The sequence below is a fragment of the Halomonas maura genome (assembly GCF_030409305.1).
Taxonomy (GTDB): Bacteria; Pseudomonadota; Gammaproteobacteria; order Pseudomonadales; family Halomonadaceae; genus Halomonas; species Halomonas maura.
The window spans coordinates 8,106-450,200 of sequence record NZ_JAUFPQ010000017.1; the positions used below are offsets into that span (position 1 = coordinate 8,106).

381 protein-coding genes, 3 tRNA genes and 1 riboswitch are annotated in these 442,095 nt (G+C 67.8%); of the genes, 183 read left to right on the forward strand and 201 right to left on the reverse strand.

Features of this window, described 5'->3' with window-relative positions:
- The 10 genes from QWY76_RS10140 to QWY76_RS10185 form a co-directional block, all read left to right on the forward strand.
- Positions 1-2,022: NADP-dependent isocitrate dehydrogenase (locus tag QWY76_RS10140; RefSeq protein WP_290311064.1), on the forward strand; the 2,022-nt coding region annotated here is incomplete at its 5' end.
- A 137-nt stretch (positions 2,023-2,159) separates the two neighbouring features.
- Positions 2,160-2,762, forward strand: coding sequence for a pseudouridine synthase (locus QWY76_RS10145; RefSeq protein ID WP_290311066.1), 603 nt, complete (start codon positions 2,160-2,162; stop codon positions 2,760-2,762).
- Positions 2,759-3,208 carry an NUDIX domain-containing protein gene (locus tag QWY76_RS10150; protein ID WP_290311067.1) on the forward strand — a complete coding sequence of 150 codons (450 nt, stop codon included), beginning with the start codon at positions 2,759-2,761 and terminating at the stop codon, positions 3,206-3,208. The genes QWY76_RS10145 and QWY76_RS10150 overlap by 4 nt, the downstream gene beginning before the upstream one ends.
- A gap of 184 nt (positions 3,209-3,392) precedes the next feature.
- On the forward strand, positions 3,393-4,523 hold the full coding sequence (gene mnmA, locus QWY76_RS10155) for a tRNA 2-thiouridine(34) synthase MnmA (RefSeq protein WP_290311068.1): 1,131 nt from the start codon (positions 3,393-3,395) through the stop codon (positions 4,521-4,523).
- A complete protein-coding gene (hflD, locus tag QWY76_RS10160) occupies positions 4,520-5,161 on the forward strand; it encodes a high frequency lysogenization protein HflD (protein ID WP_290311069.1) in 642 nt (213 codons plus the stop codon). The genes mnmA and hflD overlap by 4 nt, the downstream gene beginning before the upstream one ends.
- Positions 5,162-5,197: 36 nt before the next feature.
- On the forward strand, positions 5,198-6,577 hold the full coding sequence (gene purB, locus QWY76_RS10165) for an adenylosuccinate lyase (RefSeq protein WP_290311070.1): 1,380 nt from the start codon (positions 5,198-5,200) through the stop codon (positions 6,575-6,577).
- A 191-nt stretch (positions 6,578-6,768) separates the two neighbouring features.
- A complete protein-coding gene (locus QWY76_RS10170) occupies positions 6,769-7,944 on the forward strand; it encodes a ribosomal protein uL16 3-hydroxylase (protein ID WP_290311071.1) in 1,176 nt (391 codons plus the stop codon).
- A gap of 4 nt (positions 7,945-7,948) precedes the next feature.
- Entirely contained in the window at positions 7,949-8,380 is a 432-nt protein-coding gene (locus tag QWY76_RS10175) for a GNAT family N-acetyltransferase (protein ID WP_290311072.1), read from the forward strand.
- Between the two features lie 383 nt (positions 8,381-8,763).
- A complete protein-coding gene (locus QWY76_RS10180) occupies positions 8,764-10,362 on the forward strand; it encodes an isocitrate lyase (protein ID WP_290311073.1) in 1,599 nt (532 codons plus the stop codon).
- A gap of 184 nt (positions 10,363-10,546) precedes the next feature.
- Complete coding sequence (locus QWY76_RS10185; RefSeq protein WP_290311074.1) at positions 10,547-11,014, forward strand: outer membrane lipoprotein; 468 nt, start codon at positions 10,547-10,549, stop codon at positions 11,012-11,014.
- 127 nt (positions 11,015-11,141) lie between these two features.
- Here QWY76_RS10185 and QWY76_RS10190 read toward each other — a convergent pair whose 3' ends face one another.
- On the reverse strand, positions 11,142-11,423 hold the full coding sequence (locus QWY76_RS10190) for a hypothetical protein (RefSeq protein ID WP_290311075.1): 282 nt from the start codon (positions 11,421-11,423) through the stop codon (positions 11,142-11,144).
- 209 nt (positions 11,424-11,632) lie between these two features.
- On the opposite strand from QWY76_RS10190, the gene QWY76_RS10195 reads away from it, so the two are divergent.
- Positions 11,633-12,115 carry an FKBP-type peptidyl-prolyl cis-trans isomerase gene (locus tag QWY76_RS10195; protein WP_290311076.1) on the forward strand — a complete coding sequence of 161 codons (483 nt, stop codon included), beginning with the start codon at positions 11,633-11,635 and terminating at the stop codon, positions 12,113-12,115.
- Between the two features lie 114 nt (positions 12,116-12,229).
- On the opposite strand, the gene QWY76_RS10200 is transcribed toward QWY76_RS10195, so the two are convergent.
- Positions 12,230-12,859, reverse strand: coding sequence for a CDP-alcohol phosphatidyltransferase family protein (locus tag QWY76_RS10200; RefSeq protein ID WP_290311077.1), 630 nt, complete (start codon positions 12,857-12,859; stop codon positions 12,230-12,232).
- A complete protein-coding gene (locus QWY76_RS10205; protein ID WP_290311078.1) occupies positions 12,859-15,057 on the reverse strand; it encodes a dihydrolipoyl dehydrogenase family protein in 2,199 nt (732 codons plus the stop codon). Before QWY76_RS10205 ends, QWY76_RS10200 begins: the two co-directional genes overlap by 1 nt.
- A 153-nt stretch (positions 15,058-15,210) precedes the next feature.
- Between QWY76_RS10205 and msrA the strand changes: the two genes are divergently transcribed.
- Positions 15,211-15,828 (forward strand): peptide-methionine (S)-S-oxide reductase MsrA, encoded by a 618-nt coding sequence (msrA, locus tag QWY76_RS10210; RefSeq protein ID WP_290311080.1) that lies wholly within the window; start codon positions 15,211-15,213, stop codon positions 15,826-15,828.
- A gap of 223 nt (positions 15,829-16,051) precedes the next feature.
- Here msrA and QWY76_RS10215 read toward each other — a convergent pair whose 3' ends face one another.
- Positions 16,052-16,678, reverse strand: a complete 627-nt coding sequence (locus QWY76_RS10215) for a C40 family peptidase (RefSeq protein ID WP_290311081.1) — start codon at positions 16,676-16,678, stop codon at positions 16,052-16,054.
- A 103-nt stretch (positions 16,679-16,781) separates the two neighbouring features.
- Positions 16,782-19,241 carry a DUF1266 domain-containing protein gene (locus QWY76_RS10220; RefSeq protein WP_290311082.1) on the reverse strand — a complete coding sequence of 820 codons (2,460 nt, stop codon included), beginning with the start codon at positions 19,239-19,241 and terminating at the stop codon, positions 16,782-16,784.
- Positions 19,242-19,472: 231 nt separating this feature from the next.
- Between QWY76_RS10220 and QWY76_RS10225 the strand changes: the two genes are divergently transcribed.
- Positions 19,473-20,918 (forward strand): NAD-dependent succinate-semialdehyde dehydrogenase, encoded by a 1,446-nt coding sequence (locus tag QWY76_RS10225; RefSeq protein ID WP_290311083.1) that lies wholly within the window; start codon positions 19,473-19,475, stop codon positions 20,916-20,918.
- Between the two features lie 35 nt (positions 20,919-20,953).
- Positions 20,954-22,252: a 4-aminobutyrate--2-oxoglutarate transaminase gene (gene gabT / locus QWY76_RS10230; protein ID WP_290311084.1), complete on the forward strand. Its 1,299-nt coding sequence runs from the start codon at positions 20,954-20,956 to the stop codon at positions 22,250-22,252.
- Positions 22,253-22,305: 53 nt separating this feature from the next.
- Here the strand turns inward: gabT and QWY76_RS10235 are convergent, their stop codons facing one another.
- Positions 22,306-23,379: an ion channel gene (locus QWY76_RS10235; RefSeq protein WP_290311085.1), complete on the reverse strand. Its 1,074-nt coding sequence runs from the start codon at positions 23,377-23,379 to the stop codon at positions 22,306-22,308.
- Between the two features lie 350 nt (positions 23,380-23,729).
- Between QWY76_RS10235 and QWY76_RS10240 the strand changes: the two genes are divergently transcribed.
- Complete coding sequence (locus QWY76_RS10240) at positions 23,730-25,271, forward strand: alkaline phosphatase D family protein (RefSeq protein ID WP_290311086.1); 1,542 nt, start codon at positions 23,730-23,732, stop codon at positions 25,269-25,271.
- A 44-nt stretch (positions 25,272-25,315) separates the two neighbouring features.
- Here the strand turns inward: QWY76_RS10240 and QWY76_RS10245 are convergent, their stop codons facing one another.
- Together QWY76_RS10245 and QWY76_RS10250 are read right to left on the reverse strand one after the other, a co-directional pair.
- On the reverse strand, positions 25,316-25,558 hold the full coding sequence (locus QWY76_RS10245; RefSeq protein WP_290311087.1) for a GlsB/YeaQ/YmgE family stress response membrane protein: 243 nt from the start codon (positions 25,556-25,558) through the stop codon (positions 25,316-25,318).
- Positions 25,559-25,609: 51 nt separating this feature from the next.
- Positions 25,610-26,158, reverse strand: a complete 549-nt coding sequence (locus tag QWY76_RS10250; RefSeq protein ID WP_290311088.1) for a DUF924 family protein — start codon at positions 26,156-26,158, stop codon at positions 25,610-25,612.
- Positions 26,159-26,264: 106 nt separating this feature from the next.
- On the opposite strand from QWY76_RS10250, the gene QWY76_RS10255 reads away from it, so the two are divergent.
- From QWY76_RS10255 to QWY76_RS10285, 7 genes are all read left to right on the forward strand, one after another.
- Positions 26,265-26,483: a hypothetical protein gene (locus tag QWY76_RS10255; protein ID WP_290311089.1), complete on the forward strand. Its 219-nt coding sequence runs from the start codon at positions 26,265-26,267 to the stop codon at positions 26,481-26,483.
- 135 nt (positions 26,484-26,618) lie between these two features.
- Positions 26,619-28,214: a solute:sodium symporter family transporter gene (locus QWY76_RS10260; RefSeq protein ID WP_290311091.1), complete on the forward strand. Its 1,596-nt coding sequence runs from the start codon at positions 26,619-26,621 to the stop codon at positions 28,212-28,214.
- Positions 28,215-28,358: 144 nt separating this feature from the next.
- Positions 28,359-29,540 (forward strand): MFS transporter, encoded by a 1,182-nt coding sequence (locus tag QWY76_RS10265; protein ID WP_290311092.1) that lies wholly within the window; start codon positions 28,359-28,361, stop codon positions 29,538-29,540.
- Positions 29,541-29,562: 22 nt separating this feature from the next.
- Positions 29,563-30,951, forward strand: coding sequence for a YcjX family GTP-binding protein (locus QWY76_RS10270; protein WP_290311093.1), 1,389 nt, complete (start codon positions 29,563-29,565; stop codon positions 30,949-30,951).
- On the forward strand, positions 30,948-31,997 hold the full coding sequence (locus QWY76_RS10275; protein WP_290311094.1) for a TIGR01620 family protein: 1,050 nt from the start codon (positions 30,948-30,950) through the stop codon (positions 31,995-31,997). The genes QWY76_RS10270 and QWY76_RS10275 overlap by 4 nt, the downstream gene beginning before the upstream one ends.
- Before the next feature lie 76 nt (positions 31,998-32,073).
- Positions 32,074-32,514, forward strand: coding sequence for a universal stress protein (locus QWY76_RS10280; protein ID WP_290311095.1), 441 nt, complete (start codon positions 32,074-32,076; stop codon positions 32,512-32,514).
- A gap of 89 nt (positions 32,515-32,603) precedes the next feature.
- Positions 32,604-33,044, forward strand: a complete 441-nt coding sequence (locus tag QWY76_RS10285) for a universal stress protein (protein ID WP_290311096.1) — start codon at positions 32,604-32,606, stop codon at positions 33,042-33,044.
- A gap of 170 nt (positions 33,045-33,214) precedes the next feature.
- Here QWY76_RS10285 and QWY76_RS10290 read toward each other — a convergent pair whose 3' ends face one another.
- From QWY76_RS10290 to QWY76_RS10350, 13 genes are all read right to left on the reverse strand, one after another.
- Positions 33,215-34,336 carry an ABC transporter ATP-binding protein gene (locus QWY76_RS10290; RefSeq protein WP_290311097.1) on the reverse strand — a complete coding sequence of 374 codons (1,122 nt, stop codon included), beginning with the start codon at positions 34,334-34,336 and terminating at the stop codon, positions 33,215-33,217.
- Positions 34,337-34,412: 76 nt separating this feature from the next.
- A complete protein-coding gene (locus QWY76_RS10295) occupies positions 34,413-35,291 on the reverse strand; it encodes a carbohydrate ABC transporter permease (protein WP_290311098.1) in 879 nt (292 codons plus the stop codon).
- Positions 35,284-36,225, reverse strand: coding sequence for a carbohydrate ABC transporter permease (locus QWY76_RS10300; RefSeq protein WP_290311099.1), 942 nt, complete (start codon positions 36,223-36,225; stop codon positions 35,284-35,286). Before QWY76_RS10300 ends, QWY76_RS10295 begins: the two co-directional genes overlap by 8 nt.
- Positions 36,226-36,285: 60 nt before the next feature.
- Positions 36,286-37,560: an ABC transporter substrate-binding protein gene (locus QWY76_RS10305; protein ID WP_290311100.1), complete on the reverse strand. Its 1,275-nt coding sequence runs from the start codon at positions 37,558-37,560 to the stop codon at positions 36,286-36,288.
- 115 nt (positions 37,561-37,675) lie between these two features.
- Entirely contained in the window at positions 37,676-38,866 is a 1,191-nt protein-coding gene (locus tag QWY76_RS10310; protein WP_290311101.1) for an AGE family epimerase/isomerase, read from the reverse strand.
- Between the two features lie 79 nt (positions 38,867-38,945).
- Positions 38,946-40,346, reverse strand: a complete 1,401-nt coding sequence (locus tag QWY76_RS10315) for an ATP-binding protein (RefSeq protein ID WP_290311465.1) — start codon at positions 40,344-40,346, stop codon at positions 38,946-38,948.
- A gap of 83 nt (positions 40,347-40,429) precedes the next feature.
- Positions 40,430-41,155 carry a response regulator gene (locus QWY76_RS10320; protein ID WP_290311102.1) on the reverse strand — a complete coding sequence of 242 codons (726 nt, stop codon included), beginning with the start codon at positions 41,153-41,155 and terminating at the stop codon, positions 40,430-40,432.
- Positions 41,156-41,270: 115 nt separating this feature from the next.
- A complete protein-coding gene (locus QWY76_RS10325; RefSeq protein WP_290311103.1) occupies positions 41,271-42,068 on the reverse strand; it encodes an HAD family hydrolase in 798 nt (265 codons plus the stop codon).
- A gap of 104 nt (positions 42,069-42,172) precedes the next feature.
- A complete protein-coding gene (gene nagE, locus QWY76_RS10330) occupies positions 42,173-43,873 on the reverse strand; it encodes an N-acetylglucosamine-specific PTS transporter subunit IIBC (RefSeq protein ID WP_290311104.1) in 1,701 nt (566 codons plus the stop codon).
- Positions 43,870-46,407 carry a phosphoenolpyruvate--protein phosphotransferase gene (ptsP, locus tag QWY76_RS10335; protein ID WP_290311105.1) on the reverse strand — a complete coding sequence of 846 codons (2,538 nt, stop codon included), beginning with the start codon at positions 46,405-46,407 and terminating at the stop codon, positions 43,870-43,872. The genes nagE and ptsP overlap by 4 nt, the downstream gene beginning before the upstream one ends.
- A 55-nt stretch (positions 46,408-46,462) precedes the next feature.
- Complete coding sequence (locus QWY76_RS10340; RefSeq protein WP_290311106.1) at positions 46,463-47,473, reverse strand: SIS domain-containing protein; 1,011 nt, start codon at positions 47,471-47,473, stop codon at positions 46,463-46,465.
- Entirely contained in the window at positions 47,457-48,587 is a 1,131-nt protein-coding gene (gene nagA / locus QWY76_RS10345) for an N-acetylglucosamine-6-phosphate deacetylase (RefSeq protein WP_290311107.1), read from the reverse strand. The genes QWY76_RS10340 and nagA overlap by 17 nt, the downstream gene beginning before the upstream one ends.
- A 10-nt stretch (positions 48,588-48,597) precedes the next feature.
- Complete coding sequence (locus tag QWY76_RS10350) at positions 48,598-49,332, reverse strand: GntR family transcriptional regulator (RefSeq protein ID WP_290311108.1); 735 nt, start codon at positions 49,330-49,332, stop codon at positions 48,598-48,600.
- A 237-nt stretch (positions 49,333-49,569) separates the two neighbouring features.
- On the opposite strand from QWY76_RS10350, the gene QWY76_RS10355 reads away from it, so the two are divergent.
- From QWY76_RS10355 to gpgF, 3 genes are all read left to right on the forward strand, one after another.
- Positions 49,570-51,510, forward strand: coding sequence for an exoribonuclease II (locus tag QWY76_RS10355; protein WP_290311109.1), 1,941 nt, complete (start codon positions 49,570-49,572; stop codon positions 51,508-51,510).
- A gap of 128 nt (positions 51,511-51,638) precedes the next feature.
- Positions 51,639-52,757 carry an N-acetylglucosaminyl phosphatidylglycerol synthase gene (gpgS, locus tag QWY76_RS10360; protein WP_290311110.1) on the forward strand — a complete coding sequence of 373 codons (1,119 nt, stop codon included), beginning with the start codon at positions 51,639-51,641 and terminating at the stop codon, positions 52,755-52,757.
- Positions 52,750-53,787 (forward strand): glucosaminyl phosphatidylglycerol flippase, encoded by a 1,038-nt coding sequence (gene gpgF / locus QWY76_RS10365; protein ID WP_290311111.1) that lies wholly within the window; start codon positions 52,750-52,752, stop codon positions 53,785-53,787. Before gpgS ends, gpgF begins: the two co-directional genes overlap by 8 nt.
- Positions 53,788-53,799: 12 nt before the next feature.
- On the opposite strand, the gene QWY76_RS10370 is transcribed toward gpgF, so the two are convergent.
- Together QWY76_RS10370 and QWY76_RS10375 are read right to left on the reverse strand one after the other, a co-directional pair.
- On the reverse strand, positions 53,800-55,122 hold the full coding sequence (locus QWY76_RS10370; RefSeq protein WP_290311112.1) for an HlyD family type I secretion periplasmic adaptor subunit: 1,323 nt from the start codon (positions 55,120-55,122) through the stop codon (positions 53,800-53,802).
- On the reverse strand, positions 55,119-56,855 hold the full coding sequence (locus QWY76_RS10375) for a type I secretion system permease/ATPase (protein ID WP_290311114.1): 1,737 nt from the start codon (positions 56,853-56,855) through the stop codon (positions 55,119-55,121). The genes QWY76_RS10370 and QWY76_RS10375 overlap by 4 nt, the downstream gene beginning before the upstream one ends.
- A 326-nt stretch (positions 56,856-57,181) precedes the next feature.
- Here QWY76_RS10375 and QWY76_RS10380 point away from each other — a divergent pair, with 326 nt between their 5' ends.
- The 6 genes from QWY76_RS10380 (at position 57,182) to siaD (ending at position 65,749) form a co-directional block, all read left to right on the forward strand.
- On the forward strand, positions 57,182-59,053 hold the full coding sequence (locus tag QWY76_RS10380; protein ID WP_290311115.1) for a cellulose binding domain-containing protein: 1,872 nt from the start codon (positions 57,182-57,184) through the stop codon (positions 59,051-59,053).
- 549 nt (positions 59,054-59,602) lie between these two features.
- Entirely contained in the window at positions 59,603-61,795 is a 2,193-nt protein-coding gene (locus tag QWY76_RS10385; RefSeq protein ID WP_290311116.1) for a cellulose binding domain-containing protein, read from the forward strand.
- A gap of 162 nt (positions 61,796-61,957) precedes the next feature.
- Positions 61,958-64,042 carry a biofilm regulation protein phosphatase SiaA gene (siaA, locus tag QWY76_RS10390; protein ID WP_290311117.1) on the forward strand — a complete coding sequence of 695 codons (2,085 nt, stop codon included), beginning with the start codon at positions 61,958-61,960 and terminating at the stop codon, positions 64,040-64,042.
- Complete coding sequence (gene siaB / locus QWY76_RS10395; RefSeq protein WP_290311118.1) at positions 64,030-64,560, forward strand: biofilm regulation protein kinase SiaB; 531 nt, start codon at positions 64,030-64,032, stop codon at positions 64,558-64,560. Before siaA ends, siaB begins: the two co-directional genes overlap by 13 nt.
- Before the next feature lie 14 nt (positions 64,561-64,574).
- Positions 64,575-64,964 carry a biofilm regulation phosphoprotein SiaC gene (siaC, locus tag QWY76_RS10400; RefSeq protein WP_290311119.1) on the forward strand — a complete coding sequence of 130 codons (390 nt, stop codon included), beginning with the start codon at positions 64,575-64,577 and terminating at the stop codon, positions 64,962-64,964.
- On the forward strand, positions 64,961-65,749 hold the full coding sequence (gene siaD / locus QWY76_RS10405) for a biofilm regulation diguanylate cyclase SiaD (RefSeq protein WP_290311120.1): 789 nt from the start codon (positions 64,961-64,963) through the stop codon (positions 65,747-65,749). Before siaC ends, siaD begins: the two co-directional genes overlap by 4 nt.
- A 44-nt stretch (positions 65,750-65,793) precedes the next feature.
- Here siaD and QWY76_RS10410 read toward each other — a convergent pair whose 3' ends face one another.
- The 10 genes from QWY76_RS10410 to sdhC all read right to left on the reverse strand — a co-directional run bounded on the left by QWY76_RS10410 (position 65,794) and on the right by sdhC (position 79,271).
- On the reverse strand, positions 65,794-67,542 hold the full coding sequence (locus QWY76_RS10410; RefSeq protein WP_290311121.1) for a sodium:solute symporter family protein: 1,749 nt from the start codon (positions 67,540-67,542) through the stop codon (positions 65,794-65,796).
- Positions 67,543-67,701: 159 nt separating this feature from the next.
- Positions 67,702-68,574: a succinate--CoA ligase subunit alpha gene (gene sucD / locus QWY76_RS10415; RefSeq protein WP_290311122.1), complete on the reverse strand. Its 873-nt coding sequence runs from the start codon at positions 68,572-68,574 to the stop codon at positions 67,702-67,704.
- Entirely contained in the window at positions 68,574-69,740 is a 1,167-nt protein-coding gene (gene sucC, locus QWY76_RS10420; protein ID WP_126485888.1) for an ADP-forming succinate--CoA ligase subunit beta, read from the reverse strand. Before sucC ends, sucD begins: the two co-directional genes overlap by 1 nt.
- Positions 69,741-69,877: 137 nt before the next feature.
- Positions 69,878-71,317, reverse strand: coding sequence for a dihydrolipoyl dehydrogenase (gene lpdA, locus QWY76_RS10425; RefSeq protein ID WP_290311123.1), 1,440 nt, complete (start codon positions 71,315-71,317; stop codon positions 69,878-69,880).
- Positions 71,318-71,367: 50 nt separating this feature from the next.
- The gene (odhB, locus tag QWY76_RS10430; protein ID WP_290311124.1) at positions 71,368-72,960 is read right to left on the reverse strand and encodes a 2-oxoglutarate dehydrogenase complex dihydrolipoyllysine-residue succinyltransferase; all 1,593 of its coding nucleotides are present in this window, start codon (positions 72,958-72,960) and stop codon (positions 71,368-71,370) included.
- Between the two features lie 42 nt (positions 72,961-73,002).
- A complete protein-coding gene (locus QWY76_RS10435) occupies positions 73,003-75,837 on the reverse strand; it encodes a 2-oxoglutarate dehydrogenase E1 component (protein WP_290311125.1) in 2,835 nt (944 codons plus the stop codon).
- Positions 75,838-76,054: 217 nt separating this feature from the next.
- On the reverse strand, positions 76,055-76,765 hold the full coding sequence (locus QWY76_RS10440; RefSeq protein ID WP_126485881.1) for a succinate dehydrogenase iron-sulfur subunit: 711 nt from the start codon (positions 76,763-76,765) through the stop codon (positions 76,055-76,057).
- A gap of 11 nt (positions 76,766-76,776) precedes the next feature.
- Entirely contained in the window at positions 76,777-78,549 is a 1,773-nt protein-coding gene (gene sdhA, locus QWY76_RS10445) for a succinate dehydrogenase flavoprotein subunit (RefSeq protein ID WP_290311126.1), read from the reverse strand.
- Positions 78,550-78,552: 3 nt separating this feature from the next.
- Positions 78,553-78,900: a succinate dehydrogenase, hydrophobic membrane anchor protein gene (sdhD, locus tag QWY76_RS10450; RefSeq protein WP_290311127.1), complete on the reverse strand. Its 348-nt coding sequence runs from the start codon at positions 78,898-78,900 to the stop codon at positions 78,553-78,555.
- The gene (sdhC, locus tag QWY76_RS10455; protein WP_290311128.1) at positions 78,894-79,271 is read right to left on the reverse strand and encodes a succinate dehydrogenase, cytochrome b556 subunit; all 378 of its coding nucleotides are present in this window, start codon (positions 79,269-79,271) and stop codon (positions 78,894-78,896) included. Before sdhC ends, sdhD begins: the two co-directional genes overlap by 7 nt.
- A 457-nt stretch (positions 79,272-79,728) precedes the next feature.
- On the opposite strand from sdhC, the gene gltA reads away from it, so the two are divergent.
- Together gltA and QWY76_RS10465 are read left to right on the forward strand one after the other, a co-directional pair.
- On the forward strand, positions 79,729-81,015 hold the full coding sequence (gltA, locus tag QWY76_RS10460; protein WP_290311129.1) for a citrate synthase: 1,287 nt from the start codon (positions 79,729-79,731) through the stop codon (positions 81,013-81,015).
- A gap of 85 nt (positions 81,016-81,100) precedes the next feature.
- Positions 81,101-81,991, forward strand: coding sequence for an NAD(P)-dependent oxidoreductase (locus QWY76_RS10465; protein ID WP_290311130.1), 891 nt, complete (start codon positions 81,101-81,103; stop codon positions 81,989-81,991).
- A 432-nt stretch (positions 81,992-82,423) separates the two neighbouring features.
- On the opposite strand, the gene QWY76_RS10470 is transcribed toward QWY76_RS10465, so the two are convergent.
- The 3 genes from QWY76_RS10470 to gltX form a co-directional block, all read right to left on the reverse strand.
- Positions 82,424-82,499: transfer RNA gene (locus QWY76_RS10470), tRNA-Glu, on the reverse strand.
- 22 nt (positions 82,500-82,521) lie between these two features.
- Positions 82,522-82,597 (reverse strand) — tRNA-Ala (locus QWY76_RS10475).
- 201 nt (positions 82,598-82,798) lie between these two features.
- Complete coding sequence (gene gltX, locus QWY76_RS10480; RefSeq protein WP_290311131.1) at positions 82,799-84,277, reverse strand: glutamate--tRNA ligase; 1,479 nt, start codon at positions 84,275-84,277, stop codon at positions 82,799-82,801.
- 156 nt (positions 84,278-84,433) lie between these two features.
- On the opposite strand from gltX, the gene QWY76_RS10485 reads away from it, so the two are divergent.
- Both QWY76_RS10485 and QWY76_RS10490 read left to right on the forward strand, forming a co-directional pair.
- Positions 84,434-85,174 carry an SDR family NAD(P)-dependent oxidoreductase gene (locus QWY76_RS10485; protein WP_290311132.1) on the forward strand — a complete coding sequence of 247 codons (741 nt, stop codon included), beginning with the start codon at positions 84,434-84,436 and terminating at the stop codon, positions 85,172-85,174.
- A 100-nt stretch (positions 85,175-85,274) separates the two neighbouring features.
- Entirely contained in the window at positions 85,275-85,862 is a 588-nt protein-coding gene (locus QWY76_RS10490) for a helix-turn-helix domain-containing protein (protein ID WP_290311133.1), read from the forward strand.
- Positions 85,863-85,874: 12 nt separating this feature from the next.
- Here the strand turns inward: QWY76_RS10490 and QWY76_RS10495 are convergent, their stop codons facing one another.
- The 3 genes from QWY76_RS10495 to QWY76_RS10505 all read right to left on the reverse strand — a co-directional run bounded on the left by QWY76_RS10495 (position 85,875) and on the right by QWY76_RS10505 (position 87,174).
- Positions 85,875-86,465 (reverse strand): hypothetical protein, encoded by a 591-nt coding sequence (locus QWY76_RS10495; RefSeq protein ID WP_290311134.1) that lies wholly within the window; start codon positions 86,463-86,465, stop codon positions 85,875-85,877.
- A gap of 60 nt (positions 86,466-86,525) precedes the next feature.
- A complete protein-coding gene (locus QWY76_RS10500; RefSeq protein WP_290311135.1) occupies positions 86,526-86,846 on the reverse strand; it encodes a TraR/DksA family transcriptional regulator in 321 nt (106 codons plus the stop codon).
- A 91-nt stretch (positions 86,847-86,937) separates the two neighbouring features.
- Positions 86,938-87,174 (reverse strand): hypothetical protein, encoded by a 237-nt coding sequence (locus QWY76_RS10505; protein WP_290311136.1) that lies wholly within the window; start codon positions 87,172-87,174, stop codon positions 86,938-86,940.
- Between the two features lie 160 nt (positions 87,175-87,334).
- Here QWY76_RS10505 and dusA point away from each other — a divergent pair, with 160 nt between their 5' ends.
- A complete protein-coding gene (gene dusA, locus QWY76_RS10510) occupies positions 87,335-88,330 on the forward strand; it encodes a tRNA dihydrouridine(20/20a) synthase DusA (RefSeq protein WP_290311137.1) in 996 nt (331 codons plus the stop codon).
- Here the strand turns inward: dusA and QWY76_RS10515 are convergent, their stop codons facing one another.
- Positions 88,331-89,362, reverse strand: coding sequence for a succinylglutamate desuccinylase/aspartoacylase family protein (locus tag QWY76_RS10515; RefSeq protein WP_290311138.1), 1,032 nt, complete (start codon positions 89,360-89,362; stop codon positions 88,331-88,333).
- 178 nt (positions 89,363-89,540) lie between these two features.
- On the opposite strand from QWY76_RS10515, the gene QWY76_RS10520 reads away from it, so the two are divergent.
- A complete protein-coding gene (locus QWY76_RS10520) occupies positions 89,541-90,161 on the forward strand; it encodes a TetR family transcriptional regulator (protein ID WP_290311139.1) in 621 nt (206 codons plus the stop codon).
- Here QWY76_RS10520 and QWY76_RS10525 read toward each other — a convergent pair.
- The 4 genes from QWY76_RS10525 to QWY76_RS10540 all read right to left on the reverse strand — a co-directional run bounded on the left by QWY76_RS10525 (position 90,153) and on the right by QWY76_RS10540 (position 97,042).
- The gene (locus QWY76_RS10525; RefSeq protein ID WP_290311140.1) at positions 90,153-90,863 is read right to left on the reverse strand and encodes a hypothetical protein; all 711 of its coding nucleotides are present in this window, start codon (positions 90,861-90,863) and stop codon (positions 90,153-90,155) included. The two genes, QWY76_RS10520 and QWY76_RS10525, sit on opposite strands and share 9 nt — an antisense overlap.
- Positions 90,864-91,022: 159 nt before the next feature.
- Positions 91,023-94,205 (reverse strand): efflux RND transporter permease subunit, encoded by a 3,183-nt coding sequence (locus QWY76_RS10530; RefSeq protein ID WP_290311141.1) that lies wholly within the window; start codon positions 94,203-94,205, stop codon positions 91,023-91,025.
- On the reverse strand, positions 94,202-95,455 hold the full coding sequence (locus QWY76_RS10535) for an efflux RND transporter periplasmic adaptor subunit (protein ID WP_290311142.1): 1,254 nt from the start codon (positions 95,453-95,455) through the stop codon (positions 94,202-94,204). The genes QWY76_RS10530 and QWY76_RS10535 overlap by 4 nt, the downstream gene beginning before the upstream one ends.
- A 105-nt stretch (positions 95,456-95,560) precedes the next feature.
- Entirely contained in the window at positions 95,561-97,042 is a 1,482-nt protein-coding gene (locus QWY76_RS10540; RefSeq protein ID WP_290311143.1) for a TolC family outer membrane protein, read from the reverse strand.
- A gap of 166 nt (positions 97,043-97,208) precedes the next feature.
- Between QWY76_RS10540 and QWY76_RS10545 the strand changes: the two genes are divergently transcribed.
- Entirely contained in the window at positions 97,209-98,129 is a 921-nt protein-coding gene (locus tag QWY76_RS10545) for an alpha/beta fold hydrolase (protein WP_290311144.1), read from the forward strand.
- A 226-nt stretch (positions 98,130-98,355) separates the two neighbouring features.
- Here the strand turns inward: QWY76_RS10545 and QWY76_RS10550 are convergent, their stop codons facing one another.
- Positions 98,356-99,195 (reverse strand): fructosamine kinase family protein, encoded by an 840-nt coding sequence (locus QWY76_RS10550; RefSeq protein ID WP_290311145.1) that lies wholly within the window; start codon positions 99,193-99,195, stop codon positions 98,356-98,358.
- A 160-nt stretch (positions 99,196-99,355) separates the two neighbouring features.
- Positions 99,356-99,862 carry a fasciclin domain-containing protein gene (locus tag QWY76_RS10555; protein ID WP_290311146.1) on the reverse strand — a complete coding sequence of 169 codons (507 nt, stop codon included), beginning with the start codon at positions 99,860-99,862 and terminating at the stop codon, positions 99,356-99,358.
- 221 nt (positions 99,863-100,083) lie between these two features.
- Between QWY76_RS10555 and QWY76_RS10560 the strand changes: the two genes are divergently transcribed.
- Positions 100,084-100,395: a YqfO family protein gene (locus tag QWY76_RS10560; protein WP_290311147.1), complete on the forward strand. Its 312-nt coding sequence runs from the start codon at positions 100,084-100,086 to the stop codon at positions 100,393-100,395.
- A gap of 60 nt (positions 100,396-100,455) precedes the next feature.
- Here QWY76_RS10560 and QWY76_RS10565 read toward each other — a convergent pair whose 3' ends face one another.
- Complete coding sequence (locus QWY76_RS10565; protein WP_290311148.1) at positions 100,456-101,013, reverse strand: NUDIX hydrolase; 558 nt, start codon at positions 101,011-101,013, stop codon at positions 100,456-100,458.
- A 93-nt stretch (positions 101,014-101,106) separates the two neighbouring features.
- Here QWY76_RS10565 and QWY76_RS10570 point away from each other — a divergent pair, with 93 nt between their 5' ends.
- The 4 genes from QWY76_RS10570 to QWY76_RS10590 all read left to right on the forward strand — a co-directional run bounded on the left by QWY76_RS10570 (position 101,107) and on the right by QWY76_RS10590 (position 105,023).
- Positions 101,107-101,727, forward strand: coding sequence for a CoA pyrophosphatase (locus tag QWY76_RS10570; RefSeq protein ID WP_290311149.1), 621 nt, complete (start codon positions 101,107-101,109; stop codon positions 101,725-101,727).
- Positions 101,724-102,386, forward strand: coding sequence for a 2OG-Fe(II) oxygenase (locus QWY76_RS10575; RefSeq protein ID WP_290311150.1), 663 nt, complete (start codon positions 101,724-101,726; stop codon positions 102,384-102,386). Before QWY76_RS10570 ends, QWY76_RS10575 begins: the two co-directional genes overlap by 4 nt.
- A complete protein-coding gene (locus QWY76_RS10580; protein WP_290311152.1) occupies positions 102,386-103,990 on the forward strand; it encodes a PAS domain-containing sensor histidine kinase in 1,605 nt (534 codons plus the stop codon). Before QWY76_RS10575 ends, QWY76_RS10580 begins: the two co-directional genes overlap by 1 nt.
- Positions 103,991-104,384: 394 nt before the next feature.
- A complete protein-coding gene (locus QWY76_RS10590; RefSeq protein ID WP_290311153.1) occupies positions 104,385-105,023 on the forward strand; it encodes a response regulator transcription factor in 639 nt (212 codons plus the stop codon).
- Positions 105,024-105,028: 5 nt separating this feature from the next.
- Here QWY76_RS10590 and QWY76_RS10595 read toward each other — a convergent pair whose 3' ends face one another.
- Positions 105,029-105,856 carry a hypothetical protein gene (locus QWY76_RS10595; protein ID WP_290311154.1) on the reverse strand — a complete coding sequence of 276 codons (828 nt, stop codon included), beginning with the start codon at positions 105,854-105,856 and terminating at the stop codon, positions 105,029-105,031.
- Between the two features lie 396 nt (positions 105,857-106,252).
- Between QWY76_RS10595 and QWY76_RS10600 the strand changes: the two genes are divergently transcribed.
- Complete coding sequence (locus QWY76_RS10600) at positions 106,253-106,753, forward strand: nucleoside deaminase (protein ID WP_290311155.1); 501 nt, start codon at positions 106,253-106,255, stop codon at positions 106,751-106,753.
- On the opposite strand, the gene QWY76_RS10605 is transcribed toward QWY76_RS10600, so the two are convergent.
- Both QWY76_RS10605 and QWY76_RS10610 read right to left on the reverse strand, forming a co-directional pair.
- Complete coding sequence (locus QWY76_RS10605; protein ID WP_290311156.1) at positions 106,656-109,367, reverse strand: hypothetical protein; 2,712 nt, start codon at positions 109,365-109,367, stop codon at positions 106,656-106,658. The two genes, QWY76_RS10600 and QWY76_RS10605, sit on opposite strands and share 98 nt — an antisense overlap.
- A gap of 4 nt (positions 109,368-109,371) precedes the next feature.
- Complete coding sequence (locus QWY76_RS10610; protein WP_290311157.1) at positions 109,372-110,643, reverse strand: hypothetical protein; 1,272 nt, start codon at positions 110,641-110,643, stop codon at positions 109,372-109,374.
- Between the two features lie 179 nt (positions 110,644-110,822).
- Between QWY76_RS10610 and QWY76_RS10615 the strand changes: the two genes are divergently transcribed.
- Genes QWY76_RS10615 through QWY76_RS10625 form a run of 3 tightly spaced genes read left to right on the forward strand, consistent with a single transcriptional unit; the run spans position 110,823 to position 115,355 of the window.
- The gene (locus QWY76_RS10615; RefSeq protein ID WP_290311158.1) at positions 110,823-113,804 is read left to right on the forward strand and encodes a peroxidase family protein; all 2,982 of its coding nucleotides are present in this window, start codon (positions 110,823-110,825) and stop codon (positions 113,802-113,804) included.
- The gene (locus tag QWY76_RS10620; protein WP_290311159.1) at positions 113,788-114,903 is read left to right on the forward strand and encodes a catalase family protein; all 1,116 of its coding nucleotides are present in this window, start codon (positions 113,788-113,790) and stop codon (positions 114,901-114,903) included. Before QWY76_RS10615 ends, QWY76_RS10620 begins: the two co-directional genes overlap by 17 nt.
- Entirely contained in the window at positions 114,900-115,355 is a 456-nt protein-coding gene (locus QWY76_RS10625; RefSeq protein WP_290311160.1) for a hypothetical protein, read from the forward strand. Before QWY76_RS10620 ends, QWY76_RS10625 begins: the two co-directional genes overlap by 4 nt.
- A gap of 4 nt (positions 115,356-115,359) precedes the next feature.
- On the opposite strand, the gene QWY76_RS10630 is transcribed toward QWY76_RS10625, so the two are convergent.
- From QWY76_RS10630 to QWY76_RS10645, 4 genes are read right to left on the reverse strand one after another with little or no spacing between them, the layout of a single operon-like run.
- On the reverse strand, positions 115,360-115,815 hold the full coding sequence (locus QWY76_RS10630; protein WP_290311161.1) for a GNAT family N-acetyltransferase: 456 nt from the start codon (positions 115,813-115,815) through the stop codon (positions 115,360-115,362).
- Between the two features lie 6 nt (positions 115,816-115,821).
- Entirely contained in the window at positions 115,822-116,667 is an 846-nt protein-coding gene (locus QWY76_RS10635; RefSeq protein WP_290311162.1) for an MOSC domain-containing protein, read from the reverse strand.
- A gap of 34 nt (positions 116,668-116,701) precedes the next feature.
- Positions 116,702-117,340 carry a DsbA family protein gene (locus tag QWY76_RS10640; protein ID WP_290311163.1) on the reverse strand — a complete coding sequence of 213 codons (639 nt, stop codon included), beginning with the start codon at positions 117,338-117,340 and terminating at the stop codon, positions 116,702-116,704.
- A gap of 10 nt (positions 117,341-117,350) precedes the next feature.
- On the reverse strand, positions 117,351-117,989 hold the full coding sequence (locus QWY76_RS10645; RefSeq protein ID WP_290311164.1) for an NAD(P)-dependent oxidoreductase: 639 nt from the start codon (positions 117,987-117,989) through the stop codon (positions 117,351-117,353).
- Between the two features lie 112 nt (positions 117,990-118,101).
- Here QWY76_RS10645 and QWY76_RS10650 point away from each other — a divergent pair, with 112 nt between their 5' ends.
- Entirely contained in the window at positions 118,102-118,998 is an 897-nt protein-coding gene (locus QWY76_RS10650) for a LysR family transcriptional regulator (protein WP_290311165.1), read from the forward strand.
- Between the two features lie 9 nt (positions 118,999-119,007).
- On the opposite strand, the gene QWY76_RS10655 is transcribed toward QWY76_RS10650, so the two are convergent.
- Entirely contained in the window at positions 119,008-119,703 is a 696-nt protein-coding gene (locus tag QWY76_RS10655; RefSeq protein WP_290311166.1) for an aspartate/glutamate racemase family protein, read from the reverse strand.
- 275 nt (positions 119,704-119,978) lie between these two features.
- Between QWY76_RS10655 and QWY76_RS10660 the strand changes: the two genes are divergently transcribed.
- From QWY76_RS10660 to thpD, 3 genes are all read left to right on the forward strand, one after another.
- On the forward strand, positions 119,979-120,893 hold the full coding sequence (locus tag QWY76_RS10660) for a DMT family transporter (RefSeq protein WP_290311167.1): 915 nt from the start codon (positions 119,979-119,981) through the stop codon (positions 120,891-120,893).
- 36 nt (positions 120,894-120,929) lie between these two features.
- Positions 120,930-121,700, forward strand: a complete 771-nt coding sequence (locus tag QWY76_RS10665; protein ID WP_290311168.1) for a Mut7-C RNAse domain-containing protein — start codon at positions 120,930-120,932, stop codon at positions 121,698-121,700.
- Between the two features lie 130 nt (positions 121,701-121,830).
- Positions 121,831-122,781: an ectoine hydroxylase gene (gene thpD / locus QWY76_RS10670; RefSeq protein ID WP_290311170.1), complete on the forward strand. Its 951-nt coding sequence runs from the start codon at positions 121,831-121,833 to the stop codon at positions 122,779-122,781.
- Between the two features lie 70 nt (positions 122,782-122,851).
- Here thpD and QWY76_RS10675 read toward each other — a convergent pair whose 3' ends face one another.
- From QWY76_RS10675 to QWY76_RS10695, 5 genes are all read right to left on the reverse strand, one after another.
- Complete coding sequence (locus QWY76_RS10675; protein ID WP_290311172.1) at positions 122,852-123,625, reverse strand: enoyl-CoA hydratase-related protein; 774 nt, start codon at positions 123,623-123,625, stop codon at positions 122,852-122,854.
- Positions 123,626-123,795: 170 nt separating this feature from the next.
- Positions 123,796-124,644, reverse strand: coding sequence for a 3-hydroxyacyl-CoA dehydrogenase NAD-binding domain-containing protein (locus QWY76_RS10680; RefSeq protein ID WP_290311173.1), 849 nt, complete (start codon positions 124,642-124,644; stop codon positions 123,796-123,798).
- A gap of 189 nt (positions 124,645-124,833) precedes the next feature.
- The gene (locus tag QWY76_RS10685) at positions 124,834-126,627 is read right to left on the reverse strand and encodes an acyl-CoA dehydrogenase (protein ID WP_290311174.1); all 1,794 of its coding nucleotides are present in this window, start codon (positions 126,625-126,627) and stop codon (positions 124,834-124,836) included.
- 82 nt (positions 126,628-126,709) lie between these two features.
- Positions 126,710-128,125: an MFS transporter gene (locus QWY76_RS10690; protein ID WP_290311175.1), complete on the reverse strand. Its 1,416-nt coding sequence runs from the start codon at positions 128,123-128,125 to the stop codon at positions 126,710-126,712.
- 167 nt (positions 128,126-128,292) lie between these two features.
- Positions 128,293-128,931: a class I SAM-dependent methyltransferase gene (locus QWY76_RS10695; protein ID WP_290311176.1), complete on the reverse strand. Its 639-nt coding sequence runs from the start codon at positions 128,929-128,931 to the stop codon at positions 128,293-128,295.
- Between the two features lie 40 nt (positions 128,932-128,971).
- On the opposite strand from QWY76_RS10695, the gene QWY76_RS10700 reads away from it, so the two are divergent.
- The 6 genes from QWY76_RS10700 (at position 128,972) to QWY76_RS10725 (ending at position 135,997) form a co-directional block, all read left to right on the forward strand.
- On the forward strand, positions 128,972-129,352 hold the full coding sequence (locus tag QWY76_RS10700; protein WP_290311177.1) for a VOC family protein: 381 nt from the start codon (positions 128,972-128,974) through the stop codon (positions 129,350-129,352).
- 85 nt (positions 129,353-129,437) lie between these two features.
- On the forward strand, positions 129,438-129,818 hold the full coding sequence (locus QWY76_RS10705) for a DUF4870 family protein (protein ID WP_290311178.1): 381 nt from the start codon (positions 129,438-129,440) through the stop codon (positions 129,816-129,818).
- A 4-nt stretch (positions 129,819-129,822) separates the two neighbouring features.
- Complete coding sequence (locus tag QWY76_RS10710; RefSeq protein ID WP_290311179.1) at positions 129,823-130,752, forward strand: lysophospholipid acyltransferase family protein; 930 nt, start codon at positions 129,823-129,825, stop codon at positions 130,750-130,752.
- Between the two features lie 307 nt (positions 130,753-131,059).
- Entirely contained in the window at positions 131,060-131,728 is a 669-nt protein-coding gene (gene tenA, locus QWY76_RS10715; RefSeq protein WP_290311180.1) for a thiaminase II, read from the forward strand.
- A gap of 223 nt (positions 131,729-131,951) precedes the next feature.
- A riboswitch (TPP riboswitch) is annotated at positions 131,952-132,099 on the forward strand.
- Positions 132,100-132,173: 74 nt separating this feature from the next.
- A complete protein-coding gene (gene thiC, locus QWY76_RS10720) occupies positions 132,174-134,063 on the forward strand; it encodes a phosphomethylpyrimidine synthase ThiC (RefSeq protein ID WP_290311181.1) in 1,890 nt (629 codons plus the stop codon).
- Positions 134,064-134,161: 98 nt separating this feature from the next.
- On the forward strand, positions 134,162-135,997 hold the full coding sequence (locus tag QWY76_RS10725) for an alpha-amylase family glycosyl hydrolase (RefSeq protein ID WP_290311182.1): 1,836 nt from the start codon (positions 134,162-134,164) through the stop codon (positions 135,995-135,997).
- Here QWY76_RS10725 and QWY76_RS10730 read toward each other — a convergent pair.
- The 3 genes from QWY76_RS10730 to QWY76_RS10740 form a co-directional block, all read right to left on the reverse strand.
- Positions 135,994-137,211, reverse strand: a complete 1,218-nt coding sequence (locus tag QWY76_RS10730) for a glycosyltransferase family protein (protein ID WP_290311183.1) — start codon at positions 137,209-137,211, stop codon at positions 135,994-135,996. The genes QWY76_RS10725 and QWY76_RS10730 overlap by 4 nt on opposite strands.
- Complete coding sequence (locus QWY76_RS10735) at positions 137,208-138,113, reverse strand: HAD-IIB family hydrolase (RefSeq protein WP_290311184.1); 906 nt, start codon at positions 138,111-138,113, stop codon at positions 137,208-137,210. Before QWY76_RS10735 ends, QWY76_RS10730 begins: the two co-directional genes overlap by 4 nt.
- 270 nt (positions 138,114-138,383) lie before the next feature.
- Positions 138,384-138,896 (reverse strand): outer membrane beta-barrel protein, encoded by a 513-nt coding sequence (locus tag QWY76_RS10740; protein ID WP_290311185.1) that lies wholly within the window; start codon positions 138,894-138,896, stop codon positions 138,384-138,386.
- 203 nt (positions 138,897-139,099) lie between these two features.
- Between QWY76_RS10740 and QWY76_RS10745 the strand changes: the two genes are divergently transcribed.
- From QWY76_RS10745 to QWY76_RS10760, 4 genes are all read left to right on the forward strand, one after another.
- On the forward strand, positions 139,100-140,284 hold the full coding sequence (locus QWY76_RS10745) for an acetate/propionate family kinase (protein WP_290311186.1): 1,185 nt from the start codon (positions 139,100-139,102) through the stop codon (positions 140,282-140,284).
- Complete coding sequence (gene pta / locus QWY76_RS10750) at positions 140,281-142,449, forward strand: phosphate acetyltransferase (protein ID WP_290311187.1); 2,169 nt, start codon at positions 140,281-140,283, stop codon at positions 142,447-142,449. Before QWY76_RS10745 ends, pta begins: the two co-directional genes overlap by 4 nt.
- Positions 142,450-142,561: 112 nt before the next feature.
- Positions 142,562-143,164: a class I SAM-dependent methyltransferase gene (locus QWY76_RS10755; RefSeq protein WP_290311188.1), complete on the forward strand. Its 603-nt coding sequence runs from the start codon at positions 142,562-142,564 to the stop codon at positions 143,162-143,164.
- Between the two features lie 180 nt (positions 143,165-143,344).
- Positions 143,345-144,487 carry an aminotransferase class V-fold PLP-dependent enzyme gene (locus QWY76_RS10760; protein ID WP_290311189.1) on the forward strand — a complete coding sequence of 381 codons (1,143 nt, stop codon included), beginning with the start codon at positions 143,345-143,347 and terminating at the stop codon, positions 144,485-144,487.
- An 81-nt stretch (positions 144,488-144,568) separates the two neighbouring features.
- Here QWY76_RS10760 and QWY76_RS10765 read toward each other — a convergent pair whose 3' ends face one another.
- The 8 genes from QWY76_RS10765 to QWY76_RS10800 all read right to left on the reverse strand — a co-directional run bounded on the left by QWY76_RS10765 (position 144,569) and on the right by QWY76_RS10800 (position 152,365).
- Positions 144,569-145,177, reverse strand: a complete 609-nt coding sequence (locus tag QWY76_RS10765; protein ID WP_290311190.1) for a Yip1 family protein — start codon at positions 145,175-145,177, stop codon at positions 144,569-144,571.
- Between the two features lie 109 nt (positions 145,178-145,286).
- A complete protein-coding gene (cyoE, locus tag QWY76_RS10770) occupies positions 145,287-146,234 on the reverse strand; it encodes a heme o synthase (protein ID WP_290311191.1) in 948 nt (315 codons plus the stop codon).
- Positions 146,192-146,518 (reverse strand): cytochrome o ubiquinol oxidase subunit IV, encoded by a 327-nt coding sequence (cyoD, locus tag QWY76_RS10775; RefSeq protein WP_183381770.1) that lies wholly within the window; start codon positions 146,516-146,518, stop codon positions 146,192-146,194. The genes cyoE and cyoD overlap by 43 nt, the downstream gene beginning before the upstream one ends.
- Position 146,519: 1 nt before the next feature.
- The gene (gene cyoC, locus QWY76_RS10780; protein WP_290311192.1) at positions 146,520-147,143 is read right to left on the reverse strand and encodes a cytochrome o ubiquinol oxidase subunit III; all 624 of its coding nucleotides are present in this window, start codon (positions 147,141-147,143) and stop codon (positions 146,520-146,522) included.
- A 2-nt stretch (positions 147,144-147,145) separates the two neighbouring features.
- On the reverse strand, positions 147,146-149,164 hold the full coding sequence (cyoB, locus tag QWY76_RS10785; protein ID WP_290311193.1) for a cytochrome o ubiquinol oxidase subunit I: 2,019 nt from the start codon (positions 149,162-149,164) through the stop codon (positions 147,146-147,148).
- A gap of 3 nt (positions 149,165-149,167) precedes the next feature.
- A complete protein-coding gene (cyoA, locus tag QWY76_RS10790; RefSeq protein ID WP_290311194.1) occupies positions 149,168-150,151 on the reverse strand; it encodes a ubiquinol oxidase subunit II in 984 nt (327 codons plus the stop codon).
- 320 nt (positions 150,152-150,471) lie between these two features.
- Positions 150,472-151,164, reverse strand: coding sequence for a CBS domain-containing protein (locus tag QWY76_RS10795; protein WP_290311195.1), 693 nt, complete (start codon positions 151,162-151,164; stop codon positions 150,472-150,474).
- A 196-nt stretch (positions 151,165-151,360) separates the two neighbouring features.
- Positions 151,361-152,365, reverse strand: coding sequence for a LacI family DNA-binding transcriptional regulator (locus QWY76_RS10800; RefSeq protein WP_290311196.1), 1,005 nt, complete (start codon positions 152,363-152,365; stop codon positions 151,361-151,363).
- 369 nt (positions 152,366-152,734) lie between these two features.
- Between QWY76_RS10800 and rbsK the strand changes: the two genes are divergently transcribed.
- The 4 genes from rbsK to tal all read left to right on the forward strand — a co-directional run bounded on the left by rbsK (position 152,735) and on the right by tal (position 157,857).
- Positions 152,735-153,688, forward strand: coding sequence for a ribokinase (rbsK, locus tag QWY76_RS10805; protein WP_290311197.1), 954 nt, complete (start codon positions 152,735-152,737; stop codon positions 153,686-153,688).
- Between the two features lie 19 nt (positions 153,689-153,707).
- On the forward strand, positions 153,708-154,697 hold the full coding sequence (locus QWY76_RS10810; RefSeq protein WP_290311198.1) for a nucleoside hydrolase: 990 nt from the start codon (positions 153,708-153,710) through the stop codon (positions 154,695-154,697).
- Between the two features lie 71 nt (positions 154,698-154,768).
- On the forward strand, positions 154,769-156,793 hold the full coding sequence (gene tkt, locus QWY76_RS10815) for a transketolase (RefSeq protein WP_290311199.1): 2,025 nt from the start codon (positions 154,769-154,771) through the stop codon (positions 156,791-156,793).
- Complete coding sequence (gene tal / locus QWY76_RS10820) at positions 156,790-157,857, forward strand: transaldolase (RefSeq protein WP_290311201.1); 1,068 nt, start codon at positions 156,790-156,792, stop codon at positions 157,855-157,857. The genes tkt and tal overlap by 4 nt, the downstream gene beginning before the upstream one ends.
- 128 nt (positions 157,858-157,985) lie before the next feature.
- Here tal and QWY76_RS10825 read toward each other — a convergent pair whose 3' ends face one another.
- On the reverse strand, positions 157,986-158,705 hold the full coding sequence (locus QWY76_RS10825) for a DeoR family transcriptional regulator (RefSeq protein ID WP_290311202.1): 720 nt from the start codon (positions 158,703-158,705) through the stop codon (positions 157,986-157,988).
- 244 nt (positions 158,706-158,949) lie between these two features.
- Here QWY76_RS10825 and QWY76_RS10830 point away from each other — a divergent pair, with 244 nt between their 5' ends.
- From QWY76_RS10830 to QWY76_RS10875, 10 genes are all read left to right on the forward strand, one after another.
- A complete protein-coding gene (locus QWY76_RS10830; RefSeq protein ID WP_290311203.1) occupies positions 158,950-159,783 on the forward strand; it encodes an outer membrane protein OmpK in 834 nt (277 codons plus the stop codon).
- 75 nt (positions 159,784-159,858) lie between these two features.
- Positions 159,859-161,127: a NupC/NupG family nucleoside CNT transporter gene (locus tag QWY76_RS10835; RefSeq protein WP_290311204.1), complete on the forward strand. Its 1,269-nt coding sequence runs from the start codon at positions 159,859-159,861 to the stop codon at positions 161,125-161,127.
- A gap of 62 nt (positions 161,128-161,189) precedes the next feature.
- On the forward strand, positions 161,190-161,966 hold the full coding sequence (gene deoC, locus QWY76_RS10840; RefSeq protein ID WP_290311205.1) for a deoxyribose-phosphate aldolase: 777 nt from the start codon (positions 161,190-161,192) through the stop codon (positions 161,964-161,966).
- Positions 161,966-163,294 (forward strand): thymidine phosphorylase, encoded by a 1,329-nt coding sequence (deoA, locus tag QWY76_RS10845; protein ID WP_290311206.1) that lies wholly within the window; start codon positions 161,966-161,968, stop codon positions 163,292-163,294. The genes deoC and deoA overlap by 1 nt, the downstream gene beginning before the upstream one ends.
- Positions 163,291-164,535, forward strand: a complete 1,245-nt coding sequence (locus QWY76_RS10850; protein WP_290311208.1) for a phosphopentomutase — start codon at positions 163,291-163,293, stop codon at positions 164,533-164,535. Before deoA ends, QWY76_RS10850 begins: the two co-directional genes overlap by 4 nt.
- The gene (gene deoD / locus QWY76_RS10855; protein WP_290311209.1) at positions 164,535-165,269 is read left to right on the forward strand and encodes a purine-nucleoside phosphorylase; all 735 of its coding nucleotides are present in this window, start codon (positions 164,535-164,537) and stop codon (positions 165,267-165,269) included. The genes QWY76_RS10850 and deoD overlap by 1 nt, the downstream gene beginning before the upstream one ends.
- Entirely contained in the window at positions 165,266-165,691 is a 426-nt protein-coding gene (gene cdd / locus QWY76_RS10860; protein ID WP_290311210.1) for a cytidine deaminase, read from the forward strand. Before deoD ends, cdd begins: the two co-directional genes overlap by 4 nt.
- 127 nt (positions 165,692-165,818) lie before the next feature.
- Positions 165,819-166,190 carry a gamma-glutamylcyclotransferase family protein gene (locus tag QWY76_RS10865; protein ID WP_353960405.1) on the forward strand — a complete coding sequence of 124 codons (372 nt, stop codon included), beginning with the start codon at positions 165,819-165,821 and terminating at the stop codon, positions 166,188-166,190.
- 41 nt (positions 166,191-166,231) lie between these two features.
- Positions 166,232-166,552 carry a hypothetical protein gene (locus QWY76_RS10870; protein WP_290311211.1) on the forward strand — a complete coding sequence of 107 codons (321 nt, stop codon included), beginning with the start codon at positions 166,232-166,234 and terminating at the stop codon, positions 166,550-166,552.
- Positions 166,553-166,634: 82 nt separating this feature from the next.
- A complete protein-coding gene (locus QWY76_RS10875; protein WP_290311213.1) occupies positions 166,635-167,375 on the forward strand; it encodes a dienelactone hydrolase family protein in 741 nt (246 codons plus the stop codon).
- A gap of 301 nt (positions 167,376-167,676) precedes the next feature.
- On the opposite strand, the gene QWY76_RS10880 is transcribed toward QWY76_RS10875, so the two are convergent.
- The 4 genes from QWY76_RS10880 to QWY76_RS10895 all read right to left on the reverse strand — a co-directional run bounded on the left by QWY76_RS10880 (position 167,677) and on the right by QWY76_RS10895 (position 174,178).
- Positions 167,677-170,805, reverse strand: a complete 3,129-nt coding sequence (locus tag QWY76_RS10880; RefSeq protein ID WP_290311214.1) for an efflux RND transporter permease subunit — start codon at positions 170,803-170,805, stop codon at positions 167,677-167,679.
- A gap of 11 nt (positions 170,806-170,816) precedes the next feature.
- The gene (locus tag QWY76_RS10885) at positions 170,817-171,947 is read right to left on the reverse strand and encodes an efflux RND transporter periplasmic adaptor subunit (protein WP_290311215.1); all 1,131 of its coding nucleotides are present in this window, start codon (positions 171,945-171,947) and stop codon (positions 170,817-170,819) included.
- Between the two features lie 324 nt (positions 171,948-172,271).
- Positions 172,272-172,922, reverse strand: coding sequence for a Vgb family protein (locus QWY76_RS10890; protein ID WP_290311216.1), 651 nt, complete (start codon positions 172,920-172,922; stop codon positions 172,272-172,274).
- Positions 172,923-172,957: 35 nt separating this feature from the next.
- Positions 172,958-174,178 (reverse strand): helix-turn-helix domain-containing protein, encoded by a 1,221-nt coding sequence (locus tag QWY76_RS10895; RefSeq protein WP_290311219.1) that lies wholly within the window; start codon positions 174,176-174,178, stop codon positions 172,958-172,960.
- A gap of 86 nt (positions 174,179-174,264) precedes the next feature.
- On the opposite strand from QWY76_RS10895, the gene QWY76_RS10900 reads away from it, so the two are divergent.
- Positions 174,265-175,044 (forward strand): DUF899 domain-containing protein, encoded by a 780-nt coding sequence (locus tag QWY76_RS10900; RefSeq protein WP_290311221.1) that lies wholly within the window; start codon positions 174,265-174,267, stop codon positions 175,042-175,044.
- 103 nt (positions 175,045-175,147) lie between these two features.
- Positions 175,148-175,540, forward strand: coding sequence for a VOC family protein (locus QWY76_RS10905; RefSeq protein ID WP_290311223.1), 393 nt, complete (start codon positions 175,148-175,150; stop codon positions 175,538-175,540).
- A 49-nt stretch (positions 175,541-175,589) separates the two neighbouring features.
- Here QWY76_RS10905 and QWY76_RS10910 read toward each other — a convergent pair whose 3' ends face one another.
- The 5 genes from QWY76_RS10910 to QWY76_RS10930 form a co-directional block, all read right to left on the reverse strand.
- Positions 175,590-175,955 carry a glutaredoxin family protein gene (locus QWY76_RS10910; RefSeq protein ID WP_290311224.1) on the reverse strand — a complete coding sequence of 122 codons (366 nt, stop codon included), beginning with the start codon at positions 175,953-175,955 and terminating at the stop codon, positions 175,590-175,592.
- A gap of 186 nt (positions 175,956-176,141) precedes the next feature.
- Positions 176,142-177,113, reverse strand: a complete 972-nt coding sequence (locus tag QWY76_RS10915) for a LacI family DNA-binding transcriptional regulator (protein ID WP_290311225.1) — start codon at positions 177,111-177,113, stop codon at positions 176,142-176,144.
- Positions 177,114-177,272: 159 nt separating this feature from the next.
- Positions 177,273-178,346: a Gfo/Idh/MocA family protein gene (locus QWY76_RS10920; RefSeq protein WP_290311227.1), complete on the reverse strand. Its 1,074-nt coding sequence runs from the start codon at positions 178,344-178,346 to the stop codon at positions 177,273-177,275.
- On the reverse strand, positions 178,346-179,125 hold the full coding sequence (locus QWY76_RS10925) for a ThuA domain-containing protein (RefSeq protein ID WP_290311228.1): 780 nt from the start codon (positions 179,123-179,125) through the stop codon (positions 178,346-178,348). Before QWY76_RS10925 ends, QWY76_RS10920 begins: the two co-directional genes overlap by 1 nt.
- Positions 179,126-179,389: 264 nt before the next feature.
- Positions 179,390-181,699, reverse strand: a complete 2,310-nt coding sequence (locus QWY76_RS10930; RefSeq protein ID WP_290311229.1) for a mechanosensitive ion channel family protein — start codon at positions 181,697-181,699, stop codon at positions 179,390-179,392.
- 100 nt (positions 181,700-181,799) lie between these two features.
- Between QWY76_RS10930 and QWY76_RS10935 the strand changes: the two genes are divergently transcribed.
- Both QWY76_RS10935 and QWY76_RS10940 read left to right on the forward strand, forming a co-directional pair.
- A complete protein-coding gene (locus tag QWY76_RS10935) occupies positions 181,800-182,795 on the forward strand; it encodes an amidoligase family protein (protein ID WP_290311230.1) in 996 nt (331 codons plus the stop codon).
- Entirely contained in the window at positions 182,792-183,469 is a 678-nt protein-coding gene (locus QWY76_RS10940; RefSeq protein ID WP_290311232.1) for a gamma-glutamyl-gamma-aminobutyrate hydrolase family protein, read from the forward strand. Before QWY76_RS10935 ends, QWY76_RS10940 begins: the two co-directional genes overlap by 4 nt.
- 183 nt (positions 183,470-183,652) lie before the next feature.
- On the opposite strand, the gene QWY76_RS10945 is transcribed toward QWY76_RS10940, so the two are convergent.
- Positions 183,653-184,084 (reverse strand): OsmC family protein, encoded by a 432-nt coding sequence (locus tag QWY76_RS10945; protein ID WP_290311233.1) that lies wholly within the window; start codon positions 184,082-184,084, stop codon positions 183,653-183,655.
- A gap of 154 nt (positions 184,085-184,238) precedes the next feature.
- On the opposite strand from QWY76_RS10945, the gene QWY76_RS10950 reads away from it, so the two are divergent.
- Both QWY76_RS10950 and QWY76_RS10955 read left to right on the forward strand, forming a co-directional pair.
- A complete protein-coding gene (locus tag QWY76_RS10950) occupies positions 184,239-185,138 on the forward strand; it encodes an aldo/keto reductase (protein WP_290311234.1) in 900 nt (299 codons plus the stop codon).
- 286 nt (positions 185,139-185,424) lie between these two features.
- Positions 185,425-186,345: a LysR substrate-binding domain-containing protein gene (locus tag QWY76_RS10955; protein WP_290311235.1), complete on the forward strand. Its 921-nt coding sequence runs from the start codon at positions 185,425-185,427 to the stop codon at positions 186,343-186,345.
- 137 nt (positions 186,346-186,482) lie between these two features.
- Here the strand turns inward: QWY76_RS10955 and QWY76_RS10960 are convergent, their stop codons facing one another.
- The 4 genes from QWY76_RS10960 to nfi form a co-directional block, all read right to left on the reverse strand.
- Positions 186,483-187,070, reverse strand: a complete 588-nt coding sequence (locus QWY76_RS10960) for an HD domain-containing protein (protein ID WP_290311236.1) — start codon at positions 187,068-187,070, stop codon at positions 186,483-186,485.
- Positions 187,071-188,204 (reverse strand): TauD/TfdA family dioxygenase, encoded by a 1,134-nt coding sequence (locus tag QWY76_RS10965; RefSeq protein WP_290311237.1) that lies wholly within the window; start codon positions 188,202-188,204, stop codon positions 187,071-187,073.
- A 288-nt stretch (positions 188,205-188,492) separates the two neighbouring features.
- Positions 188,493-189,050 (reverse strand): DUF1415 domain-containing protein, encoded by a 558-nt coding sequence (locus QWY76_RS10970; protein ID WP_290311238.1) that lies wholly within the window; start codon positions 189,048-189,050, stop codon positions 188,493-188,495.
- Positions 189,051-189,129: 79 nt separating this feature from the next.
- Positions 189,130-189,834, reverse strand: a complete 705-nt coding sequence (nfi, locus tag QWY76_RS10975) for a deoxyribonuclease V (RefSeq protein ID WP_290311239.1) — start codon at positions 189,832-189,834, stop codon at positions 189,130-189,132.
- Between the two features lie 76 nt (positions 189,835-189,910).
- On the opposite strand from nfi, the gene QWY76_RS10980 reads away from it, so the two are divergent.
- From QWY76_RS10980 to QWY76_RS10990, 3 genes are read left to right on the forward strand one after another with little or no spacing between them, the layout of a single operon-like run.
- Positions 189,911-191,164 (forward strand): exonuclease SbcCD subunit D, encoded by a 1,254-nt coding sequence (locus QWY76_RS10980; RefSeq protein WP_290311240.1) that lies wholly within the window; start codon positions 189,911-189,913, stop codon positions 191,162-191,164.
- The gene (locus tag QWY76_RS10985) at positions 191,161-194,493 is read left to right on the forward strand and encodes an AAA family ATPase (RefSeq protein WP_290311241.1); all 3,333 of its coding nucleotides are present in this window, start codon (positions 191,161-191,163) and stop codon (positions 194,491-194,493) included. Before QWY76_RS10980 ends, QWY76_RS10985 begins: the two co-directional genes overlap by 4 nt.
- Before the next feature lie 36 nt (positions 194,494-194,529).
- Positions 194,530-195,390, forward strand: a complete 861-nt coding sequence (locus QWY76_RS10990; protein WP_290311242.1) for an SDR family oxidoreductase — start codon at positions 194,530-194,532, stop codon at positions 195,388-195,390.
- A 96-nt stretch (positions 195,391-195,486) separates the two neighbouring features.
- Here QWY76_RS10990 and QWY76_RS10995 read toward each other — a convergent pair whose 3' ends face one another.
- From QWY76_RS10995 to QWY76_RS11045, 11 genes are all read right to left on the reverse strand, one after another.
- Positions 195,487-196,485: a Vgb family protein gene (locus QWY76_RS10995; RefSeq protein ID WP_290311243.1), complete on the reverse strand. Its 999-nt coding sequence runs from the start codon at positions 196,483-196,485 to the stop codon at positions 195,487-195,489.
- Positions 196,486-196,633: 148 nt separating this feature from the next.
- A complete protein-coding gene (locus QWY76_RS11000; protein WP_290311244.1) occupies positions 196,634-198,367 on the reverse strand; it encodes an SWIM zinc finger family protein in 1,734 nt (577 codons plus the stop codon).
- Between the two features lie 153 nt (positions 198,368-198,520).
- The gene (locus QWY76_RS11005; protein WP_290311245.1) at positions 198,521-198,838 is read right to left on the reverse strand and encodes a hypothetical protein; all 318 of its coding nucleotides are present in this window, start codon (positions 198,836-198,838) and stop codon (positions 198,521-198,523) included.
- Between the two features lie 65 nt (positions 198,839-198,903).
- Positions 198,904-199,782 (reverse strand): PhzF family phenazine biosynthesis protein, encoded by an 879-nt coding sequence (locus tag QWY76_RS11010; RefSeq protein ID WP_290311246.1) that lies wholly within the window; start codon positions 199,780-199,782, stop codon positions 198,904-198,906.
- 55 nt (positions 199,783-199,837) lie between these two features.
- The gene (locus tag QWY76_RS11015) at positions 199,838-201,157 is read right to left on the reverse strand and encodes a carboxypeptidase-like regulatory domain-containing protein (protein ID WP_290311247.1); all 1,320 of its coding nucleotides are present in this window, start codon (positions 201,155-201,157) and stop codon (positions 199,838-199,840) included.
- Positions 201,154-201,546, reverse strand: a complete 393-nt coding sequence (locus QWY76_RS11020; protein ID WP_290311248.1) for a hypothetical protein — start codon at positions 201,544-201,546, stop codon at positions 201,154-201,156. The genes QWY76_RS11015 and QWY76_RS11020 overlap by 4 nt, the downstream gene beginning before the upstream one ends.
- Positions 201,547-202,103: 557 nt before the next feature.
- Positions 202,104-203,045, reverse strand: a complete 942-nt coding sequence (locus QWY76_RS11025) for an SMP-30/gluconolactonase/LRE family protein (protein ID WP_290311249.1) — start codon at positions 203,043-203,045, stop codon at positions 202,104-202,106.
- A 31-nt stretch (positions 203,046-203,076) separates the two neighbouring features.
- Entirely contained in the window at positions 203,077-203,691 is a 615-nt protein-coding gene (locus QWY76_RS11030; RefSeq protein ID WP_290311250.1) for a 2-dehydro-3-deoxy-6-phosphogalactonate aldolase, read from the reverse strand.
- A gap of 50 nt (positions 203,692-203,741) precedes the next feature.
- Positions 203,742-204,740, reverse strand: coding sequence for a 2-dehydro-3-deoxygalactonokinase (locus QWY76_RS11035; protein ID WP_290311251.1), 999 nt, complete (start codon positions 204,738-204,740; stop codon positions 203,742-203,744).
- An 18-nt stretch (positions 204,741-204,758) separates the two neighbouring features.
- Complete coding sequence (gene dgoD, locus QWY76_RS11040) at positions 204,759-205,907, reverse strand: galactonate dehydratase (RefSeq protein WP_290311252.1); 1,149 nt, start codon at positions 205,905-205,907, stop codon at positions 204,759-204,761.
- 53 nt (positions 205,908-205,960) lie between these two features.
- On the reverse strand, positions 205,961-206,728 hold the full coding sequence (locus QWY76_RS11045; RefSeq protein WP_290311253.1) for a FadR/GntR family transcriptional regulator: 768 nt from the start codon (positions 206,726-206,728) through the stop codon (positions 205,961-205,963).
- A 305-nt stretch (positions 206,729-207,033) separates the two neighbouring features.
- Between QWY76_RS11045 and QWY76_RS11050 the strand changes: the two genes are divergently transcribed.
- On the forward strand, positions 207,034-207,600 hold the full coding sequence (locus tag QWY76_RS11050) for an antibiotic biosynthesis monooxygenase (RefSeq protein WP_290311254.1): 567 nt from the start codon (positions 207,034-207,036) through the stop codon (positions 207,598-207,600).
- 287 nt (positions 207,601-207,887) lie between these two features.
- On the opposite strand, the gene QWY76_RS11055 is transcribed toward QWY76_RS11050, so the two are convergent.
- From QWY76_RS11055 to QWY76_RS11065, 3 genes are read right to left on the reverse strand one after another with little or no spacing between them, the layout of a single operon-like run.
- Entirely contained in the window at positions 207,888-210,542 is a 2,655-nt protein-coding gene (locus QWY76_RS11055) for a M14 family zinc carboxypeptidase (protein ID WP_290311255.1), read from the reverse strand.
- A gap of 9 nt (positions 210,543-210,551) precedes the next feature.
- On the reverse strand, positions 210,552-211,955 hold the full coding sequence (locus tag QWY76_RS11060; protein WP_290311257.1) for an ATP-grasp domain-containing protein: 1,404 nt from the start codon (positions 211,953-211,955) through the stop codon (positions 210,552-210,554).
- Positions 211,956-212,882 (reverse strand): ATP-grasp domain-containing protein, encoded by a 927-nt coding sequence (locus QWY76_RS11065; RefSeq protein WP_290311258.1) that lies wholly within the window; start codon positions 212,880-212,882, stop codon positions 211,956-211,958.
- Between the two features lie 438 nt (positions 212,883-213,320).
- On the opposite strand from QWY76_RS11065, the gene QWY76_RS11070 reads away from it, so the two are divergent.
- A complete protein-coding gene (locus QWY76_RS11070; RefSeq protein WP_290311259.1) occupies positions 213,321-214,451 on the forward strand; it encodes a M20 family metallopeptidase in 1,131 nt (376 codons plus the stop codon).
- A 146-nt stretch (positions 214,452-214,597) separates the two neighbouring features.
- Here QWY76_RS11070 and QWY76_RS11075 read toward each other — a convergent pair whose 3' ends face one another.
- The gene (locus tag QWY76_RS11075; protein WP_290311260.1) at positions 214,598-215,425 is read right to left on the reverse strand and encodes an AraC family transcriptional regulator; all 828 of its coding nucleotides are present in this window, start codon (positions 215,423-215,425) and stop codon (positions 214,598-214,600) included.
- A 120-nt stretch (positions 215,426-215,545) separates the two neighbouring features.
- On the opposite strand from QWY76_RS11075, the gene QWY76_RS11080 reads away from it, so the two are divergent.
- The 3 genes from QWY76_RS11080 (at position 215,546) to QWY76_RS11090 (ending at position 217,478) form a co-directional block, all read left to right on the forward strand.
- Positions 215,546-216,091, forward strand: coding sequence for a carboxymuconolactone decarboxylase family protein (locus QWY76_RS11080; RefSeq protein WP_290311261.1), 546 nt, complete (start codon positions 215,546-215,548; stop codon positions 216,089-216,091).
- Positions 216,092-216,220: 129 nt separating this feature from the next.
- Entirely contained in the window at positions 216,221-216,637 is a 417-nt protein-coding gene (locus tag QWY76_RS11085; protein WP_290311263.1) for an MAPEG family protein, read from the forward strand.
- A 244-nt stretch (positions 216,638-216,881) separates the two neighbouring features.
- Positions 216,882-217,478 carry a pyridoxamine 5'-phosphate oxidase family protein gene (locus QWY76_RS11090; RefSeq protein WP_290311264.1) on the forward strand — a complete coding sequence of 199 codons (597 nt, stop codon included), beginning with the start codon at positions 216,882-216,884 and terminating at the stop codon, positions 217,476-217,478.
- Here QWY76_RS11090 and QWY76_RS11095 read toward each other — a convergent pair.
- The gene (locus QWY76_RS11095; RefSeq protein WP_290311265.1) at positions 217,431-218,456 is read right to left on the reverse strand and encodes a glutathione S-transferase family protein; all 1,026 of its coding nucleotides are present in this window, start codon (positions 218,454-218,456) and stop codon (positions 217,431-217,433) included. The two genes, QWY76_RS11090 and QWY76_RS11095, sit on opposite strands and share 48 nt — an antisense overlap.
- 3 nt (positions 218,457-218,459) lie before the next feature.
- A complete protein-coding gene (locus tag QWY76_RS11100; protein ID WP_290311266.1) occupies positions 218,460-219,134 on the reverse strand; it encodes a glutathione S-transferase family protein in 675 nt (224 codons plus the stop codon).
- Positions 219,135-219,231: 97 nt separating this feature from the next.
- Between QWY76_RS11100 and QWY76_RS11105 the strand changes: the two genes are divergently transcribed.
- The 3 genes from QWY76_RS11105 (at position 219,232) to QWY76_RS11115 (ending at position 222,196) form a co-directional block, all read left to right on the forward strand.
- Positions 219,232-220,131, forward strand: coding sequence for a LysR family transcriptional regulator (locus QWY76_RS11105; protein ID WP_290311267.1), 900 nt, complete (start codon positions 219,232-219,234; stop codon positions 220,129-220,131).
- Between the two features lie 165 nt (positions 220,132-220,296).
- Entirely contained in the window at positions 220,297-221,457 is a 1,161-nt protein-coding gene (argE, locus tag QWY76_RS11110) for an acetylornithine deacetylase (RefSeq protein ID WP_290311268.1), read from the forward strand.
- Position 221,458: 1 nt separating this feature from the next.
- A complete protein-coding gene (locus tag QWY76_RS11115) occupies positions 221,459-222,196 on the forward strand; it encodes a glutamine amidotransferase (protein WP_290311269.1) in 738 nt (245 codons plus the stop codon).
- Positions 222,197-222,230: 34 nt separating this feature from the next.
- Here QWY76_RS11115 and QWY76_RS11120 read toward each other — a convergent pair whose 3' ends face one another.
- Both QWY76_RS11120 and QWY76_RS11125 read right to left on the reverse strand, forming a co-directional pair.
- The gene (locus QWY76_RS11120) at positions 222,231-223,229 is read right to left on the reverse strand and encodes a DMT family transporter (RefSeq protein WP_290311270.1); all 999 of its coding nucleotides are present in this window, start codon (positions 223,227-223,229) and stop codon (positions 222,231-222,233) included.
- A gap of 151 nt (positions 223,230-223,380) precedes the next feature.
- Entirely contained in the window at positions 223,381-225,093 is a 1,713-nt protein-coding gene (locus QWY76_RS11125) for a DEAD/DEAH box helicase (RefSeq protein WP_290311271.1), read from the reverse strand.
- Between the two features lie 401 nt (positions 225,094-225,494).
- Between QWY76_RS11125 and QWY76_RS11130 the strand changes: the two genes are divergently transcribed.
- The 3 genes from QWY76_RS11130 to QWY76_RS20160 are packed head-to-tail and all read left to right on the forward strand — an operon-like array spanning position 225,495 to position 226,451.
- Complete coding sequence (locus QWY76_RS11130) at positions 225,495-225,944, forward strand: YaiI/YqxD family protein (protein ID WP_290311272.1); 450 nt, start codon at positions 225,495-225,497, stop codon at positions 225,942-225,944.
- A gap of 48 nt (positions 225,945-225,992) precedes the next feature.
- A complete protein-coding gene (locus QWY76_RS11135) occupies positions 225,993-226,106 on the forward strand; it encodes a DUF188 domain-containing protein (protein ID WP_435388976.1) in 114 nt (37 codons plus the stop codon).
- Between the two features lie 48 nt (positions 226,107-226,154).
- Positions 226,155-226,451, forward strand: a complete 297-nt coding sequence (locus tag QWY76_RS20160; protein ID WP_435388977.1) for a DUF188 domain-containing protein — start codon at positions 226,155-226,157, stop codon at positions 226,449-226,451.
- Between the two features lie 77 nt (positions 226,452-226,528).
- Here the strand turns inward: QWY76_RS20160 and QWY76_RS11150 are convergent, their stop codons facing one another.
- Together QWY76_RS11150 and QWY76_RS11155 are read right to left on the reverse strand one after the other, a co-directional pair.
- Positions 226,529-227,533, reverse strand: coding sequence for a glutathione S-transferase family protein (locus QWY76_RS11150; protein WP_290311273.1), 1,005 nt, complete (start codon positions 227,531-227,533; stop codon positions 226,529-226,531).
- Positions 227,534-227,614: 81 nt separating this feature from the next.
- Positions 227,615-228,529, reverse strand: coding sequence for a LysR family transcriptional regulator (locus QWY76_RS11155; RefSeq protein WP_290311274.1), 915 nt, complete (start codon positions 228,527-228,529; stop codon positions 227,615-227,617).
- A 99-nt stretch (positions 228,530-228,628) separates the two neighbouring features.
- On the opposite strand from QWY76_RS11155, the gene QWY76_RS11160 reads away from it, so the two are divergent.
- From QWY76_RS11160 to kduD, 5 genes are all read left to right on the forward strand, one after another.
- Positions 228,629-229,480: a pirin family protein gene (locus QWY76_RS11160; protein WP_290311276.1), complete on the forward strand. Its 852-nt coding sequence runs from the start codon at positions 228,629-228,631 to the stop codon at positions 229,478-229,480.
- Positions 229,481-229,696: 216 nt separating this feature from the next.
- Complete coding sequence (locus QWY76_RS11165; protein ID WP_290311277.1) at positions 229,697-231,400, forward strand: peptidoglycan DD-metalloendopeptidase family protein; 1,704 nt, start codon at positions 229,697-229,699, stop codon at positions 231,398-231,400.
- Between the two features lie 303 nt (positions 231,401-231,703).
- Positions 231,704-233,566, forward strand: a complete 1,863-nt coding sequence (locus QWY76_RS11170; protein WP_435388978.1) for an ABC transporter ATP-binding protein — start codon at positions 231,704-231,706, stop codon at positions 233,564-233,566.
- 265 nt (positions 233,567-233,831) lie between these two features.
- A complete protein-coding gene (gene kduI / locus QWY76_RS11175) occupies positions 233,832-234,668 on the forward strand; it encodes a 5-dehydro-4-deoxy-D-glucuronate isomerase (protein ID WP_290311278.1) in 837 nt (278 codons plus the stop codon).
- Positions 234,669-234,684: 16 nt separating this feature from the next.
- A complete protein-coding gene (gene kduD / locus QWY76_RS11180; protein WP_290311279.1) occupies positions 234,685-235,446 on the forward strand; it encodes a 2-dehydro-3-deoxy-D-gluconate 5-dehydrogenase KduD in 762 nt (253 codons plus the stop codon).
- A gap of 76 nt (positions 235,447-235,522) precedes the next feature.
- Here the strand turns inward: kduD and kdgR are convergent, their stop codons facing one another.
- Positions 235,523-236,332 carry a DNA-binding transcriptional regulator KdgR gene (kdgR, locus tag QWY76_RS11185; RefSeq protein ID WP_290311280.1) on the reverse strand — a complete coding sequence of 270 codons (810 nt, stop codon included), beginning with the start codon at positions 236,330-236,332 and terminating at the stop codon, positions 235,523-235,525.
- Positions 236,333-236,651: 319 nt separating this feature from the next.
- Between kdgR and QWY76_RS11190 the strand changes: the two genes are divergently transcribed.
- The 6 genes from QWY76_RS11190 (at position 236,652) to QWY76_RS11215 (ending at position 242,461) form a co-directional block, all read left to right on the forward strand.
- Positions 236,652-237,341: an oligogalacturonate-specific porin KdgM family protein gene (locus QWY76_RS11190; protein WP_290311281.1), complete on the forward strand. Its 690-nt coding sequence runs from the start codon at positions 236,652-236,654 to the stop codon at positions 237,339-237,341.
- A gap of 120 nt (positions 237,342-237,461) precedes the next feature.
- Positions 237,462-237,971, forward strand: a complete 510-nt coding sequence (locus tag QWY76_RS11195) for a TRAP transporter small permease (protein ID WP_290311282.1) — start codon at positions 237,462-237,464, stop codon at positions 237,969-237,971.
- A complete protein-coding gene (locus QWY76_RS11200; RefSeq protein WP_290311283.1) occupies positions 237,968-239,266 on the forward strand; it encodes a TRAP transporter large permease in 1,299 nt (432 codons plus the stop codon). The genes QWY76_RS11195 and QWY76_RS11200 overlap by 4 nt, the downstream gene beginning before the upstream one ends.
- A gap of 111 nt (positions 239,267-239,377) precedes the next feature.
- Complete coding sequence (gene bglB, locus QWY76_RS11205) at positions 239,378-240,439, forward strand: beta-galactosidase BglB (protein WP_290311285.1); 1,062 nt, start codon at positions 239,378-239,380, stop codon at positions 240,437-240,439.
- A 63-nt stretch (positions 240,440-240,502) separates the two neighbouring features.
- Positions 240,503-241,504 carry a TRAP transporter substrate-binding protein gene (locus tag QWY76_RS11210; RefSeq protein WP_290311286.1) on the forward strand — a complete coding sequence of 334 codons (1,002 nt, stop codon included), beginning with the start codon at positions 240,503-240,505 and terminating at the stop codon, positions 241,502-241,504.
- Between the two features lie 114 nt (positions 241,505-241,618).
- Positions 241,619-242,461, forward strand: a complete 843-nt coding sequence (locus QWY76_RS11215; RefSeq protein WP_290311287.1) for a sugar phosphate isomerase/epimerase family protein — start codon at positions 241,619-241,621, stop codon at positions 242,459-242,461.
- 144 nt (positions 242,462-242,605) lie between these two features.
- Here QWY76_RS11215 and QWY76_RS11220 read toward each other — a convergent pair whose 3' ends face one another.
- The 9 genes from QWY76_RS11220 to rhmD form a co-directional block, all read right to left on the reverse strand.
- Positions 242,606-243,961, reverse strand: a complete 1,356-nt coding sequence (locus QWY76_RS11220; RefSeq protein WP_290311288.1) for a GntP family permease — start codon at positions 243,959-243,961, stop codon at positions 242,606-242,608.
- 134 nt (positions 243,962-244,095) lie between these two features.
- Entirely contained in the window at positions 244,096-244,299 is a 204-nt protein-coding gene (locus QWY76_RS11225; protein WP_290311289.1) for a hypothetical protein, read from the reverse strand.
- 5 nt (positions 244,300-244,304) lie between these two features.
- The gene (locus QWY76_RS11230; RefSeq protein ID WP_290311290.1) at positions 244,305-245,810 is read right to left on the reverse strand and encodes a purine-cytosine permease family protein; all 1,506 of its coding nucleotides are present in this window, start codon (positions 245,808-245,810) and stop codon (positions 244,305-244,307) included.
- A gap of 37 nt (positions 245,811-245,847) precedes the next feature.
- Positions 245,848-247,287: an aldehyde dehydrogenase gene (gene aldA / locus QWY76_RS11235; RefSeq protein WP_290311291.1), complete on the reverse strand. Its 1,440-nt coding sequence runs from the start codon at positions 247,285-247,287 to the stop codon at positions 245,848-245,850.
- A gap of 47 nt (positions 247,288-247,334) precedes the next feature.
- The gene (locus QWY76_RS11240) at positions 247,335-248,135 is read right to left on the reverse strand and encodes an HpcH/HpaI aldolase family protein (RefSeq protein ID WP_290311292.1); all 801 of its coding nucleotides are present in this window, start codon (positions 248,133-248,135) and stop codon (positions 247,335-247,337) included.
- 57 nt (positions 248,136-248,192) lie between these two features.
- Positions 248,193-248,963 (reverse strand): L-rhamnose 1-dehydrogenase Lra1, encoded by a 771-nt coding sequence (gene lra1, locus QWY76_RS11245; protein WP_290311293.1) that lies wholly within the window; start codon positions 248,961-248,963, stop codon positions 248,193-248,195.
- A 77-nt stretch (positions 248,964-249,040) separates the two neighbouring features.
- A complete protein-coding gene (locus QWY76_RS11250; protein ID WP_290311294.1) occupies positions 249,041-249,931 on the reverse strand; it encodes an amidohydrolase family protein in 891 nt (296 codons plus the stop codon).
- Positions 249,931-250,257, reverse strand: a complete 327-nt coding sequence (gene rhaM / locus QWY76_RS11255) for an L-rhamnose mutarotase (RefSeq protein WP_290311295.1) — start codon at positions 250,255-250,257, stop codon at positions 249,931-249,933. Before rhaM ends, QWY76_RS11250 begins: the two co-directional genes overlap by 1 nt.
- Positions 250,258-250,291: 34 nt before the next feature.
- Entirely contained in the window at positions 250,292-251,476 is a 1,185-nt protein-coding gene (gene rhmD, locus QWY76_RS11260; RefSeq protein ID WP_290311296.1) for an L-rhamnonate dehydratase, read from the reverse strand.
- Between the two features lie 245 nt (positions 251,477-251,721).
- On the opposite strand from rhmD, the gene QWY76_RS11265 reads away from it, so the two are divergent.
- A complete protein-coding gene (locus QWY76_RS11265; protein ID WP_290311297.1) occupies positions 251,722-252,660 on the forward strand; it encodes a LysR family transcriptional regulator in 939 nt (312 codons plus the stop codon).
- Between the two features lie 12 nt (positions 252,661-252,672).
- On the opposite strand, the gene QWY76_RS11270 is transcribed toward QWY76_RS11265, so the two are convergent.
- On the reverse strand, positions 252,673-254,307 hold the full coding sequence (locus tag QWY76_RS11270) for a L,D-transpeptidase family protein (RefSeq protein ID WP_290311298.1): 1,635 nt from the start codon (positions 254,305-254,307) through the stop codon (positions 252,673-252,675).
- 192 nt (positions 254,308-254,499) lie between these two features.
- Here QWY76_RS11270 and QWY76_RS11275 point away from each other — a divergent pair, with 192 nt between their 5' ends.
- From QWY76_RS11275 to QWY76_RS11300, 6 genes are all read left to right on the forward strand, one after another.
- On the forward strand, positions 254,500-255,231 hold the full coding sequence (locus tag QWY76_RS11275; protein WP_290311299.1) for a murein L,D-transpeptidase catalytic domain family protein: 732 nt from the start codon (positions 254,500-254,502) through the stop codon (positions 255,229-255,231).
- 264 nt (positions 255,232-255,495) lie between these two features.
- Positions 255,496-256,845 carry a NarK family nitrate/nitrite MFS transporter gene (locus tag QWY76_RS11280; RefSeq protein ID WP_290311300.1) on the forward strand — a complete coding sequence of 450 codons (1,350 nt, stop codon included), beginning with the start codon at positions 255,496-255,498 and terminating at the stop codon, positions 256,843-256,845.
- Positions 256,846-256,988: 143 nt separating this feature from the next.
- Positions 256,989-257,681 carry an SDR family oxidoreductase gene (locus QWY76_RS11285; protein ID WP_290311301.1) on the forward strand — a complete coding sequence of 231 codons (693 nt, stop codon included), beginning with the start codon at positions 256,989-256,991 and terminating at the stop codon, positions 257,679-257,681.
- Between the two features lie 35 nt (positions 257,682-257,716).
- Complete coding sequence (locus QWY76_RS11290; RefSeq protein ID WP_290311302.1) at positions 257,717-258,205, forward strand: peroxiredoxin; 489 nt, start codon at positions 257,717-257,719, stop codon at positions 258,203-258,205.
- Between the two features lie 33 nt (positions 258,206-258,238).
- Positions 258,239-258,667 carry a GFA family protein gene (locus QWY76_RS11295; protein ID WP_290311303.1) on the forward strand — a complete coding sequence of 143 codons (429 nt, stop codon included), beginning with the start codon at positions 258,239-258,241 and terminating at the stop codon, positions 258,665-258,667.
- 195 nt (positions 258,668-258,862) lie between these two features.
- A complete protein-coding gene (locus QWY76_RS11300; protein ID WP_290311304.1) occupies positions 258,863-259,717 on the forward strand; it encodes a dienelactone hydrolase family protein in 855 nt (284 codons plus the stop codon).
- A 195-nt stretch (positions 259,718-259,912) separates the two neighbouring features.
- Here the strand turns inward: QWY76_RS11300 and QWY76_RS11305 are convergent, their stop codons facing one another.
- From QWY76_RS11305 to QWY76_RS11315, 3 genes are all read right to left on the reverse strand, one after another.
- Entirely contained in the window at positions 259,913-260,482 is a 570-nt protein-coding gene (locus QWY76_RS11305) for a hypothetical protein (RefSeq protein ID WP_290311305.1), read from the reverse strand.
- Positions 260,483-261,051: 569 nt separating this feature from the next.
- Entirely contained in the window at positions 261,052-261,975 is a 924-nt protein-coding gene (gene cobA / locus QWY76_RS11310) for a uroporphyrinogen-III C-methyltransferase (RefSeq protein ID WP_290311306.1), read from the reverse strand.
- On the reverse strand, positions 261,932-264,667 hold the full coding sequence (locus tag QWY76_RS11315; protein ID WP_290311307.1) for a nitrate reductase: 2,736 nt from the start codon (positions 264,665-264,667) through the stop codon (positions 261,932-261,934). The genes cobA and QWY76_RS11315 overlap by 44 nt, the downstream gene beginning before the upstream one ends.
- 385 nt (positions 264,668-265,052) lie before the next feature.
- Here QWY76_RS11315 and QWY76_RS11320 point away from each other — a divergent pair, with 385 nt between their 5' ends.
- The 6 genes from QWY76_RS11320 (at position 265,053) to QWY76_RS11345 (ending at position 273,323) form a co-directional block, all read left to right on the forward strand.
- Positions 265,053-265,646 (forward strand): ANTAR domain-containing response regulator, encoded by a 594-nt coding sequence (locus QWY76_RS11320; RefSeq protein WP_290311309.1) that lies wholly within the window; start codon positions 265,053-265,055, stop codon positions 265,644-265,646.
- A complete protein-coding gene (locus QWY76_RS11325) occupies positions 265,643-266,692 on the forward strand; it encodes a CmpA/NrtA family ABC transporter substrate-binding protein (RefSeq protein ID WP_290311311.1) in 1,050 nt (349 codons plus the stop codon). Before QWY76_RS11320 ends, QWY76_RS11325 begins: the two co-directional genes overlap by 4 nt.
- Positions 266,693-266,934: 242 nt before the next feature.
- Entirely contained in the window at positions 266,935-268,251 is a 1,317-nt protein-coding gene (locus QWY76_RS11330; protein ID WP_290311312.1) for an NAD(P)/FAD-dependent oxidoreductase, read from the forward strand.
- Positions 268,248-270,788 (forward strand): nitrite reductase large subunit NirB, encoded by a 2,541-nt coding sequence (gene nirB / locus QWY76_RS11335; protein WP_290311313.1) that lies wholly within the window; start codon positions 268,248-268,250, stop codon positions 270,786-270,788. The genes QWY76_RS11330 and nirB overlap by 4 nt, the downstream gene beginning before the upstream one ends.
- Before the next feature lie 164 nt (positions 270,789-270,952).
- On the forward strand, positions 270,953-271,327 hold the full coding sequence (gene nirD / locus QWY76_RS11340; protein WP_290311314.1) for a nitrite reductase small subunit NirD: 375 nt from the start codon (positions 270,953-270,955) through the stop codon (positions 271,325-271,327).
- 583 nt (positions 271,328-271,910) lie between these two features.
- Positions 271,911-273,323: a PhoH family protein gene (locus tag QWY76_RS11345; protein ID WP_290311315.1), complete on the forward strand. Its 1,413-nt coding sequence runs from the start codon at positions 271,911-271,913 to the stop codon at positions 273,321-273,323.
- 50 nt (positions 273,324-273,373) lie between these two features.
- Here the strand turns inward: QWY76_RS11345 and QWY76_RS11350 are convergent, their stop codons facing one another.
- From QWY76_RS11350 to QWY76_RS11385, 8 genes are all read right to left on the reverse strand, one after another.
- On the reverse strand, positions 273,374-273,592 hold the full coding sequence (locus tag QWY76_RS11350; RefSeq protein WP_290311317.1) for a hypothetical protein: 219 nt from the start codon (positions 273,590-273,592) through the stop codon (positions 273,374-273,376).
- A gap of 72 nt (positions 273,593-273,664) precedes the next feature.
- Positions 273,665-274,978 carry a sensor domain-containing diguanylate cyclase gene (locus tag QWY76_RS11355; RefSeq protein WP_290311319.1) on the reverse strand — a complete coding sequence of 438 codons (1,314 nt, stop codon included), beginning with the start codon at positions 274,976-274,978 and terminating at the stop codon, positions 273,665-273,667.
- Between the two features lie 199 nt (positions 274,979-275,177).
- Complete coding sequence (locus QWY76_RS11360) at positions 275,178-276,110, reverse strand: prenyltransferase (protein ID WP_290311320.1); 933 nt, start codon at positions 276,108-276,110, stop codon at positions 275,178-275,180.
- 24 nt (positions 276,111-276,134) lie between these two features.
- Complete coding sequence (locus tag QWY76_RS11365; RefSeq protein ID WP_290311321.1) at positions 276,135-276,803, reverse strand: alpha/beta hydrolase; 669 nt, start codon at positions 276,801-276,803, stop codon at positions 276,135-276,137.
- 60 nt (positions 276,804-276,863) lie between these two features.
- The gene (locus QWY76_RS11370) at positions 276,864-278,633 is read right to left on the reverse strand and encodes an SLC13 family permease (protein WP_290311322.1); all 1,770 of its coding nucleotides are present in this window, start codon (positions 278,631-278,633) and stop codon (positions 276,864-276,866) included.
- Positions 278,634-278,817: 184 nt separating this feature from the next.
- Positions 278,818-279,024 (reverse strand): cold-shock protein, encoded by a 207-nt coding sequence (locus QWY76_RS11375; RefSeq protein ID WP_126484220.1) that lies wholly within the window; start codon positions 279,022-279,024, stop codon positions 278,818-278,820.
- A gap of 200 nt (positions 279,025-279,224) precedes the next feature.
- The gene (locus QWY76_RS11380) at positions 279,225-280,892 is read right to left on the reverse strand and encodes a GMC family oxidoreductase (RefSeq protein WP_290311325.1); all 1,668 of its coding nucleotides are present in this window, start codon (positions 280,890-280,892) and stop codon (positions 279,225-279,227) included.
- 104 nt (positions 280,893-280,996) lie between these two features.
- On the reverse strand, positions 280,997-282,508 hold the full coding sequence (locus QWY76_RS11385; RefSeq protein WP_290311326.1) for a CoA-acylating methylmalonate-semialdehyde dehydrogenase: 1,512 nt from the start codon (positions 282,506-282,508) through the stop codon (positions 280,997-280,999).
- Positions 282,509-282,681: 173 nt separating this feature from the next.
- Between QWY76_RS11385 and QWY76_RS11390 the strand changes: the two genes are divergently transcribed.
- On the forward strand, positions 282,682-283,590 hold the full coding sequence (locus tag QWY76_RS11390) for a LysR family transcriptional regulator (protein ID WP_290311327.1): 909 nt from the start codon (positions 282,682-282,684) through the stop codon (positions 283,588-283,590).
- A 6-nt stretch (positions 283,591-283,596) separates the two neighbouring features.
- Here QWY76_RS11390 and QWY76_RS11395 read toward each other — a convergent pair whose 3' ends face one another.
- Positions 283,597-284,196: a CBS domain-containing protein gene (locus QWY76_RS11395; RefSeq protein ID WP_290311328.1), complete on the reverse strand. Its 600-nt coding sequence runs from the start codon at positions 284,194-284,196 to the stop codon at positions 283,597-283,599.
- Positions 284,197-284,406: 210 nt separating this feature from the next.
- Here QWY76_RS11395 and QWY76_RS11400 point away from each other — a divergent pair, with 210 nt between their 5' ends.
- Both QWY76_RS11400 and mntP read left to right on the forward strand, forming a co-directional pair.
- Positions 284,407-286,047: an FMN-binding glutamate synthase family protein gene (locus tag QWY76_RS11400; RefSeq protein ID WP_290311329.1), complete on the forward strand. Its 1,641-nt coding sequence runs from the start codon at positions 284,407-284,409 to the stop codon at positions 286,045-286,047.
- Between the two features lie 263 nt (positions 286,048-286,310).
- The gene (gene mntP / locus QWY76_RS11405; protein WP_290311330.1) at positions 286,311-286,880 is read left to right on the forward strand and encodes a manganese efflux pump MntP; all 570 of its coding nucleotides are present in this window, start codon (positions 286,311-286,313) and stop codon (positions 286,878-286,880) included.
- A gap of 7 nt (positions 286,881-286,887) precedes the next feature.
- Here the strand turns inward: mntP and QWY76_RS11410 are convergent, their stop codons facing one another.
- Positions 286,888-287,814 (reverse strand): cation diffusion facilitator family transporter, encoded by a 927-nt coding sequence (locus tag QWY76_RS11410; RefSeq protein ID WP_290311331.1) that lies wholly within the window; start codon positions 287,812-287,814, stop codon positions 286,888-286,890.
- 164 nt (positions 287,815-287,978) lie between these two features.
- On the opposite strand from QWY76_RS11410, the gene QWY76_RS11415 reads away from it, so the two are divergent.
- The gene (locus tag QWY76_RS11415; RefSeq protein WP_290311332.1) at positions 287,979-288,506 is read left to right on the forward strand and encodes an HPP family protein; all 528 of its coding nucleotides are present in this window, start codon (positions 287,979-287,981) and stop codon (positions 288,504-288,506) included.
- 155 nt (positions 288,507-288,661) lie between these two features.
- Positions 288,662-290,599 carry an alkaline phosphatase D family protein gene (locus tag QWY76_RS11420; protein WP_290311333.1) on the forward strand — a complete coding sequence of 646 codons (1,938 nt, stop codon included), beginning with the start codon at positions 288,662-288,664 and terminating at the stop codon, positions 290,597-290,599.
- 16 nt (positions 290,600-290,615) lie between these two features.
- Here QWY76_RS11420 and QWY76_RS11425 read toward each other — a convergent pair whose 3' ends face one another.
- The 5 genes from QWY76_RS11425 to QWY76_RS11445 form a co-directional block, all read right to left on the reverse strand.
- The gene (locus QWY76_RS11425; protein WP_290311334.1) at positions 290,616-291,962 is read right to left on the reverse strand and encodes a PepSY-associated TM helix domain-containing protein; all 1,347 of its coding nucleotides are present in this window, start codon (positions 291,960-291,962) and stop codon (positions 290,616-290,618) included.
- Positions 291,963-292,056: 94 nt separating this feature from the next.
- Positions 292,057-292,461 (reverse strand): DUF2946 domain-containing protein, encoded by a 405-nt coding sequence (locus QWY76_RS11430; RefSeq protein WP_290311336.1) that lies wholly within the window; start codon positions 292,459-292,461, stop codon positions 292,057-292,059.
- 118 nt (positions 292,462-292,579) lie between these two features.
- Positions 292,580-293,065, reverse strand: a complete 486-nt coding sequence (locus tag QWY76_RS11435; protein ID WP_353960402.1) for a phosphatidylglycerophosphatase A family protein — start codon at positions 293,063-293,065, stop codon at positions 292,580-292,582.
- 7 nt (positions 293,066-293,072) lie between these two features.
- Positions 293,073-293,645 (reverse strand): NnrU family protein, encoded by a 573-nt coding sequence (locus tag QWY76_RS11440; protein ID WP_290311337.1) that lies wholly within the window; start codon positions 293,643-293,645, stop codon positions 293,073-293,075.
- Positions 293,646-293,735: 90 nt separating this feature from the next.
- Positions 293,736-294,176 carry a YtoQ family protein gene (locus tag QWY76_RS11445; RefSeq protein ID WP_290311338.1) on the reverse strand — a complete coding sequence of 147 codons (441 nt, stop codon included), beginning with the start codon at positions 294,174-294,176 and terminating at the stop codon, positions 293,736-293,738.
- A gap of 180 nt (positions 294,177-294,356) precedes the next feature.
- On the opposite strand from QWY76_RS11445, the gene QWY76_RS11450 reads away from it, so the two are divergent.
- The 4 genes from QWY76_RS11450 (at position 294,357) to sstT (ending at position 298,997) form a co-directional block, all read left to right on the forward strand.
- A complete protein-coding gene (locus QWY76_RS11450) occupies positions 294,357-294,947 on the forward strand; it encodes a gamma-glutamylcyclotransferase (protein ID WP_290311339.1) in 591 nt (196 codons plus the stop codon).
- 227 nt (positions 294,948-295,174) lie between these two features.
- On the forward strand, positions 295,175-296,914 hold the full coding sequence (locus QWY76_RS11455; protein ID WP_290311342.1) for an isocitrate/isopropylmalate family dehydrogenase: 1,740 nt from the start codon (positions 295,175-295,177) through the stop codon (positions 296,912-296,914).
- A gap of 46 nt (positions 296,915-296,960) precedes the next feature.
- Complete coding sequence (locus tag QWY76_RS11460) at positions 296,961-297,287, forward strand: YnfA family protein (protein ID WP_290311344.1); 327 nt, start codon at positions 296,961-296,963, stop codon at positions 297,285-297,287.
- Positions 297,288-297,770: 483 nt separating this feature from the next.
- Positions 297,771-298,997, forward strand: a complete 1,227-nt coding sequence (gene sstT, locus QWY76_RS11465; RefSeq protein ID WP_290311345.1) for a serine/threonine transporter SstT — start codon at positions 297,771-297,773, stop codon at positions 298,995-298,997.
- A 58-nt stretch (positions 298,998-299,055) separates the two neighbouring features.
- Here sstT and QWY76_RS11470 read toward each other — a convergent pair whose 3' ends face one another.
- Genes QWY76_RS11470 through QWY76_RS11480 form a run of 3 tightly spaced genes read right to left on the reverse strand, consistent with a single transcriptional unit; the run spans position 299,056 to position 304,530 of the window.
- On the reverse strand, positions 299,056-300,372 hold the full coding sequence (locus QWY76_RS11470) for an acyltransferase family protein (RefSeq protein WP_290311346.1): 1,317 nt from the start codon (positions 300,370-300,372) through the stop codon (positions 299,056-299,058).
- Positions 300,369-302,948, reverse strand: coding sequence for a glucans biosynthesis glucosyltransferase MdoH (mdoH, locus tag QWY76_RS11475; RefSeq protein WP_290311347.1), 2,580 nt, complete (start codon positions 302,946-302,948; stop codon positions 300,369-300,371). Before mdoH ends, QWY76_RS11470 begins: the two co-directional genes overlap by 4 nt.
- Positions 302,941-304,530 (reverse strand): glucan biosynthesis protein G, encoded by a 1,590-nt coding sequence (locus QWY76_RS11480; protein WP_290311348.1) that lies wholly within the window; start codon positions 304,528-304,530, stop codon positions 302,941-302,943. The genes mdoH and QWY76_RS11480 overlap by 8 nt, the downstream gene beginning before the upstream one ends.
- A gap of 673 nt (positions 304,531-305,203) precedes the next feature.
- On the opposite strand from QWY76_RS11480, the gene QWY76_RS11485 reads away from it, so the two are divergent.
- From QWY76_RS11485 to QWY76_RS11500, 4 genes are all read left to right on the forward strand, one after another.
- Positions 305,204-305,686 carry a hypothetical protein gene (locus QWY76_RS11485; protein WP_290311349.1) on the forward strand — a complete coding sequence of 161 codons (483 nt, stop codon included), beginning with the start codon at positions 305,204-305,206 and terminating at the stop codon, positions 305,684-305,686.
- Between the two features lie 293 nt (positions 305,687-305,979).
- Positions 305,980-306,510: a helix-turn-helix domain-containing protein gene (locus QWY76_RS11490; protein WP_290311351.1), complete on the forward strand. Its 531-nt coding sequence runs from the start codon at positions 305,980-305,982 to the stop codon at positions 306,508-306,510.
- Positions 306,507-307,238 carry an AzlC family ABC transporter permease gene (locus QWY76_RS11495; RefSeq protein WP_290311352.1) on the forward strand — a complete coding sequence of 244 codons (732 nt, stop codon included), beginning with the start codon at positions 306,507-306,509 and terminating at the stop codon, positions 307,236-307,238. The genes QWY76_RS11490 and QWY76_RS11495 overlap by 4 nt, the downstream gene beginning before the upstream one ends.
- Entirely contained in the window at positions 307,231-307,569 is a 339-nt protein-coding gene (locus tag QWY76_RS11500) for an AzlD domain-containing protein (protein ID WP_290311353.1), read from the forward strand. Before QWY76_RS11495 ends, QWY76_RS11500 begins: the two co-directional genes overlap by 8 nt.
- A gap of 55 nt (positions 307,570-307,624) precedes the next feature.
- On the opposite strand, the gene QWY76_RS11505 is transcribed toward QWY76_RS11500, so the two are convergent.
- Genes QWY76_RS11505 through QWY76_RS11515 form a run of 3 tightly spaced genes read right to left on the reverse strand, consistent with a single transcriptional unit; the run spans position 307,625 to position 309,176 of the window.
- The gene (locus QWY76_RS11505) at positions 307,625-308,470 is read right to left on the reverse strand and encodes an SLC13 family permease (protein WP_435388981.1); all 846 of its coding nucleotides are present in this window, start codon (positions 308,468-308,470) and stop codon (positions 307,625-307,627) included.
- Positions 308,471-308,482: 12 nt separating this feature from the next.
- The gene (locus QWY76_RS11510; protein ID WP_290311355.1) at positions 308,483-308,680 is read right to left on the reverse strand and encodes a hypothetical protein; all 198 of its coding nucleotides are present in this window, start codon (positions 308,678-308,680) and stop codon (positions 308,483-308,485) included.
- A gap of 10 nt (positions 308,681-308,690) precedes the next feature.
- Positions 308,691-309,176 carry an SLC13 family permease gene (locus QWY76_RS11515; RefSeq protein WP_290311356.1) on the reverse strand — a complete coding sequence of 162 codons (486 nt, stop codon included), beginning with the start codon at positions 309,174-309,176 and terminating at the stop codon, positions 308,691-308,693.
- Positions 309,177-309,532: 356 nt separating this feature from the next.
- Between QWY76_RS11515 and QWY76_RS20100 the strand changes: the two genes are divergently transcribed.
- The 8 genes from QWY76_RS20100 to QWY76_RS11545 all read left to right on the forward strand — a co-directional run bounded on the left by QWY76_RS20100 (position 309,533) and on the right by QWY76_RS11545 (position 322,739).
- The gene (locus QWY76_RS20100; protein WP_353960406.1) at positions 309,533-309,817 is read left to right on the forward strand and encodes a transposase; all 285 of its coding nucleotides are present in this window, start codon (positions 309,533-309,535) and stop codon (positions 309,815-309,817) included.
- Positions 309,757-309,975, forward strand: a complete 219-nt coding sequence (locus QWY76_RS20105) for a transposase (RefSeq protein ID WP_353960403.1) — start codon at positions 309,757-309,759, stop codon at positions 309,973-309,975. Before QWY76_RS20100 ends, QWY76_RS20105 begins: the two co-directional genes overlap by 61 nt.
- A 913-nt stretch (positions 309,976-310,888) precedes the next feature.
- Positions 310,889-311,383, forward strand: coding sequence for a Csu type fimbrial protein (locus QWY76_RS11520; RefSeq protein ID WP_290311358.1), 495 nt, complete (start codon positions 310,889-310,891; stop codon positions 311,381-311,383).
- Positions 311,384-311,395: 12 nt separating this feature from the next.
- Positions 311,396-312,133 (forward strand): fimbrial biogenesis chaperone, encoded by a 738-nt coding sequence (locus tag QWY76_RS11525; protein WP_290311359.1) that lies wholly within the window; start codon positions 311,396-311,398, stop codon positions 312,131-312,133.
- A gap of 48 nt (positions 312,134-312,181) precedes the next feature.
- Positions 312,182-314,473: a fimbria/pilus outer membrane usher protein gene (locus QWY76_RS11530; protein WP_290311360.1), complete on the forward strand. Its 2,292-nt coding sequence runs from the start codon at positions 312,182-312,184 to the stop codon at positions 314,471-314,473.
- On the forward strand, positions 314,470-314,964 hold the full coding sequence (locus tag QWY76_RS11535; protein WP_290311361.1) for a Csu type fimbrial protein: 495 nt from the start codon (positions 314,470-314,472) through the stop codon (positions 314,962-314,964). The genes QWY76_RS11530 and QWY76_RS11535 overlap by 4 nt, the downstream gene beginning before the upstream one ends.
- A 735-nt stretch (positions 314,965-315,699) precedes the next feature.
- A complete protein-coding gene (drmD, locus tag QWY76_RS11540) occupies positions 315,700-318,771 on the forward strand; it encodes a DISARM system SNF2-like helicase DrmD (protein WP_290311362.1) in 3,072 nt (1,023 codons plus the stop codon).
- Positions 318,771-322,739: an Eco57I restriction-modification methylase domain-containing protein gene (locus QWY76_RS11545; RefSeq protein WP_290311363.1), complete on the forward strand. Its 3,969-nt coding sequence runs from the start codon at positions 318,771-318,773 to the stop codon at positions 322,737-322,739. The genes drmD and QWY76_RS11545 overlap by 1 nt, the downstream gene beginning before the upstream one ends.
- Before the next feature lie 3 nt (positions 322,740-322,742).
- Here QWY76_RS11545 and drmC read toward each other — a convergent pair whose 3' ends face one another.
- The 17 genes from drmC to QWY76_RS11630 all read right to left on the reverse strand — a co-directional run bounded on the left by drmC (position 322,743) and on the right by QWY76_RS11630 (position 339,826).
- On the reverse strand, positions 322,743-323,561 hold the full coding sequence (gene drmC, locus QWY76_RS11550; RefSeq protein ID WP_290311364.1) for a DISARM system phospholipase D-like protein DrmC: 819 nt from the start codon (positions 323,559-323,561) through the stop codon (positions 322,743-322,745).
- Positions 323,562-323,570: 9 nt separating this feature from the next.
- Positions 323,571-325,370, reverse strand: coding sequence for a DUF1998 domain-containing protein (gene drmB, locus QWY76_RS11555; RefSeq protein WP_290311365.1), 1,800 nt, complete (start codon positions 325,368-325,370; stop codon positions 323,571-323,573).
- Between the two features lie 5 nt (positions 325,371-325,375).
- The gene (gene drmA / locus QWY76_RS11560; RefSeq protein WP_290311366.1) at positions 325,376-328,807 is read right to left on the reverse strand and encodes a DISARM system helicase DrmA; all 3,432 of its coding nucleotides are present in this window, start codon (positions 328,805-328,807) and stop codon (positions 325,376-325,378) included.
- Positions 328,800-330,041 (reverse strand): DNA cytosine methyltransferase, encoded by a 1,242-nt coding sequence (locus tag QWY76_RS11565; RefSeq protein ID WP_290311367.1) that lies wholly within the window; start codon positions 330,039-330,041, stop codon positions 328,800-328,802. Before QWY76_RS11565 ends, drmA begins: the two co-directional genes overlap by 8 nt.
- Positions 330,034-330,267 (reverse strand): helix-turn-helix domain-containing protein, encoded by a 234-nt coding sequence (locus tag QWY76_RS11570; protein WP_290311368.1) that lies wholly within the window; start codon positions 330,265-330,267, stop codon positions 330,034-330,036. The genes QWY76_RS11565 and QWY76_RS11570 overlap by 8 nt, the downstream gene beginning before the upstream one ends.
- Positions 330,268-330,401: 134 nt before the next feature.
- Entirely contained in the window at positions 330,402-330,683 is a 282-nt protein-coding gene (locus QWY76_RS11575) for a hypothetical protein (protein ID WP_290311369.1), read from the reverse strand.
- A 16-nt stretch (positions 330,684-330,699) separates the two neighbouring features.
- Positions 330,700-331,230: a hypothetical protein gene (locus QWY76_RS11580; protein ID WP_290311370.1), complete on the reverse strand. Its 531-nt coding sequence runs from the start codon at positions 331,228-331,230 to the stop codon at positions 330,700-330,702.
- Positions 331,231-331,717: 487 nt separating this feature from the next.
- On the reverse strand, positions 331,718-332,011 hold the full coding sequence (locus tag QWY76_RS11585; RefSeq protein ID WP_290311371.1) for a hypothetical protein: 294 nt from the start codon (positions 332,009-332,011) through the stop codon (positions 331,718-331,720).
- Positions 332,012-332,014: 3 nt separating this feature from the next.
- Positions 332,015-333,010, reverse strand: coding sequence for a TrbL/VirB6 family protein (locus QWY76_RS11590; RefSeq protein ID WP_290311372.1), 996 nt, complete (start codon positions 333,008-333,010; stop codon positions 332,015-332,017).
- Entirely contained in the window at positions 333,007-333,300 is a 294-nt protein-coding gene (locus QWY76_RS11595) for an EexN family lipoprotein (RefSeq protein ID WP_290311373.1), read from the reverse strand. The genes QWY76_RS11590 and QWY76_RS11595 overlap by 4 nt, the downstream gene beginning before the upstream one ends.
- A gap of 9 nt (positions 333,301-333,309) precedes the next feature.
- Positions 333,310-333,960, reverse strand: coding sequence for a TrbJ/VirB5 family protein (locus QWY76_RS11600; protein WP_290311374.1), 651 nt, complete (start codon positions 333,958-333,960; stop codon positions 333,310-333,312).
- A 2-nt stretch (positions 333,961-333,962) separates the two neighbouring features.
- A complete protein-coding gene (locus tag QWY76_RS11605; RefSeq protein ID WP_290311375.1) occupies positions 333,963-334,286 on the reverse strand; it encodes a hypothetical protein in 324 nt (107 codons plus the stop codon).
- 46 nt (positions 334,287-334,332) lie between these two features.
- The gene (locus QWY76_RS11610; RefSeq protein WP_290311376.1) at positions 334,333-335,103 is read right to left on the reverse strand and encodes a hypothetical protein; all 771 of its coding nucleotides are present in this window, start codon (positions 335,101-335,103) and stop codon (positions 334,333-334,335) included.
- Positions 335,104-336,270: 1,167 nt separating this feature from the next.
- Positions 336,271-337,377 (reverse strand): AAA family ATPase, encoded by a 1,107-nt coding sequence (locus QWY76_RS11615; protein ID WP_290311377.1) that lies wholly within the window; start codon positions 337,375-337,377, stop codon positions 336,271-336,273.
- A gap of 118 nt (positions 337,378-337,495) precedes the next feature.
- Entirely contained in the window at positions 337,496-338,557 is a 1,062-nt protein-coding gene (locus tag QWY76_RS11620; protein WP_290311378.1) for a tyrosine-type recombinase/integrase, read from the reverse strand.
- Positions 338,558-338,654: 97 nt separating this feature from the next.
- A tRNA-Ile gene (locus QWY76_RS11625) sits at positions 338,655-338,731 on the reverse strand.
- A gap of 57 nt (positions 338,732-338,788) precedes the next feature.
- Positions 338,789-339,826 (reverse strand): hypothetical protein, encoded by a 1,038-nt coding sequence (locus QWY76_RS11630; protein ID WP_290311379.1) that lies wholly within the window; start codon positions 339,824-339,826, stop codon positions 338,789-338,791.
- 71 nt (positions 339,827-339,897) lie between these two features.
- Between QWY76_RS11630 and QWY76_RS11635 the strand changes: the two genes are divergently transcribed.
- The 4 genes from QWY76_RS11635 to QWY76_RS11650 all read left to right on the forward strand — a co-directional run bounded on the left by QWY76_RS11635 (position 339,898) and on the right by QWY76_RS11650 (position 344,467).
- Positions 339,898-340,515: a hypothetical protein gene (locus tag QWY76_RS11635; RefSeq protein ID WP_290311380.1), complete on the forward strand. Its 618-nt coding sequence runs from the start codon at positions 339,898-339,900 to the stop codon at positions 340,513-340,515.
- Positions 340,516-340,590: 75 nt separating this feature from the next.
- Complete coding sequence (gene fhuF, locus QWY76_RS11640) at positions 340,591-341,340, forward strand: siderophore-iron reductase FhuF (protein WP_290311381.1); 750 nt, start codon at positions 340,591-340,593, stop codon at positions 341,338-341,340.
- On the forward strand, positions 341,337-342,281 hold the full coding sequence (locus tag QWY76_RS11645) for a helix-turn-helix transcriptional regulator (protein ID WP_290311382.1): 945 nt from the start codon (positions 341,337-341,339) through the stop codon (positions 342,279-342,281). The genes fhuF and QWY76_RS11645 overlap by 4 nt, the downstream gene beginning before the upstream one ends.
- Positions 342,282-342,385: 104 nt before the next feature.
- Entirely contained in the window at positions 342,386-344,467 is a 2,082-nt protein-coding gene (locus tag QWY76_RS11650; RefSeq protein ID WP_290311383.1) for a TonB-dependent siderophore receptor, read from the forward strand.
- Between the two features lie 101 nt (positions 344,468-344,568).
- Here QWY76_RS11650 and QWY76_RS11655 read toward each other — a convergent pair whose 3' ends face one another.
- On the reverse strand, positions 344,569-346,371 hold the full coding sequence (locus tag QWY76_RS11655) for an ABC transporter ATP-binding protein (RefSeq protein ID WP_290311385.1): 1,803 nt from the start codon (positions 346,369-346,371) through the stop codon (positions 344,569-344,571).
- Between the two features lie 145 nt (positions 346,372-346,516).
- On the opposite strand from QWY76_RS11655, the gene QWY76_RS11660 reads away from it, so the two are divergent.
- From QWY76_RS11660 to QWY76_RS11710, 11 genes are all read left to right on the forward strand, one after another.
- Positions 346,517-347,284, forward strand: a complete 768-nt coding sequence (locus QWY76_RS11660; protein WP_290311386.1) for an ATP-binding cassette domain-containing protein — start codon at positions 346,517-346,519, stop codon at positions 347,282-347,284.
- A gap of 14 nt (positions 347,285-347,298) precedes the next feature.
- Complete coding sequence (locus QWY76_RS11665) at positions 347,299-348,183, forward strand: iron-siderophore ABC transporter substrate-binding protein (protein WP_290311387.1); 885 nt, start codon at positions 347,299-347,301, stop codon at positions 348,181-348,183.
- Positions 348,173-350,185 (forward strand): Fe(3+)-hydroxamate ABC transporter permease FhuB, encoded by a 2,013-nt coding sequence (gene fhuB / locus QWY76_RS11670; RefSeq protein ID WP_290311388.1) that lies wholly within the window; start codon positions 348,173-348,175, stop codon positions 350,183-350,185. The genes QWY76_RS11665 and fhuB overlap by 11 nt, the downstream gene beginning before the upstream one ends.
- A 44-nt stretch (positions 350,186-350,229) precedes the next feature.
- Positions 350,230-350,919, forward strand: coding sequence for a DUF1007 family protein (locus tag QWY76_RS11675; protein ID WP_290311389.1), 690 nt, complete (start codon positions 350,230-350,232; stop codon positions 350,917-350,919).
- A complete protein-coding gene (locus QWY76_RS11680; RefSeq protein WP_435388979.1) occupies positions 350,904-351,926 on the forward strand; it encodes a nickel/cobalt transporter in 1,023 nt (340 codons plus the stop codon). The genes QWY76_RS11675 and QWY76_RS11680 overlap by 16 nt, the downstream gene beginning before the upstream one ends.
- Before the next feature lie 275 nt (positions 351,927-352,201).
- Positions 352,202-354,343, forward strand: coding sequence for a TonB-dependent receptor (locus QWY76_RS11685; RefSeq protein ID WP_290311390.1), 2,142 nt, complete (start codon positions 352,202-352,204; stop codon positions 354,341-354,343).
- 258 nt (positions 354,344-354,601) lie between these two features.
- The gene (locus tag QWY76_RS11690; RefSeq protein ID WP_290311391.1) at positions 354,602-356,083 is read left to right on the forward strand and encodes an MDR family MFS transporter; all 1,482 of its coding nucleotides are present in this window, start codon (positions 354,602-354,604) and stop codon (positions 356,081-356,083) included.
- The gene (locus QWY76_RS11695) at positions 356,080-357,117 is read left to right on the forward strand and encodes an ABC transporter substrate-binding protein (RefSeq protein ID WP_290311392.1); all 1,038 of its coding nucleotides are present in this window, start codon (positions 356,080-356,082) and stop codon (positions 357,115-357,117) included. The genes QWY76_RS11690 and QWY76_RS11695 overlap by 4 nt, the downstream gene beginning before the upstream one ends.
- Positions 357,111-358,109, forward strand: a complete 999-nt coding sequence (locus QWY76_RS11700; protein WP_290311393.1) for a FecCD family ABC transporter permease — start codon at positions 357,111-357,113, stop codon at positions 358,107-358,109. Before QWY76_RS11695 ends, QWY76_RS11700 begins: the two co-directional genes overlap by 7 nt.
- 2 nt (positions 358,110-358,111) lie before the next feature.
- Positions 358,112-359,158, forward strand: coding sequence for a FecCD family ABC transporter permease (locus QWY76_RS11705; protein ID WP_290311394.1), 1,047 nt, complete (start codon positions 358,112-358,114; stop codon positions 359,156-359,158).
- A gap of 62 nt (positions 359,159-359,220) precedes the next feature.
- Positions 359,221-359,844, forward strand: coding sequence for an RraA family protein (locus tag QWY76_RS11710; RefSeq protein WP_290311395.1), 624 nt, complete (start codon positions 359,221-359,223; stop codon positions 359,842-359,844).
- A gap of 265 nt (positions 359,845-360,109) precedes the next feature.
- Here QWY76_RS11710 and QWY76_RS11715 read toward each other — a convergent pair whose 3' ends face one another.
- The 5 genes from QWY76_RS11715 to QWY76_RS11735 all read right to left on the reverse strand — a co-directional run bounded on the left by QWY76_RS11715 (position 360,110) and on the right by QWY76_RS11735 (position 367,962).
- Entirely contained in the window at positions 360,110-362,026 is a 1,917-nt protein-coding gene (locus QWY76_RS11715) for an IucA/IucC family protein (protein ID WP_290311396.1), read from the reverse strand.
- A gap of 92 nt (positions 362,027-362,118) precedes the next feature.
- Positions 362,119-362,958: an HpcH/HpaI aldolase family protein gene (locus QWY76_RS11720; RefSeq protein ID WP_290311397.1), complete on the reverse strand. Its 840-nt coding sequence runs from the start codon at positions 362,956-362,958 to the stop codon at positions 362,119-362,121.
- Positions 362,952-364,847: an IucA/IucC family protein gene (locus QWY76_RS11725; RefSeq protein ID WP_290311398.1), complete on the reverse strand. Its 1,896-nt coding sequence runs from the start codon at positions 364,845-364,847 to the stop codon at positions 362,952-362,954. Before QWY76_RS11725 ends, QWY76_RS11720 begins: the two co-directional genes overlap by 7 nt.
- Before the next feature lie 39 nt (positions 364,848-364,886).
- Entirely contained in the window at positions 364,887-366,158 is a 1,272-nt protein-coding gene (locus tag QWY76_RS11730; protein ID WP_290311399.1) for a type III PLP-dependent enzyme, read from the reverse strand.
- Positions 366,151-367,962: an IucA/IucC family protein gene (locus QWY76_RS11735; RefSeq protein WP_290311400.1), complete on the reverse strand. Its 1,812-nt coding sequence runs from the start codon at positions 367,960-367,962 to the stop codon at positions 366,151-366,153. Before QWY76_RS11735 ends, QWY76_RS11730 begins: the two co-directional genes overlap by 8 nt.
- Positions 367,963-368,470: 508 nt before the next feature.
- Between QWY76_RS11735 and QWY76_RS11740 the strand changes: the two genes are divergently transcribed.
- Both QWY76_RS11740 and QWY76_RS11745 read left to right on the forward strand, forming a co-directional pair.
- A complete protein-coding gene (locus QWY76_RS11740; protein ID WP_290311402.1) occupies positions 368,471-369,316 on the forward strand; it encodes an ABC transporter ATP-binding protein in 846 nt (281 codons plus the stop codon).
- Entirely contained in the window at positions 369,313-370,269 is a 957-nt protein-coding gene (locus QWY76_RS11745) for a sucrase ferredoxin (protein ID WP_290311403.1), read from the forward strand. Before QWY76_RS11740 ends, QWY76_RS11745 begins: the two co-directional genes overlap by 4 nt.
- Here the strand turns inward: QWY76_RS11745 and QWY76_RS11750 are convergent.
- From QWY76_RS11750 to QWY76_RS11765, 4 genes are read right to left on the reverse strand one after another with little or no spacing between them, the layout of a single operon-like run.
- Complete coding sequence (locus QWY76_RS11750) at positions 370,266-371,417, reverse strand: metal ABC transporter permease (RefSeq protein WP_290311404.1); 1,152 nt, start codon at positions 371,415-371,417, stop codon at positions 370,266-370,268. The two genes, QWY76_RS11745 and QWY76_RS11750, sit on opposite strands and share 4 nt — an antisense overlap.
- On the reverse strand, positions 371,417-372,565 hold the full coding sequence (locus tag QWY76_RS11755) for a metal ABC transporter permease (protein WP_290311405.1): 1,149 nt from the start codon (positions 372,563-372,565) through the stop codon (positions 371,417-371,419). Before QWY76_RS11755 ends, QWY76_RS11750 begins: the two co-directional genes overlap by 1 nt.
- Positions 372,562-373,344 (reverse strand): metal ABC transporter ATP-binding protein, encoded by a 783-nt coding sequence (locus QWY76_RS11760; protein ID WP_290311406.1) that lies wholly within the window; start codon positions 373,342-373,344, stop codon positions 372,562-372,564. Before QWY76_RS11760 ends, QWY76_RS11755 begins: the two co-directional genes overlap by 4 nt.
- 42 nt (positions 373,345-373,386) lie before the next feature.
- Positions 373,387-374,367: a metal ABC transporter solute-binding protein, Zn/Mn family gene (locus tag QWY76_RS11765; RefSeq protein ID WP_290311407.1), complete on the reverse strand. Its 981-nt coding sequence runs from the start codon at positions 374,365-374,367 to the stop codon at positions 373,387-373,389.
- A 181-nt stretch (positions 374,368-374,548) separates the two neighbouring features.
- On the opposite strand from QWY76_RS11765, the gene QWY76_RS11770 reads away from it, so the two are divergent.
- Entirely contained in the window at positions 374,549-375,109 is a 561-nt protein-coding gene (locus QWY76_RS11770) for a PRC-barrel domain-containing protein (protein ID WP_290311408.1), read from the forward strand.
- A gap of 80 nt (positions 375,110-375,189) precedes the next feature.
- On the opposite strand, the gene proX is transcribed toward QWY76_RS11770, so the two are convergent.
- The 3 genes from proX to QWY76_RS11785 are packed head-to-tail and all read right to left on the reverse strand — an operon-like array spanning position 375,190 to position 378,492.
- Positions 375,190-376,245, reverse strand: a complete 1,056-nt coding sequence (gene proX, locus QWY76_RS11775; RefSeq protein ID WP_290311409.1) for a glycine betaine/L-proline ABC transporter substrate-binding protein ProX — start codon at positions 376,243-376,245, stop codon at positions 375,190-375,192.
- Between the two features lie 52 nt (positions 376,246-376,297).
- Positions 376,298-377,230 carry an ABC transporter permease gene (locus QWY76_RS11780; RefSeq protein WP_290311410.1) on the reverse strand — a complete coding sequence of 311 codons (933 nt, stop codon included), beginning with the start codon at positions 377,228-377,230 and terminating at the stop codon, positions 376,298-376,300.
- 2 nt (positions 377,231-377,232) lie between these two features.
- A complete protein-coding gene (locus QWY76_RS11785; RefSeq protein WP_290311411.1) occupies positions 377,233-378,492 on the reverse strand; it encodes a quaternary amine ABC transporter ATP-binding protein in 1,260 nt (419 codons plus the stop codon).
- A gap of 256 nt (positions 378,493-378,748) precedes the next feature.
- Here QWY76_RS11785 and QWY76_RS11790 point away from each other — a divergent pair, with 256 nt between their 5' ends.
- The 15 genes from QWY76_RS11790 to QWY76_RS11860 all read left to right on the forward strand — a co-directional run bounded on the left by QWY76_RS11790 (position 378,749) and on the right by QWY76_RS11860 (position 399,563).
- Positions 378,749-378,967 carry a DUF1656 domain-containing protein gene (locus tag QWY76_RS11790; RefSeq protein ID WP_290311412.1) on the forward strand — a complete coding sequence of 73 codons (219 nt, stop codon included), beginning with the start codon at positions 378,749-378,751 and terminating at the stop codon, positions 378,965-378,967.
- A 2-nt stretch (positions 378,968-378,969) separates the two neighbouring features.
- Positions 378,970-379,830 carry an efflux RND transporter periplasmic adaptor subunit gene (locus QWY76_RS11795; RefSeq protein WP_290311413.1) on the forward strand — a complete coding sequence of 287 codons (861 nt, stop codon included), beginning with the start codon at positions 378,970-378,972 and terminating at the stop codon, positions 379,828-379,830.
- Between the two features lie 6 nt (positions 379,831-379,836).
- On the forward strand, positions 379,837-381,894 hold the full coding sequence (locus QWY76_RS11800) for an FUSC family protein (RefSeq protein WP_290311414.1): 2,058 nt from the start codon (positions 379,837-379,839) through the stop codon (positions 381,892-381,894).
- A gap of 54 nt (positions 381,895-381,948) precedes the next feature.
- Positions 381,949-382,824 (forward strand): AEC family transporter, encoded by an 876-nt coding sequence (locus QWY76_RS11805; RefSeq protein WP_290311415.1) that lies wholly within the window; start codon positions 381,949-381,951, stop codon positions 382,822-382,824.
- A 261-nt stretch (positions 382,825-383,085) separates the two neighbouring features.
- A complete protein-coding gene (locus QWY76_RS11810) occupies positions 383,086-384,288 on the forward strand; it encodes a quaternary amine ABC transporter ATP-binding protein (RefSeq protein WP_290311416.1) in 1,203 nt (400 codons plus the stop codon).
- A 5-nt stretch (positions 384,289-384,293) separates the two neighbouring features.
- Positions 384,294-385,127, forward strand: a complete 834-nt coding sequence (locus QWY76_RS11815; protein ID WP_290311473.1) for an ABC transporter permease — start codon at positions 384,294-384,296, stop codon at positions 385,125-385,127.
- 280 nt (positions 385,128-385,407) lie between these two features.
- A complete protein-coding gene (locus QWY76_RS11820; protein ID WP_290311417.1) occupies positions 385,408-386,271 on the forward strand; it encodes a glycine betaine ABC transporter substrate-binding protein in 864 nt (287 codons plus the stop codon).
- A 605-nt stretch (positions 386,272-386,876) separates the two neighbouring features.
- On the forward strand, positions 386,877-387,302 hold the full coding sequence (locus tag QWY76_RS11825; RefSeq protein WP_290311418.1) for a universal stress protein: 426 nt from the start codon (positions 386,877-386,879) through the stop codon (positions 387,300-387,302).
- A 42-nt stretch (positions 387,303-387,344) separates the two neighbouring features.
- Entirely contained in the window at positions 387,345-389,006 is a 1,662-nt protein-coding gene (locus QWY76_RS11830; RefSeq protein ID WP_290311419.1) for a BCCT family transporter, read from the forward strand.
- A gap of 569 nt (positions 389,007-389,575) precedes the next feature.
- Complete coding sequence (locus QWY76_RS11835) at positions 389,576-390,922, forward strand: UDP-glucose dehydrogenase family protein (RefSeq protein ID WP_290311420.1); 1,347 nt, start codon at positions 389,576-389,578, stop codon at positions 390,920-390,922.
- 11 nt (positions 390,923-390,933) lie between these two features.
- Complete coding sequence (locus tag QWY76_RS11840) at positions 390,934-392,871, forward strand: glycosyltransferase (RefSeq protein WP_290311421.1); 1,938 nt, start codon at positions 390,934-390,936, stop codon at positions 392,869-392,871.
- A 41-nt stretch (positions 392,872-392,912) separates the two neighbouring features.
- Positions 392,913-394,475, forward strand: coding sequence for a PilZ domain-containing protein (locus QWY76_RS11845; protein ID WP_290311422.1), 1,563 nt, complete (start codon positions 392,913-392,915; stop codon positions 394,473-394,475).
- A gap of 64 nt (positions 394,476-394,539) precedes the next feature.
- Positions 394,540-395,430 carry a polysaccharide lyase gene (locus QWY76_RS11850; RefSeq protein ID WP_290311423.1) on the forward strand — a complete coding sequence of 297 codons (891 nt, stop codon included), beginning with the start codon at positions 394,540-394,542 and terminating at the stop codon, positions 395,428-395,430.
- 63 nt (positions 395,431-395,493) lie between these two features.
- Complete coding sequence (locus tag QWY76_RS11855; RefSeq protein WP_290311424.1) at positions 395,494-396,753, forward strand: alginate lyase family protein; 1,260 nt, start codon at positions 395,494-395,496, stop codon at positions 396,751-396,753.
- 44 nt (positions 396,754-396,797) lie between these two features.
- A complete protein-coding gene (locus tag QWY76_RS11860) occupies positions 396,798-399,563 on the forward strand; it encodes a tetratricopeptide repeat protein (protein ID WP_290311425.1) in 2,766 nt (921 codons plus the stop codon).
- Positions 399,564-399,655: 92 nt separating this feature from the next.
- Here the strand turns inward: QWY76_RS11860 and QWY76_RS11865 are convergent, their stop codons facing one another.
- From QWY76_RS11865 to QWY76_RS11915, 11 genes are all read right to left on the reverse strand, one after another.
- Positions 399,656-400,951 (reverse strand): adenylosuccinate synthase, encoded by a 1,296-nt coding sequence (locus QWY76_RS11865; protein WP_183383507.1) that lies wholly within the window; start codon positions 400,949-400,951, stop codon positions 399,656-399,658.
- A gap of 70 nt (positions 400,952-401,021) precedes the next feature.
- Positions 401,022-402,218 carry an ATP phosphoribosyltransferase regulatory subunit gene (locus QWY76_RS11870; protein ID WP_290311426.1) on the reverse strand — a complete coding sequence of 399 codons (1,197 nt, stop codon included), beginning with the start codon at positions 402,216-402,218 and terminating at the stop codon, positions 401,022-401,024.
- A gap of 190 nt (positions 402,219-402,408) precedes the next feature.
- Entirely contained in the window at positions 402,409-403,293 is an 885-nt protein-coding gene (hflC, locus tag QWY76_RS11875; protein WP_290311427.1) for a protease modulator HflC, read from the reverse strand.
- A gap of 2 nt (positions 403,294-403,295) precedes the next feature.
- A complete protein-coding gene (gene hflK, locus QWY76_RS11880) occupies positions 403,296-404,513 on the reverse strand; it encodes an FtsH protease activity modulator HflK (RefSeq protein ID WP_290311428.1) in 1,218 nt (405 codons plus the stop codon).
- A 119-nt stretch (positions 404,514-404,632) separates the two neighbouring features.
- Positions 404,633-405,949 carry a ribosome rescue GTPase HflX gene (gene hflX, locus QWY76_RS11885; protein ID WP_290311429.1) on the reverse strand — a complete coding sequence of 439 codons (1,317 nt, stop codon included), beginning with the start codon at positions 405,947-405,949 and terminating at the stop codon, positions 404,633-404,635.
- A gap of 8 nt (positions 405,950-405,957) precedes the next feature.
- On the reverse strand, positions 405,958-406,209 hold the full coding sequence (gene hfq / locus QWY76_RS11890; protein ID WP_126485610.1) for an RNA chaperone Hfq: 252 nt from the start codon (positions 406,207-406,209) through the stop codon (positions 405,958-405,960).
- Between the two features lie 119 nt (positions 406,210-406,328).
- Positions 406,329-407,267: a tRNA (adenosine(37)-N6)-dimethylallyltransferase MiaA gene (miaA, locus tag QWY76_RS11895; RefSeq protein WP_290311430.1), complete on the reverse strand. Its 939-nt coding sequence runs from the start codon at positions 407,265-407,267 to the stop codon at positions 406,329-406,331.
- Between the two features lie 170 nt (positions 407,268-407,437).
- Positions 407,438-409,390 carry a DNA mismatch repair endonuclease MutL gene (gene mutL / locus QWY76_RS11900; protein ID WP_290311431.1) on the reverse strand — a complete coding sequence of 651 codons (1,953 nt, stop codon included), beginning with the start codon at positions 409,388-409,390 and terminating at the stop codon, positions 407,438-407,440.
- 116 nt (positions 409,391-409,506) lie between these two features.
- Positions 409,507-410,958, reverse strand: coding sequence for an N-acetylmuramoyl-L-alanine amidase (locus QWY76_RS11905; protein ID WP_290311432.1), 1,452 nt, complete (start codon positions 410,956-410,958; stop codon positions 409,507-409,509).
- The gene (tsaE, locus tag QWY76_RS11910) at positions 410,955-411,458 is read right to left on the reverse strand and encodes a tRNA (adenosine(37)-N6)-threonylcarbamoyltransferase complex ATPase subunit type 1 TsaE (protein ID WP_290311433.1); all 504 of its coding nucleotides are present in this window, start codon (positions 411,456-411,458) and stop codon (positions 410,955-410,957) included. The genes QWY76_RS11905 and tsaE overlap by 4 nt, the downstream gene beginning before the upstream one ends.
- A complete protein-coding gene (locus tag QWY76_RS11915) occupies positions 411,439-412,974 on the reverse strand; it encodes an NAD(P)H-hydrate dehydratase (RefSeq protein ID WP_290311434.1) in 1,536 nt (511 codons plus the stop codon). Before QWY76_RS11915 ends, tsaE begins: the two co-directional genes overlap by 20 nt.
- 101 nt (positions 412,975-413,075) lie before the next feature.
- Here QWY76_RS11915 and queG point away from each other — a divergent pair, with 101 nt between their 5' ends.
- Complete coding sequence (queG, locus tag QWY76_RS11920; RefSeq protein ID WP_290311435.1) at positions 413,076-414,188, forward strand: tRNA epoxyqueuosine(34) reductase QueG; 1,113 nt, start codon at positions 413,076-413,078, stop codon at positions 414,186-414,188.
- 58 nt (positions 414,189-414,246) lie between these two features.
- On the opposite strand, the gene orn is transcribed toward queG, so the two are convergent.
- A complete protein-coding gene (gene orn, locus QWY76_RS11925; protein WP_290311436.1) occupies positions 414,247-414,840 on the reverse strand; it encodes an oligoribonuclease in 594 nt (197 codons plus the stop codon).
- Between the two features lie 88 nt (positions 414,841-414,928).
- Here orn and rsgA point away from each other — a divergent pair, with 88 nt between their 5' ends.
- The 3 genes from rsgA (at position 414,929) to asd (ending at position 417,817) form a co-directional block, all read left to right on the forward strand.
- Entirely contained in the window at positions 414,929-415,942 is a 1,014-nt protein-coding gene (gene rsgA / locus QWY76_RS11930; protein WP_290311437.1) for a small ribosomal subunit biogenesis GTPase RsgA, read from the forward strand.
- A gap of 35 nt (positions 415,943-415,977) precedes the next feature.
- Positions 415,978-416,808, forward strand: coding sequence for a sulfurtransferase (locus QWY76_RS11935; protein ID WP_290311438.1), 831 nt, complete (start codon positions 415,978-415,980; stop codon positions 416,806-416,808).
- 127 nt (positions 416,809-416,935) lie between these two features.
- Complete coding sequence (asd, locus tag QWY76_RS11940) at positions 416,936-417,817, forward strand: archaetidylserine decarboxylase (protein WP_290311439.1); 882 nt, start codon at positions 416,936-416,938, stop codon at positions 417,815-417,817.
- Between the two features lie 159 nt (positions 417,818-417,976).
- Here asd and epmA read toward each other — a convergent pair whose 3' ends face one another.
- On the reverse strand, positions 417,977-418,951 hold the full coding sequence (gene epmA, locus QWY76_RS11945) for an EF-P lysine aminoacylase EpmA (RefSeq protein WP_290311440.1): 975 nt from the start codon (positions 418,949-418,951) through the stop codon (positions 417,977-417,979).
- 258 nt (positions 418,952-419,209) lie between these two features.
- The gene (gene efp / locus QWY76_RS11950; RefSeq protein WP_290311441.1) at positions 419,210-419,776 is read right to left on the reverse strand and encodes an elongation factor P; all 567 of its coding nucleotides are present in this window, start codon (positions 419,774-419,776) and stop codon (positions 419,210-419,212) included.
- A 108-nt stretch (positions 419,777-419,884) separates the two neighbouring features.
- Here efp and epmB point away from each other — a divergent pair, with 108 nt between their 5' ends.
- Entirely contained in the window at positions 419,885-420,910 is a 1,026-nt protein-coding gene (gene epmB, locus QWY76_RS11955; RefSeq protein ID WP_290311442.1) for an EF-P beta-lysylation protein EpmB, read from the forward strand.
- A 100-nt stretch (positions 420,911-421,010) separates the two neighbouring features.
- Here epmB and leuA read toward each other — a convergent pair whose 3' ends face one another.
- From leuA to pgi, 8 genes are all read right to left on the reverse strand, one after another.
- Positions 421,011-422,717, reverse strand: a complete 1,707-nt coding sequence (gene leuA, locus QWY76_RS11960; RefSeq protein WP_290311443.1) for a 2-isopropylmalate synthase — start codon at positions 422,715-422,717, stop codon at positions 421,011-421,013.
- 21 nt (positions 422,718-422,738) lie between these two features.
- Positions 422,739-422,891, reverse strand: coding sequence for a hypothetical protein (locus tag QWY76_RS11965; RefSeq protein WP_290311444.1), 153 nt, complete (start codon positions 422,889-422,891; stop codon positions 422,739-422,741).
- 219 nt (positions 422,892-423,110) lie between these two features.
- Positions 423,111-423,368 (reverse strand): TIGR02647 family protein, encoded by a 258-nt coding sequence (locus tag QWY76_RS11970; RefSeq protein WP_290311445.1) that lies wholly within the window; start codon positions 423,366-423,368, stop codon positions 423,111-423,113.
- Between the two features lie 75 nt (positions 423,369-423,443).
- Positions 423,444-424,667 (reverse strand): phosphoserine phosphatase SerB, encoded by a 1,224-nt coding sequence (serB, locus tag QWY76_RS11975; RefSeq protein ID WP_290311446.1) that lies wholly within the window; start codon positions 424,665-424,667, stop codon positions 423,444-423,446.
- Between the two features lies 1 nt (position 424,668).
- On the reverse strand, positions 424,669-426,921 hold the full coding sequence (gene parC, locus QWY76_RS11980; RefSeq protein WP_290311447.1) for a DNA topoisomerase IV subunit A: 2,253 nt from the start codon (positions 426,919-426,921) through the stop codon (positions 424,669-424,671).
- 237 nt (positions 426,922-427,158) lie between these two features.
- Positions 427,159-429,039 (reverse strand): DNA topoisomerase IV subunit B, encoded by a 1,881-nt coding sequence (gene parE, locus QWY76_RS11985; protein ID WP_290311448.1) that lies wholly within the window; start codon positions 429,037-429,039, stop codon positions 427,159-427,161.
- Positions 429,040-429,085: 46 nt separating this feature from the next.
- The gene (locus QWY76_RS11990) at positions 429,086-429,712 is read right to left on the reverse strand and encodes a YqiA/YcfP family alpha/beta fold hydrolase (RefSeq protein WP_290311449.1); all 627 of its coding nucleotides are present in this window, start codon (positions 429,710-429,712) and stop codon (positions 429,086-429,088) included.
- A gap of 55 nt (positions 429,713-429,767) precedes the next feature.
- A complete protein-coding gene (gene pgi, locus QWY76_RS11995) occupies positions 429,768-431,453 on the reverse strand; it encodes a glucose-6-phosphate isomerase (RefSeq protein ID WP_290311450.1) in 1,686 nt (561 codons plus the stop codon).
- Positions 431,454-431,536: 83 nt separating this feature from the next.
- On the opposite strand from pgi, the gene cmoA reads away from it, so the two are divergent.
- The 4 genes from cmoA (at position 431,537) to QWY76_RS12015 (ending at position 435,169) form a co-directional block, all read left to right on the forward strand.
- On the forward strand, positions 431,537-432,277 hold the full coding sequence (cmoA, locus tag QWY76_RS12000; RefSeq protein ID WP_290311451.1) for a carboxy-S-adenosyl-L-methionine synthase CmoA: 741 nt from the start codon (positions 431,537-431,539) through the stop codon (positions 432,275-432,277).
- 94 nt (positions 432,278-432,371) lie between these two features.
- Complete coding sequence (locus QWY76_RS12005; RefSeq protein ID WP_290311452.1) at positions 432,372-433,778, forward strand: phospholipase D-like domain-containing protein; 1,407 nt, start codon at positions 432,372-432,374, stop codon at positions 433,776-433,778.
- Between the two features lie 7 nt (positions 433,779-433,785).
- On the forward strand, positions 433,786-434,775 hold the full coding sequence (gene cmoB / locus QWY76_RS12010; protein ID WP_290311453.1) for a tRNA 5-methoxyuridine(34)/uridine 5-oxyacetic acid(34) synthase CmoB: 990 nt from the start codon (positions 433,786-433,788) through the stop codon (positions 434,773-434,775).
- 142 nt (positions 434,776-434,917) lie between these two features.
- The gene (locus QWY76_RS12015) at positions 434,918-435,169 is read left to right on the forward strand and encodes a GlsB/YeaQ/YmgE family stress response membrane protein (protein ID WP_290311454.1); all 252 of its coding nucleotides are present in this window, start codon (positions 434,918-434,920) and stop codon (positions 435,167-435,169) included.
- Between the two features lie 131 nt (positions 435,170-435,300).
- On the opposite strand, the gene QWY76_RS12020 is transcribed toward QWY76_RS12015, so the two are convergent.
- From QWY76_RS12020 to QWY76_RS12050, 7 genes are all read right to left on the reverse strand, one after another.
- Positions 435,301-435,975, reverse strand: a complete 675-nt coding sequence (locus QWY76_RS12020; protein WP_290311455.1) for a zinc metallopeptidase — start codon at positions 435,973-435,975, stop codon at positions 435,301-435,303.
- A 248-nt stretch (positions 435,976-436,223) separates the two neighbouring features.
- The gene (gene cysN / locus QWY76_RS12025) at positions 436,224-437,648 is read right to left on the reverse strand and encodes a sulfate adenylyltransferase subunit CysN (protein ID WP_290311456.1); all 1,425 of its coding nucleotides are present in this window, start codon (positions 437,646-437,648) and stop codon (positions 436,224-436,226) included.
- Positions 437,649-438,620: a sulfate adenylyltransferase subunit CysD gene (cysD, locus tag QWY76_RS12030; protein WP_290311457.1), complete on the reverse strand. Its 972-nt coding sequence runs from the start codon at positions 438,618-438,620 to the stop codon at positions 437,649-437,651.
- Between the two features lie 114 nt (positions 438,621-438,734).
- Complete coding sequence (locus tag QWY76_RS12035) at positions 438,735-439,460, reverse strand: metallophosphoesterase family protein (RefSeq protein ID WP_290311458.1); 726 nt, start codon at positions 439,458-439,460, stop codon at positions 438,735-438,737.
- A gap of 16 nt (positions 439,461-439,476) precedes the next feature.
- On the reverse strand, positions 439,477-439,923 hold the full coding sequence (locus QWY76_RS12040; protein WP_290311459.1) for a DUF1249 domain-containing protein: 447 nt from the start codon (positions 439,921-439,923) through the stop codon (positions 439,477-439,479).
- A 1-nt stretch (position 439,924) separates the two neighbouring features.
- Positions 439,925-440,572: an NUDIX domain-containing protein gene (locus QWY76_RS12045; RefSeq protein WP_290311460.1), complete on the reverse strand. Its 648-nt coding sequence runs from the start codon at positions 440,570-440,572 to the stop codon at positions 439,925-439,927.
- 141 nt (positions 440,573-440,713) lie between these two features.
- Positions 440,714-441,355: a tetratricopeptide repeat protein gene (locus QWY76_RS12050; protein WP_290311461.1), complete on the reverse strand. Its 642-nt coding sequence runs from the start codon at positions 441,353-441,355 to the stop codon at positions 440,714-440,716.
- Between the two features lie 146 nt (positions 441,356-441,501).
- Between QWY76_RS12050 and greB the strand changes: the two genes are divergently transcribed.
- Positions 441,502-442,035, forward strand: coding sequence for a transcription elongation factor GreB (gene greB / locus QWY76_RS12055; protein WP_290311462.1), 534 nt, complete (start codon positions 441,502-441,504; stop codon positions 442,033-442,035).
- Positions 442,036-442,095: the final 60 nt, after the last annotated feature.

Consider the following 442,095-nt stretch of genomic DNA (forward strand, 5'->3'; position numbering starts at 1 on the left):
TTGGCCAAGACGCCGGAAGCCAACATCATCAAGCTGCCCAACATCAGCGCGTCCATGCCGCAGCTTCATGAGGCCATCAAGGAGCTGCAGGGACAGGGCCACCCCCTGCCGGACTACCCCTACGAGCCGAAGAGCGACGAAGAGCGAGACATCCAGGCGCGCTACGACAAGGTCAAGGGGAGCGCCGTCAACCCGGTGCTGCGCGAAGGCAACTCCGACCGCCGTGCGCCGAAGGCCGTCAAGGCCTATGCCCGCAAGTACCCGCACCACATGGGGGAGTGGAGCCAGGCCTCGCGCAGCCACGTCTCCCACATGCACGGCGGCGACTTCTACCACGGCGAGAAGTCGATGACCCTGGACCGCCCCCGCAAGGTCAAGATGGAGCTGATCTCCAAGAGCGGCCAGGCCCACGTGCTCAAGCCCGAGGTCTCGCTGCAGGAGGGCGAGGTCATCGACAGCATGTTCATGAGCAAGAAGGCGCTGCTCGAGTTCTACGAGCGAGAGATCGAGGATGCGCGCCAGACCGGCGTGATGTTCTCCCTGCACGTCAAGGCGACGATGATGAAGGTCTCGCACCCCATCGTGTTCGGCCACTGCGTGAAGATCTTCTACAAGGACGCCTTCGAGAAGCACGGTGCGCTGTTCGATGAGCTGGGCGTCGACGTCAACAACGGCATGGCGAACCTGTACGAGAAGATCGACACCCTGCCCGAGACCCAGCGCGATGAGATCATCCGCGACCTGCACGCCTGTCACGACCAGCGGCCGGAACTGGCGATGGTGGACTCGGCGCGCGGCATCACCAACTTCCACTCGCCCAGCGATGTGATCGTGGATGCCTCGATGCCCGCCATGATTCGTGCCGGCGGCAAGATGTACGGCGCCGACGGTCGCCTCAAGGACGTCAAGGCGGTGATGCCGGAGTCGACCTTCGCGCGCATCTACCAGGAGATGATCAACTTCTGTAAGTGGAATGGCGCCTTCGACCCGGCCACCATGGGCACCGTGCCCAACGTTGGCCTGATGGCGCAGAAGGCAGAGGAGTATGGCTCACACGACAAGACCTTCGAGGTCCCGGAGGACGGTGTCGCCAACATCACCGATCTGGAGACCGGCGAGGTGCTGCTCTCCCAGAACGTCGAAGCGGGCGATATCTGGCGGATGTGCCAGGTCAAGGATGCGCCGATCCGCGACTGGGTGAAGCTTGCGGTGGAGCGTTGCCGCGATTCCGGCATGCCGGCCGTGTTCTGGCTCGACCCCTACCGCCCGCACGAGAATGAGCTGATCAAGAAGGTCCGGGCCTACCTCGCCGAGCACGACACCGAGGGGCTCGACATCCAGATCATGTCCCAGGTCCGGGCCATGCGCTACACCCTGGAGCGCGTCGTCCGCGGCCTCGACACCATCTCGGTGACCGGCAACATCCTGCGCGACTACCTCACCGACCTGTTCCCGATCCTGGAGCTGGGCACCAGCGCCAAGATGCTCTCCATCGTGCCGCTGATGGCCGGTGGCGGCATGTTCGAGACCGGCGCCGGCGGCTCGGCGCCCAAGCACGTCCAGCAGCTGCTCGAGGAGAACCACCTGCGCTGGGACAGCCTCGGCGAGTTCCTCGCCATGGGGGCCTCCCTGGAGCATCTCGCCAAGACCTTCGACAACGCGCGGGCCGCCCTGATGGCCGAGGCGCTGGACAAGGCCACCGGCGAGTTCCTCGAGCACAACAAGTCGCCGTCGCGCAAGGCGGGCGAGCTGGACAACCGCGGTAGCCACTTCTATCTGGCCCTCTACTGGGCCCAGGCCCTGGCGGCCCAGGACGAGGACGCGGACCTCAAGGCACTCTTCGCCCGCCTGGCCGAGACCCTGACGGCCAACGAGGCGACCATCCTCGAGGAACTCAACGGCGTGCAGGGACAGCCCGTGGACATCAAGGGCTACTACCATGCCGACGCCGAACTGGCGCGTGACGTCATGCGTCCGAGCAAGACCCTGAACGACGCCCTGGCGCTGGTCGCCCAGGGCTGAAGGCAGCCCCCCGAGGCGACCCGCCGCCCTTCACGGGCGGCCCCTCCGGCTCCCGTCCGCCCCTTGGCGGAGGGGAGCCGTTGCGTTGTAGCATCGGGCATTGCTCGGCGTCAGGCGCGCAGTATAGTGGGAAGACGATGAACCTTTACCTGTTGCACAAGCCCTACCGCATGCTCTCCCAGTTCACCGACCGCGGTGTCGATGAGACGGAGCGCCGCGCCACCCTGGCCGACGTCATCTCGGTACCGGACATCTACGCCGCCGGACGGCTGGACTACGACTCGGAGGGCCTGCTGCTGCTCAGCGACGATGGCGAGCTGATCCATCGCATCGCCCACCCGCGCCACAAGCAGCCCAAGACCTATCGGGTCCAGGTGGAAGGCACACCCGACGAGGCGGCCCTGCGGGCGCTGCGCGAGGGCGTCGAGTTGAAGGACGGCCTCACCCGGCCGGCCAGGGTACGCCGCCTCGACGCGAGCGGCCTGCCGGAGAGGGACCCGCCGCTGGACCCGAGGCGCCATCCGCTCACCAGCTGGCTGGAGCTGACCATCGAGGAGGGGCGCAACCGCCAGGTGCGGCGCATGACCGCCCATGTCGGCCACCCCACCCTGCGCCTGGTGCGCGTGGCCATCGGCCCCTGGCGCCTCGATGGGCTGGCCCCCGGCGAGTGGCGCCGCGAGACCCTGCACGCCCCCAAGCCGCCGGCCCAGCGCCGCCGCCCGCCGAGGAAACGCCCATGAGCCGCTGGCACCCCTTCGTCACCGTCGCCACCGTGGTGGAGCGCGCCGGGCGCTACCTGATGGTGGAGGAGCACCGCGGCGGCTCCCACACCCTGTTCAACCAGCCCGCCGGCCACCTGGAACCCGGCGAGCGCATTCGCGACGCCGCCCTGCGCGAGCTGCGCGAGGAGACCGCCTGGCAGGTCGGCATCACCGACTACCTGGGCCTCTACGTCTTCCAGGCCCCGGACGGCCAGACCTTCCACAGTCACGCCTTCTTCGGCATGGCCCTGGCCCACCTGGGCAATGATCTTGACCCGGCCATCCACGCCGTGCACTGGCTGACCCTCGAGGAGCTGGAGGCGCTGGAGCGCGAGGGCCGACTGCGCAGCCCGCTGGTCATGCGCCGCCTCCGCGACGCCCTGGCCGGCCGCTTCTTCCCCATGGACGTGCTGCACGAGCGCTAGCCGCGCTTCGCGCGAAGCTGGGAGCTGGGAGCTGGGAGCTGGAAGCTGGAAGCTGGAAGCTAAAACAGCAGGTTGCCTCCAAAGATCGGATCAAAAGCCTTCTTCCCGCTTCAGGCTTCGAGCTTCAAGCTCCAGTCAGGTATAATCTCGCCCCATTTAGCGACCCATCCAATCCGAGAGCGCCATGACAGCCACCCAAGGCAAGGTCATCGTCGGCATGTCCGGCGGTGTCGACTCCTCCGTATCCGCCCTGCTGCTGCTCGAGCAGGGCTACGAGGTCGAAGGCCTGTTCATGAAGAACTGGGACGAGGACGACGGCACCGAGTACTGCACCGCCAAGGAGGACCTGGCGGACGCCGAGGCCGTCTGCGCCAGGCTCGGCATCCCCCTGCACACCGCAAACTTCGCCGCCGAGTACTGGGACAACGTCTTCGAGCACTTCCTCGCCGAGTACCAGGCCGGTCGCACCCCGAACCCGGACATCCTCTGCAACCGCGAGATCAAGTTCAAGGTGTTCCTCGAGTATGCCGAGATGCTCGGCGCCGAGCGGATCGCCACCGGCCACTATGTTCGTCAAGGGCAGGCGCGCGGCCGTCTCGTTGGCGACGATCGTCCGCGGCTGCTCAGGGGGCTCGACGCCAACAAGGACCAGAGCTACTTCCTGCACGCCGTCCCTGAGGCCGCCATCGCCCGCACCCTGTTCCCGGTGGGCGAACTAGACAAGCCCGAGGTCCGCGCGCTGGCCGACCGCCACGGCCTGGCCACCGCGCGCAAGAAGGACTCGACCGGCATCTGCTTCATCGGCGAGCGCCGCTTCCGCGACTTCCTGAAGCAGTACCTGCCGGCCCAGCCCGGCACCATCGAGACCCCGGACGGCGACGTGATCGGCGAGCACCTGGGGCTGATGTACTACACCCTGGGCCAGCGCCAGGGGCTCGGCATCGGCGGCCTGGCCGACTACCCGGAGGACCCCTGGTACGTGGCCGGCAAGGACCTCGCGCGCAACGTGCTGGTCGCCGTCCAGGGCAAGCATCACCCGCTGCTCTACACCGACAGCCTGGCCACCGAGGCCATGGACTGGGTGGCCGGCGAGCCACCGGCGCGGGAGGGACGCCTCACCGCCAAGACTCGCTACCGCCAGACCGATGTGCCCTGCCGCTTCACGGTGGCCGAGGATGGCGGCGTCGAGGTCCGCTTCGACGCCCCCCAGCGGGCGGTGACCCCGGGCCAGTCGCTGGTGCTCTACGACGGCGACGTCTGCCTGGGCGGCGGCGTGATCCGTGACACCTGGAACGCCCCGGAGGCCAGCCGATGAACGGCACCACGCCGATCCACCGCGCCCCGGAGACCCCGGCGGCCCGCCAGACCCTGGCGCTGGCCGGGGTCTTCCAGGCCGCCGGCCTGGTCGACGACCTGGCCCGCACCGGCCAGGTCGACCAGCGCGCCTGGGACACCCTGATCCACGCCACCCTGGATACCAACCCATCCAGCTTCGAGGCCATCTACGGCGGCCATCCCAACAACCTGCGCCGCGGTCTCGAGATCCTCGAGAGCGTGCTCGGCCGCCGCCAGGCGAACCCGGTGGTGATGCGCTATGGCTTCTCGCTGCTGATGCTGATGAGCAAGCTGCGCGGCAGCGACGACATGATGGACGAGCTGGGCCGACGCCTGACGCGCATCCAGGGCCAGGCCGAGCACTTCGGCGAGACCCACGAGAACGTCATCGCCAGCCTCGGCGAGGCCTACCAGGAGACGCTCTCGACCTTCAAGACGCGCATCGTCGTCCAGGGCGACCCCTCGCTGCTGCAGAGTCGCATGATGCCCGAGCGCGTGCGCGCCTGCCTGCTCGCCGGCATCCGCTTCGCCCTGCTCTGGCACCAGCAGGGGGGGCGCCGCTGGAAGCTGGTCTTCCAGCGCGGCACCCTCAAGAAGACCCTCGACACCCTGAACTGAACCCTTTCCCTTCACGCCCACCCGGAACACGAGCCCATGCAGCCCACGTCTCTCCCCTTGACCGCCCTCACCGCCCTTTCCCCCGTCGACGGCCGCTACGGCAGCAAGGCCGAGGCCCTGCGCGAGCACTTCAGCGAGTTCGGGCTGATCCGTGCCCGGGTCACCGTCGAGGCCCGCTGGCTGCAGCGCCTCGCCGACCACCCCCGGATCACCGAGGTGCCGCCGCTCTCCGCCGAGGCCAGCGCGGCCCTGGACGCCCTGGTGCGTGACTTCTCGGTGGCCGATGCCGAGCGCATCAAGGAGATCGAGCGCACCACCAACCATGACGTCAAGGCGGTGGAATACTTCATCAAGGAACGCATCGCCGACCAGCCGGAACTGCATGCCATCACCGAATTCGTGCACTTCGCCTGCACCAGCGAGGACATCAACAACCTGTCCCACGGCCTGATGCTGCGCGAGGGCCTGGACGCGCTGCTGCCGATGATGCACCGGGTGGCCGACGAGGTGGCCCGCCTGGCCGAGGAACAGGCCGCCCAGCCGATGCTCTCGCGCACCCATGGCCAGACGGCGAGCCCCACCACCCTGGGCAAGGAGATGGCCAACGTCGCCTACCGCCTGCGCCGCCAGCTCAGCCAGATCGAGAGCGTGGAGATCCTCGGCAAGATCAACGGCGCCGTGGGCAACTACAACGCCCACCTGGCGACCTACCCGGAGGTCGACTGGGAGGCCAACGCCCGCACCTTCGTCGAGGAGCTGGGGCTGACCTTCAATCCCTACACCACCCAGATCGAGCCCCACGACTACATCGCCGAGCTGTTCGACGCCATCTGCCGCTTCAACACCGTGCTGATCGACTTCGACCGCGATGTCTGGGGCTACATCTCGCTGGGCTACTTCAAGCAGCGCACCGTGGCCGGCGAGATCGGCTCCTCCACCATGCCCCACAAGGTCAACCCGATCGACTTCGAGAACTCCGAGGGCAACCTGGGGCTCGCCAACGCCGTGCTAGGCCACCTGGCCGAGAAGCTGCCGATCTCCCGCTGGCAGCGCGACCTGACCGACTCCACGGTGCTGCGCAACCTCGGCGTCGGCCTGGCCTACGGCATGATCGCCTACCAGGCCTCGCTCAAGGGCATCGGCAAGCTCGAGGCCAACCCGGCGCGCCTGGCCGAGGACCTCGACAACAGCTGGGAGGTGCTGGCCGAGCCGATCCAGACGGTGATGCGCCGCTACGGCATCGAGAAGCCCTACGAGAAGCTCAAGGAGCTGACCCGCGGCAAGCGCATCGACCAGGCCGGCTTCGCCGCCTTCATCGACACCCTGGAGCTGCCCGCCGAGATCAAGGCCGAGCTCAAGGCGCTGACCCCGGCCAACTACATCGGCAACGCCGAGGCCCAGGCACGCCGGCTGTAAGCCGCAAGCCGGAAGCCGGAAACCGGAAGCTGGCGGCGATGGTGAGCGGCGCCGGGGGGTTCACAGCACCCTCGCACAGACCTGTCCCCGGAACAGCCGCTCCCCCGCTGCCCCGGCCAGCGACATGCTAGTATCCCGACAGGCGCCAGACGGCGCCTGTCGCCGTTTCACCCCTTCGCGAGCGCGAGTCCATGTCACCAGACGAACCCCTCACCCTGCTCGGCGGCCTCACCGCCACCGACTTCCTGCGCGACCACTGGCAGCGCAAGCCGCTGCTGATCCGCGGCGCCTTCCCCGACTTCGAGAGCCCGCTCGAGCCCGACGAACTGGCGGGCCTGGCCTGCGAGGAGAACATCGAGGCCCGCCTGGTCGAGGAGCGCGGCCCCGAGGGGCCCTGGCAGGTCAGCCACGGCCCCTTCGACGAGGCCACCTTCGCCCGCCTGCCGGAGCGCGACTGGACCCTGCTGGTGCAAGCCGTGGACCACTACGTCCCCGAGGTCGCCGCACTGCTCGAGCCCTTCGACTTCCTGCCCAGCTGGCGGCTCGACGACATCATGGTCAGCTACGCGCCGCCCGGCGGCAGCGTCGGCCCCCACGTCGACCAGTACGACGTCTTCCTGCTCCAGGCCAGCGGCCAGCGCCGCTGGCAGCTCGGCGGCCAGGTCGACGACGACGCGCCGATCCTCCACGGCATCGACCTGCGCATCCTCGAGCGCTTCGAGGTCGAGGCCGGCCAGGACTGGGTGCTGGAACCCGGCGACATGCTCTACCTGCCCCCGGCCTGGGCCCACCACGGTGTCAGCCAGTCCGCGGATTGCATGACCTTCTCGGTGGGCTTCCGCGCCCCCTCCGCCGACGAGGCCGTGACCTCCTACGCCGACTACATGGGCGAGCAGCTGCCGCCCTCGCGCCGCTACGCCGACGCCGGCATGGCGCCGCCCGCCGACCCGGCCGAGCTCGACGACGCGGCGCTTGCGCGCATGCGCGCGCTGATCCTCGAGACCCTGGACGACCCGGCCCAGCTGGCCCAGTGGTTCGGGCGAGTGATGACCCAGCCCAAGTATGTCGACCAGCTGGTGGCGAGCGAGACGCCCACCGCCCCCGACGACCTCGTCGCCGCACTACAGGACGGCGAGACGCTGGAGCGCAGCCCCGGCTCGCGCTTCGCCTGGCGTGCCCTCGACGACGACCGCGCCACGCTGTTCGTCGACGGCGACGGCCTCGAGTGCTCGGTCGAGCTGGCCCGCGCCCTGGCCGGCGGCGAGCCCGTCGACGCCGAGCTGCTGGCCTGCGCCGAGGCACCGGCCGTACTGACCCAGCTGCTCGACGCCGGCAGCCTGGCCTGGTCCTGGGACGAGGAGGAATGAGCGCATGACTGGCAGCGTCGTGATCCACGAGGGCGACTGGCAGGCCCTCGGCGAGGCGGCCGGCGAAATCCGCCGACGCGTCTTCATCGAGGAGCAGGCCGTGCCGCGGGACGAGGAGTGGGACGGCCGCGATCCCGGGTGCGTGCACTTCCTCGCCCTGGTCGATGGCCGCGCCCTGGGCACCGCCCGACTGCTGCCCGATGGCCATATCGGCCGCGTCGCCGTGCTGGCCGAGGCTCGCGGCCTGGGCATCGGCGTGGCCCTGATGGAGGCGGCCGTCGAGGCCGCCTGCCGGCGCGGCTTCACCGCGGTCGAGCTCGCCGCCCAGACCCACGCCCTCGTCTTCTATGAGCGGCTGGGCTTTCGAGCCGAGGGCGAGGTCTTTCTCGACGCCGGCATTCCGCATCGCAATATGGTCCGTCGACTGGGCGACTGAGACCTCCCCCACCCCAGTCCGGGGAAACCCGACTACAAGAATGGCCCGTTTTCGCGGCTTCCTGTAGTCGGGCTACAACGCTGCCTGCCCCCAAGGATCAATTGTTGACGCCCGCCATGCCGGGCCATAGTGGTTCCCAAGACGGGTGAGGGAGCCGCCGGACCAGACCACTCGCTTGTAGTCGCGCCCCCCGCTCCCCCACTCGCCCGGGTTCGACCAAGGCCCTAGAGACAGGCCCAAAGAACTCTACGAACCTGACAGGACTTCGCAGGTGCAGCATAAGGCCTTGCCGGATGGTGCAGCAGGCGATTCCAGCGGTGACGACGCCGCCTCCCGGTGACGCCGTCGAGACGAGATACCCCAGCGATCGAGAGGATGGCCCCATGGCAGCATTCAAAGACGAACTCCAGGCACTGACCCAGCTTCGCGAGGCCCAGCGCGGCAAGTGGGACAACATCAACCCCGAGCATGCGGCGCGCATGCGGCTGCAGAACCGCTTCCAGACCGGCCTGGATATCGCTCGCTACACCGCCCAGATCATGCGCGAGGACATGGCCGCCTACGACGCCGACAGCGCCCAGTACACCCAGTCGCTGGGCTGCTGGCACGGCTTCATCGGTCAGCAGAAGCTGATCTCCATCAAGAAGCATTTCGGCACCACCAAGCGCAGCTACCTCTATCTCTCCGGCTGGATGGTCGCCGCCCTGCGCTCCGAGTTCGGCCCGCTGCCCGACCAGTCGATGCACGAGAAGACCAGCGTGCCGTCGCTGATCGAGGAGCTCTACACCTTCCTGCGCCAGGCCGACACCTGGGAGCTGAACCACCTGTTCCGCGACCTGGAAGCGGCCAGAAACGCCGGTGACCAGGCCAGGGCCGACGAGCTGATCGCCAGGATCGACAACCACGAGACCCATGTGGTGCCGATCATCGCCGACATCGACGCCGGCTTCGGCAACGCGGAGGCCACCTACCTGCTGGCCAAGAAGATGATCGAGGCCGGGGCCTGCTGCATCCAGCTCGAGAACCAGGTCTCCGACGAGAAGCAGTGCGGCCACCAGGACGGCAAGGTCACCGTGCCCCACGAGGACTTCATCGCCAAGATCAACGCCGTGCGCTATGCCTTCCTCGAGCTCGGCGTGGAGGACGGGGTGATCGTCGCCCGCACCGACTCGCTGGGCGCCGGCCTGACCCAGAAGATCGCCGTGACCAAGGAACCCGGTGACCTGGGCGACCAGTACAACAGCTACCTGGACGGCGAGGAGATCACCTCGGCCTCGGACATCGACAACGGCGACGTGGTCATCAAGCAGAACGGCAAGCTGGTCAAGGTCAAGCGCCTGGCCTCCGGGCTCTACCAGTTCAAGCCGGGCACCGGCGAGGACCGGGTGGTGCTGGACTGCATCACCAGCCTGCAGAACGGCGCCGACCTGCTGTGGATCGAGACCGAGAAACCCCACGTCGGCCAGATCGCCGGCATGGTCAACCGCATCCGCGAGGTCTGCCCGGACGCCAAGCTGGTCTACAACAACTCGCCGTCCTTCAACTGGACCCTGAACTTCCGCCAGCAGGTCTTCGACGCCTGGGAGCAGGAAGGCCGCGACCTCAGCGCCTACGAGCGCGCCGACCTGATGAACGCCAGGTACGACGACACCGAGCTGGGCCAGCTGGCCGACGAGTGGACCCGCAACTTCCAGCGCGACGGCGCCCGAGAGGCCGGCATCTTCCACCACCTGATCACCCTGCCGACCTACCACACCGCGGCGCTGTCCACCGACAACCTGGCCAAGGGCTACTTCGGCGACCAGGGCATGCTGGCCTACGTGGCGGGCGTCCAGCGCAAGGAGATCCGCGAGGGCATCGCCACCGTCAAGCACCAGGACATGGCCGGCTCCAACATCGGTGACGACCACAAGGAGTTCTTCCACGGCGAGGCGGCACTCAAGGCCGGCGGCAAGGACAACACCATGAACCAGTTCGGCTGATCGGCGTCGAAGACGACAAGACTGGAACCCTTGGGGGAGGCCGGGCCTCCCCTTTCTTCGTTACGGGACGCGTATGGGTCAAGGGCGACCGGTTGGCCAATCCCGCACACCTCGCTAGACTCGTGACTCCACCGGAATGGCGCCCCACCGAGGTGGCGCGCCCGTGACGCCAAGGAGGTCCTGCATGAAACGTCTTCTTCCCGCCCTGATCCTGGGCACCCTGACCCTGGCCGGCTGTGCCAACACCTCGCCCTATTCGGGCAACGTGTACACCGGCAACCAGGCCAAGGCCGCCCAGAGCGTGACCTTCGGCACCATCACCGCCCTGCGGCGGGTGCAGATCCAGGCCGATAGCCGGGCCGGGGGCCTGCTCGGCGGCGGCGGTGGCGCGGTCATCGGCGGCCTGCTCGGCAACCAGGTCGGCGGTGGCTCGGGGCGCCAGCTCGCCACCGTGGCGGGCGCGCTGGGTGGTGCCGTGGCCGGCAGCAAGATCGAGGAATCCACCAATCGTATCCCCGCCTGGGAGATCGAGGTCCGCCAGGACACCGGCCAGAGCGTGGTGATCGTGCAGAAGGCCGACCAGGCCTTCCAGGTCGGCCAGCGGGTGCGGCTGGTCGGCAGCGGGTCCAGCGTGAGCGTGGTGCCCTACTGACCTTGCCGAGCCGGCCCGGGCGGCACGCCGCCCGGGCGACATGACGACAAAGGCCCGCGGAGCGCTCCGCGGGCCTTTGTCATTGTCGAACGATCACCGCGGCGCCGGCCGCCGGGGCGCGCCGGCCTCAGTGCTGGTCGACCTTGTTCATCGCCCAGCCGCCCAGCTTGACGAGGACCCAGCCGATCAGGCCGATGAGGATCAGGGTCAGCAGCAGGTCCACCGGACGCACGATGGCGGTGGCCCCCAGCACGGCGATGGCCGGGCTCCACACCCAGCGGTCATCCTCGCTGCGCAGCACGGCGGGCAGCAGCTTGCTCAGCAGCGCGCTGACGGAGGCCTCCCAGCGGGACAGGCACAGGAAGAGGATCACGGCGAAGGCGATCAGCCAGATCAGGGTCACGGTCATGGCGGTCTCCAGCAGGGACATCGATGGCAGGTGGGAAAAGCGAATTCAGCAAAGGGTATCCCTGCCGGCAGAGGCACGCAAGCACGCGGCGAGAAGTGAATATCGCTCAGGATACGCATTCTCAACCTGAAAATTGTCCCTCGCCCCTGACAGCTCCCCGGATGCCACGTTACCATGCGCTCTTACATGCACTCACCAAAGGTTCATCAATGCAGATTGCGCAGAATTCCGTTGTCGCCTTCCACTACACCCTGACCAACGATGCAGGTGAAGTGCTGGACAGCTCGGAAGGCCGCGAGCCGCTGACCTACCTCCACGGCGCCGGCAACATCATTCCGGGTCTCGAGAAGGAAATGGAAGGTCGTGCGGCAGGCGACAAGCTCCAGGCGAAGGTCTCGCCGGAGGAAGGCTACGGTGAAGTCCAGCCGCAGCTGGTGCAGGAAGTTCCGCGCGATGCCTTCCAGGGCGTCGAGAACGTGGAACCGGGCATGCAGTTCCAGGCGCAGACCCAGGGCGGCCCGCTGATGGTCACCGTGACCCAGGTCGAGGGCGATACCGTCACCGTCGACGGCAACCATCCGCTGGCCGGCCAGATCCTGAACTTCGACGTCGAGATCGCCGAGGTTCGCGAGGCCAGCCAGGAAGAGATCGAGCACGGTCACGTCCATGGCGAGGGCGGTCACGAGCACTGATCGCTGGTCACGGCAGATCGCGGCGGTCCGGCCGCAGATCACGCAGAGGGGGCAGCCAGTGGCTGCCCCCTTTTGCATCCCGCGCCTGGCCGGCCGACGCCGGAGGCGTCCCGTTCAGCCGGCCTTCCCCGGCAGCGCCTTGAGGGTGGCGTAGCCGCCCCACAGGCGCATCGCGGTGGTGACCAGGCAGGCCGCCGCGAACCCCAGGGCCAGGACGGGAAAGCGGCCCGGCCACAGGCAGAAGGCCACCAGGGCGAGCACCGTCTCGGTGCCCTCGGTGAGGCCATGCAGGTAGTAGAAGGCCTTCTGCGGGAAGCGCGGCCGGTCCAGCCCGTGCCGGGCGGCCATGATCGCGAAGGCCAGAAAGGAGCTGCCGGTGCCGATGAAGGCGAACAGCAGCACTGCGGCGGCCAGGGCATTGGCGGCCGGGTCGGCCAGGGCGAAGCCCAGCACCACCGCGGCGTAGAAGACGAAGTCGAGGCCGATATCCAGGAAGCCCCCGGCGTCGCTGGCGCGATGCGTGAGCCGCGCCAGGGCCCCGTCCAGGCCGTCACCGAGCCGATTGACCAGCACCGCCACCAGGGCCCAGCCATAGGCCTCCCCGGCCAGCAGCGGCAACGCCAGCATGCCGACCAGGAAGGCCAGGAGGGTGACCTGGTCGGGCCGCACGCCGGCGACGGCCAGCCAGCGGGCCAGACGCAGCAGGGGGCGCTGGATCAGCGGCATGGTCCAGCGATCGAACATCAGACCTCCCGTTCCCGGTTCGACGGCTGACGCTCGCCGCGACGCCAGGTGAAGTAGCGTGCCAGCAGCGCCAGCAGGCGCTCGGGCTTGTGGGCATTCTTCCAGGCGCCGGCGGTGGCCTTGACCGCCTCGGAGCGGGTCGGATAGGGATGGATGGTGCCGAGCAGCTTGTTGAGGCCGATGCCATGGGTCATGGCCAGGGTGAACTCGGCCAGCATCTCCCCCGCCCCCTCGCCGACCAGGGTCGCCCCCAGGAGGCGGTCCTTTCCCGGCACCGTCAGCACCTTGACGTAGCCCTCGCGATGGCCGTCGGCGATGGCGCGATCCAGCTCGGCCAGCGGGTAGCGCGTGACCTCGCAGGCGATGCCGCGCGCCAGGGCCTCCCGCTCGTTGAGACCGACCCGGGCGACCTCCGGGTCGGTGAAGGTCACCGCCGGCAAGGCCCGGTAGCTGACCCGGAAGCGCTTGAGTTCGCCGAACAGGGCGTTGACCGTGGCATGCCAGGCCTGGTGGGCACTGGCATGGGTCAGCTGGTAGGGACCGGTGACGTCGCCACAGGCCCAGACGTTGGGCAGCACCGACTGCAGGGTCCCGTCCACCGCCAGGGTGCCGTCGGGCCGCGTCTCCACCCCCAGCGCCTCCAGGCCCAGGCCCTCGACATTGGCCTGGCGACCCACGGCCACCAGCAGGCGGTCGAAGGGCAGCGTCAGCGAACCGGCCTCCCCCACCCCGTCGCCGGCGACCTCCAGCCCATGGCCCTGCCCCGCGGTCCCGGCCACCACGCGCACCGCCCGGCAGCCCAGACGCACCTCGACGCCCGTCTCGTGCAGACCGGCCTCCACCTCGCCGGCCACGTCCCGGTCCTCCCGGGGCAGCAGCTGGTCGCCCATCTCCACCAGGGTGACGCGGCTGCCCAGGCGCGCAAAGCTCTGGCCGAGTTCGCAGCCGATCGGCCCGCCGCCGAGGACCAGCAGCCGACCGGGCAGGGCCTCGAGCCGCCAGAGGTTGTCGGAGGTCAGCACCTCGATCGCCTCCAGGCCCGGCAGGGGCGGGACCCGCGGCCGGGCGCCGCTGGCGATGATCACGTGCCGGGTGGACAGCACCCGCTCGCTGGCTCCCTCCCGAATGCGGATCCGCCAGGGATCCTCGAGGCGCGCCTCCCCCGTGATGACCTCCACGCCCAGGCCCTCGTAGCGCTCCCGGCTGTCGTGGGGCTCGACCTCGCGGATGGCGGCATGGACATGCGCCATCACCGCCGGGAAATCGACCACCGGCGCCTCCGCCCGGATCCCGTAGCGTGGCGCCCCGCGGATCTCGTCGGCGACCCGGGCCGCGCGGATCAGCGCCTTGGAGGGCACGCAGCCGGTGTTCAGGCAGTCGCCGCCCAGGCGATCGCGCTCCACCAGCGCCACCTTCGCCTTGACCGCGGCGGCGATATAGCTCGCCACCAGTCCCGCCGAGCCGCCGCCGATCACCACGACATCGTGGTCGAAGCGGATCGGCCGGGCGAAACGCCGCGCCAGCCGGCGACGCTTGGCGACGGCCACCAGGCCCCGGGCGATCCAGGGGAAGAGCCCGACCAGCACGAAGGAACCGATCAGCCCCGGCGAGAGGATGCCCGCCAGCGATTCCAGTTGGCCCAGCTCACGGCCGGCATTCACGTAGACCGCCGTGCCCGGCAGCATGCCCAGCTGGCTGACCCAGTAGAAGGTGGTCAGGCGCATGCGCGTCAGACCCATCACCAGGTTGATGACGAAGAACGGGAACAGCGGAATCAGCCGCAGGGTGAAGAGGTAGAAGGCGCCCTCGCGGCGGATGCCGGCATTGATGCGCTCGAGCTGGGGGGCGAAGCGCCGCTCCAAGGGCTCCCGGGCCAGGGTCCGGGCGATCAGCGCCGCCAGGGTGGCGCCCAGGCTGCTGGCGAAGGAGATCAGCAGCAGCCCCCAGCCGAAGCCGAACAGGGCACCACCCAGCAGGGTCAGCAGGGTCGCGCCGGGCAGCGACAGGGCCGCCATCGCCACGTAGGTGATGAAGAAGCCACCGGCCACCGTGACGGGGTCCTCGGCCAGCCAGGCCTGGAAGCGGGCCTGCTCGGCCTTCAGGGTGTCCAGGGTCAGCAGCTGGTCGGCCCCGCTGAGGAAGAACGCCACGAAGGCGAGGGCGATGAGGCTGAGCAGTATCAGGCGTCGCTTGGTCACGTCGGTCACTCCCTGTGCATCCTGGATCGGGGCATCGCCCTGGGTCGCGACGACGTCGCCATCCTTACAGCCTTGTTTGAACAAGGCTTGTACGGAACCCTTGCACTGTTCGCGGTATCGAATCTACCACCCCCAACGACGTGGAGCGACACCATGCCGAGCAAGTCAGCCAGCCCCTTGCTGGGGGCGATCGTCCTCGCGGCGGCCCTCGGCCCCGCCGCCCTGGCCGCCGACACCGAGAGCGCCGTCTTCGCCGGCGGCTGCTTCTGGTGCATGGAACAGGCCTACGACAAGGTCGAGGGGGTGGTCGAGACCACCTCCGGCTTCAGCGGGGGCCAGGTGGAGAACCCGACCTACGAGCAGGTCTCCGCCGGAGGCACCGGCCATATCGAGGTGGTCAAGGTCGACTACGACCCCGACGCGGTCGACTACGCCACCCTGCTCCACGTCTTCTGGCGCAACATCGACCCCTTCGCCGTGGACCGCCAGTTCTGCGACGAGGGCCACACCTACCAGAGCGCCCTCTTCCCCGTGAACGACGCCCAGCGCGAGCAGGCCGAGGCCAGCCGCCAGGCCGTGGCCGAGCGCTTCGACCAGGACATCGCCACCGAGATCATCGATTTCGAGGCGTTCTACCCTGCCGAGGACGAGCACCAGAACTTCTACGAGGAGAACGCGCTGCGCTACAACTTCTACAAGTCGGCCTGCGGGCGTTCGGAGCGGCTCAAGGAAATCTGGGGAGACGAGGCCGAGGCCAGCGGCCCCCACTGAGCCGCGGCATCACTCGGTCACGCCAGCCGGTCCGACAGGCTCGGGCCCGGGGTGCCTCCCGGATCGGTGCGCAACAACGGCCCCAGCCAGCGCCCCCAGCCCGAAGGGCGCCTCCGCCAGGCGGAAGGCGATGTAGCGGTACTGGTTGATGAACAACGGGAAATTCAACCCGCCGAGCAGCCCTTCGTCGACTCCGTGCTGACCCAGCGCCGAGGCGCCGGGGTCAACCCTCGCCGCTGGTCAGGGTGCTGGGCTCGAGGCGCCTCGCCAGGTGGACGGTATCCAGCGGCCGGCGGGCCTGCCAGTAATGGCGTCGCCAGTAGCGGTTGTCCAGGGAGGAAAGCTTGACGCCACGCGAGGTGGAGGCATGCAGGAAGCGGCCCTCGCCGACGTAGATGCCGACGTGGCGACTCACCCCGGGCGGCCGGAAGAACACCAGGTCTCCCGGCCTCAAGGCGTCCCGCGCCACCGGCTCACCCTCGTACACCTGCTGCCGGGTCGTGCGCGGCAGCGGGAGGCGGAAGGTGTCGGCGAACACGTGCTGCACCAGGGCCGAGCAATCGATGCCGCGCCGGGTGGTGCCGCCCAGTCGATAGGGGGTGCCCAGCCAGCGCTTGTGCTGGGCCATCAGGGCACGGCGGATCAGCGCCGGCGGCGGATTGCGCAGCCCCCGGGCGGCGAGAATGGGGTTGTCGACCGGCGACATCCGCGGCCCGCGATCGAGCCCCGGCAGGTCCCGGGCGAAGTAGTCTTCCGCGGGCTCGGGGCCGCCACCGGAGGCGGCACAGCCGGCCAGCAGAGTCAGTGACAGCACCGCCAGGAGGTGACGACTTGATCTCGGGCCTCGCATCCCTGCTTGCACTCCTCTCTTTACGCCTCCACGCATGCGGGTCCCGCGGCCGGGCAGGCACTGGCCGCATGATAGCCATCCCGGGGCGCACTGACGAGCCCCCTCAATGCAGCTGGCGGCCGTCGCCGGGCAGGGTGTCCACATGCATCGGCGCCCAGTGCCGGGGCCGCGCCCCGGGGAAGTCGAGGCTCGCCCAGGGCCCGGCCAGTGGCGGGGCGGCGGCCAGCCAGCTCACCAGGGCCTGGCGGAAGCCGGCCAGGAAGGCCTCGCGCTCCACCGTCTCGCCCATGAAGAAGGAGAAGCCGGCGTAGAGTCCCCGGGCATACTCCTCCCAGCCGCCATAGTGCTGGGCGGCCAGGCCATGGGCGCGTTCCAGCAGCTCGAGGAAATCCCCCTCGCCGAGCCAGCCCAGCTGACGGCCGGCGATCGCCAGGTCCACCGCCTGGGCCAGGTCCCAGGCGGCCAGGTCCAGGTCGTTGCAGCCGTCCTCGTCGTCGCGCACGCGCTGCAGGCGCAGCAGGTGATTGCGCTCCTCCTCGGCACACTCGCCGGACTCCAGGGTGGCGATCTCGGAGGCCAGCCGCCCCGGGTTCAGGGTATAGGGGGCATAGTTGATCTGGTACTCCTGGCGATCCCCGACCTCCAGCAGGTAGCTAAGGAAGTCACCGAGCTCGGCCGGCCCATGCAGGCCATAGTGGCTATCGACCCACTCGCGGATGGAGCCGCACTCCCGCTCGCTTTCCGCCTGGGGCAGGCTCCAGGCGGCGCTGTTCAGCGGGCCCACCAGGGCCATGGCGGTGAAGTGCGTCAGGTTCGGGCGAGGCCCCGGCTCCTGCCACTCCCGGGGCCGCCAGTCCAGCCAGTGGAAGAGGCTGCCCGGGTCGTCGAGGTGCCAGCGGATCTCGTCGACCAGCGAGGGCTGATCGGGGTCGGGCAGCAGCGCCTCCCAGTGGGCCCAGGCCGACAGCAGGCGACGGGCATCCGGGTAGAAGCGGCACAGCGAGCCGTGCAGCGCGGTGGCCAGCACCGCCAGTCGCTGGCCGTCGAACGACCCGCTGTCCATGGCCATCTGCAGGTGGAAGGCATACTTCTCGGCCATGTGGATGGTCGCGGCGTGGCGGCTGGCGCGCCCCAGGGCGTCGCGACCGGCGAGATCGGCCGGGGCGGCGTGGCCGAAGGGGGTCTGGGCCGGCGGCAGGATGCCGTGGGCGGCGTCCGCGGCCAGCTGGTTGAGATGGTGGGCCTGGGCCGGCAGCCAGTAGCGCGCCAGGGCCTCGGCCCCCTCGTCGGCATGCAGGTCGAGGGTCTCGGCGAGATAGCCCCGGGCCTCCTCACGGCGTGCCGGCGGCAACGCCGGGTCGATGCCCTGACGCCCCGACAGCTCGGGTTCGCGCACGGCGGCCAGGGCCAGCACCCAGTGGCGGGGATCCCGGCGCCAGGCGCGCATGGCCGAGCGTGAGGCCTCCAGGGTCGCCTCGTCGACCAGCTCCTGCAGGGGAGGCTTCCAGGGACTCACCGGCGACTGCAGCAGCAGCGCCCAGTCGGCGGCCAGCTCGCCGAGCCGGTCGTGGCCCTCGAAGAGGCTGCGGCCACGCTGGTAGGCCCGGGCCAGGGCCGACCAGTCGCTGTAGCGTCGCATCACCAGGTCCGCCCCGTGCGCCGCGAAATCGCGGGCCTCCGTCTCGTCGAGCCAGCCCAGGCAGGCGCCGGCCCAGGCGAGGTCGACCAGTCGCAGCCAGTCCCAGGCGGCCCACTCCAGCGGCTCGCCCCGCTCCACGAAGCCCAGCAGCACGCGGCCCGCCGCGACCTCCTGGGGCGCGAGCCCCTCGAGCCAGGCCTGCCGCTCGGGGTCGCCGGCCGACAGCAGGCGAGTGGCATCGAGGTCCCAGGCCTGCCGGTCGCCCTGGGCGGCCAGCCACAGCAGCACGCGGATCAGCTCCTCGCGACCGGTGACCTGCCAGTCCTCCGACAGCCAGGCCGCCAATCCCTGCCAGTCGTGGGGCGAGGCCGGCAGCTCCAGCACCGGGGAGAAGGCCGCCCGCAGTCGCCAGGGCTGCTCCTCGGGGGCCTCGGGCCACAGCACGAGGGGGCGACGGTTGACCACCAGCCACTCCCGCAGCAGGTCCCAGGTCACGCCCTCCCCCTCGTGCTCGAGGGTCGCCAGGGCCTCGCACGCCTCGCTGAAGCCGTCGTCGCCGCGCACCCAGCCCTCGACGCTGCGCGCCCGGCACAGGGCCGCGAGCCAGTCGTCCAGTTCCGGGTGGTGGGCGCTGATATCCTCGGCCAGGCGCTGGGCCCAGTCCCGGGCCCGGGATTCGCTGAGCCAGCCCGCCGCCCCGCCCAGCGCCGTGACCTCCAGCGCCGACAGCAGCCGCGCCGGGTCGGGATCGCCGATCCCCAGGGCCTCGAGCAGTCGCCAGCCCAGTTCGCCGCGGTCGACGACGCCCAGGTTCCCCAGGCGGGCCACGGCCACCTCGGCTTCCAGCGTCAGGGGGTCGGGCGCGAAGGCCCAGTCACACAGCACCAGCTGCTGGGCCCACCAGGCATTCAAGGGATCGACCAAGGCTCACCTCGCCATACTTCCGGATCGGGTAACGGACGCACCCAGCATGCTCGGGAAACGGCACTGGGACGCCACACACAATAATTCGGCGACATAGTGTAACGGAAAGCGGCGGCTCGCGCCGATGCCGTGGAGCGCTTCACGACGAAAGGCCGAGACCGTGGGCTTGGCGTTTTGTTTTAAATAATGCACACTCGTCAAACAACATAACCACCCCGAGTCGGAGAGCCCATGCACGCCGAATCCGAGCTGTTGATCGACAAGGCCTACGTCGCCGGCCAATGGCGCGACGCCGAGCGCCGCTTCCCCGTCACCGACCCGGCCACCGGCGAGGTCCTGGCCGAGGTCCCCGACCTCACCGCCGAGGACGCCCGGGCGGCCGTGGCCGCCGCCGAGGCCGCCTGGCCGGCCTGGCGGCGCCAGACCGCCAAGCAGCGCGCCGCCCTGCTGCGCGGCTGGTTCGAGCGCATCATGGCCCACCAGGAACCCCTGGCCCGGCTGATGACCCGCGAACAGGGCAAGCCCCTGGCCGAGTCCCGGGGCGAGGTGGCCTACGGCGCCAGCTTCGTCGAGTTCTACGCCGAGGAGGCCAAGCGCGTGGCGGGCGAGACCCTGCCGAGCCACGGCGCCGACAAGCGCATCCTGGTGTTCCGCGAGCCGATCGGGGTGGTCGCGGCGATCACCCCCTGGAACTTCCCCCTGGCGATGATCACCCGCAAGTGCGCCCCGGCGCTGGCCGCCGGCTGCCCGGTGGTGATCAAGCCGGCCGAGGCCACGCCGCTGACCGCCCTGGCGCTGGCCAGGCTGGCCGAGGACGCCGGCTTCCCCGCCGGGGTCATCAACGTGGTGACGGCCTCGCGGCCCGCCGAGATCGGCGAGGTGCTGACCACCGACCCGCGGGTGCGCAAGGTCTCCTTCACCGGCTCCACCGCCGTGGGCAAGCGGCTGCTGACCCAGTGCGCCGGCACCGTCAAGAAGGCCTCCATGGAGCTCGGCGGCAACGCGCCCTTCATCGTCTTCGATGATGCCGACCTGGATGCCGCGGTGGAAGGTGCGGTGGCCTCGAAGTTCCGCAATTCCGGCCAGACCTGCGTGTGCACCAACCGCCTGCTGGTCCAGGCCGGTGTCTATGAGACCTTCCTCGACAAGCTGGCGGCCCGGGTGGCCGAGCTCCGGGTGGGCAACGGCCTCGACGAGGGCGTGGTCCAGGGCCCGTTGATCAACCAGGCGGCGGTGGACAAGGTCCGCGACCATATCGCCGATGCCCTGGCCAAGGGCGGACGCCTGGTCTGTGGCGGCGAGCCCCACGCCCTGGGCGGGACCTTCTTCCAGCCCACGGTGATCGGCGAGGTGACCGACACCATGCGGGTCGCCACCGAGGAGACCTTCGGCCCGCTGGCGCCGGTGTTCCGCTTCGAGCGTGACGAGGACGCCGTGGCCATGGCCAATGCCACCGAATTCGGCCTGGCCGCCTACTTCTATGCCCGCGACTACCGGCGCATCTGGCGGGTCATGGAGGGCCTGGAATACGGCATGGTGGCGGTGAACGAAGGCCTCCTCTCCACCGAACTCGCGCCGTTCGGCGGCGTCAAGGAATCGGGCCTGGGGCGTGAGGGATCGCACCACGGTCTGGACGAGTACACTGAACTAAAATACGTCTGTGTCGGCGGCCTGTAATCGCCCGCAACGCTTTTCCCAACTGGAGACAACCCATGACGAACGCCCAACTCAACGAGCTCAAGCAGCGCTATGTCGCCAGCGGCGCGGCGAGCCCGGCCACCCAGTTTGCCGACCGGGCCGAGAATGCCCTAATCTGGGATGCCGACGGCAATCGCATCATCGACTTCGCCGGCGGCATCGGGGTGCTCAACATCGGCCATCGCCATCCCAAGGTGGTCCAGGCGGTCAAGGACCAGCTCGACCGCGTGATGCACACCTGCCAGACGGTGATGCCCTACGAGGGCTACGTGAAGGTGGCCGAGAAGCTCAGTCAGGTCACCCCGGTACGCGGCCATGCCAAGGTGATGCTGGCCAACTCCGGGGCCGAGGCCCTGGAAAACGCGGTCAAGGTCGCCCGCGCGGCCACCGGCAAGAACAACGTCATCTGCTTCGATGGCGGCTACCACGGCCGCACCTTCATGACCATGGCCATGAACGGCAAGGTCGCGCCCTACGCCACCGACTTCGGCACCATGCCGGGCAACGTCTTCCGCGCGCCCTACCCGGTCCCCTATCACGGGGTCAGCGAGGACGAGGCACTGCGCGGCCTGAAGATGGCCCTGAAGACCGATGCCAACCCCAGGGACACCGCGGCGATCGTGCTCGAGCCGGTGCTCGGCGAGGGCGGCTTCTACCCGGCGCCGGCCAGCTTCCTCAAGGCAATCCGCGAGCTCTGCGACGAGCACGGCATGCTGATGATCGTCGACGAAGTACAGTCCGGCTTCGGGCGCACCGGCAAGATGTTCGCCATCGAGCACAGCGGCGTGGAACCGGACATCATCACCATGGCCAAGAGCATGGCCGACGGCATGCCGATCTCCGCGGTAGTGGGCACCGACAAGCACATGGATGCCTCCGGCGGCAACTCCCTGGGCGGCACCTACACCGGCAGCCCGGTCTCCTGTGCCGCCACCCTGGCGGTGCTCGAGGTCTTCGAGCAGGAAGGCATCCTCGAGAAGAGCCAGGCGCTGGGCGACAAGCTGGCCGAGCGCTTCGCGACATGGCAACAGGACTTCGACTGCGTCGACAATGCCCGCAACATGGGCGCCATGGCCGCCATCGACCTGGTCGCCGACAAGGCCGACCACACCCCGGATGCGGACCTGGCCGGCGCCCTGTGCAAGAAGGCCCGCGAGAAGGGGCTGATCCTGCTGTCCTGCGGCCTCCACGGCAACACCATCCGCTTCTTGATGCCGGTCACCATCGAGGACGAGATCCTCGAGGAAGGCCTGGCCATCATCGAGCAGTCCCTCCAGGAGCTGGTGGGCAGCAAGAGCGCCGCCAGCGCCTGACCCCCGCGCCCGGGGCCTCGCCCCGGGCCTGTCCCCTGCACGGCCGGGCGCGCTCAGGGCGCGTCCGGCTCCCCGCCGGCCAGATGCTCGGCCATTTCCGTCACCCCGATGCGCCGTCCCGCGATGTAGAAGAGCTCGTCTCCCGGGTGCACCAGGGCATCATCGTCGGGGTTCAGGGTCGGATGCAGCTCCCCCGCCCGACGAATGGCGATCAAGGCGGCGCGACAGCGCGCGCGCAGCCGCGCGGCCAGCCGGTCGACCCGCAGTGGTCCCGTCACGCCGTCGAGCCGGGTCGAATACTGGGTCTGCGCCTGGTCGACATCGACCAGCTGGCGCAGCACCTCCTCGCTGCCCGGATCGATCGCCGCCTTGACCAGCATCTTCTGGTGGAGCGAGGGAATCACGTTGACCTTGGGGCAGTGGGTCTCGAGCAGGCGCCCCACCATCTGGTTCTTCACGTAGGCGGTGATGATGCAACGCTCGGCGACAATGGCCGCCAGGTGCATGCACACCAGGTTGGTCTCGCTGTCGTCCTCCACGTCGACCACCACCAGGGCGGCATCCTTGACCGAGGCCCGCTCGTAGAGGCTCTCGTCGCTCAGGGTGGCGGCCCGAAAGTACTCCACCCCCTGTTCGAGGAAGGGGTTCTTGGCCGGCGCGGCCTCGTCCACGCAGAGCGCCAGCAGCTGCCCTTCCCGGGCCTCTTCCCGGACCTGGGCGACCAGCGATTCGGTATAGGCGTTGAAGCCGACGATGACGATGTGATCCTGCTGCATGATCGATTGCTCTCCGTAGAGGCGCTTGGTGAACTGGGAGATGACGGAGGCCGAGGCCTTGCCGAGCAGGGTGGCGAACAGCCCGATCCCCGCCGGGATGATGAACAGCGCGACCATCAGCTGCCCGGCCGGGGTCACCGGCGAGGCATCGCCGTAGCCCACGGTGGAGACCGTCACGATCATGTAGTAGAGGAAGGCCGTCGGGGAGGCGACCAGCGCCTGCTCGCCGGTGACCGCCAGGCCCGCATAGGCGAGCAGCAGGTAGGCGAGCAGCAACAGTCCGAGTAGCCCCCAGCCCATGTCGGCGATGCCGCGTATCAGGGCCGTGCTGATCCGTTTCAACAGGTACATGCGTTCCTCATTGGCGCTCCCCTCGCCGGCCCCGGACGTCCACTGGTCGGGCGCTCGTTCGCTGCCCATGCTAACGCCCGCGACCGGGCTTGTCGCGCGATCGGGACTGTCACCCAGGGCTATCGCAGTTAGTCGGGGCTGATCCGTCGACAGGCCTAGGAGGGGGCGCTGTGAACCCCTCCCTGGGCGCTACCGACGCCATCCTTGGCGTAGGACCCCCTCTACGACCTGTCCCCTGCGCCCCTCGCCACCCAACTGCGATTGCCCTGGACTGTCACCGCAGTGACCCCGAAGCGTCATCGGCGACCGGCAGGATGACCGGCACATCCAGCGTGGAAGCGGAGGTGACCATGGACGTTAGCCGTCGGCAGCTACTGGCACTCGGACTCAAGGGAGGCGCCACCCTGGGCGCCATGGCGGCGGCGCCGTCGATCGTGCTGGCGGAAGGCCGGCGCCCGGTCATGCCCTCGGGGGTGATGAGCGGCGACATGCTCGAGGATCGCGTGATGCTGTGGTCGCGGGTCGACCGCCCCGCCCGGATGTTGCTCGAGATCGCCGACAATCCCGACTTCCGCGGGGCCCGCTGGCTGCGCGGCCCGGACGCGCTGCCCGCGTCCGGGCTCACCGCGCGGCTGGATGTCGACGGCCTCGCCGGCCTGGACGAGCTGCACTACCGGGTACGCTTCGCCGCCCTGGGCGACCACCGTGCAGTCAGCGAGCCGATCAGCGGACGGCTTCGCCTGCCCGCGGCGCGGCGCCGCGACGTGCGCTTCGTGTGGTCCGGCGATACCGCCGGCCAGGGCTGGGGCATCGACGAGGCCCGCGGCGGCATGACCACCTACGAGACGATGCGCCGGCAGCGCCCCGACTTCTTCATCCATTCCGGGGATACCGTCTACGCCGACGGCCCCCTGGAGGAGAGCGTCGCGCTGCCCGACGGCGAGACCTGGCACAACCTGGTCACTCCCGCCAAGCGCAAGGTGGCCGAGTCCCTCGACGAGTTCCGCGGGCAGCACGTCTACAACCTGATGGACGCCAACCTGCGGCGCTTCAATGCCGAGGTCCCGATGCTCGCCCAATGGGACGACCACGAGACCGTCAACAACTGGTATCCCGGCGAATGGCTCGAGGACGACCGCTACACCGAGCGCAGCGTCCCGCTGCTGGCCGCCCGGGCCCGGCAGGCCTTCCTAGAGCATATGCCGCTGCGCCAGCGACCGGAGGCGCCCGGCCGCATCCACCGGCGCTTCGCCTACGGGCCGAGCCTGGAGGTGTTCATGCTGGACATGCGCTCCTTCCGCGATGCCAACGGCCGCAATCGGTCGGCGACCGGCGGCGCCCTGCTCGGCGGCGAGCAGCTGGCCTGGCTGCGCCAGGCCCTGCGGCGCTCCACGGCGACCTGGAAGATCATCGCCGCCGACATGCCCATCGGCCTGGTCGTGCGGGACGGCGACGCCTTCGAGGCGCTGGCCAACGGCGCACCGGGCGAGCCCTCGGGCCGCGAGGCCGAACTGGCCGGCCTGCTCAGGACGCTGCGCGACGAACGGATCCACAACGTGGTCTGGCTGACCGCCGACGTGCACTACACGGCCACCCACCACTACGCCCCCGAGCGGGCCCGCTTCAAGGCGTTCGCCCCCTTCTGGGAATTCGTCAGCGGTCCGCTGCATGCCGGCACCTTCGGGCCGGGCGAACTGGACGACACCTTCGGCCCGCGGGTGGTCTTCCACAAGGCACCCCCCGAGGGGCGCGCCAACCTGTCTCCCGCGGCGGGCTACCAGTTCTTCGGCCGGGTCGACCTGGACGGCGAGAGCGAGACGTTGACCGTGACGCTGATGGATGCGGCGGGCCAGGCCCTGCACCGTCAGGTGCTCGAGCCGCAGTTCGGCTGACCCCGCCCCGGCCCGCCATCGGCGGGCCGGGGCGGTGACCTCCGTCAGGCCTTCCTGACCTTGGCGATCACCCACAGCAGCACCACGGCCCCCACCACGGCGGTGACCAGCGAGCCGATGAAGCCCCCGGCCTGGAGACCGAGCAGGTTGAACAGGCCGCCGCCGACCACGGCACCGACAACCCCCACCCCGATGTTGCCCAGCAGGCCGAAGCCGCCGCCGCGCATGATATGGCCGGCGATCCAGCCTGCCAGGCCGCCGATGATCAACCAGGCGATGATGCCCATGCCGTTCTCCTTTCCGGTTGGTGATGCCGTGGATGGTGCCCGGACTCGCGCTCAGAAGGAAGAGCCCGGACGTTTCAGGAAGGCCAGCTCCTCCGGCGTGGAGGAGCGTCCCAACATGGCGTTGCGATGGGGGTAGCGGCCAAAGCGAGAGAGGATCTCCCGATGCCGATGCGCGAAGCGCAGGTTGTCCTCGAGACCCGGCTGGTCGAACAGGCGTAGCGCCTGCTCGTGGATGACCAGCGATTCACTGTGCATGTAGGGCATATAGAGGAAGGACCGCTCGTGGGCGGAGAGTTCGGCATCGTCGCCCCGGGCCACGGCTTCCTGGGCCAGTACCAGGGCCACGGGATCGGCGGCGAAGGCCTCGCCGGTATCGCGGTGGATATGCCGCGAGAACTGGTCGAGGACCAGCACCTCGGCCAGCCGCCCGCGGGGCGAGTGACGCCACGCCCAGAGCTCCCCCCGGCGTGCCGCCGCCAGGGTGGCGGCGAAGCGTCGGGTGATCTCGGCATCGAGTGCGGGGTCCTTGCGGAACCATTGGGCCGGGGCGAGTGCGCCGAACCAGAAATCGAGTACCGTCTCTGCCTGTCTCCCCGCCATGGCGTCGCAGCCTCCCTGTCGAGACGGGCCCCAGGCGGGGCCCGACTGGTATCATCCCCGGCATGGCATTCACGCCACGCCCTTCACTCGCCACCTGAAGAGACCCATGACCGCCTATCAACTCCTCCAGATGCTCGGCTACGCCCTCAACATCGTCGGCCTGGTGGTCTGCATCGCCGGCCTGACGCTGGCACGGCACGAGCGGCATCGGCTGGTCGGCCGCCTGCTCGCCGCCCTCGGCTTCCTGATCGCCGCCTCGCCGGTGCTGGTGCAACTGCTGGGACTGGTCGAACCCGTACCCACGGGCGTTGTCCCTCCCCCCTGAGGCTAGACGAAAGGCGTATAGCGTGCACGGGGCAGTCCACTAGACTGCCCCGTCACAGTAGTAAACTTACACAAATTCTAGCCGCTTCATTGGTCGACGCCGCCACTCTTCATCAAATGTAAGGATGTTTCCGATATGCATGCCCTGACCCTCGCGTCCTTCCTGTTCTTCACGGGGCTGGTCGCCTTCATTACCTGGCGCATCACCCGCCGCGACGATCACACCAGCACCGGCGGCATGTTCCTCGCCGGGCGCAGCCTGACCTTCCCCTTGATCGCCGGCTCGCTGCTGATGACCAACCTCTCCACCGAGCAGATGGTGGGGCTCAACGGCTCGGCCTTCAACGACGGCCTGAGCGTGATGGCCTGGGAGGTGGTCGCGGTGATCGCCCTGGTGGCGCTGGCGCTGTTCTTCCTGCCGCGCTTCCTGAGGAGCGGCATCGCCACCCTGCCGCAGCTGCTGGAGATCCGCTTCGACAAGGGCACCCAGTTGATCTGCAACGTGATCTTCCTGATCGCCTATGCGGTCGTCCTGCTGCCGATCATCCTCTATTCCGGCGCCATGGGCCTGCAGGGCATGCTCGACCTGCACGGCCTGACCGGCATCCAGTCCGATACCACCCTGCTGTGGCTCACGGTCTGGGTCGTCGGCCTGATCGGCGCCGTCTACGCCCTGTTCGGCGGTCTGCGCACCGTGGCCGTCTCGGATACCCTCAACGGCGTGGGCCTGCTGATCGGCGGCTTCGTGATCGTCTACTTCGGCCTCCAGGCGATCAGCGACGGCGGCGGCGTCATGGCCGGCTGGGACATCCTCAAGGCAACCAACCCCGACAAGCTCGACTCCATCGGCAAGGCCGACCAGCAGGTGCCCTTCTTCACCCTGTTCACCGGCGTCTTCCTGATCAACGTCTTCTACTGGACCACCAACCAGCAGATCATCCAGCGGACCTTCGCCGCCAAGACCCTGGCCGAGGGCCAGAAGGGCGTGCTGCTGACCGGCCTGTTCAAGCTGCTCGGGCCGCTGTACCTGGTACTGCCCGGCATCATCGCCTACCACCTCTATGCGGATCAGGGCGTCGTGGCCGACGAGGCCTACGGCCACCTGGTGTTCAACGTGCTGCCCGCGCCGCTCACCGGCTTCTTCGCCGCGGTGATGGTCGGCGCCATCCTGTCGTCGTTCAACTCGGCCCTGAACTCCACCACCACCCTGTTCAGCCTGGGCCTCTACAAGGCCGTGCTCAACAAGGAGGCCAGCGACGCGCAGGTGGTGCGCTCGAGCAAGGTCTTCGGCTGGATCATGGCGATCGCGGCCATGACCATCGCCCCGCTGCTGGCCGGCCAGGAGAGCCTGTTCAGCTACCTGCAGAAGATGAACGCCATCTACTTCATCCCCATCCTCGCCGTGGTGGTGGTCGGCCTGCTGACCCGCCGCGTCCCGCCCATGGCGGCCAAGATCGCGCTGATCGGCGGCTGCCTGCTGATCTTCGCCGGCTACTTCATCCCGCCCTTCGACAAGCTGCCGGTGGTGATGCACGAGTTCCACTTCGTGGCCCTGGTGTTCGCGCTGCTGGTGGCGGTGATGCTGGTCATCGGCAAGTGGCGTCCCCGCGAGACCCCCTGGGTGCACGAGGACAGCGGCGCGGTCGACCTGACGCCCTGGAAGGGTGCGGTGCCGGCCGGCATCGTGCTGCTGATCCTGGTGGTCGCCATCTACGTCGCCTTCGCCGGCTGACCCCGCCCCGCCCGACCGCCCGCTGCGACGCCCTGCCTCATGGCAGGGCGTCGCGTTTGCGCCCTTCGCGGCACGGTGGGAAGATTCAGGGTCATTATCCGCCGGGGAGCCCCACCAGGGTCCTCCCCTTGCCACGGAGGCCCCATGCCCCTCGCCGTGTCGCTGCTGTCGCTCTGCCAGGCCCTGCTGATCAGCGGCAACATCCTGCTGATCGCCGTCTCGCCGCTGATCGGCGCCGCCCTGGCGCCCGCGCCCGCCTGGTCCACCGCGCCGGTGGCGACCCAGTGGCTTGGCCTGATGTGCGCCACCATCCCGGCCTCGCTGATCATGGCGCGAGTGGGTCGGCGCCGCGGCTTCATGCTCGGCAACCTGCTGGGGCTGGCCGGGGTGGGCCTGGCGATCCAGGCCCTGAGCGACGAGCGCTTCCTGCTGTTCCTGGTGGCCACCTGGCTGATCGGCATCGGCATCGGCTTCGGCCAGCTGTACCGCTTCGCGGCGGTCGAGGCGGCGCCGGCCAGCCTGCGCGACCGCGCCATCGGCCTGGTGATGGGCGGTGGGGTACTGGCCGCCTTCTTCGGCCCCTGGCTGGCCCGACACAGCCGGGAGCTGGCCGAGGTCCCCTTCCTGGGCAGCTTCCTGGGGCTCGGCGCCCTCTACCTGCTGGCCCTGGTCGTGCTGTCGCTGATCCGCCTGCCCCCGCCGGAACGCACCCATGGCGGGAGCGAGGCCCGGCCCCTCGGCGAGATCCTGCGCCAGCCGACCTTCCTCGTCGCGGTGACGGCGGCGCTGATCGGCTACGGGGTGATGAACCTGGCGATGACCGCCACCCCCCTGGCGATGTCCGCACAGGGCCTGCACTTCGATCATGTGGCCACCACCATCCAGTGGCACGTGGTGGCGATGTTCCTGCCTTCCTTCGTCACCGGCCGGCTCACCGCCCGCTTCGGCGCCAGCCGCATGATCCTGGCCGGCTGCGCCCTGCTCGTCGCCAGCGCCCTGGTGGCCCGCCTCGAGGCCGGCCTCGGCGGTTTCCATGCCGGCCTGATCCTGCTCGGCCTGGGCTGGAACTTCACCTTCCTGCCGGCCACCGGCCTGCTTACCGAGGCCTATCGCCCCGCCGAGAAGGCGCGCACCCAGGCCGCCAACGAGTTCCTGGTCTTCACCACCGTGACCCTGACCGCCCTGCTCGCCGGCCCGCTGGTCACCACGCTAGGCTGGGGACGGCTGAACGCGGTGCTGCTGCCGCTGTGCCTGCTGCCGGTCCTGGCCCTGGCCTGGCGGCACCTTGCGATGCGCCGCCAGGGCCCCCAGATCACCCCCCACTGATCGCCGACACGGACGCCACACCATGCGCCACCCCTTGACCCGGGAACTGCACGACCTGCTGGAGCGTGGCCGGGATCGCCAGCTGCGCCTGGCGGTGACCGGCCTGTCGCGCTCCGGCAAGACCGCCTTTCTCACCTCGCTGATCAATCAGCTGCGCCATGCCGGCCTGGAGGCCCGCCTGGACCTGCTGCCGGCCGCCCGGGACGGCCGCCTGCTCGGGGCCCGGCGCGTCGAGCAGCACGACCTCGGCGTGCCGCGCTTCCCCTTCGACCGGGCCATGTCGGCCCTGGACGACCGCCCGCCGCGTTGGCCCGAGCCCACCCGCGGCATCAGCGAGCTGCGCCTGGTGCTGCGCTACCGGCCGCAGCGGCCCGGGCTGATGGGCGGCGAGACCCGCCGCCTGACCCTGGACCTGTTCGACTATCCCGGCGAGTGGCTGCTCGACCTGCCGCTGCTGGGGCACGACTACCCGAGCTGGTGTCGCTCCCAGACCGGCCATGGCGACGCCCGCGAGGCGCTCTTCGCCGACTGGCAGCGCGAGGTGGCGACCCTGGACCCGGCCCAGGAGGTCGACGAGGGCCGCCTGGCCGAGATCGCCGAGCGCTATGCCGAGGGGCTCAGGGCGGCCCGGGAGGCCGGCTTCTCGGACCTTCAGCCGGGCCGCTTCCTGCTGCCCGGCGAGCTCGAGGGCGCCCCGGTACTGCAGTTCTTCCCGCTGCCGGGCATCGCCGACGCCGACCCCGCGCAACTGGCCCAGCTGCCGCCGGAGAGTCTCTACGCCACCCTGGCGCGGCGCTTCCGTCACTACCAGCAGCATATCGTGCGGCCCTTCTACCGGGACCACTTCCGCCGCTTCGACCGCCAGATCGTCCTGGTGGACATCCTCGGCGCGCTGAATGCCGGCCCGGAACGCTTCGAGGACCTCTCCCGCGCGCTGGGCCGGCTGATGCAGAGCTTCGATTATGGCCGGCGCAGCCTGCTGTCACGGCTGTTCGCCTCGCGCATCGACCGGCTGGCCATCGCCGCCACCAAGGCGGATCATGTCACCCCGGAGCAGCATGCGCGGATGACCGGACTGATCGAGACCCTGCTGGCCGAGCCGCTCAAGGATCTGCACTTCGCCAACGTGCCGGTCCGGGCCCTGTCGCTGGCCGCCATCCGTGCCACCGAGGCCCGGGAGGTCCACCATCAGGGCCAGCGGCAACCGGCCCTGCGCGGCACCACCCTGGCGGGCGAGGAGACCCTGCTGTTTCCCGGCGAGGTACCGAACCGCCTGCCCGACGCCGGCTTCTGGGCCCGCCAGGGCTTCACCTTCACCGCCTTCCGCCCCTTGCCCCGGGACGCTGGCGCCCTGCCGCACATCCGCATGGACGCCGCCCTGGACTGGCTGATCGGAGACAAGCTGCAATGACCGCGCCCCGCGACACCGACCCGCGACCGGGTCGACGCTTCACCCTGGAGGACCGCCCGGCGTCCGAGCCCCCGGCCCCCGGTCAGGCCTTCGCCGCGGATCACGACAGCCGCCCCCTGAGCGTCGCCACCGAGCCGCCGGGCCAGGCCGAACAGGCCGTGAGCGAGAGCCTGGCCGCCCCCCGGCGTCGCCGCTGGGGCCTGCTGGCACTGCTGATCGCGGGGCTCGGGCTCGGCACGGCGGAGCTGGTGCTGTCCCTGCCGGCGGCGCTGGCCGCCGATGACTGGCTGGGACTCGGCTGGGGCCTGGTCGGCCTGGGGGCCATCGGCGTCGGGGCCGGCGCCCTGGGACGCGAGCTGTGGCGGCTGCGTCGACTACGCCGGCACGAGCGACTGCGCGAGGCGCTGGCCGCCCTGCCCGAGGCGTCCCCGCGCCAGGCCATGGCCACGGCCCAGGCCCTGCGCCGCCGCCTGTCCCTGGACGACGACCATCCCCACTGGCGGGGCTTCGTCGAGGCCCGGGAGGCCCATCATGACGGCCGCGACCTCCAGGTCCTGCTGGCCCATCACCTGCTCGCGCCCCGGGACCGCGAGGCCCGTCGGCTGATCTCGCGGATGAGCGGCGAGACGGCGGTGATGGTGGCGGTCAGCCCGCTGACCCTGGTGGACATGGCCCTGGTGGCCTGGCGCCACCTGGCGCTCATCGATCGCCTGTGCCGGCTCTACGGGCTCGAGCTGGGCTACGCGGCACGCCTTCGCCTGCTGCGCCAGGTGCTGCGCGACATGGCCTTCGCCGGGGCCAGCGAGATGGCCGGCGAGGCGGGCATGGAGCTGCTGTCGCTGAACCTGGCCGGCCGGCTGTCGACGCGGGCCGGCCAGGGGCTGGGAGTCGGCCTGCTCGGGGCTCGGCTGGGCCTGAGGGCCCAGCGGCTGACCCGCCCGCTGGCCTTCGCCGAGGCGGATCGGCCGCGGCTCGCCGACCTGCGCCGGGAGCTATGGGGCCGGCTGCGACGCCTCGAGACCCCGCCGGAGCGGTCCGGAGCTTGATTCAGGTCACCACGGCGCGGCCAAGGACGACTAGGCTGGAGGATACCCCCAACGGCAATGACAGGAGTCTCATACCATGTTCCAGTCCATCCTCGTACCCATCGACGGGTCGGAACACTCGCGCCTGGCCCTCTGTGTGGCCAGCAAGTTGGCCCGACAGGAAGACGGCCAGCTCGTCCTGTTGCACGTCCCCGAGGCGCTCGAGCACGAGCCCCTGCTGGTATGGGGAATCGGCGCGGTGCCCTTGGGAGCCACCCTCGACAAGCGCGAGAAGGTCGGTCGGGAACTGCTCGACAAGGCCGGCGAGGAGGCTCGGGCGCTGGGCGTCAAGGACGTGGACACGGTGATCGGCAAGGGCAATCCCGCCCTGAGCATCCTGGACGAGGCCAAGCAGCGCGGGGTGGATGCCATCGTCATGGGCAGCCGCGGGCTCGGCGACCTCAAGGGCCTGGTGGTCGGCAGCGTCTCCCACAAGGTCAGCCACGGCGCCGATTGCCGCGTGATCACCGTCAACTGAGCCCCTCGCCTCACGGCCCGTGACCCCGCCACCCTCGGCCACCAGGCTGTGGGTGGGCGGAGCTGCGCCTTGCCTAGGAGGTGTCTGCCATGTTCCGTTCCATCCTGGTGCCCATCGACGGCTCGCCCCATGCCCGCAAGGCCCTCTCGCTGGCCTGCCAACTGGCGCGCCACCAGGAGGTCTTCCTGCTGCTGCTGCACATCCCCGAGGCCCTGCCCCACAACCCGCCGCTGGTCTGGGGCGTGGGCACACAGGCGGTCGAGGCCTCGCGGGAGGAACGCGCCCGCCAGGCACAGCAGATGGTCGAGAAGGCCGCCGAGGAGGCGCGTGACCTTGGCGCGCCGCATGTCGAGATGTTGATCCGTCGGGGCGACCCCACCCGCACCATCCTCGAGGTGGCCAAGGACCGGAACGTCGATGCCATCCTGATGGGCAGCCGTGGCCTGAGCGATCTGCGCGGGCTGCTGACGGGCAGCGTCTCCCACAAGGTCAGCCACGGCGCCGAGTGCAGCGTGATCACCGTGCACTGAGTGCGGCCAGGAGCCTGTCGGTTTTGACCGATCGTCACGAGAATCCCGGATTTCGAGGCAAGTTTATCGATCTATTGAGGCGAATAGCGCGCTATTTAACGACATTGATCGAATGAAGTTGGCCGAAAGCCCGGCATTCGCAGTCGATCAGCGTCAGGTCCGACAGGCTCCTAGGCCAGGCGTCGTTCCGAGACGGCATCGAAGAGCACCGCCCGGCGCATGTCCACTCTCAGGTCAATGCGCTCCCCGGCCGCCACTCGGCAGTGCGGGTCGACCCTCGCGGTGATCTCGCCCTCGCCCAGTGGCAGGCGCAGCAGGATATCCGCCCCGGTGGGCTCGGCCACGCTGACCGTGGCGACTAGTGGCGTGCCCTCCGCATGCTCGCCGAGGCGGGCGTCCTCCTCGCTGAAGTGCTCCGGCCGCAGGCCCAGCACCAGTGACCGGCCGACCTGGTCGGCCAGGGCGTCACTCTCGCGGCTCGTCGGCCAGGGCAGCACCAGCTCATCGGCTCCCGGCGTGGCGACGCGCAGGCGGTAGTCGCCGGCCGCGCCCTCCAGGGTGGCGCGGATGAAGTTCATCGACGGTGAGCCCATGAAGCCGGCCACGAAGACGTCCACCGGATCGTTGTAGATCTCGTCCGGGGTGCCGAACTGCAGGATCCGTCCATCGCGCATCACGGCGATGCTGTCGGCCAGGGTCATGGCCTCGATCTGGTCGTGCGTCACGTAGACGATGGTGGTGCCCAGGCGCTGGTGGAGCTTCTTGATCTCGGTGCGCATCTCCACCCGCAGCTTGGCGTCGAGGTTGGAGAGCGGCTCGTCGAACAGGTAGACCCTGGGCTCCCGGGCCAGGGCGCGGCCCATGGCCACCCGCTGGCGCTGGCCACCGGAGAGCTGGGACGGCTTGCGCTCGAGCAGGTTGGAGATCTGCAGCAGGTCCGCCACCCGCTCCACCGCGGCCTCGCGCTCGGCCCTGGGGACCTTGCGCATCTCCAGGCCGAAGGCGATGTTCTGGCGCACCGTCATGCTCGGGTAGAGGGCGTAGGACTGGAAGACCATGGCGATGTCGCGATCGGCGGGCGTGTGCCAGGTGATCTCCTCGCCGCCGATATGAATTTCCCCGGCGGTCACCGGCTCGAGCCCGGCGATGGCATTCATCAGGGTCGACTTGCCGCAGCCCGAGGGGCCGACCAGGATCAGGAACTCCCCGGAGTCGATGGCCAGGCTGACGTCCTTGAGCACCTGGGTGCTGCCGAAGTCCTTGCAGACATGCTGGATTTCCAAAGCTGACATGATGGTTACCTCGTTATTATTCGACGGTTGATGGCCCAACGAAACGCCAGCGAGCGCCGCCGGTGTTCGTCGGCCATTAGCCCTTGACCGAGCCCGCGGTGAGCCCACGCACGAAATACTTGCCGGCCAGCACGTAGACCACCAGGGTCGGCAGGGCGGCGATCATGGCGGCGGCCATGTCGACGTTGTATTCCTTCACCCCCGTCGAGGTGTTGACCAGGTTGTTCAGGGCCACCGTGACCGGTTGGGTGTCGTGGCCGGAGAAGGCCACGCCGAACAGGAAATCGTTCCAGATCTGGGTGAACTGCCAGATCACCGAGACCACGATGATCGGCGTCGACACCGGCAGCAGGATGCGCCGGAAGATGCGGAAGAAGCCGGCCCCGTCCAGCTTGGCCGCCGACACCAGCTCGTCGGGGATCGACACGTAGAAATTGCGGAAGAACAGCGTCGTGAAGGCAATGCCGAAGATCACGTGGACCAGTACCAGGCCCGCGCGGGAGCTGGACAGCCCGAGCCAGCCGAGCGTCTGGGCCATGGGCAGCAGGATGACCTGGAAGGGGATGAAGCAGCCGAACAGCATCAGCGCGAACAGCAGCTCGGCGCCCTTGAAGCGCCACTTGGTCAGCGCATAGCCGTTGAGTGCCCCCAGCAGGGTGGAGATGGCCACCGCCGGGATGACGATGGCGAAGGAGTTCCAGAAGTAGCCTCCCATCCCCTCGCAGCGCATGCCGGTGCAGGCCTCCCCCCAGGCCTTGATCCAGGGCGCCAGGGTCGGGTTCGCGGGCAGCGTCAGCAGAGTGCCGGCGCTGATCTCGTCGAGGGGCTTGAACGAGGTCAGCACCATCACCGCCAGCGGCAGCAGGTAGAACAGGGCCGCGAGGCCGAGCGCGGCGTAGACCAGGGCGCGCAGCAGGCGCGCCATGGGGGTCTGGCGTCGAATCACGTTATCCATGCCGGCGACTCCGCAGTTCGGAATAGAGGTAGGGGATGAGGATGGCCAGCACGCCGCCGAGCATCAGGATGGCACTGGCGGAGCCGAGGCCGATCTGGGCCCGGCTGAAGGAATGGGCGTACATGAAGGTGGCCGGCAGGTCGGAGGCATAGCCGGGACCGCCGCCGGTCAGCGCCACCACCAGGTCGAAGCTCTTGATGGCGATGTGCGAGAGGATCATCACGGCGCTGAAGACCACCGGGCGCAGGCAGGGCAGGATGACCCGCCAGTAGATCCGCGGCAGGCTGGCGCCGTCGAGCTGGGCGGCCTTGAAGATGCTGTCGTCGATGCCGCGCAACCCGGCCAGGAACAGCGCCATGACGAAGCCCGAGGCCTGCCAGACGGCGGCGATGACCAGGGTGTAGACGGCCATGTCCGGATCGACCAGCCAGTCGAAGGTGAAGGTCTCGAAGCCCCAGCCGCGCACCATGGCCTGCAGGCCCAGGCCGGGGTTGAGCAGCCATTTCCACACCACCCCGGTGACGATGAACGACAGCGCCATGGGGTACAGGTAGATCGTGCGCAGCGCCCCCTCCTGGCGGATCCGCTGGTCGAGCAGGATCGCCAGGCCGGCGCCGAGCACCAGGCAGAGGCCGACGAAGAGCGCGCCGAACACCCCGAGGTTGGTGGCCGCCACCCACCAGCGGTCATTGGCCATCAAGCGGGCGTACTGGGCGCCGCCGACGAAATCGTAGCTGGGCAGCAGCCGGGAATCGGTCAGCGAGAGCACGAAGGTCCACAGCATGAAGCCATAGACGAAGAACAGCGAGATCAGCACCGAGGGCGCCAGCACCAGCTTGGGCAGCCAGGCCTGGAGACGCGCCGTGATGGCCGGCGCGGAGGCCGCCGGGCGGGCGCGGCCGGTCCCGGTCGCGAGAGTCGAAGGGCTTTTCATGGAAACTTCCTCAGTCTCGAGGCGGACGGCGCCCGCCGAGCGGCGGGCGCCAGGGCGTCGTCACAGGGCCAGGCTGGCGGCCTGCGCAAGGCGTTCGGCGGCCTGGTCGGCGCTCATCTCGCTCGAGTTGAAGTAGTTGGTGATGATATCGAAGAAGGCCCCCTGGACATCGCTGCGCATGGCCATGCGGTGTGCCATGCTGGGCACCAGCCCCTCCTGGTCGCGGGCGGCCTGGAAGTCGTCCATGGCGCGCTGGGCGCAGGCGTCGAACTCGCTCATGTCGAGGTCGGGACGCGCCGGGATCGAGCCCTTGACCCGGTTGAAGGCCTGCTGGAACTCGGGCGCCAGCACCAGGCGGGCCATGGCCTGCTGGGCCTCGCGAGCCGCCTCGTCGCCGAGCCGGAACATGGCGAAGCTGTCGATGTTGAAGGAGAAGGCGTCGGTAGTGCCGGGTACCGGCGCGCACAGATAGTCCTCGCCGGCCTCGAGGCCCGCGGCGGTGAACTCGCCCTTGGCCCAGTCGCCCATGATCTGCATCGCGGCCTGGCCGTCGATCACCATGGAGGTGGCCAGGTTCCAGTCGCGTCCCGGCATGCCCTCGTCCATCAGCTCGCGCAGGCGCTTGAAGGTGGTCAGGGCCTCGATCATGGTGTCGCTGGTGAGCGCCTCCTCGTCGAGCTCGACGAAGGCGCGGCGATAGAAGTCACTGCCCCCCAGGCTCAGCACCACGCTCTCGAAGGTGGTGGCGTCCTGCCAGGGCTGGCCGCCATGGGCCAGCGGCACATAGCCCGCCTCGCGCAGGGCCTCGCCGGCGGCGAACAGCTCGTCCCAGCTGGTCGGCACCTCGACGCCGGCATCGTCCAGCACCTCGGGATTGGCCCACAGCCAGTTGACCCGGTGGACGTTGACCGGCACCGCCACGTAGTGGCCGTCGTGGCGCATGATGTCGGCCACCCCCTCGGGCAGCAGCGCGTCCCAGTCGCCCTCCTCGGCCACCGGATCGAGATTGGCGAGCAGCCCCAGCTCCCCCCACTCCTGGATCTCCGGGCCCTTGATCTGGGCCGCCGCCGGCGGATTGCCGGACATGGCCCGGGACTTGAGCACCGTCATGGCGCTGTCGCCGCCGCCGCCGGCCACGGCGAAGTCCTTCCACTGGTGCCCCTGCGCCTCGAGCAGGTCGCGCAGGGCGCCCACCGCCTGAGCCTCGCCGCCGGAGGTCCACCAGTGCAGGACCTCGACCTCGCCGGCCGAGGCCTGGCCGGCCCCCAGGGCGCCGGCCATCGCCACCGCGATGGCCGATGTCTTCAGGCCGCCGAGTCGTGAAAGTGCGCGCATGTGACGTTCTCCTGTGCTTGTTGTTGTCCGCCGCCAGTCACGACGACACAAGACACGCTAGCGCACTCGCACCGGCCCATGGGGTTACCAAGTGCTGGATAGTGTTGCCGACATATTACGGCGCTGAAACATTCCGCCGCGCCAGGGCCGCCATCACGTCATGACAGGCGCCCATGGTGTGATAGTCGACCTTGCCCGCCGGGCTCTTGACGTCGGAGTAGCGGCGGTTGTCCGGGGTCAGGATGCGGTACCAGCCGCCGTGGCGATGATCGATGAAGTGATGCCAGCTGTAGTCCCAGAGCCGCTCGTACCAGCGCCAGTAGACCGGCCGGCCGGTACGCACGCCGAGCAGCGCCGCCGCCGCCAGGCTCTCGGCCTGCACCCAGAAGTACTTGTCGCCGTCGCAGACCCGCTGCGCCGGGTCGAGGCCATAGACCAGGCCGCCATGGGTGCGGTCCCAGCCCGTCGTCGCGCTGGACAGGAACAGTCGCTCGGCCGTGGGAATCAGCCAGGGCTCGGGGCGATGACGCTCGAGCAGGACCAGCAGCTTGGCCCATTCGGTCTGGTGACCGACCTGATAGCCCCAGGGCCGGAACAGGTGCGCCGGGTCGTCGCGATTGTAGTCCCAGTCGGGCCGCCACTGGGCGTCGTGGTGCTCCCAGATCCAGCCGTGGGGATGGTCGCGATTGGCCGCGGTGATGACCCGGGCGATGGCCAGCGCCTGGTCGAGGAAGGCATCCTCGCCGGTGGCCTCGAAGGCGGCGATCAGCGCCTCGCAGCCGTGCATGTTGGCGTTCTGGCCGCGATAGGCCGCGACCCGCCAGTGGCGGTCGGCCTCGTCGGCGAAGCGCTGCCAGCGTGGCTCCCAGAAGCGCTTCTGCAGCAGCCGATGCACGGCATAGAGGCCGTCTCGCGCCTCCTCAATGCCGGCCTTGAGCGCCTCGGCCTGGGCGAGCAGCACGAAGGCCAGCCCGTAGCAGTGGTTGGTGTCGTCTTCCACCACCCCGGCGTCCAGGGTCCAGGCATAGCCCTGGGTGGCGGTCTGGAAGTGCGCCTTCTCCAGGTAGGCCAGGCCATGGCGGGCCCAGTGGCGGTACTCGTCGCCGCCGCCATGGCGGGCGTAGCGGGCATAGGTCACCACATAACGGGCGCTGGAGACCAGGTGGCGATGGCCGCGATCGAGGATGGTGCCGTCGTCGAGCAGGTAATGGAAGAAACCGCCGTGCGGATCGATGGCACGTGGGTGGTAGAAGGCCATGGTCTTGCGGACCTGGGCGGCGAGAAAGGCGGGGTCGTAGACGTTCATCGGGCCTCCAGAGGATCGGGGACGCTCCCAGCCTACGCCATGGGCGAGGCCCGAGAACATGCCGGGCGGTGGTGACGGATTACCCGGCCATGGGGCCGGGACGCGGCAGTACCAGGGTCACCAGCAGCCCGCCATGCGGGTGATTGGTCAGCGACAGCTGGCCGCCATGGGCCTGGACGATATGCCGGGCGATGCCCAGTCCCAGGCCGCTGCCACCGGTGTGGCGGCTGCGCGAGGGCTCCAGGCGCACGAAGGGGGCGAAGACCCGCTCGCGCTGATCTGCCGGGATGCCCGGCCCATGGTCGCGGATGCTCATCCGCAGCGCCGCCGGGTCGTCGTCGAGACGCACCTCGGCGCACTTGCCATAGAAGACGGCGTTCTCCAGCAGGTTGGCCAGACACCGCTTGAAGGCCAGCGGCTTGACGGCCAGCGGCGCCGCCTCGCCCTCGATCGTCACCTCGCCACCCTGCAGCCGCAGCTCGCCGGCCAGCTCGTCGAGCAGCGCCCGCGGCGCGACGGCGGCGATCTGCTCGTGCATGTCGAGCCCCTTGACCGAGTCCAGGGCGCCCTTCACCAGCCGGTCGAGCTCGTCGAGGGAGGCGCAGAAGCGCTCGGACTGCTCCGCGTCATCGAGCATCTCGGCGCGCAGCCGCAGCCGCGTGATGGGCGTCTTGAGGTCGTGAGAGATCGCCGAGAACAGCCGCTCGCGCTCCTCCAGCTGGTGACGGATGCGCCGCTGCATGCGGTTGAAGGCGGTGGCGGAGGCGGCGACTTCCCGGGGGCCGCCCTCGCGCAACGGCGGGGCATCCAGGTCGTCGCCGAGACGATGTGCCGCCCCGGCCAGCCGCGCCAGGGTGCGAGTGGCGCTGCGGATGCCGAGCCACGACAGGCCGATCACCGTGAGCAGCACCACCACCAGCACGAAGAGCCGGTCCGCCGACAGCCATTGGCGACCATCCAGCCCTTCCGGCACCGGCAACAGGGTGGCCACATAGAGCCACTGCCGTGTCTCCAGGGGAAGCTGGACGACCAGGATCGGCTGCGACGGCGGCGCCGTCAGCAGGCTGTGCTGCCCCCAGCGCGGCGGCAAGTCATGCAACGGCACCTCGTTGTTGAGCAGCCGCAGGGCCTCGGGGCGGGAGAACTCGACCACGGCATCGCTCACGCCCAGCTCGGAGGCCAGCACCCGATGAAAGTTGTCGATGACGAGTGCCTTCTGTGCCCCTTCATCGCCACGCGTCACGGGCAAGCGGTGGTCGTTGACGCTGACGAAGAATCGCGTGCCGCCCATGTCGCGCAGCTGATCGAGCACGATATGGCGGTAGTCATAGGGCAGCGAGCGGAAGAAGCGCACCGTGGAGGCCACGCTGTAGGCCATGTCCCGAGACAGCTCGTCGATACGCGCATGCTGGCTGGCACGCTGCTGGGCGGTCCAGATGGCGTGGCTGGCCAACTGGGCCCCCAGCACCCCCACCACCATGATCAGCAGGAAGCGGCCGCGCAGGGTGCCGGGCAGCAGGCGGGACAGGCGACGGCGCCAGCAGGCCCAGGAAGCGCCCGGTTTCACGCGATGACGTCCACCCGGGAGGCCAGCACATAGCCGGCACCGCGCACGGTGCGAATCAGCGGGGCCTGCTGGGAATCCTCGCCCAGGCGCTGGCGCAGGCGGCAGACGTGGACGTCGATGGAGCGATCCAGGGGGGGCGACGGGCGACCTCGACTCAGCTCGAAGAGCCGGTCCCGGGAGAGCACCTCCTCGGCATGGTCGAGGAAGGCCTGCAGCAGCTTGAAGTCGGCCCCTGACAGCGCGCTGCGCGTCCCCTCGGCATCGATCAGCTCGCGAGTCACGCGATCCAGCTGCCAGCCGCCGAAGGCCACCAGGCGCGCCTGGTCGGGCGAGGCCACGGCGGCCTGGGAGTGGAAGCGACGCAGTACGGCCTTGATCCGGGCCAGCAGCTCGCGGGGATTGAAGGGCTTGCCCAGGTAGTCGTCGGCGCCGAGCTCCAGGCCGAGGATGCGGTCGGTCTCGTCGGCGCTGGCGGTCAGCATGATGATCGGCACCTCGCTGTGGCGGCGCAGGCGACGGCAGATGGCGAAGCCATCGTCGCCGGGCAGCATCAGGTCGAGGATCACCAGATCGGGGGTCGCGTGGTCGAGCAGGGCGGACAGCGCCGCGGCATCCTCGGCCACCAGGGCCCGATAGCCATGGCGCCCCAGGTAGTCGGCGAGCAGTTCACGGATCTCGGGGTCGTCGTCGACCACGATCAGGGTGGCAGGGGGTGTCGTCATCGCGCGCCGGGCATGCGGTCGGCGGCGCCCGGGCGCCGCCGACGGCGGTTGTCGTTGTGCCCCAGCATAGCGAGGCCACCTGCCGCGGACGATACCACCAAGGTGGCAGGGGGCATCAGAGGGCGAAGCGCTCGGCCAGATGCCGGGCCACCGCGGCCTGGTCGTGATGGCCGATCCGCCGGGCCGCGGGGACGGCGCGATCCAGGGCCGGATGGCCGTTGGCCGTGATGTGGGCCTCCCCCGCCAGGGCCAGCATCTCGGTATCGTTGAGATTGTCGCCGAAGGCCAGGCAGCGCTCGGCCGGCACCTCGAGCCGCGCCAGCAGCGCCGCCAGGGCCGTGCCCTTGTTGACTCCGGCGGCCATCAGCTCCAGGGAGTTGTCGGTGGAATAGGTGATATGCAGGGTCTCCCCCACCCGCCGGCGGGCCTCGGCCTCCAGTCCGTCCAAGGCCTCGGGGTCGCCGATATACAGCACCTTGCCCACCCGCTCGCCGTCCAGGGACGCCGCTGGCACGACCCGGTAGCCGAAGCCGGTGTGGGCGTGCAGGGCCAGCAGCTCCGGCGCCTCGGCGTCGATCACCCACTCATGGTCGTGGTAGAGGTTGAGGCGCACGCCGGCGGGCCGGGGCAGCGCGATCAGCGTGCGGGCCAGCGCGGCGGGCAGGTGGCGGGCCGCCACCAGGCTGCCGTCGGGTGCATGGGTATAGGCGCCGTTGGTGCTGACGAGATGGGCCGCGATGCCGAGACGGTCGCGAAAGGCCAGCATGTCGCGGTAGTGGCGCCCCGAGGCCAGGGCGATATGGTGGCCCCGGGCCGCCAGGGACCGCAGGGTCTCGACGGTGACCTCGGCCAGGGCGTGATCCGCGCCGAGCAGGGTGCCGTCGAGGTCCGAGACGATGAGATGGGCCGACATGGGCGGCTCCCTCCGCTAAAAGAGTGTGTGCCCATTCTACCAGCCCGTCGGACATCGCACCGGGCCGCGGCGAGTCCCCGGGCAAGCCCGCCCGGGGAGGCCCCTCAACCATGCCTCTGCAGGGACGCGGCGATGCCGGCCGCCTGGGCGCCGACCACCAGGTGCCAGGCGCCCTGCCCCAGCGACTGGATCCCCCGGCAGCCCAGGGCCTCCAGGGCCGCGCCATCCAGCCGGGCCTCATCGGCCAGCTCGACGCGCAGCCGGCTATGGGCCAGGGCCTCCAGGCGACGCAGGTTGTCCACCCCGCCGAGCGCCTCGCGCCAGCGACCGAGCCGCTCGGCGTCGAGCGCCGGCGCCGCCGCGTCCCTCACCTGCGATGCGGACACTTCACTCGGCGAGGCGTCGTCCGGCTCGGCCACGCCCTCGGCGGCCATGGCGGCGCGGATCTCGTCGGCGACGCCGTCGGCGATCGGGCCGAGGATCACCTGCAGGCCACCGCCGCCCAGCTTGAGCACGCCACGGGCACCCAGCGCCTTGAGGGCCGGCTCGTCGATGGCGTCGGCCTCGCCGAGCACCAGGCGCAGCCGGGTGGTACAGGCGCCGACGCTGACCAGGTTGGCCGTCCCGCCGAGCGCGGCGACGAAGGCCGGGCCCCGCTCGCCGACGGCGGCGGTGGCCGCCTCGGCGGCCTCGCCCTCGGGCTCGCGGCCCGGGGTCGGCAGGTCGAAGCGGGCGATGGCCCAGCGGAAGACGCCGTAGTAGAGCACCGCCATGGCCAGGCCGACGGGCAGCATCATCCAGCCATGGGTGGACAGCCCGTAGGACAGCGCATAGTCGAAGGCGCCGGCGGAGAAGGTGAAGCCGAGCTTGACGTCGAGCCAATGCATTAGCGCCATGGAGACCCCGGTCATCACCGCATGGAAGACGTAGAGCAGCGGCGCCAGGAACATGAAGGTGAACTCGATGGGCTCGGTCACCCCAGTGAGGAAGGCGGTCAGTGCCAGCGACATCAGCAGGCCACCCACCCCGGCGCGGCGGCCGCGCGGCGCGGCATGGTACATGGCCAGCGCCGCGGCCGGCAGGCCGAACATCATCACCGGGAAGAAACCGGCCATGAAGCCGCCCGCCATGGGATCGCCGGCGAAGAACCGGTTGAGGTCGCCGGTGGCGCCGTCGAAGCTGCCGAACACGAACCACACGAAGCTGTTGAGCACGTGGTGCAGGCCGGTGACGATCAGCAGGCGGTTCAAGGCGCCGTAGACGAACTTGCCGAGCTCGCCGGCCTCGATCAACCAGTGGCCCAGCCCATCGATACCGGCCTGGATGGTCGGCCAGGCCCAGCCGAAGACGATGCCGAGCCCCACCGCCGCCAGCCCGGTGGCGATCGGCACGAAGCGCCGGCCGCCGAAGAACGCCAGGTAGTCCGGCATCTGGATGGTCTTGTAGCGGTTGTAGAGCAGGCCCGCCACGCTGCCGATGATCACCCCGGCCAGCACCCCCATGTTGATGTCGGGGTTGAGGGTCGTGAGCACGGCGTCCAGCACCAGGTAGCCGATCACCCCGGCCAGGCCGGCGGCGCCGTTGTTGTCATCGGCGAAGCCCACCGCCAGGCCGATGGCGAAGATCAACGCCAGGTTGGCGAAGATGGCGTCACCCGCCTCGGCGATGAAGGCGATATCGAGCAGGTCCGGCTGGCCCAGGCGCAGCAGCAGGCCGGCGACCGGCAGCACGGCGATGGGCAGCATCAGCGAGCGGCCGAGCCGTTGCAGGCCGGCCATGAGTCGGGAGCCGAGGGTGGTGCTCATGAGAGGATCCTCTCGTGGTTTGTTGTCGTGTCGAGAAGCTCGCTGGCGAACCAGGCCGACAGGCGCTCGCGCACCGCCGCGGCATCGTCGAGGGCGAGCAGCTCGGGAAGCGTCTCGGCCAGGGCCGCGGCGTCCAGCCGGCGCAGCACGGCCTTGATCGCCGGCACCCGGGCCGGTTCCACCGAGAGTTCGTCGACGCCCAGGGCTGCCAGCAGCGGCGCGGCCAGGTCGTCGCCGGCGGCGGCCCCGCACACCCCCACCGGGCAGCGCCCGGCGGCACCTTCCACGGTGGTCCGGATCAGCGTCAGCACCGCCGGGTGCAGCACATCGGCGCGCCCCGCCAGCCGCGGATCCTCGCGATCCATGGCCAGGGTGTACTGGGTCAGGTCATTGGTGCCGATGGACAGGAAGTCGGCCTCGGCGGCGAGCCGCCGGGTACCCAGGGCGGCGCTGGGCACCTCGATCATGGCGCCCAGCGCCGGCAGCCGGGTCACGTTCATCGACGCGGCGAGACACGCAAGGCGCTCCCTCACCCGGGCCAGCTCGCCGGCATCGGCGATCATCGGCACCATGATCCGCAGCCGCTCGGGGGCCGAGACGCCGAGCAGCGCACGCAGCTGGGTGTCGAGCAGCTCGGGGTGGCTCTCCCACAGCCGCGAGCCGCGCAGGCCCAGCGCCGGATTGGGCGCCTCCGGCAGGCGCAGATAGCGCAGCTGCTTGTCGGCGCCGATGTCCAGGGTACGGATGATCACCGGCTTGCCGCCCAGGGCGTCCACCGCCGCCTGGTATTCGCGGCGCTGATCGTCCTCGCTCGGCGCCGCGGGACGCTCGAGGAACAGGAACTCGCTGCGCATCAGGCCGACGCCGTCGGCGCCGGCCTCGGCGGCCAGCCGCGCCTCCTCGGCGGAGCCGATGTTGGCCCCCACCTCTACCGCGCGGCCGTCGCGGGTGACCACCGGCTCACGGGCGGCGGCACGCTCCCGGGCCGCGCGCTCGGTGCGCTCGGCGATGGCCGCCTCGACCTCGGCCAGGCGCGCGGCGTCCGGCGACGGCTCGAGCAGGCCGGCCCCGGCGTCGAGCACGGCACGCTCGCCGACGAGTTCGCCGAGGGCCTGGCCCATGGCCACCAGACAGGGGATGCCGCGGGCCCGGGCCAGGATCGCCACATGGGAGGTGGTGCCGCCGGCGGCGAGACACAGCCCGGCCGGGCGGGCCTCGGCCAGGGCCACCAGTTCGGAGGGCGTGAGGTCGTCGGCAAGCACGATGGCCCCGGCAGGCACCTCGGGCGCCGCCGCCTCGGCCTCGGCAAGCTCGGCCATCACCCGGCGCTGCAGGTCGCGCAGGTCGGCGACGCGGCCGGCGAGCAACGGATTGCCGCTGGCGGCCAGGCACTCGGCCTCGCCGTCCAGCGCCTCGCGCCAGGCCTGGCCGGCGCTGCGGCCCGCGGCCAGATGGGCCTCGGCGGCCCGGCGCAGGTCGGGATCCGCCAGCCAGGCCTGGTGGGCGGCAAAGATCTCCGCCTCGGCCGCCTGGCCGGCCGAGCCGGCGCGGCGATACTCGGCGTCGAGGGCCTCGCTCACGTCCTCCAGGGCCCGGGCCAGTCGCGCTGCCTCGACCTCCCGGCCCTCGCCGTTCCGGGGCACCCGGGGCAATGCCGGGGTGTAGGCCACCAGGGGACCGATCGCCAGGCCGGCGCTGGCCACCAGGCCGGGATACTGGCCGTCGGCGGCCTCGGCCGGCGGCGCCTGGGGCGCGGGGGCCGGCTCGGCGGCCTCCGGCGTGGTCAGCAGTCGCTGGGCGGCGTCCAGGGCCGCCTCGGCCCGTTCGCCCCGCGCCGTCAGCATCAGCGAGGTGCCCTCGACGGCGCCCAGGTTCATCAGTGCGCTGAGGCTGTCGGCAGAGGCCTCGCCGTCGGCCGAGGCCACCCTCAGGCTCACCGCATGATCCCGGGCGATGCCCCGCAGCCGCGCGGCGGGCCGGGCATGCAGGCCGGCGGCCAGTGCCAGGACGAAGTCGCGGGTGTGGGCCGGGCCGTCGGCCTCGGATGAGGTCGCTTGCCGCTGCATCGGGATCAGGGTCAGCAGCGATTCGCCCTTGGCCACACGGTGCCCGCCCGCGAGCGCGACGGGGTCGAGCCGGAAGCCGGCGGGTTCGGTGACCACCAGCGGCGTGATCAGGGCCTTGGCCCGCCGGGCCAGCAGGTCGGGGGCGAAGCGGCACAGCGGCTGGCCGGCGACCACCCGGTCGCCGGGCGCGACGACGAGCTCGATGCCCTCGCCGTCCAGTTCGACGGTGTCGAGGCCCAGGTGCAGCAGCAGCTCGACGCCCTCGACGGTGCGCAGGGTCACGGCATGGCCGGTCCGGGCGCACTGCACCACTTCGCCGTCGCAAGGCGCATGCAGGGTATCGCCCAGGGGGTCCAGGGCAACGCCCTCGCCCAGCGCGCGGCCGGCGAAGACCGGGTCCGGCACCGCGTCCAGGGGCAGCAGCACGCCGTCGCACGGCGCCTGCAAGGTCAGGGAAGGGATTGGCATGGAAGTCTCCATGGGGTTGTTGTTGTGCTCGGCCGAAGGAGGCGACGACCGACGATCAGACGGTGCGGGTGACCTTGCGCAGGTGCCGCGGCCGGTCCGGGTCGCTGCCCCGGGCCGCGGCCAGCCCCGCCGCCATGGTGTAGAAGCTCTGGATCACCGACAGCGGCTGCAGGTCGTCGTGGGCGGCATCGGTGAGCGTCAGCCGGCGCCTGGCGACGCCCGCATCGGCGGCCAGCAGCACCCGGGCGCCCACGCCCTCGAGCCAGTCGGCCAGCTCCAGCAGCCCGGCCTGCTCGGGTCCCGGCGGCGCGAACACCAGCACCGGATAGCCTTCCCCGATCAGCGCCATGGGCCCGTGACGCAGCTCGGCGCCGCTGAACGGTTCGGCCTGGATGGCGCAGGTCTCCTTGAACTTGAGCGCCGCCTCCTGGGCCACCGCCAGGCCGGGACCGCGGCCGATCACCATCATCCGCTCGACCCCGCCCAGCGCCTCGATGGCCGCTGACCAGTCCTGCCCGGCCGCCTCGGCCAGGCGGTCAGGCAGCGCCTCGAGTGCGGCCAGCAGCGTCTCGTCGCCGGCCCAGTGGCCAACCAGCTGGGCGGCGGCGGACAACGTCGCCAGGTAGCTCTTGGTGGCCGCCACGCTGTGCTCCTCGCCGGCGAACAGCGCCACCTCGTCGTCGCTGGCCTCGCCCAGCGGCGACTGGGGGGTATTGACCAGCGCCAGGGTGCGCGCACCGCCGGCGGCCAGCGCCCGCTGGGCGGTGACCAGGTCGGGGCTCTGGCCCGACTGGGAGATGGCCACCGCCAGCTGACCGGACAGCCGCCAGGGGGCGCCGGCCAGGGACGGCGGCAGCGAGGCCACCGGGATGCCCAGGTGCTTCATGATCAGGTAGCCCAGATAGGCCGCGCCGTGGTCGGAACTGCCGCGGGCCACGGTCAGGGCGCCGCTCGGCGGCGCCTCGCGCAGCCGGCCGCCCAGCGACGCCAGGACCTCGGCATTGCGCTGCAGCTGGCCGCGGATCCGCGCCGGGGCGTTGCGGGCTTCGTCAAGCATCAGTGACATGAGATTCTCCTTCGATGCGCCGGCCCGCCACGTGGACGGCCTGCAGGTTCAATCGGGGATCCAGCACCACCAGGTCGGCCCGGGCGCCTTCGCTCAGGCGCCCCAGGTCCTCGCGGCCCAGGAAGTCGGCGGGGAAGCGCGACAGCCGGTCGGAGGCCTCGGCCAGCGTCAGGCCGAGGCTCACCAGGTTGCGCAGTGCCTGATCCATGGTCAGGGTGCTGCCGGCCAGGGTGCCGTCGGCCAGCCGCACGCCACCCAGGCACTTGGTGACGGCCTGCTCACCGAGCCGGTAGTCGCCGTCGGGCATGCCCGCCGCGGCGGTGGAATCGGTCACGGCATAGAGCCGGGGGATGCAGCGCAGGGCGGCGCGGATGGCCCCGGGATGCACGTGCAGCAGGTCGGGGATCAGCTCGGCATAGTCGGCGTGGGCCAGGGCCGCGCCGACCATGCCGGGCTTGCGGTGATGCAGCCCGCTCATGGCGTTGAAGAGGTGGGTGAAGCCGCAGGCGCCGTGCTCGAGTGCCGCCACGCCTTCCTCGTAGCTGCCCAGGCTGTGGCCGAGCTGCACGCGGATGCCGCGCTCGCTGAGCTCGCGGATCAACGTCAGGTGGCCGGCCAGTTCCGGGGCCAGGGTCAGCAGGCGGATCGGCGCCAGCCGGCACAGCGCCTCGACCTCCTCGAGCCCCCCGGGCCGGGCATGGGACGGCTGGGCGCCGAGCTTGCCGGGATTGATGTAGGGGCCCTCCAGGTGCACGCCCAGCACCCCGGCGGCGTCCGGCGCCGGGTCGGCCAGATAGTCGCCGATCTCGCCGAGCACGCGGCGGACCTCGCCGTCCGGGGCGGTCATGGTGGTGGCCAGCAGGCCGGTGGTGCCGAAGCGTGCATGGGTGCGCGCCACGGTGGCGAGTGCCGTGCCGCCCTCCATCACGTCCGCCCCGCCGCCGCCGTGGACGTGCAGGTCGATAAAGCCGGGCAGGATCCGCGGCAGCGTATTGTCGTCGGGATCCACCGCCGCCCCGGGCAGCGCGGTGAGGCGCCCGTCGTGCCAGCGCAGCTCGCCGAGCCGCCAGCCGTCGGGGGTCAGGACATTGCCGTAGTACTTGCCATCGTGCATGGGGGCTCCATCAGCGCGTGAGTTCGACCACGAAGTCGTAGTAGTCGGTGCGGCAGTAGGTGACGGTCAGCTCCGCCGGGGTGCCATCGGCCAGGTACCCCAGGCGCGTGACCTCGAGCAGCGCCTGGCCCTCGGGCACCCCGGCGAGGCCCGCCAGCTCGGTATCGGCATTGACGGCGCTGACGTGCTGCAGGGCCCGGGCGACCGGCCGGCCGGCGGCCTCGAGGGTCGCGTAGAGCGAGGTCTCCACCGCTTCCGGATCGCCGAGGATCGTCGCGGGCAGGCAGCTCTCCTCCACCGCCATGACCACGCCGTCGGCCAGGCGCAGGCGACGCAGCCGCGCGACCCGCGCATCGCCGCCGAGGCCCAGGCGCAGGCTCTCCTCGGCGGTGGGCGTGGCCAGGCGACGCGACAGCCATTGCGAGCGCGGCGTGAAGCCCCGCAGGGTGAGCATCTCGGTGAAACTGACCAGGCGGGTCAGCGGCTGGTTGAGCCGCGGGGTGATGAAGGTGCCCGAGCCCCGGGTCCGCCGGATCAGGCCCCGCTCGGCCAACCGGTCCAGGGCCTTGCGGGCGGTGATCCGCGAGACGTCCAGGGTCTCGGCCAGGGCGCGCTCGGACGGCAGTGCCTCCCCGGCCTGCCAGGCCCCGGCTTCGATGGCCTGCTCGAGCCGGCTGGCCAGCTGGTGATAGAGCGGCGTGGAGAGGGTGGCGTCGAGACGCAGCTGCTGCAGGCGATCATCCATCGGGCGAGCTCTTCGAGGAAGGTGATAATACCAATATAGACCACTAGCAATACCAATCAAATACCAATAGTCCCCGACCTTGGTCGCAGGATCGCGCCGGGACGCCCCCGCGACCGGACGAACGACCGGACGAGCGACCGGGAGGACAGGGGGTAACGCAACAGGCGCGTCCCCCGATTGGCGCGGGCTGGCGGAATCCGTATAGTGGCCCCCCTACCCCGCCAATCGATCGTGACCATGCTGCAGAACAACTCGGTGCTTGCTCAGCTCAAGCAACAGATCCGCGACAACACGCCCCGCGTCGTGGGCGTCATCAAGGCCACCGACCGCGGCTTCGGTTTCCTCGAGACCGACGACGGCGAGTCCTACTTCGTGCCGCCCCCCGCCATGAAGCAGGTCCTTCACGGCGATCGCGTCGAGGCCGTCCTCCACGAGGAAGGCGAGAAGAAGTCGGTGGAGCCCGACACCCTGGTCGAGACCGGCATGGAACGCTTCATCGCCCGCGTGCAGAAGCGCGACGGGCGCCTGGCGGTGATTCCGGACCATCCCTCGGTGAACAACGTGCTCAAGGCGCGCATCAAGCGCAGCCTCGACGAGGCGAGCATCGGCGACGGCGACTGGGTGGTGGCCCGGCTGGTGCGCCATCCCCTCAAGCCCGACGACCGTGCCTTCTTCACCCAGATCGACGAGCTGGTGGCCAAGACCGACGACCCGGCCGTGCCGTGGCGCGTGACCCTGGCCCGTCATGCCCTGGAGCAGGAATGCCCCGACGCCGGCGACGACTGGCCGCTGCGCGACGAGGGCCTGGCGCGCGAGGACCTGACCGCCGAGCCCTTCTTCACCATCGACGGCGAGAAGACCCGGGACATGGACGATGCCCTGCGCATCGAGCCGCGCGCCGAGGGTGGCTGGCGCCTGACCGTGGCCATCGCCGATCCCACCGCCTATGTGGAGGAAGGCCACGCCGCCGACCTGGAAGCGCGCACCCGCGCCTTCACCGTCTACCTGCCGGGCCAGAACGTGACCATGCTGCCCGAGCAGTTGGCCGACGACCTGTGCTCGCTGTGGGAGGACCGCGACCGGCCGGTGCTGGCCTGCGCGCTGGACATCGAGGCCGATGGCAGCCTGGGCGATTACCGCTTCTTCGCCGCTACCGCCCGCTCGCATGCCAAGCTGGTCTACGACCGCGTCTCCGACTGGCTCGAGGGCCAGGGCGACTGGGCGCCGAGCGAGGTCGTCGGCGAGCAGCTCAAGGCCCTGGCCGCGCTCACCGAGGCCAGGGCCGACTGGCGGGCCCGGCACGCCCTGGTGTTCAAGGACCGTCCCGACTATGTCTTCGACCTGGACGAGGCGGGCAACGTGCTGGAGATTCGTACCGAGCAGCGGCGCATCGCCAACCGCATGATCGAGGAGTCGATGATCGCGGCCAACGCCTGCTGCGCGCACCTGCTGGCCGAGCACGTGGGCCACGGCATCTTCAACGTCCACCGCGCCTTCGAGCCGGAGAAGGCCGAGGCCGCCCACGAGTTCCTCACCGCCCAGGACATCGCGGTGGCCCCCGAGGCGCTCACCGAGCTGCCCCGCTACCGGGAGCTCAAGCGCGAGCTCGAGGGACGCGATGACGCCTGGCTGGACGCGCGCCTGCGCCGCTTCCAGGGCTTCACCAGCATGTCCGCGCGCCCCGGCCCCCACTTCGGCCTGGGCCTCGAGGCCTATGCCACCTGGACCTCGCCGATCCGCAAGTACGGCGACATGGTCAACCACCGGCTGATCAAGCGCGTGCTCAAGGGCGAGCAGGCCCCGGCGGAGGCCAGCCAGGCGCTCACCGAGCAGCTCACCGAGCGCCGGCGCCTCAACCGCATGGCCGAGCGCGAAGTGAAGGACTGGCTCTATGTGCGCTACCTGACCACGTCCGCCGAGGCCGGCGAGGCCTTCGATGCCGAGATCATCGCCATCAATCGCGGCGGCATGCGGGTCCGCCTGACCGCCAACGGCGCCACCGCCTTCATCCCGGCGCCGCTGATGCATAGCGACCGCGACAAGGTGGTGATCGACGACAAGGAGGGCCGCATCCAGATCGAGGGCGAGGAGCGCTTCAAGCTCGGCGATCACCTGCGGGTCGCGCTGACCGAAGCCCGCGAGGAGACCCGCTCGCTGGTCGGCCGCCCGGTCGACTGAGTCGCGCCACGCGCCAGCTTCCCAGCAACGGCGGCCTCCGGGCCGCCGTTTTCGTTCGGGCTGTCGTCGAACTGTCGCAAAGGCCGGATACCCTGACGGGCGAGTCCACGGCTCGACCGGAGGGAGCCTTGCATATCGCCGATGTCACCATGTTCCACGCCCCGGCCAGCGGCGGCGTGCGCACCTACCTCCAGGCCAAGCAGCGCAGCCTCGCCACCCGGCCCGGCCTGCGCACCAGCCTGCTGGTGCCCGGCGCCGAGCGCGACAGCCTGGGCGACATGCATGCCCTGCCCGCCCCGCGGCTACCGCTGGGCCAGGGCTACCGCTTCCCGCTGCGGCGCGCCCCCTGGCGCGACGCCCTGGTGGGGCTCGGCCCCGACCTGATCGAGGCCGGCGACCCCTACGTCACCGCCTGGGCAGCGCTGGAGGCCGGCCAGGCCCTGGGCGTGCCGGTGGTGGGCTTCTACCATTCCGACCTGCCGCGGTTGATGGGCGACCGCTTCGGCGCCGGCGTGCGGCGCCGCCTGCAGCGCTACGTGGTCGATCTCTACGCTCGCTTCGACAGCGTGCTGGCGCCCTGCCGGACCATGGCCGAGCGGCTCGCCGGCTGGGGCGTCGAGCGGGTGCGGGTGCAGCCGTTGGGCGTCGACCTCACGACCTTCCACCCCGACCGGGCCGACCCGGCATGGCGGGCCTCGCTGGGGCTCGCCGATGACACCCGGCTGCTGGTCTTCGCCGGACGCAACTCCCGGGAGAAGCAGGTGGACGTGCTGCTGCGGGTGATGCAGCGACTGGGCCAACCCTATCATCTGCTGCTGATGGGCCCGGGCATGCCCACCCGGGTGCCCGACAACGTCAGCGTGATCTCGCGCTACTGCGACCGGCGAGAAGTGGCCAGGGCGCTGGCCAGCGCCGACGCCATGCTGCACGGCGGCACCCGCGAGACCTTCGGGCTGGTGGCGCTGGAGGCCATGGCCTGCGGCCTGCCGGTGGTGGCGGCCCGGGCCGGGGCACTGATCGAGAACGTGCCGTTGGGCGCCGGGCGGCTCTGCACGCCGCTCGCGGCGGAGGACATGGCGCGTGCCGTGGAGGAGCTGTTTCTCGACGACGTGGCGGCCAGCGGGCGTCGCGCCCGCCGCCACGTCGAGCGACGCTTCCGCTGGGACACGGTCATCGACGGCCTGCTGGACCACTATGGCGAGCTGACCCCGGCGCTGGCGAGCGCCGGCCTCGCGCGACATGGCTGAGGGGCGCCGGCCGACGCGCCTCGGGGTACGCGCGGGATGGCTGGCGCTGGCCCTGGCGGTGGTGGCGCCTCTGCTGTTGAGCTGGTGGTTGGGGGGCCAGGGAGCCCTGGCCGCGATCGGCGACTTTCCCGTGTCGCTGCTGGCCCTGATGGCGTGCATCGCCGTGCTCTGCTGGAACCTCAATGCCGCCCGCTGGCGCCTGCTGCTCGCCGGTCGGGCCGGTCGCCTGGGGCAGCGTGGCGCCCTGGTCATCGAGATGGCCGCCAAGTTCGCCCTCTGCGCCACCCCGGCGGGGACCGGCGGCGCCGCCACTTTCCTGCTGCTGCTGGGCCGGCGCGGCTTTTCCCCGGCCCGAGCCTCGGCCATCTATCTGGTCGACCAGTGCTGCGATATGCTGTTCTTCGCGCTGATGCTCGCGCTACTGGTCGCCACGACCCTGGTCGGCGCGATCGACTGGCCACACCGCACGCTGATCGGCGCCGCCCTCCTCGGCCTGGGCCTGGTGCTGCTCGGCCTGGGACTGACCCTGGCCTGGCTGCCACGTCTGCTGAGGCGTCGCCCCTGGTCTGCCTGGCCCGGCCCGGAACGGCGCCGGCGAATCGCCCGCCAGCTGCTGAGCGGTCGCCGCACCCTGATCACCACCTTACGCCTGCCCCCGGCAGTGCTCGCGGCGATCTTCGGGCTCTGTTGCCTCCACTGGCTGCTGCGCTACAGTCTGCTCTACCTGGCCGTGGCCGGCATCCTCGGCCAGGACGGGGCGCTGGCCGACTGGGCCTGGACCTTCCTGGTGCAGATGCTGGCCATGGCGGCCAGCCAGTTCAGCGTGCTGCCCGGCGGTGCCGGCACGGCCGAGCTCAGCGTCGGCGCCCTGCTGCTGCCACTGATGGAACACGACCAGGCCGCCGCCGCCGTGGTGGTGTGGCGCCTGGTCAGCTATCACCTCTACCTGCTCGCCGGGGGCCCGGTCTTTTTGGCCGTGGTCGGCACGGCCCTTCGGGGGGAGCGGAGCACTGCCCGGCGTCCCGCCTGAGCCGTGCCCGGGTCAATCGGCGCGCAGGGCCCGGGCCAGCATATCGGTGATCGGCTTGGCCAGGTAGCTGGCCAGTGTCCGGCTGGCGGTGTGCAGGCGGACCTCGGCCGGCATGCCGGCCATCAGGCGCATCGCCTCGGGCATCGCCTCCCGCTCCGCCTCGCTGACGCGGATCCGTACCTTGTAGTAGCGCCGCCCCGTTGACTCGTCCTCGAAGCTGTCGGCGGAGACCCGCCGCACGGTCCCCTCGATGACCCGCGAACGGCCACGGTTGAAGGCACTGAAGCGGATCTCCGCGGGCTGCTCGGGATAGACATTGTCGATGTCGCTGTCGGCGACCCGGGCCTCGACGACGAAGGCCTCGCCCTGGGGGACGATCTCCAGGATCGTGGTACCCGGCTCGATGACCGCGCCCCGGGTATGCACCGCCAGGCCCACCACCGTCCCCGCGACCGGCGCCTCGATGGTGGTCCGCCGGCGCTGGTCGCGCAGCGCGGTCAGGCGCTCCTCGGCGTCGGCGATCTGCCGCCGGGTCTCGCGCAGGCGCTCGCCCACCTCCTGGCGGAATTCCTGGATCCGCACCTGCTTCTGCAGGTCGTTCTCGCTGATCTGCGAGCGCAGACGCGCGATCTCGGTACGGTGCTGTTCGATCTCGCCCTGGTACTGCAGGATCTCCCGCTCCAGCTCGCGCAGGCGACGGTTGTCCCCCAGGCCATCCTTGAACAGCGAGCGGTAGGCCTCGGCATCCTCGCGCAGCGAGGCCAGCTGGTCGCGGCTGACCCGGATCATCGACTCGCGGCCTTCGATGCGCCGATGCAACTGCTCGGTCTGCTGGTCCAGGGACGCCAGCGCCCCGTCGAGGGCCTCCCGGCGGGCATGAAAGAGGCCGCGCTGCACCGCCGCCAACTGCTCCAGCCGCGCCTCCTCGGGATCGCGCAGTTCCGGGGGGAAGCGCAGCGTGTCCTGGTCGGCCTGCTCGGCCATCAAGCGGACCTCGGCGGCACGATTGATCAGATACTGCGAGCGGGCGATCTGCAGGCGCGACTCGACCCGGGTGTCATCCAGCACCACCAGGGTCTGCCCTTCCTCGACGCGGTCGCCGTCCTCGATATCGATGCGCTGGACGATGCCGCCCTCGAGATGCTGTACCGTCTTCTTGGCGGAGGCGACCGTCACCCGCCCCGGCGCGATGACCGAGACCGCCAACTCGGCCGTCAGGGCCCAGCCACCGAAGCCGCACAGGCAGACCAGCACCAGCGCCAGCCCCAGGCGACGATGGAGACGGTCGTCGACCGGCGGCACCCGGGGAGACTCGACGGGGGAAGAATGGCTCATGGGGCCTCCGAATCGCTGGGCTGACGGCGGGCCACCTGGCCGGCCCCTGCCTCGCCATCGCGCCCCGCCATCCGCGCCAGCACGCGATCCCGCGGGCCGAACAGCCGGACACGCCCCTTCTCGAGGACCAACAGCCGGTCGACCCGGCGCAACACACCCGTGCGGTGGCTGATGACCAGCAGGGTGACGCCTTCCCGGCGCAGGGCGTCCATGGCGTGGGCGAGGGCCTGCTCACCGTGGTGGTCGAGGTTGCTGTTGGGCTCGTCCAGGACGACCAGGGCGGGACTGCCGTAGAGCGCGCGTGCCAGGCCGATGCGCTGGCGCTGCCCCGCGGACAGCAGCCCGCCGCTCGCCTCGATGCGGGTGTCGTAGCCATCGGGAAGGCGCAGGATCATCTCGTGGACGCCGGCACGGCGGGCGGCCTCGATCACCTTGTCGCTGTCGACGGTGGCAAAGCGGGCGATGTTCTCGCCGATGGTGCCGCCGAACAGCTCGACGTCCTGCGGCAGGTAGCCGAGGTGGGGCCCCAGGGCCTGGCGATCCCAGCGCGTGATATCCGCCCCATCGAGGCGCACGCAGCCGTCCCAGGTCGGCCAGACCCCCAGCACCAGTCGCGCCAGGGTCGTCTTGCCCGAGGCGCTGGGGCCGATGATGCCGACCTGCTCCCCCGGCGCGAGGCGCAGGTCGACGCCGGCCACGATGGGATGTGACCCGCCTGGCGCCCCGGCGGTGACGGTTTCCAGGGCCAGCCGGCCCTCGGGGCGGGGCAGCGACATGACGGGCGCCGAGGGCGGCTGCTCGCGGAACAGTGCCTCGAGACGGCGGTAGGCGGCCCGCGCCCCGACGATGCCGCGCCAGCTACCGACCAGCTGATCCACCGGGGCCAGCACGCGCCCCAGCAGGTTCGACCCGGCGATCATCATCCCCGGCGTGATCCGCTCATCGAGCACCAGCAGGGCACCGAGCCCCAGGATCAACGACTGCAGCAGCAGGCGCAGGGCCCGGGTGAGGCTCGAGAGCATCGCCGCCCGGTCACTGGCCCGTGACTGCAGCCACAGCCCGTGCCGATGGCGCGCCAGCCAACCTCCGGCGATGCTCGACAGCATGCCCATGGCATCGAGCGCCTCGGCATTGCGCAGGTTGCCGGCGGCCAGCTCCCGGGACCCGCTCTGCTCGCGCCCCGCCGCATCCAGTAGCCCCCGGGTGGCCTTCTCGCTGGCCACGACCAGCGCCAACAGGATGACACCGGCGAGGCAGGCGAAGGCCCCGAACCAGGGGTCGAACAGGTACAGCAGGCCGAGATAGACCGGCACCCAGAGGACATCGAAGAAGGCCAGCAGCCCGCCCCCGGCCAGTCCCTGGCGCAGGGTCGCGAGGTCGTCCAGGGGCCAGGCGGCCTGCCCACCCGAGCGGCACAGGCCACGTCGGAACATCGCCGCGTGCAGGGGCTCGCTGACCCGGGCATCGAGGCGGTTGCCGAGGCGCACCAGGATGCCCGACCGCACCCACTCGAGGCCGCCGACCACGATGAACAGGAAGATCACCACCAGGGTCAGCATCAGCAGGGTCTCTTCGCTGCCGGTGGTGATCACGCGGTCGTAGACCTGCAGCATGTACAGCGCCGGCGTCAGCATCAGCAGGTTGAGACACAGGCTGAACCCGGCCACCCAGAACAGGGAGTCGCGGCAGGCAGTCAGCGCGTGGCGCAGTGTGGTGTTCGCATCAGACGCCATAACGGAATACAGACCTCCTTGCCGGGGAGAACTGCCCCGTCTCCCTGCTTCAAACAAGCCGATGGTCGATCGACATCAGCGCGTGATCCTGGCCATTGTCCGGCACGCCGTTGACGCCCTTCGGCGCCATATAGAACACTAAAAAAGCCGTGTCTTATCACGGAACGTGCGGCACCATACCTGCCAACCTTCCCATCTTCAACCTCTCGATTGCGTCTCCAAATGCCGACAGCATCGGACTGTTTTATCGCAAGATTTATCGCGGTAATCGGGTGGGAATGGCCAGGAGGTGTGTCGCAATATTCAGACAAGAAAGGAGTCCTTTAATGAGTTCAACCATCGAGGTTGGCACGGACACCAGCGCCGACGAACTCGAGTCATTGATACGGGATGCCGCCCCCGGCAGCACCGTGAAGCTCGCCGCCGGCGACTTCGAATTCGATGACGCCATCACCATCGACCGCTCCGACGTCTCCCTGATTGGTGCGGGGAGCGGAGACACGCGACTGACCTTCACCGACACGGCCCTGTCTCGGGATGAGGATCACGCGATTCATGTGAATGGCAGCGAGAACACCGACCTGGGTGAGCTCGCCGGCGACGCGGGACAGGGTGCACGACGCCTGACGCTGGACGACACCCAGGAGCTGGCCGTCGGCGACACCATCCGGGTCTGGCAGGACAACGACGACGCCTTCCTCGACGCGATCGGCGACCACTCCTGGCGCAAGGTGGAACACGCGGAACTACGCACCAGCATGGCCAAGGTCACCGGCGTCGAGGGCAACGAGGTCAGCCTCGATCGCGGCGTCCGCTTCGATTTCCAGTCGGGCCAGGCCAAGGTGGAGAAACTCGACACGGTGGATAACGTCAGCCTGAAGGGCTTCAGCGTCGACTTCGAGCTCGGCGAGGCCGACGCCGGCGAGTTCTCGAACACCCAGGACGACCTGACCGACTATCGCGCGGTGCACCTGGAAGGCACGGTGAACAGTGACCTCGAGGACATCCGGGTCGACGATGGTCCGTCCACCGCCTTCCGCTTCTCCCGGGCCATGGATCTCCAGGCCGACGACCTGCAGGCCCACGGCGCCTTCAACAAGGGCAGCGGCGGCAACGGCTACGCCTACGAGCTGCACGAGAGCTACGACGGGCAGCTCAGCGGCCTCGAGGACAGCGGCATGCGCCATGGCCTGGTCTTCGCCTCCTGGCGGTCCTCGGCGGGCAACGACGTCGAGGTGGCGTCCACCACCCGGGACGTCAACTTCCACGGCGGGCGCGATCATGACAACAGCGTCCGCGTGCGGCGCTCCGAGCGGGACCCGGAGGCCGATGAGCTGTCACCGAGCCTGTATGTCAACGAGCACGGCGAGAGCTTCGGCGCCCCCACCGACGCCGAGGCCAACCGTGTGGCCTTCGACTACGTTCAAGGCTCGGGCCGCGAAGACCAGATCCAGGGCTCGGACGACGGCGTCTACCTGGATGGCGGCCTGGGAGACGACGTGCTGCTGGGCGGTGCCGGCGACGACATCCTCCAGGGCGGGCCGGGCGATGACTGGTATGACGGCACCGACCGGCTCGACGGTGGCCAGGGCGTCGATACCGCGCGCTACACCGGCGACTTTTCCGCCCACGAGATCGCCTTCACCGAGGACGGCCCCGTGGTGACCGGCCAGGGCAGCGAGGACACCCTGGTAGACATGGAGTTCGCGGTCTTCGGCGACGGCACCACCCTGCACCTGGCCTCGGGCAACGCCTTCGCCGGCACGGCCCTCGAGACGCCCGACGCCGAGGAGATCCTCGCCGGCGACGGGCAGACCCCGGCCCTGCTGGACGAGGACGCCGAGTTACTGGTCACCGGCAACGTCACCAGCCAGTGGTCGGATGGCTACGTGGCCGAGGTCTTCGTCGAGAACGTCTCCGATGACGACATCGTCAATCCCGAGGTCGGTTTCGATCTGCCCGCCGGGATCGACACCCTGTGGAACGGCGAGCTGGGCGAAGGGACCGACGGCTATCGCGTCCAGGACGACAACGCCAACACCCTCGCTCCGGGCGAGGCCTGGCGGTTCGCCTTCCAGGCCAGTGGCGAGGACGACACGCTGCCCGACGAGATGACGGCCAGTGGGCCGGAGGGTCAGTCCCTGGACGTGCAGGTCCTCGGACTGGGCAACACCGCGATCGAGGAAGTGGCCGCCTGAGGCCGGCTGCGCGACTCACGCGGTGAAGGAAGGGCACCCCCGGGTGCCCTTTTTCGTGCACTGTCGCCCGATGGCGTCAGCGTGGCTGACACCCCCGCCCCAGGCCCCGGTTCCGGCGGCAAACGGGCATCACCACCAGCGGGATTCTCATACTTTTTTACTATAAATAAAGACAAGCTGATACAGGAAAACAGCTCGGATATTTCATCCATAGATACTGATATTTCTTCATCGACCTCTGAAAGCCCTAACATATCAATTTCTTACCGACGAAGGGTGGCTCATCGACGGAAATCGTCCCCCACCAGCCCTTCCATTCTTCCCACTCGACGCCGCGCGCGCCCGTTTTACTTGCCCGACAAGCATAGTTAGGATTCCCGGCCAGGGAGGCGGAGCAACGGCGAGCATGGCGCCACGCGCGTGCGCAAGCCCTCACGCCATTGCCGTCGCCGATCGACATGTCGGCCCCGGTCTTGCGATGTGCTCTGCCGTGCCACCGACCGACACCACAAGAATTGACACGCCAGGCGCTTCCAGGGGGCGAGACTCATGACGACCATCGATATCGATCCTTCCATCACGGCCGACGATCTGCAGACGCTGATCGACGAGGCGCCAAGCGGCGCCACCCTGCGCTTCGCCGCCGGCCATTACGCCTTCGATCATGCCCTGCACGTCTCTCGCTCCGACATCTCGCTGGTCGGCGCCGGCGCCGGCGAGACGGTGCTGACCTTCAGTGACCGGGCCCTGTCGAGCAACGACTACGCCATTCGGCTCGACGGGACGGAGAAGAGCTATACGGGGGCGCTGGCCACCGACGTCAGCGAGGGCAGCCGCCAGCTGACGCTGGCGGACGGCCACGACCTCCAGCTCGGCGACACCCTGCGCCTCTGGCAGGACAATGACGAGGCCTTCTTCGACGATATCGGCGACACCAGCTGGCGCAAGGTGGCATATGCCGAGCAGCGCACCAGCATGGCCAGGGTCGAGTCGGTGGACGGGAATACCATCACCCTCGACCGTGGCGTGCACTTCGACTTCGCGGCCGGCAAGACGCAGGTCGCCCGCATGGAGACCGTCAACGACGTCACCCTGGAGGGCTTCAGCGTCGACTTCGCGCTGGGTTCTCCCGACCCGGGCGCCTTCGAGAACACCCTGGAGACGCTGGCCGGCTACCACGCCATCCTGCTGACCGGCACCACGGAAACCCGGCTCGCCGACATCCGGGTCAATGACGGCCCTTCCACGGCCTTCCGCTTCTCCAGCACCCTGGATCCCGTCGCCGAGGACCTCGAGGCCCACGGCGCCTTCAACAAGGGCAGCGGCGGCAATGGCTACGCCTATGAGCTGCACGAGAGCTACGACGGCCGGTTCACCGGGCTCGAGGACAGCGGCATGCGCCACAGCCTGGTCTTCGCCTCCTGGCGGTCCTCGGTGGGCAACGAGGTCCAGATCGTCTCCACCGACCGCGATGTCAACTTCCACGGCGGCCGCGATCACGACAACAGCGTCCGCGTGCTGAGTTCCATCCGCGACCCGGACACCGACGCCCTGTCACCGGCGCTGTACATCAACGAGGAAGGCGAGAGCTTCGGGGCTCCCACCGATGCCGAGGCCAACGAGGTGGTGTTCGACTACCTGATCGGTTCGCGTCGCGACGACGTCGTCCAGGGCTCCGACGATGGCGTCTACCTGAACGGCGGCGCGGGGCATGACGCGCTGTCGGGAGGCAGCGCCGATGACGTCCTCCAGGGTGGCCCTGGTAACGACTGGTACGACGGCAGCGACACGCTCGACGGCGGCCAGGGCATCGATACGGCCCGCTACACCGGCGCCTTTGCGGACCACGACATCCAGTTCGCCGAGAACGGCGTGATCATCACCGGCCAGGGCAGCCAGGACACCCTGACCGATATGGAGTTCGCGGTGTTCGGCGACGGCATCACCCTGCACCTCGCCTCGGGCAATGCCTTTCGCGGCTCGCCACTGGCGATGCCCCGCCCCGAGGAGATCCTCAGCGGTGGCGGCGACGCCCCGGCGTTGAGCATCACCAGTCAGGTCACCAGCAGCTGGTCCTCGGGCCATGTCGCCGAGGTGTTCGTCGAGAATGTCTCCGATGCCGACATCGTCAATCCCGAGGTCGGGTTCGACCTGGCCGCCGACCTCGACACCCTGTGGAACGGCGACGTCACCCGGGATGGCGACCGCTACTGGGTACGGGACGACAGCGACAATGTCCTCGCCCCGGGCGACAGCTGGCGCTTCGCCTTCAAGGCCTATGGGGAGGAAGCGCCGCCCAGCCATGTCGCGGCCCGGGACGAAGCCGGCCAGCCCCTGGAGATCCTCGGCAAGGGGGGAGCGACCCCCGCCCTGCTGGATGACGACGCCGAGCTGCTGGTCACCGGCAATATCACCAGCCAGTGGTCCGATGGCTACGTGGCCGAGGTCTTCGTCGAGAACGTCTCCGACGACGACATCATCGACCCCGAGCTCGCCTTCGACCTGCCTGCCGAGATCGACACCCTGTGGAATGGCGATGTCAGCGGCAGGGACGGGGGCTACCTCGTCCGCGACGACGGCGACCTCACCCTCGCCCCCGGCGAGAGCTGGCGCTTCGCCTTCAAGGCCTACGGCGAAGATACTCCGCCCGCCGAGATGACGGCCCAGGATGTGGCGGGTCAGGCCCTGGACGTCCAGGTCCTCGGGCTCGGCAACGCCGCGATCGAGGAAGTGGCCGCCTGAGTCCGCGAGCCGACCGGAGACACCCAGGGTGTCCCCGGTCGGCTCGCACGTCCCCTGGCCGTTAATCCACTACACTTCCGTATGAGGCTTAATAAGCAAAATCCATTACAAAGCTAGTTCGTCCCGACTCACGCCAGCGGGGCGACGCCAAGGAAGCTGCCCATGGCCAACTTCTGGGGACTGCGCGCCAAGTCCACCCTGACGCTGCTGATCGCCTGCCTGCTGGCACTGGTGCCCGCATTGCTGATCGGCTGGCAGGCGATCGATGAAGTCCGGCGCCACTTCGCCAGTGGCTATGCCGAGCAGTACACCCTGCTGCACATGCAGAAGATCCTCACCCCCGTCTCCCGGGAGCTGGCGCTATCGCGCCGCCTCGCCGACTCGGTGGTGACCCGCGAGTGGCTCCTGGCCCCGGAGGAGCCCGACAAGCGCCGGCGATTCTTCCGCGAGGCGGAGGGCGTTCGCGAGCAATTCAGCGGCGACGCCTACTTCGTGATTCACCACGCCACGGGCGACTACTACTTCAACGACGGCACACGCGCCGAGAGTCGCTCGCCACGCTACCGGCTCGCCTCCGAGGATCCCGATGACGCCTGGTATTTCTCCACCATGAACAGCACCGGGGCCTACAACATCAACGTCAACGTGGACCAGAAGCTCGGCGTGACCAAGGTCTGGTTCAACGTCAAGGTACGCCACGGCGATCGCCCGCTGGGGCTCGCCGGCGGCGCCCTCGACCTGACTCGCTTCCTCGACCGCTTCCTCCGCGACAACGCCCCTGGCCTGACGCCGATGATCGTCAACCCCAGGGGGGCCCTGCAGGCCCACCCCGAGCGCGACCTGGTGGCCTTCAGCAGTGGCATCGGCGCGGGTGGCGCCGGCGAGGAGCGGCGCATCCAGTCGCTGCTCGGCAACGACGACCATCGCGCACGCTTCGAGGCGACCATGCAGGCGGCCATGAACGCTCCCGGCGAAGTGCGTACCCTGATGGCCGAACTCGACGGCCAGCCCCGCCTGCTCAGCGTCGGCTATATCCCGGAGCTGGACTGGTTGCTGGTCACCGCCCTGGACCTGGACGCAGCCCCGATCCTCGACAGCCGTTGGCTGTGGTCGCTGGCCGGCGCCCTCAGCCTGATCCTGGTCATCCTGATGGCCGGCTTCGCCCTCGGCACCGAGCGGCTGATCCTCGGCCCGCTGCGCCGCCTCCAGCAGTCTGCTCGGGCCATGGCCGGCGGCGATTTCGACCATGTCCTGCCCACCGAACGCGATGACGAGATCGGCGAGCTGTCACGGGATTTCTCGCACATGGTTCAACAAGTCGAGCGCCATACCCAGGACCTGGAGGACAAGGTGCGCCAGCGCACCCGCGACCTGGAGCAGGCCAATGCCGAGATGGCCCGGGCCCGGCGTCAGATCGACGCCTCCCTGGAATATGCCAGCATCATCCAGCGCGCGATCCTCCCCAGTCGCCAGCTGCGGGATCACCTGCCCCGCCATCATGCGGTCATGTGGCGGCCCCGGGATATGGTGGGCGGCGACTTCTATGTGTTCCGCGCCACCGAACGCGGCTGGCTGATGGGGGTCATCGACTGCGCCGGCCATGGGGTGCCGGGATCCTTGATGACCATGCTGGCTCGGGCCATCATCGACAATGCCATTCTCCACGTCGGCGCCGACGACCCCGCCGCCATCCTCAACGAGACGGACCGCCAGAACCGCAGTACCCTGCACAAGGACACCCTGCCCCGCTCGATCGCCACCAACATGGACATGGGCCTGGTATGGGTGGATCCCGTGGCCGGCCGGCTGACCTTCGCCGGCGCCAAGATGTCGCTGTATGCCAGTGACGGTGACCGGCTCGAGGTCCATGCCGGCGGCAAGCGCGCCCTGGGCGACAAGCGCGCCATGACCTATGAGAATCAGGAGATGCCCCTGCACCGGGGCTGGACCTACAGCCTGGCCACCGACGGCTTCCTCGACCAGGCCGGCGGCGAACACGGCTTCGGCTTCGGCCACACCCGCTTCGAGGCGATGCTCAGGCGCCATGCCCGCGAGCCGCTGGCCCGTCAGGTCGAGGCCTTCGGCGAGGCCCTCGACCGCTACCGAGGCGACCTCCCCCAGCGTGACGACATCACCCTGCTGAGCTTCCGCTTCGACGACGAGCCCCCGACCCCGCTGAGCGTCAGCGGGGCGTCCACCGCCCATCCCGAACGTCCCGTCCACCAGGAGATGTCATGGACCTGCTGACACTGCGCGACAACTACCTGAAGCAACGCATCATGCTGTGCTTCAACGGCCCGATCTCGCGCAGCCTGATCGAGGAGATCGGCCATGCACTGCGCAACTATCTGAACAGCCAGTCCGCGGCCGCCTCCGCGGCGATGGACGTCTTCGCGGTCTATATCGAGATGACGCAGAACATCCGCCACTATGCCCGCCGCCAGGGCTATGACGAGACGCAGGCCACCGCCACGGTGGCGGTGGCTCGGGACGCGGCGGGGCGCTACCTCGTCTCGGCGGGCAACCTGGTAGAAGCGGCCGACGGGCGGCGTCTGGTCGACGCCGTCGAGCAACTCGCCAGCCTAGACGCCGCCGCGCTCAAGCAGGCTTACAAGCAACAGTTGCGCCGCCCCCGGGAGGATGCCGAGAGCGGCGCCGGACTCGGCCTGCTCGACATGGCCCGCAAGGCGTCGCGCCCCCTCGAGGCCACCCTGCAGCCATTGCCCAGCGGGCAAGGTTTCTTTAGCCTGACAGCCACTATCTAATCCGGACCCTGCCCATGATCCAAGATCTGAATATTCCCGGTAGCCCGTCCACCCCTGCGATCCAGACCGACTGGCAGACCGGCCGACTCAGCATGCAAGGGGATTCCTATCCGGAGAACGCCTACGAGCTGTTCCGCCAGGTCACCGACTGGACGGAGGCCTACCTCGCCCATGCCTCGGCTCCCCTCACCCTCGACCTGGAACTCGTCTACCTCAACACCAGCTCGGTGAAGGGGATGATGGATATCTTCGACCTGCTCGAGGACGCCCACCAGCAAGGACGCGAGGTCGGCGTCATCTGGCGCTACGACAGCCGTAACGAGCGCATCGCCGAACTCGCCGAGGAGTTCAAGGAAGACTGCAGCTATCCCTTCGCCATCACGGCGATGCAGGCCGCCCCGTGACGCCCCAGGACCAGGCCCTGCTCGACCGGGTGGCGGCGCTGATCGACAGCGATGCCTACCGGGGGCATCCGCTGCACGAGGCCCTGAGCCAGCTCTATGCCCATCACCTGGAACAGCGCGAGCGCCTCGAACGGCTGATCAACATTGCCGACGGCTATCAGCAGACCGCCCACGAGGACCTCGATGCCACGCGCCACCAGCTGCAGCGCCAGCTCAAGCGCCAGCGCAAGCTATCGCGCATCGCCGACCGCTACCAGGCGCTGCTGCGCGAGCGCAACGACGCCCTGGTGGACGCCGCGACCCTGGACCCGCTGACCGGCCTGGCCAACCGTCGCCTGATCGACGAGCAGCTCCAGCACCTGGCGGCAGACGCGCAGCGTCATGCACGCCCGTTCACCCTGGCCATGATCGACATCGACCACTTCAAGCGCGTCAATGACCACCATGGCCATGCGGCCGGGGACCGTCTGCTGGTCGCCCTGGCCAAGGCCCTGGCCGGCGAGCTGCGGGCGGTCGACCACTGCGCCCGCTGGGGCGGCGAGGAGTTCCTGGTGGTGCTGCCGGCGACGTCGCTGGACCAGGCGGAGCCGCTGGTGACCCGGCTGTGCGAGCGGCTGCGCGCCCTGAGCCTCACCTTCGAGGGCAAGCGACTGCGCCTCACCGCCAGCATCGGCGTGGCCCAGCATCGCCTCGACGACGACGTTGCGACGACCATCCAGCGCGCCGACGAGGCCCTGCTCATCGCCAAGCGCGAGGGCCGCGATCGCTGGCGCGTCGCCGACTGACGCGGCCGCCGTTCGCAGGCAGCCGCGTCGGCAGGCCGACGGCCTCAGCCACCGGCGTTCGCGGGCGCGTAGTCGCCGCGGCGACTGGCCGTGGACCGGGCGATCCGATAGCCGACCGCGCCGGCCATGACCAGCATGGCCCCGCAGCCGGCCGCCAGCAGGTAGGCACCGGTCACCGCGCCCTCCCCCAGGCCATAGGCATCGGCCAGCCCGTCCAGCGTCGACGCATAGTGGCGCCACAGGAAGAGCCCCACGGCGATACCGGCCAGGATGGTGGACAAGGCCACCCAGCGGGTGAGCGGGGCGAGGCGTGCCTCCGCCTCCCGGTCGTGACGATGCAGGAAGGCGAGGTAGTCCCGCTCGGCCTCGCTGACCCTGGTCAGCCGCGAGACGCTCAGGATCACCAGCAGCGCGGCCAGGGTGCTCAGCACCACGGGATGCAGATAGACCGGCAAGGCGATCCAGCCCGCCTGATCGAGCAGCGACAGCACCAGGTTACCGATGAAGCCCACGCCCAGCCCCCAGCCGGCGCCTGCGGCGGTGATGCGGCGACTCCAGATGCTCATCAGCGCCACCGGTCCCCAGGAGGAGGCAAACAGGGTCGCTGCGAACCAGACCACCGCCATCACCGCGGGCGGCTGGAACAGCGCCAGGATCAGGGCGGCGAGCCCGGCTCCCAGCACGGCAATGCGACTGGTGCGCATGGCCGCCACCTCGCTGCGCGAGGCCGGGAGGATGTCGTTGGCGATGCTGAAGCCGATGATCGACAGGAAGGTCGAGCAGGAGGAGAGCCCGGCGGCGAACACACCGGTGAGGATGACCACCCCCAGCCAGGCCGGCAGGACATTGAGTGCCGCCCAGACCATGGCCCGCTCGGCGTCGAGCCCGGTGTCGTAGAGATTGATCGCCGCCCCGGTGATCATCATGAGGGCATAGAAGATCGCCAGGGACACCGCGGTGAGCATGGCCGAGCGCATCACCACGTGCTCGTTGCGCGCCATCAGGTAGCGACTCGACTGCCAGGGGCTCGCCGCCAGCACGGCCGCCCAGACCAGCCCCAGGGTCAGGCCCCAGACCAGCGCCTCGCCGGGCGTGGCGAAGCTGGCCTCCGGCCCCGTCAGCATTCCGTGCCAGAGGGCGATGCCGGGCCGCGCCTGCTGGGCCAGCAGCCCCTCGATGACACCGCTCCAGCCGCCGAGATCCTGGATGATGTAGACCGAGCCTCCCACTGCCGCCAGCGAGAAGATCACGAACATCACGGTATCGGTGAGCATCACTCCGGGTGAGCCCGAGTAGAGGATGAAACCGGTGTAGGTCAGCCATACCAGCACCAGCCCTACCCAGTAGGGCAGCCCGGTGAGTTCGGCGAACATGATCCCGGCGCCCTGCATCACGCCCAGCAGGTAGGCGCCCAGCCCCAGCACGGTGGTCAGGCCGGCGATGGCCTGGACGCGACGCGAGGCGAAGCGCTTGCCGAAGAACTCGGGCACGGTCAGCGCTTCGCTGCGGCGCAGATAGCGGCCGAAGACCATGGCCCCCAGCAGGCAGCCGGCCGTGCTGATGGCGGCAAAGATCAGCATCACGAAGGGATACCCCTGGTAGGCGAAGCCGGTCTCGCCCAGGAAGGCGCTGGTACTCAGGTAGCTGGCCACCAGGGTGCCGAGAATCAGGAAGGTGGGGGCGTTGCGGCCGGCGACCAGGTAGTCGTCGAGATGCTTGACGCGACGGCCGGCCAGGTGACCGATGAGGAAATATCCGACCAGGCTGATCAGGATGGCGAGGGTATAGACCATGGCGTGCCTCGATGAGAGTGGCTGAAGAAACTCCGGCCGGCCATCTTGCGAAACGCGAGGCACGTCATTCGTCCCGATTGCGTCACCTCGCAGTACGATCACGACACGAAAAAGGGCACCCGAGGGTGCCCTTTGCGCGATACCGCAGGACGGCTCGGCTTACCAGCCGGCGGCCTCCTTCAGGGCGTCGCCGATCTCGGCCAGCGAGCGCACGGTCTTCACGCCCGCCGCCTCGAGGGCGCCGAACTTCTCGTCCGCGGTGCCCTTGCCACCGGCGATGATGGCACCGGCATGGCCCATGCGCTTGCCGGGAGGCGCGGTGACGCCGGCGATGTAGGACACCACCGGCTTGGAGACATGCTCCTTGATGTAGGCCGCGGCCTCTTCCTCGGCGGTGCCGCCGATCTCGCCGATCATCACGATGGCCTCGGTGGCCGGATCCTTTTCGAACTGCTCGAGGATGTCGATGAAGGTGGAACCCGGGATCGGGTCGCCGCCGATGCCCACGCAGGTGGACTGGCCGAAGCCGTGATCGGTGGTCTGCTTGACCGCCTCGTAGGTCAGGGTGCCGGAGCGAGAGACGATACCGACCTTGCCGGGCTGGTGGATATGGCCCGGCATGATGCCGATCTTGCACTCGCCCGGGGTGATCACGCCGGGGCAGTTCGGGCCGATCAGGCGCACGCCCAGCTCGTCACACTTCACCTTGACGTCGAGCATGTCCAGCGTCGGGATGCCCTCGGTGATGCACACGATCAGCTTGATGCCGGCGTTGGCGGCCTCGAGGATCGAGTCCTTGCAGAACGGGGCCGGCACGTAGATCACGCTGGCCTCGGCGCCGGTCTCGGCCACGGCTTCCTTGACGGTGTTGAACACCGGCAGGCCCAGGTGCTCCTGGCCGCCCTTGCCCGGGGTCACGCCGCCGACCATCTGGGTGCCGTAGGCGATCGCCTGCTCGGAGTGGAAGGTCCCCTGGCCGCCGGTGAAGCCCTGGCAGATGACCTTGGTGTTCTTGTCGATCAGGATGCTCATTACTTGCCCTCCGCTGCCTTGACGACCTGCTGAGCCGCATCGGTGAGGCTCTTGGCAGCGATGATGTTCAGACCGCTGGAGGCCAGTTTCTCGGCACCCAGCTCGGCGTTGTTACCCTCGAGACGCACCACCACCGGCACGTTGACACCGACCTGCTCGACGGCGCCGATGATGCCCTCGGCGATCATGTCGCAGCGCACGATGCCGCCGAAGATGTTGACCAGCACGGCCTTCACGGAATCGTCGGAGAGGATGATCTTGAACGCCTCGGCCACCCGCTCCTTGGTCGCACCACCCCCCACGTCGAGGAAGTTGGCCGGTTGGCCGCCGTTGAGCTTGATGATGTCCATGGTCCCCATGGCCAGGCCGGCACCGTTGACCATGCAGCCGATGTTGCCGTCCAGGGCCACGTAGTTCAGGTCCCAGGCCGCGGCCTCGGCCTCGCGGGAATCCTCCTGGGAGGGGTCGCGCATGGCCTGCAGGTCCGGGTGACGGTACAGGGCGTTGCCATCCAGGTTGATCTTGGCGTCGAGGCAGTGCAGGTTGCCCTCGTCGGTGATCACCAGCGGGTTGATCTCGAGCAGCGCCAGGTCCTTGTCGTGGAACAGCTTGGACAGGCCCAGGAAGATCTTGGTGAACTGCTTGACCTGGTCGCCGGAGAGGCCCAGGGCGAAGGCCAGCTCACGCGCCTGGTACGGCTGGGCGCCGACCAGCGGGTCGATCTCGGCCTTGAGGATCTTCTCGGGGGTCTCCTCGGCGACCTTCTCGATTTCCACGCCGCCTTCGGTGGAGGCCATGAAGACCACACGGCGAGTGGCGCGGTCGACCACGGCACCCAGGTAGAGCTCGTTGGCGATGTCGGTGCAGTTCTCGACCAGGATCTTGGCGACCGGCTGACCGTGCTCGTCGGTCTGGAAGGTCACCAGGTTCTTGCCCAGCCACTGCTCGGCGAAGGCCTTGGCCTCCTCCGGGCTCTTGATCAGCTTGACGCCGCCGGCCTTGCCGCGACCACCGGCATGCACCTGGGCCTTGACGACCCACATCTCGCCGCCGATCTTCTTGCAGGCTTCCGCCGCCTCTTCCGGGGTGTCGACGGCGAAGCCCTTGGAAACCGGCAGGCCATAGTCGGCAAACAGCTGTTTGCTCTGATACTCGTGAAGGTTCATCGATTCATGCCATTGGTTGCATGTGACTCGAACGGTAGCCGTGATGGCGCCCGGGCGGCGCGAGGGTCAGGCTACCACCGACCCCTCCCGATACGTGGCCGGAAGGGATGCGCCGCCCGCGGGCGGCGCTTGTTGTCTTACTTGCGCTTCTTGCGGTTGGCCATGTGGATGGCATGGCCTTCCACGGCCAGCGCGGCCTCATGCACGGCCTCCGACATGGTCGGGTGCGCATAGCAGGAGAGCGCCAGATCCTCGGCGCTGGAGCCGAACTCCATGGCGATCACGCCCTGGGCAATCATCTCGCCGGCGTGCTGGCCGACGATGTGCATGCCCAGGATACGATCGGTCTCGGCATCGGCGATCACCTTGGCCTGGCCCTCGGTGGCGTTGTTGGCCATGGCGCGGCCGCTGGCTGCGAACGGGAAGGCGCCGGTCTTGACCTCGATGCCGGCGGCCTTGGCATCCTGCTCGGTCATGCCGACCCAGGCCACCTCCGGGAAGGTGTAGATCACGCTGGGGATGGCGTCATAGTTCATCTCGGCCTTGTGGCCGGCGATGATGTCCGCGACCATGATGCCTTCCTCGGAGGCCTTGTGGGCCAGCATCGGGCCGCGCACGCAGTCGCCGATGGCGTAGACGCCCGGCACGCTGGTGCGGCACTGGTCGTCGACGTGGATGAAGCCGCGCTCGTCCAGCTCGACGCCGACGCCGTCGCCGATCACGCCCTTGGTATAGGGCTTGCGGCCGACGCAGACGATCAGGCGGTCGAAGGTGATCTCCTGCTCGCCCTTGCCGTCGGCGTACTTGACCACCACCTCGGTGCCCTTGATCTCGGAGCCGGTGACCCGGGCACCCAGCTTGATGTCCAGGCCCTGCTTCTTGAGCAGCTTCTGGGTCTCCTTGGCGATGGCGGAATCGACCATCGGCAGGAAATCGTCCAGGGCCTCGAGGACGGTGACCTCGCTGCCCAGGCGGTTCCATACGCTGCCCAGCTCGAGGCCGATGACGCCGGCGCCGATCACGCCCAGGCGCTTCGGGGTCTCCTGGAACTCGAGGGCGCCGGTGGAATCGACGATCAGGTCGTCGGTCAGCGGCGTCGGCGGGATATCCACCGGCACGGAGCCGGCGGCGACGACGATGTTGTCGGCCTCGTAGGTGGCGGCCTTGCCGTCCTGGTCGGTGACCTCGACCTGGTTCTTGGACAGCACCTTGCCGGTGCCTTCCAGGGCGGTGACGCCATTGGCCTTGAACAGGCCGGCGATGCCGCCGGTCAGGTTCTTCACGATGGTGTCCTTGCGCGCCATCATCTTCTTGACGTCCATGCTGACGTCACCGGCCGTGATCCCCATGTCGTCGAAGTCGTGCTTGGCCTCGACGAACTTGTGGGAGGCCTCCAGCAGCGCCTTGGACGGGATGCAGCCCACGTTGAGACAGGTGCCGCCGTGGACCACCTTGCCTTCCTTGCCGATCCACTTCTCGACACAGGCGGTCTTCAGGCCCAGCTGGGCGGCACGGATGGCGGCGACGTAGCCGCCGGGGCCCGCACCGATGACGATCACATCAAACTTGTCGGCCATGTTGGCTCCTTGTGTTGCGCTTCGCTGAAATACGTTGTGCGGTCCGCGGATCAGACGTCCAGCAGCAGGCGTGCCGGATCCTCGAGCAGCTCCTTGAGGGTCACCAGGAACTGGACCGCGTCCTTGCCGTCGATCATGCGGTGATCGTATGACAGCGCCAGGTACATCATCGGGCGGATCTCGACCTGGCCATTCACCGCCATGGGCCGCTCCTGGATCTTGTGCATGCCCAGGATGGCGGTCTGCGGCGGGTTGAGGATCGGCGTCGACATCAGCGAGCCGAAGATGCCGCCGTTGGTGATGGTGAAGGTGCCGCCCTGCATCTCGTCGATGCCGAGCTTGCCATCACGGGCCCGCTTGCCGAAATCGACGATGCCCTTCTCGACGTCGGCGATCTTCATGCTGTCGGTATCGCGCAGCACCGGCACGACCAGGCCCCGGTCGGTGGACACGGCCACGCCGATGTCCTGGTAGCCGTGGTAGACGATGTCGGTGCCGTCGATGGAGGCGTTGACGTCGGGGAAGCGCTTGAGGGCCTCGGAGGCCGCCTTGACGAAGAAGCCCATGAAGCCGAGCTTGGTGTCGTGGGCCTTGAGGAAGGTGTCCTTGTACTGGGCGCGCAGCTCCATGACCGCGCCCATGTCCACCTCGTTGTAGGTGGTCAGCATCGCGGCGGTCTGCTGGGCCTGGACCAGGCGCTTGGCGATGGTCTGGCGCAGGCGGCTCATCGGCACGCGCTTCTCGGGGCGCTCGCCCTCGACGGCCGGCGCCGGCGTTGCGGCGGCCTTGGCGGCGCCGGCCGGCTTGGCGCCCTTCTTGGCGGAGCCGGCCTTGATGGCCTTCTGCACGTCCTCCTTGAGGACGCGGCCGCCCTTGCCGGTGCCCTCGAGCTTGCTGACGTCGAGGTCGTGCTCGGCGACCAGCTTGCGGGCCGCCGGGGCCAGGATCTTGTCGCCGACCGTCTCGTCGCTGGCACCGTCGTCGGCGGACGCCGGCGCCTTGTCCTCGCCGCCGCTCTCGGCGGCACCGCCGGCGCCCTCGCTGAACAGCGCGAGCACGGCCTCGGACTCGACCTGGCTGCCCTCCTCGGCCTTGATCTCGGACAGCGCGCCATCGGCCGGCGCCACCACCTCGAGCACCACCTTGTCGGTCTCGATCTCGGCGAGCACCTCGTCGCGCTTGACCGCCTCGCCGACCTGCTTGTTCCAGCTGGCCACGGTGCCTTCCTGGATGGACTCGGGGAAGGTCGGGGCCTTCACCTCATGCTGCTTGCCGCCGCCGGCCGGGGCCTTGGTCTCGGCCTTGGTCTCGGCCTTGGTCTCGGCCTTGGTCTCGGCCTTGGTCTCGGCCTTGGTCTCGGCCTTGGTCTCGGCCTCGGCCCCGCCCTTCTCGCCGCCGCTCGCCGCGCCCTCGCCGATGCGGCCCAGCAGCTGCTCCGACTCGACGGTAGCGCCTTCCTCCGCCAGCACCTCGGAGAGGGTGCCGGCCTCGGGTGCCACGACCTCGAGCACCACCTTGTCGGTCTCGATCTCGACGATCAGCTCGTCACGCTCGACGCTGTCGCCCGGCTTCTTGTGCCAGGCGGCCACGCTGCCTTCGGCAACGGATTCCGGAAAGGTGGGTGCCTTGATCTCGGTAGCCATGTCGTTTCCCTTGTGTGTTCTCTCTCGTCCCGGTGGGCTGCCTTAGAGGTTGAAGGCGTCTTCCACCAGCTGGCGCTGCTGTTCGGTATGCACGGACATGTAGCCCGCCGCGGGTGCCGCCGACGCCGGACGGCCGGCAAACTTGAGCTTGCCGCCCAGGCCCGCCTTGAGGCGTTCGACGACGCTGCGCATGTGGTGCTGGCTGGGGTACCAGGCGCCCTGGTTGAGCGGCTCCTCCTGGCACCACACCACGTCGGAGACGTTGGTGTAGTCCTGGATCGCCTCGAACAGCTCCTCCTCGGGGAAGGGGTAGAGCTGCTCCAGGCGCAGGATGGCCACATCGTCCCGGGCATTCTCCTCGCGCCAGTTGGCCAGGTCGTAGTAGATCTTGCCGGCACACAGGATGATGCGCTCGACCGACTTCGCCTCGCGCTCCCCCTGATCGGGCAACACCATCTGGAAGGTGCCGTTGGCCAGCTCGTCGAGGCTGGAGGTGGCCTCCTTGTGACGCAGCAGGCTCTTCGGCGACATCACCACCAGCGGCTTTCTCAGCTTGCGGATCACCTGGCGGCGCAGCAGGTGGAAGATCTGCGCCGGCGTGGTCGGCACGCAGACCTGCATGTTGTGCTCGGCACACAGCTGCAGGAAGCGCTCGAGACGCGCCGAGGAATGCTCGGGGCCCTGGCCCTCGTAGCCATGGGGCAGCAGCATGGTCAGGCCGCACAGCCGCTCCCACTTGGTCTCGCCGGAGGAGATGAACTGGTCGACCACCACCTGGGCGCCGTTGAAGAAGTCGCCGAACTGGGCTTCCCAGATCACCAGGTCGTTGGGCGCCGTGGTCGAGTAGCCGTACTCGAAGGCCAGCACCGCCTCTTCCGACAGGAAGGAGTCGTGGATGGTGAAGCGTGGCTGGCCGTCCGTCAGGTGCTGCAGCGGCACATAGGTGCTGCCGTCCTTCTGGTTGTGCACCACCGCATGGCGGTGCGAGAAGGTGCCACGTCCCACGTCCTGGCCGGTCAGGCGGACCGGATGGCCTTGATCGAGCAGGGTGGCGTAGGCCAGGGTCTCGGCGAAGCCCCAGTTGGTGGACATGCCGCCGGCCTGCATCTTGCGGCGATCGTCATAGATCTTGGCCACCTGGCGCTGGACGGCGACACCATCCGGGATCTCGCACATGCGCGCCGCCAGGTGCTGCAGGCGCTTCATGTCGAAGCTGGTGTCGGTGTGGCCGGACCACTCGTGGCCCAGGTAGGGCTTCCAGTTGACGAACAGCGCCGTGTTGGGCTTCTGCACCAGGGCATTGGCGACGTGGTTGCCGGCCACCAGGTCGTCCCGGTACTTCTCCATCATGGCCTTGGCGTCGTCGTCGCTGAGCAGGCCTTCCTTGACCAGTCGCTCGACGTAGCGGGTCCGCGAGGACGGGTGGTTCTTGATCTTGCCGTACATCATCGGCTGGGTGCCGGAGGGCTCGTCCGCCTCGTTGTGGCCCCGGCGGCGATAGCAGACCAGGTCGATGACCACGTCCTTCTTGAACTGCTGGCGGTAGTCCAGCGCCACCTGGGTGGCATGCAGCACGGCATCCGGGTCGTCGCCGTTGACGTGGAAGATCGGTGCCTGGACCATCTTGGCGATATCGGTGCAGTACTCGGTGGAGCGCGAGTCTTCCGGGTGCGAGGTGGTGAAACCCACCTGGTTGTTGATCACGATATGCACCGTGCCGCCGGTGCGGTAGGCGCGGGTCTGGGACATCTGGAAGGTCTCCATGACCACGCCCTGACCGGCGAAGGCCGCGTCGCCGTGCACGTTGATCGGCAGCACCTTGCCGCCCTCATGGTCGCTGCGGCGATCCTGGCGGGCCCGCACCGAGCCCACCACCACCGGCGCGACGATCTCCAGGTGGGAGGGATTGAACGACAACGCCAGGTGGACCTCGCCGCCCGGCGTCATGACGTTCGAGCTGAAGCCCTGATGGTACTTGACGTCACCGGAGCCCCGCTCGACCACCTTCTTGCCATCGAACTCGTCGATCAGCTCGGAGGGATTCTTGCCGAGGATGTTGACCAGCACGTTGAGACGCCCGCGGTGGGCCATGCCGATCACCACTTCCTTGGTGCCGTAGCCGCCGGCGCGCTGGATCAGCTCGTCCATCATGGGGATGAAGGACTCGCCGCCCTCCAGGCCGAAGCGCTTGGTGCCCGGATACTTGGAGGCCAGGTAGCTCTCCAGGCCCTCGGCGGCGCTCAGCCGCTCCAGCACGTGCGTGCGCACCTCGTCGCTGAACTTCGGCGCCGAGCGCACCGACTCGAAGCGCTGCTGCAGCCAGCGTTTCTCCTCGGTGTCGACGATATGCATGATCTCGCAGCCGATGCTGCGGCAATAGGTCTGCTCCAGCGCCTCGACGATCTCCTTGAGCGGCGCCTTGTCCACGCCGAGGAAGAAGGAGCCGGTCTGGAACTCGGTGTCCAGGTCGGCCTTGGAGAGCTGGTGGAAGGACAGGTCCAGGTCGGGCACCGGGACCGGGCTACGCAGATCGAGGGGATCGATGTTGGCCTTCTGGTGGCCGCGGAAGCGGTAGGCGTTGATCAGCTGCAGTACCTTGACCTGCTTGCGGCTCGCGTCACTCTCGGTGGCGGCGGCGGCCTGGGCGGTGCGGCGCTGACGGCCTAGCTGATAGAACTGTTCTCGGGTCGGGGCAAGCGGAACGTCGCTGGTGGCGCTGCCATCGGGTCTCGGCAGTTGATCGAAGTACTGGCGCCATTCGTCGGGAACGGCAGAGGGGTCATCGAGGTACTGCTCGTAGAGCGCTTCCACATAGTGGACATTACTGCCACTGACGTGGGAGGAGCGCCACATCAACTCCATTATGCCTTGTTGCATTTCTCGGTCACCCTGCACTGATGGGGTGGTATCGGCGTCGTCACGGCTCGCCCGTGGCGACATCGGGGGTGGCCGGCCGGGGGCCGGACACCTTGCGTTCGATGGTCAAGAGCCGGTGCACAAGGCACCGGCTCTTCGACGACACACCGGGTCAAGGCTGCGACCACGTGCCGCAGCTCAGGGCCGGTGCGTATGATAACAAGCCGACGGCCACGATTTAAGTGGCATTCGCCAGCAGCATCTCGCGGATCTTGCCGATCGCCCGCGTCGGGTTGAGCCCCTTCGGGCAGACGGCCACGCAGTTCATGATGCCGCGGCAGCGGAACACGGAGAACGGGTCCTCCAGCTCGGCCAGGCGCTCGCGGGTCGCCTCGTCCCGGGAATCCGCCAGGAAGCGGTAGGCCTGCAGCAGGCCGGCCGGGCCGACGAACTTGTCCGGGTTCCACCAGAACGACGGGCAAGCGGTCGAGCAGCAGGCGCAGAGGATGCACTCGTAGAGGCCGTCGAGCTTGTCGCGCTCCTCCGGCGACTGCAGGCGCTCGATGGCCGGCGCCGGCTGGTCGTTCTGCAGGTACGGCTGGATACGCTCGTACTGCTTGTAGAACAGCCCCATGTCGACCACCAGGTCACGGATGACCGGCAGGCCGGGCAGCGGACGCAGCGTGAGCTTGCCCTTCTTGACCACCTCGGACAGCGGCGTGATGCAGGCCAGGCCGTTCTTGCCGTTCATGTTCATGCCATCGGAGCCGCACACGCCCTCGCGGCAGCTGCGGCGGTAGGCCAGGCCGTTGTCCTGTTCCTTCACCAGATGCAGCACATCCAGCACCATCAGGTCGCGACCCTGGGTGTCGACCTGGAACTCCTCCATGTAGGGGGCGGAGTCCGTTTCCGGGTTGTAGCGGTACAGGGATACCTGAAGCTTGGACATCGTGACTCCCCTCAGTAAGTGCGGACTTTCGGCTCGAACATGTCGACGGTCTTGGGCGCGAAGTTGACGTCGCGCTGCCCCAGTCGCTTCTCGGCCGGGAAGTACATCGAATGCTTCAGCCAGTTGACATCGTCGCGATCCGGATAGTCGTAGCGCGAATGGGCACCACGGCTTTCCTTGCGCTCCAGGGCGGCGATGGCGGTGGCCTCGGCGACCTCCATCAGGTTGTCGAGCTCCAGCGCCTCCACCCGGGCGGTGTTGAAGGTGTTCGACTTGTCCGGCAAGTAGGCGTTGTCGATGCGCTCGCGGAGCTCGGCCAGCTGCTTGACGCCCTTCTGCATGTTGTCCTCCTCGCGGAACACGCCGAAGGAGGTCTGCATGATGTCCTGCAGCTCGCGCTTGAGCTCGGGCACGGTCTCGCCGCTCTCGGACGCGTTCCAGCGGTTCATGCGCTGCATGGCCGACTCGACGTCGGACTCGCTGGCATCGAGGTACTCGATGCCCTCGTTGAGCGCGCTCTCGATGAACATGCCGGCGGCACGGCCAAAGACCACCAGGTCAAGCAGCGAGTTGCCGCCCAGGCGGTTGGCACCGTGCACCGAGACACAGGCCGCCTCGCCGCAGGCGAACAGGCCGTTGATGATCTTGTCGTTGCCCTTGGCGTCCTGCATGATCGCCTGCCCATGCACATTGGTGGGCACGCCGCCCATCATGTAGTGGCAGGTCGGCACCACCGGGATCGGCTCCTTGGCCGGGTCCACATGGGCGAAGGTCTTGGACAGCTCGACGATACCCGGCAGGCGCTTGCCGAGGACGTCCTCGCCCAGGTGATCCAGCTTGAGGTAGACGTGATCGCCCTTCTCGCCGCAGCCGCGGCCCTCGAGGATCTCCATGACCATGGAACGGGCCACCACGTCGCGGCCGGCCAGGTCCTTGGCGTTGGGGGCATAACGCTCCATGAAGCGCTCGCCGTCCTTGTTGACCAGGTAGCCACCCTCGCCGCGGCAGCCCTCGGTCACCAGGGTGCCGGCGCCGTAGATGCCGGTCGGGTGGAACTGCCACATCTCCATGTCCTGCATCGGGAAGCCGGCCCGCAGGGCCATGCCGATGCCGTCGCCGGTGTTGATCAGGGCGTTGGTGGTGGAGGCATAGATCCGCCCGGAGCCGCCGGTGGCCAGCACGGTGGCCTTGGACTTGACGTGAACCACTTCGCCGGTCTCGATGTCCATGGCGATGCAGCCCACCACATCGCCATTGGCGTTTTTGACCAAGTCGACGGCGTACCACTCGTTGAGGAAGGTGGTATTGTTCTTCAGGTTGTTCTGGTAGAGCGTGTGCAGCAGCGCATGGCCGGTCCGATCCGCCGCGGCGCAGGTGCGGGCCGCCTGCCCCCCTTCCCCGAAGTTCTTGGACTGGCCGCCGAACGGGCGCTGGTAGATGCGGCCGTTGTCGAAGCGGGAGAACGGCAGCCCCATGTGCTCGAGCTCGAAGACCGCCTTGGGGCCCTCGGAGCACATGTATTCGGCCGCGTCCTGGTCGGCGATGTAGTCGCCGCCCTTGACGGTGTCATACATGTGCCAGCGCCAGTCGTCGTTGGGGTCGGCGGAGGCGATGGCACAGGTGATGCCGCCCTGGGCGGACACGGTGTGCGAGCGGGTCGGAAAGACCTTGGACAGCACGGCGGTCTTCTTGCCGGACTTGGCCAGCTCGAGGGCGGCCCGCAGGCCGGCACCGCCACCGCCGATGATGATGGCGTCGAAGGTCAGGCTACGCAGGTTGGACATGGATCAGGCTCCCCACAGAACTTGGATGCCCCAGACCAGGAACACGAAGATGGCCAGGATGATGACGGTCTGGGTGGCGATACGAATGCCGGTCGGCTTGAGGTAGTCGGTGGTCACGGTCCACAGCCCGACCCAGGCGTGGGCGGCCAGGGACACGAAGGCCAGCAGCGAGAAGATGCGCATCCATGTGTGGGCGAAGAGTCCGCTCCAGGTCGCGTAATCCAGGCCCGGATGGAACAGCAGGTAGCCGACGATGAAGAGGGTGTAGAGGGCCAGGATAATGGCCGAGACGCGCTGGACGAGCCAGTCGGAAAGACCGCTGCGTCCGAAGTTCGTGACGTTGGTTACCATACCCAGACTCCAGCCAGAATGATCAGGACCACGCTCACCACCACGGTGATCTGTGCCTTCTTGACGCCGCCCTCGAGGGTCACGCCGATGTCGATGTCCATCAGCAGATGCTTGATGCCGGCCACGAAGTGGAAGGCCAGCGCCGACAGCAGACCCCAGGCGACCAGCTTGGCCAGGAAGTTGTGAGCCAGGGCATCGCTCACGGCGGCGAAGCCGGCGGGCGACGACAGTGACGTGTCGAGGGCCCAGAAGGCGAAGATCAGGCCGATGAAAAGGATGACGCCGGTGATGCGGTGGGCAATTGACGTCAAGGCGGGAAGGGGGAACTGTATCGTGGACAGATCCAGATTTACGGGTCGTTTGCTATTCACGGCTCTCTACACACTCTCTTGGCCCGCGGATGGACACTCGGGCGAGGCCCGACACGGGCGGTGGTTTCGGGAAGGGACAGGATCATGACCCTGGGGTCGTGATCGTCGTTTCCTGCCAGTCGCGCGACAGGATTATAGGGTTATGCCCCCCCCATGACAAATTGGCCTCCCGTCGACTCGACCATGGTGGAAGGTCACGGAGGGTGCCCAAAATCCCGTCGCCAGCGGGCTGGTCCCGATGACGCCACGGGCCGCGGCGGGCCGGGGCTGCGGATGATGCAGAGCACCATTTTCTGTACAAAAACCATACCGCGAATCACCTCCCGTACAGTACAGCAAGGTCAATGGGCGAATTGACAATCTCGAAGACGCTTCTATAGTGGGCGAACCTTTTCGCCGGCAAGTTCTGCGAAATCACGACTTATCGCGCCACCATGAACTCGAGAGGAGGCCAGTTATGGCTGACAGGAAAGCGACATTGACGGTAGAGGGTCTGGACCAGCCGATCGAGCTGCCGATCTACTCGGGCACCGTGGGGCCAGACGTCATCGATGTGCGTGGCCTCGGCGCCCAGGGCCTGTTCACCTACGACCCCGGCTTCATGGCGACCTCCTCTTGCCAGTCGGCCATCACCTATATCGATGGTGGCAAGGGCGTGCTGCTGCACCGCGGCTACCCCATCGAACAGCTGGCCAAGCATTCGAACTTCGTCGAGATGTGCTACCTGCTGCTGTTCGGCGAACTGCCCGACAAGGCCCACTACCAGGAGTTCGCCGGGCGTGTTCGCGGCCACACCATGGTCCACGAGCAACTGGCCAATTTCTACAAGGGCTTCCGTCGCGATGCCCACCCGATGTCCATCCTATGCGGCGTGGTCGGCGGCCTGGCGGCCTTCTACCATGACCACCTGGACATCACCAAGCAGCAAGACCGCGAGATCAGCGCCATTCGCCTGATCGCCAAGATGCCGACCCTCGCGGCCATGTCCTACAAGTACAACGTCGGCCAGCCGTTCAACTATCCGCGCAATGACCTGCAGTATGCAGAGAACTTCCTCTACATGATGTTCAGCAACCCCTGCGAGGACTACAAGATCAACCCGGTGTTCGCCAAGGCCATGGATCGCATCTTCATGCTGCATGCCGACCACGAGCAGAATGCCTCCACCTCCACGGTGCGCCTGGCCGGCTCTACCGGCGCCAATCCCTTCGCCTGCATCAGCGCCGGCATCGCCGCCCTCTGGGGCCCGGCCCATGGCGGGGCCAACGAGGCGGTGCTGAACATGCTCGACGAGATCGGCGACGAGTCCGAGGAGAACATCCAGCGCTTCATCGACAAGGCCAAGGACAAGGACGACCCCTTCAAGCTGATGGGCTTCGGTCACCGCGTCTACCGCAACTTCGACCCGCGAGCCAAGGTCATGAAGGAGACCTGCGACGAGGTGCTGGCCGAGTTGGGCATGGCCGACGATCCCCAACTCAGGATCGCCAAGCGCCTGGAGCAGATCGCCCTGGAGGACGAGTACTTCATCGAGCGCAAGCTGTATCCGAACGTCGACTTCTACTCCGGCATCATCCTCAAGGCCATGGGCGTTCCGACCAACATGTTCACCGTGATCTTCGCGGTATCACGGACCATCGGCTGGATCTCCCACTGGCACGAGATGATCAGCGCCAGCTACAAGATCGGCCGTCCGCGCCAGCTCTACGTGGGCTACGACCAACGCGACTACCCCAGCGAGTAAGTCGCCACTGCGCATCATCCCTGAAGAAGGCCGCCCCCCGGGCGGCCTTCCGCGTTTCGAAGATCGTCAAGCGAGGAAACCGAACATGCCGCAAGACATCTCCACTGTCGCCTTTATCGGGCTGGGCGTGATGGGCCATCCCATGGCCGGCCACCTGGCCGGTGCCGGCCTCGACGTCCGGGTCTACAACCGCACCACCGACAAGGCCACCGCCTGGCTGGCCAGGCATGGCGGCAGTCACCACGCCACGCCGGCCGAGGCCGCCCGAGACGCCGACCTGGTAGTGGTCTGCGTCGGCAACGACGACGATGTGCGCCAGGTCACCACGGGGCCGGACGGCGCCCTGCAGGGCATGGCGTCGGGCAGCCTGCTGGTGGACCACACCACCGCCTCCGCCGAGCTGGCCGCCGAACTCGACGCCGCCTGCCGCGAACGACGCATCGGCTTCCTGGACGCCCCGGTGTCCGGTGGCCAGCAGGGCGCCGAGACCGGGGCCCTGACCATCATGTGCGGCGGCGAGCCGGCGGATTTCGAGCGCGCCGCCCCGCTGCTCGAGCGCTATGGCCGCAGCGTGACCCTGATGGGGCCGGCTGGCAGTGGCCAGCTGACCAAGATGGTCAACCAGATCTGCATCGGCGGGCTGATCCAGGGCCTGGCCGAGGGCTTGCACTTCGCCGACAAGGCCGGTCTGGACGCGACCCGGGTGGTGGAGGCGATCAGCCAGGGCGCCGCCGGCTCCTGGCAGATGGACAACCGTCATCGAACCATGCTCGACGATGAGTACGCGCACGGCTTCGCGGTGGACTGGATGCGCAAGGATCTGGGCATCTGCCTGGACCAGGCACGACGCCTCGGCGCCCGGCTGCCGGTGACGGCCCTGGTGGATCAATTCTACGCTGACGTCCAGGCGATGGGCGGCGGGCGCTGGGACACCTCTTCGCTGTTGCGCCGCCTGCACGACCCGGACAAGGCCTGACGACCGCAGGCGGGAGCGGCGCGACCGCGCTCCCGCCTCGCGGCAGCCCGGCTCGCCTCCGCGCCGCCTCTCGAGACCTTGTCCGCGCACTGTAGCGTTTTCCACACATTCTGTGGATAAACCTGTTCAAAACCCCTAGACAAGCGCCTCAAATCGCCATGAACAGCGGCTTCGCCTTAGATTGATCAATTTTTAACCTAATCTAATTGCTTGATTTTAAAGGAATAAATCAAGAAGCCCACTGGCATGGGGCCTGGCGGATGAATTATTCACAGAAGAGGGAGCAGGAACACGACTCGTGGACAAGTCAAGAGGAAATGTACCACTTTTATCATGCGATAGTATGAGACGCACTCGTCGTCGGATGACCCGGCAGCCGAGGAGCGGAGACAAAAAAAGACGCTGTCAGCGTCTGGGGATAAAACTGAGGAGTGGCGTCCCATAGGGGGTTCGAACCCCTGTTCCCGCCGTGAAAGGGCGGTGTCCTGGACCACTAGACGAATGGGACGCATCGCCTTCGATCGAGATGGTGGTGGAGCCTAGCGGGATCGAACCGCTGACCTCGACACTGCCAGTGTCGCGCTCTCCCAGCTGAGCTAAGGCCCCAGATCTCGTGAAGACGAGGCGTATAGTACTGATTCCCCTCGCCTTCGTCAACGGGAAAACGAGAATTTCCTGCTGCGCTCGATATCCTGGCCGCCGGCGGTGCTCGCGCTCCTCATGTAGCAGGTACACTGCGGGCGCTGTGCTCCGGCGGCGACCAGCCTATCGTCGCTCGCGACGGAACTTCTGCGTTTTCCTATTACATTAGAGTTCGCGGTACTCTTTCTCGAAGCGCTTGGCCTGCTTCTTGGACACGCCGCCGAGCACCGCGATGGCATGGCGCAGACGCGCCCGGGTCATGTCGGAGCCGAGGATGGCCATGGCGTCCATCACCGAGGTGCTGGAGGACGAGCCGGTGACGGCCACGAAGACCGGGGCGAGGAAGTCCTTCATCTTCAGCTCGAAGTGGGCGGCGAGTGCCTTCACCTCGGCGAGCAGGCTCTCCTTGTGCCAGGCCGGAACCGCCTCGAAGCGCCACACCAGGAACTGCAGCAGCTTGACCAGGTCCTCGCGGCCCAGCTTGACCGCGTCGAAGTCGCCCTCCTCGATCGCCGGCAGCCCCGAGAAGAAGTGTCCGGCCAGCGGCATGACATCGGACAGGGTCTCCACCCGCGGGCGCACCTGGGGCAGGATCCGACGGACATAGTCCTCGTTGAAGGCCCAGTCGCGCAGGGCCTTGAGGAAGGCCTCGTCGTCGAGATCCTCGCGGATGTAGAGACCGTTCAGCCAGGTCAGCTTCTGCAGGTCGAAGACCGGCCCACCCAGGGACACCCGCTGGATGTCGAAATGGCTCATCATCTCGTCGAGGGTGAATTTCTCGCGCTCGTCGGGCATCGACCAGCCCATGCGCCCCAGGTAGTTGGTCACCGCCTGGGGCAGGAAGCCCATGCGCCGGTAGTAGTTGATGGACGTCGGGTTCTTGCGCTTGGAGAGCTTGGACTTGTCCGGGTTGCGCAGCAGCGGCATATGGCAGAGCACCGGCATCTTCCAGCCGAAGTACTCGTAGAGCAGCTGGTGCTTGGGGGCGGAGTTGATCCACTCCTCCCCACGCAGCACATGGGTGATCCCCATCAGGTGGTCATCGACCACGTTGGCCAGGTGGTAGGTCGGCATGCCGTCGGACTTGAGCAGGATCTGGGCATCGACCTGGGCCCAGTCCACCTCGATGACGCCGCGCAGCATGTCCTCGACCACGCAGGTCCCGCTGTCCGGCACCCGCATGCGCACCACGTGTGGCCAACCCTCGCGCTCCCGGCGGGCCTGCTCGTCGGCGGGCAGGGCCAGGTCGGCGGGCTTGAGCGCCAGCTGCAGCCCGGCGGCCTTGCGCTCCTCGCGCAGCGCGTCGAGCTCTTCGCTGGTCCGATAGCAGCGGAAGGCATGGCCGGCCTCGATCAGCTGGCGGGCATACTCGCCATAGATATCGCCACGCTCGCTCTGGCGGTACGGGCCGTGCGGGCCGCCCACATCGGGCCCCTCGTCCCATTCCAGCCCCAGCCAGCGCAGCGAGTCGAGGATCATCTGCTCCGATTCCCCGGTGGAGCGCACCCGGTCGGTGTCCTCGATCCGCAGGATGAACTGCCCGCCGTGCTGGCGCGCGAAACACAGGTTGAACAGGGCGATATAGGCGGTGCCCACATGGGGGTCACCGGTGGGAGACGGCGCGATACGAGTGCGTACGGTCATGTCGTCCTTGGTCCAATGGTGGGAATGAGGCCCTGGCGCCAGGGCGGATGGCCGCATTATACGCACCTCGCCCATGGCGGGCAGCCGTGGCCACGGAATCATTTCCCGCCGCGGCGGTCCATCCCTGGATATCTCGACGACACGCAAGGAGCGACCATGCTGCCCCAGCTTCCCGACGGCTTCTCGGCCCTGGTGACCGGCGCCTCCGGCGGCATCGGCTCGGCCCTGGTCGACGCCTTGCTGGCGAGCCCACGGCCCGGCCGGGTCCTTGCGGTGAGTCGGCAGGCGATTCGCCGCCCCGACGCCCGCCTGACCGCCCTGCCCCTCGACATCACCACCCCGCGGGGACGGGACGGGCTGGTCGAGGCGATCGGCGACGCGCCGCTGCACCTGCTCATCAACACCCTGGGCATGCTGCACGATGCCGAGGCGGGCATCGCCCCGGAGAAGACGCTGGGCGATCTCGACGCCGAGTCGCTGACCCGTCTCTTCCAGGTCAATGCCGCCACCCCCGCCCTGCTGCTCAAGGCCCTGGAAGGCGCGCTCAAGGGGCGCCATCCGGCGCTGATCGCCAGCCTCTCGGCGCGGGTCGGGTCCATCGGCGACAACCGGCTCGGCGGCTGGTATGCCTACCGGGCCAGCAAGGCCGCGCATAACATGTTGATGAAGACCGCCGCGGTGGAACTGCGCCGGCTGAACCCGCAGGCCACCGTGGTGTGCCTGCATCCAGGCACCACCGATACCGCCCTGTCGGCGCCCTTCCAGTCCCGGGTCCCTGCGGGCAAGCTGTTCTCGACGCCCTTCGTGGCCGAGCGCCTGCTGGGAGTCCTGGGCCGGCGGACACCGGAGGACAGCGGCGACTTTCGCGACTGGAACGACGAGCCGATTTGCTGGTGACGACAGCAACTCGGAATGAACGATCGTTGATCCGCGCTATTGCACAGTCATGGACGATCACGGACCATGCTTCCTTTCCTAACACTGACAGGTATGCGTCATGGATACACTCGGCCCAAGGATCAAGCAGCTCAGGCTGGAGGCCAAGCTCAACAAGGCCGCCCTGGCTCGCCGAGTCGGCGTCTCGGACGTGACCATCTCCTACTGGGAGTCCGGGGCCATCAAGCAGATCGGCCACGAGCGGCTGGTGGCCCTGGCCCAGGCCCTCAACTGTCCACTCTCGGCGCTGCTGGACGGCGGCACGTCGCGATCCGCCCCCCTCTACCTGCGCCACGAGCTTCCCGAACCCTGGCAGGCCAGCAACTCCAAGGGCATCGAGCTGCCGATGGAGCTGACGCCGGGCCAGCGCTGGGACGGCGACTGCCACCTGGTGACGCCGGCCCCGGGGGAGACCTTCGATTTCCTGTTCCAGGGTGACCTGGCGGCCGTCGCCCCCACCGACATCTTCCGCCAGCCGGGCCTGTATCTTGTCGAGGAAGGCGGCCGCCTGGTGATCCGCCGGGTTCACCAGGGGCCCACCGGGGAGTTGATGTTCCAGGGCCAGGATGACGCCGAGGCCCGTCCCTACACGCCCGATTGCCGGCTGATCGCCAAACTCGTGGCCCTGTGGCGTCACGAGCCCCTCTGAGCGGCCTCCCCCTCACTCCAGTGACTGTACCTCCACCTGGTCGGTGGTCCGCCTCGGCTGGCTGCCGACCAGGAAGCGCTCGCTGGCGCTGATCACCCGCCCCAGTCCATGGCGGGACTCCTGCACCAGCGGACCGCTCAGGTACTCCCCCTGCTCACCGAGGCGTGCGCGGACCTCGGGGACCTGGACGCTGACGGCCGGCATGTTGACCGTGATGCGATAGCCACCATCCGGCAGGCCGCTGCCGGGGCCGAACGGGCCCGCAGCGAAGCGGCCTCCCTCGACCTCGGTGCGTTCCTGCCAGCGTACGCCGCTCACCTCGCGCTCCACCAGGACCTGCAGGCGCGTGGTATCCGGCAGGTTGGTGGTGCCCTCGACCAGCAGGCGGCGGTCGCTGCGCAGGCGCGCCGAGATGTCGATCGCCACCGCTTCGTCGAAGGGCGCGACCTCGGGTGCCGGCGGAGCCGTCGGTTGTGGCTGTGGCTGCGCCACGCCACCGAGCCGCTGCGTGTCATCGGACGCGGAATCGGCGTCCTCGCTGCCGCCGCAGCCGACCAGCAAGAGCAGCACACCGGCCACGCCACTCCATTTCCATGCCTTCATGCACGCCCTCCCTGACCATGGCTCCATCGCCAGCCTACCATCGCGTGCCGCCTGCGCCGATCAGGCCGTGCTGCAGTCGCGGCACAGGGTGGCATAGGGCACGGCCCCCAGGCGTCCGACGTCGATGACCTCGCCACAGCGCTCGCAGATATCCCCCTGTCTCTCGCGGATGCGGGCCAGGGCGTGGCGCACCTGACTGAGCTCTTCCTCGGCCTCGGCCTCGAGGGAGGCCACCACCTCGTCGTCCCGCGTCTGCAGGGGCTGATCCTCCATGTCCTTGTCTACCGGACCGCCCGCACGCTGCCGGTGCGCCCGATAGCGTTCCAGCCGCTCCTTGAGTTCGTCCCGCAGCTGTTCCAGCTGTTGCTGCCGATCGCTCATGCCGTGTCTCCTGCCTGAACATGCCTCGAGGCGGCGGGTCGTTCGCCGCCGCTTCTCCTAGCATAGGCGTTGACACGGCAGCGCTCGCCGATCACGTCATGCCCAGACAGGCATACCCGGCGTCGGTGAGCTCGAGGCGCTCGGGCGAGCCCCGGGCCTCACGCAGCACCTTCAGCAGCCCCTGAGCTTCCAGACGATCGATATCCTTCAGGATCCCGGGCAACTGGCTGTCCTCTCCGACATGCCCGAAGGGCGCGGACAGCACCCCCCCATGCTGGAGCACGCGGGCCAGCAGGTCCCGCTGGGAGGTGGTGAGATCGTCATGCATGCCTGGCTCCTCACGGCGGCAAGGCGAAACGCCTCGCCGATCTGTGCAGTATGGAGGATAGCCCGGGCGAGGGGGCAGGACGTGCCGGCGTCGCGCCCCTCGCAACCTGCGCCGCGACTGGTAGAATACGCTCTCCCTGGCCCCTTGCCCGTGATGCCCGATGACCGATCTCGACCGCACCTTCTCCGTCGCGCCGATGATGGACTGGACGACCCGCGACTATCGCGCCTTCGCCCGGACCCTCACCCGGCGCGCCCTGCTGTACACCGAGATGGTGACCACCGGCGCCATCCTCCACGGCAGCCCCCGCGAGCGCTTCCTCGGCCATGACGCCGTGGAGCATCCGCTGGCCCTGCAGCTCGGCGGCAGCGACGCCGGCGAGCTGGCCGAATGCGCGGCCATCGCCGAGGCCTGGGGCTACGCCGAGGTGAACCTCAATGTCGGCTGCCCCAGCGACCGGGTGCAGAACAACCTGATCGGCGCCTGCCTGATGGCGCATCCCGCCAAGGTGGCCGCGGCCGTCAGGGCCATGCGCGCGGCGGTGACCATCCCGGTCACCGTGAAGTGCCGCATCGGCATCGACGACCAGGACGAGGACGCCGACCTGGCGCGTTTCATCGCTACCGTCGCCGAGGCCGGCTGCGAGGTGTTCATCGTGCATGCGCGCAAGGCCTGGCTGGAGGGCCTCTCCCCCAAGGAGAACCGCGACGTCCCGCCGCTGAACTATCCCCGGGTCCACCGGCTCAAGGCCCAGCACCCCGAGCTGCATATCGGCATCAACGGGGGGCTCAAGACCCTCGACGAGTGCCGGGAACAGCTGCGCCACGTCGACAGCGTGATGGTCGGCCGCGAGGCCTACCAGAACCCCTGGCTGCTGGCCGGCGTCGACCGGCGCCTCTACGGTGAGCCGGGCCCGGCGGCGAGCCGCCATGCCGCGGCCGAGGCCCTGCGCCCCTATATCGCCAACCGCCTCGCGGAGGGCGCACGGCTCAACCATCTCACCCGCCACCTGCTCGGGCTCTTCCAGGGCTGCCCCGGCGGGCGCCGCTTCCGGCGCCACCTGTCCGAGAACGCCCACCGCGAAGGGGCCGGCCTGGCGGTGTTCGACGATGCTCTGGGCCTGGTGCCGGCGCCCGAGCCCGCCCTGGCCGGCTGATCAGTAGAGCGCATCCGGGGGCGGTTCCAGGCTGGACTGGAAGGTCTCCACCGCGCTCTCCGCCTCCTCGATGGCATCGAAGCGGGCGATATGGAAGAGCGCCTCGCCCTCGTTGACCAGCGGCAGTCGCCCCATGCCGATGACGATACCGTCGGCGATGGAGCGCACCTCCCCCTCGGCGTTGCCGAAGGGGTCGGCCACTCGCCCCAGCAACTCTCCCCTGGCCACCCGCGCACCGAGCCGTACCCGGGGCCTGAGGATGCCGTCGATGGGGGCCCGCGCCCAGCTCGAGCCGTTGGCGACCTCCGCCGCCGGCGGCGAGCGCCGGCGCTGCTCGCCGCTGAGCATGCCCAGCCGACGCATCACCCGCAGCACGCCCCGCACCCCGGGGGCGATCGCCCACTCGTCGAAGCGCAGCGCCTCGCCGGCCTCGTAGGTCAGCACCGGGATGCCCCGGGTCTGGGCATAGTGTCGCAGGCTCCCCTCACGCAGGTCGGCGTTGAGGATGACCGGGGCGCCGAAGGCGTTGGCCATGCGCTCGGTCTCGCCATCGGGCGTGAGCTGGGCGCGGATCTGGGGCAGGTTGGTGCGATGGATGGCGCCGGTATGCAGGTCGATGATGTGGGTCGCCTGGTCGACGATCTGCTCACGAAACAGGGCCGCCACCCGCCCGCCCAGCGAGCCGGACTCGCTGCCGGGAAAGCAGCGGTTGAGGTCGCGGCGATCCGGCAGGTAGCGACTGTGCTGCACGAAGCCGAACACGTTGACGATGGGCACCCCGATCAGGGTCCCGCGCAGGCGCTGGATCTGGCGGGAGCGCAGCAGGCGTCGCACGATCTCCACGCCATTGATCTCGTCGCCATGGATGCCGCCACATACCAGCAACACCGGTCCGGGCTGACGCCCATGCACCACCTCCACCGGGATGTAGAGCGGCGCATGGGTATACAGGCGCGCCACGGGCACGTCGATCTGGTTGCGCGACCCCGGCGCCACCCGGACGCCGGCGAGTTCGAAGGGGGCACGGGCCATGAGCCGTCCTTGTGTGGCAAAAACCGTATGACAGAAACAGTGTTTCCGCATGTCCCCTTATACGCTCGGGCTCGCCAAAAGACGAGCCCCGGGACGACGATTGGCATACATGGACGAATGTAAAACAGCCGGTGGCTCCGGTAGAATGGGGCGACGTTCCCCCGGAGGCAAGATCCCCATGGCCAGACGTACCAAGGCCGAAGCCGAGGCCACCCGGGCGGCGCTGCTCGATGCCGCCGAGGAGGTGTTCTTCGAGAAAGGCGTCGCCCGCACTTCCCTGGAGCAGATCGCCCGCCATGCCGGCCTGACCCGGGGCGCCGTCTACTGGCACTTCCGCAACAAGGCCGACCTGTTCCGGGCCATGATGGACCGTGTCCGCATGCCTTTCGAGGAACTGGTGGAAGAGACCGAGGCCGACAAGGACGCCCCGCTGGAGGCCATCCGGCTGGGTTGCCAGCTGGGCTTCAGGCGCCTGGAACAGCCGCTGCATCGACGGGTCCACGCCATCCTGCTCCACCGCTGCGAGTTCTTCAGCGACATCGATCCCCAGGCCATGCAGGCCGAGATGGCCAGCGAATGCCTGGATGCCCTGCTCGACTACTTCAACGCCGCCCGTGACCGGGGGCTGCTGCGCGACGACGTCAGCCCCGAGCTCGCCACCCGCCTGCTGCAGACGGTGCTGAGCGGCCTCTACCACGACTGGCTGCGCGACCCCGAGGCCTTTTCCCTGAGCGAGCAGGGCATGGCCCTGGTCGATGCCCAGCTGACGCTGCTCGGACGCGCACCCGCCTCAGGCTGACGGCGTCGAGCCATTGTGCCCGCGGCCGCCATCGTCCAGGGGGCGTTCGTGACGCTCCAGCAGGTGCAGGCGCACCAGCCGCGTGCGGGCATCCAGGTAGTCCTGCTCCCGCACCGAGCGATAGCCGTCGGCCTCCGGCAGGTACTTGACCAGGACATGCCGCTCGCCAGGCCGGGGCAGGCGGCCCGGCTTGCCCAGCAACACCACCTCATGACCGTCATTCTCGTCCAGCACGGCCGTGGTGCGCCCATCGGCGTCGGCTTCGGCGGTGACGCGTACCCGTTCGCCGAGCAGGCATCGCGGCAGGCGCTCCGGCGCGCGGTGCAGCCGACGATGCAGCCGCAGGCATAGCCCGGCCGCCAGGGGCGAGGCCAGGGCGAAGGCGCCCCACAGCACCAGCACCCCCAGCGGGATCCGGAAGAACCCCAGGGGCAACCAGCGCAACACCGCCAGCTCGACGATCAGGGTCACGCTCCCCGCCAGGACGATCAGCACGCTCAGCGCCAGCGACACGGGTACCCCGGCGAAGCCCAGCGAGACCATGGTGCTGGCCAGGTGCTCCTCCTTGAGGCTGTCGTGCTCGAAGAGTTCGGTCGGGGCCAGGCGCAGCAGCACCAACAGCCAGTAGACGACCAGCAGCACCAGTAGCCCCGTGAAGACGACCAGCGGAAAGCTCGTGGCGAGATCGAGAACGGCATGCATGGCGGCGCCTCCGGCCGGCCCGATTCGCCGGCAAAGTGTTGGTCTTCTCCCAGCGTAGCCAGCGTCGCCAGGGGCGATGCGCCACTTTGGTCGCATGCCTCCGACGCCAACGGGCACCGCCCCCCGGGGAGACGATGCCCGCCGGCCGCCGTCGCAGGGTCAGGGCGCGTCGTGGGCCGGTGCCGGCTCGGCCTGCCGGTCGGCCGGGCGGGTCTTGCGCCTCAGCCAGTCGGAGACCGCGGCGATCATGGCGTAGAAGGTCGGCACGAAGAGGCTGCCGAGCACCGCCACCGAGGCCATGCCCACCGCCACCGTGGTGCCGATATGGTGGCTGCTGGTGTCGCTCGCCCCGGTGGCCAACGCCAGCGGCAGGGTGCCGAAGATGAACGCCAGGGAGGTCATGACGATCGGCCGGAAGCGCAGCTCCGCCGCCGTCACCGCGGCCTCGCGGATCGACCGCCCCATCTCGCGACGCTGCAGCTCGGCGAACTCGACGATCAGGATGGCGTTCTTGGCCGCCAGGCCCACCACCACCAGCATGCCGATCTGCACGTAGACGCTGGTATCGAGGCCGCGCAGGAAGATGCCGCCGACCCCACCCAGGAAGGCGAAGGGGGTGGCGGTCAGCACCGCCAGCGGCAACGACCAGCTCTCGTACTGCGCCGCGAGGATCAGGAACACCATCAGCAGGCCGAAGACGATGGCCAGGGTCGCCGCGCTGCCCGCCTGGCTCTCCTGATAGGCGGTGCCGGTCCAGCCCATGCCCCAGCCGTCACCGAGCTGCTCCGCGACGATCTCCTGCATGGCGGCGATCGCCTGCCCGGAGCTATAGCCCGGGGCGGGACCGCCCTGGAACTGGGCCCCGGTATAGACACCGAAGCGCGTGACCACCGCCGGTGCCGCCTGGCGCTCCAGGCTCACGAACTCGGAGAGCGGGATGCGCTCGCCGTTGCCGCCGCGCACATAGATACTGGCCACGTCGTCCGGCGTCTTGCGGAACTCGTCCTCGTTCTGCAGGTAGACCTGGAAGTTGCGGCTCTGGTAGTTGAAGTAGTTGACGAAGCCGTTGCCGAAGGTGCTCGACAGGGTGTCGTTCAAATCCTCCAGGGAGACCCCGTAGCTGAGCGCCTTCTGCCGGTCGATCTCGGCGCGGAAGGAAGGCACGTTGACGTTGAAGGTGGTGAACACCTGATTCAGCGCGGGATGCTGGCCGGCCGCCTGCATCACCTTCAGCGAGGCCTGGTACAGCTCCTGGGGCGTGGCGCCCTCGAAGGACTGCAGGTAGCCGGTGAAACCGCCGGTGGTCGACAGGCCCATGATCGGCGGCATGTTGAAGGCCATGGCCGAGCCGCCCTCGAGCTGGGCGCCGAGCTGCATGATGCGACCGACCAGGCCGGAGGCGGTCAGCGTCCGCTCCTCCCAGGGGTCCATGTTGACGAAGATGATGCCCCGGGCCGTGTTCACCGAGCTCGACAGGATGTCGTAGCCGGCGACCGCCGAGGAATACTTGACCCCGGGGATCTCCTCGATGGCCGCGCTGAGCCGGCCCATGTAGTCCCGGGTGCGCGACAGGGAGGCGGAATCCGGCAGCTGCACGGCGGCCAGCACGATGCCCTGGTCGGTCTCCGGCACCAGGGTCGAGGGCGTGCTCTGGTAGAGCCACCAGGAAGCGCCGCCCACCAGGGCGGTGAGCAGCAGCGCCAGCCCCCAGAAACGCACCAGCGCCTTGACGATCCACATGTAGACCGCGGTGATGCCCGCGAACAGGCGGTCGAACAGTCGCAGCGGGGTGCCCAGCGCCCGGCCGACGGCCGTGGAGGTCTGGTGCCACTTGCGCTTGATGAAGATCGCCGAGAGCGCCGGGGTGAAGGTCAGGGCCATCAGCGCCGAGAAGGCCACCGAGATGGCGATGGTCAGCGCGAACTGCTGGTAGATCTGCCCGGTGAAGCCGCCCAGGAAGGCGACCGGCACGAACACCGCCGCCATGATCAGCGAGGTGGCGATGACCGGTCCGCCCACCTCGCGCATGGCCTGCACGGTCGCCTGGCGGACGGTGATCTCCTCGTCCTCGCCGAGCACCCGCTCCACGTTCTCCACCACCAGGATGGCATCGTCGACCACGATGCCGATGGACAGCACCAGGGCGAACAGCGTCAGCAGGTTGATGGTGAAACCGAAGGCGAAGAAGCCGGCGAAGGTCGCCAGCACCGAGACCGGCACCACCGACATGGCGATCACCGTGAAGCGCCAGTTCTGCAGGAAGATGAACAGGATGACGCCGACGATCAGGAAGGCCTCGATGAAGGTGTGGATGACCGTCTCCACCGAGGCATCGATGAACTGGGTGGTGTCATAGGGCACCACGTACTCGAGCCCCGGCGGGAAACGGCCGGCCAGCTCGTCCATGGCGGCCTCGACCGCCCTGGCGGTCTCCAGGGCGTTCGCCCCGGGCTGCTGGTTGATGATGATCGGTGCCATGGTGCCGCCGTTCAGGCGCGCCTCGATCCCGTAGAACGACGCCCCCAGCTCGATGCGCGCCACATCGCCCAGGCGCAGCGCCGAGCCATCGGGATTGGTACGCAGGAAGATCTCGCGGAAGTCGTCGGTGCTCGACAGCCGACCGCCGGCGGTGATGGTGTAGGTGAAGGCCCGCGGGTCCGACTGGGGCGTGGCCGCCAGGTTGCCCGCCGGCACCTCGGTGCTCTGGGCGCGGATCGCCGCGGCGACCTCGGCGGGGGTCAGGTCGTACTGGGCCAGCTTGTCCGGGTTCATCCACACCCGCATGGCGAACTCGCCGCCCCCCAGCACCTCGGCGTCGCCGACCCCGGGGACCTGGCGCAACTCGTCCAGGACGTTGAGGGTCGCGTAGTTCTGCAGGTAGGTGCGGTCGTAGTCGCCCTCGGGGGAGATCAGCGAGACCAGCATCAGGATCGAGCTGGAGCTCAGCTCCACGGTCACGCCCTGGTCCTGCACCGCCTCGGGCAGCTGGGACAGCGCGCCCTGCACCCGGTTGTTGACGTTGATGGTGTTGATGTCGCCGTCGGTGCCGATATTGAAGGCCACCTCCAGCTGCATCGAGCCATTGTCGGCACTGGTCGAGGACATGTAGAGCATGTCCTCGACGCCGTTGATGGCCTCGGCCAGGGGCGCGGCCACGGTCTGGGCCACGGTCTCGGCGTCGGCCCCCGGGAAGGTGGCGTTGACCGAGACCGTGGGCGGCACCACGCTCGGGTACTGCTCGATGGGCAGCACCCGCATGCTCATCAGCCCGATCAGCGTCAGGATGATGGCCAGCACCGAGGCGAAGATCGGCCGCTTGATGAAGAAGTTGGAGAAGTTCATTGCCCGCCGTCCCCGTCGCCCGAACCGGCCGCGGAGGCGTCACCGTTCGCCCCATCCGTCGCGGACGCGCCTGCCTGCCCCGGGCCGGCTGCGGTCTGCTGGGCCATCAGCGCCTCCGCGTTGCCGTCGAAGGCCTGGGGCGCGATGGCCGTGCCGGGCTGCAGGCCCGCGGGGTCGCTCACCACGACCCGATCGCCGCTCTCGAGGCCATCGCGCAGGAGCTGCCAGGGACCGGCGATCTCGCCGAGCTGCACGGTGCGTGCCCTGGCCTTGTCATCCTCGTCGAGCACGAAGACCTGGGGGCCCATCAGCCCCTGGGTCAGGGCGATCTCGGGCACCGCCATGACGTCGAAGCGCTTCATGCCCTCGAGCTGCACGCGCACGAACTGGCCGGGCAGCACCCGCGCCTCGGGATTGGCGAAGGTCGCCTTGGCCTGGACGGTGCTGGTGGACTCGTCGACCCGTGAGCCGAGGAAGTCCAGGTGGCCCGTCAGGCTGCCGCCGTCGGCGGGCAGCTCCAGTCGGGCACCGATGTCGGTGATCGCCTGATCATCCAGCTGGCGACGCAGCGCGAAGGCATCCTGCTGGGGCAGCTGGAAGCGCACTTCGAGCGGATCCAGGGGCGTGATGGTGGCAAGCTCGGTGCCCGCGGTCACCAGGTTGCCGACGTTCACCTGGCTCAGGCCGATCATGCCGTCCACCGGGGCGGTGACATCGGCATAGCCGAGGTCGATCCGGGCATTGGCCAGGGCGGCCTCCGCCTGGGCCACCGTGGCCCGCGCCACGCTCTGGTCCGCCAGGGCCTGGTCATAGTCCTGACGGCTCACCGAGTTCTGGCGCAGCAGGCTCGCGAAGCGGTTGGCATCGCGCTGGGCCCGCACCAGCTCGGCCTTGGCACTCTCCAGGTCGGCCTCGCGCTGGGCCACCACGGACTGGTAGAGGTCGGGCTCGATGGAATACAGGCTATCGCCCTGCTCCACCAACGCCCCCGGCTCGAAGTGCCTGGCCTCCAGGAAGCCGTCCACCCGGGCCACCAGGGTCACCTCGTTCTCGCTGCGCAGCTTGGCGGGATAGGACTTGTCCAGGGGAATGTCCTGGCGCACCGCCTCCATCACCTGCATGGGCCGGGGCGGGGCATCCCCTCCGCCGGCCTGTTGTTGCGGGACCTCTTCCTGGCCACAGGCGGCCAGCAACAGGCTCGAGGCCAGCGCCAGCAGGCCGGCCCGGCCACTCTGGATGATCGTTTTCATGCCTTGCTATCCCGTTGAGCGCATCAAGAAGTCGACAGAGACTACACGCATACAGCCGTGAATGTAAACCATACATCCACGATTGTATGTCGGATGACCGCTGCGTCATTCGCCGGGGCTTGGAGGCTCCCCGATCTCCAGCGCCGCATCATAGCGATTCCCCTCGCCCTCCTCGGGCAGGGTGAAGGACACCCCCTGTTCCTCGTCGAGCCAGGTATTGATCTGCTCGATGGCCTCGACATTCAGGGTGCCCGATTGCTGGCGCAGGGTGAGCAGGTTGGTCACGTAGCTGAAGCGGGCGTCGGCATGGTCGGCGATGGCATCGTAGAGGTTCTGTTCGGCGTTGAGCACATCGACGATGTTGCGGGTTCCGACCTCGTAGCCGGCCCGGGTGGCATCCAGGGCGCTCTGGTTGGAGACGATGGCCTGGGCACGGGCCTCCACCGTGGTCACGTCGTTGCTGACCTGGGTGAACAGCGAACGCACCTGCTGGACGGTGTCGCGGCGCTGGGACTCGAAGTCATACTGGCTGGCCTCCAGCGCATAGGAACGCTGCCGGATGCTCGCCGTGGTGCGCCCCCCGGTATACAGCGGCAGACTCACCCCGACGCCGACCTGGCTGGCGGAGTTGTACCCCCCCACGCTGTCGCGATCATCGTCGCTGTAGTTGTAGTTGGCGAAGGCCTCGACCACCGGCAGGCGCTGCGCCTGGGCGATGTCCACGCCACTGCGCGACACCTCGATACCGGCCTGGCTGGCCAGCACCAGCGGGTTGTTGTCCAGCGCCGTCTCCACCCAGGCATCGCGACGGGCGGGTTCGGGCGGTGTTACCGGCATGGCCTCCTTGAGCGATTCGATGCTCTGGTAGCGCTGGCCGGTGAGACGCTCGAGGGCCTCGAAGCTGACCTGCAGGTCGCTCTCCGCGGCGATCCGCTCGGCCCGGGACTGATCGAAACTCGCCTGGGCCTCTTCCACCTCGGTGATGGCGATCAGCCCCACATCGAACTGCTCGCGGGCCTGCTCGAGCTGACGCCCGATGGCCCGCTCCTGGGCCCGCCGCGCCTCGAGGATCTCGTGGGCACGCAGGATATCGAAATAGGCCGATGCCACGTCGATCAGCACCTGCTGCTCGGTGGCGGCCAACTGGTAGGTCTGCTGGTCGATCTGGCGGTCGGCCTGCTCCACCTCGGCGCCATTGCGGGCATCGAAGAGGGCCTGCGTGGCCTCCAGGGTCAGGGTGCCACTGTTGTAGTTGTCGCCTCCCGTCTCAGAGTCGATGCCAAGCTGCGAGAGCAGCGGCGAGGCCTGGCTCTGGTACTCGCGGTTGTGGGCCAGCTGGCCCGAGGCATTGACCTGGGGCAAGAGGTCGCCGCGCTCGACGTCGCGGCCGGCTTCCACGCCGTAGAACTGGGCGCGCGCCGAGGCCAGCTCGGCATTGTTGTCGAGGGCATCGCGGGTGATGGTCAGCAGGTCGGCCGCCTGGGCCGGCGCCGCCATCAGCGAGGCCACCAGCAGCGGCAGCGGTAGCAGGGCCCGCGCCCCCGGGCGGGGAGCAGAGCCCGGAAGCACCGAACGAAACGGCATCATCGGCAAGTTCCTTGTGTCGATAGGAGTATACATTCATTGTCGCATGTTTATGGCGGCAATCCATCGTCAACCATGCAAGCCGCGTGAAATTTTTCGCGGCCCTCGGCAGTTGTTGGCGAATCCGCTATGCTGCTTTGCAGCATAGTCGAACCCGGGAGAGCGCGAAATGGACGCACTGACACTGCTGCGGGTCAGGGAGCTGGAGGTGGCGGTGCGCATCTGGCACCCGCAGGCCCCGCGAACCGTCATCGCCTGGCATGGACTGGCCCGCCACGGCGGCGACTTCGCCGACTTCGCCCGGGAGCTCGGCCCCGGCTGGCGGGTCCTGGCGCCCGATACCCCGGGGCGGGGACTGTCCAGCTGGTCGCTGTATCCGTCACACGACTATCTGTATTCGCACTACATGACAATAGCAGTTGCGCTGCTGGATCACTTCGGCCTGGAGCGGGTGCCCTGGGTCGGCACGTCCATGGGTGGCCTGCTGGGCATGCTGCTGGCCGCCGAGCCGGCCACCGCGGGGCGCATCGAACGCCTGGTACTCAATGATGTCGGTCCGGAACTCGACCCCGACGGCCTGGCCGCGTTGGGCGCCTATTTCGGTGTTCCCCACCGCTTCTGTCGCTTCAGCGAACTCGAGGCGGAGCTGCGCCGCCACTATGCCGGCTTCGGCATCGAGGGCGACGACGCCTGGCGACGCCTGGCCCTGTCCAGCGCCCGCCGACTCCCCGACGGCAGCTGGACCTATCACTATGATCCGCGCATCGGCGAGCAATTCGTCCATGACACCCCCCGGGACACCTGGGCCGACTGGCAGGCGATCCGCTGCCCGCTGATGGTGGTACGCGGCGAGAGCTCACCGCTGCTGAGCGCCGAGAGCGTGAGCCGCATGGGCGACAGCCAGCCCGGCCTGGTCAGCCTCGAGGTTCCCGGCTGTGGCCATGCCCCCATGCTCGATCGGCCCCGCCAGGTGGGGCCGATCGATGACTTCCTGTCCGCCTCGCCCGCCCTGCCGCATGCCGTGACGCCGCTGGCCGGATGGTGGCGGCGTGGACGTCGCTGGCTGCGCCAGCTCGGCGGCAGGGCCTGAGCGCCCTCGCCCCACGGGGCGCCCGGGTCGGCCGGCCTGGCCCCGCGACGGCACAATCATGCCGGCATGCACGGCCCTCCGGAGAGCTCCTCGAGCCACTCAACCCCCTGATTCACCGGTCTTGCCTGGGGCAACAGGAGGAGGCACGATCGACGGGTGCCGGCCGCCCGGAACGTGGCCGAGCGTCGGCACGACGCTCATCCCCGGCCCCGCTTGCGGCGATGACTCAGCCCCTGGCCAGCCGGTCCAGCGTTCGCTCCACGGCACCCCGATAGCTGCCCCCGAACAGTAGCAGGTGGTTGAGCAGCGGATAGAGCTGAAAGAGGGCCTCGTGCCGCGGCCAGTCCTCCGGGGCCGCGCCGTTCCAGTAGGCCGCGAAGAAGGCCTCGGACGGGGCGCCGAACAGGGTCAGCATGGCCAGGTCCACCTCGGGATAATGGCGGTAGACCGCCGGGTCGATGATGGCCGGCCCCCGCTCGGTATACAGCACATTGCCGGACCAGAGATCGCCGTGGACCAGGCTCGCCGGGGCATCCGGCAACCACGTCTCCAGCCCCTCCGCCAGGGCCTCCAGGCGTACCCGCAGCCGCTGGTCGAGCAGCCCCCGGTCATGGCAGGCCCGGGCCAGCGGCAGCAGCCGCCGCTCTCGCTGGAAGGTCCGGCCATCGACGAGAGGCGCGTTGGGCTGGGGCGTGGTGCCGCAGGCATTGTCCCGATGCCAGCCATGCGCCCCCCCGGCCACCGCATGCAGCTCCCGCAGCCCCTCGCCCAAGGCGACCTCACCTCCCGACGCCCGTCGGCGGGGGGCGAGGGCCTCCATCACCAGCCACTCGCCCTCCCGGCCGAGCACTTCCGGCACCACCAGCCGGGTCACGGCCTCTCGCAGCGCCGTCAATCCTTCCGCCTCCCCGGCCAGCCGCTCGGCGGCATCCCGCTTGATCACCACCGCGCCCTGATCGGTCTCCAACCGGAACACCGCGGCGATGTCGCCTCCCGCCAGGGCCGTCGGCTCCCCGAGGGGCGTCAGGCCGATGCGCTCCATCAGGCGCTCGAGTTCCCGGTGCATGCTCCGTCCTCCCGTTGGGCGATGACCCAAGGCTCCCCTCCTCGCCTTGCCGTTGTCAAAATCCCGCCCCGGGAGGGCAGCCTGAGACGGCGCGATAAAAAAAGCCGCCCGGCTGGACGGCAAGGGGGTTAGACGAGACACCCGCAGGGGATGAGGACCTTCACTCGGGCATCAGCACGCTGTCGATCACATGGATGACCCCGTTGCTGGCCTCGATATCGGTCTGGATGACGGTGGCGTCGTCGACCATCAGCTGGCCATCCATGGTGGTGATGGTGAGATCCTGCCCCTGCACCGTGGTGGCACTGTCGGCCGCCATGGCGTCCTCGGCCATGACCGTCCCGGGCACCACGTGGTAGGTGAGAATGGCTTGCAGGGTCTGCTGGTTCTCGGGCTTGAGCAGGTCGTCGACGGTCCCGTCCGGCAGGGCCGCGAAGGCATCATCGGTGGGCGCGAAGACGGTGAAGGGGCCTTCACCCTTGAGGGTGTCGACCAGGTCGGCGGCCTGGACGGCCGCGACCAGGGTCTCGAACTGGCCGGCGGCCGCGGCGGTATCGACGATGTCCTTGGCCATGCCGTGGCTGTCGGCCTGGACACTGCCGGCCAGCATCAGGCCCATCAGGCCGGTACCGATCCATTGCGGGGCGTGGGTGGTGATAGCGTTCATGTAGCTCACTCCTCTGGGGATATCGCCTGCGCATGACCAGCGCTGGGCGTGGCGCTTACCTGACGGCGAGACCGTCGCCGTCTTAAGCTGTACAAAATCTAGTCAATGTACAATGTATGCACAATAATTATTTGTCACGACCGATCGCCCGGCTCTCCGGGGCTGACGGCGGAGCCGGGTTATGGCACAACGGGGGGACATCCCCGGGAAGGAGCCTCACCATGTACAAGCTTGCGTTCTTCGTGCCCGCCGACGCTGCCGAGCGGGTGAAGGAGGCCGTCTTCGCCACCGGCGCCGGGCGTATCGGCGACTACGAGGCCTGCTGCTTCCAGACGCCAGGCACCGGCCAGTTTCGCCCGCTGGCGGGCGCCCAGCCGCATATCGGCCGGGTCGGCGAGCTGGAGACGGTGGAGGAACTCAAGGTGGAGCTGGTCTGCGAGGATGCCTTGCTCCGCGAGGCGGTGGCCGCCCTCAGGCTGGCCCACCCCTACGAGGAGCCGGCCTACGACGTCTGGTCGCTGGCGACGGTCTAGGACGCCGGGCCTGGCGGCCCGTCCGCCCCTCCTGCCGAGGGGCGCAGCGTCCCGGTCGGCTCAGGCCGAGCCGAAGTAGCGCTCGCGGTCTTCCGGGGTGATGTCGCTGATGTGCAGCGGGTAGTCGCCGCCGGCGCGGTCGGCGAAGAAGTGGTGCAAGGTGCGCTCGATGGTGGGGAAGGCGAGCGAATCCCAGGGCACCTCGTGTTCCTCGAACAGCGCGACCTCGAGGCTTTCCGGGCCGGCCCCGAAGTCGCCGGCGAGGTCGGCGCGAAAGATCATGAACACCTGGTTGATGTGCGGCAGGTTGATCAGCGTGTAGAGGTCATGGATCGCCACGTCGGCCAGGGCCTCCTCGCGGGTCTCCCGAATCGCCGCCTCCACGGTGGTCTCGGCGTTCTCCATGAACCCCGCCGGCAGGGTCCAGTAGCCCTTGCGCGGCGCGATCGCCCGACGGCACAGCAGCACCCGGGAGCCGAGGATCGGCAGGGTGCCGGCGACGATGCGCGGGTTCTGGTAATGGATGGTGCCGCAGGCCGCGCAGAGATACCGCGGTCGATCGTCGCCGTCCGGAATCGCGAAACTGACCGGCTGGCCGCAATGGCTGCAGAAGTTCATGTGGCTCCCTGACAGGCTGTCGACAGGCCATGGCCCGGACTTGACGCCGCTCACGGCGACTGGGTAAATGGAATGAAACCCGACGGAAGCACCATGTTAGAGAAACTTCGCGAGCGCCTGCAAGCGCATGCGCCACGGCGGTTGCGATTCGACCTGCCCCAGGCGGCCGTGCTGATGCCCTTGGTGGCACGCCCCGAGCCGACGCTGCTCTTCACCCGCCGCGCCGCCCATCTCTCCACCCACAGCGGCCAGGTGGCCTTCCCCGGCGGCAAGCGCGAGGATCAGGATGACGACCTGCTGGCCACCGCCCTGCGCGAGTCCGAGGAGGAGATCGCCCTGCCAGCGTCCCGGGTCGAGGTGCTTGGCCGACTCTCAGACGTGCTCTCGCTGCATGGGCTGAAGGTCACGCCCTATGTGGGTGTGATCCCGCCCGACCTGCCCCTGGTCCCGGACCGCCGCGAGCTGGATGCCATCTTCGAGGTCCCGTTGGCGCACTTCCTCGAGGATCGTCGCACCCACACCGACGTGATCCGGGTCGAGGGGCGTGACTACTATGTGCCCAGCTATCGCCGCGACGGCCATGTCATCTGGGGCCTGTCGTCGATGATGCTGGTGGAACTGCTGGCCGAGGGCTGGGGCATGCCGATCAGCCTCTTCGCCCGCCCGGCCGGCGAACTCCGCTACCACCCCGAACGCCGGCTGCTCGATCGATGAACGAAAGCGTCTCCCCTGCCCTGCTCCCCGAGTCCCGTTTGGCCGAACTGGTCGATGCCTTGGTCGACCGCGGCTGGTACGTCGGCGAAGGCTTCCTGCCCGAGACCCTGCACCGGCCACTGTTCGACGAGTTGGCCGAGATGGCCCGACGCGACGCCCTGGAGGCCGCCGGCATCGGCCGCGGCACCGCGCATCACCTGCGACGCGACATCCGGGGTGACGCCATTCGCTGGCTCGACCGCGAGAGCCTGGGCCAACGCCGCTACCTGGAGGCCATGGGTGAGCTGCAGCAGGCGCTGAACCAGGCCCTGTTCCTGGGCCTGTTCGAGTACGAGGCGCACTTCGCCCAGTACCCGCCGGGCGCCTTCTACCGTCGCCACCTGGACAGCTTCCGCGGCCGGGCCAACCGGGTGATCTCCACCGTCGGCTACCTCAATCCCGACTGGCCCCTGGACGCCGGTGGCGAGATGGTGATCTTCGCCCCGCACGATCCGCAGCGCGAGGTGGCCCGGGTGCGCCCCGAGGCCGGCACCTTCGCCTGCTTTCTCTCCGATAGCGTGCCCCATGAGGTTCTGCCGACCCGGCGGTCCCGCGCCAGCATCGCCGGCTGGTTCCGGCGCAATGCCTCCCTCGGCGGCATGGTGGATCCGGCCCATTGATGGCGGACGACCGGACCCGCCGACTGGAGGCGCGCCTGGCGGCGCTCGAGGCCCGCAACGCCGAGCTCGAGGCCCGCAACGCCGAGCTCGAGGCCCGCAACGCGGCCCTCGACAACGAGAAGCGCCACTATCGCTGGCTGGCCGACAGCACCACCGACCTGATCTCGCGCCATGCCCGGGACGGCACCTTCCTCTATGCCTCCGGGGCGTCCCGGGACCTGCTCGGCTATGCCCCCGAGGCGCTGATCGGCGTCTGTGCCTACGACCTCTTCCACCCGGCCGACCTCGCCGACCTGCTCAACAAGTCGCCCCGGGTCTACCACCAAGACGGCTTCTACCAGTACACCTATCGCTTCCGCGCCCGGGACGGTCGCTACGTGTGGTTCGAGACCACCAGTCGCACCCGCCGCGACTCCGGGACCGGCGAGCTGCTGGATATCCTCTGCGTGTCACGGGACGTGGGGCGACGCCTGCGCGCCGAGGCCAACCGCGAGCGCCTGGCCCGGGTGGTGGAATCCACCACCGACTACGTGCTCTTCGCCGACGACGCCGAGCGCCTGTTCGACTCCAACGAGGCCGCCCGGCGACGGCTCGCCCTGCCCGCCGCGGACGGCGGGGACGGCGGGGACGGCGGGGCCAGCCTCGCCGACGCCTATACCGAGGCCTCGCTTGCCGAGTTGCGGGATATCGTGCTGCCCGCCGTGGCCCGCGACGGCTCCTGGAGCGGCGAGCTTTCGATGCGCGGCCGCCGGGGAACCCTGCCGGTGCTCAGCGTGGTGCTGGCCCACCGGGGCCCCGGTGCCGTGCCCGGCCACCTGTCGCTGCTCAACCGGGACATCGGCCTGCGCAAGGCCGCCGAGGCCCAGGCCCGCCGCCACCAGGCGCAGATCGCCCATGCCAATCGCCTGGCCACCACCGGCGAGTTGGCCTCCAATATCGCCCACGAACTCAACCAGCCGCTGGCGACCATCGCCAACTATGCCAGCGGCGCGCTGATCAAGCTGCGCACGGCCCCCGACGCGCCGGCCGCCGACCTCGGCCTGCCCCTCGAGCGCATCAACGCGCAGGTGTCGGGGCTCGCCGAGCGGCTGCGCCATATCCGCTCCTATGTGCGCAAGGGCCAGACCCGCAGCCGTCCGATGGCGCTGGGCGAGGCCGTGACGGGGGCCTGCCGGCTCTGCGCGTGGCAGTTCCAGCAGGCCGGCGTGGCGCTGGACCCGGCACTGCCCAAGGACCTTCCGCGAGTCCTCGCCGACCCCATCGCCCTCGAACAGGTGCTGGTCAACCTGCTGCTCAACGCCCTGGAGGCCAGCCGCGGGCATCCCGGGGCGGATCGGGTGGCGATCGCGGCCCGACGCAGCGGGCCTCGCGAGGTCGTCATGACGGTCAGCGACCGCGGTCCCGGGGTGGCCGAGGCGGACCGGAAGCGCCTCTTCACGCCCTTCCACTCCGGGCGCCACGATGGCCTGGGCATGGGGCTGGCCATCAGCCACTCGCTGATGGAGGCCATGGGCGGCGGCCTGGCCCTGGCCCCGCCAGCCGAATCGGGCGGCGCCCGTTTCGACGCCACCCTGCGGGCCGAGGGCACCTCGCCCCGCGGCTGAGCCGTCGCGGCTCAGGACATCCGCACGAAGCGGCCGGGCGCCGCGTCGAGGGGCGGGTAGCGATCGCCGCCGAGCCGCGGCGGGGCCACCGTGAAAGGAGACCTCGCTCTCGCCGATGAACAGCATCAGCTCGTCTGCCTCGGGGAAGTCCCGCTGGGTCGCCAGGGTGATGAGGGTCGCCAGCCGGTCGTCGCCGTCCCGGGCCTTGGCCGCCGCGGCGATCGTCAGCAGGGTCCCGCCGAGGCAATGATGATGACCACCTCGGCAGGCGGGCGTCGCGATCACCTCCTCCAGCCTCGCAGGACCGGCGCGGCCGAGATGGCCCGGACAGGCGCGAGGCGCTACACTGCCGCTCCAGGTTGCCCCACCCCACCCAGCCTCGCCGGAGCCCCGCGTGACCGAGTCCGCCAGCCGACCGTCCTGCATCGCCGTGGTCGACGATGACCAGGCCCTTCGCGAGTCGCTGGCCTGGCTGCTCGAGTCGGTGGGTCTCGCGACCCTGGCCTATGGCGATGGCGAGGCCTTCCTGGCCGCCGATCCCGCGGCCCACGACGCCATCCTGCTCGACGTCCGCATGCCCGGGCTCAGCGGGCTTCAGGTCCAGCAGCGGTTGCGCGAGCGCGGCGACGATACCCCGATCATCTTCATGACCGGGCATGGCGACGTGCCCATGGCCGTCACGGCGCTCAAGGCAGGCGCCTTCGACTTCATCGAGAAGCCCTTCAACCACCAGCAACTGATCGACATCGTCCAGCAGGCGCTGGTCGAGCACCGGCGACACCGCCACGAGCGGGCACGACTCGAGGCCCTGCAGGCCCGCTTCGACGCCCTGCGCCCCAAGGAGCGCGAGATCCTGATCCATGTGGCGGACGGCATGACCAGCCGGGAGATCGCCGAGCACCTGGCGATCAGCGCCAAGACCGTGGAGATCTATCGCTTGCGGGCCATGAAGGCATTGGGGGCCGCCAACCTGGCAGAACTGGTGCGCATGGTCACGGCCCTGGGACTGGTGCCGCCATTGCCCGACGGCTGAGCCGGTCAATTCGCCTCGCTGCGCGGATCGTCGCTGCGCGGATCGCCGGGAAGGTAGTGGCCGGTGGCAAAGCGGAAGGCCATCGAGGTACGCGGCCCGGCCACCCCGTCCACCTTGACGAACAGGCTGGGGAAGCTGTTCAACCATTGCTGCAGGGCTTCCACGCCGGCCAGCGTCTCGGCCTTAGAGGAGCGCCGCATCGCGTAGCGCGGCACCAGCGGTGCCGCCCCTTCCCGGGGCACCGGCCCCTCGTCGAAGGCCACCACTCCGGTTTCCGCCATGCGCCGGAGGATCACCGCGGCGCCGGCCTGGCGCGACACGGCGGTATCCGACCAGCGCCCGTCGGCGACGTACTTGCCCCGATCATAGTGCTCGGAGAAGCTCCACAGGTAGGGCGACAGCACCCCGGGATGGAAGCGTCGATAGCCCCAGCCGTTGTACTTCTCGAACTGATAGAGCAGGCCGGGCAGGCTCCAGTCGGTGTGCCGGTTGAGCCGCTTCATGGCCAGGGCGTCGACCGCACTCTCCTCCCAGGTGAAGGGCGGGGATCCTCGCCTCGGTCGTCCCGCCGGCACGTGCACGGTTCGCGCCAGGAGCGGGTCACCGTTATGCAGATGGCAGCCGAAGTCACCACCAGCCTCCATCTGGTGGACGAGTCCCACGAAGGCCCAGGGCACGCCCTGGCGGGCCGCGACGTCACGGTAGCGCTCGCGATTCTCCACCAGCCGATCCACCGCTTGCGCGATGCTCCGGTTGCGCTCCGGTCGAACCCGACAGGTCTCGAAGAGGCGGACATATTCATCGCGCAGTGCCTGGGTCAGTGATAGCGACATGCAACCTCCCGGGTCACCCCTCCTCGAGAATGGTCATGCGACGCGCCGGGGCCTCGGCAAGGACGGGGCCCGACGGCAGGGCGGCGAGGAGAGGCACCAAGACGGCTCCCGGTTCGCCGGGCTTCCCCCCGGAACAGACGCGGCTAGGGCCTCGCACGGCAGCGTAGCGGGGATTCACGTCGTCACAGTCCACGGCGAACGCATCGCCTGCCAACCGTGCCCTGTCCTCCCGACCGGTATGGCCCAGGCGAGGCATGGAACCGGCCGTTGACCTTGAAGCTAGCACAGATCGTGGCCGGTCGAGCCGGTTCCGGCCGGGCCCGGCGCCTCTCCCCGAGTACCGTGCCGGGGGGCTAGACTGACCGGACACGAGACACCCCGAGAGGCGACAGGACGATGATCCACGACGACGACATGCCCCATCTCGAACGCTGCGTGCGGCTGGCCGAGGAGGCGCTGGAGGCCGGCGACGCGCCCTTCGGCTCGCTGCTGGTGGCTGCCGACGGCCGGGTGCTGTTCGAGGATCGCAACCGCATAGCCGGCGGGGACGCCACCCGTCACCCCGAGTTCGCCATCGCGCGCTGGGCCGCCGAGCACCTGAGCCCCGAGGAGCGCGCCGCGGCCACGGTCTACACCTCCGGCGAGCACTGCCCGATGTGTGCCGCCGCCCACGGCTGGGTGGGGCTGGGGCGCATCGTCTACGCCAGTTCCGCCGAACAGCTCGTCGACTGGCTGAGCGCCATGGGTGTCGCCCCTCCCCCGGTGGCGCCCTTGCCGATCCAGCGGATCGTGCCCGGGGTCAGGGTGGACGGCCCCGTGTCGGGACTCGACCAGCGCGTCCACAGCCTGCATGCGCGTCTTCACGGCGCCGACGCGACGCCTCCGCATCGGGAATGAAGTGGGTCTCGCCATTGATGCGCTGTCGCACCCGGGAGGTCGCCTGGTAGATCTCCCGACGGGCGCGGTTCTGGTTGCCCAGCGGCCGGTGGTCGGGCAAGGCATGCCAGGGATTGATGGTCAGCTCGCGGGCCAGGCGCTCCCGCTCCGGGGTGGCGAAGGCCTGTGCCGGGATGCGCAGGGTCGCCACCGGGATCTCCGGCGAGGTCCAGATCACCGAGGCATCCTCGATGGGCATGGTCACCGGATCTTCCTGGCACTGGATGCGCATCTCGAAGACCACCTCCTCGACCGAGGCGAGCGTGCGCTGCATGGCCTCCCGCAGGTAGTCGTCCGGCGCCGGCAAGGGCACGGGCGTGCGCCCGGCCAGCATCGGCACGAACCGATACTTGATCGCCCGGCCCTCGCCGAACAGGTAGGGCACGCAGCTCCAGTAGTCGGCCTCCAAGGGACTGCCGTGGGCCTTGGCGTAGAGCGCCTGCAACAGCATGTCCCGGTAGTGGGAATCGAAGGGGTTGAGGAAGTACCACACCGGCATCCCCGCCCCGATCAGGCGCTGCAACTTGGCATTCTCGTAGACGTCGGGCGTGGTGAAGGTGGGCGAACTGATCGCCGAGAAGTCCTGGGTGTGGGCCTCGTCGTCGAGCAGGGTCTCCCCCGGGACGCCGGTCACCTTGACCCCCAGGCTGAGCACGCCGTTGTTGCGGATGTCCGGCGTGACCCGCGGCCCCGGCCCGCCGAAGCGCACCCAGGCTTGGTAGCGCCCCGGCGCCGCGAACAGGCCGCAGCGCAGGGCCGGCGGCAGCGCCAGTACCTCGAACTCGGCCTCGAGCAGGCCATAGGTCTTGGTGTTGCCGGCCCGCTCGGCGGTGCCATGCCGGTAGGTGCGCAGCAGGAAGGCGCTCATCCGTTCGCTGATGCGCCGGGTGACCTCGGCCTCCCCGGGCAGGATGCGCTCCTCGGCGATGGCCAGGTCGGCGTCGAGGCCCAGGCGTTGCCGACGCCGGCGGATGCTCGCCTGCAGAAGCTCGGTGGCCGGCTGCTGGACCAGGCGATCGAGGCCGTTGCGCAGCGTCGTGCAACGCCGCGTCAGCACGATGCCCTGCTCTACCGCCCGGTTGAAGACCCGCCCGGCGCGCAGCCACCAGCTATCCGGCAGCAGCGTGGCGGGGGCCGCGGGGGCGCTGGTCGCGGTCGTCAGGCCGAGGGGAGGCTCGGCCAGATAGCGCAGTGCCCGGCGTCCCGGCAGGAAGAAATAGGCGCCACCGCGTACCCGAACGAAGCGCGGCAGGCCGTGATGGCGTCGACGCAGCGGCGCGTCGGGCACGGTGAAGGTCTCGCGCCCCGCGCCGCGCGGCCCGATCAGCGGATCGGTGTCGGCGTGCAGGCCGGCGAAGTTGGCGTTGTTGACCCAGGTCTGCTGCACGAACTCGAACTGGCGGCTGATATCGGCGTTGACGCAGAGGAACAGCAATCCCCGCTCGACGCCGTCGTCGCTGGCGGCCAGCAGGTCGTCCGGCGCCAGGCTCTCGGCCAGGGGCGGGCCATAGACGCGGCCGCGACGCAGCAGCCGATGACGGCGGTTGATGGCCAGCGAGTCCTGGCTGCCGGGCTTGGGCGGCAGCATGTCGCGGGGGTTGGTGCGCCGCACATGGGCGCCCAGCGGGCACTTCAGCCCCTCCGGGTCCTCGTGGTGATAGCCGAAGGCGTTGGCCTGCGTGGCGCCGGTCTCGCCCTCCGGGGAGTCGACCAGCGGCGTTCCGTCCGGCCAGCGCCCCACCATCTTCGCCGCCAGGGCGCGGCGCGCCTCGCTGCCCGGGGCCTGGCCATCGAGCCAGGACCAGAAGCCATGAACATCCTGGCTCAGCTGGCGGAACACCAGGTAACTGCCGTTGCGCCCCAGGTCGCGGGCCTCGCCGCCGGCCACCTCCGGCAGCAGGTCGTGCGGGTCCTCGATGGGCGACACCAGGGGACGGGCGGTGTACTGGCCGCGCTCGTTGGGATAGCCGAGCACGAACTCTCCCGCCGCCACCCGGTGACGAGGATCCTGGCTGCTGCTGACCCCGGCCAGCTTGGGCTGGGAGATGCCGTCGCGGAAGCCGAAGTGTTCCTTGGCGCCCGGCAGGGGCTGGCTCTCCAGGGTCTCGAGCACGCGGATGCCGGCCGCCGCCAGGCTCTCGCGCTGCCTGGCGACCAGGGCCGCGAGGCTGCGCGGGGTCGCCCCGTAGACCATCAGCAGGGCGTGGATGGCCGGCGCATCGGGCCGCCCCCAGCGCCAGCCGGAGGGCGCGCTCTCCCCGCAGTCGCCCAGTACCCGGCTGCGTCGCGGGGAACCGGCGAGCCCCTCGCGGAACTCCCGGGAAAACCCCTTCAGGGCCTGCCAGGACAGCTCCAGATGGGCCAGCCCCGGCCAGCTGAAGGCCAGCTGCAACCGCCCGTCATCCCTGACGGGCCGCCCCGCGTCGCCGGTGGCGACCCGTTGCGCCATCGTCCCCAGCCACTCCCGGGCCGCCGCCGGCTCGCCGAAGTGCAGTATCAGGAAGGCGGCATGGGGCAACTCCCCGTAGCCGCTGAGGACGATGCCCTGGATATCGTCGAACTCGAGACTGGACATGGCATCAGAACCGTTGCAGCCAGGCACGGCACCCGGCATCGCTCAGGGCCCCCGAGAGCCCCGCCCGGATGGCCGCGTTGTTGGCCAGATTGACCGCGGTCAGCCCGGCGTAGGCCGGCGCCCGATACCACACCGCCGTGGGCACCTGATGGTCGCGGTAGTAGGCCTTGAAGGCCTGCTCGTCGGCAGCGCCGCCGAACAGCAGCCAGCGCGTGCGTGGCCAGCCCTCACCGTTGCTGAACACCAGGTTCAGGCCGAAGGCGACGCGCTCGATGAAGTCGTCCTGGTAGCTCTCGGGACTGCCGTCGAAATTGCTGAAGAACACCACCCGTTCGCCCCGGTCGATGATCACCCAGCGGGCGAAGTGGATGGTGTCGATCTCGGCGAGCTTGCCCCGGTAGAAGACATGGGAGACGGCGAACTGCAGCAGCCAGAGCGCGACCCGCAGCACTCCCCGACGGAAGGGCCCCGCCTGGATATGTCCCACCGCGGACAGCTGGTTGTGCACGCCGTGATCCTCGTCGTCCTCGAGGGCCCGCACCCGACCGTCCCGGGGACGACGGTTGTGGGGCGCATTGGCGATCTCATGCAGGCGCAGCACGGCCAGGGCCAGCAGCGTCAGCGGCAGCAGCAGCACGGCCAGGGCCAGCCCCGCCAGGGCGATCGCCCCCAGTACCAGCCAGCCCCGCAGCCAGCGCCAGCGGCTCGGCCCCGAGGCCGGCGACAGCGCCTCGCTCAGGTCGGCACGGCCGGCCACGAAGTGGATCAGCTCCTGGCGGATCTGGCGGGGCGAGCGGCCCTGCCAGTCGCCGTCATCCAGGTGCTGCTGGAGGGCCGCATGAAGCCGGGCCTCGAGGCTCACCTGGGCCAGGCTGCGCCCCAGGGTATTGACGTAGAAGGCCCCCACCGGCTGGCGATGTGCCGCCAGGTAGTCGCGGGTCACCCCGGCATCGGCGCCATCGGGGAAGTCGACGCAGTGGGCCAGCAGCCCGCGCAGGCCGGCTCCCCCCACGGTGACGATGGTGTCCAGTGTCGCGTCGGGATCACCGTCGAGGTTGGCGGTCAGCACCAGCTGGGCCGGATAGTGCCGACCGCCGCGACGGTGGGCCACGGGCAGCAGCACCCAGCGGGCGAAATGCACAGCCTCCAGTTGGCCAAGGGGCAGGATGGCGTTGCCGGCCGGATCCTCGCGCAGGGCAGCAAGCGACTCCTCGAGCAGAGCCACATGGCTCGACCGGATGGGCATCACCAGGTTCAGGGCCGATTGGGTGACCATGGCATCATCCTTGTCCCGGCGGATTGACTCGGTGCCGTAGGCGAACGTGTACTAGCAGTCTAGTCAGACTCGAGCATGGCGGCGTAGGAAAAGCGTTGACTATACTTTTCATGCTTTCATCGCCGATCTGACAGGGAAGGGCTGGCCGGCACGCCGCGTTTCCCGAGGAGGTTTCCGGCATGCCGACCCTGCGACAGGGCTCTTCCCCCGCACGCCATCTGGCCTGCCCCCTCCCGCTCATCCTGCTGCTGGCCCTGCCCGCCGCACCGCTGATGGCCGATGCGTCGTCGTCCGCCCACCCGGAAGCCGACCGGCCCTCCTGGCTCGAGACCTGGGCGTCGCTACGAGCCTGCAAGCGCATGGTGGCCTCGGGCCTGCGCGAGATACCCGACGACCGCGCCGACCGTTTCCTCGGCAAGGTCGAGGCAGACACCGCCCACTGCCGCGGCGGCCGGCGCGCCCTGGAGGCGCACCGCCGCGACCGGCCCTGGGGCGACTGGCAGAGCTACTGGGCCACCGGCGACGGCGCCTCGCGCAACGCCAATTATGACGACGGCTGGCTGCGCTCGCTGGTCGGCGGCCTCAGCGAGCGGGTCCACCTCAATCCCAACGACCGGGGAATCGACGGCGCCCTGATGGACCTGGAGTTCCAGCGAGTCGAGCTGATCAAGTTCAACCTCTTCGACAACGCCACCTACCGCGAGTACGTGCAGGGCCGGAACGGCGCCCCCGGCACCACCCTGACCCGCTGGGATGCCATGCGCCTGCCACCCGACCACCCGGCCTACACGGCGGTGGGCGGCGACGGCGAGCAGCTGTGCCAGGGCGAGCTGATCCGCCAGCGCACCCTGACCGGCATCTGCAACGACCTGCGCAATCCCCTGATGGGCGCCAGCGACACCCGCTTCGCCCGCAACGTGGCATTCGACGAGACCTTCCCGGCCGAGGGCCATACGGCCCTGACCCGGGCGCGCCACGGCGACCGGCTCGACCTGCTGAGCCCCGATCCCCAGCGCATCAGCCAACGGCTGTTCAGCCGGGCGCAGTCGCGGCCCGAGCTGTGCAACGAGGGCCGCGGCCTGGCCGACCACGCCCCCGAGGCGCACTGCGACTATCGCAAGGCGCCCTTCTTCAACGTGCTGGCGGCCTACTGGATCCAGTTCATGACCCATGACTGGTTTTCCCACCTGGAGGGCGGGGAGAACGACCGCGCCGGGCTGCAGCCGGCGGGCTGCGACCTGTCCGAGGAGCAGGCGGCGTCGCTGGGCTGCCGGCCCGGTGACGCCTTCCAGCGCAGCCTGGTGGCCCAGCACGAGGCAGCGGACACCTTCGAGCACCAGGGCCAGCGCTACCAGGCTCGTGCCCACCGCACCTTCGACAATACGGTGACCGCCTGGTGGGACGCCTCCCAGCTGTATGGCTACGACGCGACCAGTGTGCAGCGGGTCAAGCGTGCCCCCGAAGACCCGGCCAGACTGCTGCTGCCGCCGCTGCCCGGTCAGGCCGACGACGGCCAGGGCTACCTGCCCCGCTTCGGACCGCCCTGCGAGACAACCACTGCCGAGGCCTGCGACCCCATCCACCCGGCCTGGTCGGGCCAGGCGGCCACCGCCTTCCCCGACAACTGGACGCTGGGCGTGGCCTTCTACCACAACGTCTTCGCCCGCGAGCACAATGCCTTCGTCGAAGCCTTCCGCACCCGGGCCGCCGCGACCCCCGATGCCGATTCCGGCCTGCGCGACCCCGCCGACCCCGACGCCGTGATCCGCTATGCCGAGGTCAGCGACGAGGAGCTGTTCCAGGCCGCCCGCCTGGTGGTCTCGGCGATGATCGCCAAGATCCACACCATCGAGTGGACGACGCAACTGCTCTACGACGAGCCGCTGTATCGCGGCATGAATGCCAACTGGAAGGGCCTCTTCCACGAGCACGACCTGGTCGAGGAAGCCCTATCCCGGGTCCTGGAGCGCCTGCGCGCCTCGGACGACGACCGCCATGCCAACGCCTGGTACTCGGTGCTCGCGGCCGGCCCGGGCATCTTCGGCCTGGGCAGCGAGCGCTACGCGGACGCCTCGGTGTTCACCCCCCTCGGCGGGCAGCGCCAGGACCTCTGGTCGCTGGCCAACCCCGAGCATGTCAACGGCGGCACCAACCACTTCGGCTCGCCGTTCAACTTTCCCGAGGAGTTCGTCACCGTCTATCGGCTGCATCCGCTGGTCCCCGACCTGCTGGAACTGCGCGACCTCGCCGACCCCGACCGCATCCACGCCAAGGTCCCGGCCCTGGAGGGCTTCCGCGCCGGCGCCAGCGACCTGCTGCGCCAGGAGGGGCTGGCCGACTGGGCGCTGAGCATGGGGCGCCAGCGGCTGGGCCTGCTGAGCCTGGGCAACCACGGTCGCTTCCTGCAGAACCTGGCCATGGGGCACCTGGGCTCCGCGACCGGCCGGCTCGACATCGCCGCCCTCGACATCATACGCGACCGCGAGCGAGGGGTGCCCCGCTTCAACGAGTTCCGTCGCCAGTACGGCCTGCGCCAGCTGACCGGCTTCGACGACTTCGTCGATACCACGCTGCCGGACGATCACCCCGAACGCCGGCACCAGGAGACCATGGCGGCGAGGATGCGCGAGATCTACGGCCAGCATGTCTGCGACGCCGACAAGGTCATCTCGCATGCCTATCGCGATGCCGACGGCGACTATCCCGATGATTGCCTGGGGCATCCCGACGGCACCCTGGTGGACAACGTGGAGGACCTGGACACGGTGGTCGGCTGGCTGGCCGAGCCGGTGCGCCCCCACGGCTATGCCATCTCCGAGACCCAGTTCGTGGTGTTCATCCTCAACGCCTCGCGGCGCCTGTTCAGTGACCGCTTCTTCACGTCCAGCTTCCGCCCCGAGTTCTACACCCAACTGGGCCACGAGTGGGTGATGCACAACGGCCCCGACGGCGTGATCATGGAGGACGGGGCCCCCAACGGCCATCGCCAGCCGGTGTCGCCGATGAAGCGCGTGCTGCAGCGTACGGTGCCGGCCCTCGCCGCGCAGCTGGACCCGGTCGTCAACGTCTTCGACCCCTGGGCGCGGGATCGGGGCGCCTACTACTCCCTGGACTGGACCCCGCGTCCGGGGGCCGAGGCCGATGATGCCTTCGCGCCCTGACTGCGGTCGCCGGCCCCGCCATGCGGGGCTGGTGCTGATGCTCGCCGCCGTCGCGGGCTGCGGCGACGCCGAGCCGCCCCTGGCCATCGCCGAGGAGCGGGTCTCCCCCGCAGAATCCCGCCTCGAGGCCGAGATGACCGAGTGGATCCTGGCGCGCTACCGGCGCCAGCGTAGCGCGCACCCCGAGCGGCCCATCCCCCGCTTCAACCAGCCCAAGACCCTGGCCTGCCCCTCGGCCGTGCTGCGGGTGCCCGACCTCCCCGAGCGGCTGGCCCGAGGACTCTTCGCCCGGCCCGGCGAGTACCCCGCCACTCTGCGCTTCGCCAACGCCACCCGCCAGGATGACCGGGAGAAGGACCTGCGCGGGCTGTCGATCCGTGTGGAGGCTGTGCCCGGCGCCAGCGGCGTCGACGGCACCCCGGGCCGCCAGGACTTCCTGCTCAACAGCCACCCGGTGCTGTTCGCCGGCACGCCCGAGGCCTTCCATGCCTTCGTCGAGGCGGCCACCGACGAGCGGATGTGGTGGTACTTCCTGAGCCACCCCCGCTCGCTGTGGATCGCCTGGCAGGCACGCGGCCGGCCCGACAGCCTGCTCGACATGCCCTTCTGGAGCACCACCCCCTATCGCTACGGCGAGGGCGAGGCGGTCAAGTATGCGGTGCGCCCCTGCGACGGGGCACCCTCCCCGACCGCCGCGCCAGCCGGGGGCGACGATCCCGATTTCCTGCGTCATGCCCTGGCCGGGCGCCTGGCCGAGGGCGGCGCCTGCCTGGCCCTGCAGGTCCAGTTCCAGCAGGACCCCGAGCGGATGCCCATCGAGGATGCCTCGGTGGCCTGGGACGAGAGCCGCTCGCCCTTCCACACCGTGGCGCGCCTGACCCTGCCGGCCCAACGGGTAGACGACCCGGCGGCGCTGTCGCGCTGCGAGGGCATGGCCTTCAACCCCTGGAACGGCCACCCCGACCACCGCCCGCTGGGCGGCGTGAATCGCGTGAGGCGCGGCATCTACCGGGCGGTCGGCGCGCTGCGCACCGAACATCAGGCCTCGCTGGCGTCCTCCGCCGAGGCAGGCCGACACCCAACGGGAGGTTCCCCATGAGCGCAACGGTGCAGGACTGGCTGGGCATGAGTCGCGACGAGCTCGACACCCTCTACCGCGACGCGACGCCGGGGGAGATCCCCCAGGGCGATACCCGCGGCACGCCCATCGTCGCCGGAACGCCCCTGGCCAAGGCCTTCGCCACCTTCGCCCGACTGTTCGCCTGGCAGGGCAAGGTCTTCGACATGTTCGCCGAGGACGGCTCCGCGGGCGTGCTGGTCAACAAGGTCTCGCCCTTCGGGCTGGGCTTCATCGTGGCCAAGGTCTACCGGGCTCCCAGCTGGATGGACGGCCAGCCGACCATCGTGATCGACTACTCGCGCACCTCGTTCTTCTTCCGCGCGGTGCGCGACGAGATCCGCGAGATCGAGCCGGGGGTCTACCTGGGCAAGGTGTGGCTGGGCAAGCGCCGCATCCTGGACTTCGCCCTGGAACTGCCGAAGGGCGACTAGCGCGCTACCCCGACTCGCCGGTACCAGGGCGGTGCCTGAGTCGGCATTCCATGCCGATCAGCGGCGGCTCATGCAGCCGCTCGACGAAGCCGAGGCGGCGATACAGGCGCACGGCCGGACTGTCGGCGAAGACCTTGAGCCGGAGCACCCGGCTGCCCTGGCGACGGGCGATCGACTCGGCCGCCTCGAGCGCCTGCGTCCCCAGGCCGCGCCCACGCCGCTCGGCCACCACCTGCAGGTCCTGCAGGAAACTCCGCTGCGCATGGCCGAAGAGCCGCAGATAGCCGACGGCCTCCCCCTCGCATCGCAGCAGATAGTTCTCCCCGGCCTCCCAGTCGGCGGCGAAGGCGGTCGGATCCCAGGACAGGCCGTGGCGCGCATAGGCCTCGCGCATATTGACCTGCACCAGGGCGGCGGCCCAGCCGCGGGCGCTCTCCGGCGCCGGCATCAGTGACAGCACGACGATTCACACCCTGGTCGTCGCCGTCAGCCGCTCGCCGACGCGCAGCGCCTGTCCGACGCCGTCGAGCGGGATGGCGTTCTGGCCGAAGAAGGCGCCCCGCCAGCCCGGCTGGGTGTCCATCTCCACCAGGGTCTTGAGCGGTTCCTTGGGCACTGGCGCCTCGCCGGTGAGCGGGTCCTGGGTGATGATCTTGCAGCGCTTGCAGGGCTTGCGCAGCCCCAGGCGGATCCCCGACTCGACGGCCAGCGCGTCCCAGTCGACCTCGGCGAAGGGCGCGCTGCCCTCGACCACGAGGTTGGGTCGGAAGCGGCTCATGGGCACGGCATCGACCCCCTTGGCGACGAGGCGCTCGTTCAACCGGTCGAGGGATGCCTGATGCGTCACCAGCAGTGGATAGCCGTCGGGGAAGGCGGTGTGGGCCGACTCGCCCCTCAGGTAGTCGGCCTCCACCTCGCGGCGATGATCCGGGGGGAAGCGCACCAGGCGCAGCCCGCCGCCCTCGACGCCGCCCAGCACCTCGGTGAGCCACTCGGCCGCCTCCGCGCCCTCGTCCAGGGCCTCGCAGGTGTCCTTCCAGATGCGCACGCGGAGCCGCGACTGCCCCGTCCGTGCCAGGGGGATGATCAGCGGTGCGGCCCGGGGATGATCCAGCACCAGCGCCTCGTCGGTCAGCCGCACGGCCACGCCCGCCATGGCCGGAAGCTCGCGCTGGGTGACGAAGCGATGGTCGTCGTCGACGAGCATCCAGTGGCGATCGTAGGCGAGCCCGCGGCGGGTGAGCGTCGCCGTCTGCAGGGCCATCCCCCGCAGCGACTTGACCGGATAGATGGTGAGCTGAGTGATGCGCATCCTTGCCTCCCTGGCGATGATGGAAGGCCTCACTCTAGCACCCGCAGGCCGGCGCGACGACGGCCTGGGCGAAGGCCGCGGGCCGGCCATAGTAGCGGCCATGATCCAGCACCCGGGTGTCACCGTCCTGCTCCAGCACCAGGGTGGGGAACCCGCTGGCACCGAGCTGCACCATGCGGCGACGGGTGGCGGCGATATGCGGCCACACCCGCCCGCGTGCCGCCGCGAGGGCACGGGTGAAGGCCGCCGGCGCAAGGCCCTGTGCCTCGGCCAGCTCGGTCAGCACCGCGGCATCCACCACCCGGCGCCCCTCCCGGTAATGTGCCCGCTGGATCGCCTCGAGCATGACCAGCGCCCTGTGGGGCGCCACTGCCTCCACGGCCAGGATGGCGGCGCTCGCCGCGGGTGAATCCAGCAGCGTGTCGCCGCGTTCCAGCAGGCCGTGGCGATAGGCGGCACCGAAGGGTTGGCCACTCAGCGCCGCGATGCGGGCATCGTTGGCGCGGACATGGCGGACCATCGCCTCGTCGAGGCGGCGGTTCTCGAAGAGGCCACCGCCGTGCAGCCGCACCTCCAGGTTCGGGGCCCGCTCGACCAGCGCGGCGACCAGGGGCGCGACGGCATAGCACCAGCCGCACAGCGGATCGTGGATATAGTGCAGCACCGGGCGCATGACGCTCACCTCAGTAGCCCACGGTGAAGCGACGACGCGAATGGGCGGGCCGCTCCAGCTCGTCGATCATGGCCACGGCATAGTCCTCCACCGAGACATGGCTGTCGCCGTTGGCGTCCACCAGCAGGCGGTCCTCGCCCAGGCGGAAATCGCCGGTGCGCTCCCCCGGGGCGATCAGCGCCGAGGGCGCCAGCATGGTCCAGTCCAGCTCGGGCTCGGCGCGCAACATCGCCAGTGCCCTGCGCGCCCCCTCGGCGGTGGCCCGGTACTCGGCGGGAAACTCGGGGGTGTCCAACAGTTGGATGCCGGGCGCCACCTCCAGGGCCCCGGCACCGCCGACCATCAGCAAGCGCGGGACACCCGCGGCCTTGATGGCCGTGAGGATGGCCTCCACACCGCGCTCGTAGTAGCCCAGCACGTCCGGCTGGGCATGGCCGCTGAAGGCGCTGATCACGGCCTCGTGACCGCGCAGTTGTGCCACGAGCCCCGCGGGATCGCGGACATCCGCCTTCACCGGCGTCAGTCGCTGCTGCGGGGACAGCCGTTCGGGGCGGGTGACCAGGGCGGTGACGGCATGGCCCCGCGCCAGGGCCTCGTTCAACAGGGCGGAACCGATGAAACCGCTGGCACCGATCAGGGCAAGCTTCATGATGCGTTCTCCGTTTTAAGGCGTGTCGGGATGGGCGCCATTATCGGAGTCCACATTGATCGTAAAAACAGCATAAACTCGATAACACTGTTATCGATATCGGAACAATACCATGAGCGTCGGCCTCGACCTGAACGATCTGGAAGCCTTCGTGACAGTCGCCGAGGCCGGCGGCTTCACCGCCGCCGCCGAGCGCCTGGGCACGGCCAAGTCGCGCATCAGTCAGCGTGTCGGCCGGCTCGAGGAAGCCCTCGGCGCGACGCTCTTCACCCGGACCACCCGGCGGGTCAGCCTCACGCCCGAAGGGGAGGCTCTGCGGGAGCGCTGCGCCCCGCTGCTCGCCGGCCTGACGGCGGCGCTCGAAGACGCCGGCCAGGAGGCCGCCGACCTTCGCGGGCCCCTGCGCATCGCCGCGCCCACGGAGCTGGCGGTGCAGTCCCTGGCGCCGCTGGTGCGTCGCTTCCTGGCCGCACACCCCGGCGTCCGGCTCGAGCTGCGCTCCAGCGACCGTATCCTCGACCCGGTGCAGGAAGGCATCGACCTGTCCTTCCGGCTGGGCTGGCTCAAGGACTCCACCCAGAAGGCGGTGAAGCTCAGGGACTTCGAACAGCTGGTGGTGGCCGCACCATCGTACCTGGCCCGGGCCGGCACCCCCAGGGTGCCAGCCGAGCTCGTCGACCACGACTGGCTGGCGCTGAGCCTGCTGCCGGCCCCGCTGACCTGGACCTTCAGGCATGTCGACGGCCGCCACGAGCGGGTGCAGATACCGAGCCGGCTCAGGACCGACGCCACGACCCTGCTGCGGACCCTGCTGCGAGAGGGGGGCGGGATCTCGGTATTGGATGAGCTCAGCGCCGCGCCGGAGCTGGCCGCGGGCACGCTGGTCAGGGTGCTGCCCGAGTGGCGGCTGCCGCGGGGCGGGCTCTATGCCGTCTACCCGCCCGGACGCTTCGCCTCGCCCCGGGCACGCGCCTTCGTGGACTTCTGCCGGGAGGCACTGGCGGGCTAGTAGCGGCCGTCAGGCGTCGAGGGCCCTGGCCACGGCGCTGGCGGCATGGATCGCCGTGGTGTCGTAGAGGGGCACACGGGTATCGGCCTGGCCCACCAGCAGGGCGATCTCGGTGCAGCCCAGGATCACCGCCTCGGCCCCCTGCTCGTGGAGCGAGTCGATGATCGCCAGGTACTCGGCCTTCGAGGACGCTTCGATGCGCCCGTGGCACAGTTCCTCGTAGATCACCCGGTGCACCGTCTCCCGCTCGCGGGCCTCCGGCACCCGCACCTCGATGCCGAAGCGCTCGGTCAGCCGCTCGCGATAGAAGGCCTGCTCCATGGTGAAGCGGGTGCCCAGCAGTCCCACCCGCCGAATACCATCCTCGCGCAATCGCTCGGCGGTGGCGTCGGCGATGTGCAGCAGCGGAATCTCGAGGGCCGCCTCGATCTCGGGCGCCACCTTGTGCATGGTGTTGGTGGCGATCAACAGGAAATCCGCCCCCGCCGCCTGCACGCATCGGGCCGCCTCGGCGAGCCGTTCGCCCGCCTCGGCCCAGCGGTCCTCGCGCTGCAGGGCCTCGATCTCGGCGAAATCGACGCTGTACAGCGCCACTCGGGCCGAGTGCAGCCCGCCCAGCTCGCGCTTCACGCCCTCGTTGAGGGCCCGGTAGTAGCTCTCCGTGGACTCCCAGCTCATGCCGCCGAGCAGGCCGATGGTCTTCATGATCCCTCCTGGATACCTGGGTGAGGCCGACCGCCACAACGACTCGGCCGGCCGGGATGGCGACCGTCAGCACCCCGTCGCGCTGATGGGCGAAGAGGTCGTAGGCCCCAGCGATGTCCTCCAGGGCATAATGCTGCCTGGCCAGGGGGAGGTCCAGCCGGCCGGTAGCGATCATGCCCGTCCGTGCCGCCCTGGCGCCCCTTCCCGCGGATGGAGGAAACGCCTACCCTGCCTAGACATCGCCGCCCCACCCGAGCTTCGCTCAAGGATCCCGAATGTCTCCGGCCGACACCCTGCGCCTGATCCTGCTCTCCTCGCTGTGGGGGATGTCGTTCATCTTCATGCGGGTGGCGGTGCCCGAGTTCGGCCCGGTGCCCTTGATTCTGGTGCGCATGGGCGTGGGGGCGCTGCTGATGCTGCCGCTGCTGCTGGGGCGGCACTACCTGCGGCAGGTCTGGGAGAACAAGGGCAAGCTGACGATCCTCGGTCTGGTCAACCACGTGCTGCCCTTCTCGCTGCTGGCACTCGCCACCACGCGGCTGGAGGCCGGCTTCACCTCGCTGATCAACGCCACCACGCCGCTGTTCACCGCCCTGCTGGGCGCGCTGTTCTTCGCCACGCCGGTGCACCGCCGCCAGTACCTGGGCCTGGCGCTGGCCTTCTTCGGTGTCTATGTGCTCTCCGCCGACCGGCTGGACTTCGCCCTGGGCGGCGACGGCTGGTTCATCCTCGCCGTGCTGGGCGCCACCTTCTGCTACGGCATCGCCACCAACTTCTCCAAGACCTACCTGCCCCACCTGCCGGTGCGGGTGCTGGCCGCCGGCAGTTGTGCCATGTCGGCGCTGATCCTGCTGCTGCCCGGCCTGTGGCTGTGGCCGGAGGCCCCCATCGGCGCCCTGGGCTGGGCCAACGGCCTGGCGCTGGCGGTATTCAGCACCACCGTGGCCTTCCTGCTCTATTTCGGACTGATCGCCAGCGCCGGAGCCACCGCCACCTCCACCGTCACCTTCCTGGTGCCGGTCAGCGCCCTGCTGTGGGGCTACCTGCTGCTCGACGAGACCCTGAGCCTGCAGGTGCTCGCCGGCATGGCCATCACCCTGGCCGGCACGGCCATCGCCACCCGCATGGTCCGGCTGCGCCGTCCCGGGTCGCACCGCGTTGAGCCTCCCGGCGGCGAGCCCCTAGACTGAAACCGAGTCGTCTCCGCTGGCCGCCGGGGCCTTGCCATGGCCATCGCCCGCTTCCGCTTCCATGACGAGCTGAACGATTTCCTGCCGCCGCAGCGGCGGGCGCGCGGCTTCGCCTACCCCTTCGATAGCCAGGCCGCCATCAAGGATGCCATCGAGGCCCTGGGCGTGCCCCACCCGGAGGTGGACATCATCCTGGTGGACGGCGCCTCATTGGGCTTCGACTACCGGCTGCGGGACGGCGACCGGGTGGACGTCTATCCCGCCGGCGCGGCGGTGCCGGCCGACGCCCTCCGGCACCTGATGCCCCCCTTGCCACACCCTCCGCGCTTCCTGCTCGACGTCCACCTGGGGCGCCTGGCCCGTTACCTGCGCCTGCTGGGCTTCGACTGCCGCTATCATCACCAGGCCGACGACGCCGCGCTCGCCGCCCGAGCCGAGCGGGAGGGCCGCATCCTGCTGACCCGGGATCGCAACCTGCTCAAGCGCAAGCGCGTCGCGCTCGGCCGTTGCGTGCGCGCCGGCGATCCCATCACCCAACTCGAGGAGGTCGCCCGGGCCTTCTCGCTGCTCGGCGAACTGGCGCCCTTCACCCGCTGCACCCGCTGCAACGGACGGCTCGTGACCGTGGACAAGGCCGCGGTCGACCACCGCCTCGAGCCGCTGACCCGACGCTACGTGGACGACTTCCTGCAGTGCGAGGCCTGTGGCCAGGTCTACTGGCACGGCAGCCATGTGGCCCACATGCAGGCGCTAGTGGAGCGGCTCAGGCGACGCCTTGAAATACCCGTCTCCCGACCACCACAGTAGGCAATAGCTCCGTCGCTCAGGGACAGGGCCCGGACATCCGTCACCCGATGGGACTCGCCAGAAGGATCGTCACCCTGGCTTGGGCCCCATCCCGCCAGCGCTTGCCCCGCCAAGCCAGGAGGCAGAGCAGATGAGCGATCGCGAGGACCACTATCCCACCCGGCTCACTACCCCCAGGGCCGCCCTTCCCCGCAACGAGCCGATCGTCCACGCCCGCAACCAATACCGCTGGGACGGCCCCCTGGACGAGGTGGCCCTGTCGCGCTATGAGCGCGACGGCTTCCTGTGGTTCAACGGCTTCTTCTCCCGGGACATCACCGAGCCCTTCTTCGAGGAACTGCGCGAGATGGCACGCGACGAGGCCCTGATGGACTCCGAGCGGGTCATCAAGGACCCCCACAGCGGCGCCATCCGCTCGGTGTTCGGCATGCACGAGCTCTCCGCGCGCTTCGATCGCCTGACCCGGGACCCGCGCATCCTCGGCATGGTGCGCCAGCTGCTCGGCAGCGAGGTCTATATCCATCAATCCCGCATCAACGACAAGTTCGGCTTCCAGGGCAGCGGTTTCGACTGGCACTCCGACTTCGAGACCTGGCACGCCGAGGACGGCATGCCGCGGATGCGGGCGGTGAGCGCCTCGCTGATGCTCACCAACAACAACGAGTTCAACGGGCCGCTGATGCTGATCCCCGGTTCCCACCGTCTCTTCGTGCCTTGCGTGGGGGAGACGCCGGCGATGAACTGGCAGGACTCCCTGAAGGCCCAGACGATCGGCGTGCCGGACGAGTCGGCTCTCGCCCGGCTGGCCGAGCATGGCGGTATCCAGGCCCCCAAGGGGCCGGCGGGCTCGCTGCTGCTGTTCGAGTGCAACACCCTGCATGCCTCGAACGAGAACATGTCGCCCTGGCCGCGCTCCAACCTGTTCTTCGTCTACAACAGCGTGGACAATCTCCTGGAGGAGCCCTTCGCAGCGCCCATGCGACGGCCCGAGTTCCTCGCCGCTCGGGAGACCACCGCGGCCCTGACCATGCACGACGCCTTCCCCGAACTGGCGGGACAGGGCGTCGCGCCCCTGCAATGAACCGGGCCCATAACGAGACCGGCCGTGGCGTCTTCGCCATGGCCGGTCGACTGTCCAGGGCGGGGCCGGGTCAGAAGTTCGGCTTGCGTTTCTCGACGAAGGCGCTCATGCCCTCCGTCTGCTCCTCGCCGGCGAAGCACAGCGCGAACAGGCTGGTCTCCAGCGCCAGGGCGCTGTCCAGGTCCTGGTCCATGCCATCGTGCACCGCCTGCTTGGCACCGCGCACCGATTGGGGGCCGTTGCCGCCCAGCTGCTTGGTCAGCTCGGCGACATAGTCCTCGAGCTCGGACTGGGGCATCACCCGGTTGACCAGGCCGATGCGCAGCGCCTCGTTGGCATCGATCTTGCGACCGGTGGTGACCAGGTCCAGGGCCATGGCCGGACCGACCCGGCGCGGCAGGCGCTGGGTGCCACCGAAGCCCGGGATCACCCCGAGCAGCACCTCGGGCTGGCCGAAGACGGCATTGTCGCTGGCCACCGCCCAGTCGCAGGCCAGGGCCAGCTCGCAGCCACCGCCCAGGCAGAAGCCGTTGACCAGGGCCACCACCGGCACCGGCAGGGTCTCCAGGCGCTTGATGGTGCGCAGCGCCTGGCCGGCGAAAGCGCGCGCCTGCTCGGGGGTCTTGTCCTTCATCTCGGCGATGTCGGCGCCGGCGACGAAGGACTTCTCCCCGGCGCCGGTGATCAGCACAGCCCGCAGGTCATCGCGGGCCTCCAGCTCGACCAGTGCCTTCTCGAGGCCGGCGATCACCTCGCTGTTCAGGGCGTTGAGCGCCTTGGGACGGTTGATGGTCAGGCGCACGACGCCGGCGTTGTCCTGCATCTCGATCAGCTGCTCGCTCATGGGATCTCCTGGGCTGGTGGTGGGACGGTCTACCGCCCCACCCTAGCGAACGCTTGGTTGGGCGGCAATCCTGTCTTTGGTCGGCCTCACACAATAGGCGTGGAAGCCGCGGCCACTGTTGCGGCCCAGGTAGCCGACAGGTTGGGCGGCAATGCTGTCTGTTGTCGGCCTCACGAATAGGTATGGAAGCCGCGGCCGCTCTTGCGGCCCAGGTAGCCGGCATCGACCATGCGCTTGAGCAGCGGGCAGGGCCGGTACTTGGGGTCGCCGAAGCCGTCCTGCAGCACTTTCATGATCGCCAGGCAGACATCGAGGCCGATCAGGTCGGCCAGGGCCAAGGGCCCCAGCGGATGGGCGGCGCCGAGCTTCATGGCCTCGTCCACCGCCTCGGGGGTGGCCGCCCCCTCCTGCACCAGGAAGGCCGCCTCGTTGATCATCGGCACCAGCAGGCGATTGACCGCGAACCCCGGGGAGTCGCCCACCGGCACGGCGGTCTTGCCCAGCGCCTCGGCCAGCGCCTCGATGCGCGCCACGGTGGCATCACTGGTCTGCTCGGCGCGGATCACCTCGACGAGCTTGAGCACCGGGACCGGGTTGAAGAAGTGCATGCCCACCACCCGCTCGGGACGCTCGCAGACGGCGGCGAGGCGGGTCAGCGACAGCGAGGAGGTGTTGGAGGCGAGGATGGCGTCGCCGGTCAGGTGGCTGAGGTCGCGGAACAGCTTCTCCTTCAGCGCCGGCTGCTCCGGCGCCGCCTCGATGATCACCTCGCAATCGGCCAGGGCATCCAGCGCCGTGCTGGTGGCAAGCCGCCCCAGGGCGGCGTCCTTGTCGGCCTCGGCCAGCTTGTCCTTGGCCACCAGCTTGCCCAGGCCCTGGTCGATGGCGCCACGGGCACGCTCGAGCTGGTCATCGGCCACGTCGTAGAGCTGGACCGGGAAGCCGCTGGTGACGAGTACCTGGGCGATGCCTTGTCCCATGGTCCCGGCGCCGACCACGCCGATCGGTTGTTGGCTCATTGCTGCACTCTCCTGTTCGGGTGAAGGAAGCGTGTGTCGCGTCCTGCAGGTTACCGGTTGCGCGCCACTTCGCGCAGCACGAACGCCTGGAACTGGCCGCTTGACGGCCCGGGCCGCTCGGTGACGCTCACCACCCTCGCTCGGGACGGTGCCAGACGGAAGGACCGCCGACCGGGGGACGGCCGGGGCTCAGAGGCTGGCCGGGTCGAGATCGGCCAGGCGCGCCATGCCGGCCTCGATCACCGCCAGCTGGGCGCGGCCCACGGGCAGCCAGTGACGCAGCGCGAAGTCGGCACTGGCCAGCTTGGCGCGATAGAAGGGCTCGGTGCTGCCATCGGCCAGGGAGGCCTCGGCCCTGAGGGCGGCGCGGCCCATCTGCCAGGCGCAGAGCACATGCCCGGTCAGCGTCAGCAAGGGCGTGGCATGGGCCTGCACGGCATCCGGGCCGAGCTCGGGGTCGCGACTCCACTCCAGCACCAGCGACGCGGCCAGGCGCAGGTCGGCGGCGCCGGCCGCCAGGCTCTCGCCGAGGCTGTGCAGGTCCTCGCTGATGGACAGCGCCCTGGCGGTGGCCTCCACCTCGTCGATCAGGCCGTCGAGGGCGGCGCCACCGTCCCGGGTCAGCTTGCGGCCGGCCAGGTCCAGGGCCTGGATGCCGTTGGTGCCCTCGTAGATGGGCGCGATGCGGGCATCGCGCAGCAGCTGGGCGGCGCCGGTCTCCTCCACGTAGCCCATGCCGCCGTGGACCTGCACCCCGAGGGAGGCGATGTCCACGGCCTGGTCGGTGGAGAAGGCCTTGACCACCGGGATCAGCAGATCGACCCGCGCCTGGGCGGCATGGCGCGCCTCGGCGTCCGCGGCATGGCGCGACACGTCCATCTGGGCGGCGCAGGTCAGCGCCAGGGCGCGCAGGGCATCGGTGCGGGCCCGCATGGACAGCAGCATGCGCTTGACGTCCAGGTGTTCGGCGATGGCGCATTCCTCGCCGCCACGAGACTGGGGACGGCGCCCCTGGGTGCGCTCCAGGGCATGGGCCAGGGCCTGCTGGCAGGCCCGCTCGGCCACGCCGATGCCCTGGATGCCGACCTTGTGGCGAGCCTCGTTCATCATGGTGAACATGTGGTTCAGGCCACGGCCGGGCTCGCCGATCAGGTAGCCGATGGCGCCGCCCTGCTCGCCGAAGCTCAGCGTGCAGGTCGGCGAGCCATGGATGCCGAGCTTGTGCTCGAGGGCGGCGCAGGTCACGTCGTTGCGCTCGCCGAGGGAGCCGTCGTCGTTGACCAGGAACTTGGGCACCAGGAACAGCGAGATGCCGCGGTTGCCCTCGGGGGCGTCCGGGGTCCTCGCCAGCACCAGGTGCAGGATGTTCTCGGCGCAGTCGTGCTCGCCCCAGGTGATATAGATCTTCTGGCCGGAGAGCCGGTAGTGGTCGCCTTCGGGCACCGCCCGGGTGCGCACCCGGGAGAGATCCGAGCCCGCCTGGGGCTCGGTGAGATTCATGGTGCCGGTCCAGCGGCCCTCGACCAGCGGCGCCAGGTAGCGGGCCTGCTGTGCCGCGCTGCCGTGATGGGCCAGGGCCTCGATGGCGCCGGCGGTGAGCATGGGACACAGGCCCAGCGCCATGTTGGCGCCATGCAGCATCTCCTGCACGGCGCTGGCCACCACCTCGGGCAGGCCCTGGCCGCCCAGCGCCTCGGCGACCCCGATGCCGTTCCAGCCGCCCTCGGCGTAGGCGCGATAGGCCTCGGCGAAGCCCTCAGGCACGCCGACGCCGCCGTCCTCGCGCCGGTGGCAGCCCTGGCGATCGCCGCTGGCATTGAGCGGCGCCCAGACCTCGCCGGCGAGCCGGGCGGCCTCCTCCAGCACCGCCTCGACCAGTTCGGGAGTGGCCTCCTCGAAGCCGGGCAGCGATAGCGAGTCGTGCTCGAGGAGTTCCTCGAGCACGAAGCGGACGTCGCGAACGGGAGCAGCGAAGGGAGTCATGACGGCACCTCAGGAAAAATGATACCGGCGATAGTAGATTCACTACTACCCGCTAACCATTGGGCCTAGGTCGCATGCCGTCTCACGACCGCGAGGCGCCGGCCATGCCCTCCTGCCCCGGCGCCCCGACCTCGGACGGGGTCGCCCCGTCGTCAGCGTAGTAGACGATATGCGCCTCGTCGGGGGGCGGCGGCCCCACCAGGGGCTCGGCCACCTCCACGTCGGGCACGGCCCCGGACAGGTCTTCCACATGCTCGTGCTCCAGGGCCCCCTGCACCCACTCCTCGGTCACCGACAGCTCGGCCCCCGCGGCACTCAGCGGCGTGGTGGGCGAGAACGGCGCCACCGGTACCGGCGCCGGCCGCACGCTGCGCCGCCAGCCGAAGAAGCCGACCAGGATCAGGCCCAGGGCGCCGAGCGACCAGAACAGGCCGGCATCGCCGACCACGGCCATCACCGGGGTGATGACCGGCGGACTCAGCGTCGAGCCGATGGCGTTGATCAGCAGCAGGCCCTGGCTCATGCGCACCAGGGCGCCGGCGGGGGCACGGTCGGCGGCATGGCCGACCGAGACCGGGTACAGGGAGAAGACCCCGCCGCCGAGCAGGAACAGCAGCGCGGCCAGCCCCCAGGGCGGCAGCGGCAGCCAGAGGATGCCGGCGGAGATCATGGCGCAGAAGGCGCCGATCAGGATCAGCACCATCTGGCGGTCGTGACGGTCCGACCAGCGCCCCACCGGGTACTGCAACAGCATGGCGCCGAGGACCATGACCGCCATCAACTGGCCGACCCGGTCGACCGCGAAGCCGACCCGCTGCAGGTAGAGCGGCAGCAGGGTGTAGACCGCCGCCACGGCCAGTCCCGAGCCGAAGCTGCCCACCACGCCGGTGGGCGTCAGGGTGATCAGGCGCAGCGGCGAGAGCGGCTCGGCCCTCTCGAGCAGCGGGGTGACCCGCGGGATCATGGCCATGGGCAGCACCGACAGCGAGGCCAGCAGGCCGATCACCATGAAGGGTGCCGTGGGGCCCATGGACTGGGTGACGCCCAGCAGCAGCTGACCGAGCACCCCGGCGGCATAGATGGCGATCATGTACAGCGCCAACAGCCGCCCCCGCACCTGGGCGTCGCCGGCGGCCAGCAGCCAGCTCTCGATGACCAGGAAGACGCCCACCGTGGCCCAGCCACCGATCAGGCGCAGCGCGAACCAGGCGACAGGCTCGAAGAACAGCCCCTGCAGCAGTACCGTGACCGCCACCAGGGAGGCGAAGCTGCCGTAGGCACGGATATGGCCGATCGCCAGCAGCAGGCGGTCGTTGAACATCGCGCCCAGCGCCAGGCCGATGAAGTAGGCGGACGACACCCAGCCGATCACCACCGGCGATTCGCCGGCGGCATCGAGGCGCAGGGTGATCAACGTGGCCAGAAAGCCATTGCCGATCCCCAGAATGAACAGCCCCAGCAGGGGTGCCAGGGCCATGAGCAGCAACTGCCGGGACATGGGCGGGAGCCTCGAGACGGACGGTATGACGGGCGCCGCCGCAGCCGCGCAGGAAGACGCTATGGGGCTCGAATATACGCCCGGCGCCGGTTGCCGCCAATCCCCTTCGCCCCCCTGAGCCGAGGTTTTTTCCTTTCGATAACGGTAGGTTATCGAAAGGGAGTCGGTCACCGACGCTGCAGCAATACGACGTCGCGGGCGGGAAAGTGCACGCGCATGTCGAGGCGCCTGGCGAGCCAGGTGAAGCTAGCCTCGCTGAAGAAGCACACATGGGTGGGGTCGAGGATGTAGTGCCAGCCGGCGAAGGCCTCGGGGGAGGCGACCCGCTTGGTCATCAGGCCCAGCCAGCCCCCCGGCGCCAGGCGCCCGGCCAGCCGCTCGAGCTCGCGGCCGGGGGCGAAGAGGTGCTCGACCACCTCGCTGGCGGTGACGAAGTCGTAGGTCCGCTCCAGCACCGCCGGGTCGGGCGCATAGAAGGGATCATAGATGGCCATGGGATGGCCGGCTTCCTCGAACATCACCGAGAGGGTGGGCCCGGGGCCGGCCCCGAAATCGAGCCCTCGGGCCCCGGGGGCCAGCCGGGCGGCCAGGGGCTCGAAGAGTCGCGACAGGAAGCGTCGATAGCCGGCATCGGCCGGAGAATTCTGGTGCCGGTCGTAGACCGCCTTCTCGTCGTCCGGCGCCAGGCGCTGGTGGGCGGGCACGAAGATCAGCGCGCATTCCCGGCAGGCCAGGTAGTCACGCCGCGCATCGCGGTGATAGGGGGCGGTCTGGGGGGAAGCACATAGCGGACAGGTCGGCATCATCGTATTCTCTGAACCAGATCACTCTTCCAAGGAGACATGCATGCTGTCAGGTCTGGACCACCTGGTCATCACCGTGACCGATATCTCCCGCGCCGTGGACTTCTACACCCGGGTGCTGGGCCTCGACGTGCGCTACCGGGACCAGGAGCGCGTCGACCTGATGCTGGGCGACATGGCCCTGCGCCTGCACTGGACCGCCACCGACATTCAGCCGCGGGCCGCCACGCCGACGCCGGGCAGCCTGGACCTGTGCCTGCGCAGCCTGCTGCCCCTCGCCGAGGTCCGCCGGCACCTGGAGGCGCTGTCCGTCGAGGTGGAGCTGGGGCCGGTGACCCGCCAGGGGGCCAACGGCGAGCTCGAGTCCCTCTACCTGCGTGACCCGGACGGCAACCTGCTGGAGATCAGTCGCCCCCTGCGCTGACCCGGCCGCCTCGGTGGCATCATGGCCCTCAGCGGGTATCATGGGGCGAGCCGCTGTCCCGCTCCATCACCCTCAAGGACGACCGATGAACGAGAACCAGACCGCCCATCGCGATCCCGTGGTCGCCGAGTCCGCCCCGTCGCCCGACACCACCATGGCCATGGTGATCTATGCCCTCTACCTGGCCAGCTTCGTGGTGGGCTTCACCTCCCTGGTGGGCGTGGTGATCGCCTACGTCTACCGCGGCAAGGGCCCGGCGTGGCTGGATGAGCACTACCGCTACCAGATCCGCACCTTCTGGATCGGCCTGCTCTACGGGACCGTCGCCGGCCTGCTCACGTTGATCGTGATCGGCTTCCCGCTGCTGATCGCCCTGGCCGTGTGGCTGATCATCCGCTGCGTCAAGGGCTTCAAGGGCCTGCAGGAGAAGCGCGCGCCGGACAATCCGGACACCTGGCTGGTCTGAGGCCATGGCAGCAGCGCAGACCAACGCCGGCCGCCACCAGGCCCGCGCCGTCGCCACCCTGTGGCGCTGGCTGTCCGCCTGGCGGCCGACCCCGCTGTGGCGGCTGGCCCGCCTCGCCGGCCCTCTCGTCCAGGCCGCCAGCCCCCGGGAGCGACGGGTCACCCGGATCAACCTGGCCCAGGCCTACCCGGCACTCGGCGAGGCCGACCGCCGTCGCCTGGCCCGGGACAGCCTGACCCACTCCAGCGCCACCATGCTCGAGCTGGGCTTCGCCTGGATGGGCGATCCGCAACGGGTGGCGGCCTCGATCCTCGAGGTCCATGGCCGCGAGTTGCTCGACGAGGCACGCGCCGAGGGCCGCGGGGTGATCGTGCTGGCCCCGCATTTCGGCAACTGGGAGATCCTCAACTTCTGGCTGTCGGGCCACTTTCCGTTCACCGCCATGTACGAGCCACCCAAGCTCGCGGCCCTGGACCCGGTGACCCGCCAGGGCCGCGAACGCCAGGGCGCCCGCCTGGTGCCCACCAATCCTCGTGGCGTGGCGGCCCTGCTCAAGGCGCTCAAGCGCTGCGAGGCGGTAGGCATCCTCCCCGACCAGGAGCCGGACTGGGGCAGCGGGGTCTTCGCGCCCTTCTTCGGTCGCCCGGCCTACACCGCCACCCTGCTGCCCAAGCTGGTCGCGCGCACCGAGGCCCGGGTGGTCACCGGCATCGCCCGGCGCCTCCCCGGGCGCGGCTTCGCCCTGCACTTCCTGGCCGCCGACGCGCGGGTCTACGACGCCGACGAGGCGAGCTCCGCCGCCGGCGTCAACGCCAGTGTGGAGGCGGCCATCGCCCTGGACCCGGCCCAGTACCAGTGGGAATACAAGCGCTATCGCAAGGTCCCCGAGCGCGAGGCGGGGCGCGCCGACTGGAAGCGCTTCCGCCTCTACTGAGGCCCGCCGCCCCGGCGTAGCACAGGTCTCGCCGGGGCTGGTATTGCCGACCCAAGCTGCTAGACTGGCCCCACTCGCTTGACGGGGTGCCGGTGGAACCGGCTGAGATGGCGCAGGCTCGTGCTCGATACCAGAGAGCCCAGCGCTGATCCCGTGGAACCTGATCCGGGTGGGTGCGTGGCCATGGGCCCGCACGTGAACCGGCGTAGGGAATCAGGCGGTGGGCCCGGCACGCCCCCTTTCCGTCCGGCCCTCCTCCCGTCTCCCGCTGCGCCCGCCCCCGGATCCCGACCGCACCGGAGGCACGATGGGCTACCGCTTCAGCGACCTGACCGACGCCTGCCAGACTGACTGGCGCGCCTACCTCGAGCACGACTTCGTGCGTGCGCTGGGCGCCGGCTCCCTCGACGAGGGCGCCTTCCGCCACTACCTGCAGCAGGACTACCTGTTCCTGGTGCACTTCTCCCGGGCCTACGCCCTGGCCGCCTACAAGAGCCACACCCTGGCCGAGCTGCGCCACGCCTTCGAGGGCCTGAAGACCATCCTCGACGTGGAACTCGACCTGCATGTCGGCTACTGCCGCGAGTGGGGCATCGGAGAGGACGACCTGGCGGCGCTGCCCGAGGCAAGGGCCACCCTCGCCTATACCCGCTACGTGCTCGACACCGGCAGCCGCGGCGACCTGCTCGACCTGCACGTGGCGCTGGCCCCCTGCCTGATCGGCTACGGCGAGATCGCGGCCTGGCTGAACGCCCAGCCCTTCACGGTGCGCGGCGCGGCCAACCCCTTTGAGGCCTGGATCGCCATGTACGAGGGCGACGCCTTCCAGGCCGCCATGCACGACGAGCGGGCCTGGCTCGACGCCCGGCTGGCCGAGGTCACGCCGGAGCGCTTCGCGCGCCTGGCGACCATCTTCCGCGATGCCACGCGGCTCGAGATCGACTTCTGGCAGATGGGCCTGGATCGCGCGGACTGAGAATGTTTCCCGCGCAAGAGCCGAGCTTGCCCGGCGACAAGCCTCTGCGAGGGCGCTGTGAACCCTTCCATGGGCGCTACTGTTGCCATCCATGGCAAAAGACCCTCGCTCCGCCTTGTCCCCGGCGCTCGACTCGGTTTGGCTCCACCCATCGATATATCCGCATGCCGCTCCTGGTCAGATCGGCATGTCGACCCGGCGATGCTCTGCCATCGCTCGACCACGACGCTTGACGGGGTGCCGTTGATGACGGCTGAGATCATGCGGCGCGAGGCGCCCGAGCATGGATCCCGTTGAACCTGAACTGGCTAATGCCCTGATGTTGCTGCACCAGGGAGGGTACCAGCGTAGGGATCAAGCGACGCCCCGGCCCGGCCGGACGCCGCCCCGCCTACGTCTCCTCCCGATGACAACCACAACCGTGATGGACCCCAAGGAGACTCCCATGGCCAAGACCGATCACTTCCTCGCCGAGAGCGCCCGCGTCGACGAGGCCGCCATCCAGCCGCTGCCCGGCTCGTGCAAGGTCTACGTCGAAGGCTCGCGCCCCGACATCCGCGTGCCCTTCCGCGAGATCGCCCTGTCGCCGACCAAGACCTCCGGGGCCGACGAGGCCAACCCGCCGCTGCTGGTCTATGACACCTCCGGCCCCTACACCGACCCCGAGGCCGAGATCGACCTGCGCCGCGGCCTGCCCGAGCTGCGCCGCGGCTGGATCGAGGAGCGTGGCGACACCGAGTTCCTCGACGGTCCCACCTCCGAGTACGGCCGCCGCCGCGCCAACGATCCCATGCTCGCCCCGCTGCGCTTCGACCTGACCCGCTCTCCAAGGCGCGCGAAGGCCGGCCGCAACGTCACCCAGCTGCACTACGCGCGCCAGGGCATCGTCACCCCGGAGATGGAGTTCATCGCCATCCGCGAGAACCAGCGTCGCCAGGCGCTCGGCAGCGAGGAGGTCGAGCGCATCCTCGGCCACCAGCATGCGGGCCAGGGCTTCGGCGCCCGCCTGCCCGAGGAGATCACCCCGGAATTCGTGCGCGACGAGGTGGCCGCCGGCCGGGCCATCATCCCCTGCAACATCAACCACCCGGAATCCGAGCCGATGATCATCGGCCGCAACTTCCTGGTGAAGATCAACGGCAACCTCGGCAACTCGGCGGTGACCTCCTCCATCGAGGACGAGGTCGACAAGATGACCTGGGGCATCCGCTGGGGCTCGGACACCGTCATGGACCTCTCCACCGGGGCCAACATCCACGAGACCCGGGAATGGATCATCCGCAACGCCCCGGTGCCGATCGGCACCGTGCCCATCTACCAGGCGCTCGAGAAGGTCAACGGCGTCGCCGAGGACCTCACCTGGGAGGTCTTCCGCGACACCCTGATCGAGCAGGCCGAGCAGGGCGTGGACTACTTCACCATCCATGCCGGCGTGCTGCTGCGCTATGTGCCGCTGACCGCCAAGCGGGTCACCGGCATCGTCTCCCGGGGCGGCTCGATCATGGCCAAGTGGTGCCTCTACCACCACCAGGAGAGCTTCCTCTACACCCACTTCGAGGAAATCTGCGAGATCTGCAAGCGCTATGATGTCGCCTTCTCGCTGGGTGACGGCCTGCGCCCGGGCTCGGTGGCGGACGCCAACGACGAGGCCCAGTTCGCCGAGCTGGAAACCCTGGGCGAGCTGACCCGCATCGCCTGGCAGCACGACGTCCAGGTGATGATCGAGGGGCCCGGCCATGTGCCCATGCACCTGATCAAGGAGAACATGGACAAGCAGCTCCGCGAGTGCGACGAGGCGCCCTTCTACACCCTCGGGCCGCTGACCACCGACATCGCCCCGGGCTATGACCACATCACCTCCGGCATCGGCGCGGCGATGATCGGCTGGTACGGCTGCGCCATGCTCTGCTACGTGACGCCCAAGGAGCACCTGGGCCTGCCCAACAAGGACGACGTCAAGACCGGCATCATCACCTACAAGATCGCCGCCCACGCCGCCGACTTGGCCAAGGGCCATCCCGCCGCCCAGCGCCGCGACAACGCGCTGTCCAAGGCGCGCTTCGAGTTCCGCTGGGAAGACCAGTTCAATCTGGGCCTGGACCCGGACACCGCCCGGGAGTACCACGACGAGACCCTGCCCAAGGACTCCGCCAAGGTGGCCCACTTCTGCTCCATGTGCGGGCCGAAGTTCTGCTCGATGAAGATCAGCCAGGAGGTCCGCGACTATGCTCGGGACAGGGGCCTCGAGGGTGACCAGGCGGCCGTGATGCAGGGCATGGAGGAGCAGGCCGAGAAATTCCGCCAGACCGGTGCCGAACTCTACAAGGAGGTGTGAAGCGCGGCGGCGGGGCCCACCCGCCGCCGGTACCGCCGTGCGGCCGCTGGCACGTCCCCTGCATGGTCAGGGAAAGTGGACCACACGGCGGTACCCCCATGCCCCAAGCCGACTCGCGCTCGACCCCGCTCGACCCCGCCCACTTCCGTGAGCGGGCCCACCGTCACCTGAGCCAGCTCTACGGCCCGCGCGCCGACGAGGTGCTGCGCCGCCTGCTCACCCTCCTGGCGCACCAGGCCCCATCGCTGCACCCCGAGGGGGAATTCCCCCAGGGCACCACGCCCGAGGCCCGCCCGCTGTGGAGCGAGCGCGACCAGTGGCTGATCACCTACGGCGACAGCCTGGTCGACGGCGAGGGCGCGCCCCTCGACGTGCTCGACGACTTCCTGGCGAGCCGCCTCGCCGATACCTTCAGCGGGGTCCACCTGCTGCCCTTCTTTCCCTGGAGCAGCGACGACGGCTTCTCGGTCATCCACTACCGGGAGGTCGACCCGGCCCTCGGCGACTGGCACCAGGTGCGCCGCCTGGCCGAGCGCTTCGACCTGATGGTCGACCTGGTGCTCAACCACGTCTCGCGGGAATCGCTGTGGTTCGTCGACTACCTCGCCGGCAGCCAGCCGGGCCGCGACTACTTCATCGAGATGGCACCGGACACCGACCTCTCCGCGGTGGTGCGCCCGCGCAGCTCGCCGCTGCTGGTCAAGGTGCCCACCCGGCGCGGCCCCCGCCACCTGTGGGCGACCTTCTCCGAGGACCAGATCGACCTGAACTTCGCCAACCCGGACGTGCTGCTGGAGTTCGTGGGCATCCTGCTCTTCTACCTGTCCCAGGGGGCCCGGGTGATCCGCCTGGACGCCATCGCCTACCTGTGGAAGGAGGTCGGCACGCCCTGCATCCACCTCCCCCAGACCCACGAGGTGGTGCGCCTGCTGCGGGCCATCGTCGATCACGTGGCGCCGGGGACGCTGATCCTGACCGAGACCAACGTCCCCCACCGGGAGAACCTCAGCTACTTCGGTCTGGAACGGCTTCCGGACGGGGGACTCGAGGGGCTCGACGCGGCCGGCGCCGAGCCCGGGGCGACTCCCGACGAGGCTCACCTGGTCTACCAGTTCCCGCTGCCGCCGCTGCTGCTGCATACCCTGACCAGCGGCGAGGCGGGCACCCTGGCCGCCTGGCTGAAGAGCCTGCCGGCGCTGCCGCCGGGCTGCGGCTTCCTCAACTTCACCGCCAGCCACGACGGCATCGGCGTGCGCCCCCTGGAGGGCTGGCTGCCGGCCCACGAGATCGAGGCGCTGATGGAGCTGATGCACCGCTTCGGCGGCTTCGTCAGCATGCGCACCCGGGACGACGGCCAGGACAGCCCCTACGAGATCAACATCACCTGGTTCGACGCCATGAAGGGCACGCGCCGCGGTCCGGATCCCCGGCAGGTGCCGCGCTTCCTGTGCAGCCAGCAGCTGATGCTGGGCCTAAGGGGCATCCCCGCGCTCTACCTGCACGTGTTGACCGGGACCCTGAACGACCGGGAGGGCGTGGAGCGCAGCGGGCGGCTGCGTTCCATCAATCGCCGCCGCTGGCAGCGCGAGGAGCTCGACCTGCTGCTGGATAGCCCCGGCACCCCGACCCGCGACGTCTTCGCGGCCCTGACCCGCCTGCTGGAGGCGCGCCGCGGCGAGCCCTGCTTCCACCCCGATGCCCCCCAGCGCGTGTGGGAGACGCTGCCGTCGCTGCTGGTCTTCGAGCGGGGGCCGCTGGACGACGGCCGGCGCCTGCTGGCGGTGCACAACGTCACCGACACGCCTCAGCCGCTGCCCCTGGACGCCCTGGCCGGCGAGAGCTGGAACGACCGCCTGACCGGCGACCCCAGGACGCCCGGCGACAGCCTGCCGCCCTACGGCGCCCTGTGGCTGGTCAACCGGCCGCTCGACTAGCGGCCGGTGTTGTCCCGCTCCACGACCTCCGCCATGCGCGCCGGGAGGTCCGGAATGGCGGCGCGGACACGGTTCCAGCTGGGGATGAAGGGCCGCTCGCCGGGGTTGTCGAGGAAGACGCTGCCGGCCTCCAGCAGGTTGGTGGCGAACAGCTCCACCGCCTGCTCCTCGCTGTGGCGATCCAGGCTCAGGCCGTTCATCAGCGCATCGTGGTCGTAGGCCTCGATCAGGTCCAGCGCCAGCCGGTAGTAGGTGGCCTTGAGGGTGCGGAAGCCCTCGGCGCTGAAGGTCACGCCCTGGGTGGCCAGCTTGCGGTAGAGCGCCTTGGCGATGTCGAGGCTCATGCGGTTGAGCCCGCCGGAGGCGTCCTGCTCGGAGACCGGCTGGTGCTTGTGGTCGTAGGCATCGGCGAGATCCACCTGGCACAGGCGCTTGGTGGAATAGTTGCGGTGCACCTCGGAGAGCACCCCGATCTCCAGCCCCCAGTCGGCGGGAATGCGGATGCCGTCGAGCACCTCGCTGCGCATGGCGAACTCCCCGGACAGCGGATAGCGGTAGCTGTCCAGGTACTCCAGGTAGGGCAGCGGGCCGTGGATCTGCTTGAGGGCCCGCAGCAGGGGCGTGACCATCAGCCGCGACACTCGGCCGTTGAGCCGGCCGTCGGCGATGCGCGGGTAGTAGCCCTTGCAGAACTCGTAGTTGAAGTAGGGATGCGCCACCGGGTAGAAGAGCCGGGCCAGCAGGCTGCGGTCATAGGTGAGGATGTCGCAGTCGTGCAGCGCCACCACCTCGCTGCGCCCGGAGGCCTGCACGTAACCGGCACAGTACCAGACGTTGCGGCCCTTGCCCGGCTGCTGGGGCGCCAGCCCCTGGGCCTCCAGCTCGGTATCCAGGGCGCTCAGCCCGGGCCCGTCGTTCCACAGGATGCGATGGTGCTGGGGCAGCCGGGAGAAGAAGTGCCGGGCGTGCTGGAACTGCTCCCGGTCGGCCCGGTCGAGGCCGATCACCACCTCCGACAGGTAGGGCACCCGGGCGAGTTCCTCGACGATGTTGGCCAGCGCCGGTCCCTCCAGCTCGGAGAACAGCGACGGCAGGATCAGGCTCATGGGCCGCTTCCTCGAGAACTGCACCAGCTCGGCCTCGAGGGCGTCCAGGGGCCGGCGGGTGAGGTTGTGGAAGTCGGTGATGATGCCGTTCTGATGGAAGTCGCTCATGCCAGGTCCCTCCCCGGGGTGGACGGTTCGTCGGGGGTCGGCCGCGGCCGGTGCCCGGCTTGTCCCCACCAGTGGTCCACCCCCTCGACCCAGCCGGCGGGCCCGCTGGCCCGGCTGCGATAGAGCGCCGGCTGCCGCGGGCTGACCTCGAGGCCATGGCAGCCGAGGATCACCACCGCCTGGTCCACCGCCTCGAGCATGGCGATGTCGTTGGGGCCGTCGCCCAGCGCCAGGGTCAGGGGACGCACGCCGCGCAGCGCCTCGAGGCGCTCCACCAGCCAGCTCACGGCACTGCCCTTGTCGGCCTCCCCGGTGACATGCCAGAAGCGCCCGCCCCGCACCAGGCGCAGGCCGTCCCCGGCCAGCCCATCGCGGAACGCGGCCAGGCGTTCGTCGCTGTCCTCCCAGATCAAGGGCTCGCTGCCCTCGCGCATCCTGGCCAGCCGCGCCTCGTGCTCGCCCAAGCCGGTGAAGGCGACCAGGGCGTCGAGCGCCATCTCGCTCATCGCCGTGAAGCGTATGCCCAGCCGATCCCGCCACACCGCCAGGCGCTGGCGGATGAAGCCGATATCGACCCCCAGGGTGCGGATCACCAGGCCGTCGGGCCCCGGCGTGCGTTCCAGCCGGGCATGGCACCAGGCGGGGGGCAGGCCGACCACCGCCCCGTTCTCGGCGACGAAGGGCGACGCCGTCAGTCCCAGGGTCTGGCGCAGCGGCAGCAGCTCGCTGCGGGTCTTGCTGGTCACCGGGATGACCGGTATCCCGAGCGTCGCCAGGCGTTCCAGCCAGGGGGCGGCCGGCGACCAGTCGTAGCTCTGGTGGTCGAGCAGGGAGCCGTCGAGATCGGTGAAGAGCAGTCGCGAGGACGGCGCCTCATCGGGGAACATCCAGTCGCAGGGCATGGCATCACCTCGTGTGTCCCGGTTACGGGCAATGCCTTGCACGGCACGTGCCAGGTTGGCCACAAGCCCCCGCCGTTGCGCTGCCAATGGTCGCCAGAGGCGGGGGCGGGCCCCTGCCATCCCTGTGGACGGCCTCACGCGCCCGGCTGCGCACCAAAAGAGGGCAAGATGCGTCGCACGTCCTGGCGCCCTGCCCCGCCATGACGCGCGACGCCCCCGCCGTGACCGGCGGGGGCGTCGTGTTGGTGCGTCCTGGGGTGCGGATCGCGATCAGAAGTGGTAGGTGGCCCCGACGCTGACCGCATCGAAGTCGAAGCGCGCCTCCTCCAGATAGCGCATGTAATCGGCGTCCACCGAGAGATTGGGCATCACCGCGTAGCTGGCCCCCCCGCCATAGGAGAGATCGCTCTCGGCGTCGTCGTCGCCGTCGAGCTCCACCTCGGTGGCGCCCAGCAGGCCGAAGATCCGCAGCTGCGGCGTGACCGGCAGCATGCCCTTGGCATAGCCGCCGGCCAGGTAGTCGAGGTCCACCGGGCCGTCGGAGCCGCCGGTGCCGAGATGGCCCTCGAGGGCGAAGTAGTCGTTGAAGGCCACCCCGGCCCGCAGCCGCAGCCCGGTGCTGTCGAAGTCCCCGCCCCGGCCCTCGGGATCCAGTTGCCAGAACAGCGCGTCGGCGCCGACATAGGGGCTCGGCTGGTACATCATCGGCCTGCCCTGGGCCTGGGCGGCCGTCGCGGCGAACAGGCAGGCCGCGGCCACCACGGGAATCGCCAATCTGGTCATGATTCTCCTCCCGTCGGGAAACCCTGTTTCCCCGCACTCATGACAGTCTGGTACAAGGCGGGGTAACCCGCCATGCTGCCTTGATCGATATCAGGGGAAGGCGGGATAGCCGCCGCGGCCACTGCGGCAGCCCGCTGCCCGTGCTAGATTCGAGCCCTCGGCCGCCCGCCGGCGGGACGGCCCCGGACACGACAGGAAGCGGCATGCAAGACCCGGTACTGGTGATCAACTGTGGCTCGTCATCGATCAAGTACGCGCTGGTTCCGAGCGTCCCCCAGGCGCCTCGCCTGGCCGGCCTGGTGGAACGGCTGGGGGCCGTGGATGCCCGCCTCACCGGCACCGACCGGCGGGGACAGCGCGTGTCCCGGGCCCTGCACGGTGCCGGGCATCACGAGGCCATGGCGGCCATCCTGGAACAGCTGGAGGGCCTGGCGCCGATCGGCGTGGGCCACCGCATCGTCCACGGCGGCGAGCGCTTCACGGCTGCCACCCTGCTGAACGATGCGATGATGCGTCGCCTCGAGGCCATGAGCGAGCTGGCGCCGCTGCACAACCCCGCCAACCTCGAGGGCGTCGCCGCCACCCGGCGGCTGTTCCCGACGCTGCCCCAGGTGGCGGTGTTCGACACCGCCTTCCACCAGAGCCTGCCGCCCCGGGCCTACCGCTATGCCCTTCCCGAGGCCCTCTACCGCAACCTGGGGATCCGCCGCTACGGCTTCCATGGCAGCAGCCATGCCTATGTCAGCCGCCGTGTCGACCGCCTGAGCGACCGCGCCCAGGGGGGCTGGCTGATCGCCCACCTGGGCAACGGTTGCTCCACCTGTGCGGTCTGGCAGGGCCGCAGCCTCGACACCAGCATGGGCCTGACGCCCCTCGAGGGCCTGGTGATGGGCACCCGCAGCGGCGATGTCGATCCGGGGCTGCACGCCCACCTGTCGCGCCGGCTGGGCTGGTCACCGGCACGCATCGACACCCTGCTCAACAAGGAGAGCGGCCTGCTCGGCCTGTCGGGCCTGTCCAACGACATGCGCCGCCTCGAGCAGGCCGCCGCGGAGCACCACGCCGGCGCCGCCCTGGCCATCGAGGTGTTCAGCTACCGGCTCGCCAAGTCCCTGGCGGGCCTGTCCTGCGCCCTGCCCCGCCTGGACGGCATCGTCTTCACCGGCGGCATCGGCGAGAATGCCGCCGCCATCCGCGCCCGGGCCATCGACCAGCTGCCCCACTTCGGGCTGCGCCTCTCGGCCACGGCCAATGCCCACGCCGTGGATGGCCAGGAAGGGCGCATCGATGCCGGCGGGGGCGGCCCTCAGGTCTGGGTCATCCCCACCGACGAGGAGGCGCATATCGCCGGGGAAACGCGCCGCCTGCTGGAGATCCCCCGCCCATGAGTCCCGTCGATGCCACGGCCACCGAGCCCCGCACCCTGCTGGTCGTGCCGACCGACGCCGGCGTCGGCCTGACCTCGGCCTGTCTCGGCCTGCTGCGGGCCCTGGACACCCTGGGCCTGCGCAGCGCCTTCATGAAGCCCTTCCGCCAGGACGATCTCAACGGGGCGGGACCCGACCGCACCTCGGCCCTGGTGGCCGGCACCCTCGGCCTGACGCCGCCATTGCCCTTGCCTCAGCCCGCCCTGGAACGGCTGCTGCGCGAGGACCGGCTCGACGACCTCATGGAGCATGCCGTGGCGCGCCACGCCGAGCTGGCCGCCCCGACAGACGGCGAGCCCGCCGAGTTGATCCTGGTGGAAGGGCTGGCGCCCAGCCCGCACAGCAGCTATGCCACCCGGCTCAACGCCCAGCTAGCCCACGCCCTGGATGCCCGCATCATCCTGGTGGCCGATGGCGATCCGGCCGACCCCCAGGCGCTGGCCGAGCGGCTGGACATGCAGGCCCAGGCCCTCGACGGCGAGGGGACCCGGCGCCTGCTGGGCTGCATGCTGATGCGGCTGCCGCCCCAGCAGGCGGCCGCCGCCGAGCCGCCGGAGGCCTCGGCCCACCGGGCCCCGGCCATCCTCGCGACCTGGCGGGAGCGCCTGGCCGACCTCGATGCCGAGACGCCACCGCTGATCGCGGCGGTGCCCTATCACGCCGCCCTGAGTGCCCCGCGGGTGCTGGACGTGGCCCGCGCCCTTGACGCACGCTTCCTCCACGAGGGCGAGGCCGCGACACGCCGGGTGCTGGGGACCAGCCTGTGCGCCCGCAGTGCGGCGCATTCCCTGCATGCCTTCCAGCCGGGGCGGCTGATCGTCAGCTCCGGGGATCGCGATGACACCCTGCTGGCGACGGCGCTGGCCACCATGAACGGGGTCCGCCTGGCCGGGCTGCTGCTGACCCATGGCGAGCCGCCCGAGGCGGCGATGATCGAGTTCTGCCGCCCGGCCCTGCAGACCGGCCTGCCGGTGCTCGCCGTGGACAGCGACAGCTATACCACGGCGCGGCGACTGGACCAGATGAGTCGCGACATTCCCCGGGACGATCCCGAGCGGGCCGAGCGGGTGACGCGCTTCGTCGCCGACCACCTGGATCTCGACTGGCTCCGGCAGACGCTGAGCCAGGGGTTCCCCCACCGGCTGTCCCCGGCGGCCTTCCGTCACCGGCTGGTGAGCATGGCACAGCAGACCCGGCGACGCATCGTGCTGCCCGAGGGGGACGAGCCGCGCACCCTGGAGGCCGCCATCGTCTGCCAGCGCCGCGGCATCGCCGACTGCGTGCTGCTCGGCCAACGCGAGGCGATCGCCGAGGTGGCCCGCCGACGCGGCCTCGAGCTGCCCGAGGGGCTGGAGATTATCGATCCGCACCGCATTCGCCTGCGCTACGTCAAGCCGATGGTGGCGCGCCGCCAGGGCCGGCTCAATGCCCTGACCGCAGAGGCCCAGCTCCACGACAACGTGGTGCTGGGCACCATGATGCTCGCCGAAGGCCAGGTGGACGGCCTGGTCTCGGGCGCGGTGCATACCACCGCCAACACCGTCCGCCCCGCCTTCCAGCTGATCAAGATGGCCCCCGGCTATTCGCTGGTCTCGTCGGTGTTCTTCATGCTGCTGCCGGACCAGGTGGTGGTCTACGGCGACTGCGCGGTGAATCCCGACCCCGACGCCGAGGCCCTGGCGGAGATCGCCGTGCAGAGCGCACACTCGGCGGCCGCCTTCGGCATCGAGCCCCGGGTCGCCATGCTCAGCTACTCCACCGGCGCGTCCGGCCGCGGGGCCGACGTCGACAAGGTGCGCCGGGCCACCCAGCTGGCCCGGCAGCGGGCGCCGCAACTCGCCATCGACGGCCCCCTGCAGTACGACGCCGCCGCCATCGAGAGCGTCGGCCGACAGAAGGCGCCGGGCTCCCCGGTGGCCGGACGCGCCACGGTGTTCGTGTTCCCCGACCTCAATACCGGCAACACCACCTACAAGGCGGTCCAGCGCAGCGCCCGGGTGGTCAGCGTCGGCCCCATGCTGCAGGGGCTCGACAAGCCGGTGAACGACCTCTCCCGCGGGGCCCTGGTCGACGACATCGTCTACACCATCGCCCTGACCGCCATCCAGGCCGGCCAGCGCCGTTGAACGCGCCTTTGTGGGCCGCGCCCCGCGAGACGGGAAAGGCACACCTTTCCCCCTCCCCTTCGCCGACCTAGAGTGGAAGCATACTCGTCGTTCCCCAGCAGGAGGCTCGCCCATGACCGCGCAAGACCGGCCCACGGCCTTGGCAGGAAACGGGCGACCCGCCCAGCTGGCGCTCTTCGCACGCAACTTCTTCAAGCACCCCCGCATGCTCGGCTCGATCATCCCCAGCTCGTCCTTCCTGGTGCGGCGCTTGCTGGCGCGGGTCGACTGGCAGCATGCCCGGGTCATCGTCGAATATGGGCCCGGGGTCGGGACCATCACCCGGGAACTCCTGCACCGCATGCCCCCGGAGTCGACCCTGGTGGTGCTGGAGACCAACCAGGAGTTCGTCGACTTCCTCCAGCAGTCCCTGCCGGATCCCAGGCTGCGGGTGGTCCAGGGGTCCGCGGAGACGGTCCAGACCGAGCTGGCCCGCCTGGGCCTGCCCGCCGCCGACTACGTGCTGGCCGGCATCCCCTTCAGCACCATGTCGGCCACGAGCCGCGCGTCCGTCCTCACCAGCAGCCTGGACGCGCTCTCGCCCCAGGGCGCCATGTTGATCTACCAGTTCTCCTCCCGGGTGCTGCCCGACCTGCGCCGCGTCTTCTCCGACGTGGAGTGTGATTTCGAGCCGCTCAATATCCTCCCGGCGAAGCTCTACTACTGCCGCCCCTGAGGCGCCCGCGCCGCATCCCCCTTCATGGCCCTGGCCACCGGCGGGTGGGGATGGACCATGAGGGCGATCATCAGCACGGCCCTTCCCGATGCACGATGCCGCCCCCCCTGGCCTGAGCGGGAGATTGCGCATATCCTCTGAGCCATACGTGATGGCCCGCACCGCAACAGGGAGACCGCAATGACCGGACTGTTACCCGATGTCGACCCCGATGGACTGCTCGAGTACTCGGTGGTCTACACGGACCGTTCGCTCAACCACATGTCGGAGAGCTTCCAGGAAGTGATGCGCGACATCTCCGCCACCCTCAAGAAGGTCTACCGCGCCCATTCCGCGGTGATCGTGCCGGGTAGCGGTACCTTCGGCATGGAGGCGGTCACCCGCCAGTTCGCCACCGACCGGCGTTGCCTGGTGATCCGCAACGGCTGGTTCAGCTATCGCTGGAGCCAGATCCTGCAGCAGGGCGACATCCCGTCCGACCTCGGCGTGCGCAAGGCTCGCCGACTGGATGACGACGATCCCACCTCGCCCTTCGCGCCGCCGCCCCTCGAGGAGGTGATCGAGTCGATCCAGGACCAGAAGCCCGACCTGGTCTTCGCCCCCCACGTCGAGACCGCCTCCGGCATACAACTGCCGGACGACTATCTGCGGCGCATCGCCGAGGCCATCCACGACGAGGGGGGGCTGCTGGTACTCGACTGCATCGCCTCGGGCGCCATCTGGGTCGACATGCAGGACGTCGGCGTCGACGTGCTGATCAGTGCGCCCCAGAAGGGCTGGAGCGGCTCGCCCTGCTGCGGCATGGTGATGCTCTCGCGCCTGGCCCGGGAGATCATCGACGAGACCGAGAGCTCGAGCTTCGCCTGCGACCTGCGCAAGTGGCTGTCGATCATGGAGACCTACGAGGCCGGCGGCCACGCCTACCATGCCACCATGCCCACCGACGGCCTGCGCCAGCTGCGCGACGTGATGGCCGAGACGCAGGCCTATGGCATCGACAAGGTCCGCGACGAACAGCTCGAGCTGGGACGCCGCGTCCGCGAGCTGCTCACCGAACATGGCTACCGGAGCGTCGCCGCCCCGGGCTATGAGGCGCCCGGCGTGGTGGTCTACTACACCGACGATCCCGACATCGCCGTCAAGTTCGCCGCCGCCGGCGTCCAGGTGGCCACCGGCGTGCCGCTGATGTGCGACGAGGGCGATGACTTCCGGACCTTCCGCATCGGCCTGTTCGGGCTCGACAAGCTGCACCATATCGAGCGCAGCCTGGGCCACCTCGAACGTGCCCTCACGGCGGTCGAGTCCGGCCACGAGACAGCCTGAGGCCACTCCCCCGGAACGACGAAGGGCGGCCATTGGCCGCCCTTCGTGTCTTTCGGGGCTCGATGGAAGACGGGGCTCGACTCAGGAACCGAGCAACGAGAGGAGAATGCGTTCCCCATAGCCCCACAGCAGCACCGTCAGGCCGAGCAGCGCCTCCAGCACCAGCACGCCGATGCCGAGCGTGGTACTGGAGACGATGAAGCCCTCCTCGCGACTGATGCCGAGGAAGGCCGGAATCCCCAGGTACAGCAGGTAGGCGGTGTAGCAGAGCCCGATGATGCCGGCCAGCAGACACAACCAGACCAGCGGGTAGACCGCCACGATGCCGCTGAGGAACATCGGCGTGGCCACATAGCCGGCGAACACGATGCACTCGCTCTGTCTCGGGGGCGTCGTGAAGCGCTTGGCCATGGCGCGGATCACCTTGCCCACGACGTAGACCGCCGCGAGGATCACCAGATAGAAGACGACCCCTGCGCCGAGGGCATCCAGGTAGCCGAGCTGTATCGTGGTCTCGCCCCCCAGCCCCCAGCCCACCTGGGTCGTGCCGATATAGGAACAGATGACCGGGATGGCCGCCAGCAGCAGCACATGATGCTCGTAGAGGTGGGTGAGCGTCTCGCGCTCTTCCTTGATCTGGCGCCACTCGCGCTGCGGGTGGGCCAGCAGTCCCCAGGCATGTGTCAACATCGCGTTACCTCCTGCCGTCGACGGGCCGGGCGGCCCGTCGGTCCATTGTGTCAGACGACACACGCAGTATAGGCAGCAGGCGGGACGGCATGCCCGCGGCAAGGAACGCTCAGTTCAACGCAGCGGCCCAGAGTGGCGCGGCCGGCGGCAGACTCGCATCCAGTGACATCATCAGGCTCAGGGCGGTGATGGTCAGGATCGAGAAGCCGAAGACCCGCCGGGCCCAGCGCTCCTCGTCATCGGCGCGATAGCCCTGCAGGGCCAGGTACAGCCAGTAGCCGCCCATGCCCAGGGCCACGGCGAAGTAGCCCGGTCCCGCATAGCCCGCCACGCTCAGCGCGAGGGATGCCGCCACGAAGGCCAGGATGTAGCCGAGGATGTAGTGCTTGGCGGTCTGGATGCCCTTGACCACCGGCAACACCGGGATCGAGGCCGCGCGGTAGTCCTTCAGCCGGAAGATGGCGATGGCATAGGAATGCGGCATCTGCCACAGGCAGAAGATCACCAGCAGCGTCAGCGCACCGGTATCGAATGCCCCGGTAACCGCGCAGTAGCCCACCACCGGCGGCACCGCCCCGGACAGGCTACCCACCAGGGTGCCGTAGGCGGAGCGACGCTTCATGCACAGGCTGTAGGCCCCCACGTAGATGGCGAAGCCGAACACCGCCAGCCCCACCGTGAGGCCGTTGGTGAACAGCGCCAGCAGGGCGAAGCCCGCGACCCCGAGCAGGGTCGCGAAGCGCAGCGTGGCGGCCGGCGTGAGCCGTCCCTGGACCAGCGGACGGTTGCGCGTGCGCGTCATCAGGGCGTCGATGTCCCGGTCGATGACGTTGTTGAAGGCACAGCCGGAGGCGATCACCAGCGCCAGTCCGACCAGGGTCGCCAGCAGCAGCGTCGGGTCCACCTCCCCTCGGGCGGCCAGGAAGAAGCCGCCCAGTACCGAGATGGTGTTGCCACCGATGATTCCCGGCTTGGTGAGGGTGAGATAGTCCTGGCGCAGGGTCGGCACCGGAGTCAGCCGATCATCATGTTCAGATGCAGATGATGCATGATCCATAGGGAACCTCCGATGACCAGAACCAGGATCGTCACGGTGAAGACGAATGACATGAAGTTCCAGCCTTCATCGGCCTTGGTATTCATGTGCATGAACAGCACCAGCTGGACCAGTAGCTGGGCCACGGCCGCCACCACGATGGTGATCACCGTCGCCAGGGTATCGAGGGCCCCGGTCATCACCACCCCGAAGGGGATGATGGTCAGGACGATGGACAGGATCAGGCCGATCACATAGGACTTGACGCTGCCGTGGCTGTGCTCGTCGTGCGTATGTGCACTCATGTCACAGGACTCCCATCAGGTAGACGAAGGAGAAGACGCAGATCCAGACGATATCCAGGAAGTGCCAGAACAGGCTCAGGCACATGATCCGCGGGCGAGTGACGTCGGTCAGGCCCTTCTGCTTGACCTGGAGGATCATCACCAGGATCCAGATCAGTCCGAAGGTCACGTGCAGGCCGTGGGTGCCGACCAGGGTGAAGAAGGCCGACAGGAAGCCGCTGCGATCCGGGCCGAAGCCTTCATGGATCAGGTGCTGGAACTCGTAGATCTCCATGGCCACGAAGGCGGCGCCCAGGGCGAAGGTGATCCACAGCCAGCGACCGACCTTGGCCGCCTGGTTGGCGTTCATGGACAGCACGGCCATGCCGTAGGTGAAGCTCGAGAACAGCAGCAGGAAGGTCTCGACCAGGATGAACGGCAGCTCGAAGATCTCGCCCGGGGTCGGGCCCCCGGCCGTGCCCCGCAGGAGCACGGCGTAGGTGGCGAACAGCGATCCGAAGATCACCAGGTCGCTCATCAGGTAGACCCAGAAACCGAAGACCTTGGTGCCCGCCGCATCGTGATGATCGTCGTGGTGGTCATGCCCGTGGGCATGACCGTGATTGCTCAGTGTATTGGTAGCCATGATTACGCCTGCACCCCCAGCCGAGTTGAATACGCGAGGTCACCCTTCTGCTTCAAGCGCTGACGGTGCTCGCGCTCGATGCGCTCCACCTCTGCCGCCGGCACGTAGTAGTCGACGTCCTCGTTGAAGACACGGGCGATGAAGGTCGCAAAGACCCCGAGGCCCCCCACGGCCACCAGCCACCAGATATGCCACACCAGGGCGAAGCCGGCGATGGTGGCGAACAGCGCCATGACCGGGCCTTCCCAGGTGTTCTTGGGCATGTGGATGTCCTGGTAGGGCGGCTCGGACAGCGGCGGCTGACCACCATTGGCCTGCTTGACCGTCCAGAAGTCATCGACGCCCTTCACCTCGGGCAGGTGCGCGAAGTTGTAGAACGGCGACGGAGAGGAGGTCGCCCACTCCAGGGTGCGGCCGTCCCAGGGATCGCCGGTCACGTCCTGGTTCTGCTTGCGATCCCGGATACTCACGTAGAACTGGATCACGGTACAGGCGATGCCGGCGGCGATGATCAGCGCACCGACCCAGGCGATGACCATCAGCGGCTGCCATTCCGGATTGCTATAGGACTGCATGCGCCGCACGGCACCGAAGAAGCTCAGCACGTAGAGCGGCATGAAGGCCACGTAGAAGCCGATGATCCAGCACCAGAAGGAGCGCTTGCCCCACTTCTCGTCCAGGGTGAAGCCGAAGGCCTTGGGGAACCAGTAGGTCAGGCCCGCCAGCATGCCGAACACCACGCCGCCGATGATGACGTTGTGGAAGTGGGCGATGACGAACAGGCTGTTGTGCAGCACGAAGTTCGCCGCCGGCACCGAGAGCATCACGCCGGTCATGCCACCGATGGTGAAGGTGATGATGAAGCCGAGGGTCCACAGCACCGGCGAGGTGAATTCCAGCCGGCCGCGGTACATGGTGAACAGCCAGTTGAAGATCTTCACCCCGGTGGGAATGGCGATGATCATCGTCATGATGCCGAAGAAGGCATTGACGTTGGCGCCCGCCCCCATGGTGAAGAAGTGGTGCAGCCAGACGATGAACGACAGCAGGGTGATCGCCACCGTGGCCCAGACCATGGTGTTGTAGCCGAACAGGCGCTTCTTGGCGAAGGTCGCGATGACTTCGGAGAACACGCCGAAGGCCGGCAGGATCAGGATGTACACCTCGGGGTGGCCCCAGGCCCAGATGAGGTTGACGTACATCATCATGTTGCCACCGAGATCGGTGGTGAAGAAGTGCATGCCCAGGTAACGATCCAGGGTCAGCAGCGCGATGGTCGCGGTCAGGATCGGGAAGGAGGCGATGATCAGGATGTTCGCGCACAGCGAGGTCCAGGTGAAGATCGGCATCCGGAACAGGGTCATGCCCTTGGTGCGCATCTTCAGGATGGTGACGAAGAAGTTGATCCCCGTCAGGGTCGTGCCGATTCCCGATATCTGCAACGCCCATATCCAGTAGTCCACCCCGACCCCGGGACTGTAATCGAGTCCCGAGAGTGGCGCATAGGCCAGCCAGCCGGTCTTGGCGAACTCGCCGACGAACAGCGAGACGTTGACCAGCACCACGCCGGAGGCAAACAGCCAGAAGCTCAGGTTGTTCAGGAACGGGAAGGCCACGTCACGCGCGCCGATCTGCAGCGGCACCACCAGGTTCATCAGGCCGATGACCATGGGCATGGCGACGAAGAAGATCATGATCACGCCGTGGGCGGTGAAGATCTGGTCATAGTGTGAAGGAGGCAGGAAGCCCTCGGCCCCGGCCGAGGCCATCGCCAGCTGGGAACGCATCATGATGGCGTCCGCGAAGCCGCGTAGCAGCATCACCAGGGCGACGATGAAGTACATGATGCCGAGCTTCTTGTGGTCGATGGAGGTGATCCACTCCTTCCACAGATAGCCCCACTTCTTGAAGTAGGTGATGGCGCCCGTAATCCCGAGCCCGCCCAGCACGATGGCCGCAACGGTCACCATGATGATCGGCTCGTCGAACGGAACCGCCTCTAGACTGAGTTTTCCGAACATAATTTACTCCGCTGCCTCCGCGCTCATGGGCTTGCCGTGAGAGTCGGCCGACTCGTGGTGACCGCTACCATGGCCGAAGCCATCGGCATAGCTGTCGGCGTATTTCGACACACGCGCCTCGTGGTCACCGCCGGCATGGAAGCTCTTGATGATGCTCTCGTAGAGAGCCGGGGATACCTCGGAGAAATACTGGATCTCGGCGTCCTCGGAGGGCGCGGCGAGCTCGTAGTACTCCTCGGGGAAGGTCAGGGACTCGGACGACTCGCGGACCTCGGCGACCCAGGCCTCGAAGTCCTGCTCGGAGCCCACGTGGGCGTCGAAGGTCATGTCCGAGAAGCCGGCACCGCTGTAGTTGGTGGAGCGGCCGGGATAGACCCCTTGCTCATCGGCGATCAGGTGGACGTCGTTGTCCATGCCGGCCATGGCGTAGATCTGGCTGCCCAGGCGGGGAATGAAGAAGGAATTCATCACCGAGCCAGAGGTGACGCGGAAACGCACCGGCGTATCCTCGGGGAAGGCCAGCTCGTTGACCGTGGCGATGCCCTGTTCCGGGTAGATGAACAGCCATTTCCAGTCCAGCGAGACCGCCTCGATCACCATCGGTTCCTGGCCCTCTTCCTGCGTCTCGAGGGGCTTGTGCGGATCCAGGCTGTGCGAGGTGTACCAGGTCAGCAGCGCCAGGAAGGCGATGATCACGCAGGGGATCAGCCAGACCACGGCTTCGATCTTGTTGGAGTGGGCCCAGTCGGGCTGGTAGGTGGCATCACGGTTGCTCTGGCGGTAGCGCCAGGCGAACAGCAGGGTCATCACGATGACCGGGATGACGACGATCTGCATCAGCCCGAAGGCGGTCAGGATCAGGGTGCGCTGCTCTTCCCCGATCTGTCCCTTGGGATCCAGCAACGCCGAGCTGCAGCCCGCCAGCAGCAGGGGCAGCACTGCCAGCAGCAGGACGCCGAGCTTGCGCAGGGAGGGGGTTCGACTCATGTTTCGACCTCGTCAGGGGCTTGGTGACAGGCGCATAGCCTGTTCAATTTAAGCAAGCTATATGCATGCCCAAGACCTCTCCGGCGCAAGTCGACGCTCTCCCTGCAGGGGCGACCTTCGACCGTCGTGGAGAGGACTCCGGGGCTGACTCACGGCCCCTGGATCGGGACACGTCGAACGGTGCCACGAGCGGACAGCGGCCGTGAGGCCGGGATTGTGCAAACAGTGAGGGCAAAACGGAAGGGGCGATTTGACGCAGGGTGTCGCACCGCCCTCTCGCGAGGGCGGCAATTAGGTACGCCGGGCGGAAGGCGCTGGCCCTAGAAGGAGCCCATGCCCTTGGGCATGAAGCCCAGGTTGTTCTCCACGGCCTTCACGCCCTGGGTGTTCTCGGCGGCCACCTGGACCGCCCAGCGTTGCTCCTTGCTTTCGACCAGCCCCCATAGCTGGACGTTGCCGCCGGAGACGATGATGTTGAGGCGATCGACGATCACCCCGGTATGGGCATCGATTTCCTTGAGGATGGCCTCGCGAATCGCCCGGTCATCGTCCAGCGGCGCCTCCCCCGGCGAGGCAACCGAGAAGCCACGCAGCAGGTTGGCACGGCTGACGATGCCCACCAGGCGGCCGTCACGGACCACCGGCACCCGCTTGATGCCGCGCTTCTCCAGCAACGCCGCGATGCGATGCAGCGGTTCGTCTTCCTCCACGGTGACCGGCGACGGGGTCATGATCTCGCTGGCCAGACGCCCGTGGGTACGCACGTACTCGGCGTCCTTGTCGGCCATGGAGAATAGCCGCAGCCACCAGGAACCATGGGACTCTTCCGCTTCATCGCTCACGATGCGGCGAATCAGGTCCCCCTCGCTGACGATGCCGAGCACCCGCTCGTCCTTGTCGACCACCGGGACGGCACTGATGCTATGCTCCACCAGCAGGCTGGCGATCTCGCGGACTTCGCTGTCGGGGGACACGGTGATCACATGGGGCGTCATGACGTCGGCGGCATGCATGGTGAGGCCTCCAGAGCGTGGGTAGGCGTTACGCGGTCGCGGCGGCCGTCCCCGGCCGTGCTCTTATCAACATAGCAAGCCCCGGCGGTCGGGGCCTTGACCCTCGACAGGATCAAGGCGCCTCGCTCGCGTCGGGGATCGCCGGATCACCTGCCGCCCATGCCCGCGGGGCATGGCCCCGGCGACGGCTGAGCGGCTACCGGCCCGGCCCCGGCGCCCTCACGGAATCGCGCACCACCAGCTGCGGTGCAATCTTGAGGTGCTCGACGCTCGTGGCCTTGTCGGCGATGGCCGACGTCAGCAGGCGGCTGGCTTCCCGGCACAGCACCCCGGCCTGTTGGCGCACGGTGGTCAGGGCGGGGGTAAACAGCCGCGCGATCTCGATGTCGTCGTAGCCGATCACCGAGAGATCCCCGGGCACCTGCAGGCCCTGTCGGGTCGCCTGGCCGATGGCCCCCAGCGCGGAGAAGTCATTGAAGGCAAAGAGCGCCGTGGGCCGGTGTGGCCCCCCGCACAGTCGTCGCACCGCCGTCTCCCCGCTCTCGATGTCCATGTTGCCGGCATGCACCCAGTCCGGCTCGAGGGGCAGCCCCGCCTCGTCCAGCGCGCGTCGAAAGCCGCGGAAACGCCGCCTCGACTGGTGGTGCTGCTCGGGCCCGGCGATACAGCCGATCGCCCGGTGGCCCTGCTCGATCAGCTGGGAGGTCGCCAGATAGCCGCCGAGCTCGGAATCATCGCTGACGCTGGTCAGGCCGGGCGTGTCCGAATCCAGCAGCACCACCGGGAAGCTGCAGGACGCCAGCAGCTCCAGGTAGGCCTCGGAGAGCACCGATTCCAGCACCAGCAGCCCATCGATGCGCCGTCCCTTCAGCGTGCGGATGTAACTGCGCTGCTTGTCGATATCCCGCCCGGAATTGCACAGGATCAGATTGAAGCCGGCCGCGTAGAGCTCGGCCTCGAGTCGGGCGACCACCTCGGCGAAATAGGGGTTGGTCGAGCTGGTGACGATCAGCCCGATGGTGTGCGTCACGTTCTTCTTCAGCGACTGCGCCGAGCTGCTGGGGGTGTAGTCGAGCCGCTCGATCGCGGCCCTGACCCGGTCACGGGTCTCCGCCTTGACGAAGCGGGTGCCGTTGAGCACATGCGAGACCGTCGAGACGGATACCCCCGCCTCTCTCGCCACATCGGTAATCGTCACCATCGCCGGAGGCCACCCCCGCCCCATGCCTCTGTCACCCGCCTGTCGCTCATCGCCGCTTGCCTCCCTACCGTTCGGATCGCCTGCCCCCGGACCACGCCACGGCATTGCCGGGTGGGGCTTCGCCACGCCCAGCATAACGTATTGATTCATCGAGTAGCAGCGGCCTCGGCGGCGCTCTGGCCCGCGACCGCCCGCGCCGCCTCCTCGCCGGGAGCCATCCCTGGCTCGACACCATGGTACCCCAATCGGGGCAGAGAAAAACGTTTGCGCAAACGTTTTTCTCTGCGCTAGGGTGAGTGCAACCCATCGAGCCCCTGGGCCCCACAGCGCCTCGGCCGACCGTCCATCAACAACGACAGGGTGAATGCAGTGACTACCGCCCCCATCGCCTCCCCCCGGGACGCCACCTCGGCCGCCCATGCCGACGCGGTCGTCGTCGGCAGCCTCAACATGGACCTCGTGGTCCGCACGCCGCGCCATCCCCGGCCCGGCGAGACCCTGCTCGGCCGAGGCTTGACGGCCACCCCGGGCGGCAAGGGCGCCAACCAGGCCGTGGCCCTGGCGCGCCTCGGCGCCAGCACCGCGATGGTCGGCCGCGTCGGCGACGATGCCTACGGCCAGGCGCTCTTGGCCAACCTCGACCGCGAGAACATCCGGCGCCGGGGCGTGCAAACGAGTGCCGACACCACGACCGGCACGGCCATGATCCAGGTCGATGACGCCAGCCAGAACAGCATCGTGGTCATTCCCGGCAGCAACGCCGCGCTGACCCCGGCCGACGTGGCAAGCGTCGATGACCTGCTGCGCCAGGCCAGGCTGGTGGTCTGCCAGCTGGAGGTCCCCCTGCCCACCGTGCGCGACGCGCTGGCCCGCGCCCGTCGTCATGGCGCCACCACCCTGCTCAACGCCGCCCCGGCCATGACGCTGCCCCGTGACCTGCTGGCGCTGGTCGACTGGCTGGTGGTCAACGAGAGCGAGGCCGCCGCCCTGTCCGGCCAGCCCGTCGGCCATCCCGACGAGGCGGCCCAGGCCATACGCCGCCTGCGCCAGTCCGGCTGCCGCCAGATCCTCGTCACCCTGGGCGCCCAGGGGGTGGTCGCGGGCGACGACGACGGCCTGCATCACTACCCGGCCTCGGCGGTCACGGCCATCGACACCACCGCGGCCGGCGACACCTTCGTCGGCGGCTTCGCCGCGGCGCTGCTGCGCGGCGAGGCCGTGGCAGCGGCGATCCTCGAGGGCCAGGCCGCCGCCGCCCTCGCCGTGACCCGCGCCGGCGCCCAGGCGTCGATCCCCCACCGCCACGAACTCGCCGACCACTGACCTCCACAGGAGACCCACCATGGCCACCCCCGCTCCCACCAAGGTGATCTTCGACACCGACCCGGGCATCGACGACGCCATGGCGCTGCTGTTCCTGCATCGCCACCCGGGCCTCGAGCTGCTCGGCATCACCACGGTGCACGGCAACGCCCGCACCGACACCACCACCCGCAACGCCCGCTACCTGGCCGAGCGCTTCGGCCTCGAGGTCCCCGTCGCCCGCGGCGCGGCGGAGCCCCTGGCGATGCCCAAGTCGGCACCGCCCACCGTCGTCCACGGTGACGACGGCCTGGGCAACGCCGGCCTGTCCTTCGCGCCGACCCTCCCGCTGGACCCGCGCCCCGCCTACCGGCTGATCATCGACACCCTGCGCCGCCATCCCGGCGAGGTGACGCTGATCGCCGTCGGCCCGCTGACCAACCTGGCCCTGGCGCTCAAGGAGGACCCGGCGATCGCCGGCCTGGTCAAGGAGGTCGTGGTGATGGGCGGCGCCTTCGGCGTCGACGGCCAGGGCGGCAACATCACCCCGGTGGCCGAGGCCAACATCCACGGCGACCCCCACGCCGCCGACCTGGTCTTCACCGCCGACTGGCCGGTCACCCTGGTCGGCCTGGACGTCACCCACAAGGTGCAGATGCGCGACGCCGACTTCCGCCGCCTGCGCGAGCTGGGCGGCGAGGACGGCGACTTCATGTGGCGGATCTCGCGCCACTACGTGGGCTTCTATTCCGAGCGCGAGGCCATCGACGGCTGCTATGTGCATGACTCCAGCGCCGTGGCCTACGTGCTCGACCCGAGCCTGTTCACGATACGCCGCGGCCCGGTGCGTGCGGTGCGCGGCGGCCTCGCCATGGGCCAGACCATCCAGCGGCCCGACGACCGGGACTACCCGCCCAACGCCTGGGACGGCCTGCCCTCGCAGCGGGTCTGCGTGGACGTGGATGGCCCGCGCCTGATGGCGCTGTTCATGGACACCTTTATCGCCCCCGAGCAGACGCAAGACGCCTGAGACGCCCCCTCGCAGACCTGTCGACGGCTAACTGCGATCACCATGCATCCACTCCAGGCTGGACACCGACAATGACAACGCCCGACACCGACACCCTCGCCAACGCGCTGCGCGCCCTCGCCATGGACGCCGTGCAGCGGGCCGGCTCCGGCCACCCCGGCATGCCCATGGGCATGGCCGAGATCGCCGTCGCCCTGTGGCACCGCCACCTGCGCCACAACCCGGCCAACCCCGACTGGCCCGACCGTGACCGCTTCGTGCTCAGCAACGGCCACGGCTCGATGCTGCTCTACGCCCTGCTGCACCTGACCGGCTACGACCTCTCCAGCGACGACCTGGCCGCCTTCCGCCAGCTGTACAGCCGCACCCCGGGCCACCCGGAGCTCGGCTATACCCCCGGCGTCGAGACCACCACCGGCCCGCTGGGCCAGGGGCTGGCCAACGCCGTGGGCCTGGCGCTCGCCGAGCGCCTGCTGGCCGACGAGTTCAACCGCGATGGCTTCCCGCTGGTCGATCACCATACCTACGCCTTCGTCGGCGACGGCTGCCTGATGGAGGGCATCAGCCACGAGGCCGCCTCGCTGGCCGGCACCCTGGGGCTCGGCAAGCTGATCGTGCTCTACGACGACAACGGCATCTCCATCGACGGCGAGGTCGCGGGCTGGTTCACCGACGACACCGCGGGGCGCTTCGCCGCCTACGGCTGGCAGGTGATCCCCGCCGTCGATGGCCACGACGTGGCGGCCGTCGACGTCGCCATCGCCCGGGCCAAGGCCGACGACCGCCCCACCCTGATCGCCTGCCGAACCCTGATCGGCAAGGGCGCGCCCTCCAAGCAGGGCAGCCACGCCAGCCACGGCGCCCCGCTGGGCGATGCCGAGATCCGCGCCGCCCGCGAGGCCCTGGGCTGGCCCCACGCGCCCTTCGCGATCCCCGACGACGTGGCCGAGGCCTGGAGCGCCCGGGAACGCGGCGAACGCCACGAGGCCGCCTGGCAGGCAGGGTTCGCCCGCTACGCGACGGCCTACCCCGAGGCCGCCCGGGAGTTCGAGCGCCGCCTCGCCGGCGAGCTGCCGGCGGACTTCGCCGGCCAGGCCCGGCAACGGCTCGAGGCGGTGGCCGAACGGGCGGAAACGCTCGCCACGCGCCAGGCCAGCCAGCAGGCGATCCAGGCCTTCGCCGCGGGGCTGCCGGAGCTGGTCGGCGGCTCCGCCGACCTGGCCGGCTCCAACCTGACGCTGTGGGAGGCGGCCCGCCCGGTCGGCCGCCATGGCGGCGGCAACTATGTGCACTACGGGGTGCGTGAATTCGGCATGGCCGCGGTCATCAACGGCCTGTGCCTGCACGGCGGCCTGCGGCCCTTCGGCGCTACCTTCCTGATGTTCTCCGAATACGCCCGCAACGCCCTGCGCATGGCCGCGCTGATGAAGATCAACCCGATCTTCGTGTTCACCCACGACTCCATCGGCCTCGGCGAGGACGGCCCCACCCACCAGCCGGTGGAGCAGACCGCCACCCTGCGCCTGATGCCCAACATGGACGTCTGGCGCCCCTGTGACGCCAGCGAGACCCGCGTCGCCTGGCAGGCCGCCCTGGAGCACACCACCACGCCCACCAGCCTGATCCTCAGCCGCCAGGCGCTGGCCGCCCAGCCCCGCGATGCCACGCAGCTGGCCGAGATCCGCCGCGGCGGCTACGTGCTCGCCCGGGAGGCCGGGCCGCTGGACCTGGTGCTGATCGCCACCGGCTCGGAGGTCGAACTGGCCGTCGAGGCCCGGACCCGGCTCGCCGGCGAGGGCGTGCAGGCCCGGGTGGTGTCGCTGCCCTCGACCTTCGCCTTCGATCGCCAGGACCGCGGCTACCGCGACGCCGTGCTGCCGCCCGGCGTGCCGCGCCTGGCGGTGGAGGCCGGGGTGACCGACTACTGGCGCAAGTACGTGGGCCTCGACGGCGACGTGGTGGGGCTCGACAGCTTCGGCGAGTCGGGCCCGGCCGACGCGCTGTATCGCCACTTCGGCCTCACCGCCGAGGCCGTCACCGCACGGGCCCGCCGACTGCTGGCCCCCACCCCCGCATCCCAGGAGGTACCCGCATGAGTCGTCTGAGTCGCATCGCCGAATTCGGCCAGCAGGTCTGGCTGGACAACCTGTCGCGCCGGCTGCTCGAGAGCGGGCGCCTGGCCCGCTGGCTGGAGGAGGACGCCATCGCCGGGGTCACCTCCAACCCGGCGATCTTCCACAAGGCCATCGCCGAGGACCCGCGCTACCGCGACGACCTGGCGCGCCTGCGCGACCGGGAGCCCGACCCCGAGCGCCGCTTCGAGGCGCTGGTGCTGCCCGACATCCGCGCGGCCTGCGACCTGCTGCGCCCGCGCTTCGAGGCCAGCCAGGGCGAGGCGGGCTTCGTCAGCTTCGAGGTCTCGCCGCGCCTGGCCCAGGACCCGGACGCCACCCTGGCCGCCGCCGAGCGCCTGTGGGCCGCCATCGACCGGCCCAATGCCATGATCAAGATTCCGGCCACCCGTGCCTGCCTGCCGGCGATCCGCGACGCCATCGCCGCCGGCCTCAACGTCAACGTCACCCTGATGTTCTCGCCGCGCCACCTCGACGAGGTCTTCGCGGCCTATCGCGACGGCCTGGCCGTCCGGCACGCCGCCGGCAAGCCGGTGGATCACATCCGTGCGGTGGCGAGCGTCTTCCTCAGCCGGGTGGACACCCTGGTCGACGCCATGCTGCCGGAGGCTGCCGCCCACCTGCGCGGGCACATCGCCGTGGCCTCGGCCAAGGCCGCCTACGCGCGCTGGCAGGCGACCTTCGGCGGCGAGGACTTCGCCGAGCTGCGCGCGGCCGGCGCCCATCCCCAGCGCTGCCTGTGGGCCAGCACCGGCACCAAGGACCCGGCCTACTCCGACGTCATGTACGTGGAGGAGCTGATCGGCCCCGACACCGTCAACACCGTCCCCGACGCCACCCTGGCGGCCTTCGCCGACCACGGCGAGGCCGCCGAGACGCTGACCGCCGACCTGGCGACGGCCCACGAGCGGCTCGCCGAGCTGGCCGCCCTGGGCATCGACCTGGACGAGATCGGCGAGCGCCTGCAGCGCGAGGGCCTCGCGGCCTTCGACCAGGCCTACGACGAGCTGCTGCGCCTGGTCGACTGACCGGCCGGCCTTGCCGACATCATCACTCGATACAACGACAATACGAGGAAACCATGTCGCATTCCCCACGCCTCGCCTCCCGGGCGGGAGGCGAGCTCCTCCACCGTGCGCCGCACGGGCCCGTCGCCTCACTCGGCGACGGGTTCCTCGGTGATCACCTCGTCGATGTCCTCGAGCCCAGCGAAGCGCGCCGGGCGCACCTGGCCCTGCTTGCTGGCATCGACCACCAGCACCCGGCGCTGGGCGGTGGCGATGGCGGCCTGCTTGGGCGCCACCTCGTGGAAGTGGAAGCAGCTGAGCCCCTGGCGCGGATGCACGCCGGCCGCCGACAGGAAGGCCTTGTTGAGACCGAAGGAGCGGATCGTCTCGGCCATGTCGTCGCTGGAAAAGGAGCGCGACGAGCCATGATAGACCCCGCCCAGCAGCCACAGCCGCACCCCCGGCCGGGCGCTGACCGCCTCGGCCACGTTGAGGGCATAGGTGACCACCGTCAGCGACAGGTCCTCGGGCAGGCTCAACGCCAGCGGCATCAGCGTGGTGCCGCAGTCGATGAACAGCGTATCGCCCTCCTCCAGGGTGGCCAGGGCCCGCTCGCACAGCCGGCGCTTGGCCTCGGCGTGCCGGTCGCGCTGCACGGCCAGGTCGTAGCCCGGCACCTGGCGGGGATCGTCGGCGCGCATCAGGTGGCCGCCGATCAGCACCAGTGCATCATCGGCTCCCGCCAGGTCGCGGCGGATGGTCATCGCCGAGACCCCGCACAGCGCCGCCGCCTCGGCCAGCCGCAGGCTGCCGCCCTCGGCCAGGGCCTGTTGCAGGCGCGCCAGCCGCGCCGCACTTCGTTCGTTCACTCCGCTACCTCTCGCCTCTCGGGACGGCACTCGACGAGCCCTCGTCCGGTTGCGTTGACGCCGCCTCGATCTCGGGGTTGCGGCGCGAAATGTGAATAAAATAACATTGCCATGTTACTCGAATAACAGACACGTCGCTCATCCCCCGGCCCGACCGGGTTCACCTACCGACGTCGACGTGATCGTCCGTCCCCCTGAATACCCGGCGCATCACACGACAACAACACCAAGGAAAGCCGATTCCATGCCGAACCACATGACGCCTCGTACCCTCGCGCCCCTGGCCGGCCTGCTGCTGGGCACCGCCGCGCTGCCCGCCGGCGCCGGCGACGACGCCTCGTCCTCGTCCTTCACCCCGCAGTGGTCGTTCGCCAACGCCTCGATCAACTACCTCGACTGGTCCGACGGCACCGAGCAGCGCACCGCCAGCAACGCCGCCAAGGGCGACTTCTTCTACCTCGAGCTCGAGGGCGGCGCGGGCTTCGACTGGGGGGAGTTCTACGGATTCTACGATTTCGAGAACCCCCACAACGACACCCTCGAGGACGATACCCGCGACAACCGCCGCAGCGCCGCCAAGGTCACCTCGCATCTCTATCTGGGCGACTCGCCCTTCTCGCTCTACTTCCACGTCTACGACTTCCGCGACTACGGTTTCGACAGCGAGGAGCAGGATCGCATCGCCGGGCTGGGCTATCGCCATACCTTCGCCAACGGGCTGTGGATCAAGCCCTTCCTCGGCAAGGCCTGGGTCGAGAGCGGCGACGGCGGCTACGACGGCGAGAACGGCTACATGGCCGGCTGGGTGCTGGGCTACGACTTCGCGGCCTTCGGCGAGCGCTTCAGCCTGAGCAACTGGCACGAGCAGACCTTCGACCGCGACGACGACTACCTGCGCCAGAACTACGTCAACGGCCCGGCCGGCGGCGTCGGCACCAACGGCGCGGTGGCCCTGTGGTGGCACCCGACCGACACCATCACCGGCGGCGTGCAGTATCGCTACTCGCACAACAAGCTGGGTACCGCCGACGACTATCAGAATGCGATGATCTACACCCTGAAGGTCAACTTCCTGTGATGTACGACTGTTTGTGAGCCATCGCCGGTCATGAGGCCGTGACGTGCCCATGCCGCCAACCACAAGGACCTCCCCATGACCTTGATCATGAGCGTGATCGGGATGGCGACGCTGATTGCCATCGCCCTGATCTTCTCCTCCAACCGCCGGGCGATCCGCCTGCGCACCGTGGGCGGCGCCTTCGCCATCCAGGCCGGCCTCGGCGCCTTCGTGCTCTACGTGCCGGTGGGCCAGACGGTGCTCAAGACCGTCTCCGACGCCGTCAGCCAGGTGGTGCTCTACGCCAACGACGGCATCGACTTCCTGTTCGGTGGCCTGGCCAACGTCGAGTCCGTGGGCTTCGTGTTCGCCATCAAGGTGCTGCCGGTCATCATCTTCTTCTCGTCGCTGACCGCGGTGCTCTACTACCTCGGCATCATGCAGTGGGTGATCCGCATCCTCGGCGGCGCCCTGCAGAAGGCGCTCGGCACCTCGCGCACCGAGTCGCTCTCGGCCACCGCCAACATCTTCGTCGGCCAGACCGAGGCGCCGCTGGTGGTGCGCCCCTTCATCGCCCGCATGACCCCCTCCCAGCTGTTCGCGGTGATGTGCGGCGGCCTGGCCTCGGTGGCCGGCTCGGTGCTGGCCGGCTACGCCGCGCTGGGCATCCCCATGGAGTACCTGGTGGCCGCCTCCTTCATGGCCGCCCCCGGCGGGCTGCTGTTCGCCAAGCTGCTGATGCCCGAGACCGAGACCGCGAACGATGACATGGCCGAGGCGGAGGAACGCCTCGACGCCGAGGAGCACCATCCCAGCAACGTGCTGGACGCCGCGGCCGCCGGGGCCTCCTCGGGCCTTTCCCTGGCCGCCAACGTCGGCGCCATGCTGCTGGCCTTCATCGGCCTGATCGCCCTGCTCAACGGCCTGATCGGCGGGGTCGGCGGCTGGTTCGGCGTGGAGTCGCTGAGCCTGGAGCTGATCCTCGGCTGGCTGTTCTCGCCGCTGGCCTTCCTGCTCGGCGTGCCCTGGGAGGAGGCGACGCTGGCCGGCTCCTTCATCGGCCAGAAGCTGGTGGTCAACGAGTTCGTCGCCTATATCAACCTGGCGCCCTACATCGACGGCGAGCGGGTGGTCGCCGCCACCGGCGAGGCGATGTCGGCCCACACCACGGCGATCCTGTCCTTCGCGCTGTGCGGCTTCGCCAACCTGTCGTCCATCGCCATCCTGCTCGGGGGCCTGGGCAGCATCGCCCCGAGCCGGCGCCACGAGATCGCGCGGTTTGGCATCAAGGCCGTGCTGGCCGGTACCCTGTCCAATCTGATGTCCGCCACCCTCGCCGGCTTCTTCCTCGCGCTGGGCGCCTGAGGAGTCGGCACGCGCCGCGGCCAACGCCGCGGCGTTCCCATTTCCCTTTACAGGACGATCCCATGACCGATCTGCAACGCGCTGCCCGCCAGGCGCTCTCGCTGATGGACCTCACCAGCCTCAACGACGACGACACCGATGCCGCCATCGAGGCGCTGTGCCAGCGGGCCAAGACCCCGGTGGGCACGCCGGCGGCGGTCTGCGTCTACCCCAACTTCATCGTCCCGGCCCGCCGGGCGCTCACCGCCCACCGCCTCAACGACACGGTGAAGATCGCCACGGTGGCCAACTTTCCCCACGGCGACGCCGACGTCATGGGCGCCGCGCGCGAGACCCGCGAAGCCGTGGCCTCCGGGGCCGACGAGGTCGACGTGGTCTTCCCCTACCGCGCCCTGCTGGCGGGCGACGAGGCCGTGGGCCAGGAGCTGGTCGAGATGTGCAAGGCGGCCTGCGGCGACAAGACCCTCAAGGTGATCCTCGAGACCGGCGAGCTCGAGGACCCGGCGCTGATCCGCCGTGCCGCGGAGCTCGCGGTCGCCGGCGGCGCCGACTTCCTCAAGACCTCCACCGGCAAGGTGGCGGTGAACGCCACCCTGGAGGCCGCCCAGATCCTCCTCGAGGTGATCCGCGACAGCGACCGCGACGTGGGCTTCAAGGCCGCCGGCGGGGTGCGCTCCGCCGAGGATGCCGAGGCCTACCTGGCCCTGGCCGAGCGCCTGATGGGCGCGGCCTGGATCACCCCGGCCCACTTCCGCTTCGGCGCCTCGGGCCTGCTCGACGACCTGCTGGTCACCCTCGGCCTGGCGGGTGGCGTCGCCGCTCCCGAGGCGAGCTACTGATGCTGCCCCAGGAGGCCATCCGCGCCAAGCGCGACGGCCAGCGCCTGGACACCGCGACGATCCACGACCTGGTCGCCGGCATCGGTGACGGCGGCCTCGGCGACGCCCAGGTCGGCGCGCTGGCCATGGCCATCTATCTCAGGGGCATGGACGCCGCCGAGACCGTGGCGCTGACCGAGGCCGTCCGCGACTCCGGCGAGGTGTTGGACTGGGCCGGGCTCGACCTGCCCGGCCCGGTGCTCGACAAGCATTCCACCGGCGGCGTCGGCGATCTCGTCTCGCTGGTGCTCGGTCCCTGGGTCGCCGCCTGCGGCGGCCATGTGCCGATGATCTCCGGGCGCGGCCTGGGCCACACCGGCGGCACCCTGGACAAGCTCGAGGCGATCCCCGGCTACTCGGTCACGCCGGACACCGCCACCTTCCGCCGCCTGGTCAGGGACGTCGGCGTGGCGATCATCGGCCAGACCGGCGAGCTGGCCCCGGCCGACAAGCGCCTCTATGCGGTGCGCGACGTCACCGCCACCGTGGAATCGCTGCCGCTGATCGTCTCCTCGATCCTCGGCAAGAAGCTCGCCTGCGGCCTCGATGCCCTGGTGATGGACGTCAAGGTCGGCAGCGGCGCCTTCATGCCCACCGTAGAAGCATCCCGAGAGCTCGCTACCACCATCGCCGAGGTGGCGAGCCGTGCCGGCACGCCGACCACGGCGCTGCTCACCGACATGAGCCAGCCGCTGGCGCCCTGCGCCGGCAATGCCGTGGAGGTCCGCGAGGCCCTGGCGGTGCTCACCGGCGAGCGCCGCGATGGCCGCCTGCTGGAGGTGACCCGCACCCTGGCCGCGGAGACGCTGCTGGCCGGCGGGCTGGCCGCGGATCGCCACAGCGCCCTGGCCCGTCTCGACGAGCGCCTGGCCTCCGGCGCGGCCGCCGAGCGCTTCGCGCGCATGGTGGCCGGCCTCGGCGGGCCGGCCGACCTGCTCGAGGCCGTTGACCGCCATCTGCCCACCGCCCCGGTGGTGCGCGAGATCCGCGCCGAGCGCAGCGGCTACCTGCGCACCTTCGACACCCGGGCGCTGGGCATGGCGGTGGTGGAGCTGGGCGGCGGGCGCCGTGCGCCCAAGGACGCCATCGACCCGGCCGTGGGCCTGGCCGATATCGCCGCGCTGGGCGAGCGGGTGGCGGCCGGCCAGCCCCTGGCGATGATCCATGCCAGAAGCGAGCAGGAGGCCGAGCGCGCCGAGCAGCGGCTGCGCGGTGCCATCGAGATCGGCGAGACGGCCCTTGCCGAACCTACACTGATACACGACGTCATTCGTCGGGAGGCCCCATGACCCGCGCCCTCGTGCTCGTCCTCGATTCCTTCGGCATCGGCGCCACCCCGGATGCCCCGGCCTTCGGCGATGCCGGGGCCGATACCCTGGGCCATATCGCCGCGGCCTGTGCCCGGGGCGAAGCGGATAGTGCCGAACGCCATGGCCCGCTCGCGCTGCCGAACCTCGGCCGCCTGGGGCTCTTCCACGCCCACCGCGAGAGCACCGGCGACTGGGCCGAGGGGGTCACCCCGCCCGACGCCGTGACCGGCGCCTATGGCCACGCCCGCGAGCTCTCCTCGGGCAAGGACACCCCCTCCGGGCACTGGGAGCTCGCCGGGGTGCCGGTGCGCTTCGAGTGGGGCTACTTCCTGGAGCGCGAGCACAGCTTCCCGCCGGCGCTGCTCGAGGCGCTGGTCCGGGAGGCCGGGCTGCCCGGCGTGCTCGGCGACTGCCACGCCTCCGGCACCGAGATCATCGCCCGCCTCGGCGAGGAGCACCGGCGCACCGGCCAGCCCATCGTCTACACCTCGGCGGATTCGGTGTTCCAGATCGCCGCCCACGAGGAGGCCTTCGGGCTGGCAAGGCTCTACGAGGTCTGCGAGATCGCCCGGCGCCTGCTCGAGCCCTACAACATCGGCCGGGTGATCGCCCGCCCCTTCACCGGCGATGACGCCGCCAGCTTCACCCGCACCGCCGCGCGCCGGGACTACAGCGTCGAGCCGCCTGCGCCCACGGTGCTGCAGCGCCTGCATGACGATGGCGGCCAGGTGGTGGCGATCGGCAAGATCGCCGACATCTACGCCCACTGCGGCATCTCGCAGACGATCAAGGCCAGCGGTCACGACGCCCTGTTCGACGCCACCCTGGCGGCGCTCGAGGTGGCCGGGGAGCGCACCCTGATCATGACCAACTTCGTCGACTTCGACATGGTCTATGGCCACCGCCGCGACGTGGCCGGCTACGCCGCCGCCCTGGAGGCCTTCGACGCCCGGCTGCCCGAGCTGCTCGGGCGCCTGGCCCCCGACGACCTGCTGGTGCTCACCGCCGATCACGGCTGCGACCCCACCTGGACCGGCACCGACCACACCCGCGAGCACGTGCCCGTGCTGGCCGTGGGCGCGGGGCTCGCCGCCGGCTCGCTCGGCGCGCGCGCCAGCTTCGCCGACATCGGCCAGAGCCTGGCCGAGCACTTCGGCCTGCCGCCCATGGACGACGGCGAGAGCTTCCTGCCGGCCCGTCCCCACCAAGGAGACCAATAATGGCGACACCCCATATCCAGGCCGCCCGCGGCGACTTCGCCGATACCGTGCTGATGCCCGGCGACCCGATCCGCGCCAGGTACATCGCCGAGACCTTCCTCGAGGATGCCCGCTGCATCAACGAGGTGCGCAACATGTACGGCTACACCGGCACCTACCGGGGCCGCGAGATCTCGGTGATGGGCCATGGCATGGGCATCCCCTCGGTGTCGATCTACGCCAAGGAGCTGATCACCGACTACGACGTCAAGCGGCTGATCCGGGTCGGCTCCTGCGGGGCGGTCCGTGACGACGTGGCGGTGCGCGACGTGGTGATCGGCCTGGGCGCGAGCACCGACTCCGGCGTCAACCGCACCCGCTTCCGCGGCCACGACTTCGCCGCCATCGCCGACTTCGATCTCACCCGCCACGCCGTGGATGCCGCCGCGGCCCAGGGCGTGCCGGTGAAGGTGGGCAACCTCTTCTCGGCGGACCTGTTCTACAACCCGGACACCGAACTGGTCGAGACCCTGCGCCGCTACGGCATCGTCGGCGTGGAGATGGAGGCCGCCGGCCTCTATGGCGTGGCCGCCGAGTTCGGCGCCCGGGCCGCGACCATCTGCACGGTCTCCGACCACATCGTCAAGGGCGACTCGCTGTCCAGCGAGCAGCGCGCCACCACCTTCGACGAGATGATGACCATCGCCCTGGACAGCGTGCTGCGCGACGACGCGGCCGGGGGGGCCGGCGCATGAGCGGCGAGATCGAGGCGGGGATCGTCGAGGCGTTGATCGAGGTGCGCGACCGCGCCTATGCGCCCTACTCCCACCACCCGGTGGGCGCCCTGGTGGTCAGCGAGAGCGGCACCCGCTATGCCGGCGCCAATGTCGAGGTGGCTCACTACAAGGGACTGTGCGCCGAGGCCTCGGCCATCGCCGCCATGGCCAGCGCCGGCGAGCGCGAGCTGCGCGAGGTCTACGTGATCGGCCCGGGCCAGCACCTGTGCACACCCTGCGGCGACTGTCGCCAGCGCATCCGCGAGTTCGCCACCCCGGCGACGCGGATCCGCGTGGTCGACGCCGAGGGTCGGCTGCTGCGCCGCTACACCATGGACGAGCTGCTGCCGGACTCCTTCGGCCCTGAGAACCTGGGCCGCGAGTCGGCGATGGACACCTGAGCGGCGCCGCCGGCGGGCCTCACCCCGCCGGCGGCGCCTTGGTAGACTGGGGCACCGCGTCAGGCCGCCGCAAACGACAGGAGACCCGCCCATACATGCCCCCACCCTCGCCATCGACCGCACGCCCCTGGTCGCCGTCTACGGCACCCTGAAGCGGGGCCTGCGCAATCACCACTGGCTGGAGAGTGCCGACTTCGTGGGCGCCGACCGCCTGACCGACGCCACCCTCTACGACCTCGGCCCCTACCCCGGCGCCAGGCTCGAGCCCTCGCGGGGCGTCGAGATCGAGGTGTTCCGCGTCGATGCGGCGCTGCTCGCCGGCCTCGACCGGCTGGAGGACTACCGGGTCCGCCGTCCGGCGAGCGGCACCTACGACCGCCTGGTCCACCCCACCGCCTTCGGCCCGGCCTGGCTGTACCTCTACAACCGCGACGTGGCGGGCTGCAGCGTGATCCGCGAGGGCGGCTGGATGCCGCGCGTCCGCCGTTCTGTGGTATAAACGCCGCCACGATTCCTCATGCCCTCACCAAGGAGACCGCCATGGGCCGCCTCTTGTCCCTCATCGTGATCGCCGGCCTGGCCTATGGCGGGCTCTATGTCAGCTATGGCATGACCGTCAAGGACGACGTCGAGCAGGCGCTCGCCGACTATGGCCTGACCGCCCTGCAGGTGCAGGGCGTCGACTATGGCCCGCTGGCCCCCCTGGGCACGGAGGCGACGATCTCCGCCGACGTCATCTACCAGGGCGCCGCGGCCACCGTCGACCTGCGCCTGCATGGCCATCCGCTGTTCTCGGAGGAGGTGCGCCTCGAGCTCAGCGGCCTGCAGGCCCTGCGGCTGACCATCGGGGCGGGGCGGTAACGACCTCGTCAACGGGGCCGGTGTCCGGTTACAGTCGTTACTGACGACAGGTCATCCGCCATCGACACCCCGGAGCCCCTTCATGTCACGCGCCATCGACATCCCCGCTGCCGACGGCACCATCGACGCCCATGTGTTCACGCCCGGGAACGCCGCCGGGCCGCTTCCGGCCGTGGTGCTGTTCACCGATATCGGCGGCCTGCGCCCCTGCTATCACGAGAAGGCCCAGCGGATCGCGGACCACGGCTACGCCGTGTTGATGCCCAACGTCTACTACCGCGATGCGACCGGGGCCGTCGTGCCGGAGGGCAAGTCCTTCCGCGATCCGGACGTGCGCCCCACCCTGCTCGCGTATGCCGCCCACCTCACCCCCGAGGCGCAGGCCCGCGACTTCGCCGCCCTCCTGAGGTGCATCGATAGCGAGGCCGAGTTCGCGGATGGCCAGGTGGGCGTGGTCGGCTACTGCATGACCGGGGCCTTCGCGCTGCGCATGGCGGCCGAACACCCCGGCCGCGTGGCCGCCGCGGCCGGCTTTCACTCGGCCCGGCTGGCGGAGGCCGACGACCCGGCAAGCCCCGTGCATGTGGTCGGCACCATCGAGGGGCGCGTCTATCTCGGCCACGCCGACAAGGACGAGCTGCTGCCCCCCGAGCAGATCGCCCGCATGGACCAGGCGCTGGCCGACGCCGGCGTGCACTTCACCACCGAGCTCTACCAGGGCGCCGCCCACGGCTTCACGGCCAAGGACGCCCCCTCCTACGATGCGGCCGCCGACGCCCTGCATCACAGGCGACTCGCCATGCTGCTGGACGAGACGCTGTAAGGCGACGTTCGCCGCCGTCCTTTGGCGGTACCGTACAGGGGGACCGCGACGACGGCGAAGGGGGGCCGGGAACTGGGTGACGGGGGGCTGTCCGCCGATTACCCCGTCACATATACCGCCTCCGGCCTCGGCCACTTTCGACCAGGCCCGCATCGACGCCATCGCCAGCGCCGAGGCATGGCGGCGTCGGCTGCCGACTTGGCTGGCGCCCGGGGCGCATGTTGGATCGTCGAATCCCCATGCCGTGACGAAGCACCCGAACCATGCGGGCCGGAAGTGCGGGGTCAGACGCGCAAGCCGATCATGATCGGCATGCGCCTTCCCCGCCGGCGATACCGCCTGCCGCTTGCTTGTCCCTGGCCAGCAGCATATACAGCGACGGCACCACGAACAGGGTGAACAGCGTGCCGATCGCCATGCCCCCGACGAGCACCAGGCCGATCGAGTTGCGTGCCGCGGCGCCGGCCCCCGTCACCAGCACCAGCGGGAAATGGCCGGCGATGGTCGCCACGCTGGTCATCAGCACGGGGCGCAGGCGGATCATCGCCGCCTGGTGGACGGCGTCGAGCTTGTTCGCCCCCTGTTGCTGCCGCTTGTTGGCGAACTCGACGATGAGGATGCCGTTCTTGGCGATCAGCCCGACCAGGGTGACCATGCCGACCTGGGCATAGATGTTCATGGTCGTGGTCCAGCCGCTGGTCCAGTACGGCAGCTGGGGATCGGGCATCTTCAGCACGGTGAAGATCAGCGCGCCGAACATCGCCAGCGGCACCGAGCCGGCGAGGATCACCAAGGGGTCGCGGAACGAGTTGAACTGCACCGCCAGCACCAGGAAGATCATCACCACGGCCAGCGAGAAGGCCGGCAGGAACCTGTTGCCCTCGGTGCGCAGCTGGCGCGACTCGCCGGTGTAATCGAAGGAATAGCCGGGCGGCAGGATCTCGCGGGCGGTGTCTTCGAGGAAGCCGAGGGCCTCGTCCAGGGTGCGCGTGCTCACCCCCGAGAGCTTGACGGCGTTGAGCTGCTGGAAACGGTTGAGCGAGCGTGCCACGACCGAGTGCTCGAGGTGGGCGATCGCCGACAGCGGGATCATCTGGCCGTCGGCGCCGGCGACATGGATATCACGCAGCTGCTCGCTGTTGAGCCGATCGACCCGCTGGACGAGCGGGATCACCTTGTAGCTGCGCCCTCCCATGTTGAAGCGGTTGACGAAATCGCCGCCGGTGGCCACGCCGAGATCGGCGCCGACCTGGGCCAGGCTCAACCCCAGCGCCGCCACCTTGTCGCGATCGAACACCACCGTCGCCTGCGGTTGATCGAGCTTCATGTCGATATCGGGAGGGAAGGCGAACAGCCCGCTCGCCATCGCCCGGTCCCGCAATGCCTGGGCGAACTCGAACAGGCGCTCGGCATCGGCGGTCGAGGTGATCAGGAACTCGACCGGAAAGTTGCTGCCGCCCGGCAGCGCCGGCGGCGTGGTCATGAACATCTGGATACCCGGTATCCTCGACACCTCCGCCTGGACCTCCGGCAGGATGCGGGTCACCGTCCGGGTGCGCTCGCCCCAGGGCTTGACCACCACGCCACTGAAGCCGTCGGCGCCCAGCGTCGCGCCGACCGCGGGCGGAAACAGCAGCTGGAAGGTCAGTTCGGCTTCCGGCACCTCCAGCATGACCTGTTCGGCCGCCTGGGCGTAGACCGCATTCTGGTCGGTGGTCGCGTTGGCGGCGATGTTGATGATGCCGAACAGCACGCTCTGGTCCTCGGTCGGTGCCAGCTCCTTGGGCGAGAACAGGAACATCGGGATGGTGCACAGGCTCAGCACTCCCCACACCAGATAGACCGCGGGTCGCGCCCCGAGGGTCACGCCGAGCCCGCGCCCATACGCCTCGCGCAGGCGGTCGAAGCGGTGGTTGAGCCAACCGGTCAGGCCGCGCTCTTCGTCCTGGGCGCTGCGCAACAGCGACGCCGACATGGTCGGCGAGAGCGTCAAGGCGACCACCCCGGAGATCGCCACCGCCCCGGCCAGGGTGAAGGCGAACTCGCGGAACAGCGCGCCGGTCAGGCCGCCCTGCAGGCCGATCGGGATATACACCGCGACCAGGGTGACGGTCATCGCGACGATCGGGGCGATGAGCTCGCGCGCCCCGAGCAGGGCGGCCTCGCGCGGCGTGCGGCCCTCGCGCAGATGGCGCTCGACGTTCTCGACCACGACGATGGCGTCGTCGACCACCAGCCCCACCGAGAGCACGATGGCCAGCAGCGTCAGCAGGTTCAGGGTGAAGCCGAATACCTGCATCAGCAAGATGCCGCCGATCAGCGAGACCGGGATCGCCATCACCGGCACCAGCACCGAGCGCACCGAGCCGAGGAACAGGAAGATCACCGCGATCACGATCAGCAGGGTGTCGGTGAGCGTGCCCGTCACCTCGCGGATGGCGTTGTCGACGTATGCCGAGGCGTCATAGCCGATGCTGGCCTCGAGGCCGGCCGGCAGGTCGCGCCGCAGCCGGTCGAGTTCGAGGCGCACGCCGTCGATCACCTCGATGATGTTGGCGTTGGGCTGCGGGAACACCCCGGCGAAGACCGCCGTCTGCCCCGAATAGCGCACCAGGGTGTCGTAGTCTTCGGCACCCAGCTCGACGTCCGCGATGTCCTGCAGGCGCACGATGGTGTCGCCCTGCCGGTAGATGACCAGGCGACGAAAGTCCTCGACGCTGTGCAGGTCCGTGTTGGCCGCGAGCCGGGTCTGGACCAGCGCCCCCTTGGTGCTGCCGATCGCCGCCAGGTAGTTGTTGTCGGCCAGTGCCTCGCGTACCTGCGAGGGGCTGACATGCAGCGCCGCCATGCGCTCGGGCTTGAGCCAGATGCGCATGGCGAAGGTCCGTGCGCCGAAGATCTCGATGCGCTGCACGCCGGTGACCGCGGACAGTCGCGGCTGCACGATCCGGGTCAGGTAATCGGTGATCTGCTCCGGCGTCAGGATGTCGGACGAGAAGCTCAGATAGGCGGCGGCGAACTCCGAGTCGGCCGATTGCACGCTGATCGCCGGCACCTCCGCCCCCTCGGGCAGCTCGTTGCGCACCTGGTCGACCTTGGACGAGATATCGGCCAGCGCCTTGGTCGAGTCGTAGTCGAGCTTGAGCCGCGCGGTGATGATCGAGATGCCCTGCAGGCTCTTCGACTCGACATAGTCGATGCCTTCCGCCGCACCGATGGCGCGCTCGAGGGGCGTGGTGATGAAGCCGCGCACCAGCTCCGCGCTGGCGCCGACGTAGGCGGTCGTGATCTGCACCGAGGCGTTCTCGCTGAGCGGATACTGGCGTACGCTCAGCGAATGCCAGGCATTCAGTCCGGCGATCACGATGATCAGGTTGACGACGATGCCGAGCACCGGGCGCCGGATGAAGATATCGGTGAAGGCGTTCATGGCTCCATGCCTCAGGACTCGGCCGGATGCGGCTCGAGCTCGGCCCGGGGCGCCAGCAGGTTGTCGATGATCACGCTCATGCCGGTGCGCAGCTTGAACACCCCGCTGGTCACCACGGTCTCGCCGGCCGCGAGGCCTTCGACGACGTCGACGAAATCGCCGCGCGCCCGCCCGAGGCGGACAAAGCGCTGGCGCAGCACCCGCTCGGTCTCGCCGGATTGCGCGTTCTCGACGCGCTCGACCACGAACACCGAATCGCCGTAGGGCGCGTAGAGCACGGCGGTCTGCACGATCGGCAGCACCGACTGCGTGTCCGGCAGCAGCACCTCGACCTGGGCAAACATGCCCGCATACAACGCCTCGTCGGGATTGGCGACCCGCGCCCGGACCCGCACGCTGCGCGTCGCCGGGTCGATCTCGGGATCGATCGCGATGATCTCACCGGCCAGCGTCTCGCCGGGGGCGGCATCGGTGGTCACCCGCACGCGCATGCCCGGTGTCAGTCGCCGGATCTGTTGCTGCGGGATCGAGAAATCGACATGGATCGGATCCAGCGTCTGCAGCGATACGATGGCATCGCCTTCGCTCAGGATCTGACCGAGATTGACCCGACGCAGTCCCAGGCGGCCGGAAAACGGCGCGCGGACCGTCTTCTTGGCGATCAGCGCGTGCATGTTGTCGACCTGGGCGGCACTCTCCTTGAGCCTGGCCTCGGCGGCATCGGCCGCCTCTCGAGAGACCATGTTGTTCCTGGCCAGCTCGCGTGCCCGCGCGAAATCCGCCCTGGCCAGGGCGGCGGTCGCCTCGGCCGAAGCGAGTTGCGCCTCTTCGCTGGCCGTATCCAGTTGCAGCAGCACCTCGCCGGCCGTCACCGTCTCCCCGGATGCGAAGCCGATGCGCGTTACCCGACCGCCGATCTCCGCGCTGACAGTCACCCCCTGCACCGCCGAGACCGTGGCCGTCGCGGGAAGCGACTGCTCCCACTGCGCCTCGACTACCGTCATGGCGGTGACGGTCTCGGGCGGCGGCATCATGCTCTCGGCGGCCTCGCCCATCGACGAGAACTGGTCGAGCTTGGCATAGACGATGGCGCCGACCAGGATGGCCACGCCGATGGCGGCGAAGAGCAGTTTGTTCAGCATGAACGCTTGATTCGATGGCGCCTATGGGCGACGAACCACGGTACAAGCAGGACCGGAACGGCCGCGATGCGCGATCTCTGTGGCTTCTGCGAAAGCAACGCTCCGTCAACCATAGGCGTGGCCACCATGCCCCTCCCCTTGCGTCGACCGACACGGCTCGGATTCGACATTCTCGTCGGCAGCCGCTGAGCCGCCCCCTTGAACGCAACGCCCACCGGCGATGGCCTGCAAGGAGACACCGCCGATGCCGTATCTCTGCTATCGGCGGGTGGTTGATCAGTATAGACAAGCCGGATCGTGCCATGGTCTGGCCCGACGCTTGCCTCAGTCGACCGCGGCACCGCGAGCGGGACGACGCACGGCTCTCACCGTCCCGCTGTTGCCGCCGCCGCAGAAGAAGCGCTCGCCACCGTCGGACTCGAGCCCCGAGACGCCCACGCCCGGCGGCATCTCGATCCGCTCCAGGAGTTCGCCGGATGTCGGGTCGAGCCGCCGCAGGTCGCTCTGGTCATCCTGCCAGGTGCCGTGCCACAGCTCGCCGTCGACCCAGGTGACCCCGGTGACGAAGCGCTCGGACTCGAGGGTGCGCAGGATCTCGCCCGTCTCGGGATCGATCTGCTGGATCCGGCAGTCTCGATACTGCCCCACCCACAGCGACCCCTCGGCCCAGGCGAGCCCCGAGTTGCCGCCGCCCGGCGGCGCCGGGATCCGCGCCAGCACCCGGCCGGTGTCCGGATCGACCTTCTGGATGTGTTCCCCGGCCATCTGAAACAGGTGCCGGCCGTCGAAGGCCGTGCCGGCATCGGCGGCGACCTCGAGCGAGCGCAGCCGCTGGCCGCTGTCCGGATCGAGGGCCGTGAGCCTGCCGTCGCTGGCGAACCAGAGGTGCCGCCCGTCGTAGCTGACTCCATGCACGCCGTCGATATCCGGGAAAGGGCCGTATTCCGCCAGGATGTCCGCCGCTGATCGCTTCATGATGTTCTCCTGATGACTGGGTGGATGGGTCCAGCCTAGCCACTCGGCAGGGGGGCGGGGAGTAACAAGGTTGTCGGGAATCCCGGCATGGGGGGCGTGATCCAGCGCCGCGCCCGCCCGCGACCGAAGGCCTGCACCTTGCCGGCGGCGGCCAGCGCGTCGAGGGCCCGCTGCACGCTGCGTTGACTCGTGCCGAGCGCCAGCGCCAGGGCCGAACTCGACCAGGCCTCACCGTCGGCGAGCAGCGCCAGCAGGGCGGCATGCGCCTCCTCGACGGGCGGCGCCAGCACCACGACCTCGCGGCCACCGAGCGGAGCCAGCGCGTACCCGTGAGATGTCGCGGTCACCCCGGCCAGCGGCTCGAGCGCGTGGCGCAGCCGGCCGATCTCGACCCGCAAGCGGGCGCGATAGGAGTCATCGGCCTGCTTGCCCCGGAAGGCCAGCGCGACGAGGGTGCCCCGCGGCACGTCGCCGGGCCAGGCCTCGCCCAGCGCGCGCAGGAGGGTGAACAGCACGGGTCGCCTGCCGAGCGGAACCACCGTGCGGGCGGCACGCACGACGTGACGGCAGGCGTCCACCACGAGCGCCGGCGAGGCAAGCAAGGCCTCGACCGCCTCGAGCCGCAGGGGCCGCACCTCGCCTTGGGCGATCAGCCGCGCCACCGGCGCCTCCAGGGCGCGGGCGACGCCCTCGACCTCCGCCATCAGCGTGGGGATGGCGGCCTCGCGCGCGGCCCGCTCGGCCCGAGTGAGCGCGGCGCGCGCCCTCTGCGTGCGCAGGCGGCGCATCGCGATCCCCGCGACCACCAGCTCGTGGGCGGCCCGCGAGGCGGGGCGCAGGGACGCGGGGGCGAGCCCATCGAGGGCACGCTCGGCCTCGTCGAGGCGGCCGATCAGCAGCAGTCGCCGGGCCTCCAGATAGCGCGCCTGGGCGGCGTTCACCCGGTCCCCATGCGCCTCGAGGGTCGCCCGCGCCGCGGCGAGCGCCTTCGCCGGCCAGCCCAGGTCCCGCGAGACGAGGGCGATCTCGGCCTCGGCGATGACGCAACGCGCGCGGGCCGCGGGTTCCTTCGCTCCGAACGCCCGCGCGGCGCTGCGCAGCAGACCCTTGGCACGCATGAGATCACCGAGCTGCGCCATGGCGATGCCGCGCAGCGCCAGTGCCGGGGCGTCGTCGCGCAGGGCGACCCGGTTGAGCGCGCCGAGGGGATCCCCCGTCGCCAGCGCACGCGCCGCGGCCGTGATCAGCGCATCCATCGCAATCCCGCCACACTTGTCACTCCCCGGGGCAAGGCCTGATGCCTAGTCTATACCCATGACCCATCATCCAGGAGGTTGTCACGATGACCACGCACAGGACCGGGACCCATGACGAGTGGCTGACGGCGCGGCTCGAGCTGCTCGAGGAGGAGAAGGCACTCACGCGGCGCGGCGACGAGCTGGCCCGCCGGCGGCAGGCGCTGCCCTGGGTGCGGGTCGACAAGGCGTACCGCTTCGACACCGATGAGGGGAGCGCCTCGCTGGCCGACCTCTTCCGCGGGCGCTCGCAGCTGCTCGTCTACCACTTCATGTTCGGCCCCGACTACACGGCGGGCTGTCCCTCCTGCTCGGCGATCGCCGACGGCTTCGACGGCATCGTCGTCCACCTGGCCCACCACGACGTGATGCTCTGGGCGGTGTCGCGGGCGCCGCTCGCCAGGCTGCAGGCGTACCAGCGGCGCATGGGCTGGCACTTTCCCTGGGCGTCCTCGCTCGACGGCGACTTCAACTTCGACTTCGACGTCGCCTTCACCGAGGCGCAGCAGCGCGAGGGAGGGATCGAATACAACTACCGGCGCGAGGCGGGCATGCCGCTGGTGGGGCGCGACACCGCCTCCTGGGAGGAGGGGCCGGTGGACGAGATGGCCGCCATGAGCGGCACCGACGCGGCCAGCTACACCCGCGAGCGGCCGGGCATGAGCGCCTTCGTGCTCGAGGACGGCATCGTCTACCATACCTACTCCGCCTACGCCCGCGGCCTCGACGGCCTCTGGGCCATGTACCAGTGGCTCGACCGCGCCCCCAGGGGGCGCAACGAGGAAGGCGTCTGGTGGCGGCGCCACGACGAGTACGAGAAGCGCTGAGCGATGCTGGATGCGGTTCACGTGCGGCCCGCCAGCCGATGGTCGTCAACTCGATGCCGAAGCCCGCTCTCGATGGCGCCACGCACCCAAGGGGAAGACGACCATGGCCATCAACTTCGACCACACCCTGCTGGCGGCCCATGACAGCCATGCTTCCGCGGTGTTCCTCGCGGCGGTGCTGGGGTTGCCGGCACCGCGCCGGTGGGGACCGTTCGATATGGTCGTCGCGGATAATGGTGCCAAGCTCGACTACATGGAGACGAGCGGAGACGTCACGCCCCAGCACTACGCCTTTCTGGTGGACGAGGCGGATTTCGACGCCATTTTCCAGCGTATCCGCGAGAACAAGCTCGACTACTGGGCCGACCCGGCGCAGAGCATGGCAGGCGAGATCAACCACCGTGACGGCGGCAGAGGCGTGTATTTCGAAGATCCCAATGGCCACCTCCTGGAGGTGCTGACGCGTCCCGATGGGAGCGGCGGCTGGAATCCGTGAGCCGGGGGAAAATGGGGTCTGTCACCGAATACTCAGGGTTGTTCGCCCGTCAGCCGAAGCGTTCCCTGAGATAGTCGATGATGGCCTGGGCGCCGTACAGCCAGCGCGCCTCGCCCTGCGGCTCGTGGATGTACAGGCAAGGCACCTCCAGCTTGCCGCCCTCCTCCTTCAGGACCCGGGTGTGCTCGGGGTCGAGGCGCACGTCGCGGGTCTCGATCTCGAGCCCCAGCCGGGTGATCTCCCGCCTCACCTGGATGCAGTCGGGCTCGCTCCAGGCCTGGTAGAGGGCCAGGGTCTCGCAGGCCTGGTCCACCTCGGCCTGCTGCGCGTCGTCGCGCGAGACTTCACGGCGGGTACCGAGCTTGTTGGCCACCCATACCACCGGCGCCAGCAGGGTCCTCAAGGAAGGTCGCATGGTCGGGCTCCTTCTCATCCGTCAAGATTCGGCTCTCACCGCCGATGTTCCAACCTAGCACATCATCGTTGGACCCGGCCGCAGCCAACGCGATCGACGCAGGCCCCACCTGCCCATGCGTCAGGGAGTGACCGTCGCCCACTTCTCCCCCTTCGAACTGCTGCGGTTTCGGAGCCGCGACCCAGCCTAGCCGGTCTCGCGAACCACCAGCGCCACCGGCATCGAGACATGGCGCGGCGGCTTGCCGGCCAAGGCCTCGCCCAGCAATTCGACGCTCATGGCGGCGATGCCGGCGATGTCCTGACGCACCGTGGTCAGGGCCTCGGCCAGGGTCGGCAGGTCGTCGAAGCCGGTGACCGCGACCTCGTCCGGCACGCCGATGCCGTGATCCTCCAGGGCCGTCAGGCAGCCCCGGGCGAGCTCGTCGTTCTCGCAGACCAGGCCATCATAGGCGTGCGGGTCCTGCTCGAGGCGCCGGCTCAGCCAGCGATAGCCGGTCAGCGCCGGCTCATAGTTGGGCGGGATGTCGATGAGGTGTTCCGCGAGGCCGGCCTCGTCGAGCGCCTGGCGATAGCCGCTCAGGCGATGCTGGCTGTGGGGGCTCGCCAGGTCGTCACCGACGAAGGCGATGCGGCGCCGCCCCCCCTCGATCAGGTGGCGGGTGGCCAGGTAGATGCCGTGGCGATCCTCCGGCGCCACCGAGAAGTCCCCCCCGGCCGGGCCAATGCGCACGAAGGGCACGCCCTGCGCCGCCAGCAGCGCAGGACGCGGGTCATCGGCGAACTCGCCGAGCAGGATGGCGGCGCCGGCCTGCTCGGGCAGGGTCGGCGTCTGGTCGTGGGCGAAGAAGATCGGCACCATGCCCTGGCGGTGCAACGCCACGGTCAGGTGCTGGTAGAGCAGGATGTAGTAGGGCCGCAGCTCGAAGTCGCGGCGCCCCAGCGAGATGCCCACCACCGCCGCCTTGCCGCTGATCAGCTGGCGGGCGGCGGCACTGGGGCGATACTCGATCTCGCGGCTGATGGCCAGGATATGGTCACGCAGCGCCTCGCTGAGGCCCGGCTTGCCATTGAGCGCGCGGCTGACCGAGGCGATGGATACCTCGGCCTGCCGCGCGATTTCCCGTATGGTCGCCGTCTTCGACGGATCTCTGCTCATGTCCCTGCCTCGTCACCCGGGTGGTGGCCGGTGTGGCCCGCCGCCCCTCCTCCCGACGAGAGATTGTGCCGGAAATCGCCCAACGGAGCGACCGAGGGGCCTGGCCGGCGGGACGCGGCAGGCCGCGTCACCGGCAACGATCCGCCGCCGGCGACCGCTTCAGGCCGTCACGGGCTCGGCCATCCCGTCCTCGGCCAGCGCCTGGCTACGGTCCTCGGCATGCGAGAGGAAGCACGCATCCAGCACCTTCTGCAGCGCCGCGCCACGGGCGAAATCCGGCTGGTCGTTGACGCCGCTGGCGATGCTGTCGACGAAGCGCCGGTAGATGCTCGGGGTGGCCGGGGACTCCAGCGTGGTCCAGCGCGCCGGATGAACGTCCTCGCCCAGGCACACCTGGAGCTTGTCCTTGGCGGCATCCAGGTCGACGCGCAGCGCCCCACGGTCGCCGTGGACGCTGAGGGTCAGGGCGTTGTGATGGCCGGTGGCCCAGCGGGTGGCCTGCAGCGTGCCCAGCGCGCCGCCGGCGAACTCCACCTGCATCAGGGCGGTGTCGTTGGCGTCCAGCACGTAGTCGTCGATGCGGTTGCCCGGCGCCTTGTCGAAGCACTTGAGGCGACAGTTCACCGCGCTGATGTCGCCCACCGGGAAGCTGGCGAAGTCGAGGATGTGCACCCCCACATCCCCCAGCACGCCCTTGCTGCCGTGGCCTTCCGAGAGCCGCCATAGCCACTGGCTGTCCTGGTCCCAGCGTCCCCAGGCGTGGCTGACCAGCCAGCTCTGCCGGTAGCTGGCGTCCACGTGCATCACCCGGCCGAGGGCTCCGGAGGCGACCAGCTCGCGAGCGTGCTGGATGGCCGGGGCGTCGCGGTAGCTGAGGTTGATCATGTTGATCACCCCGGCCTCCTGCGCCGCCGCCGCCATCTCCCGGGCATCGGCCTCGTTGGTCGCCAGCGGCTTCTCGCAGAGGATGTGCTTGCCTGCCGCGATGGCGGCCAGGGAGGTGGCCTTGTGTACCCCATCCGGGGTGGCGTTGCTCACCGCCTGGATATCGTCCCGCGCCAGCATGGCGCCGAGGTCGGCATGGGCGTCGGGAATGCCATGCCGTTCGGCGAAGGCGCGTGCCCTGTCGCCGTCCATGTCGCACACGGCCACCACCTCGACGCCGTCGAGGGAGCGGAAGTGCCTGGCATGTTCGCCGGCCATGCTGCCGGCACCGATGATCGCCAGTCGCATCACTTGAAGCCCTCCTCACCGGGCTTGTGCAGCCCTTCGCCTTTGACTTCCACGGGATTGGGCGCCTGCTCGGGCGGCACGTTGGGGCAGCTGTCGACCCACCGCGAGCCCTCGGGACGCGCCCACTTCACGCCGTTCTTCAGCACACGGCGCACCTGGCCGTCGTAATAGATCGGGTAGGTCTCGTGACCCGGGCGGAAATAGAAGATCCGGCCGTTGCCCCGCTTGTAGGTGAGGCCGGAGCGGAACACCTCGCCGCCCTCGAAGGCGCTGATGAAGATCACCTCGTCGGGGTTGGGCACGGCGAAGGGCTCGCCGTACATCTCGGTATGCGGCAGTTCGAGGTAGTCGCCGATGCCCTGGACGATGGGATGGCCGGGGTTGACCACCCAGAGGCGCTCGCGCTCGCCGGCCTCGCGCCACTTCAGCGAGCAGGTGGTGCCCATCAGGCGCTTGAAGATCTTGGCATAGTGGCCGGAATGCAGCACCAGCAGGCCCATGCCCTGCAGCACCCGCGCCTGGACGCGGTCGACGATCTCGTCGCGGACGTCGCCGTGGGCGGCGTGGCCCCACCACAGCAACACGTCGGTGTCGTCGAGCAGCGCTTCGGTGAGGCCGTGCTCCGGGTCCTGCAGGGTGACGGAGCGGGCCTCGATCTCGGGGTCCTCGTTGAGCCCGGCGGCGATACAGGCGTGCATGCCCTCGGGGTAGATGCGTGCTACCACATCGTTGGTCTGTTCGTGGACGTTCTCACCCCAGACCGTGACCTTGATCGTCATGAGTTGGCTCCTCTTGGCGTTGCCCTTACGGGCGGTGGAGAGGCCGCCGATGCCGGCGACATGGCGATAAGGTAAACGTTTACGACCAAGCCGTAAACGTTTACTCATTGCCACCATGGTCGTACCTCGCCCTGCCGCGCGCACCGGCCAGCGGCGTCGACTCAACGCTCGGGTCACGGCGTCGTGGCCGGCGATCCGAAGGGCAAGCGGCCGGGCCCGGCGACTGGCGGGCTCGGCCTTGCTTCGGCGGGCAGGGGCCGGGCGTCAGGTGCCGGGATCCGGTGAGGCGCCCCGGACGTTGGTGTCGCCGGCCGGGTCGGCCACGCCGGCCTCGCCCGGCTCGCGGCCCGCGGCATCGCGGGTGTCGCCCCGCTCGCGGCTGCCGTCGAGGCGTCCGCCGCCCATGCCTTCCATGCTGACGCTCAGGCGTGGCACGCCCAGGTCCAGGGCCTGCGCCTCCATGCGCTGCTTGAGCAGCAGGTTGAAGGCGCGGGCCACGTCCCACTGCATCTCCGGCGAGGTGCGAAAGCGCATGCGCAGGATGGCGCAGCCATCCTCGAAGTGGTCGATGCCCTGCATCTCCAGCGGCGACCAGATGTGGTGACGCATCATCGGGTCCTGGCGCAGCACCAGGGCGGTGTCGTGCATCAGCTCGATGGCATCGTCGATGGGCATGTCGAAGGGGATGCGGATCCGCATCAGGGCGATGCCGAACTGACGCGACATGTTATGGATCGACTCGATGCGGCTGAAGGTGATGATGTGCACGATGCCGTCCAGGTCGCGCAACCGCACGGTGCGCAGGGTCAGGCCCTCGACGCTGCCCGTGTGGCCGTTGATCCTGACGAAGTCGTCCACGGCCAGCGAGTCCTCGATGAGGATGAAGATGCCGGTGATCAGGTCCTGGACCAGGGTCTGGGCGCCGAAGCCCACGGCCAGGCCGATCACCCCGGCACCGGCCAGCAGCGGCGTGACGTTCACGCCCAGGTTGGCCAGGCCGACGATGGCGGCGATGATCACGATGGTGGCGAAGATGATGTTGCGAATCATCGGCGTGATGGTCTGGGCCCGGGCCTGGTTGACCCGCCGGCCCCGGGAACGCGCCGAGGACACCAGGGCCCGCTGGATCGCCGTGTCGGCGAAGATCCACGCCAGCCAGGCCAGCAGCACGGTGAAGCCGATACCCAGCAGCGCCTGGCCGATGCGCACGCTGGCCACGCCCTGCCGGCCGATGCCGACCAGCGAGCCCCCCCAGACCTGCAGCGACAGCTCGGCGAAGGCGATCCAGGCCAGCACATGGGACAGGGCATAGCCGAAGCGCTCCAGGCGCCGGCGGTAGTCGCTCTGGCGCCGCCGCGTCGAGCGGCGCTCGGCATGGCGGCGGATCAGGCCGGTCACCACCAGGGTCAGCACCAGCAGCGAGGCGGAGACGATCGAGCGGGCCAGGGCCGTGCCCACATCGCCGCCGGTGACGAAGATCGCCAGCAGCGAGCCCCACACCAGCAGCAGCGCCGGCACGTGCCACAGGCCGCCGACCACCCGGGCCACCTCGGTGGCCCCGCTGCGCTCGCGGCGATAGCGATAGGAGCGGTTGCGGATCAGGTGCTTGATGGGGCGCTTGAAGCGCAGGATGAAGCGTCCGCTGAGCAGCGCCGCCAGGGTATTGGCCAGCACCGAGAGCAGGCTGGCCAGGTCGCCACCGATCAGCTCGGTGAGGCGAGCCGAGTTGAGGGCATCGCCCAGGGCGATCAGCGCGCCGATCATGAACAGCGGCCGCAGGGCGCGATGCTGGAGGAGTTGCACGGCGGTGAAGCGGTGTCCCCGGGTGAACACCGAGATCACCGACTCCACCACCACCGACAGGGTGCGCCCGCACAGCGCCACATAGGCGATGACCAGCGACGCGGTGCGCCCGGCGCTCTCCGGCACCAGCTGGGCGATGCCCAGCACCAGGGCGAAGGCCACCGCCCAGGGCAGCATGCGCCGCAGGAAGTGGATCGCCAGCAGGCCCCCCTTGGGTTCCCGGGGCAGGTCCAGCGGCCACCCGCGTCGCTGCGCCAGCATGCGGCCCAGGGCGATGAGAATGATCAGCAGGCCGCTCCAGATCACCGCCAGCACGGTCATCTCGATCACGAAGCGCAGCAGCTCGGCGTTACCGGTCTTGACCACCAGCGCCGAGAACTCCGACCAGCCCTGGCGCAGCTGGCGCCCCCACGCGTCGAGCGGCGAGCGACCCGACTCGGCCTGCTCGCCCAGCGCGTTGATGGTCTCGGCCAGTGCCCCCAGCAGGCCCTGCGGGGTCGTGATGCTCTCCTGGTCCGCCACCTCCTCGTTGGCCTGGCGAAGGGCCTCCAGGTCGGCGAGGAGTTCCCCGCGCCTGTCATCGTCCTCCAGGGTGGCGATGATCCGCTCCAGGGACGCCTGGAAGGCCTGGGGATCGTGACCCTCCTCCTCGCCACCGCCTCCCAGGGCGGACAGCGGCAGGGACTGGGCCGCCGCCGCCAGGGGCAGCAGCACCAGCACCAGGGTCAACAGGCCTCGCAGGGCAACGCGAAGGCGGGGCGGGCTTGGCAACGTCGGGTCTCCCTTTTAGGCATGCCGGCATCTTGCCGCATCCTGTCCTCAAACGGCAGTGTGTTAGGCTGCCGACGAAATGAGCCCACAGGATGCCGACATGACGCCCCAACCGCCACCTGTGCCCTGCAGAGCCGATGGTCGCCTCCGCCGTGTCGGCGTCGAGATCGAGTTCGCCGGCATGCCCCCCCGCGCGACGGCCAACCTCGTGCAGTCGCTGTTCGGCGGCCGGCTGGAGGTGATCAGCGCCCACCGGCTCAAGGTGACGGGCGCCCGCTGGGGCGACTTCGGCATCGAGCTGGACACCCAGTATGCCCATCCCGACAGCCGGCTCATCGATCCCGATGCCTATCAGGACAACGAATGGGAGCGCATGCGCCAGGACTTCCACACGCGAACCCGGGAACTGATCGGCGACGTGGTCACCGGCCTGGTGCCCACCGAGATCGTCTGCCCGCCGGTGCCCTGGGACGAGCTCGACGAACTCGACGCGCTGTTCGAGGGGCTGCGCCACCATGGCGCCAAGGGCACCGACGCCAGCCTGTTGTACGGCTTCGGCCTGCACCTCAATCCCGAGATGCCGAGCCTGGCCGTCGAGGATATCCTGGCCTACCTGCGGGCCTACCTGCTCACGGCGAAGTGGCTGCGCGAACAGATCCGGGTGGACATCACCCGGGAGATGCTGCCCCATGCCAACCCCTTCCCCCGGGCCTATGCCATCAAGGTGCTGGACCCCGACTACACGCCCGACCTGGAGACCCTGATCGACGACTACCTGGAGGACAACCCGACCCGCAACCGCGAGCTGGACCTGCTGCCGCTGTTCGCCTACCTGCACCCGGAGCACCCCCACGCGCTGCTGACCAACGCCCTGGTCAAGCCGCGCCCCACCCTCCACTACCGGCTGCCCAATGCCCAGCTGTCCGAACCCGGCTGGGGCGCGGTCACCGAATGGAATCGCTGGCTCGAGGTGGAGGTGCTGGCGACCTCGCCGGCCACCCTGGCCGAGCGTGGCGCCCAGTACCTCGCCCTGCACCGCCCCTCGCTTGCCCGGCGCTGGTGGACCGCGCTGCGTCGCTGGAGCCGTCGCCCATGAGCCGCGACCCGCGCCCGCTGATCGGCATCACCACCTCGGATCGCAAGAGTCGCATCGCCTGGTGGTTCGACTGGTTCGCCGTGTGGCGCCATGGCGGCCGGCCCCTGCGGTTGTCTCCTTCGCGCCCCCGCCCGCCGGCCCTGGATGGCCTGATCATCGGCGGCGGCGATGACATCGAGGCCCACCACTACGGCGGCGAGATGCAGCTCGACGTGCGCATCGACCCCGAGCGCGACCGCCTGGAGCTCGAGCTGCTGGAGCGCTTCATCCCCGCGCGCCGGCCGGTGCTCGGCATCTGTCGGGGCGCCCAGCTGATCAACGTCCACCTGGGGGGTACCCTGGACCCGGACATCTACACCACCCACGAGGGGCTCAAGCGGCGGCGCACCGTGCTGCCCCGCAAGACCGTGGATATCGTCGGCGCCAGCCAGTTGAACCGCATCCTGCGGGTGACCTGGTGCCGCATCAACAGCCTGCACCACCAGGCAGTGAAGGAGACCGGCCAGGGCATCGAGATCGTCGCCCGGGACCGCGACGGCCTGGTGCAGGGCATCGAGTCCCGCGACCACGACTTCCTGATCGGGGTGCAGTGGCATCCCGAGTGGCTGATCTTCAACCGCCCCCAGCAGCGCCTGATCCGCGCCCTGGTGGACGCCGCCCGGCGCCGCCCCTGAACGCAAGGAGGCCACCCGAAGGTGGCCTCGCGAGTCATTCAGCGACATATATCAAGCAATATCTAACAAGTCGTCGAGCGAAGGCTAGACAAGGCAAAAATCTGCGAAAGGACGGAGTTTACGGAGAGTAAATGAGCCCTTTGAGCCGATTTTTAACGCCGTATAGCCGAGCGCAGACACTTTTTAGCCCTCCAGCTTGGCGTCCAGGCTGATCTCGGCGTTCAACAGCTTGGAGACCGGGCACCCTTCCTTGGCCTTGTTGGCGGCGTCCTGAAAGGCTGCCTCGTCGGCGCCGGGCACGCTGGCCCGGGTTTCCAGGTGAACCGCCGTGATGCCGAAGCCGCCCTCGACCTCCTCCAGGGAGACCGTGGCCTGGGTGGCGATGCGCTCGGGGGTGTAGCCCGCCTCGCCGAGGATCATGGACAGCGCCATGGAGTAGCAGCTGGCATGGGCGGCGCCGATCAACTCCTCGGGGTTGGAGCCGGCCTCGCCCTCGAAGCGCCTGGCGAAGCTGTAGGGCACGTCGCTGAGCGTACCGCTCTGGCTGGAGACCGTGCCCTGGCCGTCCTTGAGACCGCCCTTCCAGACGGCGCTTCCGTTCTTCTTGATGCTCATGTCGACTCCTCGATCATTGGGTGGGTCGAAGCGTTGCTCCTACACGATAGACCATGCGGATGAGCTCCCCGGGACACAAGACCGTATTGCATCTCGATCGAGCTGAATCCAGTATATATGGAAAACACTTCCACAAATATCGAGAGGAAGCGTCATGACGATCCCGCCCCGTGTCACCCTGGCCGCCACCGCCCATGAACCCGCCGTCGAGCTGCCCGCCATCGGCCAGGGCACCTGGTTCATGGGCGAGGGCCTCGCTCCCCGAGCCGACGAGGTGCGTGCCCTCCAGCAGGGCCTGGAACGTGGCCTGAGGCTGATCGACACCGCCGAGATGTACGGCGACGGCGGCGCCGAGGAAGTGGCCGGCGAGGCCCTGGCGGGTCGCCGCGAGGAGGCCTTCCTGGTCTCCAAGGTATATCCCTGGAATGCCGGGCGGGACACCGCGATCGCCGCCTGCGAGGCGAGCCTCAAGCGACTCGGCACCGACCACCTCGACCTCTACCTGCTGCACTGGCCCGGCGGCATCCCCCTGGACGAGACCCTGGAGGCCTTCGAGCGGCTGCGCGCCGCCGGCAAGATCCGCCGCTTCGGCGTCTCCAACTTCGACGTGGATGACATGGACGCCCTGCTGGCCACGCCCGGCGGCAATGACTGCGCCGTCAACCAGGTGCTCTACCACCTGGGCTCGCGGGGCATCGAGCATGCGCTGCGCCCCTGGCAGCGCGACCACGGCATGCCGCTGATGGCCTACTGTCCGCTGGCCCAGGGCGGCCGGCTGCGCCGGCGGCTGCTCGACCATCCGGAGGTGCTGGCGGTGGCCGCCGAGCGCGAGCTGACCCCGGCCCAGCTGCTGCTGGCCTGGGCGATCCGCCCGGTCGACGGAAGGCGTGGCGACGCCCGGCGTGACGTCATCGCCATTCCCAAGGCCGTGCAGCCCGGCCACGTCAGCGACAACGCCGACGCCCTCGACGTGAGCCTGGACGAGGACGCCCTGGCCCGGCTCGATGCCGCCTTCCCGGCGCCGACACGCAAGGCGCCGCTGGATATCGTCTAGCAGCCTGTCGGACTTAACGCTGATCTACTGTGAATCCCGGACTGTCGGCCAACTTCATTCGATCGATGTCATTAAATAGCGCGCTATTCGCCTCAATCGATCGATGAAGTTGACTCGAAATCCGTGATTTTCGCGACGATCGGTCAAGCCCGACAGACTGCTAGGGGGCACGCCGCTATGGCGTTCCCCCCGCTCGCCTGGCGATAATCCCTGGACGCCTACGACGCTATCGCTCCACGGCGTCGTCGATACCTCCTCCACGTTCCGCAGGCCAACGATCGCCCCGATGAAGCACAGACTCCCTTCCCTGCAATCCCTGGTCGCCTTCGAGGCCACGGTGCGACTGGGCTCCATGACGGCAGCCGCCGAGGAGGAGCGCACGACGCAACCGACCATCTCGCAGCGTATCCGTACCCTGGAGGAGCGGCTGGGCCTCCCGGTGTTCGATCGACAGGGATCCCGCTTGACGCTGACGGTCCAGGGAGAACGCTTCTTTCGGGAGATCTCGCCCAACCTCAAGGAGATTCGCGATGCCTGCGAGCGACTGATCCACCATGGCCAACGACCCTCGCCCTCGGTGACGATCGCCGCTGGCTCGGGCTTCACGCACCTCTGGCTACTGCCACAGCTGCCGGCGCTCAAGCGCGCCTTTCCGGGCTTCACCTTCAGGCTGATGCCCATCGATCGCGCCGACGACCCGGAGCGACAGGCCGCCGACATCGCCATCCGTTTCGGTCCCTATAGGCCGCAGGACGCGGGGCGGCTGGTGGCCAGAGAGGCGGTCTTTCCCGTGTGCCGTCCCGACTATGCGAGCGCCCATGGCCTGACCGATGTGCTCACGGCATCGGATCTCCCGGAGTTGTCGCTGCTGCACCAGGACATCAAGGATCCGCGCTGGCTCGACTGGACACAGTGGTGCCAGCATGCCGGGCTGAGCCTGGTGCCGAGCGACGACGTCTTCGCCTACCACAACTATGCCCTGCTGCTGAACGCCGCGCTGGCCGGCCAGGGGGTGGCGCTGGGCTGGTCGCCGCTGGTCGAGGACTACCTGGCGAGCGGTCAGCTGATCGCACTGGGCCCCCGCGTGACCCGCAAGGACTATGGCTACTGGCTCAACGTCAAGCATCATCGCAGCGCGGTCATCCAGCCGATCGGCGACTGGCTGATCGATGCCATCCACCGGCAGGAGGCCTGCGCCCGCCGCTGACACGGCCGGATCGCTGGCCGGGAGAGCTCATTCATGGAGGGAGGGCCACCACGCCCGAGCGCAGCGGACGCGGGGCGGCGGGTATCGAGGTCACGCGCGCCCGGCCGGGGCTCCCGTGCCGGGCCACGCAAGGGCCGTCATGGCTCCAGCGGATGCTCCTCGCCGATCACCGCCGGGTCGAAGGGCGGGCGCGAGAACACTCGGCGCAGCATCGGCGCGAAGTGCTCGAGCGGCGGCGTCGGATAGTCAGGATCGAAGGCGGCCTGGTCGTAGCGCTCGCAGAAGTCGACGCAGCTCTGGTACCAGGGATGATCGCGGTAGCGGTCACGTTCGTTCGGGTCGCCGCCGAAGTGGTGGGCGTAGTAGAACGTCTGGAACAGGCCATGGTGGTGCACCACCCAGGTGACCTCGCCGCGCACGTAGGGGCGAATGATCGCCGCGGCCAGCTGGGAGTGATTGTAGGGCGCGAGCTCGTCGCCGAGATCATGCAGCAGGGCGCCGATGATCATGTCCTCGTCGGCGCCATCGGCCTCGGCGCGGGCGGCCGACTGCAGCGAATGCTCCAGCCGTGAGACCCGGTAGCCGCTCAGGCCATGCTCCAGATGGCGCAGCGCCTGCAGCAGGCGATCCACCAGGCCCTGGTTGAACTGGTCTTCCAGGCGCTCGAGAAAGACATACTCTTCCCGGGTACCCTCCTTCATCTGTCGGAACGCGACCTGTTCCATTCAGGCGACCTCCTCGATCGAATCATGGTGTTTCAGCAGGCTCGCGAAGCGCTCGCGCGGGCCGTCGCTGTCGAGGTAGCAGCCCTGCAGATGGCGATGCCCCTCGCGGGTGTCGTAGCGGGTGCGCCCGTGCAGCACGCGGCTGTTGTCGAACAGCAGCAGCTCGCCGGCGTCGAGGGCGAAGCGCACCTCGTAGGTCGGGTCCGAGAACAGCTCGCCGAGCCGCTGACGCGCGCGGTGGAACAGCCGGGTCTCGGCGTCGCAGAGCAGCGGCAGGGCATCCAGGCGCGGGCTGTAGTGGACCCCGGTCGGATGGCCGTCGTCATCGGTCTGGATCATGGTGCGATGGGTGACCAGTTGGGTGCCGGCGTCGACGAAGCGGAAGCGCACCGGAATGGTCTTGAGCAGTTCATAACCCTCGGGGGTCTCGTGGCGCAGCCGCTCGAGCACCTTGAGGCTGTCGACCAGCGTCGAGAGCCCCCCGCTGGTCTCGTTGACCAGGCAGTGCAGCAACTGGATGCCCGGCACCGGGTTGCGATACGGGTTGTCGGTATGCGGACCGAGCGCCACGCTGCGATAGGCCAGGTCGTTGCCGCTGGGCCGCGAGTAGACCTCGAAGTAGCGGCCGAAGTTGGTCTCCTTGACATAGCCGTAGTGGCCGCCGACCTGGAGGATGCGCTCGGGGTCGGTGGGCACGCCGTAGAGCACGAGGTAGCCGAAGCGCAGATAGGCATCCAGCGAGGCCCGGAAGTAGGCCGGCTCCTCGAGCACCCGCCGCCAGTCGAAGCGCACTCGCCGCCGATCCAGGCTGGCGTCCCAGGGCTCGGCCGCGGGAAAGATCGCGGTGTCGTCGAGCTCGTCGGCCAGCACGCGAAGATCATAGGTCTCGCGATGGCCATCGCTGAACGCGAGCACCACCTGGTGCTCGTCAAGCCGGGTCGCACTATCGAGCGTCAGCGCCGTATCGATGGCGTGGGAATCGAACAGACGTTGGCGGGTCATCGGCTCCAGCTGGTCGGGCGCCTGGGTCCGTTCGCGCAGCCACAGCGGGCTGATCTCCCTTGAGCGCTCTCCGTCGTCGAGGACGATCGACGGGGGCTGCTCGTGAACGACGAACGCATGGCGGGTGGACATCTCGGGCTTCCTCGTGTGGCTGCGGTCATCACGCTGGCGATCGCCGGCATGGTGACGGGCGCGCCGCCGCACGAGTAGAGCCGGCGCCTTATCCCCCGGCATGCAATTTTCTTATGGGCCCGCGCCCCCGCCGATCCCTCGGCGCTAGGTTTTGTTACGAAAAGTCCGCGAGCGATGGCCAGACAAGGCAAAAATCGGCGAAAAGATGGAGTTTACGAGGTGTAAATGAGTACTTTGAGCCGATTTTTAACGCCGTATGGGCAAGCGCAGGCAGTTTTCGTACAAAGCCTATGAGGCCGCCCCGCGCAGGGCGGCGAGCGAGGCGGCCAGCCGCTCGCGGCCCAGGGCCTCCATCATTGCCGCATTGCGTTCGGGGATCGCCTCGGGATCGGGATAGTGAGCGAGCGCCCGCTCCAGGCCCGCTTCCCGCAGCAGGTGCCACATCGGCCAGGGCGAGCGATTGGTGTAGTTGCGCGGGGCGTTCTCCGTCTCGCCGTCGAACTGGTAGTCCGGGTGGAAGCTCGCCAGCTGGTAGACCCCCTCGTAGCCCTGCTCGACCAACAGCGCCTCGGCCAGCCCCAGCAGGTCCAGATAGTCGTCGAAGTCGGCCAGGCCCTCGCTCAGCACCAGCAGCGTGGTCTCGGTTTCGGCGTCGTCATCGAGATGCCAGCACTCCTCCATCAGCCGCATCAGCGCGGCCGCCGGATCGCTGGCGTCCACCTCGACATAGCGGATGCTGTCGCGGGCGACCTCGCGGCCGGCGAAGGGGCACACCTCACGGCCGACCACGAAGGTCTCGACCCAGGCGCGGGTGGCGTCGATGGGGGTGGCGGGCGAGGCGGTCATGGCGGGCATCCGAAGTGAAGGGACGATCATGGTCCGCCGCCCTACCCCGAAAGGCAAGCGACGACCATGACAGGGCCGCTCAGCGCCGCCTCTGGTCACGCCGCGAGGCCAGCCGGTCGGCCAGCCGGGTGGGTTCCGGCAGCTTGGTCTTGCCCAGGCAGGCCACCACCCAGCCCACCGCGGTCTCAAGGCACAGCCGGTGCCCCGGCGAGACGTATACCGGCTTGACGCCCTGGCGCGAGCGCAGCACCGCGCCGATGATCTCCCCACCCCCGGGGCCGTCATCCTGCAGCGGCGCCCAGTCGCCGCGCTCGGGGCCCGGCTCGGCGTGGCGGCCCACCAGCCGCGTCTTGGCCACGCCGATGGTCGGCAGGTCGAGCCATAGCCCCAGGTGGCTGGCCACGCCCAGCCGGCGCGGATGGGCGATGCCCTGGCCGTCGACCATCACCAGTCCGGGGCGAATCGTCAGCTTCTCGAAGGCGGCCAGCGCCGCGGGCACCTCGCGAAACGACAGCAGCCCCGGGATATAGGGCATGCGCGTCGGCTCGCGGTGCACCGCCTGCTCGACCACCGCGAAGGCGCCCTCGGCGGCCGGCGGCCAGGCCAGCACCACCACGCCGGCACGGGTGATCTCGCCACCCTGCTCGAAGCCGATATCCACCCCGGCGATATGCTGCACCGGGTCCAGCCGGTCGACCCGCTCGACTCGGCCGGCCAGGCGGCGCTGCAGGCCAATGGCCTCGGCGGGGGCGAGGTCCCATTCGTGCAAAGGCGTCGATGACATCACGGACTCCCTGAATCATGGCGATGGCTCGGGTTAGACTAGAGCCTTTGCCGCGTGATGGAACACCGGGGAACCGATGCTGAGACTGATCCACACCGCCGACTGGCACCTGGGCCAGAGCTTTCACGGCCAGGAGCGCCACGCGGAGCACCGCGCCTTCCTGACCTGGCTGCTGGATACCCTGGTCGAACGCCGGGCCGACGCCCTACTGGTGGCCGGCGACCTCTTCGACGTGGTCAATCCCTCGCTGCAGGCCCAGGCGCTGCTCTATGACTTCATCGTCGAGGCTCACGAGCGCCTGCCCCGCCTGGACCTGGTACTGATCGCCGGCAACCACGACAGCGGCAACCGCATCGAGCTGCCGGCCCCGCTGATGCGGCGCCTGCGCACCCACGCCCTGGGCCGGGTCGCCTGGACCGAGGCCGGCGAGCTCGACGCCGACCGCCTGCTGGTGCCGCTCACCGACGCGTCCGGCGAGACTCGCGCCTGGTGCCTGGCGCTGCCCTTCCTGCGGCCGGCCGAGGTCACCGGCCGGGGTGGCGACGCGGCCGGCGACCCCGGCAACGCCTATGTGGCCGGCATCGGCCGCGTCCACCAGCAGCTGATCGCGGCCGCCCAGGCGCGCCGCGCCCCCGGCCAGGCCCTGGTGGCCATGAGCCATGCCCACCTGCGCGGCGCCGCCGTCTCCGAGGCCAGCGAGCGCCCCATCGTCATCGGCGGCGAGGAGTCGATCTCCGCGGGCCTGTTTCCCGATGACATCGCCTATGTGGCGCTCGGCCACCTGCACCGCGCCCAACAGGTCGGCGAGGCGCGCATCCGCTACAGCGGCAGCCCCCTGCCCCTGGACTTCAGCGAGGTGACCTACCCCCACCAGGTGCTCGAGGTGACCCTGGAGGGCGAGGCGCTGGCCGGCGTCGAGGCGCTGCCCGTGCCCCGCCCGGTGGCGATGCACCGCCTCGGCCCGGCACCGCTCGACGCGGTGCTGGCCGAGCTCGAGGCCCTGGAGGAGGATCCGGCGCTCGCCAGGGAGCGCTGGCCGTGGCTGGAGCTGCGGGTCGAACTCGACGCGCCCATGCCCGACCTGCGCGCCCGGGTGGACGCGGCCCTCGAGGGCAAGGCACTGCGCCTGCTGCGCCTCGAGCGCCGCCTGCCCCGGGTCGAGGCCGAGGACGGCCCCGAGCGCATCGACCTGGAAGCCCTCGGCCCCCGCCGGCTGTTCGAGCGCACCTGGCAGGCGCGCTGGGGCGAACCGCCGGGTGAGGACGTACTCACCGACTTCGACCGGCTGCGCCAGGAGGTGCTGGACGACGACGGGGAGGAAGGCGCATGAAGATTCTCGCCCTGCGCCTGGCCAACCTGGCCTCCCTGCCCGGCCCGCTGGAACTCGACTTCACCACCGCGCCGCTCAGTGACGCCGGGCTGTTCGCCATTACCGGCCCCACCGGCGCCGGCAAGAGCACCCTGCTCGACGCCCTGTGCCTGGCGCTCTACGGCGGCACGCCGCGGCTGCGCCAGGCCCCCGGCCGCGAGGCGCCGCTGCCCGACGTGGGCGACGCGACCCTCAACACCGCCGACCCGCGCACCCTGCTGCGCCGCGGCACCGCCAGCGGCTACGCCGAGGTCGACTTCGTGGGCCGCGACGGCCGCCGCTACCGGGCCCGCTGGGCGGTACGCCGCGCCCGCGAGAAGGCCGACGGGCGCCTGCAGGCCATCGAGCAGTCGCTGCGTGACCTGGACGACGACCACCTGCTGACCACCCAGAAGCGCGAGTTCGACCGCCTGCTGCCCGAGCGTCTGGGGCTGACCTTCGAGCAGTTCACCCGCGCCGTGCTGCTGGCCCAGAGCGAGTTCGCCGCCTTCCTCCAGGCCGACGACAACGAGCGCAGCGACCTGCTGGAGCGGCTGACCGGCACCACCGAATACTCCGCCATCTCGATGGCCGCCTACCGCCGCGCCAGCGAGGCCAGGAAGGCCGTCGAGACGATCGAGGCTCGGCTCGCCGACGACCTGCCCGCCGAGCCCGAGGCCCGCACCGAACTCGAGCGCCACGCCAAGGCCACCCAGGGCGAACTCGACGCCCTGCAGCGCGACGCCGGCCACCTGGAGACACGCGAGCGGTGGCATGCCACGGATGACACCCTGCGACAGGCCTACGTCGAGGGACACCAGCGCCAGCAGGACGCCGAGGACCGCTGGCAGCGACTGGCCCCCGACCGCGAGGCGCAGGCGTGGCGCCGGGTGATCCTGCCGCAGCGCCATCGCCTGCGGCGCCAGGCCGACCTTCCCGGCGAACTCGCCGCCCTGGAGGCCACCCACGCCGAGACGCAGCGGGCGCTCACCGACGCCGAGAGCGCGCGCGAGCAGGCCCGCCAGGCACACGAGGCGGCCGAGCGGACACTCGGCGAGGCCGTCGAGGCGCGCCGCCAGGCCGAGGCGCCCCTGCGCGAGGCCCGCGACCGGGCCCAGACGCTGGCCACCCGGGACAAGCAGCTGGCGGAACTCGAGGCCACGCAGGGCGAGCGCCGCCGGCGCGCCGACGAGCTCGCCGAGCAGCACCGGCGGACGGACGGCGAACATCGCCAGCGGCGCGAACGGCGCGACCAGTGGCACGCCACCCTCGAGCGCCTGATCGGCGATCACGACGGCCTGGAGAGCGCCCGCCAGGCGACCCAACAGGCCCATGACCGGGCCGCTCGCCGCCAGCTGCAGCTGGGCGAGCTGCACAGCCGCTGGCAGGAGGCCTGCCGCGCCGACCAGGCACACCAGGCGCTGACGGCGGGCCTGGCGGAGGCCGACCAGCGCCTCGAGACGCTGGTCGAACAGGGCCAGGCCGCCCGCCGGCGACTCGACGACCACGAGCGCCACCTCCAGAGCGTGCAGGCCTTCGTCGAACGCAGCCGCGCCGTGCGCAGCGAGAGCGTCGCCAGGCTGCGCGAGGGCCTCGCGGACGGCGAGCCCTGCCCGGTGTGCGGCGGCCTCGAGCATCCCTGGCGCCATCGGCCGCCGGCCACGCCCGAGGCCGCTCAGCTCGCCGCCCAGCAGGCGGAAGAGGAGCGCCAGCTGGCGGACGCCCGGGAGCAACGTGACCGGGCCCAGCGGCAGCGCGATGAACTCGAAGGGGAATACCGCGCCCTCAAGGCGTCGGTGGCCCAGCAGCGAGCGGACCTCGACACCGCCGCAAGGCGACGGGCCGAGGCGAGCGAGGCCCTCGGCGAACATCCGCTGCACGCCGAGCTGGCCGCCATCGACACCAGCGAGCGTGATGCCTGGCTGGCCCACCAGCGCCAGGCCGTCGAGGCACAGCGAACGCAACACCAGCGGGCCCTCGACGAGATCGCCCGCGCCGAGGCCGAACTGGCTCCGCTGGAGCGGGCCCTGCACCAGGACGCCCTGGCCCTCGCCAGGCTCGACACCCAGCGCGCCGACCTCGACCAGGAGCTGGCCACGCTGGGCGAGCGGATTCCGCCCCTGCGCCGCGAACGCGACGCCATCGCCGCCGAGCTCCAGCGTCTGCTCGGCGAGCATGCCTCGCCGGACGACTGGCAGCAGCACCTCGACGCCCGCCAGGACGCCGCCCGCCAGGCCCGCGACGGGGCGCTGGCCCGCTTCCACGAGGCCCAGCAGCATTGCCAGCGGCTCGCCCAGCAGGCGACCCACGAGGCCGAGCGGCGCGAGGCGCTGCGCCGGGAGCGCGACACCCTGGAGAGCGAGCTGGCCGAGTGGCGCGCGGCGCATCCCGAGCTGACGGACGCCCTGCTCGCCTGGCTGCTGGCCCAGCCGGACGACGAGGCCGAGCGCCAGCAGCGACAGCTGGAGGAGGCCGAGCAGGCCCGCCAGCAGGCTGCCGCCAGCCTGGAGGAGCGCCGCCGGGCGCTGGTCGCCCACCGCCGCGACCAGGAGCTGGCCACGGACGGTCGTGGCGAGACCGGCGAACACGACGAAGCCCACGACGCGCCACTGCTCGGCGAGGCCATCGATACCGAGATCGCCCGCCGCCGGGACGCCCTGGCCGGCGAGCGCGAGGCCCTCGCCCCGCGGCTGGAGGCCGCCCAGCAGCGACGCGACGAGGCCGTCCATGCCCTGCGCGACGACGACCGCCGGCGCCAGCGCCAGCAGGACGCCCAGGCCGACCTCGAGGCGGCGCGGGCCGAGTATCGCCGCTGGGGCCGGATCAGCGAGCTGATCGGCTCAGCCGACGGCAAGGCGTTCCGTCGCATCGCCCAGGCCTACAACCTGGAGCAGCTGCTGGAGCATGCCAATGCGCACCTTGCCGGGCTCAGCCGCCGCTACCGGCTGGTACGCGGCGGCAGCGAACTGGGCCTGCTGGTGGTGGATCACGACATGGGCGACGAGCGCCGCTCGGTGCATTCGCTCTCCGGCGGCGAGACCTTCCTGGTCTCGCTGGCCCTGGCGCTGGGGCTGGCCTCCATGGCGGCGGGCGAACTCACCATCGAGTCGCTGTTCATCGACGAGGGCTTCGGCAGCCTCGACCCGCAGTCCCTGGCGCTGGCCATGGAGGCGCTCGACGGCCTGCAGGCGCTGGGCCGCCGGGTCGGGGTGATCTCCCACGTCCAGGAGATGCACGAGCGCATTCCGGTGCAGATCCGGGTCGAACCGCTGGGCAACGGCACCAGCCGGGCGCGGCTGGTGAATGGATAAGAAAGCGCAACACATGGCGCTACAGGAGCAACAAGCATGCCGGATAGCCGAGAGACGACGCGCAGCCTGCTGATCACCGGCTGCTCCAGCGGGATCGGTCATGCCGCGGCCCACGGCCTGGCGGCGCGCGGTTGGCGGGTCTTCGCCACGGCTCGGGCCGAGGCGGACGTCGCACGGCTAAAGGAGGAAGGCCTGGAGGCCCTGCCGCTGGACCTCGCCGACAGCGCCTCGATCGAGGCCGCGGTGGAGGAGGTGCGGCAGCGCACCGGGGGACGACTGACGGCACTGTTCAACAACGGCGCCTACGGCCAGCCCGGCGCGGTGGAGGACCTGTCACGGGCGGTGCTGCGGGAGCAGCTGGAGACCAACCTGCTGGGCACCCACGAGCTCACCACCCGGGTCCTGCCGATGATGCGCGCCCAGGGCCACGGGCGCATCGTGCAGAACAGCTCGGTGCTGGGGTTCGCCGCCCTGCCCTACCGCGGTGCCTACGTGTGTTCCAAGTTCGCCCTCGAGGGCCTCACCGACACCCTGCGCCAGGAGCTTGCGGGCAGCGGCATCCATGTCAGCCTGATCCAGCCCGGCCCCATCACCAGCCGCTTCCGCGAGAACGCCTACCGCGCCTTCCAGGCGCATATCGACACCGCCCACAGCGCCCATGCGGATACTTACCGGAAGGTGGAGGCCCGCCTGGCCAGCCAGGACGGCAAGGCCCCCTTCACCCTGGGTCCCGAGGCGGTGGTGGAAAAGCTGATCCACGCCCTGGAGAGCCGCCGCCCACGGCCCCGCTACGCCGTGACGCTGCCCACCCAGCTGTTCGCCGCGCTCAAGCGGGTGCTCAGTACGCGGGGCATGGACCGGGTGCTGCTGCGCTCGACCCGCGACGAGCGGGAGTGAGCGCCTCCGCCCCGATGCCGGCCCGAGTCTCGTCGGATGCCATGGCCCCGCTCGGCGGCCGCCGGCGGGTCTGGCGGCATCCCGCCAAGGCGGGTGTCATTGCAGCTCGGCCCTGCCGAGGGTGTTCTCGTCGGTGCCGAACCAGATGGCGTCACGCGCCGGGTCATAGACCATGTGGCGCACCGTGCCGCCCCCGCTGGGGATCTCGAAGGCCTCGCTCCAGGTTTCCGCCCGGGTATCGAAGGCGACGAAGCGGTTGGGCCGGACGCCGGTTTCCACTATCCAGAAGCGGTCCTCGCCGTCCATGACCACGGCGTAGGGCAGCGAGCGCGCCCCCGAGGGCGCCGGCCACTCCTTGACTTCCCCGCTGCCCGGGTCATAGCGGCCGATATGACCGGTCGCATAATCGCCGTACCAGACCCGACCGTCGGACGCGATGTCCAGCCGTCGAGGCCGGGCCTCCGCACGCGGCAGGTCGATCTCCCGCACCTCGCCGTCCTTCACCGTCGCCAGCCGGTGGGTGCCGAACAGGGCGACCCAGGGCTGGTCGTCGTGCACCACGATGCCATAGGGGCGCGCCCAGCCACGGGAGACCTCATGCATGGTGAACGCCTGGCGTCGGGTATCGAAGAAGCCGATGCGGTTGCCACCCTGTTCGGTAAACCAGAGGTTGCCGTCCCCGTCGAAGGCCATGCTGTGCACATCGCGGCGGCCATCACCGGGCGGCACGAATGTCTCGATCGCGCCGCTGGCCGGATCCAGCAAGCCGATATGCGCGGCTCGGTTGCCGGCGTACCAGACGCCCTGCGCATTGGTGATCACCGTGTGCGGCCCGGTGCCATCCTCCAGGCGGAAGCGTTCGAACTCGCCGCTCTCGGGCGTGAAGCGCCCGACATAGTGGGCCTGCTGGCTGACGAACCAGACCCGCCCCTCGGCATCCACCCAGGGATCCCGGGCTCGCCCGCCGGCGAAGGGCACGTTCCACTCCGTGATCTCGAGCCGGACGCCCTCGTTACCGTCTGCCGTCTGCGTCATGGCGGCGCCGGCGCACAAGACGGCCAGCATCAGCCCTGACAGGGTCATCGGTTTGAACATCTCGGCCTCCCTCTAGCCCGGCCCTATCCTCGGGCAAAGGCTCGATGCCATTCCCACCCAGAAGCATCGACCGGTCGGTCGAGAAACGCCAACAGCACGACGCGCACCGGATCGATTGGCAATCGTCTCAACGCCGCCCTGCCCCCTCTCAGGCCGGGAAGGCCTCGTTCAGCCACTTGATGAAGTTGCGTTTTTGCTTGAACTCGGTGCGCAGCTGCATCAGCGCCTGCTCGAATGCCTGGCGCTGCGCCGAGGTGTCCAGCGTGTCCCGCAGCTCCTCCAGCAAGGCGATGCCGTCGCGATAGCCCTGGTTGTTGGTCTGGCGAACCATATGGCGTACCAGGCGCAGGTACAGCGGCAGGCTCTCGTCGGGGTCCTTCAGCGCCTGCGCCAATTGGTGCAACAGACTGGGCGACACCGGCCGCTCGGCGCACAGCGCCTGGGCCTCGGCCAGGCGCCCCTCGAACAGATGGATTTCCAGCAAGCTGTCTGCCGTCCGAGGAGCCCAGCCGAAGGGTGGCTGGGAGGACTGATCGAGCCGCTCCACCAGCCAGTCGCGGACCCGCTGGCGATAATCGACGGCCAGACCACGCGTGGATGACAGTTCCACCAGCTGGCGATAATCCTCCAGGTGCCGCGTGTGCCGGTAGATGTCCCATTGCAGCGCCGCTGCCGCTTCCGCCTCGCCTCGATGCAGGTGCAGGCGCACCTCGAGCCGCTGGCGTTCAATCTGCTGGTGAGGAAGCTTTCCGGACGCCGCTTCCGCCGCTCGCGTCAGCCAAGGCTCCACCTGATCCCAGGCTTCATGCGCGATGCACAGCTCGGCGGCATCCAGGCAGTCCCGCTCGTTGCTGGCGGTCTTCCGGTACAGCGCGAGCATGGACGGCAGGTCGCCGGCGGCCTCGGCATGCTTGAACAAGGGGTCGCGCAGGCGAATGTAGCGATACTGCTCCGACCACCCCGCCTTTGCCGGCAGCTCCGGCAAGGCGTCCCAGGCCCGCTGCAGGCGGGCATGATAGGCCGCCATGCCCACCTCGCCCAGCGCCTCGACATAGGCATCGGGGATCTCGGGGTACATGTCCTCGCCGCCACCAAATGCCTTGTCATAGAGGTACGCCGCCAGCTTGTCGGACGACCAGTCGAGCCGCTTCACGGTCTGGAGATGCAGCGTCTGCAGGGTCGCCTCGCAATGGAAACGAAAGCCGCCGGAGTCGTCGACGGTCTCCAGCGCCCGGGCCATGCGCGACAGCGCATAGTCCACCAGCGTCAGGCACTTGTCCGCGGACAGTTGCGGCGCCTGCTCGGCGAGCTGGTCGACGACGGCCTCCGCCCTGGCGAAGTAGGCACTCACCTGGCCGTAACGGTAAAGATCGCGGTTGATGGGAAACGCCGCCGTGATGCGCTTCTTCAGCGCCTTGTGATCCAGCACGCCGAGCACCGCATCGGCCCGCAGCGACCACTGCTGGCGCAGCAGCGGGTCATTCTCGATCAGTGACTGGAGCGCCTCGACCAGCGACGGCTTGTCCATCTGCTGCAGGTAGGCGCGAATCCGCTCCGCTGCATCGCCCTCCGTCAGCCGCGTCTGCTCGGCCTGGTCCGCGCGGTACGCCAGGGCGGTCGCCACGCAATGCTTGCAGAAGTCGATGCCCTCGGAGGCCGGGCAATCGCAGCCGCCCTCCAGGCCCCGCTTGCTCAGTTTCAGCACCACGCGATAGCGCTCGCTGCCCTCCACATCGGCGGTGATGGTGGCGCCTTTCCTGTTCCAGCCGACCACCATGCCCTCGCGGTAATACTCCACGCCGCGTCCGAAGGCGGCCTCCCCGGCGAGCATGGCCAGCTGCCGATCGGTCAGGAGTGCCGCCTCGTCCTGCGTTGCTGTCATTCTTGAAGCCCTTCCAGCGCCTGACTGCCTGAGAATCAAGCAGCCAATGCTACGCCGCACCGCCTCGGGGCGCCAAGCATCGCAACACGTCGGCGAACCCGTCAGTGACTTTCAAGGACCCGTCCTGATTTCTCCGTCGTCTTGATGCCATCATCAAGGCTCCTTACGCAACGTCATCGCCGATTCATCTCCCATATGGATGAATAATTGCCCTTCTGCATCCTCACTGTCACCAAGCACGACCCAGCCCCGGCCACTACACTCATCGCCTTCGTCATCTCCCTGCCAGGAGAATTCAGCGCGGCGCTTATCCACCGAATACCTCACATTCATCCAACCGTGAACGGCACCGAACAGGAACTCACCTTCGTTACCGCTGAACTGGACGTAGCCAGGCTCAGTGAGATCGACGTAATCCTGCGGCCACGTTTCCATCCAGGTAATACGCCAGCGTCCACTCAAACTCTGCACAGCATTCTCCTGATCCAACCCATCGGTGTCGGCCTATACTGGCCGGGACCCAGGTGATTGACTACTCACTCTGTAACACGGAGCGCCCCCGCTCCGACAATCACCGCATGTCCAGCAATTCGGATGGTCAGGTCGAAGCCATCGCGTTGGGCCTCGGCAATTATTCGGCTCGGCCGCCCCATCTCGATGCCCTGGTCGATTTGCCAACGCCATGGGCCGGAATCCTCTTTATCCGTTGCCAGTTTCCCCGCCAGGGCCGCGACGGCACTGCCGGTGGCCGGATCTTCGCGCACTCCACCTTCAGTGGAGAACATCCGGGTGCGCAGGCGTTGTTTCTTCCGGGATTGATCGTCGGCAACGTAGAGATAGATCTGCTCATAACCGCTGGGTGACACCCATTCCACCCAGACGCCTGGCGAGGGCCGTGCCCTCTCGAGCGCTTCCAGTGAATCGAGTTCGATCAGATGATAGGGCAGCCCGCAAGATGCCAGCACTGGCGCGCCGACGACCTGACTGGCCTTCAAGCCAATCAACTCTGCAGCCACCGCCCGGTTCAGCGGGCTGGCCATGATGCTGAGGGGTTCCGGCGTGGTGAAGCGGGCCAGATCCTGTTCGTAATCCACTACCAAGGGTCCGGCGCCGGCCTCGAGCGTGAGAGGCCTATCACGCTGGGCCATGCCCAGTTCCGCCAGCAGGTGCGCCGTGCCTATCGTCGGGTGACCGGCAAAGGGCAGCTCCATGGTCGGCGTGAAGATACGGATGGGGTAACGGGCCAGCCCCGTGGCCTGTCCGACGAATACCGTCTCGGAAAGGTTCAGCTCGTTGGCAATGGCCTGCATCGTGCCGGTATCCAGCCCTTCGGCTCGGGGGAACACCGCCAGCGGGTTCCCGGCAAAAGCCCGGTCGGTGAAGACATCGAGCAGGGCGTACTCATGTCCTTTCATGGTGATCTCCATTGACTTTCAAGGACCCGTCCCTGATTTCCGCTGATGTCCGGGTTCAAGGCGGCGCCGCGCAACCGGCCGGGCCGGTATCACCGGGCAATTCGCGAATCCTGACCCTCAGGTCATGGCGCCGGTAGGCGGTATCGAAGGCCTGAACCTCGACCACGGTGGCGTGACGCCTGCTGACCAGACGCGGCGCCGAGTGGTGCACGAAGCGCTCGCCGTCCAGCGTCAGTTGCAGGCGTGGCAGAGTGTCCTCGCCATAATCCAGGCGCAGCGACTCGAACCGCCAGGCCAGCGGCGCATCCTCGGCACAGCTCGCCAGGTCCACGGGAACTCCCGGCATGAGTTCGACGCGCTGCCGCTCCAGTTCCCTGCCCTGCGCATCGCTCACCACCAGCCGATAGCTGCGTGGCCCCATGGCCAACGAGCCCTCCTCGGGAAGCGACGCCAGCAGCGCGGCGCGCACGGGCTCGACCGGCCCGAGAGGGGGCTGATACGGCAGCCTGTCCCCGGGACCGGGGCGATAGACGAAGCGCAGCGAGAGCAGCCGCTCACTGGATGTATCGAGCCCCGGCACCGTACCCGACATGGCGCTCACTGCGCCGGGCTCCCAGGCCAGCTTGGCGTGCCGCCCCTGCGGAGTGCGCAGGAAGAGGGTGCCCGGGGTGTCGTCGAGCACCAGGCGTGGCGCCGTGGGCGGCTCGGGCGAGGCATCCAGATAGCGCAGCAGGTAGTCCCAGGACGGCGTGGCGATGCCCTGGGCAGCGGCCGGCACGAAGTGGAGCCCTCCCCCATCGGGCACGCCCAGGGTGACCTCGAGGGGCTCGCGACTCAGCGCGAGAGGATAGAGATCGACCCGCGCAGGGTCGCGAGCCGGGGCGTGGTCGAGGAACGACCAGCCGAAGGGCTCGCCGGCCTCATCCCAGCCCAGATAGGCGGTGCCGCCGGGCAGCCGCTCGTCGCGGTCGGCCACCGTCTGCAGCAGCAGGTTCGCCCCCGGCGGCACAGGGCCCACCGCCAGGGAGTGAAACCCCGCCGCCTCCGCCATGAGCCGGCCACCGCCAGTGCCCACCAGCCATACCGGGCCGGGCATCGGCACCCGAAAGCGCCCCTCGGCGTCGGTGATCGCGGTGACCACATAGCCCTTGTCCCAGATCAGTTGCCCATCATGCTCGCTGCGCCCCCAGCCCTGGCGGCGCACGGTGATGGTGGCGCCGGCTACCGGCACATCGCCGTGATATTCGACCAGCTGGCCTGCTACCGGCGCCGGGGACAGCCACCACAGCGCCAGCCACACCAGCAACGCCAACCCGGCCAGGGTCGCGACCAGCCCCGCGACGAGGCGACGAAAACATACGGCGCTGCCCATCATGGCGCCTCGGTGTGCGGCACGCCACGCAGGAACTCGGCAGCCGCCACGGCCGCTCCCGGATGCTGCGCTACCAGCACGATATTCTCGGGCCCCAAGGGAATATGGAGCACCGCCTCCAGCAGCCTCTCGCCCCGGAAGGTCACGGACGGGCGTTCACCCTGATGCGTGGAGAGCAGGCGCCGGAAGGCGCCGAAACAGCCCGGCGTCTCGGCCATGTCGAAACGGAGATGCACGAGCCCAGCATCGCCCGTGGCATGCGCGACCCGCTGGACGCAGGCCGGAGTCAACACGAAGCGCTCGCCGCCCACGGTGAAGGCCACACCCGACTCCTCGGCCTGGGCCATGGGTGCCGACAGGATCAGCACAGCAAACAGCGGCAGGTACGGCATGGCTCCCACCCCTCCCCCAATGCAGCAAGCATAGCAACGGCATCCCTCAGCCTGATGGCACCGCCACCCGGGCCATGCAGATCTTCAGTTATCACTCCGTTCGGACTCAACGAACCCAAACCATGCGACGGACCTGCGAATCATCCGCCGTTGATCATCACCCGCGGCAAGGCCCCGTCAGTGGCGATGCTCTCGCTGGAAGTCTCCGCCGAGGTGTGCAAAATCCGTCGGCGGCCCGAGCCCCCTTCAATAGCGTTGCACTCGGATCTCGAGACCGCCATGTCTTGAGAACATGTCGATTCCATCGACATGTCCCGCCGACGTGTCGAAACAACGGCGACCCTTAAACATGTCGCGCAGACATGTCGATGGGGTGGACATGAGCGGGCGCCAGCGCGTGGCAGGCAGCGCTCCCGAAGGAGAGACCCATCCGCTCGACGACAGAGGGCATCACTCGCGGGCTCGAGTGCTACCTCGTGGGACGGCCTTGGGGCGCGGCGGTCGCGCCGGTGAAGCTCACGCGGTGCGTGGCGTGGGCACGGCCGGTCGCGCGCGGCTCAGGCAAGCCTGAGTGGCGGTTCGGCCAGGCCCCGGCAGCCGGGCAGGCGCTCGGCCAGCTCGATGGCGAAGACGCCGCCATCCGCCGCCTCCGGGGCCGCCATGCCCTCCCGGGCGGTGGTGACATAGAGGGTGGTGAGGGCCGCGCCGCCAAACACCGGACAGGAGGGCTGGCGCGCGGGCACCCGCACGTGGGCGATCTCGTCGCCCTCGGGGCTCAACCGGGCCACGCGCCCGGCGCCCCACAGGGCGATCCACAGGCAGCCCTCGCTATCCATCACGGCCCCGTCCGGGCCGCCCCCCGACTGGCGCAGGTCGGCCCAAAGCTCGGGGTCGGCGAACGCGCCATCCTGGCCACGCACGGGGAAGCCCTGGTCGTCCAGCGCCCAGCGCATCACCCAGCCGGTCGCGGTGTCGCTGACGTAGGCGTGGCGGCCGTCCGGCGAGAAGCACAGGGCGTTGGGGATGGTCAGCCCCCGGCGCAGCCGGGTGAGCTCGCCGCGATGCAGGCGATAGAGGCTGCCGGCGCCCGGCTCGGCACCGAGCCCCATGGTGGAGAGCCACAGGCTGCCATGGGTATCGACGCGGGCATCGTTGCTGCGGGTGACGGGGTTGTCGGCCTCGAAGGGCAGGAAGTCGCGGGTCGCGCCGGTCTGCGGGTCGAAGCGCGACAGGCGGTTCTCCGCCACCAGCAGGTAGTCATCGTCGCGGGTCAGCGCCGCATAGGAGGTCCGGTGCGCCAGCCGGGTGACGCGATGCTCACGGCCATCGCCGCGGGCACGGTGCAGCTCGCCGGCCAGGATATCCAGCCAGCGCAGCTCGCTGCGCCCTGCGTCCCAGCCGGGGCCCTCGCCCAGCTCGCAGCGACTGTCGATCAGCCACTTCGCCTGGCCGAGGCACGGGCCGGACGGCAAGGTTTCGTCGGAGGGGGACTCGCTCATGCTCGGGGGCTCCTGCCAGGGGGGGGGGGGGTCAGCGTGCCTGCTGCCAGGCCGTGACCAGCGCGCGGGCCCGCTCGCCCACCTCGGCGGCCGTCAGTCCCGGCGTATAGAGGGCGGTGCCCAGGCCCGCCCCGTGCACGCCGGCGGCACGCCAGTCGGCGAAGTTATCGGCTCCGATGCCGCCCACCGCATAGAGCTCGGTGCCCGCGGGCAACACGGCCATCATCGCCTTCATGTTGGCGATGCCGACCTGGGAGGCGGGGAACAGCTTGAGCCCGGAGGCGCCCGCCGCCAGGGCGGCGAAGGCCTCGGTGGGCGTGACGATGCCGGGCAGGGAGACCATCTCGAGGCGCCGGCTCTCGCCGATCACCGCCTCGTTCATGTTCGGCGAGACGATCAGGCGACCGCCAGCGGCGTGCACCTCGCGCACCTGCTCGGGCGTCAGCACGGTGCCGGCCCCCATCAGGATCTCCTCGCCGCCGCGCTCGGCAGCGTGTGCCGCCAGGCGGCGGAGGCTCTCCAGGGGCTCGGGGGAGTTGAGCGGCACCTCGATGCGGGTGATGCCGGCATCGATGACGGCCTCGGCAATGGCGATAACCTCATCCGGCGTGACGCCGCGCAGGATGGCGACCAGTGGCAGGCTCATACAGGCTCCTTGCAGTCTCGGGGCGGCCGCCAGGCATCGGCGGCCGCGCATCAGGGGGTTGCGGGCGGCGTGGCGCGGTGGATGCGCCCCAGGCCGGCCAGGATCATGTCGGCATTGGCGTGCACGTCGACCGTGAAGCCGCGATGCGCCAGGGCGATCCGGTAGCGCCGGCACAGCGCCTCGGCACCGATCAGCACGACGGGGCTGCCGGGGGCCAGCGTTGCGGTGGCACCCGCCAGCTCGAGGCCCAGCACCAGGCCGGACAGGCGCGCCGCCAGGCGTTCGCCGCGCCGGGCATCACGGGGCAGCGAGGCATCGAGCAGGTCCCGGGCCCGGATGCCGAACAGCTCCGCGCTCAGGCGCCCGGGCGCGGCCATGGCGGTGTCGACGCCGTCCAGGTAGGCCGCCCGCTGGGCCGCGTCATCGAGGTCATCGGCGTGAAGCGAGTGCTTCAGCACCGAGTCCTGGCTGAGCAGCTGGTAGAGCTCGCCGCTCATGAAGGTGGTGAACCCCGTGATGCGGCCCGCCTCGAGGCGCGCCCACTTGGCGTGGGTGCCCGGCAGGCAGACGGCGCCGCTGAAATCGGGGTGCCTGGCGACCAGGCCGGATAGCTGGGTCTCCTCGCCGCGCATCACGTCGAAGGCCTCGCCGCCGTCCGGCATGGCGTGCTGACAGAGCCCCGGCACGATCCGCACGCGCAGGCGGGCATCGCGGGTGGTCACCGGCGTCAGCCGGCCGCCGAGACGGCCGAGGGTATCGTTGGCCCCGGCATCCAGCGGCAGGTAGGCGGCCTCGACCCAGCCCTGGCGGGCCCCGGCCATGCCGCAGACCAGCACCTCGGTCGGCGGGGCCGCCGGCAACCAGTCACCGACCGCCTCCAGCAGCACCCCCTCGTAGGCCTCGGGCGCCAGGCCCAGCATGCCGCGCGGGGCGCTGGCCTCGGCGATCACCCGGTCATCGGCATCCAGCGCCCAGGCCCGCAGGTTGCTGGAGCCCCAGTCCACGGCGATCCAGGCCGGGGCAAGGGTCGCATTGGTCGATTCACTCATGCTCGCTCTCCTGGCCGGTTACCACTCGGCCACCGAGCCGTCCTCGTGCTGCCATACCGGGTTGCGCCAGCGGTGGCCCACCCTGGCGCGCTCCTCCACGAAGGCCTCGTCGATCTCGACACCCAGCCCCGGGCCCTGGGGGATGGCGCAGAAGCCGTCCTCGATGGCCAGCGCCGACTTGTCGACCAGGTAGTCGAGCACGTCGTTGTCCCGGTTGTAGTGGATGCCCATGCTCTGCTCCTGGATGAAGGCGTTGTGGCAGACCGCATCCACGTGCAGCGAGGTGGCCAGGGTCAGCGGTCCCAGCGGGCAGTGGGGGGCCAGCGCCACGTCATGGGCCGAGGCCAGGGCGGCGATCTTGAGGCCCTCGCTGATGCCTCCGCAGTGGGAGAGATCCGGCTGGACGATGTCGATCATGCCGTCGGCCAGCAGGTCGCGGAACGCGAAGCGGGTGTGCAGGCGCTCGCCGGTGGCCAGCGGGTAGCCCAGGCCGCCGGCGATCTGCTTGAGGCACGGCAGGTGCTCCGGGGCCACCGGCTCCTCGACGAACATCGGGTGGAACGGCTCCAGCTCGCGCAGCAGCGCCTTGGCCATCGGACGATGCACGCGGCCGTGGAAGTCGATGCCGATGCCGACGTCCGGTCCCACGGCGTCCCGGGCCTCCGCCACCCGGGCCACGGCCTCGTCGACCTTGCGGTGGGAGTCGACGATCTGCAGCTCCGGCGTGCCGTTCATCTTGAAGGCGGTGAAGCCCTGGTCGACCAGGGCCCGGGCGCCGGCGCCCACGTCGTCGGGCCGGTCGCCGCCGGTCCAGGCGTACATGCGCATCCGGTCGCGTACCGGGCCGCCCAGCAGCTGGTGCACGGGCACGCCCAGGTCGCGGCCCTTGAGGTCCCAGAGCGCCTGGTCGATGCCGGCGATGGCCGACATCAGGATCGGGCCGCCGCGATAGAAGCCGGCGCGATACATCACGTTCCAGAGGTGCTCGATACGGCGCGGGTCCTGGCCGACCAGATAGTCGGAAAGCTCGTGCACGGCCGCCTCCACCGTGGCGGCACGGCCCTCGATGACCGGCTCGCCCCAGCCGTAGCAGCCCTCGTCGGTCTCGATCTTGAGGAACAGCCAGCGGGGCGGCACCTGCCAGGTCTTGAGTCGGGTGATCTTCATGCGGTGGGTCCTCGAGGTGGGGCAAGTGGTAACGGCCGTGACACGACCGCGGGTCAGAGGGGGAGCGAGGCCGGACGCTGCAACTGGCGCGCGCCGTTCTCGACGCCGAGGTCGGCGGCGGTGCGCGCCAGGACGCGCTCCGTGGCGTCGCGGGCCGCCTCGGGATCCCGCAGGCGGATCGCGTCGAAGACCTGGCGATGACGGTCCAGGCTGTCGTCCAGGGAGCCGGCCTGGTGATGGGAGTGCTGGATCAGGGCGACGATGGAGGGCCGCAGCAGCAGTCCCATCTGGCGCCAGACCAGGTTGTGGCTGGCGCGGTAGATGGCATCGTGGAAGGCGACATCATGCTCGGCATGCTCCTCTCGCCGCGCCGGGTCGGCGGCACTCTCGCACATCCCGACCAGCGCCGACTCGATCCGCGCCAGGTCCTGCCCCGTGGCCGCCAGGGCGGCAAGCTCGCTGACGAACGGCTCGGCGGACAGGCGAAAGGCGAAGACCTCGCGGACCAGCTGCGGATGCGGCGCCTCGAGACCGGCCATCCATTCGCTCATCTGCGGGTCGAGGAGATGCCAGTCCTCGATATCGCGCACCACCGTCCCGCGTCCCGCGGTGCGGTCGATCAGGCCGCTGCCACTCAGCTCGGCGAGGGCGTTGCGCACGCGATTGCGGCTGGCCGAGAAGTGCTCGCACAGGTCCCGCTCGCGGGGAAAGGTCTCACCGCTCGCCCATTTGCCCGACAGGATGGCATGCGCCAGCGTGGTGGCCAGGGCCTGGGCCCCACCGGCGTCGGGCGGCAGCGGAAGCTGGGATAGTGTCGTCACGGCGACCTCCAAAATATCTGACCTTACTATACGAAATGTCTGACATTTACCGCAAGCCCTCCTGCCTGCCGGCCCGTGAGGCCCTGGTCTCGCCGCGCCGACGGCGGGCCGGCCGGGGCGCTCCCCGGCCCGGAACGGGAAGCGCCCCAGAACAGAAGACATTTCCAGGAAAATCCACTATTGCAGCTCATACGAGTAGATAAATAGCGGCTGCTGGACTATTCTCCTGCCGTACAGCGGAGTTACCCCTCGGCTGTCGCGTCGGCGGCCCTACCCGGGCCGCCGAATCCTTCAGGAGAACCACCATGTCCTCTGATCCCGTCACCCTGATGGTGGCGCGTCGCGTGGCCCGCGGGCGCTACCGCGACTTCCTCGCCTGGCTCGAGGAGGGCCGCGCGCTGGCCGCGGACTTCGGCGGCTACCTGGGCTCCGGCGTGCTGGCCCCACCCGCCGACGATGACGAGTACCAGATCATCTTCCGCTTCCGCGATGCCGAGACCCTCGCCACCTGGGAGCATTCCGCCTCGCGTCGCGCCTGGCTGGCCCGCGGCCAGGGCCTGTTCGAGGCGCCCCAGGAGCACCGGGCCACCGGCCTGGACCACTGGTTCCAGCCCGCCGGCAGCGCCACACCACCGCGCTGGAAGCAGGCCATCGCCATCTGGCTCGCCTTCTTCCCCGTCTCGCTTGGCTTCCAGCTGCTGTTCGGCGAGGCCCTGGCGGGCCTGCCCCTGGTGCCGCGGGTGCTGGCCAGCACCCTGATGCTCACCCCGGTGATGGTCTTCCTGTTCATCCCGCTGTCGACCCGGCTGCTGGGGCCCTGGCTGCGCGGCGAGATCGCGCCCCTGCCCCGCCTGCGTCGCCGCTCGGCCTGAACGCAGACGACCGGGCCCTTGCCCGGTCGTCGGATTCCAGCGCCTGGGGCGATCCACTGCCCAGGTTTACGCTCTCGAGAAGGAGTCGACCGTGCGGCGGGCGAGTTCTCGCCACACGATACTCGGCACACGTCCCGGATGAGTGGCGATGAGCCAGATCGAGAGACTGGCGCGCATCATCAGGAAAGGGGTTAGGTCTTCGGCGGTGCGATGACGGTTGCAGGGGTCATGGCGTCACCGTACCCGATGGGTGAGATGTTGCACTGGGTCACCGAGACCGCCCTACCTCAGGCATCCAGCTGTTCATCCTCTTGCAGCCCAATCACTTCATCCATTTCCTCCTCGTGAATGGGAACGACTTCCTCTGATGAAAAATACAGGCAGGCCGGTGTGGAATAATTGGGAACATTATCATACGAGAACACCGAATAATATTTCGGAATATTAGGATTGCCAAAGTTATCGTAGGTGTACTCGTCCTTTCCACCATAGAGCTTGACTCCATCGAAGGGAGACCGCGGCGGGTGAAACCTGTTGCGCACCACGTAACATCCGACGAAATCCTTATGCTCAGGATTTTCCCAGGTCAGTTTAACCATGCCGTCTTCAATCACCGAAGTGAAGTTTCCAGGAGTTGCCAAGGGTTGCCTTCGACGAGTGATATAATTGAGAACCAGCCTGGCTCTCTTCTCGTCACCTTGATCATGCCAATCGATCAGGGCACTTTTCTCGTAGCTGGATCGAGTCGCCCTGACGATGAAATAGAATGACTTGTCTTCGGCATGGAACCGCTCCAGTTCCGACTTGCATAATCGGTCAAATGCGAAGTGATGAAGCTTGTCTTTCTTGAGCATTTCATTGCTCACTTCATAACCGATATACTCAATCTTCTGGCGGCCTTTAACGCTGGATAAATCCAGATCCCTCAACTCTGCAAGCTCTATCGTGAATCGGGTATCCTGCGTGGTATTCAGCGAGTTCTTGTTTTGCAAAACCAGGTAGGCATCCGTTATCACGGTTTCTTCTGGAGCAGGCAGTAGGGATGATGAAAATTCCATTTGCCCGTATACCACCTGACCCGACTGATCAAAGCCTGATTTTAACTGACCTTCCACCACTTCATCTTCAAAAATGGTATTCAACGCGATCGGCTCGAGCTCTATCGTATCGGGCTGCTTGGTATAGATTACATCCAGACACGGACGATAATGAATGCCGCCACCGAACTTTCCATATCCAATATCAAACTGCATGATCTGTGAATCATTGCCGATCGGCAATGTGTCTGGACCCGACACCCGGAATACAACTTGCTTGTTGCCGACTTGCTCTTTCAACAATTCTCGCTCATGCTGATTGAACTTCCACTCCGACCATATTCCCTGGGTCAGCTTATCCGACTCGATGGCGTGTCCCAATGTATGCAGCGGTCTGACATTGTGAATGGACTCGAAATCCATGATATCCGGAGTCTGCGTCGGTTCCAGCATGGAGACGACCCACTCACCGTACTTTTCGATTTTACAGCTGACCCGATTCATGGGATAGAGCTGCAGCTTGGCCGACTTTATAACTGCATTCTCCGGCAGGCTCTCAAGCGAGAACGCCAGCACGCCATGGCAGATTCCTCGCGTTTGATTGATGCCAATAAAGAGAGAATTGTGACCGAAATGTTCTCGATTACGATCCTTTGTCAACTGACCCACATACCCCACCTGACTGGGTGAAGGAAATAGACGTCGAGAGAACTCATCCGGAGACAACAAAGTCTTGAGGCTGAGTTCCGGACTGAAGGCAGAATACACTTTACTCAAGCGATTCAAGGCGCGAATATTGTAATAGTAGGTATGACCGCTCCTTAACTGGACATCGGTAAACAACAGTGATCGGGTAACGGCAACCAGGTTATCCTGTGAGCAGTGCGCCTTGGGTTGCTCACTGCGATATATTTCAAACACCACATCCTGGGAAGCGTCATATTCCCACTGCAGGGTAACCGAAAAAGGCTCGACGTCCTTCATCGTGAAATTTTCCACCCTCTTGGGAGCCACGGGGGAATAGTTGATGGCTTCTTCGAGCGCTCTGAGAATTGCAGGAATATTCTCATCAATCGACTGAGACATGACCTGCATGTAGTCAGGAATATTTCGTGTTCCCACCTCAACGACAGTCGCCAGGATACCGCGACTATAATAATACTCTCGCCCACTGCCATTGATCAAGTTGAAGGGTGGCTTGCCGCGATGGATGCCATAGCGTCGACTCGTTACTTTTTCAATCTCGTGATTCATGTTGGCACATAATCTGTTGAGATCCGTGCCGTCTATCTCATTCTCATGATTAAATTTATGAGCCGGGAAGAACACATTCCCTTGAGAGTGATAATCCAGGGCAATAGTGATATTGCCGCGCTTGTCGACAAAATCCTTTATCGCCTTGGTTTCAGGCTCGGAGAAGGCGTGAGGTCCACTATAGGTATTACTGCCGGTGTTCGTGCCTTTCTTGAACCTGATGCCGAAATTTCGGTTCAGGTCAACGCCATAGGTACCATCTCCGTTGTCCCGACGGTTTTTACGCCAAAAGGAAAAGTGATTGCGACTAAATTCAAACCCATCAGGATTTAGACAAGGTACTATATACAACGTGTTCCTGGCAAGGGCACTCAGGACCCGAGGATTGAACTCATGATTTTTTAACAAATACTGGATAAAGCGCAGAGCCAGTTCATTACCTATCCATTCCCGAGCATGAATAGAACCCGTGTACAGCAGTGCTGGCTTCAAATCCGCAAACGTAACATCCTGCGAAATCGTCGCCAACATGATCGGCCGGCCTTCCCAGGTTTCACCAATACTTTGCACCCTTATCAGATTCGGGTACTGTTGCTGAGCCTGAGTCAAGATGTCAATGGTTTCCTGATAGGAAGCATATTGTCGTTTCATGGCTCTATATCAACGAGAAAGAGAATGACGGTAATCGATCCAGCCCTGCCGGATCTGTTCGAGCGTCGTAGTCCTGATTCTTGGAATCACCAGCAATTTTTCCGGCTCGTTATCCAGCGTCTCAACCAGCCCAGCCGTATCGAAGGCTTCCAGAATCGTTGCCGAAAGTTTTTCGCCTATACCTTTGATTCCCCGAAGAAACCCCTGTAGAGCCTCTGCAGTCAAGGGAGAGTCATTGCTGGGCACATCACCGAACTCGTCGCTTGACTCGTCGCTACCGGGCGCCACCGTAGCAGCATCCGTCTTGCGTTGCTGTTCTGAACCGCGTGACCGAACGCTGCGACTGGACACCTGCCTGTTCCAGATTTCACTGGGCCACTCTTCCCCGTTTCTCCTTTCAGTGGGAAGAATAGGAAAGTTATTCTTGGACATTTCCAGGAAGGTGTCAGCCGAGTCCTGACTCGGCGAGTATGAACTGAAGCTGATCTGTCGCATCGTCCGCAGCAGTGAGGACGATATCTTGCCGAGCTCTTCCCAATTATAGAGAGGAATATGCGGTTTACTGAAAGCACCGTTTGACAACTTCCACATCAGGTATTGACCGATCCAGTCGCGGATATAAGGAAAGGCGGCAAAGGCGGTGGCACATTCAAGGATACAATACTGATCATTTTCATCCACGGCGATGTCACAGGCCCAGTATTCTGCATTGGCTGCCTTGGAAGACTCGGTCGCCAATCGCAGAACCTCTTCCGGAACATCGCTATAGTCGATACTCCCTCCCTGACTGGTATTGGTCAGCCATTCACCTTCAGGCGGCCTACGCCAAAAAGCGCATACCGGACTATGCCCAATCAACATCACACGGATGTCGGCCTTCATCTTTACGAAATCCTGTACATAGGCCGGGAAATAGCCTTTCTGTGACAGGAGTTCATGAGCCTCCTGAAAGCTGTCCACCTTATGTACATAGTAGCCGCCATAGTTGGAGGGGCCGTACGATCTCTTGATGATTTTTGGGTAAGTGCTTCCCTCCAGGAAATCCCAAGCCTGTTCAGCGGCATAGAATATCCGTGTCTTCGGTACGGGCAAGTCATACTTGTGACAGAAATGCGTTACATTCTCCTTCGATTTATTGGAAAACTGCGCATCCATCGATGGCATGAAAGTGACGTCGGGCAGTTCCCTGGCGATGTCACGAAACGTTTCATAGGCGGTGGCAGGAATATTACCTATCAACACATCAATTTTCTTATTCCTCACCTCACGGATAAACCGTTCCTTATCATTCCCCCAATGATAGGTAACCGTCTCTATCTGGTTCGGCCAGCCCTTGAAATTAGATTTATCAAAGAACCGAAGCACGTGATCCAGGTATAGCAGACCCAGTTTTGGTAATGCTGAAGATTGCATCTATGCGGCTTCCCTTTCGTTAGTCTTCCGAACTTTTCTATCAATCAACTGGGCAATTTTCTCGACTTTTCTATCATTGAAATCCAGCCCCATCTTCTGTTGCTCTGGAGTCGCAAAAGCCGGAATGCCATTGACTTCAAGCACCACATACTGTTCGTGCTCCAGATCGTAAAGCAAATCGACCCCGGCAATCTCCAACCCGGTAACCTTTGCTGCCCTGAGCGCCAGATCGATGACTTCATCGTCCGGTTCTCGACGAATAACAGAACCGCCACTCGTGATATTGGTCTTCCAGTCGTCTTGAGGCGCTTTCCGGCCGTAACATCCGACAACCTCGCCGTCTACAATATCGACTCTATAATCGGTATTGTCATAATTAATGAAGCGCTCGACATAGAAATGGCGGATATCGGCTTGCCCAAGGAACGGCAACAGCATATCCAGTGCACGCTCGTTCTCTATCTTGACGATTCCCACACCACCCCAGCCATCGGTTGGCTTATAAACCACCCTACCGCCCCATTCTCTGAGCGTATTTTTCAGGCTGCAAATGGAATCTCGATTGCATAAACGATATTCAGGAGTCGCAATGCCGGCCCGGTTCAACTTATGTGCCGTCCTGAACTTATCTTCCGTCAGCGCAAATGCATCATAATTGTTGATTAGGGGAATGCTCTCATTCAGGGTCTGATAGAGATACATCTGATAGGGCGTTTGCTTTCCCGCATTGTATGAAAGGAAGAGATCCAGCTCTTCCATCACGACGTCGTGACATACGATAACGCCCTCCTTTGCCACTGCATGTGCCAGGTTCAAGCCCGTCACCACTGCAATATCCCGCTCTTGCAATTTATTAATCAACTGACGCTCTATTTCTTCGCCACCACCGTTACTGTAAAGCCAGAAACCAACCGTGTAGGATTCCATTAAACGACTACGCCCTCGTGATGTAAATTACTGAAACAACGAACTCATGACCATGAATGACTTTTATCTACAGCCTCAGCTTTGGATGCCTCACCCGACAACCTCTCAGTGCTCACCCATTACGATCACCCTGTCGACTCACATATCAACATGACGTCAGATCATCATTCATTATATTTTTATATTGTCACCGCCAAACACATCACAGCCCTCACCACCGCTAGAGACGGCGCAAATGCTTAACCGTATTGAACCGACAAATCATGAAGGTATTTTTACACCACTGCACCGTATGCCACAAAAAGCTCCTGCCGGGCTGACACCGCCTCGGGAAGAACATCCACACGCAACCCAAGATTCATTCAACTGCAAAGAAGATGTCATGGCAATGTCGCCAAATGAGATCCTAATACCCTTCTCGCCAACAAGATCTTGCATATGGACATGACCATCGACAGATTTGATTATTCTGAATTGAAGAGCTTGATCGCCATCAACTCCTACACAAAAAACAAGGCAGGCGTCGATCAAGCAGGCAGGCTGGTTCGATCATGGATGGAGCCGTTAGGCTTCCAAACACAAGTGTATCCACGAAGCGATATTGGCGATCATTTGCACTTTACATCGGCAAAATGCAAGGGAACGCGAATTTTACTGCTTGGCCACTTGGATACCGTGTTCCCACCGGGTACTTTCGAGGGCTTTTTCGAAGACGATCACTGGATTTATGGGCCAGGGGTCTGCGATATGAAGGGTGGCTTTTATATTGCGATATCGGCACTCAGGGCCGTACAGAAGAAATTTGGCGCCATCGCCAATATCGACCTGCTGCTGGTATCCGACGAGGAAAGCGGCAGCGACGACAGCAAGCGGTTAACTAGACAACTGGCTGAAGATTACGATGCTTGCCTGGTGTTTGAAGCCGCGGGCAAAAATGGGGATGTCGTCATCGGGCGCAAGGGTATTGCCACCTACGAGGTCACGATCGTGGGCAAGGCCGCCCATGCGGGAAATCATTACCAGTCAGGCATTGACGCCAACCTGGCCGCGGCCCACATGATCATCGAGCTGTCCAAGCTCACCTGTTTGGCGGAAGGGACCACGGTCAATGCCGGGAAAATGCAGGGCGGTATCGGGGCCAACACTATCTCCCCCAAGGCTCAGCTGAAAGTGGAAGCTCGATTCTGCTCTGGCAGCGAAAAAGCGCGCGTCACATCCGCTATCAAGGGTCTCGTGACACATAATCCTGTTGCTGGAGTACACATCACCATCGAGGGTGGCGTGCAGCGGGATGTCATGGAGCCCAACCCGGCCCAGATGGACTTCCTGGCGCAGCTCGAGTCCATCATCGATGCCCCTATTCCGACCGAACGGCGAGGCGGGGTCAGCGATGCCAACGTCGTCGCGGAGATGCATATCCCGACGCTGGACGGGCTAGGGCCTTTTGGCGAGTATGACCATACCGTCGACGAGCGCGCCTGCAAGAGCAGTTTCCTTCGGAGGCTGGATCAGGTAACAAGGATACTGTCGTTTTACAATCAGTGCGCTCTGGCAAACCGCGTAGCCTGAAACTGCAGCGCCCGGCAGGCTGCCGGCTGCGACGATGCCGATGTCGCAGATGCCGTCGAGGCCCTTCATGGCTCAACCGCCGTTGAGTGAAGGGCCCCTTCTTCCCGCTCTTGCTGGTCCCCGGATGCTGTTCGGTCAGGTACCGGTTAACCTTCCGTGTCTTGCTTCACCCACTCGGTGGGCGACAGGCCCACCTGCGCCCGAAAGGCACGCGACAGGGCACTGGCACTCCCGTAGCCCACGACATCGGACACCAGTTGCACCGGCTTACCCTGGCGCAGCAGTGACTGGGCCAGGCCCAGCCGCCACTCGCTCAGGTAGCTGCCGGGCGTCCTTCCCACCACCTCTCGAAACCTGATGGCGAAGCGAGCGCGTGACATGCCCGCTGTCGCGGCGAGATCTTCCAACGACCAGGCGCGCGCCGGTTCGGCATGCATGGCATTGATGGCCCTTGCGAGCCGGGTATCCGCAAGCCCGGCGAGCAGCCCGACCCGCAGGCGCTGGCGGTCCATCAGGTCGCGCAGCACCTGGATGAACACCACCTCGCTCAGCCGATCGAGGGCCGCCTGACGTCCGCAGTGGCGCTCGGCCGCTTCGTGAAACAGCACTCGCAGGCTCATGTCGAGGGTCGGCATGTTGCGCAGCCGGATCAGTACCACCTCGGGCAAGGCGCGTGCGAGCGGATGACACAGGCCCTGGCCGAACTCGATGGAGGCGCAGACCAACTCCACGTCCCGGCCCTGGGGCCTCAGGCGGTGACTGGTCGGATTCATGTAGAAGAACAGGCTGGGTTCGTCGATCAGCAGGGGGGGATGGTCGGGAGACTCCACCCGAAGGCTGCCTCCTCGCTGGACATGCAGGTATCCCAGGCCGTCTGCCTCGTCGAAGTGGGCGGAATGACACAGGGGACCGGCCTGGAAGACCCGGGCACGGAGTTCGAAGCGTTCCAGCAACTCGGCCAGCCGATCCTCCATGGCGATACTCCTGGTATGACAATCGAGATTTAAAGATACAACGAGTCTTCTCGGAGCTGCCAGGCTTATCACACGCCCCGGAGGCGTTCATCCACTCCCAAGCACTGGAGAGCCGATACCATGCCACGCATTCTGCCCACCGATCCGCACCACGCCGACGCCAGGACCGCCGCCACCCTGCAGGCGGTCGAGACCAAGCTGGGCATGCTGCCCAACCTGTTGGCCACCCTCGCCCGGGCGCCGGCCGCCCTGAACGGATACCTGCAGTTCTCGGAAGCGCTGGGTCAGGGGCGCCTGAGCGCCCCACAGCGCGAACTGATCGCGCTCGCCGTGGCGCAGGAAAACGCCTGCGCCTACTGCCTGAGTGCCCACACCGCCCTCGCCCAGGGCACGGGATTGAGCGAGGCAGCCATCGCCCGGGCGCGTCGACACGGTGCGAGCGATACGCCGGATGAGGCGCTCATCGAACTGTCGCGGCGGATCGTGCGCTCCCGCGCGAAGCTCGACGATGGCACCCTGGAGGCCGCGCGCCGGGCCGGCCTGGATGACGGCCTGATCATCGAGACCATCGCCCAGGTCGCCCTGAACCTGCTGACCAACTATGTCAATCACGTGGCCGGCACCGAGGTGGACTTTCCGGTCGTCGGCCTGCGCCCGGCGGCCTGACGAAGGACCATCCCGGGCCTGGTAGACGAAGACGACATCGGCTACCAGGCCATCAGAGCCCGTGGCGGGGAAGCCGCGACGGGCACCGCCAGCCACCTGGTTCCGCTGAGACACCTGGGGGGAAATCACATGCAACTCGCTTACTACTACGTCGGCCTGAGTGCCGCCCTGACGGTCCTGCTGTGGGTGCCCTACATCCTCGCCCGCCTGGTGGCCTGGGGACTACCCGCCTTTCTCCACAACTACCCGGAGGGCTTCCCGGTCAAGCGGCAGGAACGCCCCCTCTGGGTCGAGCGCTCACAGCGGGCGCACCTCAACATGGTGGAGACCCTGCCGGCGTTTATCGGCGTCGTGCTCGCGGCGGCCTATCTGGCCGGGGATGACGCTGCGGCGGTGCAACAACTCGCCCTGTGGTCGGCCGTCTTCTTCTGGGCCCGGCTCGCCCATGCCGCCGTCTATACTTTGGGGATTCCCTACCTGCGCACGCCCGCTTACCTGCTCTCCTGGCTCGCGATTCTGGCCATTGCGCTTCAGGTCGTGGTCTAAGCCGCCCTGCGCCCTACCGGCGAGGCACTCGCCCCGACACCGGGCACCCTGGCGACAGGGTGCCCGGGGAGCCCTCCCGGAAGCCGGGGACATGGCCACCCTGCCTCGGCGGCGCTGGTTCCGCACTCCCCATCCCGAGCCTTGGCCCATTCACTTCTGGAACCGCACGGTGACGTCGAGGCGGTAGTCTCGTCCCGCGTGGTGCCTTTCGGCGCATGGATGCCGACACGACGAGGAACTCCCCATGGGACACAAGTTCGCCGAGATCGCCTGTACCCCGACCGTCCGCCGACTCCAGTCCGCCCACGGCAGTCATGATGCCTATGCACGCCTGGAGCAAGGCGCGGACAGCCATCAGCGGATCGGCGAGCGGGAAGCGGCCTTCATTCGTGCGCGCGACAGTTTCTACATCGCCAGCGTCGGGGAAACCGGCTGGCCATACCTGCAGCACCGCGGGGGCCCCAGCGGATTCGTCAAGGTGCTGGACGCCCTCACCATCGGCTTTGCGGATTACCCCGGCAACCGCCAGTACGTGAGCACCGGCAACGTGATACACGATGAGCGGGTCGCCCTGCTGTTCATGGACTATCCCCACCGCCGGCGCCTGAAACTGCTGGGCCGCGCGCGCATCGTCGGGCGGGAGGATGTCGAGATCCTGACCCGCCTGGACGACGGGGAGGGCCGCGCCCCTCTCGAGTGCGGCTTCATCATTACCGTGGCGGCCTTCGACTGGAACTGTCCGCAACACATCACCCCGCGCTTCACCGAGGCCGAGATCGAGGCGCGAAGGGGGTCATCGATCGAGGAGAACCGGCGCCTCGAGGCCGGAAGGCGACCATGAGCGATCCACCGCGCCGTCGCGGAAGTCGATGTCCGGAGGGGCCGCCACGATAGTGGGGTCGATCTCCGCATGGTCGTCGTAGTAGTGCCTGCGTATCGCCTCGAAATCGACGGTGTCCGCCACGCCCGGATAGGCGTAGAGGCGACGGGTATAGGCCGACAGCGCCGGATAGTCGAGCAGGCGCCGCCGGCTACAACGCAACGCACCGTGATAGGCGGCGTCGAAGCGCACCAGGGTGCAGAACAGGTGCCAGTCGGGTTCGGTGATCGCGTCGCCGAGCAGGTAGGGCTGACGCGCCAGGCGCCATTCCAGTTCGTCGAGCGCCGCGAAGAGCCTGTCCACCTCCCGGTCATAGGCCGCCTGCGACGAGGCGAAGCCGGTCCGATAGACCGCCGTGCACACCCGGCCCAGGACAAAGGCATTCATGCGCTCGATCGCCTCGCCGTGTTGCCGGGGGCGAAAGCGTACGGCGGGATCGCCCCAGGCATCGAAGGCATCCTCGAGGATGCGCAGGATATCGCCGGACTCGCGATTGACGATGGTCTGCGTCGCCCGATCCCATAGCAGGGGCACCGTGACGATGGTGGTGGCCGTCGGGTCGCCGCGGCGATACACCTCGTGCAGGTAGCGACAGCCATGCAGGTGATCGGGGGTACTGTCGGGGGTATCGGCGAACCGCCAGGAGTGCTCGCCGGCCATGCGCGGATGCAGCACCGACATCGAGACGACCCCCTCGAGGCCTTTCAGCTTGCGATAGAGGATCGTGCGATGGGCCCAGGGACAGGCGTAGGAGACATAGAGATGGTAGCGACCCGGCTCGGCCCGCCGGGCGGCCTGCCCCGCCGGGCCGGGCGAACCATCGGGAGTGATCCACTGACGATAGCGTGACGGACGGTCACGCAGCGTCGTCACCAGGGGGTCATCCAGCGGCAGGGCCGAATACCAGCGACCGTCGATCAGGGCTCGAACACGTCTCATGACTCAGGCTTCCGTGGTGATCCGCTCGGCGAGATGGCTGGGGCGACGCGCCAGGAAGTCCCGCAGACGGGCCGCATAGTCGTCGGGCACGGCGTCGCGAACGGAGGGGCGCGAGGCGAGGGCGCGTCGATAGGCGACGACCCGCTCGAGCCCCTCGAGCAGCCCGAAGTCATCGATCGCATCGAAGGTGTCGAGGTAGCGCAGCACCGGCCCCCAGGCCGCATCGACGAGATGGAAGCGCTCACCGGCAAAATACGGCGCCCCCGGCAGGTGGCGATCGAGCCATGCCAGGCGCTCGCGCAACTGACCTCGCCGCTCTTCGAACGCTGCCGCGTCCGGGGCATTGTAGAAGCCGGCGATGGCCGCCAGCGTGGCCGAGGCGAACTCGATCCAGGCCCGGTGGATCGCGCGCTGGAGCGGCGACTCGGGATGCAGCCGCGGCAATGCCGTCTCCTCCAGGTATTCGCAGATGACCGCCGACTCGAACAGCACCGCATCGCCGATGCACAGCACGGGAACCTTGCCCAGCGGCGAAAGACGGCGGAACCAGGCCGGTTTGTTGGCGAGGTCGATGTACTGCCGCTCATGGGGAATGCCCTTCTCGGTCAGCGTGATGACCGCTCGCTGGACATACGGACAGAGATGATGGCTGACGAGTCTTAACGGATGGTCGGGCATGGCGGCGTCCTCATGGCCATTGGGTATGATCTCACCCTAGACCCGCATTTTCACAACGTGAATAGGCGAAAACGCAGCTTCATGCTGCAATAATGCAATGATGAACTGGGACGACTTGCGCTACATCCGTGTCCTGGCCGAGGCGGGCACGCTGGCAACCGCGGCGGATCGACTGGGCGTCCATCCTTCCACCGTCTTTCGGCGGCTCGGGCAGATGGAGCAGCGCCTGGGCGTGCGGCTGTTCGACCGCCATCGCGATGGCCTTACCCTCACCTCGCCTGGCGAGGAAGCCCTGGCGATCGCCGAGCGCCTGGGCAGCGAGGTCGATGCGCTGGAGCGGCGCCTCGCGGGTCGCGATGCCCGACCGAGCGGCAGCGTTCGCCTGACGACCACGGATACCCTGCTCCATGGCGGGCTCGCGCCTATCCTGACGACCTTTCGTGAGCAATATCGGGAGATCCGGCTCGAGGTGGTCACCTCGAACCCCTTCCTGAGCCTCAGCAAGCGGGATGCCGATGTGGCGCTGCGCCCCACGGCGTCGCCACCGGACAACCTGGTGGGGCGGCGGATCACGGATATCGCCACCGCCGTCTACGGTGCGCGTGATTACCTCGCCGACGCCCCGTCGACCGAGGCGCTGGAGCGCCATGACTGGATCGCCCCCGACGACAGCCTGGCGCACCTGGCCTCGGCCCGCTGGCTGCGACGCCGATTGCCCGAGGTGGCGCCCGTGGTGCGCTGCAACAGCGTGGCCAGCCTGCTGGCCTTGGCCCGGGCCGGCGCCGGCCTCACCCCCTTGCCCTGCTTTCTCGGTGACGCCACCCCTGGGCTGATTCGTGTGCATGGCCCCTTGCCCGAGCTGAGCGTCGGCCTGTGGCTGCTCACCCATCGGGATCTCCGCCATGTCGCTCGAGTCCGCGCGTTGCTGGACCATCTCCACGGCGAGCTCGCGGCGCAGCGATCGCGCTTCCTGGGCACCTCCGACGCATCACCATGACTCCCACCGCAAGGCTCAAGGCTCCGCGCCGAGAAACAGCGGCTGGATCGAGCGGTGTATGCCTGGTGTGGGGCCGGGGCGTGCTCGCCTAACCTGGAGGGACATCTCCCCCTCCAGGGGATGCATGGTAGGCTGGCAGTCGTTTCCCCCATTCGGAGCCCGACCATGACCGACGCCGCCCAGCTCCTCGAGACCCTGGTGGGCTTTGCCACCGTCTCCCGTGACTCGAACCTGGACCTGATCGCCTTCGTCGAGGACTATCTCGACGGCCATGGCGTCGAGCACTGGCGCGTCGACAACGATGACGGCACCAAGGCCAACCTGCTGGCCCGGATCGGACCGGCCGTGGAGGGCGGCGTGGTGCTGTCCGGCCACACCGACGTGGTACCGGTGGACGGCCAGCCCTGGTCCAGCGACCCCTTCGTGCTGCGTGACGGCGGCGATGGCCGCCTCTACGGGCGCGGCACCTGCGACATGAAGGCCTTCATCGCCTGCGCCCTGGCCGAGGTGCCGCGCTGGGTGACCCTGGACCTCAAGCGGCCCCTCTACCTGGCCTTCTCCTACGACGAGGAAGTTGGCTGCTTGGGCGCGCCGCGGCTGATCGAGCGGCTGCTGGCCGACCATCCCCGGCCGTCGGCGGTGTTCGTCGGCGAGCCGACCCTGATGCAGCCGGTGGTGGCCCACAAGGGCAGCACCAACCTGCGCACCACCGTGACCGGCCGCGCCGCCCACTCCAGCCAGGTCAACCAGGGCGTCTCGGCGATCCACGTCGCCGCTCGCCTGGTGACCCGCATCGAGGACGTGATGGCCGAGCTGCGTGCCGAGGGCCGGGTCGACGAGGCCTTCAACGTCGCCCACTCGAGCCTGCACGTGGGCAAGATCGCCGGCGGCACCGCCATCAACATCATGGCCCGGGAGTGCAGCTTCGACTGGGAGGTGCGCCACCTGCCGGGGGACCGCTTCGAGGACCTGCTGGGCCGGGTCGAGGCCTACGCCGACGAGCTGCAGGCCGAGATGCATGCCCGGGCGCCGGAGACGGGCATCCGCACCGAGCGCCTCACCAACACCGTGCCGGCCCTGGCCGATGACGACAACGCCGAGGTGCTGGCCCTGTGCCGGACGCTGGTCGGCGAGGTGCCCTCGGGGGCGGTCGCCTATGCCACCGAGGCCGGCCAGTTCCAGCGCGCCGGCCTGTCGACGGTGATCTGCGGCCCGGGCAGCATCGCCCAGGCCCACCAGCCGGACGAGTACCTCGAGATCGAGCAGCTCGAGGCGGGGGTGGCCTTCATGCAGGCCCTGGGGCGGCAACTGGCGGAGGCCCGCTGAGATGCCCCGGCTGCTGATCGTCAAGACCGGTGACACCTTCGAGGACGTGGCGCGGGTCCACGGCAATTTCGAGGAGCTCTTCCTGGCCGTGCTGCGGCCGCTGGCCAGGCGCCATCCTGCCCTGTCGCTGTCGGTCTTCGATGCCCGCCGCGATGGCGACCCGCCGGCGCTGGACACCCTCGACGCCATGGTGATCACCGGCTCCCATGCCATGCTCAGCGACGCCGAGCCCTGGAGCGAGGCGCTGTTGCCCTGGCTGCGCGAGGCCATCGCGAAGGATATCGCCATGCTCGGCGTCTGCTATGGCCACCAGCTGATGGCCACGGCCTGCGGCGGCACGGTCGGCTACCATCCGGCGGGCCGGGAAACCGGCACCCAGGCGATCACCCTCACCGAAGCCGGCCACGGCGATCGCCTGCTCGGCGAGCTGCCCGCCACCTTCAGTGCCCAGCTGACCCATGCCCAGTCGATACTCGTGACCCCGCCGCGGGCCGAGGTGCTGGCCTACAATGCCCATGATGCCTACCAGGCCCTGCGCTACGGACCCCGGCAGTGGAGCGTGCAGTTCCATCCGGAGTTCACCGCCCCGGTGATGCGCGCCTACCTGAGCCACCAACGCGAGGACCTGGCCGAGCAGGGACAGGACGCCGACGTCCTGATCGAGGCCGTGACGCCCGCGCCCGCGGCCTCCTCGGTGCTGCGACGCTTCGCCGAGCGACTGGTCGCCGGCGAGCTCTGAGCCGGACGACGACGCCGCATCGGCGGCCCTCGCCTCAGTGGCGTGCGCCGCCCAGCTCCCCGCGGCCGGTCGCCTCCCCGGCCTCGGCGGTCCCCTCCTCCTCGACGAGCCTCTGCTGGAGACGCTGGGCGTCCGGGGCCCCGGCGGCGGCCTTGCGTCGCTGGCGATGCAGGTCGCGCAGCCCGCTGAGCAACATGGCGGCAACGATCAGCCCACCGCCCACGCAGGCCAGCAGCGTCGGCACCTCACCGAGCCAGGCCCAGACCAGCAGGGTTCCGACCAGCGTCTCGAGCAGCATCACCAGGCTGACCTCGGCGCCGGGCAGGTAGCGCGGCCCGGTCTGGATGCCGAAGTAGGCGACCGTCAGCAGCACGCCCATCGCCACCAGATACTGCATGTCCTCCGCCGACGGCAGCTGGACGCCACCCAGCAGCGCCGCGGGCAGCAGCGTGGCCAGGCACCCCAGCGGCAGGATCACCGTGGTATCGACGCCGCGCCGAGACTGGCTTTTCTGGGCGCTGGCCACGGTGGTGTTGATGGCGATGCAGAACGGCACGATCAGTGCCACGGCGAGCCCCAGCGGACTGCCGCCGCCGATTTCCCCGCTGGCCATCAGGCAGGCGCCAGCCACGCAGACCACGATTACCACCCAGGTCTGGCGGCGCAGCCGCTCACCGAAGACCCACCAGCCGATCAGCGCGGCGACCAGCGGCGCCAGGTTCATCATCACCAGCACGTTGCCGGCGGCGGTCAGGCGATTGGCGATCACGAAGGCCCAGGCGCTGCCGGCGAAGGCCAGCGGGCACCACCAGGCCGCGGGACCGCAGGCCTTCACGGCCGCCGGCAGCTCGCGCCCGTAGCGCAGCCAGGCAATCCCCATCAGGGTGATGCCGAGCAGCAGGCCACGCCAGAACATGAAGGTGGTCACGTCCACCGTGGTGGCCTTGACCAGCAGGGCATCCGGCGACAGGAACAACACCCCGGTCATGGTGATCAGGTAGCCACGCAGGCGAAACGGCAAACGCGTCCACATCTTTCGCTTCCCCCTCGGCACGAGCGCCGACGATACAGTGATGAAAAGGCGATGATAAAACGACGAGCAGGCCGGGGTTTCCCCCGACCTGCTCGGTCTTGGCGTTGCGAGAGGCGCCCTACGGGCGACGCCTCACGCTATCGAGATCGCCTCAGGCCCGCTCGCGGCGAGGCACCGGGCCATCGTCATCGCGGCGACGACGGGGAGCGCGATCGGGGGCACGGTCTTCGCTGATCTCCAGCGGACGACCGGCCACCCTGGCGCGCGCCATCTTGGCCAGGATGCTGGACGGCAGGCCGTTCGGCAACTCGACGACGGAGAATGCATTGCGGATGTCGATCCGGCCAATGCGGTTGCCCTCGATGCCGCCCTCGTTGGCCAGCGCGCCGACCAGTTGACCCGGCTTGACGCCGTCCTTGTGGCCCACGGAGACGCGGTAACGAGTCATGCCCTCGCTGGGGGCACGGTCGCGGGGACCGCCCTCGCGGCGCGGGGCCTTGCCATCGCGCGGGGTGCGCTCGTTGCGCTCCTTGCGCGGCGCCTGCAGGCGGCCGATGGGCGCCTCGTCGGCGCGGGCCAGGGCGGCGAAGGCGCAGGCCAGCTCGACGGGATCATGGCCTTCCTCGACCAGGCGCTCCACCAGGGCCCGCTGCTCGTCGGCGCCCTTGGTCAGGGAGGCGACCACCCGGTGGTGGAAGACCTGGTCGCGATGGGCGCGGATGGCGGCCTCGTCGGGCAGCGGCATCTCGATCATCTTCTGGCCGGTGGCCTGCTCCAGCCAGCCGACCTTGCGGCTCTCGCGGTTGCCGGCGAAGGTGATCGCCACGCCGTCGCGGCCGGCACGCCCGGTACGACCGATGCGGTGGGTATAGGCCTCGGAATCCTGCGGCAGGTCATAGTTGATGACGTGGGTGATGCGCGGCACGTCCAGGCCGCGGGCGGCCACGTCGGTGGCGATCAGCACGTCGACCTTGCCGCGCTTGAGGCGGGTGATGGTGCGCTCGCGCAGGCTCTGGTCCAGGTCGCCGGACAGGCTGGCCACGTTCACGCCGCGAGCGGAGAGCTGCTCCATCAGGGTGGTGCAGGCCGCGCGGGTCCGTACGAAGACGATGGCGCCGTCCACCGGCTCCACCTCGAGGATACGCGCCAGGGCTTCCAGCTTGGCGCCACCCTCGATGCGCACCCGGCGCTGCTCGATGTTCTCGCCGGTGGTGGTGCGGGACTCGATGGCCACCTTGACCGGGTCGACCAGGTAGCGGTTGACGATCCGCTCGATCTCGGTGGGCAGGGTGGCGGAGAAGAACACCCGCTGGGCGTCGGTCGGGGTGTCGGCCACCACGCGCTTGACGTCGTCGATGAAGCCCATGCGCAGCATCTCGTCGGCCTCGTCGAGCACCAGCGCGGACAGGCCGTCGAGCTTCAGGCTGCCGCGGTCCAGGTGGTCGATGACCCGGCCGGGGGTGCCGACCACGACCTGGGCGCCGCGGCGCAGGGCGCTGAGCTGCTCGCGGTATTCCTGGCCACCGCACAGGGTCGCCACTTCCAGCCCCTTGAGGTTCTGGCCGTACTTGGTGAACGACACGGCGACCTGCTGGGCCAGCTCACGGGTCGGGGCCAGCACCAGCACCTGGGGCACGCGGCGCGTGAGGTCGAGCCGCGAGAGCAGCGGCAGGGCGAAGGCAGCGGTCTTGCCGGTGCCGGTCTGGGCCTGGCCCAGCATGTCGCGGCCTTCCAGCAGGGCCGGAATGGTCTGTGCCTGGATCGGCGACGGGGTCTCGTAGCCGAGGGTCTCGATGGCGGAGAGAACGTCAGGCAGCAGGGCCAGATCGCCGAAGCTCGGCGAGGCGACAGAAGTCGAGGTCATGAATCACACCTTGGTAGGCCGGCATGGCCGGCGAAAAACATCGGTGGCGCCCCTGACGCGCTCAACACGGTCAGGCCCTTGCACGCGGCAAGGCAACTACATCGGAGTCGGGGACGCCGGTCGCACCTGGCATCCGGTTGACACCTGCACCTGGCAGGCGAACCGTCGTGGCGACCGTCTGCGCCGAACTCGCCCGGGTGGCGAATTCTCGTCGGCGCTCCATCTTCACAGTTCGAACGCGCGAGGCCGAAGCCTGGCGTTTTGCGATCATCGCGCTCACCTGGCGTGAGCGGGTCGCATCGTCATGATGGTGGGGTCAGCACATGCGAGGAGCGCGCATGCTACCATCGTCGCGCTGACCTGGCTAGCCTTATTCGTCCCGCCCCCTTCAGGAGCCGTCCATGCCAAGCCTCTGGGTCGACGCCGATGCCTGCCCGCGCATCGCCCGCGACATCATCGTGCGCGCCGCCGAGCGTACCGACACCCCGACCACCTTCGTGGCCAACCACCAGGTCCCGCTGCCGCCCTCGAAGTGGGTCAAGGGGCTGGCGGTGAGCCACGGCTTCGACGCCGCCGACGACGAGATCGTCGAGCGCCTCCAGCCAGGCGACCTGGTCGTCACCTCGGACCTGCCGCTGGCCATGGCCGCCATCGAGCGCGGCGCCAGCGTGATAACCAGCCGCGGCGAGGCGCTGGACAAGAGCAATATCCGCGCGCGGGTGCAGATGCGGGATTTCATGGAGACCCTGCGTGCCAGCGGCGAGCACACCGGTGGCCCCAAGGGCTACTCCGACGTCGACCGCCGCGAATTCGCCAATGCCCTGGATCGCTGGCTGGCCAGGAACGCCTGACCCTGCCGCATCTGCACGGGGTGCCGATGCGACGGACACAGGACAGGCATGGAGACCCTGCGTGCCAGCGGCGAGCACACCGGCGGCCCCAAGGGCTACTCCGACGTCGACCGCCGCGAATTCGCCAATGCCCTGGATCGCTGGCTGGCCAGGAACGCCTGACCCTGCCGCATCAGCACGGGGTGCCGATGCGACGGACACAGGACAGGCATGGAGACCCTGCGTGCCAGCGGCGAGCACACCGGCGGCCCCAAGGGCTACTCCGACGTCGATCGCCGCGAATTCGCCAATGCCCTGGATCGCTGGCTGGCCAGGAACGCCTGCCCCTGCCGCATCTGCACGGGGTGCCGATGCGACGGACACAGGACAGGCATGGAGCCCCAGCGTGCCAGCGGCGAGCACACCGGTGGCCCCAAGGGCTACTCCGACGTCGACCGCCGCGAATTCGCCAATGCCCTGGATCGCTGGCTGGCCAGGCAGAGGTATGAGGAACGGCAGTATAGGTGAGCTGCTTTCCTCTTCCAGGCGCGAAGCGCCGATCTTCCCTCTGCGAGCGGCGTAGCCGCGTCTTCAAGCGCCCTGCGTTACCCCTTCTCCCGAATACCCTTGCCCGGCAGGCGCTCGCGATCATGGGGTCGATCCAGATCGAGCACTGGGCCAGCCGGCACGATGCCGTTGGGGTTGATGGTCTTGTGGCTCATGTAATAGTGGCGCTGGATATGGTCCAGGTTCACCGTCTCGGCCACGCCCGGCCACTGGTAGAGCTCGCGCAGGTAGTTCGACAGGTTGGGGTAGTCCTCGATACGCCGCAGGTTGCACTTGAAGTGGCCGTGATAGACGGCATCGAAGCGCACCAGGGTGGTGAACAGGCGGATATCCGCCTCGGTGAGCCACTCGCCGGCCAGGTAGCGCCACTCGGCCAGCCGGGTTTCCAGCCGGTCGAGGGCGTCGAACAGCGCCTCGACGTGCTTCTCGTAGACGGCCTGCTCGGTGGCGAAGCCGGCCTTGTAGACCCCATTGTTGACGTGGTCGTAGACATCGGCATTGACGGCGTCAATGGTCTCGCGCAGGTCCGCCGGATAGAGGTCGAGCCGGTTGCCGGTGAGCCCATCGAAGGCGCCGTTGAGCATGCGTACCAGCTCCGCCGACTCGTTGTTGACGATCCGGCCGTCCTGCTTGTCCCACAGGGCCGGCACCGTCACCCGGCCGGTGTAGTGGGGATCGGTGAGGGTATACAGCTCGCGATGGTAGTCGACACCATGGAGCGGGTCGCCGCTGGAGCCCTCGTCCTGATGGTAGGTCCAGCCCTGGTCGAGCATCAACGGGCTGGTGTGCGATACGCCGACCAGCCCCTCGAGCCCCTTGAGACGCCGCATGATCAGCGTGCGGTGGGCCCAGGGGCAGGCGAGAGACACATAGAGGTGGTAGCGCCCCGCCTCGGCGGGCCGCCCCGGCTGGCCTTCCGGCCCCGGTGCGCCGTCGGCGGTGACCCAATCACGCAGCTTCGCGGATTCGCGAACGAACTCCCCGCCGTGCGTCTTGGTGTCGTACCACTGGTCATGCCACTGTCCGTTGATCAAGAGCCCCATCTCGGCCTCCTCGTGACTGGTTTAGGTTGCCCCCAGCGTAAGCCAATAAAATCGAATCTCAAGCGCACATTTTGCCGCCAATCATTCGATCTTTTCGAACCGCCTCGAGGGCACACAGGCCGTGACCGCCTCCTGCAGATGCCGGGCCATGGCCCGGGTGGCCGGCCCGGCACGGTCCTGGTCGCGATGGATCAGTTGGATCGGCACCTCGCGCACACCGCTGGCCGCCAGCGGCAGCGGCTTCAGGCGCCCGGCCAGCAGGGCGTCGAGGATGCGCGTCTCGGGCACCCAGGCGAAGCCGAGATTGCGCTCGAGCATGTCGATGGAGGTGTCGAGATGGCTCACCGTCCAGCGCTGCTCGGCCTTCAGCCAGCCGGCATCCAGCGACTGGCGCTGGGCGGAATCGCGCACCACCAACTGGCGGTGCTGCTCCAGGTCGCGCAGGTCCAGCACCCGCCCCAGGCGATGCAGCGGATGGTCGGGGTGGGCGACGGCGATGAAATCGATTGTCACCAGTGGCTCACCCAGGAAGCCGCGGGCGGCCAGACCCGAGACCAGCAGGTCGGCATGGCCGTCCTGGAGCATCTCGACGCCGCCGTTGAGCACCGTCTCGTGGAGCTGTACGCGCACATGGGGATAGGTCGCGGAAAACGACTCGAGGGCCCGGGCCAGGGCGTCCGGGGGAAAGATCTGGTCGATGGCCAGCACGATCTCCGCCTCCAGCCCTTCGGCCAGTCGCGTGGCCACATCCTCCAGGGAGTCAGCGTTCTCGATCAGCTGGCGAGCCCGACGCAGCAGCATCTCGCCGGCCTCGGTCAGCCGCACCTGGCGCCCCACCGGCTCCAGCACCGCCACGCCGAGCTGCTCCTCGAGCTTGTGCACCGCGTGGTTGAGGGTCGAGGGGCTCTTGTGGATGGCCTCGGCGGCGCGGGCGAAGCCGCCATGGTCCACCACCGCGGCGAGCATCTGCCACTGGGCAAGGGTGACGCGAGACATTTTCGAATTCCTCGAACAGATTGCGCGAAATGATCCGCTTAATCTTCGAAAAAATCGGCCTAGAATGCCAGTCATCGATCCCCCGACAGGAGACACGCCATGCCAGCCAGTGCCACGACCCGCCACATCGCGCGGCGCCTGAGCAGCCACCCCAGCCAGGATGGCGACGGCGTCGCGATCCGCCGCCTCCATGACTTCGGCGGCGGGCTGGATCCCTTCCTGATGATCGACGAGCTGGAAGCCACCGCGGGTGATGACGACATCGGCGGGTTCCCCCCGCACCCGCATCGCGGCATCCAGACGCTCACCTACGCCTTGCGGGGAGGGCTGCGTCACGAGGACCACCTGGGACACCACAGCAGCATCGGCGCCGGCGATGCCCAGTGGATGCACACCGGACGCGGCATCATCCACGGCGAAATGCCCTTCACCGACGAGCGGGGCCTGCATGCCTTCCAGCTGTGGCTCAACCTGGCGGCCCGGGACAAGCTGTCCACGCCCACCTATCGCGATGTCCGCGCCGCCGAAATGGCGCGGCTCACCAGGCCCGCCGCCGAACTCATCGCCCTGGGTGGCGACTGGCGGCTCGCCGACGGCGAGGCGACACGCGGTCCCCTCGAGGCCCTGGCGGGTCAGGGGGCGGTGGCTCACCTGCGTCTCGCGGCCGGCGGCGCCCTCGCGCTGGAGAATACCGCGACCACCCTGCTGGTGTTCGTCTTCCGCGGTCGCCTGACGGTGGCCGACGAGGCCGTCTCGCGCGGCGAGCTGGTGCGCCTCGGCCGCGGCGAGCGGCTTTCCCTCGCCAGCGAAGGCGGCGCCGAGGCCCTGCTGCTCGCCGGAGAACCCCATGGGGAGCCGATCGCCCACTACGGCCCCTTCGTGATGAACCATCGCCAAGAGCTCGAGCAGGCCATGCGCGACTACCGCGACGGCACCTTCACCGCCTCCTGACGCCGTGCCCGGGGGTTGCCAAGCCGCCGTGTGTCGTGCCATGCTCGGCCTTAGTAAACAGTGTTCGCTATCCAAACGCCGGCCCCTCCCTGCCCGAAGCAAGGGGCACGGCGGCTTACTGTATGGGTGTACAGACTAGGCACTCCAACCATCATGGGTTATGGTTCTAGTGACTTTTTTTATGTTCTATACACCTTTTTTATTACGGCCAAATACATGATGCGAATCCTTTATTCGCTGCCCCGCACGCACAAGTTACTGTTGTTACCCGTTGCCACCATGGTCACTGTGCTGGGCGCCCACAAGATTCTCACCTCGGTCGAGGATGCCCGCCATGATCGAGCTCCCCTCGACACCGTGCTGGTCCCCCTCGACGCCAATGCGTCCCCGGGCGTGCCTTCGCTGTCCCTCGACCACGAACCGGTCGCCAAGGCCATGCAGGTGGCTTCACGAGCCATGGATGCCACCCGCGAGCCGGTGCCCCTGTCGCGGCTGACTGCCTCCGAGATCGTCGACCTCGACTTCATCGAGACGGCCCAGGCCAAGCCGGCACTTGCCTCGGCCGCGCGCGATGACGCGCGGGGCGAGGCCATGGACACCGCCGCCTCTCCCCTGGACGAGGGCGCCCGCCACATGGCCATCGTGCTCGGCACGGTGGCCAGCGGCATGCTCGCCTCCAACGAACGCCTGGTCGCCGACGCCACCTCCTATGAAGAGATCTCCGAGGACGAACTCGAGCTGTTCGACGAGGGCCCGATCCTCCTCGAGGAAGAGATCGCCGCCAGCGAACCCTATGTCCCCGAGTGGCAGACCTACACCGTCCAGCCGGGTGACACCTTCGCGATCATGGCCCAGGAGCACCTGGGCATGGGCTACAGCGAAGTCATGACCCTGCTGGAGGCGATGCCCGATCCGCGCCTGCTGACCCACTGGCGGGTCGGCAACCACTTCGAGTATCAGCTCGACAGCGAGGGCGAGTTGCTCGCCCTGCGCCTGATGAAGAACGCCCGGGACGGCTACCTGGTCGAGCGTGGCGAGCAGGGCGTCGACGTGGCGACCATCGAGCGCGCCGGCGAGTCCACCCAGCGGCTCTTTGCCGGGACGGTGAGCGGCAGCTTCGCCCGCTCGGCACAGGCCACCGGCCTGACCAGTGCCGAGGTGGCCGAGCTCGCCCACGTGCTGGAGAAGAAACTGGACTTCCGCCGCGACACCCGTCGCGGCGATCGTTTCCAGGTGCTGGTGGAATCCGACATCATCGACGGCGAGAGCCTCGACCCGCGGGTGCTGGCGGTCAACTACGATGGCGCGCGCATGGACGTGACCCTGGTGCGCAACGGCGAGGACAACCGCTTCTACACCCCCGATGGCGCCAGTCTCGACCCGGCCTTCGACCGTCGTCCCTTCGCTGGTGACTATCGTCTGAGCTCGCCGTTCAACCCACGTCGCCACCACCCGGTGACCGGGCGCATCAGCCCCCACAAGGGCACCGACTTCGCCATGCCCAGCGGTACCGCGGTCAATGCCCCCGCCGACGGCCGCGTGGAGAAGGTCGGCAACCACCCGGCGGCCGGCCGCTACATCGTCGTCCGGCATGACAACGGCTACAAGACCCGCTACCTGCACCTGTCGCGGCCGCTGGTCAAGCGCGGCGAGCGGGTGACCCGCGGCGAGCGCATCGCCCTGTCCGGCAACACCGGCCGCAGCACCGGCCCTCACCTGCATTACGAGGTGCTGGTCAACAACCGCCAGGTGGATGCCATGCAGGTCGAGCTACCGGAGAGCCAGAGCCTCAGCGGCGATGCCCTGGCGGCCTTCCAGAGCCAGGCCGAACCGGTGCTGGCGGCACTGCAGGGCGGCGAGAGCGGCACCACGGTGGCCAGCACGGAAGCCGAACTCAGCGAGTCCGACGACGAGAGTTGAGCCCGCCCCGGCCTGCATGACGATGCCCCGCCCGTGCGGGGCATCGTCGTTTAGGCCCCGCCGTTCGGCCAGCCGACTCGCCGTCGCCCCTCCAGGCCATGCCGAAGCGCTCGGTCGACAAGGCCCTCTGCCGGGGTCTCCGCACCTCGCCGCCCTGCCCCGGGGCGGCAAGCACCGCCGCGGCGGTCCCGCCTCCCGAGTTCGGCAGCTCCGGGACGGCCGCCACCCCCGTGGCGCCCTCCCGCCTGTGCAGCGGCCTCCGGCCCGGTACACTGGCGATAGGATCCCTCACGGAGCCCACGCTTGACCCGTCCTCCGGCCCACGCCGAGACGCCCCCCTCCGGGGAGGGGCGCCTGGCCACCTTCCTCGGCGTCTTTCGCTATAGCCACCGGGCCCTGGGCCTGGTCTGGCAGACCTCGCGGGGCCTGACCCTCGGGCTGGCCCTGTGCACCCTGGTGGCCGGGGTGCTGCCCGCGGTGGCCGCCTGGGTCGGCCAGCTGATCGTCGATGCGGTGGTGGCCGCCATGGACAGCCACCGCCAGGGCCAGGCGGCGCTCGCCGAGCTGCTGTGGCCGGTACTGCGCTACGTGCTGCTGGAGGCCGGGGTGGTCGCGCTGATCGCCCTGGCCCAGCGCGGCCTCTCGGCCCAGCAGTCGCTGCTGCGTGCCCTGCTGGGCCAGAAGGTCAACGTCATGATCCTCGAGAAGGCCGGCACCCTCACGCTCGCCCAGTTCGAGGACTCGGAGTTCTACGACAAGCTGACCCGAGCCCGACGAGAGGCCTCGACCCGCCCCCTGGGCCTGGTCAACAAGACCTTCGGCCTGGCCCAGAACGCCATCTCCCTGGCGAGCTTCGCGGTGCTGCTGGTGCGCTTCTCGCCCTGGGCGCTGCTGGTGCTGGTGATCGGCGCCCTGCCGGTGTTCGTCTCCGAGGCCCGCTTCTCCGGCGACGCCTTCCGGCTGTTCCGCTGGCGCTCGCCCCAGACGCGCATGCAGCTGTACCTCGAGACGGTGCTGGCCCGGGAGGACAGCATCAAGGAGGTCAAGCTGTTCGGCCTGGAGCCGCTGCTGCTCGACCGCTACCGGCGCATCTTCGATACCCTCTACGCCGAGGACCGCCGCCTGACGATCCGCCGCGAGACCTGGGGCTTCCTGCTCGGCCTGCTGGGCACCCTGGCCCTCTACGGCGCCTATGCCTGGGTGGTGGTGGAGACGGTGGCCGGGGCGCTGACGCTGGGCGAGATGACCATGTACCTGATGGTCTTCAGGCAGGGCCAGGCGGCGCTGTCGGCGAGCCTCACCGCGATCGGCGGCATGTATGAGGACAACCTCTACCTCTCCAATCTCTACGAGTACCTGGAGCAGCCGGTCGCCGAGCAGAGCGGTCGGCTCACCGCCGGCGCCCGCCCCGGCGACGGCATCCGCTTCGAGGGGGTGGGCTTCACCTACCCCGGCGCCGATGCGCCGGCGCTCGCCGGCATCGACCTGCACCTGGCCCCCGGCCAGAGCCTGGCGCTGGTCGGGGTCAACGGCTCGGGCAAGACCACCCTGATCAAGCTGCTGACCCGGCTCTACGACCCCGACGAGGGGCGCATCCTGCTCGATGGCAGCAACCTGCGCGACTGGGACCTGGCCACACTGCGTCGGCGCATCGGGGTGATCTTCCAGGACTTCGTGCGCTATCAGCTCAAGGTGGGCGAGAACCTGGGGGCCGGCGACGTGGCGGCCTTCGAGGACGAGGCGCGCTGGCAGGCAGCCGCCCGGCGCGGGCTGGCCGAGGACTTCATCGCCACCATGCCGGCGGGCTACCACACCCAGCTCGGGCGCTGGTTCAAGGGCGGCCAGGAACTGTCCGGCGGCCAGTGGCAGAAGGTCGCCCTGGCCCGGGCCTACATGCGCGAGGACGCCGACATCCTGGTGCTCGACGAGCCCACCGCAGCCATGGACGCCGCCGCCGAAGCGGCGGTCTACGCCGACTTCCGCGACCACGCCCGGGACAAGATGACGGTGTTGATCTCGCACCGCTTCTCCACGGTGCGTGCCGCCGGCCAGATACTGGTCATCGATGGCGGGCGCATCCTCGAGCGCGGCGATCATGACAGCCTGATGGAGCTGGATGGCCGCTATGCGCGGCTGTTCCGGCTGCAGGCACAGGGCTATCTGTAACGGGCCCTGTACCTGATTCCAACAGCACACTCCTGATCCCTCGGCATCGCGACCTGAGTGCCTGACCCTCATCGGATCGTCGACTCTCTCATCGACACGAGGAGGTCAGCGACGGCCTGGCTAGGCCTGTGAATCTGTAACTCCAGTCCAGTGACCATGGCATCGCTACCGAGCCAAGGCCATCAAAATCCTTGAATCAGAACATCGGTGATGCTACTTTGAACCTGCGTTTTAATTTTATGAAACCAAAGGTTCTGGAGGACGCATGGAAATTCGTCAGGCGATTCATAGCGAACATGCCAAGACCCTGGATACCCAGGGCCTGCGCGACCAATTCCTGATCGAGGAGTTGTTCGTCAAGAACGAGCTTAAGCTGGTGTACAGCCATATCGACCGCATCATCGTCGGCGGTGCGCAGCCCGTCGAGGAGCCGGTGGTCGTGCCTACCTCGATGGGCAAGCAGACCGGCACCGACTACTTCCTCGAACGCCGTGAGCTCGGCACCATCAACATCGGCGGCCCCGGGGCGATCGTCGTCGACGGCACCCGCCACGAGATCGGCACCCACGAGGGCCTCTACATCGGCAAGGAGAGCCGGGATGTCCAGTTCGAGAGTACGGACCCGGCCAATCCGGCGGCTTTCTACATGGCCTGCGCCCCGGCCCACCAGGTCCATCCGACGCGCAAGGTAACCCTGGAGGATGCCTCACCCCAGACCCTGGGCGAGGCTGCCAACAGCAACAAGCGCACCATCTACAAGTTCCTGGTGCCGGACGTGCTGCCCACCTGCCAGCTGCTGATGGGCATGACCCGGCTCGAGGAAGGCAGCCTGTGGAATACCATGCCCTGCCATACCCACGAGCGGCGCATGGAAGCCTACTTCTACTTCGACATGGCCGACGACAACCTGGTCTTCCACATGATGGGCGAGCCGCATGAGACCCGGCACCTGGTGGTGCGCAACCGCCAGGCAGTGCTGTCGCCGAGCTGGTCGCTGCACTCCGGCGTGGGCACCGGCAGCTACACCTTCATCTGGGCCATGGTCGGCGAGAACCAGACCTTTCCCGACATGGACCATGTCGCCATGGCGGACCTGCGCTGAACCGCGAGGAGGACCCATGAGTGCATCGTTTTTCGACCTGAGCGGTAAGACCGCCGTCGTCACGGGCTGCAATACCGGCCTGGGCCAGGGCATGGCCCTGGGCCTGGCCGCCGCCGGCTGCAATATCGTCGCGGTCAATCGCCGTGCCCCCGAGGAGACCCAGCGCCGCGTCGAGGCGCTAGGCGTGGGCTTCCTGGCCGTGGACGCCGATCTGGCCAGCACGGCACCGATCGACGACATCCTCGCCCAGGCCGAGGCACGCTTCGGCGGCGCCGACATCCTGGTCAACAATGCCGGCATCATTCGCCGTGCCGACAGCCTGGAGTTCACCGAACAGGACTGGGACGAGGTCCTTGACGTCAACCTCAAGAGCCTGTTCTTCCTTTCCCAGGCCTTCGCCCGCGCCTGCATCGACGGGCAGCGCCGCGGCAAGATCATCAACATCGCCTCCATGCTGTCGTTCCAGGGCGGCATCCGGGTGCCCTCCTATACCGCCTCCAAGAGCGGCGTGCTTGGCCTGACCCGCCTGATGGCCAACGAGTGGGCGGCCCGCGGCATCAACGTCAATGCCATCGCCCCCGGTTACATGGCTACCAACAATACCGAGGCCCTGCGCCACGACCCCGAGCGCAGTCGCGAGATCCTGGGCCGCATTCCGGCCGGGCGTTGGGGGGGCCCCGAGGATCTGGCCGGCGCCGCGGTATTCCTGGCCTCCTCCGCCTCGGATTACGTCCACGGCCATACCCTTGCCGTGGATGGCGGCTGGCTGGCGCGTTGAACCCCATGCCCATTGCCAAGAAACGCAGGACGCGGCCCTCGGGCCGCGTCCTGCGTTGTACCGAGGACTCGACGACTCAGGCCGTCTCCACCTCGCCGGCGAAGGCGTAGTCATGGAAGCCCAGCCCCTCGGAGATGCGCTCGCCGGCCTGGTGCAGCTGACGAACGTACTCCGCCCGCTTCTGATCGTCATAGCGCACTACCGGAAAGGACAGGCTGAGTGCTGCCACCGCCTGGCCGAACCGGTCGAACACCGGTACCGACAGGCAACGCACGCCGAGCTCGGCCTCTTCCCGGTCCTCGGCGACACCTTCCGCACGAATCGCCGGCAACTCGTCCATGACCGCCTCAACGCTGGTCAGGGTGTGCTGGGTATGGGGCACGAAGTCGACCGACTCCAGCACCTGCCGTGCGCGCGCCGGCTCCATCCAGGCCAGCAGGGTCTTGCCCATCGCCGTGGAGTAGACCGGGTTGCGGCGACCGATGCGCGACTGCATGCACAGGTTGTACTGGGAGTTGTACTTGTGGATGTACATGATCTGCCGGGGATCGTCATCCAGGACCCCCAGGTGAATGGCCTCGTGGGTCGCGTCGGAGAGCTTGCGCATCTCCGCATCGGCCAGCCGGGTCAGGTCCACGTTCGAAAGCGCTGTGGCTCCCAGCTCGAAGAGCTTGAGAGTCAGCGCATATTTCTCGGACTCCTCCTCCTGGCTCACATAGCCAAGCTCCTTCATGGTCTGCAGGAAGCGATAGGCGGTGCTCTTCGACATGAAGGTGCGCTGTGACAGCTCGGAAAGGCCGATATCCCGCTGCTCGGCCAGGCCCTCGAGGATCGCGAACACCTTCATGACGGCCGCCACATTGTCGGGTTTCTGCGACGTTGCCATAACTTACATACCTCGTTTCACAAAAATTGGCATATCGGTCCAAATTTAACGATAAACTCGCGATCTTGCCACTCTTTTCCAATCTTCGTCGGATCTGGCCGCCATGGAAAATATCGACCAAAGTATAACAGAAACAGCGTTTTAATTTTATAGGCACGATGATACATTTTTGATGAACCAAGGGACTGAAAAAGAAAACAGATTTTTCACCATCCAGGCCACACGAGACAGCCACCCGCCATCCACAAGAATCAACAATGGAGACAACATGCGAGCCTTTCCCCAGTCCAAGTGGTACACCCGCGCTACGGCGACCTGTATGGCACTGTTCCTGGCAAGCTCGGCCTCTGCCGCCGAGAACATTCTGACGATGAAGCTCGAACACACCACCAACGACCACGCCCTGACCCTCCCCAAGATCGCCATCACCCGGCTATTCGACGATACCTCGTCGCTGACCTTGGAGAAGTCCTGGTTCTGGCAGGAAGGCTTTCATGAAAGCGGCTGGCCCAAGCATGACGAGGCCTTCGTCAACTACTCGCTTCCTTCCTGGAAAATCGGTAACACGCAGCGCTGGTCAGTCACGCCACAGCTCGGCGCCAAGTTCCGCTCCAACGTGACCCGTGCCCTCGCGGCGATCAAGGTTGGCTACCGCGGGGATGGCTGGAGTCTGGCAGGACGCTATCGCTACGAACACGAGACAACTCACGAAACGGCAGAAGAAGGGCGTGCCGGGCGCATCGATGTTTATGCCAGCTACGCTATCAATGACGACTGGACGTTGCTCTATAACCCCCACTACCACTTCAAGCACGAGAACGACTCGCCCGATTTCGGCAGCGGCGATCGCGACTACCTCGAACAGGAGTTCCTCGCCTTCCATAAGCTGAACGCGAACAATACCATCTTCGGGGGCTATATCCGGCGGGACGAGACCAGCGATCAAGCATCAGTGGATCCCGGACAGCGCTATAGCTCCTGGCTGCTCGGCTACCAATACAAATTCTGACCCCCGCCGATCCGGGAAGGGAGGGGCCCCTTCCCCTCGATACCAGCCGATGAGCCAGGAGTAGCCACATGATGCTAGACAATCTTCACGTCAAAATTCCCGATGAAAGAGGGAGCCGGAATGGAACGCATACGCACGCTGCTTGACAGAAGCATACAGGCTGTATGCTGCCTACTCTTCATCACCATGGTAGGCGTCGCCAGCTGGCAGGTCATCGCCCGCTATGTGCTCAATGACCCCAGCACGGTATCGGAAGCCTTCCTGAGGTTTTCGTTGGTGTGGTTATCCATGATCGCCATTGCCTATGTGGCAGGAAGCCGGGAGCATGTCAGCCTAACGCTCCTGACAGATAGATTAACGGGACCCTGGAAGACCACTTTCGATATTTTCATCGAAATCCTGTTCATTGCCTTCGCATCAGTGATCTTGGTGTTTGGTGGATTTCAGGCTGCTTCCAACAGCATGAGTCAGATATACCCCATGCTGAACGTCCCTAAAGGAGCACTTTACTCCTCACTTCCCGCAGCAGGAGGAATCATCATCCTGTACTGCACGATCAATTGCATCAGCATATACAAAGAATACCGAAATCAGCACGGGCACCATGAAATCAGGAGGCAGGAGTCATGATCTTTGATGCTGGCATCATACTGGTACTATCATTCCTTGGACTCCTGATCATCGGTGTTCCGATTGGAATCTGCATCGCCGTCTCTTCAGCCGTCACCATCCTGATGGCACTACCCGCCGAGATCGCCATCTTCACGACGGCACAGAAGATGGTGTCGAGCCTCGACAGCTTCACGCTGCTGGCCGTACCATTCTTCATCTTATCCGGCGTTCTAATGAACAACGGTGGCATCGCGCTTCGCCTGGTCAACTTTGCCAAGCTATTCAGCGGTCGCATTCCGGGGTCATTGGCCCATACCAATATCGTGGGAAACATGATGTTCGGTGCCATCTCGGGTTCAGCTATTGCCGCCTCCACGTCCATCGGGGGCGTAATGGTGCCAATGAGCGAGAAGGAAGGATATAGTCGACCGTTCGCTGCATCCGCCAACATCGCCTCGGCCCCTACCGGCATGCTGATCCCGCCGACGACGGCCTTCATCCTCTATGCACTCGCCAGTGGCGGGACCTCCATCTCCGCCCTGTTTGCCGGAGGACTGATCGCGGGGTGTCTATGGGGAGCCGGCTGCATGCTGGTTGCCTACATCACGGCCAGGTCGCGTGGCTATGCCACTCGAGTGAACCTTCGGAATGCATCGGTCAGAAGAATCATCCTTGACGCGCTTCCCAGTCTCTTCTTGATCGTCATCATCATCGGGGGCATCGTCCTTGGCATCTTCACAGCAGTCGAAGCATCGGCCATATCGGTCATCTACACGATGTTCCTGACGTTGATCGTCTACAGGACCATCGATGTCCGCTCGTTCATCACGTCACTGATCAAGGCAACGGAAACCACGGGCGTCATCATGTTCCTGTTGGCAGCCTCTGCGGCGATGTCATTCGCCATGTCCATCACGGGGCTTCCTAGCGCCCTGAGCATGGCGATCCTCGGGCTCTCCGACAACCCGGCCATGGTGCTGCTGATCATCACGTTGATGCTGCTCATCATCGGTTGCTTCATGGACATCGGGCCGGCCATCCTGATTTTCACCCCGATACTGCTACCCATTACCTCGGCAATCGGTGTGGATCCGATTCACTTCGGCATCATCATGGTATTCAATCTGTGCATCGGCACCATCACGCCTCCCGTTGGCACAGGCCTTTTCGTTGGAGCAGGAATCGCAAAGGAACAAGTTGAGAATCTTCTGCTTCCCTTGATGCCATTCTATCTTGTGATCCTGGTGACCCTTCTGCTGATCACTTACGTCCCGCAAATCACACTATTCCTTCCCAGAATTATGGGACTTTAACGCCCTCAACGCCAAGATTTGGAGCACCACCACATGCGAGTATTCAGCGTTAAACATAGCCCGTTACTGCGACAAGATGAGCGCTTCATCGACAAGAATGAAGTCACTAGATTGATCAAGAAGACCATCACCAACCTGATCAATATCAAGGATGAAACCGGCGAGTTCCTGCTCCATCTGGATGACGGCCGCACCATCGATACCAAGGGCTGGGCCGGCTGGGAGTGGACTCATGGCATCGGCCTGTACGGCATCTACAAGTACTACGAGCAGACCGACGATACCGAGGCCCTGGCCATCATCGACGCCTGGTTTCGCGATCGTTTCGCCGACCGCCTAGCCACCAAGAACGTCAACACGGTGTGTCCCTTCCTGACCCTCGCCTACCGCTACGAGGAGACGGGTCGCAAGGAATGGCTTCCGTACCTGCAGGCCTGGGCGGACTGGGTGATGTACGACATGCCCCGCACCGACAAGGGCGGCCTGCAGCACGTCGTCTACAACAGCGAGAACCATCAGCAGCTGTGGGACGACACCCTGATGATGAGCGTTCTGCCGCTGGCCAAGATCGGACGCCTGCTCGACCGACCGGACTACGTGGAGGAGGCGAAGTACCAGTTCTTGATTCATGTGCAGTACCTGATGGATCGGCAGACCGGCGCCTGGTTCCATGGCTGGACCTTCGACGGCCACCATAACTTCGCCGAGGCACGCTGGGCGCGTGGCAACAGCTGGCTGACCATCGTCATCCCCGAGTTCCTGGAACTGCTGGACCTGCCGGCCAAAGACCCCATCCGCCGTTTCCTGCTTCAGGTCCTGGAGTCCCAGGTCGAGGCGCTGGCCAAGTGGCAGGCGGAGTCCGGTCTCTGGCATACGCTGCTCGACGACCCATCGTCCTATCAGGAGGCCTCCGCCGCCGCCGGGTTCGCCTACGGTATCCTCAAGGCCGTCAGGATGCGCTACCTCGATGGTGACTACTACGAAGTGGCGGAGAAGGCCGTCCAGGGCATCATCCACAACATCAATGCCGAAGGAGAGCTCGAACAGGTCTCCTTCGGCACCGCCATGGGCGACAACCTCGACTACTACCGCGAGATTCCCCTGACCTCCATGCCCTACGGTCAGGCCATGGCCATCCTGTGCCTGTCCGAATACCTGAGAACGTACCTCTAAAGTTGATCCGGGGCCCTGATGAGCCCGCAATTTCACCAACAATACCAAACCATGGAGTCAACCATGACCATGCCTCAACACACCAAGGCCATTCTCGTCGCCGCCATCGCCACCCTGTCCCTGGGCGCCGCCTCGGCGCAGGCCGAGAACAGCGTCAATCTCAGGCTGGCATATGCCCAGAACTCCCAACCGGTCAAGGATGCCCTGGCGAAGTTCGGCGATCTCGTGGAAGAGAAGTCGGGTGGTTCGATCAGTGTCACCTACTTTCCGGACAGCCAGTTGGGCGGTGAGAGTGAGCTGGTCGAGCTGCTGCAGACGGGGGCGATCGACATGACCAAGGTCTCCGGTGGCCTGATGGGCAGCTTCTCGCCACTCTACGGCGTCTTTTCCATGCCTTACCTGTTCGACGACCAGGAGCACTTCTACGAGGTCATGAACAGTGACGCCGTCATGGACGAGGTCTACCACTCCACCCGGGATCAAGGCTTCGTCGGCGTCGGCTGGTACGACTCCGGTCAGCGCAACTTCTACACCAAGGATACCCCGATCGACGAGGTCTCGGATCTCGAAGGCAAGAAGATCCGGGTGATGCAGAGCCAGATTGCCGTCGACACCATGAAACTGCTGGGTGCCTCGCCCGTGGTCATGGCCCAGGAAGAGGTTTACACGGCACTCCAGCAGGGAGTACTGGATGGCGCCGAGAACAATGAGTTTGCTCTTACCACGGCGCGGCACGGCGAGGTGGTCAACCACTACTCACTGGACGGCCACACGCGCATCCCCGATATCATCCTGTTCAACAGCAATACCCTGTCCCGACTCTCGGACGCGCAGCACGATGCCCTCATGGAAGCCATCCAGGAGTCCACCGACTTCCAACTCGAGAAGTGGTCGGAGGCCGTCGAGACGGCGCGTGACCAGATCCGCAACGACTTCGGGGTCGAAATCAACGAGGTCGATATCACCCCCTTCCAGGCGGCCGTGCAGCCGATATACGAGGATTTAAAGGGGCAGCCTGAACAGTACGCGCTCTATCAGAAGATCAAGGAACTGAGCGACAAGTAAGCACCGGAGTTCGAGGGGGCGCCAGCCTCGTGCCCCCTCGCCCACTTCGTCGGTACTCCAGCATTCCTGCAACCCGGCCTCGGACACGGCAGACATCGACATCAGGAGGAAAACGTGAATATAGGCATCAGGGCGCACGACCTGCCCAAACAGTCCCTGGACGACCTGGTCGCAGACGTTGCACGGCGGGGGCTCGGTTCGGTGCAACTAGCGCCGAGCAAGTCATTCGTCATCCCTGCTCCGCCGGGTAGCTTGACACCCGGGTTGGCCTATCGTATCGGTAGCGCTTTTCGTCATCACGACGTGCAGATCGCCGTGCTGGGCTGCTATGTCAACATCATTCACCCCGACCCGGACGAGAGACGCAACGCCCTGGCGCGCTTCAAGGAGCATTTGCGCCATGCACGTGACTTCGGCTGCGGCATCGTGGGCACCGAAACCGGCAACGTCCATCCCGACATCGCCTACACCGAGGACAACTTCCACGACGCCCCCTTGCAAGCGGTCATCGACAGTGTCAAGGAGCTGGTCGTGGAGGCGGAGCGTTTCGGCGTGATCGTCGGCATCGAACCCGGGGTCAATCACCCCGTCTACTCGCCCGAGACCGTGACGCGACTGCTGGACAGCGTGGATTCTCCCAATCTGCAGATCATCTTCGACCCGGTCAACTTCCTCACCATCGACAACTATGCGCGACAGCGGGATATCTTCCGGGAGGCGTTCGAATCATGGGGAGAGAGAATTGCCGTGATGCATGCCAAGGACGTCTGCGCCGAGAATGGCGCCTTATGCCCCGCTCCCGTCGGTCAAGGTCTGCTCGATTATGCCTTCCTGTTCGACTGGCTCGGGCCCCGCAAGCCGCATCTCAATGTCATTCTGGACGAGGTGGAGCTCGCCGATCTCGAGGAGGTCATGAAGTTCCTGAACCGATTCCGTCACGACGCTGCCACGCTGTGATCGAGTTCGGCGATGCCTTTACCCATGGCCGCGACACGCAATGAACGCGACACGAAAAAGCTCCAGGGAAGAGACACTTCCCTGGAGCAGGATCGGCGATACCAGTCGGGGAGATTCAACAGAACATGGGCTGGCTCAGCATATTCACGGCCAGAGCGTGGCGCCTACCAGCGTCAACGCCAGGATCATCAACGAGACCAGCGCCTCGCCCAGGGTGTAGGTCTTGAAGCCACCGCGGACGCTGAAACCGGCGAGCTGGGTGGTGATCCAGAAGCCGCTGTCGTTGACGTGGCCGATGCTGATGCCGCCGGACAAGGCCGCCAGCGCGATCCATAGCGGATCGACGACGCCCGTCGACGCCGCGCCTGCCATGATGGTCATGGCGGTGATGCCAGCGACGGTACCGGAGCCCTGGGCGATGCGGAAGATGGCGGCCAGGGCGTAGGTCAGCAGGATCATGCCGAGCGCCGACTGGGTCTCCTGGAAGAGACCATCGACCAGCATCTGGCCGATCTGGGTGGTCTCGATCACCTTGCCCAGAGAGCCCCCCGCGCCGGTGACCAGTAACACGACACCGGCGGTCTGTAGGCCGCGCGAGGCCGAGTCATCCCGTGCCTGGCGTCCCATCTCCCGCGCCGCGACCGCATAGGCCGCCAAGGCGCCGGCCATCAGGGCGACGATACGGTCACTCAGGAAGGCGATGAAGGCGGGCAGCTCCTCCCCGGCCAGCAGGCCGAGCTGTTGGCAGTAGTCGTAGACGGTGCCACTCAGGATCAACAGGATAGGCAAGGCCACCGGTGTGAGCGCCATCCACAGCGGGATATCGGGCATCTCCCGACGGCTGTCGTCTCCCGGCACTTGCTGGGCCACGCCCATTTCATCCTTGTGCCGATTCCAGATCCCGCAATCCAGCAGCAGGAAGTAGACTTTCATCACGATCAGCGAGGTGACGAGCCCCACGCCCAGGCCGGCGAAGGTCATGACGCCGATATCGAAGTCCAGGATCGTGGCGGCGGCCAGAGGATTGGGTGTCGGCGGCACGATGGTATGCGAAGTGGCAGCCCCGATGACCAGGGCACCGATGGCATAGGGCAGCGGCTTGCCCAGGGTTCGGGCCAACGCCACCCCGAGCGGCACCAGGATCACGAAGGTGACGTCGAAGAAGACCGGGATCGACAGCAGGAACCCCGTCAGTCCCAGCACATAGAGTCCCGCACTGCGCGGCGCGCTCGCGACCAGGGTATGAGCGATCTTGTGGGCCGACCCCGAGTCGCTCATCAACTGGCCGATGATCACGCCGAAGCCGATCGGTAGCCCGATCCCGGCCATGATGCCGCCGAAACCACTGCTGATGGCATCCACCGTGCCGGTCATGCCCAACTGCATGGCCAGTCCCAGATAGAGACTGCCGATGATCAGGCTGATGGCCGCGTTCAGCTTGACGTAAAGAATCAGTAGCAGGATCAGGGCGATGGCGATCGCCAGATGCAATATTTCCATGAGTGTGCGGCTCCTTGTATGTCGTTATCGACGTTGTTCGGCAACAGGAAAGCTGCCCCACGCGGATGTGCCGTGGGCGTATGAGGCAGCATTGAAGCGTGGGACCCGGCGTCCCCGAAACACTTTCTGGCCGGCTATCCTTCGGCGCTATCGCCGGCCACGACGGCGCGGTCTTCCTTGCCCATCCAGAGTGGCGTGACGGCGAACCAGACGACCGTGACCGCCAGCATGGCCCCCTTCATCGCCGACTCGCCCATGGCGTCGGCCAGGTAGAGCACCGGAAACAGCACCGTCAACACCAGCATGGCGATCGAGATGGTCTGAAGCAGCTTGCGCATGGGGGTCACTCCTTGCCTGAGGCGGTCTTGAACTCGGTGGCCGTGTCGCTGGCGTTCGCTCGCTGGGCCATGTAACTCAGGCCGATGAACAGCGCCGCAGCGATGAACCAGCCCGGCAGGGCGACGAAGAAGATCTCGATCTTGGCGAACTCCACCAGGACCAGGCAGATCGCCAACGTGATCAGCCAGGTGCCCAGCACCGGATAGGTGATCTTGCGTCCGGCGACTTCGGCATAGAAGCTCTTCAGCCCCAGCTTGGGCAGCACCCAGAAGTCGATGACGATCACCGCGCCGATCGGCATCAGCAGCAGCCCGTACAGTGCCACGAAGCCCAGTAGCTGCATCGCCACCCCCGGGAACATCGCCACGAAGGTGGTCAACAGCCCCGTGCCGATGGTCACCTTGAAGCGCGAGACCCGGGGAATGACCGCCTGGAAGGCCAGCCCGGCGCGGTAGATGGTCGGGTTGGCGGTGGTCCAGCCGGCGATGATCACGCAGATCAGCCCTGCCACGCCCAGCGCCTGATCGGCCAGGGGGCCGGGCAACGGATTGGGGATCTGCCCGGCCTCGGCGGCGGCGATCATGGCGCTGTCGGAGGTGAGCCCTGCCTCGTACATCTGGAAGGCGAACAGCATGGAGGCGGCCAGCCAGGCCATGAAGTGGCCAACGTACATGCCCGCCGCCGAGGCGATGCTGTACCAGCTCTTGCGGGCGAAGCGCAGCACCGACAGGTCGGACATGCCGACGTGCATGGCCATGTTGGCGAACCAGGCGAAGAAGATCACGTGCCAGATCGAGAAGTCCGGCTGGCCGGGCACCTGTACGCCGGTCCAGATCGCCGTCTCGGCCAGGGCCCAGAGGTCGGCAGGCGACCCCACCCCGGTGCCCGTGGCATCGATGAACCACTTCAGCGAGACGATGCCGAAGCCCAGGAAGATCAGCACCATCCAGGGCGCGGCGATGTTGGCGAACCAGGAGACGAAACGATAGCCGTAGGCGGCCACCAGGGTGATGACGATGCCGACGCCGAGCACGCTCAGCACCCAGCCGACGCTGTTGGGCATCAGGTCCGACAGGGTCGGCAGCGGGAAGCCGAACCATACGCCCACGGCGGTGGCAGACACCGTGATCATGGCCCCGGCCAGGAAGCAGAAGGCCAGGCCATTGGCCAGGTTGTAGAGGATCACGGTGTAGCGACCGGCGATCTTCTCGAGCTGGTAGTAGAGCGTCAGGCGAACCCGCGTGGCGATGGGCGCGGTGAGCAGCAGCCAGCTCAGCACCGCCAGGGCGTTACCGATCAACAGCCCCATGACCACGTCGAAGGCGGCCACCCCCGCCAGCACGAACAGCGGGCCGATCATCAGCTCGGTGCCGGCGGTATGCTCGCCGGCGTACATGCCGAGGAAGTTCTTGAAGCCCATCCGCGCCTGGCCGGGGACGGGGTGGCGTTCGTATTCGCCGCCGGTGGCGGGGCTCTCCCCCGCCGCCTGCGCCTGCACACTGTCACTCATCGCGTGCACCTCTCGTTATTGTTGGGAAGGCGGGTCCTCAGGCTTCGAGGTAGACCACATGGCTGTGGGTGTACTCGTAGAGGCCGTGCTTGCCGTCGGCGCCGCCGATGCCCGACTTGCGCACCCCGGCATGGAAGCCCTGCATGGCCTCGAAGTTCTCGCGGTTGATGTAGGTTTCGCCGTAGTCGATCTCGCGGCAGGCGCGCATGGCACTGGCCAGGTTGCGGGTATAGATCGACGAGGTCAGGCCGTAGTCGGAGTCGTTGGCCAGGGCGATGGCCTCGTCCATGTCCTCGACCACCTGGATCGGTAACACCGGGCCGAACACCTCCTGGCGCATGATCTGCATGTCCTGGCGGCAGCCGGTCAGCACGGTGGGCTGGTAGTGGTAACCACCGGGCCGGTCGCCGACCCCACCGCCGGTGACCAGCTCGGCGCCGTCGGCCAGCGCGGTCTGGACCATGGCGCCGACCTTGTCGAGGCCGGCCTGGTTGATCAGCGGGCCCATCTCGACGTCGGGCTGGGCCAGGGGGTCGCCATAGGTGGTCGCCCCCATCGCCTGGGCCATGCGTTCGATGAACTCGTCGGCAACCCCGCGCTGGACGTAGACCCGCTCGGCGCAGTTGCAGACCTGGCCGCTGTTGATGATGCGCGAGCCACGGATCGCCTTGACCGCCAGGTCGATATCGGCGTCGTCGAGCACGATGGCGGGCGCCTTGCCGCCCAACTCCAGGTTGAGCTTGGTGATGTTGTCGGCGGCGCTGGCCATGATCCGCGAGCCGGTGGCGACGCTGCCGGTGAAGCTGATCATGTCGACCTCGGGGCTGGCGGTCAGGGCGTGGCCGGTGGTGGCGCCGCTGCCGCTGACCACGTTGAACACCCCCGCCGGCAGGCCGACCGTGTCGAGCAGCCTGGCGAACTCGAAGCAGTTGTTGGGGGTTTCCTCGCTCGGCTTGATGACGATGGTGTTGCCGGTCACCAGCGCCGGCGCCATCTTGCGGGCGATTAGGAAGAACGGGAAGTTCCACGGCAAAATACCGGCCACCACGCCGAGCGGCTTGCGGAACAGGAAGATGTTCTCGTTGGGGCGGTCGCTCTCGATGATCTCGCCCTCGATGCGCCGCGCCCACTCGGCCATGTAGTCGAGGTAGTCGGCGGTGAAGTTGACCTCGGTCTCGGCCAGCGCCGTGACCTTGCCCTGCTCCTGGGTGATGATGCGCGCCAGGCGCGGCACGTCCTCGCGGATCTTCGCGGCGATCCGGCGCAGGAAGGCGGCGCGTTCGACGGCGGGTTTGGCCGCCCAGGCCTTCTGGGCGCCGCGGGCCGCGGCCAGGGCACGCTCGACGTCCTCGGCGCGCGACTCGGGGACCCGCGACAGCGTCTCGCCGGTCGCGGGGTTATGGACTTCGAGGTGCTCGCTGGCGGCCTCGAAGGTGCCGTCGATGTAGTTCTGGTAGACCGGTTGCTGGCGGGTCATGGCGAAGTCTCCGTTGGCGTGGTTGACGGATGTACGTGGTCGGACACTCAGTACAGGCGCGAAGGCGCGGCGGCCTCGCGCTGCTCCCGGTAGCGTCCCAGGTTGGCGATGGCGGCCTGGCGCAGCAGGCTGATGTCGATGCCCACGGCGATGAAACGACAGCCCAGCGAGGCGTAGTGGCGAGCGTCGTCCTCCTGGGGCGCCAGGATGCCCACCGCCTTGCCGGCGGCCTGGCCCACGCGAATGACGTGGGCGATTCTCTCCTGCACCGCCGGATGGCCCGGATCGCCGGGATAGCCGAGGTTGATGGACAGGTCGGCGGGGCCGACGAAGACCGCATCGACGCCCTCCACGGCGGCGATCGCCTCGGCGTTCTCGACGCCGAGCCGCGATTCCACCTGGACGATCAGGCACAGCTCCTGGTGAGCGGTGGCCAGGTAGTCGGCGACCCCGTCCCAGCGCGTGGCCCGCGCCAGGCCGCCGCCGACGCCGCGGATGCCGTGGGGCGGGTAGCGCATGGCGCGCACCAGCGCCTCGGCCTGCTCGGCGCTCTCGACCATCGGCACCATCAGGGTCTGGGCGCCGATATCCAGCAGCTGCTTGATCAGGGCGGGATCCTGGTTGACGGTGCGGACCACCGGCGCCGAGGCGTAGGGCGCCACGGCCTGCAGCTGGGCGAGGATCGACGGCACGCTGTTGGGGGCATGCTCGCCATCGATCAGCAGCCAGTCGTAGCCGGTGGAGGCGCAGATCTCGGCGGCGTAGCCGGTGCCGAAACCGGCCCACAGGCCGTACTGGGTGTCCGCCCGGTCGAGGGCGGCCTTGAAAGCGTTGGGGGGCAGGTGCATCGGGGGTCCTCGGCGCGCGGCCAGCGAATTAAGCGAATGGATGGTTAGGCGACAGGCTTACTGCAGGTTGACGAACATGCCGCCGTCGACCAGCAGCGAGGCGCCGGTGACGTACTGCGACATGTCGGAGGCGAGGAAGGCGATGGGGCCGGCCAGGTCGTCCGGACGCCCCAGGCGGCCCAGCGGCGTACGGCTGACCATGTACTCGCGCTTCTCGGCGTCGGCCAGGTCATCCTTGTTGATATCGGTCTCGATGGTGCCGGGCAGCAGCGCGTTGCAGCGGATCCCGTAGGGCCCCAGGGCGATGGCGCAGGACTGCATCAACGACAGCAGGCCGGCCTTGGTCGGGGTGTAGTGGGTCTGCATGCCGCCGCCCACCAAAGCGCTGATCGAACTCACGGCGATGATCGCGCCGCCGCGGCCCTGGCGCTTCATCTGGTTGGCGGCCGCCTGGACGGCGAAGAAGGCGCCGTTCAGGTTGGTGTTGACCGTCTCCAGGTAGAGCTCCTTCGGCATGTCGAGGAAGGCATGGAAGGGGCAGATGCCGGCGTTGTTGACGAAGACGTCGACGCCGCCGAAGTGTTCCACCGCCGCCTCGACCAGCTTGTCGCCGGTGTCGGCATCGCCGGCCGGCGCACCGACGGCGCAGGCGCGGCGGCCGAGGGCCTCGATCTCGGCGATCAGTTCGTCGACGGCGGGGCGGCTGGAGGCGCTGCCGCTGTAGCCGATGACCACGTTGGCGCCCTGGCGGGCGCATTCCAGGGCGGCGGCCCGCCCAATGCCCCGGGAGGCGCCGGTGATGATGACGGATTTATCGTTGAGCAGCATGTCGGGCTCCTGAAACTGGCGGTTGAGGCCGGTCCCGCCTCGCGGGGACAGGACCGGATACGAGGGCGTTGTCGTTCCTAAAGGCGATAGATGCGCCGGGCGTTGTCCACGAACAGCGCCCGCGTTTCGTCCGACGAGGCATCCGCGACGATCTCGGCATAGGCGTGCCAGATCGCCGGATACCGGGCATAGAGGCCGTCCACCGGGAAGTTGGAGGCGAACATGCAGCGCTCCACCCCGAAGACATCGATCGCCTCCAGGATCAGCGGGCGGAGGCTGCCGACCGTCCAGTGGTGATCGAGCATGCCGAAGCCGCTGAGCTTGAGGCTGACGTTGTCACGCGCAGCCAGCAGACGCAGACCGTCGCGCCACTCGCGCCAGCCGGCCACGCCCTGGCGATCCACGTACATGCCGGCATGGTTGACCACCAACGGGATCTCCGGATGGGCCTCGGCCAGGCGTGCCGCCTGAGGCATCTGCGACGGGTAGAGCTGGAGATCGAACGACAGCTCATGCCGCGCCAGCAGACGGAAGTTGTCGCACCAGGCCGGCTCGGCCATGTAGTGGCGGCCGACGTAGTCGTACAGGGGGTCGGCATGGACGTTGAGGATCTGGCGCACGCCACGCACCCGGTCGGACATCGCGCACTGGGCCGCGAGCCGCTCGCCGGCCTCCGGCCGCGACAGGTCGGCCCCCACCACCAGGGCGGTGGGCAGCACCGGCTCGCCCCCCTCCTCGACCAGCCCGGCCAGCCAGCGGGTCTCGGCCAGCGGATCGACGGCGTCGGCCTCGACATGCACCGCACCCAGCAGTTCGATGTCGCCGGCGTCGGCCAGCAGATCCCGCGGCCCGTAGTCGCGGGCCATCGGCGAGTAGTCACCGAGCAGGTTGGGGGACGGGTGCTCGAGCCAGGGCTGGTTGCCCTGGGCGAGGTCCCAGAAATGCACATGGGGGTCGATCACTTGCATCATTGGTCTCCGGGTCGGAACGCGAACACCTCGTCGAGCGGGACGCTGACGGGGGCGTTGTCCTCGTGAGTGTCCATGATGTCGGCCATGTAGTCCCACCAGCGGCGCATCACCGGAAGTGCCTGCAGCGCCTCGACGCGGTGATCCTCTCGCAGGACCATGAGGGCGAACAGGTGGCGCGTCTCGCCGTCGAGGAAGATGCGATAGTCCTCGATGCCGGCCTCGCCCAGCGCCGCGGCGAGTTCCGGCCAGAGGGCATCATGCCGACGCCGGTACTCGGCTTGCTGACCGGGATGCAGTGTCATGCGAAAGGCGTGGATCGGCATGCTGTCCTCCTCTGCTCGTCGTGTCCGTACCGGCTCAGTGGGTGTAGGGCCGCGCCAGCTCGCACTCCGGGTTCAGGCGCACGCCGAAGCCGGGCTTGTCCAGCTTCGAGGCCGCCAGGCGGCCGTTCTCCGGCACCGGCTCGTCGAGCAGCAGCGGGTTGAACATCGGCACCACCTCGTCCGCCTTGGGCGCCATCATCAGGAACTCGGCGAAGGGGCTGTTGTGACGGGTGATCACGAAGTGGTAGCTGTAGACCGAGGAGCCGTGCGGTACGACGAGCTTGTTGTGGGCATCGGCGAGCGCCGAGATCTTGATCAGCTCGGTGATCCCGCCGCACCAGCCGACATCGGGCTGGATGACGTCGCAGCAGTCCATCTCCATCAACATCCGGAAGCCCCAGCGCGTTGCCTCGTGCTCGCCGGTGTTGACCAGCATGCCCTTGGGCACGTCGCGCTTGAGCTGGGCATAGCCCCAGTAGTCGTCGGGCGGCAGCGCCTCCTCGATCCACTTCAGGCCGTACTCCTGAGCGCCCTGCGCCAGGCGGGTGGCGTAGTTGAGGTCGAGACTCATCCAGCAGTCGTACATCAGCCAGAAGTCATCGCCCACGGCACTGCGCATCTCGGCCAGGTGCTCGAGGTTGCGGCGAAGACCTTCCTCGCCCTCGGCGGGGCCATGGACCAGCGGCATCTTGCCGCCGATGAAGCCCAGGCCCTTGGCCAGATCGGGCCGCGCGCCGGTGGCATAGAAGGTCAGCTCGTCGCGCACCGGCCCGCCCAGCAACTGATGCACCGGTTCGCCGCGCACCTTGCCCAGCAGGTCCCACAGCGCCAGGTCGACGCAGGAGATGGTGTTGATCACCACCCCCTTGCGGCCGTAGAACAGCGTGGCATTGAACATCTGGTCCCAGATCTTCTCGATGTCGGTGACGCGCTGGCCCTCGATGAAGCGTGCCAGGTGCTTCTCGACGATCCAGGCACCGATCTCGCCGCCGGTGGTCACCGCGAAGCCGGTGGTGCCGTCGTTGGCCTCGAGCTCGACCACCAGGGTGCCGAGCACATTGAGGCCGAAGCTACGGCGATTCATGCGGTACTCCGGATACTTGCTCATCGGCGTGGCGATCTGCGAGTCGATCCAGTGGCCCTCGGCCTGGTCGTGGTAGTCCGCCCCGCCACCGCGAACGGTGAAGGCGCGCACCTGCTTGATGATGACGTCGCTCATGGACTCTCCCCCTGGAGTTGGACGCGGTTGGATGTTGGGAAGAGTTCTACCCAAGCGGTCAGAGGCCGACCAATGAGAATCACACCCCTTGTGATACCTTTTAGTTATCGGAGTGCCGAAGCCCGCGTGCTAGGCTGGCTGACGGCGATCGCAAGAAAACGCCATGGCTCTCGACATTCGACTAATGTCGCAGCCGAAACGCCTGGCGACCCGCCATAATTTCCAGGTATCGAAGAGGGCTCGTGATGGAGGGCTATCAGGCGCTACTGAGCCGCCTGCGCTACAAGCACCTGCTGCTGGTGGCGACGCTGGGGCGACTGCGCAACCTGCACCAGACCTCGGCGACCATGCACATGTCGCAGCCGGCGGCCACGCGCATGCTGGGCGAGATCGAGAAGGTGTTCGGCTGCCGGCTGTTCGAGCGCACCGCCCGCGGCATGACCCCCACCACCGTGGGCGAGATGCTGATCGCGTTCGCCGACAACGCCCTGACCCGCCTCGACCGCTGCGCAGAGGAGATCCACCGCTACCAGCTCGGCGGCCGCGGCCAGCTGACCGTGGGCACCATCATGGGTGCCGCCCCGGACCTGGTCGCCCAGGCGGTGATCCAGATGAAACGCGAACGTCCGATGCTGCAGATCCGCCTGATGGGCGAGACCAGCGACCAGCTCGTCGAGTTGCTGGAAGCGGGAAAGATCGACATCGCCATCGCGCGCTACGCCACCTCCCTCCAGCACAACCAGTTCGACTTCGAGCCGCTGGGCAACGAGACCCTGGTCACCGTGGTGCGTCGCGACCATCCACTGTGTCGGGAGCCGCTTCCGTCGCTGGCACGGCTGCTCGAGGACTGGCCCTGGCTGTTGCAACCCATGGCCACGCCGGCCCGCCAGGCACTGGAGAAGGAGTTCGAGTCGGCGGGGCTGATCTCGCCCCGCGACATCATCGAATGTGGCTCGATCTTCGCGGCGCTGCAGCTGGTGCAGCAGAGCGACTGCCTGATGGTGATGTCGGAAACCGTACTGCGCGACCATCTGGAGGCGGGCTTGGTCACCCGGCTGCCGCTGTCGCTGGGCCGCACCCTGGCGCCCTTCGGCCTGCTGACCCGCAAGGATACCCTCTACGGAGAGCCGGTCAGCGGCTTCTGCGAAATCCTGCGCGAGAACACCGCGGCATGGCACCGCTGAGCCGCCCGCTCCCTAGTGCACCACCGGCCGATCCAGGGCGGCGATCAGGGGATCGTCGCGGTCGTAGATATCCGGCCGGAAGCTCGGCAGGTCGCCCGCCTCCACGCGGGCCGTCCAGTAGTGCAGATCCAGGGGCACCGGCCGGGCCAGCGACACGTTGCGGGTCTCGCCATCGGCGAGCAATGTCCCGAGATCCCGGGGCGTGCCGGTGTCCTCGAACAGCATCCGGGCCAACTCCATGACCCCTTCCACGCGAATGCAGCCGGAACTCAGGGCCCGCTGGGGCCGGCGGAACAGGCGCTGCGCCGGCGTATCGTGCAGGTAGACCAGATGGTCGTTGGGGAAACGCAGCACCAGGCGGCCCAGCGGGTTCTGCGGGCCGGCGCGCTGGCGCAGGATCACCCGCCCCGGGCGCCACCAGTCGATGCGCCAAGGGTTGAGCCGCCGCCCGTCGGGTCTCAAGACCAGCATGTCATGGTCGAGCAGGTAGCCGGGGTCGCGGCGCACCCGGGGCAGCACGTCCTCGCGCAGGATGGTCGGCGGGACGGTCCAGGTGGGATGCAGGGTCAGGTGAGTGATCGACGAGTGCAGCACCGGCGTGGGCCGGCCGGGCTGGCCGACGATGATGCGAGCCTGCCATATCTCGCCGTCGGGACGCCGGTAATGGATCCGCTGGCCGGCGACATCCACCACCACGCGATGGTCGAGCGGCGTTGCCGACAGCCAGCGCGCCCGCTCGAGGTTGGCGCGGATCGTCGCCAGGCGTTGAGCGGCCGGAACATCGAGCGCCGCCCGGGTACGGGGCCCGACCACGCCATCGTCATCGAGCATGTGCCGGCGCTGGAAGCGGCGCACCGCTTCCACCAGCGTGGCATCGTAGTGATGCGGCGCCGGCGCCTCCAGGCTGACATCCGGGTAATGCGCCACATCCGCGGCCATGACCTCCAGCTCGCCGATCGCCGCCAGTCGCCGACGCAGCAGAGCCACGTCGGCGTGCACGTCGCCCGGTCGCAGCGATTCTCGTCGCTCGGGCAGCGTCGCCCAGCCGCCCAGGCGGACGATATTGCGATAGCGCGCCAGCGAGCGACGCAGGGCGTCATAGCCCTCGGTGGCGGGCCGCGCCATGGCCAGTACCCGATCGACCTCGCCGGCTTCCAGGGCCCGGTTGATGGCCACCAGATCCAGCTCGGGCGGTGGCACCGGGATCTCCCAGCCCGGGTAGACGTCGCGAGGATCGAGCCGGCCGCGCTGCAGGTGGCGCAGGGCGTGGAGCAGGGTGTCGCTGGCCAGCACATCGAAGCGTGCCCTGGCATCCGCGCTGGCGGTGGATGCCAGCACAGCGCGCCCCTCGCGTTCCAGCCGGGCGGGTCGATAATCCCTCGGGGTCAGGCCTTCGTCGCCCAGGGCGTACAGCAGGTCGACCAGCGCGGCCATCTTGCCCCGATCCTGCCAGGCCAATTCGCCTCCACGGCGCACATAGAAGGCCGAGACACGCGGCGGCGAGGCGCGAAGAGCATCCACCAGCGGCACCGGCAGCGGCTGGGCCAGTCCGACGTCGTCCATCGGGAAGGGGCGCAGCGGCTTGGCCGCCGCAGCCGTCGCCTCGGCGAAGAGGCCCAAGGGAGCCAGAAGGACCAGAAAGGCCATACTCCAACGACCGAACCCTCGTGTTAGAGTACCCGCTATTCGCATGAGACCACCTCCTGCCGACTGATGGTCGGGACGGGTCTGCCTGGCCGCGATCCTCGAGATACGCCCCTAGAGCCAGCGACATCCCGCCCATCGCCGGGGGTCATGCGCCAACCCGATTCGGGCAAGCCGACAATTCTGGGACTCCGCATGCCATCGCCGCGTTCGTTTCGCCCAGCGACGGGCCCCCTGCTGGCCGTCGCCCTGATGATCCTGACGCCCCCCGCCCTGTCGGGGAACTTCCTCGTTCAGGCCCATACCCCGGCCGCGGCCCGGTCCACTCCGCTTGCCCAGCGCCTGACTCGACTGGCGCCCCAGGCCGATCCCGAGGTGCTGCGTCTGGCGGCGCGAGCCCTGAGCTGTGCCGATCCCCAGGCCGAGCGCCTGGCGGTGATCGACTTCTCCCGGCCCTCCACCGAGGAGCGGCTGTGGGTCTTCGACCTGCGCCAGGAACGCCTGCTGTTCCGTGAACTGGTCTCCCATGGCCAGGGCTCCGGTGACGCCATGGCGAGCGCTTTCTCCAACACCCCCGACAGTCACCAGTCCAGCCTGGGGCTGTTCCGCACCCTGAACAGCTACCGGGGCAGCAACGGCTACTCGCTGCGCCTGGAAGGCCTCGAACCCGGCGTCAACGACCTGGCCTTCGAGCGGGCCATCGTCATCCACGGTGCCGACTACGTCAGCGAGTCCTTCATCCAGCGCACCGGCCGCCTGGGCCGCAGCCATGGCTGCCCGGCGGTGCGCTCCGAGGTCGCCGTGCCGCTGATCGACAGCCTCAAGGACAGCCAGTACCTGTTCACCTACTACCCCGACCCTGAGTGGCTCCGCCAATCGGCCTTCCTGAACTGCCCCCGCGACGACCGTCGCCTCGCCATGCAGTGAGGCACCAAGGCGGGGCAAGGCCCCGCCAACGCTTGCTGCCATGCACCATTACGCCCCCGCCACCCCCTCGCCCTCTCCCGCCACCAGTACCATAACCATCTGAAAAAAAAGACATCTCCTTGTAATGGCAATGCATATGCATAATCAAGGACAGAGAGTGCCAGACGTGGACCAGGCCCCTGGGGTACGAGTGCGTCGGACCCGACCTTCAACGGCGAAGGCCCAAGATCGTGTGTTCGAATGTCATTCGACGAGGTATGCCCCATGGAAATCCAAAACAAGGCCAACAGGATACGCTTGTTCAACTGGAAGATGCCGCAGATGCGCGCCTTCCACTTCTCCTGGTTCGCCTTCCACATCTGCTTCTTCGGCTGGTTCGGTATCGCCCCCCTGATGGCGGTGGTGCGTGACGACCTCGGCCTGACCAAGACCCAGATCGGCAACACCATCATCGCCTCGGTGGCCATCACCGTGATCGTGCGCCTGGCCATCGGCGTGCTCTGCGACAAGATCGGCCCGCGCCGCGCCTATACCTGGCTGCTGTGCCTGGGCTCGCTGCCGGTGATGTGCATCGGCTTCGCCGACAGCTTCGAATCCTTCTTCCTGGCTCGCCTGGCCATCGGTGCCATCGGCGCTTCCTTCGTGATCACCCAGTACCACACCTCGGTGATGTTCGCGCCCAACGTGGTGGGCACCGCCAACGCCACCTCGGCCGGCTGGGGCAACCTGGGCGGCGGCACCACCCAGATCCTGATGCCACTGATCTTCTCCGGCATCCTGATGCTCGGCGTCAACGAGGCGCTCGGCTGGCGGCTGGCCATGGTGGTGCCCGGTATCGTGCTGTTCCTCACCGGTATCGCCTACTACTTCTTCACCCAGGACGCGCCCAACGGCAACTTCGACGAACTGCGCGCACGCGGCGAACTGCCCGCGGCAGACGGTGAGCACGGCATGGGTGCCAGCTTCGCCACCGCCGCCAAGGACATCCGTGTCTGGGCCCTGTTCGTGGTCTATGCCGCCTGCTTCGGCGTCGAGCTGACCATCAACAACATCGCCGCCATCTACTTCTTCGACAACTTCGGCCTGACGCTGGCCACCGCCGGCATGATCGCCGGCCTGTTCGGCCTGATGAACCTCTTCGCCCGCACCCTGGGCGGCATCTTCTCCGACCTCTTCGCCCGCAACTCGGGCCTCAAGGGCCGGGTGCGCTGGCTGTTCATCGCCATGCTCTGCGAGGGCGTGGCCCTGATGTTCTTCTCGCAGATGCATGTCCTGGCGCTCGCCATCGGCATCATGCTGGTGTTCAGCCTCTTCGTGCAGATGGCCGAGGGCGCCACCTTCGGCGTGGTGCCGTTCATCAACAAGAAGGCGCTGGGCGCGGTGGCCGGCATCGTCGGCGCGGGCGGCAACGCCGGCGCCGTGGCCGCCGGCTTCCTGTTCCGCTCCGAGGCCCTGACCTACCAGCAAGGCCTGTTCTACCTCGGGGTGGCGGTGATCATCGCCTCGCTGTGCGCCCTGGTGGTGCGCTTCTCCCCCGAGGTCGAGGCCGAGGAGAGCGCCGCCTACCAGGATGCGGCCGGTGCCGAGCCCTCGGCGGCCCTGTCGCTGCGCTGAGCCCCATCCCACCGGGGGGCAGGGACGCCCCACCACCCTCGCCACGCCATCGCCGCTTCACCGCGGCGGTGGCGTTCGCGTTTGCAGGCGGCCGCGGTTCTGGCCATGCTGGAAGCGGGTAATGACCCGAAAGGGAGAGCCGCATGGTGGATCGTGTATTCCTGATCACGGGGGCGTCCAGCGGGATCGGCGCGGCCACCGCCCGGGCCGCGTCCCGGGAGGGCTACAAGCTGGTGCTGGCCGCCCGCTCCGAGGCACGCCTGGCCGGCCTCGCCCAGGAGCTCGGTCCCGAGAATGTGCTGGCCGTCGGCACGGACGTGACCGACATGGCCGCCCAGCAGGCCATGGTGGAGCAGGCGCTGGAGCGTTTCGGCCGTCTCGATGTGGTCTTCGCCAATGCCGGCCGCGGCGGCTCCCCCGGCGGCTTCAGCGGGGCCGACCACCAGGCCTGGCGCGACATGATCCTCACCAATATCTACGCGGTGGGCCTCACCGTGCAGGCCACCCTGCCGGCCCTGCGCAAGAGCCACGGCCATGTGCTGATCACCGGCTCCGCCGCCGGCCGCGCCACCATCCCCGGCTCCATGTACGGGGCCACCAAGTGGGCGGTGACCGGGCTCGGCTACAACCTGCGCGAGGAGTTGCGTGGCAGCGGCATTCGCGTGACCCTGATCGAGCCCGGCATGGTCGACACGCCCTTCTTCGACGAGCCCCCCGAGCATGCCCTGCATGACAGGGACATCGCCGAGGCGGTGCTCTACGCGGTCGGCCAGCCCGAGCACGTGGACGTCAACGAGATCCTGGTGCGCCCCAGGCCGCCCCTGGATGATGACTGACGCCACCCTTCCCCCATGACCACAGGAGCCACACCATGACGATCGCCATCGGTGACCGCCTTCCCGACATCACCATCAAGACCAATGGCCCCGAGGGACCGAAAGACCTGTCCACCGGCGACTTCTTCGCCGGCCGTCGGGTGGTGCTGTTCGCCGTCCCCGGCGCCTTCACCCCGGGCTGTTCCAACACCCACATGCCGGGCTTCGTGGTCCGCGCCGACGACATCCTCGACGCCGGTGCCGATGCCATCGGCTGCCTGGCGGTGAACGATGCCTTCGTGATGGGCGCCTGGCAGAGGGACCAGAACGCCGGACGCTTCACCATGCTGGCCGACGGCAATGCCGACTTCACCCGGGCCCTGGGCCTGGAGATGGATGCCAGCGCCGGGGGCATGGGCACCCGCAGCAAGCGCTTCGCACTGATTGCCGACGACGGGGTGGTCGAGTACCTCGGCGTCGATACCCAGAAGGGGGTGATCGAGGCCAGCAGCGCCGACACCCTCCTCGCCCGACTCAAGGACTGACCCGCGGCCGCGGCCCGTACCGAGGAGACGACCATGCACGATGCCATGACCCTACGCGGCAGCTGCCTGTGCGGCGCCGTGACCCTGGCGGTGGAGGCCGCCCGCCAGAACATCGGCGCCTGCCATTGCCGAATGTGTCGCACCTGGGGCGGCGGCCCGCTGCTGGCCCTGGAGTCGGTCTCCCGGGTCGAGATCGAGGGCGAGAACAGCGTGACCGTGTTCGCCTCCTCGGACTGGGCCGAACGCGCCTTCTGCCGCCATTGCGGCACCCACCTCTTCTATCGACTGAGAACCGGCGAGCACTACGCCGTGCCGGCGGGGCTGGTCGATGACGGGGAAGCCTGGACCTTCGATACCCAGATCTTCATCGACGAGAAGCCGCCCTGGTATCACTTCGCCAACGTCACCCGCGACCTGACCGGACGCGAGGTCTTCGAGGCGTTCACGGCGAGCAAGGAGTGAGCGCGCCCCGGGACCGCGCGATATCGGCGGTCCCGGGAACGACACGCCTCCCTTCCACCGCTGCGACCGCGCCACGGCATGCCCTGACCGAAACGGGTGACGCCCGCCGTCCCGGCTGGCTATATTAAGAAAGCATGAATGAGCGAAGGCGACCGACGTCGAGGACGACCTCGACCACAGGCAAGGAGACCCCTGATGCGACACCTCTTCACCCTGGCATGCCTGGCCGCAGGCCTGATGGCGGGCACGGCCGGCGCCCAGGCACAGACCGAGCCCTCGCCCGGCGACGAGCAGGTCACGATCCAGTCCGGGCCACGCGTGGTCGGTGAGGTCTTCGAGTATGCCACCGGCGGCACCACCTATCAGGGCTACCTGGCGCACAATGCCAGCATCGACCAGCCGCAACCGGCGGTGCTGGTGGTGCATGAATGGTGGGGGCTGGACAGCTATGCCCGCGCCCGGGCCGATCAGCTGGCTGCGCTCGGCTTCGTGGCCCTGGCGGTGGACATGTACGGCGATGGCAAGCTGGCCGGACATCCCACCGAGGCCCAGGCATTCTCCAGCCGGGTAATGCAGGACTGGCCGGCGGCACGCGCCAGGCTCGAGGCGGCGATGGCCAGGCTGGGCGAGCATCCGGCGGTGGCCGATGGCGGCATGGCGGCGATCGGCTACTGTTTCGGCGGCAGCGTGGTGATGAACATGGCGCTGTCCGGCATGCCGCTCGAGGCCGCCATCAGCTTTCATGGGGGCCCGACGATGGCGGTGAAGATGCCCCAGGCCTTCGAGGGCAGCGTGCGCATCCACAACGGCGCCGAGGACGGCTTCGTCGCCCGCGACGACCTGGTGGCAATGGCCAGCGCCCTCGAGGCCCAGGGCGCCGATGTCGAGGTGACGAACTATCCCTCGGCCAAGCACGGCTTCACGAATCCCGAGGCGGACGCGCTGGCCACCCAGCACGACCTGCCGCTGGCCTATGATGCCGCCGCCGATGCCGCCTCCTGGCAGGCGGCGCTGCTGACCCTGGACGCCGCCCTCAACGACAACGACTGAGCGGACGAGGCCCCATCGGGCGTTCCCGCCGTCGACACCGTTGCACGGTGATCAAGCGTCACTGCTGGGCGTGGCCGAGGTCGGGCAGCGGAAGATCCATGCCGGCGCGGGCCCGGGTTCGCCGCCGGTGCCTCTCGATGTCGCGGTCGAGTGCCTCGTCAACTTGCCATCGAGCAAAGGGCCAGTCTGACGACATCACACGGCATCGACCCCGAGATGATCGATGATCCAATTGGATTCCTCGAACCGACGCATGGCGTGTTCGGTAGTCCAGCGCTGCTCATCGAGCGTTTCCGGGTCCCATTCGCTGCGCTCTACGGCGAAGAAGTCGCCTGCGTAGATATGGATCGCCGCGGTCAAACGGGGAATCGGGTTGATCACCGAATGAATGATGTCGTGCTTCAGCGGCGCGGCGTCACCGGCGGCCAGTGCCTTGGCGCCCACTGCCTCGATGTGCCCGTTCCGGCTTGAAAGCCGCCGCCAGAAAATATTGTCTTCGCGACCGGTATAGATGCCGATCACCGCCCACATTCGATGGTCGTGTGGCATGAGCGTCATGTAAGGCGCCCACACCATGTTGATGATGGTCAGATCCTCCGAGCGATAGAGCGGGTAGAGCCCGCCGCGTGTCGGTTCCCCGAGCTCCTTGAGAATGGCGGCCGGATCGGAAACCGCTCTCGCGACCACTTCACGCACCAGCCGGGGGGATTCGTCGGCTGCAAGCGCGCTGCGACAATCGGCGATGAACTGTTCGGTATCGAACACGATGGATGCCCTCCTCTACCGAGCGCCTCGACCGCCAACCCTGGTGTTGCCGCGAGAGATATTCGGGAACCCACGGTGTCCCGGCCAGTCGTGACGCCTCGTGGAAATACAGGCGACGAAGTGAGAGATCCCGTAACTTCACCATCGGCCACCTTGATCGATACTTCAAATACCTTCACCTTTGAAGAGTGATGCAGTTTTCGCAGCTCTCGGGAAGCTTCGCCACCTGACGGCCTCTGTCCCCATGACCGATGCCGGTGGCATTAGCGGGCGGCAGCACCGGTGAACCTGACACGGCCGGCAATTGCGCGAATGATTCGCGCACGGGAAGTCGAGCGGGGCATACCGTCGTTCGAGCGGGGCATACCGTCGTTCGAGCGGGGCATACCTTCGTTCGAGCGGGGCATACCGTCGTTCGAGCGGGGCATACCGTCGTTCGAGCGCATCGGCCGTCGCGCGCAACTGACCTCGCCCGGGCCCGCCACACGGACCTGCCGGCGGCCTCGAGTGGCCCTTCCAGCATCCTGCCTTGGCATCTCTCCTCGACGGGCCCTGGCGCCCGGCGGCAGTCAGTCCTGATGACCCGCCGTCGCCACCGCCGGGCTGGTCTCGACCATACTCACCACGCTGCCCACCACGATCAGGCAAGGTGACGGCAAGGGCGTGACCTCGAGGCGCGCCGGCATATCGGCCAGGGTGCCGGTGAGCGCCGCCTGGTCGGGCAGGCTGGCATTGGCCACCAGCATGATCGGCCAGTCGTCGGGCAGGCCGGCGCCACGCAGGCCGGCACAGATCGCCGCGACCTTGGCCAGGCCCATGTAGAACACCAGGGTCTCGTCCCGCCGCGCGAGCGCGGCCCAGTCCGGGGCACCGCCCTCCCGGCACAGCTGGGCGGTGATAAAGCGCAGCTGCTGGGCGTGGCCGCGGTCGGTGAGCGGAATGCCCATCGACGCACAGGCCGCCGAGGCCGCGGTGATGCCGGGCACGATGTGCGCCGGCACGCCGGCCTCGGCCAGCGCGGCGAGCTCCTCGCCCATGCGCCCGAACACGCCCGGGTCGCCGCCCTTGAGGCGCACCACCGCCTTGCCCTGTCCGGCCAGCTCGACCAGCAGCGCCCCGATCTCGGCCTGGGGCACGCTGTGATGGCCCCGGGCCTTGCCCACGTAATAGCGCTCGCGCCCGGCGGGCACCAGGGACAGCACCTCGTCGCCCACCAGGCGATCGTAGACCACCGCGTCGGCCTGCTGCAGCAACCGGGCCGCCTTGAGGGTCAGCAGCTCCAGATCGCCGCTGCCGGCGCCGACCAGGTAGACGCTGCCGGCACGGCAGTCTCCTGACAGGGCCAGGCGCGGCGTCTCCGGCGCGTGCCGCGAGACCCACGAGTCGGCCAGCCAACGCGTGGCATCCCGGCCCAGCCGGACCAGCCCGGAGGGGACGCGTCCCACGACCTCAGACCACTTGGACGGCTTCAGGCGTCTGCTCGGAGCGCGCATGGGGCCCCTCCTCTTCGATCAGGGATTTCAGTTCGGGAATGCAGCTGCCGCACTGGGTGCCGCAGGCGAGTCGCGCCCCCAGCGCCTCGACGCTGGCATCGCCCGCGCGAATGGCGGCGACGATGGCGGCCTGGCCCACCTGGTGGCAGCTGCAGACCAGTGGGCCGCTGGCGGCGGCACCGTCATCGCAGCCGGCCAGCAGCCGGCGACGCCGCCCATCCTCCACGGGCTGACCCTCGGCCGCTTCGGCGAAGCGCGCGTCGAGCCAGGCCAGGCCCGGCAGCTCGGCGGGCGGCCCCACCATCAGCCACCAGCGCAAGCGGCCGTCCTCGAGCCCGGCCGCCCGCCAGCGGCCGCTGGCGGGATCGTCGCACCACAACGAGGCCGGCACCGGCAGGCTCTCGGTGAGGCGTGCCAGGCCAGCCTCGCCCTCGCCCCAGGCCAGCTGCCAGCGGTCGGCATGGGCCAGCGGGATCCGCGCCCAGTAGTCGGCGTCCTCCCGCACGGTCCCGGCGACCTCGAGGTCCCCCGCGACCACCAGGGTGGCCTCGCAGGCCGTGGCCAGCGGCGTCACCGCCACGGCGCCGTGCTTGGTCTCGGGCTGGCCGGAGAGCGGGTCGACATGCGCCGCGAGCAGGCTGCCGGCAAGGGCCCGGGCCGAGAAACGATCGGTCCAGTGGATGGGCACGAACACCTCGCCGCGTCGCTGGCCGCGTGACAGCCTGACCCGGCCACGGTACTCGCCGGTGGCACTCGTCAGCCGCGCCAGCTGCTGGTCGCCGAGCCCGAGCGCCTGGGCATCTTCCGGGGCGATCTCGATGAAGGGTTCGGCACGGTGGTTCATCAACCGGGCCGCGCGGGCGGTGCGGGTCATGGTGTGCCACTGGTCGCGCACGCGTCCGGTGTTGAGCCGCAGCGAATGGGTCGCGTCGAGCGCCTGGACGGGCTCCCGCGGGCGCACCGGAAAGAGCCTGGCGCACCCGTCGGCGGTGGCGAAGCAACCATCCTCGAACAATCGGGCGGTGCCATGGGGGGCGTCGGCGGTCACCGGCCACTGGATCGGCGCCAGGGCATCGTACCCCTCGCGATCCAGCTCGGCCAGCGCCGAGATGTCGAACATCCGGGCGCGATGGCCCGGCTGATCGGGCGCGTTCTCGAAGCCGGAGAGCCGGGCGTGCTCGACGAAGATCTCGCCGGGATGGGCATAGGCGAAGGCCGCGCCATAGCCCAGCCGCCGCGCCACCTCGCTGATGATCCACCAGTCGTGACGCGCCTCCCCGGGCGGGGGCAGCAACCCCCGCTGGCGGGAGATGCGCCGCTCGGAGTTGGTCACGGTGCCATCCTTCTCGGACCAGGACGTGGCCGGCAGCACGATATCGGCATAGGGCAAGAGGTCGGTGTCGGCCATGCATTCGGAGACGATCACCAGCGGGCACCGAGCCAGGGCCGCCCGTACCCGGTCGGCGTCGGGCAGGCTGACCACCGGGTTGGTGGCCATGATCCACAGCGCCTGGATCTCGCCGCGCTCGATGGCCTCGAACAGCGCCACCGCCTTGTGACCGGGTCCCTCGGGCAGGCTCGGCTGCAGCGTGTCGGTGGCCCAGAAGCGGCGAACCCGGTCGAGGGCGCCGGGACTGTCGTAGTCCATATGCGCGGCCAGCTGGTTGGCCAGGCCGCCCACCTCGCGACCGCCCATGGCGTTGGGCTGGCCGGTGATGGAGAAGGGGCCGGCGCCGGGCAGGCCGATCTTGCCGCCGGCCAGGTGGCAGTTGATGATGGCGTGGCACTTGTCGGTGCCGCTGGACGACTGGTTGATGCCCTGGGAGTAGAGGGTCACCACGTGCAGCTGGCTGGCGAACCAGTAGAAGAAGGTCTCCAGGCGTTCCGGGTCGATATCGCAGTCGGCGGCGATGGCCTCGATGCGGCCGTCGTCCTCGCGGGCCGCGTCCAACGCCGCGTCCAGCCCCCGGGTGTGCTGTGCCAGGTAGACCCGGTCGAGCTTGCCCTTGGCGGCCATCCAGGCCAGCAGGCCGTTGAACAGCCTGGCGTCGCTGCCGGGCCTGAGCCCCAGGTAGAGGTCGGCGATCTCGCAGCTGTCGGTGACCCGCGGGTCGATCACCACCACCCGCATCAGCGGGTTGCGGGTCTTGGCGGTGCGCAGGCGCTGGTAGAGTACCGGGTGATTCCAGGCCAGGTTGGAGCCCACCAGCACCACCAGCTCGGCCTCTTCCAGGTCCTCGTAGCTACAGGGCACGGCGTCGGCGCCCAGCGAGCGCTTGTAGGCGGCCACCGCCGAGGCCATGCACAGCCGCGAGTTGGTATCCAGGTGCGGCGTGCCGAGGAAGCCCTTGAACAGCTTGTTGGCGACGTAGTAGTCCTCGGTGAGCAGCTGCCCGGACAGGTAGCCGGCCACCGCCGTGTCGCCGGCAGCCTCGCGGGTCGCCTGGAGCCGCGCGGCCACGGCGTCGAGCGCGGTGTCCCAGTCCACCTCGACACCGTCCACCCGGGGCCGCGTCAGGCGCCCCTGCTCGCCCAGGGTCTCGGCCAGCGCCGAGCCCTTGACGCACAGGCGGCCGTAGTTGGCCGGATGCGTGGCGTCGCCCTCGACGCCGACCATGCGGTCGCCGTCGATGTCGGCCAGCACGCCGCAGCCGACACCGCAGTAGGGGCAAGTGGTTCGCGCCTGATACATAACGCATTCCTCGATCGTGGGTCCCAACGACGACGCCCACCGCCCCGCTGGGGGCCAGCGCGGCGGTGGGCGTCGTTGCCTGGGGCCACCGTCATGGCGGCCAGGGGGTTGATTGCCCAGTATCAAGCAAGCCGCGTGCCAACAGGCGCCATCCCCCACCGCGGCAGGCCATCGCGGCCGACGGCCGACGCCTCCCCGCGACTCCCTGCACCAGGCGCGAACGCCGATGCCCCATCCCGCACCGCTGCGGTGCAACAATCCCCCGGCGGACGATGACCACGGCAACGGGAGCGGCGCCCGCCCCCCGAACCTTTCGGGCATTGTGGCGTCTGGAATGTATCTTGCATTGTCTCCTGCAAACGACCGATGCAACGAGCCACGCCCTATGCCCCAGCCCTTGAAAATCCTGCTGGTCGATGACGAGATCGTGCGCGCCGCCATGGTCGAGGAGGCCCTCGGCCAGGAGGGCCATGAGGTCGTCTGTCGCCTGCAGAGCCCGGCCAGCCTCAACGAGATGGTCGCGCGCCACGCCCCCGATGTGGTGATCATCGACATGGAGTCCCCCGATCGCGATACCCTCGACAGCATGTCCCTGCTCAATCGCGAGAACCCGCGCCCGGTGGTGTTCTTCGCCGACCAGCACGAGCCCGACACCATGCAGGCCGCCCTGGAGGCCGGTGTCAGCGCCTATGTGGTGGATGGCCTGGTGCCCAGCCGGGTCAAGGCGATCCTCGAGGTCGCCATCGCCCGCTTCGCCTCCTTCCAGTCGATGCGCACCGAGCTCGACAAGGCCCGCGGCCAGCTGGCCGACCGCAAGCGTATCGAGCGCGCCAAGGGCCTGCTGATGAAGCACCAGGACTGCGACGAGGAACAGGCCTACCGCATGCTGCGCAAGCTGGCCATGGACCGCGGCCAGCGCATCGGCGAGGTGGCCGCCAACGTGATCGATATCCTCGAACGACTGGAGAAAGGCCTATGACCGCGAGTCGCACCGCCGGGCTCGAGCGCCTGACGCTGGGCTTCATTCCGCTGCTGGATGCCGCCCTGCCGATCATCGCCCGCGAGGGCGGCTTCTTCGCCGCCGAGGGGCTCGACGTCGCCTTGTCACGCGAGAACGCCTGGTCGACCCTGCGCGACAAGCTCGCCGCCGGCCTGCTCGACGGCGCCCACATGCTGGCCCCGCTGCCCCTGGCCATGAGCCTGGGGATCTCCGGCGCCGCCTGCGAGACCCTGGCCCCGCTGGTGCTGGGGCGTAACGGCAACACCCTGGTGCTGTCGCCGCGCTGGAGCGAGGGCATGCCCGTGCCGGAGGCCCCCGACCCGGAGGGGAGCACCACGGACCCCGCCGTCAGCGCCCGCGACTTCGCGCGTCGGCTGCGCCACCGGGGTGGGCCGGCGCCCTGCCTGGCCATGGTCCATCCCTTCTCGTGCCAGCACTACCAGCTGCGCGAATGGCTGGCCCTCGGCGGCATCGACGCCGACCACGAGGTCAAGCTGGTGGTCCTGCCGCCGTCGCGCATGGCCGAGGCCCTGGAGGAAGGGCGCATCGACGGCTTCTGTGTCGGCGAGCCCTGGGGCAGCCTGGCCCAGCATCGGGGAGCCGGTCGCATCGTCGCCAGCGGCGCCCAGCTCTGGCCGGACCACCCCGAGAAGGTGCTCGGGGTCACCGCGGCCTGGGCCGAGCACCATCCCGAAACCCTGACCGCCCTGATCCGTGCCCTGGCCGGGGCCGCCGAGTGGCTCGCTACCTCGCCCGAGCATGCCCGCCAGGCATGCGACTGGCTGGCCCTGCCCCCCTACCTGGACCGGGCCGTGCGCCACCTCGTGACGCTGGCACCCGATACGGGCCCGGTACGGCAACGGCTCGACGGCGACCTGCGCCCCTCCCCCGAGGCCATGGCCCCCATGGCCGCCCACCTCGACCAGGCGCTGCGGGCCCGCGGTGACCGACTGGACCCCGCCCGACTGTCGGCCTGTTACAGCCCCGTGCATTTCGATGCCGCCACGCACCAGGAGCGTGCATAAGGCCCGTCCGGACGGCGACGGGCTGCCCGCCGCCGTCCGCCACGACAAATTCAACCGATTGATTTAATTGAATCAAGCCAATTATTGGCCCGATAATTGAAAGACTGTAGGTAAGCGGAGCGGGCCCAGGCCTCTCCCTCGCGGTCAACGACGATCGCACACCGAATTCCAGACGAAGACGTCTCAGCACCCCCGCTGCCAGGGGGTGCCGAGGCGTCTTTCGCGTTTCAGGAGGTTTCGACATGTGCCCCGATGCCCTTTCCGGGTCCGCCCCGGACCCGCATCCCATCGAGCACCTGGTGATCGTCGGCAACGGCATGGCCACCCAGCGCCTGGTCGCGACGCTCGTGCGCCAGGCCAAGGCGCCACGCCGCATCACCGTGATCGGCGAGGAACGCTGCCCGGCCTACAACCGCATTCTGCTCTCCCCCTGGCTGGCCGGCGACATGAGCCATAACGACCTGCGCCTGCCCGAGATCGCCGACCGGGCCGGCATCGCCCTGAGCACCCGGCTCGGTGAACGGGTGACCCGCATCGACCGGGCCCGGCGCCGGGTACTGACCGCGCGCGGCGAGGCCCTCGCCTACGATCGGCTGGTGCTGGCCACGGGCTCGCGTACCGCCCTGCCGCCCGTGCCGGGGATCGAGCTGGCCGGGGTCAGCGGCTTCCGCGACCTGGACGACGCCGAGGCCCTGGCCGCGGCCGCGCAGCGCGGCGGCCGCGCCCTGGTGGTCGGCGGCGGCCTGCTGGGGCTCGAGGCCGCCGAGGGCCTGCGCCAGCGCGGCATGCAGGCCCGCGTGCTCCAGCGCAGCGAACGCCTGATGAACCGTCAGCTCGATGCCACCGCCGCGACGCTGCTGCGCCGCGAGCTCGAGGGCCGCGGGCTTGCGATCGCCACCGGCGTGGAACTGGCCACCCTGGAGGACGACGGTCACGGCCATGTCGCCGCGGCACGCCTGGCCAACGGGGAACGGCTGCCCGCCGATCGCGTGGTCATCGCCGCCGGCATCACGCCCAACGCCGAGCTCGGCCGGGAGGCCGGCCTGGCCTGCGACCGCGCCATCCGTGTCGATGCCTGGCTGACCACCTCCGACCCGGACATCCATGCCCTCGGCGAGTGCTGCCAGGTCGGGACCCGCACCTTCGGGCTGGTGGAGCCGATCTGGCAGCAGGTCGAGGTGCTGGCCCGTCACCTGGCCGGGGAAGCGACGCCGGGCTTCGTCGACGCCCCGACCGCCACCAAGCTCAAGGTCGGCGGCGTGTCCCTGTATGCCTTCGGCCCCACCGAGGCCGGGCCGGGCCACGAGGCGCTGACCTATCACGATCCGCAGCAGGGCGAATACCGCCGCCTGCTGCTGCGCGACGGCCGCCTGGAGGGCGCCGTGCTCTATGGCGATACCGCCATGGGACCCTGGCTGTTCACCCAGGCCCGGGCCGGCACCCGGCTCGATGCCGCCCGCCAGGCCCTGGCCCTCGGCCAGGCCGATGTCGAGGCCCTGCTCGCCGAGCACGAGAGCCCTCTCCGAGACACCGACAGCCCCGAGAAGGAGGCCGCATGAACACGCCCCAGTCCGAGAAACTCCGCCTGATCGTCATCGGTAACGGCATGGTCGGCCACCACCTGGTCGAGCAGCTCATCGAACGCGCGGCCACCGAGCAGTACCGCATCACGGTCTTCGGCGAGGAACGTCACCGCGCCTATGATCGCGTCCACCTGTCCGAGTATTTCAGTGGTCGGGACGCCCAGTCCCTGGCCATGTGCGACGCCGACTTCTATGCCGAGCACGGCATCGAGCTGCGCCTGAACGAGGCGGTGACCGCCCTCGATCGCGACAAGGGCGAGGTGGTCACCGAGGCCGGCCGCTACGCCTACGACCGGGTCGTGCTGGCCACCGGCTCCTACCCCTTCGTGCCGCCGATTCCCGGCAACGACCGCGAGAACTGCCTGGTCTACCGCACCCTGGACGACCTCGACACCATCCGCGCCGCGGCCGAGAAGGCCACCACCGGCGTGGTGGTCGGCGGCGGCCTGCTGGGCCTGGAGGCGGCCAACGCCCTGCGCGGGCTCGACCTCGACACCGCCGTGGTCGAGTTCGCACCTAGGCTGATGCCGATGCAGGTTGACACCGAGGGCGGCGAGCTGCTGCGCGAGAAGATCGAGGCGCTGGGCGTCCAGGTGCTTACCGGCCGCGCCACCCAGCACATCGAGGACGGCCAGGCCAGCTTCCACCGCATGGTCTTCCAGGACGACAAGGTGCTGGAGACCGACCTGATCGTGTTCTCCGCGGGCATCCGTCCCCGCGACGAGCTGGCCCGGGAGGCCGCCCTGGAGATGGGCGAGCGCGGCGGCGTGGTGATCGACGACCGCTGCCTGACCAGCGACCCGGCGATCCTGGCCATCGGCGAGGTGGCGCTGTGGAACAACAGCATCTTCGGCCTGGTGGCTCCCGGCTACCAGATGGCCAAGGCCGCCGCGGCTACCCTGCTGGGCGGTGAGCTGACCTTCGCGGGCGCCGACATGAGCACCAAGCTCAAGCTGCTCGGCGTCGACGTGGGCGCCATCGGCGATGCCCACGGCAACCAGAATCCCGGCGCGCGGATGTTCCGCTACCTGGACGAGATCCGCCAGGAATACCGCAAGCTGGTGGTCTCCAGCGACGGCAGGAAGCTGCTCGGCGCCATGCTGGTGGGCGACAACGCCTACTACGACACCCTGATGCAGTACTACAGCAACGGCCTGGAGCTGCCCGAGGACCCGGCGGCACTGATCCTGCCCTCCACCGAGGGCGCGCCGACCCTCGGCGCCGACGCCCTGCCCGACGGCGCGACCATCTGCTCGTGCCACAACGTCACCAAGGGCTCGATCTGCGCGACCCTCGATGCCGGTGCCACCGACCTGGGCAGCGTCAAGGCCGAGACCAGGGCCAGCACCGGCTGTGGGGGCTGCGCGGCCCTGCTCAAGAGCGTGGTCGACCACGAGCTGGAAGCCCGCGGCGTGGAGGTCGACCAGTCGATCTGCGAGCACTTCGCCCACACCCGCCAGGAGCTCTTCGACATCGTCCGCGTCGAGGGCATCAAGACCTTCGGCGAGCTGATCGGCAAGCACGGCGCTTCACACAACCAGGGCCTGGGCTCTTCGTCAGCCCCGAAGCTCGGCTGCGACATCTGCAAGCCGGCGGTGGCCTCGATCCTGGCCTCCTGCTTCAACGAGCCGATCACCGACGCCGCGCATATCCCGCTGCAGGACACCAACGACACCTTCATGGCCAACATGCAGAAGAACGGCACCTACTCGGTGGTGCCGCGTGTCCCCGGCGGCGAGATCACCCCGGACAAGCTGGTGGTGCTCGGTCAGGTCGCACAGAAGTATGAGCTCTACACCAAGATCACCGGCGGCCAGCGCATCGACCTGTTCGGCGCCCGCCTCGAGGACCTGCCCGACATCTGGGGCGAGCTGATCGAGGCCGGCTTCGAGACCGGTCACGCCTACGGCAAGTCGGTACGCACCGTGAAGTCCTGCGTGGGCAGTACCTGGTGTCGCTACGGGGTGCAGGACAGCGTGGGCATGGCGATCCAGCTGGAGCACCGCTACAAGGGACTGCGCTCGCCCCACAAGCTCAAGTTCGCGGTTTCCGGCTGCACCCGCGAGTGCGCCGAGGCCCAGAGCAAGGACGTCGGGGTGATCGCCACCGAGCACGGCTGGAACCTCTACGTCTGCGGCAACGGCGGCATGCGCCCGCGCCACGCCGAGCTCTTCGCCACCGACCTGGACGACGAGCAGTTGATCAAGATCATCGACCGTTTCCTGATGTTCTACGTGCGCACCGCCGACCGCCTGCAGCGGACCTCGGTATGGCGCGAGAACCTCGAGGGCGGCCTGGACTACCTCAAGGAGGTGGTGCTCGAGGACAGCCTGGGCATCGGCGACGAGCTCGAGGCGCAGATGCAGACCGTCATCGACAACTACGAGTGCGAGTGGGCGGGCGCCATCAACGACCCCGAGAAGCTCAAGCGCTTCCGCAGCTTCGTCAACGACGCGCGCCCCGACCCGGACATCATCGTGACCGAGGAGCGCGGCCAGCTCCGCCCTGCGTAAGGAAATGGCTGCGCGAGCGAATCGTGTTGTTGCGCGGCACCCCGAAGGCTCGCCTAACCCCCCGTTATGTCTCGCCTTCGGTGCGCCGCGCGCCTAGCGACGCGGCGGCGCCCGCTTCATCTCGCTCGCCAATTTCTCGACATCATCGCGAGGACTACCAATCTATGACCATCGCAACTGCAGAAGCCCCGACCATGACCCAGACCTGGCAACCCCTGTGCACCAAGGCCGACCTGGTGCCCTTCTCCGGCGTCGCCGCCTGGATCGAGACGCCCGAGGGACCGGCCCAGGTGGCCCTGTTCTACCTGCCCGGCCATGCCACCGAGCTCTACGCCGTGGACCATCACGATCCCTTCTCGGGCGCCAACGTCATCGCCCGCGGCATCGTCGGCGACCTCTCGGGGGCGCCGGTGGTGGCCTCACCGATCTACAAGCAGCACTTCCGCCTCGACGACGGCCAGTGCCTGGAAGACGAGGCGGTGCGGCTGCGCTGCTGGACGGTCTGCTTCGAGGACGACCGGGTGATGCTCCGGGCCTGACCCCGCCACGGACGGGCCGCGGCCTGGCCGCCGCCGCGGCGCCCTCGTGATCCACGTGGACGCAGGCATTCACCTTGTCGTTGACGCGGGCGATGCGTTCGAGGGCCGCCCGCGCGCCCTCCCGTGGCGAGGCCTCGCGCGCCCCGAACAAGGCTTCGAGACGTGTCGCATCGATCAAGCCCGGATCAGGCTCATGTCGCGCTTCCTCCCATCGGCGCCCCGTGCCCCCCGGCCCACCCTGGCAGCCATCGACCCGATCCCATCGTCACGCCCCGGTGGTTGCCGAGGCGGTCTCCCCTCGACCACCGGTATGCCGGGGCCCCGCGGGCAGTGCTGCGCGAGTCCCGGCGGCAGGCAACCGTCGCCAGCGTTGAGGCCGGCAATTGTGCAAAGCCGCAAGGATGGGCCATGCTGGGAGCCAATAAGCAAGTATTGCGGTCGTATGACAATGGGAGGTGCTCACCACAAACCAGCAGACCGGCACATCGCGCCCTGTCACGGAACTGACATCCGGCGCTGACAGTGTCGACATCGAGGCGTCATGTTTGACGTCGATCCGGTGACTATCAGGAGAGCTGCGCCGATGGTACGCATCGACAAGAAGGCCACCAGGCTTTACGTGCTGGACACCAACGTCTTGATCCATGATCCCGCCGCCCTCTATCAGTTCGATGAGCACGAAGTGGTCATTCCCATGACCGTGCTCGAGGAGCTCGACAAGCACAAGAACGGCATCCGCGAAATCGCCCGCACCGCCCGGCAGGTCAGCCGGACCCTCTCGGACCTCACCGCCAACGTCGACATCGGCCAGATCCGCGATGGCATTCCCATCACCCGGCTCACCGGCCCCGAGGGTCGACTACGCCTGCTGTGCTACGACAATCTCTCGGTCCCGGACAACCTGGAGGACAGCCCCGACAACCGACTGCTCGCCGAGACCTGCCGACTGCGCGACGAGCGTCCCGACGCCTCGGTGGTCCTGGTCACCAAGGACATCAACCTGCGGGTCAAGGCCGCGGCCCTCGGCGTGCCGGTGGAGGACTACCTCACCGATCGCGCCTTCGACGACAGCGATGCCATGATCGGCGGTGCCCGGGTCTATCCCGAGGCCGGCCAGGATGGCAGCGGCCTGTGGGAGACCCTCAAGACCGAGGTCAAGGTCGAGCGCGAGGATGGCCACGTCGTCTACCGCCTGGCCGGCGAGATCCCCACGGACTGGCATCTCGGCATGCTGGTTTCGGACAGCGACGACGGGGCCAGCTTCGAGGCGGTGGTCCGCGACCTGGGCCCCCGTCACGCCCATCTGGAGCTACTGACCAACTACCGGCATGGCGCCAGCGTGTGGGGCGTGCATGCCCATGACAGCCGCCAGAACTTCACCCTCAACCTGCTGATGGACGAAAGCATCGACCTGGTGACCATCGCCGGCAGTGCAGGCACCGGCAAGACCTTCATGACCCTGGCCGCGGCCTTCCAGCAGACGCTGGACGGCAAGCGCTTCGAGCGCGTGGTGTTCACCCGGGCCCCTATCTCCATGAGCGAGGACATCGGCTACCTGCCCGGCACCGAAGAGGAGAAGATGTCGCCCTGGATGGGCGCCTTCCATGACAACATGGACAACCTGCTGCGCGACGAGCATGACGGCAGCTCCACCTGGAACCAGGAGGCGACGCGCCAGCTGCTCGGCTCGAGGGTACAGATCCGCGCTCCCGGCTTCATGCGCGGCCGGACCCTCAACGACACCTTCCTGATCATCGACGAGGCCCAGAACTTCACGCCCAAGCAGCTCAAGTCCCTGATCACCCGGGCCGGACGCAACACGAAGATCGTCTGCCTGGGCAACGTGGGCCAGATCGACACGCCCTATCTCACCGCCAACACCTGCGGCATGGCGGCGGTGGTGCAACACTTCCGCGACTGGCCCCATGCCGGCCATGTCACCCTCCAGAGCGTGGAACGCTCGCGCCTGGCGCTGGCCGGCGAGGAGCTGCTCTGAACGCGGCGGGTCGACGCCCCGGCGTCGACCCGCCCTCCCGCTGCGCCCGCTCAGTGACCGCGATTCACGGCCTTCTCGATCAATGCCTCGCTCTGACTGCCGGGCCCGTGGCGGAGCACCGTCTGGGCCTCGTGATACAGGCAGACGAAGCGCTGGCAGGAGGCGCAATGCACCTGGTCGTCGGGGTTCTTGACACTGGAGACTCGCATCAGGTGACTGCCACAGTTCGGGCACGCCACCGGTAGACGGAAATCCTCGGAGAGTGACATCGGCTGCTCCTGTTGCGCGGGGTTGATGACGGTATCTTGACCCATGGGACAGCGGACTGGCCGGTCAGTGCCTCAGGTCACCTGCTCGGGAAAGACGATGCGGTTGCGCCCCGCTCGCTTGGCCCGGTAGAGGGCGTGGTCGGCCCGACTCAGCGCCTCGCCGAGATCCCCTCCCGGGTCGAGGAAGGCCATTCCCATGCTGACCGTGAAATGCAGCGTCTCGCCGCCCAGCACCAGCTCGTTGTCCGCCACGGCCTGCCGCAGGCGCTCCAGCACGCTCCAGGCCTCCTCCGGATCGCTATCCACCAGCATGACCGCGAATTCCTCCCCGCCGAGACGACCGATCAGGTCGTAGGGACGCAGGCTGTCTCGGCAGGTCGTGGCGAAACGCTGCAAGGCGATATCGCCGGCCGCATGGCCATGGGTGTCATTGAGCGCCTTGAAGTGGTCGAGGTCGATCATCGCCACCGGCACCCGGCGACCCTGGCGGGCGGCATGGGCCAGCACCGCCTCGCCATTGGCGAAGAAGGCCCGCCGGTTGAGCATGCCGGTCAGCATGTCGGTGCTGATCAGCTGCTGGGTGCGCCGCTCCGCCTCCTTGCGCCGAGTGACATCCTGCATCCAGCCGTCCCAGAGCGTGCCGCCCTCGGCGTCGCGCCGCACACCCGCCGTGGCCTCCACCCAGCGCACGCCAGCGGGAGTCTCGATGCGAACGGCCAGCTGAAACGCCTCGAGGCTCACCGACGACTGGGCCAGCGCATTGGTCAGGGCCTGGCGATCATCGCCGACCAGCCGATCGAGCAGCCGTTCGGGGGATGCCTTCACGGCGTCGGGGGCCAGCCCGCACAGCGCGGTCAGCCCCTCGCTCAGGTAGCCGAAGGACAGCGCCCCTCGCGGCGCCTGATGCAGCTGGAAGACCACGCCCGGCAGGCCGGTCACGACCGCCTCCAGCCGGTCCAGGCGGGCCCGGTCGGCGATGGCCGGCTCGAGATGGGTACCGACATCGTGCTGGATCAGCAGCAGGCGGGAGGTGTCGTGGGACCCCTCGGCCAGCGGCTGGATGAGGGTATCCAGGTGAAGCCGCCGACCGTCGGCATGGCGGCAGTGCAAGAGTCCGCGCCAGGGCTGGCGCTGCTGGACACAATCCGCCAGGGCCCGGGACAGCGGGCCGCGCAGCGGCTGCTCGTCCAGGAGGGTGACGCGTCGCCCCACCAGCGATGCGGCGGCATGCCCCGTAACGGGCACCACCGAGGGGTTGACCTCGAGGATCACCCCATGGGCATCCAGCAGCATCACCGCGCCCGGGAAATGCGCGTAGAGCCGCTCGGGCAGGCTGGTGGCCGGCGGGGATCGTCGCCGGCGCCACTTGTCCAGAATTCGTGACATGCCCCGCATCCTTGGGGTCTCCGCATTGACAGGGAATCGTGCCGCTATCGTTCTACCCTAGCGCAGACGCACGCGAGGCACACGCACAAGCGCCGGCCGGGGCCTGCAGGTCCCGCCGTGCGGCCACATCGTCGGCATCCTTGTCACCACGCATGATGCCCCGTGGCGGAGCCGTCGTCGAGCCGCCACGGGGCCGGGCTCAGCCGGCCAGCCAGAGCCCCAGGTTGAGCAGCGCCAGGGTGCCGAGCTGGAGGGCCACGTTGACCCCCAGCCAGGGCACGAGCGCCGCCTCGCCGTCGGCCTCGCTCAGCCGCCACAGGCCGTGCACCAGCCAGACGACCACCGGCAACAGCAGCCAGATCAGCCAGGTGGTCGCCGGCAGCAGGCCGGCCAGGCCCCCGGCCGGCACCACCAGGAAGGCCGCCACTATCAGCACGCCCGCCAGCCGCCCGGCACGCCGCCGTCCCAGCACGATGGCCAGGTGACGCCGGCCGACCCGGCGGTCGGCGTCGATATCCGGGACCTGGTTGAGCAGCAGCAGGGCGCAGACCAGCAGGGTCGGCACCAGGGAAACGGCGACGGCCAGGGACGAGACATGGCCGGTCAGGGCCTGATGCGCGCCTACCACCATCAGGGTGCCGAAGCCCAGGCCCGGGGCCAGCAGGCACAGCCAGGGGCGATGCGTCAGCAGCCCGGTATAGGCCACCACCAGGCCCAGGCCCAGCAGGCCGTAGAGCAGCAGCCACGGCCCCGACCGCCACAGGAACCAGCCGCCGATCACCACCACCCCGCCCAGGCAGGCGGCGGCGGCCCGCCACACCAGCGGGGCCGCCGCCGGCCGGGCCGGCAGGGCGCCGCTGCCCCCGGAGAAGGGCGTGCGCCGGGTGATGGCGTCCAGGCCGCTTGAGAAGTCATGGTGCTCGTTGAAGAGGTTGACCGCGGCATGGGCCAGCAGCGCGGCCAGCAGCACCAGCAGGCTGTCCACCCGGGCCACTGGCACGCCCTCGAGGCGAGCCGTCAGAACCGACAGGCCGGCGCACAGCGGCGCCAACACCAGGAAGTTGGGGCGGGCGCTGCGCAGGCAGGCCCGCCAGCGTCCCCGGCAGGAGGCGTCACAGCGCGATGCGTCCAAGCCGTCTTCTCCCCTGCCCCGGCGTCAGCGCGCCAACCGTTCGGACAGCCAAGGGCCGATGTCGGCGACCTGCTGGGGACAGACCGCATGGGCCATCGGATACTGGCGATAGTGGACCGGGTAGCCCATGGCCGAGAGCCGGTCGCAGGCGGCCCGGCCCAGGACCTCGGGCACCACCGGGTCGAGGTGGCCGTGGTGGATCTCGATGGGCAGCTCGCGGTTGGCCGGGGCCGGCTCGAGGCTATCGGCGGTGGCGAGGTAGGTGGACATGGCCAGCAGGCCGCCGAGGCGCTCGGGAAAGGTCAGGGCCGCCTGGTAGGCCACCGCACCGCCCTGGGAGAAGCCGGCCAGGATGATGCGCTCGGCGGGGATGCCATGCTGGATCTGCTCGTGGACCAGCGCCTGGATGCGCGCCGCGGAGGCCTTGAGCTGGGCCTCGTCCACCCGGCGGTCGAGACTCATCTCCTTGATGTCGTACCAGGCCGGCATCACCATGCCGCCGTTGATGGTCACCGCCAGGCGCGGGGCATGGGGCAGGATGAAGCGCACGCTGGCCGCCTCGGGCAGCGACAGCGCCGGCACCAAGGGCTCGAAGTCATGGCCATCGGCGCCGAGGCCATGGAGGATGAAGACGCAGGCATCGGCGGGCTTGCCGCCGCGGGGCTCGATGATCAACTCGTCGGGTTCGCTCATGGGGTCGTCTCCCGGGGCAAAAGCGCCACCCTAGCGCAAAGCGCCGGCCACGGCGAGGCCCTAGAAGGGCCAGACGAGGGGGATCAGCACCATCGCCACCACCGCGCTCAGCAGGTTGAGCGGCGCGCCGACCCGCAGGTAGTCGCTCACCCGATAGCCGCCGGGGCCGTAGACCATCAGGTTGGTCTGGTAGCCGATCGGCGTCAGGAAGCTCGCCGAGGCGGCGAACATCACCGCCACCACGAAGGGCATCGGACTGACGCCGAGGCTCTCGGCCCCGGCCATCACCACCGGGAAGGTGATCACCGCGGCGGCGTTGTTGGTGACCAGTTCGGTGAGCATGGCCACCACCAGGTAGCTGCCGATCAGCAGCCACCAGGGGTTGCCGTCGACCAGGCCCATCGCCGCCCCGGCCAGCGTGGCGGCCGCCCCCGAGCCTTCCAGGGCCGCCCCCAGGCCGAAGGAGGCGGCGATGGTCAACAGCACCTGGGTGTCGAGGCCACGCTTGGCGGCACTGATCGAACAGCAGCCGCAGAGCACCGAGGCGGCGGCGCCGAGCATGGCGGCATTCATCATGCTCGTCACCCCGGTGGTGGCGAGCAGGACCACCCCGACCAGGATGCTCCAGGCCAGCCAGGCGCGCTCGTGGGCGGGTCGCGCCGCGCCGTTGACCTGGCTGATCAGCAGGAAGTCCCGCGACTGGCGGTGGCGCTCGATGAACGGCGGGCGGGCCTCGAGCAGCAGCACGTCGGCGGGCTGCAGGCGAATCTGGCCGAGGTTGCCGGCCACTCGCTCGCCGCCACGGCACACCGCCAGCACCGCCGCGCCATACAGGGTGCGGAAGTGGCCGTCACGGATGCGCCGGCCGATGAACTGGCACTGGTCGGAGACCACCGCCTCGACCAGGCGGCGCTCCTTGAAGTCCTTCTGCAGGCTGGACTCGCCGTGGTGCGAGGGGATCAAGCCACGGATCTGCTGCAACTCCACCGCCCCGGCGGAGGTGCCGGCGAACACCAGCCGGTCGCGCCCCTTGAGGCGCTCCCCGGGGCCGACCACGCTGACCACATTGCCGTCGCGCTCGATCTCCACCAGGAACAGTTCCTCCAGGTGGCGCAGACCGGCCTCCTCCACGCTCCTGTCGACCAGCGGTCCGGCCGGGTCGACCTCCATCTCGATGGTGAACTCCCGGGGGTTCTCGAAGACCTCGGCGGCCCCCTGGCGAGGCGGCAACAGGCGCTGTCCGACCAGCAGCAGGTAGGCCAGGCCCACCACGGCCACCGGCACGCCCACCCAGGCGATGTCGAAGAGCCCCATGGCGAGTTCGGGGTAGCGGTCGATCAGCAGGCCGTGGACCACCAGGTTGGTGCTGGTGCCCAGCAGGGTGATGGTGCCGCCGAGGATGGAGGCGAAGCTCAGCGGCATCAGCAGCCGATGGGCCGGCAGCCGCAACCGTCGACTCCAGCTGAGCACGGCCGGGATGAAGGCGGCCACCACCGGCGTATTGTTGAGGAAGCCGCTGAGCGGGGCCACCGGCAGGATCAGTCGCGCCAGGGCGCGGCGCTCGCCCCGGGGACGGCCCAGCACGTAGCGGATGATCAGGTCGATGCCGCCGGTCTCGCGGATGCTGGCCACCAGCACGTACATGAACGCCACGGTGAACAGGCCGCTGCTGGAGAAGCCGCCCAGGGCCTGCTGGGGATCGACGACGCCCAGGCTGACCAGCAGGACCAAGGCTCCCAGCAGCACCATATCGGGGCCGACACGCGTCAGCGCCATCAGCGGAAAGACGGCGGCGACGACGATGAGCGAGATCCAGGCGTCCGGGGACATGGGCATTCCAGCGGGGAGTCGAAATCGACCCATTGTGACGGCCCGGACATATTCTAAAAAGTTATTTTTAGAAATCCACTTATGCAAAAAAGGTATTTATGAACCGCGCCCACAACGCAACGGGGCCCGCGAATGCGGGCCCCGTCCTGCCGCCCGGGGGCGGCACATCACTGGCGGTCGACGATCAGTCGATGACCTTGATGTTGGAAGCCTGGAGGCCTTTCTTGCCCTGGGTGACGTCGAAGGAGACCTTCTGACCGTCCTGCAGGGACTTGAAGCCCTCGGCTTGGATCTCGGAGAAGTGAGCGAACAGGTCGTCACCGTTGTCGTCCGGAGAGATGAAGCCGAAGCCTTTGGTGTCGTTGAACCACTTGACGGTACCGGTAGCCATTATCGAATTCCTCGAATAGCGTGATGTGTAGCCGGGGAGATACCCGAGTTGCAGTGGGTAAAACAAGAAACTTTCACCGGGCGACCGACGCTATTGAGCTTTTCGATGACCACTTGCGATGTGCGACTTGCTAACCAACTGCGAGCAGCATGCCCCCTTGAGGCGCGCAGGTCAAACACTATTTTCGATAGATGACAGCATCATGACGCCTCCCCGAGGATCCACGCCGCCGCCTTCTCGGCGATCATCAGCGTCGGCGAGTTGGTATTGCCGCTGGTGATGGTGGGCATGATGCTGGCATCGACGACCCGCAGGCCGTGCACGCCCCGGACCCGAAGGTGCGAGTCCACCACGGCCATGGGGTCGTCGTCGCGCCCCATCCTGGCGGTGCCCACCGGATGAAAGATGGTGGTGCCGATGTCGCCGGCCAACCGCACGAGGTCCTCGTCGCTCTGGTACTCCAGCCCGGGCTTGAACTCCTCCGGCGAATATTTCGCGAAGGCCGGCTGAGCGGCGATCTGCCGCGTGACCCGCAGCGAGTCGGCGGCGACCTGGCGATCCTCAGGCGTGCTCAGGTAGTTGGGGGAGATGGCTGGCGCCATACGCGGATCGCGACTCTTGATGCGCACCGTGCCCCGGCTGGTCGGGTTGAGGTTGCACACGCTCGCCGTGATGGCCGGGAAATCATGCAGCGGCTGTCCGAAGGCCTCGAGGCTCAGCGGCTGGACGTGGTATTCGAGGTTGGGATGCTCGTAGTCCTTGGAGCTTCGGGTGAAGGCGCACAGCTGGGAGGGTGCCATGCTCATCGGCCCGGAGCGTTTCAGGGCGTATTCCAGTCCGATCTTCGCCTTGCCCATCAGCGAGTTGGCCATGGTATTGAGCGTCTTGGCTCCCTTGACCTTGTAGACCGAGCGGATCTGCAGGTGGTCCTGCAGGTTCTCGCCCACGCCGGGCAGGTCGGCCACCACGGGAATCTCGTGCTCCGCCAGCAGATCAGCGGGTCCGATTCCCGAGAGCTGCAGCAGCTGCGGCGAGCCGATGGCGCCGGCGGAAAGCACCACCTCGCGACTTGCCGTCGCCACGACCCTCTCTCCCGCGCGCTCGGCCGTGACCCCACAACAGCGGGGCTCGCCGCCCTCGTCTGACGCGAAGTCGAGCCCCAGCACCTGGGTGGAATGCCAGACCGTCAGGTTGCCGCGCTGCTCGACGCCCCGCAGGAAGGCCTTGGAGGTATTCCAGCGCCAGCCCGAGCGCTGGTTGACCTCGAAATAGTCCACCCCCTCGTTGTCGCCGCGGTTGAAGTCGCGGGTGCGGGGGATGCCGGCCTCCACCGCCGCGGTGGCAAAATCATCCAGTACCTGCCACTTCAGGCGCTGCTTCTCGATGCGCCACTCGCCGCCATGGCCATGGAAGTCACGGTGTGCAGCGTCGGCGTCGCCCCCTTCATCCAGGCGATGATGATCCTCGTGCTTCATGAAGTCGGGCAGGCAGTTGTCCCAGCGCCAGGCATCGTCACCGGTCAGCTCGGCCCAGCCGTCGTAATCGCGGGCCTGGCCGCGCAGATAAAGCATGCCATTGATGCTGGAGCAGCCACCGAGGGTCTTGCCCCGCGGATAGATCAGCGAGCGACCGTTCAAGCCGGGATCGGGCTCGGTGCGGAATCGCCAGTCGGTCCGCGGATTGTTGATGCAGTACAGGTAGCCCACCGGAATGTGGATCCAGTGATAGTTGTCGCGACCGCCGGCCTCGATCAGCAGCACCCGGTTGGCCGGGTCCGCACTGAGGCGGTTGGCGAGCAGGCAGCCGGCGGTGCCGGCGCCCACTACGATATAGTCGAAGGCATGGGTATTGTTGGTCTGATCAGCCATGGCGTGCTCTCGCTGGGCATGCCGACCCGCCCGCTAGCGGGCGGTCTCCGATCGGGGGCTCTCCCCGATCGGCCGGCATACCAGTCAGTCAATGGAGGGAGGGATTATTTGGCCGTCGGCATGGCGAACTCGGCGCCCGCGTCGATGGAATCCGACCAGCGCTGCATGATCGACTTCTGCTTGGTGTAGAAGCGCACCCCTTCCTCGCCATAGGCATGGGTATCGCCGAACATCGAACGCTTCCAGCCGCCGAAACCGTGCCAGGCCATGGGCACCGGAATCGGCACGTTGATGCCCACCATGCCGACCTGGATGCGCCGACCGAACTCGCGGGCCACGCTGCCGCTTTCGGTGAAGCAGCTCACGCCGTTGCCGAACTCGTGATCGTTGATTAGCTGAACGGCCGTGGCCACGTCCGGCACGCGCACACAGGCCAGTACCGGGCCGAAGATCTCCTCCTGGTAAATGGTCATCTCCGGCGTGACGTGGTCGAACAGGGTGCCGCCCATCCAGAAGCCTTCGGCGCAGCCCTCTCCGGTGGTGGCCGGATCGAAATCGCGACCATCGATGACCATCTCGGCGCCTTCGGCCACGCCCTTCTCGATGTAGCCATTGATGCGCTGATGCGCCTGGGCGGTGACGATGGGCCCCATCTCGGCATCGAGCTCAAGGCCATTCTTGACCTTCAGGTCACGGGCCCGCTCGGCCAGGCGTGGCACGATCTTGTCGGCCACGTCGCCGACCAGCACCGCCACGCTGATCGCCATGCAGCGCTCGCCGGCGGAACCATAGGCCGCACCGATCAGGGCATCGACGGCCTTGTCCAGGTTGGCATCGGGCATCACCACCATGTGGTTCTTGGCGCCACCCAGCGCCTGGATGCGCTTGCCGTTGCGCGCGCCCCGCTCGTAGATCAGATTGGCGATGGGGGTGGAACCGACGAAGGACAGCGCCATGACATCGGGGTGGTCGATCAGCGCTGCCACCGAGTCCTTGTCACCCTGCACCACGTTGAAGACGCCATCCGGCAGGCCGGCCTGCTTGAGCAGATCGGCGATCATCAGCGAGGCGCTAGGATCCAGCGGGCTCGGCTTGAGCACGAAGCTGTTGCCGGCGGCAATCGCTACCGGGAACATCCACATCGGCACCATCACCGGGAAGTTGAACGGCGTGATACCCGCGACCACGCCCAGCGGCTGACGGGTCGTCCAGTTGTCGATCCCCCGGCTGACTTGCTCGGTGTAGTCGCCCTTGAGCAGTTGCGGAATGCCACAGGCGAACTCAACGATATCGATGCCGCGCGCCACCTCGCCCTGGGCATCGGTAAACACCTTGCCATGCTCACGGGTGATCGCTTCGGCCAGCTCGTCCTTATGCGCATTCAGCAGCTCGAGAAACTTGAACATCACTCGCGCTCGGCGAATCGGCGGCGTGTCGGCCCAGGCGGGGAAGGCGGCCTGGGCGGCGGCCACGGCACTATCCACGTCCGCCTCGGAGGCAAGAGCGACCCGACCGGTCACCTGCCCGGTGGCCGGGTTGGTGACGTCTTGGTAACGATCGTCTACGCCATTCGTCTTATTGCCATTGATATAATGCTCGATGCGCTCGGTGGTCATGTCTGCCTCTCGTCTCATGTTGCACTGCACACTGGATAGCCCATGCTGCCGGGCCTGGTAGCCTCCAACCTAACTCAAGGCGGTGTGGAATCAATTGAGAAAGCCAAAAGCAAGATATAAGGTTTACAAATATCTTGTCGCTCGCCGCAGCGATCGTTCCAAGGGAGGTAGTCATGCATGACCTCAAGGCCCTGCGCGCCTTCGTGGCCGTGGCCCATCAGGGCAGCGTGTCCCGCGCCGCCGAGGAGCTGCACCTGACCCAGCCTGCCGTCAGCCTCAAACTCAAGCAGCTGCAGGAGACCCTGGGCCTCACGCTCTTCCAGCGCCACGCCCAGGGGCTCGCGCTGACCAGCGATGGTCACGCCCTGCTGCCGTCTGCGGAGGCCGCGCTCGCGTCATTGCAGGCTTTCAACATCAGCGCCCAGTCGATGCACGAGACGCTGCGCGGGCGCCTGAGGATCGGCACCATCGTGGACCCGGAATTCATTCGTCTGGGCGCCTTCCTGAACCGCCTGGTGGAGCGCGCGCCCCAACTGGAGACCGAGCTCCACCAGGCGATGAGCGGCAACGTGCTGGAGCGGGTCCGCCGCGGCGAGCTGGATGTGGGGTTCTTCCTGGCGCCTCCCGGCGAGGGACCGGACGCCGTCGGCGACGGGATCGCCTGCCGCGAGCTGACCGAGTTCCACTACCATGTCATCGCGCCGGGCGGCTGGGGGAGTCGCCTGGCCGGCGCCGACTGGCGGCGCCTGGCCAGCCTGCCGTGGATCACCACGCCGGCCGACTCCGTCCACCATCGCCTGCTCCGTCGCGCGCTGGACCCGCTGGGACTGGCGCCCAGGAGCGTGGCACAGGTGGATCAGGAGGCCTGCATGCTCGATGTAGTGCGCGCCGGGGTGGGGCTCAGCCTGGCCCGCGATGCGCTGGCCATGACCGAGCGCCAGGAGCGTGGGCTGGTGATCGCCGACGGGGTGCGACTGCCCTGCGCGCTGAGCTTCATCTGGTGCCGGGAGCGCGCTGAGGAGGCGGTAATCGCCGAGGCGCTGGCGGTGCTGGCCAGCGTCTGGGGCCTCCCGGCGAGCTGAGGGCGGTCAGAGATCGTGCCCCAGCACCACGCGGCAGATATCGGCGAAGCTCCTCGCCTCGGGGACGCTCGACATGTCGGTCCCCAGCGCCCGGCCGATGTCGGCGGCCGAGATCACGCCGCGGATCCGCAGGCCCTGCCGGCGATCCGTCTCGGTGACCAGCAGGTGCTGGTCGCCGAAGGTCTCGAGGTCGCGCACCAGCTGACCGATGGTCAGGTTGGCCAGCCGCTCCAGGGGCAGCGCCCCCAGCTCCTGGCAGGGGATCTGCACCATGCCGGCGGTCACCTCGCTGCGCGGCAGGGCACGCTGCTGCATGGCCAGGGTGGTGCGCCGGCCGCCGATCACCTCGCGGGCGGTGAGCACCCCCTGGCAGCGTCCCCGGTCATCGACGACCAGCAGCAGGCGCACGCGCCCATGCTGCATCACCTTGCGGGCATCGAGGATCGGGGTGTCGGCCGAGACGGTCAGCGGCGGGGTATGGGAAAAATCGGTCAGCACCGTCAGCGCCGGGCTGTCGGGGGACAGGCCCGTGCGAGCCGGCGAGACGATGAGCGGGTGGCCGCCGAGGGTCTCCAGGCGGTCGGGAGAGGACGTCAGGGTGGTCATGTTCGCTACTCCTACAAGGGTGACGGGCCGGACGTTCGTATCTGCATCCGTGTCCCGATGCCCACCCTAGGGCCCGTTTCCTTAAGGCAGCCTTAATGCCACGCCAGGAACCTCGACGGACCCGTCCACCCGCGGCATGCCCACGCCCGTGTTTGACAGCCACCCAGCCGGGGCATGCCATGGCACCGCCCCATCCGTAAGGAGCGCGACATGCAACGACTGCCCCGCCGCTACACGACCTATGCCCTCAGCCTGCTCGCGCTCGCCGTCTCCCTGGTCGGCCTGGCCAGCGCCCCGTCCTGGGCCTGGGGGCTGGCCACGCTGGTCTTCGGCGGCCTGGCCATCCTGGGCAGCCATGACCTGCTGCAGCGCCGTCATACGGTCAGCCGCAACTACCCGATCACCGCCCACCTGCGCTACCTGCTGGAATCCTTCGGCCCCGAGATCCGCCAGTACTTCATCCAGCGCGACACCGAGGAGGTGCCCTTCTCCCGGGAACAGCGCAGCCTGGCGTACCGCCGCGCCAAGGGGACGCTGGACAAGCAGCCCTACGGCTCGCTGCGTGACATGCAGGCCCCGGGCTACGAATGGATGAACCACTCCCTGGCCCCGGCGCCCATCCAGGGCCACGACTTCCGGGTGAGCGTCGGCGCCGGCCGCCCCCGGCCCTATGCCGCCAGCGTCTTCAATATCTCGGCGATGAGCTTCGGCGCCCTCTCGGCCAACGCCATCAGCGCGCTCAACGACGGCGCCCGGCGCGGCGGCTTCTACCACGACACCGGCGAGGGCGGGATCGCCCCCTACCACCGCCGCGGCGGCGACCTGGTGTGGGAGATCGGCTCCGGGTACTTCGGCTGCCGCGACGGCGAGGGCCGCTTCGACGCAGAGCGCTTCCGCGATGCCGCCACCGACGACGCGGTGAAGATGATCGAGATCAAGCTCTCCCAGGGCGCCAAGCCCGGCCACGGCGGCATCCTCCCCGGCGCCAAGGTCACCGCCGAGATCGCCGCGACCCGGGGCGTGCCGGCCGGCCGGGAGGTGATCTCGCCCGCCTCGCACGGCGCCTTCGCCACGCCCCGGGAGCTGATCGGTTTCATCCAGCGGCTGCGCGAGCTGTCGGGGGGCAAGCCGGTGGGCATCAAGCTGGCCATCGGCCACCCCTGGGAATGGTTCGCCATGGTCAAGGCCATGCTGGCGGAAGGCGAGCACCCCGACTTCGTGGTGGTGGACGGCGGCCAGGGCGGCACCGGGGCCGCCCCGCTGGAGTTCATCAACCGTCTGGGCATGCCGCTCACCGAGGCCCTGCTGCTGGTTCACAACACCCTGGTGGGCGCCGGGCTGCGCGAACGGGTCCGTGTCGGCGCCTCCGGCAAGGTGATCAGCGCCTTCGACATCGCCCGGACCCTGGCGCTGGGGGCCGACTGGTGCAATTCCGCGCGGGGCTTCATGTTCTCGCTGGGCTGTATCCAGGCCCGCACCTGCCATACCGACCGCTGTCCCAGCGGGGTCGCCACCCAGGACCGGCGGCGCGGCAGCCGGCTGGACATCCCCCTCAAGGCCGAGCGGGTCGCGCGCTTCCATGATCGCACCCTCGAGGGCCTGGCCGAGATGCTGTCCGCCGCGGGGCTCGCGCATCCCGGCGAGCTCGGCCCCGAGCACATCATCCGGCGGGTGTCCCGCCACGAGGTCAGAAGCCTGGCCACGCTGTTCGACTTCGTCGCCCCCGACGAGCTCAACGAGGGCGGCGCCTGCCGCCATGCCGTGTTCAGCGACTTCTGGGACGCCAGCGACGCGGACAGTTTCGCGCCGCCCGCCTCGCTGGCGCGCCTGCGCCAGAGCAGACTCGTCTAGGTGCGGGATGCGTGCGCCCCGACAAGGTGATAGGATTCGCCGATCATTGGCATGGCCCTGGACTATCGCTCCCGCGCCATGACCACCCTACCCTCGTTGGGGAGTAGCCGGCTCGCACCGCGCGTGCGAGAGCGCCTGTCAACATAGTCGGCCAGATGCCGTGGCAGGGGCGCCTTCGGGTTGGCGAGACCATCGACGGTGCGACGCCCGTGGCCGGGCGCGTCGTGCCGTCGTGGTGAATCGCCCGGCCTGGATTCGGACCGATGACCCTGCTTTCCACGACCCTGCTGGCCTTCTCCATGTCCACCGATGCCTTCGCCGCCGCCGTCGGCAAGGGCGCGGTGATCGACCATCCGCGCTTTCGCGAGGCCCTGCGCACCGGCCTGATCTTCGGCGTGGTCGAGGGCCTGACGCCGCTGCTCGGCTGGGCCATCGGCCTCGGCGCCTCCCACTATATCCAGGCCTGGGACCACTGGGTGGTGTTCGTCCTGCTGCTCGCCCTGGGCATCCGCATGATCCGGGGCGGACTGTCGACGCCCGACGTCGACGAGGCCACCGCCCCGCGACGGCATGCCTGGTGGCTGGTGGCCGCCACCGCGGTGATCACCAGCATCGACGCCTTGACCGTGGGCATCGGCCTGGCCTTCATGGAGACCAACATCTTCCTCACCGCCCTGGCGATCGGCCTGGCGACCACCCTGATGGCGACCCTCGGGGTGATGCTCGGCCGCCGTCTCGGCGTGCTGATCGGCCAGCGGGTGGAGGTGCTGGGCGGGGTGATCCTGATCGGCATCGGCACCACCATCCTCAGCCAGCACCTGGGGCTCTGGTAGCCCCGCCTCAGTCGTGGGCGTGGGGCGGCTCGCCGTGCTCGCAGGCCCCGACGTCGGCACAGCGGTTGGCGGGCTCGAGCTGGATGGTGGCATGCTCGATGTCGAAGCGCTCGAGCAGCACCGCCTTGATCGCCACCAGGGTCTGCTCCCGGTCGGCATCCTCCTCGATGGCGGCGTGCAGCGACAGCAGGTGACGCCCCGGGGTCAGCGACCAGGCATGCACGTGATGCACGTCGCGCACCGCCGCCAGGCGCTCGGGGATCTCCTCCACGATGCGGTCCACGTCCACCTCGGCCGGCGTGCCCTCCAGCAGGATGTGCCCCGACTCCCGGGTCAGCCGCCAGGCACTGCGCAGGATAAGCGCCGCCACCAGCAGCGAGAGCAGCGGGTCGATGGGCACCCAGCCGGTGGCCAGGATCACCAGGGCGGCGACGATCGCCGCCACCGAGCCCAGCAGGTCGCCGAGCACGTGCAGCGCGGCCCCGCGCATGTTGAGGTTGTCGCGGTCGCCCAGGTGGAGGATCAGGAACACCACCAGGTTGACCACCAGCCCCAGGCCGGCGATCGCCAGCATGGTGCCGCCCGCCACCTCCAGCGGCGAGAGCAGGCGGCGGATGGCCTCGACGGCGATCCAGACGACGATGGCGATCAGCGTCAGGCCATTGACGAAGGCGGCCAGGATCTGCACCCGGTGGTAGCCGAAGGTGCGCCGGGCATCGGCGGGACGTCGACTGATGCCCGCGGCGAACCAGGCCAGGGCCAGGGCCGCGGCATCGGTGAGCATGTGGCCGGCATCGGCGAGCAGGGCCAGGGAGCCGGACAGGATCCCCCCCACCACCTCGGCCACCATGAAGCCGCCGGTGAGCAGGATGGCCCACGCCAGGCGTCGCTGGCTGTCTTGCGGATGATGATGATGGCCATGATCGTGCCCCACTGGATTTGCTCCGCTGTCCCCGAGGGGATCAGCCTACCACGGCGCCAGGTGTCCCATGCCAGCCCCGGTGGCGAGGCAGAAGGGAGCGGCGGACCATTGCAGCGGAGCGCCGACCTTGTCAGAATCCTTATTCCCCTGAAGATGCACAAAATATATTTTTTATAATGAAAACGTATTTCGCCAAGATGCGCGGCACACGGGCGCGGCAAGGTGCCGTGGACTGGCGCGATGCCAGCTGGTCGTGGCTGGGCGCCTTCACCGGCATGAGCGCGGTGACCTTCCTCGGTGACCACTGGCTCTCCCAGCAGCTGCTGATCGTCGGTTCCTTCGGCGCCACCTCGGTGCTGATCTACGCCGCCCCGGAGAGCCCCTTCGCGCAGCCGCGCAACGTGCTGGTCGGCAGCCTGCTCTCGGCCCTGCTGGGCGTGGCCTGCTTCCAGCTGCTGGGAGCGACGCCCCTGGCCGCCGCCCTGGCCGTGTCGCTGTCGGTGCTGGCGATGCAGCTGACCCACACGGTCCATCCCCCCGGGGCCGCGGCCGCCCTGGTCGCGGTGATCGGCGGCCCCGACATCCATGCCCTGGGCTGGTGGTTCCCGCTGATGCCGGTGGGCCTGGGCTGCACGGTGATGGTGCTGGTGGCCATCCTGGTCAACAACCTGGCCCGCCATCGCCGCTATCCGCTGCAGTGGTAGTCCCGCCAGCCCTCGGCTCTCGGTAATCCGGCTGTTGCCGGCTGGAGACTCCCGGGCGGGGGGGCATCTCGACTACCATGGCAGTAGGCGACGGTCGGGTCCCGGCCCTCGCCTCGCCATGTCGCCGGCCAACACAAGGACGCTGCAGATCGACAATGACGTCTCCCGATACCCCCAATGAGTCGCTGCCCGATGTGCTGGCCGGCCCGCTGCTGCGTCGGCTGACCCCGGACCGCCTGCTGATCTGGCTGGTGGCCTCCCGGCCGCTGACCCTCAAGCTGATCCTCCATCCCGAGGGCCATGGGCCACGGCGGCTGACCCTCAACGACAGTCGCGTGCGGCGCCTGCCGCTCGGCCGGCATGCCTACCTGCACCTGATCGACCTGGCCCTGGCGACCCCCCTGCCCCAGGGGGTGCGCATCGCCTATGACCTGCGCATCGTCGGCGAGCGGGGCGATGCCGGCATCGCCGACTGGGCGCCGCACCTGTTGCACGAAGGTGCCAAGCGACCGGCCTTCGTGCTCTGCGAGGGGCATCGCCGGCTGCTGCACGGCTCGTGCCGGCGCCCCCACCATGACGGCCCGGACGGCCTGGTGCGCGCCGACAGCTGGCTCGCCGAGCGCCATGACACGCCCGGGGAATGGCCGTCCTGGCTGCTGATGACCGGCGACCAGGTCTACGCCGACGACGTCGCCGGCCCCATGCTGGTGGCGATCCATGCGCTGATCCGGCGGCTGGGGCTGTTCGACGAGGCCCTGGAGGGGGCCACCGTGGCCGACAGCCAGGCGCTCTACGCGGCCGAGTCGACCTACTACCGGCGCGAGGCGCTGCTGCCCGACGTGACCAGCAGCACCGACCTGCGGGAGCGCTTCTTCGGCGGGGTCAAGAAGCCGGTCTTCACCTCGGCCAACGCCCACAACCACCTGATGTCCCTCGGCGAGATCATCGCCATGTACCTGCTGGTGTGGTCGCCCACGCCCTGGCGCCTGGTCGAGGTGACGGCGCCCTCCCTGGACGGCGAGAACGCCGAGACCTTCGCCACGGAGCAGGCGGTCATCGAGCGCTTCGTCGAGGGCCTGCCGGCCGCCGCCCGGCTGCTCGCCCACCTGCCGTCGCTGATGATCTTCGACGACCACGACATCACCGACGACTGGAACCTCACCGCGGCCTGGGAACGGACCGCCTACGACCACCCCTTCTCGCGGCGCATCATCGGCAACGCCCTGCTGGGCTACCTGCTCTGCCAGGGCTGGGGCAACGACCCCGACCGGCTGACCGGGCCGATGGACGAGGTCAGTGCGCTGCTGGAGAGCGCCGCGCCGGAAGGCTGGCTGCCCGCCGAGGCACAGGACACCTGTATCCGGCACCTGCTGCGCTTCGAGGGCTGGGAGTTCCAGGTGCCGGGCCCGCCCAAGCTGGTGGTGCTGGACACCCGCACCCGACGCTGGCGCAGCGAGCGCAACCCCCGCCGCCCCTCCGGGCTGATGGACTGGGAGGCGCTCTCGGAATTCCAGCAGGAACTGCTGGACGCGCCCTCGGTGATCATCGTCTCGCCGGCGCCGATGTTCGGCGTCAAGCTGATCGAGACCATCCAGAAACTCTTCACCCTGGCCGGCAAGCCGCTGCTGGTGGATGCCGAGAACTGGATGGCCCACCGCGGGGCGGCCGGCGTGATGCTCAACATCTTCCGCCACTCGCGCACGCCGGGTCACTACGTGATTCTCTCCGGCGACGTGCACTATTCCTTCGCCTACGACATCCGCATCCGCCAGCGTCGCCGGGGCCCGCAGCTCTGGCAGATCACCTCCAGCGGCATCAAGAACGCCTTCCCCGACACGCTGCTGGACTGGTTCGACCGGGCCAATCGCTGGCTCTATGCGCCGCGCTCGCCACTCAACTGGTTCACCAAGCGCCGCCGCATGCGCATCCGCCCGCGCGACCCGGAGCGGGCCCGGGCCGGCGAGCGGCTATGGAACGGGGCCGGTATCGGCCTGGTGGAGCTGGACGACCAGGGGCGTCCCAGCCGGATCGCCCAGCTCGACGCCCGCGGCTTCGACGTGGCGTTTCCGCCGCCCCCGCCGGACAAGACCTGAACGGGGGCGGCGCGGCTCAGGCCGCGACGCTGCGGCTGGCCGTGCGGCGCCGCACCAGGCCGTCCACCACCGCCATCACGATCAGCGAGGCGCCGACCAGCGGGAAGAGCACCCCGCCGATGGCCAGTAGCGCCAGCACCCCGCGCAGCCGGCGGGGATCGCCGGGTTCCGGCGGCACGCCCAGCCGAGCCGCGGGGCGGCGCATCCACCACATCACCGCCGAAGACACGCACAGCAGCATGATGCCGGCGCAGGCCAGGGCCAGGATCAGCTGGTTGGCCAGGCCATACTGCTGGCCCAGATGCACGTTGATGCCCCACTCCAGGCCGCGCCCCAGCGGGCCATAGTCGGCGTAGCCCATGTCGAGCAGCGCCTCGCCGCGATACTGGTCCAGATGCACGACTCGCTGCCGGCTGAGGTCATCCGGGTACACGGAGCCGGTGTAGACGCCTTGCGGCCCACCCGGCAGGCCGACCGCATAGCCCGGCGCCAGCCCCAGCGCCTCGAAGGTCGCCACCGCCCGATCGAGGCCGATCGGCACCGCTCCTGCGTTCCCAGTCGCCTCGGCGGCCTCGGAGATCGGCTGCCGGGCCTGCTCCAGCGACCAGGGCGTGGTCTCCCGCTCGGCCAGGCGCGCCTCGGACATCGGCACGTTGACCCGCACGCCGTCCGGGTAGCCGTAGTTGTGGCCGTTGGCCAGCTCGTTGACCTTGCTCCCCCAGACCGTCGACCAGGGCATGCCGGTGACGGCCAGGAACAGGATGAAACCGCCGACGGCCAGCCCGGTCACCGCGTGCAGGTCGCGCCAGAACACCCGCTTGCCCGGCCGCCCGCGCACCGTCACCACGCCACCGCGCCGGCCCCGCGGCCACCACAGGTAGAGCCCGGTCAGCACCAGCAGGATCGCCCAGCCGGCGACGATCTCGATGGCCAGGCTGGCGGTGGAACCGAAATAGTTGAGGCTGTGCAGGCTGCGGATCCACCACATCACGCTGCCCCGATAGGGCATCTGGCCGGTCACCTCGCCGGCGTAGGGGTCGACGAACACCGCGATCCGGCTGCCGTCCGGGCGCGTCACGTCGACCTCGGCGGCCAGTTCCTTGGTGGCCGGCGGCACGTAGCGGAACGCCTCGCCGTCGACCGCGGCCAGCGCCGCGTCGCGCTGCGCGTCGGGCGAGACCGGGGCGCCCTCGCGGGCCTCGACCGTCATCAGGTCGGCATGCCACCAGCGGTCGATCGAATCGTGGAAGAGATAGAGGCCACCGGTCACCGCCAGGGAAAGCAGGAAGGGGATGACGATCAGCCCGGCGTAGAAGTGCCAGCGCCAGACGGCGCGATAGAGGTCCTGTGCTCGATTGCTCATGAACAAGCTCGTCTCAAGGGAGAAGTCGTGCGCACGGCCGCCGCCACCGTCGTTCGTGGCGACGGCGGCGCTCGGCAATGCACGGTTCAAGTGATCAGGAGCGAGGCAGGGGTGGGGCGCGAGTCGGCGCCTGGGGGAAGACCGCGGGGCCGCCGTGGGCGGCGCGGGTGGCCATCACCGGGGCGGTGATGGCCCGGGAAGGCAACGGCGGCACGCTCGGCAACATCGCCGAGAGCACCGGCATCTGCTGGAACAGCGAGCAGTAGCCGCAGGCCGCGTGCCAGTAGGCCGCCGCGGCGTCGCCGGCGGGAGCCTCGGCGGTCGCCGCTGCAGGAGCGTGGAGGCGGTGCGTCTGATCCGCGCCATGTCCGGCATGCTGCCCCTGCCCCGCCGCGCTCAGCTGGCCGACCAGCGGGCCCGCCACCAGCAGCAGCATCGCCAGCAAGGCGAGGCGCGCGGCCGGACGAGAGTGGCGGTGCAGGGCGTGATGGCGGGTCATGGGGCAACCACGGCGATGACGAAACGGCGACGCAGGATAGCGCAGTCGGCCGGCGCGCGGGGCCGGCCGGCGCGCGACGCCTTGTCGCAGCGGGCAGCGAGGCGCCGGTCGACGCCCGTCATCCCCTCCCCGCTGCGCGGCGACGCCACCCTAGACCCAGGCCTCCGGCCACCACCAGCCAGGCCATGGCGGCGGCCACGCTGTCGTCGAGCACGATGCCGACGCCGCCGGGGATCGCCTCGGCCCGGGCCACCGGCCACGGCTTGGCGATATCGAAACTCCGGTAGACGACGAAGGCCCCGGCCAGGACAGCGGGATGGCGCGCCGCCGTCTGCCCCAGCACCGCCAGCGGGTAGGCGACGATCTCGTCGAGCACGATGCGTCCGTCGTCCTTGTGACCCAGCAGGTTCGCGGCCTGGTGACAGAGCGGCATCGCCGCCACCAGCAGCGCCGCCGCCACGGCCAGCTGCACGCGTCGCGCACGACCCAGCAGCCACCAGGCCAGCGGCAGGCCCAGCAGCGAGCCGAAGGTTCCCGAGGCCAGGGGCGCCAGGCCCAGGCCGAGGCCTGTGGCGAGCCACATCAACGGCGATTCCATGGTCATGGGATCCTCAGGTCGGCATCACCGGCACGCCGATCAATAGCCCATGCAGCCAGAAGGCGAAGACGGCATAGGCCACCACGCCGATCACCAGGCTGGTAACGGTGGCCGTCATCACCGGCCTGACGGGGGCCGGCATCGGACGACGACGGGCGGCGCGAAAGTCGAGCACCGCCCATAGCAGGAAGGCACCGAAGAAGACGATATCCCCCAGCCGGCCGTTGGCCAGCAGGTGGGCCAACGCCCACACCTTCACCCCCAGGATCATCGGGTGACCGAGTTTCACCTTGAGGTGGTTGCGCGGCACATAGGCCGCCACCAGCAGGATGAACGCGGGGATCATCAGCAGTGCCACCAGGTGGCGCATGGCCAGCGGCGGCGTCCACACGACCTGCGGGTCCAGGCGCATCTGGCCGAAGCCCCAGATCGCCAGCCCCAGGCCGATCAGCGACACCAGGCTGACGAGCGCCTTCCAGCGCCCTCCCCCCCACTGGGCGATGCGCTCACGCCGCCAATCGTCGGCAACGATGCGCACGGAGTGCACGCCCAGGAAGATCACGAGGCCGAGAATCATCACGGTCATGGCGGGGAAGCTCCTTGAATCAGCGGGTTGTCGGATTCAAGGCAGCGTAGCCCCCGGCACGGGTCGACACCAGCCCCGGGGCGGAAAGAATCAGCCGCGGGTGACGTACTTGAGGATCTCCACCACCTCGGCCGGGGTGGTCGCCCAGGCCATGGCCGCGGCATCGACCTCCTTGAGGGGATGCACGATCTGCTCGCCGTGGAGGGTCACGTAGGGCTTGTCCAGGGCGGCGCAGTAGCCGGCATCGAAGGCCGCGTTCCACTGCTTGTACTGGTCGCCGAAGCGCACCACCACCAGGTCGCTCTGCTCGATCAGCGTCTTGGTGCGGATGGCATTGACCTTGGACGACTTGTGGTCGCGCCAGAAGCCCTCGCTCGCCGGCCCCAGGTGATCGCCGGCCGCATCGCTGGCCTCGTGGTCGGTGACCGGCGCGGTGAAGACGATGTCCAGGCCGGCGGCCTCGGCACCGCGCTGGATCTCCTCGCGCCAGTCGGTATGGATCTCGCCGGACAGGTAGACGTGAAAGCTCATGGGGCGCTCCTCGGTAACGGGATGGGACAAACGTGGAAATCCATCTTACGCCATCCGGTTTTGTATACAAGAGCCGCGCCGCCACCCCGGTCCCGGCGGCCTTCGACAAGTCCGGACGGACATCGCATCATGGTCCCTTTGCTGCCCCGACGGGCCCGCACGGCCACCTGGACACCACACATGGTCCTCGACACCACCCAGCTCAACCGACGCATGACCCACTTCGACGATCACGAGGCCATCTGGCTGTTCGGCTACGGCTCGCTGATCTGGAAGGCCGGCTTTCCCTACCTGGAGCGCCGCCCGGCCCATATCCACGACTGGGTCCGCCGCTTCTGGCAGGGCTCCCACGACCACCGCGGCACCCCGCAGGCCCCGGGACGGGTCGCCACCCTGCTGCCGCGGCCCGGCGCCGTCTGCCACGGCATGGCCTACCGCATCAGCCCCGAGACCCTGCGCCCGCTGGACGTGCGCGAGAAGAACGGCTACCTGCGCGAGATCACCACCCTGCACTTCGCCGATGGCGCCACCGCCCAGGGCCTGACCTATATCGCCACCGCGGACAACGCCGCCTTCCTCGGCGAGGCCGAGCCGGCGGCCATGGCCCGCCAGATCGCCGAGGCCCATGGCCCCAGCGGCCCCAACAGCGACTACCTGCTCAACCTCGCCGACGCCCTCGACGCCCTCGGCGTGGAGGATTCCCATGTGGCCGACCTGGCCCGGCGCGTGCGCGCGCACGCCTCGACCGGCGCCGAACCGCAACCACGCTGACGACCGTCCCGCCGAGGAGGACGCTCACCGCGGGCGGCGGGCCCGGCCCCGCTCGCCAATGCCGGCCCGGGGCGGCTCGCGACCCCGCCGCCCGTCGGAGCGTGTACAATGACAGGTTACGCATATGGAGCCCGACGCCGCGCCGACGGTGTCGACAGGGCCGAGGTCCGGGCCTCATCCGGAGGGTGAGGCCGGCTGATTCCACTGCTGCACTACGGGAAGCGATGATGAGCGACAAGATCAAGGTGGCAGCCCCCCTGGTCATCCTGCATGGCGACGAGATGGCTCAGGTGGCCTTCGAGAGGATCCTCGAGGCCTTCGTGACCTCCCGACTGGACATCGACCTGGTCGAGATCGACCTGACCGCGGAGAACCGGCTGATCACCAATGGCCAGGCGGTGATCGACGCCGTCGAGGCGCTCAACCGCCATGGCGTGGGCGTGAAGAACGCCGGGATGACGGTCAACCGCGAGCAGCGCGACGCCCTGCTCGCCAAGCACCCCGAGCTGGAGGCCGGCAGCCTGCATCCGCTGGCCACCAAGTCGCCCAACGGTGCGATCCGCAAGGGCATCGGCGGCAATATCACCCGCGAGGACATCGAATTCCGCAACCTCAAGGTCGACACGCCGCAGTGGATCGGCCGCGACATCGAGGTCGAGACCATGGACGCCGGCGGCATCAAGGACAGCTACAACACCCTGTCCGGCGCCACCGGGGTGGTCAAGCTGATGTTCGTCGGCGCCAGCGGCGACCCGGTGGAGCTGCATCGCCGCGAGGTGAACAAGGGCGACCCCTGGCTGCTGGCCACCAACGACATCGACACCGTCAGGTCCTGGGCGCATCGCTTCTTCCAGCGCGCCATCGACGAGCGGCGCGACATCTACCTGGGCCTCAAGGACACCGTGATCGCCGGTTATGACGGCGTGATGCGCGCCGCCATCGAGGACATCTACCAGGCCCACTACCAGCAGCAGGCCGAGTCACTCGGGCTCGCCTACCACTATGAGCTGATCGATGCCCAGGCCGCGCGCCTCGTCGCCAACCCGCCCGAGCGGGCGCTGTGGGGCGTGCCGGACAACAACACCGGCCGCAAGCTCTACAAGCTGGTGGAGCAGCTCAAGCGCTACGGCATCCCCGAGCGCAAGGCCCAGGTGTCGATCTCGCGGATGAGCGCCGGCGGCGGCGACCAGTACGGCAGCTTCAATGCCCCCGCCGCGGAGGACGGCATTCTCAAGGTGGTGGTCGACGGCGACGAGAGACATGCCCGCCACGTCAGGCAGGGCGATCCCATCCTGCTGATGTCCAACGACCGCGCGGCGATCAAGGACTGGGTGCTGCAGGTGTTCCGCGACGCCTCGCGCAAGGACAAGGAGGTCTACTTCGGCCTCAAGCGCGAGTACATGGACTACGACGAGGTGTTCAGCGACGTCATCACCGAGGCGCGCCGCGAGTTGGCCAAGGCCGATACCCCGCCGCCGTCGTTCATGATCATGCGGCCCTCGAGCCAGCTGATCAAGATGATCACCGACCCGCCCCGCAACGCCCTCTACCCGGCGCAGAACCTGGACGGCGACATCTTCTCCGACATCTCCGCGGCGCTCGGCGGCAGCCTGGCCACCGCCAGCTCGATCATCGAGAGCAAGAACGGCACCATGCTGTTCGAGGCGCCCCACGGCACCGCCCACGACCTCTACCTCAGGTACCTGCAGAGCGACGGCAAGGAGGCCCATTTCAACTCCTCGGCGCTGATCTACGCCGTGGCCAATGCCCTGGAGACCCTGGCGGAGCGAGAGGACAATACGCCGCTGGCCGCCTATGCCGGCCGACTCAAGGAGGCGCTGATCGATACCGTCGGCGACGGCATCGTCACCGGCGACCTCAAGGGCAAGACCACCGACCCGGCCACGGAGACGGTGGTGGACATGCACGGCTTCCTCGACGCCGTGGCGGCGCGCCTCTCGGCGTGATCGCCCCGCCAGGCGCCATGCCGCAATCCCCTGCCCCGGCGGCGTCATGCTGACGCCGCTGGCCTACGTCGCCGCCGCCCTGGCCGAGATCGCCGGTTGCTTCAGCGTCTGGGCCTGGTGGCGGCAGGGCGCCTCGGCGCTGTGGCTGCTGCCGGGGCTTCTCAGCCTGGCGCTGTTCGCCTGGCTGCTCAGCCTCTCCAGCGCCGACTACGCCGGCCGCGCCTATGCCGCCTACGGCGGCGTCTATATCGTCGCCTCGCTCGCGTGGCTGTGGGCGGTGGAGCAGCGCCTGCCCGACCGCTGGGACCTGCTCGGCGCCACGCTGTGCCTGGCCGGCGCCGGGATCATCCTGCTGGCCCCGCGGGGCGGCTGAGGGGGCTCCGACACGCCCCGGAGGAGCGAGTCGATGGCAACCGGCTCGAGCCTCGACTTTGCCTGCCACGAGCCCTGGCGTCGCCCGCACCAGCCTCTTCTCCCGCGTTCCCATGACACCCGCATCCCGCTGCGCCTGCACTATCGCCCCGCCGACGAGCGACAACGACGACACCCGCCGGCATTTCCGCCGGCCCTTGAGGCTTCGCCCGCAGGCGACCCTCATAGACATTCCTTTATGGAAAAACCTCAAACCAACATTTCTTCCTGGTTTCAATAGAAACCAAGGTCGTAACCCCTACCAATAGCCTCGATGATAGAATACGCTCGCCTGCCCCGGGCGACCCCCGGACCGGGCGACGACGGGCCTCTCCTTCCCGCGTCTCGACCACGACGGCACTCCCCGCGGCGAGACCTCGTGGCGACACGGCGGCCCGCGGCGCCCGACACGTTCATGCACCCCGTGATTCCACAAGAGACACCCATGATCGCTACCCTCAATACCCTGGGCCGCCCGCTGCTGCGACTGGGGCTGATCCCCCAGATCGCGCTGGGCATCGTCGCCGGCATCCTGCTCGCCACCTTCGCCCCCGACACCGCCCGGTCGGCCGCCCTGCTCGGACAGGTCTTCGTCTCCGCACTGAAGGCGGTGGCCCCGGTGCTGGTCTTCGTGCTGGTGGCGGCGGCGATCGCCAACCATCGCCAGGGCCAGCCCACCCATATCCGCTCGGTGCTGGTGCTCTACCTCGTCGGCACCCTGGTGGCGGCGCTGGTCGCCGTGGCGGCGAGCTTCGCCTTTCCGACCAGCCTGGAACTGAACGCCCCGGCGGCCAGCGGTACCCCGCCCGGCAGCGTCACCGAGGTCCTGCGCAACCTGCTGCTCAACGCCGTCGCCAACCCGGTCGAGGCGCTGATGGAGGCCAACTTCATCGCCATCCTGGCCTGGGCCGTGGGCCTGGGGCTACTGCTGCGCCGCGCCGCCGACACCACCCGCACGGCCCTCAAGGATCTCTCCGACGCCGTCTCGGGCATCGTCCAGCTGGTGATCCGCTTCGCCCCGCTGGGCATCCTCGGCCTGGTCGCCAACACCCTTGCCGAATCCGGCCTCGACGCCCTGCTCGACTACGGTCGCCTGCTGCTGGTGATCGTCGGCTGCATGCTGTTCGTGGCGCTGGTCACCAACCCGCTGATCGTGTTCCTGAAGACCGGCCGCAACCCCTACCCGCTGGTGTTCACCTGCCTGCGCGGCAGCGCCATCACCGCCTTCTTCACCCGCAGCTCGGCGGCCAACATCCCGGTCAACCTGGAGCTGTGCAAGCGTCTGAAGCTGCACGCCGATACCTACTCGATCTCGATCCCGCTGGGCGCGACCATCAACATGTGCGGCGCCGCCATCACCATCACCGTGACCACCCTGGCCGCCGCCCATACCCTGGGCCTCCAGGTCGACTTCGTCACCGCGCTGATGCTGTGCATCGTCTCGGCGCTGGCCGCCTGCGGCGTCTCCGGCGTGGCCGGCGGCTCGCTGCTGCTGATCCCCATGGCCGCCAGCCTGTTCGGCATCTCCGCCGACGTGGCCATGCAGGTGGTGGCGATCGGCTTCGTGATCAGCGTGGTGCAGGACTCCACCGAGACCGCGCTGAACTCCTCCACCGACGTGCTGTTCACCGCCGCGGCCTGCCGCGCCGAGGGCAAGAGCGACGAGGTCTGAGCCGTCGAGCCAGCCCCGGACCGGCCGGTCCGGGGCGAGATCATGCCAGGCGAGATGCCTAGGCTTCCCGGCGTGCCGAGGGCACCAGCCGCCCCATGAGCAGGCGCTGCAGGTGCTCACGGACCCGCAGCACGAACTGCTCCTGGAACATCACGCAGAACAGCACGGTGAACAGCAGGAAGACCGGGTACATCATCAGCGAGCTGTCCCCGGCGGCCTCCAGGCAGCCGCGAAAATCACCGAGGCAGCGAGCGGGCTCGCCGGCGAGGACCTGCTCGACCCGGGTGAAGATCACGTAGAGCGGCACGTGCAGCGCGAACATCGGCAAGGAGGCGCCACCCAGGCGTCTGGCCAGGCGCTGCAGCCGCGGATCCTCCGGTGAAGGCACCCGGGTCATCAGCAGGATCAGCATCAGTTGCGACGGCAGCAGCAGGCCGTTGTGCAGCAGGTAGTACCAGGCATGTCCCTGGCCCAGCAGCCATACCGCCACGACCACCGAGCCGGCCACCCACAGCGCCATTGCCAGGCACAGGCCCCGGCCGGGCCGGTAGCCGGCCCGCCGCCAGCGCGTGTACAGCACGCAGAGCAGGATTCCGGCAATGAACTCGGGCAGGCGGATCAGGGGGTTGCGGTGCAGGATGCCCGTCTCGGGCATGCCGTAGTCGGTCAGGGCGATGACCACCAGGGGCGGCAGCAGGTAGAGCAGGTTGGTCAGCGCCAGGGCCCGGCCGACATGCCGCACCCGGAACAGTCGCGGGGCCGCCCAGGGGAAGACCAGATAGAAGCCCATCAGCGCCGAGATCGACCAGGACGGCGGGTTGAAGGTCAGGTAGAGGGGATTCCAGGCATGCAGCAGGGTGACGTTGAGTGCCAGGTTGGCCGCCAGCTCGGGATCGCTCATGTAATGGCGCAGGGCCTCGGGATCGGTCTGCCCCAGGTCGTTGTTGACGTCGTAGATCACGAAGCGGATCGAGGCGGCGGCGTCCTCCGGGGTGATGGCCAGCTTGCCCACCGCGGTCGACACCAGCATGGCCAGCAGCAACGCGCCGATATGGATCGGGTAGAGGTTGGCGAAGCGCTTGATCCAGAAGCTGCGGGCCGGCTCGCGCAGCGACTGGTGATGATCCAGGTAGACGTGCGCCAGCAGGAAGCCCGAGAGGACGAAGAAGGAGCTGGTCGAGAAGAAGCCGATGTCCGTGACGTAGTGCGACCAGCTCGAGATCGACGGGTAGTTGTGCAGGGTGTGGAAGATGACGATGTACAGCCCCAGCACGAAGCGCAGCCACTCCAGGCCAATGAAGCGCTCCTTGGTCGGGGGCTGGACCCGGCCGCGTGACGCCGGGTCACGCGATCGGTCGGTTACCTGGCCACTCATCCGCTGGCCTCCGGGCTCCGTTCCGGCACCGTCAGGCTCGCCGCCTCGGGCAGGCCCGGCTCGCCGCTTGCCTCCTGGCCCCGCCCCGGCACCTTCAGGCTCGCTGCCCTGGGCAGGCCCAGCTCACGCCAGGCGGGATGCGCGTGCGGATCGGCCCACACCCGGAAGTGCAGCATCGACAGCAGTACCGGGTCGTCGAGCAGGCGCAGCCGCTCGGCGGGCGCGAGCCGCCGGGGATCGCTGCTCACCGCCTCGGCCACCCGCTCCTTCCGGCGCCGCTGCAGCAACGCCGACTGGCCATGGCGACTGGTGGCCAGCGCACAGCCCAGCGCATTGGCCACCGGGTCGACCACCGTCTGAGGGAAGGTCGGCGCGGCGGGCCCGCGCGTCATCCGCTTCAGGTGGCGTACCATGCGCCGCAGCACCCTGGGCGGACGCGTCTCCTCGGGAATCCGGAATAGCCGCGCCCGCTGGCTGCGCAGGCCCAGCGACACCCGGCTGGAGAACACCGAGACGGGGATGGACACCATCAGCGCGCCGACGATCGGCGCCAGCCACCACAGGAAGGTCGGCTCGAGGGCGTAGACCCCGGCCGCCCAGGCGGCGCCGATGAGGGTCTGGACGCCATGGTTGCGCACCGCGTCTCCCCAGGTCGTGTCGCTGTTGTCGCGGGACGGCGAGCGCCACTGGATCCCCCGCCCCAGCAGGGCCGCGAGCACGAAGCGGGTATGGAAGAGCATGCGCACCGGGGCCATCAGCATGGAGAAGAGCGACTCCACCACCATGCTCAGCCAGACCTTGCCGACGCCGCCGAACTGCCGGGCGCCCTGCCAGCTGATGAGGATCACGCTGAGCACCTTGGGCAGGAACAGCAGGGTCGCCGTGGCGCTGAACAGGCCCACCGCCAGGCCCGGGTTCCACTGGGGCCAGACCGGGAACATCATCCCCGGCTCGGGGAAGTACTGGGGCGTGGCCAGGGTATGCACCGCCAGCAGGGCCGTGGAGAGGATCAGGAACAGGCACCACAGCGGCGCGGAGAGGTAGGACATGACCCCGGTGAGGAACACCGCGCGGTGCACGGGGTGAATCCCCCGGGCCAGGAACAGCCGGAAGTTCATCAGGTTGCCGTGGCACCAGCGACGGTCCCGGTTGAGCTCGTCCAGCAGGTTGGGGGGCATCTCCTCGTAGCTGCCGGGCAGGTTGTAGGCGATCCACACCCCCCAGCCGGCACGACGCATCAGCGCGGCCTCGACGAAGTCGTGGGAGAGGATCTCGCCGGACAGCGACCCCTTGCCGGGCAGCGGCGCCAGCAGGCAGTGGCGCATGAAGGGCTCCATGCGGATGATGGCGTTGTGCCCCCAGTAATGCGACTCCCCCAGCTGCCAGAAATGCAGCCCCGCGGTGAACAGCGGCCCGTAGACCCGGGTCGCGAACTGCTGCATCCGCGCATAGAGGTTGTGCCGGCCGGACGCCTTCGGCGCGGTCTGGATGATGCCGGCCTGGGGGTTGGCCTCCATCAGCCGCACCAGCCGGGTCAGGCAGCTGCCGGTCATCACGCTGTCGGCGTCCAGCACCAGCATGTAGCGATAGTTGCGCCCCCAGCGCCGGCAGAAGTCATCGAGGTTGCCGCTCTTGCGCTTGACCCGGCGCTGGCGGCGGCGATAGAAGACCCGCCCGAACGCCCCCAGCTCGCGGCATAGCGCCAGCCAGGCATGGGTCTCGGCGATGGCCACGTCGGGGTCGGAGGTGTCACTGAGGATGAACAGGTCGAAGGCTTCCTCCTGCCCGCTATCGCGCAGCGACTCCAGGGTGGCCCGCACACCGGCAAACACCCGGGGGACGTCCTCGTTGCAGATCGGCACCACCAGGGCGGTGCGGGCGCCGGGATCCAGGGGCGCGTCGTCGTCCACCTCGCGGGCATTGATCACATGACGGTCGCGCCCGCGCAGCAGCTGGAAGAAGCCCATCAGGGCCGTCCAGAACCCCGCCGACACCCAGCTGAACAGCAGCACGAACAGCGCCAGGATGGCGATCTCCAGGGGCCGGGTTCCCTGGTAGGGCAGCACCGTGCTCATGTACTTTGCGGCCACCAGGCTCTGGCCGACAGTCAGCACCAGCAGCACCAGCCGCCGCAGCCGGCCGACCCGCTGCCAGCGCGGCATGCGGCCGTGTCGCGCGGGACCGGAATCGGTGCCGGTACCGGTGATCCCGCGCCACAGGCGACGCGACCAGCGCACCAGCGGTCCCTTCGCCCAGGGCTCCGGGGCCAGCGGCGTGCGGGCCAGCGGTGGCATCGTGCACAGCCGGGTGATGCCCCGCGCATCGGTCGAGAGCTGCGGCGGCGGGGCCAGCGGCGGCGCCGGGTAGCCCAGCGCCAGCCGCGGCCCCACCGACACCGCGGCGGGGTCCTCTTCCGGCGCCGGCTGCTGGCCGAGGCCCTCGTGCAGGGCCGCCAGGCCCTCGGCATCGAGGTCCCCGGCCATCAGCTCACGGCGCGCCTGAGGCGACTCGGCCTCGACCGCCAGCCGCTCCAGGTACTCCGCGGCACGATCGGGGGAAGCGCTACGCTCAACCATCGGCCGGGAGCCGGTAGTACCAGGTTTCCGACAGGGGCTTGTCGCCGTCCTTCAGGGTCGCGCGGATATCCACGGGCTGGTCCGCATCGCCACGCTTGACGCGCAGGAACACGCGCCAGCCCCCTTCTGCCTGATTGGGCACGGCCCGGCTTTCGACCAGCTCGCCGTTGTCGCCGACGCTGGCCTCCACCGCGAGCCCGTTGTCGCCGCGATAGGACTCCAGGGCCGGCCCCTGGAAATCCAGCACGAAGGCGATGGAGCCATCCGGCTCACGCACCAGGTCGTTGCCGCGTACCTCGCCCCGCGAACGGCGCGTCTCCTCGACCCATGCCAGATCGGGATCGAGGAACTTGTCCTCGGTAGTCGTCCAGAACATGCGGTAGTTGAGGTTCAGCGGCTCGCCAATCGGCGGCATCGACTCGGGCTTCCAGAACGCCACGATATTGTCGTTGGTCTCGTTGGGGGTGGGGATCTGGATCAGTTCGACCTCGCCGGCGCCCCAGTTGCCCTGCGGCTCGATCCAGGCGCTCGGCCGGCGATCGTAGCGATCGACCAGATCCTCGTAATCGCTGAAGTCGTGGCTGCGCTGCAGCAGGCCGAAGCCCTTGAGGGAGTCGACGGGCGCCTCGTCGACCATCAACTTGTCCGGGTTGGCCAGCGGCCGCCAGGTCCAGCCGTTGTTGGCACCGTGAATCAGCAGGCCGTTCGAGTCATGGATGGCGGGCCGGTAGTTGTGGCTCTCCGAGGGCTGGCCGGGGCCGAACAGGTACATGCTGGTCAGCGGGGCGATGCCCAGTTTCTCGACCTCGCGGCGCAGGAACAGGCGCGACTTGACGTCCACCACGGTGTCGTCCCCCGGGCGCAGCACGAAGCGATAGGCACCGGACAGGCTCGGCGAATCGAGCAGTGCGAACACCGTCAGGTACTGGCTCTTCGGGTTGGGCTTGACCACCCAGAACTCGCGAAAGGCGGGAAACTCCTCGCCGGTCTGCAGCGCCGTGTCGACGGCCAGGCCACGGCCCGACAGGCCATACTGCTGGTGCCGGCCGAGCGCCCGGAAATAGCTGGCCCCCTGGAACACCATGAGCTCGTCCATGACGTCCTCGCGGTTGAGGGCGTTGACGATCTTGAAGCCGGAGAAGCCCAGGCCCTCGAGCTGCTCCTCGGGAATCGACAGGTCGCCGTAATCGAAGCGCTCCGGGTCGAAGCCCACCTCCTGGACCTCGTTGTCGACCACGGTGTTGACCTTGACGGCACTGTCGAAGTGCATGCCCTCGTGGAAGAAGGTCAGCTGGAAGGGCAGGTCCTCATCACTCCAGAGCGCCTGGTCGCGGCGGTACTTGATCTTGGCGTAGTCCTCGTACTCGAGCTCGCGCAGGGCGTCGGGCAGATTCGTTTCGGGCGGTTCATAGGCCGACTCGGACAGGGACCTGGCCTTCTGCGCCACGTCCTCGAAGCCGAAGGCCATGAGGGTCGGTGAGGCCAGGCCACCGAGGGCGCCTAGCAGGCCCGCCAACAGCCAGGGGCGAACGCGTCGGCCGGGGCCCTGGGGGGATGGGGACAATCTTGCGGATGCTTGCACTTTCTCACTCCTTCGCATTGGCCGAGGACTCGACCATCGTCACGCTCGCCGTGTGGACAGGAATTTCGGCCGAGCTCGCCCTCGGGTGAACGGCGCAAGGCCGAAGCGGGTATCAGGCTGATGAGACGACTCGGGAACCTCCGTGCTCCCAGGCGGATATCCTCCGGAACCTCTCCTTGCTCAGTCAAGCCCATGGCCGTCCGCAGCACCAGTGGCCGATCGAACAAGCGGGGTCCTGATGCCCTGCGACTGCAGGGAGCGATCAAGGTTCGGCCGCGAGCGATGTCACAGGCAAACGGTGGCGCCACCCCGAGGAAGACCTGTCGCAACCTAGCGACACCACTTCTCGAACCCGCCCTGGAGGGGCGCGCCAGAAGCCTGGCGCGCCGCCCTCTCCCGCCGGCTGGCGCTCCCGCACCGCGCGACACCGGCGGGATGACGCTCATGAGCGCCTTACATAAGAAAACAATTATTCAACAAATATCATACGTCTTACCCGAACCCGAGACGTGGCTTACACCAACGGCGCGTCCCCCGAACTAGCCTGAGGGCACCAAAGAGGCGAAGCGATGGACGGAATCAAGATGGGGAGAGACACACCGAACCGATGGAGGAGAGCAGGCCCTGGCGAGGCGGATGGCCGGCCGGGTGGTCCGACGGGACGGCTGCCGAGATGAAGTGGCCGAGGCTCGCGCTGGTGCTGGCCAGCTTGCCCCTGGCCGCCCAGGGCCAGGTCTACCGCTGTGACCTCGATGGGGGCACCCGCTACCAGGCGTCGCCCTGCCCCCAGGGGGAAAGGCTCAACGAGGAGGATGCCATCACCACCTACCCGGCCCCGGACCTATCGAGCTTCCCGACCCTGCCGGCGGCGACCCCGCCACCCGTCCGGCCGGAAGGGCGCAGTACCCGGGACTATCTCTCGGCCCTGGACCGGCGCAATGCCAAGGCCCGCGCCCATGGCAGGGGCCATCTGCTGGAGGGCATGTCGGAAAACCAGGCGCTCACCATCCTCGGCACGCCCGACCGCGTCGGGCGCGTGACCCATGCCGACGGCGAGACCTGCAAGACACTGCACTGGGACGACCCGCCCTTCGTGGACGGCCGCCATCGCGCCACCCTCTGCGATGGCAAGGTGATCCGTCACAGCCGCCGGTGAGCCGCCTGGGGCGGGCCCGACATTACCACCGGCCGCCTGCTGCCCGCGGGGCCTCGCCTGACGTCCCCCTCCCCTCGCCACACCCTGCCCCTGTCCCGTCCGCCGGCACCGCCGGGCGCTCGCGGTACGGGGCCGCCACGCCCCTGCCCCGAACGAGGACGCGCGTCCAGCTAGGCGATCCTGGGATCGGCACAGGCCCCGGGTAGCCGGCGCGACTTGACAGTCTACCGTTCCTTTTATAGAACGTTCCTTATATCGAACACGTTGTCATCGAACGGCATGGAGCACTGACTATGGACCGGCTCTCGCTCGGCACCCTGGGCCAGCACCTGCAACGACTGCGGCAGGAGACGGGGCTGTCGCTGTCGCAGCTGGCGTCCGCCGCCGGCATCGCCAAGTCGAACCTGTCGCGCCTCGAGCAGGGCAACGGCAACCCGACGCTGGATACCATCTGGCGGCTGGCGGTGCAGCTGAACGTGCCCTTCGGCACCCTGGTCGCGCCGATCTCCGTCCCCCTGGGCGAGGACGGGGTGCAGGTGCGGCTGGTCGACCAAGGCAAGGAGACCCCCCAGGTGGACGCCTACTGGATGCGTTGCGCGCCCCACACCATCCGCCATGCCGAGGCCCATACCCCGGGCGCCCGGGAATCGCTCACCCTGATCAGCGGCCAGCTGGAGGCGGGCCCGGAGGGCGAGACCCGGTGCCTGAGCGCCGGCGACACCCACGCCTTCGCGGCCGATCGCCCGCACCTCTATCGCACCGGGGAGAGCTGGGCGACGCTGCTGCTCACCGTCATCTACGCAGAGGGAGACACCCCGCCATGACCCTGCAGGCCACCTCATCGCCGCCTCGCCCCTGGCTGACGGGCGTGCGCGAGGCCATCCCGCTGCTGGGCGGCTACGTGCCGGTGGCGATCTCCTTCGGCCTGGTCGCCATCCAGGCGGGCTTCAGCCCCTGGGAGGCGGTGATCATCTCGGTGCTGTTCTACGCCGGGGCGTCACAGTTCCTGTTCGTCGGCATGATCGCCGGCGGCGCGCCCCTGTGGCTGGTGGTCGTCATGACGACGCTGATCAACCTGCGCCATGTGGTCTATGCCCCCAACCTGGCGCCCTGGCTGACCGCCAGCCGCTGGTGGGCCTGGCTGATGCACACGCTGACCGACCAGGTCTTCGCCCTGGCCCACCATCGCCTGCCGCAGCTTCCCGAGTCGGCACGGCTCGGCTGGTTCACCGGCGCCGCCCTGCTGGCCTGGGCGAGCTGGGTCGCCGGCACGGCCCTGGGGGCCATCGCCGGCGACTGGCTGATGGCCCAGTGGCCGCTGCTCGGCAAGATCCTGCCCTTCGCCCTGCCGGCACTGTTCCTGGTGCTGGTGATGCCGCGCTTCACCTGCCGGCGCTGGAGCCTGGCACTGGGCATCAGCATCCTCCTGGCCATGCTCTGCACCCTGGCCGGCTTCACCAACCTCGGCATCCCCCTGGCTGCCGCCTGCGGGGCGCTGTGCTTCTACATGGTGAGATTCGACGCCCGGACGACGGGAGGTGGCGATGAGTAGCGCGCTCTGGCTGGCCGTGCTGGCCGCGGCCCTCGGCACCCTGCTGATGCGCCTGGTCCCGCTGCTGTGGATGCAGCGCCGGCTCAGCAAGCTCGACGGCGAGCCGGGCGCCGACGCCATGCCCCAGTGGCTCGCCATCCTCGGCCCCATGATGGTGGCCGCCGTGCTCGGCGTCTCGCTGGTGCCGCGCCACCCCGACGCCACGGCCTGGCTGGCCACGCTGATCGGCGTGCTGGCGACCCTGGCCGTCTGGTACCGGCTGCGCTCGCTCGGCTGGCCGGTCGTGGCCGGGGTGGCGGCCTATGGCGCGGTGGTGATCCTGGCGGGGTGAGCGTTCCGGCCCCTTTTGGGGCTCGGCTTGAAGACGCCGATGCCGGGCCGCGGGATCAGAACTGCAGCCCGAGCGCGACGCCGCCGAGTATGTAGCAGAAGAGGGTGATCAAGGCGATCCCGATGACGTTGAGCACGACGCCACCCCGCGCCATCTGGCCGATGGTGACCGCGCCGGTGCCGAAGACGATGGCGTTCGGCGGCGTGCCGACCGGCAGCATGAAGGCACAGGTCGCGGCGAAAGCCGCCGGGATGAGCAGCGTCATCGCATCGGCGCCGATGCCGACCGCCACGCCGCCGAGCACGGGGATGAAGGTCGCGGCCGTCGCCGTGTTGCTGGTCACCTCGGTGAGGAACAGCACGATGGTGACCACGGCGGCGACCAGCAGCACGATCGGCAGTACCTGCAGCCCGGTGATCTGCTCGCCGAACCAGCTGTCCAGGCCGGTGCCTGCGACCGCGCCGGCGAGACTCAGTCCACCGCCGAACAGCAGCAATACGCCCCAGGGCAGCCCGTCCTCGGCATCCTGCCAGTTCAGCACCATCTCGCGCCGGCCTCGCGCGGGCAGGTTGAACATCGCGATGCCGGCGGCGATGGCGGTGTCGTTGAGCTCGCCCAGCGGCCCCAGCCGCTCGCTCACCCAGGGGAGGTTGGCGAGCAGTCCTGGCACGACCCACAGGAACGCCGCCGAGCCGAAGACGATCATCACCATCTTCTCGCCCTGACTGAGCGGGCCGAGCTTGTGGATCTCGCCGTCGATCATCTCCTTGCCACCGGGAATCTCCGCGAGCTTGAACCGGTAGAGCACACGGGTCATCAGCACCCAGCCCACCAGGATGAAGGCAAGGCCCAGCGGCACGCCGAGCATCATCCACTCGAGGAAGCCGATGGTGCGGCCCAGCTCGTCGGCGGCTTAGCCGGCGACGATGGCATTCGGCGGGCTGCCGAGCAGGGTGACCAGGCCGCCCATGCTCGCCGACCAGGCGATCGCCAGCAGCAGGCAGACACCGAACCGCTGGATGTTGTCGTCGAAGATGAAATCGACGTGGCCGGCCCGGTGATGGTCGTGCTCGTGGCCTCCGATGAGCCGGCTGAGGCTTTCGGTGAACAACCTGTTGGGTTTACACAGGTGTGATCTCTCGGTAGGTTCCGGATGAACATCCTACCGAGAGATCACACCTAGGCTCGACCCCGACCCGGGCCAGCGTCAGCAGCGCGATGCGACGATGCAGGTTCCACTTCTCCATCGCGATGGCAATCAAGAAGCCGCCGAGGAACAGGAACACGATGGAGCTGGCGTAGGGCGCCGTGGCCTCGCCGACGGTCCGCGCCGTCAGCATCGGGATCAGCACGATCGGCAACAGGGCCGTTGCCGAGAGCGGGATCGCCTCGGTCATCCACCAGACCGCCATCAGGGTGGCGATCGTCGCGACCCAGCGCGCGTCCGACGACAGCCCTTCGGCGAACCCCATGGCAAGCCAGACCACCAGCGCCATGATCAACCCGAAGGCGCGCAGGCCCCAGGCCATCCTGGCGGATCGCCCGCCGCGCCCTGAGTCACCGGGCGAGTCCTCGTGTTCCCCCTGCTGGCGGGATTGATCGTCCATCAGCCTGCCTCCCCCCCATTGTTCGAACTCATATTAGTTGACTACGTGGGCTACGGCCTATCGGCAGGGAAGGAGCGGTCACGGCGACAGGTACACAGGAACCACGCGCGTCTGTCCCGAGCCGCCCCGGGGCGAGAGGAGCCTGGCGGTGGTGAATGGCATGGACGCCAGTCAAAGGGCTCCCGACAGCATCGCCGCCCTCACGGCGCCGACGGACTCGCTAAGCAGTGGAGAGTTCCTCGGCGTGGAGGCGACGGGATAGTCGCCGTGATGAAGCGACGATCGAACACCGGCGGGAGGAGCTCTGGCCAGCGAAAAAAAAACACTCTGACGCCCCGGGCGAGACCGTGGTCTTCGTGGACGAGTCGAGCTTTTACCTCTGTTCTCATCATCAGAAGACCTTTGCACCCGTCGGTCAGACGTCGGACGTCAAGGGCAAGCGGGGGCGGTCACCACGCCACATGGTCATTGGTGCGGTTTCCCCGGAAGAACGCGCCTATTTCGGTTGGTCGACGGACACCGTGATGGGCGCCACGATCGTCCGCTTCCTGAAGACGCTGCTACGGTATTGGCCGGCAAATTGCGGGTTATCTGGGACAATGCGACGGTTCACCGGTGCCGAGAGGTGCGCGACCTGCTGAGCCAGCCCGAAGTGCAGGACCGTCTTCGACTGGAACCGCTGCCTCCCTACGCGCCGGAGGCGAATCCCGCAGAAGCCTTGTGGAGTTGGATGAAACGGCGGCGTGATCATGTCAGGCGCCTGATGGGCGCTTCGCCAATACATGAGAAACTATTTTGACGATCAGTAGGTTATCGAGCACCAAGAAGGTCTTACTGACCATGCATCGAACACTGGCGGGAGGAGCTCTGGGCCAGCATTAACAATAAAAGCAGACGCGCAGGGCGAGACTCTGACTTTCGTGGATGAGTTGAATTTTCACTTCTGCTCTCATCTTCAGATGACCTTTGTTCCCGTCGGTTAGACACCGGTCGTCAAGGGCAAGCGAGAGTAGTCACTACACCATACGGTCATCGGCACGGTCTCCCCGGAGGGATGATCCCCTTTCAGTTGGTCGATGGACACCGTGAAGGGTGCCAAGATCGTCAAGTCCCTGAAGACGCTGTTGCGGTATTGATTCGGCAGGCTGCGGATCTTCTGGAGCTATTCGCCGGTTCACCAGTGCCGAGAGATACACGACCTGCTGAGTCATCCTGAGATGCAGAACCGATTTCGACCGGAATCGTTGCCTGAGCCTTGCCAATACATTACATTAGAACCTTCTTGGAAGTTCGACAGGTGAGATGGATCACAGAACCGGAATCCGGTCGATTTCGCCGGCAAGGCCGCCGCATCAGCTGAGTTTGACTATGCCTGGTTGCGAAATGGCCGGGTTGCTTCTGGGCGGTTTTCAGCTGAACAAAGTGGGGGCATACTTCCTATAATGAGCTGATACAAATGAAAGATTCGATCCAGCCTGTCCCTGACACGCCCTCCCTTGCCGTGATGGATGCAAGGTATGGCGCCGCTAGGTACGAGTGCAAGCGAGACACGACAGAACACCAACCCCGGGTCGTCTTCATCACGCCGCTTTCTCACTTACACTCCTGATTGCAACTTGTTTCAACCGCAATCGGGATTGTCCGTCTTCTGCTATGCTGGTCACGATTCCGAGATGTGACTCCACAACTCTGCGAACCAAAGGAGCAAGGCAATGAACCGGATCCAGGCCCTGCAAGCGACGCTGATCGCACTCGCTTTGTTCGGCACCGCCGTGCATGCTCAACAAACCTCCACCACGACTTTCCTGGTCAGCGCCACCGTCAACGACACCTGCGAGATCGCCGCGACCGATCTCGCATTCGGGACATACGACCCTAACGCCGCCGACGACATGGACGGGACGTCCACCGTCACGGCCACCTGCACCAGTGGCACGAACTACGATATCGGGCTGGACACGGGCCAGAATACGCCTTCTACCACCACGCGGGCCATGAGCGATGGCGTCACCAACACCCTCGATTACGAGTTGTACTCGGACTCGGCGCGCACGACGGTCTGGGGTAACACGGTCGGCGATGACACGCTCAACGTGACCTCGGCAGGCGGTGCCGAGAACCACACCGTGTACGGCCAGATCCCGGCCGGCCAGTTCGAGCCGGCAGGCAGCTACAGCGACACCATCAACGTGACCGTTACCTACTAAGGACAACCTTGCATGAATCGGCCATGGAGGACCTGGAAACGCTGGCTCGTGGGCCTGGGGATATCGCTTGCCACCCTTGCCACCCAGGCGGCCAGCCTGTCCGTCAACCCCGTCCGCGTGACGCTGCACGACCCGCAACAGATCCGGCATCTTCAGCTGCGCAACGCCGGAGACGAGCCGATGGTCCTGCAAGTGTCGGTCAAGGACCTGTCCATCGCGGACAATCGGGAGCAGTACGCCGACAGCGACGCCCTGGTCGTCACCCCACCGGTGTTCACTATCGAACCCGGAGGGGAACAGGTCGTCCGCCTCGGGTTGGAGAACCCCGTCTCCGCCGGGACGGAGCGGGCCTTCCGGATATTCCTGGAACAGAGCCCGGGCACCCCCGGAGCGACTGACGACAACGACCAGCCCACGCAGATCCAGGTGAACCTACGGCTGGGCATCCCCGTGTTCGTCAGCCCGAACGCCCCGATGCCCCGGGCGCTCGACTGGGAGATCAAGTCGACGGACGATCGCCATGTCCGGGTTGTTGCCGAGAACCAGGGCAACACCCACTCCAGAATCACGACCCTGAGCCTGCGCGACGAGCAGGGGGAGGTGCTGGCCGAATCCGACCGGTTAACCTACCTCCTCCCGGGAACCCGCAGGGCCTGGACGCTGACGCTGCCTGCCGATGGCGGAAGGCCACATCATCTCCGATTCCGGGATCAGCATGGCTCCACGGAGATGGCATTGCGTTCCCGCTGACACATGGAGGTCAGGGGGCTCCACTTTGTCGCCGGTGTCCTGCTGACGATGGCAGGTGCGGCGGCCTCGCCGGCCGGTTCGGCCGCCGGCGACAGCCTCTCCGCGGCCGACGACTACACGGTGCGGATGCTCGGCATCCGGGTCAACACCGTGTCCAAGAACCACGTCACCCGCGTCCTGCAGGATGAACGGGGGCGGCTCCTGGTCGATGAGGAGACGCTTGCCACCGCCGGCCTGACCGTACCGGACAGCCCATCCGCTCAGCGGAACGGCCGCCGTTACTATGCCCTGACTTCCATCCCGGAGCTCGGCTACACCATCGACGAGGACAGGCAGGAACTGGTCCTGGATGCCGGTGCCGCGGGCTTCCAGCCCCTCGAGCTCGACGGGATGGCCGGATACCATGCCCTGACGCAGCAGACAACACCCGGCGGCTTCTTCAACTACGACATCGTCCACCAGTCCAGCGACTTCGATGACACCACCCGCGGCACCATGGAGATCGGAATTTTCAATGCGCTGGGCACGGGCACGACCACATTCCTGGCATCGGATGCGCGCAGCGAACGCGAGCTGACGAGGCTCAACACCACCTGGCGACGGGATTGGCCCGAGAGGACCCGCACCCTGTCGCTGGGCGATACCATCTCACGCTCGGCAAGCTGGGGGCGCTCGGTTCAGTTCGCCGGCATCCAGTGGGGGACCAACTTCGACACCCGGCCGGATTTCATCACCTTCCCGCTTCCCCGTATCAGCGGCGAGACCACGGTACCGGCCTCCATCGACCTTTACACCAACGACCGCAGACGACTGCAGGAACAGCTCCGTCCCGGCCCTTTCTCCCTGGAGAACATCCCCGCGACGGTGGGGATCAACCAGGTACAGATGGTCATCCAGGACGTGTTGGGCCGGGAGCGGGTCATCACGCGCCCCTTCTATGTCAGCCAGTCCCTTCTCAGGAAAGGGCTGCAGGACTTCACCTACGAGGCCGGAGCTATTCGGCGGAACTACGCCATCCATAGCAATGATTATGGACGCGCCTTCTTCGCCGGCACGCATCGTCTGGGCCTCTCCGAACGACTCACCGGCGAGACCCGTGTCGAACTGGTCGAAGACCAGCAGACGGCCGGACTCGGCGCCGCCTGGTTGGCCGGGCCATCTCTCGGCGTGATCACGGCGGCCGCTGCCGGCAGTGCCAGCGATGCCGGCAACGGCGCCCTGCTCTCGTTGGGCGTCACTCGACGCGGCCAGCGGAACAGTTACGGCCTCCTTTACACCTGGGCGGCACGGAAGTTCCGCCAGCTCGGGCTACAGTCAGACGAGCCCGCCCCCGAGAAGATTCTCTCGACCCATTTCGGGAGACGGGTGGCCGACAATGTCTCGATATCCCTGGGCTACACTGGGGTCGACCGGCGGGACGGTTCCGACACGCGTCTTGTCGACGTCGGCCTGTCGACCCGCGTGTTCGACCGGGCTTCCCTCCACGCGAGCCTCCTCCGGAACCTGGAGAACCGCGAGACAACCGCCTGGATGACGCTGTCCGTCCCGCTGGGTTCGCGAACAAGCAGCAGTCTCAGTCATGTGCGCCGGGGTGACGACCAGGGAACCCGATTGCAGCTCCAGAGAAACCTGCCCCCCGGGAGCGGATTCGGCTACCGGCTTTCCACGGAGGACAACGACAACGGCCATGACCGCCACCGGGCTACCCTGCAGGCGCGCACCGACTTCGGCAGCTACCAGGCCGACATCTCCCGCCTGGACGACCAGACCAGCTACCGCCTCAATGCCAGCGGCGGCGTCGCCGTCCTGGGTGGCGATGCGTTCGTGTCCCGCTCCATCGATCGGAGCTTCGGCGTGGTGCGGGTGGGGCAATACCCGGCGGTACGAGTCTATCATGAGAACCACCTGATCGACCGCACCGGGCCGAACGGCATGGCCTTCATTCCCGACATGCGCGCCTTCGAGAGGAACCGGGTCCGGGTCGACGGTGGGGACCTGCCCCTCGATGCTCGGATCGACACACTGGAAAATACGGCCGTTCCGGGATATCGCCAAGGCGCACTGGTCGAGTTCGACGCCGAATCGGCCCGCGGGGCCCTGGTCACCCTGGTGCAGGAAAGCGACGAACCGATCCCGGCCGGGGCCACCGTCCGGGTCATTGGCAAGGATCAACGCTTCCCCGTCGCCCGACGCGGCCAAGCATGGGTCACTGGCCTCGAGCCGGTGAGCACGCTCGAGGCGCGCTGGAACGCCCACCGGTGCACGGCCGAGATCCGCCTGCCGGACAATCCGGGTCCCGTCCCGCGAATCGGCCCCGTGACATGCAAGGAGACACCATGAAGTGCCTGATAGGGCATCCCCTGCCTGCGTTGCTGATTCTTCTCGTCGCCGGCCTCGGCATGCCGAGGCCGGCCGCGGCGTTGCTGGAATCGTGCGAGGTTAGCGCCACGGGGGTGAGTTTCGGCACCTACGACCCGCTCGACGCCTCCGACACCGAGGCGGCCGGCAACGTCGAGGTCACCTGCACCGTCGTGCTTGTCGGGCTCCTCGTTACTTACGACATCGAGTTGAGCACCGGCGGCAGCGGAACGTATTTCCCGCGGGAAATGGCTTCGGGAACCAATTCGCTCGAATACCAGCTCTACACCGATGCGACCCGGGCAACAGTCTGGGGCGACGGTGTGAGCGGGACTGGAACCCGGGGCTTCAACACCTTTCTCTCGGTAGGCACCCATACCCAAGACTATGCCGTCTACGGATCCATTCCCGCCGGCCAGATGGTCGAGGCGGGAAGTTACTCGGACACGATAACGGTCACAGTGCTCTACTGACTGACGGCTCGAGCCTACCGACAAACCATGACTGGCCCCGGCCCTGTCTCGCGGCAACGGACAGGGACGCGATGCAGTGTGCAGTGGCTCACCATTCGCGGCCTTCCCAGCGTACAGGCAATGTGATCTTACCCAGCAATCGTGGACACCGATCTAAGAGATCATTCGGGCCTCGAAGGCATCAGGACTGATCGCTGAAGCCTGCTGATAGAAGGGGGCCGATTCATCACCGGGAGAACAAGATAGGCAGGCACACACGAGAAGAACGAAACCAAAATCAGCTGATGGAATCGTGGTGGGCCCAGCTGGACTCGAACCAGCGACCAAGGGATTATGAGTTCGCTTTTAAATCAATAAGCCACTGATACACAAGGGAAAGCAACCGTAATCGAGCGAAAGGTACAGTTCTTTGGAATCAGTAGCTTAGCGAAATTTGAGGATAGCACATGAAGCTGGTGTGTGTACCGGTGGTGTACCGTTACTAGAGTCCATACAATGAGCCGCGGCGATAGCATGCATGATGGATTAGGTGTCGCACCTGTCCGTTGAGATCGCAGGCCACCTGCCTGCCAAGCTGGAGGTCCACATGCCTAAGGCGCTCACAACGTGGACTAATCAATCAAGCAGGGCTTTGGTTGTACTTTCGGGCGCATCACACACCTCAAGACATCTTCCTCTAAAAAGCGCTGCTAGAAAAGTTCGGCGCCAAAGATGCGAAGGTAAGGAAAGAACTCAATGACAGCCAAGTCTGCCGAAGCACCTGAGCAGGGGCAAATCGTCAAGCTGCGCCACAAGATATGGGCGGTTATAGCAGTCAACAAAACAAATACGCAGCCAAACCAAACCATCCACAGGGTTGCCCTTGAGTGCCTGAGCGACGATGCGCTTGGAGAGAATGTCCAGGTTATTTGGGAGCGTGAAATTGCACCTTCTTTGATTGAGTCTACTGCGCTACCTAATATCACCGCCCACGATGAGCCGGAACTCTTCGACGCTTTTATAAGATCCTTGCAATGGGGCGCTAGCTCGTTGGCCGTCGGCGATATGCTGCATGCCCCATTCCGGGGTGGCGTACAAATGGAGGAATATCAGCTCGCGCCAGTGATCCGGGCCACCAACATGCCCCGGGTACGCCTTTTACTAGCTGATGATGTGGGTCTAGGTAAAACCATTGAGGCGGGCCTGGTCACACAAGAACTCATCCATAGCCACAGGGCAAGTAGTGTATTAATCGTTTGCCCAGCTCATCTGAAGGTAAAATGGGTCGATGAGATGGCTGAGAAGTTCGGTCTCGAGTTTAAAATCATTGATCGGGATTCAGTCCTCAGAATGAGGAAGGAATATGGCCCAAGTATCAATCCCTGGGCCAGCTTTCCCCGGCTTGTGACATCTATCGATTACCTGAAAACAGAGCATCCTCGTCGTCTGTTTAATGAGTACACTCGCCGACGGCTTAAGGAAAGCCCAAACAAGCGCCCATGGGATCTCCTTATCCTAGATGAGGCCCATAACGCTGCGCCATCAGGCAAGAAACAATATGTTCGCGATTCTGAGCGTACATCGCTTCTCAGATCCATTTCTGAACAGTTTGAGCACAAAATGTTTCTTACTGCCACACCGCACAATGGGTATCGAGAAAGCTTCACTGGATTATTAGAGATTCTGGATAATTTGCGTTTTTCGCGCGGCACGGATCTCGATAAGGCTCAACTGTCTGCAGTCGCCGTTCGTCGCCTAAAACAGGATATTTCCAACCCAGATGGCACGCTCCGCTTTCCAAAGCGAATCATCCTTCCTCGCAATGAGTCCGACGACCCTCAGCTCTACGTCAAGTTAGAAGGCGATGAACAACGCCTATTCAATTTTCTTGGAGCTTACACTGTAAGCCGTCTTGCCTCTGTCGACAAGCGTTCCGAACGTCCCTTGCAGTTCATTCTTACCCTGCTGAAAAAGCGAGCACTGTCCTCGCCTTTAGCACTACGCGAAAGTCTTGTCGTCCACACGACAAATGCTGGCATTAAAGATGAACTCAGCATTGGTGAATCCCTATTCAGTAGATTCGAGCAAAAGGAATCCGAAGAGTGGAGTGATGACGACGAAAAAGAAGATAATCTGGAAGCCGCCACAGGTGCCGCATCAAAACTCATTAATGAATTATCAGATGATGAGAAGCAGCTTCTGCGAGACATGTTTGAAATTGTAGATCGTCAGGTTTCTCACTTTTCCATTCAAGAAGACAGCAAGGCTGCTGCGTTGATTTCCTGGATCAACAACAACTTACGCGATAATGACGAGTGGAACGGTGAACGCGTCATCATCTTTACCGAGTACAAGCACACTCTCAATTATCTGGAGCGAGTGCTAGAAAAGCATGACTTTCTGGACGCAACGAGAATCATTGTCGGCGGCATGAATGATAGCGAGCGCCATAAAATCAACGACGAATTTCAGGCACCGAATAGTGAAACCGATGTGCGTATTTTGCTGGCAACAGATGCAGCATCCGAAGGCGCGGATTTTCAGAAGCACTGCCGCAATCTGATTCACTACGAAATCCCCTGGAACCCAATTCGCCTGGAACAGCGCAATGGCCGGGTCGACCGCCATGGACAAAAGACCGACGAAGTTCGCATTCATCACTTTGTTTATAAAAACCAGGAAGACTCTGAGTTTCTCAAACACATCGTCGATAAAGTCGAGACCATCAGAAATGATCTTGGCAGTGTTGGAGCCCTGATTGCCGACAATGTCCGGCGAAAGGCACTTGATCAAGCCGTCAATCTTGCCGCGATCGATGAAGATGCGCGCAGACAAATCGCGCGAGAAGAAATGGCCATTGAAGTACTTGATAACGAAAGCGTCACTCAAATGGTTGAGGCACTAAGCAAGGCGCGCAGCACCCTTGATATATCGGATAGCAATCAGTTGGAGCTACTGCGGCAGGCTTTACGGATCGAAGGCTGCGATGATGCCATCATTCACTTGAGCGACGTCGAGTTTACTTTGGCTCGTGTGCCAACCGCCTGGACCGAATGCAAAGCCTATGTCAGCACGGATCACCAGCAAAAGCGGCTTTCTTTTAATCGCAACAAGACTAGAGAAGATGATGCGGTAGGGATTGTCCATCTCGACCATCCTTTAATGCGAAGGGCGGTTTCTACCTTCCGGATTCAGATGTGGGGAGCCCCCTCATCCAGGCATCGCCTAAACCGGGTCGCTGTATCAGAATCCAACCTGATCACGTCGCCAGCCATTATTGCCTGGGGCCGGCTTGTGCTGCTGGGGCCCGAGCATAATCGTCTGCACGAAGGTCTGGTCCGCTGCCAACTGGTAATTGATAACAGAGCACTTGCGGTTCAGGAAATCACCCGACCAGAAGACTCCACAAGTTACACAGGCGACATCGCGAGTGTTCAGGAACTCATTACCCCCCATTTAGATGAGATTACCCAGCAGCTCGCTACCAGTGCCAATGCAGAGGCACAGCAGCTGATTACAACTTTAAACGAACGCGGGGAACTTGCTCGTAAACATGCACAAAGCCTGGCCACAGAACGCATTGCCGCCATCAGAAATGCCATTAAAGACTGGCAAAAACGTTCTGCCGATATGCAGATGAAATTTTCCTTTGACGATGAAGAACAAGAGCAACGGGAGCAGGATTTACTTGCCCTTCAGTGCAGACTCGAGCAACTTCAACTAGAACGAGAAACCGAGCCAAAACGCCAGAGAGATTTATACAAGGTGACAGATCAGCGAATGTACCCAGTTGCTCTGGAGGTTCTCCTTCCTAAGGAGTGGAACTGATGGCGACCAGTAAACGCGTAGCAAACAGACAGCATCGCTGGCTTTCCAGCGTCGAAATTACCGGCGTGGTTCTAAGTGAGCCAGTGCTCGCCGATGCGGGCAATTTCAGAACACTCGATAAAGCGGAAATTGCAGCTTTCAGAAAACAGCGTGAAATCTGGAACCTGCCCAAAGGCATGGTCGAGGGTAACGGCCAACCAGCCTGGATCAATTTTATTCTCGAAGATTTCCTCGGCCTCAAAGATAGAGACTACTGGCAGGTTGGCGCGGCCATTCCGGCCGATAAGGTGGTTAACCTCCACGAACAGCAAGAAATGCTGCGCCCCAGCCGCGTGCTGCTGGATGAAGGCAACGCCATCATGCTGGTGCTTGAAGTCCCGCGAGAACAATCTCTGGACAAACCCTGGCTTCAGGATAGAGGTCGTTGGAAGGCATCACCCACCACCAAGTTTGAGCGATTGCTGCGTGAAACCGGTGTCGAGCTGGGCTTGCTAACCAATGGTGAAGCCTGGCGTCTGGTTGTTGCGTCACCTTCTGAAACCACGTCCTGGATGACCTGGACCACCCAAACCTGGAACGACGACCCGCTGACCTTGGCAGCCTTTAAGGATCTACTGGGCGAATCGCGTTTTTTTGCCGGGCCCCGGGATCAGGTCATTCTTGAACTCATCAAGCAGAGTCGCCAACGGCAACTGGATGTAGCGGATCAGCTCGGCAATCAGGTGCGAGAGGCACTGCAGATCCTAGTGCACGAATTGGACAGAGTGGATGCCGAACTAGGCGGCGAATATCTGCGGGGCTATAGCGAAGCGGAAGTCTTCGAGTCTAGCGTCGCCTTTATCATGCGTCTGTTGTTTACCCTGTACGCCGAAGAGAACGGCTTGCTGCCCCACGGCAATGTCACGTACGACCGAGCCTATGGCGTGCTGCATCTACTGACGGAGCTCGAGGAAACCAGACGGCTCGCTCCGGAAAAGCTCAAACATTCGTACGCAGCTTATGCCCGCCTGCTGGCGAGTTCACGCCTTCTGCACGATGGCAGTGTCGACCCGGACATTCGCATTGCCGCCCATGGCGGGCAAATGTTCGACCCTAACCGTTATGCATTGCTGGATGGACGGGCGAAAGATGGTAACTGGCCGACCGAGGCGCCGGAGCCGCCAAAGGTCAGGGATGCCGTAATACGCGATATCTTGCGCAGCCTGAAATACGCCAAGGCTGACGGCGTGCCCCAGTTGGTGAGCTACCGAACGCTGGCGGTAGAACAAATTGGCCATATGTATGAAAGTCTACTGGATCGGCGCGTAGCCAGAGCGCCTTCTAACCAAACCCTGCTGCTGTTGCATGGCGGTACCAAGATTGCCGAGCCGGAACCTGTGAATGCAAATGAATTTGCAGGCCTGGAACAAGCGGCACTGATAAAGGTCATTGCCCAGCACACCAGCAAAACGGCAGGCACCATCAAGAAAGTGCTAGAGCGTAACGAAGATAGGCACACATTGGCTAATCTCGGTACTGATGACGCCGAGCTTCTGGCGCAAGCCAAGCCGGTGGAGCGCTTTCTGCAACCCTTGGGTATCGTCCGGCCGGGCGGGCTCTATGTCACCCACGGTCAGGATCGCCGCTCCAGTGGCGCCCACTACACACCACCTACACTCACCGAGCCCGTGGTGCGCCGTACGCTGGAGCACCAGGCATATGTGAATGTAGAAGGCAAGCCCGGCCTGTTGGTTGAGCCCAGGTTGATTAAAACACCGCAGGAAATATTGAGCCTTAAGGTTTGCGACCCAGCCATGGGTTCCGGCGCATTTCTTGTACAAGCAACACGGTATCTGGCCGAACGATTGGTAGACGCCTGGGAGCGCATGGCGGCGGAACAGCCTGACACGATATTGACCATGCCGTTTGGAACTCCATCACAGGGGAAAGCCAGTGAAAACCTGATGCCGGAATCCCGAGAGGAGCGCATTATTTTTGCCCGCCGCTACGTGGCTGAGCACTGTATCTATGGCGTCGATATGAACCGACTGGCAGTGGAGATGGCCAAGCTATCCCTATGGCTGACCACGCTCTCCACCGGTCGCCCCTTTACCTTTGTGGACCATGCGCTCAAACATGGCAACTCTTTGGTTGGGCTTTCGCCTGAGAAAATCCGCAATTTTACCTGGAAGCCTGTAAGCAATGACTTCGGCCCGTTGTTCGCCAACCAGGCCGACAAGGAAATAGTAAAAGCGGAGCAACATCGGGAAGCTATTCATGCCATTTCCGATCACGACTTTATCAGCAAAGAAAAAGAAAACCGCATTGCTGAAGAAGCACTCACCAGTCTCCGTTTAAAGGCGACCCTCGCCATAGCAGCCTTCTTTAACGGTAAAAATACTAAGCAGCGGGAGGCGAAGCTGATTGAGTATCGCTACTGGCTTGAGCGTTTTGGGAAGGATGAGAAGGCATCCGACGAGATTGAGAAGATTGTGAAGGGGCTGACTAGTGGCGATAAGCCAATCATTCCTTTCTGCTGGGAGATCGAGTTCCCCGAAGTTTTTCATAGAGAAAACGGTGGTTTCGATGCCTTCGTTGGCAATCCACCGTTTGCAGGCAAAAACACTACCATTGATGGAAATCGCGACTATTTTGTTGACTGGCTAAAAATGCTGCACGAAGAATCACATGGAAATTCCGATCTGGTCGCGCACTTTTTTCGCCGTACGTTTAACCTACTCAGAAAACAAGGGGCTTCAGGTTTAATCGCGAAAAAGACAATCGCAATTGGTGACACCCGAAGTACAGGACTTCGATGGATTGTTAATCACGGCGGCGTTATCTACAACGCCCAGCGCCGGGTACCATGGCCAGGGAAAGCCGCAGTAATTGTCAGCCTGATTTTCACCAACAAAGGCCGAACTAAGCGACCAATTTATTTGGACAAAAAACGAGTAGATTTGATAACGGCCTATCTATTCGACAAGGGCGATAGTGAGGATCCGCATGTACTTTCTGTCAATTCTGATAAGAGCTTTGTTGGAAGCTACCCACTAGGGATGGGGTTCACCTTTGATGATACGGATACCAAAAGTGTTGCCAGTTCAATTTCCGAAATGCACCGGTTGATAGAGAAAGACGCAAAGAATCAGGAACGGATTTTTCCGTATATTGGTGGATCCGAGGTGAATGATTCTCCAACTCATCAACATCATCGCTATATCATCGATTTTTTTGACATGGATGAGGCGCAGGCCATGCAATGGCCTGACCTGTATGAGATCCTCAAAACAAAGGTTAAACCTGGCAGGGACAAGCAAAAACGACCTGCTGTACGCGACCGTTGGTGGCAATATTGTGAAAAACGGCCCGGTCTGTATAGAACAATTAAACCGCTTGATCGTGTCATGGTCACAACTCAAACCAGCAAATACCGAACGTTCACGTTCTTGCCCAATGGGATGGTTTACGATCAGAAGCTGATCGTCCTTGCTGTGGAGTCTATGGCTGATTTCTGCACAATACATTCAAGGTTTCATGAGGAGTGGGCTCTATTTTTTGGTTCGTACCAAGAAGATAGACCGGTTTATACACCATCTGACTGCTTCGAAACATTCCCATTCCCATCGCTTAGAGATCATGCGGAATTGCTTGAAGCGGCTGCTGATGAGTATTTCAATTTCCGGGAAGAGCTGATGACTTCAAACAATCAAGGACTCACAAAAACGTACAATCGATTTCATAACCCCGATGAACACTCTGCCGAAATCGAGAAACTTCGTCGATTGCACCAGAAGCTGGACGAGGCCGTGTTAAGAGCTTACGAATGGGAAGATCTTAAGCTTAACTATGTCTTTGAACCAGACTACGAAGTTGAAGAGGGTAAAACTATTCCATGGCGGTACCGCTGGCCAGACGAATTACGCAATGAAGTTTTAGCGCGCTTGTTGGCGCTCAACAAAGAGCGCCACCTGCAGGAAATCCACTAAGCATCATAGAGCATAGGGCACAAGCACTTCCTTGTGCCCTAGTAAATCAAAGTGCTGTGCAATCCGTTCACTGGGTTGCCCTTGTGCTCTGACGCCCATCTCCATATTGCGATCCAGCGCATACATGGTCAGGTTGGCGGAAGTCACCAGCGCATCGTGACGATCTGCCACCAATACCTTAGCGTGCAGTTTCAAGTGCTTATCATCGGGCGGTATCTTCCAGGTCAGGAGTTTTGGCAGTGCCACACCTTTCGGCCATAGGGCAATCAAGGTATCACGGTTATTTTTTCCGTAGCCTTTTTCACCCTCGTCCAACACCATCGTGACTTTCACGCCGCGCGCAACAGCATCGGCCATCAACTCGATAATGTCGTTGATGATACCTTCGTAATCTTCCTTGCCTGCCAGCCAGTAACCCACCACCAAAAGCTCAGAATGGGCAGCAGAAATAATATCCTGCACCACTTGGCGAGTTGCGCGAAGGTAGGAGCCTTCCACCTTGGGCCCGGTCCACACCACTTCAGTTTGAGTAGCCTCCCCGTCTGTAAGCGCTACAGCTTCCTTTATCGTCTCCAACTGGAGGGCGAAATCAGAGTTGTCGAGGGAAGCGAAGTGACTCGCCCAATTAGAGACCAACTCCCGAAGAGCCCTATCTACTGCTCCTCGCCCAGCGGCCAACTTGGCAATGGTAGCCGCACCGGACTCTGAGGTTAGGACTCCTGAATCCAAAGCTCTGATGACTTCGTCGAAGGCACCAGCATTGATTAGCTGACGCACACTCTGCGCCGTTGAATGCGCCGACTTGCCTCGGGGGCTGGACATAGCGAGACCCTATTTGAAATAAGCCATATCGTTGTACGCCATCGTGGGCACGAGGAAATTGCGGTCCAGGAAGCGGTTGAACGCTTCGCAGGAAGTTTCTGGAGCCAACACACAGGCATGGCAGGCCGCTCCGTTGATGGTGGCGTGAACGTCTGGCTGATGGTCAGCACAGAGCGGATCCGATGAGCACCGTTTGGCATTTTCCAGTGCGCTATGAATCAAATTAGGAAACCGCTCCCTTGTCCCCAAATCGACCAAGCCGCCGAGACTACCCTCAGAGTCGGCGCTTGCGGTGTATAGCAGAATTCCAGCCATCTTGCGTTCAGGGTCAGTACTACTATAAATCCGTTCACGCACAGACGACTCGGAGTAGCCGCAATCCAGCGCGAGCTGGCGCATCAATACGTGGGCCAAGCTGTGCAGCAACAAATAGCGCGCGCCAGGGAAGTCATCCGCATCTACTCCGCGCTCTTTTGCCCATTCCCCATATTTTTGCTCGATGGCCGCTGCCCGTTCTTTTACTGCGGACCGCTCTTCCCAATCAGCCAAAGTTTCTTCTTTTAATTCAATGAAGATACCTTCACCCCGTACCTCTACTGCAGGCAGCCAGTCCTGACGTTCCTTGTAAATCGGTGCACGCGACGCGCCCATGCCGTCGTCATCCATGCCCGAGGCGTAGTCAATACGAGTAAAACTTGTAAGGGCCCGCACTTCCAATAGTTTGCGGGCCAATACAATTCGCTCGATTTCTTCGGACAAGAAGTCGGGTACCTCGCCCGCCTCCAAGAATAAATCTGATTGATCTCCCTGATTGCTCCCCTCTATATCGCGAAATGCATTCCACTCTGGCAAGCGAAGATCAATTTCATCTGTCTCGATCTCGCCGCGCTCTTTCAGTAGCGTCTGCCATATATCTTCCGCCTTAAACTCTGCAAGAGCCGGAAACATATCCATGTCGAGGAGCGTTTGCAGCTTCTCTGACGAGTCGATTTTTTCAACCTGATGCTGCGGGCACTTCTTCAATGCCTGACCAATCGGGCTGGCGGCCTCCTTGATGGCCAAGGCGCTGCGAACGAGTGGAAACCAGCCATTGGTAGCGCCACGCTGTATGGCTCTCAATTGACCAGCGTGTTTGCACTCTTTCGGATCCTTATTTTTTATACCAAGCCACGGTCGCTTCCGAGTGCACTCTCCCAATGCCATTCCGCGATTTTCACCAAAAGCATCACTCACGCTTCGCTTGGCATCACATGCGCAATAGACCCAAATGTCAGACACGGATCCCGTGGTGCCCGAGTAGACGAGTCGCATGCGCTTTTTACATGCGCTCTCCGCATCTCTATGGACATAGGCTCTCCATGGGAAATCATCGATATGCCCGCTAGGACAGGCGACGACAAATGGTGCAGGAGTCGTGGGAGCGCGGAATCGTCCCCTACCTTTGCAATTAGGTGCCTTGCATTCCATTTCCTGGGTTTTTTCGTTGTACTCAACTAGCTCTTCACCAGGCTCGGACAGAGTCGCGCATTCTGGATGAGTACAAACTTGATATCGCGGAAACAGAAAGGTCGGCACAGTTCCACGCTTGGTGAAGTAATTGCCGCTAGCCGGTTCTGCAGAAAAAAACCGTTTAACCTTTAGGGCGCGCTGCAAACGAGGCTCGTGAATAGCCAACTCTTCATCAAGTCGCCAACTGTCAATGCCGGCGACGATGACAGAAAGAGTCTGCAAATCCACGATCGCGCCTGGACCAAAAGTTGTGATTACCTGACTAGGGCGAACATCACCAATAGCTCTTTTACTCGACATCCTTGTTACTCCTCGTCACTCAAATAGAACGCAGCCGTTGGCTCGACTTCGCGCAAAGACCCGGGAGTTGGCCACTGCCCTTCATTATCTGTTCCCGATGTTTTCAGCAATACGCGTGAGTTATTCGGTGGCCGCTCATCACTTTTTAGCCAGGAGTAGCGCAATAAATCATCTGCATAATGAGCCCAATCGTCTCGACTGGACATGAGTCGCTCGTTTACAAGCTTTGCGTTTTTCTTACCAACAAGATCTGCCGCCCGAGTTGTGACATCGGTGATCATTAGATCCGTGTCGATCGAAGCCGGGTCAAAGTTCTGAGCATGGACTTCTCTGGCCATGTTCTGCCCACCCAGGCGCTGCATTGCCGCAAATGCGCCACGCAAGCCTCGGTCTAGTGCACGTGAGGAGAATGGGGTCACACTGATGGCTTCAACATGGCGATAAAGCGCCGCGTGATAGGCACGGAAATGTTCATAATGGGAGAGGTCACGAGCACCCAACCAGTTGTACATAGTGATAACTAAGCCTGGGTGTTTTCGCCCAACTCGACTGGTTGCCTGGATGTACTCAGCAGTGCTTTTAGGTTGACCGGTAACAACCATCAAGCCCAACCGATCGATATCCACGCCCACAGAAATCATATTGGTGGCAAGCAACACATCGACAGGGTACTGCTTGCCTTTTTCGCGCGGGAATCGGTTATCCAACCGTTTTAACAACCCTGGAATGCGCCATGAGTCGAGGCGACTTGTTAGTTCGTCTGGATCATTGATATAGCGCTGTGGGAACCCTCTCTGTTGGGCCAGGTACCGGAGGCGCTTTTTGATATCGTCTTCAACCAGCCTACGAGCACCGCCGAGGGCACGCAGACTATTGAAGTAACCCACAACAGTGGCGTACGGGTCTGCTGCCTCGTGATCGCGAGTGATTTCTGCCTCACCCGCTGCAAGCAATGCCGCATAGACTCGAACAAGCAGAGTTTTTGTACTGGAGCCAGGCGCATTCAAGCCAACGTATAGACGACCGGCCGTCTTGTCGTCATTATTTTTGATTGACTGCTCTTTGGCGAAGAACGAGTCCTTGGACGACAGGCCACTGGGTGGAAATATGGCAAGATCACGATTATAAAGCTGTCGAATTTGCTCGCGAGCTCTCCGTATGGTGGCTGTTGATGCAATGATCTTTGCCGGTAAAGAAACCCCGGTTTCAACTTCTACGCGTGTCAGGAAATCAACGGCGGTTTCGTAAAGCCCTACCATTGTGCCCAGCGGACCAGAGATCAGGTGCAGCTCGTCCTGAATGATTAATTCTGGGGGCATTAATCGATGTGCAGGTTGCTCGTCCTTTACCACTCTCTGGTTAGGTTTGTCGCCATGGCCCGGTGTTAGGTGGCCGTATGTTGGACTGTATCGATCTCGTAAACCAAACAGCGCCTGAGTTTCGCCTTTGAATGGCATGCGAGCAAATTTATCCACGGTAGCGATGACCAGTGATGGACACTCCCGATAGATCTCATCATCGACAACCACTACTGGTAGGCCCTGGTCATTGGACTTACGGGCACAAAATTCACACTTCGGATTTGGGCACCGGACCAGGGTTCGCAGACGATTGTTATCGAAATCATAGGTCTGATTTTCTGGCTTTCCTTGGGGAGTTACCAGAGAGGTTCCACAACGAGGGCATGAAACCAATTGAACCGGGCTTCCGTCTCTGGGCTTCTTGCCTTCATCCAAGAACTCAAGAGCCTTGCCGGAAGCTTTTGCGTCGTTCGGAGTCGTGGCCTTACCAACCCAAAGCCCAATCTTAAAGGGCTCTTCTCCCCACTTGTCCGGATCACTCTGACGTAGCAGCTCACAGGAACAGATCAGTGCCGTTGCGCGCTGAAACTGTTGGACCGTCAATAACCTCAAGGTGTAACGCATGATAATAGCTACACCGGCGCTGGAATCGAGGCCGTTGACGTCACCGCGGAGTCGCCGATGAGCCAAAGTGAATGCCGCTAGGCCAAGGTAGGCTTCGGTCTTACCGCCACCGGTAGGAAACCACAGGAGATCAACGAGTTTGCGATCTGCAGCGATCTTTTCTCCCGGCTTGGGCTTATTCACCATGCTCGCGATGTTGAGCAGAATGAAGCCCATCTGAAATGGCCGCCAAGAACGATTACCAGGCTCGTCGAAGTCCCCTGGCTTGCCAATCAATTCTCCGTTGTCTCGGTTTCGGCTCGCCCAACTGGCGTGAATACGCTGATCCCACATCACATGGTTGGCAAACAAAAATGCGTCAAAAGCTTTCGGTTCATCTCTAATAAGCTCCAGACCTTCCCGCATCCGGCGGGCTGCGTCATCACACGCCTCTATTAGAACCTTTGTCGTATCACGGTTCTCTTTGGTGGAGACAAACGGAGCGCCCTTCGCCTCTTGCTTTCTTTTTACAACCCATTGCTCGTAGGCCGAAATCAAAGGTTCGATAGCGTCGAAGATCTCTTCCGGAGTCGAGCATTTGCTGAGCTTCCACATATCCAAGTTCAAACCGGCAATGTCGCCGCTTTGAGCAATCAAACTTGGGACTTCAAAATTGGGAATAAAATCAGTGTAAAGGAGACTCGCTCGATCACTTTCAGTACTAACGCCTTCCCACCCTGCGGCAACTCCGTGGCCTGTGGCGAATTCCTTCGCATCTCGGTATAGCAGATTGGCTGTAGCAATTTCCGGATCCTTAGAAATATCTTTGTCGAAGCCCTTTGCGATAAAGATCGGAGCTTCATCGGCTGAGAATACTTTCAGCTTCGGCTGCATCAGCCATTGTTCGTCCTTCGCCCTATCGGAATCCTCACCTTTAGGACGCCTATTGACGAGAAAAAGGCTTATTGCTTTGGCCCCATCAATGTGATGAACAACCCCTTCTAGAAACACCTGCCCATCACCATCTCCGTCCTGACCTGCTCTTCTGAAGCCTTGCGGCGTAACACTTACATGCTCGGGAGCATTAGACTTAGATAAGGGAATTGGTTTGAGCTTGCCGACAGCATCGACTGGAACAGCTTCAACCAAGACTGACCGCTCGTACCGCTGCCAGTGAGTTCTGCCTTCGGACTCGTCCTTTTCACGGCGATAGTCGCCCCACGACACATTGGCATTAATGGTTTTTGTATCTTGTGGAACAAGGAAGGAGAGCCCCATGGAGGAAGGGCTAAAGCCAATAATGAGCGGAGGCTGAGCTTCATACTCGCCTCCTTCATCATCGTCGTTTCCGGCCGCGATTTCCTCGTTTTCCAACTCTGAAATTTCTGATTCTAAAGGGGCTAGTCGCCCAGCTATGTATCGAGTGGTCGGAAATTCAGTAATTGCCTCATCTGCAGAAGTGGGCCCCATTAACTCACGCTCAAGCGCCTCAAGAATTCGTGAGCGCGACTCTCGTTTGCTGCTATCAGGCATAGACGTCTTCCTTGGATTCGCGTTTTTGTGCTCCTGGACCTTTCCCTGTTCCGGGGTGGGCATCGTAAGAGCCACAGAGGGACAGATATTTTTCGGGTACAGCTTTGGCTTTTTCCGGTAGAGGGCAGTCGACTTTTCTCTCTGGGATAAGCCTTAACCTTTTTCGCACACGTTCACCAAAGAACTGACGCCGAATCTCTAACCCCAACAATTCCCCAATCGCAGGAGGGACGGCATTGCCAATCTGCTTGTGAGCCGCTCGCCGATCTCCGGAAAACTGGTAATCGTCTGGAAACGTTTGGATTCTAGCGAGTTCGCGGATCGACAACAAACGCCCTTTCCAGTGAAATGGTCCAGTTGCAGGACCGGGCTGAGCTTGGATCGTCCAACTAGGTTTGTTTTTGGCTAACTTGAGAAGAAAAGACCAAAATCTAGTGCGCCAGCCAAATAGGGGGACGCCACCCATCCTCTCTGTGTGCCAGAGATAGTTTTGCCCCTCAGGAATCGTAGGCAGCAAGTCGGCCCACTTGCCTGAGGGTTTGAGCTCCTCAGGCCAGATATTGAAATCCAAATCACCAATGGCATCCCATGCCGTCGAATAGATGCGCCCCTTACCCCTGAATTTCTCGGGGCTGAAATGAGTAGGCCCAGGAAGATCAAATTCCAAACCATCCCTACTGGCAATGATGAATACGCGCTCTCTTAGTTGAGGAACACCGTAGTCGGCTGCATTCAGTGATATAACGCGGGGTATATAATTAGTACCTTTTAATTTATTAATCTTGTTCAGCTCATTTACCAAGAGCTGCAAACCCTCATCTTTCTTAGAATACCCTATGCCTTTGACATTTTCGAGAAGTATAACTTTTGGTTGTGCTTCGCGGACAAAATCTAAATACGCTTTAAGGGTTTTTGCTCGAGGGTCTGTCAAACGTTCTGTATCTCCTGTTACCCAGTAACCAGATTTTGAGAAAGGTTGACATGGTGGCCCACCAGCAAGAAGGGTGAGTTCTCTGGATTCTAGTCCAGCCTCTCGTAACAACTCCACCGGAGTTGATGCATGGATATTTCCAAGCGAGGATAGCTTCCATCTTGGATGGTTTATAGCAAGTGTTTGCTGGGCAACTTCGTCAACTTCAACACATAGCTTGTTTTCAAAACCAGCTCTGGCTAGCCCTAAGTCTAAACCTCCTGCTCCACTGAAGAGTGAAATCATAGTCTTTTTATTATTCATGGAGACTATCTCCTGACTGATACTCAAACAGTTCCCCCACGGTCATGCCCAGATATCCACAGAGAATACTGATAGTTTCAATATCCATCCTGACTAATGTCTCGTAATACATGCGGGTTAATGTTCCACGGCTTATCCCGGTATCACGGCTGACATCGGAAATTTTGAGTTTTTTCTCACCCATTATTTTGGATAGATGACATTTAATCACTTTTCTTGCATCCATTTTGATCTCTTGCTGGTCATTTTACATCATGGAAGCCAAATATGCACCTGTTATATTCATGCCCGTGAGCTTTTGTACACTCTAGGATAGGATCGCCAGAATGATCATATATTTCCCCTCCTTTCTTGAACGTCCTAACCATCATTCATCGAATCGAAACTCAACTGCGTACTACCCGACTCGCTTTCTGGACGACCTCCTGAATCCTCGCCATATGTCGCGATCATCTCTTCGACCCATAGCTCTCCGGCAAACTTGGCGTTCTCGTACTCGACTGTCTTCATCCATCCAACATCGTGAGGTCCAGAAAACAACTCGTATCCTGGAATCTCCCAATCATCCTCAAAGTACCTCAGGACCCAGCCATAGCCGTCTTCTTGAGGGCATGGATCGATCTTGAAACTATATCGCGGCATTTCCATTCTCCTATTCTCACACCAGATTCCAACGCTTTCGCCCGCCGGAGACCAGTGCCATCACGCGCTCATTAACCTCCCGCACTCTGTCCTGTAGCTCCTTGATGCTGATTTCTCCCTGGCCCTGATCCTTAATCCGCATGCGAGGCAAACCCAGCTGGGTACCGCCAGCGTTTTCAATGACGTCGGTCAGTGCGAAAGATGCTTGGATCAAGGCAGAGCGCTCTTCTTCGTTCATGACCGGCTGACGTAGCAGCGTCGCCCGAATCAGCGCCGAAGCCCAACGAGTGCGATTCGGAAAGCCCTCGTAAGCGGCCCGCTCTGTGATCAACTCCTGCTCCTGCCGAGTCAGCCGAACCGATAACTTGCAGGACTTGGGGCCCCGCATCATGTCTCGTCCTTCTTCAGCAATGCTTTCGCCACAGACGCGCTGGATCATCTCCCGCAGTACATCTGACTCCGAACGTCCAGATGCTTCACAAAGGCGTTGCCAGGCTTCCTTCTCGGCTGATGTCAGCCTGGTTTTGACCACTGCTATTTCTGTCATCGTGTCATCCTCTATTGCGTGTTGCTCTCCAAACCTGGTACCAAATGCCAGCATCCTGCCGGCTACGGCTGACACTTCGCGAATCCTGCCCTAGCCTCAAAACCACCCAGACTTTTCGTACGCACGAAATTTTGGCTTCAGCAGTGCTCTAGGCGCTCCAATTAGGACGGCAGTACCATGTGCTGGCACTTCGCGAATCCTGCCCTAGCTCTATACCCATTCATTCTTTTCGTACGCACGAAAATGGGTTCAGGGACGCGCTAGGCTACTCCCTTAGTAATACGCACGGACCTGTCTCAAACCTGCTGGTCGCCAGGGGCTGATCGGGAGGATTCGCCATTAGTAATAGGGGAGGCACTTGTCTCAACCGCTTTCGTCTCTCCATGCTCCCGGCGACGTTTGGCCAGCTCAGCTTTCATCCACTGCCCAGAGGCACGCATCTCAGCTCGCAGGTCTTCGATCTCTTCGGGTGTCAAGCGCCGGTAGCTCATGAGGTCTCCTTCTGAGATGGATCACGCCGAAGCTCGGGATATATCGTTGCGCGCCATAGCCACTGGAGAACACACACGGCAATACCGGCCACGCAGACAAACAGGGTACGAGCAGCCTCGCCATCGCCAGTAAGAGCGACGCTGACCAAACCAGGCAGTTCAGGGAGCAACGCCACAGACAACAGGATACCCACCACCAGTAACAGGCCCGAGATGACCAGCCCCACCCCACTCTTTACCCGCGCCACGCGGACGCGCCAGGTATCTAACCACTTGATATTGGTATTCATGACTTATCCTCCTGTCATCGTGTTGCCAGCACCGAAACGCTTCTGGTAGGCACGATAGGCAGACTTCGCGCCACGGTAAGGGGAGGTTGCCGCACTGCCTGCTAAGCGTGCATCACGTTGAACGCCGCGATACTGACGGCGGATTGCTGAGGGACGCATCGCGGACATAGCAGAGCCCAGAGCGCCCTGAGTTGCCAATGCCACACCACCGCCCAATGCGGAAGCAATGGCCGGCACCTGCTTCAGCACGAGGATTCCAAGGGCAAAAAAAGCAATCAGATAGGCACTTGTGGTCATACTGGCCATGCTGCCTGCCGAGGATTCCACGATGTTCATAAACGCTTCGCTGACATCGATGACCATTCGGCCAATGGCTGAGCCCAAAAGCAGCAGCATGCCGAAATTAATCACCATGCCCAACCAGCTCTCGAAAAAGCGTTGGGTGCTGTTAAACAGCAGACCGATGATAAAGAGCGGACCAATTGCCAGCAGCACTGTGGTAGCGACCTTGCTGGCCAGTAAGAGGAACGCCACTACGATGGCAACACCACCACCAAACACCATGATCAGAATTGCCACCAGATACATGCCGAAATCACCACTCATGACTCCCGCTTTATCCCAGGCCTGATCAGCTACGGCGAGAACGCGGGAGAACAGGCTGTCCAAAATGGCCGCTGCGCCTCCATTGGACCCCGTGATGACTGCTGCTACCTTTTCAGGGCCGTGAGCCAGTACGTCCACCACGACGCCCATATAGGTACCGACCGTCAGCCCCAGCGTCATGATGAAGCCGATGCGAAGGATGCGAAAAACGCCCTCCTGCAAGGGCTCACTGACCTTGCCAAACATCATCAAATAGCCCCAGATGGCAATCCAGACGATCAACATGCTGGTAAACATCGGAGTGATGTAAGCGATGAGGTCAGTAGCCGTGTTGATGATGTACTGGTCCAGTGCCTGATCAACGACGGAGAACATGCCTTCAAACAGGTTCATGAGTCCTCCTCGCTCTTAAGGCTAGACAGGTCAAGTTCGAAGGGCTCACCGCTAGACAGTGCCCGTTCTGCCTGGAGTGCATTGATGCAATTCGGCGTCTCCTGGAGTTCGCCAGGATTGTTGCCGCATGTCTCCAGGGTCACCTTGCGCTCATTGTCATGCGCTTTGTACCAGTCCACGCTCTGCACCGGGCCAGTATCCGGGGTATCATCAAAACACCCAGTCAGCACAACGCTGATCAGAACCACAATGGCAATATTTCGTGCGCACGAAATTTTCCTGACATCCATAAGACCTCCTTACCAATCAAGTTCGAACGGTTCCCCTGATGACGCGACGCGCATCTGCTGCACGCGCTGGTTGTGCATCGCCTGATTGGCCTCGGCCTGCGAGCGGAGCATGGCCAGCTTGGCCATCTCGTTTTGCAGCATGACCTGTTCGGCACCGATACGGGCCTGGAGGTCCAAAACGTCTTTCTGGTCGGGGCTGTTGTTAACCTCAGCCACCAAGCCGGTCAGCTCGCTAAAGCGCTCACGGGCCTGCTCCAGCGACTTCTGGGACTGGCCAAGCCAGGTCGCCGTGTTCTCGTTGCCGCTGTCGTACAGGTCCGCTACATCACCAGAAAGGCCGTGTTCGTTTGCGCCCCTGATACCGGCGTCACTCAACACCTGGTTGGGATCGATATTCACGGCAGTGTCATAGGCAGAATCGATGACGTTCCCCAGGCCACGAACGCCGCTCATGCTGTCCAGCTCCCTGTTGGCCGTTTCGAGCTGGCTTTTCAGTTGCTCGATTTGGTTAAGCATGTGCTGGACCTGCAAAATCTGCTGAGTCAGACTCGACACGTCGATAACGGGAATCCCGCCCGCCATGGCTGGCTGCGATAGACCGATGGTGGTCGCGAAAGCGACACCAGCGATTTTTCGTGCGTACGAAATTTTGTTGCTCATGATCAAACCTCCTTTTGACGATCCTGACGGGTCGCTTTGGCCTCCAGACGCCGCCTCGTCCTCTGGAGCGTGAGCGACCGTTTTTCAAAATCCAGGCTTTTCAGGTCGATGGACTCCATCACCTCTTTCATCTCCTCGATGCAGGTGAAGAAATCCTCGGGAAGGATTTCCAACTCCTCGGTCAGAAAATCGCTTGCGTAGCCGGCGATGATCACCAGAACTCGAATCTCGCTCTGGATGGCATGCTGTTCGACCGCGTGTGACCGGTACAGCCGCGACAGGCCACTGTCGGTGTAGGCGGGTGTGATACCCTGTCTGTTAGCCATGGATGCCTCCTATGCAGGCAGTCGTGGTTAGGCGCGGTCGGGGCCATCACCCCCGTTCCGCGCCGCTTGAATTCCATGTGCGAAGGGTTCTGCGCATTTCTTCTACTGCAGGAACTCCAACTTTGTTGCTGCCGTAGTTTCTGGCTATGAGCTCTGCTCTTTGCTGGCCCAATAATTCAGCCATCTCCGCCCGCGTTAATTTTGATTCGGGCCCAGGATGACTCTTGGCCTTGGCCGCCTCGCTTTTATTTCTTGATGTACTCTGTGTTGTATTCTCTGTAATAGATTTGCCCTTTGGTCGAATCAAGGTTTGACTATCCTGCCCACCAGATTGGCCAGAAGGGATAGTAGAATCGACCAAAGGGAAAAACTGGGAATTACAATCACTTCCAGAAGGGTCGTCGTCGAATTGCTCCGCTAGAAGCTCAAGCAAGCGCTCGCAGTTCACCCGATACCACATTTTTGCAGGTACATCTCTCCTTTCCTCTTCCAATACGCCAATTTCCACTAGCGATTTCCTAGCATTAGCCTGCTGCTTTGGAGAAAGCCCTGTTTCTGACTCCCAACTATCTCTGCCACGCTGATTTTTGTAAAACCACCCGCCTCTTTCCTCCGCCTTGGTGTTACGTGTCCAGTAAAATGCTTGGCTAAGGAAGACTGCACCAGGAACTGAAACGCCGGGAAGGAGCGTGAACGCGGCATGATAGGCAACTACCCTACCCAGAATCTTCTGCACTACCGATGGACTAACACGCGCCATATTCTGAAGGCTCCAAATCCAGAGCGTCTTTGACTTGGAGCGTCCGAAAATAGACACGGCGCCCCACCTTCACCATCGTCGGCTTCAGCTTTCTAGAGACCTCAGTATCTGAATAAAGAGAAACCCGCACACCATCGGGTGAGCGACCAAGAAGATCCGCCAAGTCTGATATGCTCATCAGAAGGCCGAACCGCTCAACAAGATAGTCTTCGACATTCATGGCTAGCACCCCATCAATCATACATCGACGTAATCAATGCTAACCAAGCAAAGTCAAAGCTCAAGCGCACCCCTTTTTCACAGCAATCAATGCACTAGATATTGATTATCAAAACATATTATTTTGAAGAAACAGCGCTCTACAAAAACATTAAATTACAATAACTTATAGCATTAACAAAATTTTACAAATTTGAAAGGATTGCACAGAAGCAGCCATGGCGGGATAATAAGAATAATAACAAACTTATTATTCTTATTATTAGGAAAGCCAGCGGATTGGCGAATGGTGGCATGCATCATGCTTCTCACAGCCACCGCTAAGTCTAATACAGCTCTTTATTTATTTCTTCCAACACCTCTACAAGAAACTTCAATCTCCTCTTGCAGCTTTCTCGATCACTAGTTATAAAACTTGCCATTATTGAGGCAATTTTTCTCGAACGCTGCGTGAGAACCTGATGGCGAGATTCAATATTACGAAGCTGATTAAGCTTGAGATCTTTTATCATATTCTCAGTCTCAACTTCTCGCCCTGAGCCAGCTACGACAATGTAAACGGGCCCCGGTTCTTTTCGTACACAAGCTGCTATATCATCATAATATGGGTGAGGCCAGCGAAACCTTCCTAATCCGGGATAAAGATACCGAGCAGCTCTAACAGAAGAGTCTCCAAGATCCCGCGTCCCTTTCTCGATATTACATGAATGGCAGCTTAGTATTAGATTGGTCGCAGTGAAGGCATGCCGACGATAACAGTCTCGAGATTTGTCTAGAAAATGCTCAATATCCTCCAAGGTATTTCTTCTTTCAACAACGATAACTCTTTGGCAGTAAGGACATATCTCATTTTGTTCTTTTCGCAGAACATCTCTTGTTAGCTTTTTCACATAAGATAGAGAACGGTGCCCCCACTCAATCTCACCCCTTAAGTACTTCTGAATAGAGTCACGATATTCCTTCCTATTCAAAACCACTCTAATTGTAGGTTTTAAACCAGCCACTTTAGAACCTCAGAATTGTTCCAATGATTTTAACCAAGGGATCATCTTGCGACAGATCCAAGTCGAGGCTCTCAAGCAACCTTCTTTTCTCTCTAAACTCTTGACTTCCTTGCTTCTTATCTGTAATGAGCTTCAAGCATGAACTTACTAAAACCGCAACCTCAGGCGACCTTGCAGAAAAAAGATGGAATTGATCACGCAATACCGCATCACTTGTCTTCCCATAAAGCTTTACTCGTGACCAACTTTGCCCTGAAGGAAAATCACATAAATATGAACTCTCATTACGTATACTACTAGCAATCAAAGGAGAATGCGTAGCGATTAATATAGTTGCATTTGAGTGCAGACTGGTTGTAATACTAACCAAATCCCTTACAATATTTGCTTGCCATGAGGGATGAAGGGAATTTTCTGGCTCATCATAAAACAATATGGAATTCTTTTCAGAGCAAAACAAGCACCCTAAAAGTGTTAAAATATATTGCTTTTCTCCCGAACTAAGCTCAGCAAGGCCAAACCATTTACCATTCCTTGAAAACAAAATATCCGAGAGAAGAATATTCCCGCTGGCAATATGCTCTTCGAATAAATCGAAATATTCAATCGAATCGTGCAGAGAATGGAATTCTACTTCTAACTCTGATCCAACCGCGTCGATAGCATCACTTTTTCTCCCCTTACCGTATCTAAACTTAAGGACTATCCTCCCCTCAAAGGAAACCTTTTCAAAAACCTCAAACAATAGAGAAATATTATCATATACGACATGCTTGGTATCCAGAATATAATTCACCAAGGTTCTAAATGGCGAAATATCAGACACCATATTATTATTTACTTTATTTCCAAGATAGACTGCTGCATCACTCTTGCTCTTCCCCATGTATATAGACCGGGGGTATTTGTCATGCATTGTTCCAGACAAACATATCATTCGCTCGAATTTTGAGCCATCGCCATTTAATGCCTTAGCAATACTTTCTGATGCATATTTAAAGAACCTGGACTTTCCTGTACCATTCTTTCCTGTGACGACATGAACTCCTCCTTCCCGAAGAGAACTCAACAGACTCTCATAAACTTTTTCTTGTGCTTTTAACCCCATTTAACCCTCACTATTAAACAGAAAAACAAAATCTTAAAGGCCCACCAAATATCTTATAATGGATCAAAAAAACCCCAAATATAAAAAACCACCAATCTCATAAAGAAAATAAATCATATTACACATGATTTATCCCATCTAGCTTTACGACTAAATCTTCTGCCCTTAAATGCGTATACCGCCGCAGCATCTGCATCGACTTATGGCCACTGATCGCGGCGACCTCCTGATCGGATAGCCCCGCCTCCACCAACCGGCTGACGGCCTCATGGCGTAGGTCATGAAAGCGGAAGTCATCGAGGCCGGCCTTCTTCTTCGCTTGGTTCCAGAGCTTGGTGTAGGCGTAGGGGCCGCGTTTGCCATCCTTTCCAGGCTCGCCAAAGAACACCAGGTCACATTCAAGCGGGCGCACTGGATTGTTCAGCGCTTGCTTGAATACCTCGGTGGCGGCCTGGGTCAGCGGCACCAGGCGGGCTTCGTTGTTCTTGGTGTCCGTGAGGCGCACCACGCGGCGCTTCACGTCGACCTGGGAGCGAGTGAGGGTCAGGATCTCCGACGAGCGCATGCCCGTCTCCAGGGCGATTCTGGCGATCCAGGCCAGCATGGGGTTGCTGTGTTGCCGCAGCACGGCGAATAGCCGCTTCTCCTCATCAGCGCTCAGACGCCGGTCGCGCCCCTCCCCCGGGCTGGGCTTGCGGATGTTCTGGACGGGGTTGTAGGTCAGGCCGAGGCCCCATTCCTGGATGGCCACGGTGTAGAGATGGCCAAGCAAGGCGAGCTCCAGGCGCACGGTATTGGCGCTGATGGGCTGGCCACGATGGCCAACGCTGTTCAGACGGGTGTCACGGAAGTTGGCGATCAGCTCCGGCGTCAGGGCCGCGAGGGAGTACTTGCCCAAGTGCTCAATCAGCGTGTTGGCCTTGTGGCGTTCGCTCTTCTGGGTGCTGGGCTTTTTGGTAGGGGTAACGTCGGCCAGGTACCGCTTGAGCGCGGCTTCGAGCGTCATACGCTCCGAGGCGCTGCGCTGGATATAGACGCCACGCACCATTTCGTCTTCGGTGCGGCGTGCCCAGTCCTGGGCATCTCGCTTGGTGCGGAAGGTCTTGGCGGTTGTGGGCCAGCCGGTCTTGCGGATGACGGCTTTCCAGCTACCAGAAGGGGTCTTGACGATGGTGGCCATGAAAATCTCCAGGGGACTGAAGAATCGGTACTGTACCGAAACTGTACCCTTGGACTATGGGACTCACCAGAGAGAATTCGTAAGATGCTGATTTTATTGGTGGGCCCAGCTGGACTCGAACCAGCGACCAAGGGATTATGAGTCCCCTGCTCTAACCAACTGAGCTATAGGCCCTTATCAGCGGTTGCGTATGATAGCGAAAGCCGCTGGCCGAGGCCAGCGGCGCGATCCTCAGTCGATGCCGAGAATCGTGTAGGGCGCCTCGCAGGCGTGGCGCTCGTCACGCTCGTCCACGCTGCCCAGGGCCAGGTTGCGGTCGTTGTCGTAGGCCACGAACAGCCGCTCTCGGTCCAGCACGGCCAGACCCTCGGCCTTGTGCTCGAACTCCAGCGCCGTGCCCTCCGGCGTGGTGACCATCGCCGGCGGCTTGCCGGCGCGGAAGTCCTCCAGGCTCATCCCCCACAGGTAGCCGCCGATGTGCTCCTCGCCGCGCTCTTCCACCTCGAAGCTGGTCAGCAGGTAGAGCCTGGCGTGATAGGGATCGTACTCGAGGCTCGAGAGCCCGCAGGCGAAGCGCACGCCCTCCCGGGCATCCGGGTCGAACTGGAAGTACTCCCGGAGGGCATCGATGAACTCGATGTTGCCGCCCTCGATGATCTGGTAGTGGGCGCCCACCACCCGGGAGACGTAGTGAAAGTCGTCATGGGCCTTGCCCTGCTCGCGCACGCCGAACAGCAGCAGGCCGTCGCCGTGGTCGCCGGGCACCGCGGCGAGGCCCTCGATCTTGTAGTAGGGAAAGCCGATGGCGGCATCGAGCTTGCGGCGCAACTCCAGCGAGCCCTCCACGCCGTCGCGGGGGTCGGGGTCCACCACCTGCACCTCGTCGGGCCTGCCGAGCGGCCAGATCAGCAGGTGGTTGTAGTCGTTGAGCGCGTGGCTCTGGTCATCGATGCGATCGAAGCCGGTCACCGCCAGCACGTGCCGACCGTCGGTGGTCAGCGCGAAGTCCTCGTACTTCACCGCCTGCTGCAGCCGCGCGGCGGTGAGGTATTCCAGCCGCGTGTCATCCGGGCCCTCGGGGCCGAGCGGCAGGGCGAACACCGCGGAGCGCGCCTCGCCGGGCACCGGCTTGTCGCTGGCCAGCAGCAATCGCTCGCCGTCGTAGAGCGCGGCGGAGATCTCGGCGTTGACGAGTTCGCCCCGCTCGTCATGCAGGCCGGCAGGGAAACAGTGGATGATGCCTTGTTGCAGGATCCTGGCGCTACGCATCGCGATTGCCTCCGGCGTCGATTACTCTCGAAGCCATCACGCTAACATGCCCGTTGGGAGAATCCCCCCCGATGACCACCCAAGCGGTACGATCCCGCCGCCTCGCCTGGCGGCTGGCGTCCCTGGCGCTGTCGCTCACCGGCCTGGTGGCCCCGCCGGCCCAGGCGGCCTGGCAGCTGGAGCCGTCACGCTCATGGCTCGAGGCCACCGTCATCGAGATCACCCCCACCGGCCCGGTGCCCCGCCGCCACCGGGTGCGCGAGCTCTCGGGCCACCTCGATGCCGATGGCACCCTGCGCCTGCCGCTGCGGCTCAACCAGACCGATGTGCTGGAACGCCTGGGGCCCCTGCCGCCCTGGCTCGAAGGCATGACCGAGCGGCCCCTGGCGACCCTGGTCACCCGGCTGCCGCCGGCGCGCCTCGATGGCCTGGCGGTGGGCGAGTCGCTGACCGAGACGCTGACCTTTCGCGTCGATGCCGAGGGCGTCCGCCGCCAGGAGCCGCTGGCGCTGCGCTTCACCTGCGAGGCGGTGGATCGCATCCGGGTGGCCAATGCCGAACGCATCGCCGTGGACGGCCGCGAGCTGATGGCCAACCCGACCCTGCGCACCGTGCTTCTGCTGCTCGGCTACGAGCAGATCGGCGACGAGGTGCCGGTCACCCTCGAGGCCACCCTGGTCGACCGCTGAAGGCCCCGCCGAGCCATTTGATAACGATTCGCATTTTATTTATCATCCGGCCTCGACGTCCCCGGTGGAGGCCCCATGACGCAAGCGCTGTCGAGGCTCTATATCGGCCCCCTGGCGGGCCTGACGCCGCCCCGGGTCGCGCCGGCGCCCGGTCCCGACGCCCTGCCCGCCCGCCTGTTGCTCGACCCCGCCTACCTGGAGGCGCTGTTCGCGCGCTTCGGCGCCCGGTACGGCCACGGCGATCGCCGGGCGGTGGCCTCGCTATGGTCCAAGTGGCACTTCAGCGCTCTCGCGGCCCATGCCCTGGCGGCCAACCTGCTGCTCGAGCGCGACCTGCCGCTGGGGCTGGACGACCTGCAGCTGGTGCAGTCCGCCGACGGCCAGACCACCGGCCTCGCGCTGCGCCACGCCGGCCGTCCGCTGGGCGAGCTCGGCGGCCTCTCGCGCTTCACCACCCTGCTCGACGCTCACCTGACGCCGCTCGTCGAGGCCCTGGCCTCGGCCAGCGGGGCCTCGCCCAAGGTGTTCTGGAGCAATGCCGGCAACTACTTCGAGTACTTCGCCGGCGCCCTCTCCCACCATCCCATGGCCGCGCCGGACGTGGGCGAGCCCGCCCGCGCGCTGATGGCGAGCCGCACCCTGGCCGACGGCCGACGCAACCCCCTCTTCCGCCCGGTGCGCTATGTCACGCCCGACGCGCCGGACGCCCCCAGCCGGATCCGCCGGCTGTGCTGCATCCGCTACCTGATCGACGAGCTGGGCTACTGCGCCAACTGCCCGCTGGAGTGCCGGCGCGCCGGCAAGGCGGCGAAGGAGGCCGTATGAGCCTGCCCGCCGCCGACGTACGCCAGCATACGCCCCGTGACCTGCAGGCCTATGGCCGGCGCTACGGTCTGGACTACCGCATCCCGGGCCTCTCGCCCCGGGCCGACGCCCCGGTGGTGCGCGGCCTGGTGCGTGAGTTCTCGCCGCGTCCGGGCATGCAGCTGGTCGCCTCCGACGTGGAGGTGCTGCACCGCTACGACTCCCGCTCCCGGGCGAGTTCGCCGCTGTCGATCATCGTGCTGCTGGAGGGCCGCGCCGAGGTGGCCCTGGGCGACGCGCGCCCGCTGACGCTCTCCCCCGGCATGGCCTTGAGCGTGCGGCTCGAGGCCGACCAAGGCCTGGCCGCCTCCCAGCCCGCCGGTCAGCGTCTGCGCGCCCTGACCCTGAGCCTCGACGAGGCCTGCCTGACTCGGCTGGGGACGGTCGCCCCGGAGCCAGGCACCTCTCGCATGCATGCCTGGCCGTTACCCGAGCCGCTGCGCCAGGGTCTCGAGCAGGCCCTGGTCACCCCCCTGCCGGACGAGGCCCAGGGCCTGCTGCTGGAGGGCCTGAGCCTGCAACTGCTGGCCCATGGCGGCCGCGTCGACGAGCCGGCGTCGGGTCCCGCACCACGTCTGGTCCTCCAGGAACGCCGGCGCCTGGAGCGGGTCCGCGATGCCCTGCGCCACGAGCCGGCCCGGGAGCATCGACTCGAGACGCTGGCCGAACTCGCCGCCATGAGTCCCGCCAGCCTGAGGCGCAAGTTCTGCGCGGCCTACGGTCGCTCGGTGTTCGACTACCTGCGCGACTGCCGGCTGACCCTGGCCCATGACTATCTGACCCAGGGCTTCAGCGTGCAGCAGGTGGCCCACTTCTCGGGCTACCGCCATGCCAGCAACTTCGCTACCGCCTTCCGCCGCCACTTCGGCTATGCGCCGAGTTCCCTGCCACCGGCGAGTTGAGCACCCGGCATAACCAGGTGATCACCGCGCATACCCTGCCCCGGCCACAAAAGGGAATAATTCTCATTACCTGAATGACGTTTCCTACCCCGAAGGATTCCCCCATGCCGACTCCCCGCCCCCTGGCGCTGGCGGTGTCGCTCGTGGCCGCCGGTGCATCGCTCACCAGCCAGGCCCAGCAGACCGAACAGCTCTCGACCCTGACCGTCACCGGCCAGGCCGCCACCAAGACCGAGACGCCCTTCAACGAGACGCCGCAGTCGGTGTCGATCGTCGAGAACGAGCAGTGGGAGGCCCGTGGCGCCGAGACCGTGCAGCGCGCCGCCGACTACACGCCGGGCGTCTACACCAACCAGGTCGGCGCCTCCAACCGCTATGACTACCTGGTGCTGCGCGGCTTCACCGACGGCAGTGTCAGCAACACCTTCCTCGACGGCCTCAAGGTGATGAGCGACGGCGGCTCCTTCAGCTCCCTGGTCATCGACCCTTACTTCCTGGAGCGCATCGAGGTGGTCAAGGGGCCCGCCTCGGTGCTCTATGGCCGCGCCTCCCCCGGTGGCCTGGTCGCCCAGACCCGCAAGCGACCCGAGTTCGAGCGCAGCGGCGAGCTGCGCCTCGGCGTCGGCAACCACGCCCAGCGCAGTGCCGCCTTCGACCTCACCGGCCCGCTGGACGACGAGCGCCGGGTCGCCTTCCGCCTGACCGGCCTGGCCCGCGCCGCCGACACCCAGTTCGACCCGGCGGAGGAGGAACGCTACGCCTTCGCCCCACAGTTGACCTGGGACATGACCGACGCCACCAGCCTGACCCTGCACGCCTATCTGCACAAGGACCCGGAGGGCGGCTACCATTCGGGCCTGCCCTTCGAGGGCACGGTGGTCGATCACGCCGGGCGTCGCATCGCCAACACCTTCTTCGAGGGCGAGGAGGACTTCGACACGTTCGAACGCGAGCAGCAGATGGTGGGCTATGAGCTGGAGCATCGCTTCAACGATGCCCTGACCGGCCACCAGACGCTGCGCTACACCGAATCCGACGTCGAGCTCGAGCAGGTCTATGCCTTCGGCTGGGCCAACGACACCGAGCTCAACCGCTTCTTCTCCAGCGGCGACGAGTCGCTCGAGGCGCTGACCCTCGATAACCAGCTCGAGGCGCGTCTCACCACCGGCGCCGTGGACCACACCCTGCTGGCCGGCGTCGACTACCAGCAACGCGACAACGACGTGGTCTGGGGCTCGGGTGCCTTCCCCGCCATCGACGCCTTCGATCCCGAGTACGGCGCCGAGCCTACCGCCATGTTCCCGGACATCCGCCGCAAGCGCGAGCTCGAGCAGACCGGCGTCTATCTCCAGGACCAGCTGGCCCTGGGCCACTGGCGACTGAACCTGGGCGGGCGTCATGACTGGGTGGATATCGCCAACACCGACCGCGACAGCGGCGTGACCAGCGAGCTGGACGATACCCAGTTCAGCGGTCGCGCGGGGGTGCTCTACCTGTTCGACAACGGCCTGGCGCCCTATGCCAGCTACACGACCTCCTTCAGCCCCAACTCCGCTCTCGACCGGAACGGCGACCTGATCGAGCCCTCCCGGGGCGAGCAGGTCGAAGCAGGGCTGAAGGTCCAGCCGGCCGGCAGCCAGGATCGCTACAGCCTGGCATTCTTCCATATCACTCAGGAAAACCTGGCCACCAAGCGCGCCAGCGAGACCTTCTTCCGCGCCACCGGCGAGATCGAATCCCAGGGCGTCGAGCTGGAAGCCCATACCCAGTTGACCGAGAACCTGCGCCTGCAGGCGGGCTACAGCTACACCGACGTCACCCTCGAGAAGACCGGCAATGCCAACGAGGGCAACACCGACAACTGGGTGCCGCGCCACCAGGCCTCGCTCTGGGGGCAATACGCCTTCCCGCAGGGCGGGCTGGCCGGCCTGGAGGCCGGTCTCGGGGTGCGCTACTACGCCGACATCTACGCCGACGAGGCGAACACCGAGAAGGTGCCAAACTACACCGTGGTCGATGCCACCCTGGGCTACGACCTGGCCGAGCTGGGCCTCGAGGGCGTCTCGACCCGGCTCAACGTCAGCAACCTGCTCGACGAGGCATACGTCGCCGGCTGCAGCGACATCGACTTCTGCTACTTCGGCGCCGAACGCAGCATCAAGGCCACGGTCAGCTACAAGTTCTGATCCGGCCGCCCTCCGGACGCGCCGGCAGCCCCAGTCTGCCGGCGTTTCTTGTGCCCGGCGCCGGCCGCCGGGAGGGGGATCGCGACGCGCGCCGGAGCCCGTCAGGCCAGGGGGGCGGGGGCCGCCTCGGCCTCGCCGGTCTGCACCCGCCACTGGGCGGCGTAGCGGCCGTCCCGGGCGAGCAGCTCGGCATGGGTGCCGCGCTCGACCACGCGGCCGGCCTCGACGACGGCGATCTCGTCGGCGTGGACGATGGTCGAGAGGCGGTGGGCGATCATGATCACGGTGCGGCCGTGGCCGATGCGCTGGAGCGAGCGCTGGATGGCCGCCTCGGTCTCGTTGTCCACGGCGCTGGTGGCCTCGTCCAGGACCAGCACCGGCGGGTCCTTGAGCAGCGCCCGGGCCAGCGACAGGCGCTGGCGCTGGCCGCCGGACAGGCGCACGCCGCGCTCGCCCACCGGGGTGTCCAGCCCCTGGGGCAGCGCCTGGATGAAGTCCCAGGCCTCGGCCGTCCTGGCCGCCTCGACGATCTCGGCCTCGGACGCCGCGGGACGGCCGTAGGCGATATTGTCGCGCACCGTGCCCTCGAACAGGTAGACGTCCTGGCTGACCAGGCCGATGGCCCGGCGCAGCGACGCCAGGCTCACCGAGTCGACCGGCTGACCGTCGATCCGCACCCGCCCCGCGGCGGGCTCGACGAAGCGCAGCAACAGCTTGATCAGCGTCGACTTGCCGGAGCCGGTGGCGCCCACCAGGGCCAGGGTATGGCCCGCCGGCACCGCCAGGTCGATGCCCTCGACGCCGGCCCCGGAGGCGCCGTAGCGAAAGGCCACGTCCTCGAAGCGCACCTCGCCGCGCACCGGCTCGGCGAGCGCCTGGCCGGCGTCGTCGCGCACCCGGATGGGGGTCGCCAGCAGGTCGAGGATGCGCCGGGTGCTGGCCATGGCGCGCTCGAAGAGGTCGATGACCTGGGCCAGGCCGGTCAGCGGCCACAGCAGCCGCTGGGTGAGGAACACCAGCACCCCGTAGGCGCCCACGTTGAGTTCGCCGCGCAGCGCCATCATGCCGCCCACCGTGAAGGTGGCCAGGAAGCCGGTGAGGATGGCCATGCGAATCACCGGGATGAAGGCGGAACTGATGCGGATGGCCCGCCGGTTGGCCTCCACGTAGGCCTCGCTGGCGGCCCTGAGGCGCTCGGCCTCGCGGGCCTCGGCGGTGAAGCTCTTGATGGTGGCGATGCCCGCCAGGTTGTTGGCCAGCCGGCTGGAGAGGTCGCCGACCCGTTCACGGACGTCGGCGTACAGCGGGCCCGCCTTGCGCTGGAAGTAGAAGGCGCCCCAGACGATCAGCGGGATGGGGGTGAAGGCCAGCAGGGCGATCAGCGGCGAGAGCACGAAGAACACCGCGCCCACCGCCACCACGGTGACCCCGACCTGGATCATGGCGTTGGCCCCGCCGTCCAGGAAGCGCTCGAGCTGGTTGACGTCGTCGTTCATGGTCGCCACCAGCTGCCCCGAGCTCCTGGACTCGAAGAAGCCCATGTCCAGGCGCTGGGCGTGCTCGTAGGCGTCCTGGCGCAGGTCGGCCTGCAGCCGCTGGGCCAGGTTGCGCCACAGGATCTGGAAGAGGTACTCGAACAGCGACTCGCCGACCCAGATGAAGAAGGTCAGCGCACCGAGCACCAGGATCTGCTGCTGGGCCGTGGTGAAGCCCAGCCCGGCGACGAAGCTCTCCTCCTGGTTGACCACCACGTCGATGGCCACGCCGATCAGGATCTCCGGGGCGATATCGAAGAGCTTGTTGAGGATCGAGCAGAGGCTGGCGGCGATGATGCGACGCCGGTATCCCCGGGCATAGCGCAGCAGGCGCCCCAGGGCCTGGAAGCTGGAAGCGGTGGAAGACATCGGGACTGTCCTTGTAGACGAAGGCCCAAGCCTACGGCATGCACGGCGCCGGACCAACCGATAGCATTGATAAGGATTCTCGTTTGCCTTAGGCTTGGCCGCGCAATGAGCCGCCTGTCGGCGGCAACCCGGTAGCGGAGCCCCCATGATCGAAACGCGCGCCGCCTCCTTCGAGGTCAACGGCCAGTGCCTGCTGCACCCCCTCGACCTGGCCTTCGAGGAGGGCCGGGTCCATGGCCTGATCGGTCACAACGGCTCGGGCAAGTCGACCCTGCTCAAGCTGCTGGCTCGCCAACAGCCGTCAAGCCGGGGCGAGCTCAATCTGGACGGCAAGCCGCTGACGGCCTGGGGGCATCGTGCCTTCGCCCGTCGGGTGGCCTACCTGCCCCAGCACCTGCCCGCCGCCGAGAACCTCACCGGCCGCGAACTGGTGGGCTTCGGCCGCTATCCCTGGCATGGCCTGCTGGGCCGCCACGGCCGCGAGGACGAGGCGGCCATCGACCGCGCCCTGGCGCTGACCCACACCGAGCCCTTCGCCGACCGCCAGGTGGACACCCTCTCCGGCGGCGAGCGCCAGCGGGTCTGGCTGGCCATGCTGCTCGCCCAGGGCAGCCGCTTCCTGCTGCTCGACGAGCCCCTGGCGGCGCTGGATGTCGCCCACCAGGTGGAGGTGCTGGCGCTGACCCGCCGCCTGTGCCGGGAACTGGGCCTCGGGGTGATCATCGTGCTCCACGACATCAACATGGCGTCGCGCTACTGCGACCGCCTGGTGGCCCTGCACGGCGGCCGGCTGCTGGCCCAGGGCACGCCGGCGGAGATGATGAACGGCGACACCCTCAAGGCCATCTACGGCATTCCCATGCACGTCATGGCCCACCCGTCCGGCGAGCACCGCGTCGCCATCGCCCACTAGGCCCGGAGATCGCCTTGCTTCGCCTGCGCCGTCCCGACCGCGCCCCCTGGCGCCGCTGGCTCGCCGGCCTGCTGACCTGGCTGGTCGCCACCCTCGCCCCGGCCGAGCCGCCCCGCTTCGCCACCCTCGACTGGACCCTGGCCGAGACCCTGGTGGCCCTGGAGGCGCCGCCCCGGGCCGTGGCCCAGATCGAGGCCTACCACGCCTGGGTCGGCGAGCCCGCCCTGCCCGACACCACCACCGACCTGGGGCTGCGCAGCCAGCCCAACCTGGAGCGGCTGGCGAGTCTCGACCCCGACCGCATCCTGATCTCGCCGATGTTCGCCAACCTGACGCCCCGACTCCAGCGCATCGCCCCGGTGCAGTCCCTGCCGCTCTACAGACCCGACCGCGACACCTGGCACGAGATGCGCGAGCTGACCCGCTCGCTCGGCCGCCTGGTCGAGCGCCCCGAGGCGGCAACGCGGCTGATCGATCGGACCGAGAGGAAACTGGAAGCACTGCGGGGACGGCTAGCCGAGGATGTCCCGGCCCTCCTGGTGGTGCAATTCATGGATAGCCGCCATGTACGGGTGTTCGGCGCGGGCGGCCTCTACCAGGCGGTGCTCGATCGCCTGGGCGTCGACAACGCCTGGAGCAGGCCCACCAACGCATGGGGCTTCTCGCTGGTGGGCATCGAGGCGCTGGCCGGCCTCGACGCCCGCCTGGTCGTGGTGGAGCCCTACCCCGCCGGGGTCCGCGAGAGCCTGGACGACAGCGGCCTGTGGCAGCACCTGGTCGCGTCGAGCCGGGGCACCCCCATCGTGCTGCCGCCGGTGTGGAGCTTCGGCGCCCTGCCCTCGGCGGGACGCTTTGCCGACCGCCTGGTGAGCGCCCTGGAGAGCGACGATGCCGCCTGAGGCCCTCGCCCCCCGTCACCCGTGGCGCCCCCGCCTGACCCCGGGGCGCCTCTGCCTGCCGTTCGTCCTCGGGGTGCTGGGCCTCGGCCTTCACCACCTCCTCGCCGGCCCCGGCCTGGGGCCGGGGTTCGCCGCCCTGTTCCGCGCCACGGTCCCGGCCGAGGCGGCCACGACGCTGGTACTGCACTACGCCTGGTGGCCACGGCTGGCCATGGCCCTGCTCGCCGGCGGCGGCCTGGCGCTGGCCGGGGTGGTGATGCAGCAGGTGCTGCGCAACCCCCTGGCCGCCCCCACCACCCTGGGCGTGGCCAGCGGCGCCAACCTGGCGCTGATGGCCGCGACCCTGCTGGCGCCCGGCCTGCTGGGCCTGGGCCAAGAATGGGTGGCGCTGGCCGGCGGCGGCCTGTCCATCGGCCTGGTCCTCGCCCTGGCCTGGCGACGCGGCCTGGCGCCGGTGGTGGTGGTGCTCGGCGGCCTGGTGGTCAACCTCTACTTCGGTGCCCTGTCCATGGTGCTGCTGCTCTTCCACCAGGAGGAGCTCAAGGGGCTGCTGATCTGGGGGGGCGGCTCGCTGGCCCAGAACGGCTGGCAGGACGCCGCCTTCCTGGCCCCACGCCTGGCGCTGGGGGCCCTGGCCGCGGCCTGGCTGCTGCGTCCCCTGGCGGTGCTCGACCTCGACGAGGCCGGCGCCAGGAGCCTCGGCGTCTCGCTCAAGCAGCTGCGCCTGGCCGGGCTGGGCCTGGCGGTCTTCCTCACCGGCTGCGTGGTCAGCGTGGTGGGCATCATCGGCTTCATCGGCCTGGCCGCGCCCAACATCGTGCGCCTGGCCGGCGCGCGGCGGCTGGGCGCGCGGCTCGCCTGGTCGACGCTGCTCGGCGCCCTGCTGCTTGCCACCACCGACCTGCTGCTGCAACACGTCTCCGGCATCCTGCCCACCCTGATCCCCACCGGCGCCACCACCGCGGCCCTGGGCGCGCCCCTGCTGCTGTGGCTGATCCCCCGGCTGCGTCTGGGCGGCGAGGCCCCGCCCCGGGAGGCCCGCGCCCTCGGCCACCGCCACCCGGCCCCCGGGCGCCTGGCCACCTGGCTGGCCCTGGGCCTGGCCGGACTGGCCGTCGTCGCGCTGCTGGCCGGCCAGGGCCCCGACGGTTGGCAGTGGGCCGCGCCGACCGACTGGCAGTTGCTGCAGTGGCGGGCGCCCCGGGCGCTGGCCGCCGCCGGCTGCGGGGTGATGCTGGCCATCGCCGGCACCCTGATCCAGCGACTCACCGCCAACCCCATGGCGAGCCCCGAGGTGCTGGGCATCAGCGGCGGCAGCGCCATCGCGCTGATGGGCGCGATCTTCCTGCTGCCCGCCCCGAGCAACCTGACCCTGGTGGCCGCCGGCACCCTGGGGGCGCTGGCCAGCCTGGCGGTGCTGGTGGGCCTCAATCGCCGCAGCGGCTTCCAGCCGGAACGGCTGCTGCTGACCGGGGTGGCCATCACCGCCCTGTTCGAGGCGGTCAAGGCCGTGGTGCTGGCCGGCGGCGACCCGCGGGGCCAGCAGGTGATCGCCTGGCTGTCCGGTTCCACCTACTACGTCGACCCGACCAGCGCCCTGGTGGTGACCGCGGCGGCCCTGCTGCTGGCCCTGGTCGCCGCGCCGCTGGCCCGCTGGCTGGACATCCTGCCGCTGGGCGGGGCCACGGCCACCGCCCTGGGCCTGCCCCTGGCCCGCGCCCGCCTGGTGCTGCTGCTGCTGGTGGCGCTGCTCACCGCCGGCGCCACCCTGGTGGTGGGGCCGTTGTCCTTCGTCGGCCTGCTGGCCCCGCACCTGGCCCGGCTGCTGGGCTTCTCGCGGGCCGGGGCGCACCTCGCCGGCGCCGCCTTGGCCGGGGCACTGCTGATGGTGCTGGCCGACGGGCTGGGCCGCCAGCTGCTGTTCCCCGAGGAGATCCCCGCCGGCCTGGTGGCCTCGCTGCTAGGCGGCGCCTACTTCATGTGGGGGCTGCGGCGTCTATGAGCCATGCATTGCCGCCCTACCACGCTTGCCACAGGATATCGACCATGCCGTCTCGACACTCATCATGGGGCGAGGCCGGGCGACGCCTCCTTGCCCTCGCCCTCGCCTGCGCCCTGGCTCTCTGGCCACTGCCGAGCCCGGCCCACCCTCACGGCTGGGTAGACGTCTCGGTGCGCGTGCAGCTGGATGACCGCGGCCGGGTCGAGGCGCTGCAGCAACGCTGGCGCCTCGATCCCCTCTACAGCCAGCTGCTGCTGGAGGAGCTGCGGGCCGCCCAGGGCAAGGCCCCGATGGAGGCCCGCCTCGATCGGCTCGGCGTGGAAATACGTCAACAGCTCTCCCCGCAGCACTACTTCACCCACGTCACCCGGAACGGCGAGGCGGTCGCGCTGGGCGAGGTCAACGACTTCACCACCCTGGCGCGCGACGGCCGCGTCGTCCTCATGTTCCGGCTGCCACTCGCCGAGCCCCTGCCACTGGGCCAGGCCGCGATGCACTACCGGATCTATGACCCGACCTACTACATCGAGGTACTGCATGAGGCGGATGGCGAAACGCCCCGGGCCGACGCGCTGCGCGTGACGGGAGCCGACTGTGCCACGCGCATCATCGCCGCCGACCCCGACCCGGTCCAGGTCGCCGAGGCGGCGCGCCTGGACCGTGGAGAACGGGCGCCGGAGGGGCTGGGACGCTTCTTCGCCGAGACCGGAGAGGTGCGATGCGACCTCCCCTGACCACCTCCCGGGGCGACATGACACGCCCGCCCTCTCCCCGCGGGCATTGGCTCGTCGGACTCGGCGTGCTGTCGATGGCGGTGATCGGCCTGGCCTGGTTCACCAGCGGCCAGGGCGTTGGCCTTCAGCTGGTCGCCTGGCAACGCGATCTCCACCGCGCGCTGACGGAGGCGATCACCTACCTCGACGCCGTCCCGAGCGTGACCGCCTGGATGGGCCTGCTCGGCCTCAGCTTCGGTTACGGCGTCTTCCATGCCGCCGGCCCCGGCCACGGCAAGGCGGTGCTCAGCACCTACCTGCTCAGCCAGGGCGGCGCCCTGCGCCGAGCCCTGCTGCTCTCCTGCCTGGCCTCGCTGCTGCAGGCTCTGGTGGCCATCGCCCTGGTCACGGTGCTGGTCCATGGCCTGGGCTGGCTGACGCGCCAGGCCATGGGGTCGGTGGCCTGGCTGGAGCAAGCCAGCTATCTGCTGGTCGCGATGCTGGGCCTCTGGCTATGCTGGCGCGCGCTGGCCCACTTGCCCTCCCGACATGAGGCGGCCTCCCATGACCATGACCATGACCATGACCATCACGAGTGTGACTGCGCCCATCATCTGACGCCCCGACAGGCCGAGGACTGGCGTGGCGCCCTGGCCGTGGTGGCCTCGATCGGCATGCGGCCCTGCAGCGGCAGCGTCTTGCTGATCGGCGCCGCCTCCCTGCTGGGCCACTTCGGGGCCGGGGTGATGGCGGTGCTGGCCATGGCCGCAGGGACGGCCCTGACGGTCTCGGCGCTGGCCCTCGCCAGCGTGATGGCCAGGGAATGGGTCGAGCGTCGCCTGCAGCGCTCATTCCACTGGAAAGGACTTCAGCGCTGCTTGCGGTGGGCCGGCTTCGCGGGGGGACTGCTTATCCTGACCCTGGGCCTCTCCCTGTTCATGGCCGGAACTCGCGCCCCGGCGGACATTCCGCTCCTCAACGCACCGTCCCTGGGCCCTTCGCCCTCAATCTCGCCGTTCGGCGGGTAACGCCCAGCCACTCACGCTGCACGACGCGCCCGACCGGCACCAGTCGTCACCGCTGGCGACGCATGGCGCGTCGATTCGCGGCATGGCGGCTCCCCGATCGCACGAGGCCTGCCGCTGGACCCGCAATGACCCAGCGCCGCGTTGCACCCGCTAATGCAAAGCATTATCATTCTGATGCGCATAACCACCAACCGAACCATGCCCGCATCGGCCATAACAATGACTCCCATGCCGATGCCGTTCACCCAGGATCAGACAAGGAACTTCCGTCGCTTATGTCCATCACCCGACAGCCCCGCCATGCTCGGCTGCTGCCACTCATGCTGTGCTCCGCCCTGCCCGCCACGGCCCTCGCCCAGGCCACCACGAGCACCGAATCCGAGCAAGCGGCCGGCGGTGACGAGCTGAACCCCATCGTCATCACCGCCACCCGCAGCAAGAGCACCGAGGGCGAGACCTCCCAGAAGGTCACCGTCATCACCCGCGAGCAGATCGAGCAGCAGCTGGCGATCACCCAGGACCCCGGCCAGGTGCTCAGCAACCTGATCCCCTCCTACTCGCCCAGCCGCCAGAAGCTCTCCAACGCCGGCGAGACCTTCCGCGGTCGCTCCCCGCTGTTCCTGGTCGATGGCGTCCCCCAGAGCAATCCGCTGCGCGACAGCGCCCGCGACAGCTATACCATCGACCTGTCCATGGTCGAGCGCATCGAGGTCATCCACGGGGCCAGCGCCGAGCACGGCCTGGGAGCCACCGGTGGCATCATCAACTACGTGACCAAGCGTCCCGACGGCGCCGGGGTTCGCCAGCATGCCGGCGTCAGCCTGACCAGCGACGACGACTTCGAGTCGGATGGCTTCGGCCACAAGCTGGACTATCGTCTCAGCGGCCAGGACGGGGACTGGGACTACCTGGTGGCCGCCAGTCGCCAGGAACGCGGCGTCTTCTACGATGGCAATGACGAGCGCGTGGGCATCGCCTACCCCGGCGAACTCCAGAACTCCGAGAGCTACGACCTGCTGGCCAAGGCGGGCTACTGGTTCGACGACGACCAGAATCTCGAGGTGGCGGTCAATCGCTTCGAGCTGGAGGGTGACGGCGACTATGTGCCGGTGCCCGGCGATCGTGACGCCGGTATCGCGACCACCGCCCGCAAGGGCGACCCGGTGGGCGACCCCGGCTACAACGAGGTCACCACGGCGCGGCTGTCGTATTCCCATGCCGACTGGCTGGGCAACAGCCTGGACGCCCAGCTCTACTCCCAGCGCTTCCGCGCCCGGTTCGCCACCACGCCCTTCTTCCCCTACCAGGACGACGGCGCGACCCGCTTCGACCAGACCCGCAACGAGTCCGACAAGGTGGGCGCCAAGTTCACCCTGTCCCGGGACGGCCTGCTGAACGACCGCCTGACCCTGACCACCGGCCTCGACCTGCTCCAGGACGAGACCCGCCAGGAGCTGGTGCATACCGGTCGCACCTATGTCCCGGAGAGCCAGTTCCGCAACTATGCGGTCTTCCTGCACGGCGACTACGCCCTGACCGATGCCCTGAGCGTGAACGCGGGGGTCCGCCACGAGCAGGCCGAGCTCGAGGTCGACGACTTCTCGACCATCGACCGCAGCAACGTCACCCAGGACAACGTCAGCGTCGACGGCGGCAACCCCGACTTCGACGAGACCCTGTTCAATGCCGGCCTGGTCTACCAGGCCACCGACTGGGCCCAGCTCTACGCCAACTACTCCGAGGGCTTCGGCATGCCCGACGTGGGCAGGGTGCTGCGCGGCATCGACACCCCCGGCCAGGACGTCGATTCGCTGCTGACGCTGCAGCCCATCGTCACCGACAACCGCGAGGTCGGCGCCCGCTTCGACTGGGACCGCTACGGCCTCGAGCTGAGCTACTACGAGTCGAACGCCGACTTCGGTGAGCGCCTCACCGAGGAGAACGGCGTCTGGGTCGGCAACCGCGAGAAGACCGAGATCCAGGGCGTCGAGATCACCGGCGAGGCCCGCCTGAGCGATGCTCACCAGCTGCGGCTGTCCTACACCCATGCCGAGGGCGAATCGGACACCGACGGCGACGGCCGCGTGGACACCGACCTCACCGGCATCAACATCGCCCCGGACACCCTCAAGCTGGGCTGGAGCGCCGCCTGGAACCAGAAGCTCTCCTCGCACCTGCAGTATCGCTACTACTTCGACCGCAGCGTCGACGACCCCGAGCTCGAGTTCGACGGCTACGGCCTGGCCGACGCCTCCCTGACCTACCGCCTGCCGGTGGGCAGCGCCAGCCTGGGTATCGAGAACCTCACCGACGAGGACTACTTCACCTACTACTCCCAGGCAGCCCGCGTCAGCGACGACTACTACTTCAAGGGGCGCGGTCGTACCCTCACCCTCGGCTACCAGGTCGACTTCTGAGTCGAAGCCGAAGTGTCCGAGTGACCTGGCTCGTTGAGCGGCGCCCCATGGCGCCGCTTTTGTTGAGGGTTCAGCGCCGCTTGCCGGGCCATGCGGCCCGGGGATGCACGCCTCGCCCCGATGCCCCTGCCCCGGCCTTCTCGCAATTGATAACGTTTTGCATTTGGCCGGGTGCCGTGTCATCATCCTGCCCCCATGACGCGTTGCGCATTGGCGTTCTGCCAGGCAACGCCCCCGTGCCCCGCTAAGTGAACGTCCATGCCGAACGCTCCCGGGCATGGCGGAAAGGTGCTGTTCAGTGTGTTGCTGGGCACCTTCACCGTCAGCCTCAACAACAGCGCCCTGAACCTTGCCGTGGCCGATCTGATGGCCACCTTCGACGCCCGCGCCACGCAGGTCAGCTGGGTGGTGACGCTGTTCATGATCGCCATGGGCATGACCATGCCGCTCACCGGCTACCTGGCCGACCGCTTCGGTCGCCGGCCCGTCTACCTGCTGGGCCTGTGGGGGTTTCTGGCGGGCTCCGTGCTCGGCGCCCTGGCCCAGAGCCTGGCCGGCATCATCCTCGCGCGCGGGCTGCAGGGCGTGGCCGCGGGGTTGATGATTCCCCTGTCCCTGTCGCTGATCTTCTCCGCCTATCCCGGCGACCAGCGAGGCCGCGCCAGCGGGATCTGGGGCTTCGCCGTGATGATCGCCCCGGCCATCGGACCGAGCGTCGGCGGGCTGCTGCTCGAGGTCAGCCACTGGCGGGCGCTGTTCCTGATGAACATGCCGTTCGCGCTGCTGGGGCTGCTGTGCGGCTATCGCTATCTCCCGGCCGAACCCGCCAATCGTCGGCGTCGGTTCGACCTGCCCGGCTTCGCGCTGATCACCCTGGGCATGGGCGCGGTGCTGTTCTCCCTCAGCCGGATGGAGACGCTGGCGGACCTGTGGCGCGTCCAGGCCCTGCTGCCGCTCATCGCCGGCCTGCTGGCCCTGTGGCTGTTCGTGCGCGTCGAGCGATGTGCCCGGACGCCCCTGCTCGATCTGTCGCTGTTCGCCCACCGCGGGTACCGACTCAGCGTCATCCTGGCCTGCCTGCAGTCGATCATCCTGTTCGGCTGTATCCTGCTGGTGCCGCTGTGGATGCAGACCGCGCTGGGCTTCGGCCCCTTGACCACCGGGCTGGTGTTTCTGGCCACCGCGCTGGCCGCCTCCTCCTGCTCGCCCGTGGCGGGTCGCCTGATCGACCGCTACCCGCCACACTGGTGCATCGGCGTCGGGCTGATGATCACCCTGGCCAGCCTGCTGGGGCTCGCTACCCTGACGGCGGCCACGCCGGTGTGGGTGATCGGCGCCTGGATGGGCCTGCGCGGACTCGGCCTCGGCTGCGCCTACCTGCCGGCCACCACCGTGGGCATGCAGGACCTGCCCGAACACAGCGTCGCCCAGGCCTCGGCCATGAACAACATGGCCAGGCGCCTGGTCTCCTCGCTCGGCCTCGTGGCGCTGTCCATCCACCACGACATGGCCGTGCAGGCCGCGCTGCATCGGGGCATGCCCTATACCGAGGCGAGCGCCGCCGCCCTCCACCAGGCCTTCCTGGCCCTGGCGGCGATCGCCGTGGGCTGCCTGCCGCTGGCCTGGCGGCTCGGCCGCGCCGTGACACGCCAGGCGCCCGCGGCGCCGGGCGACATGCCATCCCCCGCTCGCTCCCCCGGGCAGGCCCTGAACACCGCATCCGCCAGGAGGCCGGAATGACCACTCGCGCCCGGATCCGCCGCCGCTGGCTGGCGATGCTGCTGGTGACCCTCATGCCGTGGGGCGCCATCGCCCTCGCCTCCGTTGAGGCCCGCGCCAGCCGCAGCGTCGCCAATGCGTTCGGCGACACCCACCTCCCCGCCCCGCCACGGCGCGTCGTCACCCTCTACCAGGGCGCGACGGACAGCGCGGTGGCGCTCGGCATCACGCCGGTCGGCGTCGTCGACTCCTGGCTGGAACCGCCCATGTATCGCTACCTGCGGGATGCGCTGGCCGGCGTGGAGCACGTCGGCCTGGAGACCCAGCCCAACCTGGAGAAGGTGGCCTGGCTGGACCCCGACCTGGTCGTGGCCACGCGCTTTCGTCATGAACGGGTCCGGCCGCTGCTGGAGAAGATCGCGCCGACGGTCGCCACCGGCAGCGTCTTCGACTTCAAGGCCTCCCTGGCGCTGCTGGCCGAGGCCACGGGCCGGGAGGCCCGCGCCCGCGAGCTGCTGCGGGACTGGGACGAGCGCGTGGCGGACTTTCGCCGGCGAATCGCCGACACCCTGGGCGGCGCCTGGCCGCAGAAGGCCGCGGTGGTCCGCTTCAAGAGCGACCATCTGCGCCTCTACTCCACGGGGTTCGCCGGCTCGATCCTGGATGAGCTGGGCTTCGAGCAGCCGGACTCCGTGCAGGACCAGGGCTGGGGCATGAAGCTGACCAGCGAGGAGAACATCCCGGTCATGAATGCCGACGTGATCTTCGTGCTGCTGGAACCGGACGACCCCGCCATTGCCGAGAACTACCGGCACTGGACCTCCCATCCGCTCTGGCAGCGACTGGATGCCGTGCAGAACCGGCGCGTCTTCGAGGTGGATGCGGTGAACTGGATCATGGGCGGCGGCATCCTGGCCGCCAACGCCATGCTCGATGACCTCTACGCCCATTACGGGCTGGCGACGCCCCGCGGGCACGCGCTGCCCACCGCGGCCTGCACGGCGGGCACCGCCGCGCAGCCCCGCGCCCAGGACGAGGAGCCCGCCGCATGCTGAATCACGGGGTTTCCCGGGGCGCGGGGCTGCTGCTGGGCCTGGTGCTGGTCGCGGCGGCCTTCGTGGCGAGCGTCATGCTGGGCACCACGCAGATCGCCCCGGCGACCTTCGCCCAGGCCCTGGTGCACTACGACCCCGCCCGGGTCGCGCATATCATCATTCGCACGGAGCGCCTGCCGCGGGCGGTGATCGCCGCCCTGGTCGGCGCGAGCCTGGCCATCGCCGGCGCCCTGATGCAGACCATGACCCGCAACCCGCTGGCCTCGCCTGGCATCCTGGGTATCAACGCCGGGGCCATGTTCTTCGTGGTGATCGCCGTCTCGCTGCTGCCCCTCCATACGCCGGCCGACTATGTCTGGGCGGCGCTGCTGGGGGCCCTGGTCGCGGCCTGCCTGGTGGTGGTACTGAGCCGAGGTCGCCAGGGGGAGCTGTCGCCGCTGCGGGTGGTGCTGGCGGGCGTGGCGATCACCGCCATGTTCGTCTCGTTCAGCCAGGGCCTGCTGATCATCGACCGGCAGAGCTTCGAGAGCGTGCTGTACTGGCTGGCCGGTTCCGTGTCCGGGCGCGAGCTGTCGCTGGTGGTGCCGCTGCTGCCGCTCTACGGCGGCGCCCTGCTGCTGTGCGCCCTGCTCGTCCGCCACGCCAATGCCCTGCTGCTGGGCGATGACATGGTCAAGGGCCTCGGCATGCGCGCCGGCACCATCAAGCTGTTGCTCGGCCTGGCGGTGATCCTGCTCGCCGGCAGCTCGGTCGCGCTGGCCGGCATGATCGGCTTCGTCGGCCTCATCGTGCCGCATATGGCGCGGGGGATCTTCGGCGTCGACCACCGCTGGCTGCTGCCGGCCTGTGCGCTGCTGGGGGCGAGCCTGCTGCTGCTGGCCGACGTGGCCTCGCGCTTCCTGATGCCCCCGCAGGACGTCCCGGTGGGGGTGATGACCGCGCTGGTCGGCACGCCCTTCTTCATCTACCTGGCGCGCAGGAAACAGGCCTGACCATGACGCACTCCGCTTCCCTGAGACAGCCGGGCGATGGCCCCCTCGATGCCCACCGGACTCGCGATCTCGGCATCGCGACCCTGCTCGGGCTGTTGCTGCTGGCCAGCATGGGCCTGTCGCTGGGCCTCGGCAGCTTCCCCACCTCGTTCGGCGAGGTGGGGCAGGCGCTGGCCACGCCCGAGGACAGCGACATCGCCTTCATCGTCTGGGAACTGCGGCTGCCGCGTATCGTGCTGGCCGTGCTGGTCGGGGCGGCCCTGGCCATGGCCGGCGCGATCCTCCAGGGCATCGTGCGCAACCCGCTGGCCTCACCGGACGTGATCGGCATCACCAGTGGCGCCGCCCTGGCCGCCGTCGCCTTCCTGGCGCTGTTCGGCACGGGCCTGAGCATCCACTGGCTGCCGGCCTCCGCGCTGCTCGGCGCGCTGCTGGCCGCCATGCTGGTGTTCCTGCTGGCCTGGAAGCGCGGCATCAGCCCCTCGCGCATGGTGCTGGTCGGCATCGGGCTCTCCGCGGCGATGGGCGCCATGACCACCCTGCTGATCGTGATCAGCGACGATGCCGCCGCCATGGTCGCCTACGTGTGGCTGACCGGCAGCCTCTACGCCGCCCAGTGGCAGGACGTGCTCGGCCTGCTGCCCTGGCTGCTGGTGGCCGTTCCCCTGTGCCTGACCCAGGCCCGTCACATGGATGCCATGGCGCTGGGGGACCAGGTGGCCCAGGGGCTGGGCGTGAACGTCCTGCGCAGCCGACTGCTGTTGATGGCCTGCAGCGTGGCGCTGGCGGGGGCGGCCGTGGCCTTCGCCGGGGGGCTCAGCTTCGTGGGGCTGATCGCGCCGCATATCGCCGCCCGCCTGGTGGGCCGGGGCTTCGCCCGGCTGGTGCCGGCCGCCGCCCTGGTGGGGGCCTTGATCGTGCTCTACGCCGACCTGCTCGGGCGAGTGGCTTTCCTGCCCAAGGACCTGCCCGCCGGCATCTTCGTCTCGGGGGTGGGCGCGCCCTTCTTCGTCTATCTGCTGCACCGCACCCGCTACCAGAATCATTGACACGGCTCGACCGTCATCACACCCCCCGCTTCACTCACCCCATGGCAAGACAGGGAAGGTCCATGTTCCATATCGCACCCCGCCAGGACACCTTCACGGCGTTGCAACGGCAGCGCTACCGGCCCCTGGCCACCTCCACCCTGGGGCATTTCACCGACTTCGGCGCCATCACCTCCCTCATGCCCCTCCAGCGTCCCGTGCGGCTGCTCGGCACGGCCCTGACCGTCAGGATCCCCCACGTCGACGGCAGCATCATCCGCGAGGCGCTGAAGCTGGCCTGCCCGGGTGACGTGCTGGTGATCGACGTGTCCGGCGACCAGCGCCGGGCCTGTTGGGGGGAGTTCCGGGCCTATGCGGCACTGCGCAAGCGGCTCGCGGGCATCGTCACCAATGGCGCCGTCACCGACCGGGACGCCCTGTGCCGGCTCGACCTGCCCACCTACGCGCGGACGAACAGTCCGCTCACCACCCGGGCGCTGGAGCTGGAAGGCGAGATCAACACCCCGGTCGCCATCGATGGCGTCACGATCCAGCCGGGCGACCTGGTGGTGGGCGACGATGACGGCCTCTTCGTCGTCCCGCCGCATCGCGCCGACGCCCTGGCCGAGGCCGCCGAGGCCAAGCAGGCCCAGGAAGAGGAAAAGCGCCGTGCCCTGGCGGCCGAGTTCCCGGAGTGGTTCCGCTAAGGCAACACTGCACCAATGCCTGCGCGGGCGAATCGCTGCGTGATGCGCTGCGGATTCGCCAGCCCGGTCGCAAGCCTCAGCGATCCCTAGGCTGCGGTTGCCGCGCTCCGGGCGCCTTGCGCTTGATCCGGGGACGCCGAGTCCGCTCGCCGATGTGTTCAGCGCTTCCCCGACGACGCCATTGCGCTGAAACGTCCCCCATGAATGACAACCGCCCGACAGGTCGTCGGGCGGTTGTCGCCTGAGGCATTGGCTGCCGTGCAGCTCAGGCCTCGGTCAGCGGCTCGGCTGGGGTGATCTCCTCCGGCAGGCCGACCCGAACGAAGGGATTGCAGGTCGCGCTGGTGCCGAAGGGCATGCTGCCCGGCCCGCCGGCGCGCTCGATGATCGGCGCGATCAGCCGCTTGTAGGGCCACTGCTCGCGCTCGAAGAGCCGCTCCCGGAGCATCCCGCGATCGCGATCGTCGAAGGGGATCGCCGCGATTCGCGCCTCGAGGCGGGCGGCCATCTCCCGCCACAGCTCATGGCTCGACAAGGCGTAGTAATCCGCCAGGGTATCGATGATCGCACGCAGGTTGACCTGGATCGCCAGCGTCTGCAGCCAGAACAGCAGGGCCTCGAGGCTGTCGTGATACAGGGTGTTGGAATGGCCGGGCTTGATGCAGTAGCACGGGTCCTGCAGGCCATGCCGCTCCAGGCGCGCGACGCAGATCCGCAGCGAGTCGTGGTCGCGCAGCAGCAGCCCGTGGCAGCGGCCCTCCCGGAACACCAGCACGGCATTCTGGCCATGCACCTCCGCCAGCATGCCGAGGCGGAACATGCGCAGGTTGATGTCGAAGAACACCTCGCAGAGCTCGCCGAACAGCGCCTGCAGCGAGGCGGGAGTGGCCGGCATGCCGCGCTGCGCCAGCCAGTCGTCGAATACATGGTGCTCGCCGCCCGGCAGTGGCGTCCCCAGCGTGGCCATGGGCACCAGGCGCACGTCCGGGTCGTCCAGCAGCGCGCGAGGATAGCTGCGCACCATGGCAGACAGGTGCCGCGGCGCCTCGTCGAACAGCGTCGCGCCCTCCGGCATGTAGGCCCACCACTTGCCCTCGTCGCACAGGGAGAGCCCCTCGGCGAGCCGGGCATCCTTCTCACGGGCCTGGTCCAGCAGGCGGGCGCTGAGATCGCCATTGACCATCTTGACCGCCGGCAGGTAGCGCGAGGCGCCCAGGGAATGGATGGCCATCGGCAGTTTCAGGAAGTGCGGACTCGCCGTGGTCGGCGCCAGCGAGCGCAGCGATGAGGTCGCGAGCCAGGGCTCCGTGACCGCGTCCAGCGAGACACAGTCTCCCGCCGCGAAGGCCGCGTCCAGCCAGCGCGGCAACGCATGCGCGTGCTGCCAGGGATGCACGGGAATGGCGACATGGCTCCGGGCCAGCCCCCGCGACGCCATCTCCCGTTCGAGCGCCCGCTGGCCGTCGTCACCGGCGAGCCACTCCACCGGCGCGGGACCCGCCGCGTCGACACCGGCGCCGGTCATCATCCGGTCGCGGGCCATTGCCACCCAGCGAAGCCGAATGGGGGCGTCGAACTCGGCCATGTAGGCACGATATTCGTCCTCGCTGAGCCCCTGCTTGGCCTTCGCCGTGGGGTGATAGGGCCGGTCGAGCAATGACGCCCACTGCTCCATGATCGCGAAGTGCACGGCGGTGTCACGCCGCCTCAGGTCTCGGGTCTCCACCCGGTGGGCCACGGAGCTTTCCGACTGCCAGAGGCTGTCGGCCAGCGCCTGGAGAAACACCTTCTGGCCCTGCTCCAGGGCCGGCTCGTCGTCCGGCGTCACGGCGCCGCAGACACGGCGCATGAAGGCCACGGGATCGAGGGACGCCCACTCCTCGCTCTCGTGATGCAACAGGATCACCGGCGTGTGAGGGACCTTTTCCCACGCCTGGACGATGCCGGGCCGCAATAGCATGGCGATGCCGTGATGGCGATCCTGCGGCCAGTACCAGAACCGCCCTGCGGGATCGCCGCCGTGGGCCCGGAACGCCGGCAGGCGGGAGATCCAGTCATCGACTTCGGTGGCGACCCGCCAGTCCGCACCGAGGCCATCCAGCAGGCCTTCCACCAGCAGGCCGTCCACCAGCGACTGCATGATCTGCGCCTGGGCATGGTGCTGGGCATCGAGGGGTGTCATGGTCGTGAGCTCCTTCTCAGTGTCGGTACGCTCGCGGGAGGCGTCGTCGCCCGCCCGATTCGCAGTAGAGGAAACATTCGCCGTCGGGGACGTCATGAGCGGAAGGCCTCGCGAGCTAGCGGCGCCCTGGCCTCGCTCTCTATTGGTGCCCGAGCATCGCTCTCTATCGGCGCCCGAGCATCGCCGAGCGCCTGCTGCAGGGCGCGGAAGGCGATGCCCCGCTCGTCGCCCAGCAGGAAGGTGCTGACGCCGCGCGCCTGCCACTCGGCCTTGGCGTGCGGGTGACGCAGGAAGGCGCCATAGGGAATGCCATGCTCGCTCGCCGTGCGCTGCACCGCTTCCAGCGCCCGAACGACCTCGGGGTGCCCGGTCTGCCAGGTCACGCCCAGCGACTGGGACAGGTCCGCCGCGCCCTCCAGCACCATGTCGAGGCCTGGCACCGCGCAGATCGCCTCGATCTCCGCCACCCCATGGCGGCTCTCGATCATGGCGACCACCAGGATCTCCCGGTTGGCCTGGACGACGTAGTCCGCCAGCGAGGCCTTGCCGAAGCCACCGGGCCGCCCGGCGTTGAGGCTGCGCTCGCCCTCCGGGGCATACTTGCAGGCGGCCACGGCACGCTCGAGGGTCTCGGGATCCTCCACGTTGGGCAGCACGATGCCCTGGGCGCCGCCGTCGAGCAGGCGCAGCAGGGTCTTGGGATCGGCGTCCGCCACCCTGACCAGGGGCGTCATCCGGTAGCTCTCGGCGGTACGGATCATGTGCTCGACGGTTTCCGGGTTGATCAGTACGTGCTCGGTATCGATCACCACGAAGTCGAAGCCGGCCTCGGCGATCAGCTCGATGGCGGCCGCGGTGGGCAGGGAGGCCAGGATCCCGTGGACCTCGCGTCCCTCGGCCAGCGCTCGCTTGAGTCGGTTGGTCCTCAGCATGCCGTCGCCTCCCGCGGCGCGAAGGCCGCCAGCGGGTTGGGGACCTGCTTGACCTGGGGGTCGTCGTCGCCGAACAGGCGACGCCGGGTCAGGGCCTCCACCTCCCAGTGGGGCGCGAAGACATCGAAGCAGCGGTAGCGCTCGCCGTGCTGCGGGTGGGCGCGCTGGTAGGCCGTGATCTCGTCCGCCGCCATGGCCCAGAACCGCGACTCGTCGAGGCCGAAGTGACGCTGCAGGAAGATCGCCATCTCCGCCAGGGCGATGAAGAAGAAGGCGTCGCAGGAGTAGTCGCGGACCGCCTCCGGGTCGTCGGTGACGAGGAAGGAATTGCGGTTGAGGGCGGCATGGCGCTCGGGCACGGGCGCCAGGGTCGGGGCCAGCTCGGGCCGCGCCAGGTGCGCGGGGCTGAAGCGCACGCCGTCGTGGAAATCCTTCAGCGCCACCCGGAGCGGCCAGCCATCGCGATGGATGACCACGATGTTCTGGCCGTGGGATTCCATCCCCACGCCCTCGGCGAACAGCAGGTGGATGATCGGCAGGGTGGCGACATGCACGAGTTGCCGGGTCCAGGCCTCCAGCCCGTGTCGTTCGACCCAGGGGGCGATGAAGGGGCTGACGGGCACCCCCTCGGCGTCCCGGCTGAACTGGCTCAGCCCGTTGAAGGGCACGGCCCGCTCGCCGTCCGCCAGGAACTCGCCGACGTTGCGCCGCCAGATGGCGCCGACCTTGCCGTACACGTCGCCATAGCGGGCGTCCGCGAAGGCCCGCTCGTCCAGGGCCACGCCGGCCACCTCGCCGAGCAGCACGAATCCTGCGGCCCGGGCGGTTTCGTCCGTGTCGATCAGCCGCTGCAGCCACTCGGTGATGACGGGCCCGTTGGCGACGGTGTGGCGCGCCAGGATGCGCGTGCTGGAGGTGTTGGTGATGCTCATCGCCAGCTTGAGATAGGGCTGGTGCGACGCCCGCGGGGCCAGGGTGCGAATCGACTGCTGCGCGGTATAGGTCGTCTCGCCCTCGCCGAGCAGGGCGATCTCGCCGCTGGCGAGCTCCGGGTACAGCGCCGTCACCAGGGCGTTGTCCCACTGCCAGGGATGCACCGGCATCAGCACGACCTCGTCGCGTGCCAGCTGGCGCCGCGCCAGGTAGTCGTCCAGGCTCGCCATCACCCGCGGGCCGGCTTCCTGTGCGACCCGCTCGGCGAGCGCCACCTCGCCGACGGCTCCCTGATGCGCCAGGCGCGTCGGCACGGCCAGCCACCTGACCCGCAACGACTGGGCGAACTCCGGCCCGTAGCGCTGATTGTCGCGCAGGGAGAAGCCGAGCCGCGACTTGTAGCAGGGATGGTAGCTGTGCGCGTCGGCGAAGTACTGCTCCAGGGTATCGGCATCCAGCGCCTGGGGGGCCACGTGACAGGGCACCGGCCAGGCGGATGACTGCACGTCCTTGATCAGGGTCTGGGTGAGCTCGTTGACGAAGCCGGGCTGGATCGCGACACCACCCAGCGCCGCCTCGAGATCCTCGAGGAACCGTTGCAGGCTCACCGGCTCCGGCGTGCTCGCCGCGCCCTCGACCTCCAGGGTGGCATGCGCGAGGCGAATCAGCTGGAAGCTGTGGCATTGCCAGCCGCTCACCCGATAGCGGCGCTTGCCCAGCGTCAGGGAAAATCGCGTGGCGCCGGTGACGACAAACTCCGGCTCGGCGACGGCCTCATAGGGCAGCACGTTCTCGTAGAGCAGGGTCTGCAACAGCTGGCCGACGACGCGCTGCTCGATGCGGGCGTGATGCCGCCAGTGCGCCGAGGCGCCAAACGGCGCGGCAGTGGACGGCGAGGCGTCGGGGTCGCCCTCGATGGCCGCCACCGGCGGCAGTGCACGTTCATGGGATGACATAAGGTAACTCCTGAAGAATGGATCGGCACAGCGCCCCGGTCAGCGCACCGGCTCGGCGGGCCGCCGGCGTCGCGTCTCGGGCTCGCTGCCCTCGCGGGTGTTGCGAGAGTCGCCGACGAAGACCTGCTCGGGACGGGGATGGCACAGGAAATCCGCATGGGAGATGTTGTAGCCGTAGGCGCCGGCCAGCGGCAGCACCAGCAGGTCGCCCACCGCCACGCCGGACAGTGCCTGCCGGCGGCTCAGCACGTCCTTGGGGGTACACAGCTGCCCCACCACGGTCCAGGGCCGGCGCTCCCCCGCCCTCGCCCGTTCGGGGTCGCGGGGCAGGTGAATGATCGGGTGATCGTGGCCCTGGGCCGCGGGCAGGCGAAACTGGTGGGTGCCGCCGCGGCAGACGAGGAAGCCTTCGCCATGGCTGACCTTGGTATCGAGCACCTCGATCGCGTAGTAGCCGCAGAAGGCCGCGAGGAAACGGCCGATCTCGAAGCGCACTCTTGGGGGCTCGCGCATGGTCGCCAGACGCTGCCCCAGGGCCTCGCACAGGCCGGCCCAGTCGAACTGCTCGGAAGGCCGGAGATAGTTCACGCCGATGCCGCCGCCCACGTTGAGCTGGGTGACCGCCTCGGGGTGTCGCGCCAACCCTCGCCAGCGAGGCCAGCGCGCCAGATAGGCGTCCAGCAGCCGTTGGTGTCGCCGCTCGCAGGCCTGGTGCGACATGGCATGGACATGAAAGCCGACCAGCCTCAGGTTCGCGGCATCGTCGACGGCCCGGACGGCGTCGGCCAGCTGCGCCTCGTCGATGCCGAACGGCGTGGCGGTGCCGGCCATGCGCAGGCGGCTGGAGAGATCCTCGGGCAAGGCGGGATTGATGCGCAGCAGCACGGGCTGGACACGCTCCAGCGAGGCCGCGACCGCCTGCAGGCGGGCCACTTCCCCGAGGCTCTCGACATGGAAGGCTTCGACGCCTCGCGTCATGGCGTCGTACATGTCGGCGTCGAGCTTGCCAGGCCCGGAGAGCACCCAGGGGCGCGGCGTCGCACAGGCGCAGGCTCGCGCGATCTCGCCGCCGGACGACAGCTCCAGTCCATCCACGTGCGGCGCCAGGGTATCGATGATGGCCGCCTCGCTGTTGGCCTTGATCGCGTAGTAGAGTTCGACGCCCGGCGGCAATGCCGCCTGCATGGCACGTCCCTGCGCGTCGAGCGCCGGGAGGTCATAGAAGAACGCCGCCATGGGGTCCCCGGACGCCTGTCGATGCAAGGCGATGGCGGCGAGGACGCGCTCGGGAAGCGTGATGGACTCAGCCATAGGCCACCTCCCGGTCCATGACCCGGGAGGCCTGCCAGGGGTTGGGCAACGCCACGTACTGGGCCTGCCGGTCCGGCTGGGCCATCAGCCGCAGCTTGAAGTTGGTCTTGCAGGGCAGCTCGCCCCCCGCCAGCAGCGCATCCAGCTCGGGGGCAGGCGCGCCCAGGGCCTGTCGCACGCGACGTAGCTCGTCCAGGGTGTCCTGCCACAGCGCATCGCCGAGGGCCGGGCGCTGCCAGCTCAGCGCCAGGATCGCCTCGGCGACATGGTTGACCAGCAGGCAGTAGGCGATGCGGTTCCAGCCCTGCTCGCGCCGGTAGGTCATCGACTCCCTGACGCGGGGATGCAGCGACTCCCCGGCGAGCCAGTCCACGCCCTTGTCATGGGTCAGCTTGACCCCCTCGAAGTCGCGCAGCAGCATCTGCCGGGGCGTGCCCGCGTCATGGATCAGCACGCAATTCTGCAGATGGGGCTCCATGACGATGCCATGGCGGAAGAACAGCCCCATGACGGGAGCCACCAGCGTACGCAGGTAGGCCTGGAACCACTCTCGGACCCGGGGTTCCGTCGGCAGTGCGAGGCGGCCTTCGGCGGTCGCCGCTCCCTCGATGAAGCCCAGCACCATCGGCGCCAGCTGGGCATCGCGGGCAAACAGCGTCCCGCTGAGCAGGCAGCGCTGCGGCGAGAACCGCCGGCAGAAGTTCTCCCGCAGGATCATGCCGGTCTGCTCGCGGAACCAGCGCCGGTCGACCTCGTCGCCCTCGGTCGGTGCCCAGTGCACCGTGGCCGGCTCCTGCGCCACGCACAGCGCCTCCAACGACGCGTCCTTCGACTGGGCGAGACGATGCATGATGCGGTCGATGACCAAGGTGCTTTCCAGCTCGTACCAGGCGTTCTTGCGCACGCAGTTGGTGATGCGCACATTGAGCGATCCCTTGAGGAACCAGGGCTGCCCCTCGAGGTACCAGGTGCGCATGGACGCCGTCGGCGCGGCGCGCCAGCCGCTCTGCCCCAGATCGCCGATGACGCCCTCATCGATCATCTGCGCCACCCGGGCATCCCGGCGGAACAGGTCGGCCTGTACCGGGTGCATGCTGAGCACCACGCGATCCCCGTCCTCCGCATGGCGCTGGTCCGCCACATGCGGCAGCACGTCCGGAGCGCTCAACCGGTTGGCCTGGATGCTCAGTCCGGCCACGGGGAAGGAGAACTGATGCAAGGCCGTGGTGGCGCCGAATTCGGGGGCGTAGGCGGGCCTGTCCTGCAGCAGATGGGGAGGCCATTGCCGGGCCTTGGGCGTGGGATGGTTGGGATGGCCAAACCATAACCCCTGTTCACTGCGACGATAATCCGCCAGCGGGTGATGCCCGGGCCGTTTGACGGCATGGGCGACGATCGTCGTCATGACCTCCTGGCTCTGCACGACCTGATCGCACAGCTCCCGGTTGAGCGTACCGTCATGCCAGTGACAATGGTCCAACAGCGCGGCGATCAACCCGGCCAGGCCGGGGACCCGCCAGCCTGTGGCCTCCGCGTCCCGGAGGTAGACGTCGGAGAGGTAGAAGTGGCTGCCGATGGCCGAGCGCCGATCCACCATCACGAACAGCGACAGCGATGCCGACCACTCGATCAGCAGCGGCGTGCCGTGCCGTGGCTCCGGCAGACCTTCCCGCCGGGCGGGCCATCGATAGGATACCGCGTCATGGGGAATTGCCACTTCCTTGATGATGCAGTTCAGCAACGCATGCGTGGAAGCATGTCGGCTGGTCTCGCCGGGTAGAGGAGAGAAAGGGGCGTAGCTCATGTAGCCTCCGCAAGAATGCCGTCCTTGAAAGACCCACCTGCCTGAAGAGCTAGCGTGCCGTCGGCAAGCTCCCTGTCCGCGTCGATGGCCTTGCCGCCGCCGGCCGCCGTTGGCATATGGGTCCGCGTATCCCTCGCTAGTCACGTTGCGACGTTGTTATGGCTGGTCGTGTCGATCGAGATGGTGAACGCCGCCGACTCCCCACCGGCAGCCCTGCGTCCCCGCGGGCTGTGGCATCACAGCTGCGAGATGGGAAGCCGGCGTGACGCCTCCCGCCGAGCCCTCTCCGGCGCGCCATCAAGATCTAGCCGCGAATGAGAATGATTACAATATACATTAGCATTCTGTTTGTCCATGCCCATCGCGCCATCCGTGGGCGATCTGCCGATGCCCCTGTTGCTGACAGAGCGTGGCTGCCAAGACCCGCTGGCGAGCGCGTCGACGTTGAAAATGAGAATACTTTGTCTTACGGTGCTTCGGCCCAGACACCACACCGACGAGCCAACCCATGTCCTCCACACCTGCCAAGCCACCTCGACTGACGGGCGAAGCCCTGCACGCCGGGTACGAATCCCGACGCGTCCTGGACGGCGTCGATCTGGCGGTGGCCGAGGGCAAGCTGACGGTGCTGCTCGGCCCCAACGGCAGCGGGAAGTCGACGCTGCTGAAGACGCTGGCACGAACCCTGACGCCCAGTGCCGGGCGGGTCTGTCTCGATGGCCGGGATATCCATCGCCGCAACACGCGCGAGGTGGCACGCCGCCTGGGCATCCTGCCGCAGGGCCCTTCCGCCCCGGAGGGGCTGACGGTCAGGCAACTGGTCGGCATGGGACGCTTCCCCCACCAGCGGCTGTGGCGACAGGATGCCGAGCAGGATGCCCGCGCCATCCGCGAGGCGATGGCCTATGCCGATGTCACGGACCTTGCCGAGCGGGGTGTCGACGCGCTCTCCGGCGGGCAGCGACAGCGCTGCTGGATCGCCATGGTGCTGGCCCAGGAGACCGACCTGATCCTGCTCGATGAGCCCACCACCTTCCTCGATCTCAAGGTGCAGGTGGACCTGCTGGAGCTGCTCTCGCGCCTGGCCCACGAGCACGGCCGCACCCTGCTGCTGGTGCTGCATGACCTGAACCTGGCGGCGGCCTACGCGGATCGCCTGGTCATGATGCGCGACGGGCGCATCGTCACCAGTGGCACGCCGGAGGCGGTGTTCACCGCCGACAACCTGAAGCGGGTCTTCGACCTCGACGCCCACGTCATCCGCGACCCCCACACCGGCGGACCGGTCTGCGTGCCCGCCGGGTCGGGGCGAGTCCGCTCGCGTGGCCAGGTCATCCAGGGGATCAGCGCATGAATCATCGCTTCTGCGCCGTCGAGAGCATCACCGTCGGCGACCCGCTGGCGGGCACCGCCAGCCATGCCGAACGCAACTTGCTGCTCGCCTGGCCGCGGGCCAGGTGGCGCCGCAACCTGCGCCACGCCAGCGACATGCCCGCGGCCGTCTCCGAACGGCTCGATGCACTGGCCGCCGACGGTCGCCGGGTCAACCTGATCCACCGACAGGACCGGCCCAGCCACCGCCACCGCGTCTATCTGATGCCCGAGAACCGCGGCTTCGAGGTCGAGCGCGAGGCGTTGCCCGACTTCCTGACGGCCGTCGAACGCGGCGACTCGCTCAGCCACTGGGAAACCGAAGCGCCCGCGGGCGCGCTGTTGCTGTGCTGCACCCACGGCAAGAAGGACAAGTGCTGCGCCAAGTTCGGCTTCGCCGCCTACAAGGCCCTGGCCGCGGCGGTGGCGGATCGCGCCCTGCCCTTCGAGGTGTGGGAGAGCAGCCACCTGGGCGGCTGTCGACTGGCGGCCAGCGCCATGGTCTTCCCGGCCCTGCGCAAGTATGGCCGCATCGGCGAACGGGACGTGTTGCCTCTGCTCGAGGCCGAGGCCCGCGGCCGCCCCTACCTGCCCTGCTACCGGGGCGACGCCCGGCTCACGCCGGTGCAGCAGTGCGCCCAGCTGGCCGCGCTGGAGTGGCTCGAGGCGCGGGGGCACTCGGCCACCCCGCACTTGGCGGACGACGCCGGCGATAGCGACGCCCGGCGCCCGGTATTCGACTGGCGTGACGGCGCCCAGGGCGGCCGACTCGCCGTGACCTGCCGCCCCGACACGGTGGTGCGCCTCGATACCTGCGCCGACCTGGAGGGCGATGGCGCCACGCCGAGCGAGGTATGGCGCGCCACCCGAGTCGACACCCTGGCCGTGGATGGCGATGTCGAGACCTCGCTCGGTCGGGCCCACTCCGGCCCCTAACGGCCGCCCGCGCGCTCTCCCCGACGCCCCGGCTCGAGGATCTCCCGGGCCAGGTCGCGACCGGCCGGGGTCAGGCTCAGGGCCTCGCCGGCGCGCACGATCAGGCGCCGCTCGCAGCTGCGCTCCACCACCCGATTCGCCTTGGCCTCGTCCCACAGCAGGTGCTCGCGCAGCGCCCGGGTGACGTTCTCCTCGTGCTGCGCGGGGCTGCCCTCGTGGTTGTAGAGGTGCACGGCCAGGGTGCGGATCTCGTTGAGCCGGCGCTGGCCGCGGCGGCGCAGCCACTGGGCGACCAGTCCGTAGCGGGGCCCGGCGAGGAAGGCCAGCATCAGCAGGACGCCGGTCATCACCGCCATCATGCCGCCGATGGAGACGTTCCAGGCCACCGCAAGGTAATAGCCGCTGACGCTGGCGGCGATGGAGACCAGGGTGCCGTAGCCGAACATCAGCCACAGCCGGTCGGTGAGCAGGTAGGCGGTGGCCGGCGGGACGATGACGAAGGCCACGAAGAGCACCGCTCCCACGGCGTCGAAGGCCGCCACCGCCGTGCCGCTGGTCAGCAGCAGCAGGCCGTAGAAGAGCACCCCGGGCGCCAGCCCCAGGGCCCGAGCCAGGGTCTCGTCGAAGGTGGCGAGCTTGAGCTCCTTGTAGAAGAGCCCGACGAAGGCGGCATTGAGCAGCGTCATGGCGCCCATGGAGAGCAGCGCCCGGGGCACCCGGACATCGCCGAGGGTGACGGTATCCAGCCAGACGAAACCGATCTCGCCGAGCAGCACCGTGTGGGTGTCGATATGCACGTCCCGGGCGTAGAGGTTGAGCAGCAGCACGCCGATGGAGAACAGCACCGGGAACACCAGGCCGATGGCGGCGTCCTGCTTGACCCGCCGGGTCCGCACCAGCAACTCGGTGAGCACCACGGTGAGCAGCCCGGTCAAGGCGGCCCCGACGAGTTGCACCGGGCCGCTCTGCTGGTGGGTGAGCAGCCAGACGATGACGATGCCGAAGACGATGGCGTGGCCGATGGCATCGGAGAGCATGCTGTTGCCGCGCAGCACCAGGAAGGTTCCCACCAGGGAGGAGGCGATCCCCACCAGGGCCCCCACCAGCATGATCATCAGCGGCACGTTGTCGAACAGCGCGGCCAGCATCAAAGGCCCTCCCCGTTCAGCGAGGCCAGGACGCGCTCGGCCTCGGCGATGCCGGCCGGCGTCAACACCCAGCGCCGTTCGGGGCCGGGCTCGCCGGGGCGCGCCTCGCCCCATTCGACCAGGCCGCGGCGTTCGAGCTTGCGCAGTGCGGCCCGGGTGCCCAGGCCATGGTAGGTGTCGAGCATGCCCTGCTCGGACCGATAGACGGGATCCTCGTGGTGGGCGGCGAGCCGGTAGAGGGTGGTCAGCACCTGCTGGTCGCGCAGCCGGCGCCGCCCCCGCCACAGCCGCACCGCGCCCCAGACCAGGCCGCGCCCCGGGGCCAGGGTGATCGACACCAGCACCACCGCGGAGACGCTGAGGATGATCAGCGGGCCGGTGGCCAGTCCCCGAGACAGGGCGCTGAGCAGGGCGCCGAACACCCCGCCGGCCACGCCGATCGCCGCGGCCAGCCAGACCATGTCCTCGAGACGATGGCTCCACTGGCGGGCCGCCACCGCCGGGGCGATGACCATGGCCGCCATCAGCACCACCCCCACCATCTGCAGGCCGACCACCACGGCGAGCGCGATCATCACGGTGAGCAGCACCTCGAGCCAGACCACCGGCATCCCCAGGGAGGCGGCGAACTCCGGGTCGAAGGTGACCAGCTTGAACTCCTTCCACAACGCCGCCACCAGCGCCAGCGCCGCCAGCGTGATGCCGCCCATGATCCAGACGTCCGAACGCAGCGTGGCCGCCGCCTGGCCGAACAGGAAGGCGTCGAGACCGCCCTGGGCGGCGTTGTTCAGGCCCTGGATGTGGGTCAGCAGCACCACGCCCAGGGCGAAGAAGACGCTCAGGGCGATGCCCAGGGCGGCATCGGTCTTGAGCCGGCTCATGCGCGTCAACAGCAGCATCACCAGGGCGGCCAGGGCCCCGGTGACGAGTGCCCCGAGCAGGATGCTGCCCATGTGCCGGGTGCCGGCGATGATGAAGCCCAGGCAGACGCCCGGCAGCGCGGCGTGGGACATGGTATCGCCGAGCAGGCTCTGCTGGCGGAGCACCGCGAAGCTGCCCAGCACCCCGCTGATCAGCCCCAGCAGGGCCGCGCCGGCCACCACGTTCTGGAGGGTGTAGTCCTGCAGCAGGGAGAGGACTGCCGTCATGAGCCGGAGGCCTGGTTGGACAGGAAACCGGTCTCGTCGAGCAGGGCGATCTGGCCCCCATAGGCCCGCTTGAGGTTCTCGGCGGTGTAGACCTCCGACACCGGCCCCTGGGCGATGACCCGCACGTTGAGGATCAGCAGCCAGTCGAAGTAGCTGCGCACCGTCTGCAGGTCGTGATGCACCACGATCAGCGTCTTGCCGTCGTCGCGCAGGCGGCGAAGGATGTCGACGATGGCCCGCTCGGTGGTGGCGTCGACCCCGGCCATGGGCTCGTCCAGGAAGTAGACGTCGGCCTGCTGGACCAGCGCCCGGGCCAGGAAGACCCGCTGCTGCTGGCCGCCGGAGAGCTGGCTGATCTGGCGCCGGGCGAGGTCCGCCATGCCGACCTGCTCCAGGGCCGCCATGGCCTGGTCACGTTCTCGCCGCCCCGGGCGCTTGAGCCAGCCCAGCCGGCCGTAGAGCCCCATGGTGACCACATCCAGGGCGGTGGTGGGGAAGTCCCAATCGACGCTGGAACGCTGGGGCACGTAGCCCACCCGCCGGCGTCGGGCCTTGTAGGGCAGGCCGAACAGCCGCACATGGCCGGCCACCGCCGGCACCAGCCCCAGCACGCTCTTGACCAGGGTGCTCTTGCCGGCGCCGTTGGGACCGACGATGCCCGCCATCACCCCGGGCGGCACGTCGAAGTCGATATCCCACAGCACCGGCTTGCTCTGGTAGCTGACGGTCAGGTCCTCGACGTGCAGGGCGAGGTCCGGTTCATGCAGCGACAGGGTCATGGTGTGCTTCCCGTGCTCGGCGGGCCCAGGGCCCGGGGTGAATCATGGCATGGGCACGTCCCAGCGCTCGGCCCACTCACCCAGGGCCTCGGGCAGCGGCGCCGGGGTGCCGCCGAGCGCCTCGACGATGTGCCGGGTATTGGTGTAGAGCATGCCGATATAGGTGCCGTCGGCGGTGCCGGCCTCGCCCATGGCGTCGGAATACAGCTGGCCGCCGATCTCCACCTGCTGGCCCCGCCGGCGGGCGGCATCGATCACCGCCTGGACGGTGCGCGGGTTGATCGTGCTCTCGATGAACACAGCCGGTACCTCACGCTCCACCACCACCTCGGTCATGGCGCGGATATCGGCCACGCCGGTCTCGGTCTCGGTGCTGATGCCCTGGATGCCGGCGACCTCGATGCCGTAGGCCCGGCCATAGTAGTTGAAGGCGTCGTGGGCGGTGACCAGGATGCGCTGGGCCTCGGGGATGGTGGCGATGCTGTCGCCGATCCAGGCGTGGAGCGCCTCGAGCTCGCGGCCATAGGCCTCGGCGTTGGCCTGGATCGCCGCCTCGCAGGCGGGGCGCGCCTCGCTGATCGCCTTGGCCAGGGTGGGAAGGGTCCTGGCCCACAGCGAGACGTCCATCCACAGGTGGGGGTCGATGCCGTAGACGTCCTGGACGCTGATCAGGTCGGTGGGCTCGATGGAAGACGGCGCCACCGCCAGCGTCGGCTTGATCTCGGCGAAGCGTCCCAGCACCTCGCCGAGCTGGCCCTCCAGGGAATAGCCCGAGTAGAGGATCATCTCGGCCTCCTGGAGGGTCGCCACATCCCGGGCACTGGCCTGGTAGAGATGGGGATCGACCCCCGGCCCCATGATCGCCGTGACCGTGACGCAGTCGCCGCCGACCCGCCGGGCCACGTCGCCGATCATGCCGGTGGTGACCACCGTCTCCAGGGGCGCGGGCGGCTGGGCGCCGGCCTCGCCGACCGCCAGCCACAGCGGCACCAGCATCCCCATCACCACCCGCCGGACTCTCATCGCATCCCTCCGAACCCACGCATTGACGACGCAGGTATAGCATCCGCCGTGGCCCCGAGTAAAAGCGATCCATTTAACACTTCGTTACCGGACGGACTGAACCCCGGGCGCCGCTGAGGACACTAACGACTGCCTGGCCACCTCAGGCGTCATGAATGGATCCCCATGAAGGAGAGACAGGATGACCCTCGACACACCGCTTAGCCGCACCCTGATCAGCGCGCTGATCGCCGGCGGCATGGCCGTCACCGCGACCGCCCAGGCCGAGACCCAGGGCCTGTACTCCGCCGACGAACTGCTCGACGCCGATGTCTACACCCAGGCCAATCCCGACGTGGAGATCGGCGAGGTGGAGGACGTGCTGCTCGACAACGACATGCGCCTGCGCGCCCTGGTCATCGACACCGGCAACCTGCTCGACATGGGCCAGAAGCAATACGTCATCGAGACCGGCCACTTCACCGTGGAGACCCACAACGGCAATAGTCTCGAGGCCATGGAGTACCGCGTTCACGTCGACCTCAGCGAGCAGGCCATCACCCAGCAGCCGGAATACACCGACAACTGGTGGAGCGAGGCCCGCCAGAACATGCAACAGGCCTGGAGCGAGACCAAGCAAGGCGCCGCCAGTGCCTGGGACACCACCCAGCAAGGCGCCTCACAGGCCCTGGACCGGATCGGCAACGCCCTGAAGGCGGCCGGCGAGAGGACCCAGAAAGCGGCAGAGGACACCACCCAGTAACGCCGCCCTTACGGCCACCTCACTCGAGCGTCCTCGCCGGGCCGATTTCGGCCCGGCGGGACGTGTGGGGCAGCTGGCGACTACTCGCCTTGCGCCATCGCGGCCTCCCGGGCCTGGGTCAGCCAGGCATTCACCTCGTCGCGATGGCCCATGATCCACTCGTCGGCATGCCGCCGGATGTCGTCCTCGCTGTCCTCGCCGTCGAACATCCTGGCGTTCTGGGCGAAGATCGCCTCGATGGGAATCCGTGCTACCTCGAAGAGTTTGGCCGCCGACGGATTGTTCGCGGCGAACTCGCTGTTGACCACCGGGCGGATATCGTTGGCCGGCCAGCCCAGGTTGCAGGGATCCTCCACGCAGCCCTCGAGGCCCTCGACCACCGTCGCGTCCTCGAAGGCCTGCTGGTCCTCCGGCAGGCTGGCCTCCTCCACGGTGATCCACACCACGTCCTGGCCCGGCTTGAGCAGCCCCACCGTCCAGTTGGGGGTCCAGGTATAGAAGAAGATCGAGCCGCCATCCTGGTAGCGCCCCAGGGCATCGGCCATGGAGGCGGAGTAGCCGGCCTTGATCGGCTCGATATGGTCGGTGAGGCCATAGGCCTCGAGCTGATGGGCGATCACCAGTTCGCAGCCCCAGCCCGGCGGGCAGGCGACCATCTCCGCCTTGCCGTTGCCGTCGCTGTCGAACAGCGCCTTGATCTCGGGATCCTTGAAGTCCTCCAGGCTGGTGATGCCATGTGCCTCGGCGGTCTTCTTGTCGACCAGGTAGCCCTGCAGGGCGCCGCCCTGGGCGACGTAGCCGATCAGCTCGGCGCCCTGCTCGAAGGTGCTGCGGTAGGTGTTGTGCAACGGGAACCAGCCGTTGACCCAGAAGTCGACATCGCCCTGGGCCACCGACTGGTAGAAGGGCGGGTTGTCGAGGGTGGTCGGGCGTTGCACGTCGTAGCCCAGTTCCTCGAGGAGCCGGCCGTAGACGGCGGCGGGAAACCAGCCGGTATCCCAGGTGGCCCGGGCCGGCGTCACCGTCACGCCCTCCCCGGGGGTGTCCTGGGCGGCGACCAGCGCCGGCAGCACGGCCAGCGACAGGGCCAGACCAACCCCTTTCAGCATACCCTTGGCACTCACGATCGGATGCATGAGACGTCCTCCTGCATGAGGGACACGCGCGGTGCGCCGCGGCGCGTCCGGTTCACGACGAGTCGCTGCCTCCCTGCCTCCCCTTCCCGAGTCCCTTGAACAGCCCCTTGAAGGTCCGTTTCTCGCCCGTGGCGGTGACCTGGCCGCCCTCCCCCAGCGCCTGGGTGACGCGGTCGAGCAGGATCGCCAGCAGCACGATGCCGATTCCGCCCAGCGAGGCCCGCCCGATGTCCAGGCGGCCCAGCCCGGTGAACACCGTCAGGCCCAACCCGCCCGCCCCGATCAGGGCGGCGATCACCACCATCGACAGCGACAGCATCAGGGTCTGGTTGAGGCCGGCCATGATGGTGCGCAGGGCCAGCGGGATCTGGATCTCGAACAGCAGCTGGCGACGCGTGGCGCCGAAGGCGAGCCCGGCCTCCACCAGTTCGGCCTGGACCTGGCGAATGCCCAGGTTGGTCAGGCGGATCATCGGCGGCAGCGCGAAGATGATGGTGGCGATGACCCCCGGCACGATGCCCACGCCGAACAGCATGACGATGGGCACCAGGTACACGAAGGGCGGGATGGTCTGCATGATGTCGAGCACCGGCCGGAGCAGGCCGGCGAAGCGGTCGCTGCGCGCGGCGAGGATGCCCAGCGGCACGCCGACGATCACGCAGAAGGCCACGGCGGTGATGATCATCGACAGGGTGACCATGGTCTCCCGCCAGATCCCCAGCAGGTCGAGGAACAGCACCGCCGACAGCGCGAAGATGGCGATCCGGTTCCCCGCCACCCGCCAGGCGATCAGCGGCACCACCACCACGAACACCGGAAACGGCAGCCACAGCAGCGTCGCCTCGAGTCCGTCGAGGACCCGGTCGATGGGCCATTCCAGGGCCTGGAAGGCCGGACGGAAGTTGGGCACCAGCCACTGCTTGACGACGACCTCGATCCAGTCGTCCAGCGGCAGGGTATAGAAGTCGGAGAGACGGTCGGCCATGATCACGCCTGCCGCGTCGGGCTCGGGGCGCGCGCCACGGCGGGAGACGTCGGCGCATCCCCCGCCGCGCTCCCGGCGTCGCCACCGGCCAGCAGGGCGAACACCTGCAACGGGTCGATCACCCCCTGCAGCCTGCCCTCCGGATCGAGCACCGCGATGGGCTGCCCCCGGGCACAGGCGCCGTAGAGCTCGATCAGCTCCTGGTCGGCCCGGACCCGGGGAAAGTCCCGGTCGAGCGCATCGTCGAGTCCGCCGCTGCCGACCGCCGCCAGGGTCGCGCAGGCCAGCAGTCCCAGCGGTCGGCCGGCCTCGTCGAGCCGGTAGAGGGCCACGACGTCCGGCGCCGCACAGCGCCGGCGGGCCGCCTCCAGGTCCTCGCCGGGCGACAGCACCGTCGCCTCGCGGCTCAGCCGGCCGGCGCGGAAGACGCGACCGCGATCGACGTCCCGGGTGAAGGCGGCGACATAGTCGTCGGCGGGCCGGGCGACGATCTCCTCCGGGGTGCCGACCTGGACGAAGCGACCATCCTTCATGATGGCGATCCGATCACCGATGCGCAGGGCCTCGTGGAGGTCGTGGGTGATGAAGATGATGGTCATGTGCAACTGCGCCTGGAGGGCCAGCAACTCGTCCTGCATGTCACGGCGAATCAGCGGGTCCAGGGCGCCGAAGGGCTCGTCCATCAGCATGATCTCGGGGTCGACGGCCAAGCCCCGGGCCAGCCCCACCCGTTGCTGCATGCCGCCGCTCAGGGTGGCCGGCGGGACGTCGGCGTAGGCCTCCAGCCCGACCTGGGCCAGGGCCCGCAGCGCCTTGTCGCGGCGTTCGTCGGCCGCCATGCCGCGGACCTTGAGCCCGAATTCGACGTTCTCGACGACGGTCTTGTGGGGAAACAGCGCGAAGTGCTGGAAGACCATGGACAGCTTGTGGGCCCGTAGCCGGCGCAGGGCCTCGGCGTCCATGGCGATGACGTCCTCGCCACCGAGTCGGATGCGGCCCTGGGTCGGCTCGATCAGCCGGTTGAGACAGCGAATCAGGGTCGACTTGCCGGACCCGGACAGGCCCATGACGACGAAGATCTCGCCCGGATCGACGCCGAAGGAGACGTCGGCGACGGCGGCCACCGAGTGGGTGTCGGCATAGATGCGATCCTTGGCCTGGCCGGCCTGCACCCGACGGATGGTCTCCTCGGGGTCCGCGCCGAAGACCTTGAACAGGTGCTCCACGCTGACCTTCTGATGTGATGCGATACCGGCGTTCACGCCACCCCCTTCGCGCGCAAGGCGAACGGAGGCTCGACGCCGCTTCGGGCGGTCGGCTTCCTGCCGACAAGTTCGCAGGAAGGTAGCGCCGAGCGGCGAACGCCCGGACGCAGACCTGGCCCCATGTCATCATGGCGATACAGGGCCCGTATACCGAAATCTAGGAAGGCGCCCGGCGAGCGTCAAGACGCCGGCCCGTGCCGGCCGCGCTGGGGCCTGTTAAGATAGCGTCCTAACCATCTCGCCGGGAGCGGACATGGGACTCCGGGAAATCGCCATCGGCGGCCTCTATCTGTCGCCGCTGCTGCTGTATGCCCTGCTCGGGCTGGTCGCCGCGCTGCTGGTGCGTGCCCTGCTCCACCGCCTGCTGGGCCCGACGCGGCTGTGGTTCGAGGCCTGGTTCGACAGCGCCCTGTTCGTGCTCTGCACCGCCGCCGTGGCCTTGCTGTCGTCATCCTCCGCCGGAGTCGCCTAACCATGCACACCCTGCTACGCAGTCTCGTGACCCTGGTCATCGTGGCCCTGGCCATCGCCGCCGGGCTGTGGCTGTGGCACTACTATCTCTACACCCCCTGGACGCGGGACGGCCGGGTCAGGGCCGATATCGTCACCATGGCACCCGACGTCTCGGGCCGGGTCGTGTCGCTGGCGGTCACGGACAACCAGCGGGTCGCCGTGGGCGAGCCGCTGTTCCGGCTCGACCCGGCACGCTACCAGGCGGCGGTGGACAAGGCCGAGGCGGTGGTCGCGCAGCGCCAGGCCGAGCTCGAGCTGCGCCAGCACGAGGCCTCGCGCCGCAACCGCCTGAGCCGCCAGGCGATCAGCGCCGAGACCCGGGAGACCTCGCACATCGACAGCCGCGTGGCCGCCGCCGCCCTGGCCCAGGCCCGCAGCGAGCTGGCGACGGCCCGCCTCGACCTGGCGCGGACCACCCTCAGGGCCCCGGCCGCGGGACACGTGCTCAACCTCCAGCTGGCCGAGGGCAACTACGTCAACGCCGGCACCCCGGTGATGGCGCTGGTCAAGGCGGACTCCTTCTATGTCACCGGCTATTTCGAGGAAACCAAGATCGAGCGGATCGCCGTGGGCGACCCGGCGCGGGTGACCCTGATGAGCGGCAATATCACCCTCGACGGCCACGTCGAGAGCCTCGGCCGCGGCATCGCCGACCCCAACACCGCCGCCAACGCCCAGCTGCTGCCCCGGGTCGAGCCCTCCTTCAGCTGGGTGCGCCTGGCCCAGCGCATCCCGGTGCGCATCGCCCTCGACGAGATCCCCGAGGGGACGGTGCTGAGCGCCGGCATGACGGCCTCCGTGCACATCGAGCCGACGGAGTAACCGCGCATGTCGCCCTGGCTACAGGCCTACCTGACACCCAGCGGCGAGGCCGTGCGGTTCGCCATCAAGGCGACCCTGGCCATGCTGCTGGCGCTCTACGTGGCGCTGTGGTGCGACCTCGAGCGCCCCTACTGGGCGTTGATCTCGGCGGCCTTCCTGCAGATCCGCCCGATGAGCGGGATGGTGATCGAGAAGGGCCTGAGCCAGCTCACCGGCACCCTGGTCGGCTGCGGGGCCGGGGTCGCCATCATGGCGCTGTTCGCCCAGGCGCCCGTCCCGGCACTGGCGAGCCTGACGCTGTGGATCATGCTGTGCACCTACGGCAGCTCGCTGCTGCGCAACAACGCCTCCTACGGCTGCATCATGGGCGGAGTCACCGCCATGCTGATCGTGGTGATCGGCGCGAGTCAGCCCGACGGTATCTTTGCCGTCGCCGTGGCACGGCTGTCGGAACTGGCACTCGGTGCGGCGAGCGCCACCCTGGTCAGCGCCCTGCTGTGGCCCATCCGGGTCCGCGACCACCTGGCCGGCCTGGCGGACCAGGTGGTCAACGCGGCCTTCCGGCATGCCGGGAAGCGGCTGTCGGACAGCGACGACCTCGGCGCCCTGCAGGCCAGCCTGACCGGCAGCCTGGGCCCGCTCACCCAGCTCGAGACCGACAGCCAGGCCGCGCGCTACGAGGGACCCGAGGGCCCCGGGCGGATCCGTGCCAGCCACGTGCTGACCCGCCGCACGCTGCGCCTGCTGGCCACGCTGCATGCCCTCCAGCAGTTGCTGCACCACGCCGGCGACCATCTCGCCCCCGCCACCCGCCGTCTGGCCGATGACCTGGCCCGGGAATTGTGCGACGCCGCGGCAGCGACGGGGATTCCCCAGGCCCGCCGGCGCCTGCAGGCCCTGCGCCAGCGGGCCCTGGACGGCCCCGACACCGAGGTCACGCCACTGGAACACCGCGTCCGGCTGGGACTGCGCGAGACCCTGGGCCATGCACTGGTCATGCTCGATGCCCGCGAGGCGATCACCCATCCCGGCCGCAAGCGCCTGCGGGGGGCGGCCCTCGCCTGGCATCGCGACCATCTGGCCGCCGGCCTCAATGCCCTGCGCGCGGGAGGCGTCTTCCTGAGCCTGGCGGCCTTCTGGCTGGCCACGGGCTGGACGAACGGCCAGGTGGCCATGCTGATGGGCACCCTGGGCTCGGCCTTCTTCGCCAGCCGGGACGATCCCGCCGCGGTGAGCCTGATGTTCGCCAAGGGCATGCTGGCGGCGATTCCCAGCGCCTTCCTGTTCGGCCATGTGCTGCTCGCCCAGGCCAGCGGCTTCCCCATGCTGGCGATGCTCTTGCTGCCGCCGCTGTTCCTCGGCCTGCTGGGCGCGGCCTCGCCCCGCCTGATGGGCTACTGCCTGGCCTTCACCATCGGCAACATCCTGTTGACCATGCCCGGCAACGGCATGGATTTCTCCCTCGACGGCTTCCTCGACCGGGCCATCGCGGTGATGATCGGGCTGGGCGCGGTGGTCGCCGGCTTTCGCCTGATTCCCGGTGTCGGACCGCGCCTGCACAAGCGTCGGCTGGTCGCTGCCATCGTCCGTGACCTGCGCGCCCTGCCGGCCGCCCCCGTGTCCGAGGCGGAGACCCGCTTCATCGGGGGCATGGCCGACCGCCTGCTGCAGTTGGCCCGACACGACGATCTGCTGCCCGAGGACCGGCGCCACCTGTTTTCCCTGGGCCTGACCGGGCTGGATATCGGCTATGCCTGCCTGCAGCTGCGTCGGCGGCTCGATGACCTGCCGGCGGCCGGCCTGTCCCGGTCGCGGCAGGCGTTCTTCGCCGCCCTGGCGAACGCCTTCGCGGACAGCGCCCGGGGGCGTCCGCCCCGCGAGGTGCGGCGCAGCGGGGCCGCCCTGGTGGCGGCCCTCGACGACCGCCAGGCGCTGACTGCGCGTCATCGGGCGATGATCGCCGGGCTGGTGGAGCGTCTCGACCTGGCGCTGCGCCTTCAGGCCGAACGGGCGCGAACCGCTCAGTCCCCACCCGCCGCGGCCGCCTCCTCGGCGCCGACCTGATATCCGGGCGGACAGGGACCGTACCGCCACTCATCCGCTACACGGGAGATCTTGATGCTTGCCGAACTCTTCGCCGTCATGGCCCCGGTTCTCGCCGGTGCCGGCCTGGGCTTCGGCTGGGTCCGCCTCGGCCACGACTATCCCGTGGCCTTCGTCACCCGGCTGGTCTTCAACATCGGCACCCCGTCGCTGGTGCTGGCCTCGCTGGCCGATGCCCAGATCGACGCGGGCAGCTTCGGCCGAACCATGCTGGCCACGGCCCTGGTGCTGCTGTGCATGGCGGCGGCCACCGGCCTCGTGGCGCGCCTGCTGCGCCGCGACTGGCGAGTGCTGCTGGCGCCGATGATGTATCCCAACACCGGCAACATGGGCCTGCCGGTGGTGCTCTATGCCTTCGGCAGCGCCGGCTTCGTGTTCGGCATCACGGTGATGGTCACCGTGACGCTGTTCCAGTTCACCCTGGGCTCGCTGATGGCCGGTCGCGGCAACCCGCTGAAGATCCTGGCCACGACACCGACGGTCTATGCCATCCTGATCGCCCTGTCCCTGCTGCTCACCGGAGCCGACCTGCCCCGCTGGCTGGCCAACAGCGTGGAACTGATCTCCGGCTTCACGGTGCCGCTGATGCTGATCACCCTGGGGGTCTCGCTGGCCAACATCCAGGTGCGCAGCCTGCGTTCCGGGCTCGGCTTCAGCCTGCTGCGCCTGCCGCTGGCGGCCGGCATCGCCTGGGCCATCGGCAGCCTGCTCGCGCTGCCGCCCATGGGCCACGCCATCCTGGTGCTGCAGATGAGCATGCCGGTGGCGGTCTTCAACTACCTGTTCGCCCAGCGTTCCCGTCGCGAGCCTGAGTACGTGGCGAGCCTGGTGTTCTGCTCCACCCTGCTGTCGCTGCTCTACCTGCCGCTGCTTCTGGTCCTGCTGATGTAGTCGGGCGACGCCCCGCGGCGTCGGGTCTCGCCAGCGCTCAGGCCGGCCCCCTCGGGATCCGGCCGACACGCGGCGCGACCGCGGCAGCGCCCGATCGGCGCTCTCGCACGGACCCGAACGACCGTTCAACAAACGCTAGGGTGTAGCGCCTCGATTCGCGTCAACGCAGGCAGACAGGCATGCTTGAGACACGCCGCATCCCGTCAACCCGCCTTCGACTCCGGCGCCAGCGCCGGGTCGAGCGCCACCAAGGCACCGCCAATGAGTGACAACCGAAGCGTCAAGATTCGGGTCCGACAGCTCAGCAAGGTCTTCGGCAATCAGCCGAAGAAGGCGCTGGAACTGCGCGACCAGGGGCTCAAGCGCCCCGAGATCCTCGACAGGACCGGCCAGACACTGGGCCTGTCCGACATCAACTTCGACGTCTACGAGGGCGAGCTGCTGGTGATCATGGGGCTTTCGGGTTCGGGCAAGTCGACCCTGATCCGCTGCCTCAACCGGCTGATCGAGCCTAGCGAGGGCGAGATCGTCATCGATGGCGAGAACATCCCGAGCCTCAAGGAGAGGGAGCTGCTGGAGTGTCGCCGCCGTCACTTCTCCATGGTGTTCCAGAACTTCGCCCTCTTTCCCCATCGCACCGTGCGCCAGAATGCCGAGTTCGGCCTGGAGATTCGCGGCGTCGATCCCGCCGAGCGCCGGCAAACCGCGGCCAGTGCCCTGAAGCAGGTCGGCCTGGCGGGGTGGGAGGACGCCTATCCCAACCAGCTCTCCGGCGGGATGCAGCAGCGCGTCGGCCTGGCCCGGGCGCTGGCCAACGACGCCAGCGTGCTGCTGATGGACGAGGCCTTCTCGGCGCTCGACCCGCTGATCCGCGGCGACATGCAGCAGGAACTGCTGGAACTCCAGCACCGCATGAAGAAGACCACCGTCTTCATCACCCACGACCTCGACGAGGCCCTGAGCATCGGCGATCGCATCGTGCTGCTCAAGGACGGCGAGGTCGTGCAGATCGGCACCCCGGAGGAGATCCTCACCCAGCCGGCCGACGACTATGTGCGGCGCTTCATCGAGGGCGTCGACAAGTCGCGGATCCTCAGGGCCGAGAGCGCCATGCGCAAGGTGCGTTCCACCGTGCGCGACACCGACGGACCGCGGACCGCGCTGCGCAAGATGCGCGACCATGGCCTCGACGCCATCTACATCCTTGATCGCGAGCGTCGCCTGATCGGCCTGATCGACGCCGACGCCGCCAGCCAGGCCCTGGAAGAGGGCAAGCAGCGGGTGACGGACGTCATGACCCAGGACTTCCGCAAGGTGGTCCGCGAGGAACCGCTGCACAACCTGTTCGCCATGTTCCACGAGAACCGTTTCCCCATCGCGGTGGTGGACGAGAATCAGGTGCTGCAGGGTGTCGTCGTCAAGGGCGCCGTGCTCGATGAACTCGCCCAGGCAGGAGAACGCTGATGGCTATCGAAATCCCCCGTGTCCCGCTGGGTGACTGGATCGAGGACGGCCTGAACTGGCTGACCAGCGAGTATTCCATCGTCACCCGCGCCATCTCCCGGGTCACCCAGACCGGTATCGACGGCCTGAACGATGCCCTGATGTGGCTACCCGACTGGTCGCTGCTGGTGATCATCGCCGCCCTGTGCTGGTGGCTGGCCAGTGTTCGCCTGGCCATCGGCGCCATGGCGGGCCTGGCCCTGATCTGGAACCTGGACCTCTGGGATCCGATGATCGAGACCCTGACCCTGGTGGTGATCGCCACCCTGGTGGCGGTGGTCATCGCGCTGCCGGTGGGCATCGCGGCGGCCCTCTCCGAGCGGCTCTACAAGACGATCATGCCGGTGCTGGACTTCATGCAGACCATGCCGGCCTTCGTCTACCTGATCCCGGCGATCCCCTTCTTCGGTATCGGCTCGGTGTCGGCGATCTTCGCCACCGTGATCTTCTCGATGCCCCCGGCGATCCGCTTTACCACCCTGGGCATCCGTCAGGTGCCGGTGGAACTGGTCGAGGCCGCCGACGCCTACGGCGCCACCCGCGGCCAGAAGCTGCTCAAGGTGCAGCTGCCGATGTCGCTGCCCACCGTGATGGCCGGCATCAACCAGACCATCATGCTGGCGCTGTCGATGGTGGTGATCGCCGCCATGATCGGCGCCGACGGCCTGGGCAGCGAGGTCTGGCGCGCCATCCAGCGCCTGCGCCCGGGGGACGGCTTCGAGGCCGGCATCGCGGTGGTGATCCTGGCGATGCTGCTGGACCGCCTCACCCAGTCGCTGCGCAAGCAGCGCAAGTCCTGAGCCGACCGCGAACCACGGCCTTCGACACGAAAAGGGGAGGTGCTTCGACACCTCCCCTTTTCGTGTCCTCCTCCCGGCCCCATGACCGGCCGACAGCTCCCATCCGGTGGCTCCGTGATGCCCTCTCCCCATGCACGGACCATGACGGCATCCCCCGGTGCAGGGACCATGAAGGTTGACGGGGCCGGCATGCACGGAACTCCCGTTGGCGGCCCGACTTTGCATCGGGCGCCCGTGGTCGGCATCCTTTCTACCACCCTTCCCAGCAAAGGCAGTTCAGATGACCCAGCATCCGATGCATCGCAGCCTCCGTCTTGCCGGCCTCGCCCTTGTCCTGGGCGCCGCCGCCACCGCCCAGGCCCAGGACAAGGGCACCGTGCACCTCGCCTATGTCGAGTGGTCCGATGCCGTGGCCTCCACCAACGTGATGCGTGCCGTGCTGGAGCAGGCCGGCTACGAGGTGAAGCTCACCTCGCTGTCCGCCGCCGCCATGTGGCAGTCCGTGGCCACCGGGGATGCCGACGCCATGACCACCGCCTGGTTGCCGACCACCCACGCCGACTACTTCGAGCGTCTCGGCGATCAGGTCGACAACCTCGGCGCCAACCTCGAGGGCACCAAGCTCGGTCTCGTGGTCCCGGCCGATAGCGACATGAACTCCATCGCCGACCTGAACGAGCATACCGACGAGCTCAACGGCAAGATCACCGGCATCGACCCGGGCGCCGGCCTGATGAGCCTGACCGAGGAGGTCATCGACGCCTACGACCTCGATCTCGACCTGCAGAGCGGCAGCGGCGCCACCATGACCGCGGCCCTGCAGAACGCCATCTCCAACGGCGAGCCGATCGTGGTGACCGGCTGGACGCCTCACTGGATGTTCGCCCGCTGGGACCTCAAGTACCTGCAGGACCCCGAGAACGTCTATGGTGGCGCCGAGCAGATCGACACCGTGGTTCGCCAGGGGCTCGAGGAGGACATGCCGGAGGCCCATGCCATCCTGGATGCCTTTGCGTGGACGCCCGAGCAGATGGGCGAGGTCATGCTGATGAACCAGCAGGAAGACTCCGACCCCTACGAGAACGCCAAGCAGTGGGTCGAGGAGCACCCGGAGGTGGTCCAGGAGTGGCTGCCGGAGGCGTGATCCCCGGATCAGCGCCCGTCCATGACAAGGGGAGATGCCTGACGGCATCTCCCCTTGTCATTGCACTCTCGTTGCCACGGCGCCGAAAGCGGGGAGGCGAGCGAGGGCAGATCAGCGCGGCAGCTAGTCGTCGGCCTTGAGCGACTCGGTCGCGGCCTCGATGCTCTCGCGCAGAGTTGCCGCGAGGTGGAATCGGTGCTCGAAGTGCACCTCTCCTCGATGAATGAGGCGGGATAACGGCACACCATCTTCCAGAGCGGGCGCCCTTTCGCTCACCCCGCCATGACAGGGGCGACCATCAACGCTGTCGGCCGGCTTCCGACGGGCATCGCCCTTGGACAAGGCCACGCCGTACGGAGAACAGCTTTGTTATGGCCAAACGTTATTCTAAGCTAGGGTTATCAGGAAAACGTCATCTAATTACAATGCGTTATCCGAGATCGCCATGGGCCATGGCACAGCGTTGGCGAATTCCCCTCGCAGGGCTCGATGTGAGCCCGATAGGCGTCGCAAACCGTTGAAAGCGTGGCAAGCTTCCCGATCATCGAGGGGCCACACTTGTCTGATAAGACCGCCGATACCCTATACAAGAAAGGAGCGCAGGCATGTACAAGAAGATCATGGTGCCAGTCGACCTGGCGCACTTCGATGTGATCGAACCATCGCTACAGGTCGTCGCCGACCAGGCCAAGCACTATGGCGCCGAGGTCTGCTATGTGGCGGTCACCGCCACGACGCCCAGCAGCGTCGCCCATAACCCCGAGGAGTATCAGCAGAAGCTGGAGGCCTTCGCCCAGGAGCGGGCCAAGGTCCACGGCCAGCCGGTGAGCGCGCGGGTCATCACCTGCCCGGACCCCATCGCCGACCTCGACGATGTGCTGGTCGATGCCATCGACGAGGTGGGCGCCGACCTGGTGATCATGCCGACGCACCCGCCGAAGCACCTGGATGTGATCATCCCCGCCCATGGTGGCAAGGTCGCCACTCACACCAAGGCCTCGGTATTCCTGGTCCGCCCGCAGCAGGATTGACGCCTACACTTCGCCCATCGACGTCATCAAGGAGAGTCTCTCGTGACGAACAATCACAAAGCCCCAGAGGCCGCAGCGTCTTCCGAGGGCATACCCGCCCCGGAAGGCCCGGCCAACCTCATCGACACCGATTACGTGATCGGCCAGGACAACATCACCGCCAGGGCCTTGGGGATCAATCTCGACCTGCATGGCAAGGTCTTCACCATCTCCTCGCTGGTGATCCTGTTCTTCGTGATCGTCACGCTGGCCCTGCAGGACCAGGTGGAGCCGATCTTCAATGCCATCTTCGGCTTCCTGACCGGCAATTTGTCCTGGTTCTTCCTGCTCGCGGCCAACATATTCGTGGTGTTGTCCATCGTCTTGATCTTCACCCCGCTCGGAAAGGTTCGGATCGGCGGGGCCCACGCCACCCCGGACTTCAGCTACGCTGGCTGGTTCGCCATGCTGTTCGCCGCGGGCATGGGCATCGGCCTGATGTTCTATGGCGTCTCCGAGCCGATCACGCACTTCGGCACCGCCATGGGCGGCACCACCCTGGAGGACGGGCTGCGCACCGACTGGTCGCCGCTGGGCGCCGCCGCCGGCGACCAGGAGGGCGCCATCTCGCTGGGCATGGCCGCCACCATCTTCCACTGGGGCCTGCACCCCTGGGGCATCTATGCGGTGGTGGCGCTGGCGCTGGCGCTGTTCTCCTACAACAAGGGCCTGCCGCTGACCATGCGCTCGATCTTCTACCCCGTCCTGGGCGAGCGCGTCTGGGGCTGGCCGGGCCATATCATCGACATCCTGGCGGTGTTCGCCACCCTGTTTGGCCTGGCGACCTCGCTGGGGCTGGGCGCCTCCCAGGCCTCGGCCGGCCTGAGCTACCTGTTCGGGGTTCCCAACACCGAAGTGACCATGGTGCTGCTGATCATGGGCATCACCGTCGTGGCACTGGGCTCGGTGGTGCTCGGCGTGGAGAAGGGGGTGCAACGCCTCTCCCAGTTCAACATGGTGCTGGCCTTCCTGCTGCTGGCCTTCGTGATCGCCGTCGGCCCGACCCTGCTGATCGCCACCGGCTTCTTCGAGAACCTGATGTCCTACCTGGTGAACCTGCCGGCGCTCTCCAATCCCTTCGGCCGTGAGGACGCCAACTTCAGCCAGGGCTGGACCGCCTTCTACTGGGCCTGGTGGATCTCCTGGTCACCCTTCGTCGGCATGTTCATCGCCCGAGTCTCCCGCGGCCGCACCGTGCGCGAGTTCCTGGTCGCCGTGCTGCTGGTGCCTTCCGTGGTCTCGGTGCTGTGGATGACCTCGTTCGGCGGCACCGCCATCGACCAGGTAGTCAACGAAGGCTTCCAGGGCGTCCAGGAGGCGGCGCTGGAGCTGCAGCTGTTCGTGATGCTCGGCCAGCTGCCGCTGACCGCGATCACCTCCTTCGTCGGCATCCTGCTGGTGATGGTGTTCTTCATCACCTCCTCGGACTCCGGATCGCTGGTGATCGACGCCATCACCGCCGGCGGCAAGGTGGATGCGCCCAAGCCCCAGCGCATCTTCTGGGCGCTCATCGAGGGCGCCGTCGCCATCGCCCTGCTGCTGGGCGGTGGCCTGACCGCCCTGCAGACGGCGGTGATCACCACCGGCCTGCCGTTCACCCTGATCCTGCTGGTGGCCTGCTACGCCATCGTCAAGGGCCTGATGAGCGAACCGAGGAGCGTCTGACCGACGAGCGACCGGCTCGACCCCATGCGCAAGGCGGCCTACGGGCCGCCTTTCGCGTTGCTGGCCTGTCGTACGTCGACGACGCCCCGGCCATCCTGACAGCGCCGGTGTCGACGTCTCGCTACAGCGGGTGTCGTCCGGCAGCAGGAGATGTCGACGGTTCGCAACACTCGGTGTTGCCGGGCGTCGACCGGTCCGCCGTCGGTGGCCCCCGAGCCCTCCCCGGGTCGGTCAGCGGCCCCCATCTGGCAGGGCTCGCGGCGAGACCGCCGCCTCGCCATGGCGTCCTCTCTGCAGCCCGGTTTCGGCCGCCGGCTCACCGCCCCGCCCCTGAACCAAAGCCTAAGCTGTTGCCAAAAAGAGACGGTTTTCGCCCCCCTCCAGCCCTCCTTGGATATCACGCTTTATCAACACACCCGTCAAGGTGCTGATAAACAAGGATTCTCTATGATTGGCGTAATTATTGCTTCCATTGTCGACATACACACGTTTGCATTCACTCCTCGTGACCCGCGGTGACACGAGGCAGCGCAGAACGTTCCAACCCAAGACAAGGAGCAACGACGCCCATGAAGATCACCATCTTCGGTTCCGGATATGTAGGACTCGTCACTGGCGCCTGCCTCGCCGAGGTCGGCCACGAGGTGATGTGCGTCGATGTGGACGCCGACAAGGTGGCCCGCCTCAGCCAGGGCGAGGTGCCGATCTACGAGCCGGGGCTCGAGGCGCTGATCCACGAGAACCTGGAGGAGGGTCGGCTGCACTTCACCAATGATGCCAAGGCGGCGGTCGATTTCGGTCTGCTCCAGTTCATCGCCGTGGGCACGCCCTCGGACGAGGACGGCAGCGCCGACCTGACCCATGTGCTGAAGGTCGCCGAGACCATCGCCACCCACATGACCGAGTACCGCATCATCGTCGACAAGTCGACGGTGCCGGTGGGGACCGCCAGCAAGGTCGAGCGGGAGGTCGCCGCGACCCTCGAATCCCGTGGTGTGGACATTGAGTTCGACGTCTGCTCCAACCCCGAGTTCCTCAAGGAGGGCGCCGCCATCGAGGACTTCTCGCGCGGCGCGCGCATCGTGGTGGGCACCGAGTCCGAGCGCGTCCGCAAGGTCATGCGCGAGTGCTACGGCCCCTACAACCGCCAGCGCGACAAGCTGATGTTCATGGGCGTGCGCAGCGCCGAGCTGACCAAGTATGCCGCCAACGCCATGCTGGCCACCAAGATCAGCTTCATCAACGAGGTCGCCAACCTCGCCGAGCGCCTGGGTGCCGACATCGAGGAGGTACGCCACGGCATCGGCAGCGATCCGCGCATCGGCTACCACTTCATCTACCCGGGCTGCGGCTACGGCGGCTCCTGCTTCCCCAAGGACGTCAAGGCGCTGGCCCACACCGCCGAGGCGGCCGGTTACCCCGCCGAACTGATCAGCGCCGTCGAGCGGGTCAACGCGCGCCAGAAGAGCCGCCTGTTCGAGATGCTCAGCCAGGCCTTCAACGGCGACCTGGCCGGCAAGACCATCGCGCTGTGGGGCCTGGCCTTCAAGCCCAATACCGACGACATGCGCGAGGCGCCCAGTCGTGCCCTGATGGAGGCCCTGTGGCAGGCCGGTGCCCGGGTGCAGGCCTATGACCCCGAGGCCGCCGAGGAATGCCTGCGCATCTATGGCAACCGCGACGACCTGGACGTGACCGAGCATCGTGACGAGACCCTCGAGGGCGCCCATGCCCTGGTCATCTGCACCGAGTGGAAGGCGTTCCGTACCGTCGACTTCGCCAAGCTGCGCGAGCGGCTGATCGAGCCGGTGGTGGTCGATGGCCGCAACCTCTTCTCGCCGCAGAGCGCCCAGGAAGCCGGGCTCACCTACTACGCCATCGGCCGAGGCGCTTCCGTCCGTCCCGTCGTGTCCTGAGAGGCATCGCCATGTCGAAGCTCCCAGACCACACCTCCGTCGCCAGCAAGGCGACGGAGCTGACCGCCCTGCTGCTGCTGCTGGCCCTGCTGGTGGTGCTGCTCACCGAGCTGCCGACGGAGGTCTTCTCGCCGGCGTCGAAGAGCTTCTTCTTCGCCATCGGGGTCGTCGGTGCCTGGCGCTACTCCTGGTGGTTCGTCCAGGCCCTGCGCTCGGTGTGGTACAACCGGCGCATCTTCCCGCGGCTCCGGGCCGCAGCGGATGCCGCAGGGGCCGTCGCCAAGCCCAGCGAACTGTATGTGCTGTGCACCTCCTTCCGCCTCGACCAGGACGTGACCTACCAGGTCTACAACGCCCTGGTCCGCGAGGTCCGGGACTACGGGGTGCCGACGACGCTGTTCGCCTCGCTCGCCGACCGCACCGACGTCGACATCATCAACCACGTGATGGAAGAGAACGGCTGGCCGGCGAACCTCGAAATCCGTTACATGTTCCAGAAGGGCGACGGCAAGCGCTCCGCCATGGCGGAGGTGCTGCGCGCCATCTCGCGGCGGGCGCCGGCCCCGGATGCGCTGCTGGTGTTCATGGACGGCGACATCCTGCTGGAACCGGACACCCTGTCGCGCTCGCTGTCGTTCTTCCAGAGCAACGAGGACCTGGGGGCGCTGACCACCAACAACAGCGCCATCGTCAACGGCGGCGACGCCACCAAGGAATGGTACGACCTGCGCTATGCCCAGCGCCACCTGGTGATGAGCTCGCTGTCGGTGTCCCGGCGCCTGCTGGTGCTGACCGGCCGCTACAGCGTCTTTCGTGCGGACATGGCCGTCCACCCGAGCTTTATCGAGCTGGTCGAGAACGACCATGTGGAGCACTGGCGCTTCGGCAAGTTCAAGTTCCTGTCCGGCGACGACAAGTCCACCTGGTACTGGCTGCTCAAGAACGGCTGGCGGATGCTCTACCTCCCGGACGTCTTCGTCTCCGGGTTCGAGGAACTGCCGGACCGGCGGCGCTTCTTCAAGTCCACCACCGACCTGATGCGGCGCTGGTACGGCAACATGCTGCGCACCAGCGGTCGCGCCATCGCCCTGGGCCCTCGCCCGATGGGCATGTTCACCTGGTGGAGCCTGGTCGACCAGCGGCTGTCGATGTGGACGACCCTGATCGGCCCCATGGTGGCGATCCTGGTGACCCTGTTCGTGCGGCCGTCGTTCATCTTCGCCTATGCGCTGTGGATCCTGTTCACGCGCGGCATCTCGACGCTGATCCTGGCCTGGCAGCGCGGTCGCTTCAGCCTGCTGTGGATCCCGCTGATCTACTACAACCAGGTGTTCGGCGCCCTGCTCAAGACCTATGTCAGCTTTCGCTTCAATCGCCAGAAGTGGTCGCGCCAGGGGATCTCCGCCGGCGAGCCCAGCGACCCGGTCGCGGTCAGCCGACAGCGACGCATGGGCCACGTGCTGCATGGTTTCTTCGTCGCGGTGATGCTCTACGTGCTGCTGCTGGCCACCGGCGTGCTGCAGCCGCCCGATCGCACCGCCATGGCCATCCTGCAAGGCCCGGCCCCCAGCGAGGCACAGGCCTCGAGCGAGGCCCCGGGCACGGGAACGGCCAATCGCTGGATGGCGATGACGCTCGCCGATGGCTCCCCCAGTGGCTCGGTCAGGCTGCCGCCGGAACGCCTGAAGCTGGACGAGGGCCTGCTCGAGATCGTGGCCACCACCGACCGCATGAGAACCGAGCGCCTGGCCGGGGCAGCCGGTGGCCGGACGACCACGCTGGACATCAGCCCCACGCTGGCCAGCCATATCCGTGACGCCGATGGTCGCCCCCTCGACGGCCGCGGGCTTGCCACCTGCAGCGCCTCGCCGGGCTGCGCCCTCGTGCTCGACGACCGCACGGTGACCCTCGTCGACCTGAACATCAGAGTGCAACCCGGCCGCTCCTGAAGACGCAGGCAGGAGCCAGGAGACCTCTCTAGGAGACACCTATGACCGACTATTACGCCGATAATCACGATCGCAGCGAACCCACGCTGGGCGCTCAGCCGGAGCCCCCCACCCCACCCCCGGAGGACACCCCCCAGGGCCAGGGCGGGGCGCCGGGCGGGGGCATCGCCCACGAACGCCGTGACGAGCGCCGGTACGTCCGGGTGGCCACGCCCTTCCAGGTCAGGATGGACGACGGCACCCTCTTCGAGGGAGCCGACCTCTCCCAGGGCGGCTTCGCGATCCGCAGCCAGCGGCCGCTGCGCCCGGGCGCCCGGGTCAAGGCCTCGCTGGTGCTCGTCACCGGCGGCGCCGAGCAGGTGGCCCCGGTCACCGCGGAGTGCCGTCACTGCACCGAATCGGGCAAGGGCCATATCGCCGGCTTCGAGATCACCGAGATCTCCCCCGACCACCTGGAGCTGCTGCGCCGCGTGGTCCGGGCGACCCTCAGCGGCCGCCAGTTCGACATGCAGGGCAGCATGGCCGCCGAGGATCCCCAGACCCCGCACAAGCGCCGGCAGAGCCCGGGCGGCGTCAAGCCGCAGCCCGCCCAGCGCCCGCCCAAGCCGATGGGCCGCTATGTGGCGCTGTTCGCGGCCTTCGGCGTACTGGCCCTGGTGGCGGCCGCCACGGCCTATCGGAACTTCATGTTGATCGAGCCGAACTTCGCCGCGGTGACGGCCCCGCGGATCGACATTCGGGCCCCGGGGCCAGGCATCCTGCAGGCCCACGACCTCCAGGCCGGCGACCGCGTCGAGCGCGACGCCAAGCTGACCAGCGTCAAGAACGTCGACCTGGAGTCGGATCTGATCCTGGCCACGGCGGCCCAGCGCTTCAACAGCCAGCTGATCGAGAACCTCCAGAAGAACCTGGACTCCGGCAGCGGCCAGGTCAGCCTGGCCAACTCCGCCGAGCCGGCGAACGGCGAGGCGATGAGCTTCGAGACGGTGCCCCCCGAGGTCGCCCGCGCGCGTATCGACCAGTTCGAGACCGCCCGTGACTTCCAGAGCTCGCGCATCGCCGCCCTGGAGGCCCGGCAGTCCCAGAACGAGATCTACAGTCCCTGCGACTGCCTGGTGGCCTGGGCGCTGAGCAGCTCCGACGGCACCTACATCAACGAGAGCGAGCGGGTCATGACGCTCATCCGCACCGGCGAGAACGACATCATGGTCGAGGCCCTGGTGCACATGGACGACATCGACAATATCGACCCCGACCAGAAGGCCTACATCTCGCTACCGCACACCTCGGGGCCGATCAGTGCCCGCGTGCGCAGCGTGGCCCTCGACATCGAGCGCCAGCCGCGTGCCGGCTTCCCCAGCTGGGTCCGTCAGCAGCAGAACGTGGCCAGCGTGCTGCTGGTGCCGGAGAAGCCGCTGCCGGCGGACGCCGTCGGTACGCCGGTCGACGTTCGCTTCACCGAGGCCCCGCTGATCGGCACCACCGCCGAGTGGATCTGGCAGGGCGGGCGCGCCGTCGGCCAGCTGTTCGGTGGCATCTTCAACCTGTTCACTGGCGACGACCCGGAGGACCAGCGTAGCGACACCCTCGGCCAGACCGGCTGAGCCTGTCACACCGTCCAACTGAAGACCGCGGCCGCCCACCGGGCGGCCCCGACCGGAGCCCGATATGTCTCACGACACTCTTCCGAACGGCAAGCGTCACCTCGCCATGCTGATGGCGGTCCTGCTCCCCGGCCTGGCCGCCCCGGCCCTGGCCGACAGCGATAACGGCAAGAACCTGTCGGTGCCCAGCGAATCGCCCTGCTCGACCCGCTATCCGCTGGTCGCCTCCCCCGCGCCCGCGGCGCAGGCCGAGGATGCCAAGTCCGCCGTGCGTGACGGCTTCGGCACCCATAAGGACTGGGGTACCGAGGACAACGTCGCGCTGCTCTCGGCCGGCGAGACCGGCCTCGACGAGCCTGGCCTGCGGATCCGCTATCCCGAGGGCACCTCGTCGCCCGGCGATACCGAGAAGGGGGGGGCCGGCTTCTATGCGGCACCCGACGCCCTGGCCGGCGCCGAGCGCGCCTGCCTGCAGTACCGGGTCCGCTTCGAGCCGGGCTTCGACTTCGTCAAGGGCGGCAAGCTGCCGGGCCTGTTCGGCGGCGAGGCCCCCAGCGGCGGCGAGGAGGCCGACGGCGAGAACGGCTTCTCGATGCGCTACATGTGGCGCAAGCACGGCCAGGGCGAGCTCTACGAATACGCCGTCAACCAGGACAAGGAATACGGCAAGTCGGTGGGCCGGGGCCTGTGGAGCTTCCCCACCGGGCAGTGGGTGACCCTCGAGCAGGAGATCATCCTCAACGACCCCGGCCAGGCCAACGGCACGGCCCGCGTGTGGGTGGACGGGCGTCCGATCCTCGAGCAAGGGGGCATCACCTATCGCACCAGCGAGTCGGTGACCATCGACGGCCTGATGTTCTCCACCTTCTTCGGCGGGGATGGCAAGAGCTGGCGCACGCCGCGTGATCAGCATATCGACTTCGCCGGCTTCCGCTTCTATGCCCCCCGATCCTGACCGTCCCGACGGGCCGCGCCGACGGCCCGTCCCGACACCGCTTCACAAGGAGCTCCGATGCCCATGACCCAGTTCACCGGCCTTCGCCGCGCCTCCCTGCCCCAGCGTCTGCTCTCGGGGCTGTCCCTGGCCCTGTGCGGCCTGGGCGCGGGAGGGCTCCCCGCGGCTCAGGCGATGACGCTCGAGGAGCGAGCCGAGCTCGACCTCTCCGAGTACAAGGTGACGGCGCCGGATGCCTCGTACTTCGATGTCGAGGCGCGCATGGCGCTGCTCGGGGACGTCGACAACTCCATCCTGCTGCAGGAGATCGACAAGCTGTCGACGGGGACCAGCTGCCAGCAGCTGCTCGCCTACGATCCCATCGACACGCGGATGCGGATTCCGGGCTACTACCCGAGTCCCAAGGAATGGGAGCTGGCCTCGGAGCCTCTGTTCCAGTTCGAGGACAGCGTCTCCCAGCTCGCCGGCAGCTACGTGGCCACCGGTGATGACTACTATGCCGAATGCCTGGTGCGCTTCCTCGACAAGTGGGCTCAGGAGGACGCCCTGACCAACTACTACTATGACCCGATCGAGCCCCAGGCCTGGTTCGCCACCGAATCGATGATCTTCGCGGCCGCCATGGCCTACTCGGTGGTCCGGCCCGAGATCGAGGGCATGAACGAGGAGCGCGAGCGGGTCGAGACCTGGCTCAAAGACCTGGCCCAGCAGCATGCCGCCATCCCCGGCCAGTCGATCGGTAGCTGCTGCAACAACCACTTCTATCGCCGCGCCCTCTACGGCACCATGGTCGGCGTGCTCACCGAGGACGACGAGCTGTTCCGCTTCGGCGTCAGCGCCATCTACTCGGCCCTGCACGACCTCACCGAGGAAGGCGCCCTGCCCCTGGAGGTGTCCCGCGGCCGGCGAGCGACGCACTACCAGAACTATGCCCTGCTCTACCTGATCACCAACATGCAGGTCATCTCCCGCCAGGGCTATGACATCTTCGACCTGGAGGTGGAGGGCAACACCATCCACGACGCGGTGGACTTCGCCCTGAAAATCTTCGAGGACCCGGCGGCCCTGGGCGATATGGCGCCCCTGGAGCAGTACACCGGCTTCCTCAAGGACAACCAGTACTTCTCCTGGATGGAAATCTACCAGACCCGCTACCACGACCCGCAGATCGCCGAGTTCATCCGCCGGGTGCGCCCCATCTACAACCGCAGTTCCGGTGGTTACATCACGCTCTACTTCATGGAGCCCGATGCACAGCGGAATATCGTCATGGATGAGAAGCAGCGCGAGGACGCCGCGTTCAAGGGCCTGGGAGAAGAGTGATCACTCCCCCGCCGCCATCCATTACTTCGAGGCAGACCGATACCATGACCAACACCACCCTCACCCTCCCAAGCACCGGCCAGTCTCCCGGGCTGCGACTGGCCGCCTCGGCAGGCCTGCTGGTCTGGCTGAGTGGCTGTGCCGTGCTCCAGCAGCCCGACCCTCATGTCAGCGGCCCCGCCCCCGCCCAGTACGAGGACTGGTTCGACGGCGGCCAACCGCGCAACCTGCAATGGATGCACAAGAACAAGGTGGAGAAGGCCAACCAGCTGATCGAGGCCGGCAAGCCCTTTGAAGCCATCGCCCAGATCGAGTCACTGATGCAGCAGGGCCTGCCCCAGGCCTACTACGAGATGGGCAAGATCTACGATCAAGGCAAGGGCGTGGAACCCGACCCGGTGCGGGCGGCCAATCTCTATGCCGAGTCCATCAAGACGCCGTCCTACATCCTCGGCAACGCCTCGCTGAACCTCGCCAAGCTGTACCGCGAGGGCGAGGGCGTCGAGCGCAACGACGTGCTGGCCTATCACCTGATCCAGCAGGCCATGGACGAAGAGGTCGGCCCGCGGGCCGAGGTCGCGCTCGCCGAGCTTCTCGCCCGGGGCGGCGAAGGCGTCAATGCCGACCCGGCGCTGGCCGCCTCCTACTACCGCAAGGCCGCCGAGGCCGGCAACGAGGAGGCCCTGCAGGCCCTCGCCGAGGGCCACCGCGCCGGGGGCTGGCTGCAGGCGGACCCGAGCCGCGCCGAGGACTACGCCCTGCGCTATGCCGAGATCCTGGAGCGCCGCGCCGGCAACGGCGACGTCGACGCCATGGCCAAGCTCGCCGGCATGTACACGGCGGACGGCCTGCTCGGCGACCAGCCGCAGCGTCGCATGGAGTGGCTGACCAAGGCCGCCAATGCCGGTGACTCCGATGCCCTGAGCCAGGCCGGACGTGCCCTGATGGAGGACGGCAACCCGCGCCAGGGCCTGACCATGCTCGAGCAGGCCGCCCAGAACGGCGATGTCGCGGCGATGGAGACCCTCGGCAAGGCGCTCCTCGAGGGCGAGGGCATTCCCGCGCGCCCCGACCAGGCCCAACACTGGCTGAGCGCCGCCATCGCCCAGGACTCGGTCGACGCCAAGGTCACCCTGGGCCGCGCCCTGCTGCACGGCGAGGGCCTGCCCTCCCACCCGCAGCGCGGCGTCGAACTGCTCAAGGAGGCCGCCGACCAGAACGATGGCCTGGCCCTGGCGCTGCTCGGCGACTACTACCTCGATGACACGACCGGGAGCAGCCAGCCGCTGGTCGCCCTCGACTACCTGAAGCGTGGCCACCAGCTGGGCCATCCCTACGCCACCCAGCAGTTGGGCGCGCTCTATCTGGAGGGACGCGGGGTGCCGGCGGACGGCCAGCAGGCCGCCACGCTGCTCAACGAGGCCGCCGACAAGGGACAGACCGCCGCCCTGCGCATGCTCGGCGAGGCCTATCTGGAGGGCGAGGTGCTGCCCTACCACCCGTCCCAGGCGGAGGAGCTGCTGACGCGGGCGGTGGAGAGCGGTGACGTGTCCGCGAAGACGGCCCTCGGCGCGGGCTACCTCGAGGGCACCTTCAAGCAGCGGCAGCCCTCCCGCGGCGTGGCCCTGCTGGAACAAGCGGCCCGCGAGGGCGATGCCTACGCCATGGTGGTCCTGGGCCGCGCCTACCGCAAGGGCGAAGGCGTGCCCCAGGACCTGCGGACCGCCAAGGACTGGCTGACCCGGGCCCGGCAGGCCGGCCATCCGTCCGCCGAGGATGCCCTGGCACAGCTGCGCTACGACCAGGGCGACGCCGGCGACATCGAGGCACTGATCGAGGCCGCCGAGGCGGGCCACCCCGGCTCCATGGCGAGCCTGGGCGAGGCCTTCCTCACCGGCCGTGGCGTCCAGCAGAACCTGAGCCATGCGCGCGTCTGGCTGCAGCGGGCCGCACGCGAGGGACACCGGGGGGCAATGGCCGACCTGGGCCGCATGTACCTCAAGGGGCAGGGCGTCCGCCGCGACCCCACCAAGGGCGCCCAGTACCTTCAGCGTGCCGTCGCCTCCGGCCATGCCGGCGCCCGCGCCGACCTGGGTCAGGTCCTGATCTCCGGCAACGGCCTGCCCGCCGACCCCGAACGCGGCATCCGGCTCCTCGAGCAGGCCGCGGCCCAGGGCCACGGCGGGGCACGCCTCGACCTCGCCGAGGCGCTGCTCTCGGGCGAGCACGTCGCCCAGGACACCGAGCGCGGCCTGGAGCTCCTGACCAGCGGGGCCGAGGCCGGCGATGACTACGCCGCCCAGTTGCTGGGCGAGGCCTACCTGGAAGGCAAGGGCGTGGCCGTCGACCCGGCGCAGGCCAAGAAGTGGCTCGGCCAGGCCAGCGACGCGGGCAACCTCTCGGCCCAGACCCTGCTCGGCACGGCCCTGGTCCGCGGCGGGGGAGGCATGACGCCCGATGTCGCGCGCGGTCGTCGGCTCCTCGAGCAGGCCGCCGAGCAGGGCCACTCCGGCGCCCAGGCCACCCTGGGACGCGAACTGCTGCGAGGCGAACACCTGGAGCTCGACACCCGCCAGGGGGCCGACTTCCTGCTGTCCGCCGCCCGCCAGGGCCACGAGACTGCCCGCCTGGCGCTGGCCAAGGCCTATCTCACGGCCAACGGCCTGGAGAACGCCAACCGCGAGCAGGCCCTGCTGTGGCTCGACAAGGTCATGGAAGGCAACAGCGACATGGCCGTACAGACGCTGCACGACCTGCTGTCCGACGAGGACGCCATGGACGCCCTGCAGCAGGCCTCCGCCCAGAGCTGAACCCGGGGGAGCCTCGCTCCCCCTCCCCGCCACAACGCAACAGGCCGGCAGTTACCTGCCGGCCTGTTGTCGTCTGGGCTCGGGCGGTCGGCTCAGCCGCCGAAGGGATTGCGCAGCACGATGGTCTCGTTGCGGTCCGGCCCGGTGGAGATGATGTCGATGGAGGTCCCCACCTGCTCCTCGAGGAAGCTGATGTAGGCGCGGGCATTGGCCGGCAGGTCCTCGACGCGCTTGGCGCCCAGGGTCGACTCGCTCCAGCCCGGCAGGTCCTGGTAGACCGGCTCGACGGCCTCATAACCCTCGGAGTCCACCGGGGTGTCCAGCACGTCGCCATCCTTGCTGCGATAGCCCACGCAGACGCGGATGTTCTCCAGGCCGTCGAGCACGTCGAGCTTGGTCAGGCAGATCCCCGACACGGAGTTGATCTGCACGGCATGGCGCAGGGCCACGGCGTCGAACCAGCCGCAGCGACGCGCCCGGCCGGTGGTGGCGCCGAACTCGTGGCCCTTCTCGGCCAGGTGGCGGCCATGCTCGTCGAACAGCTCGGTGGGGAAGGGACCGGAGCCCACCCGGGTGGTGTAGGCCTTGGTGATGCCCAGCACGTAGTCCAGGTACAGCGGACCGACGCCGGACCCGGTGGCGGTCCCGCCGGCGGTGGTGTTGGAACTGGTGACGAAGGGATAGGTGCCGTGGTCGATATCCAGCAGCGAGCCCTGGGCCCCCTCGAAGAGGATGTTGTCACCGGCCTTGCGCACGTCATGGACCAGGCTGACGGTGTCGCAGACCATCGGCCGCAGTTCCTCGGCCATGCGCATGGCGTCGTCGAGGACCTGCTGGAAGTCCACCGCGGGCTCGCCGTGGTACTGGGTAAGCACGAAGTTGTGGTAGTCCAGCACCTCGCCGAGCTTCGAGGCGAAGCGCTCGCGGTGCAGCATGTCGCCCAGGCGCAGGCCGCGACGGGCCACCTTGTCCTCGTAGGCCGGGCCGATGCCACGGCCGGTGGTGCCGATCTTGGCCACGCCGCGGGCCTTCTCGCGGGCCTGGTCGAGACGCACGTGGTAGGGCAGGATCAGCGGGCAGGCCGGTGACAGGCGCAGGCGCTCGCGGACCGGCACGCCCTTGGCCTCCAGTTCGCGAATCTCCTCGATCAGCGCTTCCGGCGACAGCACCACGCCGTTGCCGATCACGCAGGTCTTGTCGTTACGCAGGATGCCGGAGGGGATCAGGTGCAGGACGGTCTTCTCGCCGTCGATGACCAGGGTATGTCCGGCGTTGTGACCACCCTGGAAGCGCACCACCGCATCGGCGGATTCGGTGAGCAGATCGACCACCTTGCCCTTGCCTTCGTCACCCCACTGGGTGCCCAGTACGACTACGTTCTTGCCCATAGTGCTCTCGTCTCTCGTTGCTGCGCCGCCGGCTGTCGGGCCGGTGTCGATATCGTGTCTGCCTGACCGCTCAGGCCTGATCGGTGGACGCCGCCAGCGGCGCCACCTGCCAGCCGCCGTCGGCCTGGACCAGGCGTCGATGGCAGCGATGTTCCGCGGGGCCGGTACGCTGTCCCGGCAGCGCCTGGACGACCCGCTCGCCCTGCTGGCGCAGGGCATTGATGGCCTCGGCCAGGCCGTCCCCCTCGACCGGCGCCCAGATGCCGTCGTGACGCGGCTCGCTGGGCACCAGGGTGGCCAGCAGCTTGAGCTCCAGGGAGAAGCCGGTGGCCGGCCGGGCGCGTCCGAAGGCGCGCCCGGTGTCATCGTAGCGGCCGCCCTTGGCCAGCGCCTGGCCATAGCCGGGGACGAAGGCGGCGAACATCATCCCGGTGTGGTACTGGTAGCCCCTCAGCTCGGCCAGGTCGAAGTAGAGATCGACCTCGGGATGCTCGGCGGCCACCCCCCGATGGAGGGTCCGCAACTGGTCCAGCGCCGCGCCCACCGCCTGGGGCGCCTCGGCGAAGGCCTCGCGGGCCTCGTCGAGCACCTCGGGGCCGCCATGCAGCCCCCCCAGGGCACACAGCATGGCCGCCAGTGCCGGGTCCGCCACGCTGGCCTCGACCCGGGCGGCCAGTTCCCCCGGCGACTTGAGCTCGAGGGCCTCGAACACCGCCTTCTCCTGTTCGGGGGCCAGGTCGGCGGCCTGCACCAGGCTGCGGTAGATGCCGATATGACCGATCGCCAGGTGGACCTCGCCGGCCCCGGCGGCCTGCAGGCTGGCCAGCGCCAGGCGCAGGATCTCCACGTCGGCCTCCAGCCCGGCATGGCCGAACAGTTCGACCCCCACCTGCACCGGGCTGCGACCGCCCTGGTACTGGTCGGGCTTGGCGCGCAGCACGGTGGTGCAGTAGCACAGCCGCACCGGCCCCTGGCGCTTGAGCGAGTGGGCATCCATGCGCGCCACCTGGGGCGTCACGTCGGCGCTGACGCCCATCATGCGCCCGGTCATCTGGTCGGTCAGCTTGAAGGTCTGCAGATCCAGCTCGGTGCCGGTGCCGGTGAGCAGGGAGTCCAGGAACTCCACGGGGGGCGGCATCACCTGATCGTAGCCCCAGCGGTGATAGAGGTCGAGCAACGCCCGGCGCAGCTCCTCCATGCGGCTGGCTTGGGGCGGCAGTACCTCGTCCATGCCGTCGGGCAGCAGCCAGCGGTCAGCGATGGTCATGTCGTTCTTCCTGCAAGACGGTGATTGGCCTTCGGCAAGCCTCGCGGCATGACGTGGCAGGGACGCCGGAGAGGGATTGCCGGGAGTGGAGAGGCCACAAAAAAACCGGGCCACGCCCGGTTACAGGAGTCTATCACGTTTGGGGGCGGGATGAACCCCATGGGGGCGGCACGGGCCGCCCCCATGGCCGTCACTCGTCGGACTGGGGCATGGGACTCTTGAGGTACTGGAAGAAGTCGCTGGAGGGATCCAGCACCAGCATGTTGCCGTCGCCCTGGAAGCTCGACCGGTAGCCCTCGAGGCTGCGCCAGAAGGAGAAGAACTCCTCGTCCTTGCCGTAGGCCTCGGAGAAGATCGCCGCCGCCTCGGCGTCGCCCTCGCCGCGCAGGGTCTGGGAGCGCTCGTTGGCCTGGGCCAGCAGCACCTGCCGGCGACGGTCGGCGTTGGCGCGGATGCGTTCGGCCTCTTCCTGCCCCTGGGCGCGCCACTCGCGGGCCTCCCGCTCGCGTTCGGAGCGCATGCGGTCATAGACCGCCGAGGAGACGTCCTCGGGCAGGTCGATGCGCTTGACGCGGATATCGAGGATGGCCACGCCGAGTTCCTCGCGCATCAGCTCATCGAGATCCCGGGTGGGCCCGGTCATCAGCTCATCGCGCTTCTCGGAGATGATCTGCTGCAGGTTCAGGCGACCGAACTCGTTACGCAGGCTCTCGTCGACCCGCGGCTGGATCAGCCGCACCGCCTGCAGCTCGTCACCGGCCGTGGCCTCGTAGTAGCGGGTCGGATTGACCACCTGCCACTTGACGTAGGAGTCGACGATCACCGCCTTCTGCTCGAGGGTCAGGTAGCGGCTGGCATCGGTGTCCAGGGTCAGCACCCGGGTATCGAACTTGCGGATCGTCTGGGTGATCGGGATCTTGACGTGCAGCCCCGGCTGGATGTTCTCCTCGATCACCTCGCCGAAGCGCAGCTTCACCGCCCGTTCGGTCTCGTCGACCACGTAGAGGCTGTTGCTGGCCAGCCAGGCCGCGGCGGCCAGGCCGCCGACGATGAGCAGGGATCGGTTGTTGATCATGATTAACGGCCCTCCCTGCGGATTCCGTTGCTGCTGGAGTTGCGGTTGCCGCTGTCGGCGGACGACTGGCTGCCGCGCAGGTACTCGAGGATCTGGGGATCCAGCGACTCCGAGTCGTCGCTACCCTGGCTCGCGGTGCCGGTGACACCACGACGCAGGCGGTCCATCGGCAGCACCATCAGCGGGCCCTCGTTGTTCACATCCACCATGACCTTGGACGTCTCGCCATAGACCTCGGAAATGGTGTCGAGGTAGAGGCGTTCGCGCATGATCGCCGGGGCGTTCAGGTACTGGGTCAGCAGCGCGTTGAAGCGGTTGGCCTGCCCGCGGGCCTCGGCCACCACCGACTCGCGATAGCCCTGGCCCTGCTCGACGATCCGCTGGGCCTGGCCCTGGGCGGCCGGGATCACGGCGTTGGCATAGGCCATGGCCTGGTTGATGGTGCGCTGGCGGTCCTCACGGGCGCGAATGACGTCGTCGAAGGCGTCCTGGACCGCGTCGGGCGGCGAGGTGGACTCGACGTTCAGCGTCTGCAGGCGGATGCCGGTGCCGTAGCTGTCCAGGTAGGACTGCAACCGGCTGGCCACCGCGGTGCCGAGGATCTCGCGGCCGGAGGTCAGGATGTCGATCATGTCGGTACCGCCGACCACGTGACGCAGGGCGGAGTCCAGGGCGTTCTCGAGGGAGAGCTCGGGGTCGCGCACGTTGAGCACATAGCCGCGAGGATCGGCGACCTGGTACTGCGCCGACATTTCCACGGAGACGATGTTCTCGTCCTGGGTCAGCATCGACTGGGTCTGAGTGATCGAGCGCACCCGGGTCACGTTGACCATCCGCACGTCATCGATCAGCGGCGGGTTCCACTGCAGGCCCGGGGTCACCACTTCCTGGAACTTGCCGAAGCGCAGCACCACGCCACGCTCGGACTGATCGACCAGATAGAAGCCGGAGGCCGCCCAGATGGCCAGGGCCACGATCAGCAGCAGCCCCGGCAGGGCGAAGGCGTTGCGCGGCTTGCCGCCGCCCGACCCGCCGCCGCCGCGCTTGCCGCGCCCGCCCAGCATGCTGTTGAGCTTGTCCTGAAACTTCTTCAGGGCCTCGTCGAGGTCGGGGGGCCCCTGGTTGCCACCGCCCTTGCCTCCACCGCCGTTGCCGCCACGGCGCCCTCCCCCGCTCCAGGGGTCGTGCTGGTTGCCGCCACCGGGCTCATTCCAGGCCATACGTCGTCTCCACTATGCGTTGCGTTCCACCGCACCGGGTCCTCGGGCGATGGGCATCGGTTGCGATCCTTGTGGCGCCGGCCGCTGCCTGGCGGCACCGGCCGGCGCCCGAAGGCGACTCATTGTTCCCATACGGGGCGATCCTGCAGCGCCACGGGCAGGTAGTCGTCGGCCCGCTCGCCGAGGCGTGCCATCAGCTGCAGGAAGTCACGCCGCGGCAGACGGACCTCCAGCAGGGTGCGTCCCTGGTCGTCGAAGCGTTCCTCGCGCACCGCTCCCAGCTCGTGCAGCCCGGCGCGCAGCCTGCCCTGCTCCGGGGCCAGGGTGACGTCGAAGTCGATGATATCGTCGGCCAGGCACTCGGAGAGCGCCTGTTCGAGCAGCTCGAGCCCCCGGTCCTGCCGGGCGGAGAGCCACACCACCTCGGGGCGTCCCTCGCCGTCGCGCTCGATGCGCGGGGCGCTGTCGAGCAGGTCGATCTTGTTCATCACCTTGAGGGTCGGCACGTCCAGGGCGCCGATCTCGTCCAGCACGCCTTCCACCTGATCGACGTTGAGTTCGCGGTCCGGGTCGGCCGCGTCGATCACGTGGACCAGCAGGCTCGCCTCGGCGGCTTCCTGGAGGGTGGCCTGAAAGGCCTCCACCAGCTTGTGGGGCAGGTGCCGGATGAAGCCCACGGTGTCGGCCAGCACCACCGGCCCGACGTCCTCGACCTCCAGGCGCCGCAGCGTCGGGTCGAGGGTAGCGAAGAGCTGGTCGGCCGCATAGACCCTCGAGGCGGTCAGGGCGTTGAACAGCGTCGACTTGCCGGCGTTGGTGTAGCCGACCAGGGAGACGCTGGGAATCTCGGCCCGGGAACGCGCCCGACGGTTCTGGCTGCGCTGGCTGCGCACCTTGTCGAGGCGCTTGTGGATCGCCTTGATGCGGCCGCGCAGCAGCCGTCGGTCGGTCTCGAGCTGGGTTTCCCCCGGCCCGCGCAGGCCGATGCCGCCCTTCTGCCGCTCCAGGTGGGTCCAGCCGCGCACCAGCCGGGTCGACATGTACTCCAGCTGGGCCAGCTCCACCTGCAGCTTGCCCTCGTGGGTCCGCGCCCGCTGGGCGAAGATATCGAGGATCAGCCCGGTACGATCGAGCACGCGACACTTGAGCGACTGCTCGAGGTTGCGCTCCTGGGAGGGGCTCAGGGCATGGTTGAAGATCACCAGCTCGGCATCATGGACCGCCAGGGCCTCACGGAGCTCCTCGACCTTGCCCGAGCCGATGAAGGACCGCGGGTCGGGCCGCCCGCGGCTGCCGCTGAGCAGAGTGGCCGGCTCCGCGCCGGCCGAGCGCACGAGTTCGAGGAACTCACCGGGGTCCTCGCGCTCATGCTCGTCCTGGAAGTCGACATGGACGAGTACCGCCGTCTCGCCGGCGTCGGGTCGTTCGAAAAACAATCAGTACCTCACGCGTTGCTGTCCGACGGCGCCGGGGCGTCAGGGGCCGGCAGGCGCACGTTGCGCGACGGCACGACCGTGGAGATGGCATGCTTGTAGACCATCTGGCTGACGGTGTTGCGCAGCAGGATGACGAACTGGTCGAAGGATTCGATCTGTCCCTGCAACTTGATGCCATTGACCAGGAAGATCGATACCGGAATGCGCTCCTTGCGCAGGATGTTCAGGTACGGGTCTTGAAGGGACTGCCCTTTGGACATGTTGCTCTCCGTGAATTGTCTCTGGGATGGATAGTATTTTTTGGTGCTCGCCCCCGGAGGGACGACACGGATTGACCGACGGGCCCGTTCAAACGGCCACTCGAAACGCTCATCTTACGCTAACTACCGAATTCGCGCACCAGTTTCAGGACCTCGCCGAGGGGATCGGCACCCAGGCTGTCGACCCGGCACAGCCCGGGCCAGCGCCGCATCCAGGTCAGCTGTCGCTTGGCCAGCTGACGGGTGGCGACGATGCCACGGTGGCGGAACGTCTCCCGGTCGACGCGGCCCTCCAGGTACGCCCACCCCTGACGATAGCCCACGCTCTTCATCGATGGCAGCCGCGGGTGCAGATCACCGCGGGCCCGGAGGCCCGCCAGCTCGTCGAGGAAGCCCGCCGCGAGCATGGCATCGAAGCGCCGTGCGATACGCTCATGCAACACGCCTCGATCGCCAGGGGCGAGCCCTATCGACAGCGTGCGCCAGGGAAAGGTTTCCGGGCACTGCGCCTCCCAGAGTTCGGTGAGCGATCGGCCACTGACGCGATAGACCTCGAGGGCCCGCATCAGGCGCTGGGGATCGTTGGGGTGGATCCGCGCGGCGGCGGCCGGGTCGACCCGGGCCAGCTCCGCGTGGAGGCCGGCCAGGCCGAGGTGCTCGGCGTGGCGTTCCAGTTCGGCGCGCACGGCCGGATCCGCCGAGGGCAGGTTGGCCACGCCCTGCTGGAGCCGCTGGAAGTACATCATGGTGCCCCCCACCAGCAGCGGCACCCGGCCGGCGGCGGTGATGGCCGACATCTCGCGGCGGGCGTCCTCGCGGAACTCCGCCGCCGAGTAGGGCTCGGCCGGGTCACGGATGTCGATCAATCGGTGTGGGGCCCGGGCCAGCTCCTCCGCGGACGGCTTGGCGCTGCCGATGTCCATGCCGCGATAGACCATCGCCGAGTCGACGCTGATCAGCTCGCAGCCCAGCCGCTCGTGCAAGGCGATGGCGAGATCGGTCTTGCCGGTGGCGGTGGGGCCCATCAGGAAGATGGCGGGGGGGCGGGTGTCGGACATGGGCTGTTCGGGCATTCTCTTGGCTTGTCGATGAGAAGCTGACCCGGTGGCAGACCTGCGAGGAGGCGCTGTGAACCCGTCCCTGGGCGCTACCGACGCCATCCTTGGCGTAGGACCTCCTCTTCGGTCTGCCCCCGGCGCTTCTCGCCACTCGGGTGGCAGTTTGTCGTTTATTGTCCCCTAAGGAACAAGCGATCCAGTTCCTTCATGCTCATCTCGGTCCAGGTGGGCCGGCCATGGTTGCACTGGCCGCTGCGCTCGGTGCGCTCCATGTCGCGCAGCAGGGCGTTCATCTCCTCCAGGGTCAGCTGGCGGTTGGCGCGCACGCTGCCATGGCAGGCCATGGTGGCCAGCAGCTCGTTGATATGGGCCTCGAGCCGGTCGGAGCGGCCGTAGCGCTCGAGGTCGCCGAGCATGTCGCGGATCAGCGGCTCCACGTCGGCATCGACCAGCAGGGTCGGCACCTGCCGGACCAGCAGGGTCTCGGGGCCCGCCACATCGAGCTCCACCCCGAGGCGCGAGAAGGCCTCGCGCTCGGCCTCGGCGGTGGCCACCTCGGCGGCGCTGGCGGCCAGCGACACCGGCACCAGCAGCGGCTGGGCCTCCAGCGCCCCGCCGTGGACCTGGGTCTTCATGCGCTCGTAGACGATCCGCTCGTGGGCGGCATGCATGTCCACCACCACCAGGCCCCGCTCGGTCTGGGAGAGGATGTAGATGCCATGCAGCTGGGCCACGGCATAGCCCAGGGGCGGGGCCCGGGTATCGTCCTCCGCCGGCATCGCCGGGCGCGGCCGCACGGCCTGGGCCTCGCGCTCGGCCAGCGCCACGTCGGCGGCGGCCCCGCCGGCCCCGGGCGCGGCCGGCTGGGGCGTCAGCAGGCTGTCCTCGTGGTCGGGATGCAGGGCCCGGTAGCCTTCCATGAAGGCCCGAACGCGATCGGGCGTCACCTTCTGGCCACCCTCCTCCTCGCGGCCCGGCAGGGCCATGGGCTGCTGCTGCCAGCGCCCGGCGGCCTCCGCCACACGGTGCTCGCCGCCCGCCGGTGTCGCCGAGCCGGCGTCCTCTGCCGCCTCGGCCGGGGTCCCGCCGTCCTCGTCCTGGGTGCCGGGGCGGGCCTCGCCCAGCGCCCGGTGCAGACTGGAGAACAGGAAGTCGTGAACCATGCGCCCGTCCCGGAAGCGCACCTCGTGCTTGGTGGGATGGACGTTGACGTCCACCACCGAGGGATCGACCTCGAGGTAGAGCACGAACACCGGATGCCGGCCATGGAAGAGCACGTCCCGGTAAGCCTGGCGAATGGCATGGGCCACCAGCCGGTCGCGAACCACCCGGCCATTGACGAAGAAGTACTGCTGGTCGGCCTGAGCCCGGGAATGGGTGGGCAGCCCCACCCAGCCCCACAGGCGCAGTCCGCCGACCTCCAGGTCGAGGTGCAGGGCATTGTCCAGGAAGGCCTTGCCGAGCAGCGCCTGGAGGCGCCGCTCGTGACCGACCAGGTCGTCGCCGGGACGCAGCTGGTGGACGGTCTTCTGGTTGTGGCGCAGCACCCAGCCGATATCCAGCCGCGACAGGGCCTGACGGCGAAAGGCCTCCTCGACGTGGCCGAATTCGGTCTTCTCGGTGCGCAGGAACTTGCGCCGTGCCGGGGTATTGAAGAACAGGTCACGCACCGTCACCGAGGTCCCCCGGGGATGCGGCGAGGGCGAGACCCGCGGCTCCATGCGGCGTCCCTCCACCACCACGCGCCAGCCGCCGGTGGGGTCCTCCGCGACGTTGGACATCAGCTCCAGCCGCGAGACCGAGCTGATCGAGGCCAGGGCCTCGCCGCGAAAGCCCAGGCTGGCCACTCCCTCGAGGTCCTCGAGGGAGGCGATCTTGCTGGTGGCGTGGCGCGACAGCGCCAGCGGCAGGTCGTCCTCGTCGATGCCGGAGCCATCATCGCGCACCCGGATCAGGCGCGCACCACCGGCCTCGAGCTCCACCTCGATGCGCCGGCTGCCGGCGTCGATGGCGTTCTCGATCAGCTCCTTGACCACCGAGGCCGGGCGCTCGACCACCTCGCCGGCGGCGATCTGGTTGGCGAGGCGGGGATCGAGGATCCGGATGTGTCGGCTGTCTGTCATATCACTCCAAGCTACTAGAAGCGGCTACGCCACTCCAGGATGGAAGACTGGCGCTGCGCGCCTGGACGAGGGAAGAACCCCCGGGTTCCGTCCTCTTCACCTCTTCCCTATTCCCTCTAGGACTGTGGTATCCGCAGCACCTGGCCGACCCGGATGACATCGCCGTCGAGCTCGTTGGCCTGGCGCAGTTGAGCCACCGGGACCTCGTGGCGCGCGGCGATCTCGGAGAGGGTATCCCCCGGCTGGATGCGGTACTCGTTGCCGGCGGTATCGCGCCCCTGGTCGCGCTGCCAGGCCAGCAGGCTGGCCGGGGGCGGGTTGCGCTGGAAGTGCGCCCGGATGCCGCCGAAGACCGCCTCGACCATGCGCTGCTGGTAGCCGCCGTCGCGCAGGCGGCGTTCCTCGTCGGGGTTGGAGATGAAGCCGGTCTCCACCAGCAGCGAGGGGATGTCCGGCGACTTGAGCACCACGAAGCCGGCCTGCTCGACCCGGGACTTGTGCAGCTCGTTGACCCGGCCCAGCCGGTCCAGCACCTGGCCCCCGATGGTCAGGGAGTCGTTGAGGGTGGCGGTCATGGTCAGGTCCAGCAGCACGCCGCGCAGTACCTCGTCCTTGTCGTCCAGGGAGAGGTTGCCATCCACCCCGCCGATCAGGTCCGCGTTGTTCTCGGTGGCGGCCAGCCACTGGGCGGTCTCGGAGGTGGCGCCGCGCTGGGAGAGCGCGTAGACGGAGCTGCCGTGGGGCCGCGGGCTGTTGAAGGCGTCGGCGTGGATCGAGACGAAGAAGTCGGCCTTCTGCTCCCGGGCGATACGGGTCCGCTGACGCAGCCCCACGTAGTAGTCGCCGTCGCGGATCATCACCGCCCTGAAGCCCTCGGCTGCGTTGATCAGCCGCGCCAGCCGGTCGGCCATCTCGAGCACCACGTCCTTCTCGCGGGTCCCGCTGGGCCCCATGGCGCCCGGGTCCTCGCCGCCATGCCCGGCATCCACCGCGACGATGATGTCACGCTTGGGGTGGGGCTGGGCAGGCTCCAGCACCGGCGCCACCGAGGCCGGATCGCGCCCCTCGGCCACGGCCTCGGCCTGGGCCCGTTCGGCGGCGATCTCCTGCTCGCGGATCATCGACTCGATGGGGTCGATGGGGTCCTCCACGGCGCTCTCGCCCGGGTACTCGAGGTCCACCACCAGGCGATGGCCATACTGCTCGTTGGGGGCCAGGGTGAAGTGGCGCGGCTCGATCGCCCGGGACAGCTCCAGCACCACCCGCAGGTCATCGCCGTCACGGATGCCGCTGCGCACCTCGCGGATGGCGCTGCCCTCGAGGTCGAGCCGCGATAGATCGGCGTTGAGCCGGCTGTCGCGCAGGTCGATGACCAGCCGCCGCGGATCGTCCAGGGCGAAGACCTCCGCCTCGGCCGGGGCAGAGAGATCGAAGACCAGGCGGGCATGATCCGGCGCCGCCCAGAGGCGCAGGTTGTCGACGCTGGCCGCCTCGGCCGCGCCTGGGGCGAGCAGGGCCAGCGGCGAGAGCCAGCCGAGCAGCCGGGAACGCAGGCTTCCCTTCCTCATGAGACGTCGTCACCCTCCCTGGCGAGGCGGCAATCCGCCAGTGCCGGATCGGCGGCCAGACGCGCCAGCACCCGGCGACCCTGGTCGCTGTGCGCGGCGAGGCAGGCCCGGCGGCCGTGGTCGGCCACCTCCAGGCGGACCACCAGGTCCGGCGTGGGCAGCCAGCCCTCGCCCCGGGCCGGCCACTCGATCACGCACAGGGCGTCCTCGGCCAGCAGGTCGCGACCGCCGATGAACTCCAGCTCCTCGGGATCCCCCAGGCGATAGAGGTCGAAATGATTGACCCGGGCGGCGTGCAGCTCGTAGGGCTCCACCAGGGTGTAGGTGGGGCTCTTCACCGCGCCACGATGGCCATAGGCACGCAGGATGCCGCGAGTGAGGGTCGTCTTGCCGGCCCCCAGCTCGCCGTCGAGGTGCAGGCGACCCCGGCCCATCAGGGCGCGTCCCAGGGCTTCGCCGAAGGCCACCTGGCGGTCTTCGTCATCGAGTCGCAGCTGCATCGTCTTCGCCCATCGTCGGGTTGGCCAGAATTCGCGCACAGGATGCCAGATCGCCGGCCAGCAAGCCACGCTCTCCCCCCTCGGCGGCCGCCATATCGGCGGCCAGCGCATGCACCAGGACGCCGAGGCGGGCGGCGGTTTCCAAGCTTAGTCCCTGGGCCAGCAAGGCGCCCAGGATGCCGGACAGCGCATCGCCCATGCCGCCGCTGGCCATGCCGGGATTGCCGTAGGGGCAGACCGCCAGGCCTGAGGGGCCCGCCACCAGGCTACCGGCGCCCTTGAGCACCACCACGCCGCCGAAGCGACGCTGCAGGGCGAGCGCCGCCGCCGGTCGGTCGGCCTCCACCTCGGCGGGACCGATGCCCAGCAGGCGCCCGGCCTCACCGGGATGCGGGGTCAGGATCCAGTCGTCGCGCTGCTGCCCGGGGAAACGCGCGGCCAGCAGGTTGAGGCCATCGGCGTCCACCACCAGCGGCCGGCCGGAGCCGAGTGCCGCCTGGAGCATGGCCTGGCCCCAGCTGCCCTGGCCCAGGCCCGGCCCCACCACCAGCACGTCCGCCTGGCGGGGCAGCTCGCCGAGGTCGGCGGCCCCGCGCACGCCGTGCACCATCACCTCGGGACGGCGTACCAGGCTTGCCGTCACGTGCTCCGGCGCCGTGGCCAGGCTCACCTTGCCGGCGCCCAGCCGCGCGGCGTGTTCGGCGGCCAGCAGGGCCGCCCCGCCGAAGCCCGGCGCGCCGCCCAGTACCAGGGCATGGCCCGCCGTGCCCTTGTGGGCGTCCCGGGGCCGTGGCGGCAGCGCCGCGGCGATCATCGTGCGCTCGAGCAGCAGGGCCGCCGGGACCAGGCCCGCGGCCGCCTCGGCCGGGGCATCGAGGTCACGCAAGCTCAGCCGGCCGGTCAGCGCCGGGGCGCGGCCGGTGTGCAGCCCCAACTTGTCGCCGATAAAGGTAACGGTCCGCTCGGCCTTGACCGCAATGCCGAGCTCGGCACCGCTGTCGGCGTGCAGCCCGGAGGGGATGTCGATGGCCAGCACCGGCTGGCCCGCGGCGTTGAGCGCGGCGATGGCGTCGCGCATCTCACCGCGCACCGCGCCGGCGAGCCCGGTGCCGAGCAGCGCATCCACCAGCACCTCGCCGCTCAACGCCAGGCCCGGCTGCCAGGGCTCGAGGCCGACGCCGGCGGCACTGGCCATGTCGGCGGCCCGACGCGCGTCGCCCGAGAGTGCCTCGACGGGCTTGACGACCACGCGCTGGACCTCGAGGCCCTCGGCGGCGGCCAGGGCCGCCAGCACATGGCCGTCACCGCCGTTATTGCCACCGCCACACAGCACGCTGAGCGAGCGCGCCTGAGGCCAGGCCTCGCGGAAGTCCTGCCAGGCGGCGGCGGCGGCCCGTTGCATCAGGGCGAAGCCCTCGATGCCGGCGGCGATGGTGCGCCGGTCCAGCTCGCGGACCTGTTCGGCCCGGTAGAGTGGACGCCCCTCGAGATGTCGGTCCTGCGACGGCCCGGCCATGCGCTGTCTCCCCTTAACGCGATGCTTTACCATGAGTGTGTCGTCTTCTCCCGCCCGGCGCCAAGCGTCGCGGCGCTATCCTGCATGGTGTTTTCTCGATCATGACCCAGCCGTCTCCCGCCGGCGACGCGCCCGACCTGCATCGCCTGGCCGAGCTGATCAAGACCTGGGGCCGCGAGCTCGGCTTCCAGCAGGTGGGCATCACCGATGTCGACCTCGCCGCGGACGAGGCTCGCCTGCAGCGCTGGCTCGACGCCGGCCACCACGGCGAGATGGGCTTCATGGCCAGGCACGGCACCAAGCGCACCCGCCCGGAGGAGCTGGTGCCGGGCACGGTGCGGGTGATCAGCGTGCGCCTGGACTACCTGCCCGCCGAGGTGGAGACGACCCGGATGCTCGCCCGTCCGGAGAAGGCCTACGTGTCGCGCTACGCGGTGGGACGCGACTACCACAAGCTGATGCGCAAGCGCCTGGCGACGCTGGCCGGGCAGATCGAGGACGCGGTCGGCCCCTTCGGCTACCGGGCCTTCGTCGATTCCGCGCCGGTGATGGAGCGGGCCCTGGCGCGCAAGGCCGGCCTCGGCTGGGTCGGCAAGAACGCCATGCTGCTCAATCCCCGGGCCGGCTCGCTGTTCTTTCTCGGCGAGCTCTATACCGACCTGCCACTACCGGTGGACGCGCCCTTCGAGGCCGAGCACTGCGGCAGCTGCAGCGCCTGCCGCAGCGCCTGTCCCACCGACGCCATCGTCGAGGACAGGGTCGTCGATGCGCGGCGCTGCATCTCCTACCACACCATCGAGCTGCACGGTCCCATCCCCGAGGCATTCCGCGCCGCCATGGGCAATCGGGTCTTCGGCTGCGACGACTGCCAGCTGGTCTGCCCCTTCACCCGCTTCACCCGGGCCACCCGGGAAGACGACTTCGCCCCCCGCCATGACCTGGACAGGGCCGACCTCACCACGCTGTTCGCCTGGAGCGAGGCCGAGTTCCTGGACAGGACCGCCGGCAGCCCCATCCGGCGGATCGGCTACGAACGCTGGCTGCGCAACCTGGCCGTGGGCCTCGGCAACGCGCCCTGGAGCGAGACGGTGGAGGCCGCCCTGCGCGCCCGCCTGCCCTACCCCTCGGAGCTGGTCCGCGAGCATGTGCGCTGGGCGCTCGACCGCCAGCGGGAGAAGCGGCAACGGCTGATCGCCGTCACGGGTGAGGGGTAAGGCATGAGCAGAGGCGCCATCCCCCCCTCACTCCTCGCGCGTCTCCCCTCAGGCCCGACTACTCCTCCTCGTCGTCGCTTTCGTCATCGAGGCGCAGGAAGGTCCGGCGGTAGTGGGTCAGCTCGGCGATGGATTCCTTGATGTCGTCCATGGCCAGGTGGACGTTGCGCTTGCTGAAGCCGACCAGGGCCCCGGGGTTCCAGCGCTTGGCCAGTTCCTTCAGCGTCGAGACGTCCAGGTTGCGATAGTGGAAGAAGGCCAGCAGTTCGGGCATCTCGCGCTCCAGGAAGCGGCGGTCCTGATGCACGCTGTTGCCGCACATGGGCGAGGTGCCGGGCGCGACGTGCTCGTTGAGGAAGGCGAGCGTCTGGCGCTCGGCCTCGGCGGTATCCACGCGGCTCTCCTTGACCCGCGTGACCAGCCCCGAGGCGCCGTGGGTCTTCTGGTTCCAGTCGTCCATGGCCTCGAGCAGGCCGTCGGACTGGTGCACGGCGAGCACGGGGCCCTCGGCGACGACGTTGAGGTCGGCATCGGTGACCAGGGTGGCCACCTCGATGATGCGCTCGCGATTGGGGTCGAGCCCGGTCATCTCCAGGTCGATCCATACCAGGCGCTGGGCGCGCGGGTCCTGAGTGTCTTGTGTCGCGGACATGGGGCCTTCCTTGCGGGGGCGGATGGCTGACGACAGCCGGGCCCGTTGGTGAGTACAATGCCGCCATTGTACCGACCTTCGGGCCCTCATGAGCAAACGCAAGTTGAGCCGCCAGCAGCGCTGGCGCATCGAGAAGATCCAGGCCGAGCGGGCCAGGCGGGCCGAACGGCGCGGCGACCAGGACGACGAGAAGCTGGCCGCCGGGGAATACGGCCCCGAGCAACAGGGCCGGGTGACCGCCCACTTCGGGCGCACCCTGGAGGTGGCACCCGACGACGACGGGGAGCCGGTGCGCTGCCACCTGCGCGCCAACCTGGAGGGGCTGGTCACCGGCGACCGGGTGATCTGGCGAGCCGGTCAGGACGGCAGCGGCGTGGTGGTGGCCCGCGGGGCGCGCGACAGCGTGCTGGAGCGTCCCGACGCCCGGGGCCAGCTCAAGCCGGTGGCCGCCAACATCGACCAGATCCTGATCGTCTTCGCCGTGGAGCCCGAGCCCCACGCCAACCTCATCGATCGCTACCTGGTGGCCGCCGAGGCCACCGGGATCGCCCCGGTGCTGGTGCTCAACAAGATCGACCTGCTGCCGGCCCAGGGCGGCCCCCTGCGCGCGCTGCTCGCCCGCTACGAGGCCCTGGGCTACCCGGTGGTGACCACCACCACCGCCCGGGCGGATGGCCTCGATGCCCTGCATGCGCGCCTCGCCGGATGCACCTCGGTGTTCGTCGGCCAGAGCGGGGTCGGCAAGTCCTCGCTCATCGACCGCCTGCTGCCCGATGAGCAGCTGCGCATCGGGGCGCTGTCCGAGGACTCGCGCAAGGGCCGCCATACCACCACCACCGCCAGGCTCTACCGCATGCCGAGCGGCGGCGAGCTGATCGACTCTCCGGGTATCCGCGAGTTCGGCCTGACCCACCTGGACGAGGGCCAGGTGGCCGAGGGCTTCATCGAGTTCCGCGACCTGCTCGGGCACTGTCGCTTCCGCGATTGCCGCCACCGCCAGGAGCCGGGCTGCGCGCTGATCGAGGCCGTGGATGACGGCAGGATCCACGCCGATCGCTTCGCCAGTTACCGACGCATCGTCGACAGTCTCGACGAGACTTGAGATAAAGACGAAATACCCCGAGCGAGGAGAGCGCCATGAGTTCCGAAGCCAACCTGCTGCCGCTGATCGTCGAGCCCGAGCAGCTCGCCGAGCACCTGGATGCCCCATCCCTGCTGGTCATCGACGTGCCGCTGAAGGCCGAGAGCCATGAACAGGGCCATGTGCCGGGTGCCGTCTACCTGGACTTCAGGCGCCTGCTGCGCGGCGAGGGCGAGGTGCCCAACGAGGTGCCCGACGAAGCCGCCCTGTCGCGGCTGTTCTCGTCGCTGGGCCTGACCCGGGACACCCATGTGGTGGCCTACGACGACGAGGGTGGCGGCTGGGCCGGCCGGCTGCTGTGGACCCTGGAGCTGATCGGCCATACCCGCTACTCCTACCTCAACGGCGGCATCCACGCCTGGCGGGCCGCCGGCCTGCCGCTGTCCACCGAACCCGCCTCGCCGACGCCCAGCGACTACGAGGCCGAGATCCTCCATCCCGAGGTGGCCATCGACCGGGCCGAGCTCCAGGAGCGCCTGGGCGACAAGGGCTTCGCCGTCTGGGATGCCCGCTCCCGGGCCGAATACGACGGCGAGAAGGGCAACAACAAGCGGCTTGGCCATATCCCCGGGGCGGTCAACCTCGACTGGACCGACGCCATGGACAAGGACCGCGACCTGCGCCTGCGCGACTACGCGGAGCTGATCACCGAACTCGAGGCCCTGGGCCTGACCCCGGACATGGAGGTGGTCACCCACTGCCAGAGCCATCACCGCAGCGGCCTCACCTGGCTGGTGGGCAAGGCGCTGGGCTTCGAGAAGATGCGCGGCTATGCCGGCTCCTGGCAGGAATGGGGCAACCGCGACGATACGCCGATCGAAAAATAAGCGGGAAGACGCGGCTGCGCCGCTTGAAGAAGGAAGATCGGTGCTTCGCACCGGGAAGGGCCGAGCTCTCCTCTTCCTTCTTCCCTCTTCATTTCTTCCAACTTCCCCCTTGAGGAATGACTCCTTCGTGACCCCAGCCAAGCTGTTTGCCCTGATCCAGTACCCGCTGCCCCATCACCTGCTCTCGCGCCTGGTGGGGCGCCTCGCCGACTGCCGAGTGCGCTGGCTCAAGGACCTCGCCATCCGCGCCTTCATCCGCCAGTTCAAGGTCGACATGGGCGAGGCCCACGAGCCCGATCCCGGCGCCTACCCGAGCTTCAACGCCTTCTTCACCCGGCCGCTGAAGGATGGCGCCCGGCCCATCGGCGAGGGGCTGGTCTCCCCCGCCGACGGCACCCTCTCGCGGTTCGGCGCCATCGGCCATGGCCGGCTGATCCAGGCCAAGGGGCATGACTTCACCGCCGCCGACCTGCTGGGCGGCGACCTGGAGGCCGCCGGGCGCTTCCACGACGGCAGCTTCGCCACCGTCTACCTGTCGCCGAGCGACTACCATCGCGTGCACATGCCGCTCGGCGGGACCCTGCGCGAGATGGTCTACGTGCCCGGCCGGCTGTTCTCGGTGAATGCCGCCACCACCCATCACGTGCCCAACCTCTTCGCCCGCAACGAGCGGCTGGTCTGCCACTTCGACACCGAGCACGGCCCCATGGCCCTGGTGCTGGTCGGCGCGATGATCGTCGCCGCCATCGAGACGGTGTGGGCCGGCCAGGTCACGCCGCTGTCCGGCGAGGTGCAGCGGATCCGCTTCGACACCCCGGTGCGGCTGGAGAAGGGCGAGGAGATGGGCCGCTTCAAGCTCGGCTCCACCGTGGTGATGGCCTTCGCCGATCCGGTCGCCTTCGACGCCCTCGAGGTGGAGGGCAAGGTGCGCATGGGCCAGCGGCTGGGCGTCTTCGACGAGAAGCGAGGTACCACGCCTCGCCAGGAAGCGGCATCGAGCCCTTCCTGATGGAAGAGCCGCGGGAAGCGGCTCAGGGTTCCTTCCACGATCCGGGGAAAGCCATGCAGGTCGGGTAAGCGAGCCTGCGAGCGCACCCGACGATAGCAAGCCCGCCCGAAGATGTCGGATGCGCCTTCGGCCTATCCGACCTACTGCTGAGCCAAGCCGTCAGGCACTCGGCGTGGCAAAGGCCATCACCTCGGCCACGCTGGCCTTGCCGAGTGCCAGCTGGATCAGGCGGTCGAGGCCCAGGGCCACGCCGCTGCCCTCGGGCATGCCGGCGGCCAGGGCCGCCAGCAGGCGCTGGTCGACGTCCACCTCGGGCAGGCCGAAGGCGCGGCGGGCGGCATTGTCCTCCGCGAAGCGGGCGCGCTGCTCGTCGCCATCGGTCAGCTCGTCGTAGCCGTTGGCGAGTTCCAGGCCATCCCGGTAGACCTCGAACCGCGAGGCCACCCACTCGCCGTCCTCGGCGTCGCGGTGGCGCCGGGCGAGGGCCGCCTGGCTGGCCGGGTAGTCGACCACCACGTCGAGCCCGTCCCGGCCCAGGCCCGGCTCGATGGCCAGGCTCATCAGCAGGTCCAGGCAGTCGTCCCGGGGCGCCTCCGCCATGTCCAGCCCGCCCTTTTCTGCGGCCAGCCGGCGCAGGGCCTCCAGGGACTCGGTGAAGGGATCGAGCGCCAGGGTCTCGCGGAACAGCTCGCGATAGCGCCGGCGGTGCGTCGGGCCGGGATCGGTTGGCAGCACCCGGCGGATCAGCGCGCCGGTCTCCTCGATCAGCCCGTCCAGGTCCAGTCCCGGGCGATACCACTCCAGCATGGTGAACTCGAGGTTGTGCCGGCGCCCCACCTCGCCGTCGCGGAAACTGCGGGCGATCTGGAAGATCGGCCCGCTGCCGGCGGCCAGCAGGCGCTTCATATGGAACTCCGGCGAGGTCTGCAGCCAGAGCCGCTCCCGGCCCGCCGGGGTGGTCGCCTCGCAGGAAAGCGAGGCCAGGTGCAGGTCGGTGCTGCCGCCGTGGCCGAGCACCGGCGTCTCCACCTCCCAGACGCCACGCTCGGCGAAGAAGGCCCGCACCTCGCCGATCAGCCGCGCCCGCTCCCGCAACGTGTCGATCTCGGCCGTGGGCCGCCAGTCGATGGTCATCTTTGTCTCCTCCAGAAACGACGAAGGCCACGCCAGAAACCAGCGTGGCCTTCAGTACACTGCGCGGAAGCGCGGCTTGTCGGCGGCAGGTCTAAGCGGACACGCTGTGAACCCGTCCCTGGGCGCTAGCTTTTTCATCCCTGAAAAAGAGGTCCGCTATGCCCTGTCCCCTGCGCCGCTCGTAGCCCGTAACCCGCAGCCCGCAGTCCGCAGTCCGCAGTCCGCAGCCCGTAGCCCGTAGCCCGTAGCCCAGTACAATCAGGCGCGGGAGACGTACTCGCCGGAGCGCGTGTCGACCTTCAGCACTTCGCCCTGGTTGATGAACAGCGGCACGCGTACCACGGCGCCGGAGGACAGGGTCGCCGGCTTGGAGCCGCCCTGGGCGGTGTCGCCCTTGAGGCCCGGGTCGGTCTCGGTGACCTCGAGCTCGATGAAGTTCGGCGGGGTGACGTTGATGACGTTGTCGTTCCACAGGGTCACGGTGTAGGCGACCTGCTCCTTGAGCCACTTCTCGGTGTCGCCCAGGGCCTTCTTCTCCACCGGGTACTGCTCGAAGGAACCGTCGGTGAGCATGAAGTACCACATCTCGCCGTCGTTGTAGAGATACTCCATCTCCAGCTCGAGGACGTCGGCACCTTCCAGGGATTCGCCGGACTTGAAGGTCCGTTCCCAGACCCGACCGGTCATCAGGTTGCGCAGCTTGACGCGGTTGAAGGCCTGGCCCTTGCCCGGCTTGACGAATTCGTTCTCGACGATGGCGCAGGGGTCACCGTCCAGCATGACCTTCAGACCGCCCTTGAATTCGTTGGTAGAATAGTTCGCCATGATGCTTTACCCATATTCGAGCGCGCCGCCGGCCGTGACCGGGGGCGCGCGATGCAAGATGATCTTCGTCGAGGGCCTCGCCCTCGCCCGCATTGACTGGTGTGTCGCATGATAACCCGAAGCCCCGTCCCTTTGCAGCGTCAGGCGCCCGAGGCCGCCGGCGGCCACTGGCAGGCGCAGCTCAGCGGTGCCGTCCGCGACCCCCGGGAGCTGTGCCGACGCCTGGGCCTGGCCCCGGCCTGGTGGCCAGGCGCCGAGACCGGCCACGGGCTCTTCGCGGTGCGCGTGCCCGAGGCCTACCTGGCGCGGATCCGCCCCGGCGACCCAGACGACCCGCTGCTGCGCCAGGTGCTGCCGCTCGACGCGGAGGCCCGGGCGACCCCCGGTTACGTGGTCGATCCCCTGGAGGAGGCCGAGCATTCCCCCAGGCGCGGCCTGATCCACAAGTACGCCGGCCGGGTGCTGCTGATCACCAGTCCCGCCTGCGCGGTGAATTGCCGCTACTGCTTCCGCCGCCATTTCCCCTACGAGGAGAACGCGCCCTCGCGGTCCCAGTGGGACGAGACCCTGGAGTACCTGCGCGCTGATGGCTCCATCCGCGAGGCCATCCTCTCCGGCGGCGACCCCCTGGCGGCCAGCGACCGCCAGCTGGCCTGGCTGGTGGCCCGCCTCGAGGCCATCCCCCACCTCAAGCGGCTGCGTATCCATACCCGCCTGCCGGTGGTGATTCCCGACCGCATCGACGAGTCCCTGCTCGCCTGGCTCGGCGCCACCCGGCTGCAGGCGGTCATGGTGCTGCACATCAACCACGCCCAGGAGATCGACGACGCGGTGATCGCGGCCTGCCGGCGGCTGCGCGAGGCCGGCGTGACCCTGCTCAACCAGAGCGTGCTGCTGCGCGGCGTCAACGATGACGTCGACAGCCTCGCCGTGCTGTCCGAGCGGCTCTTCGAGGCGGGCGTGCTGCCCTACTACCTGCACGTGCTGGACCCGGTGGCCGGTGCCGCCCATTTCGAGGTGGACGACGCCACGGCACGCCAGCTGGTCGCCGAGTTGCGCAAGTGGTTACCGGGCTTCCTGATGCCGACCCTGGTCCGCGAGGTGCCCGGCGAGGCCAGCAAGACGCCCCTGTAAGTCGCAAGCTCGAAGCCCAAAGACAACCCAGCCCCCATGCCGAGGAGTCGACATGGGGGCTGGGTTTATCGGGGTGTCTTTAAGCTTCCCGCTTATGGCTTCAAGCCAATGTCTCGGCGGTGACGTTGGCCGCCGGGGCCTCGGTGGAGAGCTTGCGGTTGATGGCGCTCATCACGCCCTTGATGGAGGCGCTGGTGATGCTCTCGTCGGTGCCCACGCCGAACACCGCCTCGCCGCCGACGCGCACCTCGACGTAGGCGATGGCCTCGGCATCGGCGCCCTGGCCGCGGGAGTGCTCGTGGTAGTCGATGATCTCGACGTCATGCCCCTCGGCGGCCAGGGCCTTGATGAAGGCCGCCAGCGGCCCGTTGCCTTGGCCCTGGATGGTGCGCCGCTCGCCGCGCTCCTCGATGGTCGCCTCGAGGGACACCGTGGGGCTGTCCGGCTCGGAGGCCATGCGGTGGCTGACCAGGGCGAAGGGGGCGCGCTGCTCGAGGTACTCGTCGATGAAGGCCTGGTAGATCATCTCGGAGGTGATCTCCTTGCCCAGGCGGTCGGCGACCTCCTGGACCACCTGGCTGAACTCGATGGACAGCCGGCGCGGCAGCTCGATGCCGTGCTCCTGCTCCAGCAGGTAGGAGATCCCGCCCTTGCCGGACTGGCTGTTGACGCGGATCACCGCCTCGTAGCTGCGGCCCACGTCGAGCGGGTCGATCGGCAGGTACGGCACCTCCCAGACGCCGTCCGGACTCTCGCGGCGCGCGGCCATGCCCTTCTTGATGGCGTCCTGGTGGGAGCCGGAGAAGGCGGTGAACACCAGGTCGCCCACGTAGGGATGGCGCGGGTGCACCGGCAGCTGGTTGCAGTACTCCACCTCGCGCATGATCGGCGTGATGTTGGAGAAGTCGAGCCGCGGATGCACGCCCTGGGTGTAGAGGTTCATGGCCAGGGTGACGAGATCGACGTTGCCGGTACGCTCGCCGTTGCCGAACAGGCAGCCCTCGACGCGGTCGGCGCCGGCCATCACCGCCAGTTCCGCCGCGGCCACGCCGGTACCGCGGTCGTTGTGCGGGTGCACGCTGACGATCAGGTGGTCGCGATGGGCGACGTGGCGACAGAACCACTCGATCTGATCGGCGTAGTTGTTGGGGGTCGCGCACTCCACGGTGGCCGGCAGGTTGACGATCATCGGCTTGTCGACGCTGCCGCCGTAGGTCGCCTCCACGGCATCGACGATCTCCACGGCGAAATCCATCTCGGTGGTGGAGAACAGCTCCGGGGAGTACTGGAAGGTCCAGTGGGTCTCCGGCGCCGCCGCCATGTGCTCGCGGATCCGGGTGGTGGCGTCCACGGCGATCTGGATGCACTCGGCCTGATTGACGTTGAACACCACCCGGCGGAACACCGGATCGGTGGCGTTGTAGACGTGGACGATGGCATTCCTCGCCCCCTCGAGCGCCTCGAAGGTGCGGTCGATCAGATGCGGCCGCGCCTGGGTCAGCACCTGGATGTGCACGTCGTCCGGGACCTTGTCGTTGTCGATCAGCGAGCGGACGAAGTCGAAGTCGGTCTGGGAGGCCGAGGGGAAGCCCACCTCGATCTGCTTGAAGCCGATCTTCACCAGCAGGTCGAAGAAGCGCTGCTTGCGCTCCTGATCCATCGGGTCGATCAGCGCCTGGTTGCCGTCACGCAGGTCGACGGCGCACCACTGGGGCGGCGCCTCGATGCGCCGGCTCGGCCACTGGCGATCGGGCAGGTCGACGGCCACGAAGGGGCGGTACTTGGTGGAAGGGTTGTCGAGCATCATGGCGGCGGTCTCCGGCGGCAGTCAGAAACGGCGACGCCCCGCCTGCCGGGGGGCAGGCGGGGCGTCGTCGCGGTGTACGGTGTCGACCATCGGCATCGCGCCCGTACGGCGGACGGCACGCGACCCGGGGATGGTGACGATGGTCATGGCAATGGCATAGGGGATAGTGGACATGTGACAACCTCGATTCGACCGTGACAGATGGGCGATGCAGACGGCATCGCCCGGCGCGCTCAGCGGCGGGCTAGTAGTCGTAGGTCGAGGACGAGGTCGTACGATGTCATGTTCATGTGCCTAGAAAATCAGGCCGGGCGCGGCTTGTCAACTTTCCCGCCTCGCCGACCCCGCCATGGACTCCGACGAGCCCCTCCCCTCGGGCCTGTCGGCGCGGGGTCAGGTGGTCACCTCGGCCGCGTCGAGCAGGGTCAGCAGGTCGCGGGCATGGTCGGCCGCCTCCTGGCCCAGGACGGTCAGGTAGCCGCCATCGGCCTGGGTGACCAGGCCCTTGCCAAACAGCCGCTGGGTGGCGGCGATCATCGACGGCTCGGCGCTCGAGTGCACCTTGATGCCCTCCTGGTGGTTGACCGGGCTGAACAGGCGGAGCACGTTGAGCTCGACGAGCAGTTCCGGGGTATAGCGAGGCTGGGTCATGGCGCGTTCCTTGGGCGTGTTGGGATGCCCCCCGACGCTACCGCGACCGGCCTCGCGGTGCCAGCGAAAACCGCCTCACGAGGCCTCCAGGTCCCCCTGCCGATAGCCGATCAGGTAGAGCACGGCGTCCAGCCCCAGGGTCGAGATCGAGTGACGCGCCTGCTGGCGGACCAGCGGCTTGGCCCGGAAGGCGATGCCGAGGCCGGCCGCGGCCAGCATCTTGAGGTCGTTGGCGCCGTCGCCCACGGCGATGGTCTGCTCCATGGTCAGCCCCTCGCGCGCGGCGATCTCGCGCAGCAGCAGCGCCTTGCGGTCGGCGTCGAGGATCGGCTCTCTCACCTCGCCGGTCACCCGGCCGTCCTCGATCACCAGCTCGTTGGCGTGCACCTCGTCGAAGCCGAGCCTCTCCTGCAGGTGACGGGCAAAGTAGGTGAAGCCACCGGAGAGGATGGCGGTGCGGTAGCCCAGGCGCTTGAGGTGGTGCATCAGCCGCTCCAGGCCATCCATCAGCGGCAGCTCCTCGGCGATCTCGGCGAGCACCGATTCCTCGAGGCCGCGCAGCTTGCTCATGCGCTCACGGAAGCTCTGCTGGAAGTCCAGCTCGCCGCGCATGGCCCGTTCGGTGACCTCGGCCACCTCGTCATAGACCCCGTGGCGGCGCGCCAGCTCGTCGATGACCTCGGCCTGGATCAGCGTCGAGTCCATGTCGAAGCACACCAGGCGACGATGACGGCGCCAGATGGAATCCTCCTGCAGGGCGATGTCGACGCCGTGGGCCGCGCCCAGCGCCAGGGCCTTCTCGCGCAGGGCCTCGAGGTCGATGTCCTCGCCGCGCAGCCAGCACTCGACGCAGGCGCCCCGGATGGCGTCATGCTCGCCGGGCACCCCGCCGTCCAGCGGCTCGCGGCCGGAGAGGCGGTGGATCAGCTCCACGGTCAGGCCCTGCTCGGCGGTCAGCGCCCCCACCTCGGCGAGGATCCCCGCCGGCAGGTGCGGCGCCAGCAGGGTCAGGATCAGGCGCGGCTGGCTGGCCTGCACGCTCCAGCGGTGGTAGTCCTCGGCGCTGACCTGCATCGCCTGGACGTCCAGGCCGAGGCTGTCCCCGGCGGCGGCCAGCGCCCCCTCCAGGTCGGCCTCGCGGTCGAGCCCCACCAGGGCCTCCAGCGAGAGGATGCCGAAGGTCACGCTCTGGTTGATGTCCAGCAGGCGCGCCCCGCTGACCGCCAGGGCGCGGCCCAGGCCGGCGAGCTGGCCGGGCCGCGCCGGGCCGGTGGCGCGAATCAGTAGTCGTCGTGTCATGTCAGTCTTCCGTCTCGAGTCGATCGACCTTCTGCAGGCCACGGGGCAACTTGCTGCCGCGGCGACCGCGCTCTCCCCGATAGTAGTCGAGATCGGCGGCCTTCAGCGTCAGCTTGCGCTTGCCGGCGTGCACCACCAGCGCCTGGCCGGGGGCCAGCAGCGCCAGGTCGCGCAGGAACTCCTCGCGGCGGGCGGCCCGGGCCCCGGGGATGTCGAGCATCTTGTTGCCCTTGCCCTTGGCGAGCTCCGGCAACTGATCCAGCGGGAAGACCAGCAGGCGGCCCTCGTTGGACACCGCCGCCACGCTCACCCCGTCGCCCTCGGGGATGACCAGCGGCGGCACCACGCTGCAGCCCTTGGGCACCGAGAGCACCGCCTTGCCCGACTTGTTCTTGCCAATCAGGGCCTCGAGGCGGGCGACGAAGCCGTAGCCACCGTCGGAGGCCAGCAGGTAGCGGGTGGCCGGCGGGCCCAGCAGCACCCCGGCCATGTGCGCCCCGGCCGCCACGTTGACCCGCCCGGTGACCGGCTCGCCCTGGCTCCGGGCGCTGGGCAGGTTGTGGGCGCTGAGGGTATAGGTGCGCCCGGTGTCGTCGAGCAGCACCAGCGGCTGGTTGGTCTTGCCGCGGGCGGCGAGGTGGAAGCGGTCGCCGGCCTTGTAGGACAGCCCCGCCGGATCGATGTCATGGCCCTTGGCGCTGCGGATCCAGCCCTTCTCGGAGAGCACCACGGTGACCGGGTCGGCGCCGACCAGCTCGACCTCGGAGAGCGCCTTCGCCTCCTCGCGCTCGACCAGTGGCGAGCGGCGCGGGTCGCCGTAGTCCTGGGCGGCGGCGCGCAGCTCTTCCTCGATCAGGTCGGTGAGCTTGGCCTCGGAGCCCAGCAGCTCCTCCAGGCGCGCCCGCTCGGCCTCGAGGTCGTCCTGCTCGCCACGGATCTTCATCTCCTCGAGCTTGGCCAGGTGGCGCAGGCGCAGCTCGAGGATCGCCTCGGCCTGGCGATCGCTGAGCCCGAAGGCCTCGATCAGCGCGGCCTTGGGCTCGTCCTCCTCGCGGATGATGCGGATCACCTCGTCGATGTTGAGGTAGGCGGCCAGCAGGCCCTCGAGGATATGCAGCCGATCCTGGACCTTGCCCAGGCGATGCTCGAGGCGCCGGCGCACGGTGCTGCGCCGGAAGCGCAGCCACTCGCCGAGCAGCTCGGGCAACGGCAGCACCCGTGGCCGGCCGTCGAGGCCGATCACGTTCATGTTGATGCGGGCGTTCTTCTCGAGGTCGGTGGTGGCGAACAGGTGCGCCATCAGCGCCTCGATGTCGACCCGGTTGGAGCGCGGCTCGATCACCAGCCGGGTGGGCTCCTCGTGCGTCGACTCGTCGCGCAGGTCGGCGACCATGGGCAGCTTCTTGGCCTGCATCTGGCCGGCGATCTGCTCGAGCACCTTGGCGCCGCTGACCTGATAGGGCAGCGCGGTGATCACCACGCTGCCCTCCTCCCGGGTGTAGCGGGCGCGCATCTTCACCGAGCCGCGGCCGGCCTCGTAGACCTTGCGCAGCTCGGCCCGCGGGGTAATGATCTCGGCCTCGGTGGGAAAATCCGGCCCCGGCAGGTAGCCCATCAGGTCGGTGGTGGTGGCCTCGGGGTGGCGCAGCAGGTGGCAGGTGGCCTCGACCACCTCGCCCACGTTGTGCGGCGGGATGTCGGTGGCCATGCCCACGGCGATGCCGGTGCCGCCGTTGAGCAGCACATGGGGCAGCCGGGCCGGCAGCACCACCGGCTCCTGCATGGTGCCGTCGAAGTTGGGGGTCCAGTCCACGGTGCCCTGGCCGAGCTCGCTGAGCAGCACCTCGGCGAACTTGGACAGCCGCGCCTCGGTGTAGCGCATGGCGGCGAAGGACTTGGGATCGTCGGGGCTGCCCCAGTTGCCCTGGCCATCCACCAGCGGATAGCGGTAGCTGAACGGCTGGGCCATCAGCACCATGGCCTCGTAGCAGGCACTGTCGCCGTGGGGGTGGAACTTGCCCAGCACGTCGCCGACGGTACGCGCCGACTTCTTGTACTTGGCGCTGGCCGAGAGCGCCAGCTCGCGCATGGCATAGACGATGCGCCGCTGGACCGGCTTCATGCCGTCGCCGATGTGCGGCAACGCCCGGTCGAGGATGACGTACATCGAGTAGTCGAGGTACGCCTTCTCGGTGTACTCGCGAAGGGACAGGCGTTCGACGTCGCCCTCCGCCACCTGGATATCCATGGTCATACGCTATGCCCTTGGTCAGGGTGTCCATAAATCATTGGCTGCATTACCTCGCGGCTTGCCCGGCAAGCGACTTCACTGCACATTTCACTGAGCCCGAGAACCTAGCCGAGCGACGGTCAGACAAGGCGAACGGTGAGCGACAAACGGACTGGGCTCGCACACGAGTTTACGAGCCGTAAATGAGTATTGGCGCGAACCGTTCAACGCCGTATGGCCGAGCGCAGGCAGGTTCCCTCTTCAGACCTCGATCTCGGCGAGATTGCCATAGTCCTCCAGCCAGCTCTTGCGGTCGGCGGCCCGTTTCTTGGCCAGCAGCATGTCCATCATCTCCAGGGTGCCGTCGCCGGCCTCCCGGGTCAGCTGCACCAGCCGCCGGGTCTCGGCGGCCATGGTGGTCTCGCGCAGCTGCAGCGGGCTCATCTCGCCGAGGCCCTTGAAGCGCTGGACGTTGGGGGTGCCGCGGCGACCCTCGAGCTGGCGCAGGATGGCGGCCTTCTCGCTCTCGTCGAGGGCGTAGAAGACCTCCTTGCCCAGGTCGATGCGGTACAGCGGCGGCATCGCCACGAAGACATGGCCGGCATCCACCAGGGCCGGGAAGTGACGCACGAAGAGCGCGCACAGCAGGGTGGCGATATGCAGGCCGTCCGAGTCGGCATCGGCCAGGATGCAGATCTTGTGGTAGCGCAGCTTGGAGAGGTCGTCGCTGCCCGGGTCCATGCCCACGGCCACGGCGATGTCGTGGACCTCCTGGGAGCCGTAGATGTCGTGGGACTCGACCTCCCAGGTGTTGAGGATCTTGCCGCGCAGCGGCAGGATCGCCTGGGTCTCGCGGTTGCGGGCCTGCTTGGCGCTGCCGCCGGCGCTGTCGCCCTCCACCAGGAACAGCTCGCTGCCGGCCGGGTCCTGGCCCGAGCAGTCGGCCAGCTTGCCGGGCAGCGCCGGCCCCGAGGTGACCTTCTTGCGCGCCACCTTCTTGGCGCTCTTCTGGCGGCGCTGGGCGGCGCTGATCACCAGCTCCGCCAGGGCCTCGCCCTGGTCGACATGGTGGTTGAGCCACAGCGAGAAGGCATCCTTGACCACCCCCGAGACGAAGCCGGCCACGGTCCGCGACGACAGCCGCTCCTTGGTCTGGCCGGCGAACTGGGGGTCGAGCATCTTCACCGAGAGCACGTAGGCGACCCGCTCCCAGAGATCCTCGGCGGTGAGCTTGACGCCCCGCGGCAACAGGCTCCGGTACTCGCAGAACTCGCGCAGGGCCTCCAGCAGCCCCGAGCGCAGGCCGTTGACGTGGGTGCCGCCCTGGGGCGTGGGGATCAGGTTGACGTAGCTCTCGAGCAACGGCTCGCCGCCCTCGGGCAGCCACTGGATGGCCCAGTCCACGCCGTGCTCGTCGTCGGCGAAGTGCCCGACGAAGGGGGCGGCGGGCAGCACCTCGTAGCCGTCGGTGGTCTGGGCCAGGTAGTCGCGCAGGCCGTCCTCGAACTGCCAGACGCTCTGGGTGCCGTCGGGCTCGGTGAGGGTGACCTCGAGCCCCGGACAGAGCACCGCCTTGGCCCGCAGCAGGTGCTTGAGCCGCGACAGCGACAGCTTCGGCGAGTCGAAGTAGCTGGGCTCCGGCCAGAAGCGCACCACGGTGCCGGTGGCGCGCTTGGCGGCCGAGCCGATCACTTCCAGGGGCGAGGCCTTCTCGCCGTGCTCGAAGGCCATGCCGTGACGCTCTCCGCCCTTGAGCACCTCGATCTCGAGGCGCCGGGACAGGGCGTTGACCACCGAGACGCCGACCCCGTGCAGGCCGCCGGAGAAGCGGTAGCTCGAGGTCGAGAACTTCCCGCCGGCATGCAGCTTGGTCATGATCAGCTCGACCCCGGAGACGCCGTGTTCCGGGTGGGTGTCGATGGGCATGCCACGACCGTCGTCGCTGACCTCGACGCCGCCGTCCTCGAAGAGTCGCACGCCGATGGCCTGGGCATGGCCGGCCAGCGCCTCGTCCACGCTGTTGTCGATGACCTCCTGGACCAGGTGGTTGGGTCGCGAGGTATCGGTGTACATGCCGGGGCGCTTGCGCACCGGCTCGAGCCCGGCGAGCACCTCGATGGAGCTGGCACTGTATTGTGTCATGACGTCATCCGGTTGCTATGCATGATTCCGTTGCCTGCCCCGGCGTTCAGTCCCGCGCCGCCACCCGGCCGGGGGCCAGGACATGGCCGCCCTGGGCCAGGATCGCCGGCAGGTAGTCGGCCAGGGCGGCAAAGCCGTGATCGCCGCCCGGGTGCAGCACGGTCCTGGCCCCCTGGTAGAACGCGAAGGCCTCGCCGGCCTCGAGGGTCTCGTCCGCGGTGCCCAGCAGCAGCAGATAACGCCCCGGCGAGATGCGCTCCGGCGTCATCGCCGCCAGCGCCTGCCGGTGGGCCTCCTCGACCAGGAAGCGCTCGCCACTGTAGGGATTGACGAAGGCCTCGCCGACCCAGTCCGCCACCAGGCGCCCTGGGGCCACCGCCGGGTTGACCAGTGCGCCGGGCAGGTCGTGGCGCTCGGCAAGCACCGTCGCCAGGAAGCCGCCCATCGAGCTGCCCACCACCAGCGGGTACTCGCCCAACTCGGCCAGGCGGGCCGTTGCCGCATCCAGCGCCTGGTCGGGGCGGTGCGGCAGGTCCGGGGTGGCAAAGGGCAGCCCGAGGTCCGCGCAGGCCTCCCGCATCAACGCCGCCTTGGGGGAGGCGCTGCCGCTGTTGAAGCCGTGCAGGTAGAGGACCCCGGTGGTCGGCAGGCGCGGGCAGGCGGGACTCAGCATACCCTAACCCCTGTATATATGGCCAGCCAACCGGGTCGCCCCGATCGCGCTGGCCTCATCGGCCATGCTCCGCCTCGGCCGACCAGACCGCCTCGATCAGGCCGCGGGTGGAGTCGTCCATGCCCTCGAGGCCGGTGCGGTGCTCCAGGGTGTGCTGGGTCTCGCCGGCGATCTTCTTGCCCAGCTCCACCCCCCACTGGTCGAAGGGGTTGATGTCCCAGATGGTCGCCTGGACGAACACCTTGTGCTCGTAGAGAGCGATCAACGCGCCCAGGGTCTCGGGGGTCAGGCGGTCGAGCAGCAGGGTGCTGGACGGCTGATTGCCCCGGTAGTGCTTGTACTCCGGCCGCGGCCCGTCCTCCTCGATGGCATCGTCGCCGAGCATCAGCACCCGCGACTGGGCGAAGCAGTTGGCCAGGGTCAGGCGGTGCTGCCCCATCAGGTGATCGCGGGTGGCCGGGTCGGGCACGTCGTCGTAGCGCACCCGGGGGGCGATGAAGTCGCACTCCACGGCCTGGGTGCCCTGGTGGAGCAGCTGGTAGAAGGCATGCTGGGCGTTGGGGCCGAGCTGTCCCCACAGCACCGGACAGGTGGAATAGTCGACCTGATCGCCATCGTGGGTCACCGACTTGCCGTTGGACTCCATTTCCAGCTGCTCGAGGTAGGCGGCGAAGTACTCGAGGCGGCCGTCATAGGGCAGGATCGAGTGGGCCCGGATATCCAGGAAGTTGACGTTCCAGATGCCGGCGAGCGCCAGCAGCACGGGCAGGTTGTCGGCGAGCGCCGCCTCGCTGAAGTGGCGATCCATGGCATGGGCGCCGGCCAGCAGGCCGCGGAAGTGCTGCATGCCCACCACCAGGGCGATGGGCAGGCCGATGGCGCCCCACAGCGAGTAGCGGCCGCCGACCCACTCCCAGAACTCCAGCTGGTGGTCGTCGGCGATGCCCCACTCGGCCATCTTCTCGGGACTGGCCGAGACACCGATGAAGTGCTGACGCATCACCAGCGCCTCGTCGACGCCCTCCTCGCCGGCGGCACCCAGCAGCCGCGACTTGAGCCAGTCCCGCGCGGTACGCGCATTGGACAGGGTGTCGATGGTGGTGAAGGACTTGGACGACAGCACGAACAGCGTGGTCTCGGGATTGAGCCGGGTCAGGTAGTCGGCCAGCTGCGAGCCGTCCATGGTCGAGGCGAAGTGCACGTCGATGCGATGGATGCCCTCGGGCCGGTAGTCGGCCAGAGCGTGGGTGACCATCAGCGGCCCCAGGTCGGAGCCGCCGACGCCGAGGTTGACCACGTCGTGGATCGGCTTGCCGGTGGCGCCCCGCCACTGGCCGGCGTGGAAGCGCTCGACCATCTCCGCCATGCGCGCCAGGGTGGCATGCACCGAGGGCACCAGGTCTTCGCCGTCGACCTCGAGGCGGGCGTCGGTGGGCAGGCGCAGGGCGGTGTGCAGGGCCGGGCGATCCTCGCTGCGGTTGACGCGTTCGCCGGCCAGCAGGCCGCGGATCGCCTCGGGGACCCCGGCGTCCTGGGCCAGGTCGAGCAGCAGGTCGAGGGTCTGGCCGGTCCAGCGCTGCTTGGAGAGATCGAGGGTCAGGCCGGCCGCGCTGCGGCTGAAGGTCTCGAAGCGGCCCGGCTGCTCGACGAAGAGATCGCGCAGGTGACGGCGTCTCATTCCAGCGGCATGTTCGGCCAGGGCACACCAGGCCCGCTGCTGGTCGATGGGGGTATGGCTCATGGAATTCCTCCTGGACATCCTGTCGTGCAGCCGACAACAGGGGAGCGTAGAATGACGGGCTTCCAGCCCATGATTCCCTGCCTATGTGTGACGCATCTTACCGTGACGCCATCTTTTCCACACCCCTGGACCGGGTGGCGCGCTTTTCGTTCGACGAGCGGGTGGTGGCCTGCTTCCCCGACATGATTCGCCGCTCGGTGCCCGGCTACGGCCAGATCCTGGCCATGCTCGGCCCACTGGCCCGCCGGCACCTGCGCCACGGCGGCCATGTCTACGACCTGGGCTGCTCGCTGGGGGCCGCCGGGCTGGCGCTGGCCGGCCAGCTGCCGCCGGAGGCCTTCCGCTATACCGGGGTCGACCTCTCGCCGGCCATGGTCGAGCGGGCCGGGGAGACGCTGGGTGCCGAGTGTCCCGAGCACGCCATGTCGGTGGTCGAGGGCGATATCCGCACCCTCGACTACGCGCCATCGGGGATGATCCTGCTCAACTTCACCCTGCAGTTCCTGGCCCCGGGGGATCGCGACGCCGTGATCACCCGCCTCCATGAGGCGCTCGAGCCCGGCGGCGTGCTGGTGCTCTCGGAGAAGGTCGTCGCCGAGGACGAGCAGGACAACGCCTGGCTGGTGGAGCGCTACCATGACTTCAAGCGGGCCAACGGCTACAGCGAGCTGGAGATCAGCCAGAAGCGCACGGCGCTGGAGAACGTGCTGGTGCCCGACACCCTGGGCGGCCACCACGCACGCCTGGCGCGCGCCGGCTTCAGCCGCTCGCTGACCTGGTTCCAGTACCTCAACTTCGCCTCGCTGATCGCCTTCAAGGAGTGACCCGCACCGGCTAGGCGAGGAGCCTGTCGGAGCCAACGCCGACCCGTGTCTTGCGTGACGATCGGCCGAATCCGACAGACTCCCGGGAGGGTGCATGAGCGTATGGCTCGGCGGCCTGCTGCTGGCCACCGTCACCGCCTGGCTGGCCACCGCCTGGTGGCACAGTCGCAAGCCGCTGCCCCGGGGCCTGCACGTGCTCGGCTCCTGGCGCCGCGCCGAGGCACTCGCCCTGCTGCTGGACGAGGCCTTCCTCGATGCCCGGGGGCAGCTGCAGCGCCACCAGACGATCTTCGCCGAGTGGCAACGGTTGATCGACCAGGCCCGCCGTCTGGTGGTGGTCGACCTCTTCATGCTCGACGACGGTCCCGTGGGACGCTCGCTCTGCCAGGCCCTGATCCGCCGCAAGACCCAGTTGCCGGGGCTCGAGACGGTGGTCCTGGTCGACCCCATCAATCACTGCTATGGCGGATGCCCCGCCCCCCAGCTCGAGGCGCTGCGCCAGGCCGGGATCCGGACGGTCATCTGCGACCTGACCCCGGGGCACGCTCCCAACCCCGGCTGGACGGCCCTGTGGCGCGGCCTGTTCCGCCCGCTCGGCAACTCGCCGCGGGGGGGCTGGCTCCCCAATCCCCTGGGGACCGGACGCGTCACCCTGCGCAGCTACCTGGCGCTGCTCAACCTCCACGCCAACCATCGCAAGACCCTGGTGGTCGACCACGGCGACGGCTGGCGGGCGGTGGTAAGCTCGGCCAACGCCGACAGCGACAGTTGCGACTACCGCAATGCCGCCCTGCGCCTGTCCGGGCCCGCGGCCCTGGACCTGCTGCACAGCGAGCTGGCCCTGGCGCACCGCTCCGGGCTCATCGGCATGCCACGCTGCCCGGCGCCGCCTCCCGCCGACCCTGCGCCCGCCCTGCCCCGCCTGCGACTGCTCACCGAAGGGGCCATCCGCGACGCCCTGCTGACGATCGTCCGCAAGGCACGGCCCGGCGAGACGCTCGAGCTATGCGCCTACTACCTGGCTCACCGCCAAGTGATCCACGCCCTGCTCGCTGCCCATCGTCGCGGCGTGACGCTACGCCTGCTGCTCGACCCCAACGAGAGCCACTTCGGCCACGCCAGCCCCGGCATCCCCAACCGCCAGACGGCCCGGGAGCTGGCCCGTGCGGGGCTGGCCATCCGCTGGAACGGCAATGCCCGGGCCCATGCCCACGGCAAGTGGCTGCTGCGCCACGGTGGCGGGGGCCCAGCCACCCTGCTGATCGGCTCGGCCAATCTCAGCCGTCGCAGCCTCGACGATCACAATTTCGAGGCCAGTATCCAACTGGAGGCCCACGACGACCATCCGGTGATTCGCCTGGCGCGGGAAAGCTTCGCCCGCTACTGGCATAATCGGCACGGCGAACTCCACAGCCGCCCCTTCCCCGAGCACGACGACGCCACCCTCTGGCGCTACTGGCGCTACCGTCTGATGGAGGCCAGCGGCTGGTCCACCTTCTAGGAAAGCCATGAGCACCACACCCCACCGAGACCTCTACCACGCCTTCGTCGACCAGGGCCTGGACACCTGGCTGGCCCGGCTTCCCGAGCAGCTGGCCCGGGGCCTGGACCGCAAGCGCTACGGCGACCTGCCGGCCTGGGAGAAGGCCGTGGCCAAGCTGCCGACGCTGCCCGAGACACGTCGGGTGCACCTGGACGCCGACACCGTCACGGTGGAGGTCGAGCTCGACGCCTCGCGACGCCGGCAGAGCGAGAACCTGCTGCGCGCCCTGGCGCCCTGGCGCAAGGGCCCCTATCACCTGGGCGGCGTGACGATCGACACCGAGTGGCGCTCCGACTGGAAGTGGCAGCGGGTGGCGCCGCACCTGGCGCCGCTCGCCGGCCGGCGGGTGCTCGACGTGGGTGGCGGCAACGGCTACCACGCCTGGCGCATGGCCGGCGCCGGGGCGAGTTTCGTGCTGGTGATCGACCCCTCGCCGCGCTTCTACTGGCAGTTCCAGGCGGTGCGCCACTTCGTCGGCGACGCCGACGGCGGTGCGGTGCAGCTCCTGCCGGTGGGCATCGAGGACGTGCCCGAGGACCTGGCGTTCTTCGACAGCGTGTTCTCCATGGGCGTGCTCTACCACCGACCCTCGCCGCTGGAGCACCTGAGCCAGCTCAGGGCCGCCCTGCGCCCCGGGGGCGAGCTGGTGCTGGAGACCCTGGTGGTGGAGGGCGACGCCACCACGGTGCTGCTGCCCGGTGAGCGCTATGCGGCCATGCCCAACGTCTACTTCCTGCCCTCCTCCGCCGCCCTGTGCGGCTGGCTCGCGCGCGCAGGCTTCGAGAACGTGCGCGTGGTGGACGAGGCCGACACCTGCCTGGACGAGCAGCGCGCCACCGACTGGATGACCTTCCAGTCGCTGGCCGACTTCCTCGATCCCGACGACCCGACGCGGACCCGCGAGGGCTACCCCGCCCCGCGCCGGGCGGTGCTGATCGCCAATCGGCCGCGTTGAGGGTTACCCACCGCCGAGCATCGCCCCCGTCCACGCCGTGCTCCCGACACGTCGTTCGCCCTTCTTGCGGCATGGCACCTGCCGCACGGCCGGGGACTGTGGCAGACTCGGGGAGTCCGACAGCCAAGCAAGGAGCGCAAGCATGGGCATCTTATCGTGGATTCTCTTCGGCCTGATCGCCGGCGTCATCGCCAAATGGCTCATGCCGGGCAAGGATCCGGGCGGCATCATCGTCACCATCCTGATCGGCATCGCCGGCGCCTTCGTGGGGGGCTGGCTGGGCTCCATGGTCGGCATGGGATCCATGGGCGATTTCAGCCTGGGCAGCTTCATCACGGCCATCGTGGGGGCCCTCATCCTGCTGGGGGGCTACAGGCTGCTCAAGAAGGCCTGAGGCCCGCTTGCCGGGCGCCTCGACCAGGACAGAACGCACGCAGCCGCTCCCGGAGCGGCTGCTTCGTGTTGGCGGTCCTCTCCTGCCCCGCCGGCGCGGCACGGACCATGGCACCGCCCACCGGGGGAAGCTCAGCGCCGCAGGATCGCCAGCCACCGCCCCAGGTTGAGCAGACTGGCCAGGGAGGCGGCCACATAGGTGAAGACGCAGGCGGTGAGCACATGGCGGGCACCGGGCAGGTCGTCGGCCGGGAGGTACTCCTCGAGCAGCGGCAGGGCCCGCTGGAAACTGGCGTCCCACTCCACCGGCAGGGTGATCAGGTGCACCAGGGCCGCGGTGCCGAAGCTGATCAGCGCCGCCAGCACCACCAGCAGCGTGCCGCCGGGCAACCGGGTGACCACCAGCAGCACCGGCGCCGCCATCATCAGCAGGGCGCCGAGCTGCTCGGCTCGCCGGGCCACCTGGACCAGTCGGGTACGCGCCGCCAGCGGCGCATAGCCCTGCTGGTGCTGGATGGCATGCCCCACCTCATGGGCCGCCACCGTCACCGCGGTGAGCGAGCGCCCCGCATAGTGCTCCCGTGCGAGCCTCACCCGCCGGGCCCGGGGGTCGTAGTGATCCCCTGCCTCGGTCATCTCTACCGTGACCCCGGCGATACCGAGCCGTCTGAGCAGGTGCTCGGCCAGCTCGCCCCCGGTGCCGGGGTAGTCGGCGCGTGGCGCGCCGTGACGCCTGAGCACCCATCGGGCCCAGAGGTTCGGCAGCAGGAAGAGGGCCAGCAACAGGACGATGGCCAGCAGGATCATCGGCGTCGACTCCGCCAGCGACGATACGCCCTTGGACCCCGCCGGGCAGCATCCGCTTCATCAAGGCGCGCCATTCGCCTCACCGGATCGCGATACGCCGCTCGACATCCGCAGGTCTCGCGTCGATCGGTCACCTCCGACAGGCGGCGGGCAGCAGCGGTTTCCCCGCCACGCGCCCCGTCCTCGAAACGCAGCGGGCCCGGCGACCGGGGGGTCGCCGGGCCCGCGCCTGCGGCCAGGGCCGATCGCTACTTCAGCAGCTCGCGAACGTCCTTGGCCTCCCAGTGCGGGAAGTACTTGCGCACCAGGGCGTTGAGCTCGAGTTCGAAGCCGGCCCAGTCGACCTCGCCCTGCGGGACGCCCTCGACCTCGGCGACGCCGCGGATCATGCCGGCGCCCACGGTGATGTTGGACAGCCGGTCGATGATGATGAAGCTGCCGGTCCCCGGGCTGCGGTCGTAGTCGTCCAGCGGCACCTCACCGGTCAGCGCCACCCGACAGCGGGCGATGGCGTTGAGCTCGAGGCGCTCGGTCGGGTGACGCTCCAGGGTGTTGACGTCCACCTGGTGGTGGATGGTCGCCACCTGGCCGGCCACCGCCCGCCCGGCGAGGCGGATGTCGACCTGGCGACCCGGCTCGAGGGCCTGCTCGTTCATCCACACGATGTCGGCGTCGAAGGCGCTGGACATCGCCACCTCGGCGTCGGCGGCGACGATCCAGTCGCCCCGGGAGATATCGATCTCGTCCTCCAGGGTGACGGTGATCGCCTGGCCCGGCCAGGCGGCGTCGAGGTCGCCGTCGAAGGTGACGATGCGCTCGACCCGGGAGGTCTTGCCCGACGGCAGCACCTTGATGTCCTGGCCGGGGCGCAGGATGCCCGCCTCCAGGGTCCCGGCATAGCCGCGGAAGTCCAGGTTCGGCCGGTTGACGTACTGCACCGGCAGGCGCAGGTCGTGGAGGTTCTGGTCGTGGCGGACCTCGACGGTCTCGAGCAGCTCGAGCAGCGCCGGCCCCTCATACCAGGCCATGGCCTCGCTCTTGTTGACCACGTTGTCGCCCTTCAGCGCCGAAAGCGGCACGAAGCGGATGTCGTCGGCCCCGAGCTGAGCGGCGAAGTCCCGGTACTCGGCGACGATCTCCTCGAAGCGCGCCTCGCCGTAGTCCACCAGATCCATCTTGTTGACCGCGATGACCAGGTGGCGGATGCCCAGCAGGTCGGCGATGAAGCTGTGGCGGCGGGTCTGGGTCTGCACGCCGTAGCGGGCGTCGATCAGGATCACCGCCAGCCCGGCGGTGGACGCCCCGGTGGCCATGTTGCGGGTGTACTGCTCGTGCCCCGGGGTGTCGGCGATGATGAACTTGCGCTTGTCGGTGGAGAAGAAGCGATAGGCCACGTCGATGGTGATGCCCTGCTCCCGCTCGGACTGCAGGCCGTCCACCAGCAGCGCCAGGTCCACCTCCTCGCCGGTGGTGCCACTCTTCTTCGACGCCTGGGTGATCGCCGCCAACTGGTCGTCGAAGATCATCTTGGAGTCGTGGAGCAGCCGGCCGATCAGGGTCGACTTGCCGTCGTCGACGCTGCCGCAGGTGATGAAGCGCAGCAGGTCCTTGTTCTCGTGCTCGTGCAGGTACTGCTCGATGTTGTCGGCGATCAGTGTCGATTGGTGTGACATTTAGAAGTACCCCTCGCGCTTCTTCTTCTCCATGGAGCCGGCCTGGTCGTGGTCGATGGCGCGGCCACTGCGCTCGCTGGTGCGGGTCAGCAGCATTTCCTGGATGATCTCGGGCAGGGTGGTGGCCCTGGACTCCACCGCCCCGGTGAGCGGGTAGCAGCCGAGCGTGCGGAAGCGCACCCACTTCTCCTCCGGCACCTCGCCCTCTTCCAGCGGCAGGCGGTCGTCGTCGACCATGATCTGCATGCCGTCGCGCTCCACCACCGGACGCGGCGCGGAGAAATACAGCGGCACGATGGGAATCGACTCGAGGTAGATGTACTGCCAGATGTCCAGCTCGGTCCAGTTGGAGAGCGGGAAGGCGCGGATCGACTCGCCCTTGTTGACCCGGGCGTTGTAGAGGTTCCACAGCTCCGGCCGCTGGCTCTTGGGGTCCCAGCGGTGATGCTTGTCGCGGAAGGAGAACACCCGCTCCTTGGCGCGGCTGGCCTCCTCGTCGCGGCGCGCCCCGCCGAAGGCGGCATCGAAGCCGTACTGGTCCAGGGCCTGCTTGAGGGCCTGGGTCTTCATCACGTCGGTGTAGCCGCTCGAGCCGTGGTCGAAGGGATTGATGCCCGCCTCGACGCCCTCCTGGTTGATGTGCTCGATCAGCTCCATGCCGGATTCCGCGGCCATGCGGTCGCGGAACTCGATCATCTCGCGGAACTTCCAGGTGGTGTTGACGTGCATCAGCGGGAACGGCGGCGGCCCCGGATAGAAGGCCTTGCGCGCCAGGTGCAGCATGACCGAGGAGTCCTTGCCGATGGAATAGAGCATCACCGGGTTGGAGAACTCGGCCGCCACCTCGCGGATGATGTGGATGGACTCGGCTTCCAGCTGCTGCAGATGGGTCAGCCGCCGCGGCGTCAGGCCCGGGGCGCTCCCCTCGGCCTGGACGGCGCTCTCGCGCGTCGGTGCATGAAGACTGTTCATGGCCCGGCTACCTCGCATGACATGGGCGGATTGGGATCATGCGGCAGAGGGTATCGTCATGGCGATAATAACGTAAAAGAATTAATAACTATCTTTTTATGCAATACAGAGATATTAGGGCTCGACCCGCTCCACCCAGGTGGTGAGTTCGCCGTCGTGCAGGTCGACCACGCGAAAGCCGGGGAGAGACGCCTCGTCGACGGCGAAGGACTCGCTGCCGGGCAGGAACTGGTCGCTGGTGGCGGGGCAGCCGTAGACCGGGATCCCGCTCGGCCCCTGCCCGACGAAGGCCTGGTGGATATGGCCGCAGAGGACCGCCGCGACGTTGTCATGGCCGCTCAGACAGTCCCAGAAGGCCGCGGCGTCGACCAGGCCCAGCGCGTCCATCCAGGCGGAGCCCACCGCCAGGGGCGGATGGTGCATGGCCACCAGGGTCGGCCGGTCGTCGTCGGCGAGGCGCTCGGCGATGGCCGTCAGGCGTGCCTTGCCGAGCTCGCCGGCTGCCTGGCCGACCACCTGGGTATCCAGCAACAGGACGCGCCAGCCGTCGAGGTCGAGGCTGGCGTGGAAGGGACGGCACTCGGCCATCCGCCCCGGCTCGTCGTGGTTGCCGGGCAGCCAGAACCAGGGACAGCCGAGGCGGGCCAGCACCCGCTCGGCCAGCGCATAGGAGGCCGCCGTGCGATCCTCGCTGACATCGCCGGTGACCAGCACGGCATCGGGGCGCAGGCGCGCGGCCGCCGCCACCACCCGTTCGAGTTGGCTATGGGGGATGCCGATGCGCGAGCGCGCCAGGGGGTCGGCATGCAGATGACAATCGGTGACCTGGATGAGACGCATCGGGGCAGCGGAGTCCTCAGGGCAATTCCGGCAGGTCCAGGGAGTGACCGTGGGCCAGGCCGTGGTCGAGCCACTCGCCGAGGAACCGGTTCAACTGGAGCTTCTCGTCGGGCTGGTGCATGCGGGCATTGGGATAGCGATAGCGGCCATCGAAGTGGCGCTGACGCTGGAAGTCGGTGACCTCGGCCATGCGCACGTCGTGATAGAGGTGGACCCGCATGCGGGGCGTGTCGATCACGGCATCGAGAACGCCACGCTGGGAGACACGGATGATGCTGGTATAGGGGGCCCGCTCCTGGACCTTGAGGCACAGGGCACCGAGGCGGCGCCCCTGGTTGACCAGCTCCACCTCGCGACTCTCGCCGGCCTCGAGATCCCCCAGCAGGCGGGTCAACCGCACATAGTTGGCGGTGCACTCCCCCTGAAGGGTCCTCAGGTCGGTGACGTAGGCAGTTCTCGACACGCTACCTCCTTGCTCTCAGTGAGGCCCGCTGCGCCGCCAACCAGTGAAAGGCGATCAGGCACATGGCATTGTCGAGTCGCCCGGCCAGCAGGAGTTCCCAGGCCCGGTGGAACGAGAGCACGTGGACGCGGATGTCCTCGTGCTCCTCGTCGAGGCCGTGGATACCGCCCAGCCCTCGGCTGTCGATCAGGCCACAGAACAGGGTGACCCGCTCGTTGCACGCCCCGGGACTGGGGTAGTAGGTGTGCAGCTCGATCAGTTCCCCCACCCGGCAGCCGGCTTCCTCCTCGGCCTCGCGACGCGCCACCTCGGCCAGGCTCTCGCCGCGCTCCACCAGCCCGGCGACGATCTCGAGCTTCCAGGGCGAGTCGGGGTCGTCCAGGGCGCCGGCGCGGAACTGCTCCACCAGCGCCACCGCATCCCTCTCGACATCGTAGAGCAAGACGCCCACGGCGTCGTGGCGCTGATGCACCTCGCGAACCACCGCCCCGCTCCAGCCGCCCTCGAAGAGGCGGTGACGCAGGTGCAGCTCCTCCAGGCGAAAGAACCCCTGGTGGAGGCAGCGTCGCTCGCGCAGTTCCACGTCCTCGGCGTCGAAGGGCGCGGCCGTCAGGTCATCGGGCGGGGTGGCGTGATCGGTCTCCGACATGCGGGCCTCCGTGTTCGCGAATGCCCTATTATCATGACCGCGGGAGAGGCTGCCAAGCGTCTCCGCCCCCCGGCCGAAGTGGACCTCGGCGCCTGGTGCCGCGGCCTCCCGCCGTCAGCAAGGGGCGCCTCCCGGGGCAGACTACTCCTGAAGGCGGGCGACCATGGCCCTGGCCCGGTCACGCAGCGCCTCGTCGGAGGCCTCGCGCCCTACCCGGGCCTGGCCCGCCACGGCACGGCGCGCATGGGTCAGGGCCTCCGTCTCGCGCCCCGCCGCTTCCAGGTACGCCGCATAGTAGGTATTGACGTCGATGCCCTCGGGACGGATCGCCAGGGCCTTGCGGAACATCGCCTCGGCGGTCGCCTCGTCGCCGAAGGCCACCGGCCACCCCGGAACTCGGTCATAGAGGGCCCCCAGGGTCACGTAGGCCGAGCCACGATGGCCCTCGGGGTCCAGCGCCACGGCGCGCTCGAGCACCCGTCGCGCCTCCTTGGCAGCGCCCAGGGCGGACAGGCCTCCGGCCTCCCTGGCCAGCGAGGCCAGGATGATGCCGCGCCAGACCAGCACCTCGCTGGCCTGGGGATGGGCCTCGGCGAGGACACCGGCCTCCTCGGCCAGGGCCGACAGGGCATCCTCGCGCCGACTCTCCGCCATCGCGGTGGTGGCATGCTCCCAGCGCTGCCTCAGCGCAAACAGGTCGTCTTCCCAGGCCAGCGCCTGGGCGACGGGGGCGGAGATCAGGCCCAGGCAGAGGGCGGCGGCCAGCAGGTGGCGTCTCGGCATGGCGGTTTCCTCATCGGTTGTGGTCAGGGGCGGGATCGCCTCGCTGAAATGTAACGAACGTTTGAATTATCCGCCACCCGGTCGCGGGTTTGCCGAGTCGCGCCGGGATGGCGTATGTTGCGACTCTTCGACCATGGGAGGCGTGGATGAAAGGCCGCAACATGACGCGTTGGCGCGATCCCGCCAAGGACCCGCGCCAGGAGCCCAAAAGCAACCTGATCACCGCCGAGGGCGCCGAGCGCCTGCGGGGCATCCTCGATCACCTCTCGCGGGTCAAGCGCCCCGCCCTCTCGGCCAAGGTCGGCGAGGCGGCCGCCCTGGGCGATCGCAGCGAGAATGCCGACTATACCTACAACAAGAAGGAACTGAACCGGGTGATCGCCCGGATCCGCTACCTGACCAAGCGCCTGGACGAGCTCCAGGTGGTGGACCGGCTGCCCGCCGACACCGAGCGGGTGTTCTTCGGCGCCTTCGTCACCCTCGAGGACGAAGACGGCGAGGAGTTGCACCTGCGCATCGTCGGCCACGACGAGACCGACACCCCCCGGCACTGGATCAGCGTCGATGCCCCCCTGGCCAAGGCGCTGCTGGGCAAGGGTCTCGACGACGAGGCCACGGTGGCCGCCCCGGGCGGCGAGACCAGCTACCTGATCACCGCGATCGACTACCGCCAGCCCTAGGTGTGTAAATCCACCAGGTTGTTCATCGAAATCCCTAGCCGGCTGACCGGAGGCCGATAA

Coding starts and splice junctions, on each gene's coding strand:
- QWY76_RS10145 (WP_290311066.1), top strand. CDS start 2,160: ATGAACCTTTACCTGTTGCACAAGCCCTACCGCATGCTCTCCCAGTTC.
- QWY76_RS10150 (WP_290311067.1), top strand. CDS start 2,759: ATGAGCCGCTGGCACCCCTTCGTCACCGTCGCCACCGTGGTGGAGCGC.
- mnmA (WP_290311068.1), top strand. CDS start 3,393: ATGACAGCCACCCAAGGCAAGGTCATCGTCGGCATGTCCGGCGGTGTC.
- hflD (WP_290311069.1), top strand. CDS start 4,520: ATGAACGGCACCACGCCGATCCACCGCGCCCCGGAGACCCCGGCGGCC.
- purB (WP_290311070.1), top strand. CDS start 5,198: ATGCAGCCCACGTCTCTCCCCTTGACCGCCCTCACCGCCCTTTCCCCC.
- QWY76_RS10170 (WP_290311071.1), top strand. CDS start 6,769: ATGTCACCAGACGAACCCCTCACCCTGCTCGGCGGCCTCACCGCCACC.
- QWY76_RS10175 (WP_290311072.1), top strand. CDS start 7,949: ATGACTGGCAGCGTCGTGATCCACGAGGGCGACTGGCAGGCCCTCGGC.
- QWY76_RS10180 (WP_290311073.1), top strand. CDS start 8,764: ATGGCAGCATTCAAAGACGAACTCCAGGCACTGACCCAGCTTCGCGAG.
- QWY76_RS10185 (WP_290311074.1), top strand. CDS start 10,547: ATGAAACGTCTTCTTCCCGCCCTGATCCTGGGCACCCTGACCCTGGCC.
- QWY76_RS10190 (WP_290311075.1), bottom strand. CDS start 11,423: ATGACCGTGACCCTGATCTGGCTGATCGCCTTCGCCGTGATCCTCTTC.
- QWY76_RS10195 (WP_290311076.1), top strand. CDS start 11,633: ATGCAGATTGCGCAGAATTCCGTTGTCGCCTTCCACTACACCCTGACC.
- QWY76_RS10200 (WP_290311077.1), bottom strand. CDS start 12,859: ATGTTCGATCGCTGGACCATGCCGCTGATCCAGCGCCCCCTGCTGCGT.
- msrA (WP_290311080.1), top strand. CDS start 15,211: ATGCCGAGCAAGTCAGCCAGCCCCTTGCTGGGGGCGATCGTCCTCGCG.
- QWY76_RS10215 (WP_290311081.1), bottom strand. CDS start 16,678: ATGCGAGGCCCGAGATCAAGTCGTCACCTCCTGGCGGTGCTGTCACTG.
- QWY76_RS10225 (WP_290311083.1), top strand. CDS start 19,473: ATGCACGCCGAATCCGAGCTGTTGATCGACAAGGCCTACGTCGCCGGC.
- gabT (WP_290311084.1), top strand. CDS start 20,954: ATGACGAACGCCCAACTCAACGAGCTCAAGCAGCGCTATGTCGCCAGC.
- QWY76_RS10235 (WP_290311085.1), bottom strand. CDS start 23,379: ATGTACCTGTTGAAACGGATCAGCACGGCCCTGATACGCGGCATCGCC.
- QWY76_RS10240 (WP_290311086.1), top strand. CDS start 23,730: ATGGACGTTAGCCGTCGGCAGCTACTGGCACTCGGACTCAAGGGAGGC.
- QWY76_RS10245 (WP_290311087.1), bottom strand. CDS start 25,558: ATGGGCATCATCGCCTGGTTGATCATCGGCGGCCTGGCAGGCTGGATC.
- QWY76_RS10250 (WP_290311088.1), bottom strand. CDS start 26,158: ATGGCGGGGAGACAGGCAGAGACGGTACTCGATTTCTGGTTCGGCGCA.
- QWY76_RS10255 (WP_290311089.1), top strand. CDS start 26,265: ATGACCGCCTATCAACTCCTCCAGATGCTCGGCTACGCCCTCAACATC.
- QWY76_RS10260 (WP_290311091.1), top strand. CDS start 26,619: ATGCATGCCCTGACCCTCGCGTCCTTCCTGTTCTTCACGGGGCTGGTC.
- QWY76_RS10265 (WP_290311092.1), top strand. CDS start 28,359: ATGCCCCTCGCCGTGTCGCTGCTGTCGCTCTGCCAGGCCCTGCTGATC.
- QWY76_RS10270 (WP_290311093.1), top strand. CDS start 29,563: ATGCGCCACCCCTTGACCCGGGAACTGCACGACCTGCTGGAGCGTGGC.
- QWY76_RS10275 (WP_290311094.1), top strand. CDS start 30,948: ATGACCGCGCCCCGCGACACCGACCCGCGACCGGGTCGACGCTTCACC.
- QWY76_RS10280 (WP_290311095.1), top strand. CDS start 32,074: ATGTTCCAGTCCATCCTCGTACCCATCGACGGGTCGGAACACTCGCGC.
- QWY76_RS10285 (WP_290311096.1), top strand. CDS start 32,604: ATGTTCCGTTCCATCCTGGTGCCCATCGACGGCTCGCCCCATGCCCGC.
- QWY76_RS10290 (WP_290311097.1), bottom strand. CDS start 34,336: ATGTCAGCTTTGGAAATCCAGCATGTCTGCAAGGACTTCGGCAGCACC.
- QWY76_RS10295 (WP_290311098.1), bottom strand. CDS start 35,291: ATGGATAACGTGATTCGACGCCAGACCCCCATGGCGCGCCTGCTGCGC.
- QWY76_RS10300 (WP_290311099.1), bottom strand. CDS start 36,225: ATGAAAAGCCCTTCGACTCTCGCGACCGGGACCGGCCGCGCCCGCCCG.
- QWY76_RS10305 (WP_290311100.1), bottom strand. CDS start 37,560: ATGCGCGCACTTTCACGACTCGGCGGCCTGAAGACATCGGCCATCGCG.
- QWY76_RS10310 (WP_290311101.1), bottom strand. CDS start 38,866: ATGAACGTCTACGACCCCGCCTTTCTCGCCGCCCAGGTCCGCAAGACC.
- QWY76_RS10315 (WP_290311465.1), bottom strand. CDS start 40,346: ATGGTGGTGGGGGTGCTGGGGGCCCAGTTGGCCAGCCACGCCATCTGG.
- QWY76_RS10320 (WP_290311102.1), bottom strand. CDS start 41,155: ATGACGACACCCCCTGCCACCCTGATCGTGGTCGACGACGACCCCGAG.
- QWY76_RS10325 (WP_290311103.1), bottom strand. CDS start 42,068: ATGTCGGCCCATCTCATCGTCTCGGACCTCGACGGCACCCTGCTCGGC.
- nagE (WP_290311104.1), bottom strand. CDS start 43,873: ATGAGCACCACCCTCGGCTCCCGACTCATGGCCGGCCTGCAACGGCTC.
- ptsP (WP_290311105.1), bottom strand. CDS start 46,407: ATGCCAATCCCTTCCCTGACCTTGCAGGCGCCGTGCGACGGCGTGCTG.
- QWY76_RS10340 (WP_290311106.1), bottom strand. CDS start 47,473: ATGTCACTGATGCTTGACGAAGCCCGCAACGCCCCGGCGCGGATCCGC.
- nagA (WP_290311107.1), bottom strand. CDS start 48,587: ATGCACGATGGCAAGTACTACGGCAATGTCCTGACCCCCGACGGCTGG.
- QWY76_RS10350 (WP_290311108.1), bottom strand. CDS start 49,332: ATGGATGATCGCCTGCAGCAGCTGCGTCTCGACGCCACCCTCTCCACG.
- QWY76_RS10355 (WP_290311109.1), top strand. CDS start 49,570: ATGCTGCAGAACAACTCGGTGCTTGCTCAGCTCAAGCAACAGATCCGC.
- gpgF (WP_290311111.1), top strand. CDS start 52,750: ATGGCTGAGGGGCGCCGGCCGACGCGCCTCGGGGTACGCGCGGGATGG.
- QWY76_RS10370 (WP_290311112.1), bottom strand. CDS start 55,122: ATGAGCCATTCTTCCCCCGTCGAGTCTCCCCGGGTGCCGCCGGTCGAC.
- QWY76_RS10375 (WP_290311114.1), bottom strand. CDS start 56,855: ATGGCGTCTGATGCGAACACCACACTGCGCCACGCGCTGACTGCCTGC.
- QWY76_RS10380 (WP_290311115.1), top strand. CDS start 57,182: ATGAGTTCAACCATCGAGGTTGGCACGGACACCAGCGCCGACGAACTC.
- QWY76_RS10385 (WP_290311116.1), top strand. CDS start 59,603: ATGACGACCATCGATATCGATCCTTCCATCACGGCCGACGATCTGCAG.
- siaA (WP_290311117.1), top strand. CDS start 61,958: ATGGCCAACTTCTGGGGACTGCGCGCCAAGTCCACCCTGACGCTGCTG.
- siaB (WP_290311118.1), top strand. CDS start 64,030: ATGGACCTGCTGACACTGCGCGACAACTACCTGAAGCAACGCATCATG.
- siaC (WP_290311119.1), top strand. CDS start 64,575: ATGATCCAAGATCTGAATATTCCCGGTAGCCCGTCCACCCCTGCGATC.
- QWY76_RS10410 (WP_290311121.1), bottom strand. CDS start 67,542: ATGGTCTATACCCTCGCCATCCTGATCAGCCTGGTCGGATATTTCCTC.
- sucD (WP_290311122.1), bottom strand. CDS start 68,574: ATGAGCATCCTGATCGACAAGAACACCAAGGTCATCTGCCAGGGCTTC.
- sucC (WP_126485888.1), bottom strand. CDS start 69,740: ATGAACCTTCACGAGTATCAGAGCAAACAGCTGTTTGCCGACTATGGC.
- lpdA (WP_290311123.1), bottom strand. CDS start 71,317: ATGGCCGACAAGTTTGATGTGATCGTCATCGGTGCGGGCCCCGGCGGC.
- odhB (WP_290311124.1), bottom strand. CDS start 72,960: ATGGCTACCGAGATCAAGGCACCCACCTTTCCGGAATCCGTTGCCGAA.
- QWY76_RS10435 (WP_290311125.1), bottom strand. CDS start 75,837: ATGCAACAAGGCATAATGGAGTTGATGTGGCGCTCCTCCCACGTCAGT.
- QWY76_RS10440 (WP_126485881.1), bottom strand. CDS start 76,765: ATGTCCAAGCTTCAGGTATCCCTGTACCGCTACAACCCGGAAACGGAC.
- sdhA (WP_290311126.1), bottom strand. CDS start 78,549: ATGTCCAACCTGCGTAGCCTGACCTTCGACGCCATCATCATCGGCGGT.
- sdhD (WP_290311127.1), bottom strand. CDS start 78,900: ATGGTAACCAACGTCACGAACTTCGGACGCAGCGGTCTTTCCGACTGG.
- gltA (WP_290311129.1), top strand. CDS start 79,729: ATGGCTGACAGGAAAGCGACATTGACGGTAGAGGGTCTGGACCAGCCG.
- QWY76_RS10465 (WP_290311130.1), top strand. CDS start 81,101: ATGCCGCAAGACATCTCCACTGTCGCCTTTATCGGGCTGGGCGTGATG.
- gltX (WP_290311131.1), bottom strand. CDS start 84,277: ATGACCGTACGCACTCGTATCGCGCCGTCTCCCACCGGTGACCCCCAT.
- QWY76_RS10485 (WP_290311132.1), top strand. CDS start 84,434: ATGCTGCCCCAGCTTCCCGACGGCTTCTCGGCCCTGGTGACCGGCGCC.
- QWY76_RS10490 (WP_290311133.1), top strand. CDS start 85,275: ATGGATACACTCGGCCCAAGGATCAAGCAGCTCAGGCTGGAGGCCAAG.
- QWY76_RS10495 (WP_290311134.1), bottom strand. CDS start 86,465: ATGAAGGCATGGAAATGGAGTGGCGTGGCCGGTGTGCTGCTCTTGCTG.
- QWY76_RS10500 (WP_290311135.1), bottom strand. CDS start 86,846: ATGAGCGATCGGCAGCAACAGCTGGAACAGCTGCGGGACGAACTCAAG.
- QWY76_RS10505 (WP_290311136.1), bottom strand. CDS start 87,174: ATGCATGACGATCTCACCACCTCCCAGCGGGACCTGCTGGCCCGCGTG.
- dusA (WP_290311137.1), top strand. CDS start 87,335: ATGACCGATCTCGACCGCACCTTCTCCGTCGCGCCGATGATGGACTGG.
- QWY76_RS10515 (WP_290311138.1), bottom strand. CDS start 89,362: ATGGCCCGTGCCCCCTTCGAACTCGCCGGCGTCCGGGTGGCGCCGGGG.
- QWY76_RS10520 (WP_290311139.1), top strand. CDS start 89,541: ATGGCCAGACGTACCAAGGCCGAAGCCGAGGCCACCCGGGCGGCGCTG.
- QWY76_RS10525 (WP_290311140.1), bottom strand. CDS start 90,863: ATGCATGCCGTTCTCGATCTCGCCACGAGCTTTCCGCTGGTCGTCTTC.
- QWY76_RS10530 (WP_290311141.1), bottom strand. CDS start 94,205: ATGAACTTCTCCAACTTCTTCATCAAGCGGCCGATCTTCGCCTCGGTG.
- QWY76_RS10535 (WP_290311142.1), bottom strand. CDS start 95,455: ATGAAAACGATCATCCAGAGTGGCCGGGCCGGCCTGCTGGCGCTGGCC.
- QWY76_RS10540 (WP_290311143.1), bottom strand. CDS start 97,042: ATGATGCCGTTTCGTTCGGTGCTTCCGGGCTCTGCTCCCCGCCCGGGG.
- QWY76_RS10545 (WP_290311144.1), top strand. CDS start 97,209: ATGGACGCACTGACACTGCTGCGGGTCAGGGAGCTGGAGGTGGCGGTG.
- QWY76_RS10550 (WP_290311145.1), bottom strand. CDS start 99,195: ATGCACCGGGAACTCGAGCGCCTGATGGAGCGCATCGGCCTGACGCCC.
- QWY76_RS10555 (WP_290311146.1), bottom strand. CDS start 99,862: ATGAACGCTATCACCACCCACGCCCCGCAATGGATCGGTACCGGCCTG.
- QWY76_RS10560 (WP_290311147.1), top strand. CDS start 100,084: ATGTACAAGCTTGCGTTCTTCGTGCCCGCCGACGCTGCCGAGCGGGTG.
- QWY76_RS10565 (WP_290311148.1), bottom strand. CDS start 101,013: ATGAACTTCTGCAGCCATTGCGGCCAGCCGGTCAGTTTCGCGATTCCG.
- QWY76_RS10570 (WP_290311149.1), top strand. CDS start 101,107: ATGTTAGAGAAACTTCGCGAGCGCCTGCAAGCGCATGCGCCACGGCGG.
- QWY76_RS10575 (WP_290311150.1), top strand. CDS start 101,724: ATGAACGAAAGCGTCTCCCCTGCCCTGCTCCCCGAGTCCCGTTTGGCC.
- QWY76_RS10580 (WP_290311152.1), top strand. CDS start 102,386: ATGGCGGACGACCGGACCCGCCGACTGGAGGCGCGCCTGGCGGCGCTC.
- QWY76_RS10595 (WP_290311154.1), bottom strand. CDS start 105,856: ATGTCGCTATCACTGACCCAGGCACTGCGCGATGAATATGTCCGCCTC.
- QWY76_RS10600 (WP_290311155.1), top strand. CDS start 106,253: ATGATCCACGACGACGACATGCCCCATCTCGAACGCTGCGTGCGGCTG.
- QWY76_RS10605 (WP_290311156.1), bottom strand. CDS start 109,367: ATGTCCAGTCTCGAGTTCGACGATATCCAGGGCATCGTCCTCAGCGGC.
- QWY76_RS10610 (WP_290311157.1), bottom strand. CDS start 110,643: ATGGTCACCCAATCGGCCCTGAACCTGGTGATGCCCATCCGGTCGAGC.
- QWY76_RS10615 (WP_290311158.1), top strand. CDS start 110,823: ATGCCGACCCTGCGACAGGGCTCTTCCCCCGCACGCCATCTGGCCTGC.
- QWY76_RS10620 (WP_290311159.1), top strand. CDS start 113,788: ATGCCTTCGCGCCCTGACTGCGGTCGCCGGCCCCGCCATGCGGGGCTG.
- QWY76_RS10625 (WP_290311160.1), top strand. CDS start 114,900: ATGAGCGCAACGGTGCAGGACTGGCTGGGCATGAGTCGCGACGAGCTC.
- QWY76_RS10635 (WP_290311162.1), bottom strand. CDS start 116,667: ATGCGCATCACTCAGCTCACCATCTATCCGGTCAAGTCGCTGCGGGGG.
- QWY76_RS10640 (WP_290311163.1), bottom strand. CDS start 117,340: ATGCGCCCGGTGCTGCACTATATCCACGATCCGCTGTGCGGCTGGTGC.
- QWY76_RS10645 (WP_290311164.1), bottom strand. CDS start 117,989: ATGAAGCTTGCCCTGATCGGTGCCAGCGGTTTCATCGGTTCCGCCCTG.
- QWY76_RS10650 (WP_290311165.1), top strand. CDS start 118,102: ATGAGCGTCGGCCTCGACCTGAACGATCTGGAAGCCTTCGTGACAGTC.
- QWY76_RS10655 (WP_290311166.1), bottom strand. CDS start 119,703: ATGAAGACCATCGGCCTGCTCGGCGGCATGAGCTGGGAGTCCACGGAG.
- QWY76_RS10660 (WP_290311167.1), top strand. CDS start 119,979: ATGTCTCCGGCCGACACCCTGCGCCTGATCCTGCTCTCCTCGCTGTGG.
- QWY76_RS10665 (WP_290311168.1), top strand. CDS start 120,930: ATGGCCATCGCCCGCTTCCGCTTCCATGACGAGCTGAACGATTTCCTG.
- thpD (WP_290311170.1), top strand. CDS start 121,831: ATGAGCGATCGCGAGGACCACTATCCCACCCGGCTCACTACCCCCAGG.
- QWY76_RS10675 (WP_290311172.1), bottom strand. CDS start 123,625: ATGAGCGAGCAGCTGATCGAGATGCAGGACAACGCCGGCGTCGTGCGC.
- QWY76_RS10680 (WP_290311173.1), bottom strand. CDS start 124,644: ATGAGCCAACAACCGATCGGCGTGGTCGGCGCCGGGACCATGGGACAA.
- QWY76_RS10685 (WP_290311174.1), bottom strand. CDS start 126,627: ATGACTCCCTTCGCTGCTCCCGTTCGCGACGTCCGCTTCGTGCTCGAG.
- QWY76_RS10690 (WP_290311175.1), bottom strand. CDS start 128,125: ATGTCCCGGCAGTTGCTGCTCATGGCCCTGGCACCCCTGCTGGGGCTG.
- QWY76_RS10695 (WP_290311176.1), bottom strand. CDS start 128,931: ATGATGCCGACCTGTCCGCTATGTGCTTCCCCCCAGACCGCCCCCTAT.
- QWY76_RS10700 (WP_290311177.1), top strand. CDS start 128,972: ATGCTGTCAGGTCTGGACCACCTGGTCATCACCGTGACCGATATCTCC.
- QWY76_RS10705 (WP_290311178.1), top strand. CDS start 129,438: ATGAACGAGAACCAGACCGCCCATCGCGATCCCGTGGTCGCCGAGTCC.
- QWY76_RS10710 (WP_290311179.1), top strand. CDS start 129,823: ATGGCAGCAGCGCAGACCAACGCCGGCCGCCACCAGGCCCGCGCCGTC.
- tenA (WP_290311180.1), top strand. CDS start 131,060: ATGGGCTACCGCTTCAGCGACCTGACCGACGCCTGCCAGACTGACTGG.
- thiC (WP_290311181.1), top strand. CDS start 132,174: ATGGCCAAGACCGATCACTTCCTCGCCGAGAGCGCCCGCGTCGACGAG.
- QWY76_RS10725 (WP_290311182.1), top strand. CDS start 134,162: ATGCCCCAAGCCGACTCGCGCTCGACCCCGCTCGACCCCGCCCACTTC.
- QWY76_RS10730 (WP_290311183.1), bottom strand. CDS start 137,211: ATGAGCGACTTCCATCAGAACGGCATCATCACCGACTTCCACAACCTC.
- QWY76_RS10735 (WP_290311184.1), bottom strand. CDS start 138,113: ATGCCCTGCGACTGGATGTTCCCCGATGAGGCGCCGTCCTCGCGACTG.
- QWY76_RS10740 (WP_290311185.1), bottom strand. CDS start 138,896: ATGACCAGATTGGCGATTCCCGTGGTGGCCGCGGCCTGCCTGTTCGCC.
- QWY76_RS10745 (WP_290311186.1), top strand. CDS start 139,100: ATGCAAGACCCGGTACTGGTGATCAACTGTGGCTCGTCATCGATCAAG.
- pta (WP_290311187.1), top strand. CDS start 140,281: ATGAGTCCCGTCGATGCCACGGCCACCGAGCCCCGCACCCTGCTGGTC.
- QWY76_RS10755 (WP_290311188.1), top strand. CDS start 142,562: ATGACCGCGCAAGACCGGCCCACGGCCTTGGCAGGAAACGGGCGACCC.
- QWY76_RS10760 (WP_290311189.1), top strand. CDS start 143,345: ATGACCGGACTGTTACCCGATGTCGACCCCGATGGACTGCTCGAGTAC.
- QWY76_RS10765 (WP_290311190.1), bottom strand. CDS start 145,177: ATGTTGACACATGCCTGGGGACTGCTGGCCCACCCGCAGCGCGAGTGG.
- cyoE (WP_290311191.1), bottom strand. CDS start 146,234: ATGGATCATGCATCATCTGCATCTGAACATGATGATCGGCTGACTCCG.
- cyoD (WP_183381770.1), bottom strand. CDS start 146,518: ATGAGTGCACATACGCACGACGAGCACAGCCACGGCAGCGTCAAGTCC.
- cyoC (WP_290311192.1), bottom strand. CDS start 147,143: ATGGCTACCAATACACTGAGCAATCACGGTCATGCCCACGGGCATGAC.
- cyoB (WP_290311193.1), bottom strand. CDS start 149,164: ATGTTCGGAAAACTCAGTCTAGAGGCGGTTCCGTTCGACGAGCCGATC.
- cyoA (WP_290311194.1), bottom strand. CDS start 150,151: ATGAGTCGAACCCCCTCCCTGCGCAAGCTCGGCGTCCTGCTGCTGGCA.
- QWY76_RS10795 (WP_290311195.1), bottom strand. CDS start 151,164: ATGCATGCCGCCGACGTCATGACGCCCCATGTGATCACCGTGTCCCCC.
- QWY76_RS10800 (WP_290311196.1), bottom strand. CDS start 152,365: ATGGTGACGATTACCGATGTGGCGAGAGAGGCGGGGGTATCCGTCTCG.
- QWY76_RS10810 (WP_290311198.1), top strand. CDS start 153,708: ATGGCCACCCCCGCTCCCACCAAGGTGATCTTCGACACCGACCCGGGC.
- tkt (WP_290311199.1), top strand. CDS start 154,769: ATGACAACGCCCGACACCGACACCCTCGCCAACGCGCTGCGCGCCCTC.
- tal (WP_290311201.1), top strand. CDS start 156,790: ATGAGTCGTCTGAGTCGCATCGCCGAATTCGGCCAGCAGGTCTGGCTG.
- QWY76_RS10830 (WP_290311203.1), top strand. CDS start 158,950: ATGCCGAACCACATGACGCCTCGTACCCTCGCGCCCCTGGCCGGCCTG.
- QWY76_RS10835 (WP_290311204.1), top strand. CDS start 159,859: ATGACCTTGATCATGAGCGTGATCGGGATGGCGACGCTGATTGCCATC.
- deoC (WP_290311205.1), top strand. CDS start 161,190: ATGACCGATCTGCAACGCGCTGCCCGCCAGGCGCTCTCGCTGATGGAC.
- deoA (WP_290311206.1), top strand. CDS start 161,966: ATGCTGCCCCAGGAGGCCATCCGCGCCAAGCGCGACGGCCAGCGCCTG.
- QWY76_RS10850 (WP_290311208.1), top strand. CDS start 163,291: ATGACCCGCGCCCTCGTGCTCGTCCTCGATTCCTTCGGCATCGGCGCC.
- deoD (WP_290311209.1), top strand. CDS start 164,535: ATGGCGACACCCCATATCCAGGCCGCCCGCGGCGACTTCGCCGATACC.
- cdd (WP_290311210.1), top strand. CDS start 165,266: ATGAGCGGCGAGATCGAGGCGGGGATCGTCGAGGCGTTGATCGAGGTG.
- QWY76_RS10870 (WP_290311211.1), top strand. CDS start 166,232: ATGGGCCGCCTCTTGTCCCTCATCGTGATCGCCGGCCTGGCCTATGGC.
- QWY76_RS10875 (WP_290311213.1), top strand. CDS start 166,635: ATGTCACGCGCCATCGACATCCCCGCTGCCGACGGCACCATCGACGCC.
- QWY76_RS10880 (WP_290311214.1), bottom strand. CDS start 170,805: ATGAACGCCTTCACCGATATCTTCATCCGGCGCCCGGTGCTCGGCATC.
- QWY76_RS10885 (WP_290311215.1), bottom strand. CDS start 171,947: ATGCTGAACAAACTGCTCTTCGCCGCCATCGGCGTGGCCATCCTGGTC.
- QWY76_RS10890 (WP_290311216.1), bottom strand. CDS start 172,922: ATGAAGCGATCAGCGGCGGACATCCTGGCGGAATACGGCCCTTTCCCG.
- QWY76_RS10895 (WP_290311219.1), bottom strand. CDS start 174,178: ATGGATGCGCTGATCACGGCCGCGGCGCGTGCGCTGGCGACGGGGGAT.
- QWY76_RS10900 (WP_290311221.1), top strand. CDS start 174,265: ATGACCACGCACAGGACCGGGACCCATGACGAGTGGCTGACGGCGCGG.
- QWY76_RS10905 (WP_290311223.1), top strand. CDS start 175,148: ATGGCCATCAACTTCGACCACACCCTGCTGGCGGCCCATGACAGCCAT.
- QWY76_RS10910 (WP_290311224.1), bottom strand. CDS start 175,955: ATGCGACCTTCCTTGAGGACCCTGCTGGCGCCGGTGGTATGGGTGGCC.
- QWY76_RS10915 (WP_290311225.1), bottom strand. CDS start 177,113: ATGAGCAGAGATCCGTCGAAGACGGCGACCATACGGGAAATCGCGCGG.
- QWY76_RS10920 (WP_290311227.1), bottom strand. CDS start 178,346: ATGCGACTGGCGATCATCGGTGCCGGCAGCATGGCCGGCGAACATGCC.
- QWY76_RS10925 (WP_290311228.1), bottom strand. CDS start 179,125: ATGACGATCAAGGTCACGGTCTGGGGTGAGAACGTCCACGAACAGACC.
- QWY76_RS10935 (WP_290311230.1), top strand. CDS start 181,800: ATGACGCCCCAACCGCCACCTGTGCCCTGCAGAGCCGATGGTCGCCTC.
- QWY76_RS10940 (WP_290311232.1), top strand. CDS start 182,792: ATGAGCCGCGACCCGCGCCCGCTGATCGGCATCACCACCTCGGATCGC.
- QWY76_RS10945 (WP_290311233.1), bottom strand. CDS start 184,084: ATGAGCATCAAGAAGAACGGAAGCGCCGTCTGGAAGGGCGGTCTCAAG.
- QWY76_RS10950 (WP_290311234.1), top strand. CDS start 184,239: ATGACGATCCCGCCCCGTGTCACCCTGGCCGCCACCGCCCATGAACCC.
- QWY76_RS10955 (WP_290311235.1), top strand. CDS start 185,425: ATGAAGCACAGACTCCCTTCCCTGCAATCCCTGGTCGCCTTCGAGGCC.
- QWY76_RS10960 (WP_290311236.1), bottom strand. CDS start 187,070: ATGGAACAGGTCGCGTTCCGACAGATGAAGGAGGGTACCCGGGAAGAG.
- QWY76_RS10965 (WP_290311237.1), bottom strand. CDS start 188,204: ATGTCCACCCGCCATGCGTTCGTCGTTCACGAGCAGCCCCCGTCGATC.
- QWY76_RS10970 (WP_290311238.1), bottom strand. CDS start 189,050: ATGACCGCCTCGCCCGCCACCCCCATCGACGCCACCCGCGCCTGGGTC.
- nfi (WP_290311239.1), bottom strand. CDS start 189,834: ATGTCATCGACGCCTTTGCACGAATGGGACCTCGCCCCCGCCGAGGCC.
- QWY76_RS10980 (WP_290311240.1), top strand. CDS start 189,911: ATGCTGAGACTGATCCACACCGCCGACTGGCACCTGGGCCAGAGCTTT.
- QWY76_RS10985 (WP_290311241.1), top strand. CDS start 191,161: ATGAAGATTCTCGCCCTGCGCCTGGCCAACCTGGCCTCCCTGCCCGGC.
- QWY76_RS10990 (WP_290311242.1), top strand. CDS start 194,530: ATGCCGGATAGCCGAGAGACGACGCGCAGCCTGCTGATCACCGGCTGC.
- QWY76_RS10995 (WP_290311243.1), bottom strand. CDS start 196,485: ATGTTCAAACCGATGACCCTGTCAGGGCTGATGCTGGCCGTCTTGTGC.
- QWY76_RS11000 (WP_290311244.1), bottom strand. CDS start 198,367: ATGACAGCAACGCAGGACGAGGCGGCACTCCTGACCGATCGGCAGCTG.
- QWY76_RS11010 (WP_290311246.1), bottom strand. CDS start 199,782: ATGAAAGGACATGAGTACGCCCTGCTCGATGTCTTCACCGACCGGGCT.
- QWY76_RS11015 (WP_290311247.1), bottom strand. CDS start 201,157: ATGATGGGCAGCGCCGTATGTTTTCGTCGCCTCGTCGCGGGGCTGGTC.
- QWY76_RS11020 (WP_290311248.1), bottom strand. CDS start 201,546: ATGCCGTACCTGCCGCTGTTTGCTGTGCTGATCCTGTCGGCACCCATG.
- QWY76_RS11025 (WP_290311249.1), bottom strand. CDS start 203,045: ATGAGCGAGTCCCCCTCCGACGAAACCTTGCCGTCCGGCCCGTGCCTC.
- QWY76_RS11030 (WP_290311250.1), bottom strand. CDS start 203,691: ATGAGCCTGCCACTGGTCGCCATCCTGCGCGGCGTCACGCCGGATGAG.
- QWY76_RS11035 (WP_290311251.1), bottom strand. CDS start 204,740: ATGAGTGAATCGACCAATGCGACCCTTGCCCCGGCCTGGATCGCCGTG.
- dgoD (WP_290311252.1), bottom strand. CDS start 205,907: ATGAAGATCACCCGACTCAAGACCTGGCAGGTGCCGCCCCGCTGGCTG.
- QWY76_RS11050 (WP_290311254.1), top strand. CDS start 207,034: ATGTCCTCTGATCCCGTCACCCTGATGGTGGCGCGTCGCGTGGCCCGC.
- QWY76_RS11055 (WP_290311255.1), bottom strand. CDS start 210,542: ATGAAACGACAATATGCTTCCTATCAGGAAACCATTGACATCTTGACT.
- QWY76_RS11060 (WP_290311257.1), bottom strand. CDS start 211,955: ATGCAATCTTCAGCATTACCAAAACTGGGTCTGCTATACCTGGATCAC.
- QWY76_RS11065 (WP_290311258.1), bottom strand. CDS start 212,882: ATGGAATCCTACACGGTTGGTTTCTGGCTTTACAGTAACGGTGGTGGC.
- QWY76_RS11070 (WP_290311259.1), top strand. CDS start 213,321: ATGGACATGACCATCGACAGATTTGATTATTCTGAATTGAAGAGCTTG.
- QWY76_RS11075 (WP_290311260.1), bottom strand. CDS start 215,425: ATGGAGGATCGGCTGGCCGAGTTGCTGGAACGCTTCGAACTCCGTGCC.
- QWY76_RS11080 (WP_290311261.1), top strand. CDS start 215,546: ATGCCACGCATTCTGCCCACCGATCCGCACCACGCCGACGCCAGGACC.
- QWY76_RS11085 (WP_290311263.1), top strand. CDS start 216,221: ATGCAACTCGCTTACTACTACGTCGGCCTGAGTGCCGCCCTGACGGTC.
- QWY76_RS11090 (WP_290311264.1), top strand. CDS start 216,882: ATGGGACACAAGTTCGCCGAGATCGCCTGTACCCCGACCGTCCGCCGA.
- QWY76_RS11095 (WP_290311265.1), bottom strand. CDS start 218,456: ATGAGACGTGTTCGAGCCCTGATCGACGGTCGCTGGTATTCGGCCCTG.
- QWY76_RS11100 (WP_290311266.1), bottom strand. CDS start 219,134: ATGCCCGACCATCCGTTAAGACTCGTCAGCCATCATCTCTGTCCGTAT.
- QWY76_RS11105 (WP_290311267.1), top strand. CDS start 219,232: ATGATGAACTGGGACGACTTGCGCTACATCCGTGTCCTGGCCGAGGCG.
- argE (WP_290311268.1), top strand. CDS start 220,297: ATGACCGACGCCGCCCAGCTCCTCGAGACCCTGGTGGGCTTTGCCACC.
- QWY76_RS11115 (WP_290311269.1), top strand. CDS start 221,459: ATGCCCCGGCTGCTGATCGTCAAGACCGGTGACACCTTCGAGGACGTG.
- QWY76_RS11120 (WP_290311270.1), bottom strand. CDS start 223,229: ATGTGGACGCGTTTGCCGTTTCGCCTGCGTGGCTACCTGATCACCATG.
- QWY76_RS11125 (WP_290311271.1), bottom strand. CDS start 225,093: ATGACCTCGACTTCTGTCGCCTCGCCGAGCTTCGGCGATCTGGCCCTG.
- QWY76_RS11130 (WP_290311272.1), top strand. CDS start 225,495: ATGCCAAGCCTCTGGGTCGACGCCGATGCCTGCCCGCGCATCGCCCGC.
- QWY76_RS11135 (WP_435388976.1), top strand. CDS start 225,993: ATGGAGACCCTGCGTGCCAGCGGCGAGCACACCGGCGGCCCCAAGGGC.
- QWY76_RS20160 (WP_435388977.1), top strand. CDS start 226,155: ATGGAGACCCTGCGTGCCAGCGGCGAGCACACCGGCGGCCCCAAGGGC.
- QWY76_RS11150 (WP_290311273.1), bottom strand. CDS start 227,533: ATGGGGCTCTTGATCAACGGACAGTGGCATGACCAGTGGTACGACACC.
- QWY76_RS11155 (WP_290311274.1), bottom strand. CDS start 228,529: ATGTCTCGCGTCACCCTTGCCCAGTGGCAGATGCTCGCCGCGGTGGTG.
- QWY76_RS11160 (WP_290311276.1), top strand. CDS start 228,629: ATGCCAGCCAGTGCCACGACCCGCCACATCGCGCGGCGCCTGAGCAGC.
- QWY76_RS11165 (WP_290311277.1), top strand. CDS start 229,697: ATGATGCGAATCCTTTATTCGCTGCCCCGCACGCACAAGTTACTGTTG.
- kduI (WP_290311278.1), top strand. CDS start 233,832: ATGGAAATTCGTCAGGCGATTCATAGCGAACATGCCAAGACCCTGGAT.
- kduD (WP_290311279.1), top strand. CDS start 234,685: ATGAGTGCATCGTTTTTCGACCTGAGCGGTAAGACCGCCGTCGTCACG.
- kdgR (WP_290311280.1), bottom strand. CDS start 236,332: ATGGCAACGTCGCAGAAACCCGACAATGTGGCGGCCGTCATGAAGGTG.
- QWY76_RS11190 (WP_290311281.1), top strand. CDS start 236,652: ATGGCACTGTTCCTGGCAAGCTCGGCCTCTGCCGCCGAGAACATTCTG.
- QWY76_RS11195 (WP_290311282.1), top strand. CDS start 237,462: ATGGAACGCATACGCACGCTGCTTGACAGAAGCATACAGGCTGTATGC.
- QWY76_RS11200 (WP_290311283.1), top strand. CDS start 237,968: ATGATCTTTGATGCTGGCATCATACTGGTACTATCATTCCTTGGACTC.
- QWY76_RS11210 (WP_290311286.1), top strand. CDS start 240,503: ATGACCATGCCTCAACACACCAAGGCCATTCTCGTCGCCGCCATCGCC.
- QWY76_RS11220 (WP_290311288.1), bottom strand. CDS start 243,961: ATGGAAATATTGCATCTGGCGATCGCCATCGCCCTGATCCTGCTACTG.
- QWY76_RS11225 (WP_290311289.1), bottom strand. CDS start 244,299: ATGCGCAAGCTGCTTCAGACCATCTCGATCGCCATGCTGGTGTTGACG.
- QWY76_RS11230 (WP_290311290.1), bottom strand. CDS start 245,810: ATGAGTGACAGTGTGCAGGCGCAGGCGGCGGGGGAGAGCCCCGCCACC.
- aldA (WP_290311291.1), bottom strand. CDS start 247,287: ATGACCCGCCAGCAACCGGTCTACCAGAACTACATCGACGGCACCTTC.
- QWY76_RS11240 (WP_290311292.1), bottom strand. CDS start 248,135: ATGCACCTGCCCCCCAACGCTTTCAAGGCCGCCCTCGACCGGGCGGAC.
- lra1 (WP_290311293.1), bottom strand. CDS start 248,963: ATGCTGCTCAACGATAAATCCGTCATCATCACCGGCGCCTCCCGGGGC.
- QWY76_RS11250 (WP_290311294.1), bottom strand. CDS start 249,931: ATGCAAGTGATCGACCCCCATGTGCATTTCTGGGACCTCGCCCAGGGC.
- rhaM (WP_290311295.1), bottom strand. CDS start 250,257: ATGCCGATCCACGCCTTTCGCATGACACTGCATCCCGGTCAGCAAGCC.
- rhmD (WP_290311296.1), bottom strand. CDS start 251,476: ATGAGCGACGTCATCATCAAGCAGGTGCGCGCCTTCACCGTTCGCGGT.
- QWY76_RS11265 (WP_290311297.1), top strand. CDS start 251,722: ATGGAGGGCTATCAGGCGCTACTGAGCCGCCTGCGCTACAAGCACCTG.
- QWY76_RS11270 (WP_290311298.1), bottom strand. CDS start 254,307: ATGGCCTTTCTGGTCCTTCTGGCTCCCTTGGGCCTCTTCGCCGAGGCG.
- QWY76_RS11275 (WP_290311299.1), top strand. CDS start 254,500: ATGCCATCGCCGCGTTCGTTTCGCCCAGCGACGGGCCCCCTGCTGGCC.
- QWY76_RS11280 (WP_290311300.1), top strand. CDS start 255,496: ATGGAAATCCAAAACAAGGCCAACAGGATACGCTTGTTCAACTGGAAG.
- QWY76_RS11285 (WP_290311301.1), top strand. CDS start 256,989: ATGGTGGATCGTGTATTCCTGATCACGGGGGCGTCCAGCGGGATCGGC.
- QWY76_RS11290 (WP_290311302.1), top strand. CDS start 257,717: ATGACGATCGCCATCGGTGACCGCCTTCCCGACATCACCATCAAGACC.
- QWY76_RS11295 (WP_290311303.1), top strand. CDS start 258,239: ATGCACGATGCCATGACCCTACGCGGCAGCTGCCTGTGCGGCGCCGTG.
- QWY76_RS11300 (WP_290311304.1), top strand. CDS start 258,863: ATGCGACACCTCTTCACCCTGGCATGCCTGGCCGCAGGCCTGATGGCG.
- cobA (WP_290311306.1), bottom strand. CDS start 261,975: ATGCGCGCTCCGAGCAGACGCCTGAAGCCGTCCAAGTGGTCTGAGGTC.
- QWY76_RS11315 (WP_290311307.1), bottom strand. CDS start 264,667: ATGTATCAGGCGCGAACCACTTGCCCCTACTGCGGTGTCGGCTGCGGC.
- QWY76_RS11320 (WP_290311309.1), top strand. CDS start 265,053: ATGCCCCAGCCCTTGAAAATCCTGCTGGTCGATGACGAGATCGTGCGC.
- QWY76_RS11325 (WP_290311311.1), top strand. CDS start 265,643: ATGACCGCGAGTCGCACCGCCGGGCTCGAGCGCCTGACGCTGGGCTTC.
- QWY76_RS11330 (WP_290311312.1), top strand. CDS start 266,935: ATGTGCCCCGATGCCCTTTCCGGGTCCGCCCCGGACCCGCATCCCATC.
- nirB (WP_290311313.1), top strand. CDS start 268,248: ATGAACACGCCCCAGTCCGAGAAACTCCGCCTGATCGTCATCGGTAAC.
- nirD (WP_290311314.1), top strand. CDS start 270,953: ATGACCATCGCAACTGCAGAAGCCCCGACCATGACCCAGACCTGGCAA.
- QWY76_RS11345 (WP_290311315.1), top strand. CDS start 271,911: ATGGTACGCATCGACAAGAAGGCCACCAGGCTTTACGTGCTGGACACC.
- QWY76_RS11350 (WP_290311317.1), bottom strand. CDS start 273,592: ATGTCACTCTCCGAGGATTTCCGTCTACCGGTGGCGTGCCCGAACTGT.
- QWY76_RS11355 (WP_290311319.1), bottom strand. CDS start 274,978: ATGTCACGAATTCTGGACAAGTGGCGCCGGCGACGATCCCCGCCGGCC.
- QWY76_RS11365 (WP_290311321.1), bottom strand. CDS start 276,803: ATGAGCGAACCCGACGAGTTGATCATCGAGCCCCGCGGCGGCAAGCCC.
- QWY76_RS11370 (WP_290311322.1), bottom strand. CDS start 278,633: ATGTCCCCGGACGCCTGGATCTCGCTCATCGTCGTCGCCGCCGTCTTT.
- QWY76_RS11375 (WP_126484220.1), bottom strand. CDS start 279,024: ATGGCTACCGGTACCGTCAAGTGGTTCAACGACACCAAAGGCTTCGGC.
- QWY76_RS11380 (WP_290311325.1), bottom strand. CDS start 280,892: ATGGCTGATCAGACCAACAATACCCATGCCTTCGACTATATCGTAGTG.
- QWY76_RS11385 (WP_290311326.1), bottom strand. CDS start 282,508: ATGACCACCGAGCGCATCGAGCATTATATCAATGGCAATAAGACGAAT.
- QWY76_RS11390 (WP_290311327.1), top strand. CDS start 282,682: ATGCATGACCTCAAGGCCCTGCGCGCCTTCGTGGCCGTGGCCCATCAG.
- QWY76_RS11395 (WP_290311328.1), bottom strand. CDS start 284,196: ATGACCACCCTGACGTCCTCTCCCGACCGCCTGGAGACCCTCGGCGGC.
- QWY76_RS11400 (WP_290311329.1), top strand. CDS start 284,407: ATGCAACGACTGCCCCGCCGCTACACGACCTATGCCCTCAGCCTGCTC.
- mntP (WP_290311330.1), top strand. CDS start 286,311: ATGACCCTGCTTTCCACGACCCTGCTGGCCTTCTCCATGTCCACCGAT.
- QWY76_RS11415 (WP_290311332.1), top strand. CDS start 287,979: ATGAAAACGTATTTCGCCAAGATGCGCGGCACACGGGCGCGGCAAGGT.
- QWY76_RS11420 (WP_290311333.1), top strand. CDS start 288,662: ATGACGTCTCCCGATACCCCCAATGAGTCGCTGCCCGATGTGCTGGCC.
- QWY76_RS11425 (WP_290311334.1), bottom strand. CDS start 291,962: ATGAGCAATCGAGCACAGGACCTCTATCGCGCCGTCTGGCGCTGGCAC.
- QWY76_RS11430 (WP_290311336.1), bottom strand. CDS start 292,461: ATGACCCGCCATCACGCCCTGCACCGCCACTCTCGTCCGGCCGCGCGC.
- QWY76_RS11435 (WP_353960402.1), bottom strand. CDS start 293,065: ATGACCATGGAATCGCCGTTGATGTGGCTCGCCACAGGCCTCGGCCTG.
- QWY76_RS11440 (WP_290311337.1), bottom strand. CDS start 293,645: ATGACCGTGATGATTCTCGGCCTCGTGATCTTCCTGGGCGTGCACTCC.
- QWY76_RS11445 (WP_290311338.1), bottom strand. CDS start 294,176: ATGAGCTTTCACGTCTACCTGTCCGGCGAGATCCATACCGACTGGCGC.
- QWY76_RS11450 (WP_290311339.1), top strand. CDS start 294,357: ATGGTCCTCGACACCACCCAGCTCAACCGACGCATGACCCACTTCGAC.
- QWY76_RS11455 (WP_290311342.1), top strand. CDS start 295,175: ATGAGCGACAAGATCAAGGTGGCAGCCCCCCTGGTCATCCTGCATGGC.
- QWY76_RS11460 (WP_290311344.1), top strand. CDS start 296,961: ATGCTGACGCCGCTGGCCTACGTCGCCGCCGCCCTGGCCGAGATCGCC.
- sstT (WP_290311345.1), top strand. CDS start 297,771: ATGATCGCTACCCTCAATACCCTGGGCCGCCCGCTGCTGCGACTGGGG.
- QWY76_RS11470 (WP_290311346.1), bottom strand. CDS start 300,372: ATGAGTGGCCAGGTAACCGACCGATCGCGTGACCCGGCGTCACGCGGC.
- mdoH (WP_290311347.1), bottom strand. CDS start 302,948: ATGGTTGAGCGTAGCGCTTCCCCCGATCGTGCCGCGGAGTACCTGGAG.
- QWY76_RS11485 (WP_290311349.1), top strand. CDS start 305,204: ATGAAGTGGCCGAGGCTCGCGCTGGTGCTGGCCAGCTTGCCCCTGGCC.
- QWY76_RS11490 (WP_290311351.1), top strand. CDS start 305,980: ATGGACCGGCTCTCGCTCGGCACCCTGGGCCAGCACCTGCAACGACTG.
- QWY76_RS11495 (WP_290311352.1), top strand. CDS start 306,507: ATGACCCTGCAGGCCACCTCATCGCCGCCTCGCCCCTGGCTGACGGGC.
- QWY76_RS11500 (WP_290311353.1), top strand. CDS start 307,231: ATGAGTAGCGCGCTCTGGCTGGCCGTGCTGGCCGCGGCCCTCGGCACC.
- QWY76_RS11515 (WP_290311356.1), bottom strand. CDS start 309,176: ATGGACGATCAATCCCGCCAGCAGGGGGAACACGAGGACTCGCCCGGT.
- QWY76_RS11520 (WP_290311358.1), top strand. CDS start 310,889: ATGAACCGGATCCAGGCCCTGCAAGCGACGCTGATCGCACTCGCTTTG.
- QWY76_RS11525 (WP_290311359.1), top strand. CDS start 311,396: ATGAATCGGCCATGGAGGACCTGGAAACGCTGGCTCGTGGGCCTGGGG.
- QWY76_RS11530 (WP_290311360.1), top strand. CDS start 312,182: ATGGCAGGTGCGGCGGCCTCGCCGGCCGGTTCGGCCGCCGGCGACAGC.
- QWY76_RS11535 (WP_290311361.1), top strand. CDS start 314,470: ATGAAGTGCCTGATAGGGCATCCCCTGCCTGCGTTGCTGATTCTTCTC.
- drmD (WP_290311362.1), top strand. CDS start 315,700: ATGACAGCCAAGTCTGCCGAAGCACCTGAGCAGGGGCAAATCGTCAAG.
- QWY76_RS11545 (WP_290311363.1), top strand. CDS start 318,771: ATGGCGACCAGTAAACGCGTAGCAAACAGACAGCATCGCTGGCTTTCC.
- drmC (WP_290311364.1), bottom strand. CDS start 323,561: ATGTCCAGCCCCCGAGGCAAGTCGGCGCATTCAACGGCGCAGAGTGTG.
- drmB (WP_290311365.1), bottom strand. CDS start 325,370: ATGTCGAGTAAAAGAGCTATTGGTGATGTTCGCCCTAGTCAGGTAATC.
- drmA (WP_290311366.1), bottom strand. CDS start 328,807: ATGCCTGATAGCAGCAAACGAGAGTCGCGCTCACGAATTCTTGAGGCG.
- QWY76_RS11565 (WP_290311367.1), bottom strand. CDS start 330,041: ATGAATAATAAAAAGACTATGATTTCACTCTTCAGTGGAGCAGGAGGT.
- QWY76_RS11570 (WP_290311368.1), bottom strand. CDS start 330,267: ATGGATGCAAGAAAAGTGATTAAATGTCATCTATCCAAAATAATGGGT.
- QWY76_RS11575 (WP_290311369.1), bottom strand. CDS start 330,683: ATGCCGCGATATAGTTTCAAGATCGATCCATGCCCTCAAGAAGACGGC.
- QWY76_RS11580 (WP_290311370.1), bottom strand. CDS start 331,230: ATGACAGAAATAGCAGTGGTCAAAACCAGGCTGACATCAGCCGAGAAG.
- QWY76_RS11585 (WP_290311371.1), bottom strand. CDS start 332,011: ATGAATACCAATATCAAGTGGTTAGATACCTGGCGCGTCCGCGTGGCG.
- QWY76_RS11590 (WP_290311372.1), bottom strand. CDS start 333,010: ATGAACCTGTTTGAAGGCATGTTCTCCGTCGTTGATCAGGCACTGGAC.
- QWY76_RS11595 (WP_290311373.1), bottom strand. CDS start 333,300: ATGGATGTCAGGAAAATTTCGTGCGCACGAAATATTGCCATTGTGGTT.
- QWY76_RS11600 (WP_290311374.1), bottom strand. CDS start 333,960: ATGAGCAACAAAATTTCGTACGCACGAAAAATCGCTGGTGTCGCTTTC.
- QWY76_RS11605 (WP_290311375.1), bottom strand. CDS start 334,286: ATGGCTAACAGACAGGGTATCACACCCGCCTACACCGACAGTGGCCTG.
- QWY76_RS11615 (WP_290311377.1), bottom strand. CDS start 337,377: ATGGGGTTAAAAGCACAAGAAAAAGTTTATGAGAGTCTGTTGAGTTCT.
- QWY76_RS11620 (WP_290311378.1), bottom strand. CDS start 338,557: ATGGCCACCATCGTCAAGACCCCTTCTGGTAGCTGGAAAGCCGTCATC.
- QWY76_RS11630 (WP_290311379.1), bottom strand. CDS start 339,826: ATGCGTAGCGCCAGGATCCTGCAACAAGGCATCATCCACTGTTTCCCT.
- QWY76_RS11635 (WP_290311380.1), top strand. CDS start 339,898: ATGACCACCCAAGCGGTACGATCCCGCCGCCTCGCCTGGCGGCTGGCG.
- fhuF (WP_290311381.1), top strand. CDS start 340,591: ATGACGCAAGCGCTGTCGAGGCTCTATATCGGCCCCCTGGCGGGCCTG.
- QWY76_RS11645 (WP_290311382.1), top strand. CDS start 341,337: ATGAGCCTGCCCGCCGCCGACGTACGCCAGCATACGCCCCGTGACCTG.
- QWY76_RS11650 (WP_290311383.1), top strand. CDS start 342,386: ATGCCGACTCCCCGCCCCCTGGCGCTGGCGGTGTCGCTCGTGGCCGCC.
- QWY76_RS11655 (WP_290311385.1), bottom strand. CDS start 346,371: ATGTCTTCCACCGCTTCCAGCTTCCAGGCCCTGGGGCGCCTGCTGCGC.
- QWY76_RS11660 (WP_290311386.1), top strand. CDS start 346,517: ATGATCGAAACGCGCGCCGCCTCCTTCGAGGTCAACGGCCAGTGCCTG.
- fhuB (WP_290311388.1), top strand. CDS start 348,173: ATGCCGCCTGAGGCCCTCGCCCCCCGTCACCCGTGGCGCCCCCGCCTG.
- QWY76_RS11675 (WP_290311389.1), top strand. CDS start 350,230: ATGCCGTCTCGACACTCATCATGGGGCGAGGCCGGGCGACGCCTCCTT.
- QWY76_RS11680 (WP_435388979.1), top strand. CDS start 350,904: ATGCGACCTCCCCTGACCACCTCCCGGGGCGACATGACACGCCCGCCC.
- QWY76_RS11685 (WP_290311390.1), top strand. CDS start 352,202: ATGTCCATCACCCGACAGCCCCGCCATGCTCGGCTGCTGCCACTCATG.
- QWY76_RS11690 (WP_290311391.1), top strand. CDS start 354,602: ATGCCGAACGCTCCCGGGCATGGCGGAAAGGTGCTGTTCAGTGTGTTG.
- QWY76_RS11695 (WP_290311392.1), top strand. CDS start 356,080: ATGACCACTCGCGCCCGGATCCGCCGCCGCTGGCTGGCGATGCTGCTG.
- QWY76_RS11700 (WP_290311393.1), top strand. CDS start 357,111: ATGCTGAATCACGGGGTTTCCCGGGGCGCGGGGCTGCTGCTGGGCCTG.
- QWY76_RS11705 (WP_290311394.1), top strand. CDS start 358,112: ATGACGCACTCCGCTTCCCTGAGACAGCCGGGCGATGGCCCCCTCGAT.
- QWY76_RS11710 (WP_290311395.1), top strand. CDS start 359,221: ATGTTCCATATCGCACCCCGCCAGGACACCTTCACGGCGTTGCAACGG.
- QWY76_RS11715 (WP_290311396.1), bottom strand. CDS start 362,026: ATGACACCCCTCGATGCCCAGCACCATGCCCAGGCGCAGATCATGCAG.
- QWY76_RS11720 (WP_290311397.1), bottom strand. CDS start 362,958: ATGCTGAGGACCAACCGACTCAAGCGAGCGCTGGCCGAGGGACGCGAG.
- QWY76_RS11725 (WP_290311398.1), bottom strand. CDS start 364,847: ATGTCATCCCATGAACGTGCACTGCCGCCGGTGGCGGCCATCGAGGGC.
- QWY76_RS11730 (WP_290311399.1), bottom strand. CDS start 366,158: ATGGCTGAGTCCATCACGCTTCCCGAGCGCGTCCTCGCCGCCATCGCC.
- QWY76_RS11735 (WP_290311400.1), bottom strand. CDS start 367,962: ATGAGCTACGCCCCTTTCTCTCCTCTACCCGGCGAGACCAGCCGACAT.
- QWY76_RS11740 (WP_290311402.1), top strand. CDS start 368,471: ATGTCCTCCACACCTGCCAAGCCACCTCGACTGACGGGCGAAGCCCTG.
- QWY76_RS11745 (WP_290311403.1), top strand. CDS start 369,313: ATGAATCATCGCTTCTGCGCCGTCGAGAGCATCACCGTCGGCGACCCG.
- QWY76_RS11750 (WP_290311404.1), bottom strand. CDS start 371,417: ATGCTGGCCGCGCTGTTCGACAACGTGCCGCTGATGATCATGCTGGTG.
- QWY76_RS11755 (WP_290311405.1), bottom strand. CDS start 372,565: ATGACGGCAGTCCTCTCCCTGCTGCAGGACTACACCCTCCAGAACGTG.
- QWY76_RS11760 (WP_290311406.1), bottom strand. CDS start 373,344: ATGACCCTGTCGCTGCATGAACCGGACCTCGCCCTGCACGTCGAGGAC.
- QWY76_RS11765 (WP_290311407.1), bottom strand. CDS start 374,367: ATGAGAGTCCGGCGGGTGGTGATGGGGATGCTGGTGCCGCTGTGGCTG.
- QWY76_RS11770 (WP_290311408.1), top strand. CDS start 374,549: ATGACCCTCGACACACCGCTTAGCCGCACCCTGATCAGCGCGCTGATC.
- proX (WP_290311409.1), bottom strand. CDS start 376,245: ATGCATCCGATCGTGAGTGCCAAGGGTATGCTGAAAGGGGTTGGTCTG.
- QWY76_RS11780 (WP_290311410.1), bottom strand. CDS start 377,230: ATGGCCGACCGTCTCTCCGACTTCTATACCCTGCCGCTGGACGACTGG.
- QWY76_RS11790 (WP_290311412.1), top strand. CDS start 378,749: ATGGGACTCCGGGAAATCGCCATCGGCGGCCTCTATCTGTCGCCGCTG.
- QWY76_RS11795 (WP_290311413.1), top strand. CDS start 378,970: ATGCACACCCTGCTACGCAGTCTCGTGACCCTGGTCATCGTGGCCCTG.
- QWY76_RS11800 (WP_290311414.1), top strand. CDS start 379,837: ATGTCGCCCTGGCTACAGGCCTACCTGACACCCAGCGGCGAGGCCGTG.
- QWY76_RS11805 (WP_290311415.1), top strand. CDS start 381,949: ATGCTTGCCGAACTCTTCGCCGTCATGGCCCCGGTTCTCGCCGGTGCC.
- QWY76_RS11810 (WP_290311416.1), top strand. CDS start 383,086: ATGAGTGACAACCGAAGCGTCAAGATTCGGGTCCGACAGCTCAGCAAG.
- QWY76_RS11820 (WP_290311417.1), top strand. CDS start 385,408: ATGACCCAGCATCCGATGCATCGCAGCCTCCGTCTTGCCGGCCTCGCC.
- QWY76_RS11825 (WP_290311418.1), top strand. CDS start 386,877: ATGTACAAGAAGATCATGGTGCCAGTCGACCTGGCGCACTTCGATGTG.
- QWY76_RS11835 (WP_290311420.1), top strand. CDS start 389,576: ATGAAGATCACCATCTTCGGTTCCGGATATGTAGGACTCGTCACTGGC.
- QWY76_RS11840 (WP_290311421.1), top strand. CDS start 390,934: ATGTCGAAGCTCCCAGACCACACCTCCGTCGCCAGCAAGGCGACGGAG.
- QWY76_RS11845 (WP_290311422.1), top strand. CDS start 392,913: ATGACCGACTATTACGCCGATAATCACGATCGCAGCGAACCCACGCTG.
- QWY76_RS11850 (WP_290311423.1), top strand. CDS start 394,540: ATGTCTCACGACACTCTTCCGAACGGCAAGCGTCACCTCGCCATGCTG.
- QWY76_RS11855 (WP_290311424.1), top strand. CDS start 395,494: ATGACCCAGTTCACCGGCCTTCGCCGCGCCTCCCTGCCCCAGCGTCTG.
- QWY76_RS11860 (WP_290311425.1), top strand. CDS start 396,798: ATGACCAACACCACCCTCACCCTCCCAAGCACCGGCCAGTCTCCCGGG.
- QWY76_RS11865 (WP_183383507.1), bottom strand. CDS start 400,951: ATGGGCAAGAACGTAGTCGTACTGGGCACCCAGTGGGGTGACGAAGGC.
- QWY76_RS11870 (WP_290311426.1), bottom strand. CDS start 402,218: ATGACCATCGCTGACCGCTGGCTGCTGCCCGACGGCATGGACGAGGTA.
- hflC (WP_290311427.1), bottom strand. CDS start 403,293: ATGATCAACAACCGATCCCTGCTCATCGTCGGCGGCCTGGCCGCCGCG.
- hflK (WP_290311428.1), bottom strand. CDS start 404,513: ATGGCCTGGAATGAGCCCGGTGGCGGCAACCAGCACGACCCCTGGAGC.
- hfq (WP_126485610.1), bottom strand. CDS start 406,209: ATGTCCAAAGGGCAGTCCCTTCAAGACCCGTACCTGAACATCCTGCGC.
- miaA (WP_290311430.1), bottom strand. CDS start 407,267: ATGTCCGACACCCGCCCCCCCGCCATCTTCCTGATGGGCCCCACCGCC.
- mutL (WP_290311431.1), bottom strand. CDS start 409,390: ATGACAGACAGCCGACACATCCGGATCCTCGATCCCCGCCTCGCCAAC.
- QWY76_RS11905 (WP_290311432.1), bottom strand. CDS start 410,958: ATGAGGAAGGGAAGCCTGCGTTCCCGGCTGCTCGGCTGGCTCTCGCCG.
- tsaE (WP_290311433.1), bottom strand. CDS start 411,458: ATGCAGCTGCGACTCGATGACGAAGACCGCCAGGTGGCCTTCGGCGAA.
- QWY76_RS11915 (WP_290311434.1), bottom strand. CDS start 412,974: ATGGCCGGGCCGTCGCAGGACCGACATCTCGAGGGGCGTCCACTCTAC.
- queG (WP_290311435.1), top strand. CDS start 413,076: ATGACCCAGCCGTCTCCCGCCGGCGACGCGCCCGACCTGCATCGCCTG.
- orn (WP_290311436.1), bottom strand. CDS start 414,840: ATGTCCGCGACACAAGACACTCAGGACCCGCGCGCCCAGCGCCTGGTA.
- rsgA (WP_290311437.1), top strand. CDS start 414,929: ATGAGCAAACGCAAGTTGAGCCGCCAGCAGCGCTGGCGCATCGAGAAG.
- QWY76_RS11935 (WP_290311438.1), top strand. CDS start 415,978: ATGAGTTCCGAAGCCAACCTGCTGCCGCTGATCGTCGAGCCCGAGCAG.
- epmA (WP_290311440.1), bottom strand. CDS start 418,951: ATGACCATCGACTGGCGGCCCACGGCCGAGATCGACACGTTGCGGGAG.
- efp (WP_290311441.1), bottom strand. CDS start 419,776: ATGGCGAACTATTCTACCAACGAATTCAAGGGCGGTCTGAAGGTCATG.
- epmB (WP_290311442.1), top strand. CDS start 419,885: ATGATAACCCGAAGCCCCGTCCCTTTGCAGCGTCAGGCGCCCGAGGCC.
- leuA (WP_290311443.1), bottom strand. CDS start 422,717: ATGATGCTCGACAACCCTTCCACCAAGTACCGCCCCTTCGTGGCCGTC.
- QWY76_RS11965 (WP_290311444.1), bottom strand. CDS start 422,891: ATGTCCACTATCCCCTATGCCATTGCCATGACCATCGTCACCATCCCC.
- QWY76_RS11970 (WP_290311445.1), bottom strand. CDS start 423,368: ATGACCCAGCCTCGCTATACCCCGGAACTGCTCGTCGAGCTCAACGTG.
- serB (WP_290311446.1), bottom strand. CDS start 424,667: ATGACACGACGACTACTGATTCGCGCCACCGGCCCGGCGCGGCCCGGC.
- parC (WP_290311447.1), bottom strand. CDS start 426,921: ATGACCATGGATATCCAGGTGGCGGAGGGCGACGTCGAACGCCTGTCC.
- parE (WP_290311448.1), bottom strand. CDS start 429,039: ATGACACAATACAGTGCCAGCTCCATCGAGGTGCTCGCCGGGCTCGAG.
- QWY76_RS11990 (WP_290311449.1), bottom strand. CDS start 429,712: ATGCTGAGTCCCGCCTGCCCGCGCCTGCCGACCACCGGGGTCCTCTAC.
- pgi (WP_290311450.1), bottom strand. CDS start 431,453: ATGAGCCATACCCCCATCGACCAGCAGCGGGCCTGGTGTGCCCTGGCC.
- cmoA (WP_290311451.1), top strand. CDS start 431,537: ATGTGTGACGCATCTTACCGTGACGCCATCTTTTCCACACCCCTGGAC.
- QWY76_RS12005 (WP_290311452.1), top strand. CDS start 432,372: ATGAGCGTATGGCTCGGCGGCCTGCTGCTGGCCACCGTCACCGCCTGG.
- cmoB (WP_290311453.1), top strand. CDS start 433,786: ATGAGCACCACACCCCACCGAGACCTCTACCACGCCTTCGTCGACCAG.
- QWY76_RS12015 (WP_290311454.1), top strand. CDS start 434,918: ATGGGCATCTTATCGTGGATTCTCTTCGGCCTGATCGCCGGCGTCATC.
- QWY76_RS12020 (WP_290311455.1), bottom strand. CDS start 435,975: ATGATCCTGCTGGCCATCGTCCTGTTGCTGGCCCTCTTCCTGCTGCCG.
- cysN (WP_290311456.1), bottom strand. CDS start 437,648: ATGTCACACCAATCGACACTGATCGCCGACAACATCGAGCAGTACCTG.
- cysD (WP_290311457.1), bottom strand. CDS start 438,620: ATGAACAGTCTTCATGCACCGACGCGCGAGAGCGCCGTCCAGGCCGAG.
- QWY76_RS12035 (WP_290311458.1), bottom strand. CDS start 439,460: ATGCGTCTCATCCAGGTCACCGATTGTCATCTGCATGCCGACCCCCTG.
- QWY76_RS12045 (WP_290311460.1), bottom strand. CDS start 440,572: ATGTCGGAGACCGATCACGCCACCCCGCCCGATGACCTGACGGCCGCG.
- QWY76_RS12050 (WP_290311461.1), bottom strand. CDS start 441,355: ATGCCGAGACGCCACCTGCTGGCCGCCGCCCTCTGCCTGGGCCTGATC.
- greB (WP_290311462.1), top strand. CDS start 441,502: ATGAAAGGCCGCAACATGACGCGTTGGCGCGATCCCGCCAAGGACCCG.